Consider the following 454,477-nt stretch of genomic DNA (forward strand, 5'->3'; position numbering starts at 1 on the left):
ATTCGCGCTGCGATCCGGTACCGATAGCAGTAACTTTTGTGGCAGAGGAACGAGCCGCCCTTCAGCACCTTGTCGGAGAAGCGCTTCGCATGCTCGTTCCGCGTCTTCGCTTGTTTCGACAGCGAGCGGACCTTGAAAGGGTCGGCGGTCCATTCCCAGACATTGCCGGCGAGATTGTAGAAACCGGCGTCGTTCGGGGCGAAGCTGCGCGCCGGCGCGGTGCCGAAATATCCGTCTTGTAGCGTGTTGGTGTCGGGAAAGCGGCCCTGCCAGATATTGCAGAAGATCGCTTCGTCGGTCGGCTCTTCCTCGCCCCAGGGATACCGCCGGCGGCGGTTGCCGCCGCGTGCGGCCTGTTCCCACTCCGCTTCCGTCGGCAGGCGGCCGCCGACCCATTGCGCGAACGCGAGCGCATCGTTCCAGGAGACGTGGGTGACCGGATGGTCAAGCCGATCGTCGATGGAACTGCCGTGGCCTTCCGGCTGCCGCCATGTGGCATCGTCGACGCGCGTCCACCACGGGGTGCCGGCGACACCACCCGTTGCAAGGCTGATGTCACCGAGCAGCGGCGCGAACACCGCGGAAGAGCCGAAGCGTTCCGATTCCGTCACATACCCGGTCGCTTCGACGAATGCGGCAAACCGGCTGATCGTGACCGTCTCGACCTCGAGGTGAAAATCCTGCAACGAAATCTTGCGCTCCGGCCCCTCGCCATCGGCGGCAATCACCGGATCATGGGTTCCGACGAACGTCTCGCCACCCTTGACGGCAATCGTTTCCCCGCGGATGCCGCGAGAGATCGTGTTTGCAGGCGTGTCGAATTTTCCCTGCTCCGTTTCCCGTCTCGATCCTGAACAGCATCCACTCATCGCTTCTTCCTGATATGCGTTTATTCTTTTACGGACTTTCCGGCCGTCAGCCTCCTGATCGTCCGCATCGACGGCTTCGCCTTGGCAAAGGTATAAACGCCCGATCGCGAGAATGCCAAAAGCAATCGGACGATGAATGCCGGAAACGCGCTCATCCTCTCGACGTTGTGCACCTGCTCTTCGCACTTGCGAAGGGCACCACAAAACCAACATCATTTCCGGCCAACTAGATCGTCGGCGGTCTGCAGCCCCGGCCAGGGCTGCCCGATCACGCCGTCGGACGAGACGATCGACTCGTCCGGTCATTGAGAATGCGCGCTGAGTTACCAGGGGAAAATTGCATGGAGAGATCGATGACCGAAGTGTCCAGCAGATAGCCCGCCCATTTTAATGCGGCAAGAAGATCTCACGCATCACGGGCGCGGAACCTGCGGCTTGAAAAGGAGCCGAAACTCCGCGAAAAGGGGTAGCTACGGAATGATGTCGCTCACGTACGATCGGTATTTGTCGCGAAGAGGTCGGTCATGAGTATCGCTGACCGCCTGGTAACCGGAAGTCTTTGGGTCTCCCTCTCGAGGGTCATCGTCAATGGGTTGTCGACCCTCAGTACCATCATCCTGGCCTGGTATCTCCTGCCGTCGGATTTTGGCCTCGTCGCGCTTGCGACGACCATGCTCGCCATCGTGACGACGATCACCGAGCTTTCGTTGAACGAAGCGCTTATCCGTCACGAAGCCCCGGAAGAATCCCATTTCAGCGCCGCATGGACACTGGCTGCGACCCGCGGCCTGATATTATGCGCCTTATTCGCCGCGTTCGCCTATCCGGCTGCCCTCATCTACGACGACCCGCGCCTTTTCGGCGTCCTGCTTGTCCTGAGCCTCAGCCTCCTCATCAACGGGTTCGCAAATCCGCGACGGATCATGCTCCAGCGGGAGCTGATCTTCCGGCAGGAGTTCGTGCTGAACGTGGCCCAGAAGATTGCCGGATTTGTGGCGACCGTCGCCATCGCCGTCATCTATCAAACCTATTGGGCGCTGGTGGTCGGCACATTGGTGATGCAGATCACCAATGTCGTCGCCTCCTACTTCATCCTGCCGTTCCGCCCCCGGATCACCTTCTCCCATATGCGCGAATTCTTTTCGTTTTCGATCTGGATTACCGCCGGGCAGATCGTCAACACGCTCAATTGGCGTTTCGACTATCTGCTGATCGGCAAGCTGCTGACCGGCTCCGCTCTGGGATTTTATTCGTTGGGCGGGCAGCTCGCTATGACGCCGACGCGCGAAGCGACCGCGCCGCTGACCGCCACCATCTATCCCGCCTTTGCCAATGTTCGCCACGATCCGGCGCGTCTCGCCGCAGCCTATCAGCGAACCCAGGCGCTGCTGACGGCGGTCGCGTTGCCTGCCGGGATCGGGATGGCGGTCATCGCAGATCCCCTGGTCAGGCTCGTGCTTGGTGAAAAGTGGCTTCCGGTAATTTTCATCATCCAGGCGCTGGCCTCCGTTTATGCGCTGCAGACATTGGGATCTCTCAATCAGCCTCTCGGCATGGCGCTGGGGCAAACCCGGGCCCTGTTCATCCGCGACGCGCAGATGCTTCTCGTCCGGATCCCGGTGATCACGATCGGCCTGGTGTTCTGGGGGCTTCCGGGACTGATATTCAGCCGTGTGCTTACCGGCCTCTTCAGCGCTTTCGTGAACATGATCATCGTCAAGCGCTTCATCAGCGTTTCGGTCTCCGCACAGCTATGGGCAAATTTCAGAGCGCTTGCCAGTTCGGCCGTCATGGCGGCCGGCGTCTCGCTTGCCGATCGCTACATGGGAGTAGAAACCACACATACCGGGCTGGTCCTACAACTGGCCGCCCTTATCTGCCTTGGAGGCGTTCTTTATTGCGGCTCCAGCATCTTTCTCTGGCTGGTTATGGATCGTCCAAACGGTCCGGAGACTGAAGTCAGAAAGATCGCCGCCAAGGTCTTGTCCAAAGTCAGTCACGCCTGATCGCGGGGCTTGTTCTTCTAAACGTTTGAAAGAGAGGCATAATGTCAGGTGCTCAGCAATCCGAACTTATCACCAAGCTTCAGGACAGGACCCACGATTGCCTTAAAGAGTTCATCCGCCCTGATGAACCGATAGCGATACTGGACTTTCCCGACATCAGGAATTGCGGAGATTCCGCCATCTGGCTGGGAGAGATGGCCTATTTGCAGCAGCGGTATGCAAAGCGGCCTTCCTACGTTTGCACGACCGATGATTTCTCACCGGATGAACTCAAGAGCGCTGCCCCGAACGGCCCAATCTTTATCCATGGGGGCGGCAATTTCGGCGATATATGGGTGTTTCATCAGGATTTCCGGGAGCGCGTGATGGAGCTGTTTCCCGACCGGCAGATCGTCCAGTTTCCGCAATCGATTCACTACAAGTCCGCAGAACGGCTGGAGCAGAGCAAGCGCGCGATCGGCAAGCACAAGAACTTCGTGCTCCTGGTGCGCGACGAGGAGTCGTTTCAGTTCGCCAAGGAAAATTTCGATTGCCAGGTCTATCTGTGCCCGGACATGGCCTTCTGCATCGGCAAGATAGAGCCCGCTGCGCCGCAGTTTCCGGTCCTCGCGATGCTCCGCCAGGACAAGGAGCAGGTTGGAACTGTCGATTTTTCCGCCTATCCGGACATCCCCAAGGAGGATTGGATTACCGAGAGCCGATCGAAGGTGCGCGTTGCAAAGGCGCTCGGGGCGGCCTCGGCACTGCTGCATCTCACCCCTTCCGAAATGCGGCTGCGCAAACTGGATGCCGCGGCCAACACCCGCTTCCAGCGTGGCATAAGCCAGATTTCCCGCGGCAAGGCCATCGTGACCGACCGCCTGCATGTGCATATCTGCTCGCTTCTCATCGGACGCAGCCATGCTGTGCTCGACAACAATTACGGAAAAATCCGCCGCTTCATGAACGCCTTTTCCGGAGGCACCGATCTCTCCTACAAGGCGACTTCGCTCGACGACGGCATCAGATGGGCAAAAGAACAGGCAGGTGTCGCGGCATGATGCTGCCTGAGATCAACGACCGGAGGCTGTCATGAGTGTTGTGACCTTCATCATCCCTGTACGGCATCAGGACAACGCGCGCGACTGGAGCATCCTGAAGCGAAACCTGACGCAGACCGTGGCATCCATCGCGAACCAGACCAATCCTAACTGGCGGGGCGTGATCGTCGCCAACAGGGGGGCCGATCTTCCTGTCCTGCCGGAGAAGTTCTCGGTGGCATGGGTGGACTTTCCGCCGAACGACATCCACGAGCGGGGCGATGCGACGGAAGAGGATTTTCTCGATTCATTCCGCGCCGACAAAGGCCGCCGCGTTCTTGCCGGCATGCTGACGGCCCGCGATTGCCGCTTCTTTATGATCGTCGACGATGACGATTTTGTCAGCGCCCGAATTACCGATTATGCTGCCCGGCACCAGAACGAGAACGGCTGGACGATCGACAAGGGCTATATCTGGGACGATGGCGGCAGCATTCTGTTGTGCCGCGACCAGTTCAACCACTATTGCGGAACGTCGCTGATCATTCGTTCGGACCTCTACGGACTGCCGTCAAAGGCCGAAGACGTTTCCCTCCCATGGATCAAGGACATGCTGGGCAGCCATGTCCGCATAGAATCGATTCTGGCCGAACGCGGTACGCCCTTGAACGCGCTACCGTTCCGGGGCGCGGTCTACCGTGTCGCCCACAAGGGATCGCACAGCAAGGCGCCCAGCCTGATCCATATGTATTTCCTGAACAGGAACGTTCTCAAGCGGCCTGTCCGGATTCTCAAGAATTTGACGAAGCTCCGACCGCTGTCGGCGGCATACAGGAAAGAGTTTTTCGGGCTTTCCACCGGAAAGACGGAGTAGATATCGCGGCGCCCCGGTCGACATGCACCGATCACACTACCATTTCGCGCTGAGGAGTTGTCACATTATCGAGCGGCGAACGAACGACCGCGCTGCTGCCTGAGATCAGGCAATGGCACCCGTCACTATTTTCCAATGCGCCATGGCGCGGGCACGATGAATGTGAGTGGCAGGAGCAGAGCGGCTGCGATGCGGTGCGACGGCATCGTCAACTTAGTGCAAGCGGCTTGCGATTGCCTCGTGAACGTTAAGTTTACAATGCCCTCTCATGATTAACTGCAAAACGACCTCACCTCACTGCACCTTGAATATCAGCATAGATGGCCTCGATGCGTGCCGCCTCTGCGTCGGTGAGCGCCGAGAACTCCCTTTCACGAGCCCGCTTCGACAGTCGCCCGTCGTTCTGGCGCAGGAAGCGGAACAGGAGGTCCAGCAGGCGATCGGGCATATCGATCATCTGCTGGACCTCGATCTTAAACGCGTCATAAATGCGCAGGAATGCTGTCTCGGCTGGCAGGTCCACATCAATCGTTCGGGCTACACACTCGAACAGGAATTCGGCCTGAGGCGTCGCATCGAAGTAGCGGTAGAAGTCGGCTGTGTCGTTCAGCACCGTAACATTACCACGATCCGTCGACTGCCAATGAACAATCGGCAACAGGCGGCGTGAATAGCTTTCCAGCACGGTTCGATAGGCATCGATGCGGTCCAGGATGACCGACGAGACCGGAAAGACGAGTCCGGGAGGATTGAACCCGTGCTCGGCGAGAACATGATGGACTAGATAGCGGTGCAGTCGGCCATTTCCATCCTCGAAAGGGTGGATGTAGACGAAGCCGAAGGCGAGAGCCGCGGCGGCGAGAACAGGATCGAGCTGCTGTGCCGCGCCTCGGTCGAAAGAAGTCAGGCCGTCGATCAGAGAGGGCAGATCTTCATGTCGGGCGCTGACATGATCGGGGATTGGCGCGCCCGTCAGGCGATCATGCTCGCCGATGAATCCACCCTCAACGCGTAAGCCAAGATGAACGAAGCGCGCGTCGCCGATGACGATGCGCTGCAGCCGCTCCAATTCGGCGCGGTCTATCGGTCGACGCCCGGCTTCACCGATAACCTGGGCCCAGCGCTGGATGCGATCTTGCGGCGGATCTTCTCCCTCGATCTGAAAGCTTGAGCGCGAATCCTTGAGCAGCAGGAATGCAGCGGTGCGTGCAAGCAGGTCCGCCGGCACCTCGTCGATCAACTGGCGCGCTTCGTTGCCAAGTCCACGTGCAACGAATGCTTCGAGTGCGGGCGTGCGGAAGATCATCGGGCAGAAAGCTGGTGTGCCGGGCAAATTATTCTTCACGCGATGTCTTGTTGAACTCGTTCCACCCACCGAGAATTGCCGGTCTGGATCGACGACAGCGGCATAGGTGCCCTGTGCCGCGTCGGGCAGATCAAGCCGTGTATTCAGCAGCCATTCGTAGAGAAACCACAGCCGTCGAGCATAGGCGCCAGTAGGCGCCGCGCGCACCATGTTGGTGATCGGCTCAGGACCTGTTTCCCGGAACAGGGTTTTCAGAACGGCAAGATCCAGTCCTTCATAGCGTAGGGCAAAGGTTAGGTGTCCGGTTAGATTGTTGTCCGGTTGGTGGCGCGGTGTGTAAACGTTCCATCCTTCGGCCTGATAGACTTTGTGGCGAGGACCGATCGCTGAGAGGATGATTGGCACAGGTACGGGTAATTCAAAGGCATCGATCAGGGCTGCATAGCCGACCGGGAGGGCTGCTTCCGGCATCGAGCGGCCGTGAAAAATACTGACAGCTTCTGAAAATGGCTTTCTCTGGCCCTGTTCCATGAATCCTGATACCCGTCTCTGAAAAATGGCTCCAGATCGAACCTCTCATGAAATTCGATGATAAGCAATGAATTTCAATGACAGGGAGGGCGCCTTCACGAATATTGATTCCGACGTGGCATTGGTGAAGTGTCGTTCGGCAGTTAATCGGGGTCCTCCTCACTTTGTGTGGTGACCCTGTCAATTGAGCGGTAGCATGCGTTCTGCTACCATGCTCTGGAGCAATTCTGCCATAGAGCGCCCATTTGATCGTCTTCAATCAGCTGATCTGATTTCTGCGGGCCGCTACTTCATCGCAATTCTCCTCGGCCCGTACGGCGTCCAGCATTTCACCCACAGCAAATTCCACCATCACACAAAGTGAGGAAGACCTTTTTTGGCTTTCCGCCGGAAAGACGGAGTAGATATCGCGGCGCCCGGTCTAGCTCGGCGCCGCTGACAAGTATCGCAAGGCTACGGCGCGGCGATGCGGATTGCCGGGGAAAGCGTGGCGCTTCGATGGTCACAGCGAAAGCGGCCGGACCTGACGGCCGGCCGCTTCGGATTTTGTCGCGGCGATTAAACGGCGCCGCGGGTTTCCACGTAAATCGCGTAGACCGAGTGGCTGCTCGCCATATAGAGGCGGTTCTTCTTCGGGCCGCCGAAGACGAGGTTCGGGCACCGCTCCGGAAGCTTGATGAAGCCGATCGCCTTGCCGGCCGGGTTGAATATCTTGACGCCGTTCAGATCCTCGGGCTTGGCGCCTGCAGCGCCGTTCGATCCCCAGCCGCACCAGAGATTGCCGTCGATATCGATCTTGAGGCCATCGAGAGCGCCGTTGTCGTCGGCCGTCACCAATGCCGTCTTGTTCGACAGCTTCACGCCGTCCGCGCCGACATCGTAGCTCCAGATGATGCGGAATGGCGATGCGCGGCCTTCGACGATGTACAGCTTCTTTTCATCCGGCGAAAACGCGAGGCCGTTCGGGCCTTTCAGCTCGTCGGTGACGAGGCCAAGCTTGCCGTCCGGCGATATGCGATAGACGGAGTGCAGCAGCTCCGCCGTGCCCTTCTCGCCCTCCCACTCGCCGGCGATGCCGAAGGGCGGGTCGGTGAACCAGATGGAGCCGTCCGATTTGCAGACAATATCGTTCGGAGAGTTGAGCTTCTTGCCGTTGTAGTTGTCTGCGAGCACAGTGACCGACCCGTCATATTCGGTGCGGGTGACCCGGCGTGTCAGATGTTCGCAGGAAAGCAGCCGGCCCTGGCGGTCGCGGGCGTGGCCATTGGCATAGTTGGCGTTGGCGTTGTAGACGCTCCAGCTGTCATTGGCCTCGTCATAGCGCATGACCCGATTGTTCGGAATGTCGCTGACGAGCAGATAGCGCCCGTCGCCGAACCAGACCGGACCTTCCAGCCAGCGAGCACCGGTTGCGACCTGTTCGAGCGAGCTGCTGGCGACGCGATATTTTACAAAGCTCGGATCGAGGATCTGGATAGCCGGATCGGGGTAGATCGGGTTCGGCGTAAAGCCGATCGCCTGCGCGGATGCCATTTTCGGGAGGGTGGTTGCCAGGGCAACCGCTGAAAGCGTCATGATGTTGCGGCGTGAGAAATTCACGTTGAAGTCCTTTGATTATGGATAGTTGATTTCATATCAATTTGCCGGTTTGACGGGGAACCGAGACGATGGTCCGCCTCCCAATTAAAGGCAGTCCATTGTGCGTCGCAACAAACAAGATTGCCTTCTGCCGCCTTTGGTTAAGCAGTGGTGAAAGCCACCCTTGAGGTCCGGACGTGTCGTTGATGCGCTGCGGCAAGGGTAAGATTTTATTATGAAAAAGCGCTTATGAAAAACGGAGGATCAAGTTCGATCACCATGCGCATGATGTGCACCGTCCGGCACGGCTCCGGCATTTTTCACTTTTCGATGCACTGTCGCTCTTTCAGCGTTTTTCGAGGTATCTGATGCTCAAGAATTTAAAGATTAAAACAAAATTTCTCATGGCGATTGCCATCCTCGCGGTCATTTCCCTTGCAGGCCTGATGTATGTCACCAGCAGGTTCAGCGCCGCCAACGAGGCTTATTCCGGCTTCCTGCAGAAGGAAAGCAACGCTGCGACCTTCGGACCCCGCGGCGCTGCCGGCATGTGGACCGCGACGACATGGCTGAGCCGCGCGCTGGCCCAGGAGCCGGCAAGCGCGGCGTTCCAGGATCTTTCCGGCCGGTTTTCCAAGGAATTTGCCGGCGCCCGTGACCGGTTGAGCCAGATCCCGGCGCTGGTGCCGAGCCGCAAGGCCGCGATCGACGAACTGCTTGCCGGCGCCGACGCGCTGAAGGCAGTCGGCGACGATCTTCTCAAGGCCCATACCGCAGGCGACAAGGAAAAAGTCCGTACGCTCTCAGCGAAGCTCGATCAGGCAATCGTCGATCTCTCTCCGAAATTCGGCGCCAATAACGGCGCCATGGCCGAAATCCTCAACAACGGCGCCAAGACGCTGAGCCAATCGGTCTCCAGCACGATCACCTATGCGATCTGCGGCATGCTTTTCGGCATCGCGATCGCCGCGGTCCTGTCCATGACCATCGCCCACAAGGGCATCACCGCGCCGATGGCCCGCCTGCGTGAGCGTATGGCTTCGCTGGCCGCCAGTCAGACGGAAGCTGCCGTCGACGGCCTCGACCGCAAGGACGAAATCGGCGAGATGGCCAAGGCCGTCGCGATCTTCCGCGACAACGCTCTGGAGCGTGTCCGCCTGGAACGGGAAGCCGAAGACAATCGCGGCCTGTCCGAGCGCGAGCGCATAGAGCGCGAAACCCAGAAGACGCGCGAAGCCGCCGAGATCAAGTTCGCCGTCGACAATCTGGCGGAAGGCCTGAGCCATCTGTCCGACGGCAATGTGTCCTATCGCATCGAAAAGCAGTTCACCGCGACGCTGGACGGTGTCCGCAACGATTTCAACGCCTCGGCGACCAAGCTGCAGACGGCCCTGGAGCAGGTGGCGGAGAATGCCCGCAGCATCCAGGCCGGTTCGGCGGAGATCAAGGCGGCCGCCGACGATCTGGCCAAGCGCACTGAGCAGCAGGCCGCTTCCGTCGAGGAAACCGCCGCCGCTCTCGAGGAAATCACCACCACCGTCAAGGACGCCACCAAGCGCGCTCAGGAGGCCGGCGCGCTGGTTGCCCGCACCCGCAGCGGTGCGGAAAACTCCGGCGAGGTCGTCCAGCGCGCCGTCAAGGCGATGGAACAGATCGAGAGGTCCTCGGGCGAGATTTCCAACATCATTGGCGTCATCGACGATATCGCCTTCCAGACCAATCTTCTGGCATTGAACGCCGGCGTCGAAGCGGCCCGCGCGGGCGATGCCGGCAAGGGCTTTGCCGTCGTTGCCCAGGAAGTGCGCGAACTCGCCCAGCGCTCCGCCAAGGCCGCCAAGGAGATCAAGGCGCTGATCACGACGTCGAACGAGCAGGTCAACGCCGGGGTGCAGCTTGTGGGCCAGACGGGACAGGCGCTGGTCACGATCGTTTCGGAAGTGCAGGAGATCAACCGGCACGTCAACGCGATCGTGGAGTCAGCCCAGGAACAGTCTTCGGGCCTTCAGCAGATCAACACGGCCGTCAACCAGATGGACCAGGATACCCAGAAGAATGCCGCGATGGTCGAGGAATCGACAGCCGCAAGCCATGGTCTCGCCAGGGATGCGGCATCGCTCAACGAACTGCTGTCCCAGTTCAAGCTGCCCGGCCAGCGCCACGTTCCGCGCCCGGCCGATCGCCGCGACACGCCGGCTGCCTCGCCGGCCCGCAATCTGGCCCGCAGGGTTGCCACTGCCTTCTCCGGTGGCTCCTCGGCCGCTGCGGTCAGCAACGATTGGCAGGAGTTCTAGACGCGTCTTGAGCGGCTATCTGCGTCCGGGCGCTACTTGTACCCACGCCTGAGCGCCTGCGGCGGCTGTCCCAGGCTTCTCAGGAACGCCCGCCGCATTCGGCCGGCGTCGCCGAAACCGGCCGCCTCGGCAATATGTTCGAGCGGCGCGTGGCTGGTCTCGACCGCCATCCGCGCTGTTTCGAGCCGCAGGCGTTCGACAGCCTTGGCGGGTGTCGTGCCGGTTTCGGCAGCAAACGCCCTGGCAAAGTTGCGCGGGCTCATCGCCGCCTGGTCGGCGAGGCGCTCGACGGTCAGCCGCTCGGCCAGATGCTCGCGCATCCAGCTGATCAAAGCCGAGAACCTGCCCGTGTGTCCTCCAAGGTCGACGAGCGCTGAAAACTGCGACTGGCCACCCGGCCGGCGTTGATGAACGACGAGTTGCTGTGCCGCCCTGCGCGCAATGTCCGGCCCCAGGTCATCTTCTATGAGAGCAAGCGCCAGGTCGATACCGGCGGAAATGCCGGCAGAGGTCCAGACGTGGCCGTCCCGGACATAGATGCGTTCGGCGTGCATTTCTATCTTGGGGTAGCGGCGGGAAAAGTCGTGCGAACTGTTCCAATGGGTGGTGGCGCGGCGCCCGTCGAGCAGCCCGGCTTCGGCGAGCAGATAGGCCCCGGAACAAACGCTCGTCACGCGCCTTGCATCCGTGCGTTTCAGCCATTCGAGAATTTCGTGCACGGCCTCCATGGAGCGGATGATCTCGCCGCCCGAGACCATCACCGTGTCGAACGGCCCATCCCCGAGCGGGGCGGCCGACAGCTTGAGGCCTGACGAGCTCTCGATTTCGCCGCCGCCCGGCGCCATCAGCACCAGGTCGTAACTGCCCGGCCGGAATCGCTCCGCCATCTCGAAAGCCGATGTCGGCCCGGCCGCATCGAGAAGCTGGAAACCCGGATGCACCACGAGAGCGATTGTGCGAGCCATGGCAGTTTTTGCCCGATTAATGTCATTTCAGTCAGACGATAGCAGCGGTAACTTTGCCTGCAAACAGAGGCAACCGATCGATCGGCGAAACTATCATGAAGTGGCGCTTTGTTCTTGCGGGCGGGTTGGGGCTTGCCGCGGTCTTCCTGGTGGTCGCCGGGGGCTGGATAGTCTCCCTGCCGTCTGCTTCTTCGGCCGAGGTCCTCAAACCTGTTCCCGGCGAGGAGACACGCGCCATGGTTGAGGCCTTGAAGCCGCCCAAACGCGTCCGTCCCGTGATCGCCATTGTCGGCATCAACGACGGCACAGAGATCACCGACTACCTGATGCCCTACGGCATCCTGCGCCGCGCCGATGTGGCCGACGTGGTGGCATTGGCGACGCAGCCCGGGCCGATTGTGCTCTATCCGGCGTTGAAGGTCGAACCGCAGGCAACGATCTCGGAGTTCGACAGACAGCATCCGGAAGGCGCCGATTACGTCATCGTCCCGGCCATGGTGCGCGAGGATGATCCGGTAGCATTGGGCTGGATCAGGAGCCAGGCCGACAAAGGCGCGATGATCATCGGCGTCTGCGTCGGTGCCAAGGTGGTTGCGGCCACCGGCCTTCTCGACGGTAGGAAAGCCACGACCCACTGGTATTCGCTGAACGCCATGCTGAAGGAACATCCTTCCATCCGCCATGTCGCCGACCGCCGCTTCCTCGTCGACGGTCGCGTTGCGACGACGACCGGCATCAGTGCCTCCATGCCGATGTCGCTGACGCTGATCGAGGCGATCGCCGGGCGGCAGAAAGCTCAGGCTGTTGCGGCCGATCTGGGCGTCGCGGATTGGGATGCGCGACACGATAGCGGCGCCTTCGCGTTCACGCGGCCCTTCGCATTGACGGCAATCGGCAACTCGCTCGCCTTCTGGAGCCGGGAAACGCTCGGCATCGAACTGTCTCAAGGCGTGGACGAAGTTTCGCTCGCTCTCGTCGCCGATGCCTGGTCGCGCACCTACCGCTCGCGGGTGATGACCTTCGCAGCCGGCGCGGATGCGGTGGAGAGCCGCAGCGGTATCCGCATCATTCCCGACGAGGTGACCGCAAGCGCGTCGGCGGAGCGCGTGCCCGGAGCGCCGCTTGGCCGCAAACCGGCGGATGCGCTGGATGAGACGCTGAACGCCATCGCCGAGCGCTATCGGGAAAACACGGCCAATTTCGTCGCCGTGCAGCTCGAATACAGGAGACGAGTGACGCCGCAGTAGATAGTCGCGGCCTGCGGTTTCGCGCGTCTCGAAACGGGAGGAAGGAGCCAGTCATGAAGGCACTCATCGCAGGCGCCGGCATCGGCGGATTGACGACCGCGCTTCAACTCCACGAAGCCGGGATCGAGGTCGAGATCTTCGAACGCGTCGGCGAGGTTCGTGAACTCGGGGTTGGCATCAACATGCTGCCGCATGCCGTGGCGGTGCTGGCCGATCTCGGGCTGCAGGCCGGTCTCGACGCTGCAGGTATCCGTATGCGGGAACTGATTTATACCAACCGTTTCGGTCAGGTCGTGTGGCAGGAATTGCGCGGCCTGGATGCCGGTCAGGAGGCGCCGCAGGTCAGCATCCATCGCGGCAAGCTGCTCGGCGTGATCCATAGGGCGGTGATCGCCCGTCTCGGACCCGACGTCATCAGGACCGGTTGCCGGGTTGAGGGCTTCGAACAGACGGAAGATGGGGTCGCGGTTCATTTCAGCGGAACGGACGGATGGCGCGGCTCGGCCCGGGGGGATTTGCTGGTTGGCGCCGACGGCATCCATTCCGCGATCCGGGCGCAGCTCTATCCCGATGAAGGTCCGCCGATCTGGAGCGGGATCATGTTATGGCGCGGCGCAACACGCTGGCCGATCTGGCGCGATGGCCGGACGATGGTGATATCAGGCGGCAATTTCGCAAAATTCGTCTATTATCCGATCGGAGCCGATCCTGCGGAGCCTGAAATGCGGCTGACGAACTGGGCCGTGATGGCCAAGGTGGGCGAGCCCGGCACATCACCGCTACGCCGCGAGGATTGGAGCCGGTCCGGCCTGACGGACGAGGTGTTGCCCTTCGTGCGTGACCGTTTCCATCTCGATTTCGTCGATCCCGCCTCCATCATCCAGGCGACCGAAAATTTCTTCGAGTATCCGAATTGCGACCGGGAACCTTTGCCCCGCTGGTCGTTCGGGCGGGTCACCCTGCTCGGGGATGCGGCCCACCCCATGTATCCGGTCGGCTCCAACGGCGCGAGCCAGTCGATCCTCGACGCCCGATGCCTTGCCGGACATCTTCGGACGCAGGATGAAATCGAGACCGCCCTTTCCCGCTACGACGCGGAGCGCCGGCCTGCCACATCGGAAATCGTCCTGGCGAACCGCCGCGGCGGACCCGAGGGTGTCATCGACATGGTCGAGGCCCGTGCGCCTGACGGTTTCGACGATATCGACGCGGTGGCCTCGTTCGAAGAACGCAAGGCAGTGGTCCGCGGCTACGCCTCGCTCGCTCGTGGTCGGAACCGGTGAGCATGGTGGCGGATCACTCAGAACAGTTCAGGTCTGACTCCGGCGGCATCGAGCAGGAAGTCGCGGCTGGCCTCCAGTTCCGACCTCAGCCTGGCGATGTCATGGCCAAGCAGCGTGCCCTGCCATTTGCGGATTTTGCCGGCGCAAAACACCGTTGAGACGTTCGACCGCTCCATCAGCGTGACGACGGCACCGGGGACGTGGTTCAGCGGGGCGACGTTGATGGCATTCGCATCGAGCAGGATGATGTCGGCTTCCTTGCCGGGCGTCAGCGTGCCGGTCTTGTGATCGAGCTTGAGGCCCCGCGCCCCTTCGATCGTCGCGAAGCGGATAACGTCGATCGCGGACAACAGCTTCGGGTATTCCTCGCCGCGCAGCGCCTTGTCGTTCGCCAGCATTCGCTGCAGCGTGATCGCCGAGCGCATCTGGGTGAACATGTCGGCGGTCATGGTGCATTCCACATCCGTCGACAGGGACGGCTGAAGGCCGAGATCGAGCGCCTGTTGCAGCGGCGGGTTGCCGTGCCGCATCTGCATCTCGATCGGTACCGAGAGCGATATATGCGAACCCGCGTCCGCGACACGCTTCCAGGCCATGTCGCTCATGCCGGTCATGTGGATGAAGATATTGTCCGGTCCGAAACGGCCTGCCTCCGCCAGCTGGTCGAAGACCGCCTGCATGCCGAAAGTGCCGACCACATGCAGCGCGATCGGGATGCCGAGCTCGCGTCCTAGCGCCCAGGCCTCCTCATGAAACGGCAGGTAAATCTCGCCGCCCATGACCATGGTCAGCAACTGGTCGTCGCTCGCAAAATGCTCGGCCTTGATGCGTCGGGCATCGCCCGGATATTTCGCGGCGTCGCCCCAACCCTCGAAATAACCGAAGACGCCGCGCCGCCCGGCATCGCGAAGTGCGGTGATCGCCGCATCGGAATGTTCCGGCGAGTGGTGGATTTGGCTGACGTCCATGACAGTCGTCACGCCGGCGTCGATCTGGGACAGGCCGCCGAACAATTCCGAAATATAGACATCCTGCGGCCGGTAGAGCACCGAGAACTTCTGGAGCATCCATTCGTAGTAGTTGGCGGCACTTTCCGGCCGCCCGTCATTGATCAGGATCGCGTCGGCAAGCAGGCTCCGAAGCGCGGTCTCGAACTGGTGGTGATGCGTGTCGATGAAGCCCGGCATGACGACCATGCCCGAAGCATCGATAACTGCAGCCTCCGGCGCGATGATCGAAGCGGCGACCTCGACGATCCGCGATCCGCGGATCAGCAGGTCGCCTTTGGAAAAATTGCCGACGGCGTTATCCATGGAGAGCACCGCGCCGCCGCGGATCAGGGTCAGGCGATCGGGATCGCCAACGCCGGCCGGCATGCTGGCCGGCGCGGCAATGATCTTGCCGGAGCCGCTACCGAGTTCCGCCGGCGCATGCGTCCGGTTATTGCAGAATCTGCACATGGTCTTCCCCTCCCGGCCTGAAATGATGATGTCCTCCGTCGCCGATGCGGCATCGGAGGGTTTCGCTACGACGCGTCTCTCTTATGGTGCGGCTGCCTGCCACAGCGCTATCGACGGGTAATCCTTGCCGTTCCAGTGCTTGAGCTTCTCCGCGAATTCGCGCTGGAAGGAGAGGGGGCCGTGCTTCGCCATGTAATCCTCGTCATAGATCGCGATGAAGATCGTCAGCGACAGGAAGAAATGTGCGCCCATCTCGAACAGCGCCACATAATCGTGGTTGACGAGCGCCTCGCGTTCCGCGTCCGTGAGGGAGTTGACGGTCGAGATTTCCGCATCATTCAGCCGCGGGCCGATCGACTGTTCCCAGCTGGCGACGAGCGAGCGCGGGTCTTCCTTGTAGCGGCGAAGCAGGTCCGGGTCGCGGTCGACGGTGAAGAGGAACTTGTTCACATAATACTTGCTCATGCCGCTGCTCCTTCCGGATACCAGGTGAAGTATGCTTCCATCGTGTGGAAGAGGTCCAGATTGTCATGATAGGCGGTCGGGATCGGCCCGGCGATGCCCATCATCAGGATCAGGTCCATGAAGCCATGGGTCGCATTGCCGCTCTTGGTCATGCTTTCATGGGTCACGTTGGCGAGGATTTCCTCGATATTGCCGGTCGACAGCCATTCGATCGCCTTGCGGTCGAATTCCGGATCCGGGCCGGTTTCCTTGAACTGGCGCGGTCCGCCGAGTTCGAGCGACAGATGTCCGCTGCCGACGGTGGCGATGCGCTTGTCGGACGGGAACTCGTCGATGATCTCGCGGATGGCGCGGCCGAGATCCCAGAAGCGCTTCGGCGAAGGCAGCGGCGGCGCGAAGATATTGGTGTAGATCGGCACGACCGGCAGGTCGGCATCGGGGCGCGTGGTGATAATCGGGCAGATGATCGAATGGTCGAGCTTCAGTTCATGGCTGAAGGCGAAGTCGAAACCGCGGTCCATCAGGCCCTGATGCATGAAGTTCGACAGTTCCTCATGGCCTTCCAGCACATATTTCGGAATGCCGAATTCGCGCTCTTCATTGTAGAACGTCGCGTCGTAGCGCGGCGCCTTGCCGATCAGGAAGGTCGGATAGTTGTCGAGGAAGAACTGGTGGAAATGGTCGGCGCCGACCATCACCAGGATGTCCGGCTTGGCGCGGGTCAGGGTCTCGCGATAGGCCTCGACCTTGCGTTTCCATTCCGCCGCCTGCGGCATCTGCTGTTCCGGCGGCATGGTTGTCGCCTTCAGGTAAAAAGGGTGGTGGGTGGTCGCAAGGACCGCTGCCAGGGTTGCCATCTTCTCCTCCGAATTTGTCCTGTCTCTTAGACCGAATTCCTAACCCGCCACAGCCGCTATCTCCGTTTCCAGCGCCGGCCAGGCTGTCGGATTGCCTTGCAGCGCCGAGCGGATCTCGTCTCCGTGCTGGTTGACGACCGGCGCGGCTCGCACCGTCTTTGCGTGTTCTCCATCGAACGAATAGGCGGGCCGAACCGTCTGCTCGGCACCTTCGATCCGGCCGGCGACCGGCACGAACATTTCCAGATGCTGCGCCTGCGGATCGTTCACCACATCCGGGATGGAGTTGATCGGCGCGAAGGGCACGTCGAACTTCGAGAAGCGCTCCACCCATTCCGGCAGGGTCCTGGTGGCGAAGATCGCGTTGAGCTCGGCGTTCAACGCATCGTAGTTGTCGATGCGCTTCAGCCGCTGCGAGAACCGTTCGTCCTTGGCCAGTGCCTCACCCTCGATCGCCTCGACCAGCGCATCCCAGAACTTGTCGAGCGAGGACAGGTGGAAGGCAAACAGCTTGTCGTCCTTGCAGCGGACGATGAAGGCCTGTGCGAGGCGAGGGCGGTCGACGCCGCTCGGTTCTTCGCCAAGGGCGAAATAGCCCATGAAGGGTTCGACTGCGAAGTGCATCATGGCTTCGACCATGGAAATGTCGATGCGCTTGCCCTTGCCGGTGCGGCCGCGTTCGATCAGCGCTGCCGAAATGCCGAGCGAGGCGTATATGCCGGTGATCGCATCGGCGAGCGCCGGGCCGATGAAGCGCGGTTGTTCGGGGTCGATCGAGACGCTGAGAAACCCGCTGACGGCCTGCGCGACGGAATCGTAGACCGGCCGCTGCGCATAGGGACCGTCCGGGCCAAACCCGCTGATCGAGCAGTAGATCAGCCTGGGATTGATCTTCGACAGCGTCTCGTAGTCGGCGCCGATGCGGCCTGCCGCGCCGGGGCGGAAATTCTGGATGTAAACATCGGCCTGGGCGATCAGCTGGTAGAAGACTTCGCGGTCCTGCTCGCTTTTGAGATCCAGCCCGATCGCCCGCTTGTTGCGGTTATAGGCCTGGAAATGGGCGCTGTAGAAACCTGTCTTGAAGCTGCGATAGGGATCGCCATGGCCGGCCGACTCGATCTTGATGACGTCAGCGCCGAGATCGGCGAGCATCATGCCGGCGCAGGGGCCGGTAATGAACGTGCCCTGTTCGACGATGCGGATTTGGTCCAGAGCTTTCAGCATGTCCAGGTCCTAGTTCTCGTTTGCCACGAAGCCGTCAGGTGCAGGGCCGTCGTATTCGATGGCGCTGGCGGCGGCGGCGGACATGACGAAGCCTATCGGCCTTGTCTGTTCCTCAAGCAGGTGACCGATCAGCCCGGCGGTGCGGGCAAGAAGTGGCACGCCCTTCAGGGCGAGCAGCGGGTAACCGGCATCGAGCAGCACGCAGGGGATGGCGCTCGAGACATTCATGACCAACGGCCTGCCGATGATCTCGGGAATGAGCCTTTCGACCGTCTTGGCGATCTCGCAATGAACGCCGGCGACGCCGAGTTCGCGGGCGATGGCGAGCAGGCGTTCGGCGCGCGGGTCATGCCCCTTGTGAAGAGGATGACCGTAGCCGGGCACCGGCTTCTTCTGTTCCTTGTAGCCGCGCAACAGTTTTTCAGCGGCGGCTTCCACCGATCGGCCGCTTGCCTGCGCCTCTTCGCGGATATCGCGGAAGAAGGCCCCCGAGGTCTCGGACGCGCCGAGGATGACCGAGCCGCAGCCGAGAAGGCCGGCGGCGACGGCGCCCTGGACCGCTTCCGGAGAGGCGGCGAGCGTCATGCGCGCCACCTGCACACTCGGCACCAGGCCGTGTTCGGCGATCGCCACCAGCGTCGCGTCGAGCATGCGGCGCTGCTTTTCGTCTGGCAGAGAGCCGGCGACCAGCAACCAAGTATATTCCGTAAACGAGATCGAACCGATCAGGTTGTCGACGAGGTCGTGGCCCCGCACGATGATCGTCTCCGGGTTAGAGGTGCAGATCGCCTGGTAGGGCGCGGATTGCTTGCCGATTTTCATGCTGATGTCCTTGGAGAATGGTTAGGCTGCAACGCTCGCCTTGCCCGCAAAGCGGCTGGCCCATCGGTCGAACTGGTCCATGAACTGCTGCAGGAAGAGGCGGGTTTCCTCATTGGTCACATCGCCCTCGGGGGTAATGAGGCCGGGCGGCAGATGGATGAACGCTTCTGGCAGCCCCATCACGGCAACGTCGAGGCAACCGAGAATCGCACGCAGGTGCTGCTGCGCCGCTGCGGTGCCGATCCGTCCGTAGGAGGCGCCGGTGATCGCCGCCGGCTTGCCGGCCCAGACGCTGGTATCTCTGGGCCGCGAAGCCCAGTCGATGGCATTCTTCAGCATCGCCGAGATCGAGCGGTTGTGCTCCGGCGTGACGAAAAGCAGCGCATCGGCTCGCCTGATCTCAGCCTTCAGCCGTTCGACCTGGGGGGGCGTGCCGGCATCCAGCACTTCCTGGTCGAAGATCGGCAGGTCACGGATCGTCACCCATTCGAACTCGACGTCGGGCTTCGCGAGCCGCGTCAAGGCAAGGGCGAGCAGCCTGTTGAGCGACGCCTGTCGTGCGCTTCCGACGATGACTGCGATTTGCAATCGCGCCATGAATTCCTCCCATGCCATTCTTAAAAGTATTCGCTTGGCGAATTTATATTCGTATAATGAATTTTGAAGGCGAGGGGTGTCAAGCCCTGACGCAAGGGCTTTGAAAAATTTCAGAGGAGGAGTTGGCTGCGAGGGATCAGCGGGTGGCCGGGTTGGCCGGCGCCAGTGAATGCACAAGCGCTGGAAAACGGCTGAACAGCTGAGAGAGCCGGTTGGCCGCCAACCGCAGTTCCGGCAGGCGCTGTTCGACCAGTTCCTCCGGCGTCAGCCGGGGCGTGTAGCCGGAACTGTTGATCGCGCAGACGACCCGTCCGGTATTGTCCTTGACCGGCACGGCAAGCGCGGTGATGCCGTAATCGAGCTGATCGACAGTGATCGAATAGCCCTTTGCGCGGGTCTCGACCAGGATCTCCCGGAGTTCCGACTCGTCGGTCACCGTGTAGTCCGTCAGCTTCACCGGCGTATAGGCCTCAAAAAACCGGTCCATCTCCGCTTCCGCAAGAGCTGCCATCAATACCCTGCCCATCGAAGTCGCGTAGGCGGGATAGGTGACGCCGAGGCTGGCATTGCGCCGGACGCCGCGACTTTCGGAAAGGTGGGCAATGTAAAGCACGTTGGTGCCGTCGAGCACGGCCATGTTGGCGGCATCGCCGAAAAGCGCAGTGATCCGGTGCAGTTCAGGCGTGACCGCTTCCTCGACATTGAAGGCGTTCAGGTAGGCGGAGCCGAGGGTGAGGATGCGGGGAGCCAGGAGAAAATGCTTGTTGTGCCGGCGAATGAAACCGAGCGCTTCGAGCGTCAGGACATTCCGCCGGACGGTGGCGATCGACATGCCGACCTTGCGGGAAAGCTCGGCCAGTGTCATCTCCGGATCCTTGGCGTCAAAAGCCTCCAGAACCGACAATCCCCGTGCCAACGCCTCGACGAACTCGGGCGAATTGCTGTCAATCATCGGAATTTCTCCTGCTGCACGGCATTTCGTTCGCACACGGGATTGACAAGCGCAAGACCTGCTGCCTATCGTTATGCGAATATTTATTCGTCTAGCGAATTTTCTTGGGAGGGAAAAGCTATGAAGACAAGGCGTCAGTTTCACAAGCTCGTGGCGGTAACGGCTGCGGGTCTTGCCGCGCCGGCAATGCTGGGGAGCAAGGCATTTGCGCAGGACAAGCCGATCCGGGTCGGCGCCAGCGTGTCGCTGACCGGTCCGCTGGCGAGCACCAAGAATGGCCAGATCGGCTACGAGCTCTGGCGTGACGACGTCAACGCGGCAGGCGGGCTTCTCGGCCGCAAGGTCGAACTGGTCATCTACGACGACCAGAGCAGTGCCGCCAACGTGCCGGCGATCTATTCGAAGCTCGTCGACGTGGACGCCTGCGACGTGCTGTTTTCGCCTTACGGCGCCAACCTATCCGCGCCGGTCATGCCCTTCATCAAGCAGCGCGACCTGTTCATGATCGGCATGTTCGGCCTTGCCGGCAACGATGTCGCCAAGCACGACAAGTTCTTCCACAGCGGCCCGTGGGGGCCGAACTCCGGACGGGATTGGGCCCGCGGCTTCTTCGACCTTGCCAAGGCGCAAGGGGTCAAGAAGATCGCCATCATCAATGCCGACCTGGAATTTTCGAAAAATGCCGCGAAGGGCGGCGCGGAAGTCGCCAAGGAATATGGCATGGAGGTGGTGTTCAATCAGAGCTACCCGCCGAACACCTCCGACTTCTCTTCGATGATCCGCAACATCAATGCGGGGGACCCGGAGGCGATCTTCATCGCCTCCTATCCGGCCGATAGCACGGCGATCATCCGCGGCGTCAAGGAAATCGGTATTTCCGACAAGGTGAAGCTCTTCGGCGGCGCCATGATCGGCCCGCAATACGGGGCGCTGCTCGGTTCGCTCGGTCCCGAACTCAACGGGCTCGTGAACTCGCATACCTTCGTTCCGGAGCCCACCATGCAGACACCGGCGATCAAGAGCTTTTTCGACCGGTATACGCCCATCGCCGTCAAGCAGGGCGTCGATCCGCTCGGTTTTTACATTCCGCCCTTCTATTATGTCGCCGGCCAACTGGCGGCGGCCGCGATCAAGGGTTCGAATTCCGTCGATCCGGCCAAGATGGCCGCCTTCCTGCATGCCAACGCCGTCGATACTATCGCCGGCAAGATCGCCTTTACCGAGATCGGCGACTGGAAGGAACGCCGCGTCCTAATGGTGCAGTTGCGTGGCATCAAGGGCAACGATCTCGAACAGTTCCGCAATCCGGGCCACCAGGTCATTCTCGACCCGCCATCCCTGAAGACGGGCGATCTCGCCGCGCCTTATAACAAGGCGCGCGCCAGCTAATCCTTCAACCGATCCAGAGAGCCGGCGCAAGGCCGGCTCAAGGGCCCCTATCAATGCTATCGATCGACATTCTGCTGAACGCCATCGTGACGGGCATTCTGCTGGGGAGCGTATATGCATCGCTCGCCCTGGGGCTCGGGATCACCTTCGGCATTCTCCACATCCCCAATATCGCCCATCCGACGCTCGTCGTCGCCGGCGCGTTCTTCGTCTACACGCTGGCCCAATGGGGGATCGATCCGATCGTCGCGGCGGTGATCGGCCTTGTGCCCTTCTATCTTCTCGGGGTCGTGCTCTACGCCTTCTACTCGGCTGTTTTCGAACGCAAGGGCGGCGCCAATGTGCTGCAGAGCCTGACGCTATTCTTCGGCCTGTCGCTGGTGATCGAGATCCTGCTGTCGCTCGGCTTCGGTTCCGAGCTCAAGTCCGTCAGCGTTTCCTATATCGGCTCAAGCCTCAAGCTCGGCGTCCTCACCATTCCCTACCGGCTGCTGATCCCCGCGCTCCTTGCCCCCGTGACGATCGCTGCCGTGTGGCTTTATCTCAGCCGCACCAATTCCGGCACGGCAATCCGTGCCGTCGCCCATGAGGAGCGCGCGCTGTCGATCGCCGGCCTCAACCCGGCCTCCGTCAAGCGGCACGCCTTCGGCATCGCCACCGCGACCGCCGTCATCGCCGGAGCCGCCCTGATCATGGTCGGCCCGATCGAGCCCTTTGCCGGGCGCTACCAGATCGGCCGCGTCTTCGCGATCGTGGTGCTCGCCGGCATGGGGTCCATTCCCGGCAGCCTGGTGATCGCCATCATCATCGGCATCGCGGAGGCGCTCGTCTCCAGCTACCTCAATCCCTCCTGGTCCCCCGGTGTCGCCTTTGCGATCCTGCTGCTGGGCCTCGCCCTTCGCCCGCAGGGCCTGTTCGGAGCTGCGCGATGAGAAGGAATTCCCTCGTCTTCCTCGCGGGTATCATCATAGTCCTGGCGCTCGGCTTCCTGATGCCGTGGCTGCTCAGAAACCCGTTCTATTTCTTTGCCGGCTACGTGGTCCTTCAATATGTGACGATCGCCACCGGCTGGAACATCCTCGGCGGCTACGCCGGCTATATCAATTTCGGCGCGGCCGGTTTCTTCGGCTCCGGCGTCTATCTCTCGGCATTCCTGTTCACCACATTCGGCCTGCCGCTGCCGCTCTGCATCCTGGCTGCCGCGATTGTCGGCGCCATTCTCGGCGTGCTGATGGGCTACCTGACATTGCGTATCCAGGGCGTCTATTTCGCCATCGCCACGCTCGGCCTCGTCGTCGTGCTGGAAACCATCGTGCACAATATCTCCGGGCTCGGCGGGGCGAGCGGCATGGCCGTCTACGGCCCGCGGCCGCCTGCCTGGAGCCCCGGGCCATCGCAATACAATTTCACCGTCATGGTGGTGATCGCGGTCGCCAGCGTCGCGCTCGCCCGCTGGGTGGAGATTTCCTGGATCGGTCGTGGCCTGAGGGCCGTGCGGGCAAGCGAGGACGCGGCGGAATGTTCCGGCGTGCCGACGCTTCGCCTCAAGCTGGTTGCCTGCGCCCTGAGCGGCGCAGTGCTTGCCGCAGCCGGTGCGCCATATCCGTTCTACACGTCCTTCGTCGAACCGGTCACCGCCTTCAGCCTGATCATCGGATTGAACGCCATCGCCATGCCGCTGATCGGCGGCACCCGAACCTGGGTCGGTCCGGTGATCGGCGCTCTTCTGCTCGCCTCGGTACAGCAGATCGCCACGGTCACCATATCATCCGAACTCAACATTCTCTTCGTCGGCGCGGTCCTGATCGCCTTCGTGGCCTTTGCTCCGGGGGGAATTTCCGATCTCTTCGGCCGCAATAAAGGGAGGACAAGACCATGACGGAGCCGGTTCTCTCCCTCAAGGGCGTCGAAAAGCGGTTCGGATCGTTCCGCGCGCTCGGTCCCGTCGATCTCGATGTCGGCGCCGGCGAGCGGCTCGGCATCATCGGTCCGAACGGTTCCGGCAAGACGACGCTCATCAACTGCATCACCGGCGTCTACCGCCCCGACAGCGGATCGGTGTTTTTCGAAGGCCGGGATATCTCGCATCTCCAAGCCCACAAGCGAGCCCGGATGGGCATCGCCCGCAGTTTTCAGATCCCGCGGCCATTCACCGGCATGACCGTGTTTGAGAACCTGCTCGTTCCACTCGACTACTGCCAGGTCGAGGGCAGCAAGCATGACCGGGCAAGGTCGGTGCTTGCGAGCGTCGGGCTGTCGGGCCGCGTCTCGGATCCGTCCGAAAATCTGACCCAGCTCGAATTGCGCAAGCTGGAGCTGGCGCGCGCGCTTGTCGGCAATCCCAAGGTGCTGATCGCGGACGAAGCGATGGCGGGCTTGTCGGAGGAGGAGATCGACGAGGTCCTGGAGATCCTTTTCGCGCTCAACCGGTCAGGCGTCGCGGTGATCATGATCGAACACATCATGCATGCGGTCATGCGCTTTTCGCAGCGGGTCGTCTGCTTCGAGACCGGCCGCCTGATCGCCGCCGGAACTTCGTCCGAGATCGCCGAAAATCCGCTAGTTCAGAAGGTGTATTTCGGTGAATAGGCTGATTGTTGAAAACCTGTCGGCCGGTTACGGCGCCGTCTCGGTCCTGCGAAAGGTCTCGCTGGAACTGAACGAGAGCGAGATGGTCGCGCTGCTCGGTATGAACGGCAACGGCAAGAGCACGCTGCTCAACTGCATCCTCGGTTTCGTGCGGGCAAGCGCGGGTCGGATCGTGCTCGAATGGAACGGCAAGAATACCGACCTGACGAAACTTCAACCGCACGAGATCGTCCGCCTCGGCCTGTCGATCGTCCCGGAAGGACGCCGCCTCGTGCCGAACATCTCGGTCGAGGACAATCTCAAGCTCGCTGGCAGCAACCCCCTGGTCCGCGACCGGATGAAGCAGAACCTCGCCTACTGTTTCGAAACCTTTCCGCTGCTTCTGGAGCGCCGCAGGCAGATCGCTTCGACCATGAGCGGTGGGCAGCAGCAACTGCTGGCGATCGCCCGTTCGCTGATGACGGCGCCGAAGATCATCATCATCGACGAACCCTCGGTGGGCCTGGCGCCGATCGTCGTGCGTGACGTGCTGAATGCCATCACCCAGCTGCGCGAGAAGAGCAACATGACGATCCTGATGGCGGAGCAGAGTTTCTTCCAGGCGATCGACGTGTCGTCGCGCGCCTATGTGCTGGCCCATGGCAGCATTCAACGGGAGTTCAAGCGCTCGGACGGCGAGATCGCCCATGACGAAATCCGCCGCGCCATGCTGGGCGCACATTAGGGGAGGCACGACGGCATCCGGGCGGATGCTCGCTAGGGTTTCCGTTGAACGATCGCCTTTGCGATTGCGGGGCCACCGAGCATGAAGCTTCTGACGCCGTCGCGGACGATGTCGTCCAGAGATTCCGGGGTGGGCGTCGCATAGACGAACCGGCGGATCGCCAGATAGAAGATGCGGCCGTGGAGACCCCAGAACAATTCGGTCTCCCGCTCGCAAAGCGGCGCCTCGCCCGGGCCCGGCAGGCCCAGTTCGTGGCGGAGTTCCAGGCAGGCAGGCTCGATGATCTGCCGGCGCACGATGTCGAGATAGCGCGTCGTGATATCGAAGGTTTTGAGGCCGGAGAAGACGAAGATCCGGACCCAGTCGTAGTGGAAGACGCGTTCCACATATCGCAGATAGAATTCCGTCAGCCGGCTTTCCAGTGACCGGCCGCGGTCGATGATGAGGCCGGCCCAGCTGTCGTCCCAGCGGCTGAGATAGACATGTTCGTAGACCCGCTCGATCAAGGCTTCCTTGCTGGGAAAATGCCGGTAGATCGCCGAGTGGGTGATGCCGATGCGCTTGGCAAGCTCGCGGGTCTGGCCCTCGAAGCCATGCTCGGCGAAGAAGCGGACAGCCTCTTCCAGGATGAATTGTTCGCGCTCGTTCGCCCGCATGTATTGCTTGGGACGCCGCGGTTTTTCTCCGCCACCTTCGCGTTCAAGGCTCTTCTGCTGATCCGTCATGCCTGCCCTGATCTGCCATGCCCGTCGCCGAGTCACCGGCAACCCATTTCTCATAGCGATACCGCGGCCGGCGTTTGAGACCAAGTGGTAATTTTATTTGAGACCAGTTGGTTATTTTTCTTGACCGACGGGTCAACCTGCGAAATATTGTAACCAAGTGGTCACAAATCCGGAGGGCCACGTGGGAGGAGCCGGTGAAGGCGAGAGCTTTCGATTACATGCGCCCGAAATGCGTGCAGGAAGCACTGGAAGCTTTCGTCAGCGCGGATGGTGATGCGAGCTATATTGCGGGAGGGCAGAGTCTTGTCCCGGCGCTGGCACTTCGGCTGCAGGCCCCCGGCCTTCTCATCGATATCGCTCGTCTGGACGAATTGCGCGGTCTCTCCGTCGCCGGCGGACATCTGCGCATCGGTGCGACCACCCGCCACTGCGAAATTCTCGGCTCGAACCTCGTGCGGGAACATGCGCCACTGCTTGCAAAGGCGGCTCCTTTCGTGGCGCACCCGGCGATCCGCAACAAGGGCACATTCGGCGGCAGCCTGGCACTTGCCGATCCCGCATCGGAATTTCCCGCCATGGCGCTGGCGCTCGATGCGATCATTGAAATTGCCTCCGTTGAAGGCAGCCGCCGCGTCGGTGCCGGGGATTTCTTCATCGATCTCTATGAAACGGCGCTTCAGCCCGGTGAGATCATCACCGCGGTATACGTACCCCTGGCAACCGCGAAAACCCGGACGGCCTTTGACGAACTGACCCGTCGGCGCGGCGATTATGCAATCGTCGGGGCGGGGATCGATGCGGAGATGCAGGGCGGTTTTGTCGAACGCATGCGTATCGCCTTCCTTTCGGTGGGCTCGACGCCGGTCAGGGTGCGTGCCGTCGAAGCCGCGCTGACCGGGCGGCAATTGACGCCGGAGACGATCCGGCAGGCACAGGACGTACTCGGCACGGAGCTTGATCCGGTCGGTGACGAGCACACGCCTCCAGAGATGCGCCGGCATCTTGCAAGGGTGCTGCTCGGAAGGCTGCTCGGCCGGTTGGAGGCGAACCTATGAGCGGCAAGCTGACGATTTCGCTGACCGTGAACGGCGAGACAATCGAGGCGCCGGTTGCACCGCGCACCACGCTTGCCGATTTCCTGCGGCAGGACATCCAGCTCACCGGCACCCATACGGGTTGCGAAATGGGTGTCTGCGGCGCCTGCCTGGTGTTGCTGGACGACCAGCCGGTGCATGCCTGCCTGATGTTTGCGGTCCAGGCCGATGGCTGCGCCGTCGAGACGATCGAGGGCCTGACCCATCGCCGAGCAATCGACGATCTCCAGAAGGCGTTTCATGAGCGCAATGCGTTGCAATGCGGCTTCTGCACTCCGGGCATGCTGGTGAGCGCCTACGGGATTCTGGCTTCCGGGGGTGAACCCGATCGCGACGGCATCCGTGACGCGCTCTCCGGAAACTACTGTCGCTGTACCGGTTACGAATCGATCGTCGATGCGATCGAGACGACGGCGAGACAGCGCCGGCAGCATTTGGAGGAGGAGAAGACATGAATGCGTTCGCCGGCTCCATCGACAGGCCTAACTCCTATATCGGCCGCTCGGTATCGCGACCGAATGCCAAGCGTCTGCTCGAAGGCCGGGGGCGGTACGTGACCGATCTCGTGCTGCCGCGCATGTTGCATGCGGCTTTCGTCCGCAGCCCTTATGCGCATGGAAAAATTGTTTCGATCGATATCGATGAGGCAAAAGCCCTCTCCGGCGTTCGCGCGGTCTTCACGGGTGAGGACCTGGCATCGATCTGCGCGCCCTGGACCGGGACGCTCGAGCATTTCAGCAACATGAAGTCTCCGCCGCAAGTGCCGCTACCTCTTGGGAAGGTGATGTGGTCAGGGCAGCCTGTCGTTCTCATCGTTGCCGACAGCAGGGCAATCGCCGAGGATGCCGCCGAACTGGTGATCGTCGATATCGAGGAGCTTCCGGCGCTGGCGGACCCGCTCGAGGCCATGTCTGCCGCGGCGATGTCGCAAGAGCTCGACGACAATATCTGCTTTGCCACGAAACTCGACAGCGGCGGCGTCGAAGAGGCATTCGATGCAGCGGACACAACGGTCGAGCAGAGCTTCATTTTCGGCCGGCACACGGCGGTGACGCTTGAACCGCGCGCGATCGTTGCCGACTACGACCCGAGCGAGAACCGGCTGACTGCGCACCACGCGACCCAGACGCCCTATCAGTTCCAGGATGTCTATTCCCGCCACTACGGCATTCCGGAAGCCAATGTCCGCGTCATCGCGCCGGATATCGGCGGTTCATTCGGAATGAAACTGCATGTCTATCACGAGGAGATGGCGGTCGTCGGCGCGTCGATCCTGCTCGGTCGCCCCATCAAATACGTCGCCGACCGGATGGAATCCTTCGTCTCGGATATTCATGCCCGCGACCACCGGGTGACCGGGCGTCTTGCCCTCGACAGGGACGGTCGCATCACCGCCATGGATGTGGACGACGTCACCGCAATCGGCGCCTTTTCGAGCTATCCGCGCACGAGCGCGGTCGAGGGAAACCAGGTCATCCGCCTGATGGGCGCCCCTTATGACTTCTCTTCCTATCGCGCCAATCTTTCGGTCGTGTTCCAGAACAAGGTGCAGACCAGCCAGTACCGTGCCGTCGGGCACCCGATTGCCTGCGCGGTGACGGAATGCCTGGTCGATGCCGCGGCGCGCGAACTCAGCCTCGATCCGTTTGAAATCCGCGAACGCAATCTCATTCCCGACAGCAGCTATCCCCGCACATCGCCGACCGGGTACCAGTTCGAAAAGCTCTCCCACCAGGTCTGTCTCGCGCGGCTGAAGTCGATCATGAATTATGACGCTCTTCGCGCCGAGCAGGCAGGTCTGCGGCAGAAAGGCATCCTGCGCGGCATCGGTATCGCCCTTTTCGTGGAGATCACCAACCCGAGCCCGGCTTTTTACGGTGTTGGCGGCGCGCGGATTTCCGCGCAGGACGGCGCCATCCTCAAACTGACGCCGTCCGGCGAGGTGCATTGTTCGATTTCGGTGACCGAACAGGGGCAGGGGACGGAGACCATCATCGGTCAGATCGTCGCCGACCAGCTCGGCATCGATCGTGAAAAAGTACGGGTGATGACCGGCGACACCGATACGACACCCCATGGTGGCGCCACCTGGGCCTGTCGTGGAGCGGGCATCGGCGGCGAAACGGCGCTGCAGGCGGCGCGCAAGCTGAAGGCAAATCTGCTCGCCGTTGCGGGTCTCATCCTGCAGGCGCAACCGGGCGAGCTTGATATCCGCGCGGACTGGATCGTCGAGGCGGTCACGGGCCAGCAGCGCGTTAGCCTCTCGGAAGTCGCGCGCATCGCCTTCTTCCGGTCGGACACGCTGCCGCCCGAAACCCAGGCGCAGCTTTCCGTTGTGCATCACTATGCGCCGCAGGGTTATCCGTTCGCATTCACGAACGGAGCCCAGGGCTGCCTGGTCGAAGTGGATGCGGAGACCGGCTTCGTGAAGATACTCAAGCATTGGGTGGTCGAGGATTGCGGCCGCATCATCAATCCGCTGCTGGTGGACGAACAGGTGCGGGGCGGCGTGGTGCAGGGACTGGGCGCGGCCTTTTTCGAGGAATGCCTCTACAACGAGGAAGGTCAGCTCACCAACGGTTCGCTTGCCGATTACCTCGTGCCGATGGCCTGCGAGATGCCGGATATCGAGATTTCCCACGTCGAAACGCCGACCCGGGACACCGAACTCGGTGCAAAGGGCTGCGGCGAAGCAGGGACGGCGGCGGCTTCCGCCGCTGCGATGAATGCCGTCAACGATGCGCTTGTGGGTCACGGCGCGGTGCTGACGCAGATACCGATGACGCCGACGCGCATATTGAGGGCGCTCGGCACGATCTGAATGCAATAACGATCCGATGTCAGGAGGAGGACAGGATGACAAACGGAATTGAGAAGCTGGCTTTGAGGCCGATCGGCCGCCGTGCAGCCCTTATCGGGTTGGCCGGTGTGGCCGGAACACTTTCGATGCCATGGATAGCGCGGGCGCAGGCGGAAACCATCCGCATCGGGTTTCCGACGCCTTTGACCGGCCCGTTCGCCGCCGAGGCCAACGACCAGGTCCGCAGCGCCCAGCTCGCGGTAAAGCTCGCCAACGACAAGGGCGGGATTGCCGGCCGCAAGGTCGAGCTCCTGGTGCGCGACGACAAGCTGAATGCCGGCGAAGCCGCCACCCGCACGCTCGAACTGATCGAAAAGGACAAGGTCCATGCGGTGGTCGGGGCACTTTCGAGCGCCGTGCAGCTTGCGGTCAACGAGGTGACCCGTGCCCGCAGCATGCTGTACATCTCGATCAGCCAGTCGGACACCATCAACGAGATCAAGGATTTCAGCCCCTATACGTTCCATGAGGCCCTAAATCCGACGATGACGACCGCGGTTGTCGCCAAGCACAGTTTCAAGAAGGGTTCGAAGGTCGCCTATCTTGTTGCCGACTATGCCTACGGCCACGAGATGCTGCGCGGTTTCAAGCGGGCAGCCAAGGAAATCGGTGCGCAGACTGTCAGCGAAATCCTGCACCCGTTCGGCGCGGCGGACTATTCGACCTTCATCCCGACCATCCTGGCATCAGGCGCAGACATCCTCTGTATCTGCAATTTCGGCCGCGACCAGGCCAATTCCATCAAGCAGGCGGTTGATTTCGGTGTGAAGGACCAGATGAAGATCGTCGTGCCGGTTCTGCTGCACAACCAGCGGCTTGCGGTCGATCCCGAAGTCTTCGAAGGTGTCACCGGCGGCGCGAACTATTACTGGGGCCTGGAAGAAACGGTGCCTTCCGCAAAGGCGTTCAACGACGCCTTCAGGGCCATGTACAAGGGCACGATCCCGACCGACTACGGAGCCTACGGGTATACCGGCGTCGCTTCGCTGTTGATGGCCATCGAAAAGGCAGGCGGGACGGAGCCACAGAAGGTCATCGCGGCTCTGGAAGCGCTGAAATATGATATCGCCAAGGGAGAGCAGTCCTACCGCAAGTGCGACCACCAGTCGATGCAATCGGTACTCGTCCTGGAATCCAAGGCGAAAAGCGCGATGAAATCGGATGCCGATCTGTTCAAGATCGTCGCCGCGGAACCTGCATCAGAGAGCGTGTTGCGAACCTGCTCCGAACTCGGCTTCAAGAGCTGATACCCTGGGACGGATGAGGTCATGACTGTCCAATTGATTGCAATGCAGCTGTTTTCGGGTCTCGCGCTGGGCGCGGTCCTGATCATGGTTGCGCTCGGCCTGTCGATCATCTTCGGCATGCTCGGCATCGTGAACTTCGCACATGGTGCGCTGTTCATGGTGGGAGCGTATGCGGGCCTCTACGTGGCCGGCCTGACGGGGAGCTTCTGGTGGGCTCTCCTGATCGCGCCGGTCATGATCGGCCTGTTCGGCATGCTGATCGAGCGTTTCCTCATCCGTCCACTCTATGGCCGCTCGCCGGACGATCCGCTGCTTCTAACCTTCGGCCTTGGTTACGTGCTGGTCGAGGCGGTGCGCATATTTTTCGGCACCGACGGCATTCCGTTCTCGACACCGGCAGCCCTTCGCGGCGTGGTGAACCTCGGCATCGGCTTTTTTCCGCTTTACCGGCTTTTCGTCATCGGCGTGGTTGTCGCCGTCCTGTTGCTGCTGTGGATCGGCCTCGAAAAGACGAAATTCGGCCTGATCGTCAGGGCAGGTTCCGCCGATCCGCTGATCATGCGCGTGCTGGGTGTCGATATCAGCAGATTGTGGCTGGTCGTGTTCGGCATCGGGGTCGGCATCACCGCACTCGGTGGCGTGCTTGCTGCACCGATGCGCAATGTCAGTCCGGAAATGGGCACGCTTGTATTGGCCGAAGCCTTCGTGGTGACTGTCATCGGCGGCATGGGCTCGCTTCCCGGCGCCGTCATCGCCGGCCTCATCGTCGGCGTCTCGGTCAGCATGACATCGCTCTTCGCACCGGAAATGGCGACGATCGTCATGTTCGCGCTGATGGCACTCATTCTGCTGGTGCGCCCGAACGGCCTTTATGGCCGCGCCGCGCCTGGACTCTAGGGAGACCGCCATGTCCGTCATCAAAAATGCGGAACTTGTCCCGGCACCCGCCCGACGCAGCTTCGCGACATTGTTTTCCAACGTCAGCCGCTGGCGGGTGCCGCTTTCAATCCTGGCGCTCTGCATCCTGCCCTGGGTGCTGCCCTCGCAGGCGCTGGCCGTCAACGTGTTGATCTACGGCCTCGTCGCGGTCGGTTACAACCTGCTCTTCGGTTACACCGGCCTGCTTTCCTTCGGTCATGCGGCCTTCTTCGGAGCCGGAGCCTATGCGACGGGTATCGCGATCGGTGCTTTCGGAATCCACTGGTTCATCGCGATGCTGATCGGCGTGCTGGTTTCGGGCCTGCTTGCGACGGTCATGGGGGTGCTCGCCATCCGCACGCGTGGCATCTACTTCTCGATGGTGACGCTCGCGCTGGCACAGCTCGTCTACTATGCGGCGCTGCAAGCCTCCTCGTGGACCGGCGGCGAAAACGGTCTGCGCGGCTTTACGGTCAGCACGCTGCACCTTCCAGGCTTCTCGGTAAATTTCCTCGATCCTCTCGCGAAATATTACGCGATCATGATCGTGGTCGCGGCGGCACTCTGGTTCGTGTCGAGAGTGCTGAATTCGCCTTTCGGCGCAGTGATCGAGGCGATCCGCGAAAACGAGACGCGGGCGCGCGCCTGCGGCTATGATGTCGAGCGAACCAAGCTGTTGTCCTTCATCCTTTCAGGCATTCTCTGTGGGCTCGCGGGCACGCTGTCGGCGATGCATCTTTCGATCGTGCCCCTGGATTCGCTCCACTACCATACGTCCGGTCTAATCGTGATGATGACGCTGCTCGGCGGCGCCGGCAGCTTCTTCGGTCCCTTTATCGGCGCGCTGGCGTTTCTTTCGATGGAGGACATCTTCTCGCTCTGGACATCCAACTGGCAGCTCATTGTCGGCGTGATCTTCATCCTCTTTGTCCTCTATCTGCCGAAGGGCATCTGGGGCACCTTGATAGCCTGGGGCAAAAGCCGATGAACGCACCCATCATGAGCGTCACCAATATCGGCAAGCAGTTCGGCGGACTGGTCGCGTTGAAGGACGTGACGGCCGATTTTCAGGAAGGCCAGATCACCGCCATCATCGGGCCGAACGGTGCCGGCAAGAGCACGTTCTTCAACATCCTGTCCGGCGCCCTGAAGCCCTCGAGCGGAACGCTCAGGTTTCGGGGTGCGGATATGGCGGGCGTGCCACAGCACGACTATGTGCACCGCGGCATCGCCCGCTCCTACCAGATCACCAACATCTTCCCCAACCTTTCCGTCCTCGAGAACGTCCGTGTCGCCGCACAGGCTTTCCGATCCCGCATGAACATCTGGGCAGACCGCAGTGCCGATAGGGATAGCCAGGACAGGGCCTTGGCAATGCTCGCATCGGTCGGGTTGTCGGCGCGGGCGGCGACGCCGGCCAAATTCCTGGCACACGGCCAGCAGCGTGCGCTGGAAATCGCCATCGCCCTGGTGGCCGATCCGGCGCTTCTTCTGCTCGATGAGCCGACCGCGGGGATGGGGCCGGAAGAGACGCGCGAGATGGTCGCGCTGATAGAGAAGCTGGCGGCCCAACGCACCATCCTGCTGGTCGAGCACAAGATGAAGATGATCCTCGGCCTCAGCGACCGCGTGCTCGTCCTTCACCATGGCCAGTTGCTGGCCGACGGGACACCGACAGAAATCCAGGCGAACTCCGAGGTTCGTCGCGTCTACCTGGGACAAAATGATGGCTATGCTTGAAATCGAAGGCCTGAACGGCTGGTATGGCGCGAGCCATGTGCTTCACGGGGTATCGTTCGCGGTGGAACCGGGCGAGATCGTCGCGCTTGTCGGCCGCAACGGCGCGGGCAAGACGAGCATCATCCGTTCGATCATGGGGCTTATGCCGCGCACCACCGGCGCCATCCGGTTCAACGGGGAAGACATATCCCGGCTAAAGGCTCATGACCGCTATGTCCGCGGCCTCGCCTATGTTCCGGAAGAACGCCGTATCGTGCGGGGGCTGACGGTGCTGGAAAACCTGCAGCTGGGGCTTGTCGCCGACCGCAAGCGGATCGACGAGGCGGCTGCGATCGACGAGATCGCCCGCAGTTTCCCGCGCCTGAAGGAGCGGTTGCACCAGGAAGGTGTAACCATGTCGGGCGGCGAGCAGCAGATGTTGGCGATAGCCCGCGCCATGATCGCCCGGCCGAAGATGATCCTGCTCGACGAGCCGTCGGAAGGCATCATGCCCGTGCTGGTCGAGGAGATGGGTGCACTGTTCAGGCGGCTGCGGGAGGAGGGGACGACGCTGCTCCTCGTCGAGCAGAACGTCGAATGGGCGCTGAACCTTGCGGATCGGGCGGTTATCGTCGACCAGGGCGAGATCGTCTATCGCAGCGATGCGGCAACACTTCTGGCGGACAAGGACATTCAGGAGCGATACTGCGCGGTCTGAGCCCGCAATTTACCCACTCAATCATCATCATCGAACACAGGGCTTCGTCGCTTGCGCGGCGAAGAGCGATATTTGTATGGAAATCACTGGAGAGTACCGGCTGGAGGAGCCACGCGATGACGTGTGGGCGAGGCTCTTCGATCCCGATGTCCTGCGCCGTTGCATTCCGGGCTGCAAGGAACTGACGCAGACGGCCGAGAACAGTTTCGACGCGAAGGTCGTGCTCAAGATAGGCCCGGTTTCCGCAACCTTTGCGGCCACCGTCGAGATCATCGATATCGAGGCGCCGGAGAGCTGCCGCATCATCGGCAAGGGAAACGGCGGCATCGCCGGTTTCGCCAAGGGAGACTGCGTTGTCAGGCTTGCGCAGGATGGCGACGCCACCGTCCTGACCTACAGCGCCAATGTGGACATCGGTGGAAAGATTGCAGCATTGGGCGGCAGACTGGTGCAGGCGACATCGAAAAAGCTCGCCGACCAGTTCTTTGTCTCATTCTCATCGCGCGAGGGATAACGCGGACTTACGTCGCTTGAAACGGAGATGCGCCTTACTTGAAGTGGGGGTTATCCTCTCGCTCCAGCACCGCCCTTACGGCCGCCCGCTCGCGCATCTGGTTGTGATGCCGCGTGAAACTTTTCAAGCTGTCCATTGGCAGGCCGTTGCTCCTTCCCCAGCCATAGAAAACGAGGGCGTAGGGATCCACGACCGTATACTGGTCGCCCATGATCCACTCGTTGCCGGCAATCAACCCATCTATCTCCTGCATGCTCTCCCAATAGGAGGACACTGCCTTGCTGCGGACGTCGTCATAAATTTCTTTTCTCTCGACGAATCTATAAGGCCTGAACTTCGCTCTCTGGAAGATATGCGGCGTGTTCGAAAACCAGGCCATCTGGGAGATGCACAGCGTCTGGTCGAGAATGTCCGTCGGAAACAGGCCGGCGCCCGGACTGGTCAAGGCAATAAACGTCAATATCGCAGTGTTCTCGGTGATCACCCTGCCATCCGGCGCGATGAGTGCCGGCACTTTGGCGCGGGGATTGATTGCCAGGTATTCCGGAGTCAGATGCTGGTTTTCCGAGAGTAGCGTCCTCACCGGTCTGAACGGCCTGCCGGTTTCCTCCAGGGCGATATGCGATGCCAGCGAACAGGCTCCGGGACTGTAAAACAGTATCAATTCGCCCGTCGGGTTCGATATCCTGCCAGATGCTGCCGATAGATCCGCCATTTTCCATTACCCTTCTTGTTTGATGCGAGCAGAAGCGTTCCCCGGACGCGCGATCCAAAGGTCGATGAAGTGAGATCCCAATCCGAACACGATGGATCCGCCGTCGCGCATCCAACCGTCGTCGCCGGCCGTCTCGTCATGCCATCAGGGCCGCCATGATCCGGTCGCGGGTCATCGGCATATGATGGATGCGTGTGCCCAGGGCATGGGCGACCGCATTGCCGATGGCGGCCGCCGTTGGACCACCTGCGCATTCACCGACGCCGAGCGGCGGGTATTCGCTGGCCTCGACAAGTTCGACGCGAATCTCGGGTATTTGCGAAAAGCGGATGACCGGATAACTTTCCCAGTCGAGCGTCGCGATACCCTGCGGGCCGAAGCGGACCTCCTCGATCAGCGTCCAGCTGATGGCCTGGACGATATTGCCTTCGATCTGGTTGAGAATTCCGTCGGGATTGATGGCGAGCCCGGCATCGACGGCGCACCAGATATCCGTGACTCGCGCTGCCTCATCCACGTCGACGGCGGCGACGACCGCCGCATAGGCCGAAGAATTCTTGTAGCGGGCGAGGCCGATACCCAGACCGCTTCCGGCGCCTCCGGCATCGCGGGATGACCAGTTCGCCATCGCGGCTGCTTTCTCGAGGACGCGACGGGCGCGAGGGTCGGAAAGAATGGCCAGCCGGTATGCAACCGGATCTTCGCCTGCGCGTCCGGCCAGATCATCGAGCAAGCCTTCGATGGCGAAGACGTTCAGCGTCGCGCCGAGGCCACGCAGCGACGAGGTCCGTACCGGCACGTCGTGGATCAGATGCAATTCGATCCGCTTCGGGCCGATATCGTAAAGAGGAATGCCGTTGCGGGCAGCTCCACCGCCGCGTTCAAGCGGAATGTCGAAGGGCTTGCGGTCAGGTGGCGGCGTCTTCATGGCGTGGGCAGCAAGCAGGCTGGCGCCGCCGACACCGGGCCGCTGGCCATGGGTGGCACTCCAGATTTCCGTGGTCCAGTGGACGGGCCGGCCGCCCGCGTCCAATCCTGCATGGACGGCGACGGTCATGGCCGAGGAGAGCGGCTCGTAGCCGAATTCCTCCTCGCGCCGCCACATGAGGCGGATCGGCTGGTCGGGCAGCGCTAATGCAACGAGGGCAGCGTCCAGGGCGGCGTCGTCGGCACCGTTATGGCCATAACAGCCGGCTCCCTGGACATGATGGCAGGCAACCGCGTCGAGAGAAAATCCGACCGTCCTTGCGATATTCTCCCGCAGCGGGTGCATGCCCTGTGCATGGGACCAGACGGTAAGGATGCCATCACGGTAGAGCGCGATCGCGCAGGAGGGCGCGATGGAGCCGTGCGAAAGGAACGGGCGCGTGAAGCGCGCGGAGACACGATCCGTCGCCGTTTCCGGCGGAGGATCGCCCATGAGACGGTCGTCCGAGGGCTGGGAGGCGACCCAGTCGGGCGTTGCCTGTTCGGGTGAGAGACTGAGGGCATTGTCCCAGACGGCGCCTTCCGTTGCAGCGACGGCGGCAGCGCGGACCGCGGTCTCGTCGGTGCCGACGAATGCCACGAAATTGTCGAGGCGAACGATGCGAACGTCGGCTCCCGCTCTGCGCCGGATGATCGTCTCATCCAGTTGCAGAAGCATCGCGCCGGGCCCGGGCTGGCGCAGTGTCCGCGCGTGCAGCATTCCCGGAAGCATCATGTCCTGGATGAAGCCGGATCCGGTGAGTTTGGCCGGCAGGTCCAGCCGTGGGACAGATTTGCCGACGAGGCGGTGAGCGTTTTGGGGTTTTGGCGCAACCGCGCCGGTGGCTTCTGCGGAAAGGTCGATCTCTCCAGCAATGCTCCAATAGTCGATGCCGCTCGGCGCACCGTTCTTCAAGAAGGCGCCGTCCGCGACGGTTAGCTCGTCGGGTGCAGCGTTCAAGCGCAGCGCCGCCCGCGCCAGGGCAAGGGTACGGACTTCCGCTGCGACAAGCCGGATCGCTGCGCCGGAATGCTCGATGGACCAGCTCGAGGCGGTATAACCTTCGCCCGGACCCTCAATGCTGTTGCCGGACATCATCCGCACTTGGTCAATGCGAAGATCCAGTTCCTCCGCCGCGATCTGCGCAAGCGCGGTCAGCACGCCCTGGCCGAGTTCCACCTTGCCGGTACCGATCCGCACCGTATGGTCGTCCTGAAAGCGAAGCCAGCGGTCGAGCCGGGGATTGTCCTTCAGACTGAAGGTAAGCGCGCTCATCAGGCTACCTTCTCGCGCATGTCGGCTGCCGCCTTGAGCACGGCGCGCAAAATGCGGGGGTGCGAACCGCAGCGGCAAAGATTTGCGTCGAGCACGGCGGCGATTTCGGCCCGCGTCGGGTCGGGATTGCGATCGAGGAAAGCCTTTGCCGCGATCAGAATGCCCGATAGGCAATAACCGCATTGTCCCGCCTGCTCGTCGAGGAATGCCTGCTGCAGCGGGTGCAATGCATCCGCCGAGCCCAGGCCCTCGATCGTCGTGATCGTGCGGCCGGAAAGCGTACCGATCTCCCGGCTGCAGGAATAGGCGGCAACGCCGTCGATCAGAACCATGCAGGCGCCGCATTGCTCCAAGCCGCAGCCATAACGGCTGCCTTTCAGCCCCAGGTGATTGCGAAGCACGTCCAGAAGCGGCGCCGTCGAAGGCACGTCCAGTTCATGCACCTGCCCATTGACATTAAGAGTGAGGCATTCGTTCATCCAGCTCAATTCCATCCCTGTGCCAGCGTCTCCAAGTCCCGCCGAGAGGTGTCGCGGCCGAGTGATTGCGGCCGCGACACCGATAAGGCCACTCTGCCTGCGACAAGCTTAGGTCGGCTCGACCAGCCCTGCTTTTACCAGCGGCTCGATCGACCGGATCTCGCGTTCGATCGAGCCGGCCATTTCGTCAGGCGAATTGACGACGGAGGTCAGTCCCAGCGACGCAAACTTCTTCTGCGCTGCCGGCGTATCGCTCCACTCCTTGATGGCGGTGTGGATCTTGCTGACGATCTCCTTGGACATCCCCTTTGGGCCGACAGCGCCGAACCAGAGGGTCTGCTCGTAGCCGTTGAGACCCTGTTCTGCGACGGTCTGCACCTCGGGCAGTTCCGGAATTCGCTTGGCCGAGGTTACCGCAAGCCCGCGGATTTTCGCGTCGCGGATATGGGGGAGATAGTTGGACGGGGCGTCGAGCGCGAAGTGGATGTGTCCGCCCAGCAGGTCGGCCAGCAGCGGCGGCGAGCCCTTGTAGGGAATATGGTTGATCTGCACGCCGGCCATCTGGCCGATGATGGCAGCGGCTATGTGCCCTTTGGTCCCCGCACCCGGATTTCCGATATTCAGCTTTCCAGGGTTTGCCTTCGCATAGGCGATAAGTTCCTGGATCGACTTCGCCGGAGCCGAAGCGCTTGAGCTGAGCAGCGCCGGGCTTTCAGCGACAATGGAGATCGGTGTGAAGTCCACCTGCGGATCGTATGCAAGGTTCTTTTGCACCACCTTGTTGGCCGCGATCGGCGCGCTGCCGCTGATCATGATCGTGTAGCCGTCGGGCGCGGCGCGCGCGAGCCTGCCGCCGGCCAAGGCCCCGGCTGCGCCAGCATGGTTCTCGATGACGAATTGCTGGCCGTATTTGGCCGTCAAGGCGTCCGCGACCAGCCGGGCAATAATGTCACTGGTGCCCCCCGGAGGATAGGCCGAGATCACCACCACCGGTTTGCTCGGCCAACTGTCGGCCAGCGCAATTCCTCTGGACGCCAGCACGGCAGCTGTCCCGCCCAATACGATAAATTCCCGCCTGTTCATTACACGTCTCCTCCCACCCGTTGAATCGAGTTCTATAGGCGCAACACTATCGTGCCGGGTTGCGACCGCGAACCTCTGACTGAGACCATTCCGCTGCTTGGAATGGTCCGCCCAATCGCAAGCCTCGATGGCCGTCAGTCAGCGCCGGCAAGCCAGCGTTCTTCGCCCTCATGAAAAGCGCTCAGTTGGTCCGGCTGATCGTCGCCCAGCAGATCGGATTTTACCGTCACTCCGCGCGTGTGCTGTATATATGCCAGGAACTTGTAGGAGGGACGCATCGTCGACAGGACGGACCAGTCGATGGGAAGTGTCTCCGCCGGGTTGACGGGCTTGGCGATGTCCCTTTCGAACAGGACTTCGAAGGTGAGGAGTTTCCAGGTGCCGCTCTCCCGCACGGCGCGGGAGAAGAACCGGCAGAAGACATGAAGGTCGATCTCGACGCCGTCAGGCCTCGCGCGGTTGAAGATCATCGCCGGGCTTTCCACCGTTGCCCGGTCCCCAGTCACTTGCGCAAAGGCGGGAAAGACCCAGTGTTTGCTGTTTCCGGTCGCCTTCATCCACTCGCGCGTAGCGTCCACATAGGCCTGGCCGCCACGTCCCTCGTACCAGCTTGTCCGGATATAGGCGTCGCGATGGAAGCACGTGCTCATCACGTCAAAACGGCGCTGGTCACGGGCAAAGCGTTCGCGGCGCACGAGATCGAAGAGTTCCTCCCTGTCTAGAAGGGCCTTTAGGCGCGTGCCGTCGTCCTGTTGCATAAGGATCTCCTGGAAGTTGGGCGTATATGGATCCGCGCTGTGCCGATCAGTCGGCTTCCTGCAGCCCTTCCTCGCGCACTTTGCGAAAGCGCGGCGACACGATCGACAGGAGTAGCAGGGCGGCGACGACCAATGTTCCGAGACTGAGGGGGCTCGTGAAGAAGACGCTTGCATCGCCGTGGGAGATCAGCAGCGTCCGGCGCAGATATTCTTCCGCCATGGGACCAAGGATCATGGCGAGGATAAGCGGCGCGGGCTCTGCTCCCATCCTCTTGAAGAAATATCCGAGCACCCCGAACAGCGCCATCATGTAGACGTCGAAAACGCTGTTGTTGATGCTGTAGACGCCGATCGCCATGAAGACGCAGATCGTCGGGAACAGAAAATGGTATGGCACCGAAATCAGCTTTGCCCACATGCCCACGAGCGGAAGGTTCAGGAAAAGCAACATCAGGTTGCCAAGCCACATCGACACGACCAGGCCCCAGAACAGGGCAGGCTGCTGAGACAGGATTTCCGGCCCGGGCTGAACGCCCTGAACGACCAGCGCTCCGATCATCAGAGCCATGGTCGCGGTTCCCGGAAGGCCGAGCGTCAGCATCGGTATGAAACAGGTTTGCGCTGCGGCGTTGTTCGCGGCCTCTGGCGCGGCTACCCCCTCGATCGCACCCTTGCCGAATTGCTCGGGATGTTTCGAGATCTTTTTCTCAAGAGCATATGCCGAGAAGGACGCGAGCAGGACGCCCGCGCCGGGCAAGACTCCGAGCAGGACCCCGATACCGGTGCCGCGCAGGATCGGTGCAGACATCCGGCGCCAGTCCTCAGCCGTCGGGAACAGGCTGCTGACGGGTGCGACCCCGACCACACGTAAACGCTCGTTTTCCAGGTTCATGAGGACGTCGCCCAGACCGAATATGCCCGTGGCGACGACGACGAAATCCAGCCCGTCGAGCAGGTAAGGCGAGCCGAACGTGTATCGTGCGGCCCCTGTATTGATGTCGGTTCCGATCATTCCGAGGACGATGCCGAACAGCGCCATGCCGAAGGCTGTCAGCAGCGATCCGCTGGTCAGCACCATCGAGGTGATGAGGCCGAGCATGATAAGCGAGAAATATTCCGCCGGCCCGAAGGTGAGGGCAAGGCTTGCCAGCAGTGGCGCTGCGATCACGATGAAAAGCGTTCCCACCGTGCCGGCGAAGAAGCTGCCGATTGCGGCCGCCGCCAGGGCGCGCCCCGCTTTGCCCTGCTTTGCCATCTGGTGCCCGTCGAGCGTGGTGACGACGGATGAAGCCTCTCCTGGAAGATTCATCAGGATCGCAGTCGTCGAGCCTCCATACTGCGATCCGTAGAAGATGCCCGCCAGCATGATCAGCGCTGTGTCGACCGGCAGACCGAACGTGAACGGCAAGAGCATGGAAATCGTCGCGATCGGCCCGAGGCCGGGCAGGACACCGACCGCGGTGCCAAGAAGCACACCCGCAAAACAATAGGCGAAATTGGACAGCGTCGTTGCCGTCGAAAACCCCAGGAGAAGTCCATTGAAAATGTCCATGTCAATCCTGCAAAGCGGTTAGAAACCGAGAACCCGTAGCCAGCTTCCCACGATGGGGATGGGTAGGCCGAGGAGTTCGATGAAGACGACGGAGCAGAGCGCGGCAAAGGCGAGAGAGCCTGCGACGGCCTTCCATCCGATGTGAAATTTGATGCTCGTCGCCGCGGTCAAGATCGTCAGCAGGAGAACGGCCAGCGGCAACCCGAGGGTCTCGACCGCCAGCCCGAAAATCACGACCGCGCCGGGGATCAAAAAGAGCGGCTTCCACCGAATGGCCGGCAGCATTTCCGGCCGGACGAATTGCGAACGAAAGAGGACGAGGAGGCCCGTCAACACCAGCAAGCTCGAAATGATGACAGGAAAATAACCCGGCCCCATCCGACCTGATGTGCCGAAGGGGTAACTCATCGCAACTGAAACGGACACGACGCCAAAAGCAACGAAAAAGAGTCCCAGTAGAACGTCTTGGCTCAGCTTCATCCGAGGCTCCCATCCAGAAGTTGTTCAGTCGATTTGCAATTATGCGCGCTCATTTGTCTGTCCAACAAGCGGACGAGTACCCTCGCCACGTCGCAGGTGTTCACAATACAAAGCCGGCTCAAGCTGGCAATGTCGCAGGCAACCTGTTTCGCCAGACGATTGACCAATGATGCGGAAACAGCGGGAAGGCAGCGTCCGAAGGCGCCGCCGCCTGTGAAATATCTGCGGCTTCAGCGGCTAGAGATGGCGGCCTTCGTCGACCGGTATGACGATTCCCGTCGAACTGGTGAGGTTGACGATGCAGGCGGTCACCGCCCGCGCGACATCGTCGGGAGCAGTGATCCTGGCCAGAGGAAGGCGTTCCGCGACTTTTTGCAGCTGGTCCCGGGTCCGGTGAGGAACGAAATCCGTATCCACGCCGGCGGGTGAAACGGAGAAAACGCGAACTTTGGGTGCCAGCACCTTGGCCAGCGCAATTGTCAGCGCATCCAACCCGCCCTTCGCCGCAATATAGGCCAGGCTGCTTCCCACACCGGTCCGGGCCGCGATGGAGGAGATATTGACGACGGCGGCGTTATCGCCTTGCTCCAGCATCGGGCGGAACGCCCGAACCATTGCGAAGGGGCCTCTGAGGTTTATCGCTACCGCGCGATCGAATATGTCGTCGGTGAGCGCGTCGAGGTCGTTTGCCGCGACCGGGGTTGTCGCACCCCCGCAGTTGATCAGGGCATCGAGGCTGCCGAATTTTTCACCGACGGCGACGGCTGCCTCGGCGACGGATGCCGGATCGTCGATCGCGATGCGCAGGGCACTGTGGCCGCTGCCATGAAGGCTTTGGACGACGTCAGCGGCCATCTCCGGGCGGCTGTTGTAGCCGACGACCATGGTGGTGCCCATCCGGGCGAGCCGCGCGGCGATCGCCCGCCCGATCCCGCTGTTTCCACCGGTCACGAGCGCAACTCTTGGAACGGCCAGTTCCGGAACTTCGATCAATGGCATTTTTCCTCCCGAAAAGACCTGCCGACAATAAATTCAAGCCGAGTATTCCTTGAGAGCGGCGGCGGCGGCCGATCGGATGAAGCCATGGTCGCTCGACACCAACATCGCACTCGCGCCGAGCTCGGCCGCAAAATTGAAGTCGGCCTTGCTGGTCGGCAACATCATGAGCGGGATATCGGCCTCTCGTGCCGCCGCCGCGACCTGCCTGCTTATTTTTGCCACCTTGGCACCGGCCTGCGGATCACCTCGATGTGCTGCCGTCAGATCTCCCCGGCCGATGAACAAAGCGTCTATACCATCTACCCTGGCGATATCCGCCGTCCGGTCAACGGCTTCGAAATCCTCGATCATGGCGATACAGGCGACCCGGCTGTCCTGCAGCGACATATGATGCACCGCGTCGATACTTCCCCAATTGCTGGCGCGCGTCAGCCCGGCAAAACCTCGGCTGCCTCCCGTATATCGGCAACTGCGTGCAATTGCCCGAGCCTTTTCGACGGTGCTTACATGCGGAACCATGATCCCCATCGCGCCCGAATCGAGCGCCGACAGGATGTTTGCCTCGCTGAATTCGGCGATGCGCACCACGGGCGCGATATTCGATGCACGCGCGGCAAAGATCATCAGGTCGGTCATGTCGCGCCCGAGCGCGGCATGCTCCTGGTCGATGACCACGAAATCGTAGCCGATCGCCCCCAATATCTCGACCACCTGCGTCGTGGGAAGCTTGAGGAATGTGCCGAACATCCGTTGGCGCGTCAGCAGTCGTTCACGGAATGCGGTAAAATCGGGACGCTGTTCTGTCATCTGGCCACCTTTCGATACCGATCCCTAGCCATTCTCTTGTCAGGAACGAAGGCAATTGCGGTCCCGTTTCTCCCTGCGAAACATTCCCCGCCCGGCTGGCGTTTCTTCTCGCGAAACGGACGGCGATAACGATTGTGATCAGCAGCTTCGGGTGCGAGCCAATGCCTCAGGACAGTGCGACTTCATTCGCGCGTGACGCTCAACGAGGAACACAAAAGCCTTGGCCAATCCGACCATCATAAGCTGCGCCGTCACAGGCAATATCACGACGATCGACCAGACCCCCTATCTGCCGGTCACTCCTGAGCAGATCGCCGCTGCCTGCATCGATGCTGCGCGGGCGGGCGCTGCAATCGTTCATATCCATGTGAGGCATCCGGACGGCAGGCCCAGCATGGAGTTGCAGCACTACCGCGAGGTTGTCGAGCGCCTGCGGGCGGCGGACGAGGACGTGATCATCAACCTCACGACCGGCCCTGGCGGGCGGTTCGTCCCCAGCGAAGACGAACCGCGCATTGCGGCACCGGGGACCACGCTGATGCGACCGGAGCACCGGGTCGAACATATCGCTTCCCTGCGGCCGGAGATATGCAGCCTCGATTTCAACACGATGTATTCCGGTTCTTCCGTGGTCATCAATACGCCCCGCAATCTCGCGGTCATGGCGGACATCATTCGCAATGCGGGCGTACTGCCGGAGATCGAGGTATTCGATACGGGAGACATCCAGCTCGCCAATCAGTTCCTTCAGGAGGGGAGGTTGGCGGAGCCGGCGCTATTCCAGATCGTGCTCGGAGTGCGTTACGGGGCAATCGCCACGCCGGAAACGCTGATGTACATGAAGTCGCTTCTGCCGGCAGGCGCTCACTGGGCGGCCTTTGGCGTCGGGCGTTGGGAATTTCCGATGCTGGCGCAGGCCTGGCTTCTTGGTGGCCACGTTCGGGTCGGCCTGGAGGATAATATCTATCTGGAAAAAGGCGTCCTCGCCGGGAGCAACACCGTGCTCGTGGAGAAGGCCGTGCGCATTCTAAGAGAGCTGGGAGGCACCATCGCGACCGCCGGCGAGGCGCGAGAAATTCTGGGGCTGAAGAAGCAGCTTCCGAAGCCACGCTAGATCCCGTCGGCGGTGCATGTCGCTCGGCCGGCTTCCCGGGAACACGGGCCGCAGCCCTGCCTCAACGCCATCCGGTTTCCTGGCGCGGAGCCAGACGATTTCGACTACGGCGCCAGCAATTCTGGCAAAAAAGCGGAGATGCCAATGTACGTTCAGAGTGACCCACGATCCAATCTGTCCAACGCTGCAAAACCGAGCGGCACGAAGGTGCACAACAGCTATTTCGGCTCGCAGCTTGCCCTGTTCTACGAAACCGCGCCCCAGATCGCCGATGCCAACGGCGACACATGGATCAGCCGCGGGCAGAACTTCGTCGTCGCATACAGCAACGCGAAAGAGGGCGGCATCTTCTCACGCCGGTCGCAGCCCGATGAATATGCCTTGATCATTCCCGACAAGGAGACTTCGGTCGAAATCACCACCGCGGAGGGAACCACCGTCGTTCCGGGCTATTCCGTCGCCTTCGTGCCGCCGGGCGACAGCTCCATCCGGGTGTCGACGGGCGGCAGCATCGTTCGCCTTTTTTCCCCGAAGTCGGAGGACTTGGCTCGCGCCGCTTCGAACGCGGATGCCTTCCTCGGCGCGCATCCCAATGTTCCCCCCTTCGAAGCCTGGCCCGAGCCGCCCGGCGGGCTGAGGTTGAAGTGGTATACGCTGGAGGTTCCGGACGATCCGTCCCGGTTCGGGCGCATCTACCGCTGCACGACGTTCATGATCAACTATCTGTCGCCGCGCATCGGTCCTCGCGAGCGGGACAAGGTGTCCCCGCACCATCACGACGATTTCGAGCAGTGCTCGCTGGCGGTAAGCGGTTCCTTTACGCATCATCTGCGCTGGCCCTGGACTACGAACATGAACATCTGGCGGGAGGACGAGCACCTCTACTGCGAATCGCCGTCGATCTGCGTTATCCCGCCGCCCGCGATCCACACGACAACCGCTGAATCCACCGGCGTCAATCAACTGGTGGACATCTTCGCGCCGCCGCGGATGGATTTTTCGCAAAAGCCGGGCTGGGTCCTCAACGCGGACGACTACCCGATGCCGCAGGCCTGACGACCGATCGGCTCGCCGTCGGCTCCGGGTCTCAGGTGTCGGCGGCGGCTATGGAACGGTATGGGCAAGCGCCGGATCGACGGCGAGGACAACTTTGCCGATCTGGCGGTTTTCGTCGAGGATGCGATGAGCCTCCCGCACTTGCCCGAATGGGACGACCCGATGAATGCGGGTGACTATGCGGCCGTCCTCGAGCAACGGCCAAACGTGGTCGACCAGGTCTTTCGCAAGCCGTCCCTTGTAGGAGGGTGGCCTTGGTCTCAGCGTCGATCCGGTGATCGTCAGCCGTCGGCGAACCAGCGTGCGGATGTTCACCTGCGCCATGCTGCCTTGATGGCTGGCGATGAAGACGAGCCGGCCGTCATCTTTCAAGAGGTCCAGCTGGCGCTGCGTTTCGGTTCCGGCTTGCCCGTCCAGGATGACATCGACCCCTTCACCGCCGGTCAGGTCGCGGATGTGTTCGTCCCAGGCATCGCGATAATCGACCGCGGCTTGCGCGCCAACAGCCTCGCAGACCGCTCGCTTCTCGTCGGTGCCGGCGGTCGCAAAAACGGTTGCACCTCGAAGCTGCGTGGCGATCTGGATGCCGGCCATCCCAACCCCGCTGGTGCCGCCCTGGATCAGCAGGGTCTCCCTATATTCCAGTCGCGCCAGCCAGATCAGGTTGTTCCAGGCCGTGAAGAAGACTTCCGGAAGCGAAGCAGCCTCGATAAAGCTCAGTCCCTTCGGGATCGGCATGCATTGCACGGCCGGCGCCACGCAGAACTCCGCATAACCGCCGCCGTTGACGAGTGCGCAGACCAGGTCTCCTGCCCGAAGCCCGTCTACGCCTTCACCGACGTCGTCGATGACCCCGGCAACGTCGAGACCGGGGATTTCGGAGGCGCCTGGTGGCGGTGGATAGAGACCGCGCCGCTGCTGGACATCCGGCCGATTGACCCCGGCCGCGACGACACGGATCAGCACTTCTCCGGCCTGCGGCCGCGGCCGCGGGCGTTCAATGATCCGAAGAACTTCAGGCCCGCCCGGGCGCTCGATCTCGATGACTTGCATGTGGCTGGGTCAGCGGAATGGAATGGTCACGTCGGCAATCCGACCAGCTTGGCCGGATTATCTGCAACCATGGTCCGCACCTCCGTTTCGCTGAAACCCAATGCCAGGCAGAGCTTGATCGCCTGGCGCATGCCTTCCACCGGCGTGGGATTGTCGACCTGCCCGAGATCCGAGCCGATCGAGGAATGTTCGACGCCCGCAGCCAGGATGTGTTCCTTGAATTCTTCCGGCGTATAGGTGTTGAAGCGGGAATCGACATAGAGGCCGGCGGACTGTTCGATGAGGGCGCCCAGTTGAGCCAGGTCGCGAACGTCGTCGGGCGTGAAGTGCAGCCCGTACATCGGATGATTGACGAGCAGACGCTTGACGCCGCGGGCCCGCGCTTCATCGAAAAGCTTCCAGATTTCCCAGACATGCAGATGCCCGGAGGACAGAATGGCGTCGAACTCCGCAATCATGTCGAGAATCTGCTTCACCTCGTCCAAAATGTTCCCATAGGCATCGACAGGCGTCAGCGCCGGCGAATGTCTAAGCTGGACATTTGAAGCAAGCCGCGTCTTGCGATGCGCGCTGCGGATGTGGTTGGCTGCCTGTGCAGTTGGCATCCAGATCAGCTTTGCGCCCATTTTCAGCTGGGCATCGACAACGAACGGGTTCAATCCCCCCGTCGAGTTGTTGAGCACGAGGCCGCTGAACATCGACAGGCCACGGTCTCCGAACAGCCGCTCCATCATCGGGATCACCGGCGCGACCGAGTAGTGATGGTCCTTGAACAGAAGCCCGCGCATACCCGCCGCTGCAGCCTCTTCGGCGGCCTCCATGTGGTCGAGTTTCCGGGGCATCGTCGAGGGACCGGAGTGAACGTGAAGATCGACTGCGCCACGCAGCAACCTGCTGGCCAATTCATCGTCGACACCGGCGATAAGCCTTCTGACTTCCTGTCTATTGCGGTTCACATCGTCTGCCGAAGCCATGACAATCTCCTGCTTGCATCCTGAACCTCCCTAAAGCTTGACTCCAGACCGCGACAACCTATCATCCCCGGCATTTCGCTAGTCGAAACAGCCATCTAGATTCTACGGGAGGAGGATCCATGGGCATTCGAGCAATCGAACGCGCGATGAATGTTCTGCAAGAGCTGAACCTTCACCCAATCAATACAATTGCCCAACTGCATGCCCGGACAAAGCTTCCGAAACCTACTCTCGTTCGTATCCTGCGGACGCTCGAGGAAGCCGGATATGTGGAAAATGATACGCGGCAGGGGGGCTATCAGGTCAGCGCGCTGGTGACGTCCTTGAGCTCCGGCTTTCACAAGGGACCGCTAGTCGTGGAAGCAGGACGCGCCTGGGCCATCGCAATGACCCGCAAGCACAAATGGCCGATAGCGATAGCCCTGCCGGACTATGACGGGATGGTGGTGCGCTTCAGCACGGTGCCGGACAGCTTTATTTCGCCGTTTCACAGTACGGTCAACAAACGTCTCTGTCTGCTTACGCGCGGACTGGGCCTCGCTTACCTTGCCTTCCTCGACAAGGATGAATTCGACCTGATCATCGACGTGCTGAAAAGGTCGGACGATCCGGAGAATGCGCTCAGTCATCATCCGGCCGAACTGAAGCGGGTTGTCAGCAAGGTCCATCGAGACGGCTATGCCACCCGGTCGTCTCTCGTGGAGCCAAAGAACTCCAATACCATCGGCGTTCCCATCATCGGTCAGGGCGGACGGGTCCTGGCGAGCATAGGACTGACCTACTTCAAGTCGGCCTTCGGCTCGGAACGGGAAGCTTGCGAACGCTACGCTCCTATCCTGCAGTCGGCCGCATCTGCGATCTCGGAAGATCTGGACCGCCTCTCCAACAGTTTTGCCACTTGATCCGCTGAGGCTTTCTGCCGGACCGAGACCAAAAGGCTGTTGGACTGTCTCAGCAAGACCTGCTGCCGACCTGCAGCCATATCAGCGGATACGGCCGCTTGTCAGAACATGTTCGGTGCCGTTGCGGACATGCCGCGTCAGTATATCCCGAGCGCCGCCGACATCCCGTTTCATGGCAAGCTCGAAAAGCCTCCGGTGGTCGTCCACGACCGGCTTGCCGCGAAAACTTTCGGCCAGCAGATGGTAACGCAGGAAGCGGTCGAAGACGGATGAGAGCGTCGCCATCAGCGTCTCGGAATTGCAGGCTGAGACGAGAGCCTGATGAAATTCCCAATCGTAACGTACCCAATCGACGGTGCGTGAGGCGTCGCCTTCGAGAAGCTGCCGCTCGATCGCCGAAAGCTTGTGATGCGCCGCGACGATCCGCGCTTCCCAGTCGAGATCTCCCGTTGCGAAGGAGAGGCCGATCGCATGGCTTTCGAGCAGGATGCGAAGGTCTGCCAGTTCCAGGAGTTCCTGCCGGGACGCAGGGCTCACCTCGAACCCACGCTGCCCTTCGGCGACAACGAGGTTCTCCGTGGTGAGCCGGCTCAATATTTCCCTGAGCGTCGAGACGCTGACGGAATAACGCTCCTTGGTCTGTTCCAGCCTGATTTTGGAACCAGGGGGCAGTGCGCCGGAAATGATATCCTGGCGTATTCGCCGAAACACGGTCTCGCCGATCGTCTCGGCTGCCTCTTTTCCTGATTTCAGCATGTTTCCCCCTTTGAGCAGTTCGTATATAGCTGATGAAGAGAAAAATACAGGGCAGAACGCCTTTAATATGATGATTTGCGATCTCAGCCTGAAAGACCGGGAAGTCAGACAAAGAGAGAATTGACTTATACGAACTATTTCGTACAATACAAAGGTGCGACGTTCTCGGGAGGAATGGCCTGCACAAGGGAGGCTTCGTCGCAGGTAAGCGGCGCGCCGTGAGGAGGAGGAACCAGCCCATGACATTCGATCTGACCCGCCGACACTTTCTCGGCGCCACATTGGCAACCGCCGCCCTGTCCGTGCCGGCGCTGGCACAGGACAAGCCGGTCCTGAAGTTTTCCGCGGTATTTTCCGAACAGGATATTCGCGCCCAGATGACCAAGATGTTCGCCGAGGCGATCGCCGGCTCGTACAAGCTGGAGCCTTATTACGGCGGCAACCTCTTCAAACAGGGAACCGAGCTCGTCGCCATCCAGCGCGGCAATCTGCAGATGGGCAATATCGCCCCGCAGGACATTTCCAACCAGATTCCGGAATGGTCGGTGCTCACCTCGGCCTATCTGTTCCGCGACGCGCAGCATGTGACCAAGTTCTTCCAGAGCGAGGCCGGCGCGGAATTCAAGAAGATGGCCGACGAAAAACTCGGCGTTCATATTCTCGGCCCGACCTATTTCGGCGCCCGGCAGATCGGTTTGAAGCCGAACAAGAAGATCACCACGCCCGCGGACATGGCGGGCATCAAGCTGCGCATGCCGGGTGGCGATGCATGGCAGTTCCTCGGCGCCGCGCTCGGGGCCAACCCCACGCCGATGGCCTATGCCGAAGTCTATACCGGTCTGCAGACCGGCGCGATCGACGGCCAGGACAATCCGCTGCCGAACGTCAAGAACATGAAGTTCTATGAAGTCATGTCGCAGATCGTCATGACCTCGCACCTCATCGGCTACGATCTGCTCACCATTTCCAGCAAGATCTGGAAAGGCATGAGCGCCGATCAGCAGAAGTCCTTCCAGGCAGCCGCCGACAAGGCGATGAAGTGGAGCGAGGACCAGCACCTTGCGCAGGAGAAGACGCTGGTCGACGAATTTAAGAAGGCCGGCCTCAATATTTACGAGCCGGACATCGCCGCCTTCCGCAAATTTGCCCAGGAGAAATACCTGGCCTCCGATCTTGCCAAGTCCTGGCCGAAAGGTGTCCTCGAAAAGGTTGCGGCAATCTGAAAATAGCCCGCCCATGGGCGGGCTCCTCACAAATGCGGCGGCAGGCCGGAGCGGTCAAACGCCCGGCCTGGTGGCCGAACCTCCGGGGGAGGGGGTAAATGAATTCGAAACTTATCGCTGCCGGCGGCTGGCTGCGGCGCCGCGCCGAAAATCTCCTGGCACTGATGCTGCTCGGGATGTTTGTCGCCTTCGTTCTGCAGATCGTCTTCCGCTACATCCTGAACCTGTCGGTTGGCTGGACCAACGAGATCAGCGTCGTGTTGTGGATCTGGATCGTGCTGTTTGGCGCAGCCTTCGTGGTGCGGGAAGTGGAGGAGATCCGCTTCGACTTCTTCTGGGCTGGCGCCGGCGATAGGGCGCGGCGGGTGATGCAGATCATCTGCGCCATCGCGCTCGTCGTCCTGTTCGGCATATCCCTGCCGGCGGTGATCGATTACGTGACCTTCATGAAGGTGGAAAGCACCGCCTATTTGAAGATCCGCTTCGATTACCTCTATTCCATCTACATCGTCTTCGCTGTTGCGATGATCGTGCGTTACATCTGGCTCGGGGTGCTCGCGGTTCGCGGCAGGGCGCCCGAAGCCTTTGATCCCACCAAGGCGGGCTCGGGCGTATGAACCTCACAAGCCCCTTTTCGATCGCGCTCGTCGTCATCACGGCGCTCGCCTTCCTTGGCCTGCCGATCGGCCTTTCCATGATGTGCGGCTCGATCCTCTACCTGCTCCTCGCCGGGGCGGACATGGGCACGGTGGCCGAACAGTTCCTGAACGGCATGTATTCGAACTACGTCATCCTTTCGGTACCGCTCTTCGTGCTGGCCGCAGAGTTCATGAATATCGGTTCGATGACCGAACGGCTGCTGGCGTTCTGCAACGTGCTGGTCGGCCGCTTCCGTGGCGGACTGGCGCAGGTCAATGTGGTGCAGAGCATCATTTTCGCCGGCATGTCAGGGTCGGCGATCGCCGACGCCGCCGGCAGCGGCCGGATGATGCAGAACATGATGACGCGCGACGGGCGCTATACGCCAAGCTATGCCGCGGCGCTGACGGCCGTCACCTCCGTCATCGGTCCGATCATTCCACCCTCGATCCCGATGGTCATCTATGCGCTCGTGTCGGATGCCTCGATCGGCTACCTCTTCCTCGCAGGGATGGTGCCTGGCCTGCTGATGGCCGGCCTGCAGATGATGCAGGTGGCGATCACCGCGCGGCGCAAAAATTTCCCGGTCGAAGATCCGGTGCCGCTGCGGGATATTCCCCGCATCACCTGGCGGGCCTTCCCGGCCTTGATGATGCCGGTCGTGCTGCTCGGCTGCATCTATTCAGGTATTACGACCCCGACCGAAGCCGCCGCGCTCGCCGCCGCCTATGCGCTGGTCATCTCGCTGGTCATCTACCGGAGCATCAGCTTCGGAGCCTTCTACGATTCGCTGTTGCTCAGCGCCAAGTCGACGGCGTCGATCGGCATGTTGATCGCCGGTTCCCTGGTCTTCAACTATGTCGTGACGATCGAAAATATCCCGGACACGCTCCGGGTGCTGTTGACCAGCTGGGACCTGACGCCCACCGGCTTTCTCATCCTCGTCAACATCCTGCTGCTTCTGCTCGGCTGCGTGCTCGAAGGCACGGCGATCCTCCTGATCATCGTGCCCGTCTTCATTCCGACCGCCCAGGCGCTCGGCATCGACATGGTGCATTTCGGGGTCGTGGTGGTCGTCAACATCATGCTCGGCCTTGTCACGCCGCCTTACGGGCTGCTGCTCTTCATCATGACGAACATTTCCGGTGTGCCGGTGAAGGACATCATCAAGGACGCGGCACCCTTCATTTTCTGGATGGTGGTCAGCCTGGTCATCATCACTTTCGTGCCGGACGTCGTCCTCTGGCTTCCGCGCCTAATGGGTTATCAGGGGTAAACCGATGAAACCGATCTATATTCTCAACGGTCCGAACCTCAATCGGCTCGGGAAACGCGAGCCGGAAATCTACGGCACCACGACGCTTGGCGAAGTGGAGGCGTGGTGCCGGGAGGCGGCGGGCGAACGCCCGGTCGAATTCCGCCAGACCAACAGCGAGGAAAAGCTGATCGACTGGGTGCATGAGGCGATCGACGAGGGTGCGGGGATCATCATCAACCCTGCCGCGTTCACCTTCACGTCGCTGGCGCTCCTCGATGCGTTGAAGATGTTCACCGGGCCGATCATCGAGTTTCACATCAGCAACATCCATCGCCGTGAACAGATCTATCACAACTCCTACGTCTCCATGACGGCGACGACGGTGATGGCCGGCCTCGGGGCTACAGGATATCCGCTGGCGGTGAAGGCCCTGGAACGACTGATCGAAGAGAAGAGACGATAGCCCCGGTCGAGCGGCTCGCCTTCGGGTAAATAACACTCTCGGCCCAAAGGCTAATATTGACAGGCAATGTATACAGATTTATTGCTGGTATAACGGCGATGAGGGGGAGCAGCAGGCCGGCGGTTTTCTTGATAGCTGTATGGCATTCCTTTTTAGCCCCGTTTTTCTTGCGGTTTCGATGTTCGGGCCGAAGTTGGTCGTTTCCAGCAGCGGTTTTTGGCAAAGCGCGACGCAAGAGGCGGGGTTTGTATACACGGATTTGCAAAATCCAGGCCCAGCTCTCGGAAAACTTCTGGCTACGTTCAGTCGGCTAACGAACGCGGTAAATAGTCGGGCGCCAAACTATCGCGCCCGTTGACTGTTGATCGCGATGTCCCCGATATATCCGACAGGCTGTGACGGGCCGGACGCCGCTAGGAGGATGCGGTCTGTCACCGGGAGCTTTGAGAACAGTTCGTCTTTGAGGAGGAAGAGAATGATTACCAGAAGAACATTGATGGCTGCGGCCGGTCTTGCCATGGGCGGCCTCGTTGCCATTCCGGCATCCGCGCAGGAAACGGTCAAGATCGGCCTTATCCTGCCGATGACCGGCCCGTTCGCGTCCACCGGCCGTCAGGTCGAGGCGGGCGTGAAGGCCTATATGGCGCTGAACGGCGATACCGTCGCCGGCAAGAAGATCGAAGTCGTGCTGCGCGACGACGGCGGCGTCGCCGACCAAACCCGCCGCATCGCCCAGGAGCTCGTCGTCAATGACGGCGCCAAGATGCTGATGGGCTTCGGCCTGACGCCGCTTGCCATGTCGGTTGCGCCGGTTCTCAACCAGGCGAAGATCCCGGCGATCATCACCTCGGCAACGACCTCGGCGATCATGCCGCAGTCGCAGTATTACGTCCGCACCTCGATGGGCGGCCCGCAGTCCGCCGTGCCGGTGGCCACCTGGGCGGTGCAGAACAACCTGAAAAAGGTGGTGACGCTGGTCTCCGATTACGGTCCGGGGATCGATATCGAGCAGGGTTTCACCAACCAGTTCAAGAAAGACGGCGGCACCATCGTCGAGGCGATCCGCGTTCCGCTGGCGAACCCGGATTTCGCCCCCTTCCTGCAGCGCGTCCGTGACGCCAAGCCTGACGCAGTCTTCGTTTTCGTACCGGCCGGCATCGGTGCGCAGTTCATGAAGCAGTATGTCGACCGCGGCCTTGCCGACGCCGGCATCAAGCTGATTGCCACCGGCGACGTCACCGACGACGACCTGCTGAACGGCATGGGCGCGGTCGCCAAGGGCGTCATCACCGGCCATTTCTACTCGGCCCTGCACGACAGCCCGGAAAACAAGGCTTTCGTCGCCCAGGTGAAGAAGGCCGCCAAGAACATGCGCCCGAACTTCATGGGCGTCGGCGGTTATGATGCCATGACGCTCGCCTATTTGGCGCTGAAGAAGACCAATGGCGATACCGACGGTACCAAGCTCATCGAAGCCATGAAGGGTGCCACTTGGGTAAGCCCGCGCGGCCCGATCACCATCGATCCGGCCACCCGCGATATCGTGCAGGACATCTACATGCGCGAAGTCAAGGAAGTGAACGGCGAACTCTACAACGTCGAATTCGCGACCTTCCCGAAGATCAAGGACCCGAACGCCAAGTAAGGCGGGATGGAACTTTCGACATGGGAATGGCGGACCTCGGTCCGCCATTTTTGGTTTCGGGTCTACGTAGAACGTGGATCGGGGCCGGTGGATCGAGATTGGCGGTTCTTCCGTTGTTGTCGTATGCATGGGCCGACAAACGGGCGGACCAGGCGCTCCATGCGCTGCGAGGGCGCCTTACCAGACGGAGTTTGAGATTGAGTGTTGCCTTCACCAAGGAAGAGAGTTCCGAAACCGCTTCGGAAACCCTGCTGCCGGATCGTCCGATTTCGCCGCATCCGAACCTTGTGACGGAGGCGGGGCTGAAGGCCTTGGAATCGCAGCTTGCGCAGGCGCGAGAGGCCTATGGCGCGGCAAGCGCGATCGAGGACGTCAATGAACGGCGGCGGCAGCAGGCAAATCCGTTGCGCGATGTGCGGTATTTTGCAGCGAGAGCTCACACAGCCCAGCTTGTTCCAGATCCGACGTCGTTCGAGAATGTCGCCTTTGGCAGCACCGTGACCTTCAGCCGCGACGATGGGCGCGTCCAGACCTACCGGATCGTCGGAGAGGATGAAGCGGACCCCAAGGCCGGATCGATTTCCTTCGTTTCGCCGGTCGCAAGGCTGCTTGTGGGCAAGGCCGTCGGAGATGTCGTCAGCGTCGGCGATCAGGAGCTGGAGATCCTCGCAATCTCCTGAAATGCTCATATAGCCGCTGTATCCGTGTTCAAACGGGTGAATGACGGGTTGAGCACGCGTCCGGCAATGGTTATCAGGTGCTGAGTGCAAACCGACCTTCAGCGAACCACAAGGCGCATCCCGGCATGACCCCAGATTTTCTCGTCACCCATTCGGGTGGCTTCCATGCCGACGAACTGCTGTCGAGCGTTGTCCTGACCCGGCTTTTCCCAAAGGCTCGGATCGTTCGCAGCCGGGCGCCCGAATGGATCACGTCCGGTGCCGACCGCATCATCTATGACGTCGGCGGCGCCTATGACGCTGCGGCGCAGGTCTTCGATCACCACCAGCGCGGCGCGCCGCTGCGCGACGATGGCCAGCCTTACAGCTCGTTCGGATTGGTCTGGAAGCACTATGGCCGTGACTACCTTGCAGCCCTGGGCCTTCCCGGGGCTCATATCGAGACTTTGCACGCTTCTTTCGATGGGAGCTTCGTGCTTCCGATCGATCTGATGGACAATGGCGCGCTCAGCCCCTCGATTGCGGGACCGCTGGCTGGGCTCACTCTGCCAGCCCTCCTGGAAACCCTGAAACCCGTGTTCGACGAAAAGGATCCGGAAGCAGAAAACCGCAGCTTTCACACGGCACTCGCCGTTGCCCGCAGTTTCGTCGAAGCACGGATTGCCCAGAGCGCTGCGAAACTGCGGGCCGAGGCGCTCGTGCACCAGGCAATCGTGGATACGGGTGAAGGGCGCATTCTGGAATTGCCGGTGGGAATGCCATTCCGCCCGGCGATCATCAAGGCAGGCGCCGATCATCTGTTGTTCGTCGTTCACCCGCGCGACAAGGACTGGTGCCTCACCACCATCCGCCGTGCGGATGAAGGTTTCGAGGTGCGCGCCGATCTGCCGGCGGCCTGGGCAGGCCTGACCGATCGGGATCTCGAGGCAGTCTGCGGCGTCGAAGGCGCCAGCTTCTGCCATAATGGGCGGTTCATCGCCGCCGCCAGGACCCGCGAGGCCGCTTTCGCCATGGCAGAGCTCGCGGTGAGGGAAGCTGTCGCCAACGGGACCAAGTAAAAGGCGTCAAGGAACGGCGGCAACCGGGGAGGTCTGTTGGGGCTGGGCTTCCGCTTTCGGCGTCAGACAGATGTGCTAGAAGAACCCATCATGAGTTCTTCGCGGCCCGCATCGGCATCCACCATCCTGCATCACAGCCTCAGGCATCTGAGGGCGTTCCTCGCGGTCGTCGATACAGGCTCTGTGACCAGGGCGGCGGAACTCTGCTTCGTCTCCCAGCCGGCGGTCACCCAGGCGCTCTCGAAGATCGAAAAGACCGCCGGCCTGCCGCTGTTTTCTCGCACGCCTCAGCGGATTTTTGCCAATGGCGCCGGCGAAATCCTGGCGCTGCGCATCAAGCGCGCCTTCGGATATCTTGATCCCGCCTTGTCGGAACTGTCGCCGCGATTGCGGGTGACGGCGACGACCGCGCAGTTGAAATCGCTGATCGCGGTCCGCGAAACCGAGAATTTTACGCTGGCCGCGAGCCGCCTGGGCCTCAGCCAGCCGGCGGTCTATCGCGCCGTCAGTCAGCTCGAGGAGGAGGCTGCGCGTCCGCTGTTCGAACGGACGTCCTATGGCATCGTCGCCACGCGTGCGGCTCATGCGCTCGCTCAGGCGGCAAGGCTCGCCTTCGTCGAGCTCGAACAGGCGGATGCCGACCTTGCGGAACTGACGGCGGCCGAGATCGGCCAGATCGTCATCGGCGCGACGCCGCTTGCAAAATCCTATGTGCTGCCGAAGGCGATCGCGGGTTTCCGCAAGATCCGGCCGAACCTGCCGATCCAGATCCAGGAGGGCCCTTACCCGGACCTGCTGGGCGCTCTCCGCCGTGGCGAGGTGGATTTCATGCTCGGTGCGCTTCGGGAGCCGGCGCCGATCGGCGATGTGGAGCAGAAGGTGCTGTTCCACGACACGGTGGTCATGGTTTCGGGGCAGGCACATCCGCTGGCCGGCCGTGAGGCGCTGACGGTCGAGGAGCTTGCCGCATTCCCCTGGGTCGTCAATCAGAGCGGCACGCCGATGCGCCGGTATTTCGACAGCGTCTTTGCCGGTTCGCCAAGCGGGTCGCCGAAGAGCATCGTCGAGACCGGCTCGCTGATCCTGATGCGCGAGCTCCTCGATTCCAGCGACCATCTCGGCTGCACGTCCCGTCTCCAGGCGGAAGCGGAGATCGCCCGCGGGCTGATGCGGGCGCTGCCTTTCGACCTCAGCCACACATCGCGGCCGATTGGAGTGACGACGAGAAGGGACTGGCTGCCGACGGCCGCGCAGCAGGCGTTCCTGGAGCTTCTGCCCACTTGGTCCGATCGACCGCTATAACCATAACTTATGAGTCCGGCAGATGAACTGATTGAGCGTGGCGACGCGGCCGGGCTAAGGTGCAAATGTGCCAGGCAGGTGGAGAGACTGGTGTTGGCACGGGGATCGCCGTGTCGAGGCCCATGGAGGTTGACGAAAAGTTGAAAGTGGTGGGACGTCGAAGTATCTCGATCCGTTGACTGACGTATCGGCAGTCAACGATATAGGCTACCGGTTTTGGCGGGCCTGGGCTGAAGTCCGCAAGGTCTCCATAAGAAAATTCTGCACTCGGAGGAGGAAATACATGCTGAACAGAAGAATGCTCATGGCAGCGGCGGGCGTAGCGCTCAGCTGCCTTGCTGCCATTCCGGCAGCCGCCCAGGAAACCATCAAGATCGGCCTCATCCTGCCGATGACCGGTCCGTTTGCATCGACCGGCCGTCAGGTTTCGGCCGGCGTCAAGACCTTCATGGCGATGAAGGGCGACACGGTCGCCGGCAAGAAGATCGAACTCGTCATTCGCGACGACGCCGGCACGGCCGACCAGACCCGCCGCATTGCCCAGGAACTGGTGGTCAACGACGGCGCCAAGGTTCTGGCAGGCTTCGGCCTGACGCCGCTCGCCATGGCGGTCGCCCCGGTTGCGACCCAGGCGAAAATCCCCTCGGTGGTCATGGCAGCCGGCACGGCTTCGATCACCAAGGCGTCGGAATACATCACCCGCACTTCGGGCACCCTGCCGCAGTATTCGCTGCCGGTCGGCACTTGGGCTGCCGCCAACAAGATCAAGAAGGTGGTGACGCTCGTTTCCGACTACGGTCCGGGCATCGATGCCGAAAAATGGTTCACCAAGGAATTCAAGGCCAAGGGCGGCGAGATCGTCGAAGCCGTCCGCGTACCGCTCGCCAACCCGGATTTCGCGCCCTTCCTGCAGCGCGTCCGTGACGCCAAGCCCGATGCCGTATTCGTCTTCCTGCCTTCGGGTGCCGGTTCGCTGTTCATGAAACAGTTCGCCGACCGTGGCCTCGCCGATGCCGGCATCAAGCTGATCGCGACCGGCGACGTCACCGACGACGATATCCTCAACTCGATGGGCAAGCCGGCAATCGGCACCATCACCGGCCATTTTTACGCGACCGCGCATGACAGCCCGGAAAACAAGGCCTATGTCGCCGCCTTCAAGAAGGCCAATGCCGACATGCGCCCGAACTTCATGTCGGTCGGCGGTTTCGACGGCATGGCGCTGATCTACGCAGCGCTCGAAAAGACCAAGGGCGATGCCACCGGCCCGGCCTTCATGGCAGCCGTCAAGGGCCTCTCCTGGACGAGCCCGCGTGGTCCCGTCTCGATCGATCCGGAAACCCGCGACATCATCCAGAACATCTACATGCGCGAGGTCAAGGACGTGAACGGCGAGCTGCAGAACGTCGAGTTCCAGACGTTCAAGGATCTCAAGGATCCGGAAAAGGCAGACGCCAAGTAAGGGCAAGGATAGCCCTCACTCCGCCTCCGCTTCGCTCGGCGCCCCCTCTCCCCGTAAACGGGGCGAGGGGGGACCGCAACCGGCGCGGCATCCCTTCTCCCCGGCTTGACGCGGAGAAGGTGCCGGCAGGCGGATGAGGGGCAGGTTCGTAACAAGAAGGTCAAGGCACTTGAGCCTCTTCGTTTTCCCGGCGACAATGCCAGGCAACATCATCGCTCGCAGCAGGGCCTCGCAGAGAAGAGTTACATGCTGACAATCCTGTTCGACGGCATCGCCTACGGCATGCTGCTTTTCATTCTGGCCTGCGGGCTGACGGTGACGCTCGGTCTGATGAACTTCATCAACCTGGCGCATGGCGCGTTTGCCATGGCCGGCGGCTACGTGACCGTGGTGATGATGAACCGCTACGGCATCTCCTTCTATTGGTGCCTGCCGGCGGCCTTCATCGTTTCGGCGCTGATAGGCCTCGTGCTGGAGCGGACGCTCTACCAGTGGCTCTACCAGGCGCCGCATCTGGACCAGGTGCTCTTCTCGATCGGCATCGTCTTCATGGCGATTGCAGCGACCGACTATTTCATGGGCGGCCAGCAGCAGCTGATCAACCTGCCGCCGGAACTCTCCGGCCGTATGGACGTGTTCGGCGTCGGCGTCGGCCGCTACCGGCTCTTCACCATCATCGTCTGCGCGGCACTTGCGCTAGCGCTGCAGCTCATCCTCTCGAAGACCCGCTTCGGCAGCCGGCTGCGCGCCGCGGTCGACGACCGGCGCGTCGCCATGGGCCTCGGCATCAACGTGCCGCTGGTTTTTGCGCTGACCTTCGCCTTCGGTTCGGGCCTTGCCGGTCTCGGCGGGGCGATGGGCGCGGAAATCCTCGGGCTTGATCCGAACTTCCCGCTGAAATTCATGATCTACTTCCTCATCGTCGTCTCCGTCGGCGGCACGTCCACCGTTTCCGGCCCGTTCCTTGCCGCCCTGCTGCTCGGCATTGCCGACGTGGCAGGCAAATATTACGTGCCGGCGATCGGTCCCTTCGTCATCTACGCGCTGATGATCGTCATGCTGATCGTACGGCCGAACGGCCTGTTCTCAAGGGGCGGCCGATGAGCGTTCTTCCGCAGGAAACCACCGTGTCCGCAAATTCCTCCACTGCTGCAGCCGAGGCCCGCGCTGCCAAGCTGATGAAGCGTAGAAGCCGCATCCGCTTCTACGAGATCATCGTCTGGATCGCGGCGATCGCCGCTTACTTCCTGCTGCCGTCGAAGATGCTGATCCTCACCGAGATCGCCATCCTGGCGCTGTTTGCGGTGTCGCTCGACCTGGTGCTCGGTTTCGCCGGCATCGTCTCACTCGGCCACACCGCCTTCTTCGGCCTCGGCGCCTATGTGGCGGGCCTGATGGCGCAGCATTATTTCGCCGAACCGGTGACCGGGCTGATCGTCGCGGGCGTCGCCTCCGGCGTGCTTGGCCTGCTCACCAGCTTCCTCATCCTGCGCGGTTCCGATCTCACCCGCCTGATGACCACGCTCGGCATCGGCCTGATGATGGCGGAAGTCGCCAACCAGATGGCCTGGCTGACCGGCGGCGCCGACGGGCTTTCCGGTTTTTCGCCGGGCCCGATCCTCGGCATGTTCGAGTTCGACCTGTTCGGCAAGGTCGGTTATCTCTATTGCGTTGGTGTTCTCTTCATCGGCACGATGATCATGCGCCGCATTGCCTTTTCGCCCTTCGGCCTGTCGCTGAAGGCGATCAAGGGCAATTCGATGCGCTCTGCCATGGTCGCCGTGCCTGGCCGCAAGCGCATCGTCACCGCCTATACGATCGCGGCGGTGTTTGCCGGCATGGCCGGGGCGCTGCTCACCCAGACGACCGCCTTCGTTTCGCCCGACGTGCTCGCCTTCCATCGCTCGGCCGACGTTCTGCTCGTGCTCGTCATCGGCGGCACGGGTTATCTCTATGGCGGCATCTTCGGCGCGATCCTGTTCACGCTGGTCAAGGACTGGCTGTCGGTGATCACGCCGCAATACTGGATGTTCTATATTGGCCTGCTGCTCGTCATCCTGGTGCTGATCGGCCGTGACCGGCTGTCGCGCTGGGTCGAATACCTGCCCGAGCGCCTCTCGAAGAAGGAGGACCGCTGATGAGCGAGATCGTTCTCGAAACCAGGCACCTGGTGCGCCGCTTCGGTGCCTTCCTCGCCACCAATGACGTTAGCCTGAAGGTGGAACGTGGCGCTCGCCATGCGCTGATCGGCCCGAACGGCGCCGGCAAGACGACGCTGATCAACCTTCTGACCGGCGTCTTGCCGCCGTCGGAAGGCCAGGTTTTCCTCGAAGGCGAGGACATCACCTCGATGGCCTCGTTCCGGCGGGTCAAGCGCGGGCTCACTCGCACCTTCCAGATCAACCAGTTGTTCAACGAGTTCACCCCGCTCGAAACCGTGACGCTGGCGATCGCCGAGCGCGAAGGCGTCGGTCACAATCTGTGGCGGTCGGTCGCCGGTTACGGCAAGGTCGTCGACGAGGCGGCAGACCTGCTGGCGCGCTTCGGCCTTGCCTCCGTGATGGGCGAGCGCACGGTGATCCTGCCCTACGGCAAGCAGCGCCTGCTTGAGATCGCGCTGGCCTTTGCGTCGAAGCCGCGCGTCCTGCTGCTCGACGAACCAGCCGCCGGCGTGCCGGAGGACGAGCGGCACGAAGTGCTGCAGATCGTCTCGGACCTTCCCGCCGACGTCACCGTGCTGCTGATCGAGCACGACATGGACCTGGTCTTCTCGTTCGCCAACCGGATTTCGGTTCTGGTGGCGGGCGCGGTCTTTGTCGAAGGAACGGTTGCGGAAATCTCCAGCGATCCGCGTGTCAAGGCCGTTTATCTTGGAGAAAACGCATGAGTCCCCCGGTTCTGGTCACCGAAAAACTGGTCGCGGGTTATGGCGAGGCAAGCGTTCTCGCCGGCATCAGCCTGACGATCGAAGAGGGCAAGACGCTGGCGTTGCTCGGCCGCAACGGCACCGGCAAGACCACTTTCGTCAATACGCTCGCCGGCGTCACCACCCATCATTCGGGCTCGATCCACCTGATGGGACGCGATGTGACGAAACTGCGCGCCGACAGGCGTGCCGCGGCAGGCATCGGCTGGGTGCCGCAGGAGCGCAATATCTTCAAGTCGCTGACCGTCGAGGAGAACATGACGGCGATCGCGCGCCCGGGCGTCTGGACGCTGGAACGGGTCTATACGATGTTTCCGCGCCTCAAGGAGCGCCGCAAGAATCTCGGCAACCAGCTCTCTGGTGGCGAACAGCAGATGCTGGCGGTCGGGCGGGCGCTGATGGTCAATCCGAAACTGCTTCTCCTCGACGAGCCGACCGAAGGCCTTGCGCCCATCATCGTCGACGAACTGCTTTCGGCGATCCAGCGCATCACCCAGGGCGAGGGCATGTCGGCCATCATCATCGAGCAGAAGGCCCGCAAGGTGCTGCCGCTTTCCGACGACGCCGTCATCCTCGATCGCGGCGCGATCGTCTACCAGGGTACCAGCGCCGACCTGCTCGCCAACGAGGATATCCTCGGAAAGCATCTGACCGTGGAGAAGGGTGCACCGCATTAGGCCGCGCGCTTATAAAGGTGGAATGACCGAGATCGGGGCGGACAACGGCCTGTCCGCTTCTGGCGATCAAAAGGGACAGGCCGGCGTCCGGCGGTATTATTTCAACGGCAGGAGCAGCTCCGCGACCGTCTCATGCTCCGGTACCTCGCGGAAGAAGGCGAGGCGTTGGCAGTAGAGAGGGAAATCCCTCGGCTCATAACCGCTTGGTTTGGGGGTTCGAGTCCCTCCGGGCCCACCATTTTCGCCTCTGCAAGGCCGACATCTGGCGCCGTCGTTGCGCGAATCCGCCCGGAATCGGCGAAAGGACTTCATTATCAGTCCCTTGGCTCGCCGGGCGAAGGACGCCGGGCGGTGATTTAGCGATTTCCAACGACTGCAGCCACCGCGAGCTCTTCCTGGCTGAGGTCCAACAGCGCCCGTGCGGCGCGCAACGCATTCATAATATCCGATGTCGAATCCATGAATTCGAGCGTGGCTTCATTTGAAAAGCGTTGTCAACAATTAGAGCAAGGATTCAGCGAAGGCATGCGAGCCAAATAACGGTCAAGGACCGAGCGAGTCCTTCAGGCGGTGCAGGAGGGGTGCCGTTTTTTCAGCTCTTGGGGCAGCCGGACTTGCTTGTCAGGGATCCGGATCGAATTGTGCCATCACGCGGGAGTGATCCGGTATCGGAACCGCTGTAGCGCTCTCTGTCGCCGGGCCCTAGGTCCCCTGGTCCCATCAACTCATTGCCCGCAGAACCGCCCTGCGGACGGGCGCACGTAAAGGAGCGGTCGTTTGGAGCGGCTGATGGGCGTCCCCCACGAGATGTTGGATCAATACGAGATCGTACGAGCGGATCGAATGTTTGTCCTTTGCGGAGGCGGGAAGAGCGCCTGTTTAGGCTCCAGCGCCGCATAGGGAGTGCAGATCACTAGGCCAACCCGTTTTAGATCCTACTGCGCCGCAGATCGAGGTCGCGGCGCCATCATCCACGATTCGATATGCTGCTTTATCCGCCCGTGTTCGAGAGGCATGCGCTGATCGTTCTTACGGTCAGTTCTCGGTTCTACTTCGGCGCGAAGCCAGGAGTGAGGCCGCGTCGCGCGGAACCGAGATGCCTCTCCCAGTCCAGTCCTTATGAAGGCGAACGCCCCCGAAAGATCGATGGGCTTTCTGACGTTGTTGCTCCATTTCGCGCATCTCGTTGCGTTTTTCTTCTCAATCGATTGTGACTTTTAGTCCGGACGTTCCGCACCCTCATAGTAGTCACCACTGTTAATGAGCCCGCGCGTCGTGGTGTTGAGCGTCGGATGATGATCGAAGGGCGAGGGCATACCGTAACGCGTCGTAGAGCCGGTATGCAGCCGATCGGTTGATCCCCACCGTTCGCCAGCGTCGGGCGGTAGGATTCCTTCGTAATACTCGCCATCTTCGGCGAAGGTACCGGTGGGGAGGAGGGTCAACGTGGCCAAGGCCACTACAGAAATCATTAGGCTTTTCATACTTGGATTCCTTTGCTCGACTGATCGGATTTAAGCGCGACCTTGCCGATCGATGTTTTGAATGAACTGGCAATTGATCAAACCGGACCTACCGCTCATCGTCGCTGATTTCGCGATTGTCACGGGTAGTCGGCTGGCGCGGATGCTCCATTACGGGATTTGTATGCGCCGTGGAGTTGATGCTGGTGGGGATCTCGTCAACGAGTATCGTGTCGTGTGTGGCAGGCGCTTGGTGGTGTTCCGCTCCATTTTCGGTCGCAGAGCTGAAAGACGGTGTGGTGGTTACCAGCGCGAGTACCAGAGCGATTTTGCGGAGGGTCATGATCTTTTTCCTTCTTTGGTTGACGAAGCTCGATTTCTGCGGGTTCGCCTGGACGTGGGACCGCATTTGGCTTCTAACCATCTGCTGCCGATTGAAGTAAATCGCAGACGAGTGTCGGTTTTTTGAGTAACGTTAGTAGTTTATGCGGAACAAAAAGAAGCTATTGAACAATTCAACTGTTTCTTTGCTCGCTAAAATATAATTCTTGGAAGATGTGGGTACTTTCGATCATGTACTATGGGTTGGTATGTGAGGCCGCTCGTGGCATTTTGGCTGTGGTTGCCACCGGCGTTTGATCGGCTCCCCATTAGTCCGTATCGCTGACTCGGCGTCCTATCAGTTGTAGGTTTCGGTTTTCGTCGAGCCGGTAGACCTCGTGCACCTCTTGCCCTGCGTCGTTATAAAACTGATGCGTGACGGTGCTTCCGATGGGAGCCTTTACCAATTTAGTCCTCGGTTGGCCCCCGTAGGTGATGCTGCCTGGGATCGGTTCGAGCGCTCCTGCAGGATGGGCGAAGCTTGCAATCGCCGACCCGATCAGGGCGGCAAAGACGCGTAGTTTCATGGTCCTTCTCCCTTTCGAGAAGAGTGAATGAGGCTGCAGCGCAACCCTAAGCCCCCTCGGATGCCGGTGCTCAGTTGCGGAGGTGAAGGATGTCGCTGCAGGCAATCTGGTCGGCGGATCGGTGGAGGCTGCGCCACTCCGTGGGAGTGCATCCCATGAAGCGCCGAAACAAGTTGCAGAAGTGCGCTTGATCGGCGAAGCCGCAGCTCAGCGAAATCTGGGCCAAGGCGTCATTCGACTGCAGCATCAGTATCTGGGACATCTCGATGCGCTTGCTCAGGATGTAGTTGTATGGAGTTTCTCCGAAACTCGCCTTGAACGAGCGTGCGAAATGGCTACCGCTCAGGCGGCAGATGCCAGCGAGTGCTTCGACCTTGATCTGACTCGAAATATTCAACTCGACATATGCGATGACGTTCCGGAACTGCCAAGGTGCGAGCCCTCCTTTGACGAGTCTGGGTTCCGCAACTGTCGTGAGTGGACGAATTCCGTCGATGAAAGGTATGGCGGGGGAGGTCTTTTGCAGCCCGGCTGTATTGACCGTGCGTGGCAAGGTCCAATTTCGACGTGTTCCCGAGAGTGAAAGAGATGACATGGCGCGGTCTCCTGATTTGGAATGCGCTGAGGCTCTCACCGACACGGGCGGTTTTCTATTATACGACCGTGTCCCCCATACCATTGGGTAGGTGTCCGCCAGGAGTCGGGCAATGGCAGAGCACTCCGCGCCTAATCAGGCAGAAGTAGCTCACGCGCCGAAGGCCACGCCGACGCCTGACGGTCCACCGAGCACGCACTCCGGCGAATGTTTTCGTTTAGTGCCAAGGATGTTGGCTAGGATGAAGCCGACGATGTCGCCGGATGCCCGCAGAGCAGGCAGAAAGGCTCTAGCTGAACACTTTCTCCAACGCTTCCTGAAGCGCCACATCGCTGAATGGCTTGAATAGGCAGGCAACCGCTCCGCCTTCAAGAAGCGGCGGTCGTTCATTTTCATCCTTATGCGCCGTGATGAATATGATTGGAATCGTTTCACCGCGTCGAAGCAGCTCTTCCTGGAGTTCGGGTCCAGACATTCCCGGCATTGCTATGTCGAGGATCAGGCAATCGGTTTTTGACATCCACTCGGATCCCAGGAACTCGATGGCCGAAGCGAAAGCTCGTACCTCAAAGCCAAATATCCGTATCAAGTCAGGGAGCGCTTCTCTGACAGACTCGTCGTCATCAACGACCGAAATGAGTGCTTTTTTCATGGATGATCGGCCTCGGCACCGGCGGCGGGGTCATCGCTTGAGGCTTGAATCGGCAATGAAAAACCGAAAATTGCGCCACCTGCAGGATTCCGCTCGGCCCAGATTGCCCCACCATGCCCCTCAATGATCGAACGGCTGACGGAGAGGCCGATCCCAGTACCGTCGAGTTTGGTCGTATGGAACTCGTCGAACAACCTTGCGATGTCAGTTGTTCCGAGACCTGCACCAGTGTCCTCCACGGTCAGGTGCACCTCTTTGGTGCCCACAGGCGCCGTGCGCACGGCGATGTTTCGCGATCCCGGAGAGACGCCGGCCATGGCATCGATCGAATTGCGTAGGAAGTTCATTATGACCTGCTGAAGTTGTACGCGATCTCCTGCGACAAGGGGCAACGCCGCCGAAAGTTCAACATCGACAGAGATCCGCCCGCGTTGCATATCGTTCGAAAGAAGGCTGATGACCTCCCGAGCCGCTTCGTTGAGGTCAACCGGTTCGACGACGGTAACGCCCCGTTTGAACAATCTCCTTAGCCTCGCAATCACTTCAGCGGCACGGTTAGCATCGCGAATTGTTCGTCTCGCCGTTTCAATCGCTCCTTGGATATTGGGCGGAGTCGCAGACAACATCCGAAGAGACGTGTTGGCATTGGTAATGATTCCGGACAGTGGCTGGTTGACCTCGTGCGCAATGGACGCCGCCATCCTTCCTAGGCTCATGACTCTGGCGACTTGCGCGAGTTCCGTGCGCAGCTTGTCCCGCGCAAGCTCGGCCACACGCTGTGCCGAGACGTCTTGGATGGCTCCGACACACTCCGTGGTGTCGTCGAAAAGCCGAACAATCCGGCCGACCACTCTGACATGTTTTACTTGGCCGCCTACAAACAGCCGGATTTCATAGTCCGGGTTGTCTCCTCCCTGCCGAACGTCGGCCATCTTTTTGGCGAGTAGGGGAAGATCCTCTTCAAAGACCCTTTCGGTAATTTTGTTGAAGTCCACCACTGTCTCCGGCTCGAAGCCAAAGATCCTGTTGAGTTCCTTGGAGAAGGTAATTTCGTCCGTATCGACTTTCCAGGAAAACGTCCCTGTTCGACTGATCCTCTGCCCTTCCGCCAACAGGACCTCGCTTCGTCGGAGCCGCTCCTCGGCGATCTTCCGGTCCGTTATGTCGGAAACGGCGCCGATGAACTCCGGATCGCTCGGATCCGATCCGATGTTTTGCAGAACGACGTAGACGTATTTAACTTTCCCGTCGGGCATGAGCAGCCGATGCTCAAGTTCCATGTCCTCGCCATCTTGCATGGCCCGCATGACCAGACTGCTTACCTGCGGCAGATCTTCTGGATGGCAACGGCCGAGCATCAAATCAACGGTGGGAATTTGTGTGGTGGGATAGCCGGCAACACGATAGGCCTCGTCGGACCAGACAATTTCCTCTGTCGCTGGCCTCCACCATACGCTTCCTGTTTCTGTCAGCCGTTGGCCCTGTGCCAGAAACGCGGCGCTGCGCCGCAAGCCCTCTTCGGCACGCTTGCGATCGTCAATGTCGGTATTGGTTCCGTACCACCGAGCAATTGAAGCGTCGTCCGCGAAGAGAGGGTTCGCTCGAAAGAGGAACCACCTGTACTCCCCGTCCCATCGGCGTAGGCGGGCCTCGGCCTCGCCTGCTCGTCCCGATGCCAACATTTCGATCCATACCGCCTTCAGACTTTCCGCGTCATCGGGGTGAAGGGCAGCGGCCCATCCCCATCCGGAAGCCTGCTCGGTCGTCACTCCGAGGTATGACAGGAAATGCCCATTGAAAAAATCCGCGGTGCCATCTGGAAGAGTGGACCACGCCATTACCGGGATAGCGTCGACAATCCTGTTGTGAGCCTTTACGGCCGCTCCTGAAGCATCCAAACCAAGCCGAAGTACTTCGCTCAGAACGCCGGCGACCTGATTGGCGGCTACATGAAGTACGAGTCTGTCCTGCTCGCTCGGAAAGGAGGTCTGTCGCGACCCCGCCACGAGCACGCCGATGGAACGGTGGATGCCGAGGTACTGCTGTACGGTAACGTATTCGGCGTTGTCACTCCGTAGATTGGCAAACTGCGGCCACTCGGAGCCCACGTCGCCCAATCCTTGGGAGAGAAAGGCGCCCAGTTCCGCAGCATGGCTGAAGCCTTCGCCGGCGGGGATCCGAGCGATCTCGACGGTCGGCTGGCCGTTCCCCGGTGTTATTCTTAGGAACAGAAAATCAACATCAAGTATCTCGGCCAAGGCGTTCAGGAGGGAATTGCCGATGTCAGCGGCGCTCTCCCCTGTCCAGGTTTCCGGAAGAGTTGTGATCGTCAGCAAATTTTCCATGCAGCGTCGGAGTGTGTCGTTCTCCGACGCCGCTTTAAGCAAGTCGGACATGTCAGCCAGCAGCTTCCGGCTGCCGCCCCTTTGAAGTGCGCCTGTTGCGCAACCAATTCACCAATTGAGCCGGTCGAATGTGAAACCGATTTTCCGGTACTATGTGGCCAGTGGCCACGAGCGGCCGCGTCCCTGTGACCCCTGGAGCAGTTTTACCGCCAAACGTGATCGTGGCTTTGAAGTCGAGCAGACCAGTTTCGAGCGTTGAATCCGTGCCAACCCTGTCGCAATCAGGGCGAGACCGATGGGGTCGATATGGGGTGGGACTGATTGGCGGAAGCACATTTCGATAGCGCCCGCGGACGTATCTGGGACGTCTCAGTTGCGAACCCGTCAAGTGGATGGTTTCAGATCGCTCGTTCGTTATGAAGTACCATCTCGACAAGGACTACCCAATTTGTTGGAGTATAACTGCTGATCATCCATCGCCACGCGTTGGGCGCGAAGGCCCGTCGCGCACGATCATGTACCATGCGCGGCGGTCGGCCTATTGTACTATGGTGTTGGTGTCGCTTTAGAGAAGCCCGCGTCGGCGGCTCATGAAACCGCCTCGCTACTTGCGTGATATGCAGAGCAGTTCCACTTCGACACCCAAGAACCTATCCACGCTTTATCCGCGGACGGAGCGAAACGCACTACGTAGCTCTTCGCAGAATACCTTCGTCTGTTCCCAGGCGGCGAAGTGCCCGCCCTTGGCGAGCTTGTTGAAATGGATCAGCTTCGGATATGCCCGCTCCGTCCAACTTTTCGGCGCCGCGTATATCTCGTCTGGAAAGACGCTGACGGCGACCGGTATCTTGACGTTCTTGACCGCAAAGAAATCGAGCTTGTTCTCCCAGTAGAGACGAGCGGATGAGACGGCAGTGTTCGTCAGCCAGTACAGCGTGACGTTGTCGAGGATGTCGTCCCGTGTCAGCCCTTCGGACTTGCCGTCGAACACGCGCGCTATCAACTCGTAGCTCCGGATGTCATGGTCGATCATCCATGCCGCAAGCCCGACGGGAGAGTCCGCGATCCCGACAAGGGTCTGGGGCCGGTTCGCCATCTCGATCGCATAACCCAAACCGTGCTTGTAGAAGTCGTCGAGCTGATTGAAGGCATGATCCTCGTCAGGAGACAGATCAGCGGGTTTCGTGCCACCCGGACGGAGCGCGACAGCGATGTCGTCTGGAACGGTGGCTGGCATGTTGACATGGATGCCGAGCAGCTGCGGGGGCGCTATCAATGCCATCTGCTCCGTCACGGCGTCGCCCCAGTCTCCGCCCTGCGCCACGTATCTCGCATAGCCCAGGCGGTTCATCAGCTCGATCCACGCCTGCGCGATGCGGATGGGATCCCACCCCTTTTCTTCGGGCTTTCCGGAGAATCCGTAGCCGGGGATGGAGGGGATCACTACGTCGAAGGCATCGGAAGCCGAGCCGCCGTGTGCCGTAGGGTTGGTCAGCGGCTCGATGATCTTCATCTGCTCGATGATTGATCCAGGCCAGCCGTGAGTCACAATGATCGGCAGGGCACCGTCGTGTCTCGATTTGACATGAATGAAGTGGACATCGACGCCGTCGATCCTCGTGGTGAACTGGGGTAGCGCGTTAAGTCTGGCCTCGACCTTTCTCCAGTCGTGGTTCTCCGCCCAGTACTTGGCCAGTTTTTTGATTGTGGAAGATTGGACGCCCTGCGAGCTGTCATCGACGATCTCGCGTTCCGGGAACCGCGTAGACCTGATGCGGCGGCGGAGCTCGTCGAGCTGGGCGTCAGTCGCCTTGAACGTGAAAGGGTGGATTTCGCCACCGTCGCCCTTGGCCATGGCGACCGCTCGTTGTCCGGCGCCGAGCGCTCCAGCAGCAGCGGCGGTGAGCAACAGAGTTCGACGGGTGACTGATGGTGAGATTGGTGACATGGCGCGCTCCTTCGTGTGAACCTAGACGCGTCGGAGCCTTCCACTGGATCGTCGATCGATCTATTGCACCAAGGTGTCGCCGACACCATTGGATCCGTTCTTGTATATTTACTTGGCGGGCAAAGCCTTGGATGAGTTTATCCGCCGATAGAAAGCCGTGGAGCAGGGGAATGGATCGGATCGACGCAATGAGGGTCTTCGTCACGGCCGTCGACGAGGGGAGCCTTGCCGCCGCCGCGCGCAGGCTGAAGAGGTCCCCGACGGCGGTCAGCAGGGCCGTGAGCCTGCTCGAGCAGCATGTCGGCGTCGAATTGTTACACCGCACCACGAGGAACCTGAAGCTGAGCGAAGCCGGTCAGCGATATTTTGAAGCGTGCCGGCGGGTGCTTATTGATCTGGAAGAGGCTGACATCATCGCCGGAGCGGAACGGTCCTCACCTCGAGGTAATCTGACCGTCTCAGCTCCGCCGATCCTTGGGGAGGAGGTTCTTCGGCCGATCCTCGATAATTTTCTTCGGGAGCATCCGAGTGTTTCAGTTCGGCTTCTGATGCTGGACCGGTTCGTCAACATGGTCGATGAAGGAGTCGATGTCGCTTTGCGCATCGGCGATCTGACCGATTCGACACATATCTCGACCCGCATCGGAGGGGATGTCAGGCGGGTCGTGGTCGCCTCTCCGGGATATCTTTCAAGCAATCCGGTGATCGACGAGCCGTCCGACCTGTCCAAACATCAGATCATCGCTTTCTCCAATTTCGGCCTTGATTCCTGGAGCTTCACACCCGCTCGAGGATCGTCGATTCCGAGAACCGTGCACTTCTTGCCACGCTATGTGGTCAACAGTGTGCGGGCAGCGGCGTCGTCCGCGGCGGGGGGCATGGGCGTTACCCGGCTCTATTCCTATCATGTGGCGGACCTGGTTCGAGATGGTCGGCTACAGGTCGTACTTGCGGCGGACGAACCCGCCGCACTTCCGGTCCACCTCCTGGCGCCGCGTGGACGAAATGCCGTTCCGAAAGTACGAGCCTTTCTCGACTTTGCTGTGCCGCGGCTGCGAGTAGAACTGGCACGCATCGCAATGCAGAGTGGTTCTCTACCATGATTGTGCCGCTTGGCGGTGGAGTATCGTGCGGATTTTGAGAATTCTCCCGATCAGCGGAAGCATCTAAATCAGGTCTACCGACGCAAAGGCGCGGACACGGCCCGAACGGTGGCCGGTGCACTTGAAAGGATGCTAATCATGAGCAATCAACAGAAGGTCGCCATCATCACCGGTGCCTCGCAGGGCATCGGAGAAGCGCTGGTACACGCCTATCGGGATCGGGGCTATAGGGTGGTCGCCACCTCCAGGTCGATCAGGCAAGGATCCGACCTCGGGGTAGGTGCGGTCCCCGGCGACATCGCCAGATCGGAGACCGCAGAGCGCGTCGTACGCGAGGCGATTGATCGCTTCGGCCGTATCGACACACTAGTGAATAATGCCGGCGTGTTCGTTGCGAAGCCGTTCGTCGATTTCACGCAGGAGGACTTCGACCACAATTTCGGGGTCAACATCTCCGGCTTTTTCCACATCACCCAACGCGCCGCCAAAACCATGCTTGCGCAGGGTTCCGGCCACATCGTCAACATCACCACGAGTCTCGTGAACCAGCCGATTGCTGGCGTACCCGCGGCCCTTGCGTCGCTCACCAAGGGTGGCCTCAGTGCCGTCACGAAAGAACTGGCGATCGAATTCGCAAAATCCGGCGTCCGAGTAAACGCTGTCTCGCCGGGGATCATCAAGACTCCGATGAACCCGCCGGAAACATACGAGGCGATGTCGGCGCTCCACCCGGTCGGACGTATGGGTGACATACGCGATATCGTGGACGCAGTGATCTACCTCGAAGGCGCAAACTTCATTACCGGCGAAATCCTTCATGTTGACGGCGGGCAGAGCGCTGGTCGCTGGTAGCAAGGTCGGGGCGCCGGTCTGATCCGACCGGCACCTTTCACACATTGCGGTCGCAGGCCACCGGCGAAGCCGACATCCGCACCGTCAACCGAAAGAAAGGAAAGATCATGCCAATTGTCACCGTACAGGTTACGCGGGAGGGGACGACGCCCGGCCGTTCATCCGTGTCTGCCGAAGAAAAGGCCGCTATCATCGCAGGCGTCAGCAACGTCATGCTCGACGTCCTGAACAAGCCGCTTGAGTCGACCTATGTCGTAATCGAGGAGGTTGAGCTCGAGAACTGGGGATGGGGCGGCCTTCCCACGGCGGAATATCGGAAGCTTCTCTCCAAGGCCTCGGGTAATGGGACCCGCTCAGCCAAATGACTGGCTCAGGATGGCAGCGCGCTCCCGGACTGCTCGGCGACCATGTATTCCGCATACCAGTCGGGCCAAGTCTGACTGTGGTCGCCACCCGTTCGCTTTTCATGCTCTCCATGGGCTGAGGCAGCCCGTCGAAGGGCCGCGGCGAGATCCTTCGCTGAAGCGAAGGTAGCACCGTCAGCGTCTATGCGGCCAGGTAGCCGTGTGGTGACTTCCTGAAAGATCCAGCCGTTTCCGTCCGGATCGCTAAAGGATGCGAACGAGCCGTAGCTAGCACGGGTGGGATGAGGGCCGGCGGACCGCCCTTCTTGGCCGTTGTGGTGAAAGACACCGCCGACATCGTGGAAGATGCTGCTTATCTCGGCTCCGCGCCCGGTGAGCGCGCCATGGGCAGCCTCGATGTCCGATACGATGAGATGGAGCCCTTGTGCCGAGCCCGGCGCGGCTGACGTGATGTTCTTCCCGAAGATGACGGAGCAGGGCGAGCCGGGCGGCGTCACCTGCACGACGCGGAAGTCATCCGTGCCGGAGACGTCAGCGTCGAGCCGCCATCCGAGCCCGGTGTAGAAGGATTTTGCTCGATCTACATCGGAGACAGGAATGACCACAACTTCGAGCTTCATGTCGATATCATGCAGTACGGCGACCTTGGGATGTTTGGTTTCCTGGACAGTCATTTTTCGCTCTCTCTTGGCTGAACCATCGTCTGGGTGTTCGCCCGACGATGTGACTGCGCAGGGCCTCAGTCCATTGTGCAAAGGTGTCGGTTAGCCGAGGCATGGTCGCCATTCACCCAAAGGTATCGCCGATACCATCGTGCAATAGCGTCCGAGCCGGTGCAGGACGATCCCTATGGCACATCCAGATCAACTTGATCCTAACGGAGAACGTCATGTCAGACGAAGTAACAGTGACAACAGCCCCGTCGCCGACCCGGCGGGAATTCGTCGCCGCCACCGCCGCGACAGCCGCCCTTAGTCTTTTGCCTCGGAAGGTGCGCGCTGCTGACGCCGGCGATACAGTTCGGCCCTTCAAGGCCGCCATTCCCCAAAAGGAGGTCGACGAACTTCGTCGCCGCGTACGCGCCACTCGCTGGCCGGGGAAGGAAACCGTCGCAGATCGGTCGCAGGGAGCTCAACTTCACAAGCTGAAACCGCTCATCGAATACTGGGGGACTGAATACGACTGGCGCAAGGGTGAGAAGAAGCTGAACTCCTACCCGCAGTTCATGACGAAGATCGACGGCCTCGATATCCACTTCATCCATGTAAAGTCGAAGCACGAAAACGCGCTACCGCTGGTCATAACTCATGGGTGGCCGGGTTCCGTGCTTGAGCTGATCAAGACGATCGGGCCTCTCACCGATCCGACGGCTCACGGCGGCACCGCCGATGAGGCCTTCCATGTCGTGATCCCCTCCATGCCTGGATACGGATTTTCCGAGGTCCCGACTGAGACCGGATGGGGTCCTGACCGCATAGGGCGGGCTTGGCATGTTCTTATGAAGCGGCTCGGCTACAACCGCTACGTCTCGCAGGGCGGCGACTGGGGCGCCGTGGTGTCCGACAAGATGGCCGCCCAGGCGCCGGAAGGGCTGCTTGGCATACACACGAACATGCCGGCGACCGTTCCGCCCGATATCGCCAAGGCGCTTGCCAATGGCGAACCGGCCCCGGCCGGCCTGTCTGCAGACGAGAAGGCTGCCTATGAGCAGATGAACGCGCTCTATACGAAGGGAGCGGGCTACGCTCTCATGATGGTCACGCGACCGCAGACCTTGGGCTACGCGTTGACGGATTCTCCCGTCGGTCTCGCCGCCTGGTACTATGACAAGTTCGCGGATTGGACCTACAGTGGCGGCGATCCGGAGAAATCCCTGACGAGGGACGAGATGCTGGACGACATCTCGCTCTATTGGTTCACCGGAACCGCGACGTCCGGCGCGCGCCTCTATTGGGAAAACAACGCCAACAACTTCAACGCGGTCGACATCTCGATCCCGGCGGCGATCACGGTTTTCCCCGGCGAAATCTACCAGGCGCCGAAAAGCTGGGCCGAGAAGGCTTACCACAATCTCATCTACTACAACAAAGTCGACAAAGGCGGCCACTTCGCCGCCTGGGAAGAGCCGAGCCTCTTCACTTCGGAACTGCGTGCGGCCTTCAGGACGCTGCGTTGACCATCTCTGCGGTTGCTGCATCAGCAAGGAGTAAACACATGAACAACTTCCCAAAAGGTACCGCGCTGATCACCGGCGCATCGTCGGGCATCGGGGCGCTCTATGCCGACAGGCTGGCCCGTCGCGGATACGACCTCATACTCGTTGCGCGAAGCCAGGATTCGCTCACCAGGGTAAGCAAGGTGATTGCAAATGCGACCGGGCGAAGCGTGACCACGGTGCGGGCGGATCTAGGTCAGCGGGAGGATCTCCTGAAAATCGAGGGAATCCTTCGACGCGACCCGTCGATCACGATGCTTGTCAACAATGCTGGCGTCGGAGCGGTCGAGCCGCTCCTGATGTCCGACGTTGAGGACATGGAACGAATGATCAAAGTCAACGTCACGGCCCTGACCCGGTTGGTTTACGCCGCGGCGCCATCCTTTGTCGCGCGAGGGCACGGGACTATCGTCAACATGGCCTCCGCTCTGGGTATCGCACCAGAAATTCTCAACGGCGTCTACGGCGCGACGAAAGCATTCGTCATCGCTCTGACGTTCTCCCTTCAGAAGGAACTGGCGGATAAGAACGTTCGAATCCAGGCGATTCTTCCGGGTGCCGTCGAGACTCCCTTCTGGGAAGCCTCTGGGGGCTCTCTCGATCGTCTTCCCAGCCAGATGGTCATGAAGGCGGAGGACGCGGTCGACGCCGCTTTGGCTGGTCTCGACATGGGCGAGCTGATCACCCTCCCGTCCGTGCCGGACGCAAACGACTGGGACACCTACGAGGCCGCCAGGCAGAAGCTGATGCCTAACCTTTCCCGGAACATTCCGGCGCCGCGGTATCGGACGCCGGCGCCAGCGTAGCGGACAGTTCGGCGCGACCACCTGGCATCTCGCCTGTCGCCTGTACCCACCTGCGACGCCGATCCCTATCAACAGGCAATGGGAAGCGAAAACAATGAGTCAGCCTGATCTGCTTAGCCGGTTTCCTCGGGTGCGCCTGATAGCGGGACCGACGCCGATCCAACGATTGGATCGTCTCGAACAACTGCTTGGAGATCGACGAGCAGGCGTCTCGATCTGGGCAAAGCGAGACGACTTCATGGAGTTGGGCGGCGGTGGCAACAAGCTCCGGAAGCTTGAGTTCCTGGTTGGACAGGCCAAATCCGAAGGGTGCGACACGGTGATTGCTATCGGCGGGGTTCAGTCGAATTTCGCTCGGTTAGCCGCCGCGGCCTGCGCGAAGACCGGGTTGGCATGCGAGTTGGTTCTTGCGCAAATGGTCCCCCGCGACAGCTCGATTTATCAGGGCAACGGCAATGTCCTCCTGGATCGGTTGTTTGGCGCACGTGTCCATATCCTTGCCAAGGGCGAAGACGCTTCAAAGTTCGCCACTGATAGAGCGTCCGAGATCACCGCGGCTGGGAGAAAGGCATTTATGGCTACCCTCGGAGGTTCGACTCCGACCGGATGTCTTGGCTATGTCGATTGCGCTTTTGAGATTGCGTTGCAGTCAGCCGAGTTGGGATTGGACTTCGATCAGATAATCATTCCGAACGGCAGTGGCGGGATGCACGCAGGCCTCGCTGCCGGAATGGTGGTCGCCGGCAAGGATCCTTCCCGGATAAGGGCGTACACCGTCCTTTCGGCCGAAAATGCGTCCCTCCTGGCAACGGTCGACAAGACCAATGTCGTCCTCGCGCTTCTTTCGAAGAGCGAGCGAGTAGGCCCGAAGGATTTGGAAATCAGCGGCACCCAACTCGGTGATGGGTATGGCGCTCCAACGCCGGACATGGTCGAGGCAGTCGCCATTGTGGGTCGGTCGGAAGGCCTGCTTCTTGACCCTGTCTATGGGGGGAAGGCGTTCGCCGGTCTGCTTTCCGACATCCAGAACGGCACCATCTCGCCAGGAACAAATGTCCTGTTTGTCATGACCGGAGGTTCCCCTGGGCTCTATGCGTACGCGGATGCCCTGAACAGCAATTGATCCTTAGAACGGGGGTCAGGAACACAAACAACAACATGAGGATAAAAATGGCTCTGAAACCAAAGATCGCAGTCATCGTCGGCTCGACCCGTCCGACCCGCTTCGCCGACAGACCAGCGCAGTGGATATTGAAACAGGCGCAGGCGCGCGATGATATGGAAGCCGAACTGGTCGACCTGCGCGACCATCCACTGCCTTTCTTCGACGAGGTGGCCTCGAATGCCTGGGCGCCCAGCCAGAACCCGGAAGCGGTGCGCTGGCAGCAGACCGTAGGCCGCTATGATGGCTACATCTTCGTCGTGGCAGAATACAATCGCTCCGTCACCGGAGTGCTGAAGAACGCCCTCGATCAGTCTTACACGGAATGGGGCCGCAAACCTTTTACCGCCATCGCCTACGGCAGCGCCGGTGGATCCCGTGCGCTCGAACACCTGCGCGGGATCGGCGTGGAACTGCAGATGGTCTCGACTCATGCCGCTGTTCATATCGGCGGCGGGGACTTCTTCGCGATCTCTCCGATGGGAGGGAATAAGGCAATTGAAGAGATCGAAGCGAATCTTTTGCCTTCAGCCAAAACTGCCCTGGATGAATTGGTCTGGTGGGCGAAGGCAACCATGGCGGCTAAAGCAGCAGAAATCTGAGTGGTGGAGACGCTGCTATCCAGGATATACTTGGCGCTTTCGAATTGTCACTTGTTGGGGAATCTCAGCCGGCTCTGAAGGGCAAAGCCTCTGGCGAGCGGAAGCCGTCTTGCCAGAGGTGCTGTAACCCAACTGTCTGGCCCTCGGCCGACGGGACTGTGCAGACGCGCTGCCGCGACAAGATCCAAACCTCTCTGGATGAAAAGGTTGCGGTGATAGTCAAATTTCTACGTTTCCCTCAGCGCAATTTCTTTCGCTCGATTTGCTTCCCATTCCAAAGATAGCTCAGCCTTCAGCACAACGCGGCCGGCCGGTAGGCGGCCCAGCGCTCCCGTTCGATGCGCTATCGGTCGAGAAGCTGGACATAGCTTGGCTTTTAGACAGATGGACGCTGATAAAAATCGGTCTCTGGTGGGAGGAGGTGGCAGCGCGATGTCCTCCTTGAAGCTGGGGGACAGCTTTATAGTATTGCAAAGTACTTCTGCGTTAGTAAAATTCTTATCAATCGTCAGGTCACGGGTGCACATCTCCATGACGAGGCGAGGAACGAAATTCCACGCCTTTCGGGCAACGAAGCCGGCACATAGCGCGTATCAAAGGGTGGAGAGCCTTTTCCCTCTCCTGTCGTAACGGGTCGCTTGATGACACGAGGTCTGTCAGCCGCAGATAGTTTCGGCTTCGAGGCGCAGCCGTTCCGTCAGGGCAGGGACTATGCCCTCTATCGTGGCAAGGAGGTTGGCAGCCAGAAAAAGGTCCTCGGCGTCGCAGTCTCTGGGCGACGATCCGCCCATAACCTCGATAGGCTCAAGCAGGAATACCTGCTTGCGGATAAGCTCGACTCAGCTTGGGCGGTTCAACCCATTGACCTTGTACGTCATGAAGGCCAGCCGATCCTTGTTCTTGAAGATCCGGGAGGAGAACCCCTGGATTGGATCATCGAGCAGCATCAGGAAGCCGCTATAGATTTGGGTCGTTTCCTGCGCATCGCGATCGGCATGGCTGCGGCGCTGGGGGGAGCCCATCGGCAGGGGCTCATTCATAAGGACGTCAAGCCGGCGAATGCACTTGTAGACCGCTTTGATCGCGTGTGGCTTATGGGGTTTGGCATTGCCTCCCAACTGCCTCGCGAACGTCAAACACCGCGCCCGCCGGAAACTATCGCCGGAACACTCGCCTACATGGCGCCGGAACAAACGGGACGGGTGAATCGCAATATCGATTCTCGAAGCGATCTCTATTCACTGGGCGTTACCCTGTACGAATTGCTGACGGGCACGTTGCCCTTCAACGCATCCGAGCCAATGGAGTGGGTGCATTGCCAGATCGCAAGGCTGCCGAAACCTCCGAGCGAGCGACGTCCAGATATCCCTGAGACAGTGTCGGCCATTATCATGAAGCTACTAGCAAAATCTGCAGAGGAGCGATTTCAGACTGCAGCGGGCCTAGAGCGGGATTTGAGGCGATGTCTCCAGGAGTGGGACGCTCATGGCCGCGTTGAAATGTTCTCCCCTGGCGAAAACGACGTGCCGGGCCATTTGCTCATACCCGAGAAGTTATATGGGCGCGCTTCCGAAAGAAACGGGTTGCTGGCGCCTTTCGATCGTGTCGTCGAGGGAGGTAAACCGGAACTCATCCTTATTTCGGGTTACTCAGGTATTGGGAAATCTTCCCTCGTCCATGAAACGTTCGGGACGCTTGCTCCGCCTCGAGGCCTTTTTGCGGCGGGCAAGTTCGACCAGTACATGCGCGATATTCCTTACGCGACTCTGGCGCAGGCCTTCCAAAGTCTCGTCAGCCACGTCTTGAGCAAACAAGGAACCGAACTACTGGAATGGCAGGAGGCCTTTAATGCGGCGCTGGGGGCGAACGGAGCGTTGCTGGCGGACCTGGTTCCAGAACTCGAGCTTATTGTCGGAAAACAGCCGCAGGTCTCCGGTCTGTCACCCAAAGAAGCCCAGCTCCGGTTCCGAACAGTGGTTCGACGCTTCATAAGCGCCTTCGCACGTCCGCGGCAACCGCTGGTTGTTTTTCTCGACGACTTGCAGTGGGTCGATACCGCAACACTCGACCTGCTTGAGGATCTGATGACACAGGGGGACGTTCGGGATCTGTTGTTGATCGGCGCCTATCGCCACAACGAGGTCGATGCTACGCACCGGCTCGTACCAAAGCTCGCCTCGCTGCATGCAGCGGGAGCGAGCGTAGAAACTATCTCGCTAGGGCCTCTGAGAGACGCCGATCTCGGCCGGATTATTGGTGACGCCCTACGGTGCGACCAGGAACACGCATACCCGCTCGCCGAGCTCATCCACGATAAAACCGGCGGAAACCCGTTCTTCGCGGTCCAATTTCTCCAGGCATTGGAAGATGAAGGACTGTTGTTTTTTGATCACGCGAATCTGAGCTGGGCGTGGGACGCGGCCGGTATCCGCGCGAAAGGTTATAGTGACAATGTGGTCAACCTCATGGTTGCCAGCCTCAATCGCCTCGCCAGCCAAAGCTTGCTGATGCTTTGTCATCTTGCCTGCTTTGGTACCGCCGCTAACGTCGGGTTTCTGGCGGAAGTCTGCCAGACGTCGCCTGAGGACGTTCGTGAAGCTTTACGCGAAGCGGTCAGGGCGGGAATGCTGATGTATTCAGACGAAGTCTACGCGTTTCAGCACGACCGTATTCAGGAGGCAGCCTATTCGCTGCTTGATGACGATGCGCGGGCGGAGATTCACATTCGGATTGGACGGCTTCTCCTGGCACAAACACCGCCCGAGGAGCGTGACGGAGTAATTTTCCAAATTGTCAGCCAGTTCAATCAGAGTTCAACTTTGCTCTCTTCCTCAGGCGAGCGTGCGGAAGTGGCGCAGCTCAATCTGCTGGCGGCAAGGCGCTCGAAAAATGCTGCGGCCTACGCATCGGCATTGTCGTTCCTCTCCGCGGCCCGCGCTTTGCTGACGAAAGAGTGTTGGAACCGGCAGTACTCCCTTGTCTTCGGGATAGAACTGCAGCACGCCGAATGCGAATTCTTGACCGGTGAATTGTTGGGTGCGGAAGATCGGCTTTCCAAGCTTGCCAGCCGTGCCGCCAACCTTGTGGATCAGGCTGCGGTGGCATGCCTTCTCGTGGATCTTTACATCATTCTTGGTCGACCTGCGCACGCTTTCGAGGTTGGCCTAGAATTTCTGAAAAAAGTCGGTTTTGAGCTTTCCCCACACCCTGCCGACGTTGAGGTCGAAGAGCAATATCAGCGAATCTGGAAGCAGCTCGGAACTCGCCCGATTGAGGATCTGGGCGACCTCCCTGAAATGAAAAACCCGAACATGCGTGCCGCAATCGATGTTCTGAACAGGCTCGTACTCTCCGCGGTGTATCAAGATCCGAGGCTGCATAAACTGCTTATTGCGCTCATGGTCAACGTCAGCATAGAGCACGGCAATAGTGCGGCTTCGTCCGTCGGATACGTCTCACTTGGCCGGGTGCTGATCCATGATTTCGGAGATTATTCGTCGGCCCTGCGCTTCGGCCAGCTTAGCCTTGATCTCGTAGATAAACCAGGATTCGAGGCGTTCAAAGGGCGCGTTTATTTCAGCTTCGGGACGGGGATCAGCTCTTGGGCTCAGCATCTGCGACTTGGGCGCTCCTTTATTGAACGAGCCCTGGATGAGGCGACCAAGAATGGCGATCTGGCGTACATTGGTTACTGTCACAGCAATATCGTTGGGAACATGATCTCGTCGGGCGATACACTCACCGACGTCGATTACGTGGCCACCGAAGGTCTTGATTTTGCGCGCCGCTCGGGGTCCCGCATCGCCGCCTCCTACATCATCGGCCAACTTCGACTGATCCGATCGCTCCGCGGATTGCCGTGTGACTTCAGAACCTTCGACGGTAACGAATTTGAGGAGGAAACCTTCGAACGTAGACTGGGGGAGGCTCCAAACCCCGCGATTGTCGCCGATCTTTATTGGAGCCGAAGAATGCAGGCACACGTATTCATGGGAGATTATGCGGCAGCGCTTGAAGCCGCAGCCCGGCTACAAACGCTATTTTTGCAACCGTTGCCAAACCTAGAAGGCGCCGACTATCATTTTTATGCTGCCTTGGCCCACGCCGGATCACTCGACGCCGATCCCTCCTACATGCCTGAGCAAACGCTCCTACATCTGGAGGCTCTTAGGGCACACCATCGGCAACTCCGCGACTGGGCAGATAATCGCCCGGTGAATTTCGAAAGTCGAGCGGCGCTGGTCGGAGCCGAGCTTGCACGTTCGGAGGGACGTGAGCGGGAGGGCGAGCTGTTATATGCTCAGGCAATTCGATCCGCTCGAGCCAACGGCTTCTTGAACGTCGAGGCCATTGCTTGCGAAAAGGCCGCCCGTTCATATGCGGTTCGCGGTTTCGAGGATATCGCAGAGATGTATCTGTCGAAAGCTCGGGACGCCTATCAGACCTGGGGCGCGCAAGGCGCATTGCAGCGACTGTCCGCCAGCGACCCAAAGATAGCAACTGCAGGTGCGATTAACGACAACATGTCGACGCCGCCCTCGGATCAGCAATTCGACGTTGCCGCCGTCGTGAAGGCCTCGCTGGCGCTTTCAGGCGAAATGCTTCTGCCCCAGCTTATCGAGAAGCTGATGCGCATCATGGTCGAGCACGCGGGGGCCGAGCGTGGGGTGTTGGTCATGGTCCGCGATGGGCAGCCGCAGATCGAGGCTGAGGCCGTCACCGAGTTCGGCGAAATCGAGGTTGCGGCCCGTAGTTCGCCCATCACCCCGTCTGATTTGCCCCAATCCGTTTTGCAATACGCTATGCGGACGCACCAGCGCGTTCTTCTGGACGACGCTTCCTCAACCCCGGTGTATTTCGATGATGACTATCTTCGGTTGAAGCACTCGAGATCGGTTCTCTGCCTGCTCATTGTCAGGCAAACGAAGCTTGTCGGGGCGCTCTATCTGGAAAACGGCCTGATGCCAGGCGCCTTCACTAAGGAACGCGTCGACGTTCTTGAACTGCTGGCATCGCAGGCGGCGGTTTCGCTGGAGAATGCCGGCCTCTACACCGACTTGCAACGCAGCGAAACTTTCCTGACCCAAGGGGAGAAGATAAGTCATACCGGTAGTTTCGGCTGGAGTTCCAGAAGGGGGCATTTTTTCTGGTCCGAGGAACTCTACGCCATCCTGGAATACGATCAGTCGGTCGTTCCCTCTGCGGATCGCGCAATAGAGCGGATACACCCTGACGACCGGAGGCGGTTTCGAGCGTGCCTTGACGATGCGATGACGGAGGGGAAGGACTTTGACAGCGAGTACCGGCTTTCGATGCCGGATGGCCGGATCAAACACATTCATACTACCGGGCGAGCCGTTCGTGCTGAAAATCTCGATTTCGTGACCTCCGTTCGCGACGTTACTGAACGAGTGCGGACCGAGGAGAGATTGCGTGAGGCGCAAAGTGAACTCGCCCACGTGGCGAGGGTGACCGCGCTCAACGCGATGACGGCTTCGATTGCGCACGAGGTGAGCCAGCCCCTGTCAGGCATACTGACGAACGCCAACACCGGCGCCCGGCTACTGGCAGCGAATCCGCCCGATCTCATTAGCCTCGCCGAAACGATCCGCAGGACGATCCGTGACGCCAATCGCGCATCGGATGTGATCAAGCGGTTGAGGGCGATGTTCCAAAAGCAAGCGCCGACGTTGGAGATGGTCGATCTGAATGAGGCTGCGCAGGAAGTGATAGCGCTGTCAGCGGGCGAGGTTCAGAGGAGCAGGGCGATCCTGAGGACGGAATTCGCCGAACAGTTGCCATTCGTCCGGGCCGATAGAGTTCAATTGCAGCAAGTGATCCTCAATTTGGTTCTGAACGCAATCGAAGCCGTGGCGGATGTCCAGGATCGCGCCAGAACAATCACGCTTCGGACCTACCTCTACGACGGCGCCACAGTGAGGCTCGATGTCCAGGATTCAGGAATGGGCGTGCCGCCTGAAGCTATGGACCGGCTGTTCGATGCCTTCTACACAACCAAGGTGAACGGGATGGGCGTTGGGTTGTCCATATGTCGCTCCATCATCGAAAATCTCGAAGGGCGGCTCTGGGTGGCGACCGAAGATCGGCCGGGCGCAACTTTCAGCTTTTGCATCCCCACGGTTCTTCGCGAGGCCGCTGGCGCGATTGACCGCAACGCATCCTCCGACGGCTCCGAAATACCCCTACAGGCCTATCGTCAACACGAACTGGACGACGAAAATATTCGGACCAACTAGTAGGGGTAAGTCTCGTGGCGGCAAGGGGACGACCCTGCGACATTTGCCGGGGCGCCAAGGTCCAAATGACCTCGGCATGTGGTTTGCTTTCTTCGGCCGCCGCTCGGCATGCTTAAGCCGGTTCCAGCGAGGATAATGCCACGATTATGTCCTTGGTTTCGACAATGGCGCTGGCGTAGCTCGGCATATTGATCTCCAAGGCAGCGTGCATCATTTCTTCGGAATAATCAGCGACCGCATCCTTTACCACGGTGACGTCGTAGCCGAGCTCCGCCGCGTAGCGGACCGTAGCTTCGATGCAAGTGTGAGCTACAAGACCAATCACGATGAGCCTCTGGATTCCGTGCCTCTTGAGCTCCAGATCGAGATCAGTGTTTGCAAAGCCGCTCGAGCACCAGTGTTCGGACGCGACGACCTCGCCCGGCAGGGGAACGAATTCGGCCCGGAACTCGCCGCCCCAGGTGCCAAATTCGAAGCTCTTTCGATGCCATGCCGCCCGCTGGATGGGCGCCACGAACTTCCAGTTTTCATAGTCGCCGACACGGTAGCGGTGATGCATGGCGAAGAAGACTCGTAATTTGGCGGCGCGGGCCGTGTCGAGGACCTGTAGCATATGGGGTACGCAGCCGTTTGCCTCGGCTACTTCCTTGATTCGAGGCCAGATCTTCCCACCTTCCGAGATGAAGTCGTTGTACGGATCGACAACAAGCAGCCCGGTGTTGCTTCGGTCATAGGATAGTTGTGTCATGAAAAGCTCCATTCACCTGTCAGGCCGCCTTAGTGGACGAAATGCTGCGAAGCGCGGCGCGCTCGATACTTGCTGCGAAGAGCGGCGTTTCCCCCTTGTTGTGCGCGATTGACATCGGCTGGCGTTGGGTTCGGAAGATGTCGAACGGGATACCCTGTCGATCGAGAAAAGCGAGCATTTCTGCTGTCGCATAGGATCGGACTCGGTTTGTGAATTCACACCGTGTCTCATCGAGTTTCTTGACGCTGAGTTCCCAGGTGACATGGATTGTGGTCCGACCAGTCGGAGTAAAAACGTCGGAGTCCGAGTCGAGGATCAAATGGTCCTTGTCGCCTAGGGTCTCGATATAATGCTGGACCATCAGGCTTCCGCCGATCGTCTCGACATTGATCGACATCCGTCTGCCGTCGGGCGCAGTGGTGGACCCCGCCGCGATGTGCGCCGGCGAGCAGCCCTGATATTCCTTCTCCGGTAAGCCGAAGCACCACGTCGGAATGTCGATGTGTTCGATGGGAGCGTTGATGATTACGGAAAAACTCGAGTCGACGATCTGGTTTTCGATGCTGTGCATGTGAGGTCTCCATGGCTTGTTTGGGTAATGGAATGCGACCGATCCAGCGGCTTCTTTGGGTAAGAGCGGGTGTGCAATCGCGATGCGTCAAGTTGCAGGCAGCTCAGGTGATCTGCGCGGATGCGATGCCGTCTAGGGATACGGCTTTGCCTACTTCTCGGCCAACGTCTCCGTGTAGTGACCGAGCCGGGCTTCGACGTCGGGATCTGTCTGCAGCCCCATCTCCATTAGCCGGCCAATATTCTTCTGCGCTACGGGGCGCTGTACCGAAGAGATAAACGCATCCCAACCAGCTCCGATCTCAGGATCGGTCGGCAGGCTTGCGAAATCGACCAGCCGTTTCGTGTCGGCGATCGCGTGACGGTCAAAACCGGAGATCCTTGCGGCGAGAGCGTCAACGAATGGATCAAGTTTGTCGTCATCGAACGAGCGGTTGACGTAGCCGTATTTTTCCGCGAGGTCGCCATTCACGTCGTCTGAGCCGAGAAGGACTTCCAGTGCGCGCCCGCGTCCCATAAGCCTTGGAAGGCGAGCCATCGGTCCGCCGCCCGGAACGAACCCGGCTCCGACTTCCCATTGCGAAAGGATCGCCTTTTCCCGGCTGGCAAACCGCATGTCGCTGGCAAGGGCAAGTTCGCTGCCGACGCCCGTGGCCCGTCCGCGGATCAACGCGATCGAGACCACCGGCGCCTTGCTGATGCGAACCAACATGTCGGGCAAGGGGTGCAGACCCGTTCGACCGGCGGGAAGGCTGGTCGATTCTGCAAGCGGCGGCGTGAAGTTGTAGTGCGTGAGGAAGAAGCCTGGCACGGCGCTGTCGAAAACGACGACTCTGACGTCCGGATCGCTCTCGATCTCGGCAACGACCTTTTCCATCTGAGGAATTGTTTCCGGGCCGAAGATGTTGAAGGGAGGGTTGTCGAACGAGACGCGCCAGTAGGCGGGAGTACGCTTTTCGACCCTGATCTGCGGCCGTTCGCTTGTGGGCCACGATCTACTATTGGGCGGCTGATCTGCTTTTCCGGCGATCACGGCCTGATCGGAATAGGCGGGCGCGGCAAATAACAGAAGTGTAACCGCTGCTAGGAACTTAACTTTCCCGGCGGCAACGTCTATTGGCCTGGGCGGTGGGATCTTCATGAAAGCCTCCGTTTTGGGTTTAAAGAAGAGCATTCGTCAGTTTTCGATCTCGAAGACGAGCTCGATTTCGACCGGCATCCCTAGTGGCACACTGGAGACGCCGAGAACGATGCGGGGCGGGATTCGCTCTTGTCCGAAGACGCCGAGAAGCAGCTCGGAGGCGCCGTCGGCGACCTTTGGATGTTCCCGGAAATCGTCTGGTGCGGCGATGTACACGCCAAGCTTGGCTACGCGTCGTACCCGGTTCAGAGATCCAAGGTGGACACGCGCAGCTGCGAGCCCACTCAGGCAAGCTGCGCGCGCGGCGTCGTAACCCTCCGAGACCGAAAGGTTCCGACCGACAAGTCCCAGGTAGATTGGCTTGTGGTCGACGACGGGCAGCATCCCGCTGAGGAAGAGAAGTGGGCCGCACTGGACCGTTTCCACGTAGGCGCCGAACGGCGTCGGAGGAGCCGGAAGTACAAGAGACAGCTCCTGCAGGCGGGACTCCGCATCCACGGCTACCATTTTCCCAGATGTGCGCCGTTGTCGACGTGCAGCACCTCCCCGGTGATATTTGCGGCTTCGGTCAGGTAGATCACGCCGTCGACGATCTCCTGGACGGATGTGATCGTTCCCATCGGAGAAAGGGATTGCAGGAAATCTTTGGAATCGTGTTCATGCATCGGCGTGTCGACGATGCCGGGGGAAACGGCGTTCACTCGGATTTTATCCTTGGAAAACTCCATCGCGAGGCTCTTCGTGGCCGCATTTAGGCCGCCCTTGGTGATCATGGCGAGGGATGCTGTCACGCCGGCAATCGGGTGGTCCGTCAGCGACGTCGTGATGTTGACGATACTTCCTCCCGATGACTGGCGGAGCATCTGCCTGATGGCGTGCTTTGTGAAATAAATGAATCCATCGATATTCGTCGCGGACAGGCGCCGGAAATCGTCCATGGTGTATTCAAGGAACGGCTTAGTAACGAAAAGCCCCGCGTTGTTGACGAGCGCGTCCACCGATCCGAACTGTTGAATAGCCCGCTGCGTCACCCGCTCGGCCGTATTGGGATCGCCGACGTCACCAGCGAGAAGCTCAAGGCGGTCCGAGCGCTCAAATACGTCCGTGCCGGCAATGCGCCTCGATGTGCCGACAACGTTCCAGCCCTTGTCGAGGAACGTCCTCACGAGCCCCGCGCCGATGCCTTGGGAGGCTCCAGTTATCACCACTGTCTTGCGAATGCTCATCCTCTACCTCCGTTGCACGACGCGACATTCTTTCGGTTCGCCGCCGTCAGCGGCGGCGCCCACCGGTTGCGCCATCGCTAAGCCGGCCATCATGCGGGAGCGGTGCGGAAAGTCTCCAACGCTCTTCCGAGACCTTCACGCCAAATGGGACTGGGACGCTATTGTACGAAGGTGTCCTCGATACCTTCGGAACGGGTGACAACGCCCAGGGATACCAAGGTGCAATAGATGTCGGCGGCGGCGGGAGAGTATTCCTCCGATGGCATACGACTGGAGCTCCCTATGGCACGCTGGAACGACCGCCGAATCCTCGACCTCTTCGGAATTGATCTGCCAATCATCCAGGCGCCGATGGCGGGAGCGACAACCGTCGAAATGGTGGTGGCGGTATCCAACTCTGGCGGTCTAGGTTCGCTTCCGAGTGCACAATATTCGGTCGAGCAATTGCGCGAAGCTCTCTGTCGCATCAAGAGCAGGACGTCCGCTCCAATCAACATCAATTTCTTCAGCCACGTGACGCCGGCCCAGGATCCTGTGGCACAGATTCGGTGGCGTTCGATGCTTGCACCCTATTACGTGGAGCACGGTCTCGATCCTTCCGAGCCAGTTGCCGGTGCCGGACGTGCCCCCTTCGACAGCACCTTCTGCGAGGTGGTCGAAGAGTTCCGCCCGAAGGTCGTCAGCTTCCACTTTGGGCTTCCGGTACGGCATCTGGTCGATCGCGTGAAGGCCACCGGCGCGAAGGTCGTTTCTTCGGCGACGACCGTTGAGGAAGCCGCCTGGCTCGAGGCAAATGAAGTGGATGCGATAGTTGCCATGGGATTCGAGGCCGGTGGCCATCGCGGCAACTTTCTCACCCAGGACATGTCCACGCAGGTGGGCACGATCGCTCTGGTCCCGCAGGTCGTTGATGCGGTGAGGGTTCCGGTCATCGCGGCCGGTGGAATTTCGGATGGCAGGGGCGTAGCGGCGGCCTTGATGCTAGGCGCTGCCGCGGCTCAGGTAGGAACCGCTTACCTGCTCTGTCCGGAGGCGAAAATTCCGGCCGTTCATGCGCGAGCACTCGCGTCGGCCACCGACGACAATACCGCCATCACGAACGTCTTCACGGGACGGCCAGCGCGGGGCATCATGAATCGGATCATGCGTGAGCTCGGGCCACTTTCCGCGAGCGTACCGCCGTTTCCGACAGCGGGCGCTGCGCTCGCATCCATTCGGGTGAAAGCGGAAGCCGCTGAAAGGGACGATTTTACCAACTTATGGTCGGGGCAGGCCGCGCGACTGGCAAAGCGCTTGCCTGCACACGAGCTGACTCGGGCGATGTTCGATGACGCGTTGACCGTTTTCAGCGCGCGCTCCGGAGCCTCCTGATGGCAACGCTTCGCGGCAGGTAGTTTCCCTGTCGAGGAACGTATGCGGCGGGTGCTCCAACCCATCTGAGAAGGTATCGGTGGCGATCCCTTTCGACGGATAAGGCTGCCGGCGGGGCGGGAACCGCCTCACCGTAAACTCAGATTCGTTCGGACCGGAGGTCGAACCATGTCCCATCGCATCAAAAAGCCCCTCGTCATTGTACTTGCCGGATCGGCGTCGCTCGCAATCGCGATGGGGGTTGGCAGGTTCGCCTTTACACCGATCCTGCCAATTATGCTGCACGACGGTGTTCTGGACCTTCAAGTTGCGGGCAAGCTCGCGACGGCCAACTACATCGGATATCTGATTGGTGCTCTTGCCGCGATGATGGTGCCAAAGAAGTGGGGCCACACGCCTGTTATAAGGGTAGCGCTCGCCATGACGGTCATTCTCACGGCTCTCATGGCGTTGCCCGTGCCCTCCATCTGGACCGCACTCAGGTTCCTGGCCGGCGTCGCGTCGGCAGTGGGATTCGTGTTCACGTCTGGCTGGTGCTTGGCGGAGCTGTCCGAAACTTCCGGCTCCATTGGTAGCGCAATTTATACAGGGCCTGGCGCCGGTATCGCGCTGTCCGGCGTGGCAGCGAGTATCATGGGTGCCGCTGGGTTCAGCGCGCAATCGAGCTGGGTGATGTTCGCGGCGATGTCGGCCATCGTAAGCGCCATCATCTGGGGAATCTTCGGAGACAAGATCAAGACGATCGAACCCTACAACCTGGGATCTGCGCGGGTCTCATCGGGTAGAGTTCCCCGCGCTGAAATGCCGTTGTTCGCGGTCGCCTATGGATTGGCCGGATTTGGATACATAATCACCGCAACCTACCTTCCTGTGATAGCAAAGAACGCCGTTCCGGGTTCGCCTCTTCTTACCGTCTTCTGGCCCCTGTTCGGTCTTTTCGCGGTGGCCGGCTCGCTATTGGCGGCGCGCGTGAGGAAGAGCACCGATGCCCGGCTCTACCTCATCGGCTCCTATCTGGTACAAGCTGCTGGCGTCGCCTTGTCCGTTGTTTGGCAGGGCGCCTTGGGGTTCGCTGTGAGCAGCGCCCTCGTAGGCCTCCCTTTTACGGCGATAAGCTTCTTTGCGATGAACGAGGTGAGGAGGATCCGATCCGCTCATCACGCGCAATACATGGGATTGCTGACGGCCGTGTTTGCAATCGGGCAGATCATGGGACCTCCCGCCGTCGGCTCGATCTTGAGCCATGAGAGCAGCGTCGAGGCCGGATTTGCTTTGGCACTAGGTATCGCCAGTATCACCCTCGTCGTCGGCGCAGGAATATTCGTATTGATGATCATACTGTTCCCAGCAGAAGGAAACCGCCGTAGACATGAAATCCACTAGTTGATTTCGGAGTCATTCTCGAGGCGAAGTGTCGCTGCCATGTTGACAAGCTCAGGAAGGGACCGAGCGGCCATCTTTCGCATCACCTGGCCACGATGCGCCTTGACCGTAATCTCGCTGATATTGAGTTCGAAGGCGACTTGTTTGTTCAAAAGACCCTTGACCACGCGTACCATCACCTCGCGCTCGCGCCGCGTGAGAGCGTCGTAACAACGTTGCAGTCGAAGCAACTCTTCGCTTTCGCGCAAAAGCACCTCGCTTCGTGACAGCGCGGACTGTATCGCGTCCAGAAGCGCGGCGGAGTCGATCGGCTTCGTGAGAAAGTCCAAGGCGCCGCCTTTAAGAGCTCTGACGGTCATGGGAACGTCCCCGAACCCGGAAACGAATATTATGGGCATCCTCTTGCCGCTGACACTGATCATGCTCTGGAGGTCCAGACCATTCAAACCGGGCATATTGACATCAAGAACGAGGCAACTCGGCGCCGATGTCGGAGGCGCTTCAAGAAAGGCCTGCGCGGATTCGAACAGAAGCGGCTGCCACCCTGCTGATGTGATCAACAGCTCAAGAGACTCTCTGACTGAGATATCGTCATCGACTACGAAGACGGTCGGCAACCCGATTGCGTCGAGAGATGTGGGAGTAGCATCAATCATTGCTGAGATCATCCGATACATGTGCTTCCTCCGCGAAGAAGGCGCCAAAGTGGTCGTCCAGGGGAGGTACTCCACCAAAACGCGACGTCGACGACAACGCCTCTACACCCAGATCTTCGGCGATCCACCGAGCGAGATTGCACCGCATTTCCCGAAAGTCCATTGTACAATGGTATCGACGGCTCGATCTGGGCTTCTGCCCAGACACCGCCATACCCATGATATCCGCCGACAGAACTCCCGCAAAAGCATAAGCCCCGATTGCCGCAGATTTTCAGCGACCTGATGACACCTTGGTACAATGGATCAGCCCGGTATTCTCGGCCATCTTGGCTCTATGTCGTGGGCCCCGAAGCATGGCGCACGACCGACGAATGGTCACCGGAACCCCCAGCATCGACGGCAGCCGCGCGGTCACTGCGGGGGCTTCATTGAACACACGAGGAGACTGCCGATGAACTGGCATCTGACAGAGGTTGACGGAGACGAGACGAAGCGGGGGGATGGTGGCCCGTTGGACGCGCTGATCGAGTTCTACCGGGCCTTCAATGCAGCTGATCTCGCGGGGCTGAGAGCCGTGTGGCTCGGAGGGGCGGAGCCCAGCATGGACAACCCGATAGGTGGGATTCGCCGCGGGTGGGAGCAGATCGCTGAAGGCTATTCAAAACTCTTCGAAGGGCAGGCGAAGGTCCAGGTCACCTTCCACGACTTCACGAGCCAGGGCGCTGACGACTGGCATCTCTTCGTCGGCCGCGAACGTGGAGCGTGCAGGACGCCAAAGGAGGCGCTCGACGTCGCCTTCCGTACTACGCGCTGGTTCGTGCGGAAGGACGGCTCGTGGCGACAGCTTCATCATCACGGGTCTGTAGAGGACCCCAAGATGCTAGCGGATTACAGAAGATTGATCTTTGGATAGAAAAAGACGGGAGCACCGATATACGTCGGCGCTCTCCCAACCCTTGATCGAGATCCCCCTGGACCTCATTCCGAGGTAAGGCCGTATTTGTGGCGAATGATTGGGGCAACCGCTGTGCCGAGCAGGTCGATTGATCGGCGCATCGCTTCAACCTCCAGCGCGGCAGTGCTCATCTGGAGAGTGATGCGAGAAACCCCTCCCAGTATCCTGTCAACATGCAGCATCTTCGCCGTGACCGTTTGTGGGCTACCGACCAGGAACGCGCCATCTGGGCCGCACATATGTTCGAACTGCGCGCGTGTCGGCGCCGACCAGCCCCGTTCTTTTGCTGCTTCCGTAAACATTTGAAACCAGCCGGGGAAGAACGCTTCTTTGGCAGACTCATCGGTATCAGCGACGAAGCCGAGAGCATGTACGCCGATCGTCTGATTCTCAGGAGGATGGCCGGCGGCAAGCCACGCGCGGCGATAGAGTTCGACCAGTGGCAGAAAGCGCTCAAAGCTCCCGCCGATGATGGCCACCATTAGCGGCAACCCGAGCGTTCCAGCGCGCACGAAAGATGTGGGCGTCCCGCCGACGCCCAGCCAGATCGGCAACGTGGTTTGGTGCGGGCGAGGGAAGATACCCTCGCCGTTGAGTGAAGGACGAAAGCGGCCTTGCCACTTGAAACTGGGTTGCTCTCTGATTTTCAGCAGCAGGTCGAGTTTTTCGACAAAAAGCGCTTCATAGTCCCGCAAGTCGAAGCCGAAAAGCGGATAGGCCTCCACGGACGATCCGCGGCCCACGACAATTTCCGCTCGTCCGCGGGATATGAGGTCCAGGGTCGAAAACTCCTGAAAAACGCGCACGGGATCGGCGGCGCTGAGGACAGCGACAGCGCTTGTCAGTCTGATCGACTTCGTACGTGCGGCGGCAGCCGACAGGATCACAGCAGGCGCTGAATCAAGGGCGTTCGCACGATGATGCTCGCCTATTCCGAAAACGTCCAAGCCTACTTGATCCGCCAGTTCAACCTCGGCAAGTACACTCTCCATGCGATCAACGGCTGACTGCAATCGGCCCGTTGCAGGGTCGGTCAGCAGCATCGCAAAACTATCGATACCGATCTCCAATGATGAAGTCCTTTCAAGGTGTGGTTGCCGCCACAGCTCCGCAACCTCTTCGGCGGCAAGCGCGCCTCTCATCACACAGCGGGCGAGCGTCGCGCTAGCCTATACTTTGCGATTAAAGCCATCGAGATATTCGATAGGTGATTGGTGATTGGCGTCTACGTCAACCCGCCGCCCACGTCTTCGTCACGCCCAGGAATCGACGTCCCGTACCGCTTCGGCGAAAGCCTTCGGGGCTTCTTGAGGAAGATTGTGGCCGATCCCACCCGATACCAAGCGGTGCTGGTACTTCGCTTTGAACTTTCCAGCGTAGGCCTTCGGATCGGGATGAGGCGCGCCGTTGGCGTCGCCTTCCATCGTGATTGCCGGCACCAGGATGTCGGGACCGGCCGCCAGTTTGGTTTCGAACTCGTCGAACCGCTTCTCTCCTTCTGTCAGTCCCAGCCGCCAACGATAGTTGTGCACGACGATGGCGACGTGGTCTGGGTTGGAAAATGCTGCAGCGCTTCGTTCAAAAATCGCATTGTCAAATCTCCAACTTGGAGAAGCGAGTTGCCAGATCAGCTTTGCAAAGTCGTTGGTATATTTCTCGTACCCGTCTCGCCCCCGGTCCGTCGCGAAGTAGTACTGATACCACCACTGGAGTTCGGCGGACGGCGGCAACGGCGCCTTTCCGGCGGCTTGGTTCCCGATCAGATAACCGCTGACGGACACCAGACCCTTGCATCGTTGAGGCCAGAGCGCGGCAACGATATCGGCCGTTCGCGCGCCCCAGTCGAAGCCGGCGACCGTAGCCTTGTCGATGCTCAGAGCGTCCATCAATTTGATAGCGTCCACCGCAAGCGCCGACTGCTGCCCATTGCGCATTGTATCCTTCGACAGGAACTTGGTGCTTCCGTATCCGCGCAGGTGCGGCACGATCACACGATAACCCTGGTTTGCCAGCAATGGGGCCACCTCGGCGAAGCTGTTGATGTCGTATGGCCAGCCATGGAAGAGGAGAATCGGCGACCCGTCGCTTGGCCCAAGCTCGACATATCCGACATTGAGGTCTCCGGCGTCGATATGTCTGTCGGCACTGAGTCCAGGCCGCGGGGCGTTAGCAGTCTTGTCTGCACCCTTGGCCCGTCTCGCAAGGATTGCCGCCCCCGTCAGTCCGAGTGCAACTCCGCTGAAGGACCTGCGTGTGAGGTTGGTCGGCTTGAGATTTGGCATGACTGCTTTCTCCGATGATGAACGTTGATAGCGCCTTCCGAAGTTCTGTTCGGAGGAAGGTACGCTCTCGGAGCTTGGGATAAGCGGGGCATGCTCGATAGTGGACGAAGGTCTCGGGTATACCAACGTATGGCCCAACGCCTATGCGCAAAATCGCTTTTGCTGCCGTTGACTATAGTAGCCTTGGGACGGCTGGCGATACCTAAGTGCAATGGCGGCTATTGTCACCCGCGTGGAGTGTCGTTGCATCAACACCACCTTTCCGACCGACACTAAGGTCTCGGCGATACCAAGGTGCAACTGCAATATACTTCCGTCTTCGTTAGTTCCTGGAGTGCAGCCGTCTCGCTGTGGAACAGGATTGGAAGGAACCGAACGATGAAAATCCTCATGGTATTTACCTCGCATGACATCCTCGGAAGCACTGGGCGCAAAACGGGCTTCTGGCTCGAGGAGGGCGCCGCGCCCTATTATGTCTTTCGCGATGCGGGTGCCGATTTGACACTCGTGTCACCAAAGGGCGGTCAACCCCCGATCGATCCAAAAAGCGATCTGCCGGAGAACCAGACCGCTGCCATGGCAAGATTCAAGGAGGATAGGGCTGCGCAAAAAGTATTCGCGACCACCAAGATGTTGAGCGAAGTGCGCTCCGACGATTTCGATGCAGTATTTTATCCTGGCGGCCATGGTCCGATGTGGGACCTCGTGGACAATCCCGAATCGATCAAGCTCATCGAGTCCTTCTACAACTCCGGAAAACCGGTAGCGGCGGTCTGCCACGCACCTGCCGTGTTGCATCGCGTGACCTATCAGGGTGCTTCGATCGTCAAGGGCAAGAGGGTGACGGGCTTTACCAACACTGAGGAGGAAGAGGTCCAATTGACGAAGGTCGTACCGTTCCTCGTGGAGGACGAGCTCAAACGGCTCGGCGGCCTTTACGAGAAGAAGCCGAATTGGGAAAGCCTCGCCATTACAGACGGCAGGCTGATCACCGGACAGAATCCAGCATCTTCGACCGCCGGCGCCCAGGCGTTGATCAAGTTGCTCAACGAGATGAAGGCGAGCGTCACGAGCGCCGCCTGACCCCGGAGTAGAACAGAGTGGAGTGGGGCCGCAAAGACATATTTGCGGCCTAAGAGTCTGTCCGAGAATAGGGCTGAGCGATCGGGTCGATAATGATTCCGCGAAGATGTCTGCGGCCAGAGCGTCACGGACGCGTGATCGTGTTGGGCATGGCAAGCGTAGCAGGTGAGGCATGACGCTGCTCACTGACGCTCTACGGGCCTCTAGTGGATTGTCTTCGAAACTATTTATCCCCATGTGTGCGGAATCAGCCGTCAACGAGCGGCCGATAATCACAAAATAAACGAAAGCGATATACGAATGACCGACGACCAAGGCATCGTAATGATCAACGTCTTTACCGTCAGCCCGGACGATCAAGATAGGCTTGTGGACCTTTTGACATCCGCAACGAGCGGCGTGGTGGATCAAGCGCCTGGCTTCATTTCAGCAGCACTGCACAAAAGTGTCGACGGTACCAAAGTCGCCATGTATGCGAGGTGGAGAAGCGCCGCCGACTATGAGGCCATGCGTGCCGACCCTAGGCCGTTGCCCTACCTCAAGGAAGCACTGGGTTTCTCCACATTTGAGCCCGGTATGTACCGTGTCGAGCGTGCGTTCTCTCCTTCCGTATAGCAGTCCTATCTTTTCACACGATGAAACGATTATCTGGCAGCAGCGCCATTGTCGGCTTGGGCTGAGGCTGTGCGACTCGCCGGAACCGTAGTTGATCCCGAAGAGTCTGCCGGGTATTCATGAGTGGCGCGCGATGCGTCGGACAAGCGTCATGATGGATGCGGCATAAAAGAAAGCCTTTGCTGACTTGATGGTCGATTCCAGATCCTTCCAGAGCCGGCGGTTGCGACTGATCCAAGCGAAGAAGTGTTCAACGACCCACCGCTTTGGATGAACAGCGAAGCCGACCTGATCCTTCGGCTTTCGGACTATTTCACCATCGGCGAGCGTCGGATTTCGTCTGCGCCCGAGACATATACCTCCGCCCATCGCGCAAACTTGTCTCGCGACATGAGGTGGTATCGGTCCTACTTAGGTATGGCCGATACCTAGGTTCAACTGCCATCCTAGCAGGCGATCGACATACTCGTCTCCACCCCCGCCGTCCCGGCGTGGCCGAAACCGGAGAAGAAGACGATGTTCCATGACGACAGGCGATCAGGTTCCGGGTTTCCGAGCATCGCAATCATATTGGCAATCGCGGTTCTGCTGATAGCACTTGTCCTAGGGACGCGGCCTGTGCCTGCAACCCGCGTCTGTTTCCCCGCGGATCCAGGAGAATTCGGGTCGGAGGAGCATAGGGCGCGGGCGAAAGGCGCTCTGCTCCGGGTAGATTGCCATTTCGTAGGGCCAGTCTGAGAAAAGCATTCCGGCGAAAATCGATGCTGCTACAGTTTAGTCAAGGCGAGCGATCACTGGGTCGCCGAGGTTCCACGATCTCTGGAGATCGAGAAGTCTCGGATGCCAGGCCGAGGAGCTAAGCTCAACGATCAGGGGCGGTACCTTGTCCAACGGATTCACGGCCGGGCCGCGCTCGCCAAGACTCGTGCGACGTCTCCATCCGCAAAACGAGAATGGTTCGCTCGGTCGATTGGAGCGACCGACATCCAGACTGCTATCGGAGCGCTGCTGGTAGAAGAGCGCTCGGAAAATCTTGGTATGATACGGGCCTCAAAAACCTGTAGATCGCAAGTGTTCCGACCGAGGTGGACCTACCGTCTGCGGTCGCCGGATAGGGGCCGCCATGAACCATCGCAGGCGACACCTCGACGCCGGTTCCGAAACCATTCACCAGAAGTCGGCCGGCAAGCATCTCAAGCTTTGGCACCAGACGGCGCGCTTCAACTTCGTCTTCATCCGTGACGTGAAGCGCTACCGTGAGCTGCCCCTCGAGATTATCGATCACGCTCTCGAGCTGAGAAAGCTCCTCGCAACGGACAATCAGTCCGGCAGCTCCGAACACTTCGTCCTGAAGCTCGTTGTGAGCGAGAAACGCCCGCGCCGACGTTTCGAAAAGTGCGGCCGAACCTTGGAACGTGCTTCCGGCCTTGCCTGAGGCCACCACGCGGACCTCCGGATGCTGCCGGAGCCTGGCGATCCCTTCGCCGTAAGCCTTCGCGATCGATGGCGTCAGCATCGCCTGAGCATCGACGTCTGGCAGCAGCTCGCCCGCCTTCGCGATGAAGACGTCAAGTCCCTTGCCGTCTACGGCAAGGATGAGGCCGGGATTCGTGCAGAATTGACCAGCGCCAAGGACTAGAGATGCCACGAATGAGGAGGCAATGTCGGTAGCCCGAGTCTCCAGGGCGTGGGGAAACAGAATGACGGGATTGATGCTGCTCATCTCGGCATAGACCGGGATGGGCTGCTTGCGCCGGGATGCGATCTCCATCAGCGCGGTGCCGCCTCTGCGGGAGCCAGTGAAGCCCACCGCCCGTATCCTGGAGTCGGCCACGAGCTTCTGCCCGACCTCAAAGCCGGCGTCGAACAGAAGCGCGAAAACACCCGCATGAAGACCTGCGCCGGATACAGCGCGCTGCACCGCTCGGCCGACCAGTTCGGAGGTACCGGGATGCGCAGAATGTGCTTTCACAACCACCGGACAGCCGGCGGCGAGGGCCGAAGCCGTATCGCCGCCTGCGACCGAGAAGGCGAGGGGAAAGTTGGATGCTCCAAACACCGCGACCGGACCGATCGGAACGTTTCTCAACTTGAGATCCGGTTTGGGGACCGGCGTGCGGGAAGGATCACCCGGATCGAAACGAAGCTCTTGGAAGCGCCCATCCCGAACTTCCCGAGCGAATAGACGGAGCTGCCCGGTCGTTCGTGCACGTTCTCCTTCCAGTCTTCCGCGAGCAAGGCCCGTTTCCGCCATCGCGCGCACGATGAATTCATCGCCGATCGCCTCGATCTCCTGGGCGATCCTTTCGAGGAAACCAGCTCGGGTCTCAAGATCAGTTTCACGGTAGGAGTTGAAGGCTTCCCAAGCGTGCCCAGCGGCTCGCTCGACGTCCTCCACAGACGCTCCGCCGAACGAAACGGCAAGCGAGTTTCCGGTCGCCGCGTCGATACCGTGGAATTCGCCATTCGAGCCGCGTTTTTCCGATCCCGCGATTAGCAGGTTTCCGTTGAGGGTCATGGTAGATTTCCTTTCAGATCGCAGACCTCGATATAGGAAGCCCGCCGGCTCGTGTCACTACTGCCGCCTACTCTCCATCGAGCGGTGCCCGCCGATGGTTGAGGACATTGGCGGAACGATCGCTTTCGCATAACCTGCAGCACAAAAAAGGAAGGCCGTCTCCAGGAGGATGGAAACGGCCTTCGCGGACCATGAGGTCCGCGCGCTCCAGCGGAGGGGAGGACGCGGGAGCGCTGTCGCTACTTGAGCTGTCGCTCTGTGGAGGAGGAGGCGACATTCAGAGCTTAAATCGTTGAGCGGATTTGTATAATTGCACATAGGTATCGGTCGGCATCGGCGGTGCGTGCGGCTTGCTCCCTCGATGAGTGAGGCAGTCCTCGGTGACGAGAGACGGACACCGCGAGCATGGGGTATGCTGAGGCGAGCGACGGAAGCCACCGGTCCCGCTGACTGCAGAGGGCCTGAAGCGGCAAGTTCAAACGCTCCCAGTAATCATCCGCGAAGGCCGCGGTGATCGCACTTCAGCCATTCAAGCTCCTAGGGCCCTGTCATCCCGTATTCAATCCGCTGCCTGCGGGAGAGGCGTTTTGCTTTCACTCTCGTGTACGCGCGGCTTATAGCTGGCTCGCAAGAGCACGTAGAAGACCGGCGTTAAAAACAGGCCGAAGATCGTTACCCCCAGCATGCCGCTGAAGACGGCAGTGCCTAGAGACTGGCGCATCTCAGCACCGGGGCCTTCCGCGATCATCATCGGGAGGACGCCAAAGATGAATGCGAAGGCGGTCATCAGGATTGGCCGGAGGCGCAGTCGGCTCGCCTCTATTGCGGCATCGACCGCCGTCTTGCCTTCTTCTTGGGCCTGACGAGCAAATTCAACGATCAGGATCGCGTTCTTCGCCGCCAGACCGATCAGCACGACGAAGCCGATTTGGGTGAGCACGTTGTTGTCCATCCCGCGGACATAAATGCCGATCAAGGCGCCGAGCACCGCCAACGGCACGATCAGGATGATCGCCAGCGGCAGCACCCAGCTTTCGTATTGAGCCGAGAGCGCCAGGAAGACGAAGACGACGGACAAAGCGAGAATCCACGTTACACTGCCGCCGCCGGCATGCGTCTGCTGATAGGCAAGTTCAGTCCATTCGAAAGTCGTGCCGGGTGGAAGTACCTTTACTGCAAGCGCCTCCATCTTCTGGATGGCCTCGCCGGTTGAAATGCCCGGCGCGGCGTTGCCCTGCAAAGGCACAGATACGTACATGTTATAACGCTGGACGAGAGACGGGCCACTTGTTTCGCGGATATTGACCAGCGTCCCGAGCGGAACCAGCGCCCCTGTCGCTGACCTCACCTTGAGGTCCAGCATCTCCTCCTTTTCCATTCGAAATTGCTCGTCCGCCTGCGCTCGCACCTGATAGACGTGCCCGAAGGCGTTGAAATCGTTCACGTAGGAGATGCCGAGATTGGTCGAAAGCGTGTCGAAGATGCTCGGGATCGAGACGTTGAGATATTCGGCCTTGTCACGGTCGACATCAATGAAGAATTCCGGGGTCGATTCCGAAAAGGTCGTGAAAACACCAGCGAGTTCCGACGTCTGGTTAACAGCCGCCGCAAGCTGGCGTGCGAGGCCAAGCGCACGGGTCATGGTGGAGCCCTCCTGGTCCATGACCTGCATCTTGAAGCCGCCGGAATTGCCAATGCCTTGGACCGGCGGCGGAGGTATGGCGATGATGAATGCTTCATCGACACTTTGAAGATTCCTATAAAGCGTCCCTATGATCTTGTCGGCTGTATCTCCAGCATCTAGCCTTTCCTCGAATGGCTTGAATGGGGTGAAGACGACACCAGCGTTCGAAGCGTTCGTGAAGGTGGCGCCGCTAAAGCCGGCGAACTCTACAGCGTTGCCGACGCCTGGGACCCTTTTCGCGATGTCAGCGACCTTCCGAACTACCGCGTCGGTCCTATCGAGCGAGGAACCTTCCGGAAGCTGTACAACCACGATCGCATAGCCTTGATCCAACACCGGAATAAACCCGCTGGGTACCTTGGTGCTCATGAACCAGGTGGCGCCGAGCAGACCGACGAAGACAATCATCGCGCAGCCGACACGTATCCAGGAACGGACAATCGAGCGGATGGAGGACGAATAGCCGTGACTGATAGCATCGAAGCTTCGGTTGAAACCGCCCGCCGCGCGATCCCCGATCTTCGCGAAGATGTTCGTCCGCTCCCTGAGGTGTTCATGCTTCTTCAGCACGATGGCGGCGAGCGCCGGAGATAAGGTGAGCGAGTTCAGGGCAGATATCGCCGTCGCGATCGATATGGTGACGGCAAACTGTTTGTAGAACTGCCCGGAGATGCCAGGGATGAACGCTGTCGGCGCGAAGACCGCGATCAGTACAAGCGAGATTGCTACGACCGCCGACCCGACCTCATTCATCGTAACATGTGCAGCTTGACGCGGGGGCATGCCGTTGGCCAGATTTCGCTCGACGTTCTCAACGACGACGATCGCATCGTCCACCACGATGCCGATCGCGAGCACCAGGCCGAACAGAGTGAGCATATTGAGTGACATGCCGAAGGTAGCAAGGAAGGCAAAGGTGCCGATCAGTGACACTGGGATGGCAACGATCGGGATGATGGCGGTGCGCCACGACTGCAGGAACACGAATACGACGAGCGCGACCAGCACCACTGCTTCGCCGATCGTCCGATAGACGTCGGCGATGGACGCGGAAACGAACTCGGTCGTATCGTAGACGACGCGGTATTCGAGTCCGGGTGGAAAATCCTTCGATAGGTCCGACATGATGGCCTTGACTTGGCTAGCCGTATCGAGAGCGTTCGTTCCAGGCCTTGCGAAGATGCCAAGCCCGATCGCCGGATCGTTGTCGAGGTAGCTGTTCGTCACATAATCCTGGGCGCCAAGTTCGACGCGTGCGACGTCTTCGAGCTTGACCAGACGACCTTCGGAAGTTGCCTTTACGATGACGGAGCGAAACTGCTCCGTATCTGCGAATCGGCCTTCGGTGCGTATCGCATACTGGAAGGAGTTGCCAGTTTCTGCAGGTGGCGCTCCGATCGATCCGCCAGAAACTTGAACGTTCTGGTCGCGAAGAGCACCTACCACGTCGGTAGCCGTCATGCCGTAAGCAGAGAGCCTCTGCGGGTCGAGCCAGATGCGCATAGAATATTGCCGCTCCCCGAAAACCTGCACGTCGCCAACCCCCTCCAAACGGACGAGGACGTCACGGATGCGGTTACGAGCATAGTTTGATGCATAGAGCTGGTCATAGCGCCCGCTTGGAGACAGGATGTGGATGACCATCATCAGGTCGGGCGAACTCTTGGCGGTCGTAACTCCCAGACGCTGGACCTCCTGGGGAAGGCGAGGCAGGGCCACCGCCACCCTGTTCTGAACGAGCACCTGAGCCTTATCGAGATCCGTCCCTAGCTTGAAGGTAACCGTAAGCGCCATGTTGCCATCGGCGCTTGAGTACGACGACATGTAGAGCATGTCCTCGACGCCATTGACCTGCTGTTCGATAGGATTCGAGACCGAGTCGGCGATCGTCTGGGGATCCGCACCTGGATAGGAGGTCCGAATCACGATCGTGGGCGGTGCGATCTCCGGATACTGGGCGACGGGAAGCTGGAAATACGCAACCGCTCCCACGATGATCAGCACCAGAGAGATGACCGAAGCGAAGATCGGGCGGTCGACGAAGAAGTGGGCAAACCTCATCTGACGGCTCCAGTCGCGACGGCCGCTTCCTGGGCGGTTGCGGGAACGTCTGATTTGTTCTCCATATTCAACACCGTTTCGACGGGATCGATCTTGGTTCCGGGCCGCACGCGCACGATGCCTTTGACGACGATGCGCTCATCGCCCTTGAGGCCTGTCCGCACAACCCGGTAACCGTAAACCTTTGGACCCGGTTGAATCGGCACGGTTCTGACGGTGTTGTCAGGATTGAGCGCATAGACCACGCGCTCGTTCTGGTCGGCCGCGATAGCGTCGTCGGGAAGGAGCACCGCCGTGTACGGGGTCGAACCTTCTACTTCCACATGACCGAACAAGCCCGGCTGGAGGGTTTGGCTCGGGTTAGCGAACCGTGCTCTCAATCGCAGCGTTCCCGTGGCTGGGTCTATTCGGTTCTCAGCGAAATCCACTGTCCCCGAATAGGTGGTCTGCCGATCGTCTGCCAGCCGCACTGCGACCTTCAGCCCACCGGCACCTTCCTGCAAAAAAGTACCCATGCTGCGAGCCGTTTCGGCATAATTGAGGAGGCGTCGCTCATCAATATCGAAGTAGAAGTCGATCGGATCGGTGGCGACGATCGTCGTAAGCTCAGTCTGATCAGCCTGCACGACATTTCCAACCGATATGAGATGACGATCGATCCTGCCGCCAAGTGGTGCCGTGATTTTGCTGTACAGGAGATCGAGTTTGGCGCGGTCGACGCTTGCCTGCGCACCTTGCAGGTCTGCTTGCGCAGACTCGAACTCCTTGCGACGATCGTCGAGCGTGGAAACCGTCGAGCTACCCGACTTTACAAGCGCGTGGACACGATCGAATTCGGCCTGCGCATAAGTGAGGCCCGATTGAGCTACGGCTAACTTCGCGTTCGCTTCATCCAGCGCCGCGATGAACGGCCGCGCGTCTATCTCGAAAAGCTGATCGCCCTCCTTGACCATCTGACCGTCCTTGAATCCAATGGTTCTAAGGTAGCCGCCGACGCGTGAGCGAATTGAGACATGTTCGGATGCTTCGAAGCGGCCGATAAAGTGGTCCCTGTCGACGACCTCTCTGACCAACGGCTTTGCCACGCCAACCTGCGGCGGCGATGAACCATCCTGGCCATGGGCCACGGAGGCTGACAGGGTCGCAAGCAAGAACAGGCGGCGGTGCAACAGCATGCGGTGGAATTGCATGGAGATTTCCTTGAGTCATCGCGTGGGTAAGATTGGTGACGCGGGGAGGGCACCAGTCAGGAATTGGGCCTCGCCGTCGCCGAAGGACCAGTCGGCGTCGGTATTCTCGACCAAGGACACGACAAGGTCTGACGGCCGCAAGCCGCAGCGCTCCTCAAGCATCTCTGCAAGTCGTTTGTAGAGGGTCTTCTTTTCGTTGACGGATCTAGGGCGCGTCGTGATCTGGATGATGACAATTTCCTGACTCCGTTGAAAGCCGAGGCCTGTGTCCAATGCCGCGATCTCGGCCTGTCCGTGTTCGCTGAGGATCTGGTAACGGTCGGACACTGGCACACCGAACGACTCCACGACCGCTGCATGCGCAGTATCGAGAAGCTCGGTGATCTCATCCGGAGAACGCCCTCTGACAACATCGAGCCTTATGATCGGCATTGTCTTACTCCCAACTGCCGCGCTTCACGCGCCTATGGATTGAGCGTCGACAGTAACTTTGGCTGATCCGGGCTTATTGTTCGATACGATCATTTTCTTCGGCGCCCGCCGAAGGGGGGCATCATGATGTCACCGTACATTCTCAGTTATCGAGCGGGAAATATGTCAGCCCCCGGCCGCTGCGATGGTGATTGGTATCCCCTTGAAGGCGGGAGTACCCGACAGTGGATCGAAATGTCCTAGCGGAATGACAGCGTTCATCTCTGGATAATATCCCGCAACCGATCCCACCGGAATATTGTAGGCGACAGCCGTGAACCCCCTCACTGACCGTGTGGGACCTTTCCCCCTGACGTTCGATGCGATGTCGATCCTGTCGCCGTCGGAGAGGCCACGCATGGCCAGGTCCTCCTTGTTCATGAAGATGACGTCGCGGCGACCCCAGACGCCCCGGTAGCGGTCGTCGAGTCCATAGATGGTAGTGTTGTATTGGTCGTGGCTACGAATTGTCGTCAGCATCAGCGTATCCGGGTGGTTGAACAGCGGATCCTCGTTGAGACCCTCTGCAACCAGAAAGGTCGCTTTGCCTGTGGCCGTGTTCCATCTTCTGTAAGAGGGGGGAATATCGAGCCTGAAGCCACCCTTCACCCGGACGCGCTTGTTGAAGTCATAAAAAATCGGAAAGACTTCTTCGATCTTGTCCCGGATGCGGTCGTAGTCAGAGACCATGCCGTCCCAGTCGATGTGGTATTTACCCCTGAGCGTTGCCTTCGCGATCTCTCCAATGATCGCGGGCTCCGATTTCAGGAGCGCGCTCGGCGGATTTAGGAAGCCGCGGGAGGCGTGGACCATCGACATGGAATCCTCCACGGTAACTGATTGTGGTCCCGACGATTGAGTGTCGAGATCCGTGCGTCCCAGGCAAGGTAGGATGATTGACGTCCTCGCCACTAAGAGATGGGAACGGTTCAGCTTGGTGGCGATATGGACCGCGAGGTCGAGCTTCTTCATTCCGTCAAATACCAGTTCGGGGTCGGAGATGGCCACGGCAAGATTTCCTCCGAGGCACACCAGTGCCTTGGATCGTCCGGACCTAATTGCCTCAATCGCCTCGATCGCGTTGTGCCCCTTTTCCTCCGGCGGCCGAAACCCGAAGGCCCGCTCAATCCCGTCGATCAGGGCTTTGTCGGGAGCTTCAGTGATGCCAACCGTGCGGTCTCCCTGGACGTTTGAATGTCCACGGAGAGGGCAGATGCCGGCGCCCTCGCGGCCGATGTTGCCTCGAAGCATAAGGAGGTTGGCGATCTGCTGGATGGCGAGCGTTCCTCGGCTGTGTTGGGTGATGCCCATGCCATAGCAGAGGATCACCTTCTTTGCCCGGATATACGTCTCTGCCGCCCGAAAGAGGGCGTCCTGGGACAAGCCGGAACTCTTGACGATTTCACCCCAGGTTGTCGCCTCGAGGTCCCTCCTGAGATCGTCGATACCGGCGGTGTGCTCCGCAATGAATATTCTATCGAGAAAGCCGCCCCCGCCGCCGGCAAGATCCTCCGCGTCGCGCTCGAAGACCCGCTTCATCAGTCCCTTCAGCGCCGCAATGTCGCCGCCGATCCTGACTTGGTGGTACTCGGAAGCGATCGGTGTCGAGGAAAGGGTCGCCATCTCTATTGGGTTTTGTGGCGCTGCGAATTTATCGAGCGCGCGCTCCTTGAGCGGGTTGAAGACCACGATCGGAACACCGCGTCGCGAAGCCTCATGCAGCGTCGTCATCATGCGTGGATGATTGGTGCCTGGATTGTGTCCGAAGCTGAAGATCGCGTCGCAATGATCGAAGTCTTCCAAGGTAACGGTTCCCTTGCCGATGCCGATCGACTTAGGCAGACCAACGCTTGTGGCCTCGTGGCACATGTTTGAGCAATCGGGAAAATTATTGGTGCCGTAGGCACGGACGAAAAGTTGGAAGAGAAATGCTGCTTCATTGGACGCCCGCCCCGACGTGTAAAATTCCGCACGGTTTGGATCCCCGATCCGGTTCAGCTCGACACCAATGATGGAGAAGGCTTCGGGCCACTCGATCGATTTGTATCGATCGGTGTCGTGGTCGTAGATAAGTGGGTGGGTGAGGCGGCCCTGGTCCTCGAGCTTGTGGTCGGTCCAGGTCCAGAGTTCCGAGACGGGGTGCTCGGCGAAGAAGCTCGGCTCCACGCGCTTGGAGGTTGACTCCCAAGTGATAGCCTTGGCACCGTTTTCGCAGAATTCGAACGACGAGGTATGTTTCGGGTCCGGCCATGCGCATCCAGGACAATCAAAACCCTCCGGCTGGTTCGCCTTGAGAAGGGTGGTCGCCCCCTGTGCGACTATCTGCTGATGCTTCAAAGTCCGCGCCACGGCCTTTAATGCACCCCACCCACCGGCAGGACTCGTGTAAGTTCCGATGCCATCAGGTCGCTTCTCTTGCATCTGGTCCACCTTCTTCTATCGCAGCAGCAGGATGGTATCAGCAGAAACTCGCTGGCGGCATTATACTGGAGTATCGGGCTTGTTGCTCTCTACACGTCGTCATGCTGAGCAATTGTTGGGCTTCGAGGGCAAAGCTCACCTGAATCGTGGCGCAACAAGGATTCGAGATAGACCCTCCCAGATTCCGTGAGTCGCGGAGAAAGCTGTTGATCTGCGCCAGTCCTTGCGATCGAATCTGCCGCCGTGTTTCAAGTTGATCGTCGCTCTCTCCCCCGTGCGTGAAGAAGAGCGTGAGGGACCGGTCAGTCTCGGCAGCAGTCGCCGAGGCAAGCGTAGGCTGCGGCCAGGCCTGTGGTGCCGCTGGAATGCCCTTTCCCCATTGAACCCCGAAAGTTCCACGGGACGAGCAGCCTGACTTTAAGCCGTTCAACGGTACCGATACCTAGGTATAGTTGCCTTGGAGCAGCTTCGCGAGGAAACTAAGAACATAGCGTGCGAGGGAGATTCCCTGGCTATCGTCATTGACGAAGGCCTCGATGGGTTTTGGCGCCAAGAATGGATTGGGGCGTTTCAAAAGATTGCAATAGCTTGCGTTGGGCTGCTTGTTATGGGCTCTTTTCTGTGCCCCGTGCAGGTGCTCCGATTGCGTTCGCATTGGCGGCATTGACCTCGACAGGAGACGCCGCTGACGGAGCAAAAGTCCTTGCCGCCATGACGACCGCCCAACTTCTCGGCGCAATTCCAATTGCAAGGCTGGGCCGTCATATCGACAAGAGCTCATTCTTTAGAATCTTGATTGCAATTCGCATGGCTGCAATGCTCGCATGCGCCGTAGCCTGCGCGGCGCACGCGTCCATTCATATATTGATTGGTTCCGCCGCCGTAGCAGGTCTCGTCCAGGGAGCCGCTTTTGGCTATCTACGAGACGCCGCCAACCAACTCGTTGAACCGTCCCGGATGGTTAAGACCCTCGGGTTTGGAGTGATCGCCGCCGAAGTCACGTTCCTTATCACGCCCATATTCTCAGCGGCTCTTGGCAGCATATCCGCCGCTCTCGCCATAGGAGCGATAGCGATAATAGGTTCTACACCGGCTATCGTTCTGCCCTACATAGATCAGGCGACCCCACCGATAGCTTTATCGGGCAAAGGGGTGATCCCGCGGGGCGGGGAGGTCTGGCTTGCATGCGCCTGTGTCAACGCCGCTGCTGTCAGTGCGATAGAAATCGGCGCTGTTTCGATCGCGCTCGGGTTAGGCTTGAGGCCAGAGCATGGCGCTGTCATTACGGGTACCCTTTGCGTGGCATCTCTTGTCGGATCCACCTGGATGAGCATCCGCAACCGGCAATATCCTGCGTATCATGTTCTCATTATGCTTAGTTTGGCGACCGCGGGTGCAGCGCTGGTTACGGTCAATCACTCCTTGGCAGCATCATTGCTCGGTTCCGCGATTGTTGGAGCAGCCGGAGTACCGCTCGTTGCTTACTGTTCGTTCGAGATCGGAAATCGGGTGACAGCTGAGATTAGACCTGAGGTATTTTCGCTTCTTAAGACTGCAACCTCGGCTGCAACGATACTTATCTCTGCGCTAATCGGTTGGACATCGATCGCCATTACTTTGAACATCGCCACCGCTCTTCTCGCATCTGCCGTGTTAGGCCTCTTAACGCGGCTTTTGATCTCGGGTTTTCGTGGCGTTCGCGGGTCAAAACTCCTCGTTGATCCAGCCGCGCCGGACATGCCTCGTAGTCACCACAACGAGAACTAAGAGAGCAAAAAACTCTTCAGCCTTTGTGGCCGGAATGATATGTACTTTTGCCGGATCTTGAATGGTGGAGTGCATTTATTCAGGCGAGGCAACTTAAAGGCGGTAATTTTCATCAACGGGGCAGCATTTCTGTCGACGCTAAGCTTGTCAGAGATATGCGAGCGAATTCCTGCGATCGTTTGGACAACGGACGAGGCGGGCTCAACTATTTATGGCAACAGCCGCTTCAGAGCCTATTTCGGCTTAGACGGTCAAGGAACCGAAGGGCTTAACGCGTTGCATCCAGACGATGCGATCACACTGCCTGTTAAAATCCGGAACGCTCGTAGAGAAGGATTGGACCTCATTGCCGATGTGCGACTTCGACGGATGAGCGGTGAGTATTGCTGGTTTGCATTGTCGTCCTCACCCTGGGGCGACGGTGCCGCCATTGAATACTGTTGGGTTGCTGTCAAGCGCAACAAGCGTGCTGACGCCAATTTCGTTCAGAGAGTTGCGGATTCATGGCAGGCCAGCCATCTCATTCACAGTGAGACGGAAATACTCGAAATGGTCGCGAGAGGCACGGCGACAGCAGAGGTTTTCGACAAGGTCTGCCGTCTCGTCGAGGAACTAATCGACGATTGCTTTTGCTGTATTCTGGAGTTGTCTCTGGATCGCAGACACTTCCGTTTTGGTGCAGCACCTAGGCTGCCGGGCGGATTCAAGGATGCTTTCGACCGAAGTGAGGTCGCCGCCGGACTCGGACCTTGCGGCCTCGCTGCAACCAGCCGGCGTCCCGTCGAAGTTCTCGACAGTGCTTCTGACGCGCTGGCAGGAACGGCCGAGGGGAGGCTCATGCTTCTCAACGGCTTCAATGTCTGCCAGGCCAACCCGATACTTTCTCCGTATGGAAACACGGCCGGTGTCTTCACTATCTATCGCCAGCGACATGCCGCCTTCTCACTATTTGAGCAACAGGTGGTCGATCGAGCGATAAACATCATTAGTATCTCGATTGATAGAACCCGTCACGAAGAAGCTCTGGTGAGGCGGGAGACACAGGTTCGCAGGAGCCAAGCTCAGCTTGTTGCTGCCCAACGCATCAGCTCGACAGGAAGCTTCACGTTTGACATCCGGAACAACGAATACATGTGTTCTGAAGAACTATACCGGATATTCGATATCGACCCGTCCCTTGAACCCGACATCTACGACCTCCGGAAGCGAGTCTATCGCGACGATCTCGCAAAGTTCGACGCGGAATTGCAGCGCGCGCTTTCAGGGCAAAGCATTGACGTCACATTCAGGATCATGACTTCACACGCCTCTCTCAAATTTCTAAGAGGGCTGGCACAAGTTTCCTATCATGTCGGGGATAATCCGGTTTTGGTCGGTACCGTTCAGGACATCACTGATTTCAAAAACGCACAGGAAGCACTTCAGCGCGGAGAGGAAGCTCTAATTAGAGCCCGCGAAGACTTGGCCTACGTCTCGCGCGTCATGACGATAAGCGCGCTAACAGCATCGATTGCACATGAGGTCAGCCAGCCATTGGCTGGCATTCTTACCAACGCCAATGCATGTCTGCGCCTACTAGCCCTCAGCCCCCCGAATATCGAAGCCGTCTCCGAAACTGCGCGAAGAACCATTCGTGATACGTTGCGCGCTACGGAGGTAATCAAGCGCCTCCGGGGAATGTTCGCGCGCCAACCATCTACAATGGAGCATACCGACCTGAACGAACTTGCACGCGAGGTCATCGTGTTGTGCGCGAGAGACCTGCATCAGAAATCGATCAGTGTGATCGCTCACCTAGAGACCAAACCACTTCAGGTCATGGGGGATCGCGTCCAATTGCAGCAAGTCATCTTAAACATGCTGTTGAACGCAAGGGACGCTATGGGCGACATCGAAATCCAACCAAGAAGCCTGACCGTGAGCACCCACCTGGACACCGAAGATTCGGCAGTCTTGTCGATTACCGATGTGGGCATTGGATTTCCGCTGGAGGATGCTGACAGGATGTTCGAAGCTTTCTTCACCACAAAGCAGGACGGCATGGGAATCGGTCTCGCTATCAGCCGCTCGATCATCGAAAACCACGGTGGCATAATGTGGGCCGAGCCGAACGACGGGCCGGGCGCGACCGTCTCGTTTTCGATACCTCTTCGGCGCTCACCCCAATGAGGTTCTAGGCTCAGGACCTATTAAATAGCTTGCGGCGGTCTACTGCCTTTGATTCATTGGGATCGAAAGTAGGCCGCCAAGGCGAGCCTACTCCATTCGGACGAGCGTCATGATGAGCGCTGCGGGCGATCCAACTGTGTAGGTGCCGCCACCGGTTGGAGTGACGCCTACGGTACGGGCACCGCTCCGATCTGTTGCATAAGACTTAAGAGGTCTGGCTGACCGCGCTCCTCCACGATCTTGCCGTCGGAAATGCGGTAAAAGTTCACAGCCTGGACGCTGATCGACTTCCCGGTGGCGGGAATCCCGAAAAAATCGCCATGGTGCGTTCCCCGCATGGTGAAACGCACTGCGATCCGAGTATTGCCGGCGCCAAGATTGTCCTCTTCAGCAATCGTCTCTTCCAGCGTCCACTGGATGTCGGGAAAACCGCTGCGCATCATACCGATGATGGCGAGATAGCCGCCGAGGCCCTGCATGGGCTCACTCCGGTTCGGGACATGGAAGACCGCGCTGTTAGCGATCAGCTCACTTCCGAGCGTCTCGTCGGCTGTGTTGATGAATTCGACAAAGCGCCGCATGAATGTGTTGGCAATGGCAGACATGATAATCTCCGTTAGAAATCGTTGGCGTGCGGTCAGCCGCGGCCCACCGCACTTCAGGCGCTTCGTCCGAAGCTCGAAAAGTTCGCTGAGGTTAAGACGACAATCTTTCCCTCCGCCTGGTTTTGCTCCATCCACCGATGCGCCACAGCAATTTCGCTGAGCTGGGCCGTGCGGCCTATCGGCACTTTCAGCTTCCCTAATGCAATATCAGTCAAAATGCTGTCGAGGGGCATTTGCATGAACTCGGAGACACCGCCTGAATAGGTAGTCAGGCGCACGTAGTTGGGGATTGCATCCATGGGCGCGAAGCTATCGAACGACCACTTATCACCAACCATCCCTGCCATGCAGACTACGCCTCCGGGCCGAGTGCATAGGAGGGAGTCGGCAAGAGTGGTCGTGCCCACCAGTTCGAGGACCTTGTCGACTTTTGCGATGCTGGCACTCAGATGGCCATCATCCACTATTCCCTCGTTGGCTCCGTGCTCAATTAGAAGGCTGGTCCGTGTTGCCTGACGCGTCGTGCTCAGGACATACGCGCCGTGATTGCAGGCCAAGCCAGCGGCAGCAAGGCCGACCGAGGTCGATCCGCCACGAATGAGCAGTCGCTCACCCGGCTGGAGGTCGAGAGCGCGGAATAGCGAACCCCAGGCCGTCTGAAACATTTCGGGTACGGCACCGAGGACCTTCCATGGCAGATCCGACGAAAACTTGCGCACCTGGCTGGCCGGCACGCAGGCAAATTCGGCATAAGCGCCATCGAATTGCCGACCCATGCCACCCATCACGGTGGCGACGGTATCACCAGGGGCAAATTGACCACCAGGCGCGTGCTCGACGATACCGACAGCCTCGATACCCAGGACGCGCGGGAACTGAACGCCCGGCGAATGTCCCCGACGGGTGAATAGCTCCGATCGATTGAGGCCAAAGGCAATGACCTTGATCAGAACCTGGCCGTTCTTGGGCATTGGGACCGGGATGGTCTCAATGTTCAGGACTTCGGGGCCGCCGGGACCCCGCATCACCGCTGCTTGCATCATCGACATCAAATCACCTGCTTGAGTTCAGGCACGCCAAGACCGGCGAGGGCGCAATGTGAGCAGCAAGGGCGCAGATTAGCGCACTCATCACAGCCTGAGAGTTTCAGTGCCGCAATCAACCGGCTCATAAGCCGGCCACCCACTTGCCCAGCAGCCCGCCCTCTGTATCCCTCTTCGAGGCGACCACCTGTACGCTCGCGACCGTCGTGAAAGCGGTGAATACCGCGGCTGCATCCATTAGTCCCTTATGCATTTGTGCCACCTCTTGAGAGTTCGACACAATACACCGTGCATTTTTATTGAGTATCAAGCTATAGGTTGCTTCAATCGTGCACCAGGATTGGGAATGCATAATCTGCCGGAACTGGAAGCATTGGTCGCGACCGCACGCCTAGGCTCATTCGCCGCCGCGGCGCAGCAACTCGGCATTTCGGCAACGATGGTTGGCCGCCGTATACAGAACCTTGAAGCTCGCCACGGCGCTCGTCTGCTGGAGCGGACGACCCGCGCCCAAAAGCTGACTGTCCTTGGAGCCCAATTCCTAGAGCAGTCGATCCGCATCCTCGACGAGCTCGCAGTCCTCGACGAACTATCCAGCCCTGCTGCCTCGCTCAAGGGCTCGCTACGGATCTCTGCTCCCACGACCCTTGGCGTCACTACACTAGGTCCAGCGATCGCCGAATTTGCCAAAGCGCACCCGGCTCTGTCGGTGGAGTTGTCGCTGTCGAACCGGCGGGTGGATCTCGTGGCCGAAGGCTACGATCTGGCGATCCGCGTGGGTGATCTTCCGTCGTCCACGCTGGTGAGCAAGCGCATCGGCACGTACCGCCTTATCTGCTGCGCATCACCGTCGTGGCTGGCAGCGCATGGGGAACCAGCGACACCGATGGATCTGGCCAAGGGAGGCTGTATCGTAAACAGCAATTTTAACCCGCCCGATATCTGGCACTTCATCGATGCCAAGGGCGAGGCCATTGCCGCCAGGATCTCGGGTGCGCTGCAGTTGGACAACGATGAAGCACAACGGACCATTGCACAGCAGGGTGGTGGCATCGCCTGCCTGCCTGTCGATTTGGTGCGATCCGACCTCCAGGATGGTAGCCTAGTCCAGTTGCTGATGGATTTCGGGACTGACTCCATGCCGATCCACGCGATCTACCCGTCCCGAAGGCTGCTGCCCAAGCGCGTTGCCGCTGTGATTGAAGCAGTCGCCGCGGCGCTCAGCCGCAGCGATTTTCCGATTTCCAAGTGATTACCCACGAGCGAGGCAGTGAAACATCTGAAGATGGTGAGATGCAGTCGCGTCGAGTGCCTTCGAAGAACTTTCGTCATGCTGGGGGCTGATCAGGTTTCGTGATATGATTATCCAAAGCAGACGTTCGGCTCGCCACGTTACCCTAGACATTTCAATAACCGAAGCGGATCGGCAGCTTTCAGGAGATAGCAAGGTCGGCTTGAATGGCCGAAAGGGGACGCAAAACAGCCGTTCTGCTCAGCGCAGCAGCCCGTCAATGTCGAATTCCTCCCAGCCGCTTAGCGTTGACGCGGTATCGTCGAGGCGACGCTCTACCTTCTTCGACCGCTTGTCGGCCTTCCTCGACCGCGTCAGCTTCGCCCGATACGCGGCTTTCCTTCGCTTCTCGGCTTTCGCCTCGGCGTCCTCCACCCGCCACTCTTCGACGGCTCCGCGGTCGAGAAGGTCTTCCACCACTTTTGGATCGAACACGTGGAACGTGATCCTGCGGGCGCGCCCGGCCAGCCTTACCGTTCTCGTGCCGGCGCTAGGCAGACGGCCGTCCGTGAGCCAGCGATGCCTTTCGCTCGTCTTCATGCCGAGAATGTCCTGGATCTCGCGCGGGATGACTGGCAGGCTTGCGGCTTCCTCCACCGTCTTTCCGACCACCGCCGAGGCCGCCTTGAACGCCGCGTTGTCGCTGGCCGGCATCGAAAGGGTGAGTTCGCTGCCTGAAAGAATGACCGATTTCTTCGAGACTGCGGGAAGCCGAGCCTGGATCTCCTGCAGTATGCCTTTCGCGCGTACAGACGAACCGAGAGTGGTCGCGGGCGAAAGCGTCCATGTCCTGAGCAGCTCTACGTTGTTCTTCTCGTTCTTCGGCATGGCGCACAGATGGGATCGGCGGTCTTCCAAGTCAACGATGGAGCGCAGCGCATGCTGTGAGGAGATTCCAGTGACATGCATCCTTTAGGCCTGTCGGTCGTTTTCTTCGGCGAAACAGAAGGAGACATCCGATGACCAAGCGTGAACTGATCGATACCGGCACCGACAAGCGCTACGTTCGGCGCGACGGCCACGGGCGCTTCAACGAATCCGTCGACGTCGGCCGCTCGCTATCGGCCGACCACCGCCACGACGCGAAGAATGACGCCAAGCCGTGCGAAGGCGACCGTGGCGACCACAAGCCGAAGAACTCGCGTTGAGGGCGAGATGATGACCGACATTCGCATGAAGGGCCTCGGCACGCGAAACCAAGTCGAGGAGCATCTGGTGGAGCTCGCCGAGGGGGCTCCTACCGAAGACTATGGCGACGGCGATCCAAAAGCCGTCGATCTCGATGCTGCGAACCGCGAGATCGCATGGCTCCGCAAGGAGGTCGCCGATCTGCGAGAGCGGCTTGCGACGATCCGTGGGCAGACGGAGGACGTCCCTCACGCGTCCGAGGACACCCATCCATGGATGAGGATCGCGGCCGCGATGGCGACGACCTTCATCCTGGGAAAGCTGGTGCAACGTCTGCGGCTCGGAGCGGCTGGCGCCGCCGCCCTGCCGATGATCGCCGCCCAGCTCGACAGGCGCCTTTGGTGAGCAACGGAAGGCTATCGACGAAGGGCTTCGCCCATTTCAGATAGACTACCTGAGTTCGAGCACGTTGTTGGTCGCCGGGCGGCGTGATGAAGGCGAAATGGTCCCTGGACTGTAGATCGTTAGGCGGCCTTGGCAGCACGAAGCGTGCGGATCAGGATGCCGGCGGTCTCGACCGACGAGCCGGGGTTCTGGCCGGTGATCAGCAGACCGTCCTGAACCGCATAGGATGACCAGTCAGGGCCGCTCGAATAGAGGCCGCCATTCTGCTTCAGCATGTCCTCGACCAGGAACGGCACGACATTGGTCAGGCCGACACCGTCTTCTTCCGTATTCTTGAAGCCGGCGACCTGCTTGCCCTGGACCAGCGGCGTCCCATCGACGGATTTGACCTGGCGCAGGACGCCCGGCGCGTGGCAGACAAAGGCGACAGGCTTGCTGGACCGGTACAAGGATTCGATGAGGGCAATCGAATCCTTATCTTCCGCCAGATCCCAGAGCGGGCCATGGCCACCGGGATAGAAGACGGCGTCATAGTCCTCAGGCGAGATCGAACCGAGAGTCACCGTCGACGCCAGCACTGCCTGGGCAGCCGGGTCGGCGTGGAAGCGGCGCGTCTGCTCGGTCTGGAAGCTCGGCTCGTCGCTCTTCGGGTCGAGCGGCGGCTGCCCGCCCCTGGGCGATGCGACGGTGATGCGTGCGCCGGCCTCGAGGAAGGCGTAGTAGGGGGCGGCGAATTCTTCGAGCCAGAAACCGGTCTTGCGGCCGGTGTTGCCGAGCTGGTCGTGCGAGGTGAGAACCATCAGGATGTTCATGTGCTTGATCCTTTCGATCTGTCCGACTGTTCGGATGAGGTGATCATGCCATCCTACCAATCATTCCGGAAATTTATCTTCTTGATTTCAGATATACGCCCAGCAATATGACTGGATGAAGTATGATCTGAACCTCCTGCCGGTCTTCCTGACCCTGATGGACGAGCGCAACGTCACCCGTGCCGCCGAGCGGCTTGGAATGACCCAGCCGGCTCTCTCCAACGCCCTCAACCGCCTTCGCGAAACGCTGCGCGATCCACTGTTCATCCGCGAGCGCTATGGCATGAAGCCGACGCAGATGGCCGAAGAGCTCGCGCCCGTCGTCAGGGCGGCGCTTTCGAGCCTCGACGAGGCGATCGGCGGTCAGCAGGAATTCGATCCCGCTGTCGCAACCCGGCAGTTCACCCTGGCCCCCAACAGTTATGTCGAGTTCATCCTGATGCCGGTGATTGTCGCGCGGCTGCGGGAGCTTGCGCCGGGAATCAGGCTGCGCCTCACGCCCTTCGGCAATGATTTGGTCGAAACGGGCGCCGTCTCAGGAGCAACGGAGATGGTGCTCGGCAGGATCGTCGATCCTCCGGACAACATGGTTGTCCAGCATCTGATGGACGATGGGCTGGCCTGCGTGGTGCGGAACGATCATCCGGAGATCGGCGACAGCCTGTCTCAGGAGCAGTACGAGCGCATGAAGCACGTCAACGTTCTCCCGCCCGGCCGCATGCGCGTCGGCCTGTTCCAGGCGTTGCAGCAGAAGGGACTTAAGCGCGACGTCGCCGTATCGGTGACGCATTTTCTTGCCGTTCCGGAAATGGTCGCCGCCAGCGACTACTGCGCGACGCTGCCGCGCTTGATCTGCCAGCGTCTCGCGCGGGACGAAAGGCTGAAAGTTCTACCGGCCCCCGTCGACCTGGGCACGTTCCCGGTGCACCTGGCCTGGCATGTCCGCTACCGCAGCGATCCGGCACACCGTTGGCTCCGGTCGCTGATCGGTGACGTTGCAGAGGAGCATGGCCTTCCTTCTTAGAAGTCATTCCATCCCTCACATATAGTGATCGGACCACTGCCAGGCAACGCATAGCTGCCATTCGCCGAGCACGGGCTCCGGTAGCTTGCATTGGTCGTATGCCGTGCTCATCTATCGGTCACACCCCGTATCGATGACCGCCGCAGCGACAACCCTCCGTCGCGCGTGGTTATCCGGGATGGATGAGGGCGCTCCCTGGCGACGGGTCGAGCGCCCTCTGTCTGACATCCCCAGCAATGATCGACACCTTATTGATGACGATGGCCAGAAGCTCCCGAGCGATGCGCATTGGGGCATCAATGGTTCTTGACAGAAGGAAACGGCTCGACCCGGTGCGCATTCTCGTCGGCGTTCGACGAATTCGCCGACGATGTAGGTCGTCGGGAGGGATTCACCGACACCCGCGCTAGGGTCGCCTTTGTCGGCGCCTCGCAAGGCCATCGTCTCTCTGGACGCGGTGGCCTCGGCTCGTTCGGAGGTTGGCGCGTTGTCTCGTTCGCAGGGGCCTCCCGCGGCAACAGATATCTTCCGCGACCGAGGACACGCCGCTTCTACATGGGTGAACAGGTGCGGCGCGCTAGACTCGTTGTTATTCTGTCTCGGCGGCCGCCCCTACGAACTCAGGTCGTAGCAAGATCATACTACCGTATGGCATGTCGATACTGGCGGCCGATACAATGAGACCCACGCTCTGAAGTACCTTTCTCTCACCGGACGAACCGGTTCAAGCAACCTAGAGAAAGGAACCTGAAATGACCAAGTACCTCCTTAGCATATCCGCCACGATCATCATTTCAATGTCTCTGTTCGGCCAGGTTATGGCAGATGAAGGGGACTACTATGAGGGAGTGACCAGAAGCGTCGGCGCATCGATCGATCCCCGCACCACCTCCAGCATCACAGTTCACAAGAGCCAGCATGGCTTCACCCGCAACGGCGGAGGCCGCGACAACAACTGGCCGAACTTCGTCGACCAAGGAGATTATTATCAAGGCGCAAGCCGCTCGAACTGATCCCGCAACTTCTACCATCAAAGGCCCTCTCGATTGCTTTCGAGAGGGCCTTTTTGCTGCGACGATCCTCCAGGAGGCGAACCAAACCCATCAAGGCTGGTCGACCGATTTCAAGCCTCACCTGCTCCTCGCCGAAACTGTGACTTGCGCTCGAAGGACCGACCAAGCCTTTCGATTGTCTCCCAAGATTCACGAACCGTTGAGCCGCTCCCACCGCTTTTCGCCGTCGCCCGGATGCCACGCGGGTTTTCCCCTCTAAGCAGTCGGCGCCTGCCCTTCGTTCGTTCGCAGCGTCCTTGGAGAATTTGTCACGGCTGCAATCCGCTGTGTGACCCATCGGACAGAGTTCATGTCATGCAGCTCGATGACCAGGATGATTAGCGGTGTCATACCGACGTGTGGTCACCGCATACACGCGTTCAATACCGAAGAAGGGTTCGTCGGCCGTACCTTTACCTCACCAGACAAGAGGTCTGGATGAACCCGAAACCTTCGAAAAGGAACCACATCATGATCAAGAGCCTCCTCAGCACAATCACCGTTCTCGCTTTGACCGTAACTGTCGCCGGAACCGCCCTGGCGGACGAAGGGGATTACTACGAAGGCGTCAATCGCGAAAGCAGCGTTTCCGTCGACCACACTTCAACCGGCAGCATCGGCACGCAGCACCACAAGACTGAACAGCGCGACAGCACCTCGTCGAACCTGAATGAAGGCGACTATTACGAGGGGGCCGTTCGTCCCAACTAAATCCCATCCACCGCAACCCCTCCATCACAAAGGCCTACCTGATGATAGTGTCAGGTAGGCCTTAACCGGTTGGGGACTCTGGCATATTGCCTCCTTGATCGCATTGCCCGCAAGCCTGTTTGCTACGGTAGTGTTTGAAGACGAGTCCGTCTTCGACTGCGTGAATATGGTCGGATCATAAAATCCGCTGATTGCGTGCCGTGCTACGGCCGAATGCGACTCCACGGGGATGCAATGGAATGGGCACGGCTATGCCGGAACCTCGACCACCGTTGCGCCCTGCAAGCGATCGCGAAGAACCAGGGGTAAGTAGTGACGTCGAGCGACTGGCTGAGAGCGGAAATTTCCGACCACGAAATGACAAGAACGTTTGCGGCGATCGCACCGGCTGCTGTGCTGGTTGCAGCGGTGTTCTATATCGACGCCTTCACGACCATCGAGAGCGCGATCGCCGTTCTGTACGTAGTCGCACTCCTCCTGGCTGCTCCGATACTGACCCGCCGCGGGACCATTGTCTTCACTGTTGGATGCGGCGCGCTTGCTCTCGTCGCCTATGTTGTTGCCCACAGCGACGATGTCGATGTCCCGAGCCTGCTCAGGCTGGTTGTCGCGCTGTCCGCTCTGACCATAACCTCAATGCTGATCCAACGCACCGACCTGGCGCATGAACGGCTGATGAGAGCAAACCAGGCACTTTTCGAAAGTGAGACCAGGTACCGTTCGATTTTCGAACAGAGCCGCGTGGCGCTTTGGGAGCGGGACTACTCGCTCGTGCGGGAATTCCTTCACTCCCTTCGCTCCCGCGGGGTATCCGACTTTCGGGCCTACGCAGCGGAGAATCCGGACATCGTGGTCGAGGCGATGTCTCTGATCCGGACGATTGATGCAAACGGCGCGGCGCGCGAATTACTCGGCCTGTCACCCGACGAGGCGCTTCCAATGTCTCTCTACCCATACCTATCGACGGAGACCGAATCGATCCTGGATATGCTGGATTGCGTTTTTTGCGACCGCGACAGGTACGAGGGGAAGTTTCGAATAACTTCTCGGGATGGAACGGCGCGCGATGTCCTTTTAAGCCTTCGTTTCCCCAGTGACCCGTCAGCCTTCAAGAGGATCGCCGTCGGCATGTTTGACATCACCCAGCGCGAGAATACGCAGCGGGCCCTCAGAGATGCACAAGCGGAGCTTGCCACCGCCGCCCGCGCGGCGACTGTAGGAGCGTTGTCCGCCTCCCTGGCTCACGAGTTAAACCAACCTCTCGGCGCGATCGTCATGAACGCTCAGACGCTACTCCGTTGGCTGGACAAGAATCCGCCCGATCTGGAGGCCGCCAGGCACTCTGCGGAGCGCATGATCCGTGACGGCCAGCGCGCCAGCGACATAATCCTCAACGCTCGCACCATCCTGAAACCGGATAAGCGAATTCTTCAAGACGTCCGTATCGATGAGCTTGTAGAGGAGACGCGTGCCCTCATGGACCACGACCTTCTTCGCGAAAACGTGCTGCTCGTGACGGACGTGGAGAAGGGCCTTCCGACCGTAAATGCGGTCAGGATCGAGATCCAGCAGGTTCTGATCAATTTGATATCGAACGGCATCCAAGCCCTGGCCGGAAAAGCAGGTGGAGATCGGGTGATTCACATCAGATTAGGGCAATTGGTCCCCGACGCACTCTCGCTCACGGTTCGCGATACCGGCGAGGGCATCTCCCCTGCAATCATGAACAGACTGTTTGACCCGTTCTTCACCACCAAGCCGACGGGGATGGGGATAGGGCTGTCGATCTGCCGTCACATCATGGAGGGGATCGGGGGGAGCCTGACCGCTACAAATCATGATCTAGGCGGAGCTGTATTCGAGATGACAATCCCCATCAGGGCAACGCAATGAACACTAAAAAAGGCGCACAGACAGAAGACCCAGTTCCGACGGTACACGTCGTTGAGGACGACGAAGGATTCCGGGAGTCGCTGACCGATCTCTTCACATCAGTCTCCATTTCCGTTGCAAGCTATTCCAATTCGACGGAGTTTCTGAAGAGCAGCAGAAGCTTGGATCTGGGATGCGTGCTCCTCGACGTCCGATTGCCGGGGATAAACGGGCTTGATTTCCAGACCGAACTTGCGAAGGCAGGTGTTCGACTGCCGATCATTTTCATGACCGGCTATGGCGACATCCCCATGACCGTGAGAGCAATGAAAGCCGGAGCTCTCGATTTTCTGACCAAACCTTTCCGTGATCAGGACGTCATCGACGCCGTCAACGCTGCCTTCCAGCTCAGCGCTTCACGTAAAAACCACTGGGATGCGGTGACGGCGCTCAAGGCCAGGTACAAGACCCTCACCGAACGCGAGCGGGAAGTGATGCATGAAGTCGTCACGGGGCTGATGAACAAGCAGATCGCGTTCAATCTCGGCATCAGCGAGATCACGGTGAAGATCCACCGGGGGAACGTAATGCGCAAGATGGAAGCCAAGTCGGTTACGGATCTGGTCAAGCAGGCCGAGCTGCTCGCCGCTGACTGGCATCACACCGACGTATGATACCGGAGGAGAAGCTCATGGGATAACTTTCGTCATCGCTAATCGAGACGAAAGCTTATTCCTTTGCCCCACTCCCCAATTATCGCGATCGTCGACGACGATGCTGCGATCCGTGAAGCACTCGAAAGCCTGGTTCAGTCCTGCGGCTATGAAAGCAGGCTGTTCGTCTCCGCCGAGGACTTTCTTGCATACGAAGACCGGGCCGCGATCAATTGCATGCTGCTTGACGTCAACATGCCCGGCCTTACCGGGCTCGAACTGCAGGACCGCCTGAACAAGGAGCCGTCCACCCCACCCATCATCTTCATGACGTCCTATCAAGACGAAACGTCGAAACGTGCCGCGATTGGTGGCGGCGCGTTGGCGTTCCTCCCCAAGCCCGTTGATGTCAATCGTCTGATCGATGTGATCGAAATTGCGATTCGAAGCCGATCAATCTATGCCCGTAGTCGCGCCGCCGGACGTGCCGGCCTCTAGATGTGAGCTTTCAGGAGGTTGTCCATTCGGAGCGGATTTAGGAGACTGGAGTTACCACACCTCAGTTTTCCAGGATCGCTCCGAATGAACATCCATAAGAATGCCCGACTGACGCCATTGCGTCGAGAGGAGATGGCCGTCGCCGTTCTCGGCGGCGCGCTCACGAAAGCGCAAGCCGCCCGCGTCTATGCCGTTTCGCACAAGATCGTGTCGCGCTGGGTTGAACGCTTCAAACAGGGTGGGCGCGCCAAGATGGCCGATCGCTCGTCGCGGCCCAAAACAGCCCCCAGCAGACAGATCAGGTTTTGAGCGAGCGCATTGTCGCCCTTCGTCGCCAGCGCCTGACCGGCGAGCACATTGCCATGGAGACAGGTGTGTCACCCGCCACCGTCAGCCGCGTTCTCAAGCGGGCCGGACTGTCGCGGATGAAAGACATTGCTCCAGCCGAACCGGTCGTTCGCTACGAGTATGCCGAGCCAGGCGGCTTGATCCATCTCGATATCAAGCGCCTCGGCCGCTTCGATCGGGTCGGTCACCGCATCACCGGCGACAGGACCGGCCAGAGCAATTCACGCGGCATCGGCTGGGAATACGTCCATGTCTGCATCGACGACGCCTCCCGCATCGCCTTCACCGACATCTTCCCGAACGAAAAGGCCGTCAGCGCCATCGCGTTCCTCAAGGCAGCCGTTGGCTATTACGCCAGCTTCGGTATTACGGTTACGCGGGTCATGACCGACAACGGCTCGTGCTACATCGCCAAGGATTTCGCAAAAGCCTGCAAGGCGCTCGGGCTCAAGCACATCCGCACCAAACCCTACACACCAAAGACAAACGGCAAGGCGGAGCGATTCATCCAGACCGCATTGCGCGAATGGGCATATGCTCGTGCATATCCATCCTCAGATCACCGCAAAGCGCACCTACCAAACTGGAACCATATGTATAATTGGCATCGCCCTCATGGCAGTCTAAAATCAAAAACACCCATCAGTCGCCTCGGGCGCGACCGAGACAACCTCTTGAGGCTCCACATCTAGAGCGATGGTGCCGGCGCGCCGACGCCGGCCTCGCTATGCGTATTCACGCCCGCACGCGAGGGTGATCCACTACGCCGGGAACAGACGCGTCTACCTATCACGGTTGTGGTTGCCTGGCGGCGGAAGCGGAAACATGACGGCCGGGTTAGTTCCGGCACGATCTTGCCGCAGGGATGGCGCGCACCTAGCCCGACGCGGTCCACCCCGCGGGACGGCGGAAGTGGGCTGGAGATCGTGGACAGCCGGGCGGCGAGCGATGCGGTCGCGCAAGCTACAATCTGTCGACGTACTTTGTGCCTCGCATCCAATCCTTGCGGCGTCCGATCGGTGCAGGGCTTACGGCGTCCTTCGAACCGTTCGCCGGAGCTGTCATATGGTCCTGCCGGCCGGACGCCCGAACCAGCCGTTTGCGTGACAACGGATATGGCACCAGAGATGACATCGGATATGGCAACATCGGGCGCTGCGACTACGGACGCCCCTGGATGCTTGCGGTCACGCCCGCTATGAAATATCGTGAAATGATTCATAGCATTGCGGAGTTCCTGGGCGCCTATGACCGCGTGTGAACCGAGCGAGTCCTACGCCTCTTCGCCGCTGGCCGGAAGCCAGTCGCGATAGAGGTAGAGAGCGGCCGGCTCCAGATTGTCGGTATTGCCGACGACGCGCAGAACGGCGCAGCGCCCGCCGGGAATAAGACCCGCCGCCAACCCTTCGTCATTCGCTCCTATCGGGAAATCGATGCCCGCACACAGGTCCATCCGATATTCGGCCGGCAATGCGGGCCGCCGCTCGGAGCGGAAGACGTTGAAGATTGGGCTGATCTTCGGCGATGATAGGCCCTTGGCCTTTCGCCAGGCGATGAACCGCTGGATGGTATCGCCAATCGTCGCCGGGTCGCCCCGGTGCTCCATGATCGCCACCGGCGTCGGGGCCACGTCGCGGATCGTCACGTCTTCATGGGTATAAGTCTTCTGCATGAGCTTGCTCCTGGCGTTGTCGAGAGGCCCGAAGGCCGCAAGCCACGGCTCCCATTCGGGAGATTTTCGGAACGACGAAGGCGATTGTCCGAAGCGTTGCCGGAAGGCGCGGGCGAAAGCGTCCGGTGCCTCGTAACCGGCATCCATCGCTATGTCCGTGACGCTTTCGGCGTCTCTGTAGGCCAGCCGGTACGAAGCGCGCTTCATGCGGGCGAGCTGGACATAGCGATGCACGGACAACCCGAAGGTCGCCGTAAACTGCCGGTGGAAGTGGTATTTCGAGAACGCCGCGACGCCGCTCAACGCTTCCAGGTCCAGATCACTGTCGAGATGCCGGTCCATGTGGTCCAGCACCCGCTGCATTCGGGCATGGTAATTTTGAAGTGCCGCCTTCATCGTGTCTTTCTCCGTGGCGACACCAGCTAGGCCCTTTCGAATATGTCGCGCTCGACCGATCTTGCGATTTTGGCATGGATCGACGGCTGTCAGCCAGCGACGGCTTTCAGGCAAGCGTGCGAGATTCAGAGATTCCTAGTGTGCCGTCCCGTCGACGATAACGTGGTCGTGGTCCATCGAGCATTTCTCGATGCGGGCGTGGACCTTGTAGACGTCGCGCAGCATGTCGACGGTAACGACTTCGCGCGCGTTGCCGCAGGCGCGCATGCGGCCGTTGGCGATCACCAGAACCTTGTCGGCAAACCGCAGGGCCTGGTTGAGGTCGTGGATGGCAATCATCACGATCATGCCTTTCGAGCGCGCCCGACGCCGCATGAAATCCAGCACTTCGACCTGGCGGTGAAGATCGAGCGCGCTGGTCGGTTCGTCCATCAGCATGATTTCCGGTTCGCGCACGAGCGCCTGGGCGATCGACACCAGCTGGCGCTGGCCGCCGGAGAGCGCGCCGAGATCGCGAAACGCGATGGAGGTGATGTTGAGCGCCCTCATGATTTCGTCGATGAACGAGAGGTCGCTGTCGCTGACGGTCCAGGACCGGCCCTGCTTGCGGGCGAGAAGAATGGATTCGTAGACGGTCAGCACCGCATTGGCCGAAGTGTCCTGCGGCATGTAGGTGATGGCGTTCCTGGTCCTGGCGCCGTCGATGACGATATTGCCAGGACCCTTCAAAAGGCCGGTGATGCGCTTGAACAGCGTCGACTTACCGGCGGCGTTAGGGCCGATGACGGCGATCAGCTCTCCCGCCTTCATGACTGGCGTCGTCACGTCTTCTACGAACAGCTTGCGGCCGTGATAGGCGCCGACCGATTGCAGTTGCATCGCTACCATGACCGGCTCCGGTTCGAGAGGATGAGCGAGAAGAAGAACGGTACTCCGACCAGCGCCGTGATGATGCCGATCGGGAAGACCACGCCCGGGATGATCGACTTCGAGACGATCGAGGTGACCGACAGAAGCAGCGCTCCCGACAGGATCGAGCCCGGCAGGAAGAAACGCTGGTCTTCGCCGAGGATCATGCGGGCGATATGTGGGCCGACCAGGCCGACGAAACCGACCGTGCCGACGAAGCTGACCGGGACTGCGGCGAGCAGCGAGATGATCAGCATGGTTTCGAGCCGGATGCGCCGGACATTGACGCCGAAGCTCGCGGCCTTGTCCTCGCCGAGCCGGATCGCGGTCAGCGCCCATGCGTGGCGCGCAAACAGCGGCAGCGCGATCAACAGGACGGCAAGGGTGATGCCGATCTTCGGCCAGGTCGCCTTGGTGAGGCTGCCCATGGTCCAGAAGACGACCGCCGACAGCGCCTGCTCGGACGCGAGATATTGCAGGAAGGCGAGCAGCGCGTTGAAGGTGAAGACCAGCGCGATACCGAGCAGGACGACCGTCTGCACCGAAACGCCGCGCATCTGCGAGATAAAATGGATGAACAGCGTGGCGATCAGCGCCATGATGAAGGCGTTGACCGGCACCAGCAGGGTTGCCGCAACCGGCAGGATGGAGACGCTGGTGACGATCGCCAGCGCCGCCCCGAAACTGGCAGCCGCCGAGATGCCGAGCGTGAACGGGCTTGCGAGCGGATTGGCCAGGATCGTCTGCATCTGCGCACCGGCGACCGACAGCGCGGCCCCGACCACGATTGCCATCACGGCGACCGGCATGCGGATATCCCAGACGACCGCCCGTATCTGGGCCGAGACGGAGGAGGGGTTTATCAGCGCGGCGACGACTTCGCCGAGGCTGTAGCGGGCCGGCCCCCAGGCGAGATCGACGGCAAATGACAGGCAGAGAGCGGCCGTCATGGCGGCGAGGATCAGAAGTTTTCGGCGGGCGAGGGCGCGGTAGCGCTCCCGCCCCGCTTCAGCTTCGATCGGCAATGGCAATGCGGCGATCTCGGCCATATCGGTTTACTTCGCTGCCTTGGCGTCCAGCCAGTAACCCGGCTGATAAGGGACCGGCAGGAATTTCTCGTGAAATTCCTTGAAGGTCGCGTCCGGATCGAGATCGGCGAACAGGTCGGGATGGAACCATTTCGCCATCTGCTGGACGGCGGCGAACTGGTAGGGGCTCGTATAGAATTGGTGCCAGATGGCATGCACATTGCCGCCCGCGACTGCCTTGGAACCGGTGAAGGCGGCGTTCTGCATCAGGGCGTTCAATGCCTTGCCGCTGTTCTCGGCGGTTGCGGCGGCCGTCGGACCGACATTCACGAAGTCCTTGGCGTTCTTGGTCTGGCTCCAGTTGGAACCGGTGACGACGATGACATCCGGATTGGAGGCGACGACCTGCTCGGCATTGATCGAGCCGGTATAGCCCGGAAGGAAGTCCGAACCGAGGTTATGGCCGCCTGCCCAATCCACCATCAGGCCAAAATTGTCCGGGCCGAACGTGCCGCAGCACTCGACGAGGCCGGCCGCACGATACATGAAAACATTGGGTTTCTTCGGGTTGGCGGTCTTGAGCTTGTCCGTCACCCGCGCCATCTGCTGTTTCCAATAGGCGGCGACGGCTTCGGCGCGGTCCTCGTGGCCGAAAAGTTTGCCGAGCACCTTGAGGCTCGGCTCGGTATTGGCAAGAATCTGCTCGCGGAAGTCGATATAGACGATCTTCACGCCGATCTTGTTCAGCATCTCCTCGAGCTTCACCTCGTCGGCAGCCTTTTTGTTGCCGATCGGCAAAAGCATGACGTCCGGGTTCAGCTTGACGACGGTCTCGGTCTGCAGCGTGCCGTCCGTCAGGTTGCCGAGGAAAGGCAGTTCCTTGCCCTTCGGGAATTTCGCGAGATAGGTGTCGTAACCGTCCTTGTCGGTGGTCAACAGGTCGTTGCGCCAGCCGACGATCCTGGCGAAGGGATCTTCCTTTTCGATCGGAGCAACCGAATAAAGCATCCGGCCTTCCCCGAGAATGACGCGCTCAACCGGCTTGTCGAACGTCACCTCACGGCCAGCCACGTCCTTGACGGTGAAGGACTGCGCCAGCACAGAAAAGGGCAAAAGGCTCGCCAGTACAACCGTTGATGTTGCAAGCATTTTCGCGAAATTCATCTGGAAACTCCCCCGATGTCTGATAATGTCCGCATGCATATGAAATATGACTTTTGGAATCAAGTTCTATGTTTTAGAGCTTTTCCAAAGTAGTCTGACTGTCGGGGCGCCTATAATGAATTCGATGAACTCCAACTATTCCATCCGTGATGAAATCCGCGACTTCTGGTCGGAGAGGGCGGCGACGTTTGACGAGAGCGTCGGCCATGAAATCTTCTCGGAGGAAGAACGCAAGGGCTGGCAGCGGCTGATCCGCAAGCATCTGGGCGATGGCACCGGCCGCGCCGCTCTGGACCTTGCCTGCGGCACCGCCGTCATCTCGCATCTGATGAACGATGTGGGCTTCAAGGTCACCGGTCTCGACTGGTCGGATGCGATGCTGTCCCAGGCACGCGCGAAGGCTGCGAAGCGCGGCACCGATATCCGCTTCGTGGCCGGCGATGCTGAAAACACAATGGAGCCGAAGAACAGCTACGACGTCATCACCAACCGGCATCTGGTGTGGACGCTGGTCGATCCGCCGGCCGCCTTTGCGGAATGGTTCTCCGTCCTGAAGCCGGGCGGCAAACTGCTGATCCTCGACGGCAACATGGGCAAAGAGACCTGGGTCAAGGGCCTGCAGAAGTTCTGGTCGAGGATCACCGGCAAGCCTGCGCCAAGCCACATGAGCCCTGCCATGGCGGCGCGCCACCAGAACATCCGCTCGCGCGTCTATTTCTCCGACGCGATGCCGGCCGAAGCAGTGGTCGATCTGCTGACCAAGGCGGGTTTCGTCAACATCGTCGTCGACCGCAAGCTGTCCGACATCCATTGGGCCCAGGCCCGAAAGATGCCCTTCCTGCGCGGCCTCGAACGGATGGTGCAGGAACGCTTCGCGATCTGCGCGACGAAGCCGGAATAATCTCCCGATATGAGGTGGCCCTTGGAGGCCACCTGTCGACCCACCGCAAATATGCACAGCATTTATGGTCGCCTGACATGATTGTGACCGGGCTGTGACCGTGGGGCATTAAGCTTTGACTGTTTCCCCCGAAACCCGGGGGAAGCGCAAAGTAACGCGGATCACGATCCGGCCTCATCCCGGCCTTGCGCGTGCCTCGTTTCGGGACGTGCGCCCGATGCGATTAACCTTGTGATAACCGATCGATTTTTGAATGGGCTATCTTCTGCGCGCGGCCATCGCCGCCGCGGCTCCCTCGCCATTTCCGACCATGGAGACAAGATTGTCCATCAAGCTTTTCGCCCTTTCCGCGCTCGCTCTTTCCACAATCGCAGCACCCGTCCTTGCCCAGCCCACCCCGAGCATGGTGAAAAAATTCGACGCCTGGGGCCTCTATTCCTACAAGGGCGACGGCGGCACGACCTGCTACGTGCTGACCACGCCGACGCAGATGCAGCCCGCCAATGTCGATCACGGCGACAACTTTTTCCTAGTCGCACCAAAGCCTTCCGGGTCAGGCTTCTACCCGCAGGCGATCATGGGTTACGACCTCAAGGGCGGATCGCAGATGACGGTCACCGTCGACGGCCGGACCTTCGCCCTGGAGCCGAAGGGCAATTCCGGCTGGACGAAGCAGGAGAGCATCGATGCCGCTCTTATCGCGGCGATGAAATCGGGAAGCAGCATGACGCTCGAAGCGGTCTCCCAGCGCGGCACGCAGACCAGCTACACTTTCTCGCTTTCCGGCGTGAGTGCGGCATTGACCCAGGCAGGGCGCTGCGGCTGACAGGGTTTCGCTGGCGTTGTCATGGCGGATGTGCTATTTGTCATGACAACAATTGGAGCGACTGCCATGAACCTGCAGATACGTGATCCCCTTGCGCATGAACTAGCCCGCGAACTGGCGGAGAAGCGAAAGATTACATTGACCGAGGCGGTGATAGTGGCCCTGAAAGCTGAGCTGGAAAAGGAAAACTCCGCACAGGAGAAAAGCAGGTCGCTCGTCGAGCGGCACGCCTTCCTGGCTGAAAAGCTGAAGGCACTTGGCGCCGGCGAAGGCCGTGAGATGACCAAGGACGAGATTGATGAGATGTGGGGCCACTAGTGTTCATCGATACCTCGGTGATCGTGGCAATTCTTGCTCAGGAAGATGATGGCCCCGCCTGGTCGAAACGGATGGAGGGTGCCGAGCGCCTCCTGACAAGCCCGCTTGTTGTTCTCGAGGCAACGATGGTTCTGTCGACCAGGCGGATTGCCGATCCACTTGTGACCCAGATGGTGGTTTCGGACTTTCTCCGAAGCAGCGGCATCGAAATCGTCCCAATCGAGGAAGCCGATGGCGAGCTGGCGATCCGGGCTTTCCGGGATTACGGCAAGGGCAGGGGACACCCGGCGCAGCTTAACCTGGCCGATTGCCTCTCTTACGCTTGCGCTAAAAACCGTGGCCTGTCGCTACTCTACAAGGGCGACGACTTTGCCCGTACGGACTTGGCCTGAAGCCCTTCGGACGGCGTCGAAAATAGCCGTCGGCGCCCATGGTTTTTTCGTGGCAATGCCCTAGTTGACGATTGTCAAAAAGGCTGTCTCAGGTGATCGTTGTCATGTAAGACGGCATAGCCGATCGCCGCCGAAAGCCCGATGATGAATCATTCGACTGCCGAGACAGCCTTTCTTTCGCATAGCGGCGAAATGGCCCGTCTTATTGCGGCTTTCGATTGGGCGGGCACCTCGCTTGGGTCGATCGCCGCCTGGCCGCAGAGCCTCAAGACCACGATTTCCCTCATGCTTCGTTCGCCGGTCCCGATCGTCACGCTGTGGAACGAGGACGGGGTGATGGTCTATAACGACGCCTATTCCGATTTTGCCGGACGGCGTCATCCCGGCATCCTCGGCTCCAAGGTGCGCGAGGGCTGGCCTGAAATCGCCGACTTCAACGACAACGTCATGAAGGTCTGTTTCGCCGGCGGCACGCTTGCCTATTCCGACCAGGAAATGGTGCTCGACCGCTCCGGCGTGCCCGCCTCCGCCTTCATGAACCTCTATTATTCCCCGGTCTACGACGAGGCCGGAAAACCTTTCGGCGTGGTGGCGATCGTCGTGGAAAACACTTCCAAGGTGCGGGCGGAGCGACGGCTGCAGGGCGAGGGCGAGCGTCTGAGGCTGATGTTCGACCAGGCGCCGGGCTTCATGGCCATGGTGACCGGCCCGGACCATGTTTTCGAAATGGCGAACGGCGCCTATATGCGCCTTGTCGGCGGCCGCGAGCTGCTCGGGCGGCCTATCCGCGAAGCTCTGCCGGAAGTGGCAGAGCAGGGTTTTTCCGACCTGCTCGATGAGGTCCGCAGAAGCGGCCGTCCTCATCTCGGCCAAGGGGTGAGCGTAATGTTGGCGCGCCGTCCCGGACAGCCGCCGGAAGAGCGTTTTGTGGATTTCGTCTATCAGCCGATCGTCGACGACGCAGGCCAGCCGACTGGCATCTTCATCCAGGGCAGCGACGTCACCGATCTGAAGAAGGCGGAGATCGCGCTTCTCAAGGAGACCCGGCATCTCGAGGTGCTGAACCGGCTCGGGGCCGAACTTTCCGCCGAACTCGACCTCGAAAAGGTGGTGCAGATGACCACCGACGCCGGCGTCGAGCTAACCGGCGCCCAGCTCGGAGCTTTCTTCTACAACGTCGTCAACGACCGCGGCGAGAGCTACATGCTCTATGCACTGTCCGGCGTTCCCCGGTCGGCGTTCGAGAATTTTCCGATGCCGCGCAACACGGCTGTTTTCGCGCCGACATTTAGCGGCGAGGGTGTTATCCGCTCCGACGACATCATGGCGGACCCACGCTACGGCCGGAATGATCCGTATTTCGGCATGCCGAAGGGGCATCTGCCGGTGCGCAGCTATCTTACGGTTCCGGTGATCTCCCGCTCCGGCGAAGTGCTCGGCGGCCTGTTCTTCGGCCATGCCCAGCCGGCTCAGTTCCGCGAGGAGCATGAGCGGCTGGTGGTGGGGGCTGCCGGCCAGGTGGCGATCGCCATCGACAATGCGCGGCTTTTCCGCGCCGCGGAGCGCGACCTGGCAGAACGCCAGCGCGCCGAAGAGGCGCTGCAGGTGCTGAACGCCGGCCTCGAACAGAAGATCGCCTCCGAAATCTCCGAGCGCATGAAGATGGAAGAGGCGCTGCGCCAGAGCCAGAAGATGGAAGCGCTCGGCCAGCTGACAGGTGGCGTCGCGCATGACTTCAACAACCTGTTGCAGGTGATTTCCGGCAATCTTCAGCTTCTCGCCAAGGACGTTGCCAGCAACGAGCGCGCCGGCCGCCGGGTGGAGAATGCGCTTGCCGGCGTGCAGCGTGGTTCCAAGCTCGCAAGCCAGTTGCTCGCCTTCGGTCGCCGCCAGCCGTTGGAGCCCAAGGTCGTCAATATCGGCCGGTTCCTCACCGGTATGGAAGAGCTGCTGCGCCGGACGCTTGGCGAGGATATCGAGGTCGAGACGGTCCGCTCCGGCGGCCTCTGGAATGTGCTGGTCGACCCGACCCAGATCGAGAATGCGCTGCTCAACCTCGCGATCAACGCCCGCGACGCGATGGAAGGCGGCGGCAAGTTGACGATCGAGGCGGGCAACGCTTTCCTTGACGACAATTATGTGCGCCAGCATGCGGACGTGCCGGCCGGCCAATATGTCATGCTGGCGGTGACCGACACGGGCACCGGCATGACGCCGGAGGTGATGGAACAGGTGTTCGAGCCGTTCTTCTCGACGAAGCCCATCGGCAAGGGCACCGGCCTCGGCCTCTCTATGGTCTACGGTTTCGTCAAGCAATCCGGCGGCCATATCAAGATCTACAGCGAGCTTGGACAGGGCACGACCGTCAAGATCTACTTCCCGCGCATCCAGCGCAGTGAGGATCTGGTGACCGACGCCGATTTCGGCCCGGTGACCGGCGGCACGGAAACCATTCTGGTGGCGGAGGATGACGAGCAGGTGCGCGCCACCGTCGTCGAGCTGCTCGGCGATCTCGGTTACGCGGTGCTGAAGGCGAAGGACGCTGCCGGTGCGCTGAGTATCATCGAAAGCGGCGTGCCGGTCGATCTTCTGTTCACCGATGTTGTGATGCCCGGGCCGCTGAAGAGCACCGAGCTTGCCAGGCACGCGCGCGAGCGGATGCCGGATATCGCCGTGCTGTTCACCTCAGGTTATACGGAAAACTCGATCGTGCACGGCGGCCGGCTCGATCCCGGCGTCGAATTGCTCTCGAAACCCTATACCCGCGAGGCCTTGGCGCGAAAGATCCGTCACGTGCTGAACGGCCAGCAGCATCGCAACCGGGTGAGGGCGTCTTTTGCAGCCAAGCCGCCCGCCGCGCCGATCGGGCCGCGGCCGGTTCTGCCGCGTTATTCCGTGCTGCTGGTCGAGGACGATTTCCTGATCCGCATGAGCACGGCCGATCTGCTGGCCGAACTCGGGCACCAGGTTTCCGAAGCCTCGACCGCGGAGGAGGCTATTACGATGATAGAGGCGCGCAGCTTCGACGTTGTGGTCACCGATCTCGGCCTGCCGGGTCTTTCCGGCGGCGAGTTCGCACAGCAGGCGCGCAAGCTATCTCCCGATGTCGGCATTGTATTCGCGACCGGTAACGACCGCATTCCGGACGAAGCGGCAGTAGAAGGGGCAGTACTTCTGAAGAAGCCCTACGGCAGCCAGGAGATCGCAATAGCCTTCGAAAAGATTGCAGTGCAGAAGGGCTGAGAACCAGTCGTCTCGCCCTCACCACCACGCGTAAAAATGCGATACCGGGCCATGGCCGGTGCCGACGGTGAGGGTATCGGCGGCGGCGATCGCTCCGGCGAGATAGGTCTTGGCGACGGCGACCGCCTGCGCGGGCGAGGCACCCTTTGCGAGCTCAGCGGCGATCGCGCTGGACAGCGTGCACCCGGTGCCATGGGTGTTTCTGGTCGCGGTGCGCTTGCCTTCGAACCAGTGGATGCCGGTAGCGTCCGCCAATACGTCCGGGCTGTCCTCGCCTTCCAGATGACCGCCCTTCACCAGGACTGCCTTCGGCCCGATCTTCAGCAGCCGCTCAGCCTGGGCTGCCATCTCTTCGCGGGTCGTGGCGATCGCCTCGCCGAGTAGCGCCGCGGCTTCCGGCAGGTTGGGGGTGACGACGGTGGCAAGCGGCATCAGCTTATAGGTGACGGCGTCCACCGCATCGAGCGCCAGCAGCGGCGAACCGCCCTTGGCGATCATCACCGGATCGAGCACGATCGGCACGGTATCGCGATGGGGGCGTAGCACGTCGGCGACCGCCTCGGCGATCTCGGCATTGGCGATCATGCCGATCTTCACCGCGTCGACGCGCACGTCGAGAAAAATGGTGCGGATCTGGTTTGCGACGAAGGCGGCGGGCACGGCATGCACTCCGGTGACCCCTTGGGTATTTTGGGCGGTCAGCGCGGTCAGCGCCGCCATGCCATAGGTGCCGCGCGCCGCGAAGGTTTTCAGGTCCGCCTGGATGCCGGCGCCGCCGGAAGGGTCCGAACCGGCGATCGACAGGACATTCTTGATGCTCATGCGCGCGCCCTTTCGATTTCTGCGGCAATTCTGCGGGCTGCGGCTTCAGGATCGGGCTGGCCGCAGATAGCGGAGACCACCGCGATACCCTTTGCGCCGGCGGCCAGTGCGAGGCCGGCATGTTCCGCCTTGACGCCACCGATCGCGACCGCCGGAACCGGTGCCATGGCGACGATGCGCGCAAGCCCGTCGAAACCGATCGGCTGCTTGTGGTCGGGCTTGGTGCCGGTCGCAAAGACGGGACCGATGCCGACATAGTCGACGATGGACGGATCCAGCCGACGCGCCAGTTCCTCGGTCTCCACCGAGAGGCCGAGGATCATGCCATGGCCGGCGCGCTGCCGCGCCGCCGCCGCCGCCATGTCGCTCTGGCCGACATGCAGGCCTTCGGCGCCGATCGCGATCGCCGCCTCCACGTCGTCGTTGATGATCAGGGGCACGCCGGTGCCTGCCAGCACCGCCTTCAGCGCCCGGCCGGTTTCGATCATCTTTGCTGTATCCGCCTGCTTGTCGCGGAGCTGGACGATGGTCGCGCCGCCGGCGACGGCCAGCCTTGCCGTCTCGACCATGCCGATGTCGCGGCAGAGATCCGGGTCGAGGACGAGGTAGACGGAAAGATCGAAGGTCTTTTTCATGGGGAAACGATCCTTGCCTTGGCATCGAGCGTCTCTCCTGTCAGCGCCGCGAGACGGTCGAGGAAGATCGGCGAGAAGAAGCCGGGACCCGAGGCGGTGAAGGCCGCTTCCTCTCCCGCGACCGCGAACATCGCGAGTGCGGCGATCGTCGCCTCGAAGGGATCGTCCGTGCTTGCCGCAAAGGCGCCGACCAGGCAGGTGAGCGAGCAGCCGAGCGCGGTCACCTGCGGCATCAGGGCGGAGCCGCCAAGGATGCGGACCGAACGCCGGCCGTCGGTGACGAAATCCACTTCGCCGGTGACGGCTACTACGCAGGCCTGCCGCTGGGCGATGGCGATGGCGGAGCTTTCGGCCGCCGCAACGCTGTCACCGCTATCGACGCCATGGCCGCTCGACTGGCTGCCGGCCAGCGCGATGATTTCCGACGCATTGCCACGGATGATCGTCGGCCTCAGTTCCATGAGTTCGGCGAGCGCCGCGCGGCGATAGGCGGTGGCGTAATGGGCGACGGGATCGAGCACCCATGGCTTACCAGCTTCCGTGGCAGAGGCGGCCGCGGCCTTCATGCCGGCCAGGAAATCCGGCGAAAGGGTGCCGATATTGATCGTCAGGGCCGAAGCGATGCGGGCAAATTCGCCGGCTTCTTCCTTCGTATGCACCATGGCGGGGGAGGCGCCGGCGGCAAGCATCACGTTGGCTGCGATATTCATCGCTACGAAATTGGTGATGTTCTGGACGAGCGGGTTTTTGGCGCGCATCGCGGTCAGCAGCTGGCCGGGGGTCTCTGCAAGGGGCGTCGTCTGCATGTCTGCCTCGTTCGGCGGGGCAGGCGCTGGGCGCAATGTTGAACGCCCGGACGACTCCCTCCGCCAGCATGATCTGGTTCAGGTTCTAAGGGTGCTTCTCAGCCCGGCTCAGCCGGACGCCCCTGTCTTCACCATGGCTTACAGCAAAGAGAATGCGCTTCGCCAGTGATTTTTTCTGATTTTAGGCCTTGCAGCTCTAGTCGCTAGAGGTTGTAGAGACGGGGCTCGGTCCAAACGGGAAGAGACGATGAACGCCACGACACAGGCACGATACAAGGTTGGCGGCATGGATTGCGCCAGCTGCGCGACAAAGATCGACACGGCGGTTCGCCGCATGCCGGGCGTCGCGGACGTGTCCGTTTCGGTTGCGTCCGGCACGATGACGGTAAAGCACGACGGGACAGGCGATCTTGGCGCGATCGAGAAGAAGGTCGTGGGGCTTGGGTATACGCTGAGGGCGCTGGGTCAGAAGACGCCGGCCAACGTCGGAGCGAGCGGCCCCCTCACCCCGCCTCCGCTTCGCTCGGCGGACCTCTCCCCGAGGGGAGAGGAGGACGGAGACGGTGCGGCAAGTCTTCTTCTCCCCAGGGGGGAGAAGGTGGCCGCGGAGCGGTCGGATGAGGGGGAGGCCGGTCACGGCCAACATAGCCACGACGGCGGGCACGATCATTCCCACCACGACCACGCCACCACAGAAATCGAAAACCTGCACGGCCACGACCAGGGGCCGATGGACGGACCGTGGTGGAAATCGGCAAAGGGCCGCCTGACCATCCTGGTCGGGTTCGTGTTGACGGCGGCTTACGGGCTCGGCCATCTCGTCCCTGCTTATGGCCCCTATATCTTCACCGCCGCGATGTTGGTTGGCCTCGTGCCGATCGCCCGCCGCGCCATCATGGCAGCACTCGCTGGCACGCCGTTTTCGATCGAGATGCTGATGACGATCGCCGCCGTCGGCGCCGTTGTCATCAATGCGTCGGAAGAGGCCGCCGCCGTGGTTTTCCTCTTCCTCATCGGCGAATTGCTGGAAGGGGTCGCGGCCGGCAAGGCGCGCCAAAGCATCCAGAGCCTGACGGCGCTGGTGCCGAAAAACGCGCTGCTCGAAGAAAACGGCCAGACCCGCGAAGTGCCGGCCGAGAGCCTTGCCGTCGGCGCGATCATCCTCGTGCGTCCCGGCGACCGCATTTCGGCGGACGGCGTCATCATCGCCGGCGAAAGCGCGATCGACGAAGCGCCGGTGACGGGCGAAAGCACGCCGGTTGCCAAGGGCATCGACGATACGGTGTTTGCAGGCACGATCAACGGCGATGCGGCCTTGCGGGTTCGCGTGACGGCGGCTGCCGAGGACAATACGATTGCCCGCGTGGTTCGGCTGGTCGAGGAGGCGCAGGAAAGCAAGGCCCCGACCGAACGCTTCATCGACCGGTTCTCCCGCTATTACACGCCGGGTGTCGTCGCCGTTGCGGCTCTGGTCGCCATCCTGCCGCCGCTTGTGGCCGGTGCGTCCTGGAGCGAGTGGGTCTACAAGGGCCTGGCGATCCTGTTGATCGGCTGCCCCTGCGCGCTGGTCATCTCGACGCCTGCCGCAATTGCCGCATCGCTCTCGTCAGGCGCCCGCCGCGGCCTGCTGATGAAGGGTGGCGCGGTGCTGGAGACGCTCGGCAAGATCACAGCCGTCGCGCTCGACAAGACCGGCACGCTGACGGCCGGCAGGCCCCAGGTGACCGATGTCATCGCCTTCGGCCGCAATGCGGAAGATGTGCTGCGCTTTGCCGCCGCGCTCGAAACGGGCTCCAGCCATCCACTCGCCGTCGCCATCCTTGCCAAGGCTGCCGATGACGAGGTCGAGATTCCGGCTGCGACGGATGCGCGGGCGCTCGGCGGCAAGGGTGTCACGGCGACGGTCGAAGGCCAGGAGGTGTTTTTCGGTTCGCCCAAGGCAGCGGCCGAGCGGGTCTCGCTGCCGATGGCGCATTCCCGCCGGATCACCGGCCTCAACGACGAGGGCAAGACTGTCTCGGTGCTGATCGTCGGCGGGGTCCTTGCCGGTGCTGTCGCCATGCGCGACGAACCGCGTCCCGACGCCAGGGCGGGTCTCAAGGCGCTAACCGATGCCGGCGTCAGGACCGTCATGCTGACCGGCGACAATGCCCGCACCGCGACCGCGATCGGCAAGGATCTCGGCATCGAGGTGCGCGCCGAGCTGATGCCGGCAGACAAGAGCCGCATCGTCGGCGAGCTGAGAAGCGAGGGCTACGTGGTCGGCAAGGTCGGCGACGGCATCAACGACGCCCCGGCACTCGCTGCCGCCGATGTCGGCATCGCGATGGGCGGCGGCACCGACGTGGCACTCGAAACCGCCGATGCCGCAACGCTGCACGGCCGGGTCGGCGACATCGCCGCGATGATCGCGCTGTCGAAGCGGACGATGCGCAACATCTATCAGAATATCTCGATCGCGCTCGGCCTGAAGGCGGTCTTCCTGGTGACGACCATCCTGGGCATCACCGGATTGTGGCCAGCGATCCTCGCGGACACCGGGGCTACGGTTCTGGTGACGATCAATGCGTTGCGGCTGCTGCGGGTGAGGAACTAGGCACCAGGCCGCGGGAGATTGCGCAAGACACTGTCGTGTTGCAGAATAGGGCAGCGTAAAAGGATAGGCTGACATGCGCACCAACAAATCCATTACCCTGACGCTCGGTAAACAGCAGCAAGTTCTCGATGCCATGGTGGAATCGGGGGACTATGACTCCGCCAGCGAGGCGGTGCGCGCTGCTCTGCGCGCACTCGAGCGGGAAAGGGAAGCCCTGGACGAAATCATGCGCCTGAAGGTTCAGGAAGCCATGGACGATCCGCGCCCCAGTATTCCGGCCGCCAAAGTATTCGCGGAACTTCGCGAATTCCATGCCAGCCAGGCGAAAGCCGACAAGCGTGGTTCATAAGGTCGAGTTTCGACCGGCAGCCGTCACTGACCTCCGGCGGATCTACCTGAGAATTGCCCCGGAGGCAGGGCATGAGCGCGCTGGAAACTATATCGATCGAATTGAAGCGGCCTGCATGAGCCTCGCGGCATTTCCCACCGCGGAACTGTCCGGGGCCATATCCTCCCCGGCTTACGTGTCATAGGATTTGAACGCAGTACCGCCATAGCGTTCGTCGTGGAGCAGGACAGGGTCAATATCCTGCGTATTCTTCCGCGGGGCACGGATTTTCCCTCCGACTGGTCCGCGGATGACTGACGCGCCTTTTCAAACCGTCCGCCCCAAAACCGCGAAAGCCTCGTATGGCTTCAGCGTCAGGCTTTCACCCAGCCGGTCGACCGGTTCGTAGTTCGAGATCAGGCACTCGCCGGGCATCCTCAATTCGCCCGGCAGTTCGACGGGCACCTCGCGGGCCCTGAAATTGGCGACCACCACCAGGCGCTCCCCGTCGAGCGTTCGCGAGTAGACGAAGACGTCCGCATGGCTGTCGAGCCAGCTCTGATAAATCCCATAGACGATCACCGGGTGGCGTTTCCTGAGCGCGATCAGCTTGCGATAGTGGTTCCAGATCGACTTTTCGTCGGTCATTTCGCGTTCGGCATTGATCGTCGGATAATTGGGATTGACCTCGATCCACGGTACGCCTGTCGAGAAGCCGCCATAGGGCGCGGCACTCCATTGCATCGGGGTGCGGGCGTTGTCGCGGGCGTTTTCGTTGGCGCCCTTGATGAATTCCTCCGGCGACAAGCCGGCTTCGATATGCAGCCGGTGCATGTTGAGCGTTTCGATGTCGCGATACTGCTCGATCGTCGTGAACGGAACATTGGTCATGCCGATCTCCTCGCCCTGGTAGATGAAGGGCGTGCCCTTCATCAGGTGCAGCACAGTCGCCAGCATCGTGGCCGATTCTGCCGGATGACCGGTCGCATCCCCATATTTGGAGACGGCCCGCGGCAGGTCATGATTGCCCCAGAAGAGCGAGTTCCAGCCGTCGTCCGACAGCGCGTATTGCCACTTGCCGAGCACCGATTTCAGTTTCACTAGGTCGAACGGCTTCGAGCGCCATTTGCCGAATATCTCATCCCATTGCTGGGTCACATGCTCGAACTGGAAGACCATCGACAGTTCATGGCGGTTGCGGCCGGAATAAAGGAGAGCCGAACCGGGTGTCGCGCTCCAGGTCTCGCCGACGGTCAGGATATCGCGATTTCCGAATGTTCTGCGGTTCATTTCCTGCAGGTAGTCGTGCAGATGCGGACCGTCATGGACGATTTCCTGGTCCACCTGCTTGCCGATATAATCGATGACGTCCATGCGGAAACCGGCAATGCCGCGTTCCAGCCACCAGTTCATCATCTTGTAGATCTCGGCCCGGACCGCAGGGTTTTCCCAGTTGAGATCCGGTTGGCGGGTCGAGAACAGATGCAGGTAATATTCGCCGCTCAGGGGATCGAGCGTCCAGGCCGGCCCGCCGAAGGAGGATTTGAGACTGTTCGGCGGCCCGCCGTCTGCGGCCGGCTTGCGCCAGATGTAGAAGTCGCGGAACGGGTTGCCCGGCCCCTTGCGGCTCTCGAGAAACCACGGGTGTTCGTCCGACGTGTGGTTGACGACGAGATCGAGGACGATGCCCATGCCCCGGTTCCGCGCCTCCGATACCAGCCTGTCGAAATCGGCAAGCGTGCCGAATTCCGGGGCGATGTCCTGATAGTCGGAAATGTCGTAGCCGTTGTCGTCCATCGGCGACTTGTAGATCGGCGACAGCCAGATCACGTCGATACCGAGGGATTTCAGATAGTCGAGCTTTGAGGTGATGCCGGGAATATCGCCGACGCCATCGCCGTTGAGATCGCAGAAACTGCGCGGATAGACCTGGTAGACGGTGGCGGTGTGCCACCATTTGCGTTCTATCGGCAATTCAGCCTGCTTGATCGCTGCGGCAAGCTGATCCTGAAAGTCGTTCATCGAAGCCCTCCCTGCCTCTTTAACCTGTTCGAACGCGAGAGCCCGGCCAGGGTTCCTCACCCCGGCGGCAACAACTCGTCGGATGGAACATCGTGACTCGCTGCGGGTTAGACCAGTGGGAAACCGCAAGAAAAGGAGACCCTTCATGAGCAGCAAACTTCCCCCGACGCCCTCGGAAAACTTGAGCCACAAGGGCTCCGGCGAACAGACCCATGCGTCCGACATCAAGCGCGGCAAACCGCAGGCGGCGAACGATCCCGGCAAGCAGGGCCAGCAAGGCAATACCAAGGTCAACACGACCCATCAGGGTTATCAGCAGGACCGATAGGGAGTTCATGATGTCGACATCGCAGAAGACACCCGCAAGCATCCGCCAGGGCGGGCCGGGCGCGTCCCATGAAAACGCCCCGGATGCGAAAAAGGGTGTGCCGCTCGACGTGAAGAAGCCACCGGCCGACGACGACCTGCGCTCCAAGAGCCGGGTCTCGGGCGGCGGCGGCGAACGCGACAGCCACCACACCCACGATGCGAAGAAGAAGGGCGGACAGGTCAACACGACACACTGATCCGCCGCGTCGGATCGGATGAAGAAACGCCCTCCTGGAGCGCCGGGAGGGCGCTTCTAGTTTGATCGGCCGGCGGTTGCGACCGAGACATACTGGCGCCGTGGCGGGTTTAACCTCCCGTTAACCATGGGTGGCTAAAAATGCAGGTGCGCGAATGACTGCGCGCCTAACCTCTGTGGGATCAACATGTACGTTGTATCGGTGCTCGACAATGGCGACCAACGGACCTTCGTGTCCGAAAGCCTGAAAATATTAGACCGGATCGTCTACGCCACCATCTGTGGTTCTCCAAAGCAGTTCCTGCTTTCGGAGGTCGTCGATATCGTCCCGGTCGACGCAAAACCTACCAAAGCTCCAACGACACGCAACGTCGCCTCGCTGATCCAATAGTCCCTTCAGACTGGACTGACCGAAAGCGAAAACCCTTTCATCGCCGTGAGCGGCCCGAAGGCGCGTCCTTGACCATGAACCATGGACGGACCCGCCGATGGCCTGTTCGCGCGCGCGCCTGCTCACGTTGGCTGCAACCGATCACACACGGGGTCGCAGCCACGGAGGGCTCGCCGGCCAATGTCGGCGAGCTTCAATTCGCCACGCCCCATAAGCGGCGGCATCGTTACTCTGCCGCATCGGCCTGCTCGGCCGCTATAGCTTCCTCCTTCGCTTCCTTCTTGCGGCCCGCGAGCACGTCGCCGGCGGTCTCGGACAGGCGGAAGAAGGAGAAGCACGAGGATGCGGAAATGATTGCGATGATGACGAAGGACATCGCGAAGGCGAAGTTGGTCAGCGTCTCGGAGCCGCCGGAAAAATAGTGCAAAAGCATGGCCGACATCGCGACGCCGGTACTCTGGGCGATGCGCTGCGCCATCTGCGACAGCGACGTCGCGTGGCTCATCTCCGAGTCTTGGGTTTCCGCGAATGTCAGCGTGTTCAGCGATGTGAACTGCAAGGCCCGGAAGAAGCCGCCGAGCAGAATGATGGCCACCATGACCATCGGCGCCGTGCCGGGCGTGAAAGTGGCGAGCAGCGCCATCGAAGCACTGGCGATTAATGCGTTCCAGAAGAGCACGCTGCGGAAGCCGAAACGACGCAGGATGCGCCTCGTCATGGTTCGCATGCCGAAGGCGCCGATCGTCGAGACGAAGGTGATGGCGCCCGATTGCAGCGGCGTATAGCGGAAAACCTCCTGCATCAGCAGCGGCAGCATGAAAGGCAGGGCGCCCATGCTGATCCGGAACAGCGAGCCGCCGGTGACGCTCGATCGGAACGTGGGATATCGAAAGAGTTTGAGGTCGAGGATGGCATTTTGCGTTTTGCGCGCATGGCGGATGTAGAGGCCGAGCAGGGCGACGCCGCCCACAACCAGGACCAATGCGCTGGAATTCATGCCGCGGGCGAAGGAATCGAACCCGAAGATGACAGCGCCGATGCCGGCACCGGTGAGGATGAAGCCGAGGAAATCGAAAGAAGTGCGCTCCGTCGGCGGGATTTTTTCGATCAGCGTGATCGTCAGGATGATTGCGACGATGCCGACCGGCAGGTTGATCCAGAATATCCAGTGCCACGAGCTGATGCCGGTGATGAAGCCGCCGAGCAGCGGCCCGATCGCCGGGCCGACCACGGCCGGCATGCTCATCAGCACCATGGCCGACACCAGTTCTTCGCGCGGCACCGAGCGCACCAGGATCAACCGTGCCGTCGGCAGCATCAGCGCGCCGCCGAAACCCTGGAGCGCGCGCGCTGCGATCAGCATGGTGAGGGTGGTCGAAGCGGCGCAGAGCAGCGAGGCGAGGGTGAACAGCGCGATTGCCAGGCAGAACACCCGCCGGGCGCCGAAACGGTCGGCGAGCCAGCCGCTCAAGGGCAGGAAGACACCCAGCGAGAGTACGTAGACGGTGATCGTTGAATGCAGCGCCAGCGGCGGCTCGCCGAGTGCGTCGGCAATCGTCGGCAGGGCCGTGGCGATTGCCGTCGAATCGATCTGCTGCATGATGAGCGCCGATGCGACGATCAACGGCACGGTCTTGCGGGTGTCCAATTCGGTCGCTTTCGGTTCAAGTCGTTGTTCGGTAAGCCCGGTTCCTGGCAGGCCAGCAAACCACGCGGCCACCGATGGTGTTTCCGCTTGCTTCAGTCGTCGTCATGTGTTCTTCTATATGGAACGTCGGTCCATAAACAGAATATTCCCTTGGATATCGGGCTGTCAACGGCGCTTTTGTCACTGCCGCGTTGACGGCGTCCGGATGCACGCCGGCCGATTGCGTGGGAGCGACAACTGAAATGAAGACGGTGGGGACATGAAGATCACGGGAGCGCAGGACGAGGACCAGCAAAAGGGCCGCCTCTCTTCGGTCTCGATGGCGATCCGCATCCTCAAAGCCTTCGAGGGTGACGATGCGGAGATCGGCATCACCGAGCTCGCCCGCCGTCTCGGCATTGCCAAGAGCACCGTGCATCGCCTGGTGGTGACGCTGATGGCGGAGGATTTCCTCGAGCAGAATCGCGACACCGGTCGCTACCGGCTGGGGCTCGAACTTTTCGGGCTCGGTTCGCTGGTGCGCAATCGCATGGACCTTTCCACCGAGGCGCGCACGCTGCTGATGGATCTCAGGCAGGAGACGGACGAGACGGTGCTGCTCGGCGTGCCGGCCGGGCCGGAGATCATGTATGTCCGCGTCCAGCCGTCCCGGCAGGCGGTGCGCATCAGCGCGGAAATCGGCATGCGCGCGCCCTATCATTCGACGGCTGCCGGCCGCGCAATTCTCGCCTTCCAGCCGGAAAGCCGCATCGCTGCCCTGGTCGGGGCTACCCTGCCGCTCAGGACCCCAAAAACCGTCACCGATCCCGACAAGCTGCAGAAACTGCTCGGCAATGTCCGCCGCCTCGGTTTCGCAGTGGAAGACGAGGAGAACGAACTCGGCATGCGCGCCATCGCCGCACCCATCCGCGACGCCCAGTCGGACGTGGTCGGCGCCGTCGCGATCGCCGGCCCGGTCCAGCGCCTGTCGCTGAAGAATCTCAACGCTTTTGCCGAACCGCTGCTCGTCGCGGCACGGGCGATCTCTGCCCGCCTCGGGCATCGCGGCGCGCTCGCAGGCGGCGACGCCTGACGGACAGCAGCCGCACCCGAAGCCCTACCGGGTGCGGCGCGTGCCGTCCCCTTCCAGCGGTGACGATTTAATGTTCCAGAAGGGTTGCCTCGGGTCGGACCTGCTCTAGGTCACTCATTGAACCGTTCGGTTCGATCACATCGGCGCACGTCGTTTCGGCGCGTCACCGACCTTTTCTCTCCGGGGAGGTCTCTTATGGAAACCCACTGTCTTAAGCGCCCCACGCGGCGCCAATTCCTTTCTTCCGTCGCTTTTACCGTTCTCGCCAGCAGCGCCGCACCGGTGATGGCGCGCAGCATTTCCGGCAACCTTCCCTGGGAGGCGCGTTCCGCCGATCCGCCGGTACAGGTCAAGCCCGGCGGCTGGCTGTTCTTCACGCTCGAGGAGGCCCAGACGATGGAAGCGGTCGCCGACCGGCTGGTGCCGGCGGACGATCTGTCGCTCGGCGGCAAGGATGCCGGCTGCGTACTCTATCTCGACCGGCAGCTGGTGGGATCCTACGGCACGTCGAGCCGGCTCTACACCAAGGGCCCGTTCATGCCCGGCCTGCCGACGCAAGGGTACCAGGCGCCTGACACGCCGGCCCAGCGCTACCGATCCGGGATTGCCGCGCTCAACGCGTTCACCCGCGAAACCAAGGGTGGCCGGCGCTTTGCCGAGCTTGCCCCTGATGAACAGGACGCCGTGCTGAAGGATCTCGAAGCCGGCAAGATCACCCTGCCGAACAAGGTGGATGCCAAGCCCTTCTTCAACCTGATGCTCGCCAACGTGATGGAAGGCTTCTTCGCCGACCCGATCTATGGCGGCAACAAGGACATGGCCTCGTGGAAGATGCTGGGCTTTCCCGGCGCGCGATACGACTACCGCGACCACGTTTCCAAACACAACCAACCCTATCCCCTGCCTCCGGTTTCGATCGCAGGCTCGACGGAATGGATGACCAGGTAGGGACTAAAAAATATGACCACTATTCTACCTCGCAAGGACGCCGTGATTGTCGGCCTTGGCTGGACAGGCGCGATCCTCGCCCATGAACTGACGGAGGACGGGCTCGATGTCGTGGCGATCGAACGCGGTCCGTGGCGCGATACAGCCACCGATTTCAACATCGGTTATGCCCAGGACGAACTTCGCTACGGCATCCGCCGTGACCTCTTCCTGCAGCCGGCGGTCGAAGCGATGACGATGCGCAACAACACCTCGCAGACGGCGCTGCCGATGCGCGATTACGGCTCCTTCCTGCCTGGCAACGGGGTGGGCGGCGCCGGTGTTCACTGGAACGGCCATACCTGGCGGTTCTGGGACAGCGACTTCCAGATCGCCGACCACCTGAGGGATCGCTACGGCGCAACCCGGATCCAGGACCTGCAATTGCAGAACTGGGGCGTGACCGGCGCGGAAATGGAAAAATCCTTCGACCGCTTCGAATATCTCGCCGGCATTTCCGGCAGGGCGGGCAATATCAACGGCCAGATCCAGGAGGGCGGCAATCCGTTCGAGGATCCGCGCTCGCGCGATTATCCGCTGCCGCCGCTGCAGATGACCTATGCGCCGACGCTGTTTGCCGAAGTGACCAGGTCGCTGAACCTGCACCCGTTCCCGACGCCGGCGGCCAACCTTTCCAAGGACTATATCAACCCGCTCGGCATCGCCATGGGCCAGTGCACGATGTGCGGTTTCTGCGAACGGTTCGGCTGCGCCAACTATTCGAAATCCTCGGCCCAGACGACCATCCTCCCGGCACTGATGAAAAAGAAGAATTTCGAGGTCCGCACCGACTCGGAGGTTCTGCATGTGGATCTGGATATCTCGAAGAAACACGCCCGCGGCGTCACCTATGTGAATACCTCAGGCGAGGAGTTCTTCCAGCCGGCCGATATCGTGCTTCTCTGTGCCTATGGTCTCCACAATGTCCGGCTGATGATGCTCTCCGGTATCGGCGAGATCTACGATCCGAATACCGGCGAGGGAACTGTCGGGCGGAACTACTGCTACCAGACCAATGCCGGCGCGCAGGTGTTCTTCGACGACAAGAACTTCAATCCGTTCGTCGCCGCCGGTGCGCTCGGCCAGACGGTGGACGACTTTAACGGCGATGCCTTCGACCACGGGCCGCTCGATTTCGTCGGCGGGGCGGGCATCAACTGCATTCCCTCGAACGGCCGGCCGATCCAGACCCGCCCGACCCCGCCCGGCACGCCGCGCTGGGGCAGCGACTGGAAGAAGGCGACCGTCAAATCCTACAAGTCGACGCTCGGCTTTTCCTCGCAAGGGTCGAGTTACCCGACTCGCGGCAACTATCTGGATCTCGATCCGACCTATACGGACCGGTTCGGGCGGCCGCTCTTGCGCTTCACCTTCGATTTCCCGGATAACGACATCCGCATGTCGAACTGGGTCTCGGACCGGATGGAGGAGATCGCCAAGGCCTTCGGCGGCAGGCAATACACCAATACCCGCCGCAAGAAGGGCTGGGATTCGGTGCCCTACCAGAGCACCCACAATACCGGCGGGGCGATCATGGGCACGGACCCCAAGACCAGCGCCGTCAACAAGTACCTGCAGAGCTGGGACGTCGCCAACGTCTTCGTCATCGGCGCTTCCGCCTTCGCCCACAATGCCGGCAAGAACCCGACCGGCACCGTGGGGGCGCTCGCCTATCACACGGCGGATGCGATCCGCCAGCAATATCTGCGCAACCCGGGCCAACCTCTGGTGTCGGCATGAGCAGGATCGTCTTTTCCCTCACCCTTGCCGCAACCGCCCTCTCGGCGGGCCTGGCGCTTGCGCAGGCTCCCGACCAGGCGGACCAGATCATCCGCGGTCGTTACCAGGCGATCCTCGGCGATTGCGCCGCCTGCCACACCGCGCCGGGGGCAAAACCGCTCTCCGGCGGGCTGCCGCTCGAAACGCCGTTCGGCCAGATCATTCCGCCGAACATCACGCCCGACAAGGCGACCGGCATCGGCAACTGGACGGAGGCGGATTTCCGCAGCGCCCTGAAGACCGGCATCGGCCATGACGGCAAGCGGCTCTACCCCGCCATGCCCTATCCGGCCTATACCAGGATGACCGACAGGGACATCGGCAATCTCTGGTCCTATCTCAGGACCGTCGATCCGGTCTTCAATCCGGTCGAAGCCAACCAGTTGCCGTTCCCGTTCAACATCCGGCTGTCGATGATGGGCTGGAACATGCTGAATTTCACGCCGGGCGAATTCCAGCCCGATCCGTCGAAATCGGCCGAATGGAACCGCGGCGCCTATATCGTCCAGGGGCCTGGCCATTGCGGCACCTGCCATTCGCCCAAAACCGCGCTCGGGGCGGACGAGACCAGCGAGCCGTTGCAGGGTGGTTCGCTGCAGGGATGGTATGCGCCCAACATCACCGGCAACAGCTATGTCGGCATTGGCAGCTGGAGCGAGGAGGAGATCGTCCGGTACCTGAAGACCGGCACCAACGGGCATACGATCGCTTCGGGCCCGATGGCGGAGGCGATCCAGGCCTCGACCTCGCTGATGACCGACGCGGACGTGCACGCGATCGCCACCTACCTCAAGAGCACCGAGGGCGGTCCGACGCAGAAACCGCAGCCGATCCCGGCGAGCGATGCGCGGATGAGGGTGGGGGCGGCGATCTACCACGACACCTGTTCCGCCTGCCATGGCGGCGACGGCAAAGGGGCGAACCAGCTTTTCCCGGCACTCGCCGGCAGCTCGATCGTCCAGCAGCCGAGCGCGGAGACGCTGACGCGCCTGGTGTTGCAGGGCAGCCAGGCGGTGCATACGCCGCAGGCGAAAACGACCCCCGCCATGCCTTCGCTCGGCTGGCGCCTGACCGACGCACAGGTGGCCGCCGTGCTCACCTATGTCCGCAACAGCTGGGGCAACGCCGCGCCTTCGGTCGGGGCGTCGGATATCGGGGCGCAGAGGTAGAGAAGTTGCCGGGCGAGAGCCCGGCACTATTCTCGCGGTAAATAACTCACTCGATTCGCAAGTAAGTTAGCGATCTCGCAGAGGCGGCCAAAGTCAACGTTAATCGTGGCGTCATTGCTTTTTTTAAAATTTGCCGATGGCTATCTGTGGATAGCTGTGGGAATCCAAATGAACTCTCTTGGAGAGTTCGAATCGCTGTAAATTAGCGGAACCACGCGGCGATTCGTCTGATCAGCCCTGTGGCAGGGACGGGTATCTTGGCTTTGATTTCGCCCTGATATCGCGCCCAGGTTAGAGACTTGATCCGCTCCTTCGCCTCTTCCGGCGACCTAGCAACGATCTCTATGCCCCAATCATTCCCATCGTGCCGATACTCAAAAAGGTATCGGTTAAATTCAGCGTCTGTGTTGTGAAAGGAAACAGACATGAACTTCCTTGTGTATCAGGACACGGCAAAGCAGTGGCGTTGGACCCTGTTCGCCGCAAATAATCTCAAGATCGCCAACTCTGGCGAAGGCTATTGGAACAAGACGGATTGCTTTGCGGCTATCACTCTTGTGAAGGGATCAGGATCAGCGCCCGTTTACGAACGCTGATCCGATTCGGTTAATAGCAACTTAACCTTGAGGCCCCACCGCTAATGGGGCCTCTTTTTATAATGCCAAAGCGCCCAGAGAGCTATAACCTGTTGAATCAACTTATATTATCAATTTTTTTCCACACGTTATCCACAAAAATGAAAGAAACAGAGCTGAGATAAATATAAGGTTTTCAAGGTGTTGAATCGGTTATCCACGCTTTCCTGGTTACCCCTTTCTGATCTACCCACACCCGCCGTATAATGGTGTGCGGGGACTTTTCGTGTTCCCCTATTCACCCGGCCACCCGCGCCCGCTACAACTCCAGTATTCCTTTCTGCAATTTTGGATTTTCCCCCATGGCCGATAGTGTTACCGATCGTTTCCTGCGTTACGTCGTCATCGACACCCAGTCGGATGCCAAGTCTCCCTCCCAGCCGTCGACGATGAAACAGAAGGATCTCGGCCGGCTGCTGGTCGAGGAAATGCTGGCCATCGGCATTACCGATGCGCATCTCGACGAGCACGGCTATATCTATGGGACGATCCCGGCGACGACGTCGAAGAACAACGTGCCGGTGATCTGCTTCTGCGCCCATATGGACACCGCGCCCGATTTTTCCGGCACCAACGTCAAGCCGCAGATCGTCCGGAACTACCAGGGCGGCGATATCCAGCTTACCGGCGACAAAAACCAGGTGATCCGGGTGTCCGAACATCCGGTGCTGAACGACCAGATCGGCAACGATATCGTCACCTCCGACGGCACCACGCTTCTAGGCGCCGACGACAAGGCGGGCATTGCCGAGATCATGTCGGCCGCCGAGTTCTTCATCAACAACCCGGACGTCAAGCACGGCGCGATCCGCATCCTCTTCACCACCGACGAGGAGATCGGCCGCGGCGTCGACAAGGTGGACCTCGCAAAGCTCGGCGCCGATTTCGGCTATACGCTGGACGGCGAGACCGCCGGCACGATCGAGGACGAGACGTTTTCGGCCGATGCGGTGGAGATCGCCATCAAGGGCGTCGCCATGCATCCGGGCTTCGCCTTCGGCAAGATGGAAAACGCCATCAAGATCGCCGGCGGCATCGTCGCCCGATTGCCGAAGGACATGACGCCCGAGACCACCAAGGGCCGCGACGGCTTCATCCACCCGACCGGCATGTCCGGCGTGATGGAAAGGGCGAACCTCTCCTTCATCATCCGCGATTTCACCGAGGAGGGCCTGAAGACCAAGGAGACCCTGCTCGAGGAGATCACCAGGCAGGTGATCGCCGACTATCCGGGCTCGACCTACACCTTCACCGTCAAGGAACAGTACCGCAACATGAAGGTAGTGCTCGACCAGCATCCGGGCATCGTCGATTACGCGGTCGAGGCGATCAGCCGGGCCGGCATGACCCCGGTGCGCGGCAGCATCCGCGGCGGCACGGACGGCTCGCGCCTCTCCTTCATGGGCCTGCCCTGCGCCAACCTTTTCGCCGGCGGCCACGCCTTCCATTCCCCGCTGGAATTCGTCAGCAGCCAGGACATGGAACTGGCGGTGAAGACGGTGGTGGAGCTTGCGAAACTGTGGGAGGAGCGGGCGTAAGCGCTCTTTCTAAGCGGTGTGCTTTAACGTCCAGACTCCCTCCCAGTCTTGAACGCGCCGCATTTTCCGCTTAGAAAACCGCCATCTGCAGCACCAACAGGACGGTGGACCATGGACCTCAACCGAAACGCAACGCCGCTTTGCCTTGCCATTCGGGAATCCGTCCATGCCTTCCATTACGCTTGCAAACCTTTCATGGTCCACGCCTGACGGCCGGCCGCTTTTTTCCCACCTGAACCTCAGCTTCGGGCCTGAACGCGCCGGCCTTGTCGGGCGCAATGGCGTCGGCAAGACGACGCTTTTGAAGCTGATCACCGGCGAGTTGACGCCCGCATCCGGCACGGTCTCCGTCTCCGGCAGCCTCGGCGTGCTGCGCCAGAGCGTGCAGGTCGCGTCGGATGAAACCATCGCCGACCTTTTTGGCACACGCGCTGCCTTGGCCACCCTTGCCCGCGCCGAAGCGGGCGAGGCGTCCGCTGAGGAACTGGCCAATGCCGACTGGATGCTGGAGGCGCGCATGGCCGGGGCGCTGGCGCGGGCAGGCCTCGACGCGGATGCGAGCACGCCGCTCGAAACGCTGTCGGGCGGCCAGCGCACCCGCGCGGGGCTGGCGGGGCTGGTCTTCGCCGGGCCGGATTTCCTGATCCTCGACGAACCCACCAACAATCTCGACCGCGACGGCCGCCGGGCGGTGATCGACCTGCTCGCTGGCTGGCGCGGTGGGGCGATCATCGTCAGCCACGACCGCGAGCTTCTGGAAACGGTCGATGCGATCGTCGAACTGACCTCGCTCGGTGCGACCCGTCATGGCGGCAACTGGAGCCGCTACCGCGAGCGCAAGGCGCTGGAACTGGCCGCTGCCGAGCACGATCTCGCCGACGCCGAAAAGCGGATGGCGGAGGTCAACCACGCGGCGCAGGAAACCACTGAGCGCAAGGCGCGCAAGGACAGCACCGGCAAGAAGAAGGCCGCGCGGGGCGACATGCCGCGCATCGTCGCCGGCGGCATGAAGCGGCGGGCGGAAAACACCAGCGGCGACAATGCCCGGCTTGCCGAGCGGCTGCGAACCCAGGCGGCCGATGACATCTCGGCTGCGCGTGAAAAGATCGAGATCCTGCAGCCGCTCTCCGTGACGCTGCCACCGACCGGCCTGCCGGCCAGCCGGGTCGTGCTCCGGATCGACAACGTCACCGCCGGCTACGAGATTGAAAAGCCGGTCCTGCGCGGTCTTTCCCTCGAGATCACCGGGTCGGAACGCATCGCCGTCACCGGGCCGAACGGCTCGGGAAAAACGACGCTGCTGTCGCTGATTTCCGGCAGCCTGTCGCCCTTCTCGGGCACGGTGCGGGTGCCGGTCAGATCCGCGATGCTCGACCAGCGGGTCAGCCTGCTCGATCAGGCGCTGTCGATCCGCGACAATTTCCGGCGTCTCAATCCGCAGGCGGACGAAAATGCCGGCCGCGCGGCGCTCGCCCGCTTCATGTTCCGCGCCGACGCCGCGCTGCAGGTGGTCGGCACGCTCTCGGGCGGGCAGATGCTGCGGGCGGGGCTTGCCTGCGTGCTCGGCGGGCCAGAGCCGCCATCGCTGCTGATCCTCGACGAGCCGACCAACCATCTGGATATCGATTCCATCGCCGCGGTCGAGGCCGGATTGCGCGCCTATGACGGCGCGCTGCTGGTGGTCAGCCATGACGAGGTGTTTCTCGAGGCAATCGGCATTACCCGCCGGCTGGAGCTGGGTTAGAGCCGGTCAGGCGGCCGGCGAACCGGTCAGCGCCTCGGTCGTCACCAGATTGACGCCGGCCGCGGCGAACTGGGCATTGTAGCGGCGGATGATGCCGGCGGCGCTCTCCTGCGGCTGGTCGAGCGTGCTGTGGGCGTCGGAAACCACGGTCACCTTCAGCCCGGCCGCGATCGCCCCCTGCACCGTGCCGGCGATGCAGAAATCCGTCTGCGCGCCGAGGATCACCACTTCGGGCGCGCCCTGGCTTTCGATCCATGCGCCGAGTTCCGGATTGCTGAAGGAGTCCCGGACGGTCTTCGAGAAGGTCGGCTCGTCGTCCCGCTGGCCGAGCGCCGGCCAGACGGGCCAGCCCGGCTCTCCCGGCGCCAGCGGATCCCCCTCCGGCCCGTCATGGCGCACGAAGGCGATCGCCCGGCCTTCGCGCCGCGCCCAGTCGATCACCTTTCGGGCGCGGTCGGTCAGGAGATCCGCTTCGTGTAGGGGCGGCTCGACAAGGCCGTCGAACATGTTGGTCTGCAGGTCGATGACGATGACCGGCGCTTTTTCCGCGGATGTGCTGGACATGGGCTTGCCTCCATTCAAGACACGGAAATTGCCGGATTCCCTCCGGATTTCAACCTATATCTTCGCACTGAGGGCGCGATCGCTCGAGGATAAGGTCAACCGCCGGTCAGCCTGGAAAGGGCTATCCGGGAACTTCGGCGCGGAAAACAATCCTACCTCAGCAGTCCCTGGCCACCATCCACGTAGATCGGCGCGCCCGTCACATGCCGGGAGCGGTCGGAGGCGAGGAAGGCGATGACTTCGGCGACGTCCTCGCTTTTTCCCGGCCTGCCGTCGCTGATCGGGACCTGGCCCTCCGGCCATTCCACCGGGATTGCGGTTTCCTGCTCGTGGCGGAGCTTGGTGTTGTCGCTGATATTGGTCTCGATCTCGCCGGGGCAGACGGCGTTGACGCGGATGTGGTGCTTGCCGAGTTCCAGCGCCAGCTGCTGCACCATCGCCACCTGCGCGGCCTTGGTGGCGGTGTAGGCGGTGGCGCCGGGTGTCGTGAAGGTGCGGTTGCCGTTGATCGAGGAGACGACGATGATCGAGCCGGCGCCCTGCGCCTTCAGATGCGGCACGGTGAGATGCAGCGTCAGATAGGTGCCGCGCAGGTTGACGGCGATCGTCCTGTCGAATTCTTCCGGCTTCAGGTCGTCGATCGGCGCCCACACGCCGTTGATGCCGGCATTGGCGACGACGATGTCCAGCCGGCCGAATTTTTCCGCAAGCCGGTCGATCGCTTCGCGCATCCGGCTTTCGTCGGAAACGTCGGCTTCGAGCACCAGCGCTTCTCCGCCGGCCTTCTCTATTTCCCGGGCAGCCTTTTCGATCTCCGTTCTCGTATGGCCGAGCAGTCCGACCTTGGCGCCTTCCGCCGCGAGTTTCATCGCCGCCGCCTTGCCGATGCCCGAGCCTGACCCGGTTACCAGAGCCACCTGATTCTTGAGTTCCATGAGTCCATCCTGTCGCTGGATCGCGGCTTCTGCCGTGCGAAAACGAACGGCAAGGGATGGCGCATGGTTCCCGGGATCAGGATGGATATCGCTCGTTGAGGATGCGCAGGCCTTCCGCAAATTTCGAACCGTCGCCGCCCATCTGGCGCATCTGGGCAAGATTGTCGGTGAGGTCAGCGCGCTTCACCGGTCGGGCGAGCGGGTTTTCGATCGAGCGTCGGACGAAGGAGAAATATTCCTCGCCGTCGCGCTTGCTCATCGCGTCCACGGCATCGACGACCGCTTCGGAAAAGCCTTCCTCGCGCAGCCGCTCAAACGTCCAGCCGGGGCCTTTCTCGACCACGTCATGTAGCCAGGCAACCTGTTTTTCGTCCTCGCCGGCCACGTTTTCGGCGACGCGCCTGACATGGTCGATGAACGGACCGCCGGTTTTCGACGACTGTCCTTGATGGGCCTGCGTCGCGATGACAATCGCCTTGTCGATCAGTTCCGACATTTGTCTGTCTCCCGTCCGCTGGGCGGCACTCTATAGGGTCCGCGCCTGACGACAATGCGTCAATTGCGATCTTCTTCGAACTGAGGGACGGGAAGCGGGCTCAGCCAGTTCTCCCGTCGCTTCACCCATATTTCGTAGACCGGCTCGAGATCGGTCGGCGCCATGTCGAGCGATCCGACGCGGATTTCGATCTCGTCGCCGTCGCTCTCGTTGAAGACGCGCGAGCCGCATTCGGGGCAGAAGCCGCGGCCATGGAAATACTTGACCTCGCCTGTGCTTTCAAATCCATGCCGCGGCCAGATGCCGAACGTGACGAAGCTCGATCCGCTTTCCTTGCGGCAATCGGCGCAATGGCAAAGCCCGATCCTGACCGGCGCATCCTTCACCGAATACCGCACGCTTCCGCAAAGGCAGCTTCCAGACCGGATGATCATACTTGCTCCTCCTTCTTCCTCGCCCGGGAAATGCAGTTAGGGCAGGGGAGGATGAAGGGAAGAGATCAGGCGGGTTCTGGTGCCGGGTCGATGGCGCTGACCACGCGCGAGACGATTTCATTCATCGTCGCCTCGTCCAGCGTCTCGATATATTGCGCGGTTTTCTGCTGGATGCGGGCGGGAATGTCGAAGCTGCGGACCTGGTTGCAAACGGCGACACCGGTCGTGTCATGGCCGGAAATCGCCACCGCAAGACCGACATCGCGGATAAAGGCCCCACCGGTGGTGATGGGCACCGTCATGCTGACGCCCAGCCTGTTGATCTCGATCGGCGTGATGACGACGAAACGATGCCGGTTCTTCATTTCCCGGCCGGCGACGGGGTTTGGGTCGATCCAGTAGACATCGCCGCGCCTCGGCACGTTGCTGCGGATCATCAGATCTCGTGCCCTATCGGATCGCCTTCCTGAGCATCGGCGACCGAGGCATTCAGCATTGCCATGGCATCGCTCCCCTTCAGCAATTCGCTGAGGGTGTAGCGCTTGCGGCCGCTCTCGACGGGACGGGCGATCAATTCACCGTTGGCGACGTCGAGCGTGAGTTGATCGCCGACCTCGGTATGCATCAGCTTCAACAGGGCCGGCGGGATGGTAATCACCGCGGCACCGCCCTGGCGTCGGATTTTGGTGGTGACCGGCATGGTTCGCTCCAGAAAGTGCTACATATGTAGCATGTTCTTGCGCGGCAGCAAGGTCGAAGTGGGTTTTCGCGCGTCGCTGGGCTGCTCGATGGCGACTTGGGATGACAGATGGAACAGAATGGCTCAGCCGGCGTTCGAAGCGAGCATTCAGATGGATCGTCGCCATGCGCTCGTTTCTCGCTTCTGCCGCGTTTATCGCCTCCGCTTTTTCGCCGGGCTCGGCTCTGGCGGCCGAAGGGGATTTCCTGAAGACACTTGCCGGCAACTGGAGCGGCAAGGGCACGGTTCTGACCCGTATCGGGGCAAGTCCCATCAATGTCACCTGCAGCTTCACCTCGACGGCCGGGGCGACTACCCTGTCGATGCAGGGAACCTGCCGCGGCCTGCTGGTCATCCGGCGCAGCATATCGGCCGACCTGCAGGCTTCGGAAAACGGTTATAGCGGCACTTATCTCGGACCGTCCGGCCAGCCTTCGGTGCTTTCCGGCAACCGCCGCGGCAATGCGATCAATCTCGGCGTCCGCTGGGCGAGGGTGATCAACGGGGATCGCGTCGCCAACATGACGATCGAGAAGATCGGCGACGACCGCCTCAGGCTTCAAACGATCGACAAGGATCTTTCGAGCGGCAAACCGGTGGTGACCAGTCGCATCGACCTCAGCCGGTGATCATCCGACGTCGGCGGTTTCGTTTATTCCACCTGGCCAAGCTTGCCGGGGTTCATGATGCCCTTCGGATCGATCGCCGCCTTGATGGCGTTCATCATGTCGACGGCGTCGCCGTGTTCGCGGCGGAGATATTTCAGCTTCGAGATGCCGATCCCGTGCTCGCCGCTGAACGTGCCGCCCATGTCCATGGCGCGCTGATAGAGCCGTTCGGCGAGGCGTTCCGCTTCGGCCAGTTCTTCCGGGATTTCCGGCTTGATCAGGTAACCGACATGGAAATTGCCGTCGCCGACATGGCCGATGATCTTGCCCATGACGAAGGAATTATCGATATCCTCGCGGGCGGCAAGCACCGCTTCGGCGAGCCGCGAGATCGGCACGCAGACGTCTGTCGTAAACGCCTTGCAGCCGGGGCGCAGCGTCTGGTTGGAATAGATCGTTTCGTGGCGGGCCTTCCACAGCCGCTCGCGGTCTTCGGTGCGGGTCGACCAGGCGAAATCGGAACCGCCGAATTCGGTGGCGATTTCGCCCACCGTGTTCGATTGTTCCTCCACCCAGCGCGGGCTGCCATGGAATTCGAGGAAGAGGGTGGGGGCGAGCTTGAGGGTGAGGCCTGCATGTCGGTTGGCGGCTTCGACCGCCACTTCGTCGAGGAATTCGATCCGGGCGACCGGGATGCCGCTCTGGATGGTCGCGACGACGGCTTCCACCGCGCCACGCATGGTTTCGAAAGCGCAGACGGCAGACGCGATGGTTTCCGGGATCGGGTGCAGCCTGACGGTCACCTCGGTGATGACGCCGAGCGTGCCTTCGGCACCGACATAGAGCTTGGTCAGGTCGTAGCCGGTGGAAGACTTCTTCGTCCGCCGGCCGGTGGTGATGATTTTCCCTTGCGGCGTGACGACGCGCAGCGCAAGCACGTTTTCGCGCATCGTGCCGTAGCGCACGGCCGTAGTGCCCGAAGCCCGGGTCGAGGCCATGCCGCCGAGCGAGGCGTCGGCGCCGGGGTCGATGGGGAAGAACAGGCCGGTGTCGCGGATATGGGCGTTGAGCTGCTTGCGGGTGACGCCGGCCTCCACCTGCACGTCGAAATCCTCGTGGTTGACCTGGACTATTCTGTTCATGCGGGTGAGATCGAGCGAAATCCCGCCCTTCAGCGGGATCGTGTGGCCTTCCATCGAGGAGCCTGCCGCAAACGGGGTCACCGGGATACCAGCGTCGAAACAGGCGGAAACGACGCGCGCCACCTCGTCCTCGTTTTCGGCATAGACCACTGCGTCCGGCAGCCTTGTGGGCTGTCGGGACATGTCGTGGCCGTGATGTTCGCGCACCGCTTCCGTGGTGGAAAGCCGGTCGCCGAAGTGGAGCTTCAGGGCGTCGATCGTGGATTTCAGGGAGGTCATTTCTTCTCACCCGTCAGCATGCGGTGGTAGCGCGAACGGGCGATTTCCTGCGTGGTGATGAATTCGAGGAGGACCGGCACGCCCTTTTGTGTCTGCTCGATGCCGCGCTTGATCGCCGGGATGATTTCGGCCGGGTCGGTGACCCGTTCGCCGTAACCGCCGAGCGCGCGGGCAAAGGCGGCGTAATCGCCGGAAATGTCGGTCGAGCGGAATTTCTCCGTCGAAACCTTCATGATCGGCAGTTCCATCGCCATCGAGAAATTGTTGAGCAGGATGGACAGGATCGGCAGGCGCTCGCGCACCGCGGTTTCGAAATCCATGCCGGTAAAGCCGATCGCCGCATCGCCCCAGACATTGATGCAGAGCTTGTCCGGATGCATCAGCTTGGCGCCCATGGCGAGGCCCAGGCCGTACCCGAGCTGGGTCGTCTTGCCCCAGCCGATATAGGTGAGCGGCTTTACCGACTTCCAGAACGGCGAAAGCTGGTCGCGCGGGCTGCCGGCATCATGGGTGATGATGGTGTTTTCGATATCGACCGTGTGCTGCAGGTCCCAGAGCACGCGATAGGGCGACAGCGGCTTGCTGTCGGAGGTGAGCTTCGGCATCCATTCGGAAAGCCATTCCTCCTGCACCTTGGCGATCTCGGCGGCGATTTCCGTATGGTCGCGCGGAGAAACCTTGCGGGCTTCGAGTTCGGCAAGCACCGCGTCGAGCGTCAGCGCCGCGTCGCCGACCAGCGCCACCTTGGCTTCGATGTCCTTGTTGACGTGGTCGGGATCGAGCGTGGCGTGGATGACCGTCTTGTCGAGCGGCATCTGCACGCCGAAGGCGGTTTCGGTAAACGAGCAGCCGATGCCGAAGATCAGGTCGGATGTGTCGAGGAAATGGCGCAGGGTCCTGGAGATCGCCGCCCCGCCGGCGCCGACCGACAGCGGATGGGTTTCCGGAAACGCGCTCTTGCCTTCGAGGCTGGTCGAAACCGGGATCGCCAGCAGTTCGGCGAGCTGTTTCAGCTGCGGCCAGGCCTGCGCGTAATGAATGCCCTGGCCGGCATAGAGGATCGGCCGCTTGGCGGCGAGCAGCAGGTCGACGGCATCGCGCACGGCGATCGGGTCCGGACCGTAACGGGTGGAAAGAACCGGCCGGTAGTTCAGCGGTTCCGGCACCTCGTCCTGCCACATGTCGTTCGGGATCTCGACCAGAACCGGGCCGCCGCGGCCATTGCGCAACTTGGAGAAAGCGCGTCGGAAAATGTTCGGGATTTCGGCAGCCGAGGTGATCGGCTCGGCGGACTTGGTGATGTCGCGCATCGAGCGGGTCGCATTGTAGTTGGGATCGACATGCGCGACACGGCGCTCGTAGCCCATCGGCAGCACCAGCAGCGGCACGGATTCGGAATAGGCCTGGGCGATGCCGCCATAGGCGTTTTCGGTGCCCGGTCCGAGCTGCATGGCGAAGACGCCGATCGTCTTGCCGGACGAGAGGCGCGACATGGCGTCGGCCATGTGCAGGCCGTGGCGCTCCTGGCGCACGATGATCGGGCGGATATCGCCCATGGCCGCGTGTTCGAGAACGTGGTTCACGGGGTAACCGCAAATGATCTCGATCCCCTCGCGCTTCAGGATTTCCACGATGGCGTCGGCAACTTTCATGGGTTTCTCCTCCCGGGAGACATGGTCGATTAGAGGTGCGGTTGGAAATCTTGCGCGGTCCAGGCACCGGGATGGCGCACGGGCGCGCGGCGGGCCTGGTCCGTATTCAGCAGCCCGCTCTGGCCGAGCGTGATGCGGTATTCCTCGATGAAGGCCTGCGCCATATGGGCGGCGCCATGGTCTCCGAGTGCGGCAAGGCCGAGCATGAACGCGCGGCCGGCAAAGGAGGAATGGGCGCCGCAGGCGACTGCGCGCGCCATGTCGACGCCGGAGACGACGCCGCTGTCGAAGAGCACCGTACCACGGGTGCCCACGGTTCGAGCGATTTCCGGCAGGACGTCGATCGTCGCGGGCGCCGCATCGAACTGGCGGCCGCCGTGGTTGGAGACGACCACGCCGTTCAGGCCGAGTTCCAGCGCCTTTTCCGCATCCGCCGGGTGCATGACGCCCTTGACCATCATCGGGCCTGGCCATCTGTCACGCAGGCGGGCGATCTGCTCCCAGGGGAAGCCGCCGCCGATATGTTTCTGCACGAAGGCGGAGGTGGTGACGCGGTCCGGCGCGCCGGCGAAACCAGCCATGTTGGCGAAAGTCGGCATGCCCTTGCGGCGGATCGCATCCAGCCAGAAAGGGGCCATTGCCGCTGCGATCATCGTCTTCGGCGTCAGCTTGAAGGGCATGGTGAGGCCGTTGCGAAGATCGCGCGGGCGCTTGGCGCGCACCGGCACGTCCAGCGTCGTGACCAGAACCTTGGCGCCGGCGATGCGGGCGCGATCAGTCATTTCGAGACTGTATTGATGATTGTTCGGAGCCATCGGGTAGAGCTGGAACCAGGTGACGTCAGGCGCCCATTCCACGACCTTTTCGATGGTCGCGCAGGCGAGCGTGCCGACCAGGTAAGGGATATTGTGGGCCTGGGCGGCCTTGGCGAACTGTTCGGTGGCCCCCGGCCACATCATGCCGTCGAAGCCGATCGGCGAGATGCCGATCGGGGCGGCATAACGATGGCCGAAGAGCTCGACCGAGGTATCGACCTTGGACACGTCCAGCCCGTAGCGCGGCACGACTTCGACCGCCTGCAGCGCTGTCCGGTTGCGGTTAAGGCCGGTCTCGTCGCCGGCGCCGCCCTGGAGGAATTCGTAGGCGAAACGCGGAATACGCCATTTCGCCCGTTTTTCGAGATCGCCGACCATCGGATAACGCCGGCGGAGTTCCTCCAGCGTTTCTGTCATCCTTGCGTCGTTCCCGGCTCCCCCCATGTTCGACGCCTCCTAGTAAGAAACCATGACTTCGATCATGGCTTGCTGGCCGCTCCTGGTCGCGGCCAATGCCCGCTGCAGCGCCGCCGGCAGGTCGGCGCCGGTCTCAACGCGTTCGGCATGGGCGCCGTGGGCGCGGGCGACGGCCGCGTAATCCGGAGCCGGATCGAGCGCGGTGATCGGCATGGTGTTGGCGGTCGCAGCACTTCCGTCCGGATACATGTAGAGCGTCGAGCGGCGCACGGCGTTCCAGATGCCGTTGTTGAAGACGACCGTCAGCAGCGGCAGTTTCAGCGCAGTCGCGGTCTGGTGGCAGGCGACGGGATTGGCGAACATGTAGGAACCGTCGCCGATCGTGGCGATCACCTGGCGGCTGCGGTCTCCGAGCTGGGCGCCGAGCGCGGCGGTCAGGCCGAAGCCGAGACCGCCGGACAACGGGGTCGAGAAATAAGATTTCGGATATTTGAAACTCATCACCGACGGATCGATGCCGAGTTCGTTCACCACAGTCGTCCTGTCGTCCAGGATACCGGAGATGCAGCGGCTGACATAGGCCGGTGTCATCGGCGAACCGTTGCCCATGGCGGCCCGCTTGTCGGCGGCCTCGGCCTGGGCCGCCTTGATCTTCGCCCACTTTTCGCGACGTTCGGAGAAGGTTTCGGATACCGGCACGCGCTCGGCCATCGCAACGGCAAGCGCTGCGATCGTCTTGTTGACGCCACCGGCAAGCGCGATGTCGATCGGAAAACTGCGGATCGGTACGCGGCTATGCTGCGGGTCGGGGCCGATGGCGATGATCTTGGCGCCTTCGGCGGGGGCGGTATGGTCGGAAATCCACGGAACCGCAGCATTGATCACCACCACGACGTCGGCTTCCTTCAACACCTGGGTCGAGTCGCGGCCGATCATCATCGGATGGTCGCTCGGCAGCGCCAGGCGGGTTGCCCACATCTCGATTGTCGGCAGCGCGAACTTCTCGACGAAGCCGGCGAGCGGTTCAAAGTCTGGAGCGAGCTCCGGGCTCTGGGTGATGATCAGCGGATTTTTCGCCTTTGCCAGCAGGTCGGCAGCCAGGGCGACCAGTTCCGGATCGGCGGGGCCGTAGGTGGTCGGGGTGACCGTCGAGCGGTGGCTGATCTCGACCTCAGCACCTTCGGCCAGCGCCTCGCGCGGCAGGCTCAGATAGACCGGGCCGCGCGGCTCGCTCATGGCGATGCTCATGGCGCGGTCGATGACGATGCCCGCCTGTTCCGGGTAACGCAGTTCATAGTCCCACTTGACCACTTCGCGGACCATGCCGCCCTGGTCGAACATTTCCTGGCCCCAGTGGATCGGCGAGGAACGTGAGCCGAAACGGCCGTGTTCGGTGATCGGCGTGCGGCCGGAGAACATCATCACTGGCACGTTTTCCGATCGGGCGTTGATCAGGCCCATGACCGAGTTGGCAAGCCCGACATTGACGTGGACGATGACGCCGGCCGGTCTACTGGTGATCAGATAATAGCCATGCGCCATGCCGACAGCGACACCCTCATGCGGGATGACCAGCGCTTCGGGCATCTTCAGGCCGGTTTCGGACTGGCGGGCAAAGGCCTCGATGATCGACGGAAAGTCGGTGCCGCCATTGGCGAACAGGACATCGATGCCGGCGGCCTTCATGTGGGTCAGGACAGCTTCGGCGGCGAAGGTGCCGGTCGGTTTTTCGTGTTTCATTCTCTTGTCCTCTTGGAAGCTCTCTGGACCCGAAGCTCTCAGGTGATGCTGACCGTCTTTGTGACCATGTAGGCATCGACGCCCTCGATCCCGACTTCGGAACCGTGGCCGCTCGCTTTCACCCCGCCGAACGGCGTTTCCGGCATGGAGATATTGAAGGAATTGATGCCGACCATGCCCGCTTCCAGCGCGTCGGAAAGTTTTGCGATGGTCTTGTGCGAATTGGAGAAGGCATAGGCCGCAAGGCCGTAGGGCAGTTCGTTCGCCTTGGTGACCGCATCGTCGAAATCCGAGAAGCGGTTGAGCACGGCGACCGGGCCGAACGGTTCCTCGCTCATGATCCGCGCATCGCTCGGCACGTCGGCGAGAACGGTCGGGGCGAAGTAGAAACCTTCGTTGTAAACGCGATGGCCGCCGGCGAGCAGCTTGGCGCCCTTGGCGGTGGCGTCCTGCACCAGCGCCTCGATTGCGTCACGCCGGCGGCCGTGGACCAGCGGTCCCATGCCGGTCGCCGGATCGAGGCCGTCGCCGACCGTGATCTTCGCGGCACGCTCCGCAAAGCCGGCGCAGAAGGCGTCATAGGACTTGTCCTGCACGTAGAAGCGGGTCGGTGAAACGCAGACCTGGCCGCCGTTGCGATATTTGCGCTGTACCGACATGTCGAGCGCCGCGGTCTGGTCGGCATCGTCGAAGACAAGCACCGGCGCATGGCCGCCGAGTTCCATCGTGGTGCGCTTCAGGCTTTCCGAAGCCAACCGAATGAGGTGCTGACCGACCGGGACCGACCCGGTAAACGAGATCTTGCGGATGATCGGCGAGGCGAGCAGGTGGCGCGAGATGAAGTCGGGCACGCCGTAGACGACCGCGATGACGCCGGCCGGAACGCCCGCATCGAGGAGGCATTGAGCGACGGCCGCGGCAGACGCCGGTGCCTCTTCGCCGGGCTTGTAGATCATCGTGCAGCCGGCAGCGAGCGCCGAGCCCATCTTGCGGGCGGCATTGCCGACCGGGAAATTCCAGGCCGAAAAACCGGCGGTCGGGCCGACCGGTTCCTTGATCACCTGAAAGCGGGTTTCGCCGATACGGCCGGGGATGACGCGGCCATAGGTGCGGCGGCCTTCCTCGGCGAACCACTCCATTTCTTCCGTGGCGAAATGGGTCTCCAGCCGCGCTTCGGCGATCGGCTTGCCCATTTCGAGCGTCGCAAGCGTGGCGATCTCTTCCTGCCGGTCGTGCATCAGTTGAGCTGCGCGCTTCAGGATGCGGCCGCGTTCGCGCGGGCTCGTCGCCCGCCATAGCGGAAAGGCTCGGCTTGCGGCTTCGAGCGCCCGGTCGAGATCCTGGGCAGTCGCATGCGGCACCACGCCGATGGCTTTTTCGGTCGCCGGGTTGATCAGCGGCTGCGTCTTGCGGTCGCCATTCTCCAGCCAGGCGCCGTCAATCAGGAGGCGCGCGGACTGGTAAGCGTCGGACGAGCGGGCTGGATTGGTCGCGATGTTCATGGTCGTGTCCTCCGATTTCATTAGACGAGTGCGTTTGGCATTCGTCAATTTCGGGTTTTTCTCGAACCCGGCTTCCTCGTCCACTTCAAGGGGATAAAGCAGGGAGCCTGATATTGTCAATTCCGACGTTCACGTCGGCTCAAATAGCCACCGTACCGCCGTCAATCGGGATTACCGCGCCGGTCATGAAACTCGATGCCTTCGATACCAAAAGCAGGGCGAGGCCCATGATCTCGTCCGTCTCGGCGATGCGGCCGAGCGGCACGGTATCGGCAAAGGCCTTCTCCACCTCCGGCTCTCGGATGCGGCCGCCGGCGATATTGGTGCGGAACGGGCCGGGCGCAATGCCGTTGACAAGCACGTTATAGGGCGCCAGCTCCCAGGAGGCCTGCTTGACGAGGTTGACGACGGCGCCTTTGCTGGACGCATAGGCGTAACCGGTCATCGGATCGCCGCGCATGCCGGCAATCGAGGCGATCGCGACGATGCGGCCGCTTTTCTGCTTCTTCATATGCTTTGCAGCGGACTGGATGGCGACGAACGTGGCGGTGAGGTTCACGTCCACCACCCGGTTCCACAGATCGTCGCTGACATTTTCGATCGCGCCCGCTTCGGTGCGGGAATTCGGGCCGCCGCTGATGCCGGCATTGGCAACGAGGATATCGAGGTGTCCGTGCTTTTGCGCAATACCGTCGATCGTGTTGCGCAGGCTTGCACTGTCGGAGACGTCGACCTGATGGCTCTCGGAGGAAAAGCCCTGGCTGTTCAGCCATTGATAGGCGGCGGCGAGCGCCTCGGCGTCGAGATCGAGCAACGCCACATGCGCACCGTTGGCCGCCAGCGTCTTGGTGATGGCGAGCCCCAGGCCGCTTGCAGCGCCCGTCACGATCGCTATCTGACCATTGAGATCAAACAGTTTTTCGGCCTGCATTTTTTCTCCTCCTCATAGTCTCCCGGGCGCCGTGGCAGCCCCTCACCCCGCCTCCGCTGCGCTCGGCGACCCTCTCCCCGCACGCGGGGCGAGGGGGAGCGGCGACGGTGCGGCATATCTCTTCTCCCCAGGGGGAGAAGGTGTCGGCAGGCGGATGAGGGGCTCTTCGAGCAGCCCTCCCGCGGCTCAACCCACCCCGCCAATCTTGTATGCAATTTCCAAAGATGCAAGTTAGAAATTTGCTATTATCAATCAAAATTTGACAGAATCATATTGACGCTCCCCAAAAGGTTATACAGATTGCCGCCATTCGCGGGTGCCGAGGAGCGCCTGCCTTAACGGTTGTCAGGTCCCGGGGAGGGTGAAACACCGATGAGTTTTACCGAAAGCTTTGAAACCGTCACCGGGACGAAGATCCGGTTCATGCGGAAAGGTACCGGTTCGCCGCTGCTCTTCCTGCATGGCGCGAGCGGCGCCTCGCGCTGGCTGCCCTTCATGGAGAAGCTCTCCGAAACCCATGAGGTGATCGTGCCGGAACATCCGGGTTTCGGCGCCTCCGACAGCCCCGAATGGCTGGACAACACTTCCGACCTCGCCTTCTTTTATCTGGATGTCCTCGACCATCTCGGCCTCGAGAAGGTCAACCTCGTCGGCACGTCGATCGGCGGATGGCTGGCGGCCGAGATCGCCATCCGCAATGCGACAAAACTCGGCTCCCTGACCGTCGTGGCGCCTGCCGGCATTCGGGTGAAGGGCGTGCGCAAGGGTGACGTCTTCATGTGGAACCCAGAGGAGACCGCCCGCAACCTCTTCCACGACCAGGCGTTTGCGGAAGCAATGCTGGCGGCCCCGCCGCCGTCGAAGGAAGGGATGGAAATCCTTCTCAGGAACAAGCTCACGTCGGCCAAGCTCGCCTGGGAGCCGCGTTTCCTCAATCCGGACCTCCACAAGTGGCTGCACCGCGTGTCCGTGCCGACACTGATCGTCTGGGGCGATAACGACAAGGCAATGCCGGTCGGCTACGCACCGGCCTGGCGCGACCTCATTCCCAATTCGCGGCTCGAGATCATCGAGAACTGCGGGCATCTGCCGCAGATCGAAAAGGCCGACCGTTTCGTCGAACTGGTCAATGGCTTCATCGGGGAGGTTACGCGATGAAATTCTACTTCATGCACCTGATGCCCTATGCGGATCTCGATCTGTCCTATGACGAGAAGCACAATTCCGCCTGGGTCACCCTGCCGAATACCTATTACGACCCGAAGAAGGGCCACCAGCTCTACAACCGTTACCTAGACGAACTCGAATATGCCGACCAGCTCGGTTTCGACGGCATCTGCGTCAACGAACACCATTCGAACGCCTATGGCCTGATGCCGATCCCGGGCGTCATGGCCGGCGCACTCGCCCGCCGCACCAAGAACGTCAAGATTGCCATTCTCGGCCGCGCGCTGCCGCTCCTCAACAACCCGCTGACCGTGGCGGAAGAATTCGCGATGGTCGACAACATCACCGGCGGCCGCCTGATCGCCGGCATGGTGCGCGGCATCGGCGCCGAATACCATTCCTGGGGCGTCAATCCGGCCTTCAGCCACGAGCGGTTCCAGGAAGCACACGACCTGATCCTGCAGGCCTGGACGCAACCGGGTCCGAGCGTCTTCGAAGGCAAGCACTACAATTTCGAATACGTGAACGTCTGGCCGCGGGTCTACCAGGACAATCCGCATCCGCCGATCTGGATCCCGAGCCAGGGTTCTAGCGAAACGATCGAATGGGCCGCCCATCCGGACCGCAAATACACTTATCTCCAGACCTTCGCCTCGGTCTCGACCGTCGCCCGCTACATGAAGATGTATAAGGACGTTGCGGCCGGTTACGGCTACGAGGCGACCGAGGACCAGCTCGGCTGGTCGCTGCCGCTTTATGTGGCCGAGACCGACGAGATTGCCCGCAGGGAGGCCAAGGACCATATCGAGGCCTTCCTGCAGAAGTTCCTGCGCATGCCGATGGAGATGCTGCTGCCGCCGGGCTACACCTCGGTGAAATCCATGGTCGGGGCGATGTCGGCCAAGGCCGGCCATTCGATGAAGCAGACGATCGACAGCGTCATCGAAGAGGGCAAGTTCATCTGCGGCAGCCCGGCGACGGTGCGCGAGAAGCTGGAAGAATACCAGGCCCAGATCGGCTTCGGCCATCTGCTGACGCTTCTCCAGTTCGGTACCCTGCCGGCCGAGCTAACCCGCAAGAACATGGAGATCTACTCCAAGGAGGTCATGCCGTATCTGCGCAATGTGACCGCCAGGCGGGTGGCCTGACGAGGGGGTGCCAATTTGATGATTTTGATAAGCCCATGAAGCCTTTGGGCGTAGTCATATCACCCAAGGTTCATCTTGATGTGCAGTCGCGATTGTCGTCATTTGAGGCGCAGGACCGCACAATTGTCACCCCCCAGTCGCTGCGGTCTTAGCGGCCGGCGCCCCAAAAGCCGGCCGCTCCCCTCGGGGCTATACCCCTTGTGCTAGGTCTTTTGGACGAATTGAGGACTTTTCAGTCCGGAGTACAATGGCATTCTCCTAAGTCGAGCGTAGAAGAGGTTACGTCTTAGGAGAGGCCCGCGCAGGGGGAAAAGGCGCGGGCCTTTTTATTTGTGCAGCACAGCATCAAAAAGGTGATGCTATTTACAAAATTTCATGCATGTTCGCCGCGGGCTGGGGCGAGACATGAATCCAAAAAACAACGATGGGTGCTCGGATAATCTTCCGATCGGAGACGATTATTCAGAGTTTACCGATGGCGAACTCGAAGATCTCGCTTTTGTGCTGATCGAGGCACTGACAATTCCGCCGCTATCGGTCTGTTGCAGGTCGGGTGCTGCGGAGCCTGCCCCACAACTGCCATCGGAATGAATTCACCATCGTCAGCATGGCCTCGGTGACCGGATTCTTCCACCGGCAGGCGATAGTCCGGTATTTTCCCCGCAACGTCTGTGTTAGGAGGCGTCCCGCACGAGACGATGAGATAGGCCGATGCTTCCCTGGATCCAGCTTGACCGCGCAACCATTCCCGGCGAGGGGGGCGAACTGCGACTGAAGCAGCGCGGGGCCGAATTTTCGATCATGCTCGGTTCGACCGAGCTGATGAACAGCCGGTTGAGCGGTTCGGAAGAGGCGCTGGCGACGCTCTCCTGCGAGCGGATTGCCGGCCGGAAGAATACCCACATGCTGATCGGCGGCCTTGGCATGGGGTTTACCCTGCGGGCGGCCCTGGGAGCTCTGCCGGATGATACCGGGGTGACCGTCGCGGAACTGGTTCCGGCCGTGGTCGACTGGGCGCGCGGGCCGATGGCGGAATTTCACAAGGGCACGCTCGACGATCCGCGTGTCGATATTCATGTCGGCGATGTCGGAGCGCTGATCCGGTCACGCAACGCCGCTTACGATGCCATCCTGCTCGATGTCGACAACGGCCCCGACGGGCTGACGCGGGCTTCCAACGACAGCCTTTATAACCACGCCGGGCTTCGGGCCGCCAAGACTGCATTGCGCGACAACGGCGTCCTGGCCGTCTGGTCGTCGGCGCCGGACGCAGGCTTTACGCGTCGGCTGCGGGATGCCGGATTTGCTACCGAGGAGGTTTACGTGCGCGCCAACGGCAAGCGCGGCGGCCGCCACGTCCTGTGGATGGCCACCAATCGGTAACAGATCGGCAACGGCCAGCCGGGAGCTTCGGAGAGAGCGGCACTACCGCACTCATTTCGCCCCGTCTTCATGCTCCAGCGAGCCCGAAGCGGTCGGCAGCAGCGAGAAGAGATGAGCGTTCATCGCTGCCTGTGCCCATTCGGGGTTGCGGGCCTTGAGCGCCGCGAGGATTTCCCGGTGCTGGGCGTGGGTGCGGCGCGTGCGCACCTCGACCGGCTCCGAATAGCGGTTGAAGATCGAGGCCGGCAATTCCAGCGAGGAGGCGAGGATCTTTTCGAGTCGCGGGCTTTCGGCGGCAGCGGCGATCACCGCGTGGAATTCCCCGTTGAGCTTGTCGAACCCTTCGAGATGTTCGTTCCAGCCGAGTTCCTCGAACTGGATCTCCATCAGCTGTTCCAGTTCCTGCAGCCGCTGCAGGTCGGCTTCCGAAATGCGGGTGGCGGCGCGGCTGGTTGCATGGCCTTCGAGAATGGCACGCAGCCGAAAGATCTCGATCGCGTCGTCGAGCGAAAAATCCGCGACGATCCCCCGCCGGTAGCGTTCCAGCACCACCAGGCCCTCGGCGTTCAGCCGGTTCAAAGCCTCTCGGATCGGCGTGCGGGAAACGCCGATCGCGACGGCAAGCTGGTTTTCGAGCAGCTTGTCGCCGGAGCGCATCTCGCCGGTGAGGATCAGGTGCCGGATCCGATGATAGGCGGTTTCGACGGCGCTCTGCGTCGCCCCGTCCTTGGCTCCGTCTCTGGTTGTCTCGTTCGTCAAGCCGCCACCTGTTCCTTCTTCATGATGGAGGAGACTACGACAAACCGTCCGCTAAGGCCAACCGACAAGAAGTGTATACCAATTGAAGGTGTGCGGCTTAATGAAGGCATAAAAACCTTGACTTTCACCTTAAAGGTATACAAATTCTCCTTGAGGTGCCTGATAAGGCAATCGGCTTCGGCCGAAGGAGGAGACCCCATGACGCAGACCCGCAAACCCTTTATCGTCGGTATCGGCGGGACCCAGCGCCCCGGCTCGAGCTCCGAGCTCGCGCTACGCTACTGTCTCCTGGCTGCCGAAAAGGCGGGCGCGGAAATCGACCTCATCTGCGGAGCAGAACTCGAGCTGCCGCTCTTCGACCCCGGCGTCACGCACCGCACTCCGGCCGCCCTTCGCCTGCTCCAGTCGCTTCGCCGCGCCGACGGCATCGTCATAGCAACGCCGAGCTATCACGGCGGCATGTCCGGCACGATCAAGAACGCCATCGACTATACGGAAGACATGCGGGGAGACGTGCGCTCCTATTTCGACGGCCGCGCCGTCGGCTGCATCGTCTGCGCCGCCGGCGATCAGGCGCTGGGCGCAACGCTGATCGGCCTGCGCTCGGTCGTGCATGCGCTGCGCGGCTGGCCGACCCCTTACGCGGCGACCATCAAATCCAACGAGAAACCTTTCGTCGACGGCAAACCGGCTCGCCGCGAGGTTGCCCAGCCGCTCGAGATCGTCGCTTCGCAGGTCGTCAGCTTTGCCGAAATGGCGATGGCGAGCCGCGTCGACGACGTCGCGCCGCGCCTCGTCGCCAGCAACTGATCCAATTTCAATCCTCGTCGTCGGATCCGTTTTGCCTTCATCCGGCGAAGGTCCCAGCGGAGCTTTCCATGAAGTTCAATTTCTTCCACCTGATGCCTTATCCCGATTACGACAAGCTGCCGCATGAATGGCCGGTCAGCACCCACGGGATCGACAGCACCCGCATCCAGGCGCTCTACAACGAATATATCGACGAGATGGTCGATGCCGAGAATTACGGTTTCGACTGGGTGGGCTGCAACGAGCACCATTTCAGCCCTTACGGCCTGATGTCGAACCCGAACCTGATCGCCGGCGCGCTCGCCCGCCAGACGTCCAAGGCGAAGATCGCCATCGTCGGCAACCTGCTGCCGCTGCTGAACCCGGTCCGCGTCGCCGAAGAATATGCGATGATCGACGTGATGTCGGGCGGACGCCTCGTCGCCGGCTTCCTGCGCGGCATTCCGCACGAATACATTGCCTACAACATTCCGCCGAGTGAATCACGCAGCCGGTTGCGCGAAGCCACCGAGCTGATCATCAAGTGCTGGACCGAGGACGAGCCCTTCGGCTGGGAAGGCGAGCATTATCAGTTCCCGGCCATCTCGATCTGGCCGAAGCCGATCCAGAAGCCGCATCCGCGCATCCTGATGTCCGCCAGCAACGCGGAATCGGCCGAGTTCGTCGCCAAGATGCGAGCCATCATGGGCATCACGCTGATCCAGGACCTGTCGATCGCCAAGGCGGCCGTCGAAAATTTCAAGAAGACCGCCCGCTCCTACGGCTGGGAGCCCACGCCGGACGATATCCTGGTCGGCCAGCAAATCTGCATCGCCGATACGGACGAGGAGGCGAGGCACCACATGGCCGCCGCCCAGACCTATTTCCACCAGACGCTGATGCGGCCGCAGCGCTCCGCCCAGCAGCTCGTGCTCGGACAGAGCCGCTACTACACCGAGGCCGATGCCGGCGAAAACTTCCAGAAGCGCCTCGCCACGCTGCGCGGTCGTACAGTGGAAGAACAGATCGAAGCCGGTTCGATCATCTGCGGCAGCCCTCAATCGGTCATCAAGCAGATCAAGCGCCTTCGCCAGGAACTCGATTGCGGCCTGCTGAACCTGACGATCAAGGTCGGCAACATGCCGGGCAGCGTCGTTCGCCGTGGCATGGAACTGTTCCGCGACTGCGTCGCCCCCGAAGTGGCTGGCCTGTAAGAGGAGTTTGACCCATGAGCTTTGAATTGAAGACGATCGAGCTTTCCGGCGGCAGGCTCTCCTACCATGTCGGCGGCACGGGGCAGCCGGTTGTCTACCTGCATGCCGCCGGCGGTGTCATGCTGACCGAGCCGCTGAAGGCGCTCACGGCGAACCACACGGTCTATGCGCCGATCTGCCCGGGCTTCGACGGCACCGAGGGCAACGAAAGCCTGAGGACGGTGAGGGACTGGGTGGCCATGGTCGCCGAATTCGCCGAAAAGCTGGTCGGCCCGCGGTTCGACGTGATCGGCTCGTCCTTCGGCAGCTGGTCGGCCTTGTGGCTTGCTGCCGAGCACCCGAAAATGGTTGACCATCTGATCCTCGGCGTGCCGGCCGGGTTTCGCTTCGAGGGCAAGGGCGGTTTGCCTGCCGATCCGGACGCGCGTTTCAAGGCGCTCTACGCCCACCCGCAGAAGATCAAGTCGACGCCGAAATCGCCTGAAGTCATGGCCAACAACGGCAGAACCTACGAGCGCCTTGCCAATAACATTCAGGTTGACGAGGCACTGAGTGCCCGCCTGCCCTCGATCGAGGCGGTGACGCTGATCCTGCTCGGCACCGAAGACAAGGTCGTACCGGCGGAGGCCGGCGCGTACCTGAAGCGCAACATCCCGACCTCGCAGCGCGCCTTCATCTTCGACGCCGCCCATTCGATCGAGGTCGACCAGCCGGAGCGCACGTTGCGGCTCTGGACCGACTTCCTGAAGCGCGGCCCCGGCTACGTGCTCAACCAGGGGCCGGAAGCCGCTTGACGTGAATCCCTTCCCAGGGAAGCCTGGCCCAGACCTCGGTCTGGGCCTTTTTTCTTGCGAGACTTTTGCACTTTCCCTCGTTTCCATCGGCGCTCGGCCGTCGTCGAAAGGGAAAGCATTTCCGCAGATCATAATTTCAACATTGACGGATATAATATGTCTATTATGAATTGATTTGCGTTTCGCTTCAGGAAGGCCCAAGAGCCGCATGCGGAATGCCGTCGTCCGGGATATGTGGGACGATGTGAATGGGAGGAATGGCATGATCGGTGAAGACGTCAGGCGCAAGGAAGACAACCGGTTGATCACCGGCAAAGGCCAGTATGCCGACGACCTCAAATTCGAGAACACGGCCTATGCCGCCTTCGTGCGCTCGCCGCATGCGCATGCGATCATCCGCAGCATCGACACGTCCGCCGCCCGCGACATGCCGGGTGTGCTCGCCGTCCTGACCGGCGAGGATATTGTCGCCGCTGGCATCGCGCCGATCCCGCATGCGATCGGCAGTTCGCAATTCGGCTCCGACATCCGCATCAAGAACCATGACGGCACCGAGCGCGCCCGCACCCAGCACCAGGCGCTGCCGACCGACCGTGCCCGTTTCGTCGGCGAGGCGGTCGCCATGGTAATCGCCGAGAGCACCAATCTCGCCAAGGATGCCGCCGAGGCGATCGAGATCGACTGGGAGGAGCTGCCCGCGGTCGTGCGCGGCGTCGACGCGCTGGAAGAGGGTGCCCCGCAGCTATGGGACCATGTGCCGGGCAACAAGGCCATGGATGGCGAAGTCGGCGACAAGGCCGGCACTGAGGAGGCTTTCGCCAAGGCCGCTCATGTCTTGGAATTCACCAGCTGGGCGCAGCGCGTCACCGGTGTCCACATGGAGCCGCGGTCCTCCGCCGCCGAATACGATCCGGAGACAGGCAAGTTCACCATCCACGCCTCCGGCGGCCATGGCGTCGTGATGATGCGCGAGCAGATCGCTGCGTCTCTCGGCGTCGACATGGCCTTCGCGCGGGTCGTCGCGCCCCGCGATGTCGGCGGCAATTTCGGCACCCGCAACGCCACCTATCCGGAATTCGTGCTGCTCCCCTACGCCGCCAAGCTCACCGGCCGGCCTGTCAAACACCAGGCGGAACGCATCGAGGCCTTCCTGTCGGACTTCCAGGGCCGCGACCTGCATGTGAAAGCCAGACTGGCGCTCGACGAAAACGGCAAATTCCTCGCGTTCCACTCGGTCAATACCAGCAATATCGGCGCCCATACGGTGTCCTACACGCCCCTCAACAAGGGCATCCAGCTGATGACCAGCCTTTATCGGGTGCCGGTCGCGCATGTGGAATTCCGCGCGGCGATGTCGAATACCGTACCGACCATCCCCTATCGCAGCGCCGGCCGCCCCGAAGCGATGTACATTATCGAGCGGATGATCGACCTTGCCGCCCGCAAATTCGGTTTCGACCGGGTGGAGCTGCGGCGCATCAACATGATCCCGGAAGAGGCTTCCCCCTATTCCAACCCGATGGGCGTCATCTATGACAATGGCGACTATATCGGCTGCATGGACAAGGTGCTCGAGATGGCCGACTGGAAGGGTTTCGAGGCGCGCCGCGCAGAAGCCCGCAAACGCGGCATGTATCGCGGCATCGGCCTTTCCAACTATATCGAAGGCACCAGCGGCGTGCCGCGCGAGCGGGCCGAAATCACCATCGATCCAACCGCCGGCATCGTCGACGTCGTGATCGGCACCCAGAACACCGGGCAGGGGCACGAGACGGCATTCGCCCAGCTCGTCGGCTCCTTCCTCGGCGTTTCCCACGAGGTCGTGCAGATCCGCGCCAGCGATACGGATTTCGTCTCGGCCGGCGGCGGTTCGCATTCCGGCCGGTCGCTTCGCTTCGCGAGCATCGTCATGCACAAGGCGACTGCCGAGATCATCGAGCGCGGCCGCAGGATCGCCGCCTTCATGCTGAACGTCGCGCCGGAAGAGATCGACTTCACCGACGGCCATTTTCGCGCCCGCGGATCGAACGGCGTCGTTAGCCTGTTCGAGGCGGCGCAGGCCGCGGAAAACGATCTCGGCCTGCCGGATGAGCTGCGAGGCACGCTTGCGGCGATTTCCGACGAGACCACCCATGGGCTTGCCTACCCCTATGGCGCGGCGGTCTGCGAAATCGAGATCGATCCGGAAACCGGGTTCTTCCATATTCCGCGTTATTCGACCGTCGATGACGTCGGCAAGGCGCTGAACCCGATGATCGTCGACGGCCAGACCCATGGCGGCATCGTCCAGGGTGCCGGCCAGGCACTGTTCGAGTGGTCGAACTACGACCAGGAGACCGGCCAGAACCTGTCGGCCACCTTTATGGACTACCAGGTGGCTCGTGCTTCCGATTTCCCGAGCTTCGACACCCATATCAGCGAAGTGCCGGCGAAAAGCCATCCGCTCGGTTTCCGTCCGGGCGGCGAGGGTGGTACGACACCGTCGCTCGGCGTGACGATCAATTCCATCACCGATGCGCTCGCCGATCTCGGCGTCGCCCATATCGAAATGCCGGCAACGCCCTCCCGGATCTGGGAAGCGATCCGGGCGGCAAAAACCAAACAAGAAGCCTGAGGAGAAAGCATTGTCCGACGTCCTGATCAATACCCGGGGGAACGTCCTCGAGATCACCCTCAACCGTCCCGACAAGGGCAATGCGCTGACGCCGGAGATGGCGCAGGCCATTACCGCCGCATTGAAGTCGCTGTCGCCGGAAACCCGCGTCGTGCTGATAAATGCCAAAGGCGGCGATTTCTGCACCGGCCGCAGCGCCGCCATGCCTGCCGCCGGTTCTCGTGCTACCGCGCTCGACCTGCGCACCGCGGTCTCCGATCCGGTCCTCGATTTTTATGAAGTGCTGCGCGAAATCCCGGTTCCGTTCATCACCGCCATCCGCGGCAGGGCAGCCGGCGTCGGCTGCGCCATCGCCGCTCTCGCGGACGTGGCGATCGCCGCCGAAAGCGCCACCTTCCAGGTGCCGGAAATGAACCACGACATCGCTCCGACGCTTGTGCTCAATGCGCTCGCCGACCGGGTTTCCCGCGCAACGCTCGCCCGCATGGTCTTCACCCGCGATGTGATCCCCGCAACGGAAGCCAAGATGCTCGGCATCGTCGGCATCACGGTCGCCGACGCCGGCATCGACGCCGAAGTCGAACGCGTCGTCGGCCAGCTCGAGAAGAACTCGGTGCCGACCGTTCGCGGCATCAAGGCCTTCCTCTCGATGAGCCCGGAAACCTCCTTCGCCTCCCGCAAGGAGCTGGCGGCGCTGATCAACTGCGTGGCGACTGCGGAGAAGTTCCGCTGATATAGATCCGTAGCCAGGATCCTCCCTCATCCACATACCGGCGCCTTCTCCCGTTGGGGAGAAGGGATGCGGAATAATGCTGTCATGCCTCGGGGAGTTAAGCCTTCTGATCGGCCGCCTAGTCCGAATGCTTCATTGACCGGGTGCAGCCCCGGCGTAGGATCGCTTTGGGTAAAACCCATTGGGCTGGGGGCTGACGGTATCTATGGAGGGTGCCATGCAGGAACCTGATATGCAGAAACTCGATGCACTTGTCGGTCGGCTGGTGGGCGATCTCGGCGCTGGCGTGTCCGGCGTTCTTGTCGTGCTTGGCGACCATCTCGGCCTGTTCCGGGCGATGATGGACGGACGGCTGCGATCCTCGATGGAGATCGCGGAAACGACGGGGCTCACAGAACGCAATGTGCGTGAATGGCTCGCCGCCATGGCTGCGGCCGACTACATCACGTTTGATGAAAACTCGAACAAGTTCGCTATGACGCCCGAGCAGGCGATGGTTTTTTCCAATGAGGACAGCCCTGCCTTTTTCGGAGGCGCCTTCGAAATCGTCCAGTCGATGTGGATGGACGAGCCGAAGGTGGAGGAAGCCTTTCGCACCGGCCGCGGGCTCGGATGGCATGAGCACAGCACCTGCCTCTTCCGGGGCACCGAGCGCTTCTTCCGGCCCGGCTACAACAGCCATCTGGTCGACGAATGGATCCCGGCACTTCAGGGCGTCAGGGAAAAGCTGGAACGAGGGGCGGAGGTCGCCGACGTCGGCTGTGGCCATGGCGCTTCAACGATCCTTATGGCCAAGGCCTTTCCGAAATCGCATTTTCACGGGTTCGACTACCACGCCCCTTCCATTGAACGGGCGAAGCGCGCAGCGCAGGAGGCTGGCGTCGGCGACCGGGTGACGTTCAGTCAGGCTTCGGCGAAGGAGTTTCCAGGGGGCAACTACGACCTCGTCGCCATGTTCGACTGCCTGCACGATATGGGCGATCCGGTCGGAGCGGGCCGTCATATCCGCGAGACGATGGCGAAGGACGGCACCTGGATGATCGTCGAACCTTTCGCGCATGACGGTTTGAAGGACAATCTCAACCCGGTCGGGCGCGTTTATTACGGCGCCTCGACGATGATCTGCACTCCAGCCTCCATGGCACAGGAGGTAGGTCTTGGCCTTGGAGCGCAGGCTGGGGAGATGAAGCTTCGCAAGGTGGCGCTCGACGCCGGCTATTCGCACTTCCGACGGGCCAGCGAAACTCCGTTCAACATGATCTTCGAGGTGCGGGCCTGACTGCTTTGGGTTTACGGTTCCGCACGCACAAACCGGGCTGAAGCCCTGACGCCAGGAGTGACTGGTGGCGTCAGGGCTGCCGGCTAAAGCGCCAGCCCTTCGGTCACCAGCGGAGCCAGCGCTTCCGTGGCCGCTGGCGAGATTTGCACGATCGCCCGTGCATCGAGATCGAACACGACAGCGACCGATTGCATCGTGCCGAATACCCGGCCGCTGAAGGGATCGACCATCCAGAAGATCAGCGACATGACGCGCTGGTCGGTCTTCTGCAATCCGCCCCAGATCTCGAAACAGTCGCCGAGACGCGGGGTTTCGCCATAAAGGATGCGGAATTCCAGCACCGCGCCGCCGACCTTGCCGGGCGGCGTTTCGGCATGCTTGCTGACGATTTCGCGGATCGGGCCGGTGAGCTGCTTCACCCCGCCGCCGACTGCGCCGATGAATTTCTGGGGGCCGAGGCGGTGGAATGCGTCGCAGGCCTCCGGTTCGATCAGGCTCATCGCGGTGCGTTTCAGGCCGAGCGTGATTGCCCGGTCGCGTGAGGCGCTGATCGTTACCGGCTCATTGCCGGTGCCGCGGGCAAGCGCTTCCCTGGGCGCCTCGACCAGCGAGGCGGAGGCCTTTTCGCGGAAGGCCGTTGGCCAGGGGCGAGGCGTCTTGAGGTCGGCCGCATTCACATGGGTCAGCCGCACCCTGAAGCTCGCGGCAAGCTGGCCGGAATGGCTATTGTAAAGCATCAGCACCGCAGACGCCGTCGTCTCGCCGATCTCGAGGAAACCGGCGGTCATATGCAGCGACGTGCCCGCATGCGCTTCGCGATGGAAACGGATGTGATGCTCGTTATAGGCGATCGTCGTGGCCGACGTTGGCGAGAAGAGGCCGGGCAGGCCATTGAAGCCAAAGAGCACTGCGAGGCCCTCGTTGGCGCGGGCGACGTAATACTGGGTGTTCCAGTGGGCGTTTTCGTCTACCTCCCATTGGCGCACGCTGCCGCGCCAGACCTCGATCATTGCGGTTTCGATCATGTCGCCCTGCTGTGCACTCACGCCGGCTCCTCCTCCAGAACGATGCGCCCTTTGACCGCACCTTTGGACAATCGGCTCATCGCGTCGTTGATCGATGATTTCGGGACGGCCTCATAGGGAATGGCATCGAGTTTTCCGCTTTTGGCGAGCTCCACCAGGCCGCGCAATTCCTGCAGCGAGCCGGTGATGCTGCCGATCAGGCTCAGGCCCCCTTGCGCCATGCGCATGGTCGGTATGGTGAGCTGCCCGCCGAACATGCCGACCATGATGATGCGGCCGCCGCGCGCCAGCGCCGGGAAGCAAAAGGCGGCTGTCTGGCTGTTGTTGACGAAATCGATGATGGTGCGCACCGGCCGGCCGACCGCGTCGACGATCTTTTTTGTCACGTCGCCGCCGGTGGAAAGCACGGTTTTGTGGGCGCCGGCCTCGGTTGCGATCTTCAGCTTCTCTTCGGAAACATCAACCACGACGATGTTCTCGTGCCCGAGCGCCTTCAGGATGACGATGCCGCTGAGGCCGAGCCCGCCCGCGCCGACCACGACGATCGCCTCGTCGGGACGCACCGGCATCGCCTTGCGGATGGCGGAATAGGCGGTGAGGCCGGAACAGGCATAGGTGGCGGCAAGTGCGGGGTCGAGGTCTCCGGTATCGATCAGGTAACGGCTGTGAGGCACCACCACATGGCTGCCGAAACCGCCGGGCCGGCGCATGCCGAGCGGCCGGCCCTGCATGCAGAGGTTCTCCTGGCCGGCACGGCAGGTTTCGCACTCGCCGCAACCGAGCCACGGATAAACGAGCCTTATATCGCCGACCTTCACATCCGTTGCATCGGGGCCAATGGCGGTGACGGTGCCAAGGATTTCGTGACCGAGTGTGAGCGGGTATTTCATGCCGATGCTGTCGATCGACACCTGTCTGTCACCCATGTCGAAAATGCCCTTCCACAGGGTCAGGTCCGAATGGCAAAGCCCGCAATGAGATACCGAAACAACGACTTCCGAACCCACTGGCTGCGGGTTCGCTTCCTCGACCTCCCGGAGCACTTCCGATGCTTCGAATACCTGCCATGACCGCATGATCTAGCTCCTCCCAGATGTAAGGAACGTATCAGGCTGCCTGTTATGTGGCAATTGGGAAATGGCGTTGGGTTATGCGCTGGTTCAAAATCGGTGGCGGCTGCCCAACCACGCCGTCATCCTTATCTGTTGCGTTGGTTTTGCTTTGAGTTGAATCTGAGCAGGCCGGCGGCGTACCTTCGTCATCCTTGGTCTGAGAGACCGTGCCCGAGCGCGGTACGCCGCCTTTAGACATGCTTCCACCCGAACAGTTGACCGGGAGGCCGTTGGCGCGGCGATCCCGCAGGATAAGGATGGGTCTCATGAGCTTACCATCTTGCGTCGTCGGGATCGACATTTCCAAGTCGTTTCTGGATTGTTTTCTTCACCCCGCCGGTATGGTCCGTCGGTTTGACAATGACAGCCAAGGCCATCAGGCACTCATCGGCTTTGTCGCCGAGTATCAGGCCTTCGGCGTCCTGGAGGCGACCGGGCCTTATGACCGGGCACTTTGCCGACAGCTGCATCAGGCGGGATTGGCCTTCCATCGCGCCAATCCCCGCAAGGCACGCCAGTTTGCGAGAGCGGCAGGCTTTCTTGCCAAGACCGACCGGGTCGACGCACGCATGCTTGCCCTTTATGGAGCGACCATGTCTCTGGCTCCCGAGGCCAAGCCTGACGCAGCCCGTCAGGTTCTTCGAACCCTTGTCGAGCGGCGCGACCAACTTGTGGCAATGCGCAAGAGCGAGCGCATCCGTCTCGCCCAGCCCCATTGCCGGGACATCGACGAGAGCCTGCGACAGATGATGGAAGTGCTCGACCGGCAGATCGCCGCCATCAATGTCCGGATCGACATCCTGGTGAGGCAGGTCGAGGCTCTGGCTGAAGATCAGGCGATCCTGCGTTCGGCGCCGGGCGTCGGTCCGCAGACGGCAAGCGTGCTTCTAGCCTATATGCCGGAACTGGGTCGTCGTGATCGCCGTTCCGTCGCAGCTCTTGCCGGCCTCGCACCGATCGCATGCGATTCAGGTGCCATGCGCGGCAAACGCTGCATATGGGGCGGGCGCAAACGCGTCCGCGACGCGCTCTATATGGCCGCACTTGCGGCCTGTCGGTCAGGTCCTTTCAAGCGCATATTCCAAGCCATGCGCAATGCCGGCAAACCTCCAAAACTTGTCCTGGTCGCCATAGCAAGACGTTTGCTCGTCGCACTTAACGCCGCAATGAGGGACCGAAAACCCTTCCAAGCTTGACACCAACAACACAGTTGCTCGGGCTCGACCCGAGGATTCAGCGCCGCGTCTGCGGCGAAGGGCTCATTTCACGCGAAGGACTTCGCGTGGATGTATCCTCGGGTCGAGCTCGAGGATGACGACGGAGAGGTTGGATAGCTGCGGAGAGGTTGGGATGGCTCTCCATAAAGGAAAGGAGAACGAGGGCGGCTTAGGGCCGCCGTATCGAGTCCCGCTACTCCACGTTCTCCTGCCCCTCGATCGCCGCCTCAGCGCCGGCAATCGCCTTGTCGAGCAGTTCCAGAAACGCTTGCCGCTCCTCGACGGACAAAAACCGCAGCAGGTCGGCCTCATGCTGCGGCAGCGAGGTTTCCACCAGTGCGGCGGCGTCCAGCCCGGCCTTGGTGAGCCGCAGTTCATAGACGCGGCCGTCATCGGCGGCGCGGTCGCGTTCGACGAGTTTGTGTTTGATGAGGGGACTAAGCGTCTGGACCAGCGTCGGCGGTTCGATGCGCAACCGCCTGGCGAGCGCGATCTGGCTGACGCCGGGATAACGGCGGATCAGGAGCAGCACGCCGCCCTGGACCGGCGTGACGGCGAGCGAGCGGGCGCGAAACCAGTTCTGCCAGTGGCTGCCGAACAGCGCCTGCAGGCGGCGGATGCGGATGCCGACGACACCGTCGAGAAGGACGGCATGGCCGTCTCTCTCTGCCGGTGCATTCGGTTCCAAACTCATGTCTTGTTCCAGTTGCCGTAGACTTTCACGTCCATCGCGCCGATGCCTTCGAACCTGCCGTGCAGCACGTCGCCGGGAGCGATCGGGGCGACGCCTTCCGGCGTGCCGGTCATGATGATGTCGCCCGGATAAAGCGTGTAGGCCTTGCTGGCGAATTCGATCAGCTTCTGGACGTTGAAGATCAGCATGCTGGTGTTCGACTTCTGCCGGCTCTCGCCGCCGATCGTCAGTTCGAAATCGAGATTGTTCGGGTTCGGTATCTCGTCTGCGGTGACCACATAAGGGCCGAGCACGCTGAACGTGTCGAGCGACTTGCGGTAGCTGCGCTCTTCGGGGCCGCGGATGGTGATGTCGTAACAGATCGCATAACCGGCAACGTAATCCAGCGCATCGGCTTCCGACACGCGAAAACCTTTTTTGCCGATGATGACGGCGAGCTCGATCTCGTGGTCGGTGCGCCGGTCCGCCCAGTCGACCACGACGCCTTCCGACGGGCCGACCAGCGAGCTCACCGCCTTCAGGAACACACCGGCCTCGGCGATCGGCTTGATCTTCATGCCGTGATGCAGCTGGTCGCTGTCCAGCACTTCGTCGAGATGGAGCCGGTAGTTGACCGGCGCGCCGACGATCTTGCCGGGATTGGCGATCGGGCTGAGAAGCGCGACTTCGGATAGCGGTTTCGACGGCGCGGTCTTCGCCATCTCTTCCATGACGGGCCGCAGCTCGGCGAAATGGGCCATGAACTGGTCGCCGTGGGGGAAGGGGTAACGGTAGTTCGGCAGGCGATCGAGGACGCTCGTGACGTCCTTTACCTGATCGCCGACGACCACGCCGAGACGATTATCGTCGTAGCGACAAAAACGCATGATTTCTCTCCCTGATCTCGTTTGCTCAGACGCGGGTGCGGTCTTCGCGGAAATAGCCAAGCTTCTCCTGCGCCACGCGGTCGGAGAAGCAGAATACGACGACGTCTTCGTTCGCCTTGAACGAGCGCCACGACCAGCCGGGCACGACGATCACGTCCTTCGGGCCGAAATCGAAGGTTTTGGCGCCAATCGTGATCGAGCCGGTGCCTTCGGCGATGCACATGACGATGTGGTCCGTGGAGCGGATTTTCGCCGTTTCCATGCCCTTCGGGACATGGCTGAGCCATGCGGACATGGTCGGCATCGTCCAGCCGCCGTCGATCGGGTTGGCATAGCGCAGCGTCGTGCCGATATGCGCGTCGATTTCTTCGCCACGCGAGGCGCGGTAGAGGGCTTCGCGGCTGCGCTCATAGGGATAGTTGAAGATAGGGGTCGTCTGGCCATAGGGGCTGGTGCCGCCGATCGGCATCATACCGGAGCCGAAACGGGCGAGCGAGTCGCCTTCGGGCCGAAGCAGTTCCTGTTCGGTGTCGTCGGAATCCTCGCGGAACACCGCCTCGAAAAAAGCGATCATCGGCACGTCGAGACCGTCGAGCCAGGCGGCCGGGTCCGAACCGTCATTGCCGTGGTCGTGCCAGGCCCAGACGGGCGTGATGACGAAATCGCCAAACGCCATGCGGGTGCGCTCGCCGCCGACGGTCGTATAGGCGCCTGAACCTTCCAGCATGAAGCGCAGCGCCGAAGGCGTGTGGCGGTGAGCCGGCGCCACTTCGCCCGGCATGATGATCTGGATGCCGGCATAAAGCGTCGAGGTGGCGCGCGACTGGGCCGGGAAGGCGGGGTTTTCGAGGATCAGCACCCGGCGCTCCGCTTCTTCGGCGGTGAGCAGGCTGCCGGATTCGAGGATCAGCGGGCGGATGTCATCGTAACGCCAGCGATGCGCCTGCGCCTTGGAAGCCGGCTCGGGCGGCAGCATGCCCTTCATCACTTCCCAAAGGGGCGCCATGTTGTGCGGCTTGAGCCGCGCGTAAAATTCTTCCCGTTTGGCAACGGTGGCGGCATCGATCTCGTGCATGAAATCCTCCTCCTTGGCTCCTCCAGCCGAAGATCGTAAGGTATACTAATTAATTTGAGGAGGTCAATTGGGATGAGGCGCGTGAGAGGCGGAAATGGTTGGCCCCTAAAATTCCAGAGTCGACATTTTTATTCAGGTGAAACATAGTTGTCACTCGGCGTCCAAAGGAGGAATGGGTGAGAAGATTAATTGCAGTATTGGGGCTCGCTCTAAGCTTCAGCGTACCAGCATATGCGCAGTGTGGACCAGATTGTGCAAGCTGCTATAGTTCCCACAGAAATGGTAGCATTTGTCAGCCCAATAAGGTCAGTATATTAGGACCTTGCGTATCTCAGTGTTTGCGAAAAAAAGAAACGCCGAAGCCCTTAATGCAAAGGCCGCAGCAAAACGCCAAGCCTGGCACGAAGTCGGCATTGTAGCAATTTCCAACAAAGTCGGGGCTTTCTGGTTTCGTTATCCGATTTCAATCGAATACTAGGCACTGAGCGAGGGGCTCACCACAGCGCTCAAAACGCTCACCGCGCCGCCGTGTTCTTCGCCCTTGGCGGCTTCGGCGGCGCGGGCGGTTTGACGTTGTCCTCGCCCTTTGCCCCGCGACCGGGCGCGCCGAGACGTTCGGAAAGCCGGTGGGCGGCTGCCATCAGGGCGTCGATCGTCGGTTTCTTGCGGGGGCCGGCGAGCTGTTTGTCGGAGCCGAGCACGGTCATGGTCGCGACGATCCGGCCGCTGTAGTCGAAGACCGGCGCGGCGACCGCGGCGAAGCTCGAATTGATGCTGTTGATCGTCATTGCATAACCTTGGTGGCGCACGGTCTCGATGATCTTCTGGATTTCCTTGATCGTGGTGACGCGCGGCGAGAGCGAGGCGGTGTCATCCGACGCACCCCGCTTGGCTGCAGCGATCTCGTCCTGCCGCACCGCCATGGTCTCGCTTTCGTTGAGATAGGTGAGGAAGACCTGGCCGGTTGCCGAGGTCAGGAGCGGCAGCACGTAGCCGAGGCGCACGGCAAGTGATCCCTGCCGCTCGCCGTCGACCTTCGAAACGATGCCGGGGCCGCGATCTCCCCAGAGCGAAAGATAGGTGGCGAAACCGGCGGTGCGCTGCAGCGCCGCCAGTTCCTCACGGGCGAATTCCACCACGTCGAGCTGGCGGATGGCCGACAGGCCGAGCTGGATTGCGAAGCGGCCGAGCCCGTAATGCCCGGTCACCGGATCCTGGAAGGCGACGCCTTCCTTGACGAAGCTGACGAGATAGAGATGCGCCTTGCTGGGCGGCATGCCGGCGGCGGCGGCGATATCGCGCAGCGGCAGCGGTCCGTTCGCCGCCTCCATGGCGCGGATGACCTGGAACCCGACCTCGATCGATTGAATGCGGCGCTGGGTCCATTCCTCCGGCGCCTTGGTCTTATCTGACGGCATCCTAAATCCCCTGTGTTCCCAGTTGATTATATTTATATCTGCAGCAGGTCGAGCCCGCTTTAAGCGTAGTTTTCCACAGCGCGGAAGGCTGCGACCAGATCCTCGGCATCGAGCATCCGCTCCTGGTTGACCAGGAACGGGCTTTTCGCGCAGGCCGCGGCAAGATTTTCGATCGCCGCATCCCCGACCTCCGGCAGGCCAAGCGCCGAAAGCCGGCGCGGCATGCCAATCTCGTCGTAGAAGCCGAACAGCGTCGTCAGTTCGTCCTCGGGGCGGCCCTCGGCCATTGCCTGCACCAGCGTGCCATAGGCGGCATGTTCGCCATGCAGCGAGTGTTTTTGCACAGGCTCGATTGCCCCGAGTTCGGTTGCCACCGCATGAGCAATGGAAAGACCGGTATTTTCGAAGGCGACGGCGCTGAGCCAGAGGATCGCCTCGATGACGGCTTCGAGATCCGGCGTCACCTCGCCTGTGCCGGCCACCCGCATGGCACCCGGACCGTGCTCGAGCAGCATCAGGTAACAGACATCGCCCAGCATGACGCCCGTCTTCAGCGGCCGCGTGCCCTGCTTAGAAAGGCCGGTGCCCTTCCAGGCGCCTTCCGTCTCGAATTTTGCCGTCAGCGCATCGCCGATGCCGCCGCGCAGCAACCGGGCAGGAGCCTTGGCGATGATCGCGGTGTCGACGATCACGAAGGCCGGGTTCTGGTCCATCTGCTCGACGGCGATCATCCTGTGATGCTCGTCATAAATGACGATGCCGCGGGTCGAGGGCGCATCGGTGGAAGCGACCGTCGGCACGCTGACGAAGGGCAGGCCGGTGCGGCGCGAGACACCCTTCGCGATATCGAGCGTGCGCCCGCCACCGATGCCGACCACCACTTCGCCGCCCTTTGTCCGCACCAGTTCGGCCAGACGGTCCATTTCCCGATGGGTGACGTCCGCATCGAAGGGGATGATGGTGGGCGTTATATCCTGGCGGGTGAGCGTCTCGGTCAGATCCGCCTCGATATGGGGAAGCACCACGGCGTCGCAGATCGCCACGACCGAACGGCCGAGCGTCGCCGCCTTTTCGCCAAGCAGGTTTAGGGACCCCGGACCCTGGATATAAAAAGCCGGCGCCCGGAATATACGTGTCATGCCTCCCCCCGGAATGCTGTAACGCCGAATGCTATACAACATTATCAAAGGAAATGGGAGCTTCGCATTACTCCCGAGGCCCGGGACTCAAACGAGATCGGTGAGATAGGTGTTTTCCGCCCGCGACTGCGCGTAGGCCGCCGGATCGACCTCGGCGATGATTAGGGCCTCGCCCTTGGCGGGTGCCTCGGTGATCAGCTTGCCATCCGGTGCAGCAATCCGCGAAAGGCCGGCATAGGCGAACAGATCGTCGGAGCCGCAATGGTTGACATAGGCGACAAAGACCTGGTTCTCGAAGGCGCGGACCTGGATCATGTGCTCGGCGATGAACTGACCGGACCAGCCGGTCGGCAGCGCCGTCGGCACCACGACGAGATCGGCGCCGCCTTTCGCGAGCTGCCGGACGTTTTCGGGAAACTCGACATCGTAGCAGATCAGGAAACCGAGCCTGATGCCGCCGAGCGTTACCAGAACCTGGCGGCGGTCCTCCTGGGCGAACCATTTGCGCTCATAGGGACCGTAGAGATTGCATTTGCGATAGACCGCCGTCTGCCCCGTGCCGTCGGTGAAGAAGGCGCTGTTGAAGGTGTTTTCGAAGGTCTTTTCGGCAAAACCCGCGACGATCGCCACGCCATGTTTTGAGGCGATCTGCGACAACCGGCCGGTCACCTCGCCGTGCGCGGGCGTGGCGAGATCGGGAAATTTCTCCGCCGCGCCATAACCGGTCAGGGCCAGTTCCGGAGTGATCAGCAGTGCGACGCCCTGGGCGGCGGCCTCTTCTGCAGCGGTCTCGATCTTGGCGAGGTTTGCCTCGATGTCTCCGACGACGGGCTGCATCTGGAAACCGGCGATCTTCATGGGCTTGTTCCTTTAGCGCTCGTCCGACATGGCGCCGAGCAGTTTCGGCAGGTCGCCGAAGCGGGCCACCAGACCGAAGACGACCGCGGCAATGACCAGGAACAGCACCGTCACTGCAGCCATGGTCGGCGTGTAGCCGTAACGCAGCGCGTTGAAGATCTTGATCGGCAGGGTTTCCATGGTGAAGCCGACGGTCATGTAGGCGACGATATATTCGTTGAGCGACAGAACGAAGGCGAAGGCGTAGCCGGAGACGAGATAGGGCAGGATCAGTGGCAGCACGACGGTACGGAAAATCTTGCGGTCGTCGGCGCCCATGGTGGCGGCCGCTTCCACCAGCGAACGGTCGATCGCCGAAAAGCCGAGCGACAGGGTCACCAGCGGCAGAGTGACGAAAAAGATGCCGTGGCTGATCACCGCCGTCCAGGCCTGGCCATAGAAACCGGTGGTCGCCCAGAAGGTGAGCAGGCCCAGCGCGGTAATGACCGGCGGCAGGGTGAAGGGCGCAACGCCGAGAAGCTGGAAGATGTTGGCCCAGGGGGCAATCCGCCGCCACAGGAACCAGGCGAGCGGCAGAGCGATCAGCAGGGCCAGAAGCGCGGACGAGGCAGCCAGGGTCAGCGAGGCGACCAACGCATTGCGCCATTCGGGATTGGTGAAGATCTGGCCATACCAGGAGAGCGAAAAGCCCTGCGGCGGAAAGGCGAGCGTCTGGCGGGCATTGATCGAGACGCCGGCGACGACGATCAGCGGCAGGGCCAGGAACAGGCCGACGACGAAGAAGAACAGGCGGCGGAGAGCTGTCATTTCGCTTGCCTCTGCTGTCCGGCATAAAGCGCGAGACCGACCAGCCCCAGCGACACGAGCACGAGGAAAACGGCCATGGCGGCGGCAAACGGCATGTTCGACTGGTAGATCGCCTGATCGGTGATCAGCACCGACAGTGTCCAGTGCTGCGGCCTCCCGAGAAGCTGCGGCAGCAGATAGGAGCCGAGCGCGAAGATGAAGACCATGATCAGCGTCGCCAGAATGGTGTTGCGCAGCGCCGGCACCACGACGGTGAAGAAGGCCTTGACCGGCGAGGCGCCGAGCGTGCGGGCCGCTTCCGTCAATGTCGGGTCGAGGCGCACCAGCGCCGGATAGAGGACCAGGACGGTATAGGGGAAGGCCTGATAGGTCATGGCGGTCATGACCGCTCCGAAACTCGGGGTCAGTGCCTGGGCCTGGGCCATCAACCCCAGCCAGACGAGCAGGTTGGTGATGCCGGCGGTGCGCGAAAACAGCGTCGACCAGGCAAAGCCGATCATCACTTCCGAGAGCGACAGGATGGAGAGCAGCGCCACCAGCCAGACGATCTGGATTCGTCGAGGCGAGCGGGAGAGGAGATAGGTGAAGGGAATGCCGATCACCACGCAGGCTGCCGCGACGGCGATCGCCAGGAACAGCGAAAAGCCGAGGACCTTGCCGAAGAACAGGCTGAGGAAACGGGCGTAGTTGTCGAACACGAAGGCCGGCGTATAAAAGCCGCCCTGTTCGCGCTGGAAAAAGGACACGGCGATCATCGTGGCGAACGGCACCACGAAGAACACGGTCAGCATGCCCGCGGGGAAAAAGAGCGGTCCGTAATCGGCAAGACGCTGCGGCGGTTCGCGTCTCATCGGGCGAGCACCACGCTGGTGGCCGGATCGAGCCTGATGCCGACGCTCTGGCCGACCGAGACGTCCGGCCGGTTGCGCGGCGAAGACACCGCGATCACCTGGGTGCCGCCCGCCTCCACGAAGGTTTCGATGGCGCCGCCGAGATCGCGGATGAAGGTGACGGTACCGGCAATCGCGCCGTGGCCGGGTGCGGTGAGCTGCACGTCTTCCGGCCGCACCGACAGCATGCCTTTTGCCGCACCAGTGGGCAGCGCGATGCCTTCGATCACCTCGCCGAGCACGCTGGCGCGGCCGGCGCTGTCGGCCGCGACGGGCAGGAGGTTGGTCTGGCCGATGAAGTCGGCGACGAAACTGTCGGCCGGGCGGCGGTAGATATCGACCGGCGCGGCCGCCTGGCGGATCTCGCCGCCGTTCATGACGACGACCGTATCGGCCATGGTCATCGCCTCGCGCTGGTCATGGGTGACAACGATGGTGGTGATGCCCAGCCGCTGCTGCAGCTGGCGCAGCTCCACCTGCATTGCCTCGCGCAGCTTCGCATCGAGCGCCGACAGCGGTTCGTCGAGCAGGAAAAGCTTTGGCGAGATGGCGAGCGCCCTGGCGATCGCCACGCGCTGCCTTTGGCCGCCGGAGAGTTTTGCCACCGAACGGTCCGCAAAGCCGGGCAGATGGATCATCGCCAGCAGTTCGTCGACGCGTTTCTTCTGCACGTCCTTGGGGGTACCGCGGATGCGCAGCGAATAGGCGATGTTCTCGCCGACCGTCAGGTGCGGGAAAAGCGCCAGCGACTGGAAGACCATGCCGAGATCGCGCTTGTGGGTGGGCACTGCGGTGATATCGGCATCGCCCAGCTCGATCGAGCCATTGGTCGGCAGATCGAGGCCGGCGATCATTCGCATCAGCGTGGTCTTGCCGCAGCCGGACGGCCCGAGCAGGCAGACAAACGTGCCGTCCGGCACCGAAAGGCTCACGTCGCTGACGGCCGTGAAGTTGCCGAACTGCTTCGTCACATGGTTGAGGTTCAATCCGGACATTCGGTCTCCGTGGTTTAAGACTCTCCCAATTGACGAAGAGTAAGGACCCCCTCATCCGCCTGCCGGCACCTTCTCCCCAAGGGGAGAAGAGACATGCCGCGCCGTCGCTCTTCCTTCCTCGCCCCTTGGGGAGAGGGTGGCCGAGCGAAGCGGAGGCCGGGTGAGGGGGCTTCCGGCTTCGACCTTATACGGATTCAAATCACCCTGCGATCATCTCCGTCCACTTCTGGTTCAGGAAGTCGGACTTGGTCTGGTAGAGATCGTAACGCGGGATGATCGGCTCGATATCGGAGGAGACCGAGGCGAATTCGGCGGCGGTCAGGTCGAGCAGGTCGCGCTTGACAGTCGGCGAGGTGCCGACTTTGCGCGAGAGAGTCGCCTGGATGGCCGGCTGGCACATGTAGTTGATGAACGTATGCGCTTCCTCGGTCTTCTTCGAGGCACGCGACAGCGCCCAGCAGCCGCTGTCCTGGATGCCGCCTTCCTTCGGGAAGGTCGAGCGGACCGGGCTCCCTTGCGAGGCGGCAAGGCCCGTGACGTCGTGGTAATACTGACCCATCGGAATTTCGCCCGATTTCAGCGCCTGTTCGAACTGCGCTTCGTCGCGATACCAGAGGCGGACGTTCGGCTTCACTTCCGCGAGCTTTTCGAGCGCCTTGAGGATGCCCTCCTCGGTATCGAGCGCCTTGGTGCCGCCCATGAAGGTCTTTGCCGTCACTTCGAGCAGGAAGGAGTTGGAGACGAGTGCCAAGAGGCCGAGCTTGTCGGCATTCGCCTTGTCCCACAGGGCTGCCCAGGAGGTCGGGGCTTCCTTGTAGGCCTGCGTATTGGTCACCAGCGTGATGTACCAGGAAACGGCGCCGATACCGGCAATCTTGCCGTCCGGATATTTGTTGACGAAGTTGTCGATGAGGTTCTTGGAATTCGGCAGCTTGGCTGCGTCGAGCGGCGCCCAGAGCTTGGTCGTCTGGCCCTTCAGCATGGCGACCTGCGACATCATCGAGACGTCGGCCGGAGCGGCACCCGCCTTGGCGGCCTGTTCGAGCTGAACCAGCCAGGCTTCGCCGGTCGGCTCGGCGACGGATTCGATAGCGATGCCGGTCGCCTTGGTGAAGTCCGGAAAGATGTTCTTGTCGAACGAATCCTTGAAGAAGCCGCCATAGACGCCGACCTTCAGCGACTTGTCCTGGGCGCGCAGCACCGAGGGCATGGCCAGCATGGAGGCGCCGGCGAGGCCGGCACCGAGCACGCTACGGCGGCCCAGTTTGGCATTCAGAATGTCACGCATGATGTTCTCCTTTGTTTTTTAGGCCTGCCGGTGCTTCGCCGGCCGGCGAGTTCCCTTGTTGAATGCAAGTTTATGTCAGGCGCGGGCCTTCACGGAAGGGCTGAAGACCATCAGGCTCAGGATTTCGAACAATATCTGAGCGCCCGCATGGGCCGTGTTGTTGGTCGCGTCATATTGCGGCGCCACCTCGACCACGTCGCCGCCGACGATGTTGATGCCCTTGAGCCCGCGGACCAGTTCCAGCACTTCGCGGGTGGTGAGCCCGCCGATCTCCGGAGTGCCGGTGCCGGGCGCAAAGCTCGGGTCGAGGCTGTCGATATCGAAGGAGACATAGGTCGGGCCGTCGCCGACGATTTGTCTGGCCTTCTCGATGATCGCCGGAAGCCCGATGCCGGTCACTTCCTCTGCGTGGATGACGGTCATGCCGGACTCGTAGGAGAACTCCCAGAGATATTCGGCAGCGCCACGGATGCCGATCTGGATCGTCCGGGTGGGGTCGAGCACGCCGTCGAGCACCGCGTTGCGGAACGGGCCGCCGTGGTGGAACTTGGTCTCGTCGAAAAAGCCGCTCGTATCGCAATGGGCGTCGATATGGATCATGCCGACCGGCGCTTGTCTGCCGACCGCCTTCAGGATCGGATGGGTGATCGAATGGTCGCCGCCGACCGAGAGCGGCAGCACGCCCGCATCAACGATCTGGCCGACGCGCTTTTCGATGTCGTCATGGCTCATTTCCAGCCGATAGCGGCTGCGGAAGGCCACGTCACCGATATCCGCGACATTCAGTTCGTAGATCGGCGCGCATTCCATCACATGGTTGTAGGGTCCGACACGCTCGATGGTACGCAGCGCCCTCGGTCCGAAGCGCGAGCCCGGGCGGTTGGTGACGCCGAGATCCATGGGCATGCCGACCATCGCCACCTGCAGGTCGCCGAAATCCGGGTTCTCCGCATCGAGCGGCCTGTAGGGCGCATCGAGAAGCGTGGGAATGCCCGCATAGGGCGCGACGCGGGTGCCGGCCTTGTCGAAGATCTTCTCGCCGACCTTCTTGAATTTCGGGTCGAAGATTTCGCCACCCCGGCTGTCGAGATATTTTGCGCGCAATTCGTCGAGCTTCTTCGCGTCGAATGTCATGATCGCCTCGCCTGTCTGCAGGGCCACTTATGCGCAGCCTAATTTTTGTTCCACCGGGCTTGCCGCCCTTGTTTTCATCATTATCCGTCAGGTGCGGGTGGAAAAGCAATTGAGATTGTTCTAGCAGTAGCTGTGAGAAAAACTAACACTTAAGATCAATTCGAGGATCAGTCCGGGATCAAGATGAGCAACCGCCTGCCGCCCCTCAATCCGCTGCGCGCCTTCGAGGCCACGGCCCGCCGCGGCTCGGTCTCTGCAGCGGCCCGGGAGCTCAATGTCACCCACGGCGCGGTCAGCCACCAGATCAAGGCGCTGGAAAGCTCGCTGCAGGTCTCGCTGTTCGAACGCGGCGCCAAGCGGCTTAAGCTCACCTCGGAGGGCGCGCTGTTGTTGCCGGCGGTCAGCCAGGCGTTCGGCGAGATCGCCGCCGCGACCGCGCAGATGAAGCGGCCGGCGACATCGGGCGAGCTGTCGATCACCTGCGTGCCGGCGCTGCTGTCCTTCTGGATCGTCCCGCGCCTCAATTCCTTCACGGAGCAGTTTCCGGGCGTCAGGCTAAAGCTTGCCGCCTCCAACGATCCGGCCGTGCTGCATTCCTCGGATGTCGACGTCGCCGTGCTTTATGGTGACGGCAACTGGCCGGATGCCTGGACCCGGCTGTGGAGCAACCTGCAGCTCTTTCCGGTCGCCAGCCCGACCCTGCTCAACAGTCGGCCGCTGCGTTCGATGCGCGATCTCGAAGACCATGTCCTGCTGCATGGCGACGCGGACGGGCGTGAGTGGAACACCTGGCTTTCCGCCGCCGACGCCGTCGACCTGCCGCGCCGGCAGCAATATTTCATGGGCGACGCACGGTTTTCGACGGAGGCCGCGCTGCACGGCCAGGGGATCGCGCTCGGCGACACGATCACCGCCAGCAAGCTGATTGCCCGCGGAGAACTGGTCGTGCCTTTCGACCTGAGCGTTCCGGCCAACGATGCGTTCTATGTCGCCTGCCGGCCGGCCATGCGTTCGGCACCGATCGTGCGGGTCTTCATCGACTGGTTGTTTTCCTCGCTGGAGGCAGATCAGCTCGCCGAACCGCATACCTCGGCCCGCATCCTGTTGCGCGGCCGCCGCGCCTGATATCTATCCTGTATCCATTGTCCGGGCGATCAGGAGAGCGGAGGTTTACCTCGCCAGCGAACCCGGTTAAGCGGGGTTTAAAAACTTGCCGCTGCTGCTCATATTTGATTTCATAGAGTGTCCGATGCTTCGTCGCTTCTTTGCCTATTACCGGCCATACCGCGGGCTTTTCATCCTCGATTTCGGCTGCGCGATCATTTCGGGCGTGCTGGAACTCGGCTTTCCGATGGCCGTGAAGCTGTTCGTCGACCGGCTTCTCCTCAGCCACGAATGGCTGCTGATCCTGCTCGCATCGGCGGCGCTGCTGGTGATCTATGCAATCAATACCGGTCTGATGGCGATCGTTACCTATTGGGGCCATATGCTCGGCATCAATATCGAGACGGACATGCGCCGGGCCGCCTTCAACCATCTCCAAAAGCTCTCGTTCAGCTATTTCGACAATCAGAAGACCGGTCATATCGTCGGGCGCCTTACCAAGGACCTGGAGGAGATCGGCGAAGTCGCCCATCACGGACCGGAAGACCTGTTCATCGCCATCATGACGTTTGCCGGGGCTCTTGCGCTGATGTTCTCGGTCAATCCGCAGCTGGCGATGATCACGGCCGTCGTCGTGCCGCTGACCGCCTGGGTTACAAGCCATTTCGGCGGCCGAATGACCGATAATTTCCGCCGTCTCTTCGGTCGCGTCGGTGATTTCAATGCCCGCATCGAGGAAAATGTCGGCGGCATCCGTGTGGTCCAGGCTTTCGCCAACGAGAGCCACGAGCGCGCGCTTTTCGAAAAGGACAACCAGAACTACCGGCGCGTCAAACTCGATGCCTACAAGCTGATGGCGGCGAGCAGTTCGCTCAGCTACATGAGCATGCGGCTGACCCAGATGGTGGTGATGATTGCCGGTGCCTATTTCGTGCTGTCGGGCGAGCTGACCGCCGGCGGTTTCATCGGTTTCCTGCTGCTGGTCGGGGTATTCTTCCGCCCGGTCGAGAAGATCAATTCGGTGATCGAGACCTATCCGAAAGGCATTGCCGGCTTCCGCCGCTTCACCGAACTGATCGATACCGAGCCGGATATCGCCGATGCTCCCGATGCGGTCGACGTCGATCACCTCAAGGGCGAAATCGCTTACGAGAACGTCTCCTTCGGTTACAGCCCGGACAAGCCGGTGCTCGAGAACGTCAACCTCTCGATCCGCGCCGGCGAAACGATCGCCTTCGTTGGCCCCTCGGGCGCGGGTAAGACGACGATCTGCTCGCTGCTGCCGCGCTTCTACGAGATCGGTGGGGGAAACATCACCATCGACGGCATCGATATCCGCGCCATGACCAAGGTGTCGCTGCGCCAGCAGATCGGCATCGTCCAGCAGGACGTCTTCCTGTTCGGCGGCACGATCCGCGAGAATATCGCCTATGGCCGCCTCGGCGCCAGCGAGGTGGATATTGTCGAGGCGGCGCGACAGGCACGGCTCGAAGAAATGCTCGCGGGCCTGCCGCAGGGGCTCGACACGGTGATCGGCGAGCGCGGCGTGAAACTCTCCGGCGGCCAGAAACAGCGCGTCGCGATCGCTCGCATGTTCCTGAAAAACCCGCCGATCTTGATCCTCGACGAGGCAACCTCGGCGCTCGACACCGAGACGGAACGCGCCATCCAGCGTTCGCTTGCCGAGCTCTCACAAGGCCGCACGACACTGATCATCGCCCACCGCCTCGCCACCATCCAAGGCGCCGACCGCATCGTCGTCATCGACGGCAACGGTATTCTCGAACAGGGCACCCACCAGGACCTGATCGCCAGGCGCGGTGCCTATACCAGGCTCCACGCGGCGCAGGTTGGGGTGATGTGATAGTCTCCACCCACTGATTCACCGCCGCCGGATCGCATGGAAACTTCGCTTTATCTCCCCGTCAAAACCTTTCTCGAAAGCTTCGGATACGAGGTGAAGGGGGAGGTGGGCGGCTGCGATCTGGTGGGGTTGAGCGAGACGGATCCGCCGGTCGTGGTGATCTGCGAGCTGAAGCTCACCTTCAATCTCGAACTGATCCTGCAGGCGGTCGACCGGGCCGGGGTTTCGGACGAGGTGTGGATTGCTGCGCGGGTTTCCGCCAAGGGCAGGGGTCGGGAGGCGGACAAGCGCTATCGCGATCTCTGCCGCCGGCTCGGGATCGGCATGCTCGGCGTGTCCGATCAAGGCGAAGTGAGCGTGCTGGTCAGTTCGGTCTCGCCGATGCCGCGCACCAACCCGAAACGGCGCACGCGGCTGGTCAAGGAACATCGCAAGCGCAAAGGCGATCCGGCCGTCGGCGGCAGCACCAAGGTCCCGGTCATGACCGCCTATCGCCAGCAGGCGCTCGCCTGTGCTTCGGCGCTTAGCGGCGGTCCGCTCCGGCCGCGCGACATGAAGCAGGCGGCGCCTACCGCTGGCACGATCCTGCGCGCCAACTATTATGGCTGGTTCGAGCGCATCGACAAGGGCGTCTATGGACTCACGGAGGTCGGCCGGCAGGCGCTGCAGCGCTGGCCGCAGACGGCGCCGGGCGAGATAGAGCTTTAATTGCACCAACAGAAAAGCCGCCCGCTTCGAAAGCGGGCGGCTTTGTTGATCTCTCGAGCGCGAGGCTTACGGCTGCGTGCCGGTGCCGCCAGTCGCGCCGCCAGCCGGCGGAGTTGCCGGAGTGGCATTGTTAGCGGGCGGAGCTGCCGGGGTCATCGGAGCCGGTGCAGGGGACGACGTGGAGTTGTCGGTTACCGGCGGGTTGGTCGAAGACGTCGTCTGCGGATCGGTCGAGGAACCGCCCATCTGCGACCATACGAAAGCGCCGACCAGAATGACGGCGATCACGGCTACCCACGGTACCCACGAAGAGGTGCTGCTCCGGACTTCAGTGGCCCGGAGGTCCGGATCACGGGTCTCGAACTTTCTGTCATTGGGATCAAAAGTCATGCTTGCTTCCTCCTTCTGCAGCCGGATAATGCCTCGGTACGCGTTTGGTTCCCGAATTCGTGAACGCCGCAAGCAGGTCGTGCCGAATTAACGGGCAAATCTCTTGGCGCCTGCCACGCAGGCAACCACCGCAAGGGTCGCGGCGAACATGCCGAGACTGACCTTTTCGCCGAGAAGTGCGGCCGCCAGAACCAGGCCGAAAAAGGGCTGAAGTAGCTGCAATTGGCTTACCCCGGCAATGCCGCCGAGCGCCAGGCCGCGATACCAGAAGATGAATCCGATCAGCATGCTGAACAGCGAGACATAGCCAAGACCGAACCAGGACGTGCTGTCGAGATCGGGCAGGGAGACCGGCATCGCGGCGATCGACAGGGTCAGCATCACAGGCAGGGAAAGTGCCAGCGCCCAGGAGATGACCTGCCATCCGCCCAGCTTGCGCGACAGGCTGGCGCCCTCCGCATAACCGAGCCCGCAGGCGATGATCGCCCCCAGCATCAGGAGATCGCCGACCGACGAGGCGGCCTCTTCCTGAAACAACGCGAAGCCGGCGACAATGGCGCTGCCGAGGCAGGAGAACAGCCAGAAGACGGCCTTCGGGCGTTCGCCGCCCCTCAGCACCCCGAAGATCGCAGTCGACAGCGGCAGCAGGCCAACGAAGACGATGGAGTGAGCCGACGTGATGTGTTTCAGCGCCAGCGCTGTCAGCAGCGGAAAACCGATGACAACGCCGAGCGAGACGATGGCGAGCGGCAGAAGATCGGCCGGGGCCGGGCGTTTTTCGCGAAAGGCCAGCAGCAGGCATATGGCGAGCAGCCCGGCGATCGTGGCCCGCGCCACGGTCAGGAACAGCGGATCGAAATCCGCAACGGCAATGCGGGTAGCGGGAAGCGACCCGCTGAAGATCAAAACGCCAACGAAACCGCTGATCCAGCCGCTTGTCGTGTTGTTCATCGAAAGTCTCCTGATTTCCAAGCCTTGCCCTTGAACGCCTCCCTTGGACGTTCATCGCAGGCATTCCTTGGGTATTTTCCCGCTATCGGCCGGAAGCCATGGCGGCGCCAGAGACAATGCGATACAATTTCCAGAAACTGTTATGGTTTGTGGAGCAGTACGGTGGATGCAAGGGCGGAACAGAAGGGCGGCGGCCAGCGTATCGGGACCGTCATGGCGGAGATCCGCAGCCGCATCGCCGGCCGCGGACTGGTGCCCGGCGCACGGCTTCCTTCGGTGCGGGCCTTTGCCAAGGCGATGCATGTCTCCGCCTCGACCGTCGTGGAGGCCTATGAGCGGCTGGCCGCCGAAGGGTTGATCCGCTCCCGACCGGGGTCGGGTTTCTACGTCTCGAGTCCGCTGGCACCGCTGTCGCTCTCCGAGATCGGCCCGAAGCTCGACCGGGCAATCGATCCGTTCTGGGTATCGCGCCAGGCGCTGGAGGACGGCGACCTGTTGAAGCCCGGCTGCGGCTGGCTGCCGTCCTCCTGGATGCCCGAGGCGGCGATTCGAAGGGCTTTGCGCAGCCTGTCGCGCAGCGAGGACCGGGTTCTGTCGGACTATGGCACGCCGCTCGGCTCGCCGCAGCTGCGGCAACTTCTCTCCCGCCGGATGGGGGAGCACGGCATACCGGCGGCTACGGACCAGATCATCCTCACCGAATCCGGCACCCAGGCGATCGACCTTCTCTGCCGTTTCCTGATCGAGCCGGGCGATGCGGTCCTGGTCGACGATCCCTGTTATTTCAATTTCCACGCCCTGCTGCGTGCGCATCGCGCAAAAGTCGTCGGCGTGCCGATGACACCGGCCGGGCCGGATGTCGAGGCGTTCGGAAACGCGATCGAGGAGCACAAGCCGCGGCTCTACATCACCAATTCGGCGATCCACAATCCGACCGGCGCGACGCTTTCGCCGGTTGTGGCGCATCGGCTCCTGAAACTGGCCGACCGGGCCGGGCTGACGGTCATCGAGGACGACATCTTCGCCGATCTGGAGCACGAGCCGGCGCCGCGTCTGGCCGCCTTCGACGGGCTTGACCGGGTGGTGCATATAGGAAGCTTTTCGAAGACGCTGTCGGCTTCGGTGCGCTGCGGCTTCATCGCCGCCAGGCGGGAATGGATCGAGGGTCTGGTCGACCTGAAGATCGCCACGAGCTTCGCGGCGGGCCGGCTGTCCTCCGAGCTCGTATTGCTGCTGTTGACCGATGGCAGCTACCGGAAACATCTGGAAGAACTGCGCGTCAGGCTGTCCCGGGCAATGGAGGCGACGACGGGGCGTCTTGCAACGCTTGGCATCACGCCCTGGCTGCAGCCGCGCGCCGGCCTGTTTCTCTGGTGCAGGCTTCCGAACGGGATAGAGGCGGCGGATGTGGCGCGCGCCTGCCTTGCCGACAATATCGTGCTGGCGCCCGGCAACGCATTCAGCCTCTCCCAGAACGCCGGCAGCTTCCTGCGCTTCAACGTGGCGCAGTCGGAGGATGCGAGGATATTCCGCAGTCTCGGACGGGCACTGGACGCCCTGGGGCAATAGTGGGTGAGAGATTCCGACCGGGGTTCAATCGTCAGGTATTCTTGTCCGATCGCGCAAAATCCGGGATTTGGAAACGCCGCCGGTAGGCGCCGGGTGCCAGGCCCGTGACGCGCTTGAACAGACGGCGGAAGAAGGCGGGCTCTTCATAACCGACCTGCCAGCTGATCTCGTCGACCGAAGCTTCCGTCCCCTCCAGCCGGCGCTTGGCCTCCTCGATCCTCAGGCGCTGTACGTAGGCGATCGGGCTGACACCTGCTGCAGCCGTGAACCGACGCTTGAACGTGCGCTCGGTAAGACCGGCCCGCAGGATCATCTCCTCGAGCGGGTTTGCGACGGAAAAGTGGGTTGCGACCCAATCCTGTGCCGCCTGGATCGCCGTGTCGCCATGGTCCTTGCGGCCTTCGAAGACAATATAGGGGGCGAGCCCGTCCTGATGCCATTGCAGCGCGAAGAAGCGCGCGATCGATTGGGCGGCCGCGGCGCCCATATGGCGCGCGATAAGGTAAAGAACGAGATCGTGCCAGGTCATCGAGGCGCCCGAGCTGATCAGCTCTTCGCGCCGTCCGGAAACCACCAGCACCCGTTCGGGATGGATAGGCACCTGCGGAAAGGCGGCCGCGAAGGCATTTGCATAACCGAAATGCACGGTCGCATCGGCGCCGTCGAAGAGGCCGGTCTCGGCCAGCAGGAAAATGCCCGAACAGGCCGAACATATCAGCGCGCCGCCCGCATGCATCCGGTTTACCCAGTCGACCAGCTCCGGGTAGCGACCTTTCCGCCAGCCGTCTGGCCTCAGCAGGATCGACGGAACGATGACGATATCGGTCGCCTCAAGCGTGGCGATGCTGCGCTGGACGGTGACCGGCACCAGGCTCGCGAGGGTCAGCGGCCCGGCCTCTATGCCCACGATCTGGACTTCGAACGGGCGGGTTATCGCAACGTCCGGCGGCGGCAGGACGGAAAAGGCGTTCATCACGTCGAAGACGCCGCTCAGCGTCGAGACCACGGCATCGGGAATGGCCACCAGGCTTACATGCAGCGGCTTCAAACTTGTCCCGGTCGTCTTGCGCGGCATAACGGTCCCCCATGATCAAATCCGTACACCGAGCCTGAGAATGGCGCAAACGGCCCGATTGTGGATTTTCCCGCTCTGCCCGAACCGGGTCGGACCTGCGATCCTTTGCCATCATCAACTTCCGATGAAGGAACAGGAGATAGCAATATGGACTACGTCAAGACGAACGAGATCGATCCGGCCAAGTTGGACGCGATCGTTTCCCGCGCCATCGGCGATCTGTCGGCGGGGTACGGAGGCGTCATGGTCAGTATCGGCCACCGGCTCGGGCTCTATAAGGCGATGGCCGGGGCCGGACCGCTCAGTGCCCACGAACTGGCAAGCCGCACCGGTTGCGCCGAGCGTTACATCCGCGAGTGGCTGAATTCGCAGGTTGCCGGCGGTTATGTTCTGTTTCATGCCGCCAGCGACAGCTTCGAACTTACCCCGGAACAGGCGCTAGTGCTTGCCAACGAGGATAGCCCGGTCTTCCTTGCCGCCGCCTGGGGCGTGCCGGCTTCCATGTGGTCGGACGAGGAAAAGGCGCTGGAGGCCTTTCGCAAGGGTTCCGGCATTCCCTGGGGCGATCATGATGGCCGGCTTTATTGCGGTGTAGCCTCGCTCTATCGCAATGCCTACAAGGCAAGCCTGGTCCCGGAATGGCTGCCGGCCCTTGATGGCGTGGTCGACAAGCTGAAGGCCGGCGCTTCGGCGGCGGATGTCGGCTGCGGCCATGGTCACTCCACGGTGCTGATGGCGCAGGCTTTCCCGGCTTCGCGTTTCCGTGGCTTCGATACGCATCGGGTATCCCTCGACGAAGGCCGCAAGATCGCCGCAGACGCGGGCGTCACCGGACGGGTCACGTTCGAGACGGCGCGCGCCGAAAACTATCCCGGCAAGGGCTATGACCTGATCTGCTTCTTCGATTGCCTGCACGATATGGGCGACCCGTTGGCGGCAGCCCGGCATGCGGCGAGAACGCTTGCGCCGGATGGTACGGTAATGCTGGTCGAGCCCTTCGCCAACGACCGCGTCGACGACAACATCTCGCCCGTCGCCCGCATGTACTACGCCGCATCGACGACGATCTGCTGCGCCCATGCGATTTCCGACGGTGGCCACATGGTGCTCGGCGCACAAGCCGGCGAAGCAAGGCTGCGGGAGATTTTCTACAAGGCCGGCTTCACCCGCTTCCGACGGGCGATGGCAACGCCGTTCAACCTCGTCCTCGAGGCGCGGCTGTAATCCGGCCGCATTGACCTAACCTCCAGGGAGCGCGCGGGGCCGGTTTCACAGGCTCTGCGCGCTTGTTCTTTCGCCTGCGTCGTTGTCGGCGTTTAGTTCTGTGCGATCGTCGTGCGCGGCGAGGCCCAGTTGTGCCACTGCTCTTCCGAGCCGTGGAAGACGTTGAGGTCGATCTTGCCGTCGACGCCGTGCGACAGGCCGGAGCCGGAATATTGCCAGAACAGCCACCTGCGGCCCGGATAGACCTTGGAAGGATGCTCGGCGACGGCGCGCAGCCAGAACGGATAGTTGAGAAGCTCCCCCGACAGGTTGTCCTCGTAGAAGTCCGGCGCCGTGTAGATGATCGGGCGCTGGCCGTAATAGCGCTCCAGCTTGTCCATGAAGACCTGCATCTTTTCGAGCACCCGGGCGCGGGAGAGTTTCGCCTTGCAACTCGACTCGCCGTTCCATTCGACGTCGATCACCGGCGGCAGAGCGTCCGGATCGCGGGGCACGTTGCGGATGAACCAGTCGGCCTGTTCCCCGGCAGTGCGGCACCAGTAGAAGAAATGGTAGGCACCGCGCCTGATGCCCGCCTCCTTGGCTCTTCGCCAATTGGTCCTGAACATCGGATCGAGATGGTCGCCACCATCGGTGGCCTTGATATAGGCGAAGTTGGCGCCCTGGGTGCGAAGCTTTGCCCAGTCGATGTCGCCCTGCCAGCGCGACACGTCGACGCCGTGCACCGGATAGCTTCTTGGCGAAACCCTGCCGAAATTGATCGGCTTGGCATCGCGGAACTGGCGGCTGTAGATCTGCAGGCGCCCCCGGCGGGGTACGGTTTCCAGCGCCGGCTGGTCGGGCACCAGCATGGCGACCGGCCGCTCGGCGGGAAGCGGCATACCGACCGTCGTTTCCCGCACGAAGGCCTGCGGCGCCGGCATCGCGTCGTTCCAGGCGATATCCTGCTGCTGCGGCAAGGTCTGCTGCTGGGGCGCTTGCGGCGCGCCGATCCGCGCGGTCTTGCCGACACCGACCGCCGGGACGGGGGCGGGCAGATCGACCGAGCCTGTTTTCTCTTGGGTTGCGACGCCGGCGACCAGCTCGTCCGGACCGGATGCCGAGGCGCAGCCCGCCAAGGCGAGGCAGGTGACGAGAAGTGCTGGCACAGCCGATAAACGCATTTTGAAACCCGTACGCAAGACAACAAAGACGGCCGCCCCCGCCGTCGATAAACCCCGACAGGAATTGCTAACGGAAAATTACCAAAAAATGCTGAATCCAATCTTTACGCGCGGAGATGTTTCGAAATCAGCCGCGCGGCGTGATCGACCGCGCCGGATTTCCCACGATCGTGGCGGCCGGCGGCACGTCCCGCGTGACGACGGAACCTGCGCCGACGATCGCCCCGTCGCCGATCGTGATGCCGCCTAGAATGATCGCGCCGCCACCAATCCAGACGTCGGCGCCGATACTGATCGGACGGCCGATCTCAAGACCTTGGGCGCGCAGGGCGGGGTCGCGGTGGTGATCGGCGCAATAGAGCTGGACGCCCGGCCCCAGCATCGAACGGGCACCGATTCTGACCGGTGCGGTGTCGAGGATCGTGCAGCCGGCATTCAGATAGACGCCTTGCCCAAAAAAGACGTTGAAGCCGTAGGCGCAGTGGAAGGGCGCTTCCAGAAACGCGTCGGGCGCCGCGCCGAACAGCATGCGCAGGACAGGTGCCATAGCACCCCGCTCGGCGGGCGACATGGTGTTATGCGCATGGACGGCAATGCGTGCCTTGTTCCTCAAAGCATCGAGTTCCGGGTCCAGGCAGCAATACCATTCGCCGGCCGCCATCTTTTCGCGTTCGCTCGCCATGTCGTCTCCTCCGGCTGCCTTCGTGTTTCAGCGTTCCGCCCCGGCCTTGATCCGGGCGGTCTCACGTCGCGCGACGCTTTCTGCCGGCCACATCGCCTTGGAGCTGTAATAGTTCTCAAAGACATTGGCGCCTTCCGGCAGGCCCACCCAGGCGACTTTCGAGCGGGTGAATATATGCACGTCCGGGGAGAATTCGGAGCGCCTTTCGAGCGTCTGGACCCGGACGAACAGCATCCATCGGCGCTGCCCGTAGTCGCTCCAGACCGCTGTCTGGCATTGCGGGCAGCGGTAGATATCGTGGGGCAGGCCGCTATCGGTCTTCATGGCCACTGCGACCGGCTCGCTGTCAGTGATCTCTACCCGGTCGGCTTCGATCAGCGCATTGATCGCAAAGGCGCCGCCCGTCTGCTGCTGGCAATCGGTGCAATGGCAGCAATGGATGAACATCGGCCGCCCATGCATACGATAACGCACGTTGCCACAGAAGCAGCCACCCTCGAATATCTCGCTCATCTTCCGTCCGGGCTCCCTCAGATTACGCATGTCGAATATGAAATATTCCCCGGCCCTCCCGCAATGCAAAATGAAGAAGACGAGACCGGCATGTTCTGCTTTAAAGTTCGCGAACACGACATGAGCAGGATCAAACGCATGACGAAAGAGCGCATTGGTATCGTCGGCCTCGGCCGGATGGGTAGTGCCATGGCGGAACGCCTTGCAATGCAGGGCTTTGCAGTGACGGGATGGACACGCAGCGGTCTTGCGCCCGACAAGGCGACGGCCCTTGGGATTGCTGCCTCGGCCGGCCTGGCTTCGCTTTTCGACGCTTCGGATATCGTCATCCTTGCCCTGCTCGACGATGCCGCCGTGCATGCCGTGCTTGATGAACTCGCCGCCGCGGCGCCGGCTGGCAAGCTGGTCGTCGATACCAGCACCGTCAGTCCCGAGACACTGCGCGCCCATCACGATGCGATGGGCCGGGCCGGTGCGGCGCTTCTGGACGCACCGATCTCCGGTGGACCGGAAATGCTGCTGGCGGGCACGGTCGGCCTTTATATCGGCGGCGCGGAGAAGGATTTTCAGCGTTTCCTGCCGGTCGCCGAAGTTCTTTCCAACCGCATTCACCACGTCGGCAAGCTGGGCGACGGCGCGTCCGCCAAGCTCGTCAACAACATGATGCTGATGGGGCTGTGGCAGATCATGAAGGAAGCCGTCGAGCTTGGTGGCAAGGCGGGGCTCGGGCGCGACAAGATGATCGAGATCCTGTCCGGCAGCCCGGCGGCGAGCCCGGCCATGCGGTCCCGGCTTCCGGTCATACTCGGCGAGACCGAGGCAGTCGGCTTTCCGGTCTCCGGCGTGCTGAAGGACATGCGGGTGGTTCTCGATCTTGCCCGCAGCCTTGGCGTCGCAACGCCGACCATCGAGGCGGCGCGCGCCAGCTTCAAGAATGCAGCGGCGCTTGGGTTTGCCGAGGCCGATCTCGGCACAGTGGTGCGGCTGGCGCTCGAAGGAAAAGGCTGAACCCCGGGAGAGGCTCAGCCCTGATAGCGAAGTTAGAACGTCCGGCCGAGGCGGGCGTCGACCGACTGGCTATTGCCGCCGCGCAGGGCGAAGAACAGGAAGATTGCCGCCCAGAGAATGGATTTTTCCGCACCGGCGAGACCCTGGTTCTGTGCGATGCCGTGGAAATAGACAGTGACCAGAAGCACGATCATCGCCGCGAAGGAGGCCGGGCGGGTGAAGAGGCCGATGGCGACGAGGATGCCGCCGAAAAATTCCGTGGCGGAGAGCAGCGGCGACCAGAAGACGCCCGGATAGAAGCCGAGGCTTTCCACCATGCCGGCTGCGCCGAACGGATTGGTGATCTTGCCGAAACCGTGGGTGACCAGCAGCACGCCGGCCGTCACGCGCAGGATCGTCTCGACGATCTCATGGGCGGAGGTATAAACGGGGGCGAGCGCCGGAATGATCAGGCGGGAGCGAGTGGTGGATTGAAGAGCCATGGGACCTCATTTTATGAAAACGACGCGACTATCGTTGCTGCAGCCCCAAATTGACGTTCGCGCTCCTTCTGTCGAGGTGCGCGCGTTCAAAAACTTGACCATTCGAGTTGACATTATTGTGAGACCGAATTGACTAGGGTAGAAGGCGAAACATGATGGAAAAACCGCGCATTACGATTCTCTATTGCACCCAGTGCAATTGGCTGCTCAGGGCCGGCTGGATGGCGCAGGAGCTGTTGCAGACCTTTGGCGACACGCTTGGCGAAGTGGCGCTGATCCCGGGCACCGGCGGTAATTTCGAGATCCAGGTGAATGGCGAGCTCATCTGGGAGCGCAAGCGGGACGGCGGGTTTCCCGGCCCCAAGGAGTTGAAGCAGCGGGTGCGCGACATGATCGACCCGGACCGCGACCTCGGCCACCTGGACCGCAAGGCGAAGGAAGACGGCGAGAGCTGAGGCTATCCGTGACAGATCCGTGAAGGTTTTTTGGCGGCGGGCGCGGAAACTTCAAAAAGCCAGTTGACAGGGGAAGGTCACACCCGTACATGGCTCTCCGTCGCCCAGATGGCGGAATTGGTAGACGCGCCAGCTTCAGGTGCTGGTACCCGAAAGGGTGTGGAGGTTCGAGTCCTCTTCTGGGCACCATTCCGATTTGATCCCTACCAAGATCAAATACTTAACGCCTTTCCAGATAATTGCGCATTGGACACCTTGTAACAAAGGTCTGTAACAATGCGCTTGAGGCTTGTGCGCCCGATGGTTGCGAAGGACTCATCTATTCCGCATTTTGTAAAGCGGATTCTGTCAGACATCCGAGACGTTCTCGTCGGCTGAAAGCTGGTCATTCCGCTGGGCGAGGAGATTGTGGAATTCGCCGTTACCCAGAACACCCAAAGCCTTCGGTTCTTTCTGCGAACATCTGATCCCACCCTTGCGAAGGTAAGGCCGGCAGAGGCCATCTCGTATCTGGAGCAGTATTTTGAAGGGCTTTCCCATCGGCCGGTAGCTATCGCATCGGCAGCTTCATGCTTTAGCTGGAGAGTTCTGAAAAGATTAACGATCTATTAAAACGAAACTTGAAGGAGGTATGAAACCGCGCAATAGTTGAAGCCGCTGTGGGGGCTGTCGCAATGCGTTTATGTTATCGGGGTGCATGTATTTTTCTGCTAGTGGGGATGCTCGGGCTTTGCGGCAGAGCGGAGGCTAGGCTTTCCTATACTTCGCAGCAGACCGACAAGGGGACCCACTACCTCGTCGTGCGTGGAGCGTTCGAGCTCACGGATAACATTCAGGACTTCGTCAATGCCGTTCGGGCATCGGGCGCAACGGTTATCTTTTTCAATTCGACAGGCGGGAACGTAAAGAAAGCCATGGAGCTCGGCAGGGCAATCCGGCTGCTTAAGATGACCACCGTACAACTTCGCGGAGACGAGTGCGCCTCTGCCTGTTCTCTTGCTTTTCTCGGTGGTATTGAGCGTTATGCGCAGCCCGGTTCGATAGGCGTCCACAAATCCTCCTTCGCGGATACCAGCGGCCTGACAGTCGAAGAAGCGGTCTCGACCGTGCAACAGCTTACCGCCGAGGTGATGACCTACATCATGGAGATGGGCGTTGACCCAGCGCTGTTAATGCTCGCGCTGCAATACGACAGCAATGATATCAGGTATCTATCCGGCAGCGAGATGCTCAAGCTTCGGGTGGCCATGAATTTCCCGATGGCCGATACTGCCCAGCCGCAGCAAAGCCTAATCCCTTCACCGGCACCGTCGCCAGCCTTGCCGCCAGCGCCGCAGGCCTATGCTCCTACGGGCAATCCTGCCGTCACGAGCCTGACACAGCCAATGGAGGCGCCGCCGGAACCATCGCTAATCATCCCGCTCGCGCAGAGTGGTCGCGTGCAGCATCCGAAAGGATCGGTGACACTGAAAGCCGCCCCGGCGGGGAGTTCGAAGACGATCACCCGGGTCGCGAATGGCGCTGCCGTCACAATCCTCGCGGATACCGAGAAGTGGTTTAAGGTATCGGCTGTCGGCAAGGTCGGCTATCTACATCACTCATGGGTCTGGGTGTCACAGTTCGAAGCCGCTCCGTTCGGCACCGCGTTCGTGCAGGTGAAGAGCTTTGACAATCTTGCGGAAACGAGGGACTACATCCGAAATTCCACGCTGCCTCTTTCTGCCTATCTCGCGACCAACGGATGGTTTGCCATAACGCTCGACCGAACGTTCACAGATGGCCAGTTCGCGGCCCGGCTGACGAATGACCTTAAGCAGAACAAGGCCGTACCCGACGATTCCATTGCGACATACGGGAACGCTTTCGTTCGAAAAGTCTGCTGTTCGCGATAGTGAAGTTTTCTTGGGCCGGACTACCCTGAGAGTTGCCGTTCAGAAAGAGCTTCAGGCCGCGGAGACGGCCTTCATCACGGCGATGACCTTCTGATCGAGCCTGTCGTTGACGGGGAGCGCTTCGGATGCCAGACGCACGATGACTGTTTTCGACGCGCGGTCGATCCAGACCTGCTGGCCATGGATGCCCATGCCGGTAAGGGCGCCGGTGCCGGTCTCGTACCAGAAGTATCGATAGCTGCCGCCCGGATAAAGCAGGCGCTGCTCGCCCGACGCCCAGACGTCGCGATCGCCACCCTCCCAGAGTTCATCGACCAGCCGCCTCGGCAAGATGCCGTTAGCGCCGGTTCGGACCAGTTCGCCAAGGCGTGCGAGATCACGGGCGGTCATCGAAAGGCCGCCCGACGATCGCGCATTGCCGGCACGGTCTACCGTCAGGAACGCGTCGGAATATGCGCCCATCGGCTTCCAGATGGCGTCTTCCAGCAGCTCGGCATACCGCTGCCCGCTGGTAGCCTCGATAACGAGTGCGGCCATGTCGGCATTCGGGGAGCGATAGGCATGGTGCGTTCCGTGCTCGTGCGCGGCGCGCGGCAGCGAGCACAGAAGCTCGCGCAGGGTCGGCGTAGGCTCGTCCGGACGTTCGGGGTTCCAGAGCATGGCGCGCCGATAGCGGTCGTAGTCGCCACTCTTGTCAAGATAGGCTTCGCTGAAGTCGACCGCGACGGTCATGGTCAGGAGTTCTCTGATCTTGAGGTCGCCATAAGCCGAGCCCAGAGCATCCGGAACATAGGTGGAAACCAGTTCGTCGGGGGAAAGGGAGCCGCGGTCGATGAGGATGCCAGCAAGTAAGCCGGTGACCGATTTGGAGATTGAAAAGATGATATGCGGTCTGTCGGGATCGAAATAATCGGCCTGCCATTCGGCAATGATCTCGCCGTCCCGCATGATGACCAAGGCGTCGCTTTCGCTCTCTTTGAGAAAATCCTCAAGCCCTACGGTCTCGTCGGCCAGGTTGCTCACCTTGAGGTTGGCGAAGTGGCCGAGACCAAGCGCCGGCCGTTCCTGCTTGCGCGCGCTGTGGATCACTGCCGAAGGTACGAATTCCGATACGCTCTGAAACGACCAGGTCGAATAGGGGCGCGCACGCCAGTTCGATAGATTGATGTCTGCGCGTGCGAAGGTATGGCTGGTCATTGGGGCTCCTCCCAAAGGCTTCGTTCGATCGAGGATATCGGGCCGGTTCGTTATACCTTTGCCGGGCAGGAAAAGTGTTATCCAGGCGGCGGTCAGGCAGCACCCTTTGCGCCGTCGAACTTGCGGTCGAGCAACATAGCCGCGTCGAGCAGCCGCCGAGTGTATTCGTGCTTCGGCCGGTCGAAGATGTCATCGCGCTCGCCGATTTCGACGATACGGCCGTTCTGCATGACGGCGACGCGATCGGCGACCTGTTCCACCGCCCCGAGATCATGCGAGACGAAGAGGCACGCAAAGCCATAACGTTCCTGCAGGTCGCGGACGAGTTTCAAGATCTGCTTCTGCACCGTCATATCGAGTGCCGAAACCGGTTCGTCGGCCACGACAAAGGCCGGCCGGCGGACGATGGCCCGGGCGATCGCGACGCGTTGGCGCTGGCCTCCCGAAAGTTGATGTGGCAGCCGGCGCAGGAACGCGGTATCGAGCCCGACCTCGGAAAACACCTCCAGCACCCGCTCGCGGCGTCCCGCAGCCGACATGTCCTTTTCGAGCTTCAGCGGCTCCCCGACAATGTCTCCGACCCTCTGGCGGGGGTCGAGCGAGGAATAGGGGTCCTGGAAGATGATCTGGATGTCGCGGCGCTGTTTTCGCGCCAGGTCGCTGTTGCCGGTTTCGATCTTTTCGCCGCCGAAGGATATCGTCCCGTCGGTTATGCCAACCAGGCCTACGATCGCCCGGCCGAGCGTGGTCTTTCCCGAGCCCGAACCGCCGACGAGCGCGAGGGTCTCCCCGCGTCCGATCGACAGATCGACGCCATCGACGGCCCGCTTCGGTTCAGTCGGCTTCAGGAAATTGCGCCGGCCGGGATAATCGATGGTCAGGTCGCGGATCTCGACCAGCGGCTGCTGCTGCTGGGTGACATTTCTTGTGCCGCCTGCGGCTCGTCGCGGAAGTGCATCGACGAGCCTGCGGGTATATTCATGCCTGGGTGCGGAAAGTACGTCGAAGCTGCGGCCCTGTTCGACCGCCTTGCCCTTGTGCATAACCACGACATCGCGCACGTAATGGGACACCATGCCGAGGTCATGGCTGATCAGCAGGACCGCCGTGCCGTTCTCCCTGGTCAGCTCCGCCATCAGGTCGAGGACGTCGCGCTGCACCAGCGTGTCGAGCGCGGTTGTCGGCTCGTCGGCGATGAGCAGCTCCGGCTTCAGAAGCATGACTGATGCCAGCATGATGCGCTGGCGCATGCCACCGGAAAACTCGTGCGGATAGGCGGACAGGCAGCGTGTCGGATTCTGGATCTGGATGCGCTCCAGCATGACAAGGCAGCGGTCGCGGATCTCGGCCTTGCCTAGTTTTCGATGCAGGGCCAGGCCCTCGGCCATCTGGTCGCCGATCGTCATCGACGGATTGAGCGACACCATCGGCTCCTGGAAGACCATGCCGATCCGGGCGCCGCGAATATCCCGCATCGATTTCGATGCGGCTCCGACAAGTTCCCTGCCATGAAAGCGGATGCTGCTTTCCGGCGTGACGGCCAAAGGTGACGGCAGCAGGCCAAGGATGGACCGCGCTGCCATCGTCTTGCCGGAGCCGGACTCGCCGACTAGCGCCAGCATGCCTCCAGGCTCGATCGCAAAATCAAGCCCGTCGACGACCCGGGCCAGGCCCTTGACGCTGACGGAGAGGTTTTTCGCGGCGATGACGGCTGTGCTTTGGTTATCTTCGGTCATTGTTTCTCAGCCCTGCATCTTGGGGTCGAGCCAGTCGCGCACCGCATCGCCCAGCATGTTGATGCCGAGCAGCGTCAGCGCGATACAAAGGCCGGGAAGCACGATGAGATAGGGCGCCTGGGTGATGAGGGGCCTGGCGCTCGCCAGCATGTTGCCCCAGCTCGGTGCCGGTGGCGGCACGCCGAGACCCAGGAAGGAGAGGGCGCTTTCCGACAGGATCACCCAACCGAACATGGTGGTCGCGAGCACGGTGACGGGTGCAACGCAATTGGGCAGTACATGGCGGACCATCGTCACGATCTCGCTGTTGCCCATCACATGCGATGCCTCGATATATTCGCGCTCGCGGATCGACATCACACTCGCCCGGACGACGCGCACGACGGCTGGCATATAGGCAAGCCCGAGCGCCACGACGATTGCTTCGCGGCTGGCTCCGGTCACGGCCATGATCCCGAGCGCCAGGAGCAGGCCCGGAAAGGCGAGAAGGGCGTCGTTGAACATCATGATCACCCGGTCGCTGGCGCCGCGGTAAAAGCCGGCAAGCACGCCAAAGACGAGGCCGAAGGCGATCGCGAAGGCGACGGTCGCAAACGCGATCCAGGCGCTGGTGCGCGCGCCATACATCAGCCGGCTCAAAATGTCGCGCCCGAACTCGTCGGTGCCGAGCAGGTGGCCGGTTGTTCCCGGCGCTTTCAGGCGCGCGAGAAGGTCGAGCTTCAGCGGATCGTAAGGTGAGATCAGCGGTCCGCCGACCGCCAGCAGCACCAGCAGCGCCACGATCGTTCCGCCGATGGCGGCACTCACGCCGCGGCGAGGGAGGCGAAGGGACATAGCAGTCATTGCGCAACTCTCGGGTCGAAGATCGGATAAAGAAGGTCAACCATGAGATTGACGAGAATGTAGATCGTGCTGATGAACAGGATGCATCCCTGCACGACGGGATAGTCGCGAGCATAGATGGCATCGATCAGCAGCCGACCAAGGCCGGGAATGGTAAACACCGTCTCGGTGACGGCAATGCCCCCGAGCAGCCCGCCAAGGATCAGCCCGATCAAGGTCCAGGTAGGCGCAAAAGCATTCTTGAAAGCATGCCGCCACATGACGGCGCTCTCGCTGAGCCCTTTGGCGCGTGCATGGGTGATATATTCCAGCCGGGCGACCTCGATGGTCGCGGCGCGCGCCATGCGGACGATGGCACCGAGTTCGACCAGGACCAGGGTCAGCACCGGCATGAAAATATACATGAGCGCGGTGCCGAAATCCTCGCTGAACGACACGTAGCCGATGATCGGGAACCATCTCAGCCAAAGGCCGAAAAAGAGGAGGATCATCAGCCCCAGCCAGAAGCTTGGGATGGAGAGGAGAAGCGTAGACGTGGCGACGACGCCGATATCCGCAAGACTGTGCTGCCGCCAGGCGGCGATCATGCCCGCCGGCACCGCGATCAGCGAGGCGAAAAAGACGGCGACGACGACGATCGTTGCAGATACGCCGAACCGCTCCAGTATCATCGGCAGAACCGGATCGCCGGTGCCGATCGACGTGCCGAAATCGCCGGTGAGGGTGTTGCCCAGCCAGATCAGGTACTGGAAGACGATCGAGCTATCGAAGCCCATCTTGCTGCGGAGCGCGGCGAGTTGCTCGGCCGTTGCCAGATCGCCGAGCATCATCGATGCCGGATCGCCGGGGATCATCCGCATCATGACGAAAACAGCGGTAGAGGCGATGAAGAGGGTGGGAATTGCCGAAGCGAGGCGGCCAGCCAGGAAGCGGATCATCGTCTTACGCCTCTCAGGCCTGCCGCGACGTAGTTCGTTCCTGCATCAGGGCAATCGCCGGGCCGCGCGAGCGGCCTGACGAAATCATCGATTTCGCAGGCAGATTCCATGTTCTCTGTTCCCATGTCTGACATTCGCAGATCGTTGTTATGGCTTTAATATATTGCGATCTTCGATCGCGCAATACGTATGCGAAAATGAGAAAGATATGCAGTTTAAATTACTGAAGATAAATGATAATATTTTTTGTCAAAGCGGGTATCTGCCAAGTTTTCTCAAAAAGAAGTCGGCAGTTTTAGCCTGCGGCGAACTCTGCATGCTTCAGCAGATAGGCAGCCCCTTCGCTGATATCGCGCACGATGGCCCCACGGGCTTTTAGTCCGTCACCCTTCTCCAGCGCTTCGAGTGCATCCTCATGATAGTCGATTTCCAGGATGCCCGAGAGGGCCCCGTCGAAACTGCCGGAATAACGGCGGAGAAAAGGGCCGATCTGCATCCATAATGTCTCGATGAGGAAGAGCAGCGGCGCGTTGCCACAGTGGCGGTAAATGGTGAATTTGAAATCGTAGTTGGCGGCAAGGTAACGGTCGATATCGCCGGCTCGCGCCGCATTGGTTAGCTCTTCGCTCAGCTTGCGGATCGTGCGCAGATTGTTGCCGTTGATGATCGAAGCGGCGCGCTCGGTTGCGGCACCTTCCACGACGGTGCGGGCATCCATCAACTGCGCAAATTCGGAAGCGGTGATCTGTGGCACTTCGAGACTACCGTTCGGCAGGGGACGCAGCGCCTGCTGGGCCTGCAGGCGCATTAGCGCGGCCCGAACCGGCATGTCGCTTGTGCCCAGTTCCTGTGCGAGCTTGCGGGATGTCAGCTTCTGGCCCGGCTCGAACCGTCCAGACACGAGGGCACGGACGATTTCCGCATAGACTTTCTCGTGAAGGGGTTCGACTTCGACCGCCGAAAGACCGAATTGCTGCTTTTTAGCCATCTTACTTCCCGTGTTGTTGTCGCCGCGCCGCCTGATGGGCTGCGACCTTAAACCTCGTCTTTTATTGTTTTTCTAAACTGTTAGCCGGCTGATGTCATCGGGACAACCACATCATCCCAGCAAAATTTTGCGATCTGCGATCGTAATTGTTCTCAGGACGTGGATGATATCTCACGCCGTCTCGAGATAGGTGCGATATTCGAACTGGGTGATCTGGGTGGCGAAGGCTTCGAGCTCCTGCCGCTTGCAGGCCACCAGCCCCGACCGCAGGACCGGAGAAAATATCTCCGAGACATGTTGCCCCTCCTCGAAGGTATTGATCGCCGAATGCCAATCGAGCGGCAATTTTTCGAGATCCTTGCCGTATGCGTCGCCGCTACGCGGGTCCCCAGGCGAAAGTTGCTTGCGGATGCCGATCAATGCCGCTCCGAGAACCGCCGCCATCACCAGATAGGGGTTGGCGTCGGCGCCTGCGACCCGATGTTCGATGCGACGCGCCTTGTGGCTTCCCCCGGGGATGCGAATTGCGACCATGCGGTTTTCGTAACCCCAGGCGACCGCTGTCGGAGCGTAGGAGTTTGGCCGCAGCCGGCGGTAGGAATTGTAGTGCGGGGCAAAGATCAGGGTGCTTTCGGCCATCGCCGCCAGCATGCCGCCGATCGCATGGCGCATCATCTCGGTTCCTTCGTCTCCGCCATTGTCGAAGACGTTATTGCCCTCCCGGTCGAGCAGGCTGAAATGGATATGGAACCCGCTGCCTGAATGATGGCCGTAGGGTTTCGCCATGAAGCAGGCCGCCAGCCCATGCTTGCGCGCGATACCTTTGACAGTGCGTTTGAAGAACAGGGCGTCGTCCGCTGCCTGAAGGGCATCGGACGTGTGGTTGAGATTGATCTCGAACTGACCGATGCCGTTTTCGGCGATCGTCGTATCGGCCGGGATGCCCTGCTCATGGCAGGCGACGTAGACATCGTCGATAAAGGCCTCGAACTGATCGACCTCGTCCATATCCATGGCCGCAGCACTGTCGAGGCGCCGGCCGGTGACGGGGGAAAGGGGCCCAAGCGGCAGATCCGCATTGGGATCGACCAGGTAGAACTCGAGTTCCGTCGCCGTCACAGGCGTCAGGCCCAGTTCGGCATAACCGGCCAGCACGGCGGCCAGCGCACGGCGCGGATCGCCGAGAAAAGGAACGCCATGCTCGTCGGCAAGCCAGACCGGCAGCATGGCCGTCGGCCGGGCGAGCCAGTTCATCGGCATCACGGCGCGGCCCGTCCAGTCGCAGCGGCCATCGGCATCGCCCGTCTCGAACACCATGGGATTGCCCGCTATGTCCTTGCCCCAGATATCGAGGCCCGGGACGGAGAGCGGCATTCTCAAGCCGCCTTCCAATGCCTTTTTGGCCTGGTCGCGCGGAAGACGCTTGCCGCGCATGATGCCGTTCAGGTCGCAGACCGCCGCCCGGACGCTTTCGATTTCGGGATGCGCCTCAAGCCATTTCAATGCACCGGCAATGTCCATTCTCTTCCTACTTTCTCCCGTGAAACCCTGTCCGCCTTGCACGTTAGCACCGATAACGAATCCAGGTGGTCTTCAAAGCGGTGTATTTCTCGATGGCGTGGCGCGACAGGTCGCGACCCGAGCCGGACTGCTTGAACCCGCCGAAGGGAACCGCCGGGCTGACCGGATCGACCACGTTGACCGCCACGACTCCGGCTGTCAGTCGCGCGGATACCCGATGGGCACGCGACAGGTCGTCGGTGAAGACCGATGCTGCGAGGCCATAGATACTGTCGTTGGCGATGCGGATCGCCTCGTCCTCTTCCGAGAAACGCATGACCGACAGAACCGGCCCGAAAATCTCGTCCCGGGCGATGGTCGAATCCGGCTTTACGTCGGCAAAGATGGTCGGCTCGATGAAGCTGCCCTTGCCGCCGATGGTGACAGCCTTGCCTCCCGCCACCAGCGTGGCCTCCCGCCGCCCCTCATCGATGAACCGCATTACATTGGAGGCATGCTTGGCCTCGACCATGGCGCCAAGGCCGGACTTCGGATCGAGAGGGTCTCCCGGCTGGTAGGCCGGCAGGCGTTTCAGCAGGAGATCGATAAACGTCTTTTCGATCGATTGATGGACGAGGAGACGCGAGGAGGCCGAGCAGACCTGACCCTGGTTATAGAAGATGCCGCTCGCTACCTGATCCGCCGCAGCTTCCAGGTCACCGCAATCCGGGAAAACGATGACGGGCGATTTGCCGCCGCATTCGAGCCAGACCTGCTTCATGTTGGATTCGCCGGCATATTTCAGGAAGAGTTTGCCGACAGCAGTCGATCCCGTAAAGGCGAGGCAATCCACATCCATATGACGGCCCAGCGCCTGGCCGGCCGTTTCGCCGAAACCGGGCACGACATTGAGAGCCCCTTCGGGCAGGCCGGCATCGAGTGCCAACTGGGCGAGCCGAAGCGCCGTGAACGGAGATTGCTCCGCTGGCTTGAGGACCACGCTGTTGCCGGCGGCAAGCGCCGGCGCGCATTTCCAGATCGCCATGTTGAGCGGGAAATTCCAAGGCACGACCGCCCCCACGACACCCAGTGGTACGCGGCGGATAAGGGCCGCGTTGCCTTCCGGCAAGGGCGCCATTTCATCATAGACCTTGTCCGCCTCTTCCGCATGCCACTGAAGGATATTGATGGCAGCCGGGATGTCGTTGCCGGCGGCATCGCGAACGAGCTTGCCCATGTCCACGCTCTCCATGGCGGCGAGTTCGGTCAATTCGGCGCGCATGAGTTCTACGAGGCGCAGCAGGACCTTCTTGCGTTCCACTGGTGCGCGCCGGCTCCAGGCGCCGCTTTCGAAGGAATTCCGGGCGGATGCTACCGCTGCGTCGATATCTTCGGCATCGCCTGCGGCGACCTCGGCGAGCGTCTCTCCCGTGGCTGGATTGACGGACGCAAAACCTTGCCCTGACCGGGCTTCGACCTGTCGACCGCCGATCACCGCGCGGTTGCCAAGGCTGAGGGAGCGGGCAGTCCTGTGCCAATCGGTGAGGCTCATTCAGAAGTCCTTCTTGCGAGTTTTGTCTTTGTCCAGCGAGCGATGTCATAAAATTTATTACGTATTTACATATTCTTATGACGCTTCATTACTCTTTATCTGGCGAGATATTGCGTGATCTGTGATCGCACTATATGGATGGTTTCTCGAAAAGCCAAGCGGCATCGTGAAATGCCGTGGTTCAATTTCCAGCGGGAGTGACAAGCGATGAGATCGCACAACGAGGCGAAGCCCAACATCATCGGCGGTGAATGGATTTCATCGGTCCAGGCAATGGAAAATTTCAATCCCTCGGACCTATCTGATGTCGTCGGTCTCTACTCAACCGGCGACGCTGCGGCCGTGGATGCAGCGGTCGCCGCGGCACGCAGCGCCCTTCCCGGCTGGGCGCTCGCCACCCCGCAACAACGCTTCAACATTCTCGACAAGGCAGCAGCCGAAATTCTGGCGCGCGAGGAGGAACTGGGAAGGCTGCTCAGCCGCGAGGAGGGCAAGACGCTGCCCGAGGGGCGGGGCGAAGTGGTCCGTGCTGGGATGGTGTTCAAATACATGGCGGGCGAGGCGCTCAGAAATCCGGGCGACATGTTGCCCTCGGTGCGCCCAGGCATCAAGGTGGAGGTAACGCGCGAGCCGGTCGGTGTTGTCGGCATCATCACGCCCTGGAATTTTCCGATCGCCATCCCGGCCTGGAAGATCGCGCCGGCGCTTGCCTACGGCAATACCGTGGTCTTCAAGCCTGCGGAACTGGTGCCCGGCTGCGCCTGGGAACTGGTTGATATTCTGCATCGCGCGGGCCTGCCCGCCGGCGTCCTCAACCTGGTGATGGGGGCCGGGCGCATCGTTGGGCAGGCGATCCTCGATCACCGGGATATCGACGCGGTTTCCTTTACCGGTTCGGCCGGAGTCGGCCGCGCGGCGGTGGCGACCGTCGCGGCGCGCGGTGCCAAGGTGCAGGCGGAAATGGGCGGCAAAAACCCCTTCGTCGTGCTGGATGATGCAGATCTCGATGTCGCGGTCGAGGCGGTCGCCAACGGATCGTTTTTTTCGACCGGCCAGCGCTGCACGGCGTCCAGCCGCATCATCGTGACGGAAGGCATTCACGACCGTTTTCTGGCCGCGCTGAAAACACGGATCTCAAGGTTGAACGTCGGGCATGCGCTCCGCCCTGAAACGGAGATCGGGCCCGTCGTCGACAAGCGTCAGTTCGAGCAGGACCTGAACTATATCGATATCGCGCGGAACGAGGGTGGCATTCTGGAAACCGGCGGCGAGTTGTTGAAGCGCGATACGCAGGGCTTTTTCCTTCAGCCCGCCCTTTTCTCCGCAACGACGAACGATATGCGCATCAACCGGGAAGAAGTTTTTGGGCCGGTCGCGGCGGTCATTCGCGTCAAGCACTACGACGAGGCGCTGCAGGTCGCCAGCGACACAGAATTCGGCCTTTCCGCGGGCATTGCGACGACGTCGATCAAACATGCCGAGCACTTCAAACGGCATGCGCGCAGCGGCATGGTGATGGTCAACGTGCCGACTGCCGGCGTCGACTACCATGTACCATTCGGTGGTATTCGAGGGTCGAGCTATGGCCCGCGGGAGCAGGGCGCCTATGCGAAGGAATTCTATACGAATGTGAAGACCGCCTATTCGATGTGAGGCGGCCATGTCTGCGCCAACGATCCGGATCGAAAGCCTGCATCTCTATCCGCTGAAATCCGGTTCAGCGATCGACGTCCTTTCCGCAAGGGTCGAGCCGGAAGGCCTGGCCGGTGATCGGACCATGATGGTGACCGATCTTTCGGGGGAGTGCCTGACGTCCCGAGAATTTCCCGCCTTGCTGACGCTGCGCTGCCTGATCGACGGTGACGAGATCATTCTGATGGGGCCGGAAGCCAGGCCATACGTCTTTTCCCGTATGGCGCTTCGCCAGACTGCCAATTGGGCGGCGCGCGTATGGGGCGACGAGGTTGCCGTCCTCGATGCCGGCGATCCTGCGGCCGACTGGCTCTCGCGCTTTCTCGGCCACTCCTGCCGGCTCGTGCTGAAGGGGCCGCAAACGTACCGGCCTCTCGCTTTCAAGCCCGGCCATGCCGTCAGCTTTGCCGATACCGCACCGCTTCTGCTGATGGGCAAATCCTCTCTCGACGACCTGAACGAGTATCTGGAGACGCCGGCCGAGATGGCCTGTTTCCGGCCCAATGTCGTCGTTTCGAGAACGCTGCCGTTTGACGAGGATAGTTGGGGATCGATCCGTATCGGCGGGGTCGAATTCGATGTCGCCGGCGGTTGCGATCGCTGCGTGGTGACGACGCTCGACCCGCAAAGCGGGGAGGCGCGCACCGATCGGGAGCCCTTGGCGACGCTCGCAAAACGGCGCCGAGGAGAGGACGGAAAACCCTATTTCGGGCAATTTCTCATTCCGCGTCAATCAGGACGCATTTTCGGGGGAGATGCCGTCGAAATCCTCTCTCGCAAGGAGCCGGTCAGGCTTCGCCCGCCTCCGGACACGAAGCGGGCCCGGAGGTTCGCGAAGCAGGAAGCGGCGCGGAGATCGGGGCCGATCCCGCTGATCTGCACCGGCATCGTTTCTGAAACGGCGGACATGCGGAGCTTTCGGTTCAAGGCGGAGGATGGTGCTGCGATCGACCATCTGCCTGGCCAGTTCATCACGCTTCAGCTGGAGATCGGCGGCGTTCCGGTACGCCGCAGCTATACGATTTCGTCCTCGCCGTCCCGGCCGCATCATATCGCCGCCAGCGTGAAACGGGTCCGTGGAGGTCGCGTTTCCAACTGGCTGCATGACAATCTGAAGGTCGGTGACCGACTGCTCGGTCTTGGACCGCATGGACGGTTTCATCTCGCTGCGGCGGGCGAGAAACACTCGCTGCTGATGGTGTCGGCCGGCAGCGGCATCACGCCGATGATCGCCATGCTGCGGTATGTCGCCGACCTCGATCTGCCACATGATGTCGTCTTCCATCACAGTGCTCGCAGCACCGAAGATCTGCCCTTTACAGAGGAGCTGCTTCTCCTGAAGCGGCAGATGGGAGACAGGTTGAAGCTCTCCTGGAATTTGACGTCCCCCGGCGTGACCTCGATCGATGGTCCTTCGTCCCCATCTTACAAGGGACGCCTCAATGAGATCATGCTTGCGGACATTTGCCCCGATATCCGCGATCGCGTGACCTTTTGCTGTGGGCCTGACGGCTTTCGGCAAGCGGCAAGAGCGATGCATCGGGAACTTGCACCCGATGCTACCTATCTTGAGGAAAGCTTCGGTTCCGACCCGGCGGCAACCGTGGAAGAGGAGGTTTTGCCATATCGGGTGAATTTCCGGAAAAGCGGCATTGTTGCCGAAGGCAAAAGCCCAGAAACACTCCTCGATATTGCGCGAGCCATGAACATTCCGGTGCATGCCGATTGCGAGGCAGGTATCTGCGGGACCTGCCGCTGCCGTGTCGTTTCGGGCGACTGGATACTTGCGGCGAACTGTGCCGATCCCGAGCGTACAGCGCTCAGCGGCGAGGAAAAGCAGGAGGGATATGTGCTTGCCTGCAGCACCCGGCCGATTGGAAACCTCGTCGTCGATCTTTAGGTATCCACCGGCAGTTTTCGCAGGCTCCAAACGGATTTTCGGCGATCTACGGAAATTATTTCCCCGGAAATATATATCTATATCAAAGCAGTACGCCGGCTCTCGCGACATGGCAAAGAATTCTCTATCTTGCATATTGTGCGATCTGCGATCGCGATATATCGTCGACGTAAATGAGTTTCGGCGGTTCATCTGGCCGTCGTCGAACAGGATTGGGGTTGAAGCATATGGATACGGCGGGCACGAATGCCGTCTCGAACGGAAACATGAGCCTGGCGGACCGGGATCGGGAGGGTTTTTTCCATCCATTCACCTCCATCAGGGACCAGAGGGTCAACGGCGCCCTGGTCATGTCCTCGGCGAACGGATGCCGGATTCGTGATACTGACGGGGTCGAATACCTTGATGGCGCCGCCGGGTTGTGGTGCGTCAATGTCGGGTATGGTCGCACGGAAATCTCGGATGCGATCCACGCCCAGTCGTTGTCGCTTCCCTATTTCCACACCTTCAACACGATCGCCAACGAACCGGTCATCCGCCTCTCCGAGCGGCTGCTTGCCCTTGCGCCGGCGAACATGCGCCGGGTCTTCTATGGATCGTCGGGATCGGACGCGAACGACACGGCGGTAAAGATGCTGTGGTCCTACAATATCTGCCGGGGCAAGCCCGAGAAGCGGAAAATCATTTCGCGGGCCTATGCGTATCATGGGGTTTCGGTCGCCTCAGGCAGCCTCTCCGGCGTGCCGATGGTGCACCAGTATTTCGGCCTGCCGATCGATTTCGCCCGCCATGTCTCGCGGCCCGATCTCTATCGCGATGCGCCGGCCCGCGGCTTTGCGACCGAAGAGGCCTATTCCGCCTACCTGGCGAAGGAGATCGAAGAGATGATCCTTGCCGAGGGGCCGGATACGGTTGCCGGCTTTATCGCGGAGCCAGTCATGGGTACTGGCGGTGTCCTTCCGCCGCCGAAGGGTTATTTCCAGGAAATCCGCAAGGTTCTCGACAGATACGACGTGCGGATGATCGCCGACGAGGTGATCACCGGCTTCGGTCGTCTGGGCCGCTGGTTTGCCTCCGACCTTTACGAGATCGAGCCGGACCTGATCCTGGCCGCCAAGGGCCTGACCAGCGGATACCTGCCGCTTTCGGCGGTCCTGGTCGGGGAAAAGATCTGGGACGTGTTCGAAACCGTTGCCGGTGACGGCCGGGCTTTCGCGCATGGCTTCACCTATTCCGGTCATCCCACTTGTGCCGCCGCCGCCATGGCGAACCTTGATATCCTCGAACGCGAGAACCTCGTGGAGCGTGTCGCCGAGATGGCGCCGGTGTTCCGCAAGACCTTCGACGACCGGCTGCTCGATCTCGACATTGTCGGCGATATCAGAAGTGCCGGTTTCATGATGGGTATCGAACTGGTGGCGGATAAGACGCAGAAGCGCTCCTTCGAGGCTTCCGCCAAGATCGCCGGGCGGGTTTCGCTTGCCGCCCGCCGTCACAGACTGTTGCTGCGGGCCCTGCCGAATTCTGACGTGCTGGCCCTCTCGCCGCCGTTTATCACCACGACCGAAGATATGGCCACGATTGCCGATCTTGTGCGTGCCGCTATTGTCGACGTGACGGATGAACTCAAGGCGGAAGGATTGTTATGAGCGCGGGTGTTGGCCGCTTCCGATCCGAGAACATCCAGACAGTGGCGATCATCGGGGCCGGCCTGATCGGCGGCACCTGGGCAGCATTTTTCCTCAGCCGCGGCCTGAAAGTACGGGTCTACGACACCGATCCCGAAGGCGCTGTCCGGCTGGAAAAGGTTGTCGGCAACGCACTTGAGGATCTACGCCAGGTCGGATCAGTCGCGCCGATAGCGGCGGACGCGCTGTTTTTCTCCGACAACCTCGAAGAGGTCCTGGCCGGCTGCGACTATGTCCAGGAGAATGCGCCGGAAAAATTGCCCCTCAAGCAGGCGCTCCTGAAACGGATCACCGATCTTACGCCTTCCGACGTGGTGATCGGTTCGAGCACGTCGTCTTTTCAGCCAAGCGAACTGCAGGCAGGAGGTGCGGAGGCGGAGCGGATTGTCGTCGCGCATCCCTTCAACCCGCCGCATCTCCTGCCGCTGGTGGAGATCGTGGCAGGGCCGAAAAGCAGCCCGGAGGCGCAGGCAGCCGTCTACCGGTTCTTCGAACGGCTCGGCAAAGCTCCCATCCGCATCACTCGGGAGGCCGCAGGCCATGTCGCGAACCGCATGACGGCGGCGCTCTGGCGCGAGGCGGTCCATATCGTCGCCGAGGGGATCGCCAGCGTCGAGGACGTGGACCGGGCCATCCGCTTCGGGCCGGGTCTGCGCTGGGCGATCGACGGTCCGCATATGCTCTATCATCTTGGCGGCGGCGAGGGCGGCATCGCCCATTATCTCAAACATCTCGGCCCGGCACAGGAAGCGCGCTGGCGTTCGCTCGGCAATCCATCGCTGACGGAAGACGTTCAGTCCTTGCTGATCGATGGGGTCATGCAGGAAGCGGCCGGCCGCAGCATAGAAGAACTCGGCGCGCGGCGAGATCGGCTGCTTATTGCCCTTCTGAAGGCGCTCGATGACACTCCCCTGTCCGGCAAGAGCGAGGTTGCGGAGTGATCCACTCACAGGAATTGCCGCGCATCATGGTGGCGCCGACCGGCGCTCGTCGGACAAAGGCCGACCATCCGTCGCTGCCGATGACTGCCGACGAAATCGTCGGGACCGCCGCTGCATGTTTCGCGGCAGGCGCCGGTGCCATTCATGCACATGTGCGCGATGCCGAAGGAGGCCACAGCCTCGACATCGGTCTTTATGCCGATCTCGTCTCGCGTCTGCGCGAACGCGTGCCCGGCATGCTCGTCCAGATCTCGACGGAAGCGGTAGGTATCTACACGCCCCAGGAACAGATCGCACTTGTCCGCACGCTGAAACCGGCCTTCGTCTCTGCTGCCCTTCGGGAGATCTTCCCGGAAGGCGGTGACGAGGCGAGGGCGGTCGATTTCTATCGCTGGTGCAAGAGCGAGGGCATCTCCGTCCAGCATATCCTCTACGACGCGGTTGACGTACTGCGCCTTGCTGAATTTCAGGCGCGTCACCTGGCTTCGACCTCGCGGCTTTCGGTCATCTATGTGCTTGGACGTTATGCGGTCGATCAGGAAAGCGGCCCCCGGGATCTGGAGCCGTTTCTCGATGCCGCCCTGCAGTTTTCGCAGCCGCCCGACTGGATGATCTGCGCCTTCGGCCGCGGCGAAACGGACTGCCTCGCGGCGGCTCTTGCGGCCGGAGGCAAGGTGAGGGTCGGTTTCGAAAACAGCTTGTGGCACAGCGACGGGCGGATTGCGTCTTCCAATACGGAACGGGTTGCCACTATCCGCGAAATCGCCGACCGCATGCAGGAAGGGCGGCGCGCATGACCATGACGATCACGACGCCCTACCGGATATTCGATGTCTCGCTGGCGCGACGCGAGATCCTGTCTCCCAATATGGCGCGGCTGACCTTCGCCGGTCCGCAGGTCAGGCACATGGCGACGCTTGCGCCGGACCAGCGCATCAAGATCTTCTTTCCGAAACAGGATGGCTTGCCTCCGGCCATCCCGCATCGTCCGGACTGGTACGAACTCTACAAGGTCCTGCCACCTGGCGAACGCGTGCCGATGCGCACCTATACCATCCGGTATCTGCGTGCCGATGCCTGCGAAGTCGATATCGATTTCGTTCTGCATGGAGACAACGGACCCGCATCCCGCTGGGCTGCTCATGCCGATCTCGGAGATCCCGTCCAGATCTCGGCCCCGAACCGGGACCATCTCGCAGGCAACCAGGGTTACGAGTGGAAACCGCCGGCAGGCGTGCGCAACGTCCTGCTGATCGCGGACCTGACGGCCGTCCCTGCGGCGATCGGTATTCTGGAAGAGCTTTCCGGGCTCCCCGATCCACCGATGACACAGACTTTCTTCGAGGTACCGGATGCGGGAGACCGACTGCCGCTTCCGCGGTGGCCCGGTGTCGATGTCCATTGGATGGTTCAGTCCGAAGCGGTGGCAGAACTCGCTCCCTACGGAGCCCTGATGATCGACGCTGCGGCAAAGGCCCGGCTGCCGCAGGGTGCGATCGGATCGATCGCCGTCCCGGAACTCGCCGAGATCGACATCGACAGGGATTCGCTCTGGGAGCGCGCCGAAACCCGCGATGGCAGCTTCTATGGCTGGGTGGCGGGCGAGGCCGATGCCGTGCGGATCATCCGCAATCTGCTGATCAAGGATCGGGGCGTCGATCGCACGCTCGTCAATCTCATGGGCTACTGGCGGCACGGCCGCATTCGGGACTGACCAATGCCGAGGTACGTTATTCTCAGGGACGATTTCGTTTCCACGCCATCGGCGCGGACGCTTTATGCCGACCTGCTGCGTCTCTGCGCACGTATCGGATATTCTCCACCTTCGCCTTTCTGAGCCTGATGGACATCAAACTCGGATAAAGGACAATAGTGATGAATATCCAGAAATACTCGCTGGCGGAGCTCCAGCGGATCGATTCGACCCATTTCCTCCATCCCTTCACCGATCACAAGGATCTGCGTGCCAAGGGCGCGCGGATGATCGTGCGAGGCGAGGGGCCTTTCATCTATGATGCGGAAGGAAACGAGATCCTTGACGGGATGGCAGGCCTCTGGTGCCTCAATGTCGGCTACGGCCGCGAGGAGCTGGCCGACGCTGCCTCCGCGCAGATGCGGGAACTGCCGTTCTACAACTCGTTCTTCAAGTGCACGACGCCTGCGCCGGTTCAGCTTTCCGCCAAACTGGCGGAGATCGCACCGCCGAACATGAACCAGGTCTTCTACGGCTCATCGGGCTCGGAAGCCAACGACACGGCGCTGCGCCTCGTTCGCCACTATTGGGCGCTGGAGGGCAAGCCGGAGAAGAATATCGTCATCTCCCGCAACTACGGCTATCACGGTTCGACGATTGCCGGCGCGTCGCTCGGCGGCATGCCCGACATGCACAAGCAGCTTGGCGGCGCCGTGCCGAACATTGTCCACGTCATGGCGCCCTACGCCTTCGATCTGGCCCTGCCGGGCGAAAGCGATCATGATTTCGGCCTGCGGGCGGCGCGTGCGGTGGAGGATGCGATCCTTGCCGCCGGCGCCGACAAAGTTGCGGCCTTCATCGGCGAACCGGTCATGGGAGCGGGCGGCGTGAAGATCCCGCCGGCGAGCTATTGGCCGGAGGTCCAGCGCATCTGCGAGAAATACGACATCCTGCTGATGCTCGACGAGGTGATCACCGGTTACGGCCGCACCGGCGAGTGGTTCGCCGCCACGACCTTCGGCATCAAGGCCGACACGATCACCACCGCCAAGGCTCTGACGTCAGGTTATCAGCCGCTTTCGGCGCTGTTCGTCGGCGACCGGATCGCCGAGACGCTGGTGGAAAAGGGCGGTGAATTCTATCACGGCTACACCTATGCCGGCCATCCGGTATGCTGCGCCGTAGCACTCAAGAACCTCGAAATCATCGAGAACGAGGGGTTGGTGGAGCGCGTCCGGTCCGAGACCGGTCCTTATCTCAGCGAGCAACTCGGCAAGCGGCTCGGCGGCCATCCGCTCGTCGGCGAGACCCGCTCGGTGGGATTGATGGCGGCGATCGAGATCGTCAGGGACAAGAAGTTGCGCGCACGGTTCCAGCCGGGCGGCTCGGCCGCAACGCTGGTGCGTGACCATGCGATTGCGGGCGGGCTGATGGTGCGGGTCGTGGACGATACGATCATCATGGCGCCACCCTTGATCTGGACGCGGGAAACGATCGATCTCGCCTGCGATCGTCTTGTCGCCGCGCTCGATCTTGCCGAGGCGACGCTCGCCTCGAAGCGATAAACGAAAGACAGCCCGGCGCACAGGTTGCGCCGGGCGGCTGATTGAAATCGACGACTTGAAATCAGGCGACGCTGCGAGCCGTTGATGCCGCCCGCTGACCTCTATCCATCTTGAGCTCATACTGGGTGAAACGGCTGTTGGTCGCCGGCAACGGGGCCACTTCCATCAAACCCTTGTCCGGCTGGCAGACGATCATCGCGACCGTGGCTGAGAGGTTGCCGACCTCGTTCTTGATCGCCGGCCGGCAGACCGCATAAGGCGCGCCGAATGTGTCGAAGAGAGCTGTCTTGACGTCTTCCGCGGTGATGTCGCCAGTCTTTTCCGCCAGGATTTCACGCACCCGGAGATCGCGGTAGAGGCTATCGGGAACGTTGTTCAGGCCGGCTTCACGCAGCTTGGAAAGCGCCACGGGGCTTTGCCAGTGGTTGGCATGAACGATCAGCCCGTTTTCGGGATAGAGCGGAAATACTTCGTCGGGCGCGCATTCGAAGTCGATGGCGACGCCCTCCCTGGCGCTGAGAATGACGTTGTTGGAACCGGATTTCGGCGTCGTCGCGATGGTGCGGATCGCCTGGGCGAAATGCGGCGATGCCAGCGCCTTGCGTCGGATGAAGGGCAGGGGAACGCCAAGCGCTTTGTAGTCCCGATCCGATTCCAGATAATTGGCGGTGATTGTCATTCCGTTCGAATTGAAGCCGCTGCGCATCAAGCCGCCGGCCTCCGTGAACATCAGGATATCAGGCCCATCCTCCTGAAGCACCCTGACCACGACGGAAGTCTCGGCGCATTCCGCCCGCCAATCCCAGTTCTGGGCGTGGATGAGCGCACCGTCGCGCGCCGCCTTCGGCATCACCACGACGCCGGTGCATCCGTCCTTTTCGCTGTCCTTGAAGCTCAGGCCGCGGCGGGCGACCTGCAGCAGTTCGGTGCGGGCGTTGATGAGGAAGACCGACGTGAAATCGAGCCCGGCGCCTTGCGCAATGCCGTGCATCTCGTCCACCAGTTCCGGCGCCCAATCGCGGATGGCGGGCGGGAAATTCTCGACGAGCTCAACGACTTTTTCCCGGCTGAAGCCGAGTCTCCCGAGCTGCTCGCGGTAGAGTTCGCTCGATAGCCGGACGCGCTCGCGGGCCTGTTCGCCGTACATTCTCCCGCGCTCGACGGGGGACCCGCTGATTTCGATAAAGGGAAAGGGTCTGATCTGCTCCACGGACTTCTCCATCGCATTGCGTTATTCGACGGCCGCAACCGCCATCAGCATGCGGATGACCGCATGGTCGAGATCGTCGTCGACTGGCCCGGGTTCGGAAGAGAGTCGTACGATCACGGTCTCCGTCTTCGGATCGATCCACAGCCACTGGCCGTGAATGCCGATGGCGGCGAGCGCACCGGTGCCGGTCGCATACCAGTAGGAGCGATAGCTTCCTTCCGAGAAGAGCCAGGCCTGGTTGCCGGTGGCCCAGGTCTGCCGGTTGCCGCCTTGCCAGATCGATTTTATCCACTGTTCCGGAATGATGCCATTGCCCATGAGCCGCACCATTTCTCCGATGCGGGCAAGATCGCGCGCGGTCATCGAGAGACCAGCGGAGGCCCGTGCATTGCCAATCCTGTCGAGTGTCAGATGGGCGTCGCTATAGGCGCCCAAAGGTTGCCAGAGATGGGTCTCGACCAGATCGGCAAACCGCTTTCCGGAAGCAATCTCCAGCAGAATGCCTGCGACATCCGTGTTCGGCGAATGATAGGCGTGGATGCTGCCATGGGGATGCGGCCCCCTGGGGATGGTGCAGAGGAACGACTTGAGGTCCGGCGCCGGATCCGACGGCTTTTCCGGGTTCCACAACATGGCACGGCGATAGCGATCGAAGGCGCCGGTCAGGTCGAGGTAATCCTCCGCAAAGTCCAGGCTGACGCTCATGTTGAGCAGTTGCTCGACCGTTGCGTCGCCGTAAGCCGATCCGCGCGCGCCCGGCAGGATATCTGCTATGCCGTCCGAGAGCTTCATCATGCCCTGTTCGATCAGCACGCCGGCAATCAGAGCCGTGATCGACTTGGAGATTGAGAAGATCATATGCGGCCGGGCTGGATCGCAATGTGGAGCATACCATTCGGCAGTGATCTCGCCCTTGCGCATGACGACCAGGGCATCGCTATGGGTGTCCGTCAAGAACGTCTCGAGCGATATCGCCTGCCGGCCGAGCCCGGTAATGGGCAGATCCGACAACGACCCCAGAGGCAGTTCTCTATCTTCCCGGATGCGCCGGCTTGCGATGATCGCCGAGGGAACGATCTCGGATGCATTCTGAAATGACCAGGAGGAATAGGGTCGCGTACGCCAGTTCGCGAGCGTTATATCTGCGCGGTTGAATGGATCCATAAACAGCGTCTTTCCGAGGATCGAATGGGGAATGTCGCCCAGTAGTACAGCGCGATTTGCGATCGCACAATCAATTCTCGCGAAAACTCCCGTGATTTTCTTTTGGTTGCCCGCAGTTTAAGATGGAAATGAGAGGGGGAATCTGCATTAAGATATTAAAAATAAACGGTTAATTTTCTAAATCGCAAATTTCGTACTCTCCGTAAAAATTTCCATTGTGCGATCGCAGATCGCGATATAGGCTCACCTTAATCAAGAAATAAAGGGGTATGTGAATGCGGAAGATTTTCGGCAACGGAAAGAAGCTAACCTTTTATGACTTCGGGGCGACGATCGTGTATGCGTCCCGGTTCGATCAGCGATTCCCCTATTGCGCCTATGTGCCGGAAGACTACGACGAGGATTCCGACAAGACCTATCCGCTGCTGGTCGTGGTGCACGGTACCGAGCGGCACATGGAAGGATACAGGAATGCGTTTGCCGACTTTGCGGAAGCAAACGGCGTCATCATCCTGAGCCCGCTGTTTCCCGCAAGCATTGCCCGCCCGGGCGATATCAACAGCTACAAGATGATCCGCTACGGCGACCTGCATTATGACGCGGTGATGATCGACATGATCGCCGAGATGAAGGAGCGCTATCGCATCGCCGGCGACAAGGTGATGATGTACGGCTTCTCCGGCGGCGGGCAGTTCACCCACCGCTTCCTCTATCTGCATCCGGAGCAGATCCTTGCCGCCTCCATCGGCGGACCCGGCACCGTTACGCTCATCGATCCAGATCGGGATTTCTGGGTCGGAACCCGCAATTTCGAGAGCGTCTTCGGCAAGCCTCTAGATCTCGATGCCCTGCGGCAGATACCCGTTCACATGATTATCGGCGGCAACGATCACAACACCTGGGAAATCACGGTGAAGCCGACCGATCGATGGTGGATGGAAGACGCCAACATCGCCGGCGTCGATCGAGTCGATCGTATCGTCTCCCTGAAGAACAGTTTCGAAAAGGCGGGCGTGAACGTGACCTTCGATGTCGTGCCCGATGTTGCTCACGACGATGAAACGATGATGCCCCTGGTGAAGAATTTCTTTGCGAAAATCCTCGGCGACCTTCGCGGTCGCAGTCTTTGAAAACGGATTGCCTGAACATATCAACCCGGGAGTTCACAATGAGAACCTGTTTACGCATGGCAGCCGCTGCCGCACTTATGCTAGTGCCGGATATGACGTTTGCGCAGGCGCCACAGAAAGGCGGCACGCTGACGATCGCGCTGAATTCCGACATCCGCAGCCTTGATGCCAGCCGCCGCGACGCCAATACCGACACCGTCCTCAACCATATCTACGAACAGCTGGTCGCCTATCGCGACGACCTGTCCGTCGGGCCGGCTCTCGCGGATTCCTGGGACATTTCTGCCGACAAAATGGCCTACACTTTCCATCTTCGCCCGGACGTCGTCTACCACAACGGCGATGCCGTTCGCGCCGCAGACGTCAAATGGCTGTGGGACAGGCGTATGAACACTGCCAAGACCGACAATCCGTGGGTCTGCGTTCCGAATTTCGACGGATCGCAGGGCTTCAAGGTTGTGGCAGTCGAGGCGCCTGACGACAGGACGGTGGTCTTCAAGCTGGACCAGCCAAGCGGCATGTTCCTGATCCGCATAGCGAGCATTGCCTGTAACGTTTGGGCGGCAAGTCCCAAGAATGTCGGGCCCGACGACAAGTGGATCGCCAATTCGGCCATCGGCAGCGGACCATTCAAGCTGAAGGAATGGAAGAAGGAGCAGCAGATCGTCCTGGAGCGCTTCGATCGCTACAAGCCGTCCAAGGCGCCGGGCAGCGGCTATAGCGGCGACCGCACGGTGAATGTCGATACGGCACGGTTCGTGCTTATTTCCGATAAGTCGTCGGCGGAAGCGGCTCTGCTGGCTGGGCAGGTCGATGTCATGCAAACCGTGCCGGCCACACATATGGATGACCTGAAGGGCAAGGGTGCACAGATCGTATACTCGCCTAGCCTGTCGTTTACGGCCCTGATGGTACAGACCAGGGATCCGCTGCTTTCCGACGTCCGGATGCGCCGCGCGATCGCTCAATCGATCGACCTGAAGCAGATCGCCGAAGTCAAGACAGCGGGCCTTGCGAATTACAACCCCTCCGCCGTTGCGCAGTCCAGCGCCTATTTTGACGATGCGTTCCTCGATTGGCCGCCGTACGATCCCGAGGCCGCAAAGGCTTTGCTGAAGGAGGCCGGTTACAAGGGGCAGCCGATCAAGATCCAGACCAATACGCGCTATCCCGGCATGTATGACAATGCGGTCCTGATACAGGCCATGCTGACCAGCGTCGGCATGAATGCGCAACTGGACATCCTGGACTGGGCGGCGCAACTCGAGAACTTTCTCGCCGGCAAGTTCCAGTTGCAGTCGTTCGGCTTTTCGCCGCTTGCAGATCCGAGCCTGAGATATGCCGGTCTCATCGGCGACAAGGCGAAGGATCCCACTCTCCAATGGGAGAACAAGGAGGCCATGGCGCTGAATATCGAGGCCATGAGGGAGACCGACACGGCAAAGCGGCTGGCACTGTTCAAACAGATCCATGCTTTGATGGTCAAGGACCTGCCGATCTTCGGTCTCTACTACACCCCGATCGTGGATGCGGCAGCGTCGGATGTCCGAGGCTACAAGGTGTGGGCCATGGACCGGGTCAGGGCCTGGCACGTCTGGAAGGCAAAATAGCATCCGCCTCAAATCCATTGGCAATGATGCAGCTATGGCATTCCGATCAACCACTCGCCGAAATCGGTCGGCGGGTGGCTTTCTTTACAACCACCGCGGTGATCTGCGGCGATCAATCTCCAGGAAGTGGACGGCGAGATGAAAATATCGGAACTTGAAGGACGGCTTCAGGCTTTGTCGGAAGGCCGGGGTTTTGATGTTTACTGGCATCTCCGGTTGGCGGCCGGTGGAGAAGAGTTGACGCGCAATGGTGCGGCAGTCCTGCCATCGGCAAGCGTTCGCAAGATATCGGTGATGATGGCCGCACTGCACGCCGCTGCCGAGAACCGCCTGGATCTCGAGCAGCCCGTCATCATTGAGAAGGAGTTGCAGGAAGGAATTCTCTCCGGTGTATGTCAGTATATGACACCCGGCCTGACCTTCCCGATGAGAGATGCCATTCTGCAGATGATCATTACCAGCGACAACATCTGCACCTATGAGGTCATGAAGGGTTTCGAGATACCCGAATTCACCGATTATTGCCGCCGCATCGGTATGGACAATACAATCCATCGTACCCGTTTGCCGCCGGTCGGATTGAAGCGGGAACATGAACTCGACCAGGTGACGACCACCACGGCCAGCGATCAGGTGCTTCTCCTCAATCTGATCCTCGCCGGAGCAAACGGCGATCTGGCTGCTATAGAATGCCTTGGTGTCGATGCCGAAAATTGCGCAATGGCGCTGCGCTTCCTGACGTGGCAGCGCTATCGCAGCATGATCCCGGGACACCTCCCGACCTTGACGACTGTTGCCAACAAGACCGGCTGGGGAGAGCGTGGATGGATGGATGCCGGTATCGTCTTCAAGGACGGTGCTCCCCTCTATATCATGAGCGCGACGACCGACAATGTTCCTAAGACCATGCCTGACGGCATGCCTGGTCGCGTGGCGTCTGCAACGTTGATCGCTGAACTTTCCCGCGCGTGCTGGGAGATGCTGGGCTGAGTGACGCGAGATCCGTCCGATCCTCCGCGAAACCCTGAGGATCCAAGCGACCCTGCGATGTGATCATGCTTGGCTATGATTTCGTCGATCCATCGGCGATGCAGGATCTGTTGCCTCGGGCCGCCGAAGCCAATCTCGGCGTGGTGGCTACGGACGCAGTCCGCGGAGCCTTGGCCGCCAGGGCCGGATTGCCGACCTTATGGCGCCAACGCAAGACTCACGACGCGGCGGCGTAGCGGCTGCGGCCGGTCTTTTTCGCCTCATAAAGAGCCAAATCGGCTCGGCGCATCAAAGCGTCTGTCGACTTCGCGTCGTGAGGGTACCTTGCCAGACCGATAGAAATTCCGACCTCCAGCATTTGGCCGTCAACCACAATCGGATCGACCATTGCCTTCAACAGGCTTTCAGCTGCGCTGGCGGGATCGCTTTGTCTTGATGCGTGCTTGAACAGAACGACAAACTCATCTCCACCGACACGCGCAAGCAAATGCCGTTCGTCCAGAACCGAACGGAAGCGTTGCGCCACCGCGTGGAGAAGAGCATCTCCGATCGCATGCCCATGCGTGTCATTAACTTCCTTGAAACGATCGAGATCGATCCACAATAGCCCAAACTCCTGATTGGACAGCGCCTCTTTTCGCAGCTCAGCATGCAACAACCTTCGATTCGGAAGTCCCGTCAACTCGTCATGGTTCGCGAGGTGGTCCAAGCGATCACGAGCACGTTTATGATCGCCAATATCGCGAACTTCGACGAGATGTCGCAACGTGCCTCCCGACAGGATCGGTGTTGTGTTGAGCGCTACGTCCACCCGCACCCCATTGGTCGCCTTTAGCTGTCCTTCAGTCTCGTAAAGGCGAGGTGCGTGACGATTGGCGCCTGCCGGGAGTTCAAAAAAGTCGGCAACGGCACGACCTTCGATACTCGACCCTTCACAGCCCACTAATCGCTCGAATGCCTTGTTTGCCGAGATGACCTCATCATCCTGACAAATAAGGATGCCGATCTGTGCGGCCTCGAGAATGCATCGCATCTGTTGGGCGTCAGCGGTCGCGTCATGAGCACGTCGATCAAACATAATCGTCACCAGACTGAAGATCACGATCAATGTTGTGACCACGGCAATGGAGAGCCCGAGGAGAAATTCCGACAGGTTCCCATCCGCAACTCGGAGAGACGGGTCGGTCCTGAGAAGGGCGGCACTCATCGCCGTGAAATGCAGTACGCAGATAGCTGCACCGAATAAGGTTCCCGCGGCAAGGCGAGATCCGACCGAAGCACGTCGACGTCCAGCGAATGTCGCCGCGATCACCAGTGAGCTGCCCGCGCAGATCGAAAGCGCAACGAGAGGCAAATGCCACTCGAAAGTGCCGGCAAATAGCAAAGCCCTCATGCCGATGAAGTGCATGATGCCAATTGCGGCGCTAAGAAGAAGACCGCCCGCGAGAACGTTGACAAGACCAGGCGACAGCAACAGGGGCGTCGCAGTTGCGGCAAAGGCAATTGCAAGAAAGGCCGAAATCGCTGTGAGACCTACATCGTAGCTCACAAACGCAGCAGGTTGAAAACCCAGCATGGCGATGAAGTGCGTCGACCAAATTCCACCACCCGCCGCGAAGGCAGCCACAAATACCCAAACGATCTTCATACGTCCAGATCGCGCTCTGGCATGGTCGAGGATGGTGAACAGTGCAAAGCCCGAAAAGAGCGCGACAACAATCGCCAGGATAACAAGCGTCGGATTATGATCGGTGCTGATGCAATCGAGTATGCGAATGAACATTTGGAGCTCCGCTACCGGCTAAAATCGACTTGCTGAGCGGGAGCCATGTCTCACTCGAGATAAAAGGCTCACGATCAGGGATTATGGCTGTGCAGCGCAAACACTGTCGATCCAACGATCGGCGCGGCCCTTAATATTGCTTTAAACTTATAGAGAGGTTTCTATCCATCTGGGCGTAAGAGGCTGAAAAAATGGAAGCACTCCTGCTCCAAGCGGACAAGTATATTCTGTGGAGAAAGCCGGCCGCCTGCCGGTGTTGAGTTCCGGCGTTGCGTGGCTCCTTTTCCGTTTGCAGCAATCGGGCTCGACGCCTCGCCGCCGGAGATTGAGACGATTGCGGCACGGTTGAAGCGAATGATGGCCGGGGCTTGAGGAGGCAGTCTTCTCCGTGCGCATCACGTCCGGTTCGAGATGTTGAGCCGATGCCCAAAGGTTACCCTCGGCCAGATCCGCTGGCATTACGAGCGAGATGCGTCCTGATTGGCGACGCTCCTGCCCGTCGAGACCGACGCGCGAAGAAGCTCGATGAATTCTTCCGCTTTGACACTCATAATTTTCGTCTTTCCATCTGTGTGATGAATCTCGATAATCTCCGACGCAATGCCCTTCTTTGAGTCGATGCTGTGGATCCGGGCAAAGGGTATGCTCCACTCCGCCGGTTTGCCGGTTTTGATCAAGCCTTTCCTCGCGAAATGAACGTCGCTTGATCGGATGGAGAATTCGCCGCCGACCCATTCACCACCATTCCGATGCAGCATCCACGCCGAAGCCGGCAGCAGGATCCACCTCCAGAATGGAATTTTGTAGTCGGCCGGCAATGGGGTCAACCATGCCGCAGGGATCGTATATGTCTTTGGTCCGGTCAACGCATCGTCCTCATCCAGGCACCGAGGTTGGCGAATAGCCAATTTAGCCAGGGCGGCCAAGTGAAAAGCGAGGGAATCCGGAGGCTCCCGCTCTGGGCGCGAGTGCCCGCCAACCGGGAATGTCTTGGTGCCAGTGGTTACTCGGTGGCTGAGACAAGGCCCAGTGCCAAAGCATATAGCGGAACAATCCAGAGCAAGGTGGCAAAAAAACCGGAGAACCAAAACCGCCTTGGTATATCATCGTCCGCCAGTCGCCGCATCCGCCGTGGCGGCGTGCGGGCCTCTGACCTCCTCCACAACAGGCCGGTGAAAAACAACCAGCTCGCAATCCCGCCAATCAATGTCATGGCGCAGAACAACACTATACCTACCCCGATCGCCAATGATGCGAGGAGCCCGCTGAATTCGTAGTTCAGGAAAGCGATGACGGCGGCGGCGATCGCCAGTCCGATTGCCAGAAAGGCCCAGTGGCCCCGAACGTTGACAATGGCTTCTCTGGCTTCAGATGGCACGGCGCGTATCGCAGCCGAAATGTTGGCGTTCAACTCATCCTCCCGATGGCGTCACCTTCCGCGGTTTGCGCGGATCAACATTCCAATCTGGATGAGTGGCAAAAGGTTCCGGATGAAGGCCAGGTTTCCTTCGTGGGTCGTATCAGCGCCCCCTATCAAGCGCTTCTAAGCAGCCGCAGCCCTGGGCGTTTTGAGACCGAGAATCCGCACCGCGTTATCATGGAAGATCTTCTGCTTGGTCGCGGCACTCATCTCGATCTCATCGAGAAGTTTTAGGCAGACGGCCGGATCCCAGCAGGGATAGTCCGTACCGTACATGACGTTGTCGGCGCCGAAATATTCGATCGCGAATTTCTGGCCGGCGGAATGCGGCGAAACCGTATCTGTGAACATCTGATGCAGATAATGGCTGACCGGCTTGGCCAGGCCCGCGGTCTTTGAATTCTTGTCCATGCGGCCGGATTGGTATGGCAGCGCGCCGCCCGTATGTGACATGACGATCTTGAGGCCCGGATGACGCTCCATGATGCCGGAAAGGATGAGCCGCGACGCGGCTGCGCTCACTTCCACCACGCGGCCGAGGCTCAGGTGCAGGGCATCATTATAACCCTGCATGACATCGGCGAAGACCGCATCGGTCGGATGCAGGAACATCGGCAGGCCAAGTTCCGCAACTCGCTCATAGAAGGGTTCCAGCCTGAGATCGTCGATCATGCCTTCCTTGCCGACGCTGCCGGGTAGGTTGACGCCCATCAGGCCGAGCCGGTTGACCGCGTCGTCGAGCACTTCGATCGCAACCCGCGTATCGACCAGGGGAATTGCGGCCGAGGCCCAGACACGGCCGGGATAACGCCGCTGCGCCCAGGCCATTTCCTCGTTCCAGGCGAGCGCCGCGTCGCGGCCTTCCTCGACCGGCAGCTCCGAGAAGTAGATCGACAGCGGGCCGATGGAGCAAACCACCGAAATGTCATGGCTGAGACTGTCCATATAGGCGAGCTGCTCGTCGAGATCGAACCACTCCTTCCAGCTCGCCACCGTGCCGCGGCGCCCATTGGCGCCGTGATAGGTGTAGCCGCCGCGCGCGTTCACGACAGCCTTCGGAAAGCCTTCGCGCTTCAGGAGCGGTTCGAAAATCGACCGTGGCCACCAGTGGAAATGGGAATCGATGATCTTCATGAGACTTGTCCTTGGATGTTCTTCAGCGGTCGCTATCGACTCGCCAGGAATCGGTTTTGGTTTCCAGGAATGACAGGATCTGGGTGAGCAGCACGCCGAGCACCACGACGATGACGATCGACACCATCATCTTGGTCGTCTGCATCAGCTGGCCGTAATAGGTGATGGCGTAGCCGAGGCCGGCATTGGCGCCGAAGAGTTCGGCAACCACGACACCCGTCAGCGCTCGGCCAACGCCGAGGCGAAGGCCGGCCATCATCACCGGTACGGATCCCGGCAGAGCGACGCGCAGGAAGATATCGAGCGGCCTGGCACCGAAGGAGCGCGCAGCGCGGGCCAGATCACGATCGGTATTCTTGATGCCCGACAGCGTGTTGGCATAAATCGGCGTCAGGGCGAAAAGGAAGGCGATCGCAATGATGGTCGGCGTGCCATAGCCGAGCCCGGCGACGAACAGCGGATAGAAGGCGACGGTCGGCGCCGAATACTTGAACCAGATGAACGGTTCGAGCGCCGATTCCACATCCGCAAACCAGCCGGCCAGCATGCCGAGGACAATACCGACCACGGCGGCAAGACCGAGCGACCAGGCGAAACAATAAAGTGTCGCAGCAACATTGGTGGCGACCGAACCGTCTTCGAACTGAACCATGAACTCCGCGGCGACCTGGCTCGGCGTTGAGATGAAGAACGGATTGATGAAGCCCGTGTCGACGGCGATCTGCCAGAAAACCACGATGCCGATCATCGACAGGGTGCCGAGCACGAGCGCCTGGCGGCGATAGAAAAGTTCGGCGATCATTTCGACCTCCAGTCGCGGACCTTGTTCTCAACCGATCGGACCATGACGGTCAGCGTGTAGCCGAAAGCGCTGACGATCAGAGCGTAAACAAGCAGGCGGTCGATGCGCATGGCGGAGCCATAAAGATTGAGCTGATAGCCAATGCCTGCCTGTGAGACGAAGAGCTCGCCGACGATGACGCCGAGCACGGCGCGGCCGACGGCGAGCCTGAGGCCCGTGAGCAGCGCCGGCAGCGAACCGGGTACGAGGACGCGAGCAAAGATATCGAACCTGGTTGCGCCGAACGAACGCGCCATGCGGAGAAACTTCGGGTCGGCCTCGCTCATGCCGGCCATGGTGTTGAGGACGATCGGGAAGACAGCGCCCAGAAAAACGACGGCGATCTTCGGGGCCATGTCGATGCCGAGCCAGATCACCATGATCGGCAGCAGCACCAGCGTCGGGGCGATATAGAGCGCCATCAGCGGCGGATCGATCAGGTAGCGGGCGATCTTCGAGGTGCCGAGCAGCACGCCGAGCGGAATGGATACCACGATCGCCAGTGCGAAACCGGCCACGAATTCCGTCAGGCTGATGCGGGCGTGATAGAGAAAATTGTCATTTCGGAAGATATCGATTGCCGCGAGGAAAACCTCCGTCGGACGGCTGGTGAAACGGCCATTCACCCAGCCGATGCCGGGAGCGATCTGCCACAGGACCAGAAATGCAAGGACGGCAAGCGTGCCGATCACCGCCGAGCGGGACGGACGCAGGAAGGAAAGGGACAGCTGTCGGGTTTCCGCCGGTTCGGCGGTTATCTCTGCCGATCTCATGCGACCTCCTGAACCAGTTGCATGCTGGACATGTCTTCGGCCAGATGGGCGCGCAGACGCTTGCGCAATTCATGAAAGGCGTCGCTGTCGAGGATTGCCTCATTGCGCGGGCGCGGCAGATCGACCGTGATCACTTCCTTGATATGACCCGGATTGCGGCCCATGACGACGATCTTGTCGGCAAGGAAGATCGCTTCGTCGATATCGTGGGTGACGAACAACGCCGTCTTCTTGGCGCGCTCCCAGATGCGCAACAGTTCGGTACCCATGATCTCGCGGGTCTGAGCGTCGAGCGCCCCGAACGGCTCATCCATGAGCAGCACTTCGGGATCGACGGCAAGCGCACGGGCGATATTGACGCGCTGGCGCATACCGCCGGAAAGCTGGTGGGGATGATAGTCGGAGAAGCGGCCGAGACCGACGAGGCGGATCATCTGCATGGCCCGCTCGTTGAGGTCGCCGCCGCTCCAGCGCTGCATTTCGAGCCCGAATTTGACGTTGCCACGCACCGAACGCCAAGGAAGCAGAGAGGCTTCCTGAAACACCACCGCGCGGTCGGGCCCGGGTCCGTCAACCCGCTTGCCGTCGATCTCAATAGACCCACGCGTCAGGTCGACAAGCCCTGCGACCGCCATCAGCAGCGTGCTCTTGCCGCAACCGCTGGAGCCGACGATGGTGACGAACTCGCCCTTTTCGACCGACAGGTCGACACTGTCGACGGCAGAGAACACCTCGTTGCTCTTCGGTTTGCGATAGTCGATTCCGAGATCGCGGATTTCAATCTGCGCCACTGCTTTCTCCTCCTGGAGCGGGCCTCCGCCCGCTCTCGTTATATTGTCATGCAGATGGAAGGCTCACTTCGGCTTCCACTCGTTGTAGGTATCGTGGAACGTGCCGATCCAATACTTGTCGACCGGCATAGGCTGCTTATAGGTGCCGTTCATGATGCCGACGTCCCAGAAGGCCTTCATGCCCGCGTCGCTCGCCAGACGGCCGTCTTCGAAGATCTCGTCGATGAAGTCGTCATAACCGCGGTTGAGATAGGTCTCCTCGAGGCCGAGCTTGGCGGCCAGAAGCTTGACCGATTCTTCCTTGTGGGCCTTGGACCACCGGACAGCCTTGGCAAAGCCGCGCAGCACGGCCTTGATGGCATTCGGATCGTTCTTGATGAAATCCTCACGCGCATAGAAGCAGTGGAACGGGAAATCCGGCGCGATCGACTTCTGTTGCAGGATCAGGTTGAAGCCACGATCGGCCGCCATGAACTTTTCCGGGGTCGCGAAGATGTTGACTTCGAGCTGGCCGGCTTCCATCGCTGCGAGACGCGGCACGGAACCACCGCCCTGGACGATCTGCACTTCGCTCTTCGGATCGATGCCCTTGGTCTTCAGCGCATAACGGGTCAGGAAATCGGTCGACGAACCGAAGGTCGAGACACCGAAACGCTTGCCCTTGGCGTCTTCGAGCGTCTTGATCGACGGCACCGAATACCAGTCGAAGACGGCCATGTTGAAGCCGCCGTAGAAGATCTTCACGCCCTGGCCGGTTTCGACCCCGACAAGCGCTTCCGAGAACGCGCCGACGCCGATATCCACGGCGCCGGCGACCATGCCGCGCACCAGATCCGTGCCGCCCTTGAAGGCGACGATCTTCACGTTGATACCTTCCTCCTTGAAGAAGCCCTGTGCATCGGCAACATAGATCGGCAACAGGGTCGAGGTATTGAGCGGCAGGCCGATCGTGATGTCCTTCTTCTCGATCGCCTGCGCACTCGCCGCCTGAAAGGACAGCGCGGCAAATGCCGCCGCTGTCGCCATAGTTTTCAGAAATTTCAACATTCTCTCCTCCTTGTGACGCCGACACTCCCTGCGGCATCTGCTTTTCGTTAATTCCAGTGTCCCTTCAGGCCGCCTCGCTCCTCCGGAAAGAGGCATCCGTAAACTTCAGCAGGACGCCGCGGGCCTCCTGAACCGCAGCCGTGCCGGCATCGGCAAGCGTGGCTTGCAGCCGCTGCAATCGCTGCGCTGTCGTAGCGGGAAGACTTCCGATCTTGCGGTCGAGCATGACCTGCGCGCCCTCACCGGTAGTCTGCGGCCAGACTGCCTCGTGTGTCTGTCCCTTTTCCGAAATGACAACCCGCGCTGGCCAACCTTGGCCGGCGAGCGTGTGATCGGCCGTGATCGTCACGCGCTGGGCAAAGGCCAGGACATCCGCATTGAAGGGACGAGTGCGGTCGACATCCATCAGCCGTGCGGGCTCGAAAGCGGCAATGCCGAGCTGCAGGCCGAGATGAGCGATGGTCGACAAACGATCTTCGGCAACAAGCGGCCGGCTGACGACAGGTACGGCCACCGGCGGCAGAAAAACTTCGACAATGTCGACAGCATTGGGATCAACACCCTCCTCCAGCAGATGACGGAAAGCCTGGATCGCATTGATGCCCTGGCGGGCGGAGACGAAGGGCTTCATCCCGACCCCTGTGATCGCCAGCGGATCGACATGGTTAGGCTCCAGGGCAACCGCCGCCGCCGCTTGTCCTTTCATCCAGCTTGGAGACAGCAGTTCGAGATCGCCCTTGATGCCGGCCTTCGCGGCAAGCGCCGCACGAATGCCCTTCAGCGTGGCTTCGCCGATCACCAGCCAGCGCGCCGACGGCATGCCGGAAGGGCGACCGCTGCGTCCCGAACTGCCGGCCATGGACAGCACCAGCGCCTGGGCAACCTGTTCGTCCGAAAGACCAAGCGCAATCGCCGCGCTCACAGCCGCGACAGCCGGCGCTGCGAACAGGCCCGGCCAGGTTTCCGGCAAGGCCGAAACGCCGCCGACGGCCTCCGACAGCGCCACGCCAACCGAATGGCCCGCGGCGACAGCCTTCACATAGGCCTCATAGTCCTGCGCGAAAATCAGCGCCGCCGGCACAGCCATGGCGCCGGGTGTTGCACAGGAAGGCACGTGGATCGCGTCCCATTCGGTAAAACGGATAACCGCCGACGCGCCCGCAGCTGAGGAGACTGCGTCGCCGCCGCCGGTCTCGCGATAGAAGGCGAGGAGTGAAGAACCTTCGGTCGCACCGGCACCGGCCGCCAAAGATGCCAGCGCGTCGACGGTATGGAGGTTGACGAGATCGCGGAGTTTCTGGTCTCCGCCATCGATCGTCTTAAGAATGGAAACGAGACCGCGTGCGTTCATTCTGCCGCCTCCCGCATTGACCTATCGCCAAGTCCGACCGGACGCGCCGCGACGATCGTCTCGCCATCGAGCGTGAAGGCCGTCGTCAGGATGCCGTAGGGGACCGGCGTGGCAAGCGGCGTTTGCGCATCCGCCACGACCTTCAGCGGCCGGGTGCCGTGCGGTGCCTCGAGATGCCAGTCGATTAGCTCGGCGCCATAAGGCAGACAGAAAGCCGAAATCGAGCCATTGGCCGGAAAGGCGGGAGAAGCCCGGTCCAGCTCCGTGGTCACCGAGGCAAGGCGCGCGGCGATTTCGGAAACGGCGGAGAAGGTTTCGATCCGGCGAACCCAGACGCCGTTATAGGCGATCGACAGGCGCACCGCGAAAGTGCGGCCGAGTTCTTGCCTGCCGGTGCGGATGAAACGGCGATCCTTGGAAAGATCGGGCGCGACTGCGACATAACATTCCTCGGCGCCGGCAAGCCGCACGGCCCGCTCGACCGGACCGGTGAAGTCGCCGGCATATCTGCCGTTGATATCGCGTGCCTTGAATGCCTCGCGGGCGATATCGTTCGTGCGGCGCACGAGATCGAGCTCGGCGCGATCCGCCTTTCCGCGAACCGCAGTGAAAAGCTCCGTCGCATCGGAGAGTTCGACCGGCAGGACGGACAGGATTTCATCGACCACGCCACCGGGCATGCGGTCGAGTTCGACCACGCCGAGACGCCTGGCGCCGACCTTGGCGAGCCGCTCGCCGGCGAGCTTGCCCGGGAACGGCGAATGGGCGACTTCGAAAGTCGGGGCCACGGATTTGACCCACTCGCCGACGCGCTTCGACAGCGCCGTCAGGAAGATCGGAAGGCCGTCGCGCAGGACCAGCACAAGGCCATCCGACCAGTAGGGCGTGAAGCCGGAAACCCAGGTGACGCCGGCCGAGCGCACATGGTTGGTATAGATCAGGACGCCATCCAGCCCGGCGGCCGCGATCGCTTGCTGCAGGCGGATCTGGCGGGCCTTTACGTCTGCGAGGGAGAGTTCATCCTCGCGCCACAGGATCAGACCGTGTCTCATGCCGCTATCCTCCGGGCGCCGACCGAGAAGAGCTCGCGCGGCGTCTTCGTCAGGATTTCCGGACCGTCGGCACGGACGATCAGCGAGTCGCCATGCACGAAATAACCGATCTCGGGATTATATGTGTTCGGATGCACGATCATCGACATGCCTTCCTCGATCACCGTGTTCACATCTTCGAGAATATGCGGCTTGGTATCCGGGAAAAGGCCAAGGCCATGGCCGCGCACGCGGGTATATTCGCTGGTCACATACTCACCGAGGCCGTGCGCACGAAAAATGTCGTTCTCGGCACGGGCGATATCGGCTGCCGTGACGCCGGGCTTCACCACTGCGAGGCCGGCTTCCAAGGCGTCGTTATAGATGCCGAAAACCTTGCGCTGAGCTTCATTCGGCTCGCCGATGACGAGCGTGCGGCAGATCTGGACGTAATAGCCGTTGACGCAAGGGGTGAGCTCGGTCGTCACCAGATCGCCGGGCTTCAGGATCTTGCCGAGCGGCGGCGCCATGCCGCGCACTTCCGGGCCGCCGACGCCGATGATCATGAAATTGTCGTCGACGCCTTCGTTGCGGAAGAAGGATTCGATCTCGGCGATCAGCTCGTAATCCTTCTTGCCGACAGCGGCGGCATTGCGGAACACCGCATAACCCTCGTCCGCCAGCCGTGCGGCGCTGCGCACGGCATTCAGCTCGTCGGCTGATTTCACCATCAGCAAGCGATCGACCAGCGCCGTCGCATCCTCGAACCTGAGGTCACCGCGCTGTGCAGCCAGCCCATAAGGCAGATGACGTTTCGGGCCGGCGGCGATGCGGCTGTTGCCGAGCCGGGCGATGACACCGGATACCGTGCCAATCAGGTCGCCAGCGATCACCGTCTTGACCTCGGGGCATTCGACCGCGGCGCGTTCGCCTTCCAGCTCGTCGTCGAGATAGAGCGTCACCTCACCATCGCGGGTGACGACCGCCAGGCCCTCGCCTTCGAGAATGCCGAAATCGGCGGCATAACGCAGGTAGTCGTTCTGCCAAGCATTGCCGTAGAGCACGAGGCCGTCGAGCCCAGCTTCCAGCATAGCCTCGATCAACCGTTTCTCGCGGATTTCGCCGATCATCGCCATGTCCTCAGCCGTTCACTGCGATGCGGCGCGGCATCTGGGGTTCGGCATAGCCATAGTCGCGGATAGCCGCTTCTCTGGAGACAAGACCGTTGGCGATATCCTCGTCCAGATCGGTGCGTGAACGCTTGGCCGGATCGCCGTAACCGCCACCGCCGGCGGTGAGGAAGGTGATGCGATCACCCGGTGTGAAGTGAACATCGGTCGCCTTGTTGACGCGCAGCTGCGTGCCGTCGGCACGGTCGATGATCGCCACGCTGACCTCACCGGTATGGCCGCCATGCAGGCCCCAGGGCGGGGTGACCGTGCGGTCGAAATTGATATTGCCGCGGCAGGCGCGCAGGCAGCGATAGGTGAGCTCGATGCCGAGACCCCCCCGATGCTCGCCGGCGCCACCGGAGTCCGGACGCAGCGCATGTCGTTCAACGATGAACGGATACTTGATCTCCTGCAGTTCGACCGGCGTGTTGCGCACGTCGCCCTGGCAGACCGAGACGGCCGCGGATTCGCCGTCCTCATGCGGACGACCGCCCCAGCCGCCGCCAAAGATATTCATCAGCAGGAAGCGCGATCCGTCGTCGTAGAATCCGAAGAAGGAACAACCACCCATGTCGCCCTTGTGGGCGGCCGGGATCAGTTCCGGCACGGCCGGCGCCAGCGCCTTGAGGATTGTGTCGATGACGGTCGGCAGTGCGATGCTCCACTGGCCGAGTGCGGCCGGCGGGCGGGCTGACAGGATCGTACCATCCGGCAGGTCGACGTTGAGAGCGCGGAAGCAGCCTTCGTTGACGTCGAGTTCCGGCGAAGTGAGCGCCTTGAAGGCGACACGGGCAGCAGCGATGCCCCCCGAGCGGCCGGAATTCAGGGGGCCGTTCACCTGCGGGTGCATGCCATGGAAATCGACGGTGATGGTCGAGCCGGACACGATCACCTTGACGGCGATCCTGAGCGGCGTCGCGAGATCCCGCCCGTCATTGTCGAGGAAGCTTTCGGCCGAATAGGTGCCGTCCGGAATACGTTCGATCACCTGGCGGGCCGCCTTGTCTGTCTGGTCCCAGATGGTCTCGACGCAGCTTTCCACAACGCCGCGGCCATAACGGGCGACCAGTTCGGCATAACGCTTGGCGCCGATCTGGCAGGACGCGACCTGGGCTCGAAGGTCGCCGAGGCTGGCATCCGGATAACGGATATTGTCCTGGATGATCTGGTAGAGCGTGTCGTTGAGCTCACCAGCCTTGTAGATCTTCAGGGACCGCATCTGCAGGCCTTCGGAGTAGATGTCGGTCGTCGCATTGGAACCGAAACCCTGGCGGCTGCCGCCGATATCCACCCAGTGAGCACGATTGGCCGCAAAGCCGATCAGCTCGCCGTCATGGAAGCAGGGCGCGTAGACGACGACGTTGTTCAGGTGCTGGCCGCAAATATGACCGTGGTTCATGACGAGGACGTCGCCCTCTTCGAAACCCTTCAACCCGTATTTCTTGATGCCGTCCTCGACGGCGATGCCGAGGTCGGCGAGGAAGATCGGCAGGCCGCCGCGGTTCTGCGAGATCATCCGGCCGCTCGTGTCGATCAGGCCGCAGCAATAGTCACGGACTTCGTAGATCATCATGTTGTAGGCAGACTTGCAAAGCGCCTCGGCCATCTCGTCGGCATAGGCGACGATGGCATTGCGGACGACTTCAACGGTGATCGGATCGTTCTTGATCGGCGTCATGTTCTTATTCCTCGCTCTGCTTGGCGAGCGTCACTAGGAGATGGCCTGCCTCGTGGACGACCACTTCGTCGCCGGGATGGATCAGGATGGTGGAATTCGGTTCTTCGATGACGGCAGGGCCGGTGAGCTTGAAGCCGGCCGGCAGCGCCGGGCGCCAGTAGATCGCCGTCTTCAGCGGCCTTGCCGGATCGTCGAACACCACCTCGCGGCTGCCGACCTCGGATTCCGCTTCCGGCTGCCACGGGCGGGACAGCCATTCCTCGGCTACATTGTCGGTGCGGGCGGCGGTCAGGACCAGGCGCAGGCTGACGATTTCGAGCGCTTCGGTCGGCGCCGACTGGCTGTAGCGGCGGTCGTGCTCGGCATCGAAGCGGCGGCGGACCTCGCTGGTGTCGCCGGAGAGCATGCCGGTATTCTCGATCGGGATCGAGATCGCATGTTCCTGGCCGACATAACGCAGATCGGCGAAGAAGCGGTGATCCGCCTCGTTTTCGACGATGCCGTCACGCTTCATCTGCTCGCGGCCGCTGGTAACGAGTTCGGCATAGACCTTCTCGACGCCGGTATCCGACAGTTCACCGACGCGGCCGATGAAGGTCTGCACGAAATCCTGGCGCCAAGAGGCCATCAGCATGCCGAGCGCGGAGAAGGTGCCGGGAAGTTTCGGGATGATCACCAGCGGAATGTAGATTTCGCGGGCAATGGCGATCGCATGCAGAGGACCAGCGCCGCCGAAGGCGATCATTGCCGTGTCGCGCGGGTCGATACCCTTGTTGATCGAGACGGCACGCACCGACAGCGACATCGAGCTATCGGCGATCTTCGCCACGCCGAGCGCTGCCTCGACCGGATTAAGCTTCAGTGTGTTGCCGACCTTGCTCAGCATCGCCTGTTCGGAGGCCGCCTTGTCGAGCGGCATACCGCCGTTGAGGAACCGTTGCGGATTGATGCGGCCAAGGATCAAGTCGGCGTCGGTGACGACGGGCAAGTCCGCTCCCTTGCCATAGCAGGCAGGGCCCGGATCGGCGCCGACGCTCTGGGGTCCCACATGCAGACCGCCCGCATTGTTGACCCAGGCGATCGAACCGCCGCCGGCACCGACTTCGACGATGTTGACGACCGGCAGCTGCATCGGCTGGCCGTCAGCCTCTTCGCCGATCACGTAACCGGTTTCGATAGCCGGCGCTCCATCGGTGATCAGGCTCGACTTGGCGGTCGTGCCGCCCATGTCAAAACCGATGCAGCGCTTGAGGCCGAGCAGCTTGGCGAGACGGCCCGCGCCGATCATGCCGGCTACCGGGCCGGATTCCATCATCGAGACCGGCTGTTCCTGTGCCTGGCCGATCGACATGACGCCGCCGTTCGATCGCATGATATGGATCTTGCCGCCGAAGGCGCCGGAGCGGAGATAGGTTTCGAGGCGCTTCAGGTAACCTTCGACGCGGGGGCCGACAAAGGCATTGAGCGCAGTGGTCGAGGAGCGCTCGTATTCGCGATATTCCCGCAGAATCTCGTGCGACAGCGTCACGAAGATATTCGGCAGCGTCCTGCGCAGCATCTCACCGACGCGGCGCTCATGAGCCGGATTGGCCCAGGAATGCAGCAGGCAGATGGCAACGGATTCGACGCCCGCGGCTTCGATCTCGGCGATGACCGCGGCGACGGTCTTTTCGTCGAGCGCTTCCAGAACTTCGCCGGAAGCAAGGATGCGCTCCGGAATTTCGAAGGTCAGACTGCGCGGCACCAGCGGCTGCGGACGCTTGAAGAACAGGTTGAAGGCCTGGATGCGGTTCGAACGGCCGATCGCATAGACGTCGCGGAAACCGCTCGTGGTGATCAGCGCGGTACGGGCGCCTTTGCGCTCCAGCACCGTGTTGATGGCAATCGTCGAGCCGTGGAGAATCTCGTTCAGCTGGTCGGGATCGCAATTCGCAAGCTCGAGGCTGCGGGCGATGCCCTGGGTCGGATCGGCAGGCACGGTCGAGGTCTTCGACGTCACGATCCTGCCGTCGACATAACCGACGAGATCGGTAAACGTGCCGCCAATATCAATTCCGACAATATTCATGCGTCCTCCTGTCCGCATGGAACCCATGCGGAATGCTGTATCTTTGCGGATTGGGCCGAGACCTCGGCAGCGGTGGCAGGAACACTCCGGCTGACGTTAAAGCGCCAGGCTCCCAGTGAGATTGTTCATGTCATTCCTCATCCTCGAACAGCATTTGATCCATTCGAACAGTAACTAGCAACGGGTTTGGGGGCTTTAGGTTTGATAGCCTATAGGCTATAGGTTATCACCATGTTCAATATCACGCTCCGGCGCATGGAAGTCCTGGTTGCAGTGGTCGAGGAGGGGAGCTTCGCGGCCGCCGCCGACCGTTTCGGCATCGCCCAGCCCTCGGTCAGTGCCCATATCATGGCGATCGAGAAGGAGATCGGCGGGCAGATCTTCGTGCGGCGCCGGGGTCGCAAGCCGCTGCTGACCGAGATCGGTCAAAGCGTGCTGCAGCATGCGCGCGAGTTCCTGGCCGAGGCCGACGACATGCGCGCAGATGTCGTGAAAATCCGAGGCGAGACCGGTCAGCAGGTGGTTTTATCTTGCCAGCGAAGCCTCGCCAATTTTGTTCTGCGAAAAGATCTGACGGACTTTGCGATAGCGCGGCCGGATATCCAACTCGTTCTGAGGATCGGCAAGCAGGAGGATGTTTTTTCCGAGGTTCGCGATGGCGTGGCCGACGTCGGCTGCTTTCTGGGCAATGAAGACCTCCGAGGCGTCCGGGCGGAAACTATCGGCCGGGAGAAGCTGGTTCTCATTGCCTCGCCGAACCACCCCCTTGCCCACCGCAAGCGCGTCAAGCCGCAGGACGTGGCACGTTATGACTTCGTAGGTCCGCCGCCCTCTTCGCTGTTTGGGCGGGGTGTCTCGAAGCTTCTGGCGAATGCTGGTATCAGCCACGTAAAGGTCGCGGCGCAGGCGACCGAATACCAGTTCCTGCGCGAGTTCGTTGCTGCTGGTGTGGGCATTGCCTGTTCGCTGGAACGAAGCGTAGCGGCGGATCTCGAGCGCGGCGAGCTGGTCAAGATCGATTTCGCCGGAGATGAATTGGGTTTCGATGTACGGCAGATAGCCTCAATCCGCCGCCCTTTGTCAAAGCCTGCCAGTGACCTGATGGATTTCCTCCGCTCCAGGCACCAGATCCCAGGTTAACCGGACAGGCTTTGTGTGATCTGCCGGATTGCCAGATCGACATCGCCTTGACGCAATCGCTCCGAGATTCCGCCTCGCGGAGAGCGGACACATAAGCTTGCTCGCCTTCCATGGAGCGGCGATCCCGCAGGGCGTTTCATGTCGTTCAAGAAGTTGGTGCGGTCTTGTTCTGCCGCTTGCGAGAGATCGCGCGACCGTGGCGCTATATCGGTTTCACAATTCTAGTATAGCCCTGTTGTGCCGTTCTGCGGTTGAAAGAGGCCATGCTGTTGGTCACTTCGGGTTGCCCAAATCCGCGGACTATACTAGAATCGCGAATTCAGTATAAGGCGCTTGTCATGAAGCAAATCGATCTCATGTTTCGCACGATGGTTGCGGAACTCCAACAGAGGACATTTGATGACGATTGGTCGGAAGATTTCCCGCCGACAGGCCGCTTTGTGCCAGTCAAAGTCGATGATCGGACCTACTTCTATTTTGATCAACCGGATGGCAAAGGTGGTCAAAAGCGGCGCTACGTCGGGCCCGAGGACGACAAGGAAATTGCCCTGCGGGTCGCTGATCAGAGGGCACAGAAGACAGACTACAAGGGGCGCCGGAAGTTGGTTTCCACGCTCACCCGAGAAGCTGGTCTGATCGCTCCGGATCGGCAAACGGGCGAGGTCGTCGAGGCTCTCGCAAGGGCCGGTCTGTTCCGGTTGCGCGGCGTTCTTGTCGGAACTGTCGCGTTTCAATCCTATGCGGCTTATCTCGGCGTTCGCCTGCCAATGGCTGCGATCCTGACCGGTGACGCAGATTTGGCTCAAGACTACGCGATCTCGGCTGAGGTCGGGGATAGCTTGCCGCCGATCCTCGATCTTTTGAAAGGGATCGATCCGACATTCCGTGCAATGCCGCACATCAGCGGATCGCCTCGATCTCATGCCTTTCGTAACTCGAATGGCTATCGGGTAGAATTTCTTACAACAAACCGGGGATCGGAAGAATACTCGGACGAACCGGCTTCCATGCCTGCGCTCGGCGGCGCTGCGGCTGAGCCGCTGAGATTTTTGGATTTCCTGATCCGTGATCCGGTGCGCTCGATTCTGCTGCACAACGCCGGCGTCTCGGTAGTCGTGCCGGACCCCGCGCGGTATGCGGTCCATAAACTCATCGTCGCCGGCCGTCGGCAAAACGATGCTGGTGGCAAAGCGAAATCTGAGAAGGATTTAAGGCAGGCTGGAATACTCTTCGACGTTCTCCCGAAGACGGGCAGCGGGAATAGTCTGGCTGCGGCTCTTGAAGAGGGATGGGAACGCGGGCCAGCTTGGAAAAATGCTCTTGCCGAAGGTGTCGAGGCCATGCCGAAAGAATATTTGGGGCCGGTGAACCGTATGTTCGATGTCATCAAGCGCTGAAAAAGCGCCTTCTAAATGGCTAGCCTTTGTTTGTCCTGGCGGCGATTTCGCCCGGTGAAGCTGTCTGATTTCTCAGGGCGAAGACAGAGGCGGCAGGCAGATTGCCTCTCCCTTTCCAAACAGAACAGTGGCTTGACCGACGGCTCGAAGCCGATCTGACGCCGCCGATGAATTCGGCGTTGACATTCGTGCGTCGAAGAATCTACTTAATAGTAAGATTGAATCCTATTAGGTATATGCCATATCAATGGCAATCGGCGTCCACCGCGAGCGTTCGGCCAGAGATGATTGTTCCGGCTTTCGCCAACGCGGATGAGGGCGAGGGCGAGGGCCTATTGGCAAGAGGGAAGCATGGATCTGGAACTGAGGGGGAAGGTCGCGCTGATAACCGGGGCGGGCGGAGGCATCGGGACCGGGATCGCGACCGAGCTGGCGCGCGAAGGTGCCGATCTCTGTCTGGCGGGGCGCGATGGCAACAAGCTCAAGGAGGCTGGCGAAGCCATTGCAGGGATATCCGGCCGGGATTCGGCCGTCTACGCGGGTGACCTGCGGGACCAGAAAACCCCCTCGGCCGCAGTCGCGACCGCGATCGCCGCGTTCGGTCGCCTCGACCTTTTGGTGAATTGCGCTGGGGACACCAGGCGCGGCGATTTTCTGCAGATGCCGGAGCAGGACTGGGTCGATGGGTTTGCGGTAAAGTTCCACGGATATGTGCGCATGACGCGGGCAGCCTGGCCGCACCTCTGCGAGACGCGGGGCGCCATCATCAACATCGTCGGAATCGGCGCGCGGGCGGGATCTGCGGAATTTACGATCGGCGGTTCGGTGAATGCAGCGCTGCTGAATTTTACCAAGGCGATGGCCGATCGCGGCATCCGCGAGGGCGTGCGCGTCAATGCGATCAATCCCGGCTTGATCGAAACAGGCCGGTTGGGCCGCAACATCGAACGGCTGATGCGGGACCATTCCTGCAGCCGCGACGAAGCGGTGTCGCGTCTGCTGGCGCCGCGTGGCACCACCCGTTTCGGCAGTCCCGAGGAGATAGGCTGGCTGGCGGCCTTCCTCGCATCACCGAAAGCGGCGTTCATCCAGGGCGCCTTGATAGATATCGACGGCGGCTCCACGCGGGCGCTGTGAACTGATTTTAGGGGGATTATCATGGTCGAGACATCGCGGCAGCCGGAAGTGGCCAGGCGGCTGGCGAACTACATCGCCGCTGCCCGCCCGGGCGATCTGCCGGAACCAGTGCAGCTTGAAGCGCGCAGGGCCTTCTTCAACATCGTCGGCTGCATGCTGGGAGGCGCGCAGCACGAGGTCATCGGCCTTGCGGATGGCGTTCTGTCCGAGTTTTCCGGACCGGCGCAGGCAACGCTTCTCGGCCGGGTGCGCAGGGCGGATGTGCTGCACGCCGCTCTCATCAACTGCTTCGGCTCCAGCGTCCATGCCTTCGACGACACGCATGAACAGGCGGTCGTACATCCGAGCGGTCCCGTTGCGGCCGCAGCACTCGCCATCAGCGAGCGCAGGCATGTCACGGGCGCGGATGTGCTACTGGCATTTGCGCTGGGGGTCGAAGCGGTTTGCCGGCTCAGCAAGTCGGTCTCGGTGGCCCCGGCGAAGGGTGTTTTGGGCTGGTCGCCGACGGGCATTACGGCGGGCGTGGGTGCTGCGGTCGCAGCCGGCAAGCTCCTTGATCTCGACCGGGATCGCATGCGCCACGCGATCGGGATCGCCTTGTCGCAGGCGGCGGGATTTCGGGCGATGTTCGGCTCCATGTGTTCGTCCTTCATGACGGCGCATGGGGCGCAGACCGGCTTGCGCGCCGCACTTCTCGCGGAGAAGGGTTTTACGAGTTCGGAATCCGCCCTGGAGGGCCCGAACGGGTTCCTCGATCTTTTCGCGATCCGGCCGGATGTCGATGCGCTGACAGGCGGCCTCGGGAGCCATTTCGAACTACTGCGCAATACCTACAAGGCCTATCCCTGCGGGGTGGTGATCCACCCCATGATCGACGCCTGTTTCGAACTCAGGCGGAAGCATCAGCTGCACCCTGACCAGATCGAGGCATTATCCGTCAGGGCCTCGCCAGAGGCGCTTGCGCTCACAGACCGGCCGCATGCGCAGGACAATCTGCAGGCGCGCGTGAGCCTATATCACTGGGTGGCGGTGGCCCTGATCCGCGGCAGCGCCCGCATCGTCGACATGGACACCGAAAGCGCGGTGCGCGATCCGGCGATCGTCGGCTTCCAGGAGAAGATAAGAACCGTCGCCGACAGCACGGTTGCCGGGGATGGAGCCGAGGTGACGCTGAGGCTGCGGGACGGCCGCACGCTTGTAAGCCATATCGAACATTGCATCGGCAGCGCATCCCGCCCGATGACCGACGGGGAACTGGAGCAGAAGTTCAACGGGCTCGCCGAACCGGTGATCGGTCAGGCGCGGACGCGCCAGTTGATCGAGATGACACTGGGTGTGGAAAACCTCCCCGACGCAGGCGCCCTGCCGAGAGCTGCCGCGTAAACCCACAGGCATTTTCGCGAGCTTCGGGGCGCTGCAACAGGCAGCGCCTTTTTTGTCGGTATCGCTTGACACGATATGGTTTAAAAATATACTGATGAGTAGATATTGAGAGGGAAGAGCGTTGAAACATTCTCATCACCCAAGATTTGCATACCAGATCGGAGCCGTGGGCGAGGCAGGGTCCTCGGATGCGGAACTCTACGGGGAGGCGCTGTCGGATGCGGAACTGATCCACCGGCTGGGTTACGATGCCGCCTGGGTCATCGAGCACCATTTCAGCGACTATTACCCGCAGCCGAACCCGCTGCTGCTGCTCTCGCACGTGGCGGCCAAGTGCCCGGGCCTTGGCCTTGGAACGGCAGTCATGGTGCTGCCCTGGTACAATCCCATCCGGTTCGCCGAAGATATCGCGATGCTGCAGACGCTGAGTTCGGGCGAGCTGCATATCGGCATGGGACGCGGCACCGCAAAATCCGAATATGACGCGTTCGGAATATCCATGGAGACGGCCCGCTCGCGTTTCTCGGAGGCCTGGGAGTTGACGCGGCTGGCCCTGAAGGGCGATCCGTTCACCTTCGAAGGCGAATTCGTGAAAGTCGCCGATCCGATTGTCCTGCGGCCGCAGCTCGCGAAGAAGACGCCCAATTTCTACGGTGCGATCGGCAGCCCCGGCAGCGCCGAAATCATGGCGGACCTAGATCTCCCGCCGCTCTGCCTTTCCAACTTCCCGGACCACGTGCTCAGAAGCATTCTGGCGCGCTGGGAGGCGAAGGCGCAGCTCAAGGGGGAAGCTGCCGTCACCAAGCCTCTGGCGATCAAGTGCTTTATCGGCAGGACCGACAAGGAGGCGCGGGAGGAGGCGCTGGCCTATCTCCCTGATTTCTTCCGCCTGCAGGTCGAGCACTATGAGACCGATGCCCGGCCCTGGGACAATGTTTCCGGATACGAGCAGTTCAGCAAGATGTTTTCGACGCTGAAGGAAATGTGCAATCCGGACAATCTCGGACCGTTCCTCGATCAGAACCTGGTCGGTTCGCCGGAAACGGTCGTGGGCCGGCTTCGCCAGTTGCAGGAGATTGGTTTCAACTATTTTGTCATCACCAATGCCACCTATGGCGTACCGCGGTCGGTTCGCCAGTCGACGATCCGGCGCTTTGCGGAAGAGGTGATCCCGCTGGTGACCGAAGGCGCCCGGATGCGGGTTTCGGCGGAGTGAAGAAGACCCCATGAGCGATCATGCCGAAATCGACAGGACCTTGATCGGCAGTGCGACGGAGCCCTTCGTTGTCGAGGTGGAGAAGGGCGCCATCCGCCGCTTCGCGGAAGCGATCGGCGAGACCACGCAGATCTATTTCGACCAGGCCTTTGCGCGTTCCTTCGGTTACGGGGGAATTGTTGCGCCGCCGACTTTCCCGACGACGTTCCGGCCGCCCTCGAAGGCCGCCTGGGTTCAGGGACTGGACGAAGGGCGGATCCTGGCGGGAGAGCAAGGGTTCCGATATGTGCGGCCGATCCTCGCCGGAGACCGCCTGCAATGCGAACTGCGCCTCACGGATGTCAATGACAAGATGAGCAGCAAGGGCAATATGCAGCTGATCACCCAGGATCTGCTGGTGACGACGCTGCTCGGTGACCTGGTCTGCGTCAATCGCCGCGTTGTCATCTATCGCGGCAGGGCCGCGAACCTTGCCGAAAGGGCATCGTCATGATGTCTGAAGGACTGCATAAGCCGGGCGATACATTCCTCGTTGAGCGCGGCCCAATCACCACGACGCAGCTCGTTATGTATGCCGGCGCCTCGGGTGACTTCAACCGCATCCACTACGATCATCCCTTTGCCGTCGAGTCGGGATTGGGGGGGCTGCTCGTGCATGGCATGCTGACCATGGCCTTTGCCGCCTCCTGCGCCGTCGAGGCGTTCGGGCCGGCAAGCCGGATATCGCGGCTTGAGGCCCGGTTCACGGCGCCGGTCAGGGTCGGGGACCTAGTCAGGGTGACGGCAACCGTGGTCGAGGCGAGTGGTCCCGGCCACGCGACCGAGGCGACGCTGATCGCGGATGTTGACGGGCAAGTCGTGCTTCGAGGCATGGTCGAGGCCGCGGCCTGGTCGAATGAAACTCCTTAGGGCGGAGGCTGATGTGATGAATGCCATTTCACCAACCGAAACCGCAGCAATTCCGGATTCCCGAACGCTGCGGAATGCCTTTGGATGCTTTCCTTCCGGCGTGACGGCAATCTGTGCGATGATCGAGGGCGAGCCGGTGGGGATGGCGGCCAGTTCCTTCACCTCGGTCTCGCTTGACCCGCCGCTGGTGCTGGTCTGCATCCAGAACAGCTCGGATACCTGGAAGAAATTGATGAAAGCGCCGCGCATCGGTGTCAGCGTCCTGGGGGAGGAACACGACCGTGCCTGTTCACAACTTGCTGCAAAATCGGGCAATCGGTTCGAGAGGCTTGACTGGTTTGCGACGGGCGGAGGAGCCGTCCTGCTGGAGGGAGCGGCCGTCTCGCTCAACTGCTGCGTTGTCGAGGAAATTCCGGCCGGAGATCACCGGCTGGTGTTGCTCCGCGTCCAGACGCTTACATTCCAGCCGGCGGTCAGCCCTCTGGTCTTCCATGGCAGCCGCTTTCGAAAACTCGCGATCGAAGCGACCGGTTCGGATTGAAGTCCATGTTTGAAGGACCACTGTCAGGCGTCAGGATTCTTGACCTGAGCCGGGTTTTTGCAGGACCCTGGGCAACCCAGGTGCTGGCGGATTTCGGCGCGGAAGTCATCAAGGTGGAACGGCCGGGCCGCGGCGACGATGCCCGTGGTCTCGGCCCGCCCTTCCTCGCCGACGAGGAGGGAAGGGACACGGCCGAATCCGCCTTCTATCTCAGTGCGAACCGGAACAAGAAATCGATAGCGCTCGACCTTTCGCAGCCCCGCGGGCAGGAGATCGTCCGCCAGTTCGCGGCGATTTCGGACGTCGTGGTAGAGAATTACAAGGTCGGGACGCTGAAGCGTTACGCGCTGGATTACGACAGCCTGAAAGAGGTCAATCCTTCGCTCGTCTATTGCTCCATCACCGGCTTCGGCCAGACGGGGCCTAACAGTCACAAGCCGGGTTACGACACGCTGTTCCAGGCCATGGGCGGAGTGATGAGTGTGACCGGCGAGCCGGATGAAAAACCCGGCGGCGGGCCGATGAAGGTCGGCATCATTCTCGCCGACATCATGACAGGCATGTATGCCGCGATCGGGATTTTGGCGGCGCTGCGGCATCGCGAGCGCACCGGTACCGGCCAGCATATCGACCTGTCGCTGATGGATGCCCAGACGGCAGCGCTATCGCATCACGCCATGTATTATCTGGTCTCTGGAAGCAACCCGCAGCGGTTCGGGACGAGTGCGCCGGCGGTCGTCCCGAGCCAGATGTTCGAGTGCTCGGACGGCTTCCTCGTTCTGGTGGTGGGCAACGATCCGCAGTTCCGGCGCTTCGCTGAAGTCGTCGGGCAACCGAAACTGGCCGATGAGGAGCGGTTTAGCTCGAACGGGCTTCGCGTCCGCAACCGGGAAATCCTGGTCCCGCTTCTGGAAGAGATATTCCGGCGGTCGCCGAAAGCTTACTGGCTGGACAAGCTGGAGGCGGCCGGCATCGCGTCCGGGCCGATCAACGAGATCTCGGACGTCTTCTCGGCCCCCCAGATTGCTGCGCGCGACATGGTGGTCGAGGTGGAGCACTCGACGGGCAGCCCGCTGAAACTGGTCGCCAATCCCCTCAGGATGTCGGAGACGCCGCTTACCCGCTACGAGCCGCCGCCGGTTCTCGGCCAGCACACGATGGAACTCCTGTCGGGAGTTCTCGGACTGGGGAATTCCGAGATCGAGGCGTTGTTGAGCGACAAGGTCGTCGCCGGCTCCTGAGCGCGGGCGTCGGGTTCGTCAGAACGTCCGGGATCCCTGGTGACCGACGAGGTTGAGGGCGTAGTCCGCGAAGAGATCGGCGACTTCTTCTGCGCTCAGCCGGCCGTCGTGGAACCAGCGGTGAATCCACCGCACCATGCCGGAGATCGCCAGGCCGGCAATGTGCGGTTCCGCAACTGTGAATTCGCCGGTCTTGATGCCGTCCTCGATTAACGAGGCAAGCTTGTTGTCGAACTGGCGGTGGATCGCGCGGATTCCCTCCAGCGTCTTCGGGGGCAGGTCGCCTTCTTCCTGGCCGAAGACCATGCTGATCGCCCGGCTTTCGATGTTCTGCAAAGCGAAGCTGCGGACAAAGTCCCGCAGGCGCTTGGGAGAGGGCGATTTGTTGTCGAGATAACCGTCTATCGAAGCGAGAAGCTGCTGTGCCCCACGTTCGTAAACCGTCGCTATCAACTGCTGTTTGCTATCGAAGAACTGGTAGATGAAGGGCTTGGTCACCTTCAGCCGTTCGGCCAGCGTATCGAGCGTCACGTCGCGCAGTCCGCGTTCCTCGACCAGCCCGATCATCTCTTTGAGGATCCGTTCGCGCTTGAATATCTCGAGTTCGGCGCGAATGCCGGTCGGCTCGCGCTTGGTTCTCTGGCGCTTCGGCGAGCCGGCTTCCTTGGGCGTCCTGGCCATTTTTTACCCTTCTTTTGCTCGTGCCGCGCTGCAGCACCGATGCGCGGATTCGCAGACAAGTTTCCGATCGGTAGCGGTGCAAGCCGGTGCGTGTCAAGCGGGCGTATTAGGCTGCGTAGGAATACTCACTCGTATTGCCAATTTAAAAACTCAAGAGTATGATTTCAGATCATTGGGTATATCATGCCGCGGAAGAACGGCGTGATGGGATGGGATGGGAGGATACCTTTGGATGCTCATTCGTATAGTCACATGTCTGATGTTCACTCTGCTGTTTGCGGCGCAATCTGATCTTCAGGTCAACGCTCAGGCCTATCCGGAACGGCCGGTCACGATCATCGTGCCCTTCGCCCCCGGCGGTTCGGTCGATGCCGTCGCCCGTTTCGCAGGCCAGGCCTTGCAGGAGGAATTCAAGCAGTTTTTCGTGGTCGACTTCCGCCCGGGTGCCAACAGCCGCGTCGGCTCGCTGTTCGTGGCGAGGGCAAAGCCGGACGGCTATACGCTGCTGCTGTTCTCCGGGTCGCTGATGGTCAATCCGAGCACCCAGAAGGACCTGCCATACGATACGGTGAAGGATTTCGCGCCGGTGGGCATGCTCGGCGAGAACGCAAATGTCCTGGTCGTCAGCCCGAAACTCGGCGTCGGCAGCCTGAGGGACCTGATTGTGCTCACCAAGTCGCGCCGTCTCAAATACGGGTCCTCGGGCGTCGGCGGACCGCTGCACCTGGCGACCGAACTGTTCAGGAGTGCCGCCCAGGTCGATATCGTCCACGTTCCCTACAAGGGGACGGGCGAGATGTTTCCCGACCTCATGAGCGGCGAAATCGACCTTGCGGTGGTTTCCATTCCAAGCGGCCTGCCCTTCATCAAGTCCGGCGACATCAAGGCGCTGGCTATTACGGGCGCCGAACGTGCGGCCAGCCTGCCGGACGTGCCGACCATGAAGGAGGCGGGCATCCCGCTAGAGACGGCCGTTCCCTACGGGCTTGTCGCACCCGCCAAGACCCCGAAGGATATCATCAAGCGGCTGAACGACGCGATCGCCAAGGCCCTCAAGACGGACGAGCTCAAACGACGTTTCGCTGGGGGCGAAATACGTCCGATCGACATGACGCCGGACCAGACCGCCGAATTCATTCGGGTCGAGATCGATCGCTACGCCGACATCGTCAAGAAGGCCGGCATCGAGCCCGGCCAATAAAGTGTGAGCCAATTCCGGAGGCCTGGCCCGGTGAGGGCCGGCCTCCGGCCCATTTCTCGATCATGCAGACAGTCAGGCGCCGATCGGCGCGCCTCGAAGGAAGACGTATATGGCGAATTCAGATCTGATCGTTGAAGGTAAGGTGGTCGTGGTAACCGGCGCCGGCGGAGGCATCGGCCGGACGATCGCGTTGCTGATGGCCGAGCAGGGGGCAAAGGTGGTTGTCAACGATCTCGGGACTGCGGTGGATGGAAGCGGCAGCAATCCGAGCCTTGCCGAACGGGTCGCCCAGGAAATCCGCGATGCGGGTGGTGGTGCCGTCGCAAACGGCGACTCCGTGGCGAGCTGGGACGGCGCGCAGCGCATCGTTCAGACCGCACTCGACGCCTTCGGGCGGATAGACGTGGTCGTCAACAATGCGGGCGTCTTGAGGGACACCATTTTTCACAAGATGAGCCCGGAGGACTGGGGGCTGTCGATTGCGGTCAACCTCACCGGCGGCTTCTACGTCAGCCGGGCGGCGGCCCCGCATTTCCGGGCCCAGCAGTCGGGTGCCTTCGTCCATATTTCCTCGACGTCGGGCCTTGTCGGCGCCATGGGACAGGCGAACTATTCCGCGGCCAAGATGGGGCTCGTGGGGCTGTCCAAGAGCATCGCGATCGACATGCAGCGTTTCAACGTGCGCTCCAATGTCGTGGCGCCGACCGCATTCACGCGGATGACCGAAAGCATCGCGACCGATACGCCCGAACAGCAGGAGCGGGCTCGCCAGCGCGAACATGTTCCGGAGGAGAAGAACGCCCCGCTGGTCGTCTTTCTGGCAAGCGATGCCGCGAAGGATGTCAACGGGCAGGTCTTCTACTCCCGCAAGAACGAGCTCATCATGTTCAGCCAGATGCGTCCGCTCAGCCGGATCCACAGCAGCACGGGATGGACGCCCCAGAGCATCGCCGAACACATGCTCCCGGCATTCAAGCCCTCGTTCTATCCGCTGGACTTGAGCCGCGACGTGTTTCGAAGCTGGCTGCCGTAATACGGCGCCGGGCGGGATCGGCTTCGCGGGGGGGGGCGAGGCCAGTCTCATTGGGGGGAGCCACCGCGAACGTAGCGGCCGTCAGGAGAGCGGCCCCGTCCTGCGGTGATCGGGGAATGAGTGGAGGACGGTGATGAGTGAAAATACGAATGGCACGACCCGCGCGGTGATCGCATCGCGGCCCGGCGGGCCTGAGGTTCTGCAGATCGTCGAACGGCCACGGCCGGTGCCGGGCGAGGGCGAGCTGCTGGTTCGCGTGCGGGCCGCGGGAATGAACCGCATCGACGTCATGCAACGGCAGGGCGTTTATCCGATGCCGCCCGAAGCATCCGACGTCTTCGGTCTCGAACTGGCGGGCGTGGTCGAAGTCCTCGGACCTGGCGAAGGCCGTTTCAAACGCGGTGACAGGGTCATGGCACTCGTCACCAGCGGCGCGCATGCGGACTGGGCGGTCGTTCACGAGACGGCTGCCCTTCCCGTTCCCGACGGCATGTCGTTCGAACAGGCAAGCGCTTTTCCCGAGACCTATTTCACCGTCTGGAGCAATGTCTTCGAGCGCGCGGCGCTGAAGAGGGGCGAGACGTTGCTGATCCACGGCGGCACGTCCGGCATCGGCACGACGGCGTTGATGCTCGCGAAGGCGTTCGGCGCCCGGGTTATCGTCACCGCCGGATCGCCGGAAAAATGCGCGGCCTGCCTAAGGCTTGGCGCGGACGGCGCCATCGATTACCGGCAGCAGGATTTCGTCGCGGTATCCCGGGACATGACCGGAGGCAAGGGCCCCGACGTGATCCTGGACATCATCGGCGGCGACTACATCGACCGGGACATCGAGGCAATCGCCTTCGACGGCCGTATCGCCCAGATCGCGTCCCAAAAACCCAAGGCGGAGATCAACCTGGCCCTGCTGCGCAAGAAACGGGTGACGCTGACGGGTTCATCCCTGCGTCCGCAGCCGGTGGCACTGAAGGCGAAGATCGCCACGGCGCTCGGGGAACATGTCCTTCCTCTTCTGGCGAAGGGAGAAGCCCGGCCGCTGATCGACTCTGTCTTTCCCCTTGAAAAGATTGCCGATGCCCATGCCCACATGGATGCCGGCGAGCATGTCGGCAAGATCGTTCTCGTCATGGAGACGCAGGAATAGACCTGCCCCAATCCACTGAAAGTCGCGCAGGCATCGCTCGTGTCCCGCGATTCACCCGTAAATCCAACCGTTGAGAACAATCCTATGACAATGAATAGAAAAGACACAGCGGCCGGCGCATTTTTCGTCGCAGTCGGTCTGCTCTATGGCGGCATTGCCTGGGTGTCGCTTCCGATCGGCTATGCACTGAACATGGGGCCGGGATATTTCCCGCTGCTGCTCTCCAGTCTGCTGACCGTTCTCGGTACGGCGACGCTGCTGCGTGGCCTGCTGGTCGGAGGGGAGAATTCGCCGTTCGGCATCGTGCCATGGCGGGTGATCGTGATGCTGTCGCTGGCGACGATGTTCTTCGCGGCCTTCCTGCGGGAACTCGGATTGCTGCCCTGCGTCTTCGCGAGCTCGCTGATCGCCTCGCTCTCCAGCCCGCAGATCAGGATGCGGATGGCCGCTCTCGTCAGCCTGGCGATCGCGGTCTTCTGCGTCGGCGTGTTCATCTACGGCATCAAACTTCCCATTCCGATCTTCGGATCGTGGCTCGTCAACTAAGGTGGCCTGATGGAACTCATTTATGATCTCGGTCTGGGTCTCAGCGTTTCGCTGCTGCCGGCCAATCTCCTGTACTGCTTTATCGGCGTCCTGCTGGGCACCCTGATCGGCGTATTGCCCGGCATCGGGCCGATTGCGACGATCTCGATGCTGATGCCGCTGACGCTGGACCTCAGTCCGACCTCGTCGCTGATCATGCTGGCCGGCATCTATTACGGAGCGCAATACGGCGGCTCCACGACGGCGATCCTGATCAACCTGCCGGGTGAATCCTCGTCGGCGGTCACGACAATCGACGGATATCAGATGGCCCGCCGCGGCAGGGCTGGGCCGGCGCTTGCAACTGCCGGTCTCTCTTCCTTCTTTGCCGGGACCGTCGCGACGGTGCTGATCGCGGTGCTGGCAAAACCCCTGACCGCGGTGGCACTGAGTTTCGGCCCCGCCGAATATTGCTCGCTGATGATCGTCGGCCTGGTGACGTCGATTGCGCTCGCGTCGAGCTCGCTGCTCAAGGCGCTCTGCATGGTCGTCTTCGGATTGCTGCTCGGGCTGACCGGCACCGACATCTATACCGGCACGCCACGTTATACGTTCGGCGTGCAGGACCTGTGGGATGGCATCGATTTCGTCGCGATCGCCGTCGGGGTCTATGGTATCGGCGAGATCATCCGCAACCTCGAGACCGCCGACGTGAAGAAGTCGATCGTCGCGTCCATAGACGGGCTGTGGCCTTCCAGGGCAGACCTCAGGCGCATCATCGGCCCGTCGATCCGCGGCACCGCGATCGGCTCGATGCTCGGCATCCTGCCGGGGAGCGGTACGGCACTCTCCTCGTTCATGGCCTATAATATCGAGAAGAAGGTATCGCGGAACTCAGCCGAATTCGGCAACGGCGCGATCGAAGGCGTCGCAGCGCCCGAAGCCGCCAACAATGCCGGAGCGCAGAGCTCCTTCATTCCGATGCTGACGCTCGGCATCCCGGGCAATGTCGTGATGGCGCTGATGATCGGCGCCATGATGATCCAGGGAATTGTTCCGGGACCGAACGTGATGGTCCGGAATCCGGACCTCTTCTGGGGCATGATCACTTCGATGTGGGTCGGCAATGCGATGCTCGTCATCCTGAACGTGCCGCTGATCGGCCTCTGGGTGCGCCTGTTGCGGGTGCCCTATACAATCCTGTTCCCTGCGATCATCGTGTTCTGTTGCATCGGGGTCTACAGCGTCAACAACTCGACCTTCGGCATCTACATCGTCACGATCGCCGCCATCATCGGCTATTTCCTCGTCAAGCTGGAATGCGAGCCCGCGCCGTTCGTTCTCGGCTTCATCCTCGGCCCGATGCTGGAGGAACACCTGCGCAGGGCGCTGATCATCTCCGGCGGCGATCCCACGGTCTTCGTAACCCGGCCGATCAGCGCCGGCCTGCTGCTTTTCGCAGCCGTCGCCCTCATCGTCGTCGGCTTGCCCACTGTGGTCCGGAAGCGAGAAGAGGTTTTTGTCGAGGATGACTGACGTCAGGATTCTATGCCTTCGGTCATCCGGTCTTTCAGTGAAAGCGATCTAAAGCAAGCGAGTTCGAATGAAACAACCCCGCGGCACCTGGAAAGTGTCGCGGGGTGAATTGTAACTGACATCTGCCGATGGATTTGGAGATGATATATGATTGTGGAAGTACGAATTGACGGCTCGGTCACGTTGCTGGAGGCCCAGAATACCCGCGACTTCAAGCTCGTGGCATCGCAGAGATTGACGGAAGAGGACTTGGTTCAGGCACTTGCGAGGGTCGCGGACGTCGCGTCCGGCCATGCCTGGGTATTTCAACATTGGATCCAGGAGAATTCGCCGTTGGCCGCATCGGAGGATTGGCAGAATTCGTTCTCCAAGATGCTGGATTATGCACGCTCGAAGAACTGGCTCCGTGACACGGATGGGGCGATCCGAGTCCACATTGAGAAAAACTAGCCACCGCCTGAAAGCGGTTTACCGGTGCGAATTGGGTCTGCACCGGTTCAAGTGATGGGAAGAGACGATGCTATTGGGACCACGAAGGCGGTCTTGCGCTCGTGGTCCCAATAGTTTCAGACGGCCTCTTTGGCCTGGAGAGCAGTCGGCCGGGCGACGGATGCTGGCTGTTCGGTCTTGCGTTCGGCGGCGTAAAGCATGAGGGCGCCGAAACGGTAGATTCCGTGGACGAATTTGCCATAGGGCATCGTCAGGAAGAGAGAGAATACGACGCCGAGGTGGATCGCGAGCATCAGGCTCATGGCCGGGGTCTCGCGCAGGACCATCAGCAGCAGTCCGGTCAATCCCGCGAGCAGCATCATGGCCAGAAAGGCCGTATCCATACCGAATTTCGCCGGATCCATCAGCGCGCGATCCCGCGTCAGCTTCGCGTGCAGAAGACCGATCGGTCCGATCATCAGGCCGATGCCGCCGGATATGCCGAAGAGTTTCGGCAGCGAGAGCCAGCCATAAGGCGCCGGCCAGCCGAAGGCATAGTGATAGACCGTCGCCGTCGAGGTCGAGGCGAAGCACAGCATAAAACCGTAGAAGGTGAAGTGATGGAAAAGCCGGCGATTGTCGGTCGGCCGCTCATCCTCGTTGTAACAGCCTATGCCGCCGCCATCGAGGTAGCGCAGCGCGCAGGCATCGCGGATCGCCTGCCAGAGCGTGGTGCCGGATCCGGCCGAGACGCTGCTTGCGCCGATACTCTGCCAGAAGCTGCGAAAACCCATGACGAGCGCGACGATGGCGAAGAGGAATACCGCGCCGAACAGCCCCGCCATCGCCTCATGCGGCATCAGGCGATAGAACTGCCCGTCCTTTGTGAAAAGGGCGTTCCGGTCGTGCCAGAGCGCGAATCCGAGTATGAAGGTCGCGATGCTCGCGGCCGCCACGGTCGCGATGGCGAGCCCGTTGCGATCAAACATCGGGCGAAGGGCGGTGGGCCAGGCGTGCGAACGATAGGAGTCCGCTCGCACCTCGGCCAGGGTCTTCGGCACGTTGACTTCGAATTCATGCGGCGGAGAGAACTGGCAGTCGACATAACAGGCGCCGCAGCTGTGGCAGAGATTGGCGAGATAATCGAGGTCGCCGTCGGCAAATTCGTTCCTCAGTTCCATCGCCGGGAAGACCGGGCAAAGTCCCTCGCAATAGCGGCAGGAATTGCAGATCGTCATCAGCCTTTCGGCTTCCTTGTAATGCTCAGCCCCTTGCATGCTGTGCCGCTCCTTCCCCTGCGATTTTTCCGAATACGCTGCCGATCGTCATTCCAATTCCGGCGGCGTAACCCTGGCCGAGGACGTTGCCGGCCATGATCTCCCCAGCGGAGAACATGTTCTCCGCGCCGCCGCCGCGGCGCATCTGCATTCGTGCGTCGCGATCGACCCGTGTCCCGAGATAGGTGAAGGTGATGCCGGGCCGGACCGGATAGCCGTAGAACGGCGGCGATACGATCCTGCGCGCCCAGTGGCTCTTCGGCGGCAAGAGGCCTTCCGTCCTGCAATCGTCGAGCACCGTGTGATCGAAGGTCCCCGGCCTTACCGCCGCATTGAAGTCCTCGACGGTCTTTGTGACGGTCTCGACCGGCAGTTCCAGTTTTGCGGCAAGCTCCCTGATGCTCGGCGCCTCGACGGGCGGGTAGAGCGACGGCATGAACATGGTGCGCGAGCTTGAGTCGAAGATGATCCAGGCGATCTGGTCCGGCTGCTTGGCCACCAGGCGCCCCCAGATCGCATAGCGCTTAGGCCAGACATCCTCGCCTTCGTCGTAGAAACGCTCGCCGTTGCGATTGACGACAATGCCGAAAACCACGCAGTCGAGGCGGGTGATGATGCCGCCGTCGAATTTCGGAGCGCGGGCGTCGATCGCGACCGCATGGCACTGAGTCGGATCGCCGATGGTCTGGACGCCGGCGCCCATCAACAGCTTCAGCACGTCGCCGCGATTGTAGGGCGTGCCGCGGATGAGGAAGTTTCCGGCGATTTCGCCCCAGCCCTCCTTCATCCACTCTATATTGGCCTCGAATCCACCGGCCGCAGCGACAAGCGCGCGGGCGCGAATGATACGCTCGCCCTGGGGCGTGCGCACCGTTGCGGAGCGAAACCGGCCGTCCTCGATGTCGAGCGCGACGATGGGCGCGTCGTACATCACCTCGACGCCAAGCCTTTCGGCCGTGAGGTAGAGGGCGTTGAGCATCGCCCGGCCGCCGCCCAGGAAAAAGGAATTGGTGCGACCGAGGCTAAGCGTACCTCCGAGGGACGGCTGGAAACGGACGCCCTGTTGCCTGATCCAGCCGAGCATCGGCTTCGACAGGGCGATCGTATGGCGAGCGAGCTGTTCGTCGGTATTGCCGCCTGTGACCTTCAAGAGGTCGTCCCAGAACTCGTCTTCGGTATAAGGACCGGTCAGCGTGTCGGTCGCGGTGTCATGGGCGCAACGGATGTTGCGCGTGTGGCGGGTATTGCCGCCCCGATAGAATTTCGGCGCCGCCTCCACGACCAGAACCGAAGCGCCCGCCCGCCGCGCCGCGATTGCCGCGCAGAGCGCTGCATTGCCACCGCCTGCGACAAGCACATCGACGGTCGCCTGCGTATCGATCGGTTCGGCTTTTCGGGTTGTTTGGAATCCGCGCACTCTTGTATCCCCCTCAACTGCGTGGTACTGGATCGTATATATTCGTATGAATATCTACGCAACAGTAAATTATCTTACCGAATGTCTCCGGGAGGCCTCGATGACGACCTGCAGGCGGTCGGAACAGTGCAACATTCAAAGCAGACGAAGGCGCCTGATGCGCGCGAAAGGACCGTCGACATGAGCAGAGAGGACAGCTCGCCCCTTCAAGGCTATCTGACGCATCTGGAAAACGGCGAGCTGGCCTATCAGTACAGCCCAGCCGCCGGTCGCCCGGTCTTCTATCCGCGGGTGGCGTGTCCCTATACCGGCAGCGAGGACCTGGAATGGCGGGTCAGTTCGGGAAGGGGCGTGGTCTATTCCACGACGACCGTCCACCCGCCGGGTGGCGATCCCTACAACGTTTCCCTGATCGATTGCCGCGAGGGGTTCCGGATGATGAGCCGGGTGGATGGCATTCCGAGCGCCGATATCAGGATCGGCATGGAGGTGGAGCTCCGGATCATCCCGCCGTCGGGTGAGGAACCCGCCATGCCCGTGTTCGTGCCGGTCGAGGGTTGATCATGAGGGGATTGGCGAGAGGAAGCGCGGCAATCGTCGGCGTCGCGGAATCCGATCTCGGCGCGGTCGCGGAGGGCATGTCGCCCATCGACCTGATGGCACAAGGGGTCTATCGGGCGCTGGACGATGCCGGCCTGAAGATCAGCGAGGTGGACGGTATCTTTGCCGCGACGAGCCAGGTCCGCCTGTCGGCGCTGGCCCTGGCCGAGTATCTCAAGATCCCGTCGGCTTATATGGAGTCGACGATCGTCGGCGGTTCCTCGTTCATGTTGCATGTGGCTCACGCGCAGGCCGCGATCCAGCAGGGGCTGTGTGAGGTCGCGGTGATCGCCTATGGCAGCACGCAACGCACGGTGGGGCGGAAAAACGCCTCTCCCCGCGAACACAATCCCTATGAAAGCCCGTTCAAGCCGCTTCTCCCCCCGACCGCCTATGCTCTTGCCGCCGCACGGCACATGCATGAGTTCGGCACGACCCGGGAGCAGCTGGCCGCCGTCGCGGTGGCGGCGCGGGAATGGGCATTGCTCAATCCCAGGGCGTGGGAAAAGAAGCCGCTGACCGTCGACGAGGTTCTGTCCGCCCGGATGGTCAGCAGCCCCCTGACGGTGCGGGATTGCTGCCTAGTTACCGATGGCGGCGGCGCCATCGTCATGACGTCCCAGGAGCGGGCGAAAACGCTGAGAAAGCCTTTGGTGGCAGTGCTGGGATGCGGCTCGGCGTCCACGCATAACAGCATTTCCAGCATGCCCGATCTGGTGGCGACCGGAGCGATCCAGTCGGGCCGTGATGCCTATGCCATGGCCCGGCTGGGTCCCTCCGAGATCGATGCGCTGGAAGTGTATGACGCCTTCACCATCAACACGATCCTGTTCCTCGAGGATCTCGGGTTTTGCCCCAAGGGCGAGGGCGGTCGGTTTGTCGAAGGCGGCAGGATCGCGCCCGACGGCACGCTGCCGGTCAATACCAATGGCGGCGGTCTCTCCTACTGCCATCCGGGCATGTACGGGATCTTCCTGCTGATCGAGGCCGTGCGCCAGATCCGCGGCGAATGCGGCGAGCGGCAAGTCCGGGGTTGCGAGACGGCGGTCGCCCACGGAAACGGCGGGGTCCTGTCATCGCAGAGCACTGTCATTCTCGGCGCCGCATCGACGATTTGAGCCGCAACCGCACCCCGGAAGATGGGGCAGGTCAAAAAGAAAAGCGGATTGGCCGAGAAGCCGGCTTGCCATTTCGAAAACTGAATAGTATGTAATAAATACCAGCAGGTAGAAATTTGGGGAGCAAAGTTACCGTGACGCTATATCCTGAAATCCGGCTCTATATCGGCGGTGAGTGGAAGAGCGCACCGGGCCTGCCTGTGCTCAATCCCGCGGATGAAAGTACCATTGGCACGGTTCCGGTCGCGACCCGGCAGGATCTGGACGACGCGATCGCGGCAGCCCATGACGGTTTCCGAACCTGGAGCAGGATGGCGCCGGCGAAGCGGGCGGATATCATGTTCAGGGCGGCTGCTCTGCTGCGCCAACGCGCCGGCGAAATCGCGGTTGCGATGACCATCGAACAGGGCAAGCCCGTGGCGGAATCGCGCGGCGAAGTGGGGCGCGCCGCCGAAGCGCTGGAATGGGAAGCAGCCGAAGGACGCCGCACCTATGGGCGCGTTGTGCCAAGCGAACCCGGCATGCGCAATCTCGTGCTTCGCCAGCCGATCGGCGCGGTTGCGGGCTTCACGCCATGGAACTATCCGATCGCGCAGCCGAACCGCAAGGTCGCAGCGGCGCTTGCGGCGGGCTGCTCCATCATTCTCAAGGCGGCGGAGGAAACGCCGGCGGGCGCTGTCCATCTCGTCCGTGCCTTCCATGATGCCGGCCTGCCGCCGGGCGTGCTCAATCTGGTGTTCGGCACGCCGTCCGAGATTTCCGAATATCTGATCCCGCACGACACCATTCGCATGATCACCTTCACCGGATCGATCCCGGTCGGAAAGCGGCTGGCGGAACTGGCGGCACGGTCCATGAAGCCCGCCATCATGGAACTCGGCGGGCATGCGCCCGTCATCGTCTGTGACGATGTCGATCCGGTGGCGACAGCCACCATGTCGGCGGTCACCAAGTCCCGTAATTCCGGGCAGGTATGCACCGCGCCGACACGCTTCTACGTGCACGAGTCGATCTACCGGAAGTTCACCGAAACCTTCGTCGAGAAGGCAAAATCCCTCAAGATCGGCGATGGGCTCGACCCGTCCACCCAGATGGGGCCGCTGGCGAATTCCCGCCGCATCGAGGCGATGGACACGCTTGTAGCGGATGCCAGCGCCAAGGGCGCACACGTGCTCTCCGGCGGTTCGCGGCTTGGCAAACGAGGCTATTTCTTCCCGTTGACCGTGCTTGCGGAGGTGCCGGACGATGCGCGGGTGATGCGCGACGAGCCATTCGGCCCGATCGCGTTGATCAATCCCGTTGGGTCCCTCGACGAGGCCATCGAGAAGGCGAATTCCCTGCCTTACGGGCTGGCCGCCTACGCCTTTACGCGCTCGGCGCAAAATGCCGACCGCCTGGCCGACAGCGTCGAGGCAGGCAATCTTTCGATCAATCATCTGGTCGGATCGATCGCGGAAATGCCGGTCGGCGGCGTCAAGGAAAGCGGTTATGGCCGCGAAGGCGGCACCGAAGGGCTTTCGCATTTTACGGTGGCGAAGTCCGTATCCCATCAGATTGCGTGACAGATGGCGGGCGTCGGAATGGACGGCGGCCGTTTCGATACCGACGCAGGAAAGATGTATGTGTCGGTGGGTATCCTTGCCGATAGATGATGCGAAGTTTCGTATCGAAAACGAAATTAAAGGTACTATAATATACTATTAAGTAGACGTTCTGGCGCCGACCTGCTAGACCTCATTAAGTCGTGGACGAGCGGTCGGGTTTTGGGGAGGAAGTTCGCATGTTCAACCGTATCGTCCTGGCAGCTTCGAACGAGGCGCGGTCGGGTCCGCTGGCTCCAGGCGTCAGGACTGACCGACTGCGGATCGGCATGGGTCTCGTTCCGACATTTGCGACCAAGGACCCGAACACGGGCGAACTGCGCGGAATTGCGATCGAACTCGGGCGGGCACTGGCAGAGCGGCTGGGTGCCGAGTTCGTGCCGGTCACCTATCCGAGCCCGGGAAGCCTTCCCGAGGCTCTGAAGGCGGGTGCGTGGGATGTCGGTTTCCTGTCCGTGGATCCGGCTCGGGAGGAGGTCATGGACTTTTCCATTCCATATGCACAGGTCGACTCGTCGTTCCTTGCCGCGCCTGGCTCGGCTTATCGCAGCCTGGGCGATCTCGACAAGCCGGGGGTGCGCATCGTTACCACGAGAAACAGCGTGGAGGATCTGACCCTGACGCGGTTGATCAGACATGCCGAAATGATCCGGGTCAACGCGGTGGGCGAAGGGTTTGCTGCCATCAAGGCTGGCACGGCCGACGCGCAGGCCATTCCCCGTCCGGTGGCGATCGATTTTGCTGCGCAGCTGACCGGCTCACACGTCATGGACGATCATTACGCGGTCGCCTTTCACGCGATGGCGGTGCCGAAAGGCATGACTGACAGGTTGAAGGCGATCAACGAATTCGTGAGAGACGCCAAGAGCTCGGGTTTCGTCCAGCAGGCAATGGAGCGCGTCGGCCTGTATGGCGCGCAGGTCGCGCCGGACTGAGACGATCGGATTGATGCATCAGGAGAATAACAGACGAGGGACTGCATAAACGATCATCGACCATGAGAGGGAGGAACACCATGAGGACGATGACTAGTATTTTTCGCATTCTGCCGGTGACGGCAGCCGCAGCACTCATGCTGACACAACAGGTGTCTGCGCAGGAATACCCGGCACGGGATGTCAGGGTCGTAGTGGGCTTTGCGCCCGGAGGAGCCACGGATCTTATCGCCCGCCTGGTCAGCCAGAAGCTTGGTGAAAAGCTCGGCCGCGCCTTTGTGGTGGAGAACCGCGGCGGCGCATCCGGTGCGATCGCCTCGCGGGATGTCAGCAAGTCGGCGCCGGACGGTTATACGATGCTGACCATGACCTCGTCGCTGGCGATCAGCGAGACCGCCAACAAGAACAAGGGTTTCTCGGTCAGCGATCTGCGTGCCGTGGCGATCGTTGCGATCAGCCCTTATGCACTGACCGTGCACCCGAGCAATCCCGCCAAAACGCTGAAGGAATTCATCGCCGCGGGCCGGGAAAAGAGCTTTACCTATGGCAGTCCCGGGGTCGGCAGCGGCCCGCATATCGGTGCCGAGTATTTCTTCAAGGAAATCGCCAAGGTGAAGGCAGTGCATGTACCGTTCGCCAATGCGCGTGCGGAAGTGGCGGCGCAGGGCGGCCATATCGATGCACTGGTGATTTCGCTGCCGGCGGTGACGCAGTCGATCAACGAGAACCTGCTGCGCGGGCTCGGCGTGGCGAGCGAGGCGCGCAATCCGGCAGTGCCGCAGATGCCGACGCTGGCAGAGGGCGGCTATCCCAACATCAATCTCGGCTCGTGGAATGGCTTCTTCGTGCCGGCCAAGACGCCGGATGCGGTGGTGAAGAAGCTCAATGCGGAGATCAATCAGATCATGCAGGGCGCCGATGTGAAGGAGAAGCTGAAGTCGCTCGGCTTTGACGTGATAATCAAGCCACTGCCGGAGACCTCCGACTTTTTCAAGAGCGAGGTCGAGAACTGGGGCAGGATGGTCACCGCCGTCGGCTTCTCCAGTGATTGATGGTGCCCGTCGTGGCCTCCCTCCCCATTGGAGAACCAGTCCATGTCTTCCGAAGTGTATCGTTATAAGGTCGGCGACATCGGAGTGACCGTGCTGTCGGATGGTTTCCGCATCACGACTTCGCTGGATGGCTATATTCTCAATGTAGAGAAGCTTGAACTATTGGCCGCGCTCGCAGAGGCGGGACTTCCGACCGACCACATGAAGAACGTCTATACGCCGGTCCTCATCGAGACCGGCGGAAGACGGGTGCTGATCGATACCGGCATCGGCGAATCGATGTTCGAACAGACGAAGGGCGAGCGTGGCCGGCTGCTGACGAACCTCGCGGCGGCCGGTTTCGATCGCAATGCCATCGATGCCGTGGTGATTTCGCATTTCCACCCCGACCACGTGAACGGACTGCTGATGGCCGACGGCACGCCGGCGTTTGCGAATGCCGAAATCCTGGTGCCGGAGCGGGAATGGGTTTTCTGGATGGATGACGGCGAGATGGGCCGCGCTTCCGAGGGCCGCATGGCCGAGCTCTTCCACAACAACCGGCGCGTCTTCGATGCCCTTGATCGCAAGGTCACCCGCTTCGCCTGGGATAGCGAAGTGGCACCCGGCGTGACCGCGGTCGGCACACCCGGCCACAGCATCGGGCATACATCGTTCGCGGTGTCGTCCGGCACGGCGCGGGTGTTCGTCCAGGGCGACGTCAACAACCAGTCGGTGGTGTTTTCCAAAAATCCCGAATGGCAGGGCGGGTTCGATCACGATCCGGTCGAGGCGTCTGCGACCAGGCGGCGGGTTTACGCCATGCTGGCCGCCGAGAAGACGATGCTGCAGGCGTATCATCATCCCTTCCCCGGCCTCGCGCAGGTCGAGCAGGACGGAACGGGCTTCCGGGTCGTTCCGATCGCCTGAGCGCGACCCGGCGGCAGCAGAACTGAAAGTCGACATGTCGAGAGTTAGGAACGGAGCATACCATGATGAAGATGAAGTTCGGCTGCGGACGGAGCTTTCCACGATGAGCCGGCTCTTCACGCCGCTGACCCTTCGCGGCATCACCCTGCCGAACCGGATCGTCATTTCGCCGATGGCGCTCTACTGTGCCGAGGACGGATGCGCGACGCCCTTTCATTTCACGCATCTCACCTCCTTCGCCACCGGCGGCGCCGGGCTCATCTTCACAGAGTCGACAAAGGTCGAGCGCCGCGGGATGGGGAGTTTCGGGGATCTGTGCCTGTGGAACGACGCGCATGTCGAGGCATTGCGGCCTATCACACGCGCGATCAAGCTGGCGGGGGCGATAGCGGGAATGCAGCTCAATCATTCCGGCCGCAAGGCACGCTCACAGCGTCCATGGGAAGGGTTCGGGCCGCTCCAGGGGTCCGACGAGGATCTTTGGCCGGTGATTGCACCGAGTGCCATCAGCCATGGCGAAGGCTGGGCCACTCCGCGGGAAATGACCATCGAGGACATCCGCGAAGTCATTGACATGTGGGTCGCGTCGACACGGCGCGCCGTCGATGCTGGTTTCGAAGTGCTGGAGATTCATGGCGCGCACGGCTACCTCATCCACCAGTTCCTATCCCCCAAGGCCAACCAGCGGACCGACCAATATGGCGGTTCGCTCGAAAACCGCCTGCGATTTGCCTTGGAGATCACCGAGGCGGTTCGGGCCGTCTGGCCCGAGCATCTGCCGCTTTTCTTTCGGGTTTCAGCAACCGATGCTGCGGGCTGGGAGCTTGACGACACCGTGAAGCTTGCCGCCGCGCTGCGTGCCCGCGGCGTCGACGTTATCGACTGCTCTTCCGGTGGCATGGCGACGCGCTCGCCGACCGCGTCGGGGCAGACGCTCGCCCCTGGCTATCAGGTTCCTTATGCCGAGCGGGTCAGGCACGACACCGGCATTTCCACCATGGCTGTCGGATTGATCACCGAGCCGGACCATGCGGAAGAAATTCTGGGCGAGGGGCGCGCCGACCTGATCGCGATCGGCCGCGAGGCGCTCTACGACCCGTTCTGGGCGCGGCATGCAGCCCGAAGCCTCGGGGTCGAGAAGGACTTCTCCGGTTGGCCGGTCCAATACGCCTGGTGGCTGAACCGGCGTGCCCGGGCCGGCAACTCGATAGCGCGTTGAGGAACGGATATGCAGGATCAGTTCACACCTGAGCGGATCGCCGATCGCATGGTGATCCAGGACCTGATGTATCGCTGGTGCAGGTCGGTCGACCGGCTCGACTTCGAGCTGATGCGCTCGGTGTTTCATCCCGACGCGATCGACGATCACGGCGCGTTCAAGGGCGGCATCGACGAATTGGTGGCCTGGATCCGCGAACGACACCGCACCATCACCTTTTCGGCGCATCGGCTGGGCAACATGCTGATCGAGTTCGCCGGCCCGGACGTCGCCCTGGTCGAGACCTATGCCGAGACGGTGCAGCGTTACCCGGCCGACGGAAAAGCGGCGCTCGGACAACTTTCCGGCGGGCAGGTCGGCGCGCCGGATGCCCCCGCCGTGCTGAATTCCTATGTGCGCTATATCGACCGGTTCGAACGCCGCAACGGCGAGTGGCGCATCGCGAGCCGCGCCGTGGTGCAGGACTGGAAACGGATCAGCGATCTTCCGGGAGAGGACTGGAAGCCGACGCCTGGCTGGCCCGCAGGGCGGCGCAATCGGGACGATCCCGTGTACCTGGCGCGCGCGGAACTCGGCCTGCCGCCGATCTGAGAGGTTCGAAAAATAACTCTTTCACACTGTTCGCAGTCTTTAACATCGAGGAAACGCAATGCTTAAAATCTGGGGGCGCAACACGTCGTCCAACGTACAAAAGGTGATGTGGGCGATCGACGAGATGAAACTACCGGTCGAACGGATCGATGTCGGCGGGCCGTTCGGCAAGAACAAGGAGCCGGAATATCTCGCGATCAACCCCAATGGACTGGTGCCGACGCTCGAAGAGGAAGACGGCTTTACGCTATGGGAGTCGAACTCGATCCTGCGTTATCTCGCTACCAAGCACAAATCGTCCCTGGAGCCGGCTGACCTGCGCGTGCGGGCCGACGCGCAGAAATGGATGGACTGGCAGCTGGCGGTCGCGCAGCCGGCAATCCTGCCAGTCTTCATGATCCTCCTGCGAACGCCGCCCGAAAAGCGCGATCCTAAGACGGTCGATGGCCTCAAGGCGAAGCTGACTGATGCAATGAAGATCCTTGATGCCCAGCTTGCCAGAACCGAGTTCGTCGCGGGGCATTTTTCCTACGGCGACATTCCCGTCGGCATCGTCGGCCATCGCTTCATGCTGTTCGTTCCCGAACGCCCAAAGATGCCCGGCATCGAACGATGGTACAATGCCCTCAAGCAGCGCCCGGCTTTCGTCAGGCATGTTGCTGACGTTCCCTTGACGTGAAGGCGGCAACGAAAGAACTGATCCATTCAAGGGGCGGGCAAGATTTTCCGGGAGATGAGACAACTCCCGCGACGATGGCGCATATGTCGCAGATCCCTACCAAGATCAAATACTTAACGCCTTTCCACGCAAATGCGCGTGGCCCGCCGGCTCCCTCCGGGAGCGGCTTCGCTGCGGCCTCAAGGCCGCATGGCATGCTGTCTGCGCATGGTGTCGGCCGAACCGCGCACCACCTCGGAAATCTGCAGGAGCTGGGTGACCAGGGGCGTCGAATTGCGCCAGATCATTCCGATGGTGCGCGAGGGCCGCGGCGTCTGGAAGCGGGAGATCGAAACCTGCGCCGAGCGCGTTTCCACCGGCACAGCCATTTCCGGGATCAGCGTGATGCCGATACCGGCGCTGACCATCTGCACGAGCGTCGACAGGGAGCTGCCCTCCATGACTTCCCGCAGGCGTGTCGTGCCTATTTTGCAGAACGATAGAGCCTGGTCGCGAAAACAGTGGCCTTCCTCCAGCAGAAGCAGGCGCATTTCGCGTAACGCCTCGCGTTCGGGCACCGGCTTGCCCTCGTCTTCCGGTCGCCGGACCAGCACGAACTCCTCGTCGAACAATTTGAGCTCGGTCAGGAACGGCTCCGATACGGGCAGGGCGACGATTGCCAGATCCAGTTCGCCCTGTGCCAGCTCCTGAACCAGCTTTGCCGTCTGCGTCTCGCGCACCTGTATTTCAATCCCGTCGAAAGTTCTGTTCAGGTCGTTGATGATCGCCGGCAGCAGATAGGGGGCGATCGTCGGGATGATACCGATGCGCAAGCGGGCCAGGAACGGATCGCGCGACGCGCGGGCGAGGTCCGCCAGTTCATCCACCGCCCGCAGGATGCCGCGAACCCGCAGCGCGAAGGTCTGGCCGAAGGCGGTCAGTTTCACCTCGCGCGCATTCCGCTCGAAGAGATCGCCGCCCACTTCCTGTTCGAGTTCCTTGATCTGCATCGACAAGGCCGGCTGGGAAATGGCGCAGGCATCGGCCGCGCGTCGGAAGCGGCCATCCCGTGCCAGGGCTTCGAAATAACGGAGTTGTTTGAGAGTAAGGTTTTTCATAACCCTAGCTTATCGCGGCGATCAGTAAATCCCACTTAAATTTATGAGAGGCTTCCGGTAAGAAGGGAGACGAGGGAGGGCGCGCGCTTGGCTTGCTCCGGTTAAACAGGCGGAACGACAGTCGGAAATAGCGCGGCCGGACCCAGGCGGTTCGGGAAAAAGCTCTCTTTTGCACGGCAGATAATTAGAGTAATCAAGGAGATAGTCATGGATGCGAAATCTAGCGAAAACGCCGGCAAATGTCCGGTCGCCCACACGCCTCGCGGCAGATCGAACCGCGAATGGTGGCCTAACCAGCTGAACGTCCAGATCCTTCATGGGCACTCGGTGCGCTCCGACCCCATGGGCGAGGCGTTCAACTATGCCGAAGAGTTCAAGACGCTCGATCTCGAGGGCCTGAAGAAAGACCTTCATGCCCTGATGACCGATAGCCAGGAGTGGTGGCCGGCCGACTTCGGTCATTACGGCGGCCTGTTCATCCGCATGGCCTGGCACAGCGCCGGCACGTACCGCACCACCGACGGCCGCGGCGGCGCCGGTCAGGGCCAGCAGCGTTTCGCGCCGCTCAACAGCTGGCCGGACAACGTCAACCTCGACAAGGCCCGCCGCCTGCTCTGGCCGATCAAGCAGAAATACGGCAACAAGATCTCCTGGGCGGATCTGATGATCCTCACCGGCAACGTCGCGCTCGAATCGATGGGCTTCAAGACCTTCGGTTTCGCCGGCGGTCGCGCCGACGTCTGGGAGCCGGAAGAGCTCTACTGGGGTCCGGAAGGAACCTGGCTCGGGGATGAGCGCTACAGCGGCGAACGCCAGCTCGCAGAACCGCTCGGTGCCGTGCAGATGGGCCTCATCTATGTCAACCCGGAAGGCCCGAACGGCACCCCCGATCCGCTGGCATCCGCCCGCGACATCCGCGAAACCTTCGCCCGCATGGCAATGAACGATGAAGAGACCGTGGCGCTGATCGCCGGCGGCCACACGTTCGGCAAGACCCATGGTGCTGGCGATCCGTCGTTTGTCGGTGTCGATCCGGAGGGTGGCGAGCTCGAAGCCCAGGGTCTCGGCTGGTCGAGCAAGTTCAACACCGGCGTTGGCCGCGATGCCATCGGCAGCGGCCTGGAGGTGACCTGGACGCAGACGCCGACCCAGTGGAGCAACTACTTCTTCGAGAACCTGTTCGGCTTCGAATGGGAGCTGACCACAAGCCCCGCCGGCGCCAAGCAGTGGGTGGCGAAGAACGCTGGTGCTTCCATTCCGGACGCCTTCGACCCATCGAAGAAGCAGTTGCCGACGATGCTGACCAGCGACCTGGCACTGCGCTTCGACCCGATCTACGAGAAGATCTCGCGCCGGTTCCTGGAAAATCCGGCCGAATTCGCCGATGCCTTTGCCCGCGCCTGGTTCAAGCTGACCCACCGCGACATGGGACCGAAGGTCCGTTATCTCGGCCCGGAAGTTCCCGCCGAAGACCTGATCTGGCAGGACGTGATTCCGGCCGTCGACCACCCGCTCGTCGACGACAAGGACGTCGCCGAGCTGAAGGCGAAGGTTCTGGCGACCGGCCTCTCGGTGCAGGAGCTAGTTTCCACCGCCTGGGCTTCCGCCTCGACCTTCCGCGGTTCCGACAAGCGCGGCGGTGCCAACGGCGCGCGGATCCGGCTTGCTCCGCAGAAGGAGTGGGAAGCCAACCAGCCGGCGCAGCTCGCCAAGGTCTTGGGCATCCTCGAAGGCATCCAGAAGGACTTCAACGCTGCCCAGGCAGGGGCTAAGAAGATCTCGCTGGCCGACCTGATCGTGCTTGCGGGTGCAGCCGGCGTCGAAAAGGCTGCCAAGGCCGGTGGCCAGGACATCACCGTGCCCTTCACGCCGGGCCGCATGGATGCCTCCGAGGCACAGACTGACGCTGCTTCCTTTGCCGCGCTGGAACCCCGTGCCGATGCCTTCCGCAACTATGTCAACAGCGGCAAGACGCAGTTCATGAAGGCTGAAGAGGCCTTGCTGGACCGCGCCCAGCTTCTGACGTTGACGGCACCGGAAATGACCGTTCTTCTCGGCGGCCTGCGCGTGCTGAAGGCCGGCCAGCCTGAATACGGCGTCTTCACGTCCCAACCGGAAACGTTGACGAACGATTTCTTCGTCAACCTGCTCGACATGGGCACCGAATGGTCGCCCGTTGCCGGCAAGGATGGCGTTTACGAAGGTCATGACCGCAAGACCAAAGCGCCCAAGTGGACCGGCACCCGCGTCGACCTGATCTTCGGCTCGCATTCGCAGCTTCGTGCGATCGCGGAAGTCTATGCCCAGTCCGACGCCAAGGCGAAATTCGTCAAGGACTTCGTGGCGGCCTGGACCAAGGTCATGAACGCCGACCGCTTCGATCTCGTCTGATCGATGAACGCTCGCCCGGACGTGGCTCAGCTACGTCCGGGCACTTTTTTTAAACGCCGGGCTTTTCAGGTCGGCACGAAGGCCGAGGCGATCGCCAGCACGAATCCGAGGATCGTGGCGCAGACCGACAGCGCTTCGCGGGTCTTTTCGGAGCTGACGCCCCATCCCTCGCTGGTGAGATATCGTGCGATCAGGCCCAGCGAAAGCAGGCCGACGCAGCCGAGGAAGGCGAAGAAATAAATTCCATACTCCATGTTGGAGATCTTCTTGGTCAGCACCTCTGTGATCCCCACCAATGTCGAGAGGGACAGAAGCAGGCTGCCGATGATCAGGTATTCGGCATGTGGCGATCGGGCTGTCGAATAGAGCGACAGGATCGTGAACAGGAACGCGACCAGGACGATGGCGATGTAATTGCCGCTGACATGCCCCGTCGCGGAAATCGACATGAAGATCGACGTCAGGATGAACAGCGCAGCCGCCAGGATGATCTTGTATTTCGAGTTGAAGAACTGGCGCATAATATGATCCGCTCTAAACTGGCCGCCTGCGGCGCGGGCAAATGCCGTTTCCCGGACTATGGGAAATTCGGCGCGCGATGAACAGGTTGCCGCCCTGCTATTCGGTGGAAATCCACGCCCGAGTTCAGGCAAGCCGTTTCCGCTGGATGGCGTAGGCGCCGCCGGCGCTCATCACTGCCAGAAGATACCAGGTCACGGCATAGACGAGATGGCTGTTGCGGAAGCGGATCACCGTTAACCCTCCGACGGGAAGGCCGCCCGGAATCGGCGTCGCGTCGGCATCGATGAAATAGGGCGCCACCTTTTCGAGGCCCTTTGTCGCTGTGATCGCGGCCACGTCGCGCGAGTACCAGCGGCCGCCGGCGGGATCGTTGGAGCGCAGGAAGGCGCCGCCCGGCTCGCTGATACGGACGAGGCCGGTGATCTTCACTGGACCCGCGAGCTGCCCATCCGGCCGCAAGCCCGGATCGCGGCGGTTGGCGGGCACGAAGCCGCGATTGACGAGGACGGTGGTTCCGTCCTTCTGTTCCAGAGGCGTCAGAATCCAGAAGCCGGGGCCGAGATCGGTCACCGCCTGAACCAGTGTTTCCGCGTCATGGTGAAAGAACCCGGTGGCGGTGACGCGCCGATATTCGTCGTTTTCCGCGTTGATCGCAGGCCAGGCTGGCGATGAGGGGGCAGGCGCCGGGGTTGCCGTGACCCGGGCGTCGACGCGAGCGATCAGGTCGAGCTTCCAGAAGAGCCGCTGCACCTGCCAGGTGCCGAGCCCGAGGAAGGCGACGGTCAGCAACAGCATCGCAGCTGCGAAGACGAACCTGGAACGAGCCGGTGCCGCATCCGCTGTTTCTCCCGTTAAAGGATGGTCGAGAGCCACGCGTCTATCCCTTCCCAGCTTGCCCCCGAAGGGTCACGGCATGTTCTTCATCATCTCCGGCGACATCGGCATCATGTTGGTGTTGAGATGATGCATGACCCAGAGCGACCCGGCAAGCGTGATCCCGACCAGAACCAGGGTAAATAGCAGCGCCATCATCGTCCATCCGCCTTCCGATCGCGGGTTCATGTGCAGGAAATAGACCATGTGCACGACGATCTGGATCACACCCAGTCCCATGACGAGGAAGGCGGTGAACAGCTTGCTGTCGATGGCGCCGCTCATCACCAGCCAGAACGGAATGGCCGTCAGGATCACCGACAGGCTGAAGCCGATCAGGTAGCTTCTCAGCGTGCCGTGGCCGGCCTGGTGGCCATTGCTATGGCCATGATGGGCCTGGGAGGCGCTTTCGTGAGCAGGGGCGTGCGGGGTTTGGCCGTGCGAACTCATCCGAGGACTCCCATGAGATAAACGAAGGAGAAGACGCCGATCCAGACCACGTCGAGGAAGTGCCAGAACATCGAAAGGCACATCAGGCGGCGCTTGTTTGCCTCGATCAGCCCGTGTCTGCCGACCTGCACCATCAGCGTGATCAGCCAGATGATGCCGAAGGTGACGTGCAGGCCGTGGGTGCCGACCAGCGTGAAGAAGGAGGAAAGGAAGGCCGAACGGGTCGGTCCGGCGCCCTCGTGGATCAGGTGGTTGAACTCGTAAAGCTCGAGGCTGAGGAAGGCCGCGCCGAACAGGCCGGTCACCCCGAGCCAGAACAGGGTCTCGGTCTTTGCTCCCCTTTCCATCTGCAGCATGGCAAACCCGTAGGTGATCGACGAGAACAGCAGCATTGCGGTGTTGAGCGCGACGAGCGGCAGGTCGAACAGGTCGGCGGGCGAGGGACCGGCCGCATAATTGCGGCCGAGTACGCCATGGGTGGCGAAAAGCACCGCGAAGATCAGGCAATCGCTCATCAGGTAGAGCCAGAAGCCCAGCATCGTGCTGCCTTCCGGATGGTGATCTTCCGTGAGGTAGAATTGCGGCTTACCGTTGTCCGTGCCGTGGGTTTGCGCTTGCGTCTGGCTCATGATCTCAGGTCCGTTCCGCGAGCAGCTTCGAGCGCGCGTCCTCTGTTGCGGTCACGGTTTCGGCGGGGATGTGGAAATCCCGGTTATAGTTGAAGGTATGGCCGATCGCCGTGGCGACCATCGCGATGAAGGAGATGGCCGCCAGCCACCAGATGTACCAGATCATCGCGAAGGCAAAGACGATGCTGATGCCAGCCAGGATAATCCCGGTGCCGGTGTTCTTCGGCATGTGGATCGGCTTGAAACCGCCGAGCGGGCGTTCGTAGCCGCGAAGTTTCATGTCGTACCAGCTGTCATGATCATGCACGACGGGCGTGAAGGCGAAGTTGTAGTCCGGCGGCGGCGAGGAAGTCGACCATTCCAGCGTGCGCCCGTCCCACGGATCGCCAGAGGTCTCGCGCAGCTGGTCGCGGCGCATGAATGAGACGACGAGCTGGATGATGAAGGCTCCGATGCCGCAGGCAATGATCCCGGCGCCGATGGCGGCGATGACGAACCATATCTGCAGGGAAGGATCCTCGAACTGATTGACGCGACGGGTGACACCCATCAGGCCGAGCACGTAGAGCGGCATGAAGGCGACGAAGAAGCCGATCTGCCAGCACCAGAAGCTGATGAGGCCCCAGAACTTGTCGAGCTTGTAGCCGAAAGCCTTCGGCCACCAGTAGACGACGCCCGCCATGAGCCCGAACAGCACGCCGCCGATGATGACGTTGTGGAAGTGGGCGATCAGGAAGAGCGAGTTGTGCAGCACGAAGTCGGCCGGCGGGATGGCCAGCATGACGCCGGTCATGCCGCCGATGACGAAGGTCACCATGAAGCCGATCGTCCAGTACATCGGCAGCTCGTAGCGGATGCGGCCGCGATACATGGTGAAGAGCCAGTTGAACATCTTCGCGCCGGTGGGGATCGAGATGATCATCGTGGTGATGCCGAAGAAGGCGTTCACGCTCGCGCCCGCGCCCATCGTGAAGAAGTGGTGGAGCCACACGATGTAGGAGAGGATCATGATCACGCAAGTGGCATAGACCATCGAAGCATAACCGAACAGCCGCTTGCCGCTGAAGGTGGCGACGACTTCGGAAAAGATGCCGAAGGCCGGCAGCACGAGGATGTAGACTTCCGGATGGCCCCAGATCCAGATGAGGTTGATGTACATCATCGGATTGCCGCCGAGGTCGTTGGTGAAGAAGTTCGTTCCGACATAGCGGTCGAGCGACAGCAGCGCGAGCGTGGCGGTCAGGATTGGGAAAGTCGCAACGATCAGCACGTTGGTGCAGAGCGATGTCCAGGTGAAGATCGGCATCTTCATGAAGGTCATGCCCGGCGCGCGCATCTTCACGATCGTAGCGATCAGGTTGATGCCGGATAGCGTCGTGCCGATGCCGGCCACCTGCAGACCCCAGATGTAATAATCAACGCCGACGCCCGGACTGTAGTCGGCACCCGAGAGCGGCGGATAGGCGAGCCAGCCGGTGCGGGCGAATTCGCCGACGAAGAGCGACATCATGATGATCACGGCGCCGGCCGTGGTCATCCAGAAGGAGAAGTTGTTGAGGAATGGGAAGGAGACGTCGCGCGCGCCGATCTGCAGCGGCACCACGTAGTTCATGAAACCGGTCACGAAAGGCATTGCCACGAAGAAGATCATGATCACGCCATGGGCAGTGAAGATCTGGTCGTAGTGATGCGGGTTGAGGTAGCCCTCGTTTCCGTTGAAGGCGATCGCCTGCTGGATGCGCATCATGATCGCATCAGCAAAGCCGCGCAGCAGCATGATGATGGCGAGCACGATATACATGATGCCGATCTTCTTGTGATCGACGCTCGTGAACCACTCGGTCCAGAGATAGCCCCAGAGCTTGTATTTGGTGATCAGCGCCAGCATGGCGATGCCGCCGATTGCGACCGCTATGAAGGTCACGATCAGGATCGGTTCGTGATAGGGAATGGCTTCCAGGGAAAGCCGTCCGAAGAGGAATTGGGTAAGCGTGGTGTTGCCGAACATGGGTTTCTACCGGATCTCGTTCAGGGCTTTGCCGGGGCGTCGTTGTTGAGCTGCGCCGGTGCCGCGCCGCCCTGCGGAGTTTCGGAGGCGCTTCCGGAAGCGCCGCCCTGCATGTCGTGCATGCCTGGTGCGCCGTGGGGGCCTTGGTTCATCGACGGCCCTCCGGATTGTCCCTGGGGCTGCTGGCTGTTGACGCCTTCCGCCGGTTCCGGGCTGCGGGCCGGATTGCCGGTGGCGGGGAAGGTGGCGGCAGGGGCCGCCGTGCCGTGCGCCGCTTCGCCCGCATGCCGGTTGTCATGCTCCAGCCTGGCACGGTTTTCGTGGCTCTCGATTCCGCCGCCGCCCGCCATGTCGATATGCATCATCTCGTCCATGCACATCTTGCCGGGCGTCGCGCACATATTGAGCACGGCGCGATAGAGCCCGTCCTCGACGGATGCGTAATAACGCACCGGCTCCCTGGCGCTCGGCTTCTCGAGCTTCAGATAGGCGTCGCGGTTGAGCGCCGTGCCGTTCTGTTTCACGCGGGCCACCCACTGGTCGAAACCGGCCTGGTCGACGCCGTGGAACTTGAAGCGCATGTGAGAAAAACCGTCGCCGCTGTAGTTCGAGGAGAGGCCTTCGTATTCGCCGGGCTTGTTGATGACGGCATGCAGCTTGGTCTCCATGCCAGGCATGGCATAGATCATTCCGGCCAGCGCCGGCACATAGAAGGAATTCATCACCGACGAGGCGGTGATCCTGAAGTTGATCGGCACGTCAACCGGGGCCGCCATCTCGTTGACTGTGGCGATGCCGTAGTCGGGATAGAAAAACAGCCATTTCCAGTCGAGCGCCACGACCTCGACCGTGATCGGCTTTGTCTCCGCCGGGACGGCACGCTGGGCATCGAGCCGGTCGAGCGGCCGGTAAGGGTCGAGCTTATGGGTGCTGATCCAGGTGACGGCACCGAGCGCGATGATGATGGCGAGCGGTGCGGACCAGATGATGACTTCGAGCCCCGTCGAATGGTGCCATTCGGGATCGTAGGGCGCACTGGTGTTGGAGCCGCGGTAGCGCCAGGCGAAAAACAGCGTGAGGAAAATCACCGGCACGATGATGATCAGCATCAGTACCGTGGCGACGATGATCAGGTTGGCCTGCTGCTTGGCGATATCGCCGGAAGGCGACATGACGACCAGATTGCATCCGGAAAGGCCTACAAGGACCAAGAGAGCGAACAACCGTGCTACGATTTTCAACTGAGGGGTCATCTCGGGCTCAAATTTGCGTTTTGTCTAGTTCGGAATAGGCTTGTTCCGGTACAGGCTGAAATGAGGTGGTTCGTCGCAGTGCAGCAATCTGTCGCAGTGCAGCAAAAGACCGCATGGCCTTTGGCACCGTTTTGCGGCACCACCGGCACACTCGGCATTTGCCTCCGCCAACCGGAAATCTAGGACAACCTACCGGGCTGACCAGAGGGTGTGATGAGAAGACGGTGCGGCTCGCCGCAATTGTCAGGTTTTTTTAGCCTTGTTCCTTGATCTCGGCAGCATGTTGATCAACATTTCGGGGGCGAGGCGAACTATCGCCAGGAGGAATTCATGACCACGGTCGTCAATCCCGCGTCAACAGGCCCGACATCGTCCGGCCTCGAAAGGGACGCCCGCCGCATTCATGACGACGGGCCGATCTCGCCGGGCAGCATCGCGCTCGGTGTGATCATCGGCCGCATGTCGGAATTCTTCGACTTCTTCGTTTACGGGCTCGGCTCCGTCCTTGTCTTTCCAAAGCTGATCTTTCCCTTTGCGCCGACCCCGGTCGCCGCGACGCTGATGTCATTCGCGATCTTCCCGCTCGCCTTCATGGCGCGACCCGTCGGGTCGTTCGTCTTCATGTGGATCGACCGCAATTATGGACGCGGCACCAAGCTGACGATCGCGCTGTTCCTGCTCGGCGGATCGACGGCTTCGATCGCCTTCCTGCCCGGCTACGACACGATCGGCTACTGGGCCGTGGCCTTGCTGGCGCTGTTCCGCATGGGGCAGGGTTTTGCGCTCGGCGGCGCCTGGGACGGGCTTGCCTCGCTCCTGAACCTTAACGCGCCGCCCAACCGGCGCGGCTGGTATGCGATGATCCCGCAGCTCGGCGCACCGATCGGTTTTGCGCTGGCGAGCATCCTGTTCGGTTATTTTGTCGCCAATCTCTCGGAAGCGGATTTCATTGCCTGGGGGTGGCGTTATCCGTTCTTCGTGGCGTTTGCGATCAATGTCGTGGCGCTATTCGCCCGCCTGCGCATCGTCGCCAGCAAGGAGTTCGGTTCGGCGCTCGAAGCCAACGAGCTGCAGGCCCGGCCGATCTTCGAAATGCTGAGCAAGCACGCCCATGACGTCGTGCTCGGCGCGTTCGTGCCGCTTGCCAGTTTCGCCATGTTCCATCTGGTGACGATCTTCCCGTTGAGCTGGGTAACGCTCTATGGCGGGCAGTCTGCGGCGGAATTCCTGTTCGTGCAGGTGCTCGGCGCCGCCGTCGGCATCGTCGGCATCATTCTCTCGGGCCTGATCGCCGACCGTATCGGCCGCCGCAACCAGCTGATGATCGGCGCTGTGATCATCGCGATCTTCTCGTTCTCGGCGCCGTTCCTGCTCGATGCCGGCGGCAAGGGGCAGGATGCCTTCATCATCATCGGCTTCGGCATCCTCGGCCTCTCGTTCGGCCAGGCCTCCGGTGCCGTGTCTTCGCGCTTCGGGCAATATTACCGCTATACGGGCGCGGCGCTCACCTCCGACCTCGCCTGGCTGGTCGGCGCCGGTTTCGCACCGCTGGTGGCGCTCGGCCTCGCCAGCAGTTTCGGCATCATCTTCATCGGCGGATATCTGATCTCCGGCGCGATCTGCACGATCGCGGCGCTCAGCCTCAGCCGGGTCCTGGACCAGAGCGGCGAGCCTGGCGGGCAGCGGTAACGGCTTCCACTATCTTCCTTCTCCCCGGCGGGGAGAAGGTGGCCCGAAGGATCGGACGAGGGGGTAGTCAGCCTCAAGCGGCCTTCTTGGCAAGTGTCGGCCGCGTCGCAGCAGCCTTCTCAACCATCGCAGTCACTTCCGCACGGCGTTCACCCGTCAACAGCATGCGCGGCATGCGGACGCGCTCGGAGCCGCGGCCCATGATCTGCTCGGCGAGCTTGATCGACTGGACGAGGTCGTGTTCGGCATCGAGATGCAGCAACGGCATGAACCAGCGGTAGATGGCGCGGGCTTCGACCCAGTCGCCGCGATTGGCTGCGGCCACCAGGGCGACGGATTCCTGCGGGAAGGCGCTGGTGAGGCCGGAGACCCAGCCCTTGGCGCCGAGCATCAGGCCTTCGAGCGCTACGTCGTCGAGGCCGGCGAAAATGTCGAAGCGGTCACCGAAGGCATTGATCAGGTCGGTGAAGCGGCGCGGATCCGGCGCGCTTTCCTTGACGGCCTTGATGTTCGGCACGTCTTCGAGCTGACGCAGCACGTCGGCGCCGATGTTGACGCGATAGGCCGGGGGGTTGTTGTAGAGCATGATCGGCAGCGAGGTGGCCGCGGCGACCGCCTTGAAATGGGCGACCAATTCTTCCGGCTTCGGCACGTAGACCATGGCCGGCAGCAGCATCAGGCCGTCGGCGCCGAGCCTTTCGGCATCGCGGGCATAGGCGACGGCGCGGCGGGTATCGAACTCGGACACGCCGGTCACGACCGGCACGCGGCCGTTCACCACTTCGACGGCGGCCTTGAGAATGGTGCGCTTTTCTTCCGGGTCGAGCGAGTTGTTCTCGCCGCAGGTGCCCATGACGATGAGGCCGTTGACGCCGTCGTTGACGAGCGCGTCCTGCACGCCCTGGGTGGCCTTGAGGTCGATCGAGAAGTCTTCGTTGAATTGTGTCGTCACTGCGGGGAAAACGCCGCTCCAGCCTGTGGTCATGAAATGCACTCCTCTGGTTGATGGGTCATATTATGCGCGGTCGCGCCGATGTCCGTCACGCGAAGGGCTCAGTCGGGCCTTTCGCCGGCTCCGTGAACCATTGCGGCCCGGTTTCGGTCATGTGGATATGGTCTTCGAGGCGGATGCCGAAACGGTCTGGGAAAACAATCATCGGCTCGTTGGAGAAACACATGCCCGGTTCGAGCACGGTCGCATTGCCGCGCACGATATAGGGTTCTTCGTGGATTTCGAGGCCGAGCCCGTGGCCGGCGCGATGCGGCAGGCCGGGAAGGATATAGTCCGGGCCGAGTCCGTGCTTCGCCAGCACCTTGCGGGCCGCATCGTCGAGGCTGCCGCAGGTGGCGCCGAGGCGGGCGGCCTCGAAAACGGCCTGTTCCGCTTCGCGCTCGATCGCCCAGGCCTTGGCGAATTCAGGAGTCGGCTCTTCCATCACATAGGTGCGGGTGAGATCCGAATGATAACCGTCGAGCCGGCAGCCGGTATCGACCAGGACCACGTCGCCGGGCGCATAGACCTGGTCGCCGTCGGCGCCGTGGGGAAGGGAGGCCGCGACCCCGAAGGAGACGATGCAGAAGCTCGAACCGCTGGCAGCCCCGAGCGCGCGATGCTGTTCGTCGACATGGCGCACCACGTCCGAAGCAAGCACGCCCGGCTTGATGAAGGCATGCGCGCGGCGATGCACTTCCAGCGTCAGGTTCATCGCATGTTGTATAAGGTCGATCTCGGCCTTCGACTTCCGGAGCCTGAGATCGCGGATCAGGCGGCCGCCATCGACAAGTCGCTCGGTGCCAAAGACGGCAGCAAGCTGGTGGTAGACGAACAGCGGCAGCGCGTCATCGAGCGCAAGCTTCACATTGGCAGGCAGAAGCGAGGCGACCAGTGCGGCACTCGCCTCATCCTCCTGCCAGACGACGATGTCGCCCGGCAGATGCGGCAGGCTTTCAACCCGGCTCCGCTCGAACTCCGGTACGATGTAGGTGACCGATTTGGGCGTCACCAGCGCGCCGAGCAGGCGTTCGCTCTGGCGCCAGACGAGGCCGGTGAAATAACGCAGGCTTTCGCTGGCGCCGAGCAGGATGCCACCCACTCCCTTTTCGTCCAGCGACGCCTGAAGCCGGACAAGGCGCTGCCGCCGCTCGTCGTCGGTGATCTTCGGGACGGGATGCGACCAGGCCATGTCCGGTTCCTTTCGATTTCACTGACGTTATATCCTGCTGTAGTCAGTTTGTCGACAAGGATATTCGGCACGTGTAGCCGACCGGTGTACTGCGTCGCAAATTTCAGCGAAACCGGGTGATGCTGTAAGGTTCGATATCGACGGCAGGCTTTCGGCGTGCGGCGATATCGGCAACCAACCGGCCGGTCGCAGCGGACTGCGTGAGGCCGAGATGTCCGTGGCCGAAGGCATAGATGATCGCCGGCGTCGCGGTCGAAGCACTGATCACCGGCAGGCAGTCCGGCATGGAGGGACGAAAACCCATCCACTGGCGGCCGCCCTCGGTCCTCAACTCGGGCAGGAAGTTTTTTGCCTTCTTCATCATTGCCTCCGAGCGTTTGTAGTTCGGCGCCAGTGTCAGCCCGCCGAGCTCGACTGCGCCGCCGACGCGGATGCCTGACGAAAGCGGCGTCACCACGAAGCCATGATCGTTGAAATAAAGCTGGCGATGCAGCGGGAAGGCGCCCTGCGGCAGCGTCGTGTTGTAACCCCGCTCGGTTTCGAGCGGCGCATGGTCGCCGAGGCCGGTTACGATCTTCTTCGACCAGGCGCCGCCGGCCAGTACGACGGTCTTCGCGTCGAAGACGGCGCCATCCGCCAGAACGACCCTGGCACCATCGTTTATCGGCTCGATGCGGACGGCCTCACCGATCCTGAGCGACGCGCCCCGGGACATGGCGTTGCTGAAGAGGGCCTGGGTAAATTCCAGCGGATCGGAGACCTGCAGGCCGGAGGGCGTGAAGATGCCGTGCCGGAACTGCGGCGCAAGGCCCGGCTGCAGGGAATCGATCTCGCCGCGGCCAACCCTCTGGAATTCGAAACCCGCGTCGCGTTTCGCCTGCCAGTCGTCAGATGCGGCATTGAGGCTTGCTTCGCTGTCGTAGAGGTCGAGCGTGCCGGTCTGCCTGATCATCGCCCGTAGGCCGGCGCGTTCGACGGTTTGCAGCATTTCGCTGCGCGCCATCGGCATCATCCTGGCATGCACGCCGACGGTACGCTCATAGGCCGGCCGGGCGCTGGCCCGCCAGAGTCGCCACAGCCACGGCACCATGTTGAGCGCATAGGACGGCGGCAGGCTGAGGGGGCCGAGCGGATCGAGCAGCCATTTCGGCGCTTTCCACATCATGCCGGGTGCGGCGATCGGGATGATTTCCGGAAAGGCGAGAATGCCGGCATTGCCGCTGCTTGCACCCCGTGCCACCTCGCCGCGCTCGATTATCAGCACCGAACGTCCGTCGTCCAGCAGGTACTGCGCCGACATCGTCCCGATAATGCCCGAGCCGATGACGACGGCGTCGACCGAAGAGGAATTCATGATTTCTGTCCTGTGAAGCGAATGCGGAAGGTGGGGTCAGGATGCGGCAAGATCGATCGGTTGGCCGAGATCGCGGGCGATATAATCCTGGATCTGCCGGACGATCTGTTCCGCATGCTTGATAGCGAGCCTGTCGGAACGCTCGACGTCGCGCGCCTCGATTGCAGCGATCATCTCCTCGTGTTCGTCGACATACTGGCGCGGCAGCCGATCATCGAAGGTACGATAATAAAGGCGCAGGATGCGGCGCCCCTCGTCGAGCAGCCGGGCGAAGAAGGTGGTGTAATAGGAATTGCCGGCGAGTTCGGCGATCGCCACGTGGAATTCCCGGTTCGCCTCGATCATCGCGAAGGCGTCGTGGGCGGCAACCGCTGCGGCAAATTCTGCCTGCCGCCTTCGGATCTCGCTCATAGCCTGCGGCGTCGCGCGCATGGCGGCACCGCGGGTGGTGACGCGGTACATCAGCGTCAGCGCATCGAAATAGGGAGGCAGCGAGGCGAAATCGATCGTCGCGACGATGGTGTTTCGGTTCGGCAGCGTCGTGACGAGGCCATCGGCGGAAAGCCGCAGCAGCGCTTCGCGGATCGGCGTGCGCGACATGCCGAAACGCTCGGACAGCCGGACTTCGTCCAGCGGGCTGCCCGGGGCCAGGGTCATGGCGAGGATTTCCCGGCGCAGGATCGTATAGACGCTCTGAGTGCCGGAGCCGCGGGTGCGGGGGATATCGGTTTCTGCAGGTTCGTTCTTCGCCATCGTTCCCCGTCTGTGCGTCGCAAGCCAATGCCGCAGAACAATTGCACATATTGTCGACAGGAAACAGCCCGCGCGACATTCGGCCGGGTTTTCAAGAGGCTTCGGCGGATGTGCGGCTGTGGCCATAGATATTGACCACGATGATCCCGGCGACGATGCATACGAGTGCGATGACGTGATGCGCGTCGATCCGTTCCCCGAGCAGCAGGATGCCGGCAAGCGCTGCGAGCAGCGGTGTCAGGAAGGTGAACACCGACAGTTTCGTCGCCGAATAGCGGGCGATCAGTGCGAACCAGGCGAGAAACGAGAGTGCTGCGACAACCACTGTCTGGTAAGCGAGCGAAGACCAGGCAAGGAGGGAGTGCGGAACCGGAAGCGCGCCCTCGAAGATGACGGCGGCAGCCGTCAGCAGCACGCCGGACACCGCGAGCTGGTAAAGCAGCGTCTGCGAGGCGGGTGCCTGAGCAAGGCCGCTGCGGCGGATCGCAAGCGTCGTCAGCCCCCAGAGGATGCCGGCCGCCAGCGCGCAGGCATCTCCGAGAAACATGCTGCTGTCGACCGAGACCGAAGCCTGCAGCACCAGGCCAGTGCCTGCGAAGGCTATGACGATGCCGATCCAGCCCGCGAGCGACAGCCGTTCGCCCGGCATCAGAAAATGCGCGCCGATCGCCACCACGAACGGCGCCGTATAGAGAAGCAGTGCCGCCCGCGCCGCATCGGTGTACCCGAGCGATAGATAAAGCAGTCCGAATTCCACCGAAAACAGCGTGCCGACCAGAAGACCGGGCCAGAAAAGGCCGCGCGTCCACTTCAGCCCCGCCTGCCGGAACCAGCCGGCGATCACGATCGTGGCGCCGATCGAACGTATTGCCGACTGCCAGAACGGCGGCACTTCTGGAATGACCGCCTTGATGGCGATCTGCTGCAGAGCCCAGAGGCTGCAGAGCACGACCATAGCCGTCACGGCGAACGTATCGAGGGACTGTTTTCTCGTCATTGGTGGATCATGTCGAGCGGTGCCGTGAATGCCAACGAAAAAGCGTGAGGGATGGATGAGAAATGCTGATCGACGCGTCAGCTCCCGCTAACCTCTGACCGGTCGCCCTGCAATACGCCGATGACCCGCGCAGCCGCCAGCCTGCCTGCGACGATCGCGCCTTCGACATAACCCGGATAGGACGGGGAGAGCTCCGACGACGCGAAATGGACCGGCGAAACGCCTTCGTTGATGATCTCTTCGGCATGACGGGCGTCGAGATCGATGATGACGTCGCTATAGGCGCCGCCGCTCCAGGGATCGTCGACCCAGTCGCGGACATGGATATCGCGCGGATTGCCGCCTTCGGGGCCGAAGGCCGCGGTCAGTTGCTCGCGGATGAAAGCGGCGAGCTCCTCGCGCGGCCGCCCGTGCCATTGCTGCGCTTCCGGCCCGCCGACGAAGACGATGAGGCCGGCATAATTGTCGTGGCTTGCGTCGCAGGCGTAGAGACCCTGGGGTTCGTGCCACATGACGGCGCCGGAAAGCCCCCTCTCGCGCCAGAATGGCTTGTCGTAACTGACCTGCAGCTTGATCGAAAGGCCGGGCGCCCAGGCGGAAAGCGCCTCCTGCAGCCGCTTGGGGAGAGCAGGCGAAAACGGAAGCTGGCGGATCATCACCGGCGGCAGCGCCAGGATGACGCGTTTCGCGAAGAACCGCTCGTCGCCGGCGATGACGGTGACCCCGGTATCGGAATATTCGATGCCCGTAACCGGTGTACCGAGGCGCAGCCGGTGCCCAAGCCTCGCCGCCAGCTGGTCGGCCAGCGCATGCAGCGTGCCGGGCAGGAACTTTTCCATTTCCGAATAGGTATTGGTGATGCGCCGGTCGTTGGAGGCGAGCCAGGTGAAGGCGACCTCCTCCGGCGCGCGGCACCAGAGGCCCTTGATCAGCCGCAGGAAGCTTTTCTGCACGTCGGCCGGCACGTCGTCCTGCCGGGCCACCCAATCGGCCACCGTCAGTTTCGCCAGGTCCGGATCATCCGGATCGGTAGCGATCATCCGGTCGCGAAGCGCATCGACCCCCTGCCAGCGCGCGAAACCCTGTTGCGGCGAGACCGGTGGCCGGTAGATGGGCTCCCCATCATAGTGGGTCATGACCGGCGTCTTGCCATGTTCCTCGATGAGCGCCATCAGCTCGCTCATGTCGCGGCAAAAGAATTGCCCGCCGGTGTCGATCCGAGTGCCGTCCGGCAGCATCTCGGACTCGACCTTGCCGCCGACCCTGTCGCGCGCTTCGAGCAGCAGCACGTCGAGCCCTGCCTCGACAAGCTCCAGCGCGGCGCTCAGGCCCGTGAACCCCGCGCCGACGACGATGGCATTCCGCTCAGGCATTCTTTTCTCCGACTATCTTCCTGCCTTTGCCATTACCGCAAGCGCTTGGGCACGTCCATGTGGCTGGAAGGGAGCGGTCGGAATCATGCCGCCTCGGGCATCGGTGCCTGAGGGCGGGCCGGTGTCATTCGAGCGGCAGGATCAGGACGTCGCGGGCCGGCACCTCGATCTTGCCGCCGTCATGGGCGTGTCCGATCGGCCAGACCGCCCTGCCGTTGGCAAGCCGCCCATGGCCTTCGGCGAGCTTCACCTCGGTCGCCTGCGCCGCGCGGGTCGGGTTGACGAGCCAGAGGAAGCTGCCTTTTTCGCTCTTGTGGATACGCGCGAACAGCGCCTTGTTCGACAAGGCCGCATGCGGCGTGCAGCGGCTCCAGCGCAGCAGTTCAGCGAAAAAGGCGCCGTTCGCCTTGCCCTGCGACTTGTAATAGGCGACCGACGGATTGGTGCCGATCAGCAGCGTCCGGCCCTTGCCATAGGCGTTCTCGACCACGGCAAGTCGTCCGTCGTCGAAGTCACCGCGCGCGGTGCCGCCGGCAAGCACATAGGATTGCAGGAAACCGCCGCCATCGACCGCCGCCCCATCCAGCTTGAAATGGATGCGGTCGCCGATATCCGGCATGAACTCGACCTGGTCCTCGCGAGCGCCGAAAACCTTGTCGAGGCCCATGTTCGGCTGCACCTGGCCGACATGGCCGCGGTCGCCGAAATAACCGGGGCAGGCTTCTGCGATCAGCGTGCCGCCCTTTTCCACCCAGGCGGTAAGGCGTTTTGCCTGATCGGCGGTGAACATGATCGGATAGGGGAAATAGAGGCGGTCATAGGCGTCGATATCGTCGATATGCACCCAGTCCGGCTGGACGCCGTTTTCGAGGAAGGCGCGATAGGCTCCCCACATGGCTTCCGGGTAGGGTTTTTCCTTGCGGTCGTAGTTCAAGAGGTAATCCCATTCCTGCGTCTCGGGAACCACCAGGATGCCAACCTCGCCGCGCACCGGCTTTGCCTCCCAAAGAGCCGCCTGTGCCGGGTCGTTCGCCCATTTCGCCATGTCGCTCTGCAGTTTCGAGCGGGGCGTGCGGGCGCCGTCCATGCCATAGGCACCGAAGGCACCAAAGAGCGGCCCGTCGAGCAGCGGCCGCCAGCGCAGGTTCAGCACGCCGCGGGCGCCGCCTGCAAACGAGGTCATGCTCCACAGGCGGATATCTTCGGGCTCGGCGACGCGACCGTCGTCCTTGTCGCGGCCGATCACCTGCGGCTGCAGCCACAGCGGTCCGCCCTGTCGCTCGGCATGCCAGAAGGGTTTTCCACGGGCCGCGGCACGGTTGATGTCGACGCCGTACCAGTTCTTCCAGGCTTCCGACCCCTTGCGCGCCTGGATCCAGGTGAACCCGTAGATCTCGACCTTGGAGGCGGCCAGCCAGTCGTCGCAGCCGTTCGCTGCCATGTTGGGGATCGCGCCGGATATGCCGTGGGCGGCGATGGTGTTTTTCGGATCGACGGCGCGGATGGTGTCGATGCGCCATTGCATCTGGTCGTAGAAATTGTCGCGCTTGAACTGCAGCCAGTCGATGCATTCCGGATAGGGCGCCATGTGGACCGGCGGCTCGATATCCTCCCATTCGGCATAGCTGTAGCGATGCCAGGCCTTGGCGAGCACTTTCAGCGTGCCGTATTTCTTCTCCAGCCATATGCGGAACGCCGACTTGGCATAGCTGCTGTAATCGACATCGGCGGAATAGTTGCACTCGTTCCAGACGTCGTAGCCGTAGATCGCCGGATGGTCTTTGTAGCGGGTGGCGAGCGCGGTCAGGAATTTGCCGGCCGCTTCCTTCACGTCCGGGCAGTTGAGCGTCAGCGCGCCGGCCCCGCCGCCATTGTTGGAGAAGCCGCCGGTCGCCGCCGATACACCCATATAGGAACCGAGCTTGGTGCCGTCGGCATTGACCTGCAGCGCATCGGCATATTTGCGGACCGCCCAGTCGGGCACGGCATGGATAAGTTCGGCAATGACCGTCTTGATGCCGTTCTGGGCGGCAAGGTCCATCTGCCGGTCGTATTCCTCCCAGTCGTAGACACCGGGCGAGGTCTCGATCGCGCTCCACATGAACCAGTGGCGGAAGATGTTGAGACCGTCTTCGCCCGCCGTCGCATAGTCGCGCTCCCAGTCTTCGCGGGGCGGATTGGACTTGCGGAAATAGACGGCGCCGTAGGGGAATTGGATATCGTTTCTGAGCATGGTCCTGTCCTTCTTCATCGACATGCGGACATGGCTCCGCCCTCCGGAGGAGAGCTCCGGTTTGGAAGCGGCGAAGATGGCGTCCGGTTAGTTGGGAAAAGCGTTGATCTTAGCGGGGCCCTCCGGAAAGATGGGGCTTCATCCATCCAAGGCCCTCGCTGGTGCCGGCCTTCGGCCTGTATTCGCAGCCGGCCCAGCCGTCGTAACCGAGGCGGTCGAGTTCGCGGAGTATGAAATCGTAGTTGATCTCGCCGGTGCCCGGCTCGCTGCGGCCGGGATTGTCGGCGATCTGCACATGGGCGATCCTGTCCTTCAGGCGGGTGAAGGTGGGGATAAGATCGCCCTGCATAATCTGCATGTGGTAGAAATCGTACTGGACGTAGAGATTGTCGGAGCCGACCCTGTCGAGGATGCGTTCCGCATGATCGGTCGTCGACAGGAAGAAGCCGGGAATGTCGCGCAGGTTGATCGGCTCGATCAGCAGCCTGACGCCGGCATCGGCGCAACGCGGCGCGGCATATTTCAGGTTGTCGACCAGCACCTTTTCCAGAACCTCGACATCAGCCCCCTTTGCCACAAGGCCGGAGATGACGTTCACCTGGCGGCAGCCGAGTGCCTCGGCATAGTCGAGCGCCAGAGCCACGCCGTCGCGGAATTCCTGGACGCGATCCGGCAGGCAGGCGATGCCACGCTCGCCGCCGGCCCAGTCTCCCGAGGGCACGTTGAAAAGCGCCTGCACGAGGCCGCTTGCTTTCAGCGCGTCGACAACCTTCTCCTTCGGTTCCGCATAAGGGCTGAGATACTCGATCCCGCCGAAACCGTCCTTCGCGGCAGCGGCGAAGCGATCGAGGAAGGGCAGGTCCTGGTAGAGGAAGGAGAGATTGGCGGAGAATTTCGGCACTGGCACTGTCCTTTAGAGAACGGGTGCGACGAAGCGGTGCCGGTGCAGCATGCGCTTGTCGCGGGGGTCGGGATTCGGAACGGCGGAAATCAGGCTCTTGGTATAAGCCTCCTGTGGCGCCGTGCAGATCTGCTCGGCCTCGCCGAGCTCGACGATCTTGCCGCGATGCATGACGGCGACGCGGTCGCAGAAGTAACGCACCACCGAAATGTCGTGCGAGATGAAGATGAAACTGAGGTTCAGCCGCTGGCGGATATCGAGCAGCAGGTCGAGGATCTGGCTGCGGATCGACACGTCGAGCGCCGAGGTCGCCTCGTCGGCGATGATGATGCGCGGATCGAGCGCCAGCGCCCGGGCAATGCCGATGCGTTGCCGCTGGCCGCCGGAAAAGGCATGCGGATAACGTTCCATGCCCATCGGATCGAGCCCGACGAGCCGCATCAGTTCGGCGACGCGCTCTTCGAGCGCCTTGCCCTTGGCGAGGCCGTTGATGATCAGCGGGTCGCCGATCACTTCCTTGACCGTCATGCGCGGGTTGAGCGAGGCGAACGGATCCTGGAAGACGAGGCGCACTTCCCGGTGGAAGCCGCGCAACTCCTTTTTGGTCAGGCGGGTGACCTCGACGTCGCTGCCATCCTTGTTGCGGTAGACAACGCTGCCTGTCGTCGGCTTGACAGTGCGCAGGATCAGCCGGCCGAGCGTCGTCTTGCCCGAGCCGCTTTCCCCGACGATGCCGAGGTTTTCACCGGGATAGAGATCGAAATTGGCATCGTCGACGGCGCGCAGCGAATTGGTCTTTCCGTGCCAGCCGAACGTCTTGCCGAGATTGCGGACGGAGAGGATCGGCCGCAGTGGCTGCGATGACGTCGCCACCGCAGGTAGCCGGCATTCGACATGCCGGGTGAGCTTCACCGTCGAGGCGAGAAGCTGGCGGGTATAGGGATGCTGTGCGTCATGGTAGATCGCGTCGACCGGGCCGCGCTCGACGATATGACCGAAACGCATGACCGCGACGTCGTCCGCCACTTCGGCGACGATGCCCATGTCGTGGGTGATCAGCAGCATGGCCATGCCGCGCTCCACCTGCAGACGCTTGATCAGGTCGAGGATTTCGGCCTGGGTGGTGACGTCGAGCGCCGTGGTCGGCTCGTCGGCGATCAGGATATCGGGATTGCCGGCAAGCGCCATGGCGATCATCGCGCGCTGGCGCATGCCGCCGGAAAATTCGAACGTGTAGCGGTCCGCCATCTGCTCCGGATTGGGGATTTCGACCTGACGCAGCAGTTCGACCGTTTTCGCCCGCGCGGCGCGTTTGTCGAGATCGCTGTGCAGGCGAATGGCTTCGGTGATCTGCGAGCCGATCGTATGGACCGGCGACAGCGAACTCATCGGTTCCTGGAAGATCAGGCCGATCCTGCGGCCGCGAATGGCGCGCATGGCCTGGCCATCCGGATCGAGCCTGGCGATATCCGTGATCTCGCCGGCGTTGCGCAAAAGGATACGCCCGCCGACGATGCTGCCGGGCCTGTCGACGATCTGCAGCAGCGAGCGGGCGGTGACGCTCTTGCCCGAGCCGCTCTCGCCGACGAGGCAAAGCGTCTGGCCGCGCTTCAGCTCGAAGCTGACATTCTCGACCGCATGCAGGATATGGGTCCGCAACCGGAAATCGATCGAGAGGTTTTCGACGGAGAGGACGACGTCTTCGGCAGGATCGATCATGATTTCCTCCTCAATTGTCATAGGGGTCGGCGGCATCGCGAAGGCCGTCGCCGAAGAAATTGAAGGACAGCACGGCGACGATCACCGCGAGCGAAGGCCAGATCAGCAGCCATGGTGCGGTTGCCACCGTGCGGATGTTCTGGGCGTCCTGCAGCAGCACGCCCCAGCTGACGACGGGCGGCTTCAGGCCGATGCCGAGGAAGGAAAGCGAGGTTTCGGCAACGATCATGGTCGGCACTGCAAGCGTCACGACGGCGAGAATATGGCTCGTCAGGGACGGCAGGATATGGCGGAAGATCAGCCGCTTCTCGCTCGATCCGTCGAGCATGGCGGCAGTGACGAAGTCTTCGCTGCGAAGCGCCAGGAAACGGCCTCGCACCTCGCGGGCAAGGCTGGTCCAGCCGAGCAGCGAGACGATGATGGTGATGACGAAATAGACGTTGACCGGCGACCATGTGAGTGGGATCGCCGCCGCGAGGCCGAGCCAGAGCGGGATGGTCGGCATGGCGCTGACGACCTCGATGACGCGCTGGATCACCGTATCGACCCAGCCGCCGTAAAAGCCGGAAATCGAGCCGAGCACGACGCCGAGGACGAGAGACATGACGACGCCGACGAGACCGATCGACATGGAAATCCGCGTGCCATAGACCAGCCGCGAGAAGACGTCGCGCCCGAGGCGGTCGGCGCCGAGCAGATACATCGGATCGCTTGGATTGATCGGGCCGATCAGGTGGCGGTCCATCGGGATCAGGCCCCAGAGTTCGTAGCGCGGGCCTTTGACGAACAGGCCGACCGGCACGACCTTGGTGTCGTCGACGACGAAGGTGCGGCGCAACGCCACCTTTTCGATCTCGACCTTGTAGCCCTTCACATGGAAATTGAACTCGGAACTGCCGTCCGGCTTTTTGACGAAGAAGCTCAGGCCCTGGGGTGGCGCATAGGTATATTGCGGCCGCGAGGTGGCGGGCAGGCTGGGTGCCAGGAATTCGGCGAACAGGCCGATCAGATAGAGGATCACGATGACCGCGCCGGCAAACATGGCCACCTTCTGGCGGAGAAGCTTTCCGGCAATCAGCCTCCAGGGGCCGACCGTCGCGGTCGAAACGGTCTTTCCGGCTTTGAGCGGACTGATCGAGGGGCCGTCGGCGACGGTGTGAGCGGGGCCGGAATAGGTTCCGAATGTGTCGTGCGTGCTCATGCGGCCTCCCTCAATTGAACCGGATGCGCGGATCGAGCAGCGCCAGCAGCAGATCCGATAGCAGCATGCCGACAAGGGTGAGGGCACTTAGGAGCAGGATAAAACTGCCGGCGAGATACATGTCCTGCGATATCAGCGCTCGGAACAGCAGCGGCCCGGCGGTCGGCAGGTTAAGGACGATGGCGGTGATCGTCACGCCGGAGACCAGATGCGGCAGCACCCAGCCGATCGCCGAGACGAACGGGTTGAGGGCGATGCGCACCGGATATTTGAGAATGACCTTGTATTCCGGCAGGCCCTTGGCGCGGGCGGTGATCACATAAGGCTTGTGAAGCTCGTCGGTCAGGTTGGCGCGCAGGACCCGGATCAGCGCCGCCGTTCCCGAAGCCCCGATGATGATGATCGGGATCCACAGATGGGCGAGGAAATCGCCGATCTTGGCAAGGCTCCAGGGGGCTTCGGCATATTCAGGTGAGTTGAGGCCGCCGACACTCTGGCCGAGATAGCGGTAGGCGACGTACATCAGCACCAGCGCCAGGATGAAGTTCGGCACCGCAAGCCCGATGAAGCCGAAAAAGGTGAAGACGTGGTCGCTGATCGAATGGCGACGGACGGCGGAATAAATGCCGATCGGCAGCGCGACGATCCATACGAACAGGAGGCTTAAGAGCGAGATGACCAGGGTCGAACCCATCCGGCCCCAGATCAGCCCGGAAACGGGCTGGTTCCATTCGAACGAATGGCCGAAGTCGCCACGACTGACGATGCCCCAGATCCATTTGAGATACTGGATGTAGAAGGGGTCGTCGAAGCCGTAGATTTCCTTCAGCCGCTCGATCTGTGCTGGATCGACAGTCTGGCCGCTGTCGCTCATCGTGGCGATCATCGACGTCAGGTAGTCACCCGGCGGCAGCTGGATGATCAGGAACGATATCAGCGACATGCCGAACAGGGTCGGGATCATGTAGAGCACGCGCTTGAAGATGTAGCCAAGCATCGGAATAGTTCTCCTCCCGTTGAAAGCGCCGTTGAGGCGCCACCTTCGGATCTTCATCCGCCCTCGGCCCCTCCAGGCCGAAAGCGTTGCTCCATTTTAGTTTCCCACCTTATTTCCAAGTGAGATGTAGCACTTCCAGCCGCTCTATTCCCGGCACGTCCACCTCCGCGCGTCCGTCTTTCACGCTGAAGCTTGCCGCCCTGTCCGCAACGACCAGCCAGGCTTTCGCAACCGATTTGCCGCTCGGAACTTCCACCGAAACGGTCTGGGCGGCCAGAGGATAATTTTCGCGTATGGGCCCTTTCATCATCATCGGGTTGGTGAGGTTGAAGAGGCTGAGCGCGATACCCTCGGCGTTTTCCCTGAGGGCGAGGTCGATGACGCCCGGGCCTTTGACGGTGACGCGTGGGGTCTTGCCGAGCGCCCAGTGGACGGCGTTGGACAGCAGGCGGGCGTGATCGACGGCAAACACTTCCCAGAATATCTCGCCAATATTCCAGGGGATATAGACAGTGCGGCCACCCATGCCGGTTTCTCGGGCGATGACGGCCGCCCCCTCCGGGTCTTTACGCGGATAGACTTCCTCCATCGGAAGATCCGGGAAATCGGGCACGTAGAGGACGGGTGTTTCAGTGCCCGCCGCCGGCTCGACATGGATCAGCCTTGTGCCGCCCATGATCCGCTCGGCGCCGTCAAAGCCCTTGTTGACCGGGTGGTCGCCGGACAGTGCCACATAGGTGTTCTTGACTATGCCGCGCGGGCCGGAAACGAATTTCGCACCGAGCACGTCCGACAGGCCGAATTCGGGCCGCGTCTTGCCGAATTCGTCGCGAAGCGAGGTCTCGTAGGAGGCCACGACACTGCCGCCGCGCGCCACATAGGCGCGGATCGCCTCGTTCTGCGCATTCGAAAGGCAGGAGGCATTGGCAAGGATGATGACCTTGAAGCGGTCGAGATTGTCCCGGGTGAGCACCTGGTCGGACAGAAGCTCGAAGGGCAGGCGGGCCTCGACCAGGGCGTGGTAGATGCCGAGGTCGTGTTTCTCCGCCGCGTGGCGGTCTTCCGGTGCCCAGTGACGCAAGGTGGTCGACGGGTCGATCACGGCGATCTCTGCCGTCGGCCTCATGCTTTCGAGGACCGGCTCAACGGCTGACTGGAGGACAAATGCCTCGGCGACCGGATCCACCCAGCGCTTGTCGGGCACCACGCCGTTGAATTTCGTGAACCAGGCGAAAAGCCCGTGGGCGGTGCCGTTGTTGATCCAGAGCTGCATTTCCTCGCCCGAGGTCACCGCGTCCTTCCAGCGGTATTCCTCCTCCGGGCCGATCGAGGTGATCAGCACCACGGGCCGATCGGCGAAGGTGGCGCGGATGCGCTTGCCGTTGCGCCCCGCCGACCAGCCGAGCTCCAGCCCCTTGCGGCCCTGGTGGTCGACGACGAGGAAGGGGCAATGTTTGGTGATGACGGAAAGGTCGAATTCCATCAGCGACGCGCCGCTCATGTTCGGGATGAAGCTTGCATGCGGCCGGATGGCTTTGACCGCGTCGTCCCATTGGGCGATCACGTCGGTCAGCACGCGGCGGCGCCATTGCAGCCAGGCTTGCCAGGCCGGGTCCTCGGCATCCGCGTTCCTGGGCAGGGCGTAGCCGGTCATGTCCTTGAAGCGGCGGGCGCTGTCCTCGCTGTAATCGACGCCGTGACCTTGCCAGCGATTGGCGAAGATCGCGTCGATATCGTATTCGCGGACGATCTCTTTCACGACCTCCGGCATGAATACCGAGTTGTAGTCGCCATAGGCATTGGTGACCCAGACATCCGGGTAGGCCCAGTGGCGGCGCGGCGTGCCGTCAGCATTGATCATCACCCATTCCGGATGGGCCTTGGCCGCATCGTCATGGATGGCGTGCGGATCGACGCGGGCCATGACATGCATGTCGAGCTTGCGGGCGGCATCGACCAGCGCGCCGAAAATATCCCTGTCGCCCAGATACTGGCTGACGTAGTGATGGGGGACCTTGCTTGGATAGTAGGCGATGTAACCGCCGGCGCTGAGGCATACGGCGTTAGATTTCGTGCGCTTGAAGACATCGATCCAGAAGGCGGGGTCGTATTTTTCCGGATCATCCTCCACGAAGGTCAGCTGGGTCCAGCGCGTCGCGGTCCGGAACCAGTCGGGAGTTCGCAAAGTTTCGGTGTTCTGTCGTCTCGCCTCGAGCATGATAGCATCCAGTTATCGGAAAAAGGGGCCCCATGGCGCCGGCCGGCTTACGCCGGCGCCCGGAAAAACGTCGCAATTGGCGAGGCCTTCAGACCTTGTAGAACTGCTCCGGCATGGTCGGGGCAGGGGTCGGCCAGCCGAACGAGTTCGGCATGGTCTTGGTAATGTTCCTCATGTTGTTCTTGACGATGCCGTAGCCGTCCGGCGGCTGCGAAATCCCGAAGACATAGAAGTTGTCGGCGGCCCCTTGCAGGATCTGCTTCATGATCTCGCGCTGGCCCGCCTGGTCCGAGGTCGCCTTCAGCTTGTCGTAGAGCGCGAGCAGCTTCTTGGTCTCTTCCGGCGGTTCCTCGGCATTGGCGTTCTTGGGATCGAGATACCAAAGCTGCCACGCCGGGGCATACATCGCATTGCTGTCGGTCGGCACGTAGTAGCGCGGATCGAGCATCGCCGCGACGCCGCCATTGGCGCCGAACTGGTGCGCGGTCGCGTCGAAGTCGCGACCCTGGCGAACGCGTGTTTCCCAGAGGGAGCGGTCCATGGTGCGCATTTGCGCATCGATGCCGACCGCCTGGAACATCGGGATCGCCAGTTGGAAGAGATCCAGGAAGATCGGGCGGGCCTGGTCGATCTCGAAGATGATCGTCAGCCGCCGGCCCTTCTCGTCGAGACGGAAATTCTGGTTGTCGCGCTTCGGAACCAGCTCGTCGAGCATGGCATTCGCCTTATCGACGCTGTACTCGGTGAACTGCTTGGCGAGCTGCTCGCTATAGAGCGGATCGCCTTCCTTGACCGACGGCTGGGCGGCTGCGCCCTGGCCGACCAGCACCGCGTCGATCAGCGTCTGTCGATCGAGCGCCGTCGACAGGGCCGCGCGGAACGTCTTGTTGCGGAAGAGCTTTCGCTTCGTCTCGTCATTGTGGTTCAGGTTGAAGATGAAGTTCATGACGTTGGCCTCGGTCGAGGTCAGCGTGTAGAAATCATAGTCGCCCTGCTTGCGCGCGTCGTAGAGAACCGACTTGTTGTTCGGCGTGGCGATATACTGGTCCATCAGGTCGATTTCGCCCTGCATGCATTTCAAGAGCAGTACCTGCGGATCGGCAACCATCTGGTAGACGATGCGGTCCATATAGGGCAATTGATTGCCCGCGGTATCGACCTTCCAATAGTAGGGGTTGCGTTCGGCCACGACGCGCTCGGTATTTTCGCCAGGCGCGATCGTGAAATACCAGGCGTTGAGGCAAGGCTTCTTCGACGAATTGAGGAAGAAGGCGTTGTCGTCCTGGAAGCCGGAGGCCGATTGGAATGCGGCGATCCAGCTCTGGAAGCCGCGCTGCTTGGCCAGCTCGTCCGCTTTCGGATTGTAGTCGATATGGAACTGTTCGAGATAATGCTTGGGGCAGCGCGTCGTGTGATCCCAGTTGGACCAGGCGACCTGCAGCGGGAACATACCGTTAGGCTTTTCAAAGATGACCTTGAAGGTCTGTTCGTCGACCACTTCCAGCTTGGCGGGCTTGCCGGCGGTCTTCCAATGACCCTGGCTGGTGACGGCGACGCGTTTGTCGGTCAGCACGGTATCGTACCAGAACTTGACGTCGGCCGTGGTGTAGGGATGTCCATCGGACCACTTCATGCCTTTGCGCAGGCGGATGGTGTAGACGGTCGAGTCCGCATTGCCTTCAAAGGCTTCCGCGACATTGAGCGTCACCCCCGACCAATCGGGCGTATAACGCAGGAGAGGCTCATAGGCCTGGTAGCGGAACAGCATCGAGAGCGAACCGCCGCCGACCAGCGCCAGCTTCCAATCGCCTCCGTATTTCCCGACGCTTTCAAGGGGTTTGATGACAAGGGGGTTGGCGGGCAGCCGATCCTTGACGGGAGGAAGGGCACCACCGGCGACCTTATCCTTCAAGAGGCTTGCTTCCTTGTAGTCGACGGCTAAAGCCGGCAGGGCCGGCAAAATCAAAACGGCCGAAGTCCCGGCCAGAAACGCGCGACGTTTCAGCTTGATCATGAGTGTCTCCTCCACACGCAGTCCCCGCCGTTACCTATTATTTCCCTTGGGCGTGGATAACGGAAAGTTTGCATTCGAATACTGTTAGGTAAAGTGTTATGTAGGCTTGTTTGGAAAAATTGCGTTTTGCAGTGCGGCAGTGCCGCCAGGCGGCAATGCAGAGAGGGCTGGAATGAAAAACAGGGGGCGGGTCACCTTGCAGACCATCGCGTGCGAGGTCGGCCTTTCGAAATATGCGGTGTCCAGATCGTTGTCGGGCAAGAGCGGCGTCAGCGAGGAAACCCGCGAGCGGATACGCGAAACAGCCCTGCGCCTCGGCTATAGCAAGCCCGCCAGCCAGACCGCGCCGGGCGATATCGCGGTAGTGTTTCACGACCTCGATCCGGTCAATAGCGAGCTACACATGCAGATCCAGAACGGCGTTCAGGCAGAGGCGCACAGGCTCGGCATGGCTCTCAGGATGTTATGGACCCACAGCCAAGGGCAGCTTGAAGAATTGGCGCGCACCTGCGCCGGGCTGTTGTTGGTCGGACCGCACGACCGCGAGGCGATCCGCGCCGCGATGGCGACCGGCACTCCGATCATCCGGTTCGGCTGGGTCGATCCGCTCGAAGATGCCGACCAGGTTTCCGGCACCGACCACGAGGCAGGGCAGGCGGTGATCCAATACCTGGTAGACCTCGGTCACCGTTCCATCGCCTATGTCCATGGCACACCCGGTTATCGCGGCCGCCGCGAGCGCTTCTACGGCGCGCGCGAAATCGCCGAACGTCACCCGGATGTCACGTTGCATGTCCTGAAGTTCGAGGAGGAGAACGGTTTTGCCGAAACCTATCGCGCACTGAAGGAAAAAGGCGCTCGGCCGACCGCCTTCTTCTGCGCGCATGACGGCTTGGCGCTTACGGTCGTTTCCGAACTCCTGGGCCAGGGCTATCGAATTCCCGATGATGTCTCGGTGGTCGGCTTCGGCGATTTTTCGCCGGCAAAGCAGATCTCGCCGGCTTTGACGACGGTGCGGATGGAAGGCCAGGAATGTGGAGCCGTCGGCCTGCGGCTCCTGCTGGAGCGGATCGAAAATCCCCGCCAACCGGGAACCCCCGCCCGCAGGGTCCAGGTCGCGTCGAGGATCATCGAGCGCCGCTCCACCGGGCCATGCAAGGACCCGGCGCATCCAAGCGATCGCACGGCACCTCGGCAGGAACCGCGTATAGTGCCCGTCTGACGGTTCCCGCCGCCGCCAGTCCGAGCATCGCTGCTCCGGTGGCGAATGGATTTCGATGGCCTATTTGAGGCTCTTCATATCGACCATGTCCATGTCGGTGAAGGACTGGTTGTCACCGGCCATGCTCCAGATGAAGGCGTAGGCACCGGTGCCGGCGCCGCAATGGATCGACCAGGGCGGCGAGAGCACGGCCTGTTCATTGCGGATGATCAGATGGTTGGTCGCCGCCGGCCGGCCCATCAGGTGAACGACGAAGGCGTTTTCCGGGATCTCGAAATAGAGATAGGCTTCCATCCGCCGGTCATGCAGATGCGCCGGCATGGTGTTCCAGACGCTGCCGGTCTCCAGCCGGGTCAACCCCATCAGCAGCTGGCAGGTGGGAAGCACTTTCGGATGCAGATACTGGTAGAGCTTGCGCTTGTTCGACGTGGCACCGTCGCCGAGATTGTTCTCGATCGCTTCTGCGCTGCTGACGATCCGCGAGGGTAAGGTGGCATGCGCCGGTGCACTGTTAATATAGAATTTCGCAGGCGCCGCCGGGTCGTCGCTCTCGAAGAAGATTTCCTTCGTCCCCATGCCGAGATAGAGCCCGTCCATCGGCTGGAGCTCATAAGCCTTGCCGTCGGCGATGACGCGGCCCGGTCCGCCGATATTGATGAGACCAAGCTCGCGGCGTTCCAAGAGGTAATCCGCGCCGACAAGTTTCTCCAGCTCGCTGCCGACGCCGAGGCCTTCCTGTGTGGGCGTGACGCCAGCCACCAGCATGCGGTCATAGTGGGTATAGACGGCCTGCAGCGTCCCCGCGACAAACAGATTCTCGATCACGAAATTCTCGCGCAAGTCCGCGCTCGTCATACGCTCCGACTGGCTGTAGTGAACGGCATGGCGCGTCCGGACATCGATCGTCATGGTCTGTTTTCTCCTGTTTGTCGGCGCGAGCGCGCTTTATAGTGTCTCAGTTTGAATTTCGGCTTTCGGCCCGAACCGGAAGTCCGGTCTACCCGGCCTGGTGTCCATCCGGACCTAAAGCTCTGTGCGTCACGCCCGGCTCGCCCGAACGCTCAGCCACCAATCATTGGGGCTTCCGACGCACCGGCGTATCTCGCTGACGATCCAGCCAGCGTCTGTGAGTGCGGATCGCAGGGCAGGCTCGCGCCAGTACGTTTCGACGTAGCGCCGAGGCGCTCCAGCGCTGCCGTGTGTGGACACATCCTCGCCATCACCCTCTCTAACCGAAGCGTGCAACCGGCCGCCGGACCGGGTCGCCTCGGCAAGCCGTCCAAGCACCACGGGCAAATCTTCGCGCGCGACGTGAATCAGGCAGGCACAGGCCCAGATCCCGTCATACGGCGTGCCGGGACGCTGCGGGTCGGCCAGGTCTTCGGTCAGCGGGTCCAGCAGGTCGGCCTTAAAGCCATTCTCGCGAAGCAGTTCGACGAAACCCTTCGAAATGTCGGTGCGCCGGACGCTAATCCCGCGCTTCTCAAGCTCAAGTGCATCTCGCCCGCCACCGCTTCCGATCTCCAGCACCCTCCCCGAGCCACCCAGCCCGGTCACGAACGCATCGATCTCTGTCGCCACCCATTCGGGCATCGCCGCGGCTTCAGCAGCGTACTCCGTCGCAACCGTATCATAAGACCGCACAGTGTCCCTGTCGGTGCTCATCTTAGCGCTCCTCCGTCAAGACAAGGGCCCCCAACGAGTGAGAGGCCATCTCCCAACCATAGCAGAAGTTCGATCTGAGATACTACCGGGCGTTGCTATCGTTTGACGGCGGTGCTGAGCTCGACCTGGTCTCCCATCCGCCCAGACTGGGACATCACCGATCGCGTGTCCAGCAGCGTTTCCGCATAGGCCATCATCAAAGGTCCGACACCCTTGATGTCGTCGGGGCGGATTTCCTCGGAAAGATAATAGCCGACGGTGCCGTCGCGATAGCGACCGTTGAAGCCTCCGAGGCCTGCGACGCAACAGATGTTGTGAAGCCTCAGCCGTCCATCCGCATCCCGCCGCAGCTCCTGTCCGGTCAGCGATTGCAGGCTTGCTCGACCGGCCTCAGAAACGGCAGCCGGGCCGCCGAGCCGCGCGAGCTTCTGGAGGAAATAGGAGAACATCGCGGTGGCCGAGCTTTCGGGATAGTTCTGCGCCTCGTCCGGCCGGTCGATGACCTGCAGCCAGCGGTGATCCGCGGTGCGAAGAGCAATGATCCGGGATGCCAGCGCCGCGGCGCGGTCGGTCAACTCCCGCCGGGCTGCGCCGGCGGGCAGGTGTTCGATGATGTCGACGAAGGCCATCGCCAGCCAGCCGATCGATCTTGCCCAATGGGCCGGCGAAAGGCCGCTTTCCGCATCCGCCCAGGCCTGTTGCCGGGCCTCGTCGTAACCGTGGCGATAAAGATCCGCCTGCCGGTCATAAGTGAGGTCGAGCGCCGTCGTGAACTGCCGGAGCGCTTCCTCGACGGCCTGGGGTTTTGAGACCGCCTGGGCGTATTCCACCTTGAAGGGCAGCGCCATATAGAGCCCGTCCAGCCAGATCTGATGCGGGTAACGCAGCTTGTGCCAATAGACGTCGCTGTCGGTGCGCGGATGCGTTTCGAGCTGTCGCGCCAGCGGTGCGGCGGCATCAAGCCAGCGGCTCTCGCCGGTCAGCCGGTGGAGAAAGACGAGCGCCCGGCCGGGCAGGATGTTGTCGATGTTGAATTCGTCGATCGCGTAGCCGACAAGCCGGCCTTGCGCGTCGATCTGGCCGCTCACCAGACGGAGGAGATGATCCAGCCACAGGCGCTCGCCGGTCGCTTCGTAAAGCGCGATCAGGCCGCGATAGAGGCAACCGTCCTCGTAACACCAGGCGCCGCCTTTGTAATATTCATAATCGCGCGCGTAATTCTCGAAATAGTCCTGAAGCATGGGATTTCAGTCTTGAGCTGGATGAATGGAAACCGGAGAAAGTCGCACAAGGCGGCTGAAAACGGCGTTTTCCGCAACGATCCCGGCATGCCGGAGCGGCAGGAGTAGAGAGGCCATTTCCGGCACTTCGGCCTCGGCATCCGGCGCGAAGGAAACGGTGTAGTTCTCGAAGGCAATGTCGCGGATCGCGGCTTCCGGCAGACCGTAGAAGACAGCGGCCGCCGTTCGCGCGCCGAAAACGGTAACATTCTTCACGGTGATCGAGCTTATGCTCGGCGTCTCCAGGGAGACCGGCAGCGGCGACCGGGACTGGACGTAATCGGACCGGCCGTCGGCATCGCAGAAATAGAAGGAATTGACGGCGACCGGCGTTGCGACGTCCTCCATCAGACTGTCGGCAAGGTGGATATTGGCGACCGTGCCGCCGCGTCCGCGGCGCGTCTTGATGCGCAGCCCCCGATCAGTTCCCTTGAAGTGGCAGTTTCGGATGGCGATGTCGCTGATGCCGGCGCTCATCTCGCTGCCGATGACCACCGCGCCATGGCCGCGCTCCATCAGGCAGTTTTCGATCCGCACATACTCGGTCGGGCGGTCCGGCCCACCGAGAAGGCTGCGTTTGCCGGCCTTGAGGGCAATGCAATCGTCGCCGACGGAAATGTGCAGGCCGACAAGATGGATATCGGAGCTGCTTTCGGGGTTGAAACCGTCGGTATTCGGGGAATCCGGATCGTTCTCGATCGTGAGATCGGCGGCGATAAGCCGTTTGCAGAAAACCGGGTGGACCGTCCAGGACGGCGAATTGCGAATGGTGAGGCCGGAAAGCGTGACGTCCTCGCATGCCGACAGGAAGATGGTGCGGGGGCGCCTGGCGCCCTGGCGTGTTTCCTTCGGCCAGGACCACCAGTCGCCGCGGTCGCCGCCGCCGTCAATGATGCCTGTGCCGGCAAGATGAACATTGCGGCAGTCGATCGCGTTGATCAGGCTCGCGTAACAGGCCTCCGCCACGCCTTCCCAGGTGCCGAGAATGCGGCCATCCGCATGGCGCGACGACAGGATGGGAAAGTCTTGCCTGTTGGCGATTGCCGCGAGCTCCGCGCCGTCTTCGAGGACAAGGGTCATGTCGCTCTTGAGGAAGATCGGACCGCTCAGCCAGCGCCCGGCCGGTATTCTCAGAGTGCCTCCGGGAGCGAGCACCGCGATGGCCCGTTGGATCGCCGGCGCATTGTCCTGTGCGTCCGTCGAGGCGCCGAAATCGCGGATGTCGATCGCGGTGGTTTCCCGCCGTGTGGTAAATTCGAGCCGGGCATCACCTGCATGGAAAAGGTAGGTTGTGCCCGGCTCAAGGGAGGCGACCGAGAAGACGACAGTCCGTGTCGTCCCCTCGGCGACCAACGCGCCGTCGATCTCCCGAACCTGCCAGGCAAGCGCGTCATCGCGTGTGTGAAGATACCTTTCGGCATCGACGCGGAAGGTCGCGTTGCGGGGGCCGGCAATCAGGAGTTCGATGGCGACGTCCGTCACGTCCTCAGATCCCCGTCAGCGCTTGGTTGATGCCGGCGATGATCTCGGTTGCGGCATCCTTGGAGGATTGCTGGCCATAGGCGAAGGCTTCGAAATTGGTGTCGAAGACTTCGGTGACGCGCGGATGCTCGTTAAGCGGCGAGACGCCGGGGCTGGTCGGCTCCATTACCCGCTTGTAGGCTTCCAGCTGCACCGGCTTGATCTTGCCTTCCTTCGTCAGCGTATCGAGCGCCGCCTTGCTGGACGGAATGCCGCGCGTCGCCCCCATGATCTTGACGGCTTCCGGGTCGTTGAGCAGGCAATTGAGCACCTGCGCCGCGGCCTTCGGGTCCTTGCTGTTCCTGGAGATCGAAAACAGCATGGAGGGCTTGCGGTAGACGCCGTCGGTCTTGGCGCTCTCGATCGTCAACAGCTTGACGGGCACGAGCTCCTGCCCCTTTTCCATCGGCGTTGCGATCTTGCCGTAGGTGCTGTCCCACTGGTAGGTGCCGGCGACCTGGCCCTTGGCCCATTTCTGGTTTTCATGCAGCGGCGTATTGCCGCCGGCGGCGACCTGTTTCCAGCTCTCGATGACGCCCTTGTCGACCAGCGTCTTGTAGAATTCCAGGCCTTCGGCGAGTTCGGCTTCGCTCCAGGCGACCTTGTTGGTGGCCGGGTCGATCAGGTCCTTGCCGGTCTTCTGGGTGGTGCGCAGGATCACCATTAGGCGGGCGTCGAGAGCCGCACCCTCGAACGGATAATATTCCTTACCGAGCTTTTCCTTCATCTTCGGGGCTGCGGCGATCAGCTCTTCCCAGGTTTTCGGGATTGGGACACCGGCCTTGTCGTAGGTCGTCTTGTTGAACATGAAGACGCGGCCGGTGGTGGAGACGGAAATGCCGTTCAGCTTGCCCTTGACGGTGCCGCTGTCGAGATCCGACTTCGACCACTGGCTGAGGTCGATGATGTCCTTGTACTGGTTCAGGTCGGCAAAGCCGTCGCCGTTCTTGGTGAACAGCGGCAGCCAGGGCCAGTTCACCTGCATGATGTCGGCCTCGGTGCGGCCGGCGAGCTGGGTGGCGATCTTTTCCTGATGGCCCTGGAAGCCGGTGAATTCAGGCGCGATCGTGTGGCCGAATTTCGCGCCGCAGACCTTCAGGGCCTGCTGGGTCGCGACATGGCGGTCGTCGCTGCCCCACCAGGACATGCGCAGGTCCGCGGCGAATGCGGTCGAAAGGCTGGTGGCGGCAAACAAAGCCGCCGTCATGAACATGGTTCTCATTTTGGCTCCTCCCAAGTTGGAACGATGAAGTTTCAAATCGCCAGGCTGATGTTCTCCCCGGACTGGCGGTCGAACAGATGCACTCCCTTCGGGTCCGGGCTCAGCCAGACCCAGTCGTCGCGAAGCGCGCCGCGGTCGTAGGACGCGGACGGCACCACGGCGATGAGGCGTTTCGGGCCGATGTCGACATAGAGGTAGACTTCGTGCCCCATGAACTCGATATGGGTAAGCTTGCCCTTGATGGTGCCGGGCGTTTCGGCCGCGACGATGCGCAGGTGCTGCGGCCGGATGCCGAGCGTGACGTGCTCGCTACGTCCGGAAATCCGCTTGGTGAACTCGTCGCCGAGCACGATCACCTGCTCCGCTGCCCGCACGCTGTTCTCTCCCTCGAACGTGCCGTCGAGGAAATTCATTTCCGGGCTGCCGATGAAGCCTGCGACGAATGTATTGGCCGGGCGGCTGTAGAGGGTCACCGGATCGGCGACCTGCATGATGTGGCCGTCCCTCATGACGCAGATGCGGTCGCCCATGGTCATGGCTTCGGTCTGGTCGTGGGTAACGTAGATGACGGTCGCCTGCTGGCCGTCCGCCTTCAGCCGCTTGTGCAGGTCGGTGATGCGCACGCGCATCGAGGCGCGCAGCTTGGCGTCGAGGTTGGAGAGCGGCTCGTCGAACAGGAAGACCTGCGGTTTCTTGATCAGCGCCCGGCCGACCGCGACGCGCTGCGCCTGGCCGCCGGAGAGCTGTTTTGGAAGCCGGTCGAGCAAGGGGTCGATCTCGAGAAGATTGGAGACGTGGCTTGTGGCCTGTTCGATCTCGGCGGCCGGACGGCGCTTCAGCCGCATGCTGAAGGAGAGGTTCTTGTGGACCTTCATATGCGGATAGAGCGCATAGTTCTGGAAGACCATGGATATGCCGCGGTCGCCCGGCGTCTTGTCGTTGACCAGTTCGCCGCCGATGCGGATCTCGCCGCCGGTCACCCGTTCCAGCCCGGCGATCATCCGAAGCGTGGTGGACTTGGCGCAGCCGGAGGGCCCGACCAGCACCATGAACTCGCCGTCTTCGACATCGAGGTTGATGCCATGCACGGCGCGGAACGAACCGTAGTCCTTTTCGAGGTTTCTCAGTTGAAGACGCGCCATGTGACTATCCTTTGATCCCGCCGGAGGAGATCCCGTCGATGAAATATTTCTGGGCGAGGAAGAAGACCGCGAGTGCCGGTGCCAGCGACAGGACTGACATCGCCAGGACCCGGTTCCATTCGAAGGCTTCGGTCGTGTCGATCGACAGTTTCAGCGCCAGCGAGATCGGGTATTTCTCGACCGAGGAGATGTAGATCAGCGGCCCGAGGAAGTCGTTCATCGTCCACATGAACTGGAACAGGCAGACCGAGATCAGCGCCGGCATCAGAAGCGGCACGACGATGAAGATCAACGTCTGCCAGGTGGTGGCGCCGTCGACCCGGGCTGCTTCCTCCATGTCGCGCGGTATGGCGCGCAGGAACTGCACCAGCATGAAGACGAAGAAGGCATCGCCCGCCAGCGCCGAAGGCACCCAGAGCGGCAGGTAGCTGTCGAGCCAGCCGAGATCGCGGAAGATCAGGTATTGCGGAATGCGGGTGACGACGTTCGGCAGGAGCAGCGTCGCGATCAGCGCGGAAAACAGCACCTTCTTGAACGGGAAATCGAAGCGGGCAAAGCCATAGGCGACCGCCGTGCAGGAAATCGCCGTGCCGATCACCTTCGGGATGACGATCCACAGCGTGTTGATGAAGAACGTGCCGAAGGAATAGGGCGTCGAGGTTTTCCAGCCCCTGATATAGCCGTCGAGCGTCGGGTTCTCCGGCCAGAAGCCGGGATTGGAGAAGATCTCCGAATTGGTCTTGAACGATGCCCCGATCAGCCAGATCAGCGGATAGAGCATCAAGAGCCCGACCACCGTCAGCAGGGCGTAACGCAGCGCGGCATTGAAGCGGTGGCGGCGCGTTTCGCGGCTGCGGACAACGTCGATGTCGCGGGCGGCTGGTGAATTCTGGGAGAGGATGTGATCGGTCATGGTCAGCTCCTCTTGTCGCCGGCGTAATAGACCCAGTGGCGCGAAGACCAGAAGGCGATGAGGGTGAGGGCCATGATGATGAGGAACAGGACCCAGGCGATGGCCGAGGCATAACCCATGTCGAAGCGCTTGAAGGCCTCGTCATAGATGTAGATCGGCAGGAGATAGGTGGATTTCAAAGGCCCCCCTTGGGTGATGATGTAGGGTCCGTTGAACTCCTGGAAGGCCTGGACCATCTGCATGATCAGGTTGAAGAAGATGACAGGCGTGATCAGCGGCAGGGTGATGTAGACGAAGCTCGTCCATTTGCCGGCGCCGTCGATCGAGGCTGCCTCGTAGAGCGTCTTGTCGATGCTCTGGAGGGCTGCGAGGAAGATCACCATGGCCGAACCGAACTGCCAGAGGCGTAGGAGCGTGATGGTGAACAGCGCATTGGTCGGGTCGCCGAACCAGTTGACCGGCTCGAAGCCGATGAGGGCGAGGCCCATGTTGACGAGGCCGACATCGGCGAAGATGTAGCGCCACAGAACCGCGATGGCGATCGAACCGCCGAGGATCGAGGGCACGTAATAGGCCGTCCTGAAGACGTTGATGAACTTCAGCTTGTAATTGAGGATCACCGCCATGAAGAGCGCGAAAGCGAGCTTCAACGGCACCGTCGTGAACACGTAGACCAGCGTGACCCAGAGCGACTTGCGGAACGTCCGGTCATTGGTGAACAGCCGGATATAGTTCTGCAGGCCCGTGAAGACCGGCTCGTTCATCAGGTTATAGTTGGTGAAGCTCAGATAGAGCGACGCAAGGAAGGGCAGGGCGGTGAAAACCAGGAGCCCGATGATGAAGGGCGACAGATAGATAAGCCCAAGGAATTTGTTGTCGCCGCTCATGCCGCCCGCCCCAGTCCGGCCAGCGCTTCCGGCAGGCGGTGCATTCGACCGGCATGTGCGGTGACGGCTCGGTCACGGGCAAGGTCGCCCGTGAGGTTCGTCGCGCAGTTGAGCGAACCACCGTCGATAGCGGCGATGTTGAACGAAGAGACACTTGCTTTATTGTGCATCGCGACTTCTGGCCCTTCGATTTGCGCACACACCTGATCCGTCAGGCTCCCGCAATTGAAGCGCCATTTCCTCCCATTAATGTCTCAGGCGTGTTGAGTTCTTAGCTCCCGGGCTGATATTCTCACTTTACCAGTCAGATCAAATCGACGAATTCGGGGAAAAGGATGGAGAAAATCGAAGGTAGCGTTCTGTCTGCCATTCCGATGAACGCGATGGCGTTGACGCTGACGCGCTCAACCATAAGGATGCAGCACTCCCATACCTGGGGCGTCGACAAATCGAACAGCGTGCATGACCTGATCATCTGCCTGACGGGCTCGGCACGTTATGAAGTCGGGGGCGAGACAATCGACATGGCGCCGGGCAGGGCGATGCTCCTGCCTGCGAATACGTGGTTTTCCGGCCATTCGACCTCGCGCGAGGCCTATACCGGCATCGCCCAGCATTTCACGCTCGACCTCTTCGGACGGCTCGACCTGATCGCCCAGATGAACCTGAAGCACGCCGTCACGCTCGCCCGCTGGGAGATGATGGAGCCGCTGACGCGTTATTACCACGACAATTCGCCGCCCTATTCGACGACGCTGCTTCAGCATCACCTCTTCATGTTCCTGTTGATCGAATTCATCGAACAGGCTCATATCGGCTGGAGGGAGCAGTCGGTCGGCAACGTCAACAATCCGGATGCGCTGTCCTTTTCGGTCATGGTGGCGGCGAGCCAGATCGCGGCCGATCCGCTGGGCGAGGAGATCGTCGGAAGAACGATCGATTCGGTGCCCTACAACCCGGATTACTTCAAGCGGGAGTTCCGCAAGCGCGTTGGCTGGACGCCCGACAAATTCCAGGAATTCAAGCGGATGGAGCGAGCCATGGGCCTGATGGCCGGCGGTTGTACGGTAAAGCGCGCCGCCGAGCTTTCCGGCTATACGGACGCCTACTACTTCTCCCGCATGTTCAAACGCTATATCGGCATCAGCCCGCAGGGCTATCAGCAATCAGAAAAGCGCAGCCGCGAGGGCGCCTTCCCGAGAGGCGAGGAAGATGGCCAGCTCATCTATCCGCTGACCCGCTGAATAGGTCGAAGTCTCTGGGCCGGGTTTAAAGGCGGGCTTCGATGGGTTTCAGGCCGACCTTGCCGCAGATTGGCAGACCCGGCGCCGGAATTCTCCCGGCGCCGGGCGATTGTTTACGCGAGCTATTTGCCCGCCTGCCTGGCCGCGCGCTCGATGACGTCGGCGACCTTCTCCGGCTGGGAGGCAAAAACGGCATGGCTTGCCTTGATCTCGGTGATGTCGCTGCCGGCTCGCCGGGCCATGTCCCGTTCCAGTTCCGGATTAATGGAGCGATCCTCGGTGGCGACGATCGACCAGCTTTTTCTGGTTTGCCAGGCGGGATTGCCGACCTTGGCCGAGAAAGCCTCCTTGGCGGCAAATACCTGCGACCGGGCGAGGAACCGGGCCTCGTCCTTCGGCAGGTCCGCCGCGAAATCGCCCGGGAATGCGGCCGGGTCGATATAGAGATATTTGCCGTCCTTCGTCTCGCGGATGTTCATGCCGCCCGCCGGTTTGGAGCTTGCGAGGCTGAGCAGGCTTTCGCCCTTGTCGGGCTGGAACGCCGCCACGTAGACGAGACCGGCGACATGCGGGTTGTGTCCGGCTTCGGTAATCACCATGCCGCCGTAGCTGTGTCCGACGAGCAGGGTCGGGCCGTCCTGGAGGTCCAGCACCCGGTTGGTGGCGGCGATATCGTCGGCAAGTGAGGTGATCGGCTGCTGAACGATCGTCACGTTGAAGCCGCGCCTTTCGAGGATTTCGGTTGCCTTGCGCCAGCTCGAGCCATCGGCCAATGCGCCATGGACGATGACGATGTTCTTCACATCCGCGGCCTGCGCCGCAAACGCGATGACGCTGGTGGCAAAGGCAAGTGCGAAGGTGGAAATACGTCTTTTCATGAGCTTAACTCCTGTCAGTTGATGTAGGATTGGGTTTGGGATGGGGCCTAACCGAAGGTGAAGGCATAAGCTTCGACACCCGGATCGAGGAAGCGGATCTCGAAATTGCGCGCCTCGACATCGCCGGCCTGACGAACGAGCTGGTAAAGCTTTGTCGCAGTCACCGTGCCGTTGCCGTCTGCGTCGATATCGGCGCCGTGGTTCATTCCGGGAGCCTTGCCATCGATCGTCACGTGGAAGCGGACCGGCATGCCGGCGGCGCCGGGACCGAGGACGAGATGCAGATCGCGGGCGCTGAACCTGTAGGCGATGCCGCCGCCCGGCTGACTGAGCGTCGCCTGTTCCGCACCGACGGTCCAGGTGCCGGAGAGGCCCCATTCGTTGAGGCTGGGTTCCTCGATCGAATAGTCGCGGGCGGCGTCGGCGCGCAGGGTTTCCCGGGAGGCGAAATTGGTGGCGCGCTTGTAGCCGAGATAGGTTTCGCCGGAGCGGACGTTGCGCAGATCCGGGCTTGTCTCCGCGCCCTTGGCGTCGGGCACGACCGGCGCGCTGGCTGCCATCTCGCTTCCGGCCTCGCGCAGCAGATCCTGGATCGCCTGCTCGGACTGTTTGTAGTTGCCCTCGCCGAAGTGGTGATAGCGAATCTGGCCCTTGGCATCGATCAGGTACTGGGCGGGCCAATAGCTGTTCTCGAAGGCGCGCCAGATCTTGTAGTCGTTGTCGATTGCAACCGGATAGCCGATCTTGAAGTCGCCGACGGCCTTTCTGACGTTGTCGATCTTCTTCTCGAAGGCGAATTCCGGGGCGTGCACGCCGATAACCACGAGGCCCTGATCCTTGTACTTCTCGGCCCAGGCGCGGACGTAAGGCACGGCGCGGATGCAGTTGATGCAGGAATAGGTCCAGAAATCCACCAGTACGACCTTGCCGCGGAGCTGTTCCGAGGTCAGCGGCGGCGAGTTCAGCCACTCGACCGCGCCGTCGAGCGAAGGTGCACGACCTTCGACCGGAAGGTTGCTGCGGAACGGTCGGGTGGTATCGGCTGCGGCGCTCGTCATGCCATTACCGGCGGTTTCCGAAGGCGTGCCGGTTACGGGCTTGGAATGCAGCCTGTCGAGCACCGCCTGTTCGAAGGAGGCGGTGCTGGCATAGGACAGACGGGCGAGCAGGCCGGTATCGAGGCCAAGCGCAATGACCGCGACGCCGGCAAGCACGGCGGCACCCAGGACCTGGCGGATCCGTTCACTGACACCGAGCGAACGCTTCATTCCGGCAAAGACCTTTCCGCCGACGATGAGCGCAACGGCGAGGGAAGTCGCTGCTCCGGCGGCATAGGCGACGAGCAGGAATGTCGTTTCGAGGTTCGCGCCCTGCAATGCGGCCCCGGTGAGGACCAGGCCGAGAATGGGGCCGGCGCAGGGAGCCCAGAGCAGGCCGGTCGCGACGCCGAGGACCAGCGAGCTCGTCACCGTGGGCACCGTACCGGCTGTGCCCGAGGCATTCAGGAGCCGGTTTCCGAAGTCGACGACCGGGCGAGTGACGAAGCTTGCGACGCGCGACGAAAGGAGGCTGATGCCGAAGACTGCGAGCAGGAGGATGGCGGCGAGCCGGCCGTATTCGTTGGCGTGGATCGCCCAGCTACCGCCGACGGCTGCAAGCGTGGCGACGAGCGCAAAGGTGGCGGCCATGCCGATCAGCATCGGCAAGGTGCTGCGGACGAACGGTTGCCCGGCGCGCGCAAAGACGAAGGGAAGGATGGGGAGAATACACGGGCTGAGGATCGTCAGCGCGCCTCCGAGATAGGCAATGATAAGAAGCGTCATCGTCGTTTCCTTTGACACCGGATGTTCGGGTTCTGGGCGGCGGTGCGGCTCGACCAGCAACGGAGCCAATCTGGTCGGCGCGACGTATCCCGGATGTGTCCGGGTTCGAGGGAAATGTACCGAAGTGTAGGAAACCGCCGATGCGCTACAGAGCGACACAAATCGCCAGGCGCGGCGGAAGGCGGCCGGATCGGCTGTGCCTGAATTGTATCAGAACGTATCCCGGCGGCCGGATGCTACATCCGCATGCAAAACCCGCGGCTCGGGACACATCGGGGATACATGGCCCCGGCTTCCTTCCGATCGTGATCAACACGAATTGGAGAGATCGATGTCCGACCCAATCAACCACCAGCGTCGCCGCTTCTTCGGCGTTGCCGCCATGACCGTTGCAGCGGTCGAATTCGGAATGACCGGCACTGCCGGTGCCCAGTCTTCGTCGCCTGCCGCGACGCCATTGACCGCCGTCAAGGCCGGCACCCACCCGTCCTTCGAAAGGCTGAAGCAGGTCAGGGCGGGCGTGCTCGAGGTGGGGTATGCCGAGGCCGGTCCGGCAGACGGCCCCGTCGTTTTGCTGCTGCATGGCTGGCCCTACGACATCTACAGCTTTGTGGATGTCGCGCCGCTGCTCGCCTCTGCCGGTTATCGGGTCATCGTGCCCTATCTCAGGGGCTACGGCACGACACGCTTCCTGTCGAAGGATATGCCGCGCAACGGCCAGCAGTCGGCCATTGCGGCCGATATGATCGCGCTCCTCGATGCGCTCGGGATAGACAAGGCGATCGTCGCCGCCTTCGATTGGGGCGCCAGGACCGCCAACATCATGGCGGCGCTCTGGCCGGAACGCTGCAAGGCGATGGTATCGGTGAGCGGCTACCTGATCGGCAGCCCGGAAATCAACAAAAAACCTCTGCCGCCGAAAGCCGAGCTTGCATGGTGGTACCAGTTCTATTTCGCCACCGAGCGCGGCCGGTTGGGCTACGAGCAAAACCGGCGTGATTTCAACAGGCTTATCTGGCAGACGGCGTCGCCCACCTGGAAATTCGACGACGCGACCTTTGAAAGATCGGCCGTCGCATTCGACAATCCCGACCACGTCGAGATCGTTGTCCATAACTACCGCTGGCGACTGGGTCTTGTCGAAGGCGAGGCCCGGTTCGATGCCTTCGAACAGCAGCTCGCCATGGGGCCGATGATCCCGGTGCCGACGATCACCCTGGAAGGCGATGCCAACGGCGCACCGCATGCCGATCCTTCTGCCTATGCGGGCAAGTTCTCCGGAAAATACGAGCATCGGACCATCACCGGCGGCATCGGCCACAACCTGCCGCAGGAGGCCCCGCAGGCCTTTGCGCAGGCTGTTCTGGACGTCGACCGGTTTTGAGCCCGATGGCTGCCGCGGAGATATTTCGTGGCTTCGCGGCAGCCATCCTGCGGTTTAAAGAAGGAAGGGCGGTGCGATACCGTTCTCATCGGACAAGGATTTGAAGCCCGAAAATGGATCATATCGACCATATCCTGATCGTCGATGACGACCGCGAAATCCGCGAACTGGTGTCGAGCTACCTGAAGAAGAACGGCCTCCGGGCGACGGTGGCCGCGGATGGCCGCCAGATGCGCAGTTTTCTCGAGACCAATACGGTCGACCTGATCGTGCTCGACGTGATGATGCCGGGCGATGACGGGCTCGTCCTTTGCCGCGAGCTCAGGGCCGGCAAGCACAAGGCGACGCCGATCCTGATGCTGACTGCCCGCAGCGACGAAATGGACCGGATCATCGGGCTCGAAATGGGCGCCGACGACTATCTGCCGAAACCGTTTGCCGCGCGCGAATTGCTGGCGCGCATCAAGGCCGTCCTGCGCCGGACGCGCATGCTGCCGCCCAATCTGCAGATCAGCGAGGCGGGCCAGCTGCTGAGCTTCGGCGACTGGCGGCTCGATACAGTCGGCCGCCATCTGCTCGACAGACAGGGCACGGAAATCGCGCTGAGCGGTGCAGAATACCGGCTGCTGCGCGTCTTCATCGATCATCCGCAGCGTGTGCTCAACCGCGACCAGATCCTCAACCTCACGCAAGGCCGAGATGCGGACCTGTTCGACCGGTCGATCGATCTTCTGGTGAGCCGGCTTCGCCAGCGGCTCGGCGACGATGCGCGCGAGCCGATCTATATCAAGACCGTGCGCAGCGAAGGTTACGTCTTCTCGGTTCCCGTCGAGATCTCGGAGCCGAAGCCGTGAGCGCCAGCGTCTCCCGCTTGGGAAAATTATGGCCTAGCACCCTGCGTGCCCGACTTTTCCTCATCCTGTTCGCCGGCCTCGCGATCGCCTACGGGCTCTCCTTCAGCATCCTCTTTATCGAACGTTACATGTCGGCAAAGGCCGTCATGCTCGGCACGCTTGAAAATGATCTTGCGACATCGATCGCCATTCTCGACCGGCTGCCGGCCGGCGAGCGGGCCGATTGGCTGGATCGGTTGAGCCGCGGCAACTACCGCCTGGTGCTCGGCTCGGGGACTGCCGGCGTGCCGGAAGTGTCCGGCCGCGGCGCCGAGATTATCGGCAAGATCCAGGAGGCGGTGGGACATCGGTTCCCGCTGCGGGTGGAGTCCATCCCCGGTGACGTCAGGCGGCTGCAGGGTCACCTCACCCTTTCCGACGGCTCTCCACTCACCATCGACGTCACGCCGAGGGGTGTCATGCCGATCGCCGAGTGGCTTCCTTACGTGTTCGCCGTCCAGATGGCGCTTCTGGTGATCTGCACCTGGTTTGCGGTCCGGCAGGCGATCCGCCCACTTGGAGACCTTGCGGCCGCAGCCGATGCGCTCGATCCCAACAGCAAAGGCCCGCCCTTGAGCGAGACCGGCCCGAGCGAAGTCGCCCATGCGGCACGGGCCTTCAACGCCATGCGCGACCGGATCGTCCATTATCTCGAGGAACGGGTGCAGATTCTCGCCGCCATCTCCCACGATCTCCAGACACCGATCACCCGCATGCGGCTGCGTGCCGACATGGCGGACGATTCGCCCGAGAGGGACAAGCTGGTGCATGACCTCGGCGAGATCGAGCGGCTGGTGCAGGACGGCATAGCCTATGCGCGCAGCGCGCATGGCAATGGCGAAAAAGTTTCCCGCATCGATCTTGCCTCGTTCATCGACAGCATTGCCTATGATTATCAGGACACCGGCAAGCGGGTGACCGTCGCCGGCGTGGTACAGGGCACCGCGTCCACCAAACCGCACGCGCTACGCCGCATCCTCTCGAACTTCATCGACAATGCGGTGAAATTTGCCGGCGCGGCCGAGATCAGCGTCGAGCGAAGGGGCGAGGGCGCCATCGTCATCACCGTCCTCGATCGCGGGCCGGGAATTCCGGAAGAGATGCTGGGGGCGGCCATGCAGCCATTCTTCAGGCTGGAGCAATCCCGCAACCGCGAAACCGGCGGCTCGGGGCTTGGTCTTGCCATCGCCCAGCAGCTTGCTGCAGCGCTCGGCGGCTCGGTGAGGCTCTACAACCGCGCCGGTGGCGGGCTGGCTGCCGAAGTCGCCATCCGTTGATACCGGAAATTGGCTGATTTTCCGAAGCTGTTTGTATGAAAGGATGTCCGGCGAAGTCCGCGCTACGGTTCGATACATTTCCAACGATTCCGGAAACATGCCGGATACCTCGGCCCGTCAAACCACTCCCGTCAACGGATGTCGCAACCGGCGACACCAACAAAGGAGTGTTCCATGACCAGGATCGACAAGGTTCTTTATACCGGCAAGACCCGCACGACCGGCGGGCGCGATGGGTTCTCGCGCAGCGACGACGCCCAGCTCGACGTCAAGCTTTCACCTCCCGGCAGCGCGCATGCCGGCACCAATCCCGAGCAGCTCTTCGCAGCCGGATGGTCGGCGTGTTTCATCGGCGCCATGGGTCTTGCCGCAGCTAAGCGGAAGATCAAGTTGCCCACCGAGACGGTGGTCGATGCCGAGGTCGACCTCGGGACGACCGAGGGCGCATATTTCCTGCAGGCCCGCCTCAACATCAGCCTGCCGGGCATCGATCCGCAACTTGCCAAGGAGCTTGTCGAAGAGGCTCACCAGACCTGCCCCTATTCGAAGGCGACCCGCGGCAACATCAATGTCGAGCTGATCCTCGCCTGAGGAAACGCGGTTTGCGCGTCGCGCCGGAACCGCCGCGGCGACGGGCAAGAACCGATAACCGGACGAGGCCGGCGCCTCGTCCCTGGAGAACCCCATGAGATTGGTGATCATCTGCATCCTGGGAGCGGCCGTCTTTGCGGCGCCCTGCATATACGACGTAACCTCACTGGAGCCATCGGCCTTGGCCGGTCTGCTGGCTGCAGGTTCCTCGTTCTGAAATCCGTCCGGAAAAACGGCGGCCGGAAGCGCGAACCCGGTCGCCGTCGTCACATGCTTCGCGATCCCGACCGGTACTCGACCACGCGACCGTAGTGGTCTACTCCTCGGAATGCGCGTGTCCGCCATGCCGGTGAAACGAATATCGTCATGCTGTGGCCCTGTCGTTTCAAGCAAACTGCAACGGACGCGCGTTAGGCAATGTGGAATATCGCGCTCGCAGGAATGCGGGCGGCTTTTGGAGGGAGCTTGGGCATGAGCCAGCCAATTCTGATCTGGGGCGCCGGTGCGATCGGCGGCACGCTGGGTGCGGCTTTCATCCGCGCCGGCGAGGATGTGATCTTCGTCGACAACGTCAAGGACCATGTCGATGCGATCAACGAGAAGGGACTGAAGATCGTCGGCCCGATCTTCGAGGATACCGTCCAGGCCAGAGCGTATCTGCCGGAAGAGCTGGAAGGCCAGTATCAGCGGACTTTCCTCTGCGTCAAAGCCCATCACACGGAGGCGGCGGCAAGGTCTCTCGTCCAGCATCTCCCCGCCGACGGATATGTGGTCTCCGCCCAAAACGGGCTCAACGAACGCGTGATTGCCCGCATCGTCGGAGAACATCGCGTCATCGGCTGCTTCGTCAATTTCGGGGCGGATTATCTGGAGCCGGGCGTCGTGCAGTATAGCGGCCATGGCGCCGCGGTGATCGGCGAACTCGACGGGCGTTTCACCGATCGGGCCGAGGATATCTATCAGCTGATGCGGCATGTCGAGCCGAAGGCCCTGATCACCAACAATATCTGGGGCTTCTTGTGGGGCAAGCTCATCTACGGTGCGCTGCTGTTCGGCACGGCTCTCACCAATGACAGCATCGCCGATGTACTCGAAAATCCAATCGCCCGCCCGGTTCTGCGCCGGCTCGCGCTGGAAGTCGCGACGGTGGCGGCTATCAACAACATCCGGCCGGAAGCCTTCGACGGGTTCGATCCGGCTGCCTTCGGGCCGCTGGCCTCGCCGGAGCAGACCGACACGTCGTTCGACGACATGGTGGCGCATAATCGCAGGTCGGCGAAATCGCATTCCGGCATCTGGCGCGATCTCGCGGTGCGCAAGCGCAAGACCGAGGTGGACGCGCAGGTGATGCCGGTCGTCGAGATCGGCAGGGAATCGCGCGTTCCGACGCCGCTTGCCGCCCGCCTGATCGCCATGATCCACGAGATCGAGGACGGCAAGCGTCCGCTCGACATGGCCAATCTCGAAGAACTGGCGACGGTGACCGCATGAACATTTCGTTCGACGGCAAGGTGGTGATTGTCACGGGTGCTGCCCACGGTTTCGGGCGGGCGATCGCGCAAGGGTTCGCGAGCCGCGGCGCGGCGGTGCATGCCTGTGACGTCGATGCGGCGGGGCTCGATGAAACGGCCGGGCTCTGCGGGCGCAAGGCCGAGGCGCATGTCCTGGATGTCGGCAATCGCAGTGCCGTGCAGGAGACCGTCCGGGCGATCGAGGCAGCCTCCGGCGCGCCGGACGTCCTGGTCAACAATGCGGGCGGCGTGCGCGGGCAGGTGGGCCGGCCGATCGAGGAAATATCCGAAAGCGACTGGCAGACGATCTTCGACGTCAACCTGTCCGGCGCCTTTTTCATGGCCCAGGCGGTCGCGCCCTGCATGAAGAGGAAAAACGCCGGACGCATCATCAATATCTCCAGCGGCGCCGGTCTTGGAATTTCGCTGACGGGAATCCAGGCCTATGCCAGCGCCAAGGCCGGCCAGATCGGACTGACGCGCCAACTCGCCCATGAACTGGGGCCGTGGGGCATCACCGTCAACAATGTCGCGCCCGGCTTCGTGCGCTCCAACCCGGCGACCGAGCGACAATGGGAGGCGATGGGCGAGGAAGGGCAGGCGCGGCTCCTGCAGAATATGGCCCTCAAACGCCTTGGTACACCTGACGACATCGCGGCCATGGTGATGTTCTTCGCGTCCGACTTCGCCGGCTGGATTTCCGGGCAGATCATCAGCGTGGATGGCGGCAAATGAGCGTCGCGGGGCCTATCTCGACGCACATGATCAGGCCTGAAGAAGGGGCTCATTTCCGTTTCGCAATCTGCCAGAGAAAAAATGGACCACCGACGAGGGCGACCAGCAGACCGACAGGTACCTGCCAGGGAAAGATGATGGTCCGGCTGAGCCAGTCGGCAACCGCCATTGTGACACCGCCGAGGAACGCGCTGACGAAAAGCTGAGGCAGTGGCCGATGATAGCCGAGATAATCGGCGGCACGTGGCGCGATCAGCCCGACGAAACTCAGCGGACCGACAAACACGGTTGCGGCAGCCGCGCAAAGCCCAGCCGCCAGGAGGATGGAAAGCCGCACGGTTTTCAACGGAATGCCGAGCGACATCGAGGTCGCTTGGCCGAGCGGCAGGATTTCCAGCCAGCGCGCCATGAGCGGTGACCCGGCCAGGATGAGGAGCAAAATACAGCCCGCCGTTGCCGCATCGCTCAAGGTTGCCCGGTAGGTCGAGCCGGAGAGCCAGGCGAGCAGGAAATCGATACGCGGATCGCCGCTTGCCAGGACGAGCGCAGCAAGCCCCGTGCCGATGGCTGACAGGGAAATTCCCGCAAGCAGGATATGGTCGGGCGAAAAGGATGCCCTTGCCGCCATCAGCACGATTGCCCCGAGCGTCAGCAATGCGCCGGCCGCAGCCGCCAGGATCATGCTCGTCCGGTCGAGTTGGATGCTCATCAGAAACAGCAGGATGATGCCGATCGCGGCCCCGGACGATATGCCGAGCACCTCCGGCGAAGCCATGGGATTGCCTGTCATGCGCTGTATCAGCGTACCGGAGACGGCGAGGATCGCGCCCGCCGACAGCGCCACCAATGCACGCGGCAGGCGTAGAGGCAGGAAGGTGGCAAGTTCGGCTCCGGAAGCCCAGTGCCATCCATCGGCACCGCGTGCGAAAAACAGGCTGAGGGCGATTGTCACCGCAATTGTGGCTATCGCCGCAAACGGCATCCACCAACGGATCACGTGGCGAGGCGACGCGGTGTCGGACCCGCCCTGCGTCGGCATGATTGCCCGTATGCGCGGCAGAAGCAGGAGAAGCAGCGGAGCGCCGATGAGCGCTGTCGCCGTGCCTGTCGGCACTTCTTCCGACAGCGGCAGAACCTGCACGAGCTGGTCGGTGAACCAGAGGAGCAATGCGCCACCTGCCGACGCTGCAACCATCCGCCGCGCAAAAGTGCGCGCGCCGAGCGCTCCGGCGATATGGGGCGCTGCAAGTCCGACGAAACCGATGACACCGACTGCGGCAACGACGGTCGCGCTTAGCCAGACGGCGACGGCCAGACCGGCCAGCCGGAGTACTGCAGGGGAAAACCCGAGGCTGCGGGTACTCTCGTCATCAAGCTCGAGAATGCGCATCGGTCGGATCAAGCTTGTCGCCAGGGCAAATCCGATCAGCAGATTGACCGAAAGGTTCGTCGCCACGGCCGTGCCATTCTGGATGAGGGACCCTGTCTGCCATATGAAAAGCTCCGTCATGTAGTCGCGATCGAGAACGACGAGGAGCGCACTTGCCGAACCGCAGACCAGGCTGACGACGAGGCCTGCGAGCACCAGCAAAACCGGAGAGAGATGTCGGCGCCAGGCGATGAGGATGACCGCCGCCGTCGCCAACGCGCCGCCGCCGATCGCCACCAGTTCGCGACCCGTCTCAAGCAGGAATGGCGCGAGGATGGCGGCTGTGCCGAGCGCCAGGTTGGCCCCGGCTGCCGTGCCGACGGTTGCGGGTTCTGCGAGCGGATTGCGCAGGGTCTGCTGGAAGATCGCCCCCGCAAGGCCGAGTGCTGCGCCGGCGACGATGCTGACCGCCACACGGGGAAGGGCGGAGTGATGGAAGAGCAATTGCCCGACATGGGTCGTGTCAGGTGCGATCAGTGCGCTCCACCAGAGGTTCAACGGCAGCAGCTCGGTTAGCCGAAGCGAGGTCAGGAGAACGCAAAGACCAGCAAACGCCAGGAGCGCGGGGATGGCGAAGGGTGTTGATCTCCGCTCCAGCGAAGCCTGCCAGCCGGCTGTCATGCCGAAACCAGATTGTCGGCGAGCAGCGACGCGAAGCGGGCCGCTACATCCAGCCCGCCGAACGGCCAGAGGGTGGGAATGGAGGTGATCGGGTGGGCGCGCACGGCGGGCAGGTTTTGCCACAATGAACTTCTGCGCATCATCCGCACCGCATGCGGCATGATCGGCTCCAGACAAACGAGCCGGGCGTCGCCGATGGTTGCGAGCTGCTCCACGCCGACCGTCGAAATCCCCCATTCGCTTGTCTCGCGGTCCCATGCGTTCCGAAGGTCCAGCCGGTCCAGCACATCCTGAAGCAGGCTGTCGGCACCGTAGATGCGCAGGTGCCGGTTGTCGAAAAAGGTGAAGAGGCAGAGAGGGGTTGCGTTGCGGTTTGCGAGCCGCAAGCGGGATTCGTCGATCGCCCGTTCTGTCCCAAGAAGAAGAGCTTCGGCCTCGCGCTCCCGCCCCAGGCGCTCGCCAAGCCTTTTCGTCTCCAGCCTGGCCTGCGCATATGGCGAGGTTTTATCGGCATAGAGGGGGAGGTTGTAGGTCGGCGCGAAGCGTTCAAAATCGCCGACCTCCAATCCGTATCCGTAAGTTGCGATAATCAAGTCCGGATCGAGCTCTTCCAGTAGCTCGAGGCTCGGCTCGCCCCGTGACCCGAGGTCGAGCGTCGTCTCCGGCAATGTCGGCTGATCAACCCACTGCCTATACCCTTTGAGATCGCCGACGGCGATCGGCGCAAGTCCAAGGGACATCACCATGCCGGCCGCCGTCCACTCCAGGCAGGCGACGCGCCGGGGAGGGGATGACGCGAAACCGCGAAACGGGAAAGCGGCAAAGGCGCCCATCCCGCCCAGGAACGCGCGCCTTGTCGGATAGTGGAAGCCGGCGCTCAAGTTGCCTTCCTTACCAGGTAACCCGCACGGAGGCAGTGATCCGGCGCCCCTCGCCATAGAAGCAGCCGAAGCCGTCGGCAAAGCAGGAGGCAACGTAATCCTTGTCGAAAATGTTGCTGACGTTGAGCGAAAGTGTCGTGTTGTCCTTCTTGTAGCTGAGCGCCGCGTCGGCGAGCACATAGCCGGGAACCTTGAAGGTATTGGCGTCATCGCCCCAGGTCTTGCCCACATATCGAACGCCGCCGCCGATGGTGAGGCCTTCCAGCGGTCCATTCTGCAGCTCGTAGTCCGCCCAGAGCGAGACACGGTGCCGGGCGACGCCGAAGGGCGTCTTGCCGACGTCACTTGTTCCGGCGCCAGAATCCCCGTTGGTTTCCTTTGTCACTTCCGTGTCGAGATAGGTGTAGGCGAGCCGCACATCCAAACCGGAATCAAGGCTTGCCACACCCTCGAGTTCAATGCCGCGCGAGGTGATCTCCCCCGTCTGCGAAATTGTCGCTCCGCCCGGACCACTATGGCTCACGACATTCTGGCGGGCGAGATCGAAGGCCGACACAGTCATGAAGGAGTTTGAACCCGGCGGTTGATACTTGATGCCGACCTCATATTGGCGGCCCGTCTCCGGTTCGAACCCCGCCTGGGTGATCGGATTGAAGGATTCGGTATAGCTGACATAGGGCGCCAGGCCGCTGTCGGTGAGATAGACGAGGCCGGCGCGTCCGGTGAACGCATCGTCTTTCATGTTCACGTTATTGTCGGATTCGACGGCATCGCGAGCCGTTCCCCATGCCCAGTCGTAACGTCCGCCCAATGTCAGCGTCCATCGATCGAGCTTGATTTGGTCCTGTCCATAGATGCCAAGCTGGCTCTGTACGGTTTCAGTGTTCCGGTAAGGCGCCATCGCGCCGATCGGGCTGCCGTAGACGGGATCGAAGATATCGAGCGGATCCACGTCACCGCTCGATGCGTAGTCGCGATAATAGTGGCGCTTGAAGTCGATACCGGCGAGCAGGGTGTGCGCCAACTCACCCGTATCGAATTCGCCGATGATCTGCGTGTCGATTGTTGCGCCCTGGAGATTGGTGCTGCCGCCGTCGGCATAACGATCATAGGTCCGGCCGTCTGCCTGCAATCCGCCGCCGAAGACGCCTTGCTCCTCATGGGTCAGCCAGACATAGCGCGCGTTCTGCCGGATCTGCCAGGCATCGTTGAAATGGTGTTCGAATTCGTAACCGACGGAGCCGAGCGTATTGTTATATTCGTCGAAAGCAGGCTCGCCGACAAAACGGCTATTCGGGATCTTGCCAAAGAGATTGCCGGAAACGGTGCCCGATGCCGGAAGATATTGCATGGCCCAGCCGGAGCGATCACGCTGATACTGGCCGAGAACGGTGAGCTTTGTGTCTTCGTCCGGCTTGAACGTGATCGCCGGCGCCAGGAAAAGGCGGTCGTCGTCGACGAAATCGATCTGCGTCGAGCTCTCGCGCACAACGCCGGTCATGCGATAGAACAGCGTGTCGTCGTTACCGACAGGTCCGCCGAAGTCGAACCGGCCCTCATAATGCTCGAAACTTCCGCCGACGATCTCGACCTCGCGCAGCGCCTCTTCGGTCGGCCGTTTGCTGACGTAGTTGACCAAGCCACCGGGTGTGGCCTGTCCGTAGAGAACGGAAGCCGGGCCGCGCAGGACCTCATAGCGCTCGGCGCCATAGGACTCGATGGCGTTGAACATGGCGAAATTGGAATCCTTGAGCTGCAGGCCGTCACGATAAAACAGGCCGCTATTGCCCGTGCCCATGCCGCGAAGCTGGACCCCGAGACCGCGGTTGTCCGTACCGTAGAGGTCGCCGCTGGCGCCTGGGGTATAGCGCAGCGCGCTGTTGAGGCTGTTGACCCCTTGCACGTCCATCTGATCGCGCGTGATCACGGAAATAGACTGGGGGGTCTCGATCAGAGGCGTATCGGTTTTGGTGCCTGTCGCGCTACGGGTCGCCACGAAGCCGTCCACCGGCCCCCAGGCGGTCTCCGAGGTCAATATGATCGGGGCGAGCTCTGTCGCGCTGCCCGACGATGCGGCGGCACTGGTCGCGGCCGAATCCGTCAGCACGACAGTATTGGCACCCTGGAACCGCCAGGAAAGGCCGCTTCTGGCGAGCAGCCGACCGAGCGCTTCCTCCGGTGACGCGGAACCGCTGAGACCCTGCGTGCGAGCGCCGGCCGGCAGGGTGCCGTTGAAAAGCACATCGATACCCGTCACCGAGGAAAAGCGCACCAGAGCAGAAGAAAGGGGCTGGGCAGGGATCGAGAACGTGTAGGACGGTGCGGGAACCTGCGCCGCTGCCGACATTGCCTGAAAGAGCGGAATGATGCAGGCGGTCGCCAGAAGCAGCTTGCGGAACGATCCTGCCGACATGCCTGGCAGACGGCTGTTGATGATAAGACGCGACACGAAAATCCCCCTTAGGCAACGCGACAGACCAGCGCGATACACACGCTCTGATCATGGGGACGAACGCTTTCCCAAAAAACCTGAGTGAAATTTGAAATATTTATCTCGGGTATATAAAGGTCAGCCATGGCGATAGGGTCTGGACCTTGATCGGCAGGCCGAGCGCCAGCGTGTCGAGGATGGTATCGGACCGCTTCACGTCGACGATGATCGTCACCCGGCTCTGCGCCAGCCTCTCGTCCATGACGATGATCTTGCCGGTGCGCCAGCGGGAGAGAGACGATACGACGTCCCGAAGGGGGGTCGAAAGGAAAACCAGCTTGCCGCTCCTCCAGGAAAGCTGCGTCTCGACGTCCGCTCCGACAGGCACCGACATCCGCCCGTTCCTGTAGATCAGGCTCTGCCCCTGCTCAACGCGCTGGAATTTGTCGCGAGTGGAAACGCTGACCGCATGTTCGGTGACAGTCACGGCGATCCCGTCTTCCTGGAAACCGACCGAAAAGGCTGTGCCGAGCGCGGTGGAAAAGAGATCCGAGGCCTCGACGACAAAGGGGCGGGATGCGTCCGGTGCGACCTGGAAAAACGCCTCGCCTTTTTCAAGGACGACCCGGCGCCGTTCTGCATCGAAATTGAGTGCCAATGCGGTCCGGGTTGACAGCGTGGCGACCGAACCATCGGGTAGCGTCACCGAGGCGGTCTCGCCCGTCCCCGTGCTGTAAGCCGCCGCCGGACCCAATAGGCGCATGCTGCCCCAGACGGCACCGGCGAGCACCACGGCAGCCCCGCCCGTTTTCAGGACGGTTCGTCGCGATGGGGACTGCGCCTTGCCGAGATCATGGACAATGCCGGCCCCGGACCATAACCGTTCCAGATCGGAATAGGCCTTTGCGTGTCTCTCGTCGGCCAGCAGCCATTCCCGAAGGCGCTGGCGGTCGGACGCAGTCTCGCTGCCATCCAGCAGAAGCGCGAACCACTCCGCTGCCCTGCGGGAGATCTCATCCTCTGCCTGTCTGTGGCCGTCCGGCGCTTCTTCCATGAGACGCGATTCCTCAAAACCCATGAACAGAACGAATAGGAGGGGGAGAAATCTGGTCCGGCATCATGAAAGAACTGCTTACATTCCGGCTTTCAACCGTTCCAGCGCAGTCACCATATGGCTGAAGACCGTTTTGGGAGAAATGCCGAGCTTTGTGCCGATCTCGACATAGCTTAGCCCTTCTATCCGCGAGAGCAGAAAGACCTGCCGGCACTTCGGCGGCAGCGAATTGACGATTTCCTGCAGCTTTTTCAATTCATCGCGGGTGAGAACCACGTCCTCGGCAGAAGGACGATTGTCTGCGACGTATTCGAGGTGATCGACGCCGGCGACGAAAGGTGCGATGCGCCGGCGACGTTCATGGTCGGCAGCCAGATTACGTCCGGTGGTCACGAAGTAACCGGCCAGGTCGGAGACGTCGCGCAGAAGACCAGGTCGCTCCCAGAGCCTCAGGAACGTATCTTGAGTGAGATCGGCTGTGGTCGCCGCACATTCCACCCGCCGTTGGATGGCGGCGGCCAGACGTTCTCTCACGGAGAGAAAGACCTCAAGGAAATCGCGTCTACGGATATCGTCCATGTCTCCGACTATACCGGCGACCGGTGCGGCGGCAAGAGGCTCACTCAAAAATCATGACAAAAGTCATCAAGTTTTTTTCTCGAGGCCCGCATGACTGGGAGTCAACGCCCGTTGCGGCTCAACGAATGGCGAAGCCGCCGTCGATCGCGCTTGACGAACCCTGAGTGAGAGCGTCAGCGCAGGTCGCCCTCACCTTCGGAAACCAGCTCTATCAGGAAAACCTCCGAGTCTCCGGAGATAACTAGGTCGTCCGTCACTTCGGCGGCAAAGATCAGGCAATCAAGCGGCCCGAGGTCAAATTTCTCCGCGCCGAACGCGATCGTGTGTTTTCCTGTGGCAAGAACAAATCTCAAAAATCCCGACGGCCGCAGCGAGACGGGCACCGGCTGCCGGATGACGCGGTGGGAAAACCGGCCGCGCCGCGTCATGATGTTGAGGTCGGTTACGATGCCATTGATGAGCCTTGCCGAAGCCGGTTTGTCGGCCGGAAATGGGCAGGGCTCGGAATCGAGATCGAGGATCAGGGGCGCGCCGCCATCGATCGTCAACTCCATTCCGGCACCGGAGAGGATCGACAGGGTTCGGTCCACGTCCGGAAAGATCGAGAACGGTCCGTCGGAGGCGACGGTCGCCATGCTGATGCGCCAGTCGAAGTCCTCGATCGATGCGCCGGCGGGAAAGACGGCGATCTCCACCGTCTCGCCGCCTCCGTTCTTCCACGGCATTCGCTTGTGGTCGGATGCGCGCAGGGTTTTCATGGGTTCAGTTCCCGAGAATGCCGGGCAAGCGAAGTCCGTTTTCCCTGGCGCAATCCACGGCAATCTCGTAGCCCGCATCCGCATGGCGCATGACGCCGGTGGCGGGGTCGTTCCAGAGCACCCGTTCGATGCGGCGGTCGGCGTCCTCGCTGCCGTCGCAGCAGATGACCATGCCGGAATGCTGGGAATAACCCATGCCCACGCCGCCGCCGTGATGCAGAGACACCCAGGTCGCACCGGACGCCGTGTTCAGGAGTGCATTCAGCAGCGGCCAGTCGGATACCGCATCCGAGCCGTCCTTCATCGCTTCCGTCTCCCGGTTGGGAGAGGCGACAGATCCGGAGTCGAGATGGTCGCGGCCGATCACGATCGGCGCTTTCAGCTCGCCATTGCGGACCATCTCGTTGAAGGCGAGGCCGAGCTTGTGGCGGACGCCCAGGCCCACCCAGCAGATGCGCGCCGGCAGGCCTTGGAACGAAATCCGTTCACGCGCCATGTCGAGCCAGTTGTGGAGATGCGCGTTGTCCGGCAGCAGTTCCTTCACCTTGGCATCGGTGCGATAGATATCTTCCGGATCGCCCGAAAGCGCGGCCCAGCGGAACGGGCCGATGCCGCGGCAGAACAGCGGGCGGATATAGGCCGGCACGAAGCCTGGGAAGGCGAAGGCATTTTCCAGCCCCTCGTCCTTTGCGACCTGACGGATGTTGTTGCCGTAGTCGAGCGTCGGGATGCCGGCGTTCCAGAAGGCGATCATCGCCTCCACATGTTCGCGCATCGATGCGCGAGCGGCCTTTTCCACCGTCTTCGGGTCGGTCTCGCGCCTGGCTTTCCATTCGGCGATCGTCCAGCCCTTCGGCAGGTAGCCGTTGATCGGGTCGTGGGCCGACGTCTGATCGGTGACCATGTCCGGACGGATGCCGCGACGGACCATTTCGGGCAGAATTTCCGCGGCATTGCCGAGCAGGCCGACGGATTTTGCCTCGCCGGCGGCCGTCCAGCGGGCGATCATCTCCATGGCTTCGTCGAGCGTTTCCGCCTTGGCGTCGACATAACGGGTGCGCAGCCGAAAATCGATGCTATCCGGGTTGCATTCGACCGCCAGGCAGCAGGCGCCGGCCATGACGGCGGCGAGCGGCTGGGCGCCGCCCATGCCGCCCAGACCGCCGGTCAGGATCCATTTTCCCTTGAGGTTGCCGCCATAATGCTGGCGACCGGCTTCCACGAACGTCTCGTAGGTGCCCTGCACGATGCCCTGGGTGCCGATATAGATCCACGAACCGGCCGTCATCTGGCCATACATGGCCAGTCCCTTCTTATCGAGCTCGTTGAAATGGTCCCAGGTCGCCCAATGGGGCACGAGGTTCGAGTTGGCGATCAGCACACGCGGCGCGTCCTTATGGGTACGGAAAACGCCGACCGGCTTGCCCGACTGCACCAGAAGCGTTTCGTCCTCCGTGAGCGTCTTCAGCGTCGCGACGATCCGGTCGAAATCGTCCCAGGTGCGCGCAGCGCGTCCGATGCCGCCATAAACGACCAGTTCATTGGGGTTTTCCGCCACGTCGGGATCGAGATTGTTCATCAGCATCCGCAGAGGCGCTTCCGTCATCCAGCTTTTGGCGTTGAGCTGATTACCGCGCGGCGCGCGAATTTCGCGGATGTTGTGGCGGGGATTGGTCATCGGAACGTTCCCTTTATCGGTTGTTGTTTTTCTGCGACGCGAGGGCGAGCGCGACCCGCTCGATCCGCGTCAGGATATCTTTCAGATGGACGCGCAGCCGCTCTGCCTTGGCCGGGTCGTAGGCAAAGGGCAGGGCTTCCGCGGCAAGATGGGTGGACTGGGCAAGTTCCATCTGGATCGCGTGGACGCCGGTTTCCGGCCTGCCATAAAACCGTGTCGTCCAGCCGCCCTTGAAACGGCCGTTCAGAATGCTCGTGTAGCCCGAAGCTACAGTTGTCACATCGAGCAGCGCCTGCTCGATTGCCGGGGCACAGGTCTTGCCCATGTCCGTGCCGTTATTGAAATCGGGCAAGGTACCCTCGAACAGGAACGGGATGTGCGAGCGGATCGAGTGGCAGTCGTAGAGCACGGCAATGCCGTGGATGGATTTTACCCGGTCGATTTCGGCTGCGAGCGCCGCGTGATAGGGCGCATGGAAATCCCGTAGCCGCTCGGCGATATCGGCTTCGGTCGGCGCGGCGTCCTGTTTCCAGATGCTCCTGCCGTCGAAATCCGTTTCCGGAACAAGGCCGGTGGTGTTCTGGCCGGGATAGAGGCTGGCACCCTGCGGATCGCGGTTGGCATCGATCACGTAGCGGTGGAACGTGGCCCGCACCGTCGTCGCATCGCCCAGAAGACCGTCATAGAGCTCATGGATGTGCCAGTCCGTGTCGGCAAGCAGGCGGCCGTTATCGTTCAGCCGCTCCCAGATCGGCTGGGGCACGTCGGTTCCCGTATGCGGAAAGCTGAGAATGACGGGGGAGGTGCCTTGTCTGGTTTCGACAATAGCCATTTCACGCCTCCAGGACCGGCAGGATATCCGCTGAAACGGAGGCGGCGAGCGCGCCCGAAGCGACGAGATCTGTCGCCGCCTTGAGGTCGTTTGCCATGTAGCGATCCTCTTCCAGGCTCGGGACAACGGAGCGGATGGTGGCGATCACCTTCTGGAGTTCGGGGCTGGTGGTCAGCGGTTTGCGCAGTTCCACGCCTTGCGCTGCCGTCAACGCCTCGATGCCGATGATGGTTGCAAGATTGTCGGTCATCTGCAGAAGCCGGCGCGCGCCATGGCAGGCCATCGAAACGTGGTCTTCCTGATTGGCGGAAGTCGGCGTCGAATCGACCGAGGCGGGATGCGACATCTGCTTGTTTTCCGACATCAGGGCGGCGGACGTGACTTCCGCGATCATCAGCCCGGAATTGAGCCCCGGCTTTTTCGCAAGGAAAGCCGGCAGACCGTAGGAGAGGGCCGGGTCCACCAAAAGTGCAATGCGGCGCTGGGAGATCGCACCGATTTCGCAGACGGCAAGCGCGATCTGGTCGGCGGCAAAGGCCACCGGCTCGGCGTGGAAATTGCCGCCGGAAACGACGGTGTCATCAAAAAGCACCAGCGGATTGTCGGTCACCGCATTGGCTTCGATCTCGAGCGTGCGTGCGACCGACCGCAGCAGATCGAGGCAGGCGCCGTCCACCTGCGGCTGGCAGCGGATGCAATAGGGATCCTGCACCCGTTCGTCGCCCTGCAGATGGCTTTCGCGGATGACCGAGCCCGACAGCAGCGCGCGCAGAGCCGCGGCCGCATCGATCTGGCCCTTGTGGCCGCGAAGTGTGTGGATATCCGGATGGAACGGGGCCGAAGAACCCATGGCGGCATCCGTCGACATCGCGCCGGTCACCAGTGCTGTCTGGGCGGCACGGTGGGCGCGGAACAGGCCGGCCAGCGCCAGGGCCGTGGAAGTCTGGGTGCCGTTGATCAGGGCAAGGCCTTCCTTGGCGGCAAGCACGACCGGGTTCAGTCCGGCCTTCGCAAGAGCCTCGGCGGCGGGCAGCAATGTGCCTTGATAAAAGGCCTCGCCTTCGCCCATCATCACGGCCGCCATATGCGCAAGCGGTGCGAGATCGCCCGAGGCGCCGACGGAGCCCTTTTCCGGGATGAGCGGGATCACGCCCTTTTCCAGCATCGCCTCGATCAGGCGCACCAGTTCGAGCCGCACGCCCGAGGCGCCGCGACCGAGCGAGACGAGTTTCAGCGCCATGATCAGGCGAACGATATTTTCGGCAAGCGGGGCGCCGACACCGCAACAATGCGACAGGATCAGGTTGCGCTGGAGCGTGGCGACATCGGCACTGTCGATCTTGATCGATGCCAGTTTCCCAAAGCCGGTGTTGATGCCGTAGACCGGTTCGTTGCCGGCGGCGATCTGGGCGATCCGCGCCGCAGCCTTCTCGATGCCCGTGTCGAACGAAGCATCGATCCGCGCCGGCGTGCCGTTCCAGTAGATATCCTGAAGTTCGCGAAGGCTCACCGAGCCGGGTGTCAGAACAATGCTCATGCGGAAACCCTCTTGCCCTTGTAGATCCGTGCTGCCAGCGGATTGAAGCCGATGCGATAGACAAGCTCCGCCGGCCGCTCGATATCCCAGATCGCGAAGTCGGCGGATTTGCCGACTTCAAGCGTACCGGTATCGGCCTGAAGGCCGAGTGCGCGTGCAGCCTCGCGCGTGACGCCGGCAAGGCATTCCTCGACCGTCAGGCCGAACAATGTCGCGCCCATGTTCATGGCCATGAGCAGCGAGGTCAGCGGTGAGGTGCCCGGATTGCTGTCGGTCGCCAGCGCGATACGGGTGCCGGCGTCGCGCAGTGCCTGGACGGGCGGTGCCTGCTTTTCACGAAGCGTATAGAAGGCGCCCGGCAGCAGCACCGCGACTGTGCCTGCCTGCGCCATCGCCCTTGCATCTACCGCTGAAAGATATTCCAGATGGTCGGCGGACAATGCGCCATAGGAGGCGGCGAGGCGCGCGCCGCCGAGATCGGACAGCTGTTCCGCATGCAGCTTGACGGGAAGGCCAAGCGCTTTCGCCTTGTCGAAAACCCGGGTGATTTCGGCCGGCGAGAAGGCGATGCCTTCGCAGAAACCGTCGACCGCATCGACGAGCCCTTGCGAATGGGCAGCCTCAAGGCCCGGCAGGACCACGTCGGTGATGTAATCGCCGTTGCGGCCCTTGTAGTCCGGCGGTGTCGCATGCGCGGCAAGCCAGCTGGTGACGATCCGGACCGGCCTGATTTCGCCAAGCCTGCGAGCAACCCGCAGCATTTTCAGTTCGCCCTCGATATTCAGCGCATAGCCGGATTTGATCTCGACCGTGCAGAGGCCCTCGGCCAGAAGCGTGTCCAGCCTGCGGAGCGCTTGCTCAAGGAGCTCGTCTTCCGAGAGGGCATTGGTTGCCTTCACAGAGGAGATGATGCCGCCGCCGGCCCGTGCGATCTCCTCGTAGGTCGATCCCGCCAGGCGCATTTCGAATTCCATCGCGCGGTCGCCGCCGAATACCAGGTGGGTATGGCAGTCGATCAAGGCCGGGGTGATCCAGCGCCCGCCGCAATCGGTTTTATTTTCGGATTTCTCAAATTCGGCAGGCAGGTCGGCCATTGCGCCGACAAAGGCTATCCGCCCGTCGCGCACAGCGATTGCACCGGCTTCGACAATGCCGAGACCGGATGCCGACGGAGCAAAAGTGGCGATCCGCGCATTGTGCCAAAGCGATGCGGAGCCTGCTGCAGATTTTGAAGAATCTTCCCCATCCATAAGCTTTTCGCCTTTCCTTATGGGCAAACATGTATATACATAATAATCCGAGTGACAAGAAGAATTTTGGTCTCCGCGAGGAAAAGGGAAGGGCGTCCATGGCCACGCTTCATGCGCAATTGGCTCTCCTGCCGGAAGGCTGGCAGCAGAATGTAAGGCTCACGATCGAAGCGGACCGGCTCGCCGGAGTGGAGGTCGGCATCGAGGCGGCGGCCGAAGACGAGCGTCACAAGGTACTGGTGCCTGCGATGCCGAACCTGCACAGCCATGCCTTCCAGCGCGCCATGGCAGGTCTCACGGAGGTTCGCGGTCCCGGCGACGACAGCTTCTGGAGCTGGCGGACGCTGATGTACAAGTTCGCACTGTCGATCACGCCGGAACAGGCCGAGGCCGTTGCCTCACAGCTCTATATGGAAATGCTGGAAGCCGGCTTTTCAAGGGTCGGCGAATTCCACTACCTCCACCACGACAGGGATGGCAGCCACTACGCCAATATCGCCGAGATGGCCGAACGCATCGGGGCTGCAAGTGCGGAGACCGGGATTGGTTTGACGCTGCTGCCGGTCTTTTATGCGCATTCCGGCTTCGGTGGCGCTTCGCCGATCGAAGGCCAGCGCCGTTTCATCCACTCGGTCGACGATTTCGCCAGGACCATGGAAGGCTGCCGTCGCCTGACCGCGGCCATGTCCGGCGCTGAACTTGGCGTCGCTCCCCATAGCCTCCGCGCCGTAACTCCGCAGGAACTCGATGCGGTCGTGCCGATGGCGGGCGACGGGCCTGTGCATATCCATGTCGCCGAACAGGTGAAGGAGGTCGAGGAGTGCCTCGCCTGGTCCGGCGCCCGGCCCGTCGACTGGCTGCTTGCAAACATGCCGGTGACCGAACGCTGGTGTCTCGTCCACGCGACGCACATGACCGAGGATGAAACCTGTCGCGTGGCGGAAAGCGGCGCTATTGCCGGGCTTTGCCCAATCACCGAAGCCAATCTCGGCGACGGCATCTTTCCTGGCGAAGACTTTGTCGCGCAGAAGGGCCGCTTCGGCATCGGCTCGGATTCGAACCTACTGATTTCCGTGGCGCAGGAGCTGCGTCAGCTCGAATATTCCCAGCGCCTCGGCTTGAAGAAGCGCAACGTCCTTGCGCAGCCGGAAGGTTCGACGGGTCGGCGGCTATTCGAGACGGCGCTGTCGGGCGGCGCGACGGCCCTCGATGCGGCTGTCGGCCTGGCTCAGGGCAATTACGCCGATATCGTTTCGCTCGATGTCGAGCACGTTCCCTACCTTGCCGCCGATCAGATTCTCGACCATTGGATCTTTGCGGGCGGCATTGCCGTGGATTGTGTCTGGGCGCTTGGCCGCAAGCAGGTCGAGGGCGGGCGGCATGTCCGGCGGGATGCGATCGGCCGGCGGTTCAGGACGGTGATGCAGGAATTGCTGACACTATGACCAATGGCGGCAAGGAAGCCACTCTCCATCAGCGCATTTTAAGCGATATAGAGGGGCGGATCGTCTCCGGCGAATGGCCTCCCGGGTATCGCCTGCCTTTCGAGGTCGACCTTGCGGTACAATACGGCTGCTCGCGGATGACCGCCAACAAGGTGCTGACGCATCTGGCGAGGACCGGGCTGATCGAGCGGCGCAAGAAGTCCGGCAGTTTCGTGGCGCAACCGGTGACGCAGGCCGCGGTCCTCGAAATCCATAGTATCGAGGCGGAGGTCCGCTCCCTCAAGCTTCCCTATTCCTACCGGCTGGAGAGGCGGGTTCGACGCGAGGCGAGCCCCGTCGATCGGCAGCATCTGGAGCTTTCGGAAACGGCTCCGGTCCTCGATCTCCTCTGCCTACACCATGCCGGTGAGCGGCCGTTCTGCCTCGAGGAGCGATTGATCAACCTTGCGACCGTGCCCGAAGCGGAAGGCGAGGATTTTTTGGAGTCGGCGCCGGGGACCTGGCTCATCAACCAGATCCCATGGAGCACTGCGGAACATCGGATCTATGCCCAGTCGGCCAGCGCGGAGGTCGCAAAGATGCTCGACATTTCCAGGAATGCAGCCTGTCTGGTCATCGAACGCCGGACCTGGGGCAGCACCGGCCCGGTAACATTCGTGCGTTTCACCTATCCGGGCGACCGGCACGCACTGGTCGCCCGGTTTACACCCGGCGGAGAGAGCTAGGCGACGCTGCTGCGTTATCAATACCTTCGCCCGTCAGGGCGTCAGCGGCACATTGATTTCGAATTCAGTTGCTGTGCCGGCCGCCTGCCGCAGGTGAATCGTGCCGCCGTACGATCCCAGCATGGTGCGGACGATGTCGAGGCCCATCCCGGTGCCGCCCTGTTCGCGACGGGTCGAAAAGAAGGGTTGAAAGACGCGTTCGCGGTTTCCCTCGGAAATGCCGCTGCCGTTGTCGCGCACCAGAATGGTAGCGGTTCGCGCACCGGCCGCCACCACCAGCTCCAAGCGCATGGCGCCGTGCTGAACCGCGTTTTCCGCAAGATTGGCAAGGACGATGCCGGCTGCTTCGAATGGCAGGGCGACGGTACTTTGCGTGTCTCCCAACCCGAAAATTTCAAGGCCGGGGAACCGTTTGCGCAGCAGGGGCAGAACATCTTCGACGCTCGTTTCGCCCTGGGTCATGGGAAGCTCCGCCTGAGCCAGCTCCCTCAACCTCGACAGCAAGGCGTCGAGCCTTTCCGCATCGGCGATGATATTGTCGAGAAAACGCAGGCGTTGCGCAGTTGTCATCGGCAGGTCGGCCTGGTCGTCGCGCAGCAGTTCGGCAGCGCCCCGGATCGCGGTCAACGGCGATTTGAGCTCGTGGGAGACATGCGCGGCAAAGGAGCGGACATATTCTGTGCGGTCGACCAACCTGCCCGCGAGGTCGAGGAAGCTTTGCGACAGTGTCGCGATCTCGCGCGTTCCATAGCGCTCCAGCGGCCGGATTGCCGCCTTGCCGCCACGGGCGATCTCCTCGGTGCGGGCGATCAGCGCGTTGATGGGGCGGGTTATGGTGCGGGCGAGCACATAAGCGACCGCGAGCGTTAGTATGAGGACGACGACCAGTGCCCCGGTTTCGGCGGGCGTCATCCGGATCGAGGTCGTTTCCGTGGCACGAAACCAGATGATGATCAGGACCGGCAGTGCCATCACGGCCAGAAGCACCGCGTATACGATCAGCGCCAGCGGCGGCCGCCATTTGGTCCGCACCCTTGGCGCCGTCATCACGCCTTCCTCCCGAGATCGCTACCCAGCCTGAAGCCGACACCGTGAACGGTAGCGATAATGCCGATCGCGCCTGCCGCCGAAAATTTGGCCCGGATGTTGCGGATATGGCTGTCGATCGTGCGATCCGCCACATGGATGCCGGGCCCATAAGCCGCCGCCATCAGCTGCTCGCGGCTGAACACCATTTCAGGGCGGGAAAGCAGCGCATCCAGAATGGAAAATTCGAGCGCGGTGGTCGTGACCATGGTACCGCCGAAGCTCACGGTCCTGCCGGCCCGGTCGAGACTGATCTCTCCGGCGACGAGGATATTCTCACGGTTGTCGAAACCGCCGCCATTGCCGCTGCGCTTCAGGATCGCCTTGACGCGGGCGATCAGTTCGCGGGGGCTGAAGGGCTTTGTGACATAGTCGTCCCCGCCGATCTCAAGCCCCAGCACCCTGTCGATCTCCTCGTCTCGGGCGGATAGGAACAGGATCGGAAGCCCGGATGTCTTGCGGATCTGGCGGCAGACCTCCAGGCCATCCATTTCCGGCATACCGATATCGAGAACGACGAGATCGATGTTTCCCCGACGGAAGGCCATCATCGCTTCGGTGCCGTTGCGCGCGGTCATGGACACCATGCCGGCGCGCTCCAGGGCAAAGCAGATCACGTCGCGGATATGGGGTTCGTCATCGACGACGAGAATGCGATGCGCCATGGTGGGTCCTGCAGAAATTTACCGCCGCTGTTGTTATCGTTCTTCCTCTATCTTGCAATGGTTGCAGGTGAACGAAGATAGGCTTCGATCCGCTCCGCGCGGAAACTCCAGCTCCGCCAGTCACGCGGCCGGGCGGCAAAATCATAGCCAAGCGACTGCCTGACCAACAGGCCCCTGTGCTTCTTGTCGATCGCCTCCTCGGGCAGAGCGGAGAGATAGAGATCAAGCGCCGGAATGGCGGAGGGGCCGAGCGACGACAGGTAGTCGATATCAAGCGGGACGCCCTCATGGCTCAGTTCCAGGCTGTGCTTAACGTTGAAACGGGCGATGAAGGCCGGAAAATCGATGAAGGCACTGAGATAGAGCACGCTTGCCAGCACGGCGATATTCGTGGCGATCAGCCATTGATTGGATTGGCGCAACACGATCCGCAGCAGGATCAAGACAAGGCCGACGGCAACGAGGCCCATCCATATTCCCGCCGCAACACGCAGTTCCGTCAGCGAATACACCTCGACATAAAGGTCGAGCCGCAGGATCGACGACAGGCAGAGAAGCACGTTCTGGCCGATCCAGATATGGACGAGGCCGCGGATCAGAGGGCTTTTGTCGCCAGGGCCGCCGCGACGCATGGCGATCAGGACGAAGGCTGCGGCAAGCAGAGCCGTGGCAATCAGCGGATAGGCGCCGCGATGGGCATATTCCGCATGGGTCATGCCGTCCGGGAGATCGACGCCGCCCCAGAGATAGACGAGATCCAGCAAGGTCTGCATGGCAAAGAGCGCATTGAAGAGGAGGAGCGACCGCAGCAGAGAGGCATGGGTGAGAAATGGAATTTCGGTGGAATGCGCGGCCGTGTCGTCTGCGCCGCGTCGAACGATCCTGCGCTTGAGGCGCGGTCGCAGCATGGCCCAAGCAAAAGCGGCCATCGCCAGCCAGAAGCCGATCCGCCACAGATCCATGAATTGCAGCAGGAATGCGAGATCGATGCTGCGCAGCGCGTCTTCGATCAACGGATTGGCGATGGCGAAGAGAAGCAGGAAAACCGAAGCGAGAATGAGCGGCACCATCCAGATGCCGAGGTTCCGCCAGATGGCGGCAAGGGACGAGCGCTCGGCCCGCAAGGCAAGATGTTTTCGGCAATCCTGCAGAAGTCGTAGCGGGACAACCAGGATAAAACGAAAAAGAACCGCGGGAAGACCGCTCAGCCGCTGCGGCACGAGCCCGGTGCTCGCCAGCGCAACACACATGATCGTGCCAAGTGAAACCGCGATGCCCATTGGTGATGCAGTTTCGATGAGCGGCGCCGCGGCGAAAGCCGAAAGGCCGAACAGGAGGGCTGCCGTCAAGGGCTGCAAGCGCCGCCTTGCCGACAAGAGAATCGCAGCGGTTACCAAAATCGCAAACAGGAAAAGGTTGAGCCCAGGCGCCTGATCGAAGATCAGGAAATCCGAAATCGCCACGACCGCCAGAAGTGCGGCGATCCGGTTAGTGCCGTACGCCCTGGGCATCGGTGCCGTCATCTTGTCAGTCATCTGCACTGCTGGTCCTCTCTCTGACGCCGCCCTCGATCACGATGAACATGGTCGCCGGACGCCGGTCAGGAGAAATTCCTTCGGGCTGGCGATCGTCCACCAGCCACCATCCGTCATGGCGGAGGCGATCTGGCAGTGTGGAGGGAGTGATGCGGGGCGGGGTGCTGCTCTTGTTCATGACAAGAGAATGCCGGACCGGATTGCAGAATCTGTGCAGGCGGCAAGGAGTAATTCAGGAGAGTAGCGAGGCCGCGGTCCGCGCTTTCGAAGTGAGGCCATCCAGCGAAGAAGCATGGTTCGTCGCTGGATGGATTTCACCCGAAATCAGGGGACACCGAAGGGTCAGACCGCCGGTCCCGAGCCCTGTGCCGGCTCCTCGATCGCCTGGATCGCATCATAGGCGGAAAGCACGGTCTCCATCTGCGCCGTGTGGCCCTGGATGAAAGCCGGGCCGTAGATGGTTTCGTCCGGGTATTCGGTGATCAGCGTCAGCGGAACCGTGTGGCGGTCGTCGATCGAGATCAGGCAGGGGAAACCGTTGATGATGCGGAAGCCGGTCTCACCGGCATGGGTTTCGAAAAGCTTGATCTGTGCGGCGTTATAGGCGACGAGGCCGGGAATGGCGGCGAGGTGGCGGCTGACGCGGTCGATCAGGATTTCCGCCTGCGCCGTCCATTCGGCGTGATGGCGCATGATGAGGAAAAAGCCCTTTGGCACCGTCCACATCGCAAACGTGCGCGGCACGTAGCCGGAAAGCGGCCGCGTCCATTCATGCGAAGGATAGCCGTGCAGGTTGACGTGCAGTTTCGCACCGCTCAGCCTTTCCGCTTCAAGGCGGATCGCCTTTTCGAACAGCTCCTTGCCCGAGCGGTATTCGAGATCGTCGCCAAGCGCGGTATAGCGCGCCGCATGGTGCATGTGCAGCGGGTTGTCAGTGCGAAGTCGCCAGTGCACCTGATAACCGTCGGGATTTTCGAGCGGCGATATGACGAAATGCGCGTTCGGTCTTGAACTCAGCATCTGTGCGGCGCGCAGCGCGCCGACGATGCCGGTCGTCTCGTTGGCATGCTGGCCGCCGCTGATGATGACGGGCTTGTCGGCGCCGGCGTGATAACGGGCCTCCACGGCGCGGCCGGTCCGCGAGCGGGCTTCGAAGGCGACGCCGTCGATTGCGGCGAGTTCCCCGCGGATCTGGGCCACGGAGACCGGCGACACGGCGGAGGCAAGGCGCTGCGGCTCGGCCACGGCCTCGGAGGTCCACAGCGGCCGCGTTTCGATGCGGACGGAGACGGTTTCTCCGTGACGAATTTCGGGGATGATCTGTCCCGGCTGCAGGCCCCGGTCGCCGATCGGCCGGCCGGACTTTTTCTGGAAGATTTCCAGAAGCGTGAAATAGAAATCCTCGTGCAGCGCCTCGCGCAGGCTGACGACCTCTTCGCCGACGGCCAAACGCCGGTCTTCGGCCGGCAGGGTAACGGCAATATTGAGCTCGTCGAAATAGGGTTCCTTCGTCCCCCAGTCATGGGCCGCGACGGCTTCGACGGCGGAGGAGAACAGGAGTTCGTAATCGGTCTCCAGCCGTTCGCCGGCTCCGCCGTCGAGGCACAGCCAGCCGGTCGGCGACAGCAGCGTTTCGCCGATGAAATCCGTATGGAGCCGGTTCGGCGCGAAGATTTTATGGGTTTCGATGCTGCCATCCCTGGCGGTCAGCGTCACCACGTAAAAGGCATCTTCGGACCCGGCCTCGAAGGTCAGCCGTGCCGCGCCGACAAGACCGGCGAGCGGATAGGCTTCCAGCAGGAAACGGTTTTTCGGGCAAGCCTGATGAACGGGGTAGACGATATGCAGAGCCGAAAGGTTCTCGAGATCGACCTCCTCGAGAAAGAAATGCAGCAACGGTTTGTAGGCGCTGCGGAACTTCGCCTCGACGCCTGCGGCGGCAAGTATCGCCTCGGCTTTCCCGCGGCTTTTTTCGTCGTCGAACACCCAGGCTTCGATCCTGGTACCCTTGGCGCCGGAAAAGCGCGCGACGAGGGTGTCGAGCGTGCGACCGACCTGCTGTTCGTGGATCAGTGTCATGCGGAGGTTCTGCCTGTGGGATCGAGACTGTCGCGCAGCCAGTCGCCGAGGAGGTTGAGGCCAAGGACGGTGAGGAGGATGGCAAGGCCGGGGAAAACGCTGACCCACCAGGCGGTCTGCAGATAGGTGCGGCCTTCGGCGAGCATGCCGCCCCAGCTCGGGATGGTTGGGTCGATGCCGAGGCCGAGGAAGGTGAGGCTCGATTCGAGCAGGATATTGGTGGCGACGTTGAGCGTCATCAGCACGATAACCGGTCCGATAAGGTTGGGCAGCAGGTGCTGGACGATGATCCGCCAGTCCTTGACCCCGATCGCGCGGGCCGAAAGGATGAACTCCCGCTCGCGCAGCGTCAGCACCGAACCGCGCACCAGGCGGGCATATTGCACCCATTGCGAGACGATCAGCAGGATGATCGTGTTGGCGAGCCCGCCGCCGACGATGGCAATGAAGGTGATGGCGAGCAGGATGAAGGGGAGCGCCAGCTGGATATCGGCAAAACGCATCACCAGCATGTCCCAGATGCCGCGGTAATACCCGGCGATCAGCCCCATGACGACGCCGATGGTGACGCCGCCGGCAACCGAGACGAAGCCGACCAGCAACGAGATCTTGCCGCCGGCCATCACGCGGGCGAGCACGTCGCGTCCGAGCGGATCGGTGCCGAAAACATGTGCCGGCCTGACGAATGGCGGTACGAGGCGCGACATCAGGTCGATCTTTTCGGCGCCGCCGGGAAAGATCACGCCGGAAAAGATGACGGCAATGCCGATGACGCCGACCAGCAGGGCACCGAGGACAAATTCGAGTTTCAGGAAATTCGAGGAAGCAGTGCGCGAGGCCATGGCTCTCACTCCGTCCGGATGCGGGGATCGACGAGGCCGTAGGCGATGTCGACCAGAAGGTTGATGCCGATGATCATCAGCGACAGCACGGTGATGACCGCCTGCAGCACCGGATAGTCTCGGGCGCCGACGGCGTCGAAGGCGAGCGTGCCGAGGCCCGGCCAGTTGAAGACGCGCTCGACGACGACGATGCCGCCGAGCAGGCCGCCGAACTGCAGGCCGAAATAGGTGATCAGCGGTATGGCGCAGTTTCTCAGCGCATGCTTGTAGAGCACCGCGTTTTCGCTGAGACCCTTGGCGCGGGCGACCATGATATATTGCGAGCGCAGCGTCTCCAGCATGGTGGTGCGCACCAGGCGGACATTGGTCGCCGTCAGGATGATGCCCATGGTGACGGCCGGCAGGATGAAGCTTTCAAATCCGTCCATGCCGCTCGGCGGCAGCAGTGGCAAAGCGATCGCGAAGAGCAGCACCAGCATGGTGGCCAGCCAGAAATTCGGGAATGACAGGCCGACGAGCGACAGGATGCGGATCATCTGGTCGGCCCACTTGCCGCGCGCGGTGGCGGCCTTGATGCCGAGCGGGATGGAAATCACGATCGAGACGATCAGCGAGGTGAAGGCGAGCGCCAGCGTCGCGGGCAGCGCCTTGCCGATCAGCAGCGAAACCGGCGTGCCCCCCAGAAAGCTGTTGCCGAAATCGAGCGTGAAGATGCCCTTCAGGAAATTCAGGTATTGAACGAGGAACGGCTCGTTGAGCCCGAGCCCCTCGCGGATGCGCACGAGATCGGCCTCGGTGACGCTGCCGGCGCCCTGCGTCAGCATCAGCGCCGGATCACCGGTGAGGCGGATCGCGAAAGCGACCGTCAGCGTCACGGCGATCACGACGAAAACCGCCTGCAGAAGGCGTTTTACCAGGAATACGGCCAATCTCTCGTTCCTCGTTTTCTTGTCGGAGCCGCCGCCTCCACTCGAAGGCGGCGGCTCCGCGAAGTCTTAATCGACGGTGACGTCGGTGAACTTCAGACGGCTGTCCGGCACGGGCGTAAAATTCTTCACGCGCTTGTTGATGCCGAAGATGGCGTTGAGGTTGTAGAGCGGCATTTCCAGCGCCCGGTCAGCGGCGTAGTGGGCGACTTCCTGCAGAACCTTCTCGCGCTCGGCGACATTGGTGATGGTACGCTGCTTGGCGAGCAGTTCGTCCATCTTCGGGTCGCTGTCGTAGGGATTCCACTTTTCCTTGGTCTTGTACATCGCGACCGCGGTGTTGTCGTAGTCGAGCGTCCAGCCGCCCCAGGACTGCTGGAACATCGCGCCCGTCTTGCCATTCGGGATGATGTCGTTCAGCAGAACGTTGGTCTCATAGGGCTTGATCGTCGCGGTGATGCCGATCGTCTGCAGATAGGCGGAAATCGCCTGGGCAACTTCGATGAAGGTTGCCTCGTTGCCGCGAAGGTCGATCTGCAGGGCCGTGCCCGGAGCGACGCCGGCTTCCTTCAGCAGAGCCTGCGCCTTGGCCGGATCGTAGGGAAGCGGCTTCATGGCCTTGTCGAAGCCGAAGGACAGCGGCCCCTGGAAGCTTGCGATCGGCTGTGCCTGACCGCCAAGGATCGACTTGATGATCGCGTCGCGGTCGACGCCCATGATCAGCGCCTGGCGGACCTTCGGATCCTTGGTGATGCCGTCGCGCGTGTTGAAGCGCAGCGCATAGACCGTCGGGCCCGGCGAGGTGACCACGGCGAGCTTGGCGTTGCCCTGGATGGTCGGGATCATGCCGATCGGAATGGTCGGCGGGATAACCAGATCGACGCGGCCGGCCTGGAGTTCGGCAACCGCTGTCGCCGGCTCGGAGATGAACTTGTATTCCAGATCCGAAATTTTTGGAGCGCCGCCGAAGTAGTCCGGGTTAGCGGCGAGGACGATGTTCACCTTCGGCTCGTAGGAGACGAACTTGAAGGCGCCGGTACCGACCGGATGGGCGTTGAAATAGGCGTCGCCCTTTTCGGCGATGTATTTCGGCGGAACGATCATGCCGCCGTAACCGGCGAGCTTGGTGAGGATGACCGGATCGGCGACTTTCATCTTGAACTCGACGGTGTTGGCGTCGATGATCTCGACGCTGCCGATCGAATTGTAGTTGGACTGTTGCGGACCCTTGGCGCCTTCGGCTCCGAGCAGGCGGTCGAAGGTGAATTTGACGGCGTTGGCGTCGAAGGCCTCGCCATTGTGGAATTTCACGCCTTTACGCAGCTTGAAACGGATGCGCATGCCGTTGTCGAGCACTTCCCAGGAAGTCGCGAGACCCGGGACGAGCTTCAGGTCGGGGCCGCGATAGGTGAGGCCGTCAAAGATATTGGTCGAGACCGAGGCCCAGTTGACCAGGAATGTGTCGACCGGATCCCAGCTGCCCGGATCCTGTGGCGAGGACACCGTCAGCTTGCCGGCGGCGAGAGCCGAGACCGGCGCGAATGCCGTGCCCGCGAGCGCCATCGCCACGAATGCCGTCCGCAAACCCCTCTGCATTTTTATCATCGTTTTTGCTCCTGTTGAAAAACCGAATGTCAAATCGTCACGCGCTGCGCGCCACGTAATGTCCTGGCGCGATCTCCTCCCGGGCGAGAAGCACCGGCTCGTTGCCGACAGCCCGGACCGGGCTTGGAATGTCGCCCTCGATCATCGCCAGCGGCTTGCGCCGGCGCGGATCGGCGACCGGCACGGCCGAAAGAAGCCGGCGCGTATAGTCGTGAGACGGCGTTTCGAAGATCTGGCGGCGATTGCCGAATTCCATGATTTGCCCAAGATAGAGCACCGCCACCCGGTGGCTCATCTTCTCGACCACGGCCATGTCGTGGCTGATGAAGAGGTAGGCGAGGCCACGCTCTTCCTGCAGATCCATGAACAGGTTGATGATCTGCGCCTGGATCGAGACGTCGAGTGCGGAAAGTGCCTCGTCGGCGATGATCAGCTTCGGTTTCGAGGCGAGCGCGCGAGCGATACAGACGCGCTGGCGCTGGCCGCCGGAGAACTCGTGCGGATAACGGCGCGCATGCGCGGAGGTGAGGCCGACCCGTTCGAGCAGGGCATCGACGGTTTTTGCGATCTCTTTCTCGCTGTCGAGTAGGCCGTGGGTGCGGATCGGTTCGGCGATCGAGAAGCCCACCGTCTTGCGCGGATCGAGCGAGGCGAACGGATCCTGGAAGATATATTGCACGTCCCGGCGCAGGTTGTGCCGCTCGGCCATGCTCATCGCCGACAGCGGCTTGCCAGAGAAGGTGATATTGCCGGCCGTTGCCTTTTGAAGCTGCTGGATGGTGCGGCCGATCGTGGACTTGCCCGATCCGGATTCGCCGACCAGCGCCAGTGTCTCGCCAGGATGAATGTCGAAAGAGACCTTCTCCACGGCATGGACGCGGTGGGTGACTTTGCCGAGCAGGCCCTTCTTGATGTCGAAACGCACCACGAGATCGCGCACCGACAGCATCGGATCGGCATCGTAACGCGCGGTATTCTGGATGCGCTCGACACCCGAGAGCTTCGGCTCTCCGTCTTCGAGCACGGTCAGCGGCAGGCGCTTGGGAAACTCTTCGCCGGTCATGCTTCCGAGCTTCGGCACTGCTGCGAGCAGCGTGCGCGTATAGGCGTTGGTCGGCCGTTCGAAAATATCGAGAGCCTTGCCCTTTTCCACCGCCTTGCCCTTCCACATCACCACCACGTCGTCGGCCATCTCGGCGACAACACCCATGTCATGGGTGATGAAGATGACGGCGGCACCGAGTTCCTTCTGCAGGTCGCGCAGGATATTGAGGATCTGCGCCTGGATAGTGACGTCGAGCGCCGTTGTCGGCTCGTCGGCGATCAACAGCCGCGGCCGGCAGGCGAGCGCCATGGCGATCATCACCCGCTGGCGCATGCCGCCGGATAGCTGGTGCGGATAACGGGTCAGGAGTTCCGCGGCATCCGGCAGGCGGACCATGTCGAGCAGCCGCTTCGCCTCGGCGAGCGCCGCGCTGTTCGACTTGCCCTCATGCAGTTTCAAAATCTCGGCTACCTGGTCGCCGATCGTGAAGACCGGGTTCAGCGAGGTCATCGGCTCCTGGAAGATCATCGAGATCTCCTTGCCGCGAATGCCGCGCATCCTTTTCTGGTCGAGCTTCAGCAGATCGATCTCGCCGCCTGCGGTCTGGAACAGGATGCGTCCGGTCGGATAGTTGGCGCCGAGCATGTCGGCAAGCCGCATGATCGATAGCGACGTCACCGACTTGCCCGAACCGGACTCGCCGACGATCGCGACCGTCTGGCCGGCCGAGACGGAGAAGCTCAGGTTCTCGATGACGCGGGAGGCGCCGAACTCGACCGACAGGTCGTCCACGGCCAGAAGAGGGGTGGAGGCGGTTGGCGTCACGCGGGGAGCTCCTTACCGATTGCGGCGGCGCAGGGCGCCTGATTGAAGGCATCGGCAGCGGAATTCACGAGATGCTCTTGGCGTCTAGCGTGGCGGCTGCTGGCAGCCACCCCCATCGGTACCCGCTTGCTTTCCCGTCTATGGCGGCTCCGAATTTCTTTCGGTCTTTCCGTCAACTGCCTCATCCCTGCCTTGATAAGAATATGTCATCACTTTGTCGACAATTTGTCAACGGCGCAACGAGCTGATATTCCCGGCGGTCTGATGGCGAAGGTTCAGATGGTCTCTACCCGGGCAGTTTCATTTGTTTCCGCCCCGTTTAAGGTCCCCGCTAGCGGAAATGCAGGACAACCGGCGTGTCGTCGAACGTTTCCACCCGCATCTCGAAACCGAAGATGGCTTGCAGGGTGTTGGGCGTCAGCAGGTCGGAAGGCGTGCCGTCGGCGACAATCCGGCCGGATTTCATTGCGACGATTCGGTCGGCGTGGGCACCCGCCTGGTTGATGTCGTGCAGCACGATGACGATGGTCTTTCCGTTTTCATCGGCGATCCTGCGCAGCGAACGCATCAGCTCCCGGGCGAAATACATGTCGAGATTGTTGAGCGGTTCGTCGAGCAGCAGGTAGTCCGTCCCCTGGGCAAAGGCCATCGCCACCAGGGCCCGCTGCCGCTGGCCGCCGGAAAGGGTTTCGATGAAGCGGTCGGAAAGATCCGTCAGGTCGAACTGCTGCAGCGACTGGTCGATGATCGCGTAGTCAGCGGGCGTCAGGCGCCCGCGTCCATGCGGGAAACGGCCGAAGCCCACGAGTTCGCGCACGCGCAGCCGGCTGGTGACGATCGAATCCTGCCGCAGTATGGCGAGAATCCGGGCGAGATCGCGGTTCGGTGTCGTGTCTACGGGGAAACCGTCGACACTGATCCTCCCGGCCTGCAACGGCTGCAGCCTGGCGATGAGCGACAGGAGCGAGGACTTGCCTGCGCCGTTCGGGCCGACCAGAGCGGTGATGCCGCCCTTCGGGATCGTCAGCGAAATGTCCTGGAGGACCTGCGTCTGGCCGTGCCGCAGCGAGACGTTTTCTATCCGGATCATTTGCGGCTCCCGAAAACGAGCAGAACAAGAAAGGCGAAGCCGCCGACGAATTCGATGACGACGCCGAGTGTCGAACTGCTGCCCAGCACATGCTGAAACAGCGTCTGTCCGCCGACGAGGATGATGACGGCCGTCAACATGGCGGCCGGCATCAGAGCCGCGTGGTTCCGCGTATCGACGATGCGTTCGGCAAGCGCCACGACCAGGAGGCCGAAAAATGCGACAGGCCCCACCAGTGCCGTCGAAACGGCGACAAGTGCCGAGACGAGCAGCAGCAGCCCGGTGACGGTGCGCGACCAGCTGATCCCGAGCCCGGTCGCCGTATCGGCGCCGAGTGCCATGACATCGAGCACATGCCGGGCCCTCCAGGCGATCACCATGCCGGCGATTGTGAGGATGGCGGCAAAGGCGAGAAGGTCGGTGCGGACGTCGTTGAAGTTGGCGAAACTCGCGCCCTGGACGACGGCGAAGTCATTGGGATCGATCAGGCGCGCCAGCAGGGAATGCAGGCTGCGGAACAGGATGCCGAAGATGATGCCGGCGAGCAGCATCAGACCCATGTCGGTGCGGCGGCGGAGCATCGGCAGGAGGAGGCCCGTTGCCAGTGCCATCAGGACGATAATCTCGCCGCCGAACTTGAGCTGCGCGTCGAGCGCCGCATAACCGAGCCCGCCGAGCAGGAAGACGAGCAGCATCTGGCCGAACAGGTAAAGCGCGTCGAGACCCATGATCGACGGCGTCAGGATACGGTTGTTGGTGACGGTCTGGAAGATCACCGTCGAGACGGCGATCGACACGCTCACCTGCAGAAGGGCGGCAAGCTTCATGGCGCGCAGGGTGAGCACGAAGCCGATATTGCCGCGCAGCCCGATCGTCATGAACGCGACGATGCAGAGGAGGGCTGCCCCGGCAAGGCAGAAAAGCCGGTGATCGGACATGTGCCGGCGCTCAGACATGGGAAGGTCGCCGGAACAGAAGCCAGAGGAAGATCAGCCCGCCGACGCAACCCATCACCGTTCCGACCGGAATTTCGTAAGGATAGCGGATCAACCGTCCAACGATGTCGCAGCCGAGCACCAGGGTCGCGCCGCTGGCGGCCACGAAAGGCAGCGTGCCGCGCATATTGTCGCCCATCAGCCGGGAGACGATGTTCGGCACCACGAGGCCGACGAAGGGGATCGTGCCGACGACCACGACGCTCAAGGCCGAGATGACGGAAACGATGATCAGCCCGAGCTGCAGCATGCGCGCATAGTCAAGGCCGAGCCCGATGCTGGCATCGCGGCCGAGTGCCATGATCGTCAGGCGGTCGGCGACGATCCAGGCGATCACTACCATCTGTGCCCCGAGCCATAGGAGTTCATAACGGCCGCGCAGGACGCCGGAAAAGTCGCCATTGGTCCAGACCGAGAGATATTGCAGAAGGTCGGCCCGCCAGGCGACAAAGGTGACTGCCGCGCCGATGACGCCGCCATAGACGAGCCCGAAGAGCGGCACGAGGAAGGGCTGCGTCGGCGGAAGCCGGTGCGCCGTCATCAGGAACAGCGAGGTCCCGAGAAGGGCGGCGGCACTCGCCGCCAGGCTTTTGAACAGAAGGCTGGCGGAGGGAAGAAGCAGGGTGACGAGCAGGATCCCAAGTTCGGCGCTCTGCGCGGTTCCGGCGGTGGAGGGCTCCACATAGCGGTTGCGGGCAAGCGTCTGCATGATGAGCCCGGCGATAGCCAGGCCGGCGCCGGCGAGGATCGCCGCGAGTGTCCGGGGCAAGCGGCTGACGAGCAGGAGTTCCAGCGCCCGCCCGTCCGAGAACAGCCGGCTGATCGGCATGTCGCCAACCCCGACGCAAAGGCTGAAAACAAAAAGGACCGCAAGCATCAACCCGGCGATCCACCCCGTTTTCGACGATTGCTTGGCGGCGGCAATGCTCATCTCGCGGCGGTGAACGCCTCAGCGACAGTCGCGACAACCCGCTGTATCGACTGCACTCCGCCGGCGGCGATGTAGAATTCCGCGGCCGGCAGATAGATCACCTGGTTCTTCTTCCAGGCTGTCGTCTTGGCGACCAATTCGTTGTCGAGTGTCGTCTTGGCGCCCTGTTCGCCGGAACCGATCGCGGCGGCGCGGTCGAGCACCAGAAGCCAGTCGGGATTTGCCTTGGCGATGAACTCGAAGGAGATCGCTTCACCGTGATTGGCGGCTTCGATGCCGGGCACGGCGGCCGGCAGGTTCAGTGCGGCATGCACCCAGCCGAAGCGCGAGCCGGGACCATAGGCGGTGACTTTCGGCCCGTTGGTCATGATGATCAGGCCGTTACCCTTGCCGGCAATCGCTGCCTTGGCGGCTTCTATCCGGGCATCCAGTTCCTTCACGGCGGAAGCGGCCTCGGCCGTATTTCCGAAGAGCGCGCCATAGGCAGCCAACCGTTCCTTGGCCTGGGCAACGAGGTCGTCGCCATCCATGGTCATGTCGATGGTCTGCGCAACCTGCGCGGTCGCCGAAGCCTTTGTCGAGGAGCGGCCGCCGACGATGATCAGGTCCGGACCGAGCGCGCTGAGGGCCTCGAGATCGGGCTCGAAGAGATCGCCGACGACTTCCGCGCCCTGTTTCAGACGCTCCAGTTGCGGGAGGTATAGTTTCTGCGGAACGCCGGCCGGCTTGATGCCGAGGCGATCGAGCGTATCGAGCGCCGCGATATCCAGGACCGCGATCTTGGCGGGTGAGGCGGCAACCTGCACCAGACCCTTGGCAGTCAGGATATCCACCGCGTGCGCGGGAAGGGTTGAAAAAGCAAAAGCGGCAAAAGCCGCGATCGTCCTCAAGTTCATTCTCTCACCATGTCTTGACCGTGGGCCGAATGCTCGATCCGGCCTCAGGCGGCCCGATCCGGTCTTTGCCATTGCAGGGCTTCCAGATTTTCACGGAAAGCGAAGCGCACCAGATGCCTCTCGATTACCGATTCCGTTTCCGTTAGCTGTTCCTCCTCGGCTGCGGTCGCGAGGATCCTGAGGCCACCGTCATCCGCATCGAGAATGGCGGTGCCGCAGGCAAAGCGGCACTCCCCATGGGTCTCGGAATAGGAGACGTCGATCTTGTGAGCGAAATGCTTGCACAACTGAACAAGGTATTTTCCGCCGTGCTCGGTGCGCCATTCGGTAGTCGCCTGTAGCAAAGCCCTCTCCTTAAGATGACTAACGTTATCCACTTATCTCACCGGTATTGCCGCGGCAACCGGGAACGCGGTTGCCGCACGGTCATGTGAACGCATGATCATGTTCTTCAGAACGTCGCCTTGGCGGTCAGAAGGAAGCTGCGGCCCGGTTCGTAAAGGGGTCTGACGGTTCCAAATTCCTGACCGTAAGTGGCGCGGTCCGCATAGGTCTCGTCGAAGACGTTCTGCACCTCGGCGCGGAAGGTGAAGTTTGGCAGAGCCTCGGGCTTCCATTCGGCGAAGGCGTTGACCACCTCATAGGCCTTGTAGGCCGGGGCATTGCCGGCGACATGGTCATATTTAGGGGCGATCTCGATATCGCCGCCGATCGTCAGGCCCCAGTCGACGAATGTATGGGCGGCCGTGATGGTGATGATGTCGCCAACCGGCGTGGCGAGATAGTTGCCGGTATCAGAGTCGGCGGGAACGCCATCGATATCCACTCGAATATGAGCGTATTTGACCTTCACATAGCCATTCGCCCACTCATAACCTGCGCCGAGTTCGAAGCCTTGTGATACCATGTCCCGTTCAATGATACCGCCTGTCGTGGGCGGGTTGTAGCGCACCGCACGCGCATTGTAGATGTCGGTCCGGAAAAGGCTTGCCTCTGCAGTGAAGCCTTCATATTCCGCCTCGAGCCCAACCATGTAGTTATTGGCGGAGACCGGTTCCGGCCCATCGGGACCGTAGGTCCAGGCCGGGTTCATGACGAAGTTTTCTGCCATCGGTATGCCGGCCCAGACATGCGAGAAGCCGGCCTTGGCGGTCAGTACGTCCGTCAGGTCGTATTCACCGGAGATATTGGCGCTCAGGCCGCCGTTGTCGTAATCCTGCCCACCGACACCGGTGAACCACTGATGGTCCGCTCGTCCGCCGAACGAAAGGCGGGTGCGGTCCCAGGGCTCCAGCCGTGCCTGTGCATAGAAGCCAACATTCCGCGCTTTTTCCTTCGACGAATCGACGTCGGCATCGAGATCCGCAATGTCGGAATAGAAGTCGACGCCTGCGACGATATTGCCGATATCGAAGGAGAATTTGTTCTCGAACTTCCCGTTGAAGCTGGTCGTGTTGCCGGTGGCGTCATAAAGATACCCCGGAGAGCCATAGACCGGCACCGTGACTTCCGAGCCGCTATAGGCAAGCACCACTCTCGGATCCCACCAACCTTCGGGCGAAGTATCCGTATAAGTGAAGACAAGGTTCTGGCGGTCGATCTCATAATTGCGTGTCAGCGGTTCCCATGGCGGCCGGACGATATGGCCTGCATTGGCGCGGTAGGGACGCAGCCCATCGTCACGGCTGCGATCGTAGCTGATCTCGAAGCGGTCGCCGCCCTCCGCTTCATAGGCGAGTTTGCCAAGGCCCGAAATCAGATCGGTTTCCGTGCCGGATACTTCTCTGCCATTGCCGCCGACGAAGTCGTCGCCTTTGGCAAAATTGAAATAGCCGAGGAATTCGAAACCCTCGCGCTTGCCGTAAGCGGAAAGTCCGGTTGTCACCGTATCGCTGTTGAAATTGTAGGTCGATGTGACGAAGCCGCCGAAGGATTTGCCCGGCGCCAGAAGGTCGATCGCATCCTTGGTCTCGTAGTTGATCGAGCCGGCGAGCGCGCCGGGACCGGCGTCGGCGGGCGCGATGCCGGCGTCCACGTCCACTGCCTTCAGCAGGCTCGGATCGATCAGGTTGGTCGCGTTGTGATGGAAGACCTTGTTGTTCTGGCGTGCGCCGTCGATGCTGATGGCGAGATTGGTTTCCTCGACCCCATGGACATAGACCTTCTGCGACATGGGAAGCGAGCTGCCCACCTGTATGCCGGCCTGTTCCCGGAACACGTCCGCGAGGTCGGTCGGGTTGATGCGCTCGAGCTGCTCGGGTCCGATGACCGTTTCGCCGACATCGCCTTCGGCACCCGGCTGACCCTGCAGGACGATCGGCCTCAGCGTCGTGGCCCCTTCGGCTGGCACATCGCCGGACGCATTTGCGGGAGTGCCGATGACAGCCGTGCCGTTGGCGATCCTGTAGTTCACGCCCGTCCCTGCGAGCATGCGGGCGAGCGCCTGATCCGGCGTGAGATTGCCGCTGACGGCCTGCGCGGCGACGCCGCGGGAGGTCGAGGCAGCCAGCGTCACCTGAAGGCCGGACTGGCGGCCGAAGGCATTGAGAGCCGAAGCAAGCGGCTGAGCCGGGATATTGAAGCTGCGCGTCGCCGTCTGGGCGAGGGCGGGGGACGCAAAGATCGCGCTTCCGCCAATCGCGGCTGCTGCGACCGTTGTCATCAAGCTTACTGCAAAAGCGTTCCGCTTGCCCTTTGCCCCCACGCTACGCACTACTCCACTCACCGGCAAAATCATCCGCCCCGTCTCCTGCTACACTGTGTTCGCCAAGGCCCCCCGGCCTGCGCTTCAGGGTAAAGACGACTGCGCCCGGCGCTTTTTTCACCGCATAGCAAAAATTTTCAGGAAATTTTAACGGCCTAGAAAAGCGCAAGCACCCTGAGATAGGGCGAGATGTGGTGCACCCTGCCGCCATAAGGCTGGACCAGCGCCTCGAGCGCCCGATCGGGATCGGAGAGATCGTAGAGGCCGGTGACGCGCCGATTGGCGAGATCGCCGCTCGGGATGCTGATCCACGCGGAATGATAGCGCTGCAGTTCCTCGACCACCGAGGCAACCGTTACGTCGTTGACGAACAGCCGCCCGTTCCGCCAGCCCGCCATGTCTTCCGGCGCCAGTCTTGCCCGCGACAACTGGCCATCGGCGCGACTGACGGTCACGGAATCGCCGGGGGAAAGCTCAAAGGTGCGCGCCGCGCCGTCGACCGCGAGGCCGACCACCCCGCGAACCAGTTCCACCGTCGTATCTTCGGGCTTGATATGGACGTCGAACGCCGTGCCGAGCACGGTGACCTTCACGCCGGCTGCGGTGACGGTAAAGGGCCGCGCCGGATCGTGTTTGACGTCGAAGAAGGCTTCGCCGGAAAGCAGCGTCACATGCCGTGCGCCGTTGGCGAAATCCGCATCGATCGCGCTTTCGGCGCCGAGTTCGACCGCGCTGCCGTCCTCGAGCGTGATCTTGCGCAGCTCCGCCGTTGCCGTCCTGAAATCTGCCCGGTAGCGAATGAAGAGGGAAGGGCCGGCCAACGCCAGCACAAGACAGGCCGCCAGCGCCAGTGCCGTGCCGACACTCCAGACGCGCCGTCGGTGGCGAGCGGCAAGCATTTTCGCTTGGCCGGCCGGCCTCCAAAGGTCTTCGTGGATGGGCGTCGTCTCGCCCATCAGCTCCCAGGTCTTGCAGGCTTTCGTCCAGGCATCACGATTTGCAGGCGACCGGGTGAACCAGAGGCTGAAATCGCGCTCGTCGGCGGGTGTACGATGTGGTTCGCGCAGGCGCAGGAACCAGTCCATCGCCTCCTCCAGAATGCTCTCGTCCGTTTTGTCGTGCCCTGCCAAGTCTCAACCTGCTTCGGATGTCTTGCGATCTCTATCCGAAATTCCCCTTCTTGCGTAGGAACGATTGGCTGGTCCGGATTTTTCGCATGTGTAGAAATATTCAGGCGTTTTTTATATCGAGCGCGGTGGCGATCTTGACCATGGCGGTTCGCACGTGGCGATGGGCGGTGGCGACGGAGATGCCCAGGTGGTCGGCTACGCCTTCGAGCGTATGGCCACCGAACCGGTACATTTCCACAGCAATCCGGATCTCGCTTGGAAGGGCGTCGAGTGCCGCCGCCGCAACGCGCACCTCATCGCCGAACATCACCGTCTGTTCCGGATTGTCGGCGGCTTGTGGAATGGTCCAAAAGGGCGGGTCTTCGGCGTGGCCACGATACTCGATCTTGCGGCGCTTCAGGACGTCGAAGGAGAGATTGCGGACGATGCGATAGAGATAGGCCAGCCCCTGGCGCGCCGATTCGCCGGGCGTCTTCCCCGGCGCGAAACGCAGATAGGCTTCCTGCACGATATCCTCGGCCGCCTCCCGGGAGCCCAGGATCCGAGCGGCATAGTCGACCAGCGCCGAGCGGTGGGCGAGATAGAGGCTGTGACGACTTTCAGCTTCCAAGGTCATGGGGTCAGAGTATCTGAGCTCGTCTAATATGCTGACCCAGCGCTCGCCACGATATGCAACGGATGGGTCGATGATATGAATGACATGGTTGGACTACCTATCATGCGACGCATATCTACCATCAAAAACTTGAATGCAATAGTCATATTATGATGACGGGGGCAAAGGCGCGGATTGCCTTTGCCCCCGTCATCAGTCCCGCACCCTTCGCGACACTTTGGGAAGGAAGCGAAGCGGCGAGATATATGCATGTTTCAGCCCTATCCGGCGGCTCTTCTAAGCGTCGGGGCGGTGAGCGGTACATTTTGGTCGCACCAATCGGAAAAGACCTCGCCAAGCCTGTCCTTCAGTTTGCGTTCCAGCCGGTCGGCTTCGTCAAGGCGCTCGAAGACTGCACCGGCCTGGTCCCTGTCGCCGGTCTGGCCGAGCTTCATGCAGGCGTAGTGCAGGTTCTTCAGCGATTGGACGAGCGCTTCGATCTCCTCGCACCAGTTCTCGAATTCGGCAGAAGGCAGTTTCAGGGCGCGCCAGAAGAAAGCGAAACCGTGCTCGTAGGCATATTTGCGGATGGTGATCACCGGCAGTTCGCGAACCGCCGATGCCAGGTTCGCCAGCTGCAGCCCATCGTGGCCCTCGATATGGGCTGTGACGATGTCGCGTACGGCATCGGACAGCGGATTGCGGTCAGCGACGAAGCAGGCCTCGAAATAGTCCCTGATATCTTCCGGCGCCGGATTGTGTACCTGTGCGTTGTCGAAGACATAACCGCCGCCGACCGTCGGCTGCATGATCGCGTGGATCACCTTCTCCCGCTCGATCTCGCCTTCCCAACGATAATCGGGATCATGCACGAACCATTTGTCCGGGTCGGTGGTCTTCTGCAGCATCAGGTAATGCGGGAAGGGGTTCTGGTTGAATTTGTTCTCGCGTTCGGGAAGATGGAACATGTCGAGCATGACCATGACCGAGCCGGTCTCCGGGCGGCTGTCGACGAGGTCTAAAAGCGTGGCGAGGTTGTCGCTCTTCGATTTTGCCGGGTCGTACCACTCCCGGACCTGGACCTGATAGAGCCGCTGGAACCAGTCGCGGAAGAAGTCCTGGGTGATCTCCGGCGAATGGTAGAGGAGCTGGAACCTTTCGCTGACGGTGAACCGCGCATCCCAGACCCCGAAATAGAAGGGCCGCTGGTCGAGCCCCTGCCGTTTCAGACCGTCGCAGACGCAGCTGACGAAGCAATGCACCTTGATGTCGTAATAGGCCTCGCCATGGACGCCCTCGTCTGCCGTCCCGCCTGTCATCGGGAATGACGGAATGATGGCCTTCGGCACATAGAGCGCCACGAGATCCGCAACCGTGTCGAGTTCCTGCCGCGCGATCGCTTCTTCCGGCATGGCGAGGCCGTATTCGAGCTCGAGATTGAGGAAGATCTGCAGGATCAGAACGGAATCGAGATAAAGATCCTCGTTGAGACGGGCTTCCGGTGCGAAGCCACGCATATGCGGTTGGGCCATGTGCTCGGAAAGCACGGCCTGGACGGCTTCGAGGATATCTTCGCGGGTCATGAGGCAACTCCTGCTTCGGGGCCGGCGAACTCGCCGGCCGCATGACGGGCGGCGACCTCGCGGCGGCTGATCTTCCCATTCGCCTGGCGGGGAACTTCTGCGACCTGGATCATTTCCATCGGCAATTGGTGGCTGGCGAGATGGCGGCTGCACCATTCGCGGATATCCTGCGGTGCCACCGGCTGGTTGGCGCTGTAGAGCAAGGCCACGCGTTCGCCGGCAAAACGGTCGCTCCTGCGGAAGGCGACGGCGTCGGTAACGCCAAGCATCGCCATCACCGCGTCCTCCACGTCACCGGGATAGACGTTGAGCCCCGACACGTTGATCATGTCGTCCATGCGCGACACGAAGACCAGCATGCCGTCCGCGCGTCGGTAGCCGAGGTCGCGGGTGTGGATTGCCGTGCCGCCATCGCTCCGGACGACGATCTCGCCGGTATCGTCAGAGCCCGTTCCGGTCCCGGCCGTCAGATGCGGCAGGACGAAACCCATGTCGCCTGCGGCCCGCATGTCAGGGTTGATGGCGATGCAGCCGGATTCCGAGCAGCCATATTGCTGGAAGAGATGCTCGCTTCTTGCGCGGATCTGCACGAACCACGGATCGGGCAGCAGCGTGCCGGAGGTCATCGCCGCATGAAGCTTTTCCCCCTCGGGCAGAAGCCGCGAGAGCGTGTGGAGGATCGCCGGGGAGGAATAGAGGAGCGGCCGCTCGGTTTCGCGCAGCACTTTCAGGAGATATTTCGGATTGGCGGTCTCGACGATGACGGGGACCTGGCCGCGCTTGAGAGCAACGAGAATCCCGCAGATCAGCCCGTAGGAATGGGTGGTCGGGCAGGCGATGACCGGCGTCATGCCTTCGGGTTCGCGGAAGGTTACGACATAGCTTTCGACCTCCCGGTCGATTTCGGGCCAGGGCCGGGCGATGCATTTTGCTGCCCCGGTCGTTCCCGAACTCATGTGCAGCAGCCGGCCCGGCTTTGGCGCCTCTTGCTCCGCGTCGAGCACTTCGGCCGTCAGGCTGTTGTAGAAAAGCCGGTCGCAGTTGGCCGTGATCGCCAGTTTTCGGGCAGCGGCATAGGGCGTGCCGGGATGGATCGGCAGCACGCTGGCGCCCGCCTTGCGGATGGCGAAGAACAGGGACAGCCATTGGGTCGTCTCGCTGAAGCAGACCGCGTAGCGTCCGCTGTCGTTTTCAGCAAGGCCGATCTGCGCGGCGATGCGTCGCGATGTTTCGTCGAAATAGGCGTGATCGTAGAACCGTCCATCGATCTGGATCATGGCTTTCTCCTTCGTTCAGGCGTCCTGGCAGCCAAGGCATTCGGCACCTCGTGGTGATATTCCGGCTTCAGCGCAAGGAGCTTTCGGGTGATCAGGGATTCGGTGAGGATGAGCGCGCGGTCGTGCCCCAGAAGCGATTGCCGGTGCTGCATGTCCTGCTCCTGCGCATAGCTGGCGAGCAGGCTTTCGACCCGCTGCCAGAAGCGGAATTCCGGAAGTCCGTAACAGACGTCGAAAAGATGCGAGATCTCCGCCAGGTTGAACACGAACAGCGTGTCCATCACGAGTTCCCGCAGGGAATCGAGATTGTCCGTCCAGTAATACTGATCCGGTTCCGCATGGCGGTAGAGCGGGTTCAGCACAGCGAAATCCGGAACTCTCTTCGGCTCGCGCAGGAAATCGTGTGCAAATTCCACGCTCTCGTGGAAATCGCGCAGGATAAGCCGCACGGGCCAGCCGTCCCGGTGGACGAGCAGCATATTCTGACCGTGGGCTTCAACGGCGATGCCGTGGGCGACAAGGAGGTGCCAGACAGGCAGGACGGCGACCTCCAGAAGCCGGTTCATCCAGGGCATGAGGCCGAAACGGTCGATCCACTTATCCGCAAAGGGCTTTCCGTCTGCTTCGACCATCATCAGGGCGTTGAAAGGGATGATTGCCTCGCCGGGCGACAGCGTCGCCTCGGCGTTCTCCCGCCAGATCGCACCCAGCTGGCCGGCCAATGGACCTCCGGCATCGGCGATGACCCCGGCATATTCCTGCAGGATGGTGAGGGGAAATTCCCGGCCAAACAACGGATCATCGCGGACGATGCCTGCGATCCAGGCCGACAGCACCGGCGCCGTGCAGACCGAATGCGGCTCCAGCGTCCTGCGCGACGAGGTGTTGATGATGTTGAGCGGCAGCTTGATGCTTGCTGCAAGCGGCCGGTCGACATTGAACAGGGACCGGATCGATTGGCTCGCCAGGTAACGATCTCCCGCAGGGCCGAGGTAATGCGCCTCTCCTGCGGCGATCCACCCCGTGCGCATGGTGTCGCCAAGGTCTTTCCATTGCCACGGGTGCAGCGGCACCAGCCCGAAATCTCGGGCCGGCAAGCCGAGCTGTTTCCGCCTCGCCTCCAACGCTGTCCACGTCTCGTCGCCGAGTTCGGTGCGCCAGAAGGCGTCTCTGCTGCCCGGAAGCGCCTGAGCGAGATGTTTTTGCGCGACGAGCAGCCAGACGAGCTGGAATGGCTGCCCGGCTTCCGGTCCGTAGGCGGCATGATCGGCAAACGAAAATCCGGTTCGGGCTCTGTAACAGGGATGGTACGGATGCCCTTCATCGACGGCACCTTCCAGTTCGACAAAGGAGAGGGCACGGCGGTTCTTCGGGGGCAGATTCTGATGGTTCCATTCGGAAAAGGCGATCGTCTGCTCCAGCTCGCCGAGCAGCTTGCCGCGTGTGATCCCGGTGCCGGGCAATGACGGGATGATCGCGCCAAGCGAGGCGCCGTCCCAATAGCCATCCGGGCCCCGCATCTCCACCGAGCCCTTCGCGATCCGGGCGCGTCCGAACGGGCCGATCGTGCCGCGGCACCGGAATTCCCGGCCGCCGAGCATCCACTGGAATTGCGTCGCACCGTCACAGGCGCTTTCGCGCACCTCTATGACGCCCTCGAACAGCAATGCTGCCACGAGCTGGCGGATGACGCGGTCGCGCGGTTCTCCCCCGGCTTCAAGAGGCAATGGCATGGCCGGTCCTCGGTGCTGCAAGCGCGATCGGAACTCCCAGCGGGTTCGGGATGGGCCGATACAGGGAATGCCCTCCGCTCGACTGCAGTTCGTCGACATCGAAAAGGCGGGTCGTGAGATTGGCCTTCGACGTGATCGTCGGCAGATCGAGAACGTGCCTTGCAAAATCCCGGCCGGCGCCGGACATCGTTTCGGCGCAGTGTTCCAGATGCGCCCGCAGGGCAAATAGAAGAACACCCTCGTCGCAAACTCCGTCATGGCCCATGCGGCTGATGACGGAAAAGACCTGGTTGACGATCAGGTAATAGGCGAACCGGTCACGGATTTCGGTATCCGCGAAATAGAGCGAGGCGATCGTTTCCGTTTCCGGCGCATGCCCGGCAAGCAGGCTGCGATAGCGTTCCGAAAGATAAAAGCCCTGGTTGTCGCGATAGTAACTTGCGGCCGGATAACCCATGCCGATATCGAGGAGGGTGTTCTGCTGGTGGGCTTCGAGCGCCACCCCGTAATCGTCGTAGAGCCGGATCAATGGCTCTACGGCACAGCCAAGATAACGCCGGAACCATGCAAGCGAAGTATTTGAAATACCGTCGCCGCCTCTTGCTGCGAGCTTGCGGATGGTCCGCTCCAGTCTCGACAGGTCGCCAGGAAGCGGGTCGGCGGTCAGGGCGGCGACCGTCACGACGCCCTGTGCCCTCGTGCCTTTGAATGGATTTTCGCGCAGGATGACTTCGAAACCGCTTTCCTCGTGACCCGGTATATGGAGGGTGATGTAGGCGGGGTCCTGGATGATGCGGAAATTTTTGGAACGCTCGGCAAAGCCGATGCCCTCTATCAGTTTTGCCATCGCTACCCCGGCTTCAAGCTCCGGCCGGCGATTGATGCGCACGGAATTGGTGATGCGCACGGGAAGCGAGAACTTCAGCATCCAATCGGAATGCGGGCTGTAGACGGTGCGCACCGATGACGTCGCGGTGAAGAGAGACCCCGCGGGACCGAGATGACGCAGGAGGCCGTCGCGCTGCATCGCCTGGACGCCCGGATCGAGAAGCAGCGCTTCGGCCTGCAGCGGATGCATGGGTATGAGGCACTCGTCCGGTTCGATGCCGAGATCGGCTCCGGACGCGCCAAGCTCGGAGCGGATGATTTCGTGCGCCTGCATCGTTCGCGCCGAAGCCTCGCGGACATGTTCTGTCCTGGCGGCAAAATACCGCAGCTGGAATTGTCCGCGCAGTTCCGGGGCGTATCGCTCCTGCTGCCAGAATGTCATGCCCTGCCGGCTTTTCGGCGTCGGATGCTGCCAGTGGCCGAAGACGAGCGATTGTTCCGCCTCGATGAAATGTCCTTCGTCCGACGGCGCGGGAGGGGCCTTTTCGAGGTAGAGCGTCATCTGCTGGTAGCTGTCGAGAACACGCACCAGCAGCTCCAGTTCAAAGCTGCGCAGGGCATCGGTCCGGTCGTCCTCCATTTGCCGGTAGGCTTCCTGGAGGAGGAGATGCAGCGCCGACATCGGCTCGACCGCCCGCCAGGACATGTCGGACGCGGCGCGCGTCCACAACCTGCCGAAATGCTGCGGTCCGCAGACGGACGCGGAGATGATCTCTGCGCGCAAGAGGATCTGCTGCCGCGGCAGTGGCCATTCGATGGCATCGACCGCCCCGCTCACGCTGCGGTGGACGATCCGGCTGCCGGAACTGACCTCCCGCAGATAGCAGTTCGCAAAACTCTGGAATGTCGCCGCTTCCGCGGTCTGTCTTGACGATTGCATATGTCTCCATCCCCATTGCGCAAGCCGACGGCCACGCAATGGCTTTCCAGTCAGCGTCAGGCGGCCGGAGCCGGCAGCCTGTGCCGGTTTTCAGCCAGGCCTCCGCCGACAGTGGTCTGGCTGCTTTCTCTGGATTGCCGGCTGCAGCGCCGGGGCAGGGGATTGTTTGAGGTTTGGCCCGGCAGGAAGAGCAGGAGCCGAGCGTCCCGCTTTGCCGCGATGCAACGGGCTCGTTTCGGCCTGCGGTGCCTGAAGCTGTGATCTCATGGCGGCGAACCCGTTCCTGTCATCCGTTTTTGCGTGCCTTGCTCTTGCTCTGCAGGCGCTCGGCAACAAGGACGATCTGTCCGTTCCTTTTTTTCATCGTTTTCAGAATTTTTGATCTGCTCCGGCCGGTTCTGCTTTGATGATTATCCTGTGGGCGACAAAATCGCGGGTCTTGCCTTACCAAAGGCCAAGGCCTGTGGTTGAATTCGCAAGGGAGGCAACAATGAAGATCACCAAGCTTGAAACTGTGCGCGTTGCAGAGCGTGCGAACCTGTTGTGGGTACTGGTCCACACCGACGAAGGAATTACCGGCCTCGGCGAAACATTTTTCGGGGCCGGGACCGTGGAGAGCTATATCCACGAATACGTGGCCCCACGGGTCATCGGCCGCGACCCGCTCCAGATCGACCTCCTGGCGCAGGAATTGGTGGGTTATATCGGTTTTCGTTCATCAGGCGCGGAAGTTCGAGGCAATTCGGCGTTCGATATCGCCCTTTGGGACATTTTCGGGAAGGTCACGAACCAGCCGATCGCCCAGCTGCTCGGAGGCTTCAGCCGCAGGGAAATCCGCACCTACAATACCTGCGCGGGGACCGAATATATCAAGAAAGCGACCGGCCAGGCGACCGCCAACTACGGTTTGACCGGTGGCACCACCTATGACGATCTGAACGGCTTTCTCCATCGCGCCGACGAGCTGGCCGAATCGCTGCTCGAAGAGGGCATCACCGCCATGAAGATCTGGCCGTTCGATGCGGCCGCGGAAAAAACCAAAGGCCAGTATATCTCGATGCCGGACTTGAAACTTGCGCTTCAGCCTTTCGAGAAGATCCGCAAGGCCGTCGGCGACAGGATGGATATCATGGTGGAGTTCCACTCCATGTGGCAACTCCTGCCGGCCATGCAGATCGCCAAGGCCCTGACACCGTACCAGACCTTCTGGCATGAAGATCCGATCAAGATGGACAGCCTGTCGAGCCTGAAGCGTTATGCGGAAGTGTCGCCGGCGCCGATCTCAGCCTCCGAGACGCTCGCGACCCGCTGGGGTTTTCGCGATTACCTGGAAACCGGCGTTGCCGGCATCGTCATGCTCGACATTTCCTGGTGCGGCGGCCTTTCGGAGGCCCGCAAGATCGCGTCCATGGCGGAAGCCTGGCACCTGCCGGTCGCGCCACACGACTGCACCGGTCCCGTGGTCCTCTGCGCCTCGACACATCTGTCTCTCAATGCCCCGAACGCGCTGGTGCAGGAAAGCGTGCGCGCATTCTACAACACGTGGTACCGGGATCTGGTAACGGCGCTGCCGGAGGTGAGAAACGGCATGATCACCGTGCCGCCAGGCCCCGGTCTTGGGCTGGAGCTCAACCCCGAGCTCGATCGAACCTTCACCGTCAGCCGGCGGGCGTCCGACGCCTCCATTCTCTAAGGTGCAATTGAAATGACTATATCCTCGGCGACCGTGCTCAAGACCGCGAGCATGACCGGCCCGATGCTGATGCTTCTCGGCATGCTGATGTTTGCTCTCAACGATGCCATGGGCAAGTGGCTGGTCGCGAATTACGGGCTTGGTCAGGTCGTCCTGATCCGCAGCCTGGCAGCACTGATCATCCTCGTGCCGATGGTCTGGTCGGCCGGTCTTGGCAATCTGCTGACCGTCGAGCGGCCCGGCATGCAGTTCTTCCGCGTGGCGTTTTCGACGGCTGAAGTGTTCTGCTTCTATTATGCGGTCATGTACCTGCCGCTCGCCGATGTCATGACCTACTGGCTGGCGGCGCCGATCTATGTTGCGGCGTGCTCGCCCTTCCTGCTCGGCGAAAAGGTCGGCTGGCGGCGCTGGACGGCGATCGCCGTCGGCTTCGTCGGCGTCATCATCACGCTCGAACCCTCGAGCGCCATGTTCAGCATGCCGGCCGTCATTTCGATCGTCGGCAGCGCCGCGTTTGCCTTCATGCTGATCTCCGGGCGTTTCCTGCGCGGCACGCCGGATAGTGCGCTGGTCTTTTTCCAGGTCGTGGGAGCCGGTATCGCCGGCCTTGCCTTCGCGCCCATGGACTGGTCACCGATTGCGTCGAGCCGCGATCTTCTTCTGCTCGGGTTGCTCGGTATCGTCGCCATGGCCGCGCATATGCTGGTCAACCGCGCCCTCAAGATCTCCGATGCCGCGACCGTGGCGCCGCTTCAATACACGCTGCTGCTCTGGGCCGTGATCTTCGGCTGGATGTTTTTCGGCGACATCCCACGGTTCGGAATGATGGTCGGGGCGGCCCTGATCGTCGCTTCCGGCCTCTTCATCTTCATCCGGGAGCAGATGCTCAAGAAGCGTGAGAGCGTGCTTCCCGCTATTCCCGAATAGAGAAAAGCCCGCGATCACTCGCGGGCTTTCCCAAATGGCCGCTGTCGCGCGAAGCCTTCGGCTTACTTCTTGCGGACTTCCTTGAGTTCGGCGACGATGCCGTCGACCACCTCGGCGCCAATGACAGCCTTGTGCTTCTCATAGACGACCGCGGACTTTTCGCGGATGCGCTGCTGCTCTTCCGGCGAAAGCGTGTTGACCTGCAGGCCGGCCGCCTTGATCTTCTCAAGCGACTTCTTGTTGAGATCGCCGATCACCTGGCGTTCCACATCCCGGCCGACGACCGCGCAGGCGCGAAGGGCAGCCTGCTCGTCAGGGGCATAGGTGTTGAAGATTGCCTTGGAGAACAGGAAGAGGAACGGCGTGTAGGCGTGGTTGGTCTCGGTGACGTATTTCTGGACCTCGAAGAACTTCGAGGTATCGATCGTCACATAGGGATTTTCCTGTGCGTCGATCGCCTTGGTTTCGAGCGCCGAGAAGACCTCGCCGAAGGCCATCGGGGTGGCGTTGGCACCGAGATTCTGGAAGGTGTCGAGGAAGATGTTGTTCTGCATGACGCGAACCTTCATCCCCGAGAAATCTTCCCATTTGGTGACCGGGCGAACCGAGTTCGACAGGTTACGGAAGCCGTTTTCCCAGTAGGCGAGATTGACGAGGCCGGCGGCATCCAGCTTCTGGTTCATCATGTCGCCGAACTTGCCGTCGAGCACCTTGTGGGCTTCCTGCGGATTGCCGAACAGGAAGGGCAGGTCGAAGACGCCGAGTGCCGGAACGATGCCGACCAGAGGCGACGACGATGTCACCACGGCTTCCTGGACGCCGGAGCGCAGGGCCTGGGTGGCCTGCAGGTCGCCGCCGAGCGCGCCGCCCCAGAAGGCTGTCAGCTTCATCTTGCCGCCGGACTTCTCGTCAAGGCACTTCTGCATGGCGGCGATGCCGTTGCCGACCGGATGGTCGGCGTTGATGCCGTTCGAAACGCGGATGTTACGCGCCTTGAATTCGGCGAAGGCCGGTGCGGCCGATGCGCAGGCGATGGCAAGTGCAGTAGTTGTGAGTAGCAGTTTTCTCATATTATCCTCCCATGGATGTGTGAGACGGGGTTAGCGGAGCCAGCGTGCAGGGACGAGCACGAGGTCTGGAAACAGGACCAGCAGGAACAGAACGATGGTTTCGGCGATCAGGAACGGCCAGACCCCGGCCGTCACCTTGCCAAGCGGAATGCGCGCTACGCCGCTGACCACGTTCAATACTACGCCGACCGGCGGAGTGATGAGGCCGATGGAATTGTTCATGATGAAGAGCACGCCGAAATAGACCGGGTCGATGCCAGCCTGCTTGACGATCGGCATGAGGACCGGCGTCAGGATCAGGATGGTCGGCGTCAGGTCGAGCGCAGTGCCGACCACGAGCACCAGGATCATGATAGCGAACATCAGCAGCATCGGGCGATCGATCAGCGGCTCGATGTAACCGACGATCTCGGCCGGGATGTTGGCCGCGGTGATCAGCCACGAGGAGACCAGCGCCGCTGCGACCAGGAACATGATGACTGAGGTGGTCTTGGCGGCCTGCAGGATGACGTGCGGCAGGTGGCTTGGCTTCAGCTCCCGATAGATCACCATGCCGACGAAAAGCGCGTAGGCGGCGGCGACGACGGCGGCCTCGGTCGGCGTCATGATGCCGGCCTTGATGCCGCCGAGGATAATCACCGGCATGCCGAGCGCCCAGGCGGCCTTGCCGGTCACACGCAGCCGCTCGCTCATCGGCGCCTTCGGCAGCGGCTGGACATTGTCCTTCCGCACGACGATGAGCCAGGCGATGACCAGCGCAACGCCCATTAGGATGCCGGGAAAGATGCCGGCGAGGAAAAGTTGGGTAATCGACACGTTGGCCGCGACGCCGAATACGATGAAGGCCATGGACGGCGGAATGATCGGCGCGATAATGCCGCCCGCCGCTATAAGGCCGCCGGAACGGGGTACGTTGTACCCAGCCTTGGCCATCATCGGGATAAGGATGGCGGCGAGGGCTGCCGTATCGGCAGCGGCCGAGCCTGAAATACTGGCCATGATGACGGCTGCCATGATCGCAACAATGCCGAGGCCGCCGCGGATATGGCCGACGCAGGCAATGGCAAAATCGATGATCCGGCGCGACAGGCCACCCGAGTTCATCAGCTCGCCGGCCAGGATGAAGAATGGAATGGCAAGCAGGGTAAAGGTGTCGACACCGGCGATCATGTTCTGGGCGATGATCTGGGTGTTGAACATGTCCATGTACCACATGAGCACGACGCCGCAGAACATCAGCGAGAACGCGACGGGCACGCCAATCGCCATGGCGCCGAGAAGCGATACGATGAAGACGATCAGGGTCATCAGGTACGCTCCGCCATCTGCTCGATCGTCAGGTTTTCACCGGCAAAGATGCTGATCTCCTCCGCCGTCGCGCGGCCGGTGACATAGCGGAACAGCCGCTCCAGCGCGATCAGCGACAAGCCGGCGCCGGTAAACAGGCCGATGCCGTAGACCCAGATCATCGAAATGCCGGTCACCGGCGCGCTCATGCTGGCGTTGATCTCGAACTGCTGCCAAGTCCCCCAGAAAAAGATCATCGAGCAAGCGAGGATGACGAGGTTAGAAAGGATCATGCAGACCAGCCGGCCCTTGCGGCCGAAAAGCGCCACGACGCTTTCGACGCCGAGGTGGCCATGTTCGCGAAATGCGACGACTGCGCCGACGAAACTCAGCCAGACGAAGAAGTAGCGGGAAAGTTCTTCAGAGACGGACATGCCGGAATTGAAGGCGTAGCGAAGAACCACATTGGCAAACACCATGATCGCCATTGCTGAAAGCAGCAGGATCAATAGGACTTCCAATGCCTTGAAAAAAAGATCGATTGCCTTTTGCATGTTCCCCTCCGAATTCTTACAAGAGCCCGCGCCGTGCGAAGGTCTTCGTCACCATCGACAACGTCAAATTCCGCTCCGGGCGTTTGCCCCGATGCTCCGCTTCATCGACCAGCGGCTCAAGCGGCAGCCTGGACGTCACGATGCGGTTTCCTATTTGGTATGCGATCAGACTCTCCTCCATCGCAAAGATCTCTCCCGCGCTCCCTCAATTGTCAGGATGTCTGACAACCTCCACCTGCGGTATCTCTAAAGAGAGTTTTACTCGCTGTCCAGCGGCCCTTGACCGCTTTCGGGAAATCCCCTGGATCGATCTAACGAGGCGGCTGGCTAGAAGCTTAGTAAACTTTCAATTGAAGGTCGAGACGGCTTGCCGCACCGTGAAGGTGATGGCGCATTGCCTCCCGAGCGCGGATGGGATCGCGGCTCGCAAGCGCATCACGGATTGCGACATGTTCCGCGATCGTCACTTCGACGATCTCGGTCAACACGGCTGCCTCCCTTGCCGTATTGATGGCCAGATGAATTCGCTCCGCGATAAAACCGAGGAATAGCAGGAAGTATTCGTTATGCGTGGACGCCGCGATCTGGCGATGGAAGGCGAGGTCGGCGAGGACGCCTTTCTCGGTCCACTTTTCTCCGCCCGTCATCTGTTCAAGCGCTTCGTCGAGTTTCACTAGGTCTTCGGCGGTGTGATTGGCGGCTGCGAGACCGGCCGCCTCGATCTCGAGGGGCAGCCGGAGCTGAAACAGGCTTTGAAAACTCGCGTGGTCGGAAAGATTGCCCTGTTCGATGCGAATCGACTGCCTGTGCTCAAAATCGGTGGCGAACGCTCCAACGCCTTGCCGGGTCTCGACCAGACCCTCGTTGCGAAGCTGCGCGATCGCTTCGCGCACGACCGATCGGCTGACGCCAAAGGTCTTCGCCAGAATATGTTCCGTCGGCAGCTTCTCGCCGGGTGCAATCCGGCCATCACTGATCTCGCGCCCGATCTGCGACGCGATCCGTGCGGGCAGATGCTCGTTTCGTCTGATCTGGCTGAAGTCCATTACCACGGCGCCGGCCCTCCCTTGTGACGCTCTTCTATGACTTCCGAATAAAATTCAACTGGCAGCCCGGATTCATCACCATGTCGGGATCGATGGCGTTCTTGATGGCCGTCAGCAGCCGGCGCTTGGTTTCCGGAAGGCGCGCATCGAAATCCGCCCGCTTGAGGCGGCCGATGCCGTGCTCGGCGCTGAGGCTTCCCTGGAAGCGGTCAAGCACCTGGTTCAGGATGGTTTTCGACTGATAGATTCTTTCGAGCCGCTGCTCATGGGGCAGTTCCACGGATGGCAGAACGTTGAGATGGACATTCCCATCGCCGACATGGCCGTAGGAGACGCAAACGCAGTCGGGCAACGCGTCGTGGATCGCCTTTTCGGCCTCGGCGACAAAGGCGGGCACTTTGGAGAGCGGAACCGAAACGTCGCTGCGCATGTGGACACCACGTTTCGCCTGGCCTTCGTTCATCCCTTCGCGGATCAGCCACAGGTTTCGCGCCTGGGCCTGTGATGAGGCGACAGCGCCGTCGAGGACGATCCCGTCCTCCATGACGCCTTCGAGGAACCGCTGCATCAGGTCGCCGATATCGACGAGGCCCGACCCGGAAACCTCCATGAGAACATAGCAGGGATAGTCGGTGGCCATCGGGATCGGCAGGTCCGGGATGGCTTCCCGGGCGAGCGTGAAGGCAAGGGGCGGCATGAATTCGAAGGCGGACATCAAATCGCTGCAGTCGCGCCGGGCACGGCGATAGAGGGTGATCGCATCCTCCAAGGAGGCGAGGCCGACAAGGGCGGTCGCCACCTGGTCGGGATTGGGCGTCAGCTTGATCGACACGGCGGTGACGATGCCGAGCGTGCCTTCGGCGCCGATGAAGAGCTGCTTCAAGTCTATGCCGCGATTGTCCTTCCTGAGCGTCGAGAGGCCATCGAAAATCGTACCGTCCGGCAGCACGACCTCCAGGCCCAGCACCAGTTCGCGTGTCATGCCGTATCGAAGCACGTTGATGCCGCCGGCATTGGTCGAGACGTTGCCGCCGATCCGGCAGCTTCCCTGCGCGCCGAGCGCCAGCGGGAAGAACATTCCCTCTGCGGCGATCGCTTCCTTCAGCTCCCACAGGATGCAGCCCGCCTCGACGACGGCCGAGAAATCGTCGACATCGATCTTGCGGAGGCGGTTCATGCGCTCCAGGCTGAGAACGACTTGACGCTCCGGCGCATCGGGAATGCCGCCCAGCACCAGGCCTGTATTGCCGCCCTGCGGGACAATCGTGAGGCCAAGGTCGCGGCAGGTTTTCACGCAAGCCACCACGTCATCCGTCGATCGCGGCCTCAGGACGGCAACCGCAGCACTGGTCACGTCGCCGTGCCAATCGCGACAGTATCGCGCCATCGCATCCGTATCGGTCAGGACAAGGTCCTCGCCAAGCATCGATCGCAGGAGGAGGCGAGGCTCTCCGGCCGGGTCAGTTTGCAGGCTCGTCATTCTGCGTGGTTCCTTCGGATGATCCGTCCCCTAGCTGGATAGTTTCGTTTGCCCCGCGCCTTGTCCCGGCGCACAACTATCCTGTTTTCAACGGGAGCATATAAGGTTATCAGACAACCGTACAATATAAATTTGGCGTATCCGGGCAGTCATGTGCTTCGGTCGAAATGGGAGGAAGCATGCATATTCTGATCATAGGCGCGGCCGGGATGGTGGGCCGCAAACTGACGGCGCGTCTCATCGCCGACGGTGGCGTTCTCGGCAAGCCGATCGACAAGCTGACCCTTGTCGACGTCGTGAAGCCCGATCATCCGGAGGGGTTTTCCGGATCCGTGGTGACGAGCGACGCCGACCTCTCGATGCCGGGCGAGGCCGAGAAGCTCATCGGGTCCCGCCCCGACGTAATTTTTCATCTTGCCGCGATCGTCTCGGCGGAGGCGGAGCTCGATTTCGAAAAGGGCTACCGGGTCAATCTGGATGGCACCCGCTACCTGTTCGATGCGATTCGCCTCGCAAACGGCGAGGATGGCTACAAGCCGCGGGTCATCTTTACGTCATCCATCGCCGTCGCGGGTGCTCCCCTGCCGTTCCCCATTCCCGATGATTTCCATCTGACGCCGCTTACCAGCTATGGCACCCAGAAGGCCATTTCGGAGCTTCTCCTCTCGGATTACACCCGCCGGGGTTTCTTCGACGGCATCGGCATCCGGCTACCGACCGTGTGCATCAGGCCCGGTAAACCCAACAAGGCTGCATCCGGCTTCTTCTCGAACATTCTGCGGGAGCCGCTGATCGGGCAGGAGGCGATCCTGCCGGTATCGGATGACGTGCGTCACTGGCATACGTCGCCTCGCTCGGCTGTCGGATACCTCGTCCATGCGGCGAATATGGATCTCGAGCGGGTCGGCCCGCACCGCAATCTTTCCATGCCGGGCGTCAGCGCAACCGTCGGCGAGCAGATCGATGCGCTTCGCCGCGTGGCCGGCGAAAGGGCAGTACATCTCATTCGTCGCGTCCCGGACGAGATGATCATGAGAATGGTTGCAGGCTGGGCACCTGGTTTCGAGGCAAAACGCGCGACCGCCCTCGGCTTTACCGCGGAGAGAAATTTCGACGAGATCATCCGCGTCCATATCGAGGATGAGCTTGGAGGCCGCCTGTGATGAGAAATCCACGCGCGAACTAAAGGGTTTAGCCTCAAAAACGCACAGCGGTCCTCGCCCAGGTGTAGGAATGCTTCGGAGCGAGGCCGCGTCATTTATATGCGGCGTTTGAACTTTAGCGATTTATTTCATTCTTGCCGCGTATCCTCCATCCGTAGATTTTTCCGGGCAGATCAGCGGTGCTTGAAGGGCTATGCTTGGTGCGGAAGTGATGACCCTGCTGGAATCCTGTCCGCTCGCCGCGCTCATTGTGAACGCAGCGGGCTTCGTCAGCTTTGCGAATGCCGAGGCAAGAGCACTCTTTGGCGCAGCCGACACTTTGCATGGCACAGCCATAACCGATCTCCTGCCGGGGTGGCCGCTGGACAATCCCGAGGGTTCGCCGGTTCTCTTGAGCAGCAGGGCAGGGGAAGCCCGGACCTGCAATATCAGAGTTTCTCCATGTCCCGGCTCGGGCGAGCCGCTCACCATGGTCTGGATCGATGCCGGCAGCCAGGAGAAATCCGCGGGGCTCGCCGCACGGGAAGCCAATCTCCGGCTGCGATATGTCATCGAGATGTTGCCGCAGGCGGTCTGTGTCTTCGACGCCAAGGACCGTTACGTCCTTTGGAACCAGAAATACGCCGATCTCTATGCCGATATCGCCGAATACCTGGCGCCCGGAATTCCGTTCGAGGAGATTTTGAAGATCAGCCTTGCAGGCGGCAGCATCCAGGAGGTGGTGCCGGACCAGGACGTCTGGCTCAGCGAGCGCATGGCGAAGTTCCGACAGCCCGTTTCCCAGGAGGAGCGGCAAATGAACGACGGGCGATGGTTGCGTTATGACGATCGCCGCACGCCGGATGGCGGCGCCATCGGGATGCGCATAGACATCAGCACCCTCAAGCAACGGGAGGAGTGGCTTCGGCAACTGTTCGACGCCAACCCGATGCCGATGCTGCTCTGCGACGGGGACAGCCTTGCGATCCTTGAGGCCAATCACGCGGCGCTTCAGTTCTATGGCTACGAGCGATCGGCCCTTCTTGCCAAAGCCGTTTTCGACATGCACGCCGAAGGCCAGGGTGAAGAGTTCGCCGCGAGGCTCCGCAATCTCGACGGCAACTGCGAAGCCCGCACCGTCTGGCGTCAGCGAACGGCGCAGGGCCGGGAACACCACGTCCTCATTTATGTCCGGTTGCTCTACGACGGCGGCGATCGACGGCTCCTGCTGACGATCGCGGATGTCAGCGACCGGGTGCTGGCGGAGGCGGAGGCCAACAGGTTGGCGCATCATGATATTCTGACGGGCCTGCCGAACCGTATGCAGTTCTACAAAGCGCTCGATGAGGCATTCAAGACTGAAGCGACCGAGGGAGTCGTCATCGTCTACTGCCTCGATCTAGACGGCTTCAAGCCGGTCAATGACACATTCGGCCATGCCGCCGGCGACGAGGTCCTGCAGCTTGCCGGTGAGCGATTGCGTTCGGCCGCAGACGGACATCTGGTGGCCCGCCTCGGCGGCGACGAATTCGCCATCCTCGTGAAAACCGAAGACCAGGCGGATATTGGCCTTGCCGATCGGTGCATATCGGCCTTGAACCAACCTTTCCGGATCAAGGGACTATCGATCAGCATCGGGGTCAGCATAGGTATAGCCGCGGCAAGCGTTGCCGCCGGCGACCGGGAAACGCTTGTCCAGGCCGCGGATCGTGCGCTTTATCGGGCAAAGTCGGCCGGCCGCAACACCTGGCGGATGGCCGAAGACGAGATTATGCCGTTGGCTGTCACGGTTGGCTGAGGCCACGGGCAGAACCATCGTCGCTTGGCATCTGATCCTGAGAACGCAGCGGTTCCGGCGGGTTTAAACGTCATTCTCAGGATTGACTGCCATGCGACATCTCATGTTCGTAAAGCTGTTCCATGCTCAACGACGCAACTTCGGCAAAGGGCGTCTGATTGCGGACGCGGCCGGCACCGAGGATGACGACCTCGTCGCAGAAGGAAATGGTGCTGTGATGATGGCTGACAACGATCGTGGTGCGGCGCCCGGCTCGTAATTTCAAAGTCTCCACGATCGATGCCTCGGACAAGCCGTCCATGGCATTCGTGGCCTCGTCGAGGATGAGGATTTCCGGATCGCGGACCAGAGCTCTTGCCAGGGCGATCCGCTGTCGTTGGCCGGCCGACAGGCTCGCTCCCCGGTAGCCAACGACAGTTTCATATCCGTCAGGCAGCTTCTCGATAAATTCATGCGCTTCGGCAAGCCTGGCCGCGCTTTCCGCCGCAGGGAGGGAGGTATCGTGGCCGTAGACGATGTTCTCGAAAATGGTGCCATCCACCAGTTCGAGATCCTGGCTGGCAAGCGCAATCTGTCGGCGCCACTCAGCGGGATCGATCTGGTCGAGTGGAATTCCGTCGACAAGAATATTGCCCTGATCCGGCTCGACAAACCGGCATAGGAGATTGACGATCGTGCTCTTGCCGGCGCCCGACCGTCCGATGATCGCGGTCGAGCGGCCCTGGTGAATGTCGAAGCTTACCGAACGCAGGACCACGGGCCGTGTGCTGGAGCCCGGATACCTGAAGGTCACCTGATTGAACTTGATCTGCTGGCGGAGCCCCTGGATCGGGTGGCTACCCTGGGGCGCCGCTGGTTTGTCGGAGGAATCCAGCAGCCATCCAACCTCTTCCAGCGCTCCACTCCAGCCCTGAATCTGGCTCCAGGCCATCTGCAGCGAGCGGACATGCGGTTGCAGCCGATAGAGAAGGACGACGAAAGCGACGATGACCGGGAAACCGACCCCGACCCGCCATGCGCTGACAACCACCCCCAGAAATAGGGCGGAATGCAGCACTTCGGTTAGCGGCGGGAGAGCTGCTTGGCGGCTGTTAAGAACGAAACCCGCCTTCCGCACGGCATTCGAAGCCGCGTCGAAGATCGCTCTTTCACGCAGTTCCTGTCCGAATGCGCGGATCAGGCGCCCGGCGTGAACGAGGTGAAGCATCCTCGCGGCAAGTTCGCTGTTGAACGACGTGACCTTGCGGCTCGGCCCCTTCAGGCCTGCCGACAGCAAGGCATGGATGGCTTGGATCAGGACAAGCCCAAGCGTGACGCACAGCGACATCTGCCACGAAAGAAGCAACAGAAATGCGAGCAGGATAACGGCCGCTGATGCGTTCACGATCGCTGCAAGGATGGTCTGGACCGCATCCGAGGCCCGCCAGGACTCGTTGGAGATGATGTTCAGCAGCCGACCCGGGCTTTGCTGCAGGAAGAACGGGTAGCCGATCGTCAAAAGCTGGTCGGCGAGACGGTGCCGGATCGAATGGCCGGCCTTGCCATATATGAAATTGGCAAGCACCGCGTTGGCAAAGGCCAGCACGTTCTTCACGGTGATCAATCCGAGAATGGCGGCCGCGATGACGATCAGCCGCGTCTGATCGTCCAATCCGGTTCCCACCCGCTGAAAGACGGCGGAAAGGCCGGCCATTCCCGAAGCATCGTTCTCACCGGCAATGATGCTGAGCATCGGGATGACAAGACCGATGCCGGTGCCCTCGAGCACGGCGCTGCTCAGTCCCAGGATAACCACGATAGCCAACAGGCCCGTGTTTTTCCCCAGCGCCTCGCGCAGGAGGTGAGAACTCGATGTCAGGAAATCTAGCATGGCGGCGTTCCCCGTTGCGGTCGGGGCAGATGGCTGGTCGTGTCGGCATCCGCCTGCTTTGGCCACCGAATGGCGAGCAAGGCAAATTTGGCTGCTCCGACCAGGTTCATGGCCACGATCGTCAGGTGGGACAGGGAAATCTCCGGATCGAAACGGTAGCCGCCGAACAGTTCCCGCCAGGCCGATCGGGTCGTCCAGCAGAAATGACGAAGCAGCCAGGGGGCCTTGAACGCATGCTTGACGCAAAGGGCGCCGTTTCCAAGGCTGTAATCCCGGTGAAGCCGTTCGATTGCATCGCGCGTGGTTCGGCCGTGAAAATGTTGGACCGTCATGTCGGGAACATATTCGATTGGAATGCCGAGCTGATGGGCACGAACGAGGTAATCCGTATCTTCTGCGGACCGCAGCGGGCCGCCCGCCCCGAACCGTTCGTCAAAGCGTCCGATGCGGGCTGCCGCTTCTCGGTGCATGGTCATGTTGCATCCGAGTACGAACCCGCCCGGATGAACATCCGGCGTGAAACGGGCGCGGAATCGCGACCGCTTGATTGTGAACGGCAGATCGCGCGGGCTGCCGAGATCAACGCGGCCACCCCGGACGATACACCGCTCGCCTGCCGAATAATGCCGGTTCAGATCCTGGAGGTAGGAGCGCTCGACGATGCAGTCATCGTCGATAAAGATCAGAAGCCTGCCTCGCGCCCGCTCCATTCCCGTATTGCGCGCGGCAGCCAGTCCTGGGCGTAGCTCCACCATCCACCTGACGGAAACAGCGGATTTGGCCGCGATACGGGATAAACGCGCGGCTGTATCGTCGGTGGATCCATTGTCGACCACCACCAGCTCGCAGCTTAGGGAACAGGCTTCGCAGGCGGCTTCGATCGAGCTGATGCATGCCTCGAGCGCGGCCGCTCGGTTGCGGGTGCAGACGATAAAGCTTGCGTCGACAGGGTGATGCGCGTCGGGGGACAAGCGGGGGCTGGCGCGTACGGGTTGCTCGTGCTCCCTGGACATCAGGCGAGCCCTCGAAGCGGTAACACCGTCTTGGCCGGCACCGATTGATAGTACCGTGCCAACCCATCGAGCCTCCGGATCGCCTCTTCCGACATGCGGCTCAACCAGGGCGCAGCAACTGCGGCTCGAAGGCCGTAGCGTTCCCGCCGCCGGATGACATCCCATTTTCCCGTTCGCATAAGAAATGCGTGGGTCAACGCCGGACGCTGCTCGTCAGCAATGAATTGGTAGAGGAAATAGAAGAAGCACAGGGCTCCTTCGGCGTAGCTGCTGGCGCTCGCACCAACTTGCTCGGCGACCTTTCCTTCGATCGCGAGCATGCAATCGGCGGCTCGGCGCACCGTATCCGGCGTAACGGCTGCGCCGATAGCGAGAAGAGCGTCGGGATCGTCGTTGAGAGCCTGCCGTTCGAGGTTCTCGGCGACGATCTTCAGGTGGGTTCGGCGCATTTGCCGCCTGTGCTTGTTGGTAACGCTGTCGCTGTGGATACGATAGGCGATCAGGCTCTCATCGATCATCGCCGCCGGAAACTCACGGGTAATGCGCCTGAAGAGATCGAAGTCCTCCGCGTGGACATAGCTTGCGTCATAAACCAGCATATCCTCGGGAATGATCTTGCGATTGTATATCACCGTCGAATGCAGGAAGATCGTGAAGAACAGCGACAGTATGCGCCAATCCCCCGACTGATAAATGGGATTTGGCGTGCTGCGCACGACGCGGTTGCCGAGAAGCCGATCGACTTCCGTTCCGCAGATCGCAAGATGAGGCTGCTGCTCAAAGAGCGCAATTTGACGGGAAAAACGGGTTGGATAGGAGATATCGTCCGCGTCCATTCGGGCGATCAGATCACCTCTAGCCAGGGCAATGCCCTCGTTCAAGGTTGCGATCAACCCACGGTTTTCGCGTGAGACGATGCGAACGCGATCGTCAAGCTTCTGATATCGGTGCAGAATATCCAGCGAGAGATCCTTCGAGCCGTCATCGATGGCGACGATCTCAAAGCGCCTGTAGTCCTGCCGCAGGATGCTCTCGACCGCGGCAGCGAGATAAGGTTCGCCGTTGTAGACGGGCAATACGACGGAGATCAGCGGGGAGGACATCGTTCGACTCGCAATGGCGTGGCAAATCGGAGTTCCTGCATTTGCGCAGTCTCCGAGATGGCTGTGGCAGACGGCGCGTCATACGTCGGGTCAAGCCTTCTTGTGGGGACGTATGGGAAATAGCGCTTGAGCTGGTTGAGGGGTTTTTCGAACGCCAGCCACGAGATCGCGGCCAATGCCAAGGTTCCCGTGGTCGCAACAATGAGGCGTCCGAAACCCTGTTCCGAGACGTTGAACGGAATCCACGGCTGTGCGCTTACGACGAAAGAGAGGACGATCGGATGGAACAGATACACCCCGTAGCTGACACGTCCGATAGCGGTGATCGGGGGCAATTCCAATAGACGGCCGGGAGCTCCCCGCAGACCCGACGAACAGTATCCGACCAGGGCGGTGAGCGGGATAAGGGGAAGAACCTCCAAGCCGATCCAATTCATCCAGGCGAGCGTCGGTGACAGGGTAAGCGGTTTCAGCCACATCAAAATGGCTGTTGCAACAAGCAAGGGTGCCGAACTTAGCCGCATCCAGTGCGGCAATGTCTGAGATCGCGTGCGATGGAGCGCAAGGAGCGCGCCGGCCACCAGCGCGTCCATCGACGCCGGAGGAAGAAGATCCCGCGCCAGCGAAGGCGTCCCCGTGAACGGCCAATAGAACCGATAGGCAAGCGAGCATGCGATGAGAGCGATGCAGATCGGCTCAAGCCAGCGACGCGGGGCGAGCAGGATGACGAGCGGCCACACGATATAGAACTGCTCTTCGATGCTCAGGCTCCAGGTGTGACAAAGCACCCAGGGCGTCCATTCATCGCGAAGGGCGTACCAGAAATTCGAGAGGTAAAGGGCGTGCCATTTGATGCTACCGCGGGCCTGCTCGAGGTTGAGCAGCCAGACGAAGCTCAGCACTGCAAAGTACGGCGGGAATATGCGCAGGGCCCGGCGAATATAGAACGATCTTATCGCGGTGCCTGGTTTGTACTGGGTGGCAGAGCGCGCTTCCAGCAAAAGCCGGGTTATCAGGAAACCGCTGAGAACGAAGAACAGGCGAACGCCGATATGGCCCCAGTGCGACCCATCGGCCGCGAAAAAATGCGCGTATAGAACCATCGAGACGGCAAGGGTTCTAAGGCCATCCAATTGTCGATCGCGTGCATGAAGCATGGAGCCCCCCAGTTGCGCAGAACTTGTGATAACTCCCGCCTCGCTCGAATTTCACCGCCGTGCTTTTGTTTGGAACCCGAAAACTACTTTTGCACTGCGAAAAGTTCAGGTGGAATCCGACCAAACTGTGGCCGCCCACGTCGCTTCAGACTTTAGCCCCGCAATAGGGCAGCCTTTAGTCCTATTCGCAGGCGCAGAGTTTTCAACCGCACATTGTGGGTCGCCGCTCCGGGACCATCTTCCGACGCGGCGCCAGATTCCCGGTGCGGCTTGATCGACAAGATCGCACGCTCAGCAATCTGCCTGATGGTCGCATCAGGCATTTCAGGAGTGCGTGCAGCGATACACTTTTATACAAATTCGGACGCCCGCGGCACATCTGTGCGACAAACCTCCGGTAGGTCTTCCATGTGATCGATGGCACCGGAGCAATAACGTGCTGGCGCCGGTGACAACTCAACATGGGAGAGGTTTCATGGCTCGGCTTTCTATAAACGATATCATCCGTGACGTTGACGTTGAGCCTGACACACCGCTGCTATGGGTCATCCGCGAACAGGTCGGGTTGACCGGTACCAAATACGGGTGCGGCATTGCGCAATGCGGTGCCTGCACGGTTCATATCGACGGCGTTGCGACGCGCTCCTGCGCCATTCCGGTCTCCAGCGTGACCGAGCAGCAGAAGATCGTCACTATTGAAGGCCTTTCGCCGGACCTGACGCACCCTGTTCAAAAGGCGTGGCTGGAACTTGACGTGCCGCAATGTGGCTACTGTCAGTCCGGCCAGATCATGGCGGCGACAGCCCTGCTGAGCGCCAATCCCCGGCCGACCGAGCAGCAGATCCGTGACGAGATGACCAACATCTGCCGCTGCGGCACCTACAATCGAATCAAGGCCGCGATCGAGCTTGCATCCAACACGATGGCCGGCTGAGGAGGACACCATGAACACGATCACTGTTTCCCGCCGCGGCTTCCTTGCCAGCGGCGCTGCTGCCGCCGCGGGCCTCACGCTCGGCTTTCACGTACCCTTTGCCGGTGACGCTTCTGCACAGTCCGTCACACCCGAGGTCAACGCCTGGGTGGTTATCAGGCCCGACGACACCGTGGTGGTGCGCGTCGCACGCGTCGAAATGGGGCAGGGCACGCTGACGGGTCTCGCGCAACTCGTTGCCGAAGAGCTTGAGTGCGACTGGGACAAGGTCACCTGGGAGTATCCGACGCCTGGCGAGAATGTCAGACGCGGCAGGGTCTGGCAGAATTTCGGCACTGCCGGCAGCCAGGGCATACGCCAGTCCAACGAATATGTGCGCAAGGGCGGCGCGGCGGCGCGCATGATGCTGGTTCAGGCCGCGGCGAATGAATGGAAGGTGCCGGTCGGCGAATGCGCCGTCGCCAATGGCGTCATCACGCATGCGGGCACGGGCCGCTCGACCAGTTATGGCAAGGTTGCAGCGGCGGCTTCCTTATTGACGCCGCCTGCGGCCGACAGCATCACGCTGAAAGATCCGAAAACCTGGACGATCGCCGGCCGGCCATTGAAGCGTCTGGACACGGCGGAGAAATTGAACGGCCGCCAAGTCTACAGCATCGATATGAAGCTGCCGGGCATGCTGAATGCCGCGCTGAAAGTCTGTCCGGTCTTCGGCGGCAAGATCAAGAGCTTCGATGTCACCCAAATCGAGAAGATGCCTGGCTTCAGGAAAGCTGTAAGGCTGGGCGATACGGGCGTCGCTGTGATCGCCGACACCTGGTGGCGCGCCAAGACGGCACTCGACGCCCTGCCGATCGAATGGGATGAAGGCCCGAACGCCAAAGTGCAGCAGGCCGATATTCTTGCGGCACAGCAAGAAGGCTTGACGGCCCGTGAAGCCATTCTCGGCAGCAAGAACGGCGATGTGCCGGCGGCTCTCGCGAGCGCCAGGCGGACCGTCGAGGCCGTCTATGCCGTACCGCACCAGCACCACGTCACGATGGAGCCGATGAACGCGACGGCGCTCTGGACGGCTGAGAAATGCGAGGTCTGGACGGCCACCCAGAACGCCGAGGCAGCTCTCGCCACCGCCGCGGAGGTTTCCGGCCTGCCGATCGACAAGAACGAAGTCTACCGGCTGCATCTGGGCGGCGGATTTGGCCGACGCTCGTCGAGCCACGATTTCGTGCGCTACGCCGTGTTGATCGCGAAGGAGATGCCGGGCACGCCGATCAAGACGATATGGTCGCGCGAAGAAGACATGACCCATGGCTGGTATCATCCCGCCACGCAGTGCCGCCTAGTCGCAGGATTTGACGAACAGGACAACCTGAGCGCGTTGCACATGCGGATTTCCGGCCAATCCATCCTCGCAACCCTCAATCCTGACCGTCTGCAAAACGGCCGCGATGCGGCGACATTCCAGGGCCTCAACCCCCAGGGGCCGGAAAGCCAGTTGGGTTATACGGTTCCGAACCTGTTGATCGAGCATGCGATGCGGAATCCGCATGTGCCCGCAGGCTTCTGGCGCGGCGTCAACAATAATCAGAACGCCATCTATCTGGAGTGCTTCCTGGATGAGCTCGCGCATTCGTCGAAACAGGATCCGCTGGAGTTTCGCCGCAAGCTGATGACGAACCATCCGAAACATCGGGCGGTGCTCGACGCTGTCGCAGAGAAGGTAGGATGGGGCACGCCGGCGCCTGCCGGTGTCTATCGCGGCATCGCACAGCAGATGGGCTTTGGCAGTTACGTCGCGGCCTGCGCCGAAGTCTCGGTAAGCGAGGCCGGCATCTTGAAGATCCATCGCATCGTCGCAGCGACGGATTGCGGCCATGCCGTCAATCCGCAGCAGATCGCTGCGCAGGTCGAGGGCTCCTTCGTCTACGGCCTGACCGCAGCGCTCTATGGCGAGATCACCATCGCCAATGGCCGGGTCGAGCAGGAGAATTTCGATACCTACCAGATGCTGCGCATGGACGAGATGTTCGACGTCGAAACGATTATCATGCCGTCAGGCGGCTTTTGGGGCGGTGTGGGCGAGCCGACGATTTTCGTCGCGGCGCCGGCGGTGCTGAACGCCATCTTTGCTGCAACCGGCATAAGGGTGCGGCAGGTTCCGCTGTCGAAAACCAGTCTGAAGAAGGCGTAAGCACACCAACTGTCGCAAAGTGAGTGGCATCGATGAAACGGGTGCGGCGCATGAGGGAAGTTTGGATCTCGATCGGTCTTCTAATGGCGTCATCTCCCGCGATGGGGCAGCCGGCGGTTAGTCCGGCTGCACCGCCGCCGGGCGCGTCATCCTGCTCGGGTTGCCATGCACCGTCAGCCGTCGGCCATTCGATCGGTTCGCTGCGGGGTCTTTCCGCGCCCGACATCCTTGGTGCTCTGCAAGCTTTCCGCAATGGCGAACGCGAGGCAACGGTGATGGGTCGTATCGCAAAGGGCTTTAGCGATGGCGAGATGCGCGCCATCGCTAAATGGCTGGCAAGGGGAGACGAATGACACGAGCTTCCTTCAATCGTCGGGCAGTGCTTCAGGCTGGTGCGGCTCTCAGCGCAGTCGCGGCACTGGCGCGGCCTGCGATTGCGCAGTCGGCTGGCCGCGTCGTGGTAGTCGGCGGCGGCTTCGCCGGGGCAACCTGCGCGCGCGAACTCAAGCGCGGCGGTTTCAACGTGACACTCGTGGAGCCGTCGGCAACCTATACGGCGTGCCCGTTCAGCAACGGAGTGCTTGCCGGCTTGCGACCGCTGTCGCGGCAGCAGTTCACCTATGACGCACTCAAGAAGGACGGGCTGGCGGTTGTCGCGCAGCGTGCGACAAAGATTGACGGGCAGCAGAAACGCGTCTCGTTGTCGGATGGTACGATACTTGGGTACGACCGCCTCGTGCTCGCGCCGGGCATCGACCTGCGCTTCGACGCACTGCCGGGCTACTCGGAAGACGTCGCACAGATCATGCCGCATGCCTGGAAAGCCGGTGAGCAGACCTCGTTGCTGCGCAGCCAGCTGGAAGCGATGCCGGATGGCGGTACCGTGATAATCTCAGTGCCGGCAAATCCCTATCGGTGCCCGCCGGGCCCGTATGAACGGGCGAGCCTGATCGCATATTATCTCAAAACTCAAAAGCCGCGCGCGAAGCTCATCGTTCTCGATGCCAAGGACACGTTCTCGAAGCAGGGACTGTTTCAGGCGGCGTGGAAGGCGCTTTATCCGAACCTCGAATGGGTCTCGATGTCGTCGGGCGGCAAGGTCATCGAGGTCGACGTCGGGGAGAAGGTGCTCGTCACCGAGTTCGGCCGCCACAAGGGCGACGTCGTCAATGTCATTCCGCCGCAGCGCGCGGGCGAGATTGCCGCGCTTGCAGGCGCTACCGACCGCAGCGGTTGGTGTCCGATCGATCCGGTCACCTTCGAGTCGCGACAGCAGGCGGGCATCCACATTATCGGCGACGCCTGCGTCGCCGGCGGCATGCCGAAATCGGCCTTCGCGGCAAATGCGCAAGCGAAAGTCTGCGCCGCGGCGATCGCAAGTCTGCTGGGTGGCCGGGCACCGGAGACGCCGAAATTGATCAACACCTGCTACAGCCTGGTTGCACCCGATTACGGCATCACGGTCGCGGGTGTCTATCGGCCCGTCAACGGCGTGCTGACAGACGTGGAGGGGGCAGGCGGTGTCAGCCCGGCCGATAGTTCAGCCGCCTTCCGCTCGCTGGAAGCCTCGCACGCCGATGCCTGGTTCCGCACCATCACGGATGAAGTCTTTGGTTAGGTGGCTGCTCCTCATTGCTGCGCTATCCGTCGCCCCGCCGGCGATAGCACAATTGCGCGCTTTCACTGTGGTCGGCGACGCCATTCCGCAATCGCTGACCGGACAAGCCGGCGACGCGGCGCGGGGTCGCGCCATCGTCACCGACCGCCAAAAGGGGCTTTGCCTCCTGTGCCATACCGGACCGTTCCCCGAACAGCGGTTTCAGGGCAATCTCGCGCCGGATCTTCGCGGCGCCGGCAGCCGGTCGGATGAGGGGCAGTTGCGGTTGCGTCTGGTGGACAGCAGCAAAGTGAACCCGTCGACGATCATGCCGGCTTATTATCGTCTCGATGGTCTGACGCGAGTCGGGGGTGCCTGGCAGGGCAAGCCCGTCTTGTCGGCTGAGGAAGTCGAGGACGTCGTGGCCTTCCTGCTGACGTTGAAGGATACGCCATGACGGAGAGATCGGTCCAACCAAGGCTTTCTCGCCGCGCCGCACTTGTCGGCGGCCTTGCACTGATCGTGGCGCGGCCGGCGCGTGCCACGCCGGAGGCTATGCAGGACGCCATCCGCGATTTCATTGGAAGTGCCCCGGTCAGGGCCGGTCGTGTGAAGATGGACATTCCGCCGCTCGTTGAGAACGGCAATTCCGTGCCGCTTGCGATCACCGTCGAAAGCCCGATGACAGAAGGTGACTTCGTCAAGGCGATTGCGGTCTTCAACGAGAAGAACCCGCAGCCGAACATCGGCGTTTTCCATCTGAGCCCTCGATCCGGCCGGGCGTTCGTATCGACACGCATCCGGCTCGGTGATTCCCAGAACATCACGGCGATTGCTCAGATGAGCGACGGCAGTTTTTGGTCCGGCTCGGTCGAATTGATCGTCACCCTTCCGGCCTGCGCGGAGAATTGACATGGCGCGCGTCTTGATCAATCTGCCAAAGGCAAAGCGGGGCGAGATCGTCGAGATCAGGACGTTGATCCAGCATCCGATGGAAACCGGCTATCGCCCGAAAGGGGATGGCACGTCGTTCCCGCGCGATATCATCCGGAATTTCGTCTGCAAGCTGAACGACATCGAGGTTTTTCGCGCCGATCTATTTCCGGCGATCGCAGCAAACCCGTTCATCGCGTTCACGATCAAGGCAGAAGAGGGCGGCACCATGGCCTTCGCGTGGATCGACGACCGTGGTGTGTCGCAAACAGAAACCGCAGATTTCATCGTCGAATGATGCCCTCCGTCGCCTTCACTTCGATGCTGCTCTGCGCGGTGGCGGTTTCAACCGTCATTGCCGCCGCCCAGACACGAGACCCCCGGCGATCGGGGTTCGAAGACATGAGCCGAGAATCGCGGGCAATGCAGCGCGACGATACTGCCAATCCCGGCATGTTTGCCGTATTGGATGGCGAGGAATTATGGAGGGCGAAAGTCGGCAGCCGGAAAACGTCTTGCGCCGATTGCCACCAGAATGCCGAGGTCAGCATGAGAGGCGTCGCAGCACGCTATCCCTCCTTCAGCACGGCACGGAACGGGCCGGTCGATCTGCAGGGACAGATCAATCTCTGCCGCGAGACCCGTCAGAACGCGCCGCCGTTTCCGCTTGAGGGGCCGGAATTGCTCGCGCTCTCGGCCTATGTCGGCAAGCAGTCGCGGGGGATGTCGATCGCGCCGCCGGACGATGCGCGGCTAGAGCCCTTCCGCAGGCAAGGCGAAGCAATCTACGCCATGCGGCAGGGACAGCTTAATTTCTCCTGTGCCGACTGTCATGAGGATCATGCAGGGCAGCGCCTGGCCGGCTCGCTCATCCCCCAGGGACATCCGACCGGTTATCCGCTCTATAGATTGGAGTGGCAGGGTATCGGATCGTTGCAACGGCGGCTGCGAGGCTGCCTGATCGGGGTCCGCGCAGAGCCTTACGCCTATGGCGCGGAGGAATATATCGCGCTCGAGTTGTTTCTGATGTCTCGGGCGAGAGGCATGGCGGTCGAGACGCCCGCCATCAGGCCGTAGCTGTGCCGGGCGACGCCTGTTCACCTCGGGTCGAGGCAACGACGCGCCACCCGACAACGGCTACTGTCTTTTGCCGGATGGGTCGTATTGCTTGAGATAGGCGATCAGGTCGGTGATCTGGTCGGGATTCTTGATCCCTGCATAGATCATTTTGGTGCCCGGGATCTTTGCTCTTGGGTTGGTCACAAACTCACGAAAGCTTTCATCGGTCCAGGTGATTCCGGCATTTTTGTTTGCCGCCGTATAGGCGTAGCCTTCCACGCTGCCGCTGGTGCGTCCGAAAAGCCCGTTGAGATGAGGACCGGTAATATTACGTGCGGTCTCGCCGACCTGGTGACACGCCCGACATTGCACAAAAACGCGCTCGCCAGCTTCGGGACTTTGCGCCAGCGCGCTGCCCGGCTGTAGGAGAAGTCCAAGAATCAAAACAACAGCCAGCCGCTGCATGCCTTTACCTGCGGTGTTTCGGCGCGTAGCGCCCGGGCTTTCGGTATTCTCTGGGTGTGGGACTGCCATGTTTGCTCTCTGTTTAGTTTGGGAAGCAATGCGTCAGGGCGCGCCAGAACAAACGCTCACCCTTCCAGCTGGTCTGCCGATTGATACTTTACCCCTGTCGCACAACTGTGCCGTCAGGCAGGAAATTTGTCGCAAGATGTCGCAAAACTTGGTGGTTGGTCTTGCGCCTCTGCAACGTTCTCCGATCCGCGAAGCCGCGCATGACTGCCTAAAAGAACGATAAAGCCCGCAAAGAGGCGGACGAAGGCATTCCGGAATGTCCCGTAAGGTCATCAGAAGGTCAACGGAACGTAGCGGCCGGACAGCAGGCTTGCGAAACTTTGATACACTTTTCTTGGTGCGGGAGAGGGGGATATTCTTATATAGAATGCTGAACAGAGGTTACGCAAAATGCATGACTTGGCGCATGTCGTGGTCGTCGACGATCACAGCGATATCCGGGATCTCGTTCGACAATATCTCGAGCAGCAAGGCTACAAGGTCAGCGTCGCCGAGAGTGGCTCGGTGCTGCGGCGGGTGCTCGAACACCATACCGTCGATCTCATCATTCTCGACATCATGATGCCAGGTGAGGATGGGCTTTCGGTCTGTCGGCAGGTTCGTGCCACTCTGGACGTTCCCATCATCTTCCTGACGGCGATGGCCGAAGATACCGACCGGATCCTCGGCCTCGAACTGGGGGCGGACGATTACCTCGTGAAGCCATTTAATTTCCGCGAACTGCTGGCGCGTGTTCGGGCTGTCCTGCGCCGGGCTGCCAATCCCGCGGTCCCGGCCGCAGCACGGCAGTCCAAAAAGCTGCGCATCGCGGGATGGCGGGTCGATATGGGTCGTCAGGAAATTTCCGGGGAAAACGGGGTCGGCATACCTTTGAGCACGGCAGAGTTTCGCTTGCTGAAGGTCTTCATCGAACGGCCGGGCATAATTTTGAGCCGCGAACAACTTCTGGACCTCACCACCGGAAGAACTGCCGATATCTTCGATCGCAGCATCGACAACCAGGTGAGCCGCCTGCGCAAGAAGATCGAAGAAAATCCGAAGAACCCTTCAATCATCAAAACCCATTGGGGCGGCGGGTACAGCCTGTCGGTCGAGGTGGCATTCGAATGATCAAGCTCTGGAAAAAAAGCCTCGCGGCGCAGTTCATAGGACTGATGCTTGCCGCCCTGATCATCTCGCAGGCGCTGGCTTTTCTGATCTCGTGGGACGAGCGCACGATGGCGCTGAGAGCCGCGGCGAAAAGCGAATTCTTCAGCCGGGGCGCGTCCATAACCCGATTGGTCGAGTTGATACCCCCGCAGATCCGCGCCCAAGCTCTTTACGCCAGCGAAACCAACTACTCGAAAATCTGGCTGACGGACCAGGAACCCGAGAAAGCCAGCGCCTGGCGCCTGCAGGCGGTGGGTCAGCTTTCCCGCCAACTCGAAAACTTCGTCGATCTTTCAAAACAGGTTGACTGGACAGCTCCCTCCAAGCCGCAATTGCCCGATCCGAAGGAAGTCGCGCGTGAAAATACAGACGAGGAATGGGCGAGCCCGCCGCCGATCCTGTGGAACCTGCCGCAACCCGCGAAATTCACCTATTTCGACCGGCGCAGAGGGTTTGGCCTTGCGGTCCAGCTTGGCGACGGACGCTGGCTGAACTTTGCTTCGTACCAGGAGAACACCGGCCGATGGTGGAACTCCAAGTCGCTGACCTCGGTTGGATTGACAGCGCTGATCCTGGCGTTGATCGGGGTCTTCATCGCAAGCCGCATTTCCCGCCCCTTGCGCAATCTGGCGCGGTCGGCGGAGGCGCTTGGGCGGGGAGAAAACCTTCCGCCTATTCCCGAGGGCGGGCCGGGAGAGATCCGGCGCACGGCGGAAGCCTTCAACAGGATGCAAAGCCGCCTCCACCGTTTTGTCGAAGACCGGACCAAAATGCTTGCGGCGATCGGCCACGATTTGCGAACGCCGCTGACCTCGCTTCGTTTGAGAGCAGAATTCGTCAAGGATCAGGAAACACAACAGAAGATGCTGTCTACCATTGACGAAATTCAGGCAATGACGGAAGCCGCCATTGCGTTTGCGCGCGGGGAATCGACGGTAGAAGAAACCCGTGACATCGAACTCGATGCTCTTATCGGCAGTATCTGCGACGACCAGTCGGACCTTGGACATCCGGTCAATTACGTGGAGGCGGAACAGACGCCTTATCGCTGTCGGCCGGATGGGCTCCGCCGTGCGGTCCGAAACGTCGTGGAGAATGCCGTACGATATGGCGGTGAAGCCAAGGTCTTCATCCGGCACACGGCAACCACAGTCGATATCGTCGTCGAGGACCGCGGACCGGGGATACCCGAGGCCATGAGGGAAAAGGTTTTTGCTCCCTTCTTCCGTCTTGAAGTATCACGGAACAAGGATACTGGCGGTATCGGCCTGGGGTTGTCGATCGCCCGCGCCATCGTGCGGCAACATGGTGGCGACATCTCGTTCCTCTGCGGTGAAAGGGGAATGCAGACAATCATCTCCCTTCCACGAGAAGGGATAGTCGATCCGGTACCCCTTCACCAAGGCCGCGGGTGGAAACTGACGCGAGCGCCGGCTTCTTCGCAAACCGTAGGAATACCCGGTAAAATTGCTTCTCCGTCACGGCGGTCCGCTTAGTCCCGCACGAGACCGTTGCAGATGCAGGATCTGGTGTTCCCAAGCTCTTGGGCGGCGCCGGCGGGATTGATCCCTAAATCCGCTTGCGCCGCTGGGGGTGTTGCATCAAGACGGCGATGGTGGGGGCATACGAGACGTGCTTTCTCGGACTATAAGCTCCCATTCCACAAGTGTCGTATAAGGCGTGACGTCATTGATCCGCGAGACGATCGCCTCCGCCGTCAATCTGCCGATGCGTTCGCGGTCGGGGCGGACTGTCGTCAGCGAGGGGCTGACGCAGCTCGCCGCCTCGTTGTCGCCGAATGCGATGACACCGATGTCTTCGGGTACGCGCCGGCCGAGTTTCCTGAGCGCGCGCAGCACGCCGAACGCAACCACATCGCTGTTGCAGGCGATCGCATCGATCTCCGGATGGCTTTGCAGAAGCTCGGTCGCGAGCCGCTCTCCGAGTTCCGGATTGCCGCCCTGCTGCGCCGTGTGTTTGACGACGTCGGGGAGCGAGGCCTTGGTTGCTGCGGCTTCCAGCCCGCTCAGGCGCTTCTGGGCGCGTTTATCATTTTCGCGGACACTGCCGACGAAGGCCAAGCGCCTATATCCCTGAGCTATCAGATGGTTGGCCTGGGCCGCCCCGACGCTTGCGTGGTCGAAACCGACAGCGGTATCGATCACGTCTCCGCCCGTGTCCCACATCTCGACAATCGGGATGCCGGCTGCCTTGAGAAGCTCGACGACTTTCGGGGGATGATCCACGCCGATGATGGCAACCGCCGCCGGGCGCCAACTCAGGATGGACCGGACGAGCCGCAGCTCCTGGTCGGCATTGTACCTGGTGTTGGCGAGCATGACCTGCAGGTCATGCTCCAGCAAAGCCAATTGCAGAGAGTCGATGATGTTGGCGAATTCCGAATAGTAGAGCGACGTAACGACGACCCCGACAATATCCGACCGCGTCCCGGAAAGCCCGCCGGCAAGCCGGTTCGGCACGTAGTTCAGCTCTTCCATGGCGGCATTGATCCGGCGGCGTAGCTCGACGCGGACCGTGTTCGGAGCGCGCAGCGCGCGCGAGACCGTGTTGACCGAAACGCCCACACGCTCGGCGATCGAAGCAAGGGTCGGGACGGTGCGCCCCGCACCCTCGGAAAGGTCAACTGTCATTCGGCTTTAAAAAATCCTGTGAGTGATCGTTGCGTTAACGATAACTTTATGCCATCGTTTTGAGGGAGAGGCAAGCGAAAGACCGAACACCGGCGCTTTCTTTGGATGGAAAAACGACGGCACGGTTGACAATCACCGGCGTGGAGGCGGGACATATGGCTGAAAAGCCAAACATCATTCTGATTATGACGGACCAGCAGCGCTACGACTCGATCGCCGCGCTCGGATACCCCTATGCCATGACGCCGAATATCGACGCGCTCGTCGAGAAGGGCGTGGCGCTCACCAATTGCCACATCACCGCGCCGAGTTGCGTTCCATCTCGTGCGAGCCTGTTCACCGGTTATTATCCGCATACGACGGGCGTTCTGGCGAACGGCCAGAAATGGCAACATACCTGGGTCGAGCAACTCCGCGATGCAGGCTATCGCTGCGTCAACGTCGGCAAGATGCATACGATTCCATACAATTCGGATTCCGGTTTCCATGAGCGCTATGTCGTGGAAAACAAGGACCGCTACATGGAAGGCCGCTGGTATTTCGACGAGTGGGACAAGGCGCTTGCGGCCAACGGCCTCGTCAAGCAGCAGCGCGAACTTTACCGCGAGCTTGAGGATTACCGCGACCGGTTGGGCTGCTTTGAATGGGAACTGCCTGAGGCGCTGCATTCCGATGCCTTCGTCGGCAATATGGCGAAGTGGTGGGTCAACACCTATCCGCCGACCGAGCCGCTTTTCCTTCAGGTCGGTTTTCCAGGCCCCCACCCGCCGTTCGATCCTCCTGCTCGTTATGTAGAGCCCTATCTGAAGCGTAACGACCTTCCGCTGCCGAAGCCGACCAGGGAAGAGCTGGATTCGCTTCACCAGGAGCTGAAGGAAAAACGCCAGCACGACGTCGAGGTTGATCATGACTCCGTCGTCTGGAGCCTTGATCCGAGAGAAGACCAGATGCAGCGGCTGTGGGCGCACTATCTCGGCAATGTCACGCTGATCGATGAAAAGGTCGGCGAATTGCTCGAAGCGCTCGAAGCGCGCGGCTATCTGGAGGATGCGATCGTTATTTTCACCTCCGACCATGGCGAATGCCTCGGCGAACACGGGCTGATTCAGAAATGGTCGATGTACGACATAGTCACCCGCGTGCCGACCATCATCTGGTCGACGGCGAACCGGTTCGAGGGTGGTCGCACCGTGGATGGGCTATGCCAGCTCTTCGACCTCGGCCCGACGATCCTGGAATATGCCGGCATCACGCCGCCGATATCCTTCGAAGCGCAAAGCCTGAAGCCTGCACTGGAAGGCGAGGACTGGAAGCCGCGCTCCCATGTGTTCTGCGAGCAGATCGGCGATGTGGCGATGGCAGGCGGTGTCGAGTTCATGACCGGCGTCAGAAGCGACCGGTGGAAGCTCGTTCACTTCAAGGGCTCAAGCGACGGGCAGCTCTTCGACCTCGAAAACGATCCGAAGGAAGTGAAGAACCTCTGGAACGATCCAGGCTGCGTCGAGCAGAAGCGCGAACTTTTGGATGTGATGCGCGACTGGTTGATCGAATCGAATTTCAAGACACGCGACGTCACGGTGGGGATGCGATGAACCATCGATTTCAGCAGAACCGGCAAGTTTTCGCGAGGGAGGCATGACCTTGTCAATTTCAACGATTGAGGAAAAGCCCGAACGAGGTCCGCGGCGCTCTTTGCTATCGTACCCGATGGGCATGCTGGCGATCAATTTCGCTGCAGTCATCTTCGGTGTTCTGGTCTGGGCCACCGTAACGGCGCAAGGCATCGTCGGCCTGCCGACACCACTTGCCGTGGCGACGCAAGCGGTGATCCAGGCAAAGAGCGGCCTCCTGTGGTCCGACGCCCTGGCGAGCCTCGGACGCGTCTTTACCGGTTTTGCGCTCGGCATTGCGGTAGCAATCCCGGTCGGTTTCCTGATGGGCTGGTACCGCATCGCCCGCGGCATCATCGAACCCTATGTCCAGTTCTTTCGGACGATCCCGCCGCTTGCCATCATTCCCCTGGCGATCGTTACCATGGGTATTGACGAAACTCCCAAGATCTTCGTCATTTTCCTGGCGTCTTTCCTGTCGAGCGTTGTCGCGACATATCAAGGTGTCGTCAACGTCGACAAGACGCTGATCAATGCCGCCCGCGTGCTCGGTGCCAACGACTTCACCATCTTCCGGCGGGTCATCGTCCCGGCATCGCTGCCCTATATCATGGTCGGCGTCCGCGTCGGCCTCGGTTCGTCATGGGCGACCGTCGTGGCGGCGGAGCTGATTGCTGCGCAGTCTGGCCTCGGTTTCCGCATGCAGCAGGCGCAGCTCTATTACGATCTTCCGACAATCTTCGTCAGTCTCATCGCGATCGGCGTGCTTGGTCTCATCATGGACCGCATCGTCATCGCATTCGATGGCGTTCTGACCGCATGGCAGGAAAAGCTATGAGCATCAAGATCTCGTTCCAGAACGTCTCCAAGACGTTCATCATCGCCGGGCAGACATCCTTCAACGCGCTCCAAGGTCTCAACCTGGACATCGAAGACGGAGAGTTCATCACGGTGGTCGGGCCGTCCGGCTGCGGCAAATCTACGGCCATGAACATTGCCGCAGGCCTCACAGGTCCGTCTTCAGGGCAGGTCCTGGTCGACAACGTTCCGGTCAAGGGACCAGGTCCCGAGCGTGGCGTGATCTTCCAGCAATATGCGCTTTTCCCCTGGCTGACGGTCCGCGAGAACGTCGAGTTCGGGTTGAAGATTGCCAGATACCCGAAGGCGGACCGCCGCAGGATCGCGGACCGTTTTGTGGACCTCGTCGGCCTCTCCGATTTTGCCGATTCGCTTCCGAAGACATTGTCCGGCGGCATGAAACAACGATGCGCCATCGCCCGCGCCTATGCCGTCAATCCGAAGATCTTGCTCATGGACGAGCCGTTCGGCGCGCTGGATGCTTTGACCCGCGTGCAGCTTCAGGGCCAGTTGCTGGCCACCTGGAGCAAGGAGCGGCGTACGGTGATGTTCATCACCCACGATGTGGACGAGGCGGTCTATCTCGCGAGCCGCGTCGTCGTCATGGCCGCCAGGCCCGGCCGGCTTCACAGGATCATTCCGGTCGATCTGCCCTATCCGCGCACCGAGGAGATGCGCCTTTCGCCGGAATTCACGGCTTTGCGCAATGAGGTGTGGCGGTCGGTCTACCACCCGGCCGCGGCCTGAAACCTGCAATCACTATCGGCTGTTACAAGGAGGAGATGAACATGCTGACGAGACGAAACCTGGTGAAGACGACGGCGGCCGTCGCTGCCGCGAGCGCTTTTTCCATCGGAGGAAAGGCAAGCGCCCAATCTGCCGACATGACCATCGGATATATCGCCGACTTTCCGAATGCCAGCGTGCTGGCGATTGCGCAGGACCAGAAACTCTGGGAGGCGGAAGGCATCACGCCGTCCGTCAAGGTTTTCACCAACGGCCCGATCCAGATCCAGGCGATGGGCGCCGGCAGCCTGAATTTTGGCACGATCGGGCCCGGCGCACTCTGGCTGCCCGCCAGCGGTCGGGCCAAGGTGATCGGCGTCAACGATATCGGCTTCTCCGACCGCGTCATCGTCCAGGGCGGGATCGCCTCGATCGCGGATCTGAAGGCCAAGAAGGTCGGCGTCCCGCAGGGCACGTCCGGCGACATGATACTCCGGATGGCGCTGACCAAGGCCGGCATGACCATAGGCGACATCCAGGTCGTGCCCATGGATCCGTCCACGGTGGTTGCCGCCTTCACTTCCAAGCAAATCGACGGCGCCGGCATCTGGTATCCGCTGATCGATACGATCAAGCCGCGCGTGCCGGATATGAAGGAGCTGGCTTCGAACCAGGATTTCTACCCGCAGACCTCGTTCATCAACACCTTCGTCGCCCGCAATGAGATCGTCCAGCAGAACCCGGATCTCGTAAGGAAATTCCTGCGTGTCATGAAGAAGGCAATGGACTATCGCGTCGCAAACCTCGATCGATCCATCCAGATCACCACCGCATTCCTCAACGCTCCAGTGGAGGTGACCGAGAAGGTGGCGCGCAGCCGCAAGATGCTGACGAGCAAGGAACTGGACGCCTTCACGAAAGACGGCACCGTCAACAAGTGGCTGACGGAATTTAACAAGATGTTCCAGGAGTTCGGCACCATCAAGGAGCCGCTGCCACCGGCACAGTTCTACACAGGCGACCTCTTCACCAGCGCCTGATCGTTAGACCTTCACTTTCCGCCGGTGACGGCGGAAAGTTCTCCTCGACGAGGGTTGCGGTAAACCATCGGGCTCAAGCAACTCGTTTCGATTGTCGATATTGATATCCGTCCGCGAGCAAAAACTAGAGCGTCCATTGGGCGGCGATTTTTTCTCGCGGACGTCGAGCCGCCGGTGACAGTTCGGGTCGCTCTATGACGGGAAGAGAGATCGAGGCTCTCAAGCCCGGATTGTTCGAGGCAAGAACGATATCCCCGCCATGGTGGCGAACGATCGCTCTTGCAATTGACAAGCCTAGACCGACACCGCCAGTTTCACGGTTGCGAGACTTCTCCAGGCGGAAGAAGGGAGAGAAGACCTTCTCGCGCATCGCATCAGGGATGCCGGGGCCGGGATCCTCCACGACGATTTCAGTCGCGGATGGCGATTGGCGCACGAAGACTTTGGCTTGCCCGCCATAGCGGATCGCGTTTTCGATGAGATTGCGGACAGCGCGGCGTAGCCCGTCGGGGCGGCACCTGTAGGTTATCTTCCTGCTTTCGACATACTCAACCCGTTGGCCCATTTCTTCCAGATCGGCACACAGGCTCTCCACCAATGCGTTGAGATTGACCGTTTTTGTTTCCTCGACCGTCGCCTCGCCCTTTGCGAAAGCGATCGTCGCCTCAGTCATGACCTGGATCTCGTCGATCGTGACCAGCATCTTCTGCTGGAGTTCCGGATCCCCGACAAACTCGGCGCGCAAACGCAAGGATGTCAGCGGAGTACGCAGGTCATGGCCGATCGCTGCCAGCATCCGGGTCCGGTCTTCCACGAAGCGGTGAAGGCTCTGCTGCATCCGGTTAAATGCCTCTGCGGTTCGTCGGATATCGTCAGGCCCTTCCTCCGGCAGGGGCGGGAGAGACTCTCCGCGGCCTAGAGCCTCCGCCGACACGGCAAGCCGTCGAAGCGGTCTTGCGATACGGTTTGCCGTCAAAACCCCGATGACCGAGAGGACAAGGGCCGTTATCGACAAGGTGAAGAGGGATTGCGAGGTCCACCAGTTGTTGGGAACGACTTTGTAATAGGCAGAGTTCAGCCACAGTCCGTCTTGAAGCTGGACCGCAAGGCCAAACCCGTCCGACTGGCCTATATAGGCGAACTTCGCCGGCTGTGGGAGGCTCCACAAACCAGAGGCGGGCGTGACCCAGGCCTCGCCGGCGTTTTTCGCAACAATCCTCCTGCGTTCCTCGGGTCTGTCGATGGCTGCCGGCTGAACGCGCCATTCTGGCGGGAAGTTCGGGAGGTTCGGCAGGGGGCGTGCAAGCTCCTCGACGGCACGACCCCGCCAGGCATCGGCGTCATCTGGAGCCTGCTCGCTCAGCCAGAACCGGGCATAGCTGGTTTCGCTGGCAGCGAGGACGTCATGCCTCAGATTGAGCGGAATCGACTCCATCAGCCTGGTAATGGTCGCCGTGCGACTGAAGAACTCGCTTTTTGATACTGCCTTGAGCGCCTTGTCGCGTTCGTCCCAGGAGATCAGGAAAGACAGTGCCTGGGAACACGCGAGCGCGAGGAGCATGAAACCGATGAACTGCGCCGCAAGACTTCTGGTCCAAAACCGTATCATTGCAGCACCACATCGGTGGAAAGACTGTAGCCGCCGCCCCAATGGGTTTTGATGATTGTCGGGTTCTTGGGATCGGCCTCGATCTTCTTGCGCAAGCGGCTGACCTGGTGGTCGATGCTGCGGTCGAAGATCTCCGCGGCTTTGCCGGCAGTCAGATCAAGGAGTTGATCGCGCGTGAGAACGAACCCGGGATGTTCGAGAAAAGCTTTGAGCAGACGGAACTCCACGGTACTCAGGGACACGACTACGCCGTCTTCGTCGGTCAGTTCTTGCCGGCCGACGTCAAGCCGCCATTGGTCGAATTTGATGACTTTTGCCTTGATGTTGTCGCGCTGCTGCGTTGGCAGGGTGGTTGCTCGCCGCAAGACGGCGCGGACGCGGGCGAGCAGTTCCCTGGGATTAAACGGCTTTACAACATAGTCGTCCGCTCCCAATTCCAAGCCTATGATGCGGTCGGTATCATCCGCCATGGCGGTCAGGAATATGATGGGCACATCCGTCGTGCTGCGTATGTGTCTGCAGACCGAGAGACCGTCTTCACCGGGCATCATGATGTCGAGAATGATGAGATCAAGAGCATTCCGCTCGAGGATCTTGCGCAGGGCGGCGCCGCTGTCGGCGGAGCTGATGCGATAGCCTTGCTGTCCGAGATATTTCCCGACCAGATCCCGGATGTCCTGATGATCGTCGACAACTGCGATATGGGATGATGCCTGCATGAACTGCCCTCTAGACCCGAAAATTATAGCATTGCATCGGCAAGCCCTTCCATCGAATTCTCTAGCAAGTTTCCATGTCCGGTTCCCATGATGTGCCGCAGGATTGGGCGTGGGCTGGCATAGGGCGGGGTGGGACTGCAGCGAAATTGATAACTTTGGTTCCCGCTCATCCGCCTGAATTCAGACCGGAGAGGGGCCGCCGCGGCAATATTTGCGACCTTGCCGCGGACGGTGCCTTGAATGAACTGCGAGCTGTTAGTTCGGACGGTTGGCGCCCTCATAATAGTCGCCGCTGTCGAACGGGCGACGATCATCGCGGCTGGTCTCGCCAAACAGCGACTGGCCGGACTGGTTCGGATAACCGAAGGTCCTGGTGCTGTCGGCCCGCAAAGGATCGGCAGAACGCGGCGAAGCGCCGCTCTTGGAGGCGCCTTCATAATAGTCACCCTCGGCAAGTGCCGGGACGGCGAACGTGGCCGAAGCCAGCAGAGCAGCGATAGCGGTGGATAGCAAGATCTTAGTCATGAGTTTCTCCTTCAGTTTCGAAAACGTCTCCTTGACGCATCCCAAACATAGAAGGTGTTTGTCGCACGCGTATGCCGCAGAACAGGGAAATTGTCGCAAAGTATCGCAGCGCAACATTCCATTCCTGAATGTCGAGACAGACGATTTTATGCACGCCGACTTGCATGTCGGCCCAAGCTGAGAGACGTCGCTATGCTGCCTGGTGAGGCCCCGAGAGCGGTCTGTGCCGCTCCATTTAGCGGGCCGCGCCCCTCAAGATTCTGACGCACGAGCGTGCCGTAACATTTCTTAATGTGACTACACAGTGCGGCTCCTCCCCATCGCTATCGTGTGACCAAACAAGCCAGGGCGCTCGGCGGCCCACTTAAAAGGTCCACTCAATGATCGCGTTATCGACCGTATCATCCACGCTTCGACGCTACTGCCCGCTTTTCGGTAAAGCAGCGATGCTCGCATGTGCGTTTTCGACCGTGGCGTCCGCAGACGCCCAAATGCCGGTAACGACGATCGTCGCCAAGCGAGGTGCGCTGACGGAAAGGATCGAGGTGGTTGGTTCGCTCGCGGCGCGGGAAGAGATCGAGGTCTATCCCGCCGTCCTCGGCAAGGAGGTGCGGCAGATTTTGGTAGAGGCTGGACAACATGTTGAACGGGGCCAGGCGCTCGCGGTCCTGGACACGACCGAAGCCCTGATGTTGCTGGACAAGAATTCGGTGAGCTTCCTTCGCGCGCATGCTGCCGCGTCCGTCGAGAGCAGCAAGATAGACGTGGCGATGGTCACCGAAGCCGAAGCGCGCAAGAAGCTGGAACGCAGCCGCTCACTACAGCCAAAAGGTGCGATCGCCGACAATGTCCTCGAGGAAGACTTGAACGCTCACGCCCGAGCCGTCGCGGAGTTGCGACTGGCGCGCCAATCGTTGGAGCTCGCCAACGCAGATCAACAGTTGATCGCCAGCGAGCGGCGGGAAATCGAACTGACTGTCCAGAGAAGCACCCTGACGGCACCTAGCTCGGGTCGGATCTTGACCCGGAAAGCGCGTGTCGGTGCGATGACATCGAGTTCCGCCGGACCTCTTTTTGTCATCGCTGACGATGACGACATCGAGTTCGTGGCGCAGGTGACGGAGACAAGCTTCGTTCGTCTGCGCGAAGGCATGAGCGCCGAAATTACCTTGCCAGGACGCGACCAGGCCATCGCAGGAACCGTCCGGCTGAATGCCGCGCAACTCGATCCCAAGACAAGAAGCGGGACGGTGCGGATCGAACTTGCAGACAAGGCCAGGCTTGTCCCAGGCGTCTTTGCGCGCGGTAGCATCAGTGTCGAAGACCGGCAGAATGTTCTCCTCCCGGGAACGGCCGTCAAAAGCACGGCGGCCGGCCACAACGTTTACGTCGTTTCAGACGGGCTCGTGGATATCCGCCCGGTCCGCATCGGATCACAGCAAAGCGGCTTCGTGGAAATCCTCGACGGCATCCGGGAGGGAGAGGAGGTCGTCCTGAAATCAGGTGCCTTCCTGAAGGCACAGGAGCGGGTGAGGCCCGTATTGGCCGCGACACCGGCAACGCGTGCCGACGCGTCTGCATCTACCCAAAATCGGCTCGGAGCTCGACTTCAATGAACATATCGGCCTGGGCGATCCGCAATCCGCTTCCCTCGATCCTCCTGTTCCTAATCCTTGTCACCGCCGGTCTCTACAGCTTTTCACGGCTGCCCGTCACTTACTTCCCGACCATCGACGAGCCGGCTGTGAATGTGATTATCGACCAACCCGGGGGAGCGCCGAGTGAGTTGGAGACTGAAGTTACTCGTCTTGTTGAAGACGCGGTAGCGTCTCTTGCAGGCGTAGAAGAGATCAAGTCGACCGTCACTCAAGGCCGTTCCGTTACCGCTGTCGAATTCGAGTTGGGCGTGATTTCGCCAGACCGCGCCATGGGTGACGTCCGCGACGCAGTTGCCAAAATCCGCAGCGACCTTCCCGATGGAATAGATGAGCCTGTCATCGAACGGGCCGAGGAGGAAGCACAGGCGGTCGTGACATATGCCGTGACAAGCCAGGACATGACCGTTGCAGAGCTTTCGTGGTTCGTCGACGATGTTGTTGCCCGGCAGTTGCAGGGTCGGAAGGGCGTTGGCCGCATTGATCGTGTCGGAGGTGCTGACAGGGAAATCCATGTCGAACTCGATCCTTCGCGATTGCAGGCGCTTTCCCTGACGGCGAATGCCGTTAACGAAAGCCTCATCGCAAGCCAGTTGGATCGTTCTGGCGGCCGCAGCAACCTGAATGGTCGCGAGCGGACGCTGACGACCGCTGCGGCGGCGCAGACGATTGCAGAACTCGGTGGTTCTCGCATCCTCCTTTCGGACGACGCCAGTGTGAAACTGGAAGATGTCGGCAGCGTCCAGGATACGATCGCCGAAGCCCGCGCCTTTGCGACTCTGGATCAGGAGGACGTCGTTGGTTTCGCGGTCTATCGCTCAAAGGGTTCGAGCGAGCTAGCTGTTGCGGAGGAAGTGGTGGCCGCACTGGAGAAGCTACATCTCGAACAGCCGTCGATCCGCTTCAAGCTGGTCGACGACAATATGTCCTACACGGCGGGCAACTACAACTCAGCCATGCGTACCCTCTATGAGGGCGCGGCATTGTCAATCGTCGTCGTATTTCTGTTCCTGCGCGACTGGCGGGCCACGGTCGTAGCCGCAATCGCCCTTCCGCTTTCGATCATCCCGACCTTTTTTGCCATCGATCTTCTGGGCTTTTCCCTCAACATCCTCAGTTTACTTGGGATCACCCTGGTGACGGGAATTCTCGTGGACGATGCGATCGTTGAAATCGAAAACGTGGTGCGTCACCGCGACATGGGCAAATCTGCCTACCGGGCTGCATTGGACGCCTCTGACGAAATAGGGCTTGCTGTCATAGCCATATCCGCAACGATCATGGCTGTCTTCACACCCGTGGGCTTCATGAGCGGCGTGGTCGGGCTGTACTTTCGAGAATTCGGGCTGACCGTTGCGATAGCGGTGTTCTTTTCACTTCTGGTGGCCCGCTTGATCACCCCAATCATGGCTGCATACATCATGACGAACGCTCCCTCGTCGTACATTCGGAAAGGGCGTCTGGCGTCGGCCTATGAGTGGCTGCTGAAGGTCAGCCTGCGGTGGCGATGGATGACAGTCGGATGCGCATTTGCGGCTTTCGCACTGGCTTTATACGCCCTGATCTCCCTGCCGACCGCCTTTTTGCCGGAAGAGGATACGGGGCGGTTGACCCTTTCGGTGGAACTGCCCCCCGGGACGGCTTTGCACGAAACAAGAGCAGCGACGGATGAAATAGCCGCCCTGATCCGGCGGGATTCCGCGGTGGAAGGCGTATTCGTCAGGGCGGGGTCGAGTACGGCCGGACAGGAAGACGTACGATATGCGGTCGTCCTGATCGATCTGTTCCACAAATCCGAGCGCGACCGTTCATCGTTTTCGATACAAGCCGATCTTGAAAAGGCGCTTTCCTCCATTTCGGATGTCAGGCTGCGCTTTCTCAACACCCGCGGTGGGCGGGACATATCATTCGCTGTCCTGTCCGCGGATGGTGTTCTGGCTCAGCGGGCCGCAGATAACATACTGCAGGAGCTCACCGCCGACAGAAACTTCGTCAACCCAACCGCCGACAACGCGGCAACGCGACCAGAACTGCGGGTGAAAATTGACGCGGACAAGGCTTCAACGATCGGTGTATCTCCAGCAGAGCTTGCGCGCACGATCCGCGTATCGACCGTGGGCGATGTCGACAGCCGACTGCCCAACTTCATCGACGGCGGCAGACAGATTCCAATCCGCGTGCTGCTCCAGACGCATGCTCGCGACGATTTGCCAACCCTCGAAATGCTGTCGGTCCCGACGACGAGAGGGACGTCGGTTCCGTTGTCTTCCGTCGCCGACGTCAGCTTCGATGAGAGGCTCGCCGCCATCGAGCGATTTGATCGCCAGCGTCGCATCGAAATCTCAGCCGACATGGCTGACGGCATGACGTCGGGCCAGGGTCTCGACAGACTGGCACAACTCGATAGCGTCAAGAGCCTGCCGGCGGGCGTGCGCATTCAAGCGACCGGGGATTCCGATACCGAAGGCGAGGTGTTCTCAAGCTTTGCGGTGGCGATGGGCTCGGGCGTCATGCTTGTGCTTGTCGTTCTCATCCTCCTCTTCGGAAGCGTGCTGGCGCCCTGGACCATTCTGGCCTCTCTTCCCCTGTCCATTGGCGGCGTTGCAGCTGGCCTCATGTTAAGCGGCAACGCTGTCTCGCTTCCCGTCGTCATCGGTATCCTGATGCTGATGGGGATCGTGACGAAAAACGCCATCATGCTCCTGGACTTCGCCATTGAACGCGAAACCCATGGGCTGTCTCGGGTCGATGCGATCGTCGAAGCCTGCTCGGAGCGAGTTCGCCCCATCATCATGACCACGTTTGCCATGATCGGGGGAATGGCCCCCTCCGCGCTCGGGGTAGGGGACGGAGGCGAATTCAGGGCGCCCATGGCGATCGCGGTAATTGGCGGTCTGCTCGTGTCTACAGTTCTATCGTTGATCGTCATCCCGTCGCTCCACCTGATGGTTTCCGACTTTGGCGATCGTACTGCTCGGATCTTCAAGCCCTTCCTCCAGTCGGCCGAGATCTGAAGGTTGCAGGCGCCGCAAGGACGCTTGCACTACCAGCGGAGGGCCGGCCAACCATCTGGCCGGCCCTGCCGTATGTTGCAGAGCGGTTTTTCCGCAGCGCCGCCACTCCGTCGGCCACGTCAATTCTGCGTCGCGGTGCGAGCGGTTGCAGCGCTTATCGCCATGGCTGGGCGCGTTTGGTATCACTGCGAGCAGTGACCGTAACAAAACTTAATAAAGCGAAATATTCGAGGACCAGCAGCCGGCCCATTGTAGGGTCCTCAAACAGGAAAAGACCTATGCAGCCCAATTCAGCATCCGCGAAGATATTGATCGTGGAAGACGACTTCGAAATCGGCAATCTTCTGGCGTCGACAATTCAGGAAAGCGGGATGCTGCCGACCGTGGCTGAGGACGGAAACGTGATGCAGTCGCTGCTTCGCAGCAATTCCTATGACCTGATCATCCTCGATGTCATGCTGCCGGGCGAAGATGGCCTTAGCATTTGCAAACGCATCCGTTCGGAAAGAACGATCCCGATAATCCTGCTGACGGCACTCGGAGAGGAAGTCGACCGGATCGTGGGACTGGAAGTCGGCGCCGATGACTACATTACAAAGCCCTTCAGCCCAAGAGAAGTGATCGCTCGGATTCGCAGTCTCCTGCGTCGCGCCTCTTACGGCCTGACAAGCAGCTCTGCTCAAAGGAAGCTGCGCTTCGACGGATGGGTGATTGACCCGATGCGGCGCCGGCTTCACGACCCCGGCAACGCTCGCATCGCTTTGACAACGACGGAATTCGATCTTCTGCTGGCGTTCTGCAGAAATCCGGGCAGGGTCATCACCCGCGAGGAGCTGCTCTTGTTTACCCATTCCGGGCTGGCTGGGCCGATCGAGCGCAGTATTGACGTGCATATCAGCCGCCTTCGTCAAAAGATCGAGGCGGATCCTCGCGAGCCAACGCTCCTGCAGACGGTCAGGCTGGGAGGATATACTTTCACCGCGTCGGTGGAGGAAGTCTGAAACAGATACCTCAATCGTTCTCCGGCGCCCCGACTGCCATGCGGCCGTGGTCGCAGGGCCGGCACAAATAAGCGAGCAAGATCGCTTGCTGCAAGCTCGATGCTATGGCTGGGAGCCGGCGCTTGGATGCCCGCTCCCAGCGGCCACGGCATTGCATCTTGGAGTCAAAAGTCTTGCCACATGGCAGCGCGTCTCGCCTGCTGGATCGGAGCGATCCGTGCAGGCGACACGTCGTCTATTTTCTGTCCCCGGCTTCAGAACTTGTAGCCGACAAAAGCAGAAACGGAAGGCTGGATCTTCTTCTCGACGATCGGGCTATCCGCGGCATCTCCGGTGAGCACGCCGACGCCTGCTTCACCACGCACCAACCAATGATCGCTCAGTGCGTATGTGGCGGAGGCAGAGAAATCGACACGCTTCAAGCCTGCTTCTGCTTTATATTCAGGCAGGCCTGAACGTGCCGACTGAGCGGCATCGACGCCAAAATAGGCCTGCATGTGCTTGCCATCGGCCACGGTGGCTTCGGCGCGTGCGCCCAGAATGAGACGTTCCGTGACCGGGGCCGAGTATTCTACCCCAAACTTTCCAATCAGGCTTTCGCTGCCGCCGATGGTCTGGTCGACGCTCGCATAGATTTCGACCGGGCCCCAATCATAGCCGACTTTTGCACCGACTGTTGCGGCGAAGTTGATGTCGCCGAGGCCGCGGAGGCGATCACCGTCATCCTCATCCCGCCCTGATTCGTAACCAACCGCAGCGGAGACGGAAAATCCGCCTTGATCCAGGACAGTGACGCTGATCCCACCTGGATCGATTTCCAACCATTCGCCATAGGTGAACACCACGAAGGGAATGGGGCTGACTTCAAATTCGTCGCTCCCTTCGTATTTTGGGTCGTAAGAAGCGCCGGCACCAATGATCAGGCTCCAATTGCGCTCCGGTTGGCGTTTGTCAAAACGCTGCTTGTCAAAAGGTGGCTCCGGCGTCTGCTCGGTGGCGGTCTGGTCGGCGCCATAGGCGTTTGGGGAAAATCCCACAACGCTGAATGCGGCGCATAAGGCGAGGGGCGAAAGACGCCGCTTGGCTTTTTTTAAATGTAGCATAAGGGCTCCAGAACAGGTTATCAGTCCCCCCAACAGAGGAGCCTGCGACGACTTGTGTTTCATGCCGTAGCCCTCCGGTGCATGTTTTTTTGTTACGCTTTGTTGCAGCCCGAGCGATCGGCAAAGAGGCAGCCCTGCCGTAACAAAACGTAATAATCGCGCAGCAGGAAACGCGGGATCTTGTGAGGGAAATCGCCTATATTTCTGCTTCGCCGATCGACCTCGGCTCAAGCGCGCTTCACAAGCCAAACGGGTGCTCATGTTTTTCCGCCGGCTTCCAGGCCTATCGACGATCCATAGTCAGATCACGGGCGTTATTGTTCTCGGCCTCACCATCACCGTTTTAGGCGGCTCTTTTCTCGAGCAGCGTGTTGGAAATGGATATCCGATGGTTGACGTTGAGGAACTCGCCGATAGTGTGTTTACGATAGGTTCCATCCTCAAAACTGCCACACCCGAAGAGCGCGACATCGTTCTTCGTGCAGCCAATCGTGCTGGTTGGGATCTCAATCTGCGACCGCGCGCCTTGGCGGAAACGTTCAAGAACTCCTCGCCGCAGGAAAGCGTCTTGGACGCGACCATAGATTGGCTTTTTTCCCCCGACGGGAGGCAGACGCCACTCGGTGGCTGGCAAACCTTTGTTGATGACAAGCGTGTCGTCTCAACCGAGGTTGATGATAAAACAATCCTCGTTCTGGGCGGCCTTCCAAGCACGGCGTTCTGGAGTGAGGTCCTAGTCCGGGCGCCACACTATCTACTGGCGCTCATCACCTTGATCGTGCTGTTTTCTTCGTTCGGGGTCTGGGCGATCACGCGACCGCTGCGGAAGATTGCTTCAGCGGCTGCGAATGCCGACATCACGTCCGGCCGGGTAATCTTCGAAGAGGAAGGCAGCGTGGAGATCGTCGCTGTTGCACGCTCCTTGAACGAGATGAGCGATCGCATCACCGATATGATCCACGGCAGGACGCGGATGCTGCGCGGGGTGAGCCACGATCTGCGCACCCCATTGACGAGACTAAGACTTCGAGTAGAGCGGGTCGGCGACGCGCAATTGCGCGATATGTTGCTGGCGGATATCTCTCGCATCGATAGCCTTCTCAAAGAGAGCCTCAGCTATCTGCGCGACGACCATCATCGAGAGCAGGTCGAAACGATCGACCTGGCAACAACGCTGCAGACGATTTGCAGCGAGTTTGACGATGTGGGTCACAAGATCAATTATATCGGCCCCAATCATCTGTCCGCCAATTGCAAGCCTCTCGCGATAACGCGTGCCGTGACCAACCTTTGCGAAAACGCTGTGAAATTTGGCGATAAGGTCGCGATCGAACTGAAGCGAAGCGGAGACAAGGTGATGGTCGACGTATCGGACAATGGCCCCGGGATACCGAAGCAATCACGTGCGCAGGTGTTGGAGCCATTCTTCAAGCTGAATGCGGCGAGGACTGATGGCAACGCCGGGTTCGGGTTGGGGTTGTCCATCGTTGCGGAAGTCGTGCAAGCTCACCGGGGAACGCTGGAACTGTTGGACGGGGAGCCGTCCGGGCTCTTGGCACGGTTGACGTTTCCAGCAGATCTGCAGGCTGACGGCGTCACCGCGCAGGTTCGGTGAACGCTTGCGCGAATGGCTTTGATCGGCCTGCGGGCGTGTTTTCTGGCTTCGCCTATCTGCGTGGTAACCTTAGCTATTGCTATAACTCGGCGTTTGCCCGCTCCAGGCCGGCATTTGCTGTGGAGGCATGGGCTCCCGCGTCGAAATTGTTTGCGGCATTGGCGAGAGAAGCCAGCATCGCGTCCGCCTGATTGAAATATTGTTTGATCCATGGGACGGGGCCGACGCCAAATCGCCTTTTCGATCCCCATCGCTGGCCTTCTTCGACCATCGTATCCCAGGGCCTTGGCGTCCCGTGGAAGACGATGATTTTTGCGTTCCGCGGCTGCTTGATCCTCGGCAGGAGCAGATTGATCGGAAAGTATTTCGTGCAGCTTCTCTTGAAGCTGACGCAGAAACCTGCCGGCCAGTAACTTTTTTGCCGCACCGCATGCGTCAGGTAGGACTGGTCGTTCTTGAATTGCGCGATGATCGCGTCGGCTTTGCTTACGAAGTCGTGGTAAATTCCATCGACATTTCCGGCATGAAATCCAAAGACGGATGACTGGGCACCCCTGTCCGGCCTGAAGCTGTTTGGGAGCAGGCTCCAGAGATCCGGATTCCATTCCCGTTGGATCACAAAATGGCGGCGCTCGCGAAGCAAGCCGATCAGCGGGGCGAGTGATCGTTGGACCATGACGTCGAGATCGAGGAAAAGCACGACGTCTCCGGGCGGGAAAAGACCCGGGGCAAACACTCCGATCTTGGGCCAGCACCCTCGTCTCCACGCCTGCTCAGGCAGGCCAAGGTTCGGGATATGACGAGTGAGAATGCTGGAAGCAAGGCCGCGACGATCGTCCGTCAGGCAGACAAAGTCGAACGGCTCCTCCATGTTCCGCAACACACCGGCATAAAGAGCATTGACATGGATGGCGGTGAAAGCCGTACCCCATTTCATGCAAACAATCGTAACCAACATGCCGCTCCATCAATAATCTGGAGACGGTTTAAGCGACTTTGGTGCGGGTGATTGTTTATAGTTGTTATATGATGTTGCCGAATATTGTCATTGATGTCGGCGGTGCGGCTGAACCGATAGTGCCCCGGCTGAAGATACGCAGATCGGCCGACCCCAGGCCACTGGAAAACTCGCTCTCACTAAATCAAAAATCTTGATATAGATGAAGGGCAACGGCATGATCTGAAGTATGAAGCCGAATTTTCTCTCAATATCCGCCAACACCGGCAGCCTGGTTCTCAAAGGCCTGGCGTCACCAATCCGGGTCAACATCCTTCAACTTCTCCATGATCGGGGAAAGCTGAACGTTAACGAGATCAGCGCGGCGCTCTCGCTGCCGCAGTCGACGGTCGCGGTGAATATTCTGACCCTTGAAGAGGCCGGTCTCATCGAGACCTCTTCCGTCAAGGCGACCAAAGGCAATCAGAAGGTTTGCAGCGCCAAATACGACGAGATCATCGTTCGTTTCGACACCGCTGAAAAAGCGACCAGAAACAACCAGATCGAGGTCGCGATGCCTCTCGGGCTCTACACGAGCTGCGAAGTTTCTGCACCATGCGGGCTTTGCTCACCGGAAGGTGTCATCGGCCTACTGGATGTTCCCGATTTCTTTCTCGATCCCGGCCGGGTACAGGCAGCGTTGATCTGGTTCGGCCGCGGCAATGTCGAATACAAATTTCCGAACAACGCCAAGCTTGTTAACTCGGCAGTCGAGGCAATCGAATTTTCGATGGAACTTTCGTCGGAAGTGCCCGGCACGAACGTCAACTGGCCGTCCGACATAACCCTGTGGATCAACGAACATCGCATCGGGACCTGGACGTCACCCGGTGACTATGGCGACAAGCGCGGAGTCTATACGCCACAGTGGTGGAAGCTAGAAGGTTCTCAATACGGCAAGCTGAAGACTTGGCGCGTCACCAAGCAGGGATCATTTATAGACGGCGTATCGATCTCCGACGTCACAATCGACGACATCGGCTTGGCTGAGCATCATTCGATCAGGATGAAAATCGGCATAGAAGAGAATGCCCCCCACCCGGGGGGCATCAACGTCTTCGGTCGAGGCTTCGGCAACTACGACCAGGACATCATCATGCGGCTCTATCTTGCCTGACGGTGGATAGGGCCGGTACGATCCGTCCTCGACTTCGGCTTCACAGGGAAGCGCCAAACCGGACGACGCTCCAGGACGCCGGAGGAACGGTGACCGTGACACCGCCACTCGTCACGTCTATGTCCCTGAGATCGTGAGGAGCCACCTTGTTCGGTTCATTCTTGGTGTTGCTCGCCTTGAGGTCATGGTGATGCAGCGAATGTGCTCGCTGCAGCTTTAGCCCGCCAAAGCCGGTTGCCGCGACGTCAATCTGCATATCGTCGGAAAGATGCCGGTTCAGGATGAAGAGGGTGACCGTCTTGTCCTCTTCCGAATGCACCACCGAGAACTTGAGGTAAGGAACAGCGTCGATCTTGTCGTACAGGTCTTCCGTGTGCGTGGGGTCGTAGTAACGGGTGGCATAGGTCGGCGTATCGACGCGGGTCCTGAGGACGCTGCCTCTGCCAAGATTGCTGAAGTCCGAGAAGGGCCAAAAGATCGTCTGCCGCCAGGCCGGACCACCGGTTTCCGTCATGATGGGGGCGATGGCGTTTACGAGCTGGGCGAGGCATCCGGCCTTGACGCGATCGGCGTGATTGAGGAGCGAGATGCATGCGCCGCCGAAGGCAAGCGCATCCTGCATGTCGTATTCCTCCTCCAGTATCGGTGGGGCGACGGGCCAGCCTTCCTTGACGCGGTTCTGTTCGCCGCGCCGGGTGCGATACCAGACATTCCATTCGTCGAAGCTCAGCATGATGCGCTTGCGGGAGCGACGTCGGGCCGCGACGGCATCGGCGATCGAAACCACCTCTTCAATGAAGCTGTCCATCAGGTCGGGACTTGCCAGGAACGACGGCGTGTCGTCGGCATAATTGTTGAGATAGGTGTGCAACGATATGAACTCGACATGATCAAACGTGTGTTCGAGGACGACCCTCTCCCATTCGCCATAGGTCGCCATTTTTCGTCCGGAGGATCCGCAGGCCGCCAGTTCGATCGTCGGATCGGTCATCCGCATCATCTTTGCGGTCTCGGCCGCGATCCGACCATACTCTTCGGCCGTTTTCGCTCCCATCTGCCAGCCGCCATCCATTTCGTTGCCCAGGCACCAGAATTTGATGTCGTGCGGTTTCTCCCAGCCATGCTGTTGGCGAAGTTCGGAAAGGTGGGTTCCGGAAGGATGATTGCAGTATTCAAGCAGATGGCGGGCTTCGTCTGGTCCGCGCGTGCCGAGGTTGACAGCCAACATCGGTTCGATACCGGCAACCCGGCACCAGTCCATGAATTCGTTGGTTCCGAAATGATTGGTGTCGACGGATTTCCAAGCCAGGTCGAGGCGGCGTGGGCGCTGCTCGACCGGCCCCACGCCATCCTCCCAATTGTAACCGGAGACGAAGTTGCCGCCGGGGTAGCGCATGATGGTGGGATTGAGCTCGCGCACGAGTTCCAGAACATCCCGCCTGAACCCCTTTTCGTCAGCGGTTGGGTGGCCAGGTTCGAAAATGCCGCCATAGACGCAGCGGCCAAGATGCTCGACGAATGCGCCGAACAGACGGTTGTCGGTTTCACCAATGATAAAGTCCCGGTCGAACCGGGCTTGGGCCTTGATCATCTCTCAAATCTCACTTTGCTTCAGGAAACGGGTAATTCGCCGCTAATGCGACTGCAGCTCTATCTCTTCGGTCGACGGCTGGGGTGATGCACGCGCTTGCTGAGAGGCGGCGCTGTCGCCGGTCAGCACACCGCGACCGTTCGGGTCGGGAGACAGGATGGCGGACTTCAGGAGTTGCGAGTACGGATGCTGGGGGTTGTCAAGGACCGAGCGAGCCTCGCCGCTTTCGACGATTTCACCCTTGCGCATGATGATGATCCTGTCGCTGACGTAATAGGCCGTCGCGAGATCGTGCGTGATGTAGATGATCGAAACCTTGAGATCATCGCGCAGGGCACGAAACAGATTGACGATCGACATTCTCAGCGAGGCATCGACCATCGACACCGGCTCGTCCGCGACGAGCATCGACGGGCCGGGGATCAGTGCCCGGGCGATCGCCACCCGCTGGAGCTGACCTCCCGAGAGCTCATGGGGAAACCGGCCGCGGACTTCAGCAATCGACAGGCCGACGTTGTTCAGCGCCCTGTCGGCAACGGCTTCCAGCTGCGCGGGTGAATGGGCGTCAGTGAAATTTTTTGCCGTCATGAACAGATAGCGATCGACCCGTTTCAAGGGATTGAACGCTTCGAAAGGGTTCTGGAAGATCGGCTGGACCTCTTTCATGAACCTTCGCCGCGCTCCCGTCCCACGGATCGAAGCCAGGTCGCCGCCCTTGAAGAAGATCGTCCCCGCGCTTGGCCGGACCATGTTGAGGATCATCCTCGCAAGTGTCGTCTTGCCGCTTCCGGATTCGCCGATGATCGTGAAGACCTGAGGTTCATCGCCCTCCAGGCGGAATGATACATTGTCGACGGCCCGGAATTCCTGACGGCCAAGCAGGCCGCCTCGTTTGTAGAGCCTGGTGACGCCGTCGAGATGCAGAAGAGGAGCTGTCATCGCTCGACCTCCAATTCCTCGGGCCGGTTCGGTTTTCCATCAGGTGTCGGCAGGACGTCCGAGCTCGCTGCGAAACATGCCACCCTGTGATCTTTGGCGAGGGTGGTAAGGGCGGGATTCTCATGTCGGCAAATCTCCATCGCCAGCGGACATCGCGGATGGAAGCGGCACCCTTTTGGAGGATCGGCCAGATTCGGCGGGGTTCCGTGAAGCCCGTCGCGTGTATGCCTGTCGCCGAGCGTCGGCAGGCTGGCGATCAGATGGGCCGTGTACGGATGCAAAGGATTGGCAAAAACGTCGGCGGTTCGCCCTTCTTCGACAAGCCGGCCGGCATACATGATGCCGAGCCTGTCGGCGATATTTGCATGAACCGTCAGGTCGTGGGTAACGAAGATCATTGACGATCCGAATTCATGTTGTGTTTCCCGGATCATCGCCAGGACGTCTTTCTGGACGACAACATCGAGCGCGGTCGTCGGTTCGTCGGCGATGATGAACTCCGGCTTACAAAGCGTGGCGAGCGCGATGCAAACGCGCTGTCGCATCCCGCCCGAGAGTTCGTGCGGATAGGAGCGAAGTATCTCAGCGGGAAGGCGCAGCCGCTCCAGATGGCGGCGCACCTCCTGGTCGAATTCGGTGCGTGGCAAATGCATGTGCCGGAAGGCGAAATCCTCGAACGTTTTGTGAATGCGACGAACGGGGTTGAGTACGTTCATCGAGCCTTGCAGGATGTAGGAGAGGTGCCGCCAGCGTATGGCCGTGCGTCGTGCCGGGGGCAACGCATAGAGATCATCGTCGATGAAGCTGTAGTTCACCTGACCGCCAACAATCTCCAGCGGAGGCCTGATCGCAGCCGCGATCGCTTTGATGAACGTGGTCTTGCCGCAGCTGGATTCGCCTGCAATGCCATAGATCTCGTGCTTGCGCACATGCATCGAGATCCCGTCGACAGCCCTTACTTCGCGATCGATCCCAAAATATTTCATCCGGTAGTAGGCGCGAAGATCGCTCGTTTCCAGGACGTGCGCGTTTTCGCGGCCGGCTGAGGCTGTGATTTGCGTCATCAGGAATTCCCCATCCGATCGAGCCGGCTGCGCGGGTCGATATATTCATTCATCGAGATGGCCAGCAGGAAGAGCCCGATGAACGTCAACGTCACGAAGAGGGTGGGAAAGAAGTACCACCACCAGACTCCGGACACCATTGCGCTGTGCTGGTTGGCCCAGAAGATCATGCCGCCGATGGTGGGGGTGTCGACATCTGTAAACCCCAGGACTGCAAGCGTGACTTCGAGCCCGATCGACCAGTTCATGTTGTTCATGAACGTCGAGAAGACGATCGGCAGCACATAGGGTAGATGTTCCTGCGTGACGATCCTTGGCATGGACATGCCGGAGAAAACGCTGGTGTTGGTGAATTCACGGGTTCTGAGGCTGATCATCACTGATCGAATAAGCCGCGCGTCATAAGCCCATCCGAGGCCCGCCATGACGAGTGCAAGCACGAACCAGGTCATGTCGTCCCGCAATACGAAATAGAGCAGGACCAGAAGCGGGAAGAGCGGAATGACGATAAACGTATCGTTGATCGACATCAGGATGCGGTCGACGATTCCGCCGACATAACCGGAGATCAACCCGATCACCAGGGAGAGTATCCGGCTGATGAGCGCTACGATGAAGCCGAAGGCGAGGGTATTGCGAATCGCAAAGGTCAATTGCCAGAAAATGTCCTGACCGCGCGAATTGGTGCCGAATACATATTCCAGCGACGGTGGCGCATCCAAGGCCACAAGGTAGGAGTCGATCGGCTCGTAGGGGGAGAAGAAGGAGGCAGCGGCGATGCCGAGGATGATCGCCATGATCATGCATCCGATCGCGAACTCGCCGTTATAGCGGAACAGGTCTCTCAGGACGGCAATCATTGGGTCACCTGGACGCGCGGATCGATCAGGGGATAGATGATGTCGATGATGAAGACGGCGGCCGAGACCGCGATGATGGCAATCGACGTGATCCCCAGAACGAGCGAATAATCGGCCGCATGGACTGCCTCGACCAGGAGGCGCCCGATGCCCGGGTAACCGAAAACCTGTTCGGTAATAACCGCGCCGTTGAAGATTGCGCCGATCGACATCGCAAGGCCGGTGATCTGCGGCAAGAATGCGTTGCGCATGACATAGGACGTTACGAGCTTTTTGTCCGGCACACCGGCGAGTGCGGCGTAGGTGACATAGTCGTCGGTAACGATATTCGAGACCAGCGCCCGCATTCCCATGAACCAACTGCCGACGCCGACGAGAATGAGGGAAAGCGATGGCAGAATGGAGTGCAACAGCACGCTGCCCACAAATTGAGGCGTCCAGCCAGTCGCCTGGTTCATCTCATAGCCGCCGCTGCTCGGCAGAATCGGCAGGAGGAATGTGAAGACGATCAACAGAACGAAGGCAACAATGTAGTAGGGCACCGGATGGAGCCCCATCATGATCATGCCGAGAATCCGAAGGATACGATTGCGGCTGTAGTAGCCCGCCAGTCCGCCAAGGATATTGCCGATAAACCAGCTCAATATGGTGGACACTGTCAGGAGACCAATCGTCCAGGGGATGGCTCTCCCGATCAGTTCACTCACGGGCGTCGGAAATGCCGAGAGCGAGGGGCCGAAGTCGAGCATGGCAAGTCGTCGCCAGAAAATCAGATACTCCTCCCACAGATTGTCGCCGACGCCGTAGAGTTCCTTGAGGGACTGCCGAAGAAGCTCGATGGATTCGGGGCTGGAAAAGCCAAAAGTGCTCACTTGTGCGACGGCATGCTCGACCGGATCTATCGGCGTAAGATGCGTGATCAGAAACGTGATGCTGATGCCGACGAAAACGACCAGCGCGAACTGCAGGACGCGCTTGGCCACGTAGATGGCGTAGGACCGCATTGATGCCTCGTATTTCGGGATGAGGTCTCCGCCCGGTGCCTTGGAGGCTCCGGGCGGCAGTTTCTCACTTTGCCGGCTTGGTCGGCTTCAAATTGACCATCATGTATTTAGTGTTGCCCCAGTTGGCGACCGGGTTCGTGTAAGGCTTCGTTGCGAGGCTCGGGAAACCGGTCCAGTACGTCGTGTCCATGGTCGCGAAGACGTTGTAAGCCATGAGCGGAATGATCGGCATTTCTTCCGTGGCCAGCTTCAGATAGTCGAGACCAAGCTCGACCCCACGCGGATCGTCGAAATCGATCGTGCGGATCTCCTCGATGATCTTGTCCAGCCTCGGTTCTTTCCAACGTTGCCAGTTTCTCGGCGGTTGCACCTTGCCGACATCGACGACAAACTGGGAATGCCAGCTGTCGAGGAAGAACGACAGGTCGGGGTGACCACCCCAGGTTTCCACGCTCCAGCCTATGAAGGTGTCGAAGTCGCCGACGCCTCGCCGGTCAAGCATCGTTCCCTGGGCGACGTCGATATTCGCATCGATGCCGAAACGCCGCCATTGTTGCGCGATGATCGATCCGGCGCGCGTCATGACCGGCCGGAGATCGCCTTCGACCATGACCTTCACCGAGAATGGTTGCCCGTTCGGTTGAAACCAGCGGTCCCCCTGTTTGGTGAAGCCGGCTTTCTGGAGAAGTTCGGTTGCCGCCTCCGGATCAGGTTTCCACCATCCCCTGCCAAACGCGGTCGCAATATCTGCCGGGTCCGTTGGTATCTGTTCCTTGAGGGACGGACGCAGCATTTCTGCGATCTGTTTGCCGATCGTCGGATCGTAGGGCTTGATCTTCCGCTTGCCCGTGTCGAGCTCGAAACCAGTCAGCCACTGCTCCATGGGTGCGAAATAGTATTTCGGATAAAGTCCGGTGGGTGGCACGCCGATCGCCGAGATGGTGGCTGCGCCGCGATAGGAGGCCATGCTGACGGCCTTGATGTCGATCAGCAGCGCCAGCGCCCAGCGTACGTCCTTGTTCTGGAATTTTTCCAGCCGATTGTTGAAGATGACCGAAGGCAATGTCGGATCAGGATGCGCATAGGGGAACCCCTTGAACCAGCTGACCGAAGACGGCGAGTCCTTGGCGAGCGTGAACATGCCCTCGGGGGACAGGTCATGGATGACGTCGAGACGATGATTGAGCTGCTCGATAACCCGTTTTTCGGGCGGTCCCGGGTCAATATAGGCGAGGTAACCGGGGCCAGGTTCGCCGAACCGGGCGACCGAGGTACGCTTCCAATCCTCGCGTTTCTTCCAGATGAACCACTTGCCACCGCGGTCGAAATTGTGGAGCGTGTAGGCACCCAGCCCAACCGGCGGGTTGAAGTCGAACTTGAGAACGTCGCCGACCTTCTCAAACACATGCTTCGGCATCATCCACATGGCGTTCCAGCGAACCGTAAACAGTGCATGGAAGCGTGAATTGGGCTTTTTGAGTTTGAAGAGCACTTCCGTCGGGCTCTTCTTCTCGATCGCCGCGACGTTGATCTGGACCGGGGCGCTCCAGCGCAGGCCGCTGGTCTTCATGTGGGTCTCGATGGTGAACACCACGTCGTCCGCGGTGAACTCGATGCCGTCGCTCCAGAAGACGCCGGAGCGGAGCTTCACGGTCATCTCCGTGAAATTCTTGTTATAGATCGGCTTTTCGGTCGCAAGGGAATTGTCCCAGACACCGTCGATACCGTGATCGGGGTCGATGTACCAGAAAGTGTCCATCACGTTCTGATGGAGACCCGTCGACTGACCGCCGGCGTTGATGGCCCAAATGTTGAACCATCCGGCGTTTTTGATCGTCCCTTCCGGGTTTTCGAGAATCAGCAGCTGTTCTCGGGGCAAATCGTTGCTCGGCACTTGCCCAAGCGCCGGCCTGGTCGCGAGAAAGGTCCCCGCGAGCCACATAAACGTCCTTCTCGAAAGCATGCCGTTATCCTCCCAGTTCCAGCGTGCTAATCGGCTATCCGAATGGCCTCGATACTGCCTGAGAGACTAAAAATGTCAACCGAATTTGTGATCTATATCATATTTACGGATATAGTGCCATTTTGCACGGCAAAGGTCACGAGTGCGTGGAAGGGACGAGCAAGCGAACTATGGCCAAAGGCATAGTCTCATTTTCCATGATGAACACGAGATGTTGCTTGTTCATCTGCTTGCCAAGACGGCATCATTGTTGCACCACCATTGCGTAGTATAGACTCGATTTTGCAAATGGGATCAAAGCTGAATGCGCATACGATATGGTTTCCTTGGCCTGTTCCTTGCAATCGCACCGTCGGCCTACTCCTTGGAACTTGGACCGCCGCCGGTCCTGTCGCCACTGCAGGAGCAGGCGCAAGCCGCGCATTTGAGCGCACAATTCCTGACGCGATATGCTTACAAGCCTGTTCCGCTTAACGATGCCTTGTCGGCTAAAATCATGGATCGGTTTATCGAGTCTCTGGATTCCGACCGGAGCTTTTTCCTGCAAGCCGACATCGACAAGTTCGCGGCCGACAGCACCAAGATCGACGATGCCATCGTCGGCGAAGACCTGAAGGTTCCGTTTTCGATTTTCAACGTCTATTCGCAGCGGGTTGTGGACCGCATGACATATGCGCGCAACTTGCTCAAACAGGGCTTCGATTTCAGCGTGCGGGAAGACTATTCCCTGTCGCGCGACAAAGAGCCCTGGCCGAAATCCGAAGAGCAGAGCAATGACCTCTGGCGCAAGCGCGTCAAAGGCGACTGGCTGCGGTTGAAACTGGCAGGCCAAGCCGACGCAGCTATTCGCGATACCCTCGACAAACGTTACAAGAATATCCTGGAGCGCGTTTATACCTACAAGAGCGACGACGCGTTCCAGTCATTCATGGGCGCCTACACCACGTCCGTTGATCCGCATACGGATTATTTCGGTGCCGCCGCTTCGGCTAATTTCGACATTTCGATGAAGCTCTCACTGGTCGGTATCGGCGCGGTACTGCAGGAGCGCGATGGTTACACGACGGTCCGTGAGCTCGTGCCGGGTGGACCTGCGCAATTGTCCGGAATGCTGGCCGTCGGCGACCGCATTGTCGGTGTCGGTCAAGGCGATGATGGTGCGATAAAGGAAGTCGTGGGCACGCGCCTTGATGAGGTCGTGCAAATGATCCGCGGGGCGAAAAATTCCGTTGTGCGCCTGGATGTCTTGCCGGCGGATGGCGGAGAGAACGGAAGCCGCCGCGTCATCAGCCTGGTGCGAGACAAAATCAGCCTCGAAAAACAGGCCGCAAAAAAGACCATCCTGCCCTTGGAGGACCGCGGTGTCGCGCGCAGAATTGGTGTGATCACCTTGCCGGCGTTCTATGAGGACTTCGAAGCGCGGCGAAAAGGCGAAAAAGACTACAGAAGCGCAAGCCGAGACGTTGCCAAGCTTCTTGGCGAACTGAAACGGGAAAAGGTCGACGGCGTCCTGATCGACTTGCGCGACAACGGTGGAGGCTCATTGGCCGAGGCGATTGATTTAACCGGCCTGTTCGTTGGGAAAGGCCCGGTGGTTCAGCAGCGCGACGCCGATGGTAAGATCAAGGTGGAAAGCGATGATCTGCCGACGCCTGCGTGGACGGGTCCGCTCGGGGTATTGATCAATCGCGGCTCAGCGTCGGCCTCGGAGATTTTTGCCGCAGCGATACAGGATTACGGTCGTGGCGTGATCGTCGGCGAACCTAGCTTCGGTAAAGGTACCGTGCAAACGGTCGTCGATCTCGATCAGGTGGCCCACAACAGCAAACCAAAATTCGGCCAATTGAAACTGACGATCGCCCAATTTTTCCGGGTCGATGGCGGCACGACACAGCTGCGCGGCGTGACACCCGACATCAGCTTGCCGGGCCTCTCGGACCCCAAGACCCTTGGTGAAGCAAGTTATGACAATGCGCTGCCTTGGGGGCAGATCAAGCCTGCAAATTACGCGGCCGCAAGCAACAGGAGCGGGTTGCTGCAGCAACTGCAAAGCCGGCATGATGCTCGGGTACAAAGCGATCGGGATTTTCAACGTTTCGCAGAAGACGCCGCAGAGCTGAAGGTGCAACGCGAAAAGCGTGTCATCTCCCTCAATGAAGTTGAGCGTCGGAACGAGCTCACTGCCCTTACGACCCGTCTCAAAGCGCGCGAGCAGGCAAACGATGGTTTGGTTCCCGATAAAGACGATGGCCTGCAAGCAAATGAGCGGAGCCTGAATGCTGATATCGCGATTGAAAATGCCCGCAAGAACGCCAAGGACGTCCTGAGAAACGAAGCAGCCTCCATTGTTGCCGATCAGGCCGATTTGGCGGAAAATGCGCGAAAGACCGGCACTCGGTAAGTGGGGAATGCCGATGGAAAATAGTTCTGTCGAAGGCTTGGCCTTCGGCACGACGCTTGTCCAGGTGCATCGAAATCTCGATTTCGCTCAGGACATGCGCGTCCAAACCCAATCCGCTCCATGGTTTCATCCCGCTCAAGGAGCGCATTCTGTGGCGCGGATGCGTTCTCTTTAGCCGCTTATGGGGGCAACCTCGCGAGCCCTTCCACTTCTCAGAGCCGCTTGTAGGTCACGCGCCAGCCTTCCTTCGGATCCGAAGGAAGGGCGAATTTCTATACACATTTGGCTGCTGAGTATCCGCGATGTTGCGGGGCCACACGCCCTGTCAAACTGGCGGTTTTTGATTGATGCCTGAGTGTAGCGCGTCTCTAATTTCTATTGCAGCTTCGACGAACTTCTCGAACTCGTTTGTATCGAAGGGGTAGTATTGATGGTTGCCTGCGGCGTTGGAGGCAAGTACCACAAAGACACCGTCACTGTCCTGCTTGAGGCGGAAGGACATTACGCACTTTCCGTTCATGAGAGGAACGTCAGATCGCCGTATTATCTGCCCGGTCATTACCCTTTTTATGGACTTAAATAATCCTTCCATCTTAACCTTTCGATTCCAAAGCGCCTGCACAGAGCAAACTTCTTCGCTCTGTGTATCACCGTGTTGAGAGGATCAAAAGTAAGCGCGATTCCTCCGCAAGTTGACGCCGCCTTTCAGGGCGTGATCGGAAGGCATCGCGCTGGATCAGAATGCATTGATCTGGCGTTTCGCCTCTGTCCGGGTTTTCGTTCCGCGCCTGCCTTCAACCCGGTACAGCCGTTCGAAGAACCGGAGCGTTCGCTCCGGCGGGCCGCTGCCTTTCTTCCTCACCTTGAGGGCACGGCTTCACGAACATCGTCGAGCGGCAGTTCGACGCTGGCGTTCGGCTCGGCGAGGCCGTGGCTCGCGACATGGTGGCACTGCGCGTGGGTCCCGATGTTTCCTATTCCGTGGTCGGATCAGGCGAGTATTTCGAACGCCGCCCACGGCCGACGAAACCGCAGGAACTGACGGACCATGATTGCATCAACCTGCGGCTCCCCACGTCGGGAATGCTCTATGCCTGGGAGTTTAAGCGGGATGGACATGAGTTCAGCGTGAGGGTCGAGGGTCCGCTCATCTTGAGCAACATCGCGCCTGCGATCGACGCCGCGCTGGATGGCATCGGCCTGGCCTACGTGCCCACCGACCTCGTTCGAACGCACGTGGAGAGCGGGCGGCTCCTGCCGGTGCTTTCGGACTGGTGTCCGACCTTCCAAGGCTATCACCTCTACTACCCCAGCCGCCGGAATCCATCCCCAGCCTTCTCGGCGTTCGTCGAGGCATTTCGGCACAGATCCCGGCGATGACAAACGATGATACGGCCGGCGCGACGACTGGGGCCAAGTCAGCAATGGACCAGGGCGCAAAATTAGGCCAGTTTGCTGCTATCAAGCAGGAGCATAGCCGCCCTTCATCGGCCGGAGAACAAGAGGCTCGAAAAGAGCCCCGTTCAGCCATCGATCGGCCGCTATCAGCAATCGTTGGAGGTTGAATGGCTGGTCGTCTGGACGGTAAGATCGCGCTCATCAGTGGCGGCGCGGGTGGGTGCGGCCTTGCCGCCACCGAGCTTTTTGCGCGAGAGGGGGCAGCGGTGGGAATTGTCGATCTCCCGCATAGCCAGGGGGCAGCCGTCGCCGCTCGCCTGCGTGAAGAAGGCTTGAAGGTAGCATTTGCACCTGCCGACGTTTCTGAAGAACTGCAGGTGAAACAGGCGGTAGACGCAATTTCCGGTGAACTCGGACCGATTACGGTGCTGTTCAATCATGCCGGAACGATCATCGTCCGGCCATTCCTCGAAACCTCGGTGGCGGACTGGGACCGGCTGATGGCCATCAATGTCCGCAGCATGTTCCTGATGACCCGTGCGGTCCTGCCGCACATGATCAAGGCAGGTGGCGGGTCCATCGTCTGCACGTCGTCGATCTCGGCGGTCGCCGCGACACCGATGGAAGTTCTCTACGACACAACCAAGGGCGCGTGCCACATGTTTGCGCGGGCGATCGCGGTCGAATTTCGCGACCGCAACATCCGCTGTAACGCGGTTTGCCCCGGCTTCATCCAGACGCCACATGGCCAGAAGGAGGTCGACGAACTGACCCGCTACGGCGTGGACGTCTCGGATGCGGCGATCGCGGCTCAGCAGGGCAGGATGTGCCGGCCGGACGAGGTCGCCAAAGCGGCGCTCTACCTGGCGAGCGACGACGCCAGCTTCGTCAGCGGTACCCATCTGTTTGTCGATAATTGTTTTACAGCGATGTGAGGGGAAAACATGGCTCTGGAAAAAGGCGGCCTATGGCGCAACTGGGTCGGCAATCAATATTGCGTTTCACAATTCAAGGCTTCGCCGGAAACGGAAGCCGAAGTGGCGGAGCTTGTCCACGAAGCCGACAGGCGTGATCTGGCGGTGCGTGTTTCGGGCTCGGGACATTCCTTCACACCCGTCGTCGGCACCAACGGACTGTTGCTGTCGCTCGCAAATCTGCGCGGCGTGCAGAACATCGACCGTGATCGAAAACAGATCACGGTGGCAGGAGGAACACGCATCAACGAAGTCGGCAGGACGCTGAAAGAACACGGTCTTTCACTGATCAACCAGGGCGACATCGACAGCCAGGCTGTTGCCGGCGCGTTTACGACCGGGACCCACGGTACCGGGATCAAGCTCGGAAACCTGGCCTCATCGATTGCCGGCATGCGTATCGTCACCGCGACCGGGGATGTCCTCGATATCGACGGCCGCGACAGTGACAGGCTGCACGCAGCCCAGGTCTCGGTGGGAACGCTCGGCGTTATCTCCTCACTGACGCTCAACGTCATGGACGCCTATAATCTGCACGAGCGTCTCTGGCGGGACGATTTCGAGACCTGCATGGAGCGTCACGACGAACTGGCTTCGAGGCACCGCCATTTCGGCTTCTTCTGGTGCCCGACGCCGGAAAGCCGCCATCTGTACTGCCTTCCCGACACGTCTGCGGTGTCGAGCACGAACAAGCTGGCCGACGTCTGCGAGATGAAGGTGATGGACATCACCGACGCCGCGCCGACGGAGAGCGAATTCGAAAAGGTCGCCTACAGTTCCGAGGTCTATCCGATCGAATACGTGCCGAATTTCGTCGAACTGGAATATGCCGTCCCCCTCGAACACGGCAAGGCCGCGATAAGGGCTGTCCGGGATCTGATGCTGAACAAGCACACCAACTGCATCTATCCGATCGAATACCGCTTCACGGCCGGCGATCCGGCATGGATGAGCCCCTTTCATCGCCAGGACAGCATCACCCTGTCGGTGTCGGGTGGTCCGGGTATTGATTACTGGCCCTTCCTGAAGGATGTCGATCAAATTCTAGGCGAATACAATTCTCGCCCGCATTGGGGGAAGATGCATTTCCTCGACACGGACGACGTGACGAGGCTTTACCCTCGCGCCAAAGAGTTTCGAGCGCTGAGACGGGATTTGGATCCGAAGGGCCGGTTCCTGAACGATCATTTGAAGATGTTGTTTGGATAGGCACCAAGCAAGACGGGCCTCGACTTGGCGCTTCGGCCGATCCATTAGGCTCGTTCGGGCCGGGTATCGCCATGGGTCTGGACCGCCGGGGCGATAGGGGTTATCTGCAGGGTTTGTTGCGATGCTGAAAGCGTCGCCGAAACATCACCGCAGACACCCAAGGCCTCTCAAAGTGAAAAAAGTCCAGCGCAGCTTTGCCGTCGAGTACAGATCGGGTCGGCGAAAACTCAATTCCAATCCGAACTCGATCTGGGGAGACATGGATCTCAAGTCCGTTGCGCAGGATCTGCAGGACGAGACAATGCCGTTCATGCCGGAAACTTCCGAGGTTCACAGCACCGGAGTGTCTTTCGCCGGCGAACAACAGGCCGCGGCGTTGTTGACACCGCCGATCGAGCAGGAGACAAATGCATCGGCTTTACAGGAGACCATAATGGCCGACGAAAACAATACGATGACTGACGCTGACACGCCGACGGTTGCGGCGCCCGCACCGAAGAAGGAGCGCAAACCTCGCGCCAAAAAGGCGGCGCCTGAGACGGCCTCAGCCGCAGTTTCGGCGCAACCGGCAGCGGCTTCGAATACCGCAGCGGTCAAGCCGAAGAGAGGACGCAAGGCAAAGTCCGACGAAGGTTCGCCAAGCGCCAAGCGTGCGCCTGTCAAACGTGCTCCGAAGGCCGTGCAGGCGGCGACTGCACCGTCGGTGGCGGCAGTTGACGAGTTTGCGGATCTCCTGCAGCTGGAAGAGGAAAACCAGAGACTGCGCAAGCAGCTGGCCGAGAAGCTGCGTGCTGAAAATGCCGATCTGCGAAAGCGGCTCAACCTCGGTTGATCGGCAGCCGTCGGTCAAGCGCTGGCCGCATTCTCAAGGCTATATCGAGACGAATATCTTGGCGGCGGCTGGTCCTGCCGCCAACGCTTTTGCTCGCAGCCTGCATGCGAGGTAGAATACGAGGTCGAATAAAATGGCGTCTCCATGGAAACTTCTTGCCCGGCTTGTGTCACCGCGACGTCAGCAGCGCCAAGAACACGGCTCGACCGATGACGTGAAGCCGGACGTATTGGCCATCGCCAAACCGACTGAAACGGCTGCCGACAACGGGCTCAACACCGCGGATCCTCTGGTCGACGAAAAGCCGGTCGCTTACGAACAATCGGAGGCGGTGTCAGCGGACCCGGATCATTCCGAAGAAACGGCAAGCGGTGTTCACGGCACGGCAGCTATCGAAGGCGCTGGGCCCGTGGGGGCGGCTGATCCGGCCTTATCCGATAAGGCAGGCACGGCCGCACACGACGCACCAAAACTGTTCCAGACTGGCGAAGGTGCAACGCGAAAGCGCAGCATCCGGGGCAAGAAAGCGGCAGGGGGTGAAGCCGTTCCGTCACCCGCTCCGACCGTTCCGACCGTTTCTGACGATGCAATCCGCCTTGATGAAGAGATCAGGCTGCTGCGGGACCAGTTGGCGCGCAAGCTACAGCTGCAGAATGCGCAACTGAAGAGAATGTTGGAGCGGTTCGAACGCTGAACGTGCCATGTACCTCGCGCCTAATTCAGCCAATGCAACTTGGCCAAGCTTCATGACGACCCCACAAATCCTCATGCTCCCCAAGATTGCACTTGATGGCCCCCGTTGGTCCGCTACAAAACGACGACGATAGCCACGAAGCAAAAGAATTTGGGATGCATGGCAAAAAAGGCAGATAGCGGAACGTCCAAAGTCGATCGCGCGGATGAGCCGCGGGAGCGCATTGTTGCGGCCGCGCGCGAAGTATTTATCGAGCAGGGGTTTGATCTGGCGACCGTTCGCGACATCACGAGGCGGGCCGATGTGAATGTTGCTGCCGTCAATTATTATTTCGGCTCCAAGGAGGAGCTCATCAGCGAGGTGCTTAACCTGATGATGGAGCCCTATACCCATGCCCGGATAGAGGCTCTGGAAAAATGCGAGGCTTCGGCCCGGCCGGGGTTCCCGATTTTGGAGGACGTCGTCGGGGCTCTTGTCCGGCCGATGGTCCAGTTCAGCCGCGATGCCTCGGGCGCCCGTCCTTTGACGCGGCTGATCCTGCAGGTCCGTTCGCGGCCGCGTGAATCGACCAACCGTTTTTTCATACGTCGCGTCGATCCTGCCGTGTTCCGTTTTATCGATGCCTTCAGTCGAGCACTACCGGATATGCAGCGCCGCGATATTTTCTGGCGTTACAATTTCTCGATCGGCGCCATCATGCAGGTCCTGATCGATTCAGACCCGGCATCGTACCGCCTCAAGCAGCTGTCCGGCGGGCTTTGCGATACCGATGACGACGAAGAGATCATCCGTCAGCTCTCGCGGTTTATCTGCACTGGATTCCAGGCACCTGCCACCGGGTGATGATACCGGATTTCGACTTACAGCTGGAATCTGCTCACGATGAGATATACTTCAGTTTCTATTTAAAATCGGAACTACGCTGGATAATAATCTTTTTTATTGCCTTTTGAGAAAAACGTTAGGGCATATACTCCAAGCTTAGACTGCCTTTCCAATTATCCCTTCGATCGCATGCTGGTTTTTTCAAAGTCACCGGCCGCTGCTTGATTCTTGGGCGGTTTGACCGATTAAAGTCATTGACTCTGCTTCGCCTCAAATTATGTTTCAAACATCGTTTAACATTCACGGAGCCGTGCAATGACCGCTGCTGTCCCCAAGATCACCGGATCCTTCGTTGCCTTGATCACACCGTTCGACAAGTCGGGCTCCGTCGATATGGGGGCATTCCGCGAGTTGCTTTCCTTCCACGAGGCGAACGGCACTTCTGCCGTCTTGATCATGGGCTCGACCGGCGAGGTATCCATGCTGTCGGCTGACGAGAAGAAGAAAATCATCGTCGAGACGTCGAAGATGAAAACGGCCAAGATGCCGATCTTCTTTGGCTGCACTGGCAACAACACGGACGTTACGATTGAAAATGTGAAGTTCGCCAGGGATAACGGCGCAGACGGGGCCATTCTCGCTGCTCCAGCGTATATCTGCGCCCCGGAAGCCGACATCGAAGGTTATTTCCTGGAGGTCGCCGACGCGACCGACCTGCCTCTCGGGCTTTACAACAACCCGCCGCGCGTCAAGAGCGACCTGCACTGGGATCACCTGCTGCGCATCTTCAAGCATCCCAACTACGTCATTCACAAGGAATCCACTGCGCGCGTCGGCCAGGTTGCCCAGGTTCTCGCCGCGCGTCCGGATGTTTCGGTCATGTGCTGCGACAGCCCCAATCTCGGCCTCGTCGTTCCGACAATGAGCCTTGGTGGCCATGGCACCGCCAATATGGGCGGTAATATTGCCCCGGCCGAAGTGGCGGTGATGTCACGTCCGTGGACGAGTTATGTCGAAGCCGAAGGGTTCCGCGACACCTATTTGAACCTTTTGCCGCTGCTGCATTACAATTACTCGGCCATCAATCCGGTGGCCGTGAAATCGCTGATGAAGGCTGTCGGACTGCCGGCTGGCGAACTGCGGCGGCCATTGACCGGCCTTGAAGGCGAAGCGCTCGCCAAGGGTATCCGTATCGTCCAGGATCTCGGCCTCGACAAGAAATACGGCTGGAAGCTGAAGCCCGCTTCGGCCTTGGCCGCCTGAGGTTCGGCCGATGGATCTCGGGATCTCCGGTCGGAATGCTATCGTTACCGGCGCAAGCCGGGGCATGGGTAAGGCCGCCGCAATGGCTCTCGCGCGGGAGAATGTGGATCTGACCATCATCGCCCGCACGCCCGAAACACTGCAGGCGACAGCCGCAGAAATCCGAGCGGCTACCGGCGCCCGCGTTACCACCGTCGTCGGCGATATTACCACGCTTGCCGGTCGTGAAGTCGTTCTGTCTGCCTGCCCAAAACCGGACATCCTGGTCAACAACGCCGATGGCGAACTGCCCGGTGATTTCCGCAACTGGTCTCGTGAGGACTGGTTGCGGGGCATCGATCGAATGATGCTGACACCGATCGACATGATACGCCTGACTGTCGACGGAATGATGGAGCGCGAGTTCGGGCGTATCGTCAACATCGTGTCTCGGAGCGTCAAGATCGCCCAGGCCGAGCTTGGCATGTCGAATGCGGCACGCTCCGGCCTCGTCGGTTTCGTCGCGGGCCTGGCCCGGCAGACGATCGCCCACAATGTGACGATTAACAATATGCTCCCGGGCATTGTCGCGTCGGATGGCCAGCGCCAGCATGTCGAGGTACTTGCTCAGGAAAGCGGTCGCTCTTTCGACGAAATCTGGGCCGCCCGTGCGGCACAGAATCCGGCTGGCCGCTACGGACGCCCCGAAGAAGTTGGCGCCTACATTGCCTTCCTCTGCTCGGCGAATGCCGGCTTCGTCACCGCTCAGAACCTGCTGATCGATGGCGGGCAATATCCCGGAACGTTCTGACGGCCGGAGCGGATTGCTACTCGCCGCGAAGAATCCGCGATGCATAAAATGACTTTCGACTGCATACATCCTCTTGGAGCCAGAAGGAATCCATCTATGAACCGCTTCGGAACAGCATTGCTTTTTCTTTCGATGACGCTGCCGGTGGCCGGCCTTACCAAGGCGGACGACTATCCCAGTCGGCCTGTGTCCATTGTCGTGCCTTATCCGCCGGGCGGTGCAGTGGATGGCGTTGCACGCGTTCTTGCCACCACGCTTTCGGTCAAGACCGGCAAGACCTTCGTAGTCGATAACCGTGCGGGTGGTGCCGGCGGGGTGGTCGGTTCGTCCGATGTGGTCAAGGCTGCTCCCGATGGCTACACCCTGCTGCTGAATGCGTCGATCCATGTGGTCACGCCGCTGATCAACAAGAACGTGCCTTTCGACGTCGTCAATGATTTCACCCATATCAGCGGCATCGCGGCTGGCCCGCTGCTGATCACCACCAATCCGTCGGACAAGGCGAACACGCTGAAGGAATTCTTCGCCGAGGTGAAGGCGGATCCGGATTCCTACAACTTCGCCACCTCCGGTTATGGCTCGGCCGGTCATCTGGCTGTGGAAGTCCTGAAGGGTGAAGCCGGCGTCGATACTGAAGTGGTCACCTACAAGGGAGCCGGTCCGGCACTTACCGACATGATTGGCGGCCAGGTGCAGCTGATCGCCGACCCGATCCTGTCGTCCCTGCCGCATGTCAAGGCAGGCCGGCTGAAGCCGCTTGCGGTGACCAGCCTGACCCGCTCGCCTCTGGCGCCGGATGTCCCGACCGTTGCCGAGAGCGGCATGCCTGCACTGGAAATGCTCTCCTGGTACGGCGTCTGGGCACCGAAAAACCTTGACTCAAAGGCGGCGGAATATCTCGGCAAGGTCCTGAAGGATGTTGTCACCTCCACTGAATTCAAGGACAAGCTGACGGTCTTCGGCTTCGAGCCAATGTACAAGAACAGCGCCGATCTGAGGACCTTCGTGGTTGACGAGACAAAGCGGTACCGTGAGATCGTCAAGACGGCCGGCATCAAGGTGGAATGAAGATGACGAAGGCTCCGAAAACGACGCAACATTCGGAGCCTTCGGCAGACCGGCGCCATGTCGGAACCCATTGGGGGTTCTACACTCATGATGGCTTGCATGGCGGCATTCGTCCGATGGTGGGCGACCCCGATCCTGTTCAATTCGGTGGCGAGCTTCCAGCCGACAGGCTTGCGCCGTGCCGAATCCTGAGGCCAGCAGTCAGGCGATCCTTCCTTGAACAGGGACCGGGTAATCGTGCCGGCCGGCGGGGAGCCGAGGCATTTGTCGAGGTTTCCTGGGAGGAGGCAATCGAACTGGTCGCCGGCGAAATTCGCCGCGTCAGGGACGAGCATGGCAACGGCGCGATTTTTTCCGGCTCCTACGGCTGGTCGAGCGCCGGGCGATTTCATCATGCGCAAAGCCAGCTGAAGCGCTTTTTCAACATGAATGGCGGTTCCGTTCGTTCCGTCCAGACCTATAGTTATGCCGCCGGCGAGGTTATCTTGCCGCACGTCATCGGTTCCACCGATGGGCTGATCTCCGGCCACAGCCCATGGAGCCAGATCGTAGGCCATGCGGACCTGATCGTGATGTTCGGTGGCACGCCGCTTCGCAATGCTCAGGTCAATGCCGGCGGCGTTTCCCGCCATGAAACCCGCCAGTATCTGCTCGACTGCAAACACGCAGGCGCCCATTTCGTCAACATCGGACCCGTCCGGGATGATGCCGCAAGCGAACTCGATGCCCAATGGATGGCTCTGAGACCCGGGACCGACGCCGCCCTGCTGCTGGCCATCGCCCACGTGCTGATCCAGGAGGATCGTCACGACGCGGCTTTCGTCGAACGTTATACCGTCGGCTTTGAAACATTGCGGGATTATCTGTTCGGTAAGGTGGACGGCGTCGTCAAGGATGTCGCCTGGGCAGCCGGCATTACCGGCCTTGAAGCGCAGGATATCCTCACCCTTGCCCGGACCATGGCCTCGAAAAAAACCTTCATCATGATGGCATGGGCGCTGCAACGCGCCGACCATGGCGAACAGGCCTATTGGGCGGCAATCGCGGTGGCATCGCTGCTCGGTCGCGTTGGTCTGCCCGGCGGAGGATTTGGTTTCGGTTATGCATCCATATCGGGCATCGGCCAGCCGGCGCCGGCCGTGAAATGGCCGTCGCTGCCGCAAGGGCAGAATGCCATAGCCGACTACATTCCGGTTGCGCGGATTGCAGACATGCTGCTTTCGCCGGGAGCGGAATACGACTACAACGGCCGGAAACGGATCTATCCGGACATACGGCTGATCTATTGGGCTGGTGGCAATCCTTTTCACCATCATCAGGATCTTCATCGCCTGGTCGAAGCTTGGCAGAAGCCGGAAACGATCATCGTTCACGAGCACTGGTGGAATGCCAACGCCCGGCATGCCGACATCGTGTTGCCGGCCGCGACATTCCTGGAACGCGACGATCTGGTTGCCAGCGGCCGCGAGAGTTTTCTCGGATACTCGACACATACGGCAGCACCACCTGCTGAGGTATTCTCGGATCACGAGATCCTGCGCCGCATTGCCAAAAAGCTGGGGACTGAAGCGGCATTCACGGGCGGATTGAGCGAACCAGAATGGCTGGAGAAGCTTTATGCCGACGCGCAGGCGAACGCTGCGTTACGCGACATTTCCCTACCGGATTTTCCCACGTTCCGGAATGCGGGGCTGATCGAAGTGGAAAGCCAAAGCGCTGACCGGCCGTTCCTTTCCGCGTTTCGCGCGGACCCGGCTGCCCATCCGCTGCGCACGCCGTCCGGTCTGATCGAGCTCTCCTCGGAGCTCATTGCCGGCTTCGACTATGCCGATTGCCCTGGCCATCCGGCGTGGGTGGAACCGGCGGAATGGTTGGGGGGTAAACTGGCGACCATCTATCCATTGCATCTCCTGTCCTGCCAGCCGCATGACAAGCTACACAGCCAGTGGGACCATGCGGCACCGTCGCGCCGGACCAAAAAAGGCGGCCGTCAGCCGATGCGCATTCATCCCGATGACGCCGCGGCTCGCGGGCTGGCGCAAGGCGAGGTGGTGACCATTTCCAACGCCCGCGGTGCGTGCCTGGCGGTCGTTGCCATTACTGACGCCGTCATGCCCGGTGTCGTGCAGTTGGCGACGGGCGCCTGGTTCGATCCGGCGGACCCCTCGAAGCCAGGTTCGCTGGAACTGAACGGCAATCCGAATGTACTGACGCCGGATCATGGGACTTCCCGTCTCGCACAGGGACCAAGCCCGAACTCATGCCTTGTCGAGATTTCCCGCTTCATCGGCACGCCGCCGGAGGTACGGGCCTATCGCCCGCCCGATCTGGCTCCCGACCCGCGATCGAAAGCGTCCAACGGAAAGCAATGCCCATGACCTCACGTGTCAATCCGCAACTGATTGCAGGGCTCCTGTTCGTATTGATCGGCGCCGCTTTCTTGTTGGGCAGCCTCGATCTCTCCTATGGTACCTGGCGCAAAATCGGTCCCGGTGCATTTCCGGGCCTGGTCGCCTCGGGCCTGATCGCCATGGGCCTTATCGTCGCCTTTACGGCCGAGAAACATGAGGCCGGCAAAAAGCAACCGAGCCTTTATTCATCGAAGGTCACGTTCATCATTGCAGCGATCGTGGTGTTTGGACTGGTCGTTCGCGGCGGCGGGTTGCTGCCGGCGATCTTCTGTTGCTGCTTCATCTCCTCGTTTGCTTCACGTCCTTTGCAGCCGGCGAAATCAGCGTTGTACGGGCTCGGACTCGGTGCGGCCTGCAGCCTCGCCTTCATCAAGGGGCTCGGCATGCCGATTTCCATCATCGGCCCCTGGTTCGGGTTTTAGGAAGATCACATGGACACGCTGAACGCCCTGCTGCTCGGGTTTGACCAGGCAATCCTGCCGACGAACCTGTTCTGGTGCCTGATCGGCACACTGCTCGGAACCCTTGTCGGCGTCCTGCCAGGCCTCGGGCCTGCCGCGACCATGGCCATCCTCCTGCCTTTCACCATCGGACTTGAACCGGTGACATCGCTGATCATGATGGCCGGCATCTATTACGGTGCGCAATATGGGGGTTCGACGACGGCCATCCTTCTCAATTTGCCCGGCGAAGCATCGTCCGTGGTAACGGCGATCGACGGCTACAAGATGGCCCGCAACGGACGTGCGGGCGTGGCACTGTCGACAGCGGCGATCGGCTCCTTTTTTGCCGGCACCGTCGCCACGCTGTTGCTGGCATTGTTTGCGCCTTCGCTTGCCGAAATTGGATTGCTGTTTGGCCCGGCGGAATACTTTTCCCTGATGATCCTCGGGCTTGTCGCCTCGGTCGTGCTTTCGCGCGGATCGCTGCCGAAGGCACTTGCCATGGTCTTCATCGGCATTCTGGTCGGCCTTGTCGGCCAGGACGTGCAAACTGCCGTGCCGCGTTTCACGCTCGGTTTTGAAGAAATGTCGAGCGGTATCAATTTCGTCGTGGTGGCGATGGGATTATTCGGCATCGGCGAGTTGATCAAGGATCTGGAAACCCCGGAAAGCCGCACCGCCATCAACGCACCATTCTTCTCGATGATCCCGTCGCGGGAAGACTGGCGCCGGATGGTCGCGCCGATTCTTCGCGGCACGGGGATCGGCTCCGTGCTGGGACTTCTGCCGGGCGGCGGCGCGCTTCTCGCCGCTTTTGCTGCCTATGCCATCGAGAAACGTGTTGCCAACCCGCCCGAAGGTTTCGGCGGTGGTGCGATCGAAGGCGTGGCCGCGCCCGAGAGCGCCAACAATGCCGGTGCACAGACCTCATTCGTCCCGCTGCTCACGCTCGGCTTACCGGCAAACGCCGTCATGGCCCTGATGTTCGGCGCCCTGATCATGCAGGGTATCGCACCGGGCCCGACGCTGATTTCCGAACATCCGGACGTGTTCTGGGGCGTCATCGTATCGATGTGGGTTGGCAATGTCATGCTGCTGGTCTTGAACCTGCCGCTGATCGGCGTCTGGACGCGCTTGCTGACGATGCCTTTCCACTATCTCTTTCCGGCTATCGTGGTGTTCTGCTCGATCGGCGCGTTCTCGCTCGGCAACTCGGTCTTCGATATTTGGCTGCTCGGCGCGTTCGGCGTCGCCGGCTACGTCTTCGCCAAGCTCGATTGCGACCCGGCACCGCTGGTGATGGGCCTCATTCTCGGGCCGATGATGGAGGAAAATTTCCGTAGAGCGATGTTCCTCGCACGTGGTAATCCCAGCGTTTTTGTCGATCGTCCGATTTCGGCAGGTCTGATTGTCCTTGCTGTGCTCGCCATCGCCGTGGTCGCCCTGCCGAAGATCAAGGCCGTCCGCGAAGAGGCATTTCAGGAATGAACCGGCTTATTCCCGTCACGCAGAGTGAAACATCATGCATGTAGTGGTCATCGGAGCCGGTATCGTCGGTGCATCGACGGCACTCGAGCTGTTGAACGACGGGCACGAGGTCACCATTGTCGAACCGGAACAGCCCGGCGGTCGCCACGCGGCGAGTTATGGCAACAGCGGCTGGCTGAGCCCTGCCTCGATCATCCCGATGTCGATGCCCGGCCTCTGGAGGAAGGTGCCCGGCTATCTTGCCGATCCTTCCGGGCCGCTGACCATCCGCTGGCGGCACCTAGTACGCCTCGCACCCTGGTTGCTGCGGTTCATGCTGGCCGGTTCGACCGGATCCAAGGTCGAACGGACCGCGAGAATTCTGGCGAGCCTCCTGCATGATGCCCCAACCCGGCATGCGGCGCTGGCGGAAAAAATCGGACGGCCGGACCTAATCCGCCGCAAGGGTCTGCTCTACGTGTACCAGGATCGCGTGGCTTTCGAGGCCGAGGCTTTTGCGTGGCGCCTGCGGCGCGACAACGGCGTTTCCTATCGAGAGCTATCCTCAGCCGAACTGCACGAACTCGAGCCCAATCTTTCACCCCGCTACTCCTTTGCTGCCTTCGTCGAGGATGGCGGTCATTGCGTGGATCCGGGAGGCTATGTCGCAGCAATGGTCGATCATGCGGTGGATTTCGGCGCTCAGCGTATCCATGCAAGGGCGACCGGTTTCAATCTTAGCGGCAGCCGGCTTTCCGGTGTCCGGACAGAGGCGGGCATCGTGGCGTGCGATAAGGCGGTCATCGCCGCCGGAATACATTCGAAAAAGCTAGCGGCGCTCGCCGGTGACACAATCCCGATGCAGAGCGAGCGCGGTTACCACGTGGTCGTTCCCTATCATCTGGCAAAGGGGGAGATGCCGATCATGCCGAGCGACGGCAGGATGGGCAACAATCCGACGCTTGCCGGACTTCGCATTGCCGGACAGGTCGAGCTGGCAAGCGTCGAGGAAAGACCGAACTGGATCCGCGCCGACATCCTGTTGAAACACGCGAAAGGAACCTATCCGGCACTGTCGGATATATCCGAGGACAGGAGTATCGAACGTTGGATGGGGCATCGTCCCTCGACTGCGGACGGCCTTCCGGTGATCGGTTTTTCGCGGTCTTCCGAAGATATCGTTCATGCGTTTGGCCACGGTCATGTCGGCCTTGCAGCCGGACCGATTAGCGGCGCGCTTGTTGCAGGCCTGATCGCCGGGCGCGAATGTGCCGTCGATCTATCGGCGTTGTCTGCCGCCCGTTTTCGCTGATCTGCAACGGCTGACGCGCCATGAGCAACGGCCGAAACTCGATGGGGCTGCCCGATCGTCCCGCACGGCTTCCGGAACTGAGCCGGTCCATCAAAAGTTCGTCTGACCCCATCGGCGGCGCGATCGTGTTACGCAACGTTACCGTATCACGCGACTTGATCTCCGAAATCGCGCGGCGGCATTCGAAATACCGAGCGCGAATATGGACCTCTCGAAGATCAAGACCCTGATCGACTTTGTCGGTCGATCGAGCATCACCGAACTCACCGTGACCGAGAAGGACCTGACGGTTCGGATCTTCCGGTCGCAGCCAATGGCGAGGGAGCCCTCCGCTGATTTGGCGCGCGGGCAACAGCCGGTTACGGGTGTGCCGATGGGGCCTGATGAACTGCCGGCTGTCGGCCACGCGTCGGTCATTTCCGTAAAAGCGCCGGTTTCCGGTGTGCTGCATCGCAGTTCGGCACCGGGCGAGGGGCCGTTCGTCAAACCGGGAGATGAGGTGGCAGAGGGGCAGACTCTCTTCATTATTGAAGCGATGAAGGTCTTCAACAAGATCGCTGCGCCGCGGTCCGGGCGCATTGTCAACCTGACCGAAATCGACGGCGGCGAAGTCGAGGCGGGTGATCTGCTTGCGGAGATCGCGTGATGTCTGAGACATTCGACAGTCGCCCGCGCTTCGATACGGTTCTCATTGCCAATCGCGGGGAGATCGCGACCAGGATCCAGAAGGCCTGCCGGGAACTGGGTCTCAAGACCGTCGTCGTCTACTCCGAAGCGGATCGGCAGGCGCCCTATGGCAAGACCGCCGATAGCGCACTGTGCATCGGCCCTTCGAGCGCGGCAAAAAGCTACCTCAACAAGGATGCTCTTCTTCTGGCGGCGCGCTTGACGGGCGCCGGCGCCATCCATCCCGGTTATGGGTTTCTCTCGGAAAATGCCGCATTCGCGGATGCGGTCGAAAAGGCTGGACTGGCGTTCATCGGTCCGAGCGCGCCGTCAATCGAGGCGATGGGCGACAAGATCTCGGCAAAGAGGGCAATGATCGCAGCCGGAGTTCCTTGTGTCCCGGGGCCGGATACGGCGCTTTCCGACGATCCGGCCGCCGTCGAGCGCCTGGCCCGGGAGATCGGTTATCCCGTCATCATCAAGGCTGCCGGCGGCGGCGGCGGGCGGGGCATGCGTGTCGTGCCGGAGGCCGGTCTGCTGCAAGAGGCGGTCGCGCTCACCCGGGAGGAGGCGCGGCAGGCTTTCGGCTCGCCGTCGCTCTACATGGAAAAATTCCTCCAGCATCCGCGTCATATCGAGATCCAGGTCCTTTGCGACACCCATGGCAATGCAGTCTGGCTCGGGCACCGGGATTGCTCGATGCAGCGCCGCCATCAAAAGGTCGTGGAAGAGGCGCCGGCACCCGAGATATCGCCGGATGTGATCCGGCCCGTCGGGAGAGCCTGTGTCGAGGCCTGCCGCCAGATCGGCTACCGGGGCGTCGGAACCTTCGAATTCCTCTACGAGGATGGCGCTTTCTATTTCATCGAGATGAATACCCGGCTTCAGGTCGAACATCCGGTCACCGAAATGACAAGCGGAATCGACATCGTGCAGGCGCAGATCAAAGTGGCTCAGGGCGATCCGCTCGAACTGGCCCAGGCTGACGTTAAATGCGAGGGGCACGCTTTCGAATGCCGCATCAATGCCGAGGATCCCGATACATTTCTGCCGTCAGCCGGCGTCATCACCAGTCTCGCCTTTCCCGAAGGGATGGGCATCCGGGTCGACACCCATATCCATGCGGGGTACAAGGTGCCACCCTATTACGACTCGCTTATCGCCAAGCTGATCGTTCATGCGCCGACGCGGGCGGAGGCGATGGCAAGGATGCGCGAGGCGCTTGCCGGAACGCGGGTGGACGGCATTTCCACGAATATTCCCTTCCTGCGTGCGCTCTTCGAGGACAGCGCGTTTGCGCGCGGCGAGACGGATATCCATTATCTCGAGCAATGGCTGAAACAACGGAGAGCGCCATGAGCGCGATCGATTTCAGCGATCCCGCGACCATCGCGTTCCTCACCGAGGCGCTGACGGCAGCCGGGGTAAGTGGCCTGGAAATCTCCTGGCCCAGCGGACAGTTGCGCATCGTCATTGCCACGGGGAATGAAGCCGGGATCGATGTGTCAGTAACCTCTCGGCCGGCCCAGACGGCTCAGCCGCTGGTGGTCGTCAAGGCGCCGATGGCCGGCCACTTTTACCCGGGCAGCCCATCGCGGTCGGCAGCCGCCGATCGTCTGCCGCGATCGGTTCTCGCCACAGACCTCCTCGGCTTCCTTCGCGTCGGCCCCGTCCTGCTTCCACTTTGTGCCGGCCGCGCGGGTATTCTGACCAAGCAGCTGGCCGAACCCGATGCGCTGGTCGGCTTCGGCGATCCCCTGTTCGAGATCGAGCCTCAATCATGATTGCGACAATGAACAGCCATGCACCGCTGCGCGAAATCTTGCCCGCCGCTCACGGCCGGGCTCGGGTTTCGTCGATCGGCGCGAGGTCCTTCCTGCTGGAGGCGCCGGGAGAATTCGATCTCGCCGCACAGCGCCGGATTTGGGCGCTTTCCCAAGCGGTCCGAGGCTGGCCGGATATCGCGGAAATCGTTCCGGGAATGACCAACCTTTTGACGATATTCCAGGAGGCGCCGCAGGATCCGGATGCCGTCGTGGCGCGGCTGCTGGAGGCATGGGACAATGCCCGCAGCATCGATCTGGACGGAAAGACGATCGAAATCCCTGTTCACTACGGCGGGGAGCATGCGGTGGACCTGCCCGCGCTTTGCGATCTTGCCCGGCTCAGCGACCGTGAGATCGTCCGTATTCATCATGAAGCGACCTACCGTGTTTTTGCCCTGGGCAGCGCTCCAGGCTTCGGTTACCTGCACGGCCTCGATCCGCGCATCTACATGCCGCGAAAGACCGTGCCGTCACTGAAGATGGCGAAGGGCTGCGTGACCATCGGCGGCATGCAGACTGGCGTTGCGATGCTTACCGGCCCGAACGGCTGGAATTCCATCGGTTTCGCCGAGCTGCAGATGTTCGACCCGACGTCGCGCGCACCGGCGATGATGGCGCCGGGCGATACGGTGCGGTTCGTGCCGGCTAGGATCGAGCTATGATCGAAATTGTGGAAACCGGCCCGTTCAATACGGTCCAGGATCTGGGGCGGCCGGGGTATCGCGATATCGGCGTTTCGGCCAGCGGCGCGATGGATCCGCTTGCCATGAGGATCGGCAATATCCTTGTCGGGAATGAGGAGGGTGCGGCCGGGATAGAGGTGCAGACATTTCCGTTCAGCCTGCGTTTCGACCGGCGGACGGTCTTCGCGGTCACGGGCGCCGATGGCGATCCGATACTGGACGGGTTGGAATTGCTTCCCTGGTGCGCCTATACCGCCGAGACCGGACAGGTGCTCGAGCTGAAGCATCCTCCGACACTTGCGCGCGCCTATGTTTCCATCGGCGGGGGCCTGGATGTCCCATCGGTCATGGGGTCGCGCAGCACGTCCTTGCGCGGCAGCTTCGGCGGCAATGCCGGGCGGCCACTGGTAAAGGGTGATCGGATCGCGCTCGGTAACTGCGCCGACTCTGCCCCGGTGCCGGCCAGCGGCCTGGCTGTCATCGAGCCCGCCGTGGCGCTCCGGGACGTCTTTCCGGGTTTTGCCGACGGCGCGCTGCCGGTCCGTGCCTTGCCCGGTGGCGAGCATGCCCTGTTTCCCAATGACGGCGACGCCTTTTGGAGCCAGACCTGGAAGATCTCTTCCCGCAGCGACCGCACGGGCTATCGTCTGTCGGGCGAGCCCATCAAGCCGACGGCGTCGGTTGAGATGCGTTCCCATGGGATCGTGCCCGGCGTCATCCAGGTCCCGCCCGGTGGGGAGCCCATAGTCCAGACGAGCGATGCGAACACGGCGGGTGGCTATCCGAAGATCGCCGGCGTGATCGAATGCGACCTGTGGCGGCTTGGCCAGGCTCGCATAGGCAGCCGCTTGCGGTTCGTGCGGTCCACGCATGCGGAGGCGCGCGCAGTGGAGCAGGCGGTCGCCCGCTACGTCGAAGATGTCCGGATCACATCAGCGATGGTCAAGCGCGCCTTGAAGGTGATGGCCTGAAATACGATCGGTCAAAGGGAGTTGCCGATGAAAATCGATCTGAATTCCGACATGGGCGAAGGTTTCGGCCCTTACCGGCTATGCGACGACGAAGCGATGATGAAGGTCGTGTCGTCGGCCAACATCGCCTGCGGTTTCCACGGTGGCGATCCGGATACGATGGCGCGCATGGTGCGGCTTGCCAAGGCGAACGGGGTTGGCATCGGCGCACATCCGGGCTTGCCCGACCGGCTCGGCTTTGGACGGCGCGAAATGCCCTTCCAGGCGGATGAGTTGCGCCAGCAGATGCTCTACCAGCTCGGTGCGCTGATGGCGATCGCCGCGAGCGAGCGTGTCACCGTCGGGCATATCAGCTTTCACGCCGCCATGGGCAATATGGTCAACCGCGACCCGGTGCTCGCCGATCTGATGATGGATGCCATTGCGACGGTGGAGCCGGGTCTTGTCGTGTTCGTGACGCCGGACAGCGAAATAGAGCAGGCGGCCAAACGGGCGCGGCTGAAGACGCTGGCGCTTTTCCTGGCCGACCGGGCCTATGATGCCGAAGGCAGGCTTGTTGTCCGCGGCCTACCGGGCGCCGTGATCAAGGACGAGGCTTCGGTGCGGGCAAGGGTGCGCCGCTTTCTTCTCGACGGAACCGTCGAGACTATCGAGGGCGACACCATTGCCATGCCCGCCCGGTCAATCCTCGTCCACAGCGACACGCCGGGTTCCCTTGAACTTGCGCATATCGTCCGAAGCGAGATCGAAGCCTCCGGCGCGACGCTCGCGCCGGCTGCCGAACTCGCTCTTTGACTCACCGGGCTGCCTAGTCGGCCGTCTCCCGTCCCAATCTTCGTCGAAAGTTAATGCCGATGTCTTCTACAGCCGATCGCCTGAAAAACGTCTCCATATCCGCCTCCGCTGCCATGACCCAACGCGCCCGGGAACTGGCCGCAAAGGGTATCAAGGTTGTCAGCCTGTCTTCCGGGGAGCCGGACTTCCCGACGCCGCTGCATGCCATCGAGGCGGCCCATGCCGCAGCACTCGGCGGTGATACGAAATATCCGCCGATGGACGGCACGCCGGCGCTCAAGGCGGCGATCAGCAGGAAGTTCAAGCGGGACAACAATCTGGACTATGATGCCAGTCAGATCGTCGTTTCAGCCGGCGGCAAGCAGGTGATCTTCAACACGATGCTTGCCACCTGCAATCCCGGCGACGAAGTTGTCATTCCAACGCCCTCCTGGGTCAGCTATGCCGATATCGTCAAGTTCGCCGGTGGCGTTCCGGTGGCGGTACCCTGTTTCGAGCAGGCCGGCTTCAAGTTGCGTCCGGAGGATCTGGAGGCCGCGATCACGCCGCGTACCAAATGGCTGATCCTGAATTTTCCCAATAATCCGACCGGTGCGGCCTGCTCTCGCGCGGAAATGGCGGCCATCGCGCAGGTCATGCTGCGCCATCCAGACGTGTGGATCCTGACTGACGATATCTACGAACATCTGGTCTATGACGGTTTCGAATTCTGCACCATCGTCGACGCGGAACCCCGGCTCTATGATCGTGTCCTGACCATGAACGGCGTCTCGAAGGCTTACGCCATGACCGGCTGGCGGCTCGGCTTCTGCGCCAGCGGCTCCAAGGAACTCATTGGTGCGATCAGCAACGTCAACGGGCAGAACGGCGGTGGCATCAGCACGGTGACGCAGGCGGCGGCCATCGCGGCTCTGGACGGGCCTCAGGATCTCCTGAAGGAGCGGGCTGCGATCTATCGCGAGAGGCGCGATTTCGTCCTCGACCGCCTGTCGCAGGTGGAGGGATTGCGTTGCCACAAGCCCGAGGGCGCGTTCTACCTCTATCCCAACATGTCCAGCTTGATCGGCAAGACCAGCAAGGGCGGGCGGAAGATCGAGACCGACATCGATTTCGTCATGGCTCTCGTGGACGAACATCATGTGGCGACGGTGCAAGGCGCAGCTTACGGCATGAGCCCCCATTTCCGCATTTCTTACGCAACGAGCATGGAAATGCTGGACGAGGGATGCGCGCGGATTGCCCAGTTCTGTAGGGACATGCGTTGACGTGTCATCGATGATTTGGCGCGGCATGCGTCATGCCGGAACTCGCCCTATGCTCTCAGCCGCGCGGTCAGCTCGAGAAGGATATTCTTGACCGCCAATGCCGGCTCGGACAGCGAGTTCTGTTCGGCAATGCAGAGCGACAGGGTTTCCTCGATCCGCGGGGAAACGAGCCGACAGATCAGCGGTTCGCCTGATTCCGTCACGATACGGTCGGCGATGGCTTTCGGCATGATGGTCGCTCCGAGACCGCTGCCCACGGCGCGCGCCAATGTCCTGACGATTTCAACCTCCGCCACGACTTTCAGGTTGATCCGGCTGCGCGTGAACGCGGTGTCGACCGCACGGCGAACGAAGTTGTAAGCGGGCGGCATCAGAAGCGGCAAGCCGTCGAGAGCGGTAACCGGAATGGGCTTGTTGTCCGCTTCGATTGCAAAATCGCGGTGGGCGACGAGATAGAACTCCTCGCTCAGGATCGGCTCGAACCGTACGCCCTTGATCGGCCCGGCCCCGTGGATCAGCGCCATTTCCAGACGGCCGTTCATGATCATCTGACTGTAGGTCTGGCCGACGCTTTCCGTGAGATGGAGCAGGATGCCGGGATGGCGCCTGCGCGTTTCGGCCAGCAGGTCGACGGACAGCGTCGCGGCACTGCTGAACGGCACGAGCCCCACGGAAACGCGCCCGGCAAGTGAGTTGCCGGCAGCGGAAGCGTCCGCCTGCGCCTGTTCCATCTGGCGAAGAATGATCTGCGCATGGCGGTACACCGCATGCCCCGCATCGGTCATGCTGACGCCCTGCTGGCTGCGGATCAGCAGCTTCTGACCGAAATGCTCCTCCAGCGCCGCCAGCTGCTGGCTGAGCGCGGGCTGCGCGATATGCAGCAGGTCGGCAGCGCGCGTGATGCTGCCGCTGTCGACGATCACGATGAAGGATTTGAGGCGTCTGATGTCCATTCGGATCTTTTTCTTTTTGTCTTGAGCAGACGTATGTTTGCAGACGCGATCTTCTTTTGCAACGCCGCTGACTGCGATCTCGCCGGGTGATGGTCACCTGCCGACATTGCTGAGCCGAGCCTCCATAGCCGTTGCTTATTGCTCCACAAATAATCGGTCTTAGGCAAGAGATTAAAGGTTCGCTACTGTCGGCGACAACAACAAGGGGATCCGAATGCCATTCTCCGATTACAAGACCGCACTGGTTACCGGCGCTTCCTCCGGTATTGGCGCCGCTGTGGTGGAGCGGCTTCGGCGTGAGAATATCGAGGTCCACGCGATCGCCCGCAGCGGCGATGCTCTGCAGGATCTGGCCAAACGCACGGGCTGCATCGCTCATGTCATCGATGTCACCGATCGTCCGGCACTCGCCGAACTCGCCGGCCGTATCGAGTTCGATATCCTCGTCAACAATGCCGGCGTCGACCGGCCGAAGAAATTCCTGGAAGCGGACGAGAGCGATATCGACCTTCTCGTTGATGTCAATCTCCGTGCCGTCCTGCACATTTGCCGTTTGATCGTGCCGGGAATGGTCGCCCGCGATCGGGGCCATGTCATCAACATTTCTTCGATCGCCGGCAACTACAATTTCGGCGGCAACTCCATCTATCACGCAGTGAAAGCCGGCGTCGCCATGCTGTCGAACCAGCTGCGCATCGATGCCTTCGGCAAGCGCGTGCGGGTGACGGAAATCTGCCCTGGGCGCGTCGCGACGGACATTTTCAATCACGTGCACGGCGACGATCCCAGTATTCGCGAACGGTTCATCGATGGTTTCGAGCTGCCTCAGGCAGCCGATATCGCCGAAGCCATAGCATTCGCGATCGCCGCGCCGGTGGCCGTCAATATCGGGCATATGGAAATCACGCCGACATTGCAGGTCATGGGCGGCCTGCAGACAGCCCGGCCGCAGCCGGCTTCCGCAGGTCCGGACAGTTCCAGGGAGCCGGGGCGGTGAACGGGTTCGATCTCTCGGCTATCCTGAGGAACCCCGAATATACCGCGATGCTCTTGCACGGCATCGAGATGACCTTTGTCATCTATATCGGGTCGTGGCTGCTGGCCATGACCCTCGCGCTGCTGCTTCTGTGCATCCGGTTTTCGCCGCTCCGCTTTGGCGACAGGGCCGTGGCCGCCTACGTCTCCTACCATCGCAACGTGCCGACCCTCGTGCAGCTGATGCTGTGGTATTTCGGCATATTCACCCTGTTCCCGCCAGGCCTGACCTCCTGGCTTGCGGCCCACAATGCCGAAACGATCTTCGCCGTCATCGGCCTCGGCCTGTGCCAGGCGGCCTATTTCAGCGAGGACCTGCGGTCCGGCCTTCGCTCCGTAAGCCCGGGCCAGATGGAAGCCGCAAAAGCCCTCGGTCACAGCTATGTCTCGGCGATGCGCTTCGTAATCATGCCCCAGGGCGTGCGCAATGCACTTCCTCCGCTCATCAACCACAGTGTTTCCCTGTTCAAGAACAGCAGTCTCGCCATCGTCATCGGTGCGTCCGAGCTGACGCACGCCGTGAAGGAAGTCGAAAACCTGAGCTTCCGCACCTTCGAAATCTACCTCGTCGGCACGGTTCTTTACCTGTTCTTCTCGCTCCTGATCATGGGCGCCGGCGCCTATCTTTCGATGCGCGCCGATCCAGTCCGGAGTGCGCGCGGATGATCAACGATGTCATCGCCATCATCCAGGACTACTGGCTTCTGCTGCTGATCGGTCAATATCCGAACGGCCCGCTCGGCGGGCTTGCAAACACGCTGATCCTGTCGGCGCTCAGCATCATGCTCGCCTTCCCGGTCGCCATCCTGCTGGCACTCGCGCGACTTTCGAAATGGCGACTGCTGCGGTGGCCGGTCACCGCACTCGTCTATATAACCCGCGGTGTGCCGCTCCTGATGCTTATCCTCTGGAGTTACTTCCTCGTGCCGCTCTGGACAGGCGCAGACGTTCCGAGCTTCGTGACGATGCTGACTACGCTCGTCGTTTACCAGGGCGCCTTCCTGAGCGAGGTCGTACGCGCCGGCATTGTCGCGCTCGGCAGCGGCCAGATGGATGCCGCCCGTGCCCTCGGGCACAGCTCTCTCGGAGCGATGCGCTTCATCATCCTTCCGCAGGCGCTCTACAACATGATCCCGAGCATCATCTCGACCTTCGTCTCGACGATAAAGGACACGACGCTCGGATATGTCATCAACGTCCCGGACCTCACTTTTGCGGCCAGCCAGGTCAACAACCAGCTTCTGACCCAGCCCTTCCAGGTCTTCTTCATCCTCGCGGTCGTCTACTACGCGATCTGCTGGAGCCTGACGCATGTCGCCAACATAGTCGAGCGCCGCATCACGCGCCGCCGCGCGGGTCTTTCCGGCGGCGCAGCGCCGGTGGCACTCGTGCCGGCCAAAATCATATCGGAGCAGCTATGAGCACCTCAGCCGCACAGACCCAGCAGTTGCAGACAATCCACCTTTCGGACGTCTGCAAGAGCTATGGCGATTATCCGGTCCTCAAGAACATTGACGCCGAAGTTGCCCGAGGCGAGGTCGTGGTGATCTGCGGACCTTCCGGTTCGGGGAAATCCACACTGATCCGTACGATCAACCGTCTTGAGGAGATCAACAGCGGATCGATCACCCTGGATGGTCAGAACATTCATGCGGCAATGCGGACGAGGGAACTCAACCTGCTGCGCAGCCGGATCGGTTTCGTGTTCCAGAACTTCAACCTGTTCCCGCATCTCTCCGTGGTCGAAAATGTGTCGATGTCGCCGATCCGCGTGAAGGGCGTGGCGGCAAATGTCGCCCATGAGAAGGCGCTGAAGCTTCTCGATCGCGTTGGGCTCGCCGACAAGGCGCGGGCTTATCCCGGCCAGCTGTCGGGCGGGCAGCAACAGCGGGTGGCGATAGCGCGCGCACTCGCCATGGAGCCGCCGGTCATGCTGTTCGACGAGCCGACCAGCGCGCTCGATCCGGAAATGGTCGGCGAGGTGCTGGCGGTCATGAAGAGCCTGGCATCGGAAGGCATGACCATGATCTGCGTTACGCATGAAATGGGCTTCGCCCGCGATGTCGCCGACCGCATCTGGTTCATCGATGCGGGACAGATCCTCGAAAAGGCCCCGCCCGACGAGTTTTTCAAGACCCCCCGCCATCCCCGTGCTCAGCGGTTCCTCGCCGATCTGCGCCATTGACACTCACCACCAATAACAAAGGAGAACAGCAATGAACTGGAAATACGCAACTCTTACCGCCGTGCTGGCAGGTGCCTCGGCGGCCTTGCCGGCAAAGGCGGATCAACTCGACACGATCATGTCGGCCAAGACGCTTCGCTGCGCAACGTTTGCCGACGTGGTGCCTTTCGCGGCACCCGATCCGAAGACCCGCGAGATGGCCGGCTTCGACGTCGATCTCTGCAATGCGATCGCCAAGGAACTGGGCGTCAAGGCCGAAATCAAGCCGGTCTCGGTCGAAGCGCGCGTGCCGGAAGTCAAGCTCGGCCGCGTCGACATCACGGTTGCCAATCTGGCCTATACGCTGAGCCGCGCAGAGCAGATCCAGTTCAGCGATCCCTACTACCTTGCCAAGGAAATGCTGATCGTTCCGGCCGATGATCCCGGCAAAAAGAAGGTCGATTACGAAGGCCAGCGTATCGCCTCGACCAAGGGCTCGACTTCGGAAATGTCGATCAAGCTCAACAAGTCCGATCCGCTGACCTTCCAGGATACCGCATCCGCCTATCTTGCCGTCCAGCAGGGCAAGGCGCGTGGTATGGTGGCGAATACGATGACGACGACAAAATTCGTCAACGAATCCAAGACCAAGGGCAAGGAAATGCGGATGATCGAGGATCCGATGCTGTTCCAGCCTATCGGGATCGGCATGGCAAAGGACAATCCGGCGCTGACGACCAAGATCAACGAGGTGCTCCGCAAGCTCGACACGTCCGGTGACCTCAACAAGATCTGGGACAAGTGGCTCGGCCCGAATACCGAATACAAGATGACGCGCAACGACAAGGTCGTGCCGCTCTCCGAACTGAAGTTCGACCCGATCCCCTGAGGCCTTTGGTCCGGGTACTCCATCCAATTGCAAATCATCGAAGACTGCAGGCGGCGGGACGTGCCCGCCGTCGACCTAACCGTGGGAGGTTTCCATGATCCACATTAAAGACATCGCCGAACGGCCGAGCAAAGCCGACATCGACGCACTTTCCAAATTTTCGCCGGCGACCATCCACGAAGCGCAGGGACGCCGCGGAGCACTCTCCTCACGCCTGAAGCCGGTGGACTACCGGATGAAGCTGTGCGGACCGGCATTCACGGTGAAATGCGCGCCGCGTGACAACATCATGCTTCAGCTCGCGATCAACTATGCCAAGCCGGGTGATATCATTGTCGTGTCCGCCGGCGAATACGAAGAGGCCGGCTCGTTCGGCGACGTACTTGCCAATGCTTGCCTGGCAAAGGGCATCGGCGGCCTGGTGACCGATACGGGCGTGCGCGACACGCTGCAGCTGAGGGACCTCGGCTTTCCGGTCTTCTCCCTGAGCGTCTGCATCAAGGGTACCGTCAAGGAAACCATTGCGGCGGTGAACGACACGATCATCGTCGGTGGCGAGACGATCAATCCGGGCGACATCATCGTTGGCGATGCCGACGGACTGGTCGTTGTCCGCCGCGCTGAAGCACAAGAGGCCGCCGTGCTTTCGCAGGCCCGCGAGGATGCCGAAGCCGGCTATATCGCTGCCTACAAGCAGGGCAAGTCGGTGATCGAGGTCAGCAAGCTGGAGCCGGTGCTGAAGGCCAAGGGCCTGGTCGTTGATATCTGAGCCCGGTCGCGATTGTCACGCAAAGCGACGGACTTTCTTTTCGGAAAGAGGTTTGAATGACCTTCCCATTATTTGATCTGACCGGCCGGCGTGCGTTGGTGACAGGTTCGTCGCAGGGCATTGGGCTGGCGATTGCGCGGGGGCTTGCGCAGCATGGGGCTTCGGTCGTGCTGAACGGCCGCGACCCCGTGAAGCTTCAAGTCGCCGTCGATAGCCTGCAGAATGAAGGCTACGAGGCGAGGGCGGCCGACTTCGACGTTACCGATCCCGATGCCGTCAAACGCGGTGTTGAGGCTATCGAGCACGGGATCGGGGCGATCGACATCCTCGTCAACAATGCCGGGATGCAGTTCCGCAGCCCGCTCGAGGATTTCCCCATCGACCGCTGGGAGCAGCTCATGAAGACCAACGTCTCCAGTGTCTTTTATGTCGGCCAGGCAGTGGCGCGCCACATGATCGGCCGAGGGCAGGGGAAGATCATCAACATCGCCTCGGTGCAGAGCGAGCTGGCACGCCCGGGCATCGCTCCCTACACGGCCACCAAAGGCGCGGTGAAGAACCTGACCCGCGGCATGTGCGCGGATTGGGCAAAACACGGCCTGCAAATCAACGCGATTGCACCCGGCTACTTCAAGACACCCTTGAACCAGGCGTTGGTCGATAACCCGGAATTCTCGTCCTGGCTTGAGAAACGCACACCGGCAGCCCGCTGGGGCGATGTCGAAGAGCTCGTCGGGGCAGCGGTGTTTCTCGCCGGCAAGGCTTCCTCCTTTGTGAACGGGCACACGCTCTATGTCGACGGCGGCATCACAACCTGCCTCTAGGGAAGCCCGCGCACGGGCAGCGACAAACCATCATCTACATCACAATGGAGGAAACCAATGGCCAAGCCGGACATCCTGCTCGTCGGGCCTTACCCGGAATGGGATCTCGTCGAGCTGGAAGCGCAGTACAACGTGCGCAAGCTCTACGAGGCTGAAGACCGCGATGCATTTGTTCAGGATCATGCGGACGGCATTCGCGCCATCGCCACGCGGGGTGAGCTAGGCGCCTCCGCCGAACTGATCGCCAGGCTGCCGAAGCTGGAGATCGTCTCGGTCTATGGTGTCGGCTATGACGCAGTCAATCTCGACGCCTGCCGGGCGCGCGGCATCCGCGTGACCAATACGCCGGACGTGCTGACCAATGACGTGGCCGACCTTGGCGTGGCAATGATGCTGGTCCAATCGCGCGGCATGATCGGCGCAGAGACATGGGTGAGGGACGGAAGCTGGGGGACAAAGGGTCTCTATCCGTTAAAGCGCCGAGTCTGGGGCCGCAAGGCCGGGGTTCTCGGCCTTGGCCGTATCGGCTTCGAAGTCGCCAAACGCCTCAAGGGCTTCGACATGGACATCGCTTATAGCGACGTTGCCGCAAAACCTTATGCGGAAGGCATGACTTTCATCGCCGATCCGGTTGAACTTGCCCGGCATTCTGACTTCCTGTTCGTGACGCTGGCGGCCTCGACTGTCACGCGCCATATCGTTTCGAAGAACGTGATCGAAGCACTCGGGCCCGAAGGCATGCTCATCAACATCTCGCGCGCCTCCAACATCGACGAGGAAGCACTGCTCGCCGCACTCGAAAGCGGAGCGCTTGGATCTGCGGCACTCGATGTCTTCGAAGCCGAGCCGAAGCTCAATCCGCGTTTCCTCGAACTCGGCAACGTCCTGGTGCAGCCGCACCATGCGTCCGGGACGATCGAGACCCGCAAGGCCATGGGCAAGCTGGTGCGCGACAATCTCGCCGCCCACTTTGCCGGCGCCAGCTTGCCAACCCCCGTTCTCTGAGGACAAGCCCATGAAAGCCGTCGTCATTCATGCCGCCAAGGATCTGCGCATAGAGGAACGGGAGGTCGAGGCGCTCGGCCTCGGACAGGTGGAGGTGGCCATCGAGGCCGGCGGCATCTGCGGTTCCGACCTGCATTATTACAATCACGGCGGCTTCGGTACGGTGCGCGTGCGCGAGCCGATGATCCTCGGCCACGAGGTTGCAGGAACGATCAAGGCATTGGGGTCGGGCGTTTCCGGACTGGCCGTCGGCGACCGGGTGGCGGTGTCGCCGAGCCGTCCCTGCAACGCCTGCGACTATTGCCTGAAGGGGCAGCAGAACCATTGCCTGAACATGCGCTTCTACGGCAGCGCCATGCCCATGCCGCACATCCAGGGCGCATTCCGCCAGCGTCTGGTTGCAGAGCAGTGGCAGTGCCACAGGGTAGCTGACGGCGTCTCGATCAACGAAGCGGCGATGGCGGAGCCGTTCGCGGTAACGCTGCATGCGGTGGCACGCGCCGGGTCGCTCGCTGACAAGCGGGTTCTTGTGACCGGCTGCGGTCCGATCGGTGCGCTGGCGATCATCGCTGCCCGTGCCCATGGTGCCAGAGAGATCGTCGCGACCGACGTCATTGGCGCGGTCCTCGACAAGGCGCTGGCGGTCGGCGCCGATCGGGTCATCGACGTCGCCAGCAATCCGGAACAGCTTGCGGCCTATTCCGCAAACAAGGGTTATTTCGACGTACAGTTTGAGGCTTCCGGCAACGAACGTGCCGTCCGCGCCGGCCTGGAAGTGCTCCGGCCCCGCTCCACGGTGGTCCAGCTCGGGCTCGGCGGCGACGTCTCCATCCCGCAGAACATCGTGGTCGCCAAGGAAATCGAAATGAAGGGCACTTTCCGTTTCCACGAGGAATTCGGTCTCGCCGTGGACCTGATCGGCAAGCGGCGCGTCGATCTGAAGCCGCTGCTCACTGGCATCTTCCCGGTCGAAAATGCCGTGGAGGCTTTTGAGACTGCCGGCGACAGAACCCGGTCGATGAAGGTGCAACTGGCTTTCTAGCGATCGAACAGGATCGACAGGGTTGGCGTCAGTGGAATTGAAGCCGAGCCTCTGCCAGGACAACAAGAGTAGGAGGCGGCTTTTGAGAAGCCGCCTCCTACATTCTTGGGTTCAATACCTGCAGAATAGGATGCCTTGACCTGCCGAGGCCCGGGCGAGAGTTCAAACAGTCTTTTTCTTGTACAGCAGTGTCGCCAGAGCCAGAACGCAGCCCACCGCACCGACGGTCGCGAAGATGTAGAAGTTCCATTGCGGTGCAAGTCCTGCTCCCAGGACGGCACCGCCGATGGCGGGCCCGATCATCCCCCCGACGCGACCGATACCCAGCGAAAAGCCAAGGCCGGTACCGCGAATTTCGACCGGGTAGAGATTTCCGACCAGGACGTTGGCCAGAATCTGCGTTCCAATCGTTCCGGTTCCAGCCAGCGCGACCAGACCGTAGACCTGAAGGCCCTGGCCTACCTGGGTCAACATCCAGATCGAGCATGCGCCGAGGAGGAACATTCCCGCCACAACCATCTTGACGTTGCCAAGATCGGCAATTCTCGCGCCGATCAGCAGACCGACTGCCGCACCAAGATTGAGCGTGACGGAGAAGAGAAGGGCGGAACCGAGGTCGTAACCCATCTTGTTCATGATGGTCGGCAGCCAGTTCACCATGCCAAATGTGAGCAGAAGCGAACAGAAGTGGATGCCCCAGGCGTTCAATGTCGGCAACAGGCGGCCTTCGGAAAACAGCGACTTGATGCCTACCTGACGCAGAGCAGCAGGCCTTGGATTAGGATTGGGCAACCCATACTGATCAGCTATCCGATTGGCTTCTGCCTGGCGGTTCTTGGTCGCCAGCCATTCCGGCGATTCCGGAAGGACGCGCAGGAACAGCGGAAGAAGCAGTATCGGTGCGCCGCCGATGAACATCAGCACGCGCCAACCGTAAGTCTCGATCAGCATAATGCCGAGAATGCCCGAGATAATGCCGCCGGCGAGATAACCGAGAAGCGCCGTCGAGTAGGCCATGGCTTTCCGCTTGGGCGGGGAGAACTCGATGATCAAGGCAGTTACCGTCGGAAACAGCGCGCCCAGACCAAGACCGGCGAGAAAACGGGTTCCTTCGAAAATCAGGAAGCTCGGAGCCAAACCGCTGCCGATCATCATCACCGAAAAGCTCAAGAGGCTCCCGATTATGACCTTGCGGCGGCCGATCCTGTCGGCAAGGGTTCCGGCAATCAGGGCGCCGAGCAGCATGCCGAACAGGGTGATTGACGCGGCTCTTCCGACCATGCCAGGGGTCAAAGCCCAGCTTGCCTCCCGAAGCAGCGAAGGTGCAACCGCACCATAAACGATAAGGTCATAGCCATCGAAAAGGATCAACAGGCCGCATAGGGCGATGATCATGTTCGGGCTGCGGACGCGTGCCTTGGTGATAGCGACATCTTGTATGGTCATTTTTCCTCCCCACACATTTGAGTACAGGAAGTACGCTCCCGCCATCGGCAGGCCAGCATCGATCCATGTACAAATCCTCCGGATCGTCGTCGGCGTGTTTCCTCCCACACCGGACCCTCATCCCGAAGAGAGATGATGCCAGGACAACGATTGACGCGCCATTAGATACTTGCAGATAAAATATTTGCAAGTGCAAAAGTTATTGGTCGCTGGTTTTCCCTTTACCGGACATGGCCGGCAGATTGCTGTGCATCCGCTTCAACGCACTTTTCAGGGCGGTGACCTCTTCTTTGGACATGCCCTGCACAGCCGTGGCCTCGAGTTCCATGGCAAGCGGCATCAGCTTTTCGGTCAGTGCCTCTCCCTGTGGGGTCAACCGAACGATGACGATCCGGCCATTGTCCTCGGGACGGGTTCTCGAGACCAGCTTGCGTTTCGCCAGCGTGCCGACAAGCCGCGAGAGGGTGGAGATTTCAACCGAGACGACGTCGGCAAGGTCCCCAAGCGTACTTTCCTTGCGCTCCCTCAACATTGCCAGGACTCGATACATGGCGACGCTGAGATCGTTCTCGGCAATTCGTTGTGAGAAGACCTCGGCGATCCGCACGCCCGCACGATTGAGCAGGTAGGGAACTGAATCGGTAAGTTTGTACATGTCTCAGTCTGCTGGCGAAATCTCGTGTGCGGTTGACCGCGGCTTGTTCCGACATGCACCTAAATGGCCCAAATGACAACACGAGCCGCTGGATCACTTCGCAAAAAGGATCAGCATTGAACGAGAAATTGCCCGCAGTCTAAAATTTGTATTGACAATAGTTGCGTTTGCAATAATTTAACGCCAAGGAGACTCGGGAGGAACTCATGTCTGCCACAGCTGCCGCCGGCCCTATACCGGCAATTCCGCCTATCAGCGATGCGTTTCGCGCGACCATGCGCAGGTTTCCGGCGACGGTTACCGTGATATCCGCCTGCCGTAACGGAGCCGACCACGGCATGACCGCAACGGCGGTGACATCGCTTTCCATGGATCCGCCGTCGCTGATCATCTGCCTGAACAACCGCACTTACCTGCACGACATGCTGCTGGAAGTGCCGGAATTTGCCGTCAGCGTTTTGACGCACGAACAGGTTTCCGTATCGGAAGGGTTCAGCGGAAAGATCGCTCCGGAACGCCGGTTCGAAGCGGCCGATTGGGTTCGCCACGAACGGGGTATGATGGTCCTGGATTCGGCCCATGCCGCCGTGATTTGCCGTCGCATGGGTGCCGTTCCCTATGGAACGCATACGATCTTCATCGGCCAAGTGATAGACACCCGTCTTTCCAACGATACCACCCCGTTAATGTACGAAAACTCGAATTATTGCGCGCCACAGCACGCGCCTTTTACCTCCCATAACTGAGGGCAGTTCCATGAACAGTACAGCAGCCTTGTTTCCCGCTTCGATGCGGGCAGAAAAGCCATGTCTTGCCCAGCGCATCGCGCCGGTTCTTGATGAGATCCGCGCCGCTGCCCGTGATACCGAGAAGGCGGGGCGTGTGCCTGCCCGCAATATCGACCTGCTGCGCGGCGTCGGGTATTTCGATATTGTCAAGCCGGGCCGTTTCGGCGGCGACCAGGGCTCCTTTGCAGAGCTTGTCGATGCCAATATCGAGCTGTCATCGGCTTGCGCCTCGACCGGCTGGGTCGCGGGACTTCTCTCCGCGCATCAGTGGCTTCTTGCGATGTTCGACGAACGGGTTCAGCAGGAAGTCTGGGGCACGAACCCCGATGCACTTGTATGCGGTTCTTATGCGCCGACGCGCATGGCGGAGCGGGTGGAGGGCGGATTTCGCCTTTCCGGCGACTGGGCCTTTGCGAGCGGTTGCGAAAATGCGCAGTGGGCATTGTGCGCTGCCATCATCCCGCCAAAAATCGAGGGAGAGCGCGCCGTCCCGTCCTTTCTCCTGGTGCCTGCAAGCGACTACACGATCGCCGAGACCTGGGACGTCGTCGGTCTGGCCGGTACCGGTTCCAAGAGCCTGATCCTGAAAGACGTCTACGTACCCGAGCACCGTATCCTGGCCTTCCCGGATGCGACTGCGGGCAGAACGCCGGGCGGACGGGGATACGAGGGCATCGGCCTTTTCAACATTCCGCTCCTCATGGGGATTCCGTTTTGCCTCGGCAGCGCCGCCATCGGTGCCGCGAAAGGTGCGTTGACAAGCTATCTCGACCATATGGGCACGCGGATCACGCGCGGCGCGGTCGCCGGGGGCAACAACAAGATCGCCGAGTTTCCGACTATCCAGCTGAGGGTGGCAGAGGCATCTGCATCTATCGATGCAGCACGCGAGATCATGCTGCGTGACGTGGCGAGGGCACAGCGGCTGGCGCAGGAACGCGAAAACGGCACGGTCGAGATCACCGAGGAAGACAGGATTCTGGCGCGGCGCACGCAGTCCTTCGCCGTCAGCCTGTCCCTTCAGGCGGTCGAAGCCTTGAACGCCTCCACGGGTGGTCTCGGTCTTCAAATGTCTAATCCCGTCCAGCGGGCATGGCGGGATGCGAATGCCGTCGGACGCCACATTTCGATGAACTGGGACGCCGTCGGGACCATGGTCGGCCAGCATCTCTTAGGCCTGCCGCCCAAGGGTCAGTACTGATCCGTACACGTCCATTCTAGATTTGAGACAGGAAAGAGAGAGTATCGTGCAAGGCAAAATAGCGCTTGAAGAACACTTCGCCATTCCCGACACGCTGCAGGATTCGGCAGGTTTCGTGCCCGGAGACTACTGGACGGAACTATCGGCCCGCCTTCTGGACATACAGGACAAGCGCCTGCGGCTGATGGACGCCCACGGCATCGACAAGATGATCCTTTCCCTGAACGCTCCGGCTGTGCAGGCTATCCCGGACAAGGCCAAGGCTCTGGAAATCTCCCGCCGCGCCAATGACTTCCTGGCGGAGCAATGCCTCAAGAACCCCAAGCGCTTTCTGGGTTTTGCGGCGCTGCCCCTGCAGGATCCGGATGCGGCGATACGGGAACTGCAACGCTGCGTGACGACGATGGGCTTCGTCGGCGCGCTGGTGAACGGGTTTTCGCAGGAAGGCGACGGCTCGACCCCGCTTTACTACGACCTGCCGCAATACCGTCCGTTCTGGGCGGAGATGGAGAAGCTCAACGTTCCTTTCTATCTCCACCCGCGCAACCCGCTGCCGCAGGATAGCCGGATCTATGCCGGCCACTCGTGGCTGATGGGCCCGACCTGGGCCTTCGCACAGGAAACCGCTGTGCATGCGCTGCGGCTCATGGGATCAGGCCTCTTTGACGAGCATCCCGGCCTGCGCATCATTGTCGGTCACATGGGCGAGGGACTGCCCTATATGATGTGGCGGATCGACAACCGAAATGCTTGGGTCAAGGTCGAAAAGAGCTATCCCGCCAAGCGCCGCATAGCAGATTATTTCAACGAGAACTTCTACATCACCACGTCGGGGAATTTCCGCACCCAGTCGCTGATCGACGCCATGCTGGAAATCGGTGCCGACAGGATTCTGTTCTCGACCGACTGGCCGTTCGAGAATATCGACCACGCCGCCGACTGGTTTGATAGCACCACGATCTCGGAGGCAGATCGCCTGAAGATCGGCAGGACCAATGCACTTTCGCTGTTCAAACTCGATCGTTGAACATGGCGCAACGAAGACGGAGTTGATGGGTGTGGTAGCGTCCTTCCAATACAATATCGGTCCGGCAAGGGTCATTTTCGGGCCCGGTTCGCTTGGCCAACTCGCCGACGCAATCACGGGGCAGGGCTGCAAGCGCGCCCTGATCCTGTCCACCCCACATCAAAGTGCGGAAGCCGAAGGTATTGCCGCCGTCCTCGGCCCGCTTTCGGCCGGCCTGTTTACCGATGCCACGATGCACACGCCGGTCGATGTGACCGAGCGGGCGATGGCAACTTATCGTGCCGCCGGAGCCGATTGCGTCGTTTCCTTCGGGGGCGGATCGACGGTCGGGCTCGGGAAAGCGATCGCCTATCGCAACGATGCGCCTCAGATCGTGGTAGCGACGACTTATGCCGGCTCGGAAGTGACGCCGATCCTCGGCCAGACGGAAAACGGTGAAAAGACGACCGTCCGGGCCGCCAGCATACTGCCCGAGGTCGTCATTTACGACCCCGAATTGACCGTCGGATTGCCGGTCGCCATGAGCGTGAGCAGCGGCCTCAATGCGATGGCCCATGCCGTAGAAGGTCTCTACGCACGGGATCGCAATCCGATCTCCTCGATGATGGCAATGGAAGGTCTGCGCGCTCTGAAGCGGGCATTGCCACGGGTTCTGAACGAACCGCAAGATCTCGGCGCGCGCGGGGACGCACTCTATGGAGCATGGCTTTGCGGAACGGTGCTCGGCACCGTTGGCATGGCCCTGCACCACAAACTCTGCCACACGCTGGGTGGCAGCTTCGACCTGCCGCATTCAGAAACCCATGCGATCGTGCTTCCGCATTCCGCCGCCTACAACGCCCATGCAGCGGCAGATGAACTGAAGTCGGCGGCCGATCTCTTCGGGGGCTCACTGGGAGCCGGTCTCTACGACTTTGCAGCGTCGATCAACGCGCCTACCGCGTTGCGAGATCTCGGTATGAAGGAAGCAGATCTCGACCGTGCAGCTGATCTGGCCACCCGCAACCCGTACTGGAACCCGCGTCCCATAGAGCGCCAGGCGATTCGCGCCCTGCTGCAAAACGCCTGGGAGGGCGTGCGGCCGCAATAACGCATTCGGAGGAGTTTCAATGTCTCGATATTTCAGCGAGGAAAAATCCGCAGAAGCGGTCAACGCACGCACGGCCCAGGATATAGCGCCACGACTGGCCGAGGTCATGGCGTCGCTTGTCACGCATTTGCATGCCTTTGCAAAGGATGTCAGCCTTACCCAGCAGGAGTGGGAGACGGCAATCAGCTTCCTCACCCGGACAGGCCATCTTTGTCACGACGAGCGGCAGGAATTCATCCTGCTGAGCGACGCCTTGGGTTTTTCCATGCTGGTCGACGCCATCAACAATCGCCGGCCGGAAGGGGCAACCGAAAACACTGTATTCGGGCCGTTTCACGTCGAAGGAGCGCCAGTGCGCCAGATGGGAGAGACGATCTCTCTGGACGGCAGGGGCGAGAGTTGTCTTTTCATCGGCTGCGTGCTGGATCTTGACGGCCACCCTGTCGAGGGTGCGCGGATCGATGTCTGGTCGGACAATTCCGATGGGTTCTACGACGTCCAGCAGCCGGACATTCAGCCGAAATGGAATAATCGCGGGGTTTTCGTGACGGGCGCCGACGGCGCCTATAGTTTCGTCGGCATCAAGCCGGTTTCCTACCCGATCCCCGATGACGGCCCGGTCGGCCAGATGTTGAGATCGCTGGGCCGCCACCCATATCGCCCTGCCCATACCCATTATCTGATCACTGCGGAGGGATACCAGAAGCTCGTCACCCACACGTTTGTCGGCGACGATCCTTATCTGGAGTCGGACGCGGTCTTTGGGGTGAAAGACAGCCTGATCGCTCCCTTCGAGCGGACCGATGAAGCGACGATCTGGCGCTCCGATTTCAATTTTGTCCTGACCCCTTTGGATTACCGCGGATGAACTCTCTAGCTTCGTAAGGCGGATAACCTCCGTCTGCTGCGAGCCGGGGTGATGCACCCGCCCCGGCCGGCATTCACAGCCGGGCGGCAGCCTCGCTGCCGCCCTCGTTGCGGCTGACGCCGCGTTGATAGTGTCAGACGGCAATCTTGCCGCCGCCCACCTTGGTGATCGCAACGACTGCAGGTCGCACTGGCATGTCGGGCTTGAAGTCCGGCCAGCGGGTGGAAAGGTCCTCGTAGTAGGACGGACGGCCATGGCCAGGCCAGTCCTCGCCGCCATCGGCCGGATGCTGGACGGCGACGAAAGCCGTTTGGTCATCTGGTGTGAAGAGCGGGCCGCACATCTCAGCACCGACGGGAACGCGGAAGAAGAGCTTGGACGTGGCGCGGGCTTCACCTTCCGTATCGACGGCCCAGAGACCGTCCGTTCGGCCGGTCGCCTTGTTGTTGTTGCCGTCGGTCGAGACCCAGAGCCGGCCGGCGGAATCGACGGCGCAGTTATCCGGCATGCCGAACCAGCCATTCTTGGTGGTCTCGGTGGAGAAGGTCGCGCCGACCGCCGCAACGGAAGGATCGCCGCACTTCAGAAGCACTTCCCACTTGCCGGAGGTCGCGGTGAAATCGCCGTCGTTTTCGGCAATCTCGATGATGTGGCCAAAGGCGTTTTCTGCGCGCGGATTGGCGGCATTGACCTGGTCGGCCTTGCGGCGGGTGTTGTTGGTCAGCATCACGTAGACCTTGCCGTTGACGCCGTTCGGCTGGACGTCCTCCGGCCGGTCCATTTTCGTGGCACCGAGCACGTCGCCCGCGCGCCGACATTCGATCAACACGTCCGCCTGGCTGTTAAATCCGTTGGCGGCGGTCAGCGGTCCCTGGCCGTGGACCATCGGCAGCCACTGCATGGTGCCGTCCTCATTGAACTTGGCGACGTAAAGCGTTCCGTTGTCGAGCAGGTTCATGTTGGCCGCGCGGTCGTTCGGCTTGAACGTGCCTTCAGTCACGAACTTGTAGACATAGTCGAACCGTTCGTCGTCGCCGAGATAGAAGACGACCTTGCCGTTCTTCGCGACGATCGATTCGGCGCCCTCGTGCTTGGTCCGGCCGAGCGCGGTGCGCTTTTTCGGCGTGGAGGCCGGGTCCATGACATCAACCTCGACGATCCAGCCGAAGCGGTTCGGCTCGTTCGGCTCCTTGGCGAGATCGTAGCGGTCGTAGAAATTGGCCCACTCGTAGCTGCCTTCCGGAACGCCGTAACGCTTGTAGTTGGCGGCCTCTTTGTGGCCTTCCGGCAGCTTACCGGAGAAATAGCCATGGAAATTCTCTTCCGCCATGACGTAGGTGCCCCACGGCGTGACGCCGCCGGCGCAGTTGTTGATCGTGCCGATGGCGCGCGTGCCAGTCGCATCGACATTGGTTTTCAGGCGGTCGTTGCCGGCGGCCGGGCCGGTAATTTCCATCGGCGTGTTGGCAGTGATACGGCGATTGTATTTGCCGTCGGTGACGACCTGCCACTTGCCGCCGGCCTTGCGGATTTCGACGATGGTGCCGCCATGGGCCGCCATTTCGACATCCACCTGCTCCTTGCTGAGCGTGCCCTGCTTGATCTTGCCATCCACGACCTTGACGAGGCCTGGGAACATCAGGTGCGGGTTGGTGTATTCGTGATTGACGACGAGCAGGCCGTGCTCGCTCGAACCTTCGAGCGGAATGTAGCCGACATAGTCGTTGTTGTAGCCGAACTGCTTGCTCTGCGCATCGGCCGTCTGCTTGGTCGGATCGAATTTCGGCGCGCCGGGCAGGACGGCATCGCCCCAGCGCAGAAGGATGT

The 454,477-nt window shown here is 61.2% G+C and carries 405 protein-coding genes, 1 tRNA gene, 6 pseudogenes and 1 riboswitch (2 of these 413 running past the window's edge); of the genes and pseudogenes, 205 read left to right on the forward strand and 207 right to left on the reverse strand.

Going from position 1 to position 454,477, the window contains the following annotated elements; genetic code table 11:
• Window positions 1-869, reverse strand: partial view of a formylglycine-generating enzyme family protein gene (locus tag ACSQ3G_RS23855; protein ID WP_436111949.1) — the 5' portion only. Its footprint begins 85 nt before the window's first position; 869 of the gene's 954 nt are visible here — the first part of the coding sequence; its start codon is at window positions 867-869; the stop codon falls past the left edge of the window.
• Between the two features lie 524 nt (window positions 870-1,393).
• On the opposite strand from ACSQ3G_RS23855, the gene ACSQ3G_RS23860 reads away from it, so the two are divergent.
• From ACSQ3G_RS23860 to ACSQ3G_RS23870, 3 genes are read left to right on the forward strand one after another with little or no spacing between them, the layout of a single operon-like run.
• Window positions 1,394-2,875: a lipopolysaccharide biosynthesis protein gene (locus tag ACSQ3G_RS23860; protein ID WP_436111950.1), complete on the forward strand. Its 1,482-nt coding sequence runs from the start codon at window positions 1,394-1,396 to the stop codon at window positions 2,873-2,875.
• Window positions 2,876-2,916: 41 nt separating this feature from the next.
• Entirely contained in the window at window positions 2,917-3,915 is a 999-nt protein-coding gene (locus tag ACSQ3G_RS23865) for a polysaccharide pyruvyl transferase family protein (RefSeq protein WP_436111951.1), read from the forward strand.
• A 31-nt stretch (window positions 3,916-3,946) separates the two neighbouring features.
• On the forward strand, window positions 3,947-4,768 hold the full coding sequence (locus ACSQ3G_RS23870; protein ID WP_436111952.1) for a galactosyl transferase: 822 nt from the start codon (window positions 3,947-3,949) through the stop codon (window positions 4,766-4,768).
• Between the two features lie 289 nt (window positions 4,769-5,057).
• Here the strand turns inward: ACSQ3G_RS23870 and ACSQ3G_RS23875 are convergent, their stop codons facing one another.
• Both ACSQ3G_RS23875 and ACSQ3G_RS23880 read right to left on the reverse strand, forming a co-directional pair.
• Window positions 5,058-6,605, reverse strand: coding sequence for a Fic family protein (locus ACSQ3G_RS23875; protein ID WP_436111953.1), 1,548 nt, complete (start codon window positions 6,603-6,605; stop codon window positions 5,058-5,060).
• Between the two features lie 558 nt (window positions 6,606-7,163).
• On the reverse strand, window positions 7,164-8,204 hold the full coding sequence (locus ACSQ3G_RS23880; protein ID WP_436111954.1) for an SMP-30/gluconolactonase/LRE family protein: 1,041 nt from the start codon (window positions 8,202-8,204) through the stop codon (window positions 7,164-7,166).
• Window positions 8,205-8,551: 347 nt separating this feature from the next.
• Here ACSQ3G_RS23880 and ACSQ3G_RS23885 point away from each other — a divergent pair, with 347 nt between their 5' ends.
• Window positions 8,552-10,474, forward strand: a complete 1,923-nt coding sequence (locus tag ACSQ3G_RS23885) for a methyl-accepting chemotaxis protein (protein WP_436111955.1) — start codon at window positions 8,552-8,554, stop codon at window positions 10,472-10,474.
• Window positions 10,475-10,506: 32 nt separating this feature from the next.
• Here the strand turns inward: ACSQ3G_RS23885 and ACSQ3G_RS23890 are convergent, their stop codons facing one another.
• Window positions 10,507-11,439, reverse strand: coding sequence for a GlxA family transcriptional regulator (locus tag ACSQ3G_RS23890; protein WP_436111956.1), 933 nt, complete (start codon window positions 11,437-11,439; stop codon window positions 10,507-10,509).
• Window positions 11,440-11,534: 95 nt separating this feature from the next.
• Between ACSQ3G_RS23890 and ACSQ3G_RS23895 the strand changes: the two genes are divergently transcribed.
• Both ACSQ3G_RS23895 and ACSQ3G_RS23900 read left to right on the forward strand, forming a co-directional pair.
• The gene (locus ACSQ3G_RS23895) at window positions 11,535-12,686 is read left to right on the forward strand and encodes a DJ-1/PfpI family protein (protein WP_436111957.1); all 1,152 of its coding nucleotides are present in this window, start codon (window positions 11,535-11,537) and stop codon (window positions 12,684-12,686) included.
• A 53-nt stretch (window positions 12,687-12,739) separates the two neighbouring features.
• A complete protein-coding gene (locus ACSQ3G_RS23900; protein WP_436111958.1) occupies window positions 12,740-13,969 on the forward strand; it encodes a flavin-dependent oxidoreductase in 1,230 nt (409 codons plus the stop codon).
• Between the two features lie 17 nt (window positions 13,970-13,986).
• Here ACSQ3G_RS23900 and ACSQ3G_RS23905 read toward each other — a convergent pair whose 3' ends face one another.
• The 7 genes from ACSQ3G_RS23905 to ACSQ3G_RS23935 form a co-directional block, all read right to left on the reverse strand.
• Window positions 13,987-15,429: an amidohydrolase family protein gene (locus tag ACSQ3G_RS23905; protein ID WP_436111959.1), complete on the reverse strand. Its 1,443-nt coding sequence runs from the start codon at window positions 15,427-15,429 to the stop codon at window positions 13,987-13,989.
• Between the two features lie 81 nt (window positions 15,430-15,510).
• The gene (locus tag ACSQ3G_RS23910) at window positions 15,511-15,894 is read right to left on the reverse strand and encodes a hypothetical protein (RefSeq protein WP_436111960.1); all 384 of its coding nucleotides are present in this window, start codon (window positions 15,892-15,894) and stop codon (window positions 15,511-15,513) included.
• On the reverse strand, window positions 15,891-16,751 hold the full coding sequence (locus ACSQ3G_RS23915) for a DODA-type extradiol aromatic ring-opening family dioxygenase (protein WP_436111961.1): 861 nt from the start codon (window positions 16,749-16,751) through the stop codon (window positions 15,891-15,893). The genes ACSQ3G_RS23910 and ACSQ3G_RS23915 overlap by 4 nt, the downstream gene beginning before the upstream one ends.
• A gap of 39 nt (window positions 16,752-16,790) precedes the next feature.
• Complete coding sequence (locus ACSQ3G_RS23920) at window positions 16,791-17,975, reverse strand: CaiB/BaiF CoA transferase family protein (protein ID WP_436111962.1); 1,185 nt, start codon at window positions 17,973-17,975, stop codon at window positions 16,791-16,793.
• Between the two features lie 9 nt (window positions 17,976-17,984).
• Entirely contained in the window at window positions 17,985-18,797 is an 813-nt protein-coding gene (locus tag ACSQ3G_RS23925) for a citryl-CoA lyase (protein ID WP_436111963.1), read from the reverse strand.
• Window positions 18,798-18,818: 21 nt separating this feature from the next.
• The gene (locus ACSQ3G_RS23930) at window positions 18,819-19,394 is read right to left on the reverse strand and encodes an NADPH-dependent FMN reductase (RefSeq protein ID WP_436111964.1); all 576 of its coding nucleotides are present in this window, start codon (window positions 19,392-19,394) and stop codon (window positions 18,819-18,821) included.
• Between the two features lie 136 nt (window positions 19,395-19,530).
• A complete protein-coding gene (locus ACSQ3G_RS23935; RefSeq protein WP_436111965.1) occupies window positions 19,531-20,346 on the reverse strand; it encodes an IclR family transcriptional regulator domain-containing protein in 816 nt (271 codons plus the stop codon).
• A gap of 120 nt (window positions 20,347-20,466) precedes the next feature.
• Between ACSQ3G_RS23935 and ACSQ3G_RS23940 the strand changes: the two genes are divergently transcribed.
• Genes ACSQ3G_RS23940 through ACSQ3G_RS23960 form a run of 5 tightly spaced genes read left to right on the forward strand, consistent with a single transcriptional unit; the run spans window position 20,467 to window position 25,048 of the window.
• Entirely contained in the window at window positions 20,467-21,735 is a 1,269-nt protein-coding gene (locus tag ACSQ3G_RS23940) for an amino acid ABC transporter substrate-binding protein (RefSeq protein ID WP_436111966.1), read from the forward strand.
• 53 nt (window positions 21,736-21,788) lie between these two features.
• Window positions 21,789-22,667: a branched-chain amino acid ABC transporter permease gene (locus ACSQ3G_RS23945; RefSeq protein WP_436111967.1), complete on the forward strand. Its 879-nt coding sequence runs from the start codon at window positions 21,789-21,791 to the stop codon at window positions 22,665-22,667.
• Window positions 22,664-23,614: a branched-chain amino acid ABC transporter permease gene (locus tag ACSQ3G_RS23950; RefSeq protein WP_436111968.1), complete on the forward strand. Its 951-nt coding sequence runs from the start codon at window positions 22,664-22,666 to the stop codon at window positions 23,612-23,614. The genes ACSQ3G_RS23945 and ACSQ3G_RS23950 overlap by 4 nt, the downstream gene beginning before the upstream one ends.
• Window positions 23,611-24,324, forward strand: a complete 714-nt coding sequence (locus tag ACSQ3G_RS23955; RefSeq protein WP_436111969.1) for an ABC transporter ATP-binding protein — start codon at window positions 23,611-23,613, stop codon at window positions 24,322-24,324. Before ACSQ3G_RS23950 ends, ACSQ3G_RS23955 begins: the two co-directional genes overlap by 4 nt.
• Window positions 24,317-25,048: an ABC transporter ATP-binding protein gene (locus ACSQ3G_RS23960; protein WP_436111970.1), complete on the forward strand. Its 732-nt coding sequence runs from the start codon at window positions 24,317-24,319 to the stop codon at window positions 25,046-25,048. The genes ACSQ3G_RS23955 and ACSQ3G_RS23960 overlap by 8 nt, the downstream gene beginning before the upstream one ends.
• A gap of 32 nt (window positions 25,049-25,080) precedes the next feature.
• Here ACSQ3G_RS23960 and ACSQ3G_RS23965 read toward each other — a convergent pair whose 3' ends face one another.
• Window positions 25,081-25,704 carry a TetR/AcrR family transcriptional regulator gene (locus ACSQ3G_RS23965; protein WP_436113181.1) on the reverse strand — a complete coding sequence of 208 codons (624 nt, stop codon included), beginning with the start codon at window positions 25,702-25,704 and terminating at the stop codon, window positions 25,081-25,083.
• Between the two features lie 263 nt (window positions 25,705-25,967).
• Between ACSQ3G_RS23965 and ACSQ3G_RS23970 the strand changes: the two genes are divergently transcribed.
• The 9 genes from ACSQ3G_RS23970 (at window position 25,968) to ACSQ3G_RS24010 (ending at window position 34,843) form a co-directional block, all read left to right on the forward strand.
• Window positions 25,968-26,828 (forward strand): FAD binding domain-containing protein, encoded by an 861-nt coding sequence (locus ACSQ3G_RS23970; RefSeq protein ID WP_436111971.1) that lies wholly within the window; start codon window positions 25,968-25,970, stop codon window positions 26,826-26,828.
• Window positions 26,825-27,322: a (2Fe-2S)-binding protein gene (locus ACSQ3G_RS23975; protein WP_436111972.1), complete on the forward strand. Its 498-nt coding sequence runs from the start codon at window positions 26,825-26,827 to the stop codon at window positions 27,320-27,322. The genes ACSQ3G_RS23970 and ACSQ3G_RS23975 overlap by 4 nt, the downstream gene beginning before the upstream one ends.
• A complete protein-coding gene (locus ACSQ3G_RS23980) occupies window positions 27,319-29,688 on the forward strand; it encodes a xanthine dehydrogenase family protein molybdopterin-binding subunit (protein WP_436111973.1) in 2,370 nt (789 codons plus the stop codon). Before ACSQ3G_RS23975 ends, ACSQ3G_RS23980 begins: the two co-directional genes overlap by 4 nt.
• Before the next feature lie 35 nt (window positions 29,689-29,723).
• Window positions 29,724-30,974 carry an ABC transporter substrate-binding protein gene (locus ACSQ3G_RS23985; protein WP_436111974.1) on the forward strand — a complete coding sequence of 417 codons (1,251 nt, stop codon included), beginning with the start codon at window positions 29,724-29,726 and terminating at the stop codon, window positions 30,972-30,974.
• 21 nt (window positions 30,975-30,995) lie between these two features.
• On the forward strand, window positions 30,996-31,871 hold the full coding sequence (locus tag ACSQ3G_RS23990; RefSeq protein ID WP_046610268.1) for a branched-chain amino acid ABC transporter permease: 876 nt from the start codon (window positions 30,996-30,998) through the stop codon (window positions 31,869-31,871).
• A gap of 10 nt (window positions 31,872-31,881) precedes the next feature.
• Window positions 31,882-32,880, forward strand: coding sequence for a branched-chain amino acid ABC transporter permease (locus ACSQ3G_RS23995; RefSeq protein WP_436111975.1), 999 nt, complete (start codon window positions 31,882-31,884; stop codon window positions 32,878-32,880).
• Window positions 32,877-33,632 carry an ABC transporter ATP-binding protein gene (locus tag ACSQ3G_RS24000; RefSeq protein ID WP_436111976.1) on the forward strand — a complete coding sequence of 252 codons (756 nt, stop codon included), beginning with the start codon at window positions 32,877-32,879 and terminating at the stop codon, window positions 33,630-33,632. The genes ACSQ3G_RS23995 and ACSQ3G_RS24000 overlap by 4 nt, the downstream gene beginning before the upstream one ends.
• Window positions 33,625-34,329 carry an ABC transporter ATP-binding protein gene (locus tag ACSQ3G_RS24005; RefSeq protein ID WP_046629602.1) on the forward strand — a complete coding sequence of 235 codons (705 nt, stop codon included), beginning with the start codon at window positions 33,625-33,627 and terminating at the stop codon, window positions 34,327-34,329. Before ACSQ3G_RS24000 ends, ACSQ3G_RS24005 begins: the two co-directional genes overlap by 8 nt.
• Window positions 34,330-34,405: 76 nt before the next feature.
• Window positions 34,406-34,843, forward strand: a complete 438-nt coding sequence (locus ACSQ3G_RS24010; protein ID WP_436111977.1) for an SRPBCC family protein — start codon at window positions 34,406-34,408, stop codon at window positions 34,841-34,843.
• Between the two features lie 34 nt (window positions 34,844-34,877).
• On the opposite strand, the gene ACSQ3G_RS24015 is transcribed toward ACSQ3G_RS24010, so the two are convergent.
• The 9 genes from ACSQ3G_RS24015 to ACSQ3G_RS24055 all read right to left on the reverse strand — a co-directional run bounded on the left by ACSQ3G_RS24015 (window position 34,878) and on the right by ACSQ3G_RS24055 (window position 43,958).
• A complete protein-coding gene (locus ACSQ3G_RS24015; RefSeq protein WP_436111978.1) occupies window positions 34,878-35,558 on the reverse strand; it encodes a glutathione S-transferase family protein in 681 nt (226 codons plus the stop codon).
• A 136-nt stretch (window positions 35,559-35,694) separates the two neighbouring features.
• Window positions 35,695-37,800 (reverse strand): molybdopterin cofactor-binding domain-containing protein, encoded by a 2,106-nt coding sequence (locus ACSQ3G_RS24020; RefSeq protein WP_436111979.1) that lies wholly within the window; start codon window positions 37,798-37,800, stop codon window positions 35,695-35,697.
• Entirely contained in the window at window positions 37,800-38,279 is a 480-nt protein-coding gene (locus tag ACSQ3G_RS24025; protein ID WP_436111980.1) for a (2Fe-2S)-binding protein, read from the reverse strand. Before ACSQ3G_RS24025 ends, ACSQ3G_RS24020 begins: the two co-directional genes overlap by 1 nt.
• 108 nt (window positions 38,280-38,387) lie before the next feature.
• Entirely contained in the window at window positions 38,388-39,362 is a 975-nt protein-coding gene (locus ACSQ3G_RS24030) for a Bug family tripartite tricarboxylate transporter substrate binding protein (protein WP_436111981.1), read from the reverse strand.
• A 134-nt stretch (window positions 39,363-39,496) separates the two neighbouring features.
• On the reverse strand, window positions 39,497-40,120 hold the full coding sequence (locus ACSQ3G_RS24035) for a nuclear transport factor 2 family protein (protein ID WP_436111982.1): 624 nt from the start codon (window positions 40,118-40,120) through the stop codon (window positions 39,497-39,499).
• Window positions 40,121-40,166: 46 nt separating this feature from the next.
• The gene (locus ACSQ3G_RS24040; RefSeq protein WP_436111983.1) at window positions 40,167-41,672 is read right to left on the reverse strand and encodes a tripartite tricarboxylate transporter permease; all 1,506 of its coding nucleotides are present in this window, start codon (window positions 41,670-41,672) and stop codon (window positions 40,167-40,169) included.
• Between the two features lie 18 nt (window positions 41,673-41,690).
• On the reverse strand, window positions 41,691-42,152 hold the full coding sequence (locus ACSQ3G_RS24045; RefSeq protein WP_436111984.1) for a tripartite tricarboxylate transporter TctB family protein: 462 nt from the start codon (window positions 42,150-42,152) through the stop codon (window positions 41,691-41,693).
• A 237-nt stretch (window positions 42,153-42,389) separates the two neighbouring features.
• The gene (locus tag ACSQ3G_RS24050; RefSeq protein ID WP_436111985.1) at window positions 42,390-43,151 is read right to left on the reverse strand and encodes an SDR family NAD(P)-dependent oxidoreductase; all 762 of its coding nucleotides are present in this window, start codon (window positions 43,149-43,151) and stop codon (window positions 42,390-42,392) included.
• Window positions 43,152-43,184: 33 nt separating this feature from the next.
• Window positions 43,185-43,958, reverse strand: coding sequence for an HpcH/HpaI aldolase family protein (locus ACSQ3G_RS24055; protein ID WP_436111986.1), 774 nt, complete (start codon window positions 43,956-43,958; stop codon window positions 43,185-43,187).
• Between the two features lie 220 nt (window positions 43,959-44,178).
• Between ACSQ3G_RS24055 and ACSQ3G_RS24060 the strand changes: the two genes are divergently transcribed.
• Together ACSQ3G_RS24060 and ACSQ3G_RS24065 are read left to right on the forward strand one after the other, a co-directional pair.
• Window positions 44,179-45,072 carry a beta-keto acid cleavage family enzyme gene (locus ACSQ3G_RS24060; protein WP_436111987.1) on the forward strand — a complete coding sequence of 298 codons (894 nt, stop codon included), beginning with the start codon at window positions 44,179-44,181 and terminating at the stop codon, window positions 45,070-45,072.
• 207 nt (window positions 45,073-45,279) lie between these two features.
• Window positions 45,280-46,128 (forward strand): cupin domain-containing protein, encoded by an 849-nt coding sequence (locus ACSQ3G_RS24065; protein ID WP_436111988.1) that lies wholly within the window; start codon window positions 45,280-45,282, stop codon window positions 46,126-46,128.
• A gap of 48 nt (window positions 46,129-46,176) precedes the next feature.
• Here the strand turns inward: ACSQ3G_RS24065 and ACSQ3G_RS24070 are convergent, their stop codons facing one another.
• Window positions 46,177-47,181 carry an NAD(P)H-quinone oxidoreductase gene (locus ACSQ3G_RS24070; RefSeq protein WP_436111989.1) on the reverse strand — a complete coding sequence of 335 codons (1,005 nt, stop codon included), beginning with the start codon at window positions 47,179-47,181 and terminating at the stop codon, window positions 46,177-46,179.
• 26 nt (window positions 47,182-47,207) lie between these two features.
• Entirely contained in the window at window positions 47,208-48,155 is a 948-nt protein-coding gene (locus ACSQ3G_RS24075; RefSeq protein WP_436111990.1) for a DUF6282 family protein, read from the reverse strand.
• Between the two features lie 119 nt (window positions 48,156-48,274).
• On the opposite strand from ACSQ3G_RS24075, the gene ACSQ3G_RS24080 reads away from it, so the two are divergent.
• A complete protein-coding gene (locus ACSQ3G_RS24080) occupies window positions 48,275-49,057 on the forward strand; it encodes a helix-turn-helix domain-containing protein (protein ID WP_436111991.1) in 783 nt (260 codons plus the stop codon).
• Between the two features lie 81 nt (window positions 49,058-49,138).
• On the opposite strand, the gene ACSQ3G_RS24085 is transcribed toward ACSQ3G_RS24080, so the two are convergent.
• Window positions 49,139-49,813 carry a GntR family transcriptional regulator gene (locus tag ACSQ3G_RS24085; RefSeq protein ID WP_436111992.1) on the reverse strand — a complete coding sequence of 225 codons (675 nt, stop codon included), beginning with the start codon at window positions 49,811-49,813 and terminating at the stop codon, window positions 49,139-49,141.
• Window positions 49,814-50,052: 239 nt separating this feature from the next.
• On the opposite strand from ACSQ3G_RS24085, the gene dctP reads away from it, so the two are divergent.
• The 13 genes from dctP to ACSQ3G_RS24150 all read left to right on the forward strand — a co-directional run bounded on the left by dctP (window position 50,053) and on the right by ACSQ3G_RS24150 (window position 63,146).
• Entirely contained in the window at window positions 50,053-51,036 is a 984-nt protein-coding gene (dctP, locus tag ACSQ3G_RS24090) for a TRAP transporter substrate-binding protein DctP (protein ID WP_046631907.1), read from the forward strand.
• A 98-nt stretch (window positions 51,037-51,134) separates the two neighbouring features.
• The gene (locus ACSQ3G_RS24095; protein WP_255393255.1) at window positions 51,135-51,653 is read left to right on the forward strand and encodes a TRAP transporter small permease; all 519 of its coding nucleotides are present in this window, start codon (window positions 51,135-51,137) and stop codon (window positions 51,651-51,653) included.
• Window positions 51,650-52,951 carry a TRAP transporter large permease gene (locus tag ACSQ3G_RS24100; RefSeq protein WP_436111993.1) on the forward strand — a complete coding sequence of 434 codons (1,302 nt, stop codon included), beginning with the start codon at window positions 51,650-51,652 and terminating at the stop codon, window positions 52,949-52,951. Before ACSQ3G_RS24095 ends, ACSQ3G_RS24100 begins: the two co-directional genes overlap by 4 nt.
• A gap of 4 nt (window positions 52,952-52,955) precedes the next feature.
• Window positions 52,956-53,396: a type II 3-dehydroquinate dehydratase gene (locus ACSQ3G_RS24105; protein WP_436111994.1), complete on the forward strand. Its 441-nt coding sequence runs from the start codon at window positions 52,956-52,958 to the stop codon at window positions 53,394-53,396.
• Window positions 53,397-53,871: 475 nt separating this feature from the next.
• Window positions 53,872-55,041, forward strand: coding sequence for an ABC transporter substrate-binding protein (locus ACSQ3G_RS24110; RefSeq protein WP_105401507.1), 1,170 nt, complete (start codon window positions 53,872-53,874; stop codon window positions 55,039-55,041).
• A gap of 197 nt (window positions 55,042-55,238) precedes the next feature.
• Entirely contained in the window at window positions 55,239-55,721 is a 483-nt protein-coding gene (greA, locus tag ACSQ3G_RS24115) for a transcription elongation factor GreA (RefSeq protein WP_436111995.1), read from the forward strand.
• Window positions 55,722-55,846: 125 nt separating this feature from the next.
• The gene (locus tag ACSQ3G_RS24120) at window positions 55,847-56,779 is read left to right on the forward strand and encodes an MYG1 family protein (RefSeq protein WP_436111996.1); all 933 of its coding nucleotides are present in this window, start codon (window positions 55,847-55,849) and stop codon (window positions 56,777-56,779) included.
• Between the two features lie 90 nt (window positions 56,780-56,869).
• Window positions 56,870-58,081, forward strand: a complete 1,212-nt coding sequence (locus ACSQ3G_RS24125; protein ID WP_436111997.1) for a LysR family transcriptional regulator — start codon at window positions 56,870-56,872, stop codon at window positions 58,079-58,081.
• Between the two features lie 283 nt (window positions 58,082-58,364).
• Complete coding sequence (locus ACSQ3G_RS24130) at window positions 58,365-59,543, forward strand: ABC transporter substrate-binding protein (RefSeq protein ID WP_436111998.1); 1,179 nt, start codon at window positions 58,365-58,367, stop codon at window positions 59,541-59,543.
• Window positions 59,544-59,789: 246 nt separating this feature from the next.
• The gene (locus ACSQ3G_RS24135; protein WP_046605043.1) at window positions 59,790-60,647 is read left to right on the forward strand and encodes a branched-chain amino acid ABC transporter permease; all 858 of its coding nucleotides are present in this window, start codon (window positions 59,790-59,792) and stop codon (window positions 60,645-60,647) included.
• A complete protein-coding gene (locus ACSQ3G_RS24140) occupies window positions 60,644-61,681 on the forward strand; it encodes a branched-chain amino acid ABC transporter permease (protein ID WP_105420841.1) in 1,038 nt (345 codons plus the stop codon). Before ACSQ3G_RS24135 ends, ACSQ3G_RS24140 begins: the two co-directional genes overlap by 4 nt.
• Window positions 61,681-62,430 (forward strand): ABC transporter ATP-binding protein, encoded by a 750-nt coding sequence (locus ACSQ3G_RS24145; RefSeq protein WP_105401501.1) that lies wholly within the window; start codon window positions 61,681-61,683, stop codon window positions 62,428-62,430. Before ACSQ3G_RS24140 ends, ACSQ3G_RS24145 begins: the two co-directional genes overlap by 1 nt.
• Window positions 62,427-63,146 carry an ABC transporter ATP-binding protein gene (locus tag ACSQ3G_RS24150; RefSeq protein WP_436111999.1) on the forward strand — a complete coding sequence of 240 codons (720 nt, stop codon included), beginning with the start codon at window positions 62,427-62,429 and terminating at the stop codon, window positions 63,144-63,146. Before ACSQ3G_RS24145 ends, ACSQ3G_RS24150 begins: the two co-directional genes overlap by 4 nt.
• Before the next feature lie 96 nt (window positions 63,147-63,242).
• On the opposite strand, the pseudogene ACSQ3G_RS24155 reads toward ACSQ3G_RS24150, so the two are convergent.
• Window positions 63,243-63,350: pseudogene (locus ACSQ3G_RS24155) on the reverse strand (AraC family transcriptional regulator); the annotation flags it as partial.
• A 1,013-nt stretch (window positions 63,351-64,363) separates the two neighbouring features.
• Window positions 64,364-64,630, reverse strand: a complete 267-nt coding sequence (locus ACSQ3G_RS24160) for a hypothetical protein (RefSeq protein WP_436112000.1) — start codon at window positions 64,628-64,630, stop codon at window positions 64,364-64,366.
• A gap of 61 nt (window positions 64,631-64,691) precedes the next feature.
• Between ACSQ3G_RS24160 and ACSQ3G_RS24165 the strand changes: the two genes are divergently transcribed.
• Window positions 64,692-65,078: a hypothetical protein gene (locus ACSQ3G_RS24165; RefSeq protein WP_436112001.1), complete on the forward strand. Its 387-nt coding sequence runs from the start codon at window positions 64,692-64,694 to the stop codon at window positions 65,076-65,078.
• A gap of 181 nt (window positions 65,079-65,259) precedes the next feature.
• Here the strand turns inward: ACSQ3G_RS24165 and ACSQ3G_RS24170 are convergent, their stop codons facing one another.
• The 5 genes from ACSQ3G_RS24170 to ACSQ3G_RS24190 form a co-directional block, all read right to left on the reverse strand.
• Window positions 65,260-65,517 carry a hypothetical protein gene (locus ACSQ3G_RS24170; protein WP_436112002.1) on the reverse strand — a complete coding sequence of 86 codons (258 nt, stop codon included), beginning with the start codon at window positions 65,515-65,517 and terminating at the stop codon, window positions 65,260-65,262.
• Between the two features lie 70 nt (window positions 65,518-65,587).
• Window positions 65,588-66,112 (reverse strand): helix-turn-helix domain-containing protein, encoded by a 525-nt coding sequence (locus ACSQ3G_RS24175; RefSeq protein WP_436112003.1) that lies wholly within the window; start codon window positions 66,110-66,112, stop codon window positions 65,588-65,590.
• Between the two features lie 289 nt (window positions 66,113-66,401).
• On the reverse strand, window positions 66,402-66,764 hold the full coding sequence (locus ACSQ3G_RS24180; protein WP_105401495.1) for a response regulator: 363 nt from the start codon (window positions 66,762-66,764) through the stop codon (window positions 66,402-66,404).
• Window positions 66,761-69,160, reverse strand: coding sequence for a PAS domain-containing protein (locus ACSQ3G_RS24185; RefSeq protein WP_436112004.1), 2,400 nt, complete (start codon window positions 69,158-69,160; stop codon window positions 66,761-66,763). The genes ACSQ3G_RS24180 and ACSQ3G_RS24185 overlap by 4 nt, the downstream gene beginning before the upstream one ends.
• 610 nt (window positions 69,161-69,770) lie before the next feature.
• Window positions 69,771-71,057 (reverse strand): epoxide hydrolase family protein, encoded by a 1,287-nt coding sequence (locus ACSQ3G_RS24190; protein ID WP_436112005.1) that lies wholly within the window; start codon window positions 71,055-71,057, stop codon window positions 69,771-69,773.
• 170 nt (window positions 71,058-71,227) lie between these two features.
• On the opposite strand from ACSQ3G_RS24190, the gene ACSQ3G_RS24195 reads away from it, so the two are divergent.
• The 3 genes from ACSQ3G_RS24195 to ACSQ3G_RS24205 all read left to right on the forward strand — a co-directional run bounded on the left by ACSQ3G_RS24195 (window position 71,228) and on the right by ACSQ3G_RS24205 (window position 73,377).
• On the forward strand, window positions 71,228-72,160 hold the full coding sequence (locus tag ACSQ3G_RS24195) for a LysR family transcriptional regulator (RefSeq protein ID WP_436112006.1): 933 nt from the start codon (window positions 71,228-71,230) through the stop codon (window positions 72,158-72,160).
• A 138-nt stretch (window positions 72,161-72,298) separates the two neighbouring features.
• Window positions 72,299-73,012, forward strand: coding sequence for an SDR family NAD(P)-dependent oxidoreductase (locus tag ACSQ3G_RS24200; protein ID WP_105401491.1), 714 nt, complete (start codon window positions 72,299-72,301; stop codon window positions 73,010-73,012).
• 107 nt (window positions 73,013-73,119) lie between these two features.
• Window positions 73,120-73,377 carry a tautomerase family protein gene (locus ACSQ3G_RS24205; RefSeq protein ID WP_105401490.1) on the forward strand — a complete coding sequence of 86 codons (258 nt, stop codon included), beginning with the start codon at window positions 73,120-73,122 and terminating at the stop codon, window positions 73,375-73,377.
• 5 nt (window positions 73,378-73,382) lie between these two features.
• Here ACSQ3G_RS24205 and ACSQ3G_RS24210 read toward each other — a convergent pair whose 3' ends face one another.
• Window positions 73,383-74,051, reverse strand: a complete 669-nt coding sequence (locus ACSQ3G_RS24210; protein ID WP_436112007.1) for a VOC family protein — start codon at window positions 74,049-74,051, stop codon at window positions 73,383-73,385.
• A gap of 215 nt (window positions 74,052-74,266) precedes the next feature.
• Between ACSQ3G_RS24210 and ACSQ3G_RS24215 the strand changes: the two genes are divergently transcribed.
• From ACSQ3G_RS24215 to ACSQ3G_RS24235, 5 genes are all read left to right on the forward strand, one after another.
• Window positions 74,267-75,553 (forward strand): epoxide hydrolase family protein, encoded by a 1,287-nt coding sequence (locus tag ACSQ3G_RS24215; RefSeq protein WP_105401488.1) that lies wholly within the window; start codon window positions 74,267-74,269, stop codon window positions 75,551-75,553.
• Window positions 75,554-75,591: 38 nt separating this feature from the next.
• Window positions 75,592-76,398: an SDR family NAD(P)-dependent oxidoreductase gene (locus ACSQ3G_RS24220; protein ID WP_105401487.1), complete on the forward strand. Its 807-nt coding sequence runs from the start codon at window positions 75,592-75,594 to the stop codon at window positions 76,396-76,398.
• A 94-nt stretch (window positions 76,399-76,492) separates the two neighbouring features.
• Window positions 76,493-77,521 carry a D-cysteine desulfhydrase family protein gene (locus ACSQ3G_RS24225; protein ID WP_436112008.1) on the forward strand — a complete coding sequence of 343 codons (1,029 nt, stop codon included), beginning with the start codon at window positions 76,493-76,495 and terminating at the stop codon, window positions 77,519-77,521.
• Window positions 77,522-77,568: 47 nt separating this feature from the next.
• Window positions 77,569-78,162, forward strand: a complete 594-nt coding sequence (locus tag ACSQ3G_RS24230; protein ID WP_436112009.1) for an NADPH-dependent FMN reductase — start codon at window positions 77,569-77,571, stop codon at window positions 78,160-78,162.
• A 641-nt stretch (window positions 78,163-78,803) separates the two neighbouring features.
• Window positions 78,804-84,419: a trifunctional serine/threonine-protein kinase/ATP-binding protein/sensor histidine kinase gene (locus ACSQ3G_RS24235; protein WP_436112010.1), complete on the forward strand. Its 5,616-nt coding sequence runs from the start codon at window positions 78,804-78,806 to the stop codon at window positions 84,417-84,419.
• Between the two features lie 112 nt (window positions 84,420-84,531).
• Here the strand turns inward: ACSQ3G_RS24235 and ACSQ3G_RS24240 are convergent, their stop codons facing one another.
• The 5 genes from ACSQ3G_RS24240 to ACSQ3G_RS24260 form a co-directional block, all read right to left on the reverse strand.
• Complete coding sequence (locus ACSQ3G_RS24240) at window positions 84,532-85,167, reverse strand: cysteine hydrolase family protein (protein ID WP_105401858.1); 636 nt, start codon at window positions 85,165-85,167, stop codon at window positions 84,532-84,534.
• Between the two features lie 19 nt (window positions 85,168-85,186).
• A complete protein-coding gene (locus tag ACSQ3G_RS24245; protein ID WP_436112011.1) occupies window positions 85,187-85,738 on the reverse strand; it encodes a hypothetical protein in 552 nt (183 codons plus the stop codon).
• Window positions 85,739-85,888: 150 nt separating this feature from the next.
• Window positions 85,889-86,878: an enoyl-CoA hydratase/isomerase family protein gene (locus tag ACSQ3G_RS24250; RefSeq protein WP_105401857.1), complete on the reverse strand. Its 990-nt coding sequence runs from the start codon at window positions 86,876-86,878 to the stop codon at window positions 85,889-85,891.
• 36 nt (window positions 86,879-86,914) lie between these two features.
• The gene (locus tag ACSQ3G_RS24255) at window positions 86,915-87,385 is read right to left on the reverse strand and encodes a RidA family protein (RefSeq protein ID WP_105401482.1); all 471 of its coding nucleotides are present in this window, start codon (window positions 87,383-87,385) and stop codon (window positions 86,915-86,917) included.
• Window positions 87,379-88,104, reverse strand: a complete 726-nt coding sequence (locus ACSQ3G_RS24260) for an SDR family NAD(P)-dependent oxidoreductase (RefSeq protein WP_436112012.1) — start codon at window positions 88,102-88,104, stop codon at window positions 87,379-87,381. Before ACSQ3G_RS24260 ends, ACSQ3G_RS24255 begins: the two co-directional genes overlap by 7 nt.
• 282 nt (window positions 88,105-88,386) lie before the next feature.
• On the opposite strand from ACSQ3G_RS24260, the gene ACSQ3G_RS24265 reads away from it, so the two are divergent.
• Both ACSQ3G_RS24265 and ACSQ3G_RS24270 read left to right on the forward strand, forming a co-directional pair.
• Window positions 88,387-89,475, forward strand: a complete 1,089-nt coding sequence (locus ACSQ3G_RS24265) for an NAD(P)H-dependent flavin oxidoreductase (RefSeq protein ID WP_436112013.1) — start codon at window positions 88,387-88,389, stop codon at window positions 89,473-89,475.
• A gap of 168 nt (window positions 89,476-89,643) precedes the next feature.
• On the forward strand, window positions 89,644-90,858 hold the full coding sequence (locus ACSQ3G_RS24270) for a YbfB/YjiJ family MFS transporter (RefSeq protein WP_436112014.1): 1,215 nt from the start codon (window positions 89,644-89,646) through the stop codon (window positions 90,856-90,858).
• Here the strand turns inward: ACSQ3G_RS24270 and ACSQ3G_RS24275 are convergent.
• Window positions 90,855-91,535 carry a response regulator transcription factor gene (locus ACSQ3G_RS24275; protein ID WP_436112015.1) on the reverse strand — a complete coding sequence of 227 codons (681 nt, stop codon included), beginning with the start codon at window positions 91,533-91,535 and terminating at the stop codon, window positions 90,855-90,857. The genes ACSQ3G_RS24270 and ACSQ3G_RS24275 overlap by 4 nt on opposite strands.
• 433 nt (window positions 91,536-91,968) lie before the next feature.
• On the opposite strand from ACSQ3G_RS24275, the gene ACSQ3G_RS24280 reads away from it, so the two are divergent.
• Window positions 91,969-92,430, forward strand: a complete 462-nt coding sequence (locus ACSQ3G_RS24280; protein ID WP_250810722.1) for a YybH family protein — start codon at window positions 91,969-91,971, stop codon at window positions 92,428-92,430.
• A 65-nt stretch (window positions 92,431-92,495) separates the two neighbouring features.
• On the opposite strand, the gene ACSQ3G_RS24285 is transcribed toward ACSQ3G_RS24280, so the two are convergent.
• Entirely contained in the window at window positions 92,496-93,542 is a 1,047-nt protein-coding gene (locus tag ACSQ3G_RS24285) for an LLM class flavin-dependent oxidoreductase (protein WP_436112016.1), read from the reverse strand.
• Window positions 93,543-93,725: 183 nt separating this feature from the next.
• Entirely contained in the window at window positions 93,726-94,754 is a 1,029-nt protein-coding gene (locus tag ACSQ3G_RS24290) for an alpha/beta fold hydrolase (protein ID WP_105401476.1), read from the reverse strand.
• Between the two features lie 378 nt (window positions 94,755-95,132).
• Here ACSQ3G_RS24290 and ACSQ3G_RS24295 point away from each other — a divergent pair, with 378 nt between their 5' ends.
• A complete protein-coding gene (locus tag ACSQ3G_RS24295; RefSeq protein ID WP_105401475.1) occupies window positions 95,133-95,837 on the forward strand; it encodes a type 1 glutamine amidotransferase domain-containing protein in 705 nt (234 codons plus the stop codon).
• 300 nt (window positions 95,838-96,137) lie between these two features.
• A complete protein-coding gene (locus tag ACSQ3G_RS24300; RefSeq protein ID WP_105401474.1) occupies window positions 96,138-96,452 on the forward strand; it encodes an antibiotic biosynthesis monooxygenase family protein in 315 nt (104 codons plus the stop codon).
• 117 nt (window positions 96,453-96,569) lie between these two features.
• On the opposite strand, the pseudogene ACSQ3G_RS24305 reads toward ACSQ3G_RS24300, so the two are convergent.
• From ACSQ3G_RS24305 to ACSQ3G_RS24335, 7 genes and pseudogenes are all read right to left on the reverse strand, one after another.
• Window positions 96,570-96,782: pseudogene (locus ACSQ3G_RS24305) on the reverse strand (transposase); the annotation flags it as partial.
• A 664-nt stretch (window positions 96,783-97,446) separates the two neighbouring features.
• Entirely contained in the window at window positions 97,447-98,970 is a 1,524-nt protein-coding gene (locus ACSQ3G_RS24310; RefSeq protein ID WP_436112017.1) for an aldehyde dehydrogenase (NADP(+)), read from the reverse strand.
• Window positions 98,971-99,529: 559 nt separating this feature from the next.
• Complete coding sequence (locus ACSQ3G_RS24315; RefSeq protein WP_436112018.1) at window positions 99,530-102,715, reverse strand: efflux RND transporter permease subunit; 3,186 nt, start codon at window positions 102,713-102,715, stop codon at window positions 99,530-99,532.
• Window positions 102,712-103,905, reverse strand: a complete 1,194-nt coding sequence (locus ACSQ3G_RS24320; protein WP_436112019.1) for an efflux RND transporter periplasmic adaptor subunit — start codon at window positions 103,903-103,905, stop codon at window positions 102,712-102,714. Before ACSQ3G_RS24320 ends, ACSQ3G_RS24315 begins: the two co-directional genes overlap by 4 nt.
• 15 nt (window positions 103,906-103,920) lie before the next feature.
• A complete protein-coding gene (locus ACSQ3G_RS24325; RefSeq protein WP_436112020.1) occupies window positions 103,921-104,337 on the reverse strand; it encodes a tautomerase family protein in 417 nt (138 codons plus the stop codon).
• 165 nt (window positions 104,338-104,502) lie between these two features.
• Window positions 104,503-106,797, reverse strand: coding sequence for an FdhF/YdeP family oxidoreductase (locus ACSQ3G_RS24330; RefSeq protein WP_436112021.1), 2,295 nt, complete (start codon window positions 106,795-106,797; stop codon window positions 104,503-104,505).
• 184 nt (window positions 106,798-106,981) lie between these two features.
• Window positions 106,982-107,164 (reverse strand): annotated as a pseudogene (locus tag ACSQ3G_RS24335) (peptidoglycan L,D-endopeptidase MepK); the annotation flags it as partial.
• A 188-nt stretch (window positions 107,165-107,352) separates the two neighbouring features.
• On the opposite strand from ACSQ3G_RS24335, the gene ACSQ3G_RS24340 reads away from it, so the two are divergent.
• Both ACSQ3G_RS24340 and ACSQ3G_RS24345 read left to right on the forward strand, forming a co-directional pair.
• Window positions 107,353-108,564 (forward strand): hypothetical protein, encoded by a 1,212-nt coding sequence (locus ACSQ3G_RS24340; RefSeq protein WP_436112022.1) that lies wholly within the window; start codon window positions 107,353-107,355, stop codon window positions 108,562-108,564.
• A gap of 69 nt (window positions 108,565-108,633) precedes the next feature.
• Window positions 108,634-110,733, forward strand: a complete 2,100-nt coding sequence (locus ACSQ3G_RS24345; RefSeq protein WP_436112023.1) for an ATP-binding protein — start codon at window positions 108,634-108,636, stop codon at window positions 110,731-110,733.
• 167 nt (window positions 110,734-110,900) lie between these two features.
• On the opposite strand, the gene ACSQ3G_RS24350 is transcribed toward ACSQ3G_RS24345, so the two are convergent.
• Window positions 110,901-111,338 carry an ester cyclase gene (locus tag ACSQ3G_RS24350; RefSeq protein ID WP_436112024.1) on the reverse strand — a complete coding sequence of 146 codons (438 nt, stop codon included), beginning with the start codon at window positions 111,336-111,338 and terminating at the stop codon, window positions 110,901-110,903.
• A 53-nt stretch (window positions 111,339-111,391) separates the two neighbouring features.
• Window positions 111,392-112,387, reverse strand: a complete 996-nt coding sequence (locus ACSQ3G_RS24355; protein ID WP_436112025.1) for a zinc-binding alcohol dehydrogenase family protein — start codon at window positions 112,385-112,387, stop codon at window positions 111,392-111,394.
• A gap of 340 nt (window positions 112,388-112,727) precedes the next feature.
• Here ACSQ3G_RS24355 and ACSQ3G_RS24360 point away from each other — a divergent pair, with 340 nt between their 5' ends.
• Window positions 112,728-113,633 carry a LysR family transcriptional regulator gene (locus tag ACSQ3G_RS24360; protein ID WP_436112026.1) on the forward strand — a complete coding sequence of 302 codons (906 nt, stop codon included), beginning with the start codon at window positions 112,728-112,730 and terminating at the stop codon, window positions 113,631-113,633.
• A gap of 240 nt (window positions 113,634-113,873) precedes the next feature.
• Here the strand turns inward: ACSQ3G_RS24360 and ACSQ3G_RS24365 are convergent, their stop codons facing one another.
• On the reverse strand, window positions 113,874-114,500 hold the full coding sequence (locus tag ACSQ3G_RS24365; protein WP_436113182.1) for a hypothetical protein: 627 nt from the start codon (window positions 114,498-114,500) through the stop codon (window positions 113,874-113,876).
• Between the two features lie 131 nt (window positions 114,501-114,631).
• On the opposite strand from ACSQ3G_RS24365, the gene ACSQ3G_RS24370 reads away from it, so the two are divergent.
• Together ACSQ3G_RS24370 and ACSQ3G_RS24375 are read left to right on the forward strand one after the other, a co-directional pair.
• A complete protein-coding gene (locus tag ACSQ3G_RS24370) occupies window positions 114,632-114,820 on the forward strand; it encodes a hypothetical protein (RefSeq protein WP_436112027.1) in 189 nt (62 codons plus the stop codon).
• A 7-nt stretch (window positions 114,821-114,827) separates the two neighbouring features.
• Window positions 114,828-115,205 carry a hypothetical protein gene (locus tag ACSQ3G_RS24375; protein WP_436112028.1) on the forward strand — a complete coding sequence of 126 codons (378 nt, stop codon included), beginning with the start codon at window positions 114,828-114,830 and terminating at the stop codon, window positions 115,203-115,205.
• Between the two features lie 119 nt (window positions 115,206-115,324).
• On the opposite strand, the gene ACSQ3G_RS24380 is transcribed toward ACSQ3G_RS24375, so the two are convergent.
• On the reverse strand, window positions 115,325-116,017 hold the full coding sequence (locus tag ACSQ3G_RS24380) for a type 1 glutamine amidotransferase domain-containing protein (protein WP_436112029.1): 693 nt from the start codon (window positions 116,015-116,017) through the stop codon (window positions 115,325-115,327).
• 115 nt (window positions 116,018-116,132) lie between these two features.
• Here ACSQ3G_RS24380 and ACSQ3G_RS24385 point away from each other — a divergent pair, with 115 nt between their 5' ends.
• From ACSQ3G_RS24385 to ACSQ3G_RS24415, 7 genes and pseudogenes are all read left to right on the forward strand, one after another.
• Window positions 116,133-117,041: a LysR family transcriptional regulator gene (locus ACSQ3G_RS24385; protein WP_436112030.1), complete on the forward strand. Its 909-nt coding sequence runs from the start codon at window positions 116,133-116,135 to the stop codon at window positions 117,039-117,041.
• Window positions 117,042-117,793: 752 nt separating this feature from the next.
• Window positions 117,794-118,054 carry a hypothetical protein gene (locus ACSQ3G_RS24390; protein WP_436112031.1) on the forward strand — a complete coding sequence of 87 codons (261 nt, stop codon included), beginning with the start codon at window positions 117,794-117,796 and terminating at the stop codon, window positions 118,052-118,054.
• Between the two features lie 510 nt (window positions 118,055-118,564).
• Complete coding sequence (locus tag ACSQ3G_RS24395) at window positions 118,565-118,804, forward strand: hypothetical protein (RefSeq protein ID WP_105403894.1); 240 nt, start codon at window positions 118,565-118,567, stop codon at window positions 118,802-118,804.
• Between the two features lie 312 nt (window positions 118,805-119,116).
• Window positions 119,117-120,697 (forward strand): sensor histidine kinase, encoded by a 1,581-nt coding sequence (locus ACSQ3G_RS24400; RefSeq protein ID WP_245441249.1) that lies wholly within the window; start codon window positions 119,117-119,119, stop codon window positions 120,695-120,697.
• Window positions 120,694-121,350, forward strand: a complete 657-nt coding sequence (locus ACSQ3G_RS24405; protein WP_105403896.1) for a response regulator transcription factor — start codon at window positions 120,694-120,696, stop codon at window positions 121,348-121,350. Before ACSQ3G_RS24400 ends, ACSQ3G_RS24405 begins: the two co-directional genes overlap by 4 nt.
• Window positions 121,351-121,413: 63 nt before the next feature.
• On the forward strand, window positions 121,414-121,827 hold the full coding sequence (locus ACSQ3G_RS24410; protein WP_436112032.1) for a response regulator transcription factor: 414 nt from the start codon (window positions 121,414-121,416) through the stop codon (window positions 121,825-121,827).
• Window positions 121,828-121,911: 84 nt separating this feature from the next.
• Window positions 121,912-122,867: pseudogene (locus tag ACSQ3G_RS24415) on the forward strand (IS481 family transposase).
• Window positions 122,868-123,451: 584 nt separating this feature from the next.
• On the opposite strand, the pseudogene ACSQ3G_RS24420 reads toward ACSQ3G_RS24415, so the two are convergent.
• The 4 genes and pseudogenes from ACSQ3G_RS24420 to ACSQ3G_RS24435 all read right to left on the reverse strand — a co-directional run.
• Window positions 123,452-124,243: pseudogene (locus ACSQ3G_RS24420) on the reverse strand (AraC family transcriptional regulator); the annotation flags it as partial.
• 135 nt (window positions 124,244-124,378) lie between these two features.
• Entirely contained in the window at window positions 124,379-125,131 is a 753-nt protein-coding gene (locus ACSQ3G_RS24425) for an ABC transporter ATP-binding protein (RefSeq protein ID WP_436112033.1), read from the reverse strand.
• On the reverse strand, window positions 125,125-126,201 hold the full coding sequence (locus tag ACSQ3G_RS24430; RefSeq protein WP_105440605.1) for a FecCD family ABC transporter permease: 1,077 nt from the start codon (window positions 126,199-126,201) through the stop codon (window positions 125,125-125,127). The genes ACSQ3G_RS24425 and ACSQ3G_RS24430 overlap by 7 nt, the downstream gene beginning before the upstream one ends.
• A 6-nt stretch (window positions 126,202-126,207) precedes the next feature.
• Entirely contained in the window at window positions 126,208-127,344 is a 1,137-nt protein-coding gene (locus ACSQ3G_RS24435) for an ABC transporter substrate-binding protein (protein ID WP_436112034.1), read from the reverse strand.
• A 115-nt stretch (window positions 127,345-127,459) separates the two neighbouring features.
• Here ACSQ3G_RS24435 and ACSQ3G_RS24440 point away from each other — a divergent pair, with 115 nt between their 5' ends.
• The 5 genes from ACSQ3G_RS24440 (at window position 127,460) to ACSQ3G_RS24460 (ending at window position 133,024) form a co-directional block, all read left to right on the forward strand.
• Window positions 127,460-128,245 (forward strand): class I SAM-dependent methyltransferase, encoded by a 786-nt coding sequence (locus ACSQ3G_RS24440; protein WP_436112035.1) that lies wholly within the window; start codon window positions 127,460-127,462, stop codon window positions 128,243-128,245.
• Between the two features lie 310 nt (window positions 128,246-128,555).
• Window positions 128,556-129,071: an invasion associated locus B family protein gene (locus ACSQ3G_RS24445; protein WP_436113183.1), complete on the forward strand. Its 516-nt coding sequence runs from the start codon at window positions 128,556-128,558 to the stop codon at window positions 129,069-129,071.
• 66 nt (window positions 129,072-129,137) lie between these two features.
• On the forward strand, window positions 129,138-129,389 hold the full coding sequence (locus tag ACSQ3G_RS24450) for a type II toxin-antitoxin system VapB family antitoxin (RefSeq protein WP_345928378.1): 252 nt from the start codon (window positions 129,138-129,140) through the stop codon (window positions 129,387-129,389).
• Window positions 129,389-129,781 (forward strand): type II toxin-antitoxin system VapC family toxin, encoded by a 393-nt coding sequence (locus ACSQ3G_RS24455; RefSeq protein WP_436112036.1) that lies wholly within the window; start codon window positions 129,389-129,391, stop codon window positions 129,779-129,781. Before ACSQ3G_RS24450 ends, ACSQ3G_RS24455 begins: the two co-directional genes overlap by 1 nt.
• Before the next feature lie 336 nt (window positions 129,782-130,117).
• The gene (locus ACSQ3G_RS24460) at window positions 130,118-133,024 is read left to right on the forward strand and encodes a response regulator (RefSeq protein WP_436113184.1); all 2,907 of its coding nucleotides are present in this window, start codon (window positions 130,118-130,120) and stop codon (window positions 133,022-133,024) included.
• 18 nt (window positions 133,025-133,042) lie between these two features.
• On the opposite strand, the gene thiD is transcribed toward ACSQ3G_RS24460, so the two are convergent.
• Genes thiD through thiM form a run of 3 tightly spaced genes read right to left on the reverse strand, consistent with a single transcriptional unit; the run spans window position 133,043 to window position 135,287 of the window.
• Complete coding sequence (gene thiD, locus ACSQ3G_RS24465; protein WP_436112037.1) at window positions 133,043-133,846, reverse strand: bifunctional hydroxymethylpyrimidine kinase/phosphomethylpyrimidine kinase; 804 nt, start codon at window positions 133,844-133,846, stop codon at window positions 133,043-133,045.
• Entirely contained in the window at window positions 133,843-134,481 is a 639-nt protein-coding gene (gene thiE, locus ACSQ3G_RS24470) for a thiamine phosphate synthase (protein ID WP_436112038.1), read from the reverse strand. Before thiE ends, thiD begins: the two co-directional genes overlap by 4 nt.
• A complete protein-coding gene (thiM, locus tag ACSQ3G_RS24475; protein WP_436112039.1) occupies window positions 134,478-135,287 on the reverse strand; it encodes a hydroxyethylthiazole kinase in 810 nt (269 codons plus the stop codon). Before thiM ends, thiE begins: the two co-directional genes overlap by 4 nt.
• A gap of 38 nt (window positions 135,288-135,325) precedes the next feature.
• Window positions 135,326-135,421, reverse strand: a riboswitch (TPP riboswitch).
• A gap of 113 nt (window positions 135,422-135,534) precedes the next feature.
• Here thiM and ACSQ3G_RS24480 point away from each other — a divergent pair.
• The 3 genes from ACSQ3G_RS24480 to ACSQ3G_RS24490 all read left to right on the forward strand — a co-directional run bounded on the left by ACSQ3G_RS24480 (window position 135,535) and on the right by ACSQ3G_RS24490 (window position 138,416).
• Complete coding sequence (locus ACSQ3G_RS24480; protein ID WP_436112040.1) at window positions 135,535-137,883, forward strand: heavy metal translocating P-type ATPase; 2,349 nt, start codon at window positions 135,535-135,537, stop codon at window positions 137,881-137,883.
• Between the two features lie 73 nt (window positions 137,884-137,956).
• Window positions 137,957-138,232 carry a type II toxin-antitoxin system ParD family antitoxin gene (locus ACSQ3G_RS24485; protein WP_105435155.1) on the forward strand — a complete coding sequence of 92 codons (276 nt, stop codon included), beginning with the start codon at window positions 137,957-137,959 and terminating at the stop codon, window positions 138,230-138,232.
• Window positions 138,195-138,416 carry a type II toxin-antitoxin system RelE/ParE family toxin gene (locus tag ACSQ3G_RS24490; protein ID WP_436112041.1) on the forward strand — a complete coding sequence of 74 codons (222 nt, stop codon included), beginning with the start codon at window positions 138,195-138,197 and terminating at the stop codon, window positions 138,414-138,416. Before ACSQ3G_RS24485 ends, ACSQ3G_RS24490 begins: the two co-directional genes overlap by 38 nt.
• A gap of 122 nt (window positions 138,417-138,538) precedes the next feature.
• Here ACSQ3G_RS24490 and ACSQ3G_RS24495 read toward each other — a convergent pair whose 3' ends face one another.
• The gene (locus tag ACSQ3G_RS24495) at window positions 138,539-140,233 is read right to left on the reverse strand and encodes an alpha-glucosidase (RefSeq protein WP_436112042.1); all 1,695 of its coding nucleotides are present in this window, start codon (window positions 140,231-140,233) and stop codon (window positions 138,539-138,541) included.
• Between the two features lie 145 nt (window positions 140,234-140,378).
• Between ACSQ3G_RS24495 and ACSQ3G_RS24500 the strand changes: the two genes are divergently transcribed.
• The 3 genes from ACSQ3G_RS24500 to ACSQ3G_RS24510 all read left to right on the forward strand — a co-directional run bounded on the left by ACSQ3G_RS24500 (window position 140,379) and on the right by ACSQ3G_RS24510 (window position 141,189).
• On the forward strand, window positions 140,379-140,561 hold the full coding sequence (locus tag ACSQ3G_RS24500; RefSeq protein WP_046665973.1) for a hypothetical protein: 183 nt from the start codon (window positions 140,379-140,381) through the stop codon (window positions 140,559-140,561).
• Window positions 140,562-140,571: 10 nt separating this feature from the next.
• Entirely contained in the window at window positions 140,572-140,799 is a 228-nt protein-coding gene (locus ACSQ3G_RS24505; RefSeq protein WP_436112043.1) for a hypothetical protein, read from the forward strand.
• Between the two features lie 186 nt (window positions 140,800-140,985).
• Window positions 140,986-141,189: a hypothetical protein gene (locus ACSQ3G_RS24510; RefSeq protein WP_046635934.1), complete on the forward strand. Its 204-nt coding sequence runs from the start codon at window positions 140,986-140,988 to the stop codon at window positions 141,187-141,189.
• A 226-nt stretch (window positions 141,190-141,415) separates the two neighbouring features.
• Here the strand turns inward: ACSQ3G_RS24510 and ACSQ3G_RS24515 are convergent, their stop codons facing one another.
• On the reverse strand, window positions 141,416-142,909 hold the full coding sequence (locus tag ACSQ3G_RS24515; RefSeq protein ID WP_436112044.1) for a DHA2 family efflux MFS transporter permease subunit: 1,494 nt from the start codon (window positions 142,907-142,909) through the stop codon (window positions 141,416-141,418).
• A 187-nt stretch (window positions 142,910-143,096) separates the two neighbouring features.
• Here ACSQ3G_RS24515 and ACSQ3G_RS24520 point away from each other — a divergent pair, with 187 nt between their 5' ends.
• The 7 genes from ACSQ3G_RS24520 to ACSQ3G_RS24550 all read left to right on the forward strand — a co-directional run bounded on the left by ACSQ3G_RS24520 (window position 143,097) and on the right by ACSQ3G_RS24550 (window position 151,761).
• Entirely contained in the window at window positions 143,097-143,909 is an 813-nt protein-coding gene (locus tag ACSQ3G_RS24520; RefSeq protein WP_105435149.1) for an IclR family transcriptional regulator, read from the forward strand.
• Between the two features lie 195 nt (window positions 143,910-144,104).
• Entirely contained in the window at window positions 144,105-144,857 is a 753-nt protein-coding gene (locus tag ACSQ3G_RS24525) for a gluconate 2-dehydrogenase subunit 3 family protein (RefSeq protein WP_436112045.1), read from the forward strand.
• A gap of 12 nt (window positions 144,858-144,869) precedes the next feature.
• Window positions 144,870-146,636 (forward strand): GMC family oxidoreductase, encoded by a 1,767-nt coding sequence (locus ACSQ3G_RS24530; RefSeq protein ID WP_436112046.1) that lies wholly within the window; start codon window positions 144,870-144,872, stop codon window positions 146,634-146,636.
• Complete coding sequence (locus ACSQ3G_RS24535; protein ID WP_436112047.1) at window positions 146,633-147,844, forward strand: c-type cytochrome; 1,212 nt, start codon at window positions 146,633-146,635, stop codon at window positions 147,842-147,844. The genes ACSQ3G_RS24530 and ACSQ3G_RS24535 overlap by 4 nt, the downstream gene beginning before the upstream one ends.
• A gap of 425 nt (window positions 147,845-148,269) precedes the next feature.
• On the forward strand, window positions 148,270-148,440 hold the full coding sequence (locus ACSQ3G_RS24540) for a YegP family protein (protein ID WP_436112048.1): 171 nt from the start codon (window positions 148,270-148,272) through the stop codon (window positions 148,438-148,440).
• Window positions 148,441-148,781: 341 nt separating this feature from the next.
• Window positions 148,782-150,017: a peptidase T gene (gene pepT / locus ACSQ3G_RS24545; RefSeq protein ID WP_436112049.1), complete on the forward strand. Its 1,236-nt coding sequence runs from the start codon at window positions 148,782-148,784 to the stop codon at window positions 150,015-150,017.
• 166 nt (window positions 150,018-150,183) lie between these two features.
• The gene (locus tag ACSQ3G_RS24550) at window positions 150,184-151,761 is read left to right on the forward strand and encodes an ABC-F family ATP-binding cassette domain-containing protein (RefSeq protein WP_436112050.1); all 1,578 of its coding nucleotides are present in this window, start codon (window positions 150,184-150,186) and stop codon (window positions 151,759-151,761) included.
• Window positions 151,762-151,767: 6 nt separating this feature from the next.
• Here ACSQ3G_RS24550 and ACSQ3G_RS24555 read toward each other — a convergent pair whose 3' ends face one another.
• The 6 genes from ACSQ3G_RS24555 to mazE form a co-directional block, all read right to left on the reverse strand.
• Window positions 151,768-152,325, reverse strand: coding sequence for an isochorismatase family protein (locus ACSQ3G_RS24555; RefSeq protein ID WP_436112051.1), 558 nt, complete (start codon window positions 152,323-152,325; stop codon window positions 151,768-151,770).
• A gap of 152 nt (window positions 152,326-152,477) precedes the next feature.
• Entirely contained in the window at window positions 152,478-153,260 is a 783-nt protein-coding gene (locus ACSQ3G_RS24560) for an SDR family oxidoreductase (RefSeq protein ID WP_436112052.1), read from the reverse strand.
• A 76-nt stretch (window positions 153,261-153,336) separates the two neighbouring features.
• A complete protein-coding gene (locus ACSQ3G_RS24565; RefSeq protein WP_436112053.1) occupies window positions 153,337-153,756 on the reverse strand; it encodes an HD domain-containing protein in 420 nt (139 codons plus the stop codon).
• A gap of 59 nt (window positions 153,757-153,815) precedes the next feature.
• Window positions 153,816-154,190, reverse strand: coding sequence for a GFA family protein (locus ACSQ3G_RS24570; RefSeq protein ID WP_436112054.1), 375 nt, complete (start codon window positions 154,188-154,190; stop codon window positions 153,816-153,818).
• 65 nt (window positions 154,191-154,255) lie between these two features.
• Window positions 154,256-154,627 carry a type II toxin-antitoxin system toxin MazF gene (gene mazF / locus ACSQ3G_RS24575; RefSeq protein ID WP_191969695.1) on the reverse strand — a complete coding sequence of 124 codons (372 nt, stop codon included), beginning with the start codon at window positions 154,625-154,627 and terminating at the stop codon, window positions 154,256-154,258.
• Window positions 154,627-154,890 carry a type II toxin-antitoxin system antitoxin MazE gene (gene mazE, locus ACSQ3G_RS24580; RefSeq protein ID WP_436112055.1) on the reverse strand — a complete coding sequence of 88 codons (264 nt, stop codon included), beginning with the start codon at window positions 154,888-154,890 and terminating at the stop codon, window positions 154,627-154,629. The genes mazF and mazE overlap by 1 nt, the downstream gene beginning before the upstream one ends.
• A gap of 164 nt (window positions 154,891-155,054) precedes the next feature.
• Between mazE and ACSQ3G_RS24585 the strand changes: the two genes are divergently transcribed.
• Complete coding sequence (locus ACSQ3G_RS24585) at window positions 155,055-155,558, forward strand: hypothetical protein (protein ID WP_436113185.1); 504 nt, start codon at window positions 155,055-155,057, stop codon at window positions 155,556-155,558.
• A 23-nt stretch (window positions 155,559-155,581) separates the two neighbouring features.
• Here ACSQ3G_RS24585 and ACSQ3G_RS24590 read toward each other — a convergent pair whose 3' ends face one another.
• The 6 genes from ACSQ3G_RS24590 to ACSQ3G_RS24615 form a co-directional block, all read right to left on the reverse strand.
• Complete coding sequence (locus ACSQ3G_RS24590; RefSeq protein WP_436112056.1) at window positions 155,582-156,958, reverse strand: FAD-binding oxidoreductase; 1,377 nt, start codon at window positions 156,956-156,958, stop codon at window positions 155,582-155,584.
• Entirely contained in the window at window positions 156,955-158,610 is a 1,656-nt protein-coding gene (locus ACSQ3G_RS24595) for a thiamine pyrophosphate-requiring protein (RefSeq protein ID WP_436112057.1), read from the reverse strand. The genes ACSQ3G_RS24590 and ACSQ3G_RS24595 overlap by 4 nt, the downstream gene beginning before the upstream one ends.
• 29 nt (window positions 158,611-158,639) lie before the next feature.
• Window positions 158,640-159,842 carry an alpha-hydroxy acid oxidase gene (locus ACSQ3G_RS24600; RefSeq protein WP_436112058.1) on the reverse strand — a complete coding sequence of 401 codons (1,203 nt, stop codon included), beginning with the start codon at window positions 159,840-159,842 and terminating at the stop codon, window positions 158,640-158,642.
• 39 nt (window positions 159,843-159,881) lie between these two features.
• Complete coding sequence (locus ACSQ3G_RS24605) at window positions 159,882-161,582, reverse strand: thiamine pyrophosphate-requiring protein (RefSeq protein WP_436112059.1); 1,701 nt, start codon at window positions 161,580-161,582, stop codon at window positions 159,882-159,884.
• Window positions 161,583-161,620: 38 nt separating this feature from the next.
• Complete coding sequence (locus ACSQ3G_RS24610; RefSeq protein ID WP_436112060.1) at window positions 161,621-163,084, reverse strand: NAD-dependent succinate-semialdehyde dehydrogenase; 1,464 nt, start codon at window positions 163,082-163,084, stop codon at window positions 161,621-161,623.
• Between the two features lie 139 nt (window positions 163,085-163,223).
• Entirely contained in the window at window positions 163,224-164,015 is a 792-nt protein-coding gene (locus tag ACSQ3G_RS24615; RefSeq protein ID WP_436112061.1) for an SDR family NAD(P)-dependent oxidoreductase, read from the reverse strand.
• Window positions 164,016-164,387: 372 nt separating this feature from the next.
• On the opposite strand from ACSQ3G_RS24615, the gene ACSQ3G_RS24620 reads away from it, so the two are divergent.
• From ACSQ3G_RS24620 to ACSQ3G_RS24630, 3 genes are all read left to right on the forward strand, one after another.
• A complete protein-coding gene (locus ACSQ3G_RS24620) occupies window positions 164,388-165,173 on the forward strand; it encodes an alpha/beta fold hydrolase (RefSeq protein WP_436112062.1) in 786 nt (261 codons plus the stop codon).
• Window positions 165,170-166,330 carry an LLM class flavin-dependent oxidoreductase gene (locus ACSQ3G_RS24625; RefSeq protein WP_105420780.1) on the forward strand — a complete coding sequence of 387 codons (1,161 nt, stop codon included), beginning with the start codon at window positions 165,170-165,172 and terminating at the stop codon, window positions 166,328-166,330. Before ACSQ3G_RS24620 ends, ACSQ3G_RS24625 begins: the two co-directional genes overlap by 4 nt.
• A 711-nt stretch (window positions 166,331-167,041) precedes the next feature.
• Window positions 167,042-167,713 carry a spermine/spermidine synthase domain-containing protein gene (locus ACSQ3G_RS24630; RefSeq protein ID WP_436112063.1) on the forward strand — a complete coding sequence of 224 codons (672 nt, stop codon included), beginning with the start codon at window positions 167,042-167,044 and terminating at the stop codon, window positions 167,711-167,713.
• Between the two features lie 51 nt (window positions 167,714-167,764).
• Here ACSQ3G_RS24630 and ACSQ3G_RS24635 read toward each other — a convergent pair whose 3' ends face one another.
• Window positions 167,765-168,472 carry a GntR family transcriptional regulator gene (locus ACSQ3G_RS24635; protein ID WP_436112064.1) on the reverse strand — a complete coding sequence of 236 codons (708 nt, stop codon included), beginning with the start codon at window positions 168,470-168,472 and terminating at the stop codon, window positions 167,765-167,767.
• Window positions 168,473-168,670: 198 nt separating this feature from the next.
• On the opposite strand from ACSQ3G_RS24635, the gene ACSQ3G_RS24640 reads away from it, so the two are divergent.
• From ACSQ3G_RS24640 to ACSQ3G_RS24665, 6 genes are all read left to right on the forward strand, one after another.
• On the forward strand, window positions 168,671-169,282 hold the full coding sequence (locus tag ACSQ3G_RS24640) for an NADPH-dependent FMN reductase (RefSeq protein ID WP_436112065.1): 612 nt from the start codon (window positions 168,671-168,673) through the stop codon (window positions 169,280-169,282).
• A gap of 68 nt (window positions 169,283-169,350) precedes the next feature.
• Entirely contained in the window at window positions 169,351-170,475 is a 1,125-nt protein-coding gene (locus tag ACSQ3G_RS24645) for an LLM class flavin-dependent oxidoreductase (protein WP_436112066.1), read from the forward strand.
• A gap of 14 nt (window positions 170,476-170,489) precedes the next feature.
• On the forward strand, window positions 170,490-171,269 hold the full coding sequence (locus ACSQ3G_RS24650) for an alpha/beta fold hydrolase (protein WP_436112067.1): 780 nt from the start codon (window positions 170,490-170,492) through the stop codon (window positions 171,267-171,269).
• Window positions 171,270-171,531: 262 nt separating this feature from the next.
• The gene (locus tag ACSQ3G_RS24655; protein WP_436112068.1) at window positions 171,532-173,883 is read left to right on the forward strand and encodes a xanthine dehydrogenase family protein molybdopterin-binding subunit; all 2,352 of its coding nucleotides are present in this window, start codon (window positions 171,532-171,534) and stop codon (window positions 173,881-173,883) included.
• A gap of 10 nt (window positions 173,884-173,893) precedes the next feature.
• A complete protein-coding gene (locus ACSQ3G_RS24660; protein WP_436112069.1) occupies window positions 173,894-174,616 on the forward strand; it encodes an enoyl-CoA hydratase/isomerase family protein in 723 nt (240 codons plus the stop codon).
• A gap of 217 nt (window positions 174,617-174,833) precedes the next feature.
• Window positions 174,834-175,895: a class I SAM-dependent methyltransferase gene (locus ACSQ3G_RS24665; protein ID WP_436112070.1), complete on the forward strand. Its 1,062-nt coding sequence runs from the start codon at window positions 174,834-174,836 to the stop codon at window positions 175,893-175,895.
• Between the two features lie 83 nt (window positions 175,896-175,978).
• Here ACSQ3G_RS24665 and ACSQ3G_RS24670 read toward each other — a convergent pair whose 3' ends face one another.
• Complete coding sequence (locus tag ACSQ3G_RS24670) at window positions 175,979-176,941, reverse strand: thioesterase family protein (protein WP_436112071.1); 963 nt, start codon at window positions 176,939-176,941, stop codon at window positions 175,979-175,981.
• Window positions 176,938-177,996, reverse strand: coding sequence for an alcohol dehydrogenase (locus tag ACSQ3G_RS24675; RefSeq protein WP_436112072.1), 1,059 nt, complete (start codon window positions 177,994-177,996; stop codon window positions 176,938-176,940). Before ACSQ3G_RS24675 ends, ACSQ3G_RS24670 begins: the two co-directional genes overlap by 4 nt.
• 302 nt (window positions 177,997-178,298) lie before the next feature.
• On the opposite strand from ACSQ3G_RS24675, the gene ACSQ3G_RS24680 reads away from it, so the two are divergent.
• A complete protein-coding gene (locus ACSQ3G_RS24680; RefSeq protein ID WP_436112073.1) occupies window positions 178,299-179,228 on the forward strand; it encodes an IS110 family RNA-guided transposase in 930 nt (309 codons plus the stop codon).
• 214 nt (window positions 179,229-179,442) lie between these two features.
• On the opposite strand, the gene ACSQ3G_RS24685 is transcribed toward ACSQ3G_RS24680, so the two are convergent.
• The 11 genes from ACSQ3G_RS24685 to speB all read right to left on the reverse strand — a co-directional run bounded on the left by ACSQ3G_RS24685 (window position 179,443) and on the right by speB (window position 190,413).
• Window positions 179,443-179,943, reverse strand: coding sequence for a MarR family winged helix-turn-helix transcriptional regulator (locus ACSQ3G_RS24685; RefSeq protein WP_436112074.1), 501 nt, complete (start codon window positions 179,941-179,943; stop codon window positions 179,443-179,445).
• A complete protein-coding gene (locus ACSQ3G_RS24690) occupies window positions 179,940-180,809 on the reverse strand; it encodes a fumarylacetoacetate hydrolase family protein (RefSeq protein WP_436112075.1) in 870 nt (289 codons plus the stop codon). Before ACSQ3G_RS24690 ends, ACSQ3G_RS24685 begins: the two co-directional genes overlap by 4 nt.
• Window positions 180,810-180,834: 25 nt before the next feature.
• A complete protein-coding gene (gtdA, locus tag ACSQ3G_RS24695; RefSeq protein WP_436112076.1) occupies window positions 180,835-181,884 on the reverse strand; it encodes a gentisate 1,2-dioxygenase in 1,050 nt (349 codons plus the stop codon).
• Window positions 181,885-182,399: 515 nt separating this feature from the next.
• A complete protein-coding gene (locus tag ACSQ3G_RS24700) occupies window positions 182,400-183,302 on the reverse strand; it encodes an IclR family transcriptional regulator (protein WP_436112077.1) in 903 nt (300 codons plus the stop codon).
• Window positions 183,303-183,361: 59 nt separating this feature from the next.
• Window positions 183,362-184,441, reverse strand: a complete 1,080-nt coding sequence (locus tag ACSQ3G_RS24705) for an iron-containing alcohol dehydrogenase (protein WP_436112078.1) — start codon at window positions 184,439-184,441, stop codon at window positions 183,362-183,364.
• A gap of 87 nt (window positions 184,442-184,528) precedes the next feature.
• Window positions 184,529-185,299 carry a carbon-nitrogen hydrolase family protein gene (locus tag ACSQ3G_RS24710; protein ID WP_436112079.1) on the reverse strand — a complete coding sequence of 257 codons (771 nt, stop codon included), beginning with the start codon at window positions 185,297-185,299 and terminating at the stop codon, window positions 184,529-184,531.
• Between the two features lie 12 nt (window positions 185,300-185,311).
• Window positions 185,312-186,106 carry an ABC transporter permease gene (locus tag ACSQ3G_RS24715; RefSeq protein ID WP_046604813.1) on the reverse strand — a complete coding sequence of 265 codons (795 nt, stop codon included), beginning with the start codon at window positions 186,104-186,106 and terminating at the stop codon, window positions 185,312-185,314.
• Entirely contained in the window at window positions 186,103-186,957 is an 855-nt protein-coding gene (locus ACSQ3G_RS24720) for an ABC transporter permease (RefSeq protein ID WP_436112080.1), read from the reverse strand. The genes ACSQ3G_RS24715 and ACSQ3G_RS24720 overlap by 4 nt, the downstream gene beginning before the upstream one ends.
• On the reverse strand, window positions 186,954-187,991 hold the full coding sequence (locus tag ACSQ3G_RS24725; protein ID WP_436112081.1) for an ABC transporter ATP-binding protein: 1,038 nt from the start codon (window positions 187,989-187,991) through the stop codon (window positions 186,954-186,956). Before ACSQ3G_RS24725 ends, ACSQ3G_RS24720 begins: the two co-directional genes overlap by 4 nt.
• 199 nt (window positions 187,992-188,190) lie before the next feature.
• Window positions 188,191-189,279, reverse strand: coding sequence for an ABC transporter substrate-binding protein (locus ACSQ3G_RS24730; protein WP_105403954.1), 1,089 nt, complete (start codon window positions 189,277-189,279; stop codon window positions 188,191-188,193).
• A gap of 75 nt (window positions 189,280-189,354) precedes the next feature.
• Complete coding sequence (gene speB / locus ACSQ3G_RS24735) at window positions 189,355-190,413, reverse strand: agmatinase (RefSeq protein ID WP_436113186.1); 1,059 nt, start codon at window positions 190,411-190,413, stop codon at window positions 189,355-189,357.
• Window positions 190,414-190,596: 183 nt separating this feature from the next.
• On the opposite strand from speB, the gene gcvA reads away from it, so the two are divergent.
• The 3 genes from gcvA (at window position 190,597) to ACSQ3G_RS24750 (ending at window position 194,089) form a co-directional block, all read left to right on the forward strand.
• A complete protein-coding gene (gene gcvA, locus ACSQ3G_RS24740) occupies window positions 190,597-191,538 on the forward strand; it encodes a transcriptional regulator GcvA (protein WP_436112082.1) in 942 nt (313 codons plus the stop codon).
• A 124-nt stretch (window positions 191,539-191,662) separates the two neighbouring features.
• Entirely contained in the window at window positions 191,663-193,381 is a 1,719-nt protein-coding gene (locus tag ACSQ3G_RS24745) for an ABC transporter ATP-binding protein (RefSeq protein ID WP_436112083.1), read from the forward strand.
• 36 nt (window positions 193,382-193,417) lie between these two features.
• Window positions 193,418-194,089, forward strand: coding sequence for a DUF2161 domain-containing phosphodiesterase (locus ACSQ3G_RS24750; RefSeq protein WP_436112084.1), 672 nt, complete (start codon window positions 193,418-193,420; stop codon window positions 194,087-194,089).
• 66 nt (window positions 194,090-194,155) lie between these two features.
• Here the strand turns inward: ACSQ3G_RS24750 and ACSQ3G_RS24755 are convergent, their stop codons facing one another.
• Window positions 194,156-194,479, reverse strand: a complete 324-nt coding sequence (locus ACSQ3G_RS24755; RefSeq protein WP_105420733.1) for a hypothetical protein — start codon at window positions 194,477-194,479, stop codon at window positions 194,156-194,158.
• A gap of 87 nt (window positions 194,480-194,566) precedes the next feature.
• Window positions 194,567-195,430 carry a DMT family transporter gene (locus tag ACSQ3G_RS24760; RefSeq protein ID WP_436112085.1) on the reverse strand — a complete coding sequence of 288 codons (864 nt, stop codon included), beginning with the start codon at window positions 195,428-195,430 and terminating at the stop codon, window positions 194,567-194,569.
• A gap of 213 nt (window positions 195,431-195,643) precedes the next feature.
• Between ACSQ3G_RS24760 and ACSQ3G_RS24765 the strand changes: the two genes are divergently transcribed.
• A complete protein-coding gene (locus ACSQ3G_RS24765; RefSeq protein WP_436113187.1) occupies window positions 195,644-196,999 on the forward strand; it encodes an aminotransferase-like domain-containing protein in 1,356 nt (451 codons plus the stop codon).
• A gap of 31 nt (window positions 197,000-197,030) precedes the next feature.
• Here the strand turns inward: ACSQ3G_RS24765 and ACSQ3G_RS24770 are convergent, their stop codons facing one another.
• Window positions 197,031-198,074: a GlxA family transcriptional regulator gene (locus ACSQ3G_RS24770; protein ID WP_436112086.1), complete on the reverse strand. Its 1,044-nt coding sequence runs from the start codon at window positions 198,072-198,074 to the stop codon at window positions 197,031-197,033.
• A gap of 147 nt (window positions 198,075-198,221) precedes the next feature.
• Here ACSQ3G_RS24770 and ACSQ3G_RS24775 point away from each other — a divergent pair, with 147 nt between their 5' ends.
• Window positions 198,222-199,298 (forward strand): class I SAM-dependent methyltransferase, encoded by a 1,077-nt coding sequence (locus ACSQ3G_RS24775; RefSeq protein ID WP_436112087.1) that lies wholly within the window; start codon window positions 198,222-198,224, stop codon window positions 199,296-199,298.
• Between the two features lie 92 nt (window positions 199,299-199,390).
• Here the strand turns inward: ACSQ3G_RS24775 and ACSQ3G_RS24780 are convergent, their stop codons facing one another.
• The 3 genes from ACSQ3G_RS24780 to ACSQ3G_RS24790 form a co-directional block, all read right to left on the reverse strand.
• On the reverse strand, window positions 199,391-200,461 hold the full coding sequence (locus ACSQ3G_RS24780) for a glycoside hydrolase family 25 protein (protein ID WP_436112088.1): 1,071 nt from the start codon (window positions 200,459-200,461) through the stop codon (window positions 199,391-199,393).
• Between the two features lie 127 nt (window positions 200,462-200,588).
• The gene (locus ACSQ3G_RS24785) at window positions 200,589-201,143 is read right to left on the reverse strand and encodes a sugar O-acetyltransferase (protein ID WP_436112089.1); all 555 of its coding nucleotides are present in this window, start codon (window positions 201,141-201,143) and stop codon (window positions 200,589-200,591) included.
• Between the two features lie 27 nt (window positions 201,144-201,170).
• The gene (locus ACSQ3G_RS24790) at window positions 201,171-201,656 is read right to left on the reverse strand and encodes a GFA family protein (RefSeq protein WP_436112090.1); all 486 of its coding nucleotides are present in this window, start codon (window positions 201,654-201,656) and stop codon (window positions 201,171-201,173) included.
• Between the two features lie 120 nt (window positions 201,657-201,776).
• On the opposite strand from ACSQ3G_RS24790, the gene ACSQ3G_RS24795 reads away from it, so the two are divergent.
• On the forward strand, window positions 201,777-202,664 hold the full coding sequence (locus tag ACSQ3G_RS24795) for an NAD(P)-dependent oxidoreductase (protein WP_436112091.1): 888 nt from the start codon (window positions 201,777-201,779) through the stop codon (window positions 202,662-202,664).
• A gap of 32 nt (window positions 202,665-202,696) precedes the next feature.
• On the opposite strand, the gene ACSQ3G_RS24800 is transcribed toward ACSQ3G_RS24795, so the two are convergent.
• On the reverse strand, window positions 202,697-203,146 hold the full coding sequence (locus ACSQ3G_RS24800) for a DoxX family protein (protein WP_105439826.1): 450 nt from the start codon (window positions 203,144-203,146) through the stop codon (window positions 202,697-202,699).
• Window positions 203,147-203,298: 152 nt separating this feature from the next.
• On the opposite strand from ACSQ3G_RS24800, the gene ACSQ3G_RS24805 reads away from it, so the two are divergent.
• From ACSQ3G_RS24805 to ACSQ3G_RS24815, 3 genes are all read left to right on the forward strand, one after another.
• Window positions 203,299-203,601, forward strand: coding sequence for an Rdx family protein (locus ACSQ3G_RS24805; protein ID WP_105403969.1), 303 nt, complete (start codon window positions 203,299-203,301; stop codon window positions 203,599-203,601).
• Between the two features lie 102 nt (window positions 203,602-203,703).
• A tRNA-Leu gene (locus ACSQ3G_RS24810) sits at window positions 203,704-203,790 on the forward strand.
• Window positions 203,791-204,401: 611 nt separating this feature from the next.
• Window positions 204,402-205,493, forward strand: a complete 1,092-nt coding sequence (locus tag ACSQ3G_RS24815) for an SH3 domain-containing protein (protein ID WP_436112092.1) — start codon at window positions 204,402-204,404, stop codon at window positions 205,491-205,493.
• A 51-nt stretch (window positions 205,494-205,544) separates the two neighbouring features.
• On the opposite strand, the gene ACSQ3G_RS24820 is transcribed toward ACSQ3G_RS24815, so the two are convergent.
• From ACSQ3G_RS24820 to ACSQ3G_RS24850, 7 genes are all read right to left on the reverse strand, one after another.
• A complete protein-coding gene (locus ACSQ3G_RS24820; RefSeq protein ID WP_436112093.1) occupies window positions 205,545-206,690 on the reverse strand; it encodes a serine hydrolase domain-containing protein in 1,146 nt (381 codons plus the stop codon).
• Window positions 206,691-206,782: 92 nt separating this feature from the next.
• Window positions 206,783-208,426, reverse strand: a complete 1,644-nt coding sequence (locus ACSQ3G_RS24825; protein WP_436112094.1) for an ABC transporter ATP-binding protein — start codon at window positions 208,424-208,426, stop codon at window positions 206,783-206,785.
• Window positions 208,427-208,432: 6 nt separating this feature from the next.
• Entirely contained in the window at window positions 208,433-209,269 is an 837-nt protein-coding gene (locus ACSQ3G_RS24830; RefSeq protein ID WP_436112095.1) for an ABC transporter permease, read from the reverse strand.
• A complete protein-coding gene (locus tag ACSQ3G_RS24835; protein ID WP_436112096.1) occupies window positions 209,266-210,207 on the reverse strand; it encodes an ABC transporter permease in 942 nt (313 codons plus the stop codon). The genes ACSQ3G_RS24830 and ACSQ3G_RS24835 overlap by 4 nt, the downstream gene beginning before the upstream one ends.
• 295 nt (window positions 210,208-210,502) lie before the next feature.
• Window positions 210,503-211,195 carry a GntR family transcriptional regulator gene (locus ACSQ3G_RS24840; RefSeq protein ID WP_436112097.1) on the reverse strand — a complete coding sequence of 231 codons (693 nt, stop codon included), beginning with the start codon at window positions 211,193-211,195 and terminating at the stop codon, window positions 210,503-210,505.
• 171 nt (window positions 211,196-211,366) lie between these two features.
• Window positions 211,367-212,716, reverse strand: coding sequence for a glutamine synthetase family protein (locus tag ACSQ3G_RS24845; protein WP_436112098.1), 1,350 nt, complete (start codon window positions 212,714-212,716; stop codon window positions 211,367-211,369).
• Between the two features lie 43 nt (window positions 212,717-212,759).
• Entirely contained in the window at window positions 212,760-214,247 is a 1,488-nt protein-coding gene (locus ACSQ3G_RS24850) for an aldehyde dehydrogenase (protein WP_436112099.1), read from the reverse strand.
• Window positions 214,248-214,454: 207 nt separating this feature from the next.
• Between ACSQ3G_RS24850 and ACSQ3G_RS24855 the strand changes: the two genes are divergently transcribed.
• The 7 genes from ACSQ3G_RS24855 (at window position 214,455) to ACSQ3G_RS24885 (ending at window position 223,726) form a co-directional block, all read left to right on the forward strand.
• Entirely contained in the window at window positions 214,455-215,900 is a 1,446-nt protein-coding gene (locus tag ACSQ3G_RS24855) for an aldehyde dehydrogenase family protein (protein WP_436112100.1), read from the forward strand.
• A 7-nt stretch (window positions 215,901-215,907) separates the two neighbouring features.
• The gene (locus ACSQ3G_RS24860) at window positions 215,908-217,839 is read left to right on the forward strand and encodes an MOSC domain-containing protein (protein ID WP_436112101.1); all 1,932 of its coding nucleotides are present in this window, start codon (window positions 215,908-215,910) and stop codon (window positions 217,837-217,839) included.
• Window positions 217,840-218,066: 227 nt separating this feature from the next.
• A complete protein-coding gene (locus ACSQ3G_RS24865; RefSeq protein WP_436113188.1) occupies window positions 218,067-219,488 on the forward strand; it encodes an aminotransferase class III-fold pyridoxal phosphate-dependent enzyme in 1,422 nt (473 codons plus the stop codon).
• A complete protein-coding gene (locus ACSQ3G_RS24870; protein WP_436112102.1) occupies window positions 219,485-220,468 on the forward strand; it encodes a 3-hydroxyacyl-CoA dehydrogenase NAD-binding domain-containing protein in 984 nt (327 codons plus the stop codon). Before ACSQ3G_RS24865 ends, ACSQ3G_RS24870 begins: the two co-directional genes overlap by 4 nt.
• Entirely contained in the window at window positions 220,465-221,265 is an 801-nt protein-coding gene (locus ACSQ3G_RS24875) for a 3-keto-5-aminohexanoate cleavage protein (protein ID WP_436112103.1), read from the forward strand. Before ACSQ3G_RS24870 ends, ACSQ3G_RS24875 begins: the two co-directional genes overlap by 4 nt.
• Window positions 221,262-222,182: a siderophore-interacting protein gene (locus tag ACSQ3G_RS24880; RefSeq protein WP_436112104.1), complete on the forward strand. Its 921-nt coding sequence runs from the start codon at window positions 221,262-221,264 to the stop codon at window positions 222,180-222,182. Before ACSQ3G_RS24875 ends, ACSQ3G_RS24880 begins: the two co-directional genes overlap by 4 nt.
• Before the next feature lie 161 nt (window positions 222,183-222,343).
• Window positions 222,344-223,726, forward strand: coding sequence for an aspartate aminotransferase family protein (locus ACSQ3G_RS24885; protein WP_436112105.1), 1,383 nt, complete (start codon window positions 222,344-222,346; stop codon window positions 223,724-223,726).
• A gap of 61 nt (window positions 223,727-223,787) precedes the next feature.
• On the opposite strand, the gene ACSQ3G_RS24890 is transcribed toward ACSQ3G_RS24885, so the two are convergent.
• Window positions 223,788-224,936 carry a C45 family autoproteolytic acyltransferase/hydrolase gene (locus ACSQ3G_RS24890; protein ID WP_436112106.1) on the reverse strand — a complete coding sequence of 383 codons (1,149 nt, stop codon included), beginning with the start codon at window positions 224,934-224,936 and terminating at the stop codon, window positions 223,788-223,790.
• Between the two features lie 21 nt (window positions 224,937-224,957).
• Window positions 224,958-226,100, reverse strand: a complete 1,143-nt coding sequence (locus ACSQ3G_RS24895) for a serine hydrolase domain-containing protein (protein WP_436112107.1) — start codon at window positions 226,098-226,100, stop codon at window positions 224,958-224,960.
• Between the two features lie 275 nt (window positions 226,101-226,375).
• Here ACSQ3G_RS24895 and ACSQ3G_RS24900 point away from each other — a divergent pair, with 275 nt between their 5' ends.
• From ACSQ3G_RS24900 to ACSQ3G_RS24910, 3 genes are all read left to right on the forward strand, one after another.
• The gene (locus ACSQ3G_RS24900; RefSeq protein ID WP_436112108.1) at window positions 226,376-227,230 is read left to right on the forward strand and encodes an alpha/beta hydrolase; all 855 of its coding nucleotides are present in this window, start codon (window positions 226,376-226,378) and stop codon (window positions 227,228-227,230) included.
• A 38-nt stretch (window positions 227,231-227,268) separates the two neighbouring features.
• A complete protein-coding gene (locus ACSQ3G_RS24905) occupies window positions 227,269-228,840 on the forward strand; it encodes an ABC transporter substrate-binding protein (RefSeq protein WP_436112109.1) in 1,572 nt (523 codons plus the stop codon).
• Between the two features lie 138 nt (window positions 228,841-228,978).
• On the forward strand, window positions 228,979-229,830 hold the full coding sequence (locus ACSQ3G_RS24910; protein ID WP_436112110.1) for a serine hydrolase: 852 nt from the start codon (window positions 228,979-228,981) through the stop codon (window positions 229,828-229,830).
• A gap of 217 nt (window positions 229,831-230,047) precedes the next feature.
• On the opposite strand, the gene ACSQ3G_RS24915 is transcribed toward ACSQ3G_RS24910, so the two are convergent.
• From ACSQ3G_RS24915 to ACSQ3G_RS24975, 13 genes are all read right to left on the reverse strand, one after another.
• Window positions 230,048-231,613 (reverse strand): sensor domain-containing diguanylate cyclase, encoded by a 1,566-nt coding sequence (locus tag ACSQ3G_RS24915; RefSeq protein ID WP_436112111.1) that lies wholly within the window; start codon window positions 231,611-231,613, stop codon window positions 230,048-230,050.
• Between the two features lie 458 nt (window positions 231,614-232,071).
• Window positions 232,072-232,479, reverse strand: coding sequence for a PH domain-containing protein (locus ACSQ3G_RS24920; protein ID WP_436112112.1), 408 nt, complete (start codon window positions 232,477-232,479; stop codon window positions 232,072-232,074).
• 137 nt (window positions 232,480-232,616) lie between these two features.
• Entirely contained in the window at window positions 232,617-233,024 is a 408-nt protein-coding gene (locus tag ACSQ3G_RS24925) for a hypothetical protein (RefSeq protein WP_436112113.1), read from the reverse strand.
• Window positions 233,025-233,156: 132 nt separating this feature from the next.
• The gene (locus ACSQ3G_RS24930; protein WP_436112114.1) at window positions 233,157-234,167 is read right to left on the reverse strand and encodes an amidohydrolase family protein; all 1,011 of its coding nucleotides are present in this window, start codon (window positions 234,165-234,167) and stop codon (window positions 233,157-233,159) included.
• Window positions 234,168-234,189: 22 nt separating this feature from the next.
• Window positions 234,190-234,969 (reverse strand): ABC transporter permease, encoded by a 780-nt coding sequence (locus ACSQ3G_RS24935; RefSeq protein ID WP_436112115.1) that lies wholly within the window; start codon window positions 234,967-234,969, stop codon window positions 234,190-234,192.
• Window positions 234,966-235,781 carry an ABC transporter permease gene (locus ACSQ3G_RS24940; RefSeq protein ID WP_436112116.1) on the reverse strand — a complete coding sequence of 272 codons (816 nt, stop codon included), beginning with the start codon at window positions 235,779-235,781 and terminating at the stop codon, window positions 234,966-234,968. Before ACSQ3G_RS24940 ends, ACSQ3G_RS24935 begins: the two co-directional genes overlap by 4 nt.
• On the reverse strand, window positions 235,778-236,572 hold the full coding sequence (locus ACSQ3G_RS24945) for an ABC transporter ATP-binding protein (RefSeq protein WP_436112117.1): 795 nt from the start codon (window positions 236,570-236,572) through the stop codon (window positions 235,778-235,780). The genes ACSQ3G_RS24940 and ACSQ3G_RS24945 overlap by 4 nt, the downstream gene beginning before the upstream one ends.
• A gap of 63 nt (window positions 236,573-236,635) precedes the next feature.
• A complete protein-coding gene (locus tag ACSQ3G_RS24950; RefSeq protein ID WP_436112118.1) occupies window positions 236,636-237,619 on the reverse strand; it encodes an ABC transporter substrate-binding protein in 984 nt (327 codons plus the stop codon).
• A gap of 64 nt (window positions 237,620-237,683) precedes the next feature.
• Window positions 237,684-238,970, reverse strand: a complete 1,287-nt coding sequence (locus tag ACSQ3G_RS24955) for an MmgE/PrpD family protein (protein ID WP_436112119.1) — start codon at window positions 238,968-238,970, stop codon at window positions 237,684-237,686.
• Window positions 238,967-240,022 (reverse strand): aminopeptidase P family N-terminal domain-containing protein, encoded by a 1,056-nt coding sequence (locus ACSQ3G_RS24960; RefSeq protein ID WP_436112120.1) that lies wholly within the window; start codon window positions 240,020-240,022, stop codon window positions 238,967-238,969. The genes ACSQ3G_RS24955 and ACSQ3G_RS24960 overlap by 4 nt, the downstream gene beginning before the upstream one ends.
• The gene (locus tag ACSQ3G_RS24965; protein WP_436112121.1) at window positions 240,019-241,131 is read right to left on the reverse strand and encodes a M24 family metallopeptidase; all 1,113 of its coding nucleotides are present in this window, start codon (window positions 241,129-241,131) and stop codon (window positions 240,019-240,021) included. Before ACSQ3G_RS24965 ends, ACSQ3G_RS24960 begins: the two co-directional genes overlap by 4 nt.
• A gap of 10 nt (window positions 241,132-241,141) precedes the next feature.
• Window positions 241,142-242,851: a hydantoinase B/oxoprolinase family protein gene (locus ACSQ3G_RS24970; protein ID WP_436112122.1), complete on the reverse strand. Its 1,710-nt coding sequence runs from the start codon at window positions 242,849-242,851 to the stop codon at window positions 241,142-241,144.
• A 4-nt stretch (window positions 242,852-242,855) separates the two neighbouring features.
• Window positions 242,856-244,919 (reverse strand): hydantoinase/oxoprolinase family protein, encoded by a 2,064-nt coding sequence (locus ACSQ3G_RS24975; protein ID WP_436112123.1) that lies wholly within the window; start codon window positions 244,917-244,919, stop codon window positions 242,856-242,858.
• Between the two features lie 255 nt (window positions 244,920-245,174).
• Here ACSQ3G_RS24975 and ACSQ3G_RS24980 point away from each other — a divergent pair, with 255 nt between their 5' ends.
• The 9 genes from ACSQ3G_RS24980 (at window position 245,175) to ACSQ3G_RS25020 (ending at window position 253,883) form a co-directional block, all read left to right on the forward strand.
• On the forward strand, window positions 245,175-246,059 hold the full coding sequence (locus ACSQ3G_RS24980) for a LysR family transcriptional regulator (protein WP_436113189.1): 885 nt from the start codon (window positions 245,175-245,177) through the stop codon (window positions 246,057-246,059).
• Between the two features lie 338 nt (window positions 246,060-246,397).
• Window positions 246,398-247,456 (forward strand): nucleotidyltransferase family protein, encoded by a 1,059-nt coding sequence (locus ACSQ3G_RS24985; protein ID WP_436112124.1) that lies wholly within the window; start codon window positions 246,398-246,400, stop codon window positions 247,454-247,456.
• Between the two features lie 351 nt (window positions 247,457-247,807).
• Window positions 247,808-248,593: an SDR family oxidoreductase gene (locus tag ACSQ3G_RS24990; RefSeq protein WP_436112125.1), complete on the forward strand. Its 786-nt coding sequence runs from the start codon at window positions 247,808-247,810 to the stop codon at window positions 248,591-248,593.
• Window positions 248,594-248,614: 21 nt separating this feature from the next.
• Window positions 248,615-249,976: an MmgE/PrpD family protein gene (locus ACSQ3G_RS24995; RefSeq protein ID WP_436112126.1), complete on the forward strand. Its 1,362-nt coding sequence runs from the start codon at window positions 248,615-248,617 to the stop codon at window positions 249,974-249,976.
• 166 nt (window positions 249,977-250,142) lie between these two features.
• Window positions 250,143-251,192, forward strand: coding sequence for an LLM class flavin-dependent oxidoreductase (locus tag ACSQ3G_RS25000; protein ID WP_436112127.1), 1,050 nt, complete (start codon window positions 250,143-250,145; stop codon window positions 251,190-251,192).
• 10 nt (window positions 251,193-251,202) lie between these two features.
• Window positions 251,203-251,685: an FAS1-like dehydratase domain-containing protein gene (locus ACSQ3G_RS25005; protein WP_436112128.1), complete on the forward strand. Its 483-nt coding sequence runs from the start codon at window positions 251,203-251,205 to the stop codon at window positions 251,683-251,685.
• Window positions 251,682-252,101, forward strand: a complete 420-nt coding sequence (locus tag ACSQ3G_RS25010; RefSeq protein ID WP_436112129.1) for a MaoC family dehydratase — start codon at window positions 251,682-251,684, stop codon at window positions 252,099-252,101. The genes ACSQ3G_RS25005 and ACSQ3G_RS25010 overlap by 4 nt, the downstream gene beginning before the upstream one ends.
• 16 nt (window positions 252,102-252,117) lie before the next feature.
• Window positions 252,118-252,642 (forward strand): flavin reductase family protein, encoded by a 525-nt coding sequence (locus ACSQ3G_RS25015; protein ID WP_436112130.1) that lies wholly within the window; start codon window positions 252,118-252,120, stop codon window positions 252,640-252,642.
• A gap of 5 nt (window positions 252,643-252,647) precedes the next feature.
• Entirely contained in the window at window positions 252,648-253,883 is a 1,236-nt protein-coding gene (locus ACSQ3G_RS25020) for a CaiB/BaiF CoA transferase family protein (protein WP_436112131.1), read from the forward strand.
• 18 nt (window positions 253,884-253,901) lie between these two features.
• Here ACSQ3G_RS25020 and ACSQ3G_RS25025 read toward each other — a convergent pair whose 3' ends face one another.
• Complete coding sequence (locus ACSQ3G_RS25025) at window positions 253,902-254,564, reverse strand: TetR/AcrR family transcriptional regulator (RefSeq protein ID WP_436112132.1); 663 nt, start codon at window positions 254,562-254,564, stop codon at window positions 253,902-253,904.
• Window positions 254,565-254,796: 232 nt separating this feature from the next.
• Here ACSQ3G_RS25025 and ACSQ3G_RS25030 point away from each other — a divergent pair, with 232 nt between their 5' ends.
• From ACSQ3G_RS25030 to ACSQ3G_RS25055, 6 genes are all read left to right on the forward strand, one after another.
• Window positions 254,797-255,765 carry a Bug family tripartite tricarboxylate transporter substrate binding protein gene (locus tag ACSQ3G_RS25030; RefSeq protein WP_436112133.1) on the forward strand — a complete coding sequence of 323 codons (969 nt, stop codon included), beginning with the start codon at window positions 254,797-254,799 and terminating at the stop codon, window positions 255,763-255,765.
• Between the two features lie 109 nt (window positions 255,766-255,874).
• Window positions 255,875-256,798 carry an SDR family NAD(P)-dependent oxidoreductase gene (locus ACSQ3G_RS25035; protein ID WP_436112134.1) on the forward strand — a complete coding sequence of 308 codons (924 nt, stop codon included), beginning with the start codon at window positions 255,875-255,877 and terminating at the stop codon, window positions 256,796-256,798.
• A 133-nt stretch (window positions 256,799-256,931) separates the two neighbouring features.
• Window positions 256,932-257,942 carry an NAD(P)H-quinone oxidoreductase gene (locus tag ACSQ3G_RS25040; RefSeq protein ID WP_436112135.1) on the forward strand — a complete coding sequence of 337 codons (1,011 nt, stop codon included), beginning with the start codon at window positions 256,932-256,934 and terminating at the stop codon, window positions 257,940-257,942.
• 90 nt (window positions 257,943-258,032) lie between these two features.
• A complete protein-coding gene (locus tag ACSQ3G_RS25045) occupies window positions 258,033-258,488 on the forward strand; it encodes a tripartite tricarboxylate transporter TctB family protein (protein ID WP_436112136.1) in 456 nt (151 codons plus the stop codon).
• Window positions 258,489-258,497: 9 nt separating this feature from the next.
• The gene (locus tag ACSQ3G_RS25050; protein WP_436112137.1) at window positions 258,498-260,003 is read left to right on the forward strand and encodes a tripartite tricarboxylate transporter permease; all 1,506 of its coding nucleotides are present in this window, start codon (window positions 258,498-258,500) and stop codon (window positions 260,001-260,003) included.
• A 147-nt stretch (window positions 260,004-260,150) separates the two neighbouring features.
• Window positions 260,151-260,453 carry a hypothetical protein gene (locus tag ACSQ3G_RS25055; RefSeq protein WP_436112138.1) on the forward strand — a complete coding sequence of 101 codons (303 nt, stop codon included), beginning with the start codon at window positions 260,151-260,153 and terminating at the stop codon, window positions 260,451-260,453.
• 116 nt (window positions 260,454-260,569) lie between these two features.
• Here the strand turns inward: ACSQ3G_RS25055 and tcuB are convergent, their stop codons facing one another.
• Both tcuB and tcuA read right to left on the reverse strand, forming a co-directional pair.
• Window positions 260,570-261,709 (reverse strand): tricarballylate utilization 4Fe-4S protein TcuB, encoded by a 1,140-nt coding sequence (gene tcuB / locus ACSQ3G_RS25060; RefSeq protein ID WP_436112139.1) that lies wholly within the window; start codon window positions 261,707-261,709, stop codon window positions 260,570-260,572.
• Window positions 261,696-263,126, reverse strand: coding sequence for an FAD-dependent tricarballylate dehydrogenase TcuA (tcuA, locus tag ACSQ3G_RS25065; protein WP_436112140.1), 1,431 nt, complete (start codon window positions 263,124-263,126; stop codon window positions 261,696-261,698). The genes tcuB and tcuA overlap by 14 nt, the downstream gene beginning before the upstream one ends.
• 180 nt (window positions 263,127-263,306) lie before the next feature.
• On the opposite strand from tcuA, the gene ACSQ3G_RS25070 reads away from it, so the two are divergent.
• The 9 genes from ACSQ3G_RS25070 (at window position 263,307) to ACSQ3G_RS25110 (ending at window position 271,830) form a co-directional block, all read left to right on the forward strand.
• Entirely contained in the window at window positions 263,307-263,687 is a 381-nt protein-coding gene (locus ACSQ3G_RS25070; RefSeq protein WP_436112141.1) for a Zn-ribbon domain-containing OB-fold protein, read from the forward strand.
• A gap of 2 nt (window positions 263,688-263,689) precedes the next feature.
• Window positions 263,690-264,844 (forward strand): acetyl-CoA acetyltransferase, encoded by a 1,155-nt coding sequence (locus ACSQ3G_RS25075; protein ID WP_436112142.1) that lies wholly within the window; start codon window positions 263,690-263,692, stop codon window positions 264,842-264,844.
• Window positions 264,845-264,978: 134 nt separating this feature from the next.
• Window positions 264,979-266,406, forward strand: coding sequence for an NAD-dependent succinate-semialdehyde dehydrogenase (locus tag ACSQ3G_RS25080; protein WP_436112143.1), 1,428 nt, complete (start codon window positions 264,979-264,981; stop codon window positions 266,404-266,406).
• A 218-nt stretch (window positions 266,407-266,624) separates the two neighbouring features.
• On the forward strand, window positions 266,625-267,380 hold the full coding sequence (locus tag ACSQ3G_RS25085) for a transporter substrate-binding domain-containing protein (RefSeq protein ID WP_436112144.1): 756 nt from the start codon (window positions 266,625-266,627) through the stop codon (window positions 267,378-267,380).
• Window positions 267,381-267,460: 80 nt separating this feature from the next.
• Window positions 267,461-268,432 carry a Bug family tripartite tricarboxylate transporter substrate binding protein gene (locus ACSQ3G_RS25090; protein ID WP_436112145.1) on the forward strand — a complete coding sequence of 324 codons (972 nt, stop codon included), beginning with the start codon at window positions 267,461-267,463 and terminating at the stop codon, window positions 268,430-268,432.
• 42 nt (window positions 268,433-268,474) lie between these two features.
• Window positions 268,475-269,341 carry an MBL fold metallo-hydrolase gene (locus tag ACSQ3G_RS25095; RefSeq protein ID WP_436112146.1) on the forward strand — a complete coding sequence of 289 codons (867 nt, stop codon included), beginning with the start codon at window positions 268,475-268,477 and terminating at the stop codon, window positions 269,339-269,341.
• A gap of 103 nt (window positions 269,342-269,444) precedes the next feature.
• Complete coding sequence (locus tag ACSQ3G_RS25100; protein WP_436112147.1) at window positions 269,445-270,560, forward strand: NADH:flavin oxidoreductase/NADH oxidase; 1,116 nt, start codon at window positions 269,445-269,447, stop codon at window positions 270,558-270,560.
• A gap of 9 nt (window positions 270,561-270,569) precedes the next feature.
• Complete coding sequence (locus ACSQ3G_RS25105) at window positions 270,570-271,151, forward strand: nuclear transport factor 2 family protein (RefSeq protein WP_436112148.1); 582 nt, start codon at window positions 270,570-270,572, stop codon at window positions 271,149-271,151.
• Window positions 271,152-271,209: 58 nt separating this feature from the next.
• The gene (locus tag ACSQ3G_RS25110; RefSeq protein ID WP_436112149.1) at window positions 271,210-271,830 is read left to right on the forward strand and encodes a glutathione S-transferase family protein; all 621 of its coding nucleotides are present in this window, start codon (window positions 271,210-271,212) and stop codon (window positions 271,828-271,830) included.
• A gap of 179 nt (window positions 271,831-272,009) precedes the next feature.
• Here ACSQ3G_RS25110 and ACSQ3G_RS25115 read toward each other — a convergent pair whose 3' ends face one another.
• Window positions 272,010-272,927 carry a hydrogen peroxide-inducible genes activator gene (locus tag ACSQ3G_RS25115; RefSeq protein ID WP_105404007.1) on the reverse strand — a complete coding sequence of 306 codons (918 nt, stop codon included), beginning with the start codon at window positions 272,925-272,927 and terminating at the stop codon, window positions 272,010-272,012.
• A 207-nt stretch (window positions 272,928-273,134) separates the two neighbouring features.
• Here ACSQ3G_RS25115 and katG point away from each other — a divergent pair, with 207 nt between their 5' ends.
• Window positions 273,135-275,318: a catalase/peroxidase HPI gene (gene katG, locus ACSQ3G_RS25120; RefSeq protein ID WP_436112150.1), complete on the forward strand. Its 2,184-nt coding sequence runs from the start codon at window positions 273,135-273,137 to the stop codon at window positions 275,316-275,318.
• Between the two features lie 65 nt (window positions 275,319-275,383).
• Here the strand turns inward: katG and ACSQ3G_RS25125 are convergent, their stop codons facing one another.
• From ACSQ3G_RS25125 to cyoA, 6 genes are all read right to left on the reverse strand, one after another.
• On the reverse strand, window positions 275,384-275,839 hold the full coding sequence (locus ACSQ3G_RS25125) for a hypothetical protein (protein WP_105404008.1): 456 nt from the start codon (window positions 275,837-275,839) through the stop codon (window positions 275,384-275,386).
• Between the two features lie 124 nt (window positions 275,840-275,963).
• Window positions 275,964-276,713: an SURF1 family protein gene (locus tag ACSQ3G_RS25130; RefSeq protein ID WP_436112151.1), complete on the reverse strand. Its 750-nt coding sequence runs from the start codon at window positions 276,711-276,713 to the stop codon at window positions 275,964-275,966.
• Between the two features lie 33 nt (window positions 276,714-276,746).
• Entirely contained in the window at window positions 276,747-277,163 is a 417-nt protein-coding gene (gene cyoD / locus ACSQ3G_RS25135; protein WP_037082809.1) for a cytochrome o ubiquinol oxidase subunit IV, read from the reverse strand.
• Window positions 277,160-277,792, reverse strand: coding sequence for a cytochrome o ubiquinol oxidase subunit III (gene cyoC, locus ACSQ3G_RS25140; RefSeq protein WP_436112152.1), 633 nt, complete (start codon window positions 277,790-277,792; stop codon window positions 277,160-277,162). The genes cyoD and cyoC overlap by 4 nt, the downstream gene beginning before the upstream one ends.
• Before the next feature lie 4 nt (window positions 277,793-277,796).
• Window positions 277,797-279,800: a cytochrome o ubiquinol oxidase subunit I gene (gene cyoB, locus ACSQ3G_RS25145; RefSeq protein WP_046666044.1), complete on the reverse strand. Its 2,004-nt coding sequence runs from the start codon at window positions 279,798-279,800 to the stop codon at window positions 277,797-277,799.
• A gap of 20 nt (window positions 279,801-279,820) precedes the next feature.
• Window positions 279,821-281,053, reverse strand: coding sequence for a ubiquinol oxidase subunit II (gene cyoA, locus ACSQ3G_RS25150; RefSeq protein WP_436112153.1), 1,233 nt, complete (start codon window positions 281,051-281,053; stop codon window positions 279,821-279,823).
• Between the two features lie 330 nt (window positions 281,054-281,383).
• On the opposite strand from cyoA, the gene ACSQ3G_RS25155 reads away from it, so the two are divergent.
• Window positions 281,384-282,742, forward strand: coding sequence for an MFS transporter (locus ACSQ3G_RS25155; protein WP_046666046.1), 1,359 nt, complete (start codon window positions 281,384-281,386; stop codon window positions 282,740-282,742).
• Window positions 282,743-282,815: 73 nt separating this feature from the next.
• Here ACSQ3G_RS25155 and ACSQ3G_RS25160 read toward each other — a convergent pair whose 3' ends face one another.
• From ACSQ3G_RS25160 to ACSQ3G_RS25220, 13 genes are all read right to left on the reverse strand, one after another.
• Window positions 282,816-283,727 carry a dihydrodipicolinate synthase family protein gene (locus tag ACSQ3G_RS25160; protein ID WP_436112154.1) on the reverse strand — a complete coding sequence of 304 codons (912 nt, stop codon included), beginning with the start codon at window positions 283,725-283,727 and terminating at the stop codon, window positions 282,816-282,818.
• A gap of 55 nt (window positions 283,728-283,782) precedes the next feature.
• Window positions 283,783-284,925, reverse strand: a complete 1,143-nt coding sequence (locus ACSQ3G_RS25165) for a M24 family metallopeptidase (protein WP_436112155.1) — start codon at window positions 284,923-284,925, stop codon at window positions 283,783-283,785.
• A gap of 103 nt (window positions 284,926-285,028) precedes the next feature.
• A complete protein-coding gene (locus tag ACSQ3G_RS25170; RefSeq protein WP_436112156.1) occupies window positions 285,029-286,279 on the reverse strand; it encodes an NAD(P)/FAD-dependent oxidoreductase in 1,251 nt (416 codons plus the stop codon).
• Window positions 286,280-286,315: 36 nt separating this feature from the next.
• Window positions 286,316-287,032 (reverse strand): GntR family transcriptional regulator, encoded by a 717-nt coding sequence (locus tag ACSQ3G_RS25175; RefSeq protein ID WP_436112157.1) that lies wholly within the window; start codon window positions 287,030-287,032, stop codon window positions 286,316-286,318.
• Between the two features lie 91 nt (window positions 287,033-287,123).
• Window positions 287,124-288,029, reverse strand: coding sequence for a DMT family transporter (locus ACSQ3G_RS25180; RefSeq protein ID WP_436112158.1), 906 nt, complete (start codon window positions 288,027-288,029; stop codon window positions 287,124-287,126).
• 77 nt (window positions 288,030-288,106) lie between these two features.
• Window positions 288,107-289,402 (reverse strand): flavin monoamine oxidase family protein, encoded by a 1,296-nt coding sequence (locus ACSQ3G_RS25185; protein ID WP_436112159.1) that lies wholly within the window; start codon window positions 289,400-289,402, stop codon window positions 288,107-288,109.
• A gap of 124 nt (window positions 289,403-289,526) precedes the next feature.
• Complete coding sequence (locus ACSQ3G_RS25190) at window positions 289,527-291,635, reverse strand: beta-galactosidase (protein ID WP_436113190.1); 2,109 nt, start codon at window positions 291,633-291,635, stop codon at window positions 289,527-289,529.
• Between the two features lie 109 nt (window positions 291,636-291,744).
• On the reverse strand, window positions 291,745-292,536 hold the full coding sequence (gene otnI, locus ACSQ3G_RS25195; protein WP_436112160.1) for a 2-oxo-tetronate isomerase: 792 nt from the start codon (window positions 292,534-292,536) through the stop codon (window positions 291,745-291,747).
• Between the two features lie 12 nt (window positions 292,537-292,548).
• On the reverse strand, window positions 292,549-294,255 hold the full coding sequence (locus ACSQ3G_RS25200; RefSeq protein WP_436112161.1) for an ABC transporter ATP-binding protein: 1,707 nt from the start codon (window positions 294,253-294,255) through the stop codon (window positions 292,549-292,551).
• A 10-nt stretch (window positions 294,256-294,265) separates the two neighbouring features.
• Window positions 294,266-295,456, reverse strand: a complete 1,191-nt coding sequence (locus ACSQ3G_RS25205) for an ABC transporter permease (RefSeq protein ID WP_436112162.1) — start codon at window positions 295,454-295,456, stop codon at window positions 294,266-294,268.
• Between the two features lie 10 nt (window positions 295,457-295,466).
• On the reverse strand, window positions 295,467-296,453 hold the full coding sequence (locus ACSQ3G_RS25210; protein WP_436112163.1) for an ABC transporter permease: 987 nt from the start codon (window positions 296,451-296,453) through the stop codon (window positions 295,467-295,469).
• A 109-nt stretch (window positions 296,454-296,562) separates the two neighbouring features.
• Window positions 296,563-298,671, reverse strand: coding sequence for a family 10 glycosylhydrolase (locus ACSQ3G_RS25215; RefSeq protein ID WP_436112164.1), 2,109 nt, complete (start codon window positions 298,669-298,671; stop codon window positions 296,563-296,565).
• A gap of 88 nt (window positions 298,672-298,759) precedes the next feature.
• Window positions 298,760-300,685 (reverse strand): ABC transporter substrate-binding protein, encoded by a 1,926-nt coding sequence (locus tag ACSQ3G_RS25220; RefSeq protein ID WP_436112165.1) that lies wholly within the window; start codon window positions 300,683-300,685, stop codon window positions 298,760-298,762.
• Window positions 300,686-300,857: 172 nt separating this feature from the next.
• Between ACSQ3G_RS25220 and ACSQ3G_RS25225 the strand changes: the two genes are divergently transcribed.
• Window positions 300,858-301,907 (forward strand): LacI family DNA-binding transcriptional regulator, encoded by a 1,050-nt coding sequence (locus tag ACSQ3G_RS25225; protein WP_436112166.1) that lies wholly within the window; start codon window positions 300,858-300,860, stop codon window positions 301,905-301,907.
• A gap of 60 nt (window positions 301,908-301,967) precedes the next feature.
• On the opposite strand, the gene kduI is transcribed toward ACSQ3G_RS25225, so the two are convergent.
• From kduI to ACSQ3G_RS25270, 9 genes are all read right to left on the reverse strand, one after another.
• Window positions 301,968-302,816, reverse strand: a complete 849-nt coding sequence (gene kduI / locus ACSQ3G_RS25230; protein ID WP_436112167.1) for a 5-dehydro-4-deoxy-D-glucuronate isomerase — start codon at window positions 302,814-302,816, stop codon at window positions 301,968-301,970.
• 129 nt (window positions 302,817-302,945) lie between these two features.
• Window positions 302,946-303,572 carry a class I SAM-dependent methyltransferase gene (locus ACSQ3G_RS25235; protein WP_436112168.1) on the reverse strand — a complete coding sequence of 209 codons (627 nt, stop codon included), beginning with the start codon at window positions 303,570-303,572 and terminating at the stop codon, window positions 302,946-302,948.
• 95 nt (window positions 303,573-303,667) lie between these two features.
• Window positions 303,668-304,813, reverse strand: coding sequence for a glycoside hydrolase family 88/105 protein (locus ACSQ3G_RS25240; protein WP_436112169.1), 1,146 nt, complete (start codon window positions 304,811-304,813; stop codon window positions 303,668-303,670).
• A 6-nt stretch (window positions 304,814-304,819) separates the two neighbouring features.
• Window positions 304,820-306,334, reverse strand: a complete 1,515-nt coding sequence (pglA, locus tag ACSQ3G_RS25245; protein WP_436112170.1) for a polygalacturonase PglA — start codon at window positions 306,332-306,334, stop codon at window positions 304,820-304,822.
• A 4-nt stretch (window positions 306,335-306,338) separates the two neighbouring features.
• Window positions 306,339-307,595, reverse strand: coding sequence for an ABC transporter substrate-binding protein (locus ACSQ3G_RS25250; RefSeq protein ID WP_436112171.1), 1,257 nt, complete (start codon window positions 307,593-307,595; stop codon window positions 306,339-306,341).
• Window positions 307,596-307,627: 32 nt separating this feature from the next.
• Window positions 307,628-308,737 carry an ABC transporter ATP-binding protein gene (locus ACSQ3G_RS25255; RefSeq protein WP_046637091.1) on the reverse strand — a complete coding sequence of 370 codons (1,110 nt, stop codon included), beginning with the start codon at window positions 308,735-308,737 and terminating at the stop codon, window positions 307,628-307,630.
• A gap of 4 nt (window positions 308,738-308,741) precedes the next feature.
• Entirely contained in the window at window positions 308,742-309,650 is a 909-nt protein-coding gene (locus ACSQ3G_RS25260) for a carbohydrate ABC transporter permease (RefSeq protein WP_436112172.1), read from the reverse strand.
• A 2-nt stretch (window positions 309,651-309,652) separates the two neighbouring features.
• A complete protein-coding gene (locus ACSQ3G_RS25265) occupies window positions 309,653-310,537 on the reverse strand; it encodes a carbohydrate ABC transporter permease (protein WP_046637089.1) in 885 nt (294 codons plus the stop codon).
• Window positions 310,534-310,707 (reverse strand): hypothetical protein, encoded by a 174-nt coding sequence (locus tag ACSQ3G_RS25270; protein WP_436112173.1) that lies wholly within the window; start codon window positions 310,705-310,707, stop codon window positions 310,534-310,536. The genes ACSQ3G_RS25265 and ACSQ3G_RS25270 overlap by 4 nt, the downstream gene beginning before the upstream one ends.
• A 165-nt stretch (window positions 310,708-310,872) precedes the next feature.
• Between ACSQ3G_RS25270 and ACSQ3G_RS25275 the strand changes: the two genes are divergently transcribed.
• A complete protein-coding gene (locus tag ACSQ3G_RS25275; RefSeq protein ID WP_105439868.1) occupies window positions 310,873-311,781 on the forward strand; it encodes a helix-turn-helix domain-containing protein in 909 nt (302 codons plus the stop codon).
• 122 nt (window positions 311,782-311,903) lie between these two features.
• Here the strand turns inward: ACSQ3G_RS25275 and ACSQ3G_RS25280 are convergent, their stop codons facing one another.
• Together ACSQ3G_RS25280 and ACSQ3G_RS25285 are read right to left on the reverse strand one after the other, a co-directional pair.
• Window positions 311,904-312,659: an alpha/beta fold hydrolase gene (locus tag ACSQ3G_RS25280; RefSeq protein WP_436112174.1), complete on the reverse strand. Its 756-nt coding sequence runs from the start codon at window positions 312,657-312,659 to the stop codon at window positions 311,904-311,906.
• Between the two features lie 47 nt (window positions 312,660-312,706).
• Window positions 312,707-314,482, reverse strand: coding sequence for a cytochrome c biogenesis protein DipZ (locus ACSQ3G_RS25285; protein WP_436112175.1), 1,776 nt, complete (start codon window positions 314,480-314,482; stop codon window positions 312,707-312,709).
• 331 nt (window positions 314,483-314,813) lie between these two features.
• On the opposite strand from ACSQ3G_RS25285, the gene ACSQ3G_RS25290 reads away from it, so the two are divergent.
• From ACSQ3G_RS25290 to ACSQ3G_RS25320, 7 genes are all read left to right on the forward strand, one after another.
• Window positions 314,814-315,866 carry an alpha/beta fold hydrolase gene (locus ACSQ3G_RS25290; protein ID WP_436112176.1) on the forward strand — a complete coding sequence of 351 codons (1,053 nt, stop codon included), beginning with the start codon at window positions 314,814-314,816 and terminating at the stop codon, window positions 315,864-315,866.
• A 113-nt stretch (window positions 315,867-315,979) separates the two neighbouring features.
• Window positions 315,980-316,720 carry a response regulator gene (locus tag ACSQ3G_RS25295; RefSeq protein WP_436112177.1) on the forward strand — a complete coding sequence of 247 codons (741 nt, stop codon included), beginning with the start codon at window positions 315,980-315,982 and terminating at the stop codon, window positions 316,718-316,720.
• Window positions 316,717-318,036 (forward strand): ATP-binding protein, encoded by a 1,320-nt coding sequence (locus ACSQ3G_RS25300; protein WP_436112178.1) that lies wholly within the window; start codon window positions 316,717-316,719, stop codon window positions 318,034-318,036. Before ACSQ3G_RS25295 ends, ACSQ3G_RS25300 begins: the two co-directional genes overlap by 4 nt.
• Before the next feature lie 174 nt (window positions 318,037-318,210).
• A complete protein-coding gene (locus ACSQ3G_RS25305) occupies window positions 318,211-318,627 on the forward strand; it encodes an organic hydroperoxide resistance protein (protein WP_436112179.1) in 417 nt (138 codons plus the stop codon).
• 94 nt (window positions 318,628-318,721) lie between these two features.
• Window positions 318,722-318,844, forward strand: coding sequence for a hypothetical protein (locus ACSQ3G_RS25310; RefSeq protein WP_256386085.1), 123 nt, complete (start codon window positions 318,722-318,724; stop codon window positions 318,842-318,844).
• 254 nt (window positions 318,845-319,098) lie between these two features.
• Window positions 319,099-320,118, forward strand: coding sequence for a ketopantoate reductase family protein (locus ACSQ3G_RS25315; RefSeq protein ID WP_436112180.1), 1,020 nt, complete (start codon window positions 319,099-319,101; stop codon window positions 320,116-320,118).
• Window positions 320,115-320,873 carry an SDR family NAD(P)-dependent oxidoreductase gene (locus ACSQ3G_RS25320; RefSeq protein ID WP_436112181.1) on the forward strand — a complete coding sequence of 253 codons (759 nt, stop codon included), beginning with the start codon at window positions 320,115-320,117 and terminating at the stop codon, window positions 320,871-320,873. The genes ACSQ3G_RS25315 and ACSQ3G_RS25320 overlap by 4 nt, the downstream gene beginning before the upstream one ends.
• 49 nt (window positions 320,874-320,922) lie before the next feature.
• Here the strand turns inward: ACSQ3G_RS25320 and fhuB are convergent, their stop codons facing one another.
• The 10 genes from fhuB to hutI all read right to left on the reverse strand — a co-directional run bounded on the left by fhuB (window position 320,923) and on the right by hutI (window position 333,923).
• Complete coding sequence (gene fhuB / locus ACSQ3G_RS25325) at window positions 320,923-322,923, reverse strand: Fe(3+)-hydroxamate ABC transporter permease FhuB (protein WP_436112182.1); 2,001 nt, start codon at window positions 322,921-322,923, stop codon at window positions 320,923-320,925.
• Entirely contained in the window at window positions 322,920-323,804 is an 885-nt protein-coding gene (locus tag ACSQ3G_RS25330; RefSeq protein ID WP_436112183.1) for an ABC transporter substrate-binding protein, read from the reverse strand. Before ACSQ3G_RS25330 ends, fhuB begins: the two co-directional genes overlap by 4 nt.
• Before the next feature lie 10 nt (window positions 323,805-323,814).
• Window positions 323,815-326,253, reverse strand: a complete 2,439-nt coding sequence (locus ACSQ3G_RS25335; RefSeq protein WP_436112184.1) for a TonB-dependent siderophore receptor — start codon at window positions 326,251-326,253, stop codon at window positions 323,815-323,817.
• Between the two features lie 100 nt (window positions 326,254-326,353).
• The gene (locus ACSQ3G_RS25340) at window positions 326,354-327,289 is read right to left on the reverse strand and encodes a FecR family protein (RefSeq protein WP_436112185.1); all 936 of its coding nucleotides are present in this window, start codon (window positions 327,287-327,289) and stop codon (window positions 326,354-326,356) included.
• Window positions 327,290-327,367: 78 nt separating this feature from the next.
• A complete protein-coding gene (locus ACSQ3G_RS25345) occupies window positions 327,368-327,868 on the reverse strand; it encodes an RNA polymerase sigma factor (protein ID WP_046637074.1) in 501 nt (166 codons plus the stop codon).
• Between the two features lie 173 nt (window positions 327,869-328,041).
• Window positions 328,042-328,626 carry a HutD/Ves family protein gene (locus ACSQ3G_RS25350; RefSeq protein WP_436112186.1) on the reverse strand — a complete coding sequence of 195 codons (585 nt, stop codon included), beginning with the start codon at window positions 328,624-328,626 and terminating at the stop codon, window positions 328,042-328,044.
• 4 nt (window positions 328,627-328,630) lie between these two features.
• Window positions 328,631-330,304, reverse strand: a complete 1,674-nt coding sequence (hutU, locus tag ACSQ3G_RS25355; RefSeq protein WP_436112187.1) for a urocanate hydratase — start codon at window positions 330,302-330,304, stop codon at window positions 328,631-328,633.
• A 13-nt stretch (window positions 330,305-330,317) separates the two neighbouring features.
• A complete protein-coding gene (gene hutG / locus ACSQ3G_RS25360; protein WP_436112188.1) occupies window positions 330,318-331,136 on the reverse strand; it encodes an N-formylglutamate deformylase in 819 nt (272 codons plus the stop codon).
• 1 nt (window position 331,137) lies between these two features.
• Entirely contained in the window at window positions 331,138-332,673 is a 1,536-nt protein-coding gene (gene hutH / locus ACSQ3G_RS25365; protein ID WP_436112189.1) for a histidine ammonia-lyase, read from the reverse strand.
• Complete coding sequence (gene hutI / locus ACSQ3G_RS25370) at window positions 332,670-333,923, reverse strand: imidazolonepropionase (protein ID WP_436112190.1); 1,254 nt, start codon at window positions 333,921-333,923, stop codon at window positions 332,670-332,672. Before hutI ends, hutH begins: the two co-directional genes overlap by 4 nt.
• 98 nt (window positions 333,924-334,021) lie before the next feature.
• Here hutI and ACSQ3G_RS25375 point away from each other — a divergent pair, with 98 nt between their 5' ends.
• Both ACSQ3G_RS25375 and hutC read left to right on the forward strand, forming a co-directional pair.
• Window positions 334,022-335,368, forward strand: coding sequence for a formimidoylglutamate deiminase (locus tag ACSQ3G_RS25375; RefSeq protein ID WP_436112191.1), 1,347 nt, complete (start codon window positions 334,022-334,024; stop codon window positions 335,366-335,368).
• Window positions 335,365-336,093, forward strand: coding sequence for a histidine utilization transcriptional repressor HutC (gene hutC / locus ACSQ3G_RS25380; protein WP_436112192.1), 729 nt, complete (start codon window positions 335,365-335,367; stop codon window positions 336,091-336,093). Before ACSQ3G_RS25375 ends, hutC begins: the two co-directional genes overlap by 4 nt.
• A 33-nt stretch (window positions 336,094-336,126) precedes the next feature.
• Here hutC and ACSQ3G_RS25385 read toward each other — a convergent pair whose 3' ends face one another.
• From ACSQ3G_RS25385 to ACSQ3G_RS25480, 20 genes are all read right to left on the reverse strand, one after another.
• Window positions 336,127-337,140 carry a sensor histidine kinase gene (locus ACSQ3G_RS25385; RefSeq protein ID WP_436112193.1) on the reverse strand — a complete coding sequence of 338 codons (1,014 nt, stop codon included), beginning with the start codon at window positions 337,138-337,140 and terminating at the stop codon, window positions 336,127-336,129.
• A complete protein-coding gene (locus tag ACSQ3G_RS25390) occupies window positions 337,140-337,844 on the reverse strand; it encodes a response regulator (protein ID WP_436112194.1) in 705 nt (234 codons plus the stop codon). The genes ACSQ3G_RS25385 and ACSQ3G_RS25390 overlap by 1 nt, the downstream gene beginning before the upstream one ends.
• A gap of 47 nt (window positions 337,845-337,891) precedes the next feature.
• Window positions 337,892-339,385, reverse strand: a complete 1,494-nt coding sequence (locus tag ACSQ3G_RS25395; protein ID WP_436112195.1) for a DUF4153 domain-containing protein — start codon at window positions 339,383-339,385, stop codon at window positions 337,892-337,894.
• 336 nt (window positions 339,386-339,721) lie between these two features.
• Window positions 339,722-341,458: a M14 family metallopeptidase gene (locus ACSQ3G_RS25400; protein WP_436112196.1), complete on the reverse strand. Its 1,737-nt coding sequence runs from the start codon at window positions 341,456-341,458 to the stop codon at window positions 339,722-339,724.
• Window positions 341,455-342,300 carry an ABC transporter permease gene (locus ACSQ3G_RS25405; RefSeq protein ID WP_436112197.1) on the reverse strand — a complete coding sequence of 282 codons (846 nt, stop codon included), beginning with the start codon at window positions 342,298-342,300 and terminating at the stop codon, window positions 341,455-341,457. Before ACSQ3G_RS25405 ends, ACSQ3G_RS25400 begins: the two co-directional genes overlap by 4 nt.
• 5 nt (window positions 342,301-342,305) lie before the next feature.
• Window positions 342,306-343,229, reverse strand: coding sequence for an ABC transporter permease (locus tag ACSQ3G_RS25410; protein ID WP_436112198.1), 924 nt, complete (start codon window positions 343,227-343,229; stop codon window positions 342,306-342,308).
• 66 nt (window positions 343,230-343,295) lie between these two features.
• The gene (locus ACSQ3G_RS25415) at window positions 343,296-344,831 is read right to left on the reverse strand and encodes an ABC transporter substrate-binding protein (RefSeq protein ID WP_436112199.1); all 1,536 of its coding nucleotides are present in this window, start codon (window positions 344,829-344,831) and stop codon (window positions 343,296-343,298) included.
• A gap of 37 nt (window positions 344,832-344,868) precedes the next feature.
• Complete coding sequence (locus ACSQ3G_RS25420; protein WP_436112200.1) at window positions 344,869-346,701, reverse strand: ABC transporter ATP-binding protein; 1,833 nt, start codon at window positions 346,699-346,701, stop codon at window positions 344,869-344,871.
• 331 nt (window positions 346,702-347,032) lie between these two features.
• A complete protein-coding gene (locus ACSQ3G_RS25425; protein ID WP_436112201.1) occupies window positions 347,033-347,791 on the reverse strand; it encodes an iron ABC transporter ATP-binding protein in 759 nt (252 codons plus the stop codon).
• Window positions 347,788-348,747 carry an iron chelate uptake ABC transporter family permease subunit gene (locus tag ACSQ3G_RS25430; RefSeq protein WP_436112202.1) on the reverse strand — a complete coding sequence of 320 codons (960 nt, stop codon included), beginning with the start codon at window positions 348,745-348,747 and terminating at the stop codon, window positions 347,788-347,790. The genes ACSQ3G_RS25425 and ACSQ3G_RS25430 overlap by 4 nt, the downstream gene beginning before the upstream one ends.
• Complete coding sequence (locus tag ACSQ3G_RS25435) at window positions 348,740-349,717, reverse strand: ABC transporter permease (RefSeq protein ID WP_436112203.1); 978 nt, start codon at window positions 349,715-349,717, stop codon at window positions 348,740-348,742. The genes ACSQ3G_RS25430 and ACSQ3G_RS25435 overlap by 8 nt, the downstream gene beginning before the upstream one ends.
• On the reverse strand, window positions 349,714-350,613 hold the full coding sequence (locus ACSQ3G_RS25440; RefSeq protein ID WP_436112204.1) for a siderophore ABC transporter substrate-binding protein: 900 nt from the start codon (window positions 350,611-350,613) through the stop codon (window positions 349,714-349,716). The genes ACSQ3G_RS25435 and ACSQ3G_RS25440 overlap by 4 nt, the downstream gene beginning before the upstream one ends.
• Window positions 350,614-350,657: 44 nt before the next feature.
• Entirely contained in the window at window positions 350,658-350,957 is a 300-nt protein-coding gene (locus ACSQ3G_RS25445; RefSeq protein WP_436112205.1) for a DUF2218 domain-containing protein, read from the reverse strand.
• A 107-nt stretch (window positions 350,958-351,064) separates the two neighbouring features.
• Window positions 351,065-353,275 (reverse strand): TonB-dependent receptor domain-containing protein, encoded by a 2,211-nt coding sequence (locus ACSQ3G_RS25450; protein WP_436112206.1) that lies wholly within the window; start codon window positions 353,273-353,275, stop codon window positions 351,065-351,067.
• Window positions 353,276-353,472: 197 nt separating this feature from the next.
• Window positions 353,473-354,447 carry a FecR family protein gene (locus tag ACSQ3G_RS25455; RefSeq protein WP_436112207.1) on the reverse strand — a complete coding sequence of 325 codons (975 nt, stop codon included), beginning with the start codon at window positions 354,445-354,447 and terminating at the stop codon, window positions 353,473-353,475.
• Between the two features lie 100 nt (window positions 354,448-354,547).
• Entirely contained in the window at window positions 354,548-355,063 is a 516-nt protein-coding gene (locus tag ACSQ3G_RS25460) for a sigma-70 family RNA polymerase sigma factor (RefSeq protein WP_436112208.1), read from the reverse strand.
• A gap of 260 nt (window positions 355,064-355,323) precedes the next feature.
• Window positions 355,324-356,625, reverse strand: coding sequence for a DUF6005 family protein (locus ACSQ3G_RS25465; RefSeq protein ID WP_436112209.1), 1,302 nt, complete (start codon window positions 356,623-356,625; stop codon window positions 355,324-355,326).
• On the reverse strand, window positions 356,622-357,902 hold the full coding sequence (locus ACSQ3G_RS25470) for an AMP-binding protein (protein ID WP_436112210.1): 1,281 nt from the start codon (window positions 357,900-357,902) through the stop codon (window positions 356,622-356,624). The genes ACSQ3G_RS25465 and ACSQ3G_RS25470 overlap by 4 nt, the downstream gene beginning before the upstream one ends.
• Complete coding sequence (locus ACSQ3G_RS25475) at window positions 357,899-359,635, reverse strand: IucA/IucC family protein (RefSeq protein ID WP_436112211.1); 1,737 nt, start codon at window positions 359,633-359,635, stop codon at window positions 357,899-357,901. Before ACSQ3G_RS25475 ends, ACSQ3G_RS25470 begins: the two co-directional genes overlap by 4 nt.
• Window positions 359,619-361,403: an IucA/IucC family protein gene (locus tag ACSQ3G_RS25480; protein ID WP_436112212.1), complete on the reverse strand. Its 1,785-nt coding sequence runs from the start codon at window positions 361,401-361,403 to the stop codon at window positions 359,619-359,621. Before ACSQ3G_RS25480 ends, ACSQ3G_RS25475 begins: the two co-directional genes overlap by 17 nt.
• A gap of 490 nt (window positions 361,404-361,893) precedes the next feature.
• On the opposite strand from ACSQ3G_RS25480, the gene ACSQ3G_RS25485 reads away from it, so the two are divergent.
• Together ACSQ3G_RS25485 and ACSQ3G_RS25490 are read left to right on the forward strand one after the other, a co-directional pair.
• A complete protein-coding gene (locus ACSQ3G_RS25485; RefSeq protein ID WP_436112213.1) occupies window positions 361,894-363,096 on the forward strand; it encodes a mandelate racemase/muconate lactonizing enzyme family protein in 1,203 nt (400 codons plus the stop codon).
• A 12-nt stretch (window positions 363,097-363,108) separates the two neighbouring features.
• A complete protein-coding gene (locus ACSQ3G_RS25490; RefSeq protein ID WP_436112214.1) occupies window positions 363,109-364,023 on the forward strand; it encodes a DMT family transporter in 915 nt (304 codons plus the stop codon).
• 62 nt (window positions 364,024-364,085) lie between these two features.
• Here ACSQ3G_RS25490 and ACSQ3G_RS25495 read toward each other — a convergent pair whose 3' ends face one another.
• The 6 genes from ACSQ3G_RS25495 to ACSQ3G_RS25520 all read right to left on the reverse strand — a co-directional run bounded on the left by ACSQ3G_RS25495 (window position 364,086) and on the right by ACSQ3G_RS25520 (window position 369,460).
• The gene (locus ACSQ3G_RS25495) at window positions 364,086-365,093 is read right to left on the reverse strand and encodes a TRAP transporter substrate-binding protein (protein WP_105403271.1); all 1,008 of its coding nucleotides are present in this window, start codon (window positions 365,091-365,093) and stop codon (window positions 364,086-364,088) included.
• Window positions 365,094-365,123: 30 nt separating this feature from the next.
• Window positions 365,124-366,401 carry a TRAP transporter large permease gene (locus ACSQ3G_RS25500; protein ID WP_105403272.1) on the reverse strand — a complete coding sequence of 426 codons (1,278 nt, stop codon included), beginning with the start codon at window positions 366,399-366,401 and terminating at the stop codon, window positions 365,124-365,126.
• Window positions 366,401-366,934 carry a TRAP transporter small permease gene (locus ACSQ3G_RS25505; RefSeq protein ID WP_046666103.1) on the reverse strand — a complete coding sequence of 178 codons (534 nt, stop codon included), beginning with the start codon at window positions 366,932-366,934 and terminating at the stop codon, window positions 366,401-366,403. Before ACSQ3G_RS25505 ends, ACSQ3G_RS25500 begins: the two co-directional genes overlap by 1 nt.
• Before the next feature lie 16 nt (window positions 366,935-366,950).
• A complete protein-coding gene (locus ACSQ3G_RS25510; protein WP_436112215.1) occupies window positions 366,951-367,073 on the reverse strand; it encodes a hypothetical protein in 123 nt (40 codons plus the stop codon).
• 196 nt (window positions 367,074-367,269) lie between these two features.
• Window positions 367,270-367,980: a FadR/GntR family transcriptional regulator gene (locus ACSQ3G_RS25515; protein ID WP_105420244.1), complete on the reverse strand. Its 711-nt coding sequence runs from the start codon at window positions 367,978-367,980 to the stop codon at window positions 367,270-367,272.
• 34 nt (window positions 367,981-368,014) lie between these two features.
• The gene (locus ACSQ3G_RS25520; protein WP_436112216.1) at window positions 368,015-369,460 is read right to left on the reverse strand and encodes an FAD-binding oxidoreductase; all 1,446 of its coding nucleotides are present in this window, start codon (window positions 369,458-369,460) and stop codon (window positions 368,015-368,017) included.
• A 179-nt stretch (window positions 369,461-369,639) separates the two neighbouring features.
• Here ACSQ3G_RS25520 and denD point away from each other — a divergent pair, with 179 nt between their 5' ends.
• Together denD and ACSQ3G_RS25530 are read left to right on the forward strand one after the other, a co-directional pair.
• Entirely contained in the window at window positions 369,640-370,623 is a 984-nt protein-coding gene (gene denD, locus ACSQ3G_RS25525; protein ID WP_436112217.1) for a D-erythronate dehydrogenase, read from the forward strand.
• Between the two features lie 211 nt (window positions 370,624-370,834).
• Window positions 370,835-372,400, forward strand: coding sequence for a diguanylate cyclase domain-containing protein (locus ACSQ3G_RS25530; protein WP_436112218.1), 1,566 nt, complete (start codon window positions 370,835-370,837; stop codon window positions 372,398-372,400).
• 76 nt (window positions 372,401-372,476) lie between these two features.
• On the opposite strand, the gene ACSQ3G_RS25535 is transcribed toward ACSQ3G_RS25530, so the two are convergent.
• The 4 genes from ACSQ3G_RS25535 to ACSQ3G_RS25550 are packed head-to-tail and all read right to left on the reverse strand — an operon-like array spanning window position 372,477 to window position 377,543.
• Complete coding sequence (locus tag ACSQ3G_RS25535) at window positions 372,477-374,270, reverse strand: ABC transporter ATP-binding protein (RefSeq protein ID WP_436112219.1); 1,794 nt, start codon at window positions 374,268-374,270, stop codon at window positions 372,477-372,479.
• Window positions 374,264-375,283: a glycosyltransferase family 2 protein gene (locus tag ACSQ3G_RS25540; protein ID WP_436112220.1), complete on the reverse strand. Its 1,020-nt coding sequence runs from the start codon at window positions 375,281-375,283 to the stop codon at window positions 374,264-374,266. The genes ACSQ3G_RS25535 and ACSQ3G_RS25540 overlap by 7 nt, the downstream gene beginning before the upstream one ends.
• Window positions 375,283-376,386, reverse strand: a complete 1,104-nt coding sequence (locus tag ACSQ3G_RS25545) for a glycosyltransferase family 2 protein (RefSeq protein WP_436112221.1) — start codon at window positions 376,384-376,386, stop codon at window positions 375,283-375,285. The genes ACSQ3G_RS25540 and ACSQ3G_RS25545 overlap by 1 nt, the downstream gene beginning before the upstream one ends.
• Entirely contained in the window at window positions 376,371-377,543 is a 1,173-nt protein-coding gene (locus ACSQ3G_RS25550) for an acyltransferase family protein (protein WP_436112222.1), read from the reverse strand. The genes ACSQ3G_RS25545 and ACSQ3G_RS25550 overlap by 16 nt, the downstream gene beginning before the upstream one ends.
• Before the next feature lie 475 nt (window positions 377,544-378,018).
• Between ACSQ3G_RS25550 and ACSQ3G_RS25555 the strand changes: the two genes are divergently transcribed.
• From ACSQ3G_RS25555 to soxA, 8 genes are read left to right on the forward strand one after another with little or no spacing between them, the layout of a single operon-like run.
• Window positions 378,019-378,477 (forward strand): (2Fe-2S)-binding protein, encoded by a 459-nt coding sequence (locus ACSQ3G_RS25555; protein WP_046637041.1) that lies wholly within the window; start codon window positions 378,019-378,021, stop codon window positions 378,475-378,477.
• A 10-nt stretch (window positions 378,478-378,487) separates the two neighbouring features.
• Window positions 378,488-380,668 carry a xanthine dehydrogenase family protein molybdopterin-binding subunit gene (locus ACSQ3G_RS25560; RefSeq protein ID WP_436112223.1) on the forward strand — a complete coding sequence of 727 codons (2,181 nt, stop codon included), beginning with the start codon at window positions 378,488-378,490 and terminating at the stop codon, window positions 380,666-380,668.
• A 32-nt stretch (window positions 380,669-380,700) separates the two neighbouring features.
• Complete coding sequence (locus ACSQ3G_RS25565) at window positions 380,701-381,021, forward strand: c-type cytochrome (protein WP_436112224.1); 321 nt, start codon at window positions 380,701-380,703, stop codon at window positions 381,019-381,021.
• Entirely contained in the window at window positions 381,018-382,286 is a 1,269-nt protein-coding gene (locus tag ACSQ3G_RS25570; RefSeq protein WP_436112225.1) for an FAD-dependent oxidoreductase, read from the forward strand. The genes ACSQ3G_RS25565 and ACSQ3G_RS25570 overlap by 4 nt, the downstream gene beginning before the upstream one ends.
• Window positions 382,270-382,722 (forward strand): sulfur oxidation c-type cytochrome SoxX, encoded by a 453-nt coding sequence (soxX, locus tag ACSQ3G_RS25575; RefSeq protein WP_436112226.1) that lies wholly within the window; start codon window positions 382,270-382,272, stop codon window positions 382,720-382,722. Before ACSQ3G_RS25570 ends, soxX begins: the two co-directional genes overlap by 17 nt.
• Window positions 382,719-383,177, forward strand: a complete 459-nt coding sequence (locus ACSQ3G_RS25580; RefSeq protein WP_436112227.1) for a SoxY-related AACIE arm protein — start codon at window positions 382,719-382,721, stop codon at window positions 383,175-383,177. Before soxX ends, ACSQ3G_RS25580 begins: the two co-directional genes overlap by 4 nt.
• Window position 383,178: 1 nt before the next feature.
• Entirely contained in the window at window positions 383,179-383,496 is a 318-nt protein-coding gene (gene soxZ / locus ACSQ3G_RS25585) for a thiosulfate oxidation carrier complex protein SoxZ (RefSeq protein ID WP_436112228.1), read from the forward strand.
• Window positions 383,493-384,275, forward strand: coding sequence for a sulfur oxidation c-type cytochrome SoxA (gene soxA, locus ACSQ3G_RS25590; protein WP_436112229.1), 783 nt, complete (start codon window positions 383,493-383,495; stop codon window positions 384,273-384,275). The genes soxZ and soxA overlap by 4 nt, the downstream gene beginning before the upstream one ends.
• A 60-nt stretch (window positions 384,276-384,335) precedes the next feature.
• On the opposite strand, the gene ACSQ3G_RS25595 is transcribed toward soxA, so the two are convergent.
• Window positions 384,336-384,791, reverse strand: coding sequence for a c-type cytochrome (locus tag ACSQ3G_RS25595; protein WP_436112230.1), 456 nt, complete (start codon window positions 384,789-384,791; stop codon window positions 384,336-384,338).
• Window positions 384,792-385,181: 390 nt separating this feature from the next.
• Here ACSQ3G_RS25595 and ACSQ3G_RS25600 point away from each other — a divergent pair, with 390 nt between their 5' ends.
• Window positions 385,182-385,901: a response regulator gene (locus ACSQ3G_RS25600; RefSeq protein ID WP_436112231.1), complete on the forward strand. Its 720-nt coding sequence runs from the start codon at window positions 385,182-385,184 to the stop codon at window positions 385,899-385,901.
• On the forward strand, window positions 385,898-387,436 hold the full coding sequence (locus ACSQ3G_RS25605; RefSeq protein ID WP_436112232.1) for an ATP-binding protein: 1,539 nt from the start codon (window positions 385,898-385,900) through the stop codon (window positions 387,434-387,436). Before ACSQ3G_RS25600 ends, ACSQ3G_RS25605 begins: the two co-directional genes overlap by 4 nt.
• A 105-nt stretch (window positions 387,437-387,541) precedes the next feature.
• Here ACSQ3G_RS25605 and ACSQ3G_RS25610 read toward each other — a convergent pair whose 3' ends face one another.
• A complete protein-coding gene (locus ACSQ3G_RS25610) occupies window positions 387,542-388,591 on the reverse strand; it encodes a LacI family DNA-binding transcriptional regulator (RefSeq protein WP_105403291.1) in 1,050 nt (349 codons plus the stop codon).
• 155 nt (window positions 388,592-388,746) lie between these two features.
• Between ACSQ3G_RS25610 and ACSQ3G_RS25615 the strand changes: the two genes are divergently transcribed.
• The 4 genes from ACSQ3G_RS25615 (at window position 388,747) to ACSQ3G_RS25630 (ending at window position 392,825) form a co-directional block, all read left to right on the forward strand.
• Window positions 388,747-390,183 carry a sulfatase family protein gene (locus ACSQ3G_RS25615; protein ID WP_436112233.1) on the forward strand — a complete coding sequence of 479 codons (1,437 nt, stop codon included), beginning with the start codon at window positions 388,747-388,749 and terminating at the stop codon, window positions 390,181-390,183.
• 115 nt (window positions 390,184-390,298) lie between these two features.
• A complete protein-coding gene (locus ACSQ3G_RS25620) occupies window positions 390,299-391,039 on the forward strand; it encodes an ABC transporter permease (RefSeq protein WP_436113191.1) in 741 nt (246 codons plus the stop codon).
• The gene (locus ACSQ3G_RS25625) at window positions 391,036-391,806 is read left to right on the forward strand and encodes an ABC transporter ATP-binding protein (RefSeq protein ID WP_105420256.1); all 771 of its coding nucleotides are present in this window, start codon (window positions 391,036-391,038) and stop codon (window positions 391,804-391,806) included. The genes ACSQ3G_RS25620 and ACSQ3G_RS25625 overlap by 4 nt, the downstream gene beginning before the upstream one ends.
• Before the next feature lie 41 nt (window positions 391,807-391,847).
• Window positions 391,848-392,825 carry an aliphatic sulfonate ABC transporter substrate-binding protein gene (locus tag ACSQ3G_RS25630; protein WP_105439985.1) on the forward strand — a complete coding sequence of 326 codons (978 nt, stop codon included), beginning with the start codon at window positions 391,848-391,850 and terminating at the stop codon, window positions 392,823-392,825.
• A 124-nt stretch (window positions 392,826-392,949) separates the two neighbouring features.
• On the opposite strand, the gene ACSQ3G_RS25635 is transcribed toward ACSQ3G_RS25630, so the two are convergent.
• From ACSQ3G_RS25635 to ACSQ3G_RS25645, 3 genes are all read right to left on the reverse strand, one after another.
• A complete protein-coding gene (locus ACSQ3G_RS25635) occupies window positions 392,950-394,434 on the reverse strand; it encodes an ATP-binding protein (RefSeq protein WP_436112234.1) in 1,485 nt (494 codons plus the stop codon).
• Complete coding sequence (locus ACSQ3G_RS25640; RefSeq protein ID WP_046637031.1) at window positions 394,431-395,153, reverse strand: response regulator; 723 nt, start codon at window positions 395,151-395,153, stop codon at window positions 394,431-394,433. The genes ACSQ3G_RS25635 and ACSQ3G_RS25640 overlap by 4 nt, the downstream gene beginning before the upstream one ends.
• Window positions 395,154-395,408: 255 nt before the next feature.
• Complete coding sequence (locus ACSQ3G_RS25645) at window positions 395,409-395,678, reverse strand: hypothetical protein (protein WP_436112235.1); 270 nt, start codon at window positions 395,676-395,678, stop codon at window positions 395,409-395,411.
• A gap of 491 nt (window positions 395,679-396,169) precedes the next feature.
• Here ACSQ3G_RS25645 and ACSQ3G_RS25650 point away from each other — a divergent pair, with 491 nt between their 5' ends.
• The 3 genes from ACSQ3G_RS25650 to ACSQ3G_RS25660 all read left to right on the forward strand — a co-directional run bounded on the left by ACSQ3G_RS25650 (window position 396,170) and on the right by ACSQ3G_RS25660 (window position 401,348).
• On the forward strand, window positions 396,170-397,294 hold the full coding sequence (locus tag ACSQ3G_RS25650; protein WP_436112236.1) for an efflux RND transporter periplasmic adaptor subunit: 1,125 nt from the start codon (window positions 396,170-396,172) through the stop codon (window positions 397,292-397,294).
• A complete protein-coding gene (locus ACSQ3G_RS25655) occupies window positions 397,291-400,347 on the forward strand; it encodes an efflux RND transporter permease subunit (RefSeq protein ID WP_436112237.1) in 3,057 nt (1,018 codons plus the stop codon). Before ACSQ3G_RS25650 ends, ACSQ3G_RS25655 begins: the two co-directional genes overlap by 4 nt.
• 278 nt (window positions 400,348-400,625) lie before the next feature.
• On the forward strand, window positions 400,626-401,348 hold the full coding sequence (locus tag ACSQ3G_RS25660; RefSeq protein WP_046599364.1) for a response regulator transcription factor: 723 nt from the start codon (window positions 400,626-400,628) through the stop codon (window positions 401,346-401,348).
• Between the two features lie 254 nt (window positions 401,349-401,602).
• Here ACSQ3G_RS25660 and ACSQ3G_RS25665 read toward each other — a convergent pair whose 3' ends face one another.
• The gene (locus ACSQ3G_RS25665) at window positions 401,603-402,712 is read right to left on the reverse strand and encodes a MipA/OmpV family protein (RefSeq protein ID WP_436112238.1); all 1,110 of its coding nucleotides are present in this window, start codon (window positions 402,710-402,712) and stop codon (window positions 401,603-401,605) included.
• Here ACSQ3G_RS25665 and ACSQ3G_RS25670 point away from each other — a divergent pair.
• Complete coding sequence (locus tag ACSQ3G_RS25670) at window positions 402,711-404,066, forward strand: ATP-binding protein (RefSeq protein WP_436112239.1); 1,356 nt, start codon at window positions 402,711-402,713, stop codon at window positions 404,064-404,066. The genes ACSQ3G_RS25665 and ACSQ3G_RS25670 overlap by 2 nt on opposite strands.
• Before the next feature lie 79 nt (window positions 404,067-404,145).
• Here the strand turns inward: ACSQ3G_RS25670 and ACSQ3G_RS25675 are convergent, their stop codons facing one another.
• On the reverse strand, window positions 404,146-404,937 hold the full coding sequence (locus ACSQ3G_RS25675; protein ID WP_436112240.1) for a hypothetical protein: 792 nt from the start codon (window positions 404,935-404,937) through the stop codon (window positions 404,146-404,148).
• 316 nt (window positions 404,938-405,253) lie between these two features.
• Between ACSQ3G_RS25675 and ACSQ3G_RS25680 the strand changes: the two genes are divergently transcribed.
• Window positions 405,254-406,180: an ArsR/SmtB family transcription factor gene (locus ACSQ3G_RS25680; RefSeq protein WP_436112241.1), complete on the forward strand. Its 927-nt coding sequence runs from the start codon at window positions 405,254-405,256 to the stop codon at window positions 406,178-406,180.
• 40 nt (window positions 406,181-406,220) lie between these two features.
• On the opposite strand, the gene arfA is transcribed toward ACSQ3G_RS25680, so the two are convergent.
• The 6 genes from arfA to ACSQ3G_RS25710 form a co-directional block, all read right to left on the reverse strand.
• Window positions 406,221-407,768: an arabinosylfuranosidase ArfA gene (gene arfA, locus ACSQ3G_RS25685; RefSeq protein ID WP_436113192.1), complete on the reverse strand. Its 1,548-nt coding sequence runs from the start codon at window positions 407,766-407,768 to the stop codon at window positions 406,221-406,223.
• Window positions 407,769-407,813: 45 nt separating this feature from the next.
• Window positions 407,814-408,710 (reverse strand): ABC transporter ATP-binding protein, encoded by an 897-nt coding sequence (locus ACSQ3G_RS25690; protein ID WP_436112242.1) that lies wholly within the window; start codon window positions 408,708-408,710, stop codon window positions 407,814-407,816.
• The gene (locus ACSQ3G_RS25695) at window positions 408,707-409,774 is read right to left on the reverse strand and encodes an ABC transporter ATP-binding protein (RefSeq protein ID WP_436112243.1); all 1,068 of its coding nucleotides are present in this window, start codon (window positions 409,772-409,774) and stop codon (window positions 408,707-408,709) included. Before ACSQ3G_RS25695 ends, ACSQ3G_RS25690 begins: the two co-directional genes overlap by 4 nt.
• Window positions 409,774-410,634, reverse strand: coding sequence for an ABC transporter permease (locus tag ACSQ3G_RS25700; RefSeq protein WP_105403306.1), 861 nt, complete (start codon window positions 410,632-410,634; stop codon window positions 409,774-409,776). The genes ACSQ3G_RS25695 and ACSQ3G_RS25700 overlap by 1 nt, the downstream gene beginning before the upstream one ends.
• Window positions 410,631-411,638: an ABC transporter permease gene (locus ACSQ3G_RS25705; protein WP_105435001.1), complete on the reverse strand. Its 1,008-nt coding sequence runs from the start codon at window positions 411,636-411,638 to the stop codon at window positions 410,631-410,633. Before ACSQ3G_RS25705 ends, ACSQ3G_RS25700 begins: the two co-directional genes overlap by 4 nt.
• 64 nt (window positions 411,639-411,702) lie before the next feature.
• A complete protein-coding gene (locus ACSQ3G_RS25710) occupies window positions 411,703-413,601 on the reverse strand; it encodes an ABC transporter substrate-binding protein (RefSeq protein ID WP_436112244.1) in 1,899 nt (632 codons plus the stop codon).
• Window positions 413,602-413,905: 304 nt separating this feature from the next.
• On the opposite strand from ACSQ3G_RS25710, the gene ACSQ3G_RS25715 reads away from it, so the two are divergent.
• Window positions 413,906-416,002 carry a carboxy terminal-processing peptidase gene (locus ACSQ3G_RS25715; protein ID WP_436112245.1) on the forward strand — a complete coding sequence of 699 codons (2,097 nt, stop codon included), beginning with the start codon at window positions 413,906-413,908 and terminating at the stop codon, window positions 416,000-416,002.
• 325 nt (window positions 416,003-416,327) lie between these two features.
• Here the strand turns inward: ACSQ3G_RS25715 and ACSQ3G_RS25720 are convergent, their stop codons facing one another.
• Window positions 416,328-416,504 (reverse strand): hypothetical protein, encoded by a 177-nt coding sequence (locus tag ACSQ3G_RS25720; RefSeq protein ID WP_233957203.1) that lies wholly within the window; start codon window positions 416,502-416,504, stop codon window positions 416,328-416,330.
• Window positions 416,505-416,872: 368 nt separating this feature from the next.
• On the opposite strand from ACSQ3G_RS25720, the pseudogene ACSQ3G_RS25725 reads away from it, so the two are divergent.
• The 20 genes and pseudogenes from ACSQ3G_RS25725 to ACSQ3G_RS25820 form a co-directional block, all read left to right on the forward strand.
• Window positions 416,873-417,382 (forward strand): annotated as a pseudogene (locus ACSQ3G_RS25725) (LysR substrate-binding domain-containing protein); the annotation flags it as partial.
• A gap of 185 nt (window positions 417,383-417,567) precedes the next feature.
• Window positions 417,568-418,335 (forward strand): SDR family NAD(P)-dependent oxidoreductase, encoded by a 768-nt coding sequence (locus tag ACSQ3G_RS25730; RefSeq protein ID WP_436112246.1) that lies wholly within the window; start codon window positions 417,568-417,570, stop codon window positions 418,333-418,335.
• Window positions 418,336-418,344: 9 nt separating this feature from the next.
• Window positions 418,345-419,583 carry a D-arabinono-1,4-lactone oxidase gene (locus tag ACSQ3G_RS25735; RefSeq protein ID WP_436112247.1) on the forward strand — a complete coding sequence of 413 codons (1,239 nt, stop codon included), beginning with the start codon at window positions 418,345-418,347 and terminating at the stop codon, window positions 419,581-419,583.
• A 172-nt stretch (window positions 419,584-419,755) separates the two neighbouring features.
• Window positions 419,756-420,415, forward strand: coding sequence for a transcriptional regulator (locus ACSQ3G_RS25740; protein WP_436112248.1), 660 nt, complete (start codon window positions 419,756-419,758; stop codon window positions 420,413-420,415).
• A gap of 133 nt (window positions 420,416-420,548) precedes the next feature.
• Complete coding sequence (locus tag ACSQ3G_RS25745) at window positions 420,549-421,109, forward strand: hypothetical protein (RefSeq protein WP_436112249.1); 561 nt, start codon at window positions 420,549-420,551, stop codon at window positions 421,107-421,109.
• Between the two features lie 105 nt (window positions 421,110-421,214).
• A complete protein-coding gene (locus ACSQ3G_RS25750) occupies window positions 421,215-421,952 on the forward strand; it encodes a TetR/AcrR family transcriptional regulator (protein ID WP_436112250.1) in 738 nt (245 codons plus the stop codon).
• A 297-nt stretch (window positions 421,953-422,249) separates the two neighbouring features.
• On the forward strand, window positions 422,250-423,197 hold the full coding sequence (locus ACSQ3G_RS25755) for a 4-hydroxy-tetrahydrodipicolinate synthase family protein (protein ID WP_436112251.1): 948 nt from the start codon (window positions 422,250-422,252) through the stop codon (window positions 423,195-423,197).
• Window positions 423,198-423,207: 10 nt separating this feature from the next.
• On the forward strand, window positions 423,208-423,987 hold the full coding sequence (locus tag ACSQ3G_RS25760) for an SDR family NAD(P)-dependent oxidoreductase (RefSeq protein ID WP_436112252.1): 780 nt from the start codon (window positions 423,208-423,210) through the stop codon (window positions 423,985-423,987).
• Between the two features lie 96 nt (window positions 423,988-424,083).
• The gene (locus ACSQ3G_RS25765) at window positions 424,084-425,055 is read left to right on the forward strand and encodes a Bug family tripartite tricarboxylate transporter substrate binding protein (RefSeq protein WP_436112253.1); all 972 of its coding nucleotides are present in this window, start codon (window positions 424,084-424,086) and stop codon (window positions 425,053-425,055) included.
• A 2-nt stretch (window positions 425,056-425,057) separates the two neighbouring features.
• Window positions 425,058-427,433: a molybdopterin-dependent oxidoreductase gene (locus ACSQ3G_RS25770; protein ID WP_436112254.1), complete on the forward strand. Its 2,376-nt coding sequence runs from the start codon at window positions 425,058-425,060 to the stop codon at window positions 427,431-427,433.
• On the forward strand, window positions 427,430-427,888 hold the full coding sequence (locus ACSQ3G_RS25775) for a tripartite tricarboxylate transporter TctB family protein (RefSeq protein WP_436112255.1): 459 nt from the start codon (window positions 427,430-427,432) through the stop codon (window positions 427,886-427,888). The genes ACSQ3G_RS25770 and ACSQ3G_RS25775 overlap by 4 nt, the downstream gene beginning before the upstream one ends.
• 9 nt (window positions 427,889-427,897) lie before the next feature.
• Window positions 427,898-429,397 (forward strand): tripartite tricarboxylate transporter permease, encoded by a 1,500-nt coding sequence (locus ACSQ3G_RS25780; RefSeq protein ID WP_436112256.1) that lies wholly within the window; start codon window positions 427,898-427,900, stop codon window positions 429,395-429,397.
• A 34-nt stretch (window positions 429,398-429,431) separates the two neighbouring features.
• Window positions 429,432-430,688 carry an NAD(P)/FAD-dependent oxidoreductase gene (locus ACSQ3G_RS25785; RefSeq protein ID WP_436112257.1) on the forward strand — a complete coding sequence of 419 codons (1,257 nt, stop codon included), beginning with the start codon at window positions 429,432-429,434 and terminating at the stop codon, window positions 430,686-430,688.
• A 202-nt stretch (window positions 430,689-430,890) separates the two neighbouring features.
• A complete protein-coding gene (locus ACSQ3G_RS25790; RefSeq protein WP_436112258.1) occupies window positions 430,891-431,334 on the forward strand; it encodes an acetyl-CoA carboxylase biotin carboxyl carrier protein in 444 nt (147 codons plus the stop codon).
• A complete protein-coding gene (accC, locus tag ACSQ3G_RS25795) occupies window positions 431,334-432,713 on the forward strand; it encodes an acetyl-CoA carboxylase biotin carboxylase subunit (RefSeq protein WP_436112259.1) in 1,380 nt (459 codons plus the stop codon). Before ACSQ3G_RS25790 ends, accC begins: the two co-directional genes overlap by 1 nt.
• Complete coding sequence (locus ACSQ3G_RS25800; protein WP_436112260.1) at window positions 432,710-433,138, forward strand: acetyl-CoA carboxylase; 429 nt, start codon at window positions 432,710-432,712, stop codon at window positions 433,136-433,138. The genes accC and ACSQ3G_RS25800 overlap by 4 nt, the downstream gene beginning before the upstream one ends.
• Window positions 433,135-433,842, forward strand: a complete 708-nt coding sequence (gene pxpB, locus ACSQ3G_RS25805; RefSeq protein WP_436112261.1) for a 5-oxoprolinase subunit PxpB — start codon at window positions 433,135-433,137, stop codon at window positions 433,840-433,842. Before ACSQ3G_RS25800 ends, pxpB begins: the two co-directional genes overlap by 4 nt.
• Window positions 433,839-434,834, forward strand: a complete 996-nt coding sequence (locus ACSQ3G_RS25810; protein ID WP_436112262.1) for a 5-oxoprolinase subunit C family protein — start codon at window positions 433,839-433,841, stop codon at window positions 434,832-434,834. Before pxpB ends, ACSQ3G_RS25810 begins: the two co-directional genes overlap by 4 nt.
• Window positions 434,835-434,861: 27 nt before the next feature.
• On the forward strand, window positions 434,862-435,629 hold the full coding sequence (locus ACSQ3G_RS25815; RefSeq protein ID WP_436112263.1) for a 5-oxoprolinase subunit PxpA: 768 nt from the start codon (window positions 434,862-434,864) through the stop codon (window positions 435,627-435,629).
• A gap of 59 nt (window positions 435,630-435,688) precedes the next feature.
• Entirely contained in the window at window positions 435,689-436,894 is a 1,206-nt protein-coding gene (locus tag ACSQ3G_RS25820; RefSeq protein ID WP_436112264.1) for a pyridoxal phosphate-dependent aminotransferase, read from the forward strand.
• Between the two features lie 47 nt (window positions 436,895-436,941).
• Here ACSQ3G_RS25820 and nac read toward each other — a convergent pair whose 3' ends face one another.
• Window positions 436,942-437,847 carry a nitrogen assimilation transcriptional regulator NAC gene (nac, locus tag ACSQ3G_RS25825; RefSeq protein WP_436112265.1) on the reverse strand — a complete coding sequence of 302 codons (906 nt, stop codon included), beginning with the start codon at window positions 437,845-437,847 and terminating at the stop codon, window positions 436,942-436,944.
• Window positions 437,848-438,061: 214 nt separating this feature from the next.
• Between nac and ACSQ3G_RS25830 the strand changes: the two genes are divergently transcribed.
• The 9 genes from ACSQ3G_RS25830 to ACSQ3G_RS25870 all read left to right on the forward strand — a co-directional run bounded on the left by ACSQ3G_RS25830 (window position 438,062) and on the right by ACSQ3G_RS25870 (window position 445,575).
• The gene (locus ACSQ3G_RS25830) at window positions 438,062-438,844 is read left to right on the forward strand and encodes an SDR family oxidoreductase (protein ID WP_436112266.1); all 783 of its coding nucleotides are present in this window, start codon (window positions 438,062-438,064) and stop codon (window positions 438,842-438,844) included.
• Window positions 438,841-439,548: an amino acid ABC transporter permease gene (locus tag ACSQ3G_RS25835; RefSeq protein WP_436112267.1), complete on the forward strand. Its 708-nt coding sequence runs from the start codon at window positions 438,841-438,843 to the stop codon at window positions 439,546-439,548. Before ACSQ3G_RS25830 ends, ACSQ3G_RS25835 begins: the two co-directional genes overlap by 4 nt.
• The gene (locus ACSQ3G_RS25840; protein WP_046638172.1) at window positions 439,545-440,303 is read left to right on the forward strand and encodes an amino acid ABC transporter permease; all 759 of its coding nucleotides are present in this window, start codon (window positions 439,545-439,547) and stop codon (window positions 440,301-440,303) included. The genes ACSQ3G_RS25835 and ACSQ3G_RS25840 overlap by 4 nt, the downstream gene beginning before the upstream one ends.
• On the forward strand, window positions 440,300-441,067 hold the full coding sequence (locus ACSQ3G_RS25845; protein WP_436112268.1) for an amino acid ABC transporter ATP-binding protein: 768 nt from the start codon (window positions 440,300-440,302) through the stop codon (window positions 441,065-441,067). The genes ACSQ3G_RS25840 and ACSQ3G_RS25845 overlap by 4 nt, the downstream gene beginning before the upstream one ends.
• A gap of 31 nt (window positions 441,068-441,098) precedes the next feature.
• Window positions 441,099-441,935 (forward strand): ABC transporter substrate-binding protein, encoded by an 837-nt coding sequence (locus tag ACSQ3G_RS25850; protein ID WP_105403330.1) that lies wholly within the window; start codon window positions 441,099-441,101, stop codon window positions 441,933-441,935.
• A gap of 94 nt (window positions 441,936-442,029) precedes the next feature.
• Window positions 442,030-442,704 (forward strand): 4-carboxy-4-hydroxy-2-oxoadipate aldolase/oxaloacetate decarboxylase, encoded by a 675-nt coding sequence (locus tag ACSQ3G_RS25855; RefSeq protein WP_436112269.1) that lies wholly within the window; start codon window positions 442,030-442,032, stop codon window positions 442,702-442,704.
• Between the two features lie 56 nt (window positions 442,705-442,760).
• Window positions 442,761-443,528 (forward strand): SDR family oxidoreductase, encoded by a 768-nt coding sequence (locus ACSQ3G_RS25860; protein WP_436112270.1) that lies wholly within the window; start codon window positions 442,761-442,763, stop codon window positions 443,526-443,528.
• Window positions 443,529-443,585: 57 nt separating this feature from the next.
• A complete protein-coding gene (locus tag ACSQ3G_RS25865; protein WP_436112271.1) occupies window positions 443,586-444,533 on the forward strand; it encodes a 2-hydroxyacid dehydrogenase in 948 nt (315 codons plus the stop codon).
• 10 nt (window positions 444,534-444,543) lie between these two features.
• Window positions 444,544-445,575: an L-idonate 5-dehydrogenase gene (locus ACSQ3G_RS25870; protein ID WP_436112272.1), complete on the forward strand. Its 1,032-nt coding sequence runs from the start codon at window positions 444,544-444,546 to the stop codon at window positions 445,573-445,575.
• Window positions 445,576-445,737: 162 nt separating this feature from the next.
• Here the strand turns inward: ACSQ3G_RS25870 and ACSQ3G_RS25875 are convergent, their stop codons facing one another.
• A complete protein-coding gene (locus ACSQ3G_RS25875; protein WP_436112273.1) occupies window positions 445,738-447,021 on the reverse strand; it encodes an MFS transporter in 1,284 nt (427 codons plus the stop codon).
• A 199-nt stretch (window positions 447,022-447,220) separates the two neighbouring features.
• Window positions 447,221-447,676, reverse strand: a complete 456-nt coding sequence (locus ACSQ3G_RS25880) for a MarR family winged helix-turn-helix transcriptional regulator (RefSeq protein ID WP_046627575.1) — start codon at window positions 447,674-447,676, stop codon at window positions 447,221-447,223.
• Window positions 447,677-447,882: 206 nt separating this feature from the next.
• On the opposite strand from ACSQ3G_RS25880, the gene ACSQ3G_RS25885 reads away from it, so the two are divergent.
• The 5 genes from ACSQ3G_RS25885 to ACSQ3G_RS25905 are packed head-to-tail and all read left to right on the forward strand — an operon-like array spanning window position 447,883 to window position 452,650.
• Window positions 447,883-448,422, forward strand: coding sequence for a flavin reductase family protein (locus ACSQ3G_RS25885; RefSeq protein WP_105439967.1), 540 nt, complete (start codon window positions 447,883-447,885; stop codon window positions 448,420-448,422).
• Between the two features lie 10 nt (window positions 448,423-448,432).
• Window positions 448,433-449,665, forward strand: coding sequence for a flavin-dependent monooxygenase (locus ACSQ3G_RS25890; RefSeq protein WP_436112274.1), 1,233 nt, complete (start codon window positions 448,433-448,435; stop codon window positions 449,663-449,665).
• A gap of 46 nt (window positions 449,666-449,711) precedes the next feature.
• Window positions 449,712-450,692, forward strand: coding sequence for a gamma-resorcylate decarboxylase (gene tsdA, locus ACSQ3G_RS25895; RefSeq protein WP_436112275.1), 981 nt, complete (start codon window positions 449,712-449,714; stop codon window positions 450,690-450,692).
• A 25-nt stretch (window positions 450,693-450,717) separates the two neighbouring features.
• A complete protein-coding gene (locus ACSQ3G_RS25900; protein WP_436112276.1) occupies window positions 450,718-451,782 on the forward strand; it encodes a maleylacetate reductase in 1,065 nt (354 codons plus the stop codon).
• Between the two features lie 19 nt (window positions 451,783-451,801).
• Complete coding sequence (locus ACSQ3G_RS25905) at window positions 451,802-452,650, forward strand: dioxygenase family protein (RefSeq protein ID WP_436112277.1); 849 nt, start codon at window positions 451,802-451,804, stop codon at window positions 452,648-452,650.
• Between the two features lie 133 nt (window positions 452,651-452,783).
• On the opposite strand, the gene ACSQ3G_RS25910 is transcribed toward ACSQ3G_RS25905, so the two are convergent.
• On the reverse strand, window positions 452,784-454,477 hold the 3' portion of the coding sequence (locus ACSQ3G_RS25910; RefSeq protein WP_436112278.1) for a PhoX family protein. The gene runs 301 nt beyond the window's last position; the window shows 1,694 of its 1,995 coding nt (coding positions 302-1,995); its start codon lies beyond the right edge, outside the window; its stop codon occupies window positions 452,784-452,786.

It is taken from the genome of Neorhizobium tomejilense (genome assembly GCF_964254135.1).
Lineage (GTDB): Bacteria > Pseudomonadota > Alphaproteobacteria > Rhizobiales > Rhizobiaceae > Neorhizobium > Neorhizobium tomejilense.

What these genes read in the sequence shown, in the direction of transcription:
- ACSQ3G_RS24700 (WP_436112077.1), bottom strand. Translation starts at nt 183,302, where the DNA reads ATGCCGTCAGATAAGACCAAGGCGCCGGAGGAATGGACCCAGCGCCGC.
- ACSQ3G_RS25775 (WP_436112255.1), top strand. Translation starts at nt 427,430, where the DNA reads ATGACCTCACGTGTCAATCCGCAACTGATTGCAGGGCTCCTGTTCGTA.
- ACSQ3G_RS24940 (WP_436112116.1), bottom strand. Translation starts at nt 235,781, where the DNA reads ATGAGATCGGCAGAGATAACCGCCGAACCGGCGGAAACCCGACAGCTG.
- ACSQ3G_RS24745 (WP_436112083.1), top strand. Translation starts at nt 191,663, where the DNA reads ATGCTTCGTCGCTTCTTTGCCTATTACCGGCCATACCGCGGGCTTTTC.
- kduI (WP_436112167.1), bottom strand. Translation starts at nt 302,816, where the DNA reads ATGACGATCGATGTCCGGACGCGCCATGCCGTTCACTACAGCCAGTCG.
- ACSQ3G_RS24840 (WP_436112097.1), bottom strand. Translation starts at nt 211,195, where the DNA reads ATGGCTAAAAAGCAGCAATTCGGTCTTTCGGCGGTCGAAGTCGAACCC.
- ACSQ3G_RS25015 (WP_436112130.1), top strand. Translation starts at nt 252,118, where the DNA reads ATGAATGCCATTTCACCAACCGAAACCGCAGCAATTCCGGATTCCCGA.
- ACSQ3G_RS25855 (WP_436112269.1), top strand. Translation starts at nt 442,030, where the DNA reads ATGATCCACATTAAAGACATCGCCGAACGGCCGAGCAAAGCCGACATC.
- ACSQ3G_RS24535 (WP_436112047.1), top strand. Translation starts at nt 146,633, where the DNA reads ATGAGCAGGATCGTCTTTTCCCTCACCCTTGCCGCAACCGCCCTCTCG.
- ACSQ3G_RS25660 (WP_046599364.1), top strand. Translation starts at nt 400,626, where the DNA reads ATGCAGCCCAATTCAGCATCCGCGAAGATATTGATCGTGGAAGACGAC.
- ACSQ3G_RS24075 (WP_436111990.1), bottom strand. Translation starts at nt 48,155, where the DNA reads ATGGCTTCGGCAGACGATGTGAACCGCAATAGACAGGAAGTCAGAAGG.
- ACSQ3G_RS24715 (WP_046604813.1), bottom strand. Translation starts at nt 186,106, where the DNA reads ATGACAGCTCTCCGCCGCCTGTTCTTCTTCGTCGTCGGCCTGTTCCTG.
- ACSQ3G_RS25745 (WP_436112249.1), top strand. Translation starts at nt 420,549, where the DNA reads ATGGCGTCTCCATGGAAACTTCTTGCCCGGCTTGTGTCACCGCGACGT.
- ACSQ3G_RS24880 (WP_436112104.1), top strand. Translation starts at nt 221,262, where the DNA reads ATGACCATGACGATCACGACGCCCTACCGGATATTCGATGTCTCGCTG.
- ACSQ3G_RS25700 (WP_105403306.1), bottom strand. Translation starts at nt 410,634, where the DNA reads ATGATTGCCGTCCTGAGAGACCTGTTCCGCTATAACGGCGAGTTCGCG.
- ACSQ3G_RS24160 (WP_436112000.1), bottom strand. Translation starts at nt 64,630, where the DNA reads ATGAAAAGCCTAATGATTTCTGTAGTGGCCTTGGCCACGTTGACCCTC.
- ACSQ3G_RS24970 (WP_436112122.1), bottom strand. Translation starts at nt 242,851, where the DNA reads ATGACGCCGATCAAGAACGATCCGATCACCGTTGAAGTCGTCCGCAAT.
- ACSQ3G_RS25220 (WP_436112165.1), bottom strand. Translation starts at nt 300,685, where the DNA reads ATGATCAAGCTGAAACGTCGCGCGTTTCTGGCCGGGACTTCGGCCGTT.
- ACSQ3G_RS24750 (WP_436112084.1), top strand. Translation starts at nt 193,418, where the DNA reads ATGGAAACTTCGCTTTATCTCCCCGTCAAAACCTTTCTCGAAAGCTTC.
- ACSQ3G_RS23890 (WP_436111956.1), bottom strand. Translation starts at nt 11,439, where the DNA reads ATGGCTCGCACAATCGCTCTCGTGGTGCATCCGGGTTTCCAGCTTCTC.
- ACSQ3G_RS23935 (WP_436111965.1), bottom strand. Translation starts at nt 20,346, where the DNA reads ATGATTGACAGCAATTCGCCCGAGTTCGTCGAGGCGTTGGCACGGGGA.
- ACSQ3G_RS24260 (WP_436112012.1), bottom strand. Translation starts at nt 88,104, where the DNA reads ATGAGCATTCGCAAGACAGTGGTGATAACTGGAGCCTCCCAAGGCATC.
- ACSQ3G_RS24500 (WP_046665973.1), top strand. Translation starts at nt 140,379, where the DNA reads ATGAGCAGCAAACTTCCCCCGACGCCCTCGGAAAACTTGAGCCACAAG.
- ACSQ3G_RS23885 (WP_436111955.1), top strand. Translation starts at nt 8,552, where the DNA reads ATGCTCAAGAATTTAAAGATTAAAACAAAATTTCTCATGGCGATTGCC.
- ACSQ3G_RS25810 (WP_436112262.1), top strand. Translation starts at nt 433,839, where the DNA reads ATGATCGAAATTGTGGAAACCGGCCCGTTCAATACGGTCCAGGATCTG.
- ACSQ3G_RS24215 (WP_105401488.1), top strand. Translation starts at nt 74,267, where the DNA reads ATGTCAGACGAAGTAACAGTGACAACAGCCCCGTCGCCGACCCGGCGG.
- ACSQ3G_RS25665 (WP_436112238.1), bottom strand. Translation starts at nt 402,712, where the DNA reads ATGAGCACCCGTTTGGCTTGTGAAGCGCGCTTGAGCCGAGGTCGATCG.
- ACSQ3G_RS23985 (WP_436111974.1), top strand. Translation starts at nt 29,724, where the DNA reads ATGACAAACGGAATTGAGAAGCTGGCTTTGAGGCCGATCGGCCGCCGT.
- ACSQ3G_RS23870 (WP_436111952.1), top strand. Translation starts at nt 3,947, where the DNA reads ATGAGTGTTGTGACCTTCATCATCCCTGTACGGCATCAGGACAACGCG.
- pepT (WP_436112049.1), top strand. Translation starts at nt 148,782, where the DNA reads ATGGCCGATAGTGTTACCGATCGTTTCCTGCGTTACGTCGTCATCGAC.
- ACSQ3G_RS24240 (WP_105401858.1), bottom strand. Translation starts at nt 85,167, where the DNA reads ATGACACAACTATCCTATGACCGAAGCAACACCGGGCTGCTTGTTGTC.
- soxA (WP_436112229.1), top strand. Translation starts at nt 383,493, where the DNA reads ATGATGCCCTCCGTCGCCTTCACTTCGATGCTGCTCTGCGCGGTGGCG.
- ACSQ3G_RS25470 (WP_436112210.1), bottom strand. Translation starts at nt 357,902, where the DNA reads ATGATCCAGATCGATGGACGGTTCTACGATCACGCCTATTTCGACGAA.
- ACSQ3G_RS24310 (WP_436112017.1), bottom strand. Translation starts at nt 98,970, where the DNA reads ATGACCCTCAACGGAAACCTGCTAATCGCGGGATCGGAAAAACGCGGC.
- ACSQ3G_RS24780 (WP_436112088.1), bottom strand. Translation starts at nt 200,461, where the DNA reads ATGCGTTTATCGGCTGTGCCAGCACTTCTCGTCACCTGCCTCGCCTTG.
- ACSQ3G_RS24450 (WP_345928378.1), top strand. Translation starts at nt 129,138, where the DNA reads ATGAACCTGCAGATACGTGATCCCCTTGCGCATGAACTAGCCCGCGAA.
- ACSQ3G_RS24860 (WP_436112101.1), top strand. Translation starts at nt 215,908, where the DNA reads ATGTCTGCGCCAACGATCCGGATCGAAAGCCTGCATCTCTATCCGCTG.
- ACSQ3G_RS25005 (WP_436112128.1), top strand. Translation starts at nt 251,203, where the DNA reads ATGAGCGATCATGCCGAAATCGACAGGACCTTGATCGGCAGTGCGACG.
- fhuB (WP_436112182.1), bottom strand. Translation starts at nt 322,923, where the DNA reads ATGACAGCCGGCTGGCAGGCTTCGCTGGAGCGGAGATCAACACCCTTC.
- ACSQ3G_RS25225 (WP_436112166.1), top strand. Translation starts at nt 300,858, where the DNA reads ATGAAAAACAGGGGGCGGGTCACCTTGCAGACCATCGCGTGCGAGGTC.
- ACSQ3G_RS24405 (WP_105403896.1), top strand. Translation starts at nt 120,694, where the DNA reads ATGAACACTAAAAAAGGCGCACAGACAGAAGACCCAGTTCCGACGGTA.
- ACSQ3G_RS24250 (WP_105401857.1), bottom strand. Translation starts at nt 86,878, where the DNA reads ATGAAGATCCCACCGCCCAGGCCAATAGACGTTGCCGCCGGGAAAGTT.
- ACSQ3G_RS24365 (WP_436113182.1), bottom strand. Translation starts at nt 114,500, where the DNA reads ATGCCGAAGAACGAGAAGAACAACGTAGAGCTGCTCAGGACATGGACG.
- ACSQ3G_RS23950 (WP_436111968.1), top strand. Translation starts at nt 22,664, where the DNA reads ATGAGAAGGAATTCCCTCGTCTTCCTCGCGGGTATCATCATAGTCCTG.
- ACSQ3G_RS24370 (WP_436112027.1), top strand. Translation starts at nt 114,632, where the DNA reads ATGACCAAGCGTGAACTGATCGATACCGGCACCGACAAGCGCTACGTT.
- ACSQ3G_RS24320 (WP_436112019.1), bottom strand. Translation starts at nt 103,905, where the DNA reads ATGCAATTCCACCGCATGCTGTTGCACCGCCGCCTGTTCTTGCTTGCG.
- ACSQ3G_RS24905 (WP_436112109.1), top strand. Translation starts at nt 227,269, where the DNA reads ATGAGAACCTGTTTACGCATGGCAGCCGCTGCCGCACTTATGCTAGTG.
- ACSQ3G_RS24610 (WP_436112060.1), bottom strand. Translation starts at nt 163,084, where the DNA reads ATGAACATCGCGACCAATCCAGCCCGCTCGTCCGACGCTTACCAGTCC.
- ACSQ3G_RS25565 (WP_436112224.1), top strand. Translation starts at nt 380,701, where the DNA reads ATGAAACGGGTGCGGCGCATGAGGGAAGTTTGGATCTCGATCGGTCTT.
- ACSQ3G_RS25880 (WP_046627575.1), bottom strand. Translation starts at nt 447,676, where the DNA reads ATGTACAAACTTACCGATTCAGTTCCCTACCTGCTCAATCGTGCGGGC.
- ACSQ3G_RS24445 (WP_436113183.1), top strand. Translation starts at nt 128,556, where the DNA reads ATGGAGACAAGATTGTCCATCAAGCTTTTCGCCCTTTCCGCGCTCGCT.
- ACSQ3G_RS24895 (WP_436112107.1), bottom strand. Translation starts at nt 226,100, where the DNA reads ATGGATCCATTCAACCGCGCAGATATAACGCTCGCGAACTGGCGTACG.
- ACSQ3G_RS24665 (WP_436112070.1), top strand. Translation starts at nt 174,834, where the DNA reads ATGCAGGAACCTGATATGCAGAAACTCGATGCACTTGTCGGTCGGCTG.
- ACSQ3G_RS24355 (WP_436112025.1), bottom strand. Translation starts at nt 112,387, where the DNA reads ATGTCGATGATGCAAGCAGCGGTGATGCGGGGTCCCGGCGGCCCCGAA.
- ACSQ3G_RS24765 (WP_436113187.1), top strand. Translation starts at nt 195,644, where the DNA reads ATGGCGGAGATCCGCAGCCGCATCGCCGGCCGCGGACTGGTGCCCGGC.
- ACSQ3G_RS24225 (WP_436112008.1), top strand. Translation starts at nt 76,493, where the DNA reads ATGAGTCAGCCTGATCTGCTTAGCCGGTTTCCTCGGGTGCGCCTGATA.
- ACSQ3G_RS25340 (WP_436112185.1), bottom strand. Translation starts at nt 327,289, where the DNA reads ATGGAAGAAGCGCCGGACGGCCACAGACAGGCAGAGGATGAGATCTCC.
- ACSQ3G_RS25860 (WP_436112270.1), top strand. Translation starts at nt 442,761, where the DNA reads ATGACCTTCCCATTATTTGATCTGACCGGCCGGCGTGCGTTGGTGACA.
- hutI (WP_436112190.1), bottom strand. Translation starts at nt 333,923, where the DNA reads ATGGATGGGGAAGATTCTTCAAAATCTGCAGCAGGCTCCGCATCGCTT.
- ACSQ3G_RS25465 (WP_436112209.1), bottom strand. Translation starts at nt 356,625, where the DNA reads ATGACCCGCGAAGATATCCTCGAAGCCGTCCAGGCCGTGCTTTCCGAG.
- ACSQ3G_RS25045 (WP_436112136.1), top strand. Translation starts at nt 258,033, where the DNA reads ATGAATAGAAAAGACACAGCGGCCGGCGCATTTTTCGTCGCAGTCGGT.
- ACSQ3G_RS25025 (WP_436112132.1), bottom strand. Translation starts at nt 254,564, where the DNA reads ATGGCCAGGACGCCCAAGGAAGCCGGCTCGCCGAAGCGCCAGAGAACC.
- ACSQ3G_RS24645 (WP_436112066.1), top strand. Translation starts at nt 169,351, where the DNA reads ATGAAGTTCAATTTCTTCCACCTGATGCCTTATCCCGATTACGACAAG.
- ACSQ3G_RS24200 (WP_105401491.1), top strand. Translation starts at nt 72,299, where the DNA reads ATGAGCAATCAACAGAAGGTCGCCATCATCACCGGTGCCTCGCAGGGC.
- cyoD (WP_037082809.1), bottom strand. Translation starts at nt 277,163, where the DNA reads ATGAGTTCGCACGGCCAAACCCCGCACGCCCCTGCTCACGAAAGCGCC.
- ACSQ3G_RS24855 (WP_436112100.1), top strand. Translation starts at nt 214,455, where the DNA reads ATGAGATCGCACAACGAGGCGAAGCCCAACATCATCGGCGGTGAATGG.
- ACSQ3G_RS23925 (WP_436111963.1), bottom strand. Translation starts at nt 18,797, where the DNA reads ATGAAAATCGGCAAGCAATCCGCGCCCTACCAGGCGATCTGCACCTCT.
- ACSQ3G_RS25295 (WP_436112177.1), top strand. Translation starts at nt 315,980, where the DNA reads ATGGATCATATCGACCATATCCTGATCGTCGATGACGACCGCGAAATC.
- ACSQ3G_RS24865 (WP_436113188.1), top strand. Translation starts at nt 218,067, where the DNA reads ATGGATACGGCGGGCACGAATGCCGTCTCGAACGGAAACATGAGCCTG.
- ACSQ3G_RS24885 (WP_436112105.1), top strand. Translation starts at nt 222,344, where the DNA reads ATGAATATCCAGAAATACTCGCTGGCGGAGCTCCAGCGGATCGATTCG.
- ACSQ3G_RS23920 (WP_436111962.1), bottom strand. Translation starts at nt 17,975, where the DNA reads ATGCTGAAAGCTCTGGACCAAATCCGCATCGTCGAACAGGGCACGTTC.
- ACSQ3G_RS25560 (WP_436112223.1), top strand. Translation starts at nt 378,488, where the DNA reads ATGAACACGATCACTGTTTCCCGCCGCGGCTTCCTTGCCAGCGGCGCT.
- ACSQ3G_RS25200 (WP_436112161.1), bottom strand. Translation starts at nt 294,255, where the DNA reads ATGATCGATCCTGCCGAAGACGTCGTCCTCTCCGTCGAAAACCTCTCG.
- ACSQ3G_RS24360 (WP_436112026.1), top strand. Translation starts at nt 112,728, where the DNA reads ATGCATAATCTGCCGGAACTGGAAGCATTGGTCGCGACCGCACGCCTA.
- ACSQ3G_RS25100 (WP_436112147.1), top strand. Translation starts at nt 269,445, where the DNA reads ATGAGCCGGCTCTTCACGCCGCTGACCCTTCGCGGCATCACCCTGCCG.
- ACSQ3G_RS24495 (WP_436112042.1), bottom strand. Translation starts at nt 140,233, where the DNA reads ATGAACGACTTTCAGGATCAGCTTGCCGCAGCGATCAAGCAGGCTGAA.
- ACSQ3G_RS25185 (WP_436112159.1), bottom strand. Translation starts at nt 289,402, where the DNA reads ATGCCTGAGCGGAATGCCATCGTCGTCGGCGCGGGGTTCACGGGCCTG.
- ACSQ3G_RS24675 (WP_436112072.1), bottom strand. Translation starts at nt 177,996, where the DNA reads ATGCGGTCATGGCAGGTATTCGAAGCATCGGAAGTGCTCCGGGAGGTC.
- ACSQ3G_RS25500 (WP_105403272.1), bottom strand. Translation starts at nt 366,401, where the DNA reads ATGACCCTGATCGTCTTCATCGTATCGCTTCTCGGCGCCATGGCGATT.
- ACSQ3G_RS24980 (WP_436113189.1), top strand. Translation starts at nt 245,175, where the DNA reads ATGGAAGTCCTGGTTGCAGTGGTCGAGGAGGGGAGCTTCGCGGCCGCC.
- ACSQ3G_RS23875 (WP_436111953.1), bottom strand. Translation starts at nt 6,605, where the DNA reads ATGGAACAGGGCCAGAGAAAGCCATTTTCAGAAGCTGTCAGTATTTTT.
- ACSQ3G_RS24165 (WP_436112001.1), top strand. Translation starts at nt 64,692, where the DNA reads ATGAACTGGCAATTGATCAAACCGGACCTACCGCTCATCGTCGCTGAT.
- ACSQ3G_RS24555 (WP_436112051.1), bottom strand. Translation starts at nt 152,325, where the DNA reads ATGTCCAGCACATCCGCGGAAAAAGCGCCGGTCATCGTCATCGACCTG.
- ACSQ3G_RS25270 (WP_436112173.1), bottom strand. Translation starts at nt 310,707, where the DNA reads ATGCACAATAAAGCAAGTGTCTCTTCGTTCAACATCGCCGCTATCGAC.
- ACSQ3G_RS24315 (WP_436112018.1), bottom strand. Translation starts at nt 102,715, where the DNA reads ATGAGGTTTGCCCACTTCTTCGTCGACCGCCCGATCTTCGCTTCGGTC.
- ACSQ3G_RS25260 (WP_436112172.1), bottom strand. Translation starts at nt 309,650, where the DNA reads ATGACCGATCACATCCTCTCCCAGAATTCACCAGCCGCCCGCGACATC.
- ACSQ3G_RS24180 (WP_105401495.1), bottom strand. Translation starts at nt 66,764, where the DNA reads ATGAAAAAAGCACTCATTTCGGTCGTTGATGACGACGAGTCTGTCAGA.
- ACSQ3G_RS24040 (WP_436111983.1), bottom strand. Translation starts at nt 41,672, where the DNA reads ATGGACATTTTCAATGGACTTCTCCTGGGGTTTTCGACGGCAACGACG.
- ACSQ3G_RS24565 (WP_436112053.1), bottom strand. Translation starts at nt 153,756, where the DNA reads ATGTCGGAACTGATCGACAAGGCGATTGTCATCGCGACGCAGGCCCAT.
- ACSQ3G_RS25020 (WP_436112131.1), top strand. Translation starts at nt 252,648, where the DNA reads ATGTTTGAAGGACCACTGTCAGGCGTCAGGATTCTTGACCTGAGCCGG.
- ACSQ3G_RS24325 (WP_436112020.1), bottom strand. Translation starts at nt 104,337, where the DNA reads ATGCCGATCATAAGGCTCGATGTTGTCAGAGGGCGTTCTCCGGATGAG.
- ACSQ3G_RS25390 (WP_436112194.1), bottom strand. Translation starts at nt 337,844, where the DNA reads ATGGCGCATCGCATTCTCGTCGTCGATGACGAACCCCATATCCGCGAC.
- ACSQ3G_RS25570 (WP_436112225.1), top strand. Translation starts at nt 381,018, where the DNA reads ATGACACGAGCTTCCTTCAATCGTCGGGCAGTGCTTCAGGCTGGTGCG.
- ACSQ3G_RS25235 (WP_436112168.1), bottom strand. Translation starts at nt 303,572, where the DNA reads ATGAGCACCGACAGGGACACTGTGCGGTCTTATGATACGGTTGCGACG.
- ACSQ3G_RS25545 (WP_436112221.1), bottom strand. Translation starts at nt 376,386, where the DNA reads ATGTCCTCCCCGCTGATCTCCGTCGTATTGCCCGTCTACAACGGCGAA.
- ACSQ3G_RS24975 (WP_436112123.1), bottom strand. Translation starts at nt 244,919, where the DNA reads ATGAATATTGTCGGAATTGATATTGGCGGCACGTTTACCGATCTCGTC.
- ACSQ3G_RS24270 (WP_436112014.1), top strand. Translation starts at nt 89,644, where the DNA reads ATGTCCCATCGCATCAAAAAGCCCCTCGTCATTGTACTTGCCGGATCG.
- ACSQ3G_RS25535 (WP_436112219.1), bottom strand. Translation starts at nt 374,270, where the DNA reads ATGCTAGATTTCCTGACATCGAGTTCTCACCTCCTGCGCGAGGCGCTG.
- ACSQ3G_RS25625 (WP_105420256.1), top strand. Translation starts at nt 391,036, where the DNA reads ATGAGCATCAAGATCTCGTTCCAGAACGTCTCCAAGACGTTCATCATC.
- ACSQ3G_RS24630 (WP_436112063.1), top strand. Translation starts at nt 167,042, where the DNA reads ATGCTTCCCTGGATCCAGCTTGACCGCGCAACCATTCCCGGCGAGGGG.
- ACSQ3G_RS23930 (WP_436111964.1), bottom strand. Translation starts at nt 19,394, where the DNA reads ATGGCGCGATTGCAAATCGCAGTCATCGTCGGAAGCGCACGACAGGCG.
- ACSQ3G_RS25695 (WP_436112243.1), bottom strand. Translation starts at nt 409,774, where the DNA reads ATGACGCAAATCACAGCCTCAGCCGGCCGCGAAAACGCGCACGTCCTG.
- ACSQ3G_RS24585 (WP_436113185.1), top strand. Translation starts at nt 155,055, where the DNA reads ATGCGCTCGTTTCTCGCTTCTGCCGCGTTTATCGCCTCCGCTTTTTCG.
- ACSQ3G_RS24795 (WP_436112091.1), top strand. Translation starts at nt 201,777, where the DNA reads ATGAGCAGGATCAAACGCATGACGAAAGAGCGCATTGGTATCGTCGGC.
- ACSQ3G_RS25820 (WP_436112264.1), top strand. Translation starts at nt 435,689, where the DNA reads ATGTCTTCTACAGCCGATCGCCTGAAAAACGTCTCCATATCCGCCTCC.
- ACSQ3G_RS25690 (WP_436112242.1), bottom strand. Translation starts at nt 408,710, where the DNA reads ATGACAGCTCCTCTTCTGCATCTCGACGGCGTCACCAGGCTCTACAAA.
- ACSQ3G_RS24800 (WP_105439826.1), bottom strand. Translation starts at nt 203,146, where the DNA reads ATGGCTCTTCAATCCACCACTCGCTCCCGCCTGATCATTCCGGCGCTC.
- ACSQ3G_RS24185 (WP_436112004.1), bottom strand. Translation starts at nt 69,160, where the DNA reads ATGTCCGACTTGCTTAAAGCGGCGTCGGAGAACGACACACTCCGACGC.
- ACSQ3G_RS25350 (WP_436112186.1), bottom strand. Translation starts at nt 328,626, where the DNA reads ATGAAAACCCTGCGCGCATCCGACCACAAGCGAATGCCGTGGAAGAAC.
- ACSQ3G_RS24235 (WP_436112010.1), top strand. Translation starts at nt 78,804, where the DNA reads ATGACACGAGGTCTGTCAGCCGCAGATAGTTTCGGCTTCGAGGCGCAG.
- ACSQ3G_RS24050 (WP_436111985.1), bottom strand. Translation starts at nt 43,151, where the DNA reads ATGCCATTGATCGAAGTTCCGGAACTGGCCGTTCCAAGAGTTGCGCTC.
- ACSQ3G_RS24045 (WP_436111984.1), bottom strand. Translation starts at nt 42,152, where the DNA reads ATGAAGCTGAGCCAAGACGTTCTACTGGGACTCTTTTTCGTTGCTTTT.
- ACSQ3G_RS25540 (WP_436112220.1), bottom strand. Translation starts at nt 375,283, where the DNA reads ATGTCCAGGGAGCACGAGCAACCCGTACGCGCCAGCCCCCGCTTGTCC.
- ACSQ3G_RS24000 (WP_436111976.1), top strand. Translation starts at nt 32,877, where the DNA reads ATGAACGCACCCATCATGAGCGTCACCAATATCGGCAAGCAGTTCGGC.
- hutU (WP_436112187.1), bottom strand. Translation starts at nt 330,304, where the DNA reads ATGACCAATCCCCGCCACAACATCCGCGAAATTCGCGCGCCGCGCGGT.
- ACSQ3G_RS24295 (WP_105401475.1), top strand. Translation starts at nt 95,133, where the DNA reads ATGAAAATCCTCATGGTATTTACCTCGCATGACATCCTCGGAAGCACT.
- ACSQ3G_RS25035 (WP_436112134.1), top strand. Translation starts at nt 255,875, where the DNA reads ATGGCGAATTCAGATCTGATCGTTGAAGGTAAGGTGGTCGTGGTAACC.
- ACSQ3G_RS25850 (WP_105403330.1), top strand. Translation starts at nt 441,099, where the DNA reads ATGAACTGGAAATACGCAACTCTTACCGCCGTGCTGGCAGGTGCCTCG.
- ACSQ3G_RS25640 (WP_046637031.1), bottom strand. Translation starts at nt 395,153, where the DNA reads ATGCAGGCATCATCCCATATCGCAGTTGTCGACGATCATCAGGACATC.
- ACSQ3G_RS24395 (WP_105403894.1), top strand. Translation starts at nt 118,565, where the DNA reads ATGATCAAGAGCCTCCTCAGCACAATCACCGTTCTCGCTTTGACCGTA.
- ACSQ3G_RS25785 (WP_436112257.1), top strand. Translation starts at nt 429,432, where the DNA reads ATGCATGTAGTGGTCATCGGAGCCGGTATCGTCGGTGCATCGACGGCA.
- ACSQ3G_RS23990 (WP_046610268.1), top strand. Translation starts at nt 30,996, where the DNA reads ATGACTGTCCAATTGATTGCAATGCAGCTGTTTTCGGGTCTCGCGCTG.
- ACSQ3G_RS25705 (WP_105435001.1), bottom strand. Translation starts at nt 411,638, where the DNA reads ATGCGGTCCTACGCCATCTACGTGGCCAAGCGCGTCCTGCAGTTCGCG.
- ACSQ3G_RS24650 (WP_436112067.1), top strand. Translation starts at nt 170,490, where the DNA reads ATGAGCTTTGAATTGAAGACGATCGAGCTTTCCGGCGGCAGGCTCTCC.
- ACSQ3G_RS25110 (WP_436112149.1), top strand. Translation starts at nt 271,210, where the DNA reads ATGCTTAAAATCTGGGGGCGCAACACGTCGTCCAACGTACAAAAGGTG.
- ACSQ3G_RS25765 (WP_436112253.1), top strand. Translation starts at nt 424,084, where the DNA reads ATGAACCGCTTCGGAACAGCATTGCTTTTTCTTTCGATGACGCTGCCG.
- ACSQ3G_RS24095 (WP_255393255.1), top strand. Translation starts at nt 51,135, where the DNA reads ATGAATTCGAAACTTATCGCTGCCGGCGGCTGGCTGCGGCGCCGCGCC.
- ACSQ3G_RS25675 (WP_436112240.1), bottom strand. Translation starts at nt 404,937, where the DNA reads ATGGAGGAGCCGTTCGACTTTGTCTGCCTGACGGACGATCGTCGCGGC.
- ACSQ3G_RS25105 (WP_436112148.1), top strand. Translation starts at nt 270,570, where the DNA reads ATGCAGGATCAGTTCACACCTGAGCGGATCGCCGATCGCATGGTGATC.
- ACSQ3G_RS25315 (WP_436112180.1), top strand. Translation starts at nt 319,099, where the DNA reads ATGAGCCAGCCAATTCTGATCTGGGGCGCCGGTGCGATCGGCGGCACG.
- ACSQ3G_RS24950 (WP_436112118.1), bottom strand. Translation starts at nt 237,619, where the DNA reads ATGTTGAAATTTCTGAAAACTATGGCGACAGCGGCGGCATTTGCCGCG.
- ACSQ3G_RS25155 (WP_046666046.1), top strand. Translation starts at nt 281,384, where the DNA reads ATGACCACGGTCGTCAATCCCGCGTCAACAGGCCCGACATCGTCCGGC.
- ACSQ3G_RS25490 (WP_436112214.1), top strand. Translation starts at nt 363,109, where the DNA reads ATGACTATATCCTCGGCGACCGTGCTCAAGACCGCGAGCATGACCGGC.
- ACSQ3G_RS24720 (WP_436112080.1), bottom strand. Translation starts at nt 186,957, where the DNA reads ATGAGACGCGAACCGCCGCAGCGTCTTGCCGATTACGGACCGCTCTTT.
- ACSQ3G_RS24775 (WP_436112087.1), top strand. Translation starts at nt 198,222, where the DNA reads ATGGACTACGTCAAGACGAACGAGATCGATCCGGCCAAGTTGGACGCG.
- ACSQ3G_RS24340 (WP_436112022.1), top strand. Translation starts at nt 107,353, where the DNA reads ATGGATTGGGGCGTTTCAAAAGATTGCAATAGCTTGCGTTGGGCTGCT.
- ACSQ3G_RS25475 (WP_436112211.1), bottom strand. Translation starts at nt 359,635, where the DNA reads ATGCCATTGCCTCTTGAAGCCGGGGGAGAACCGCGCGACCGCGTCATC.
- ACSQ3G_RS24055 (WP_436111986.1), bottom strand. Translation starts at nt 43,958, where the DNA reads ATGACAGAACAGCGTCCCGATTTTACCGCATTCCGTGAACGACTGCTG.
- ACSQ3G_RS24070 (WP_436111989.1), bottom strand. Translation starts at nt 47,181, where the DNA reads ATGCAAGTCATCGAGATCGAGCGCCCGGGCGGGCCTGAAGTTCTTCGG.
- ACSQ3G_RS24520 (WP_105435149.1), top strand. Translation starts at nt 143,097, where the DNA reads ATGAAGATCACGGGAGCGCAGGACGAGGACCAGCAAAAGGGCCGCCTC.
- ACSQ3G_RS25760 (WP_436112252.1), top strand. Translation starts at nt 423,208, where the DNA reads ATGGATCTCGGGATCTCCGGTCGGAATGCTATCGTTACCGGCGCAAGC.
- ACSQ3G_RS25715 (WP_436112245.1), top strand. Translation starts at nt 413,906, where the DNA reads ATGCGCATACGATATGGTTTCCTTGGCCTGTTCCTTGCAATCGCACCG.
- ACSQ3G_RS25655 (WP_436112237.1), top strand. Translation starts at nt 397,291, where the DNA reads ATGAACATATCGGCCTGGGCGATCCGCAATCCGCTTCCCTCGATCCTC.
- ACSQ3G_RS24595 (WP_436112057.1), bottom strand. Translation starts at nt 158,610, where the DNA reads ATGAAAGTTGCCGACGCCATCGTGGAAATCCTGAAGCGCGAGGGGATC.
- ACSQ3G_RS25870 (WP_436112272.1), top strand. Translation starts at nt 444,544, where the DNA reads ATGAAAGCCGTCGTCATTCATGCCGCCAAGGATCTGCGCATAGAGGAA.
- ACSQ3G_RS24540 (WP_436112048.1), top strand. Translation starts at nt 148,270, where the DNA reads ATGAACTTCCTTGTGTATCAGGACACGGCAAAGCAGTGGCGTTGGACC.
- ACSQ3G_RS24265 (WP_436112013.1), top strand. Translation starts at nt 88,387, where the DNA reads ATGGCACGCTGGAACGACCGCCGAATCCTCGACCTCTTCGGAATTGAT.
- ACSQ3G_RS24685 (WP_436112074.1), bottom strand. Translation starts at nt 179,943, where the DNA reads ATGAGTTTGGAACCGAATGCACCGGCAGAGAGAGACGGCCATGCCGTC.
- ACSQ3G_RS25790 (WP_436112258.1), top strand. Translation starts at nt 430,891, where the DNA reads ATGGACCTCTCGAAGATCAAGACCCTGATCGACTTTGTCGGTCGATCG.
- ACSQ3G_RS24570 (WP_436112054.1), bottom strand. Translation starts at nt 154,190, where the DNA reads ATGATCATCCGGTCTGGAAGCTGCCTTTGCGGAAGCGTGCGGTATTCG.
- ACSQ3G_RS24490 (WP_436112041.1), top strand. Translation starts at nt 138,195, where the DNA reads ATGCCAGCCAGGCGAAAGCCGACAAGCGTGGTTCATAAGGTCGAGTTT.
- ACSQ3G_RS24440 (WP_436112035.1), top strand. Translation starts at nt 127,460, where the DNA reads ATGAATTCGATGAACTCCAACTATTCCATCCGTGATGAAATCCGCGAC.
- ACSQ3G_RS25515 (WP_105420244.1), bottom strand. Translation starts at nt 367,980, where the DNA reads ATGGACTTCAGCCAGATCAGACGAAACGAGCATCTGCCCGCACGGATC.
- ACSQ3G_RS24915 (WP_436112111.1), bottom strand. Translation starts at nt 231,613, where the DNA reads ATGTTCATTCGCATACTCGATTGCATCAGCACCGATCATAATCCGACG.
- ACSQ3G_RS25055 (WP_436112138.1), top strand. Translation starts at nt 260,151, where the DNA reads ATGATTGTGGAAGTACGAATTGACGGCTCGGTCACGTTGCTGGAGGCC.
- ACSQ3G_RS25840 (WP_046638172.1), top strand. Translation starts at nt 439,545, where the DNA reads ATGATCAACGATGTCATCGCCATCATCCAGGACTACTGGCTTCTGCTG.
- ACSQ3G_RS25780 (WP_436112256.1), top strand. Translation starts at nt 427,898, where the DNA reads ATGGACACGCTGAACGCCCTGCTGCTCGGGTTTGACCAGGCAATCCTG.
- ACSQ3G_RS24690 (WP_436112075.1), bottom strand. Translation starts at nt 180,809, where the DNA reads ATGCGTTTTTGTCGCTACGACGATAATCGTCTCGGCGTGGTCGTCGGC.
- ACSQ3G_RS25615 (WP_436112233.1), top strand. Translation starts at nt 388,747, where the DNA reads ATGGCTGAAAAGCCAAACATCATTCTGATTATGACGGACCAGCAGCGC.
- ACSQ3G_RS25210 (WP_436112163.1), bottom strand. Translation starts at nt 296,453, where the DNA reads ATGCTTGGCTACATCTTCAAGCGCGTGCTCTACATGATCCCGACCCTG.
- ACSQ3G_RS25320 (WP_436112181.1), top strand. Translation starts at nt 320,115, where the DNA reads ATGAACATTTCGTTCGACGGCAAGGTGGTGATTGTCACGGGTGCTGCC.
- ACSQ3G_RS24615 (WP_436112061.1), bottom strand. Translation starts at nt 164,015, where the DNA reads ATGCAGGCCGAAAAACTGTTTGATCTCAATGGTCAGATAGCGATCGTG.
- ACSQ3G_RS25520 (WP_436112216.1), bottom strand. Translation starts at nt 369,460, where the DNA reads ATGACGAGCCTGCAAACTGACCCGGCCGGAGAGCCTCGCCTCCTCCTG.
- ACSQ3G_RS24845 (WP_436112098.1), bottom strand. Translation starts at nt 212,716, where the DNA reads ATGGACATTGCCGGTGCATTGAAATGGCTTGAGGCGCATCCCGAAATC.
- ACSQ3G_RS24605 (WP_436112059.1), bottom strand. Translation starts at nt 161,582, where the DNA reads ATGAAACACGAAAAACCGACCGGCACCTTCGCCGCCGAAGCTGTCCTG.
- ACSQ3G_RS25240 (WP_436112169.1), bottom strand. Translation starts at nt 304,813, where the DNA reads ATGCTTCAGGACTATTTCGAGAATTACGCGCGCGATTATGAATATTAC.
- ACSQ3G_RS25720 (WP_233957203.1), bottom strand. Translation starts at nt 416,504, where the DNA reads ATGTCCTTCCGCCTCAAGCAGGACAGTGACGGTGTCTTTGTGGTACTT.
- ACSQ3G_RS25285 (WP_436112175.1), bottom strand. Translation starts at nt 314,482, where the DNA reads ATGACGCTTCTTATCATTGCCTATCTCGGAGGCGCGCTGACGATCCTC.
- ACSQ3G_RS24900 (WP_436112108.1), top strand. Translation starts at nt 226,376, where the DNA reads ATGCGGAAGATTTTCGGCAACGGAAAGAAGCTAACCTTTTATGACTTC.
- ACSQ3G_RS25275 (WP_105439868.1), top strand. Translation starts at nt 310,873, where the DNA reads ATGGAGAAAATCGAAGGTAGCGTTCTGTCTGCCATTCCGATGAACGCG.
- ACSQ3G_RS25450 (WP_436112206.1), bottom strand. Translation starts at nt 353,275, where the DNA reads ATGACAACGGTCGCAGCAGCCGCGATTGGCGGAAGCGCGATCTTTGCG.
- ACSQ3G_RS25480 (WP_436112212.1), bottom strand. Translation starts at nt 361,403, where the DNA reads ATGCAATCGTCAAGACAGACCGCGGAAGCGGCGACATTCCAGAGTTTT.
- ACSQ3G_RS24135 (WP_046605043.1), top strand. Translation starts at nt 59,790, where the DNA reads ATGCTGACAATCCTGTTCGACGGCATCGCCTACGGCATGCTGCTTTTC.
- ACSQ3G_RS23910 (WP_436111960.1), bottom strand. Translation starts at nt 15,894, where the DNA reads ATGAGCAAGTATTATGTGAACAAGTTCCTCTTCACCGTCGACCGCGAC.
- ACSQ3G_RS24990 (WP_436112125.1), top strand. Translation starts at nt 247,808, where the DNA reads ATGGATCTGGAACTGAGGGGGAAGGTCGCGCTGATAACCGGGGCGGGC.
- ACSQ3G_RS25670 (WP_436112239.1), top strand. Translation starts at nt 402,711, where the DNA reads ATGTTTTTCCGCCGGCTTCCAGGCCTATCGACGATCCATAGTCAGATC.
- ACSQ3G_RS25160 (WP_436112154.1), bottom strand. Translation starts at nt 283,727, where the DNA reads ATGACCACAGGCTGGAGCGGCGTTTTCCCCGCAGTGACGACACAATTC.
- ACSQ3G_RS24485 (WP_105435155.1), top strand. Translation starts at nt 137,957, where the DNA reads ATGCGCACCAACAAATCCATTACCCTGACGCTCGGTAAACAGCAGCAA.
- denD (WP_436112217.1), top strand. Translation starts at nt 369,640, where the DNA reads ATGCATATTCTGATCATAGGCGCGGCCGGGATGGTGGGCCGCAAACTG.
- ACSQ3G_RS24230 (WP_436112009.1), top strand. Translation starts at nt 77,569, where the DNA reads ATGGCTCTGAAACCAAAGATCGCAGTCATCGTCGGCTCGACCCGTCCG.
- ACSQ3G_RS25885 (WP_105439967.1), top strand. Translation starts at nt 447,883, where the DNA reads ATGTCTGCCACAGCTGCCGCCGGCCCTATACCGGCAATTCCGCCTATC.
- ACSQ3G_RS23955 (WP_436111969.1), top strand. Translation starts at nt 23,611, where the DNA reads ATGACGGAGCCGGTTCTCTCCCTCAAGGGCGTCGAAAAGCGGTTCGGA.
- ACSQ3G_RS24145 (WP_105401501.1), top strand. Translation starts at nt 61,681, where the DNA reads ATGAGCGAGATCGTTCTCGAAACCAGGCACCTGGTGCGCCGCTTCGGT.
- ACSQ3G_RS24730 (WP_105403954.1), bottom strand. Translation starts at nt 189,279, where the DNA reads ATGCGTGACATTCTGAATGCCAAACTGGGCCGCCGTAGCGTGCTCGGT.
- ACSQ3G_RS24705 (WP_436112078.1), bottom strand. Translation starts at nt 184,441, where the DNA reads ATGACACGTATATTCCGGGCGCCGGCTTTTTATATCCAGGGTCCGGGG.
- ACSQ3G_RS25095 (WP_436112146.1), top strand. Translation starts at nt 268,475, where the DNA reads ATGTCTTCCGAAGTGTATCGTTATAAGGTCGGCGACATCGGAGTGACC.
- ACSQ3G_RS24210 (WP_436112007.1), bottom strand. Translation starts at nt 74,051, where the DNA reads ATGACTGTCCAGGAAACCAAACATCCCAAGGTCGCCGTACTGCATGAT.
- ACSQ3G_RS23895 (WP_436111957.1), top strand. Translation starts at nt 11,535, where the DNA reads ATGAAGTGGCGCTTTGTTCTTGCGGGCGGGTTGGGGCTTGCCGCGGTC.
- ACSQ3G_RS24995 (WP_436112126.1), top strand. Translation starts at nt 248,615, where the DNA reads ATGGTCGAGACATCGCGGCAGCCGGAAGTGGCCAGGCGGCTGGCGAAC.
- ACSQ3G_RS24290 (WP_105401476.1), bottom strand. Translation starts at nt 94,754, where the DNA reads ATGCCAAATCTCAAGCCGACCAACCTCACACGCAGGTCCTTCAGCGGA.
- ACSQ3G_RS25040 (WP_436112135.1), top strand. Translation starts at nt 256,932, where the DNA reads ATGAGTGAAAATACGAATGGCACGACCCGCGCGGTGATCGCATCGCGG.
- ACSQ3G_RS25090 (WP_436112145.1), top strand. Translation starts at nt 267,461, where the DNA reads ATGAGGACGATGACTAGTATTTTTCGCATTCTGCCGGTGACGGCAGCC.
- ACSQ3G_RS24130 (WP_436111998.1), top strand. Translation starts at nt 58,365, where the DNA reads ATGCTGAACAGAAGAATGCTCATGGCAGCGGCGGGCGTAGCGCTCAGC.
- ACSQ3G_RS25605 (WP_436112232.1), top strand. Translation starts at nt 385,898, where the DNA reads ATGATCAAGCTCTGGAAAAAAAGCCTCGCGGCGCAGTTCATAGGACTG.
- ACSQ3G_RS23980 (WP_436111973.1), top strand. Translation starts at nt 27,319, where the DNA reads ATGAATGCGTTCGCCGGCTCCATCGACAGGCCTAACTCCTATATCGGC.
- ACSQ3G_RS25075 (WP_436112142.1), top strand. Translation starts at nt 263,690, where the DNA reads ATGAGGGGATTGGCGAGAGGAAGCGCGGCAATCGTCGGCGTCGCGGAA.
- ACSQ3G_RS24965 (WP_436112121.1), bottom strand. Translation starts at nt 241,131, where the DNA reads ATGATCGGCGAAATCCGCGAGAAACGGTTGATCGAGGCTATGCTGGAA.
- ACSQ3G_RS24375 (WP_436112028.1), top strand. Translation starts at nt 114,828, where the DNA reads ATGATGACCGACATTCGCATGAAGGGCCTCGGCACGCGAAACCAAGTC.
- ACSQ3G_RS24505 (WP_436112043.1), top strand. Translation starts at nt 140,572, where the DNA reads ATGTCGACATCGCAGAAGACACCCGCAAGCATCCGCCAGGGCGGGCCG.
- ACSQ3G_RS24170 (WP_436112002.1), bottom strand. Translation starts at nt 65,517, where the DNA reads ATGAAACTACGCGTCTTTGCCGCCCTGATCGGGTCGGCGATTGCAAGC.
- cyoC (WP_436112152.1), bottom strand. Translation starts at nt 277,792, where the DNA reads ATGAGCCAGACGCAAGCGCAAACCCACGGCACGGACAACGGTAAGCCG.
- ACSQ3G_RS24825 (WP_436112094.1), bottom strand. Translation starts at nt 208,426, where the DNA reads ATGACCGAAGATAACCAAAGCACAGCCGTCATCGCCGCGAAAAACCTC.
- ACSQ3G_RS25495 (WP_105403271.1), bottom strand. Translation starts at nt 365,093, where the DNA reads ATGAGAAAACTGCTACTCACAACTACTGCACTTGCCATCGCCTGCGCA.
- ACSQ3G_RS24385 (WP_436112030.1), top strand. Translation starts at nt 116,133, where the DNA reads ATGAAGTATGATCTGAACCTCCTGCCGGTCTTCCTGACCCTGATGGAC.
- ACSQ3G_RS24085 (WP_436111992.1), bottom strand. Translation starts at nt 49,813, where the DNA reads ATGCTGAAATCAGGAAAAGAGGCAGCCGAGACGATCGGCGAGACCGTG.
- hutH (WP_436112189.1), bottom strand. Translation starts at nt 332,673, where the DNA reads ATGAGCATTGTTCTGACACCCGGCTCGGTGAGCCTTCGCGAACTTCAG.
- ACSQ3G_RS25030 (WP_436112133.1), top strand. Translation starts at nt 254,797, where the DNA reads ATGCTCATTCGTATAGTCACATGTCTGATGTTCACTCTGCTGTTTGCG.
- speB (WP_436113186.1), bottom strand. Translation starts at nt 190,413, where the DNA reads ATGACATTCGACGCGAAGAAGCTCGACGAATTGCGCGCAAAATATCTC.
- ACSQ3G_RS24790 (WP_436112090.1), bottom strand. Translation starts at nt 201,656, where the DNA reads ATGAGCGAGATATTCGAGGGTGGCTGCTTCTGTGGCAACGTGCGTTAT.
- ACSQ3G_RS24380 (WP_436112029.1), bottom strand. Translation starts at nt 116,017, where the DNA reads ATGAACATCCTGATGGTTCTCACCTCGCACGACCAGCTCGGCAACACC.
- ACSQ3G_RS24805 (WP_105403969.1), top strand. Translation starts at nt 203,299, where the DNA reads ATGATGGAAAAACCGCGCATTACGATTCTCTATTGCACCCAGTGCAAT.
- ACSQ3G_RS25645 (WP_436112235.1), bottom strand. Translation starts at nt 395,678, where the DNA reads ATGACTAAGATCTTGCTATCCACCGCTATCGCTGCTCTGCTGGCTTCG.
- accC (WP_436112259.1), top strand. Translation starts at nt 431,334, where the DNA reads ATGTCTGAGACATTCGACAGTCGCCCGCGCTTCGATACGGTTCTCATT.
- ACSQ3G_RS25265 (WP_046637089.1), bottom strand. Translation starts at nt 310,537, where the DNA reads ATGAGCGGCGACAACAAATTCCTTGGGCTTATCTATCTGTCGCCCTTC.
- ACSQ3G_RS25310 (WP_256386085.1), top strand. Translation starts at nt 318,722, where the DNA reads ATGAGATTGGTGATCATCTGCATCCTGGGAGCGGCCGTCTTTGCGGCG.
- ACSQ3G_RS24105 (WP_436111994.1), top strand. Translation starts at nt 52,956, where the DNA reads ATGAAACCGATCTATATTCTCAACGGTCCGAACCTCAATCGGCTCGGG.
- ACSQ3G_RS24140 (WP_105420841.1), top strand. Translation starts at nt 60,644, where the DNA reads ATGAGCGTTCTTCCGCAGGAAACCACCGTGTCCGCAAATTCCTCCACT.
- ACSQ3G_RS25710 (WP_436112244.1), bottom strand. Translation starts at nt 413,601, where the DNA reads ATGCTTTCGAGAAGGACGTTTATGTGGCTCGCGGGGACCTTTCTCGCG.
- ACSQ3G_RS23905 (WP_436111959.1), bottom strand. Translation starts at nt 15,429, where the DNA reads ATGTGCAGATTCTGCAATAACCGGACGCATGCGCCGGCGGAACTCGGT.
- nac (WP_436112265.1), bottom strand. Translation starts at nt 437,847, where the DNA reads ATGGACATCAGACGCCTCAAATCCTTCATCGTGATCGTCGACAGCGGC.
- gcvA (WP_436112082.1), top strand. Translation starts at nt 190,597, where the DNA reads ATGAGCAACCGCCTGCCGCCCCTCAATCCGCTGCGCGCCTTCGAGGCC.
- ACSQ3G_RS24620 (WP_436112062.1), top strand. Translation starts at nt 164,388, where the DNA reads ATGAGTTTTACCGAAAGCTTTGAAACCGTCACCGGGACGAAGATCCGG.
- ACSQ3G_RS24510 (WP_046635934.1), top strand. Translation starts at nt 140,986, where the DNA reads ATGTACGTTGTATCGGTGCTCGACAATGGCGACCAACGGACCTTCGTG.
- ACSQ3G_RS24935 (WP_436112115.1), bottom strand. Translation starts at nt 234,969, where the DNA reads ATGATCGCCGAACTTTTCTATCGCCGCCAGGCGCTCGTGCTCGGCACC.
- ACSQ3G_RS23945 (WP_436111967.1), top strand. Translation starts at nt 21,789, where the DNA reads ATGCTATCGATCGACATTCTGCTGAACGCCATCGTGACGGGCATTCTG.
- hutC (WP_436112192.1), top strand. Translation starts at nt 335,365, where the DNA reads ATGACCAATGGCGGCAAGGAAGCCACTCTCCATCAGCGCATTTTAAGC.
- ACSQ3G_RS24010 (WP_436111977.1), top strand. Translation starts at nt 34,406, where the DNA reads ATGGAAATCACTGGAGAGTACCGGCTGGAGGAGCCACGCGATGACGTG.
- ACSQ3G_RS25900 (WP_436112276.1), top strand. Translation starts at nt 450,718, where the DNA reads ATGGGTGTGGTAGCGTCCTTCCAATACAATATCGGTCCGGCAAGGGTC.
- ACSQ3G_RS24830 (WP_436112095.1), bottom strand. Translation starts at nt 209,269, where the DNA reads ATGACTGCTATGTCCCTTCGCCTCCCTCGCCGCGGCGTGAGTGCCGCC.
- ACSQ3G_RS23915 (WP_436111961.1), bottom strand. Translation starts at nt 16,751, where the DNA reads ATGGCAACCCTGGCAGCGGTCCTTGCGACCACCCACCACCCTTTTTAC.
- ACSQ3G_RS25905 (WP_436112277.1), top strand. Translation starts at nt 451,802, where the DNA reads ATGTCTCGATATTTCAGCGAGGAAAAATCCGCAGAAGCGGTCAACGCA.
- mazE (WP_436112055.1), bottom strand. Translation starts at nt 154,890, where the DNA reads ATGCCGGTCACCACCAAAATCCGACGCCAGGGCGGTGCCGCGGTGATT.
- ACSQ3G_RS25430 (WP_436112202.1), bottom strand. Translation starts at nt 348,747, where the DNA reads ATGTCTGAGCGCCGGCACATGTCCGATCACCGGCTTTTCTGCCTTGCC.
- ACSQ3G_RS24600 (WP_436112058.1), bottom strand. Translation starts at nt 159,842, where the DNA reads ATGACAGAAACGCTGGAGGAACTCCGCCGGCGTTATCCGATGGTCGGC.
- ACSQ3G_RS25620 (WP_436113191.1), top strand. Translation starts at nt 390,299, where the DNA reads ATGGGCATGCTGGCGATCAATTTCGCTGCAGTCATCTTCGGTGTTCTG.
- ACSQ3G_RS25505 (WP_046666103.1), bottom strand. Translation starts at nt 366,934, where the DNA reads ATGCAAAAGGCAATCGATCTTTTTTTCAAGGCATTGGAAGTCCTATTG.
- ACSQ3G_RS25180 (WP_436112158.1), bottom strand. Translation starts at nt 288,029, where the DNA reads ATGACGAGAAAACAGTCCCTCGATACGTTCGCCGTGACGGCTATGGTC.
- ACSQ3G_RS25595 (WP_436112230.1), bottom strand. Translation starts at nt 384,791, where the DNA reads ATGGCAGTCCCACACCCAGAGAATACCGAAAGCCCGGGCGCTACGCGC.
- ACSQ3G_RS24150 (WP_436111999.1), top strand. Translation starts at nt 62,427, where the DNA reads ATGAGTCCCCCGGTTCTGGTCACCGAAAAACTGGTCGCGGGTTATGGC.
- ACSQ3G_RS24120 (WP_436111996.1), top strand. Translation starts at nt 55,847, where the DNA reads ATGACCCCAGATTTTCTCGTCACCCATTCGGGTGGCTTCCATGCCGAC.
- tcuB (WP_436112139.1), bottom strand. Translation starts at nt 261,709, where the DNA reads ATGCAAGGGGCTGAGCATTACAAGGAAGCCGAAAGGCTGATGACGATC.
- ACSQ3G_RS24710 (WP_436112079.1), bottom strand. Translation starts at nt 185,299, where the DNA reads ATGAAGATCGCCGGTTTCCAGATGCAGCCCGTCGTCGGAGACATCGAG.
- ACSQ3G_RS24985 (WP_436112124.1), top strand. Translation starts at nt 246,398, where the DNA reads ATGAAGCAAATCGATCTCATGTTTCGCACGATGGTTGCGGAACTCCAA.
- ACSQ3G_RS24435 (WP_436112034.1), bottom strand. Translation starts at nt 127,344, where the DNA reads ATGAATTTCGCGAAAATGCTTGCAACATCAACGGTTGTACTGGCGAGC.
- ACSQ3G_RS25290 (WP_436112176.1), top strand. Translation starts at nt 314,814, where the DNA reads ATGTCCGACCCAATCAACCACCAGCGTCGCCGCTTCTTCGGCGTTGCC.
- ACSQ3G_RS24125 (WP_436111997.1), top strand. Translation starts at nt 56,870, where the DNA reads ATGAGTTCTTCGCGGCCCGCATCGGCATCCACCATCCTGCATCACAGC.
- ACSQ3G_RS25555 (WP_046637041.1), top strand. Translation starts at nt 378,019, where the DNA reads ATGGCTCGGCTTTCTATAAACGATATCATCCGTGACGTTGACGTTGAG.
- ACSQ3G_RS24390 (WP_436112031.1), top strand. Translation starts at nt 117,794, where the DNA reads ATGACCAAGTACCTCCTTAGCATATCCGCCACGATCATCATTTCAATG.
- mazF (WP_191969695.1), bottom strand. Translation starts at nt 154,627, where the DNA reads ATGATCCGCAGCAACGTGCCGAGGCGCGGCGATGTCTACTGGATCGAC.
- ACSQ3G_RS24870 (WP_436112102.1), top strand. Translation starts at nt 219,485, where the DNA reads ATGAGCGCGGGTGTTGGCCGCTTCCGATCCGAGAACATCCAGACAGTG.
- ACSQ3G_RS25250 (WP_436112171.1), bottom strand. Translation starts at nt 307,595, where the DNA reads ATGAGAACCATGTTCATGACGGCGGCTTTGTTTGCCGCCACCAGCCTT.
- ACSQ3G_RS25170 (WP_436112156.1), bottom strand. Translation starts at nt 286,279, where the DNA reads ATGAATTCCTCTTCGGTCGACGCCGTCGTCATCGGCTCGGGCATTATC.
- ACSQ3G_RS25460 (WP_436112208.1), bottom strand. Translation starts at nt 355,063, where the DNA reads ATGACCTTGGAAGCTGAAAGTCGTCACAGCCTCTATCTCGCCCACCGC.
- ACSQ3G_RS23995 (WP_436111975.1), top strand. Translation starts at nt 31,882, where the DNA reads ATGTCCGTCATCAAAAATGCGGAACTTGTCCCGGCACCCGCCCGACGC.
- ACSQ3G_RS24030 (WP_436111981.1), bottom strand. Translation starts at nt 39,362, where the DNA reads ATGAACAGGCGGGAATTTATCGTATTGGGCGGGACAGCTGCCGTGCTG.
- ACSQ3G_RS25440 (WP_436112204.1), bottom strand. Translation starts at nt 350,613, where the DNA reads ATGAACTTGAGGACGATCGCGGCTTTTGCCGCTTTTGCTTTTTCAACC.
- ACSQ3G_RS24255 (WP_105401482.1), bottom strand. Translation starts at nt 87,385, where the DNA reads ATGGTAGCCGTGGATGCGGAGTCCCGCCTGCAGGAGCTGTCTCTTGTA.
- ACSQ3G_RS25415 (WP_436112199.1), bottom strand. Translation starts at nt 344,831, where the DNA reads ATGATAAAAATGCAGAGGGGTTTGCGGACGGCATTCGTGGCGATGGCG.
- ACSQ3G_RS24625 (WP_105420780.1), top strand. Translation starts at nt 165,170, where the DNA reads ATGAAATTCTACTTCATGCACCTGATGCCCTATGCGGATCTCGATCTG.
- ACSQ3G_RS24960 (WP_436112120.1), bottom strand. Translation starts at nt 240,022, where the DNA reads ATGAGACACGGTCTGATCCTGTGGCGCGAGGATGAACTCTCCCTCGCA.
- ACSQ3G_RS24655 (WP_436112068.1), top strand. Translation starts at nt 171,532, where the DNA reads ATGATCGGTGAAGACGTCAGGCGCAAGGAAGACAACCGGTTGATCACC.
- ACSQ3G_RS24785 (WP_436112089.1), bottom strand. Translation starts at nt 201,143, where the DNA reads ATGGCGAGCGAACGCGAAAAGATGGCGGCCGGCGAATGGTATTGCTGC.
- ACSQ3G_RS24560 (WP_436112052.1), bottom strand. Translation starts at nt 153,260, where the DNA reads ATGGAACTCAAGAATCAGGTGGCTCTGGTAACCGGGTCAGGCTCGGGC.
- thiD (WP_436112037.1), bottom strand. Translation starts at nt 133,846, where the DNA reads ATGAGCATCAAGAATGTCCTGTCGATCGCCGGTTCGGACCCTTCCGGC.
- ACSQ3G_RS25255 (WP_046637091.1), bottom strand. Translation starts at nt 308,737, where the DNA reads ATGGCGCGTCTTCAACTGAGAAACCTCGAAAAGGACTACGGTTCGTTC.
- ACSQ3G_RS25830 (WP_436112266.1), top strand. Translation starts at nt 438,062, where the DNA reads ATGCCATTCTCCGATTACAAGACCGCACTGGTTACCGGCGCTTCCTCC.
- ACSQ3G_RS24850 (WP_436112099.1), bottom strand. Translation starts at nt 214,247, where the DNA reads ATGAGCCTCACCGATTGGCACAGGACTGCCCGCTCCCTCAGCCTTGGC.
- ACSQ3G_RS25580 (WP_436112227.1), top strand. Translation starts at nt 382,719, where the DNA reads ATGACGGAGAGATCGGTCCAACCAAGGCTTTCTCGCCGCGCCGCACTT.
- dctP (WP_046631907.1), top strand. Translation starts at nt 50,053, where the DNA reads ATGACATTCGATCTGACCCGCCGACACTTTCTCGGCGCCACATTGGCA.
- ACSQ3G_RS25305 (WP_436112179.1), top strand. Translation starts at nt 318,211, where the DNA reads ATGACCAGGATCGACAAGGTTCTTTATACCGGCAAGACCCGCACGACC.
- ACSQ3G_RS24350 (WP_436112024.1), bottom strand. Translation starts at nt 111,338, where the DNA reads ATGTCTGCCATTGCCAACACATTCATGCGGCGCTTTGTCGAATTCATC.
- ACSQ3G_RS23860 (WP_436111950.1), top strand. Translation starts at nt 1,394, where the DNA reads ATGAGTATCGCTGACCGCCTGGTAACCGGAAGTCTTTGGGTCTCCCTC.
- ACSQ3G_RS25875 (WP_436112273.1), bottom strand. Translation starts at nt 447,021, where the DNA reads ATGACCATACAAGATGTCGCTATCACCAAGGCACGCGTCCGCAGCCCG.
- cyoA (WP_436112153.1), bottom strand. Translation starts at nt 281,053, where the DNA reads ATGACCCCTCAGTTGAAAATCGTAGCACGGTTGTTCGCTCTCTTGGTC.
- ACSQ3G_RS25815 (WP_436112263.1), top strand. Translation starts at nt 434,862, where the DNA reads ATGAAAATCGATCTGAATTCCGACATGGGCGAAGGTTTCGGCCCTTAC.
- ACSQ3G_RS24110 (WP_105401507.1), top strand. Translation starts at nt 53,872, where the DNA reads ATGATTACCAGAAGAACATTGATGGCTGCGGCCGGTCTTGCCATGGGC.
- ACSQ3G_RS24835 (WP_436112096.1), bottom strand. Translation starts at nt 210,207, where the DNA reads ATGATCCGCTTCCTGGCTGGCCGCCTCGCTTCGGCAATTCCCACCCTC.
- ACSQ3G_RS24190 (WP_436112005.1), bottom strand. Translation starts at nt 71,057, where the DNA reads ATGTCACCAATCTCACCATCAGTCACCCGTCGAACTCTGTTGCTCACC.
- ACSQ3G_RS25050 (WP_436112137.1), top strand. Translation starts at nt 258,498, where the DNA reads ATGGAACTCATTTATGATCTCGGTCTGGGTCTCAGCGTTTCGCTGCTG.
- ACSQ3G_RS24930 (WP_436112114.1), bottom strand. Translation starts at nt 234,167, where the DNA reads ATGAAGATCATCGATTCCCATTTCCACTGGTGGCCACGGTCGATTTTC.
- ACSQ3G_RS25385 (WP_436112193.1), bottom strand. Translation starts at nt 337,140, where the DNA reads ATGACGGCGCCAAGGGTGCGGACCAAATGGCGGCCGCCGCTGGCGCTG.
- ACSQ3G_RS24275 (WP_436112015.1), bottom strand. Translation starts at nt 91,535, where the DNA reads ATGTATCGGATGATCTCAGCAATGATTGATGCTACTCCCACATCTCTC.
- ACSQ3G_RS24005 (WP_046629602.1), top strand. Translation starts at nt 33,625, where the DNA reads ATGCTTGAAATCGAAGGCCTGAACGGCTGGTATGGCGCGAGCCATGTG.
- katG (WP_436112150.1), top strand. Translation starts at nt 273,135, where the DNA reads ATGGATGCGAAATCTAGCGAAAACGCCGGCAAATGTCCGGTCGCCCAC.
- ACSQ3G_RS25800 (WP_436112260.1), top strand. Translation starts at nt 432,710, where the DNA reads ATGAGCGCGATCGATTTCAGCGATCCCGCGACCATCGCGTTCCTCACC.
- ACSQ3G_RS24640 (WP_436112065.1), top strand. Translation starts at nt 168,671, where the DNA reads ATGACGCAGACCCGCAAACCCTTTATCGTCGGTATCGGCGGGACCCAG.
- ACSQ3G_RS25165 (WP_436112155.1), bottom strand. Translation starts at nt 284,925, where the DNA reads ATGGCCTGGTCGCATCCCGTCCCGAAGATCACCGACGACGAGCGGCGG.
- ACSQ3G_RS25735 (WP_436112247.1), top strand. Translation starts at nt 418,345, where the DNA reads ATGGCTCTGGAAAAAGGCGGCCTATGGCGCAACTGGGTCGGCAATCAA.
- ACSQ3G_RS24425 (WP_436112033.1), bottom strand. Translation starts at nt 125,131, where the DNA reads ATGGTAGCGATGCAACTGCAATCGGTCGGCGCCTATCACGGCCGCAAG.
- ACSQ3G_RS25770 (WP_436112254.1), top strand. Translation starts at nt 425,058, where the DNA reads ATGACGAAGGCTCCGAAAACGACGCAACATTCGGAGCCTTCGGCAGAC.
- ACSQ3G_RS23940 (WP_436111966.1), top strand. Translation starts at nt 20,467, where the DNA reads ATGAAGACAAGGCGTCAGTTTCACAAGCTCGTGGCGGTAACGGCTGCG.
- ACSQ3G_RS24100 (WP_436111993.1), top strand. Translation starts at nt 51,650, where the DNA reads ATGAACCTCACAAGCCCCTTTTCGATCGCGCTCGTCGTCATCACGGCG.
- ACSQ3G_RS24725 (WP_436112081.1), bottom strand. Translation starts at nt 187,991, where the DNA reads ATGTCCGGATTGAACCTCAACCATGTGACGAAGCAGTTCGGCAACTTC.
- cyoB (WP_046666044.1), bottom strand. Translation starts at nt 279,800, where the DNA reads ATGTTCGGCAACACCACGCTTACCCAATTCCTCTTCGGACGGCTTTCC.
- ACSQ3G_RS24205 (WP_105401490.1), top strand. Translation starts at nt 73,120, where the DNA reads ATGCCAATTGTCACCGTACAGGTTACGCGGGAGGGGACGACGCCCGGC.
- ACSQ3G_RS24770 (WP_436112086.1), bottom strand. Translation starts at nt 198,074, where the DNA reads ATGCCGCGCAAGACGACCGGGACAAGTTTGAAGCCGCTGCATGTAAGC.
- ACSQ3G_RS24955 (WP_436112119.1), bottom strand. Translation starts at nt 238,970, where the DNA reads ATGAACGCACGCGGTCTCGTTTCCATTCTTAAGACGATCGATGGCGGA.
- ACSQ3G_RS25070 (WP_436112141.1), top strand. Translation starts at nt 263,307, where the DNA reads ATGAGCAGAGAGGACAGCTCGCCCCTTCAAGGCTATCTGACGCATCTG.
- ACSQ3G_RS25485 (WP_436112213.1), top strand. Translation starts at nt 361,894, where the DNA reads ATGAAGATCACCAAGCTTGAAACTGTGCGCGTTGCAGAGCGTGCGAAC.
- ACSQ3G_RS24590 (WP_436112056.1), bottom strand. Translation starts at nt 156,958, where the DNA reads ATGACCTCCCTGAAATCCACGATCGACGCCCTGAAGCTCCACTTCGGC.
- ACSQ3G_RS25635 (WP_436112234.1), bottom strand. Translation starts at nt 394,434, where the DNA reads ATGATACGGTTTTGGACCAGAAGTCTTGCGGCGCAGTTCATCGGTTTC.
- soxZ (WP_436112228.1), top strand. Translation starts at nt 383,179, where the DNA reads ATGGCGCGCGTCTTGATCAATCTGCCAAAGGCAAAGCGGGGCGAGATC.
- ACSQ3G_RS24195 (WP_436112006.1), top strand. Translation starts at nt 71,228, where the DNA reads ATGGATCGGATCGACGCAATGAGGGTCTTCGTCACGGCCGTCGACGAG.
- ACSQ3G_RS24460 (WP_436113184.1), top strand. Translation starts at nt 130,118, where the DNA reads ATGGTCTATAACGACGCCTATTCCGATTTTGCCGGACGGCGTCATCCC.
- ACSQ3G_RS24480 (WP_436112040.1), top strand. Translation starts at nt 135,535, where the DNA reads ATGAACGCCACGACACAGGCACGATACAAGGTTGGCGGCATGGATTGC.
- ACSQ3G_RS24525 (WP_436112045.1), top strand. Translation starts at nt 144,105, where the DNA reads ATGGAAACCCACTGTCTTAAGCGCCCCACGCGGCGCCAATTCCTTTCT.
- ACSQ3G_RS25405 (WP_436112197.1), bottom strand. Translation starts at nt 342,300, where the DNA reads ATGGCCTCGCGCACTGCTTCCTCGAATTTCCTGAAACTCGAATTTGTC.
- ACSQ3G_RS25190 (WP_436113190.1), bottom strand. Translation starts at nt 291,635, where the DNA reads ATGCTCAGAAACGATATCCAATTCCCCTACGGCGCCGTCTATTTCCGC.
- ACSQ3G_RS25205 (WP_436112162.1), bottom strand. Translation starts at nt 295,456, where the DNA reads ATGAGCACGCACGACACATTCGGAACCTATTCCGGCCCCGCTCACACC.
- ACSQ3G_RS24035 (WP_436111982.1), bottom strand. Translation starts at nt 40,120, where the DNA reads ATGCAACAGGACGACGGCACGCGCCTAAAGGCCCTTCTAGACAGGGAG.
- ACSQ3G_RS25215 (WP_436112164.1), bottom strand. Translation starts at nt 298,671, where the DNA reads ATGCTCGAGGCGAGACGACAGAACACCGAAACTTTGCGAACTCCCGAC.
- ACSQ3G_RS25680 (WP_436112241.1), top strand. Translation starts at nt 405,254, where the DNA reads ATGAAGCCGAATTTTCTCTCAATATCCGCCAACACCGGCAGCCTGGTT.
- ACSQ3G_RS25175 (WP_436112157.1), bottom strand. Translation starts at nt 287,032, where the DNA reads ATGGCGAAGAACGAACCTGCAGAAACCGATATCCCCCGCACCCGCGGC.
- ACSQ3G_RS24330 (WP_436112021.1), bottom strand. Translation starts at nt 106,797, where the DNA reads ATGCAAGAGAAGCGACCTGATGGCATCGGAACTTACACGAGTCCTGCC.
- ACSQ3G_RS24175 (WP_436112003.1), bottom strand. Translation starts at nt 66,112, where the DNA reads ATGTCATCTCTTTCACTCTCGGGAACACGTCGAAATTGGACCTTGCCA.
- ACSQ3G_RS25630 (WP_105439985.1), top strand. Translation starts at nt 391,848, where the DNA reads ATGCTGACGAGACGAAACCTGGTGAAGACGACGGCGGCCGTCGCTGCC.
- pxpB (WP_436112261.1), top strand. Translation starts at nt 433,135, where the DNA reads ATGATTGCGACAATGAACAGCCATGCACCGCTGCGCGAAATCTTGCCC.
- ACSQ3G_RS25730 (WP_436112246.1), top strand. Translation starts at nt 417,568, where the DNA reads ATGGCTGGTCGTCTGGACGGTAAGATCGCGCTCATCAGTGGCGGCGCG.
- ACSQ3G_RS24020 (WP_436111979.1), bottom strand. Translation starts at nt 37,800, where the DNA reads ATGAGCGCGCTTACCTTCAGTCTGAAGGACAATCCCCGGCTCGACCGC.
- ACSQ3G_RS25125 (WP_105404008.1), bottom strand. Translation starts at nt 275,839, where the DNA reads ATGCGCCAGTTCTTCAACTCGAAATACAAGATCATCCTGGCGGCTGCG.
- ACSQ3G_RS25610 (WP_105403291.1), bottom strand. Translation starts at nt 388,591, where the DNA reads ATGACAGTTGACCTTTCCGAGGGTGCGGGGCGCACCGTCCCGACCCTT.
- ACSQ3G_RS25890 (WP_436112274.1), top strand. Translation starts at nt 448,433, where the DNA reads ATGAACAGTACAGCAGCCTTGTTTCCCGCTTCGATGCGGGCAGAAAAG.
- hutG (WP_436112188.1), bottom strand. Translation starts at nt 331,136, where the DNA reads ATGGCTATTGTCGAAACCAGACAAGGCACCTCCCCCGTCATTCTCAGC.
- ACSQ3G_RS25865 (WP_436112271.1), top strand. Translation starts at nt 443,586, where the DNA reads ATGGCCAAGCCGGACATCCTGCTCGTCGGGCCTTACCCGGAATGGGAT.
- ACSQ3G_RS25345 (WP_046637074.1), bottom strand. Translation starts at nt 327,868, where the DNA reads ATGGACGATATCCGTAGACGCGATTTCCTTGAGGTCTTTCTCTCCGTG.
- ACSQ3G_RS25845 (WP_436112268.1), top strand. Translation starts at nt 440,300, where the DNA reads ATGAGCACCTCAGCCGCACAGACCCAGCAGTTGCAGACAATCCACCTT.
- soxX (WP_436112226.1), top strand. Translation starts at nt 382,270, where the DNA reads ATGAAGTCTTTGGTTAGGTGGCTGCTCCTCATTGCTGCGCTATCCGTC.
- ACSQ3G_RS25085 (WP_436112144.1), top strand. Translation starts at nt 266,625, where the DNA reads ATGTTCAACCGTATCGTCCTGGCAGCTTCGAACGAGGCGCGGTCGGGT.
- ACSQ3G_RS25375 (WP_436112191.1), top strand. Translation starts at nt 334,022, where the DNA reads ATGGCCACGCTTCATGCGCAATTGGCTCTCCTGCCGGAAGGCTGGCAG.
- ACSQ3G_RS24080 (WP_436111991.1), top strand. Translation starts at nt 48,275, where the DNA reads ATGGGCATTCGAGCAATCGAACGCGCGATGAATGTTCTGCAAGAGCTG.
- ACSQ3G_RS23900 (WP_436111958.1), top strand. Translation starts at nt 12,740, where the DNA reads ATGAAGGCACTCATCGCAGGCGCCGGCATCGGCGGATTGACGACCGCG.
- ACSQ3G_RS23975 (WP_436111972.1), top strand. Translation starts at nt 26,825, where the DNA reads ATGAGCGGCAAGCTGACGATTTCGCTGACCGTGAACGGCGAGACAATC.
- ACSQ3G_RS25435 (WP_436112203.1), bottom strand. Translation starts at nt 349,717, where the DNA reads ATGAGCATTGCCGCCGCCAAGCAATCGTCGAAAACGGGGTGGATCGCC.
- ACSQ3G_RS23965 (WP_436113181.1), bottom strand. Translation starts at nt 25,704, where the DNA reads ATGCGGGCGAACGAGCGCGAACAATTCATCCTGGAAGAGGCTGTCCGC.
- ACSQ3G_RS24245 (WP_436112011.1), bottom strand. Translation starts at nt 85,738, where the DNA reads ATGCACAGCATCGAAAACCAGATCGTCGACTCGAGTTTTTCCGTAATC.
- ACSQ3G_RS24755 (WP_105420733.1), bottom strand. Translation starts at nt 194,479, where the DNA reads ATGACTTTTGATCCCAATGACAGAAAGTTCGAGACCCGTGATCCGGAC.
- ACSQ3G_RS25550 (WP_436112222.1), bottom strand. Translation starts at nt 377,543, where the DNA reads ATGCTTCATGCACGCGATCGACAATTGGATGGCCTTAGAACCCTTGCC.
- ACSQ3G_RS23865 (WP_436111951.1), top strand. Translation starts at nt 2,917, where the DNA reads ATGTCAGGTGCTCAGCAATCCGAACTTATCACCAAGCTTCAGGACAGG.
- ACSQ3G_RS25010 (WP_436112129.1), top strand. Translation starts at nt 251,682, where the DNA reads ATGATGTCTGAAGGACTGCATAAGCCGGGCGATACATTCCTCGTTGAG.
- ACSQ3G_RS25280 (WP_436112174.1), bottom strand. Translation starts at nt 312,659, where the DNA reads ATGAAAAGACGTATTTCCACCTTCGCACTTGCCTTTGCCACCAGCGTC.
- ACSQ3G_RS24910 (WP_436112110.1), top strand. Translation starts at nt 228,979, where the DNA reads ATGAAAATATCGGAACTTGAAGGACGGCTTCAGGCTTTGTCGGAAGGC.
- ACSQ3G_RS25115 (WP_105404007.1), bottom strand. Translation starts at nt 272,927, where the DNA reads ATGAAAAACCTTACTCTCAAACAACTCCGTTATTTCGAAGCCCTGGCA.
- ACSQ3G_RS24280 (WP_250810722.1), top strand. Translation starts at nt 91,969, where the DNA reads ATGAACTGGCATCTGACAGAGGTTGACGGAGACGAGACGAAGCGGGGG.
- ACSQ3G_RS24530 (WP_436112046.1), top strand. Translation starts at nt 144,870, where the DNA reads ATGACCACTATTCTACCTCGCAAGGACGCCGTGATTGTCGGCCTTGGC.
- ACSQ3G_RS24820 (WP_436112093.1), bottom strand. Translation starts at nt 206,690, where the DNA reads ATGACCAGCCATACCTTCGCACGCGCAGACATCAATCTATCGAACTGG.
- ACSQ3G_RS25650 (WP_436112236.1), top strand. Translation starts at nt 396,170, where the DNA reads ATGCCGGTAACGACGATCGTCGCCAAGCGAGGTGCGCTGACGGAAAGG.
- ACSQ3G_RS24220 (WP_105401487.1), top strand. Translation starts at nt 75,592, where the DNA reads ATGAACAACTTCCCAAAAGGTACCGCGCTGATCACCGGCGCATCGTCG.
- ACSQ3G_RS24430 (WP_105440605.1), bottom strand. Translation starts at nt 126,201, where the DNA reads ATGGCCGAGATCGCCGCATTGCCATTGCCGATCGAAGCTGAAGCGGGG.
- gtdA (WP_436112076.1), bottom strand. Translation starts at nt 181,884, where the DNA reads ATGCACGAGATCGATGCCGCCACCGTTGCCAAACGGGAAGAATTTTAC.
- ACSQ3G_RS24760 (WP_436112085.1), bottom strand. Translation starts at nt 195,430, where the DNA reads ATGAACAACACGACAAGCGGCTGGATCAGCGGTTTCGTTGGCGTTTTG.
- ACSQ3G_RS25755 (WP_436112251.1), top strand. Translation starts at nt 422,250, where the DNA reads ATGACCGCTGCTGTCCCCAAGATCACCGGATCCTTCGTTGCCTTGATC.
- ACSQ3G_RS24300 (WP_105401474.1), top strand. Translation starts at nt 96,138, where the DNA reads ATGACCGACGACCAAGGCATCGTAATGATCAACGTCTTTACCGTCAGC.
- ACSQ3G_RS24680 (WP_436112073.1), top strand. Translation starts at nt 178,299, where the DNA reads ATGAGCTTACCATCTTGCGTCGTCGGGATCGACATTTCCAAGTCGTTT.
- ACSQ3G_RS25530 (WP_436112218.1), top strand. Translation starts at nt 370,835, where the DNA reads ATGACCCTGCTGGAATCCTGTCCGCTCGCCGCGCTCATTGTGAACGCA.
- ACSQ3G_RS25600 (WP_436112231.1), top strand. Translation starts at nt 385,182, where the DNA reads ATGCATGACTTGGCGCATGTCGTGGTCGTCGACGATCACAGCGATATC.
- ACSQ3G_RS25425 (WP_436112201.1), bottom strand. Translation starts at nt 347,791, where the DNA reads ATGATCCGGATAGAAAACGTCTCGCTGCGGCACGGCCAGACGCAGGTC.
- thiE (WP_436112038.1), bottom strand. Translation starts at nt 134,481, where the DNA reads ATGAAAAAGACCTTCGATCTTTCCGTCTACCTCGTCCTCGACCCGGAT.
- ACSQ3G_RS24025 (WP_436111980.1), bottom strand. Translation starts at nt 38,279, where the DNA reads ATGAACGAATGCCTCACTCTTAATGTCAATGGGCAGGTGCATGAACTG.
- ACSQ3G_RS24015 (WP_436111978.1), bottom strand. Translation starts at nt 35,558, where the DNA reads ATGGCGGATCTATCGGCAGCATCTGGCAGGATATCGAACCCGACGGGC.
- ACSQ3G_RS24550 (WP_436112050.1), top strand. Translation starts at nt 150,184, where the DNA reads ATGCCTTCCATTACGCTTGCAAACCTTTCATGGTCCACGCCTGACGGC.
- thiM (WP_436112039.1), bottom strand. Translation starts at nt 135,287, where the DNA reads ATGCAGACGACGCCCCTTGCAGAGACCCCCGGCCAGCTGCTGACCGCG.
- ACSQ3G_RS25400 (WP_436112196.1), bottom strand. Translation starts at nt 341,458, where the DNA reads ATGACACTGATCCACGAACAGCAGGTCGGTCGCACGCTCGACACCCTC.